The following is a 323,306-nucleotide window of genomic DNA, read 5'->3' as shown; positions in this document are numbered from 1 at the left end:
TGAGAATGCGCTGACCAAGCTCGGTCAGGGCCGCGAGGGTATTCTGGGACGTGGTGGACTTGCCGATGCCACCCTTGCCGTAAAACGCGATCTGTCGCAGCGAAGACATCTTGCTCTCCTTCGAACCCTGAGCCGAGATTCGATTTAGCTCCGGGATGCGCCTCGAACAGGCGGGCCCGGGACGTTGCACTCCGGCGCGGATGCGGACGGGACCCTTCCGAAGTCCACAAAGCCAGCAGCCTGGCGCCCACAAAGGGATTTGCAACGAGTGTGCCAGTGCGAATGAGAGCGAAAACACGTTGTTTTATAATTACTTATTCCGCGCCCTGTCCCATGTTCAAAACCCGACAATGGGCTTTGGCCGCCGACACCCCCAGTTTAGGGCTGTTTGAAACAGGACACTGCAGGGCGGTCGGGGCGGGCCGGGCGAAATCCGACAATGGTCGGGCCGAGGGGTCTGTCGCTTGGGACACAGCCGCCGCCCGTGAAACGACAAACGGGCCGGCAAAGCCGGCCCGTTCCCACATTCGCGCGCCGTGCTGTGGCTCCGTCCGATCAGCCGATCAGCTCCTGCGCCTTGCTCAGAGCCGCGACGAAGCGGTCGACTTCGTCGCGGGTGTTGTAGAGGCCGAAGGAGGCGCGGCAGGTGGCGGCAACGCCGAAGCGCTCCAGCAGAGGCATCGCGCAATGGGTGCCGGCGCGCACCGCGATGCCGTCATTGTCGATCAGCGTCGCGAAGTCATGGGCATGGGCGCCCTTGATCTCGAACGAGATGATGGCGCCCTTGTCCTTGGCCGTGCCAATGATGCGCACGGAGTTCAGTTCGCCGAGCCGATCCTGGGCATAGCGGCACAATTCGCTCTCGTGCGCCCGGATACGCGCCTTGCCGATGGAGTCGATATAGTCCAGCGCCGCACCGAGCCCCGCCGCCTGCACGATGGCCGGGGTGCCGGCTTCGAAGCGGTGGGGCGGATCGCCATAGGTCACCGAATCCTGGCGAACCTCGCGGATCATCTCGCCGCCGCCGTTGAAGGGCGGCATGGCTTCCAGATGCTCGTACTTGCCGTAGAGCGCGCCAATGCCCGTGGGGCCGTAGAGTTTGTGGCCGGTGATGATGTAGAAGTCGCAGTCGATGTCCTGAACATCCACGTCCAGATGCACCGCGCCCTGGGACCCGTCCACGAGCACCGGAATCCCCTGGGCGTGGGCGATCTTCACCACCTCCTTCACCGGCACGGTGGTGCCGAGCACGTTGGACATCTGGGTGATGGCCACCATCTTGGTGCGCTCGGTGAGGAGCTTCTCGAATTCGTCGAGGAGAAAATTGCCCTCGTCGTCCACCGGTGCCCACTTGATGACCGCGCCCTGGCTCTCCCGCAGGAAATGCCACGGCACGATGTTGGCGTGATGCTCCATGATGGAGAGGACGATCTCGTCGCCCGCCTTGATGCGGCTCTTGCCGAAAGTGGCGGCGACGAGGTTGATGGCCTCGGTGGCGCTGCGGGTGAAGACGATCTCCTCCGGCCGCGCGGCGTTGAGGAAGCGCTGCACCGCGTGCCGTCCGCCCTCATAGGCCTCGGTCGCGGCATTGGCGAGATAGTGCAGGCCGCGGTGCACGTTGGCATATTCGCAGGTGTAGACCTGCTGGATGCGGTCCAGCACCGCCTTCGGCTTCTGGGCCGACGCGCCGTTGTCGAGATAGACCAGCGGCTTGCCGTTGACCTTCAGGTCAAGGATGGGAAAGTCCTCGCGCACACGCAGGACGTCATAGGAGCCGTTGGAAACCGCAGGGTGCAGGGCGACCATGTCTCACTCCCGGCCCAGCAGCCAGGCGCGCGTCGCCTCGCTCAGGGCAGTGCGCACGCCTTCCGGACCGACCGCGTCGAGGACTTCGCCGACGAACGCCTGGATCAGAAGAGCCTCGGCCTCCTTGGCAGGAATGCCGCGGGCCATGAGGTAGAACTTGATCTGCTGGTCGAGCGTGCCGGTGGTGCAGCCGTGGCCGCACTGCACGTCATCGGCGAAGATCTCCAGCTCGGGCTTGTTGCAGGATTCCGCCGTCTCGCTCAGCAGCAGCGCGCGGCTGAGCATGCGGGCGTCGGTCTTCTGCGCCGCCTGGCGCACCGCAATCTTGCCCTGGAAGATGTCCTGGGCGGTGCCATCGAGCACCGCACGGAAAGATTCCCGGCTCTCGCAGGATGGCGCGGCATGGTCGAGGGACAGCATGGTGTCGGCGTGCTGCTTGCCCGCCAGCAGGCTCACCCCGCCCATGTGGGCGTTGATGCCCTCGCCGGCGAGATGGACGAGGAGCTGGTTGCGCACCACGGAGCCGCCGCTGGTGAAGAAGGTGTTGGCGAAGCGCGCGCCGGTTTCCACCCGCGCCAGCATGGTGGCGAGATGGACCGCTTCCGCGCCTTCGGTGGTGATCTTGATGCGTTCCACCGAGGCGCCGGCGCCGACCACCATCTCGAGTGCGGTATTGACCTGATAGGCGACGCCCGCCGGCCCCTCGTGGGTCTCGAGGAAGGTGGCACTCGCCCCCTCCTCCAGCACGACGAGGGAGCGAGTGAAGGTCGCCACCGCCGTCTCGCCGGTGGTCACAAACACCATCTCGATGGGACGCGCCACCACGGCACCCGCCGCCACGTGCACCACCACGCCATCGCCCATGAGAGCGGTGTTGAGCGCCAGCACGGCATCAGAGGAGGAGACGGTCCGGCCGAGATAGGTGGCGGGCAGGCCCGCCGGCGCGGCGAGCGCGTCGGCCATGGAGCTGATGGAGAGCCCGCTCTCCAGATCAGTGAGGTCGGACAGCTCGGGCACGAAGGTGCCGTTGACCAAGAAAAGGCGCCGGAAGCCGAGACCTCCCAGCAGCGCGCCGGCCGTTGCGGCCTGCGCCTTGGCGTCGGCATCGGGGAGCGGCGCGAGGGGCTTGGCGTCGCGCATCAGCGCGCGCAGGTCCGTATACTTCCACGTCTCCACCCGGCGATGGGGCAGGCCCGCATCGGCGAAGGTATCGAAGGCGGCGGCCCGCTGGGCGGCGATGTCGGGGCCGCCGGGCAGCGCGGGGCGCGCGGCGGAGAAAATCTCAGCGAGGGCGAGCTCGGCCCCGGTCTTCATGGGACGGACGGTGGCAGCCATGGGATCACGCCGCCTCGTTCTGATACTGCGCGTAGCCGGTGGCCTCGAGCTCCAGCGCCAGCTCCTTGCCGCCCGAATGGACGATACGGCCGGCGGAGAAGACGTGCACCACGTCCGGAACGATGTAGTCCAGCAGGCGCTGGTAGTGAGTGATCACCAGCATGGAGCGCTCCGGCGAGCGCAGGGCGTTCACGCCGTTGGACACCACCTTCAGCGCATCGATGTCTAGGCCCGAATCCGCCTCGTCGAGCACGCAGAGATACGGCTCCAGCAGCATCATCTGCAGCGTCTCGTTGCGCTTCTTCTCGCCGCCGGAGAAGCCCACGTTCACCGGGCGCTTCAGCATGTCGGCGTCGATGCCGAGGGTCTTGCCCAGCTCGCGCACCTTGCGCACCAGCTCGGGGGAGGTCAGCTCCACCTCGCCGCGCTTCTTGCGCTGGCTGTTCACCGCGGTGTGCAGGAAGGCCATGTTGGAGACGCCAGGGATTTCGAGCGGATACTGGAAGCACAGGAACATGCCCTGGGCCGCGCGCTCGTCGGGGGACAGCTCCAGGAGGTTCACGCCGCGAAACAGAACCTCGCCGCCGGTGATCTCGTAGCCCGGCTTGCCCGAGAGAACGTAGGACAAGGTGGACTTGCCCGCGCCGTTCGGGCCCATGATCGCGTGGACCTCACCGGGATTGATGGTGAGGTTCATGCCATTGATGATCTTGCGCCCCCCAGCGATCTCGGCATGGAGGTCCTTGATTTCGAGAAGGGGAGCCATGGTGAAGATCCTCTGGTTTTTGTTGCCCGCCGGCGAAAGAAGAAAAGGCAGCGTCAACCGACGCTGCCTTCGAGGCTGATGGAAATGAGCTTCTGGGCTTCCACCGCGAACTCCATGGGGAGCTGCTGGAGCACGTCGCGCACGAAACCGTTGACCACCAGAGCCACCGCGTCCTCCTGGGAGAGGCCGCGCTGCATGCAATAGAACAGCATGTCCTCGGAGATCTTGGAGGTGGTGGCCTCGTGCTCGAACTGAGCGGTGGGGTTCTTCGCCTCGATGTAGGGCACGGTGTGCGCCCCGCAATTGTCGCCGATGAGCAGCGAGTCGCAATTGGTGAAGTTGCGCGCGCCGGCCGCCTTGCGGTGGGCGGAGACGAGGCCGCGATAGGTGTTGTTGGACTTACCGGCCGAGATGCCCTTGGAGATGATCCGGCTCGTGGTGTTCTTGCCGAGGTGGATCATCTTCGTCCCCGAGTCCACCTGCTGGCGGCCATTGGAGATGGCGATGGAGTAGAACTCGCCGGACGAGCCTTCGCCACGCAGGACGCAGCTTGGATACTTCCAGGTGATGGCGGAGCCGGTCTCCACCTGCGTCCACGAGATCTTCGAGTTCTTGCCGCGGCAATCCCCGCGCTTCGTCACGAAATTGTAGATGCCGCCCTTGCCCTCGGCATCGCCGGGGTACCAGTTCTGGACGGTGGAATACTTGATCTCGGCATCGTCGAGGGCCACGAGTTCCACCACCGCGGCGTGCAGCTGGTTCTCGTCCCGCATGGGGGCGGTGCAGCCCTCCAGATAGGAAACGTAGGAGCCCTTGTCGGCGATGATGAGCGTGCGCTCGAACTGGCCGGTGTTCTTCTCGTTGATGCGGAAATAGGTCGACAACTCCATCGGGCAGCGCACGCCCGGCGGGATGTAGACGAACGAGCCGTCCGAGAACACGGCCTGGTTCAGCGTCGCGTAGTAATTGTCCGTCGCCGGCACCACGCTTCCGAGATACTGCTTCACCAGATCGGGGTGCTCGCGCAGGGCCTCGGAGATGGGCATGAAGATCACTCCGGCCGCCTTCAGCTCTTCTTTGAAGGTGGTGGCGACAGAGACGCTGTCGAACACCGCATCCACAGCGATCTTCGGACGCTCGCCCTCGGGGATCTCGACGCCGGCGAGAATTTCCTGCTCGCGCAGCGGAATGCCGAGCTTCTCATAGGTCTTGAGGATCTCTGGATCGACCTCGTCCAGGGACTTCGGCGCCTTGAACTTCTTCGGCTGCGAATAGTAATAGAGATCCTGATAATCGATCGGCGGATAGCTCACGCGCGCCCACTCGGGCTCCTGCATGGTGAGCCAGCGGCTGTAGGCATCAAGCCGCCACTGGAGCATCCACTCCGGCTCGTCCTTCTTGGCGGAGATGTAGCGGATCACCTCCTCGGAAAGGCCCTTCGGCGCCTTCTCGGATTCGATGTTCGTTTCGAACCCGTATTTGTACTGGTCGACGTCGATGGAGCGAACCTGTTCGACTGTATCCTGTACGGCAGCCATATGTCCCTCCGTTCAACTTTCGGCAGCAGCGCCGGGCGCTGCGCCCCGTCCGATCCAGGCCGGAGCCCGGCTGGCCCCCGCCCAATGACTTCCAACCACCTTGCAGGCTGGACAAAGCGCCCGGCGCCAAACCGGAGCGCGCGGGCGCCCGGATGTCGCGCCCGAAATCGGGGGTGGTGCGCCCTTCACCTGCAAGCCGCACGCCGCGAAAGACGGCGGCAGGCGTGGGGGCGCTGTCCCCGCCTCACGCCGGAACGCAGGTGTTTTCCACCGGGCACACGACGGCGCACTGGGGGGTGTCGAAGCTCCCCTCGCACTCGGTGCACTTCTTGGGATTGATGACGTAGGTGTCGTTCTTCAGGCTGATCGCGGCGTTCGGGCACTCGAACTCGCACGCGCCGCAGACGGTGCACTGAGAGGTAATGATCTTGTAGGCCATGGGCTAGCTCCGCACGGTGCAGATTGGCAGGCAAGGTTCTCTTTCAAGCTCCGTGCCACCCACTAACCCATTGAATTAAAATTATTATTTATTGAGCCTGAGGCTAAGCGCGCTGTCGTTCACCCGACATGGTGTCGCAAGTGCGACAGCGCGCGTGTCCGTTCAGAAGCGCTTGATCTCGATGTCGTGCTTCTTAAGGGCATACCCGATCTGGCGGGGGGTGAGGCCGAGCAGGCGCGCGGCCTTGGCCTGGACCCACCCGGCCCGCTCCATGGCGTCCACCAGCCGCTCGCGTTCGGACATCTCCTCGTCCAGTGCGGACGGCCGGACAGGCACCGACGGCGCCGGCACCGCGGGCAGAGGAGCGGCCGGCACCGGCAGGCGGGTCACCGTGTTGGAATTGGCAGGCTCTCCGCCGATGGCGGGAGGCAACGGCATCACCGGAAGGGGGATGTCGATGGGCCTGCGGGTCGCCGGCACCTCGCCGGGGCTGCGCCACAGCAGGGCGGAGAGGCATTCGTTGTGGCGGCAGGCGAAGTCGTCGCCGACGATGGCGCCACCCTGGGCGAGGGTGGCGGTGCGCTGGACGCAATTCTCCAGCTCGCGCACGTTGCCGGGGAAGCCGCAGCCCATCAGCACGTCCATGGCGTCGGAATTGAACGCCAGGTCGCGGCCGTTGTCCCGGTTGAAGCGGTCGAGGAACTCGTTGGCCAGCAGCGGGATGTCGCCCCGCCGGTCGCGCAGCGAGGGCACGATCACCGGGATGACGCTGATGCGATAGTAGAGGTCGGCGCGGAACTCGTTCTTGGCGACCGCCTCTTCCAGATTCTTGTTGGTGGCGGCGACGACGCGCACGTTCACCTTGAGGGTGTGGCTGCCGCCGACCCGCTCGAACTCCTGCTCCTGCAGCACGCGCAGCAGCTTCGCCTGGAAGGCGGGGGAGATCTCGCCGATCTCGTCGAGGAAGAGCGTGCCCTTGTCGGCCAGCTCGAAGCGGCCCTTGCGCGCGCCCACCGCGCCGGTGAAGGCGCCCTTCTCATGGCCGAAAAGCTCGGATTCCAGAACGGATTCCGGCAGGGCGGCGCAATTGAGCTTGATGAACGGCCCCTTGGCCCGCGGCGACAGCTCGTGGATCGCCTTGGCGATCAGCTCCTTGCCGGTGCCGGACTCGCCGCGCAGCAGCACCGGAGAGTGGGACTTGGCGACGATCATGATCTTGTCGAGCAGCGCCCGGATCTCGCGGCTCTCGCCGATAATCCCGTCCACGAAGACGCGCTTGCGCTCGCGCACGGCGGGCTTCAGCTCGGACAATTCCTTCTGCAGGCGGCCGCTCTCGGCCATCAGCCGCTCGCGGTCGCGGGACACGACTCGATGCAGCTGGACGGTCTGGCCGATGAGGTTCGCCACCATGGTCAGGAAGCGGACGTCGGAATCGAGCCGGAAGACGGAGCGCCCGTCCCACACACGGTCGATGGTGAGGGTGCCGATGACGCGCGAGGCGACGCGGATCGGAACGCCGATGAAGGAAACGCGCGTTTCCTCGCTCGCGCCCATGGCCAGCGCATCGGCCTCGCTGAAGGCCGGATGGGAAGCGACGTTCTCGGCGATCAGCGGGACCGCAGTGGCGATCACCTGGCCGATGGCCTTGTCGGGCAGGCGCGCGCGATAGCGCGCATCCGTGCCTTCGTTCCAGCCGGCACCGACGGTGATGTTGGGAATTCCGTCATCCTCAAGCAAAGAAATGACGCCGTGGCGCATCTGCATGAACGAGGACAGAAGATTCACCACGCTCGACAGCGTGGTCTCCAGACGATTCGGCGCGGTGAGGATCTTCGAGATCTCGTAGATCCCGGTCAGCGCGACATCGCTCAGGGAAACGAGGGGGACATGAGATCGAGGCTGATCGCGCTCGATTTGCAACGCTTCGTGCGAAACCATGGTGCTCTCTCCATCACCCGATGGCACTCCCGTCCCTGTCTATTTTTGTCTGATTAGCGACACTTTGATTTAGTTTCATTCTCAAGTCGTGCCTAAGCTGAGTGCAAATATTGGCGTCGGTTTAGGCAGCTGGCGCGAATTTGTTGTCTTTGCTGCGACAACTTGGCCCCTTTGGGGCGCCCTTCCGGCCTTCATTGTCCGAAAACGCACGGAATGGAGCTTGTGCCGGCAAAAAGATTTCGTTGTAGGAAATCTTTCCCTTCGCAAGTGCCGCAACTTTCCGCAGTGCGTGCGGAACAAAAAGCTGGTGCGGACCGTTGACCGGCTCCTGTTCAGCTCCGATCTTGCAAAATACCGCGGTTGTTTGTCGCTCTTCGGATCAGATGATCTGGAAAAGTGCCAGCCGCGCCGCAGCCGTGTCGGCCCGCTCAGCGCGCAGCAGGTCGGTCATGGCCTGGGCCGCCATGGGGCGGAAGAACAGGAAGCCTTGGGCCAACTCGCAGCCGTTCTCACGCAGGAAGCGCGCCTGGCCCGCCGTCTCCAGCCCTTCCGCCACCACGCGCATGCCGAGCTTGCGTCCAAGTTCGATCACCGCGCAGACGATGGCGGTGTCGAAAGCGTCACGTTCGATATCCTTCACGAAGCTCTGGTCGATCTTGATGGTGTCGATGGGCAACTGCTTCAGATGGATGAGACCGGCGTATCCGGTGCCGAAATCGTCGAGGGCGACGCGCACGCCCGCGCGGTGCAGTTCGTCGAGAACCGGCGCCACGTGGTCCGAGCTGCGCCCGAGGAACACGGTCTCGGTGATCTCCACATCGAAATTGGAGGGCTCGACACCGGCGGCGTGGAACTGGCGCAGCAGGGTGGGCGCCAGATCGCGGTGGGTGAACTGGGCGGGGGCCAGGTTGATGGCGACCCGCCCGCAATCGTAGCCGAGCTCGATCCAGCCGCGCACATCGCTCGCAACCCGCCGCACCATGCGCTCGCCGATCAGGACGGCAAGCTCGGGGTCGGTCAGCGCCGCCTCGAAGGCGGACGGCGTGAGGACGCTGTGGGGCGAACGCCGCCAGCGCACCAGCGCTTCCACGCCGGCGAGGCGGCCGGTGATGAGCGACACCTTGGGCTGATAGTAGGGGACGATCTCGTCCTCCACGAGCGCCGTGAACATGGCCCGATTGAGCGCCGCCTTCTCCAGCAGCAGCTGGCGCATGGCGGGGGCGTAGATGGCGGCGCGATTGCGGCCCTGCTGCTTGGCGGCGTGCAGGGCGAGGTCCGCGTCCTTCATCAGCTCGCCATAGCTGCAATCGTGGTCGGGACAGGCAGCGATGCCGACGCTCGCCCGCGTGGCGAAGTGTCGGCCCGCATGCAGGATGGGCCGCCGCAACTCGGTGAGGATCGCCTGGCTGAGGCGCCGGCCGAGGCCGATGGGGTCCGGCCCCTCGATGGCCGCCACGAACTCGTCACCGCCCAGCCGGGCAAGAATGGCGGGATGATCCAACAAAGCATCGAGCCGGTGGGCGGTCTCGACCAGAGCGGCGTCGCCGGCATCGTGACCCAGGGTGTCGTTGACGTCCTTCAGCCCGTCGAGGTCCACAAGCAGGACGCAGATGCCCTGGCCCGGATGGCGCCGCGCCAGGGCGACCTCCAAAGCGTCGTGGAAGGCGGCGCGATTGGGCAGGCCGGTGAGCGCGTCGTGGCTTGCCGCGTAGCGGGCCTGCTGCTCCGCCACCCTTCTGTCGGTGACGTCCACCAGCGCGGCCACGACGTTGGGAGACGCGACCGAAGGCGTAACGGCGGCGGCGAGCACCACCTGCCGCATGTCGCCGTTGGCAACCGTCACGCTGGTCTCGAAGTCGGTGGCCATGCCGTCCCGGCGCAGGCGGGCACGAAGAGCCTCGCTGTCCGCCTCGCCGAGGCAGGTGTCGCACAGGCTCACAGCGGCCGGCAGGCCAAGGGCGCCGCCATAGAAACGACGGGCCGCCTCGTTGGACTTGATGTGATGCCCGTCCTTTAGGCTGGCTACAACCAGAGGTATTGGAACAGCCTGGAAAGTATTCTCCAGGATGTCCTCGCTCGCACGCAGTTTTTCGTTCGCGTCGCGCTCGGCCCGGACCACTGACCAGAACCGCCGCTCCGCACGGTTGGTGCGGGCGGCCACCAGCGCCAGCATGATGTTGAGCATGGCGACCGCGAGGCCGAGCCCGACGGCGAGCTGCCAGCCGCCGGACAAATCCAGGTAGCCATAGAGCAGCAGCGCGCTGCTGCCCACGCCGCCCGCCAGCAGCCAGGCGAAGGGAATGGGGACGGCGAGATAGAAGACGGTCGGCAGCAGCATCACCACGAACAGCGCGAGATCGCTGTGCGAGCTCACGAGCACCGCAATGGCGATGGACACGCCCCAGAGCCAGATGACGTAGACGATGTCCATCCGGATGGGCGTGGTGGCGATCTGGACCGCCACGAGGCAGAAGAGCGACAGCGCCACCACCACGAATCGCGCGCTGACAGCGACGACGAAGTGCGCGGTCCCGGCGAATCGCCAATCGCTCAGCAGAAACAGCGCGTTGAGGATCACCGAGGCGGCGAACAGAAAGCGCGCGTGGCGCCGCGCCTCGTCGAGGCAGGCCACGCGGAATTCGCGCTCCACCACGGGGTCTGAAAATTCCCCGCCCATGGCCGTAAGCGGCTGAACATCAGCCCCCTCAGACCGGCCCGAGCCCCGCACCTGACCAGCAATGCCCCTCATACTTACAATTCTAGTGGCACGCCGCGCACCGCGCCAGCGTCGCGCGGCACAAGATCGTGGATCAACTCCTCAGGTTGCATGCCTTTTACTTGCCCCGGCGACGCGCGGGCGGGCTATATGGCGGCCCGGCGCCTTGGGATGGTGGCGCCAACGGAGCCGCTGATGCTGAACGACAAGCGCATCCTCCTGGTCATCGGCGGGGGTATCGCCGCCTATAAATGCATGGACCTCATCCGACGCCTCAAGGAGCGCGGCGCCGGCGTCCGCGTGGTGATGACGGAAGCCGCCGCGCAATTCGTCACACCCCTTCTGGTAGGGGCCATCAGCGGCGAGCGGGTGTTCACTGATCTGTTCGATCTCACCGCCGAGCATGACATCGGCCATATCCGCCTGTCGCGGGAAGCCGACCTCATCGTGGTCGCCCCGGCGACGGCGGACCTGCTGGCCCGGATGACCCAAGGTCATGCCAATGACCTTGCGACGACCTGCCTTCTGGCGACAGACAAGCCGGTCCTTGTCGCGCCGGCCATGAATCCGCGCATGTGGTCCCATCCCGCCACCCGCCGGAATGTCGCACAACTGAGGGCGGACGGCATCGCCGTCGTGGGTCCCAACGCCGGGGCCATGGCTGAACGGGACGAGTTCGGCGAGGGGCGGATGGCCGAACCCCTGGAAATCCTGGCCGCCATCGAGGCCCATTTCGCCACCGGCGAGGCCGGCCTGCTCAAGGGCCGGCGCATCCTCGTCACCTCCGGCCCCACCCACGAGCCCATTGATCCGGTGCGCTACATCGCCAACCGCTCCTCCGGCAAGCAGGGCCACGCCATCGCCGCCGCAGCCCGGGCGGCGGGCGCCGAGGTGGTGCTGGTGTCCGGCCCGGCCGAAGCTGCCGACCCCAGGGGCGTGCGGGTGATCCATGTGGAGAGCGCGCGCGAGATGATGGCCGCGGTGGAGGAGAACCTTCCGGTGGACGCCGCCGTCTTCGCAGCCGCGGTGGCCGACTGGCGGGTGGCGGGCGCGGCCGAACAGAAGATCAAGAAGGGCGAGGGGGGTACCCCAACCCTTACGCTGGTGGAGAATCCCGACATCCTCGCCGCCGTCGCCCGCCACCACACCCTGCGGCCCCGGCTCGTGGTGGGGTTTGCCGCAGAGACCGAGCAGGTGGTGGCCCACGCGCGCGAGAAGCGGGTGCGCAAGGGGTGCGACTGGATCGTCGCCAACGACGTGTCCCCCGCCACCGGCATCATGGGGGGCGACGCCAATACCGTGCATCTCGTCACAGCCGAAGCGGTGGAGGACTGGCCCTCGGCCTCCAAGGCGGAAGTCGCCCGCCACCTCGTCGCCCGCATCGCCGCCGAACTCTCGGGATCAAAGCCGTGACCCTGCCCCGCGTGAAGATCCAGCGTCTGCCCCATGCGGCTGACGTGCCGCTGCCGGCCTACGCCACCGCCGGCGCGGCCGGAATGGACCTCGCCTGCGCGCTCCCCGCCGACGCGCCGCTGACGCTGGCGCCCGGCGCCCGTGCCGCGATCCCCACCGGCTTCGTCATCGCCTTGCCGGAAGGCTACGAGGGGCAGGTGCGCCCGCGGTCCGGGCTCGCGCGAAACCACGGCGTCACCGTGCTCAATGCACCGGGGACCGTGGATTGCGACTATCGCGGCGAGGTTGCAGTGCTGCTCGTCAACCACGGCGCTGAAAGCGTCACCATCACCCGCGGCATGCGTATCGCACAGCTGGTGGTTGCACCGGTCATCCAAATAATGCTGGAAGAAACCGGAGATATGAGCGAAACTGCACGCGGTTCCGGTGGTTTTGGTTCGACAGGCCTCGGAGCAGCGTTATTAGAGAAATAGCGTTCTGGAATTAGCCGGTCACCGAAATAGTCCCGCCATATGCCGCGCCTGTCCGACAAGAGCCTCCTCGCCATCGCTGCCGTCGTGGACGTCGCCGTCCATGCGCGCGGCACCCCGGTCGCCGCGAAGGCCCTCGCCGCCAGGCACGGACTGCCGCCGCGGCGGCTCGAGCCGGTGCTCCAGGCCCTGGTCCATGCCGGCGTGCTGAAGGGCGTGCGCGGCCCGCGCGGTGGCTACGAACTGGCCCGCGAGCGCCGTCGCGTATCGGTGGCCGAGATCGTGCGCGTTGTGGAAGGCGCGGAGGAGGAGAAGGAGATCATCCTCCCCCCGCTGGTAATCGAGGTGGTCCAGCCTGCCGTGGCGGCGGCCGAGGACACGTTCGATACCGCCCTAGACCGGGTGACCCTGGAAGACCTGTGCCGGACCGCGGACGAGAAGGGCCACGGTTCCGAGCACGAGAGGATTGATTTCACCATCTGAGAATTCGCCATACGGGATCCCTGCGCTCCGGCGCAGGCCGGCGACAAGCAAGAAGGAGATCGCCCATGGCACAGCCCGCAGCCAAGATCGTCCCCGCCGCCGCGACGCGCCCCGGGCGCGGACGGGTCTATGATTCCATCACCGAGACCATCGGCAGCACGCCGCTCGTGCGCCTGAAACGCCTTGCCGAGCTGCGCGGCGCCAAGGCCGAGATCCTCGCCAAGCTCGAGTTCTTCAATCCCATCTCCAGCGTCAAGGACCGCATCGGCGTCGCCATGATCGACGCCATGGAGGCGGCGGGCGCCATCGACGCCGACACGGTTCTGGTGGAGCCGACCTCGGGCAACACCGGCATCGCCCTCGCCTTTGTCGCGGCCGCCCGGGGCTATCGCCTCATTCTCGTCATGCCCGAGAGCATGTCGGTGGAACGCCGCAAGATGCTCACCCTGCTGGGCGCCGAGCTGGTGCTGACCCCGGCCAACCTCGGCATGAAGGGCGCGGTGTCGCGCGCCGAGCAGCTCATCGCCGAGCTTCCCAAGGCGGCCATGCCGCAGCAGTTCAAGAACAAGGCGAACCCGGACGTCCACCGCCGCACCACGGCGGAAGAGATCTGGAACGACACCGACGGCAAGGTGGACGCGGTGGTGGCCGGCGTCGGCACCGGCGGCACCATCACCGGAATCGGGCAGGTGCTGAAGCCGCGCAAGCCATCGCTGAAGATGATCGCGGTGGAGCCGGAGGATTCCCCGGTGCTGTCCGGCGGCCCTCCCGGCCCGCACAAGATCCAGGGCATCGGCGCCGGCTTCGTGCCGGAGGTGCTCGACCGTTCGATCATCGACGAGGTGGTGACGGTGGGCAACCAGACCGCCTTCGACACCGCCCGCGCCCTCGCCCGCTACGAGGGCATTCCCGGCGGCATCTCCTCCGGCGCTGCCGTGGCCGCGGCGCTCGAGATCGCGGTGCGTGACGACATGGCCGGCAAGAGCATCGTCGTCATCATCCCCTCCTTCGCCGAGCGCTATCTCTCCACCGCACTGTTCGAAGGGCTCTGACCTTTCGCCCGCGTCCCGGTTTCGACCGCGGCGCGGGCCTTCCGTTCCACCCCCACCTGCGGCCGCTCCTGCGATGTCGCGCCTTTATGCGCGCCGTATCGCTTGAGCCGCAGCAGGGCCGCGTGGCGGGCCGGATCGTAGCCGGCCGCGCCCACCCGGGCCGCCTTGCGCGCCTGCCGCAGGGCCCGGGCCAGGCCGTGAGCCTCCGCGCAGAAAACCGCCAGCCCCGGCATCAGCCGCGCCATCTGTGTCTCGGCATCCTCTGCCGGAAAGGCGTGGCACGCCCGTTTCTCCATCCGTGATCGCTTCATTCCCGGCCTTCCCATGAGTGGCCGCGAATGGTTGCTTGCGCGCTCGGTGAGGAGGATAAATTCCTAGCCTCGACTCGCGCCCGAGCGCCGCATTCCCTCGCTCAAGCTATTGTGGAATTGGCGGTATTCAGGTCGTGACTACACACATAAGTTGCAAGAGCTATCCTCCCGTAGCTTGCAAAGGAAGAAGATCGCTGTAGGAATTTTTTCCCTACAACGAGTGAGTGTGATGCCTTTCAGCCCGCCACCCTCTTCTTTTGCCCTTCCACAGCGCCCGCATCCGGCCGGCGGCAGGGCGACCGCGAGACCTCGTGCGGAACGGCAATGCCGGCTTGCCATGGCCATTGCCGCCGCGGATTGCCGGGCGAGCGTGGATGCCCTGCTGAGCCGCAACCGCTGCACCGCGCCCGTGGCCCACGCGCGCCAGCTCGCCATGTATCTCGCCCATGTGGGGCTCGGCCTTTCCCAATCGGAGGTGGCGCAGGCCTTCGGGCGCGACCGGTCCACCGTCGCCTACGCCTGCCGGCGCATCGAGGACCTGCGGGACGATGCGGAATTCGATTGCGAAGTCAGCCGGATGGAGGCCTGGCTGCGCTGGGCGGCGGCAGCATGAGCATCGAAAGCCGCGGCTCGCGGCCGACCCAAGCTCCTACCCCCGCGCGCGCCCGCGTCGCCCCGCGCAAGCGGGCCGCCCACGCCTCCGGGGATGGCCTCCACCCCGCCACCCGCCTGCGGTCGGAGCCGCGGGGCGACGGCGCGCCGGGCTTTAACCCGGCGGAAAGCCCGCTCGCCTGGCTCGCCCGCCGCGTCGGCAAGGACGGACGCGCTCTGGTGGATGCGGCACAGCTGGCGGCGGGAGAGCGGCTGCGCGCCGACTTCACCCGCGCCAGCCTCACCCCCCGTGTCACCGCCCGCTGGGAGGCGGCGGCCGGCAGCGGGTCGCCGGACGCCTTCTCCGACATGGTGCTGGCGGCCAAGCTGCGGGTCGCCCGGGCCCTTGCCGCAGTGGGACCGGAACTGTCCGGGGTGCTGCTGGATGTGTGCTGCTTTCTCAAGGGGTTGGAAGTCGTGGAGCGGGAACGCGGCTGGCCGGCGCGCACCGCCAAGGTGGTGCTTGGCCTCGCCCTCGACCGCCTCGCCGCCCACTACGGCTTGTCCGCAGTCGCGACCGGCCGCAAGCGGGCGCCGCTGCGGTCCTGGCAGGCCCCATCCGCTCCGCACGAGGAGACGGAAACCGTTGCCGAATAAGGGTCAGGACAGGGCGCGGGCGGTGTCGCGGATGATCTGGAAGGCGGCGTTCACGTCGTCTTCCGTCGTCTCCATCGCCCCCGCCTGGAAGCGGATGGCCAGGTTGCCGTCGATGCGGGTGGGGGTGAGGTAGAGGGCGCCGCCGTCATTGATGGCGGTGAGCATCGCCAGCATGTGGGCATCCAGATCACGCCCGTCGCCGGGATCGTGACGGAAGGAGAAGAGAGAGAGAACGGGCGTGCTGGCGAGCGAGAAGCCCTCTTCCGCCGCGAGCCGCGCCGCCAGCGCCTGGGACCAGCGCACGTGGTTGCGGATCATCTCCCTGAGCCCGTTAAGTCCATGAGCACGCAGCACAAACCACAGCTTCAGCGCGCGGAAGCGGCGGCCGAGCTGGATGGTCCATTCGCTGTAATTGACGATGTCGTCATGGCCGTGGGTCTTCAGATATTCCGGCTGAATGGACAAAGTCCGCAGGTGATCGTCCACGCTCCTGAGATAATGGGCGGAGCAGTCGAACTGCACCCCCAGCCATTTGTGCGGATTGAGCACGATGCTGTCCGCCGCCTCCACGCCCGACCACAGGGAGCGGAACTCGGGACAGATCATGGCCGTCCCCGCCCAGGCGGCATCCACATGCACGAACAGGCCGTGCCGGTGCGCGATTTCGATGAGTTCAGGTGCCGTATCGATGGCGCCGGTGCCGGTTCCACCCAGGCAGACGACGAGGCCCGCCGGCCGGTGCCCGGCGGTGCTGTCCGACCGGATCGCCGCTTCGAGGGCCGCCGGGTCCATGCCGCGCAGGGGACCCTTCGTCGGTATCCGGATGAGGTTGTCCTGGCCGATGCCGGAGACCCACGCCGCCCGGTCGATGGAGGTATGCACTTCCGCCGAAGCATAGACCCGCAGCCGCTCCCGCCCCGACAGGCCGGTGACATTGCCGGTGAAGCCCAGCGCCCGTTCCCGCATGGTGAGGAAGGCGCACAAGGTGGCGGAGGAGGCGGAATCCTGGATCACCCCCGTGAAATGGTCCGGCAGGCCTACCGCCTGGCGCAGCCAGTCGAGCGCCACCCCTTCCAGCTCGGTGGCGGCCGGCGACGTCTGCCACAACAGGCATTGGGCGCCCATGGCGGAGGAGAGCATCTCCGCGATCACGCTGGCGGGGCTGGCGTTGGCGGGAAAGTAGGCGAAGAAGCGCGGGTGCTGCCAATGGGTCATGCCCGGCACGATGATGCGGCGGAAATCCTCGAACAGCGCCGCCATGGGCTCCGCTTCTTCCGGCGGCGACGGCGGCAGCTGGGCGGCGATCTCGCCGGGCTTGGTCCGGGCGCGCACCGGCTGGTCCCGGAGCGTTTCGCGATAGTCCGCAGCGAAGGTCGCCGCCTCCTGCGCCCAGTGGCGGAACGTGTCCCCGTCCATTCCCGATCCTCATGACCCAAGCCGAGGGCCGGACATAGCCGACTTCGCCGGCCCGGCAAACGCGGGGGGCGGCCGCATGGAGCGGCGCGCGGTCCCGTCCGAGACCTCGCGCCGGCCACCCGCGCCGGCTTGAGCGGAGCAATCCCCTCCCGCCTTCGTGTCCGCGCCGGCCTCTGCCGCATGCTAGGGTCTTCGGGGAAAGGGCTTTCCCCGGAGGCTCCGCCGCACTAAGACGGCGCGAAAGCTCCGCACGCCGGGCGGCCCCGCGCCCGCCGCAGACGAGCCAACAGACGCAAGAACGAGGCAAGCGAGGACATGCCCCAGTATCGCTCCCGCACGTCCACCCACGGCCGCAACATGGCCGGCGCCCGCGGCCTGTGGCGCGCCACCGGCATGAAGGACGGCGATTTCGGCAAGCCGATCATCGCGGTGGTGAACTCCTTCACCCAGTTCGTGCCCGGCCATGTCCACCTGAAGGACCTCGGCCAGCTGGTGGCCCGCGAGATCGAGAAGGCCGGCGGCGTCGCCAAGGAATTCAACACCATCGCGGTGGATGACGGCATCGCCATGGGCCACGACGGCATGCTCTATTCGCTGCCCTCGCGCGAGATCATCGCCGACAGCGTGGAATACATGGTCAACGCGCACTGCGCCGACGCCATGGTGTGCATTTCCAATTGCGACAAGATCACCCCCGGCATGCTGATGGCCGCCATGCGGCTGAACATCCCGGCGGTCTTCGTCTCGGGCGGCCCCATGGAGGCCGGCAAGGTGCTGCTCTCCACCGGCGAGAAGAAGGTGGACCTCATCGACGCCATGATCGCGGCGGCGGACGACAAGGTGTCGGACGCCGACGTGCAGGTGATGGAGCGCTCCGCCTGCCCCACCTGCGGCTCGTGCTCCGGCATGTTCACGGCCAATTCCATGAACTGCCTGACCGAGGCGCTCGGCCTCGCCCTGCCCGGCAATGGCTCGGTGCTCGCCACCCATGCGGACCGCGAGCGCCTGTTCGTGGAGGCCGGCCACCTCATCGTGGACCTCGCGCGCCGCTATTACGAGCAGGACGACGCCAGCGTGCTGCCGCGCGCCATCGCCACGTTCGAGGCGTTCGAGAACGCCATGACGCTGGACATCTCCATGGGCGGCTCCACCAACACGGTGCTGCACCTGCTCGCCGCCGCCAACGAGGGCGAGGTGCCCTTCACCATGGCCGACATCGACCGCCTGTCGCGCCGGGTGCCGGTCCTGTGCAAGGTGGCGCCGGCGGTGGCCAACATCCACATGGAGGACGTGCACCGCGCCGGCGGCATCATGGCCATCCTGGGCGAGCTCGACCGGGGCGGCCTGATCCATACCAATTTGCCGACCGTTCATTCCGCCACCATGGCCGACGCCCTGGACCGCTGGGACGTGATCCGCACCAAGAGCGAGAGCGTCGCCACCTTCTTCCGCGCCGCCCCCGGCGGGGTGCCGACCCAGGTGGCGTTCAGCCAGTCCCGCCGCTGGGACGACCTCGACCTCGACCGCGAGGCCGGCGTCATCCGCAACGTCGCGCACGCCTATTCCAAGGACGGCGGCCTTGCCGTGCTCTACGGCAACATCGCGCAAGACGGCTGCATCGTGAAGACGGCGGGCGTGGACGAGAGCATCCTCGTCTTCAAGGGCCCGGCCCGCATCTTCGAGAGCCAGGACGCGGCGGTGGAGGCCATCCTCTCCACCCAGCGCATCCTCGCCGGCGACATCGTGCTGATCCGCTACGAGGGTCCGCGCGGCGGCCCCGGCATGCAGGAGATGCTCTATCCGACGTCCTATCTGAAGTCGAAGGGCCTCGGGAAGCTCTGCGCCCTGGTCACCGACGGGCGCTTCTCCGGCGGCTCCTCGGGCCTGTCCATCGGCCATTGCTCGCCGGAAGCCGCGGAGGGCGGGAACATCGGCCTGGTGGAAGAGGGCGACACCATCGAGATCGACATCCCCAACCGGGTGATCCGGGTGGCGCTGTCCGACGAGGTGCTGGCCGAGCGCCGCGCCGCCATGGAGGCCAAGGGCGATGCCGCCTGGAAGCCCGAGAGCCGCAAGCGCATCGTCTCACAGGCGCTGCAGGCCTATGCGGCCCTCACCACCTCCGCCTCGCGCGGCGCCGTGCGCGACGTGAGCCGCCTCCGGCGCTGATCGCGCGCGGCTCCGACGCCGCGCGGGCGGGTCTGCTGTCGCCGGTCAGCCCCCGTTTTCGTCCCACCGTCGCCCGGTCGGCCCCTTTCCCTCCCGCCGTCGCCCGGTCGGCCCTCCCTCCGTCGCCCTCCGGCTTGACCGGAGGGCCCATCGCCCGCCGGGGCCGGCTCTCGGTGGCGGCATGGATGCTCCGGTCGAGCCGGAGCATGACGGCTTTGGGGAAGCGGGGCTTCACTCCCAGCAGCGATTCCGTTCTGCCGCCTTCGTCGGCCCCCTCCCGCCGTCGCCCTCCGGCTCGACCGGAGGGCCCATCGCCCCGCCGGGCGCCGGCTCTCGGCGGCGACATGGATGCTCCGGTCAAGCCGGAGCATGACGGTTGTGGGGGACGCGCGGGGCTTCACTCCCCAGCAGCGCTTCCCGGTCTGCCGTCTTCGTCGGCCCCTCCTCTCCCCCGTCGCCCTCCGGCTTGACCGGAGGGCCCATCGCCCCGCCGGGCGCCGGCACTCGGTGGCGGCATGGATGCTCCGGTCAAGCCGGACCATGACGGGTCCGGGGGAAGCGCGGGGCTTCACTCCCCTGCAGCCCTCCCCGTTTTGCCGTCTTCGTCGGCCCCCTCTCCCGCCGTCGCCCTCCGGCTTGACCGGAGGGCCCATCGCCCCGCCGGGCGCCGGCTCTTGGTGGCGGCATGGATGCTCCGGTCAAGCCGGAGCATGACGGCTCTGGGGGGAAGCGCGCGTCTTTGCTTCACCGGAGCGGCCTCTGCACCCGTCCCCGGTCAGCCCCCTCTCCCGCCGTCGCCCTCCGGCTTGACCGGAGGGCCCATCGCCCCGCCGGGCGCCGGCTCTTGGTGGCGGCATGGATGCTCCGGTCAAGCCGGAGCATGACGGCTCTGGGGGGAAGCGCGGGGCTTCACTCCCCAGCAGCGCTTCCTGGTCTGCCGTCTTCGTCGGCCCCTCCTCTCCCCCGTCGCCCTCCGGCTTGACCGGAGGGCCCATCGCCCCGCCGGGCGCCGGCACTCGGTGGCGGCATGGATGCTCCGGTCAAGCCGGAGCATGACGGTTGTGGGGGACGCGCGGGGCTTCACTCCCCCAGCAGTGCTTCCCGATATGCCGTCCCGGTCGGCCCCCTCTCCCGCCGTCGCCCTCCGGCTTGACCGGAGAGCCCATCGCCTCGCCGGGCGCCGGCTCTTGGTGACGGCATGGATGCTCCGGTCAAGCCGGAGCATGACGGTGTTGGGGGACGCGCGGGGATTCACTCCCCAGCAGTGCTTCCCGATATGCCGTCCCGGTCGGCCCCCTCTCCCGCCGTCGCCCTCCGGCTTGACCGGAGGGCCAATCGCCCCGCCGGGCGCCGGCTCTCGGTGGCGTCATGGATGCTCGGGTCACGCCGGAGCATGACGGCTTTGGGCGATGCGCGGGGCTTTACTCCCCAGCAGTGCTTCCCGTTATGCCGTCCCGGTCGGCCCCCTCTCCCGCCGTCGCCCTCCGGCTCGACCGGAGGGCCCATCGTCCGGCCGGGCGCCGGCTCTTGGTGGCGGCATGGATGCTCCGGTCAAGCCGGAGCATGACGGGTCGGGCTATGCACCCCTCTCCGCCCGGCGTCGTTCCCTCCACCGGAAGGTCACCTTGCTTGGGGGGCGCCTCACCAGCGCGGGCAGCTGAGGCGGCCGTCGGTGTTCACGATGTCCTTGGCGCCGCCGCAGAAGCTGAGGCCCATGGTGGTGCGCTCATATCTTCCGCTGCGGTTCTGGCACTCCGCATTGAGGAAGCCGGCGCCGACGTTCACGTTGCGGCAGGTGGCAAGATAGGAGCCGGGCGGGATCGTATTCGAGCTCCAGCTGGGCGAGGTGGAGCCGAGGGAGCAGCGCAGGCGGCCGTCATCGTTGGAGATGTCCTGGCCCGAGCCGCACCCGGACAGCAGCAGCGAGGCGGAGTTCCAGCGGCCCCAGCGGTCCTTGCAGCTGGCGGTCAGGGTGTTGCCGGAGCGCGTCGCGTCGCGGCAGCTGGCAAGGTAGGAGCCGTGCGGCAACGCCCCGCCGCCCCAGTTGCTCCCGGAACCACCGCCCCAGCTGCCGCTGTCGAAGCCGCTCTTGCAGACCAGTTCGCCATATTGGTTGGCGATGTCGAAGCTCTTCGGGCAGCCGGCGATGGCCAGCACCGTGTGCTTCACCGAGCCCATGCGGTCGTCGCAATCGGCCACGAGCAGGCCGTTCTTGAGGCTGACGTTGCGGCAACTGTTGAGATAGGAGCCCACGGGCGGCTGGGGCGGCGGCGGCGGGGCGGGGCGGGCCACGGGCGGATCGTAGGCGGCCGAACCATAGCCCGGCGCGCCGCCATAGACCGGCGAGCGACCGCACCTGAGCTGGCCGTCCACATTGGCGATGTCGTAGCCGTCGGACGGACAGGTGGAGAGGGTGAGGCTGGTGGGCTCCAGGTCGCCGTCCCGCGCCCGGCACATGGCACTGAGCACGCCGTTGCGATAGGTGATGCGCTGGCAGGTCTTGCGGTAGGAGCCGGCGGGCTCCACCTCGGCGCGGGCCGGCTGAGGCGCCTGGTGCGGGGCGCACACCAGCTCGCCGTCGCGGTTGGCGATGTCGTCGGGGCAGCCGGCGAAATTGTTGAGGCGGGTCACAGCCCACTCGCCGCTGCGGTTCTGGCAGAAGGCGGCGAGATCGCGCCCCCAGCGCACCTGCACCTGGCGGCAGCTGTTGAGATAGCTGCCGTCCGGCACGTCCGTCTCCGCCCTGGCCGCCGAAGACCCCAGCGCGGCGAGCATCACCAACAGCCACAGCCGGCTTCGAAACCCATACCCCATGATGCGCCCCCAGATTGGCACCTTGCTACCGCCCACTTTAGCGGCAAGTCGCTCGGCCGCCACCGGTGCGGTGCAAAAATCTGAGCGCGCCGGACGCCTTCGCGCCCGGCGCGCTCTGTAACTTCCCCAGGTCAGAAGCAGACCAGATTGCCGTTCTGGTTGGAGATGTCCCGGGCGTTGCGGCACAGGTTGAGATTGATCGCGGCGGCATTCCAGGAGCCGTTCACCCGCTGGCACTGGGCCCGCAGCATGCCGGCGCCCCCCACCGTCGGGTTCTGGCAGGTCCGCAGATAGGAGCCGGGCGGCGGCTGGAGCGCCTGGCGGCGCGGGCAGAACAGCGTGCCGTCCTGGTTGGAGATGTCGGTCCCCGGCTGGCAGTTCAGCGTGTTGAGCATGGCGGGCTGCCAGTTGCCGGCGCGCGTGCGGCAGAAGGCGGTGAGCGCGCCGTTGCGGAACTCGATGCGGTTGCAGGTCTGGCGATACGACCCGGGCGGGCCGAAGCCGCCGGGCTGCGGCACGGGCGGGGGCGGCGGCGCCGGCATGCGCTCGCACCACAGCTGGCCGTCCTGGTTGGAGATGTCGCCCCGGCAGGTGCGGAAGGCGTTGAGGCGCGCGGCCACCCACTGGCCGTTGCGGGTGGCGCAGAAGGCGGTGAGGTCGCCGCCGCCGCGCACCTGGGCGTCGCGGCAGCTGCGCAGGTAGCTGCCCGGCGGCAGCGACTGCGCCCGCGCCTCGCCCATTGCGGCGAACAGGCCGAGCGCCAGCAGCAGGCCGGCGAGGCCCGCGACGAAGACAGTGCGATTCATGGATCCCCCCAAAGCGAAACGCCGGGCTTCTAGCACGCGGGCAGCACCCGCGCACCGTCCGCGTGGCGCGCCCGGGCGCGCCCATCGACAGCCCCCGCCCGCTTCGCTACAAGCCGGCATCAGCCAAAGCATGAAGACACAGCCATGACGATCCGCCTTTACCGCGGCGACCTGCCCGCCGACTTCGTGGCCGCGCCGGTGGTGGCCATCGACACGGAAACCATGGGCCTCGACCCGTTCCGCGACCGTTTGTGCCTCGTGCAGCTCTCCAACGGCGACGGCAGCGCCGACCTCGTGCAGATCCCGCAGGGCGCCGGGGCGGCGAGCGCGCCCAACCTCGTGCGCATGCTGACCGATCCCAGCGTGACCAAGCTGTTCCATTTCGGACGCTTCGACATCGCCATGCTCCAGCACACCTTCAAGGTGATGCCGCAGCCGGTGTGGTGCACCAAGATCGCCTCGCGCCTGGTGCGCACCTACACCGACCGGCACGGGCTGAAGGACCTGCTGCGCGAACTCATCAACGTGGACATCTCAAAGCAGCAGCAGAGCTCGGACTGGGGCGCCGCCGACCTCTCCGACGCCCAGCTGTCCTATGCCGCCTCCGACGTGCTGCACCTGCACGCGGTGAAGGCGAAGCTGGAGGAGATGCTGGCGCGCGAGGGCCGCACCGGCCTTGCCGCGGCGTGCTTCGCCTTCCTGCCGGCGCGGGCGGCCCTGGACCTCTCCGGCTGGGCGGACGAGGACATCTTCGCCCACTCCTGACGCTGCGTCGGCCGCGCAAATCCAGCAACCGCGCCGCTTCCGGCGCGGCTCTTGCACCGCGGCGTCATTTCGGACACCTTTGCCCGGCGCGTGGGGCGACGCGCCGGGCGGCCTGGTCTCAAGGCGCAGCCGACGACAGGCGCAAGCGGGGCAGGCCCGCCGCCGGAACAGGGCCATGAACCGACACGTGCCGCCACACGATTTCGACACCCGCGCGGAGGCCGCCGGCCCGCTGGAGGCGGAGGCGATCGCCCCTGCGCGCCCGGCGCCCGACTTCACCAGCGCCCGCCGGCACAGCGCGCGGGTGCGCTGGATCAAGCGCCTCGTGCCGCTCTCCATCGTGCTGGCGGTGGTGATCATCGGCGGCGCCTCGCTCCTGTCGCGCCTCAAGCTCACCATCGAGCTGCCGTTCGACATCGGCCACCTCACCCTGTCGGGCTCGCGCCTGACCATGGAGCTGCCCAAGCTCTCCGGCTTCACCGACGACAACCGCGGCTATCGGGTGACCGCCAAGACCGCCACCCAGGACCTGACCCGCCCCGACGTGATCGACCTGACCGACATCGAGGCGCGCCTGGAGATGGCGGACAAGGGCTGGGCCAGCGTGCTGGCCAAGACCGGCAGCTTCGACACCAAGAAGCAGTTCATCACCCTCGGCGACGGGGTGGACCTCGCCATGAACGGCGGCTACGGCGGCAAGCTCCAGGATGCGCAGGTGGACGTGAAGGCCGGCACCATCGTCACGCCCCATGCGGTGCTCTTCACCTATCTCGACGGCAAGCTGGTCGCCGACCGGCTCGACGTGACCGAGCGCGGCACCCGCGCCCTGTTCCAGGGCAATGTTCAGCTGGACTTCCGCCTCAACAGCCTGCCCGGCCAGAAGGCCGATACGCCCCCCACCGGCTCGACGACGCCGCGGGTGCAGGAGGCGGCGGTGCCCCACCAGCAAGATCCCGCCCCCGCCGCCGCGGCTCACCCGGCGCCGCAGCCCGCGCCCGCCCCAGCGCCCCTGCCCGCCTCCGCTCCCCTTCCTCCGCGACGCCCGGTGCCTGCGCCATGATCCGCGTTCCGACGACAGCTCCCGGCTGCGCCCTTTCCGCCCGGCTGCTGATGGTGGCGGCGCTCGGCCTCGCCGTCCTCGCCGGGCCGGCGGCGGCGCAGACCTCCAACGTTCCCAACGCCCTCCAGGGCTTTGCCCGCAACCGCGACCAGCCCGTGCGGATCAATGCGGATTCCCTCGAGGTGCGCGACAAGGACAAGGTCGCGGTGTTCTCCGGCAACGTGCTGGTGACCCAGGGCGACACCACGCTGCGCTCCAAGGACCTGCTGGTCTATTACGAAGGCTCGGTGGGCGGCCAGGCCGCCGCCGGCCCGCAGTCCGGCACCGACCCGGCCCAGAAGGGGCAGATCCGCAAGCTCGACGCCACCGGCGGCGTGGTGGTGAAGACCAAGGAACAGACCGCCACCGGCGACAGCGGCAGCTTCGACATGAAGACCAACACGGTCACCATGGTCGGCAAGCCGGTGGTGCTCACCCAGGGGCCCAACGTCATCCGCGGCCAGAAGCTGGTGGTGGACCTCGTGACCGGCGTGTCGAAGTTCGAGGGCGGCCGGGTGGAAAGCCTCATCGTACCGGGCAGCCTGAAGGACCAGGCGCCGCCGAAGCCCGACCAGGGCGGACAGCCCGCCCCCCGGCGCTGACGGATCCGGCCCGTCGGAGAGGGGCCGCGCGGGGGCTCCGGCAGCTTTCGCGCGCCTGTCAAGCATAATTATTGAATCTTCTTCTCAACAGGTTACGGGTCTTTGTCCGACTTGGGAGCAAATCCGCCTTAAGTCGCGGCCCGTATTTTGCATGGACGGATTGCATCCCCGGCGCGGACGTTCTAAACCTTCCATTCTGGGGGCCGGAGTTTCCGGAGGTCGCGTTGAACGTCCTGTCCATGTTCGGCAAGTCGAAGTCCGGGTCCGGCGGCGCCAAGGGCGCGCGCGGTGCCGGTCCGGCTGCACCGCGCGACGATCAGACCCCGCCCGATTGGGATGCCGCCGGCTGGGAGGACGACCCGCAGGGCGAGCACGACCGTTACGCCCCCCATGATCCTCGCCAGAGTGGGCAGGGCGACGATCCGAGCCTCTATGCGGAGGACCGCGGCGCCTATGCTCGCTGGGACGCTGAGGCGGGCTACGGCGCGGACGGCTACCGCGCCGATGCCTATGCCGGCGATGCTTATGCCGGCGATGACGTGGCGCCCTTCGATTCCACCAGCGCGCTCGCCGCATTCGGCCTTGCCAAGAGCTACGGCGGCCGCCAGGTGGTGCGCGACGTGAGCCTGAACGTCCGCCGCGGCGAGGCGGTGGGCCTGCTCGGTCCCAACGGCGCGGGCAAGACCACCTGCTTCTACATGGTGACCGGCCTCGTGAAGGCCGACGCCGGCCGCATCGAGCTCGACGGCCACGACATCACCCCCATGCCCATGTATCGCCGCGCCCGCCTCGGCATCGGCTACCTGCCGCAGGAGGCCTCCATTTTCCGGGGCCTCTCGGTGGAGGACAACATCATGGGCGTGCTGGAGGTGACGGAGCGCAACCGCGCCCGCCGCCGCGAGGAGACCGAGGCGCTCCTCGAAGAGTTCAAGATCACCCACGTGCGCAAGTCCGCCGCCATTGCCCTGTCGGGCGGCGAGCGGCGGCGGCTGGAGATCGCCCGCGCGCTGGCCAGCCGGCCCTCCTTCATGCTGCTGGACGAGCCCTTCGCCGGCATCGACCCCATTGCGGTGGGCGACATCCAGGCGCTGGTGCGCCACCTCACCTCGCGCGGCATCGGCGTGCTCATCACCGACCACAACGTGCGCGAGACGCTCGGCCTCATCGACCGCGCCTACATCATCCATTCCGGCTCGGTGCTGATGGAGGGTGATCCCGAAGCCATCGTTTCCAGCCCCGACGTGCGTCGGCTCTACCTGGGCGAGGAGTTCCGCCTATGAGGGCTGCCGCGGCCTTCCCTTCCCTCCGGTTCGGGAGCGCACCATGGCGCTGAGCCCGAAGATGGAGTTCCGCCAGAGCCAGTCGCTGGTGATGACGCCGCAGCTGATGCAGGCCATCAAGCTGCTGCAGCTCTCCAACATGGAACTGGTGGCCTATGTGGAGGCCGAGCTCGAGCGCAATCCGCTGCTCGAGCGCATCGCCGAGAATGATTCTGGCCCCGAGGCCCAGCCGGACGGCGGCGAGCCGCGCGGCGACGAGATGCCCCCCGAGCGCGAGGCTCCCGCCGCCAGCGACTGGATGGAGCGGGACATGGAGCCCAGCCGGGCGGCCATGGAAACCCGCCTCGACACCGATCTCGGCAACGTCTTCCCCGACGACGTGCCGGCCGAGCGGGGCTCCCCCGGCGGCGGCTCCACGGGCTCCAGCCCCTCCACCGGCGAATGGGGCGGCGGCGAGCGGGGCGAGGACTACAATCCCGAGGCCTTTCTTACCGCCGAGGCGACCCTCGCCGACCATCTGGAGGCGCAACTCTCGGTGGCGGTGAGCGATCCTGCCCGCCGGCTCATCGGCGTCAACATCATCGGCCTCATCGACGAGACCGGCTATTTCACCGGGGACCTCGACCAGCTGGCCGAGCAGATGGGCGTTGCGCGCACCGAGGTCGAGGCGGTGCTGAAGCTGATCCAGACCTTCGAGCCCAGCGGCGTGGGCGCCCGCAACCTCGCCGAATGCCTCGCCATCCAGCTGCGCGAACGCGACCGCTTCGATCCCGCCATGCAGGCGCTGGTGGCCAATCTGGAGCTGCTCGCCCGCCACGACCGCAATGCGCTGAAGCGCATCTGCGGTGTGGACGGCGAGGATCTCGCCGACATGATCGGCGAGATCCGCCGGCTCGATCCCAAGCCGGGCCTGGCCTTCGGCTCCGGCGTCGTGCATCCGCTGGTGCCGGACGTCTATGTGCGCCCCGGCGCCGACGGCACCTGGATCGTCGAATTGAATTCCGAGACCCTGCCGCGGGTTCTGGTGAACCAGAGCTACCACGCGACGGTGGTGAAACACGCCCGCTCGCAGGAGGAGAAGAGCTTCCTCGCCGACTGCCTGCAGAGCGCCAGCTGGCTCACCCGCTCCCTCGACCAGCGGGCGCGCACCATCCTGAAGGTGGCGAGCGAGATCGTGCGCCAGCAGGACGCCTTCCTGCTGCATGGCGTGCGCTACCTGCGGCCGCTGAACCTGCGCACCGTGGCGGACGCCATCGGCATGCACGAATCTACCGTCTCGCGGGTCACCTCCAACAAATACATCTCCACGCCGCGCGGCGTGGTGGAGATGAAGTTCTTCTTCTCCTCCGCCATCTCCGCCTCGGGCGGCGGCGAGGCCCATTCGGCGGAGGCGGTGCGCCACCGCATCAAGACGCTGATCGAGGCCGAGAGCCCCGAGGACGTGCTCTCCGACGACACCCTGGTGCAGAAGCTGAAGGAAGTGGGCATCGACATCGCCCGCCGCACCGTCGCCAAGTACCGCGAGGGCATGAACATCCCCTCCTCCGTCCAGCGCCGCCGCGAGAAGATGGCCCTGCGCAGCGAGGCCAGCTGAGGGAAAAGGGCGCCCTCGGGCGCGCCTTGGGGACCGCTGGTCCCCATCAACGCGTGGTCGATTTCGGAACCTGCGCCCACCGGCCACGCTTGGTGTCCCATGAAGCGCTCCCGCCCGCCGCGGCTCACCCGCGTTCCCGGCCGCACTCCCTTGCCTGACAGGGGGCGATGACGGCATGGGCCTTCTCACCGATCGCCTGCGCTTTCGCCTGCGGCGCTGGATCACACGGCTCTGGTTCTGGCCCACGGCCTACAGCCTCGCCGCGGTGGCTGTGCTGGGCGTCGCGGCGGCGCTGCCGGACGACGTCAAGCTGCCGGACTATCTGACCTTCGCCGCCGACAGCATGGCGCCGGTGCTCACGGTTCTGGCCTCCAGTATGCTGGCGGTGGTCACCTTCAGCCTGTCCGCCATCGTGTCGGCCCTCGCCGCTGCCGCCCAGTCGGCGACGCCGCGCGCAAGCACGCTGCTGATGGAGGACTCGGCGGTCCAGCGGCCGCTCAGTGTGTTCGTCGGCGCCTTCCTGTTCGCCATCGTCGCCATCGTGGGCGGGGTGGGGAACGTCTATTCCGATGCCGGCCGTCTGCTGCTGTTCGCGGCGACGGTGGGGCTCATCGCCATCGTCGTCACCACGCTGCTGCGCTGGATCGACCGGATCACCCGGCTCGGGCGGGTGAGCGAGGTGGTGGACCGGGCGGAAGCGGCCACCGAGAAGGCGCTACGCCGCCGCCCCGGGCTTCGGCGCCCGGGTGCGCGAGGCGGAGCCACCGCCCGGCTATCCGGTGCACGCGCCGCAGATCGGCTATGTGCAGCACGTGGACGTGCCGTATCTCGCCAAGGAGCTGCCGGACGGCGCCACCGTGCATCTGGTGGTGCGCCCCGGCGCGTTCGTGGATCCGGCGCGGCCGGTGGCGGTGCTCGACACGCCCCCCACCGACGATCTGGTGGAGACGATCTGCGCCGCCATCACCATCGGCGATGGCCGCAGCTTCGAGCAGGACCCGCGCTTCGGACTGGTGGTGCTGGCGGAGATCGCCTCCAAGGCGCTGTCGCCGGCGGTCAACGACATGGGCACCGCCATCGACGTGATCGGCACCATCACGCGGCTGGTGTGGACATGGCGCGCCGCCGTGCGGGAGGCGGCGCCGGAGACTGCGTTCAACGTCACCATCGCGGCCATCGCCGCCGACGACATGATGGAGGACGCCTTCCGTCCCATCGCGCGGGACGGGGCGGGGCAGATCGAGGTGGGACTGCGCCTCGTGGCGGCGCTGCGCTCCATCGCCGCCATCGACGACCCGGAGTTGGAGGCGGCGGCGCGGCGCCGCCTCGACGACGTGCTGCTGCGGGCCGGGGCGGCGCTGGCGCCGCAGGATCTGGCAGTGCTGGAGGCGGCCGCCTCCGGCACGCGCTGACCCGTTCCCGGCCGCGGCGCACCTCAGACCAGGCTGAGCTTCACGTCGATGTTGCCGCGGGTGGCGTTGGAATAGGGGCACACCTCGTGGGCCTTGGCGATCAGCGCCTCGCCCGCCGCGCGGTCCACACCCGGCAGGGACACCGCCAGAGCAATCTCCAGGCCGAAGCCGCCTTCCGAGCGCGGGCCGATGCCCACGGTGGAGGTGACGGACGCGTCCGCCGGCACCTTCACGCTGCCGCCCTGGGAGGCCACGAACTTCATGGCGCCGATGAAGCAGGCGGCATAGCCGGTGGCGAACAGCTGCTCGGGATTGACCCCGTTTCCGCCGGCGCCGCCGAGCTCCTTCGGCGTCACCAGGTTCACGTCCAACGCACCGTCGAGGGTGGCGGAACGACCGTCGCGGCCACCGGTGGCGCGGGCGGAGGTGCTGTAGAGGACATTCACGGACATGGTCGGCTCCTGTGCTTGCGTCATTTATTTATGACACGATTAAATCGAACACGATCTTTATTAACGGACCGATGCGAAGGCGTCAAGCGCTTGCGATTAGATCGTGCGCAAATTATCTTGGGCGCATGACCAGAGGCCTCGCCATGTCCGACTCCGCCCCATCCGAAACGCCCGATTTCGTCCCCATCGACGACAAGCTGTGCTTCGCCCTCTATGCCGCAAGCCACGCCTTCACGCGGGTCTACAAGCCGCTGCTGGACGCGGTCGGCCTCACCTATCCGCAATATCTGGTCATGGTGACCCTGTGGGAGGAGGACGATCGCACCGTGGGCAACATCGGCGACAAGCTCGGGCTGGAATCGAGCACCCTCACGCCGCTGCTGAAGCGGCTGGAGGCCATGGGGCACGTCTCCCGCAGCCGGGATCCGGACGACGAGCGCGTGGTTCGCATCCGCCTTACCGACAAGGGCCGCGCCCTGCGGCGGGAGACCCGCACCATCCCGGGCTGCATCCTCGCCGCCACCGGGCTCGACATTGCCGGCGTGGTCCGCCTCCAGCGCGAGATCACCGCCCTGAGGAAGGCGCTGGAGCAGGCGGCCGCCTGAGGCCTTCTGCCCGACCCGGGTATATTGTAGACCCGATGCGCTCGCGCTTACCGGAGGCAGGCATGCTCGACCCCCATCTCGCCGGACACATCGCCTTCGCTCCGGCCCCGCCCGACCGCGCGCCGCTGCCGGCCGGCCGGCACGAACTCGGCCTCGCCGCCGAGCGGGACGCGCTGCTGGTGGTGCCGGAGGGGATCGACTCCAGCGCACCCGTGCCGCTGATGGTGCTGTTCCATGGCGGGGGCGGCAGCGCACAGAAGATCCTGCCGATGATGGAGACCCACGCCGCACGCCTGGGCTTCCTCCTGCTGGTGCCGCAGTCCGTCTTCCCAACCTGGGACATCGTCATCGCCGGCAATGGCCCCGACCGCGAGCGGCTGGAGCAGGCGCTCGCCGCCCTCGCCCGGCATTTCGCCATCGACCCGCGGCGCATCTGCTTCGCCGGCCATTCCGACGGCGGCAGCTATGCCCTTTCCCTCGGGCTCACCAACGGCCACTTCGTCACCCACGTCATCGTCTCGTCCGCCGGCTTCATGTCGGTGCACCGCCAGCAGGGGGCGCCGCGCGTCTTCATCTCCCATGGGGTGAACGACGAGCAGATCCCCATCCAGCGCAGCGGGCGGGCGCATTCCGCCCTGCTGAAGGAGGCGGGCTACGACGTCACCTACATGGAATACAACGGCCCCCACGCCTGGCAGCCGCCGGTGGTGGCGCTGGCGGCCGACTTCTTCATGGCGCCGCTGCCCGCGCCGGTCGCCCTCGCGCAGGGCCAGGAAGCCGGCTGAAGGATATTGCGCCGGCTTTGATCCGGTCGCTGGACAAGCCCCCGACGAAGTGATGAGGTCCGTCCAAACACAAGAAAAAATGGCGGCCGAGCCCACCCGCGCCGCCGGACGGGAGACATGCTTCAGGCCTCGGTCGTCATCTTCGCGGCGCTCGCCTATATCGGCTTCCTGTTCGCCATCGCGAGCTATGGCGACCGGCTGAGGCCCGGTGCTGCGCGCCGTGGGCCGCGGCCGATGATCTATTCCCTGTCGCTGGCGGTGTACTGCACCTCGTGGACCTTCTTCGGCTCGGTGGGCCTTGCCACCACGCAGGGCTTCGACTTCCTCACCATCTACCTCGGCCCCATCATCCTCATGACGGTGGGCGCCCCGCTGTTCATGCGGGTGGTGCGGCTCGCCAAGGCCAACAACATCACCTCCATCGCCGACTTCATCGCGGCGCGCTACGGCAAGAACCAGGGCATCGCCGCCCTCGTCACCATCGTCGCCATCGTCGGTGCCATTCCCTACATCTCCCTGCAGCTGAAGGCCGTGTCCGCCTCGCTGGTGGCTTTGCTGGGGCACTTCGCCGGCGACCACGGGCGCGGCACGGTGGTGGGCGATCTGGCGCTGTTCGTCGCCTGCGCCATGGCGGCCTTCGCCATCCTGTTCGGCACGCGCCACACCGACGCCACCGAGCACCAGGACGGCCTGATGCTCGCCATCGCCACCGAATCCCTGGTGAAGCTCGCCGCCTTCCTGGCGGTGGGCCTGCTCGTCACCTTCTTCATCTTCGACGGCCCCTCGACCCTGTGGTACGCCGCCAGCGAGGCCGGGGTGACGGCGCCCTTCGAGCGCGGGCTCTCGCTGGAGAGCTGGCTGACCATGACGGTGCTGTCCGGCGGCGCCTTCATGCTGCTGCCGCGCCAGTTCCATGTGGCGGTGGTGGAGAACAAGGGCGACGCCGAGATCCGCCGGGCGCGCTGGCTGTTCCCGCTCTATCTCGTGCTCATCAACCTGTTCGTGGTGCCGCTGGCGCTCGCCGGCATGACGCTGTTCCCCCTCAACATGGTGGACAGCGACGTCTACGTGTTGGCCGTTCCCCTCGCCGCCGGCTTCGAGAGCCTGGCGCTGCTCGCCTTCGTCGGCGGCCTCTCCGCCGCCACCGCCATGGTGATCGTCGAGTGCGTCGCCATCGCCATCATGGTGTCCAACGACCTGGTGATGCCGCTGCTGCTGCGCCACAAGGCCGAGGCGGGAGAGGACGGTCCGCGCGCCGACATGACCGGCCTTCTGCTGATGGTGCGGCGGGTGGCCATCTTCGCCATCGTGCTGCTGGCGTATCTCTATTACCGCACCACCGGCGACGTGCAGCTGGCGCAGATCGGCCTGCTCTCCTTCGCCGCCATCGCCCAGGTGGGCCCCGCCTTCGCCGCCGGCCTCCTGTGGCAGAGGGCGACGGCGAAGGGCGCCATCGCCGGCATCGTCGCGGGCGGCGCGGTCTGGGCCTACACGCTGCTGATGCCGAGCCTCGCCGAGGCCGGGCTGGTGTCCGCCTCGGTCATCGAGCACGGCCCCTTCGGCTTCGCCCTGCTGCGCCCCACCGCCCTGCTCGGCCTCACGGCCGGCCCGCTCGCCCACGGCGTCGCCTGGAGCCTCGGGCTCAACACCCTGGCGCTGGTCATCGTCTCCTTCCTCACCAAGCCGTCGCAGATCGAGCGCACCCAGGCGCGGCTGTTCGCCGAGGTGCCGGACCGGCCGCCGGCGCGGCCGGCCTTCCTGCGCTGGCGCTCGTCGGTCACGCTCGGCGAGCTCATGGGCACGGTGGAGCGCTATCTCGGCGCCGAGCGCGCCCGCGGCGCCTTCGAGACCTACGCCCGCCAGCACGGGTTCAAGCTCGACGTCCACCGCGAGGCCGACGCGGGCATGGTGCGCTATGCCGAGCATCTCCTCGCCTCGGCGGTGGGCGCGGCCTCCTCCCGCCTCGTGCTGTCGCTGCTGCTGCGCAAGCGCGCCGTGTCCATCAAGGCTGCCCTGAAGCTGCTGGACGACGCCTCGGCCGCCATCCAGTACAATCGCGAGCTGCTGCAGAGCGCCATCGACCACGTGCGGCAGGGCATCGCCGTGTTCGACCGCGACCTGCGGCTCGTGTGCTGGAACCGCCAGTTCGGCCAGATGCTGGACCTGCCGGCCGGCTGCTACGCGGTGGGCGTGCCTCTCACCGACATCCTCGGCGCCGCGCCGGCCGACGAGGACGACGGCAGCATCGGCGCCCGCGTCGCCCGCTACGTGAGCCCCGCGCCGGATTTCTCGGAGCGCCTGCACCAGCGCGGCGCGGTGATCGAGGCGCGGTCCGATCCCATGCCGGACGGCGGCATCGCCGTGACCTTCACCGACATCACCGCCAGCGTCGAGGCCGCCCTCGCCCTGGAGCGGGCCAACGAGACGCTGGAGAAGCGGGTGCGCGAGCGCACCGAGGAGCTGGAGCGCCTCAACGGCGCGCTGGAGCGCGCCAAGGCGGAGGCCGACGAGGCCAATCTTTCCAAGACGCGCTTCCTCGCCGCCGCGAGCCATGACATCCTCCAGCCGCTCAACGCGGCCCGGCTCTACGCCACCTCCATGGTGGAGCGCGCCAAGGGGCCGGAGGAGGTGCGCCTCGCCGGCAACGTGGATGCCTCGCTCGAATCGGTGGAGGAGATCCTCGGCGCGCTGCTGGACATCTCCCGCCTCGACAGCGGCGTCATGCGGCCGGAATTCTCGGCCTTCCGCATCGCCGAGGTGCTGAAGCCGCTGGAGATGGAATTCGCCCCGCTGGCGCGCGAGAAGGATTTGAAACTCACCTTCGTGCCCTGCTCGCTGGCGGTGCGCTCCGACCGGCGCCTGCTGCGGCGCCTGCTGCAGAACCTCGTCTCCAACGCGGTCAAATACACCCCCCGCGGCCGCATCCTGGTGGGCTGCCGGCGCGCCGGCGGCAAGGTGCGGGTGGAGGTCTACGACACCGGGGTTGGCATCCCGCGTTCCAAGCAGAAGCTGGTGTTTCAGGAGTTCCAGCGGCTCGACCAGGGCGCCAAGGTGGCGCGGGGGCTCGGGCTCGGCCTCTCCATCGTGGAGCGCATCGCGCGGGTGCTGGAGCACCCGGTGGTGGTGCGCTCGGCGGTGGGGAAGGGATCGGCCTTCACCGTGGAGCTGCCGGTCGCCGTCTCCATGCCCGAGGAGCCGCAGGTGGCGCCGAGCCCCGCCCGCCGCGGGGCGCCGCTGGACGGCCTCACCATCCTCGCCATCGACAACGAGCCCGCCATCCTCGAAGGCATGGAGCTGCTGCTCACCGGCTGGGGCTGCGATGTCATCACCGCCGCCAGCGCCCAGGGCGCCATCGAGGCCGTGCGGGTGCGCCGCAAGAAGCCGGACGTGGCGCTGGTGGACTACCACCTCGACGGCGGCCACGGCATCGATGCGATCATGTCGCTGCGGTGGAAACTGGGGATGCTGCCCGCCGTCCTCATCACCGCCGACCGCTCCAAGAAGGTGCGCGACGCCGCCCGCGCGGCGGACATGGAAATCCTCAACAAGCCGTTGAAGCCGGCCGCGCTGAGGGCGATCCTCGCCCACTGGCGGCTCGCCCGCTCGGCCGCCGAATAGGCCGGGATGGCCCGCACAGCGCCCGCCCTGCTGCCGATTTGCCACAGGGTCCGGACGTCCCGGTTAAACCCCCGTTCATCCGCATGAACGCCCCATAAACGCCGCCTTCAGCCAGCGTTATGAGGACGTGCCATAGAAGCACGCCCTCGCGGCATGGAATTGTTACTCATAGGTTAATATTTGTAACTCTTCCATGCTCACTTCGACGCGCGAATACTTTTGGAGCGTGGCTATGACGATCACGATCAACGTTCCCGTCTTCCCGCTGCGGAAAGAGATCGCCGCCCGCAAGCGGCGCCGCGGTTTTCCCATGTCCTTCTCGCTGCGCGGCTGCGCCAGCGCGGCGCGGGAGGAAAACCTCGATCCGCGCTACACCGAGGACGGGCTGGAGTTCGACGTGACCGGCATCGCCCGTCCCCCGCGCGGCTCCCGCGGCGGCTGATTCGCGCCCTCCCGCCGGGCGTCGCGGCCTGCGACGCCGGCTTTATGGCGCCCGCCGGGATCATCCGATAAGGTCGCGACCGAAACGCAACAGCGCGCGGCCGAGATCAAGATGACGGACTTCAATTCCGCCCCCCCGGCGAGCGACGCCGCCGGCACCGAGGCTGCCGGCGCCCCCAGCGGCGACACCCATTTCGGCTATCGCACCGTGCCGTTGGCCGAGAAGCAGGGGCTGGTGGACGACGTGTTCCACAAGGTGGCGCGGCGCTACGACATCATGAACGACCTGATGTCCGGCGGCCTCCACCGCGCCTGGAAGGATGCGCTGGTCTCCAAGGTGCGCCCGCCGCAGGGCGGGAGGGCGTTCCACCTGCTCGACCTCGCCGGCGGCACCGGAGACGTCGCCTTCCGCGTGGTGAAGGCGGGCGGGCCGGCGACCGACGCCATCGTCGCCGACATCAATACCGACATGCTGGCCGTGGGCCGCACGCGCGCCGAGAAGCGCGGCCTCTCGGAGAAGGTCGCTTTCCAGGAGGCGAACGCCGAGGCCCTGCCCTTCGCCGACATGAGCTTCGATGCCGTCACCATCGCCTTCGGCATCCGCAACGTGCCGCGCATCGATCTCGCCCTGAAGGAGATGCGCCGCGTGCTGAAGCCCGGCGGGCGCGCCTTCGTGCTGGAATTCTCCAAGGTGGACGTGCCGCTGCTGGACAAGCTCTACGACACCTTCTCCTTCCGCGTGATCCCCGAGATCGGCAAGCGCGTGGCGGGGGATGCCGAGCCCTACCAGTATCTGGTGGAATCCATCCGCCGCTTCCCGCCGGCGGAGGCCTTCGCGCAGATGATGCGCGAGGCGGGGTTCGCCCGCGTCGACTTCACCCGCATGACCGGCGGCGTGGTGGCGCTGCATTCGGGCTTCCGCATCTGATGGCGGCCATCCTGCGCGCCGGGCGCCGGCCATGATCTTCCTGCTCGTCGCCGACGCGGCGCGCCTCGCCCGCGGGGGCTATGTGCTCGCGCGCGAAGGGGTGCTCTCGCTGGTGTCGCCGGCCGCCGCGCCGCCGCTGGCGCGGCCCATGCTGCGCATCGCCCGCCTCATCGCCCGCAAGGATGCCGGCGACCGGCGCGCCCGCTTCTCCGCGGCCCTGTCGCGGCTCGGGCCGTCCTATGTGAAGCTCGGCCAGTTCCTCGCCACCCGCCCGGACGTGGTGGGCGCCTCGGTGGCGCGCGACCTCGAGGTGCTGCAGGATCGCATGCCGCCCTTCGGCCAGGAGGTGGCCGAGGCAACCGTCGCCGACACCTTCGAGCGGCCGCTGGGCGAGGTGTTCGCCGCCTTCGGACCGGCGGTGGCAGCCGCCTCCATCGCCGAGGTGCACAAGGGCGAGGTGGTGGAAAAGGACGGCCAGCGCCGCACCGTGGCGGTGAAGATCCTGCGGCCCGGCGTCAACCGGCGGTTCGCCTCCGACATGGGCACGTTCCGCCGCATCGCCGCCTTCGCCGAGCAGAATTTCGCCGAGGCACGCAGGCTCCGGATGGAGCAGGTGGTCGATACCCTCGCCCGCTCCGTCGCCATGGAGATGGACCTGCGGCTGGAAGCCGCCGCCTATGCCGAGCTGGCCGAGAACACGCAGGACGATCCCGAGGTGCATGTCCCGCGGGTGGACTGGGACCGCTCCGGCCGCGAGGTTTTGACCACCGAGTGGATCGACGGCATCAAGCTCTCCGACAAGGCTGCCATCATCGCCGCCGGGCACGATCCCAAGGAGATCGCCCGCATCGTCATGCAGACCTTCCTCAGGCAGGCCATGCGCGACGGCTTCTTCCATGCCGACATGCACCCCGGCAATCTGTTCGTGGATGCGCAGGGCCGCCTCGTGGTGGTGGATTGCGGCATCATGGGCCGGCTCGGCGTGAAGGAGCGGCGCTTCCTCGCGGAGATCCTCTACGGCTTCATCACCCGCAACTGGCGGCGCACGGCGGAAGTGCATTTCGAGGCGGGCTATGTGCCGTTCCACCATTCGGTGGACGACTTCGCCCTCGCTATCCGCGCCATCGGCGAGCCGATCCACTCGCGCACCGCCGACCAGATCTCCATGGCGCGCCTCCTCGCGCTGCTGCTGGAGGTGACGGCCCTGTTCGACATGCAGACCCGGCCCGAGCTTCTCCTCCTGCAGAAGACCATGGTGGTGGTGGAGGGCGTCGCCCGCTCGCTCGACCCGCAGCTCGACATGTGGCGCACCGCCGCCCCGGTGGTGGAGGACTGGATCGCCGGCAATCTCGGGCCGGTAGGCCAGTTGAAGCGCGCCGGCGCCGGGCTGGGCGAGATCGGCCATTTCGGTGCCACCCTGCCGGGCCTCCTCACCCGCACCGCCCGCGTGGTGGAGCAATTGGACGAGGCCACCCGCGACGGCATCCGCCTCTCGCCCGGCTCGCTGGAGGGCATCGGCAAGGCCGAGGCGCGGCGCGCCTTCTGGGGCAATCTCGCCCTGTGGGTGATCGCGGCGGCGCTGGTCGGCATCTGGCTGGGATGAGGCGCGCCCGTTCCCCGGCCGACTGAAGCCTGAGCGGGAGGAAAGCCGGGGTCCAGCGCACACGTCCGCCGCAGGCGCTTCCTGACCCCGCCGTCCTGACCCCGCCGTTCCGGCGTCGGCTCGCCGTCCACTTCGCGGGCGCTGCGAGGCATAGGGCTTGGGGGAGGGCATGACCCCTCCCCCTGGCCCTCTCCCCGAGGGGAGAGGGTGGGGGTGAGGGGCAGCGCCGGGCGGACCCCGCCCGAGTCCCTACAATTGCCGGGTGAGGTTGGCTGCGAAGGAGAGGATGTGCGCGCGCGTCGCCTGCTCGGCAGCGTCGGCGTCGCGGGCGGCGAGGGCGTCGACGATGGCGGCGTGCTCGTCCATCACCCGGCGGTGGTGGGACGCATCGCGCAGGGAGACGAACCACACCCGTTGCGCCCGCTCGTGCAAATTCTTCAGGATCTCCCCCAGCACCGGGTTGCGCGCGCCGCCGGAGACGGTGGCGTGAAACTCCCGGTCGAGGGCCATGAGGGCCTTGATGTCGCGATCCGTCGCCGCCTGCGCGCCGCGCCGGACGTTCTCCTTCAGGGCGGACAGCGCCGCGCCGTCGGCCCGCTCGGCGGCGAGGCGGGCGCAGAAGCATTCGTTGAGCAGGCGCACGTCCACCATGTCGCGCACCTCGTCCTCGCTGATGGGGCGCACGATGATGCCCTTGCGCGGGAGCACCTCCACCAGCCCGTCACGCATGAGGCGGTCGAAGGCCTGGCGCACCGGCGTGCGGCCGAGGGCGAGCGTGGCCGCCACCTGGGCCTCGCTCAGCGCCTCGCCCGGCCGGAAGGCGCACATGATGATGCGCTCCTTGATGAGCTCGTAGGCCTCCTCCCGGAGCGAGCGCGCCGGGGCCGGGCCGTCCACCGGCACCGCCTCGCCCGTCTCGTGGGCATCGAGCTGCATCGCCGCCTCCCTGTGGCGCCGTGCCCGCCGCTCAGCCGGCGACGGGCAGCACCTTGACGTCATAGCCGTGGCGGATGGTCCGCCCCAGCACCTTGTCCTCGATCTCGAACTCGAACCGCTCCGCCGGGCGGATGCCGCCGATGGCCGCGAGCGTGCCGCAGAACATGGCGGTGCCGTCGGAAAAGCCGCCGGGGCAGCCGGCCACGATCTCCGCCGGCGGCAGCATGGCGGCGACCGAGCCCTCCTGATACAGGACCCGCGACCCGCCGATGACGGCGAAGGCACGCAGGATCAGGCTGTCCCAGTGGGGCAGCACCTCGTCGAGCGCCCACAGGACCGGCGCCACCGGCTTGTCGCACATCTGCTTCGACACGGTGATGCCGTAGGTCTCCACCTTGCGGTCGGTATGGTCGGAGCCGATCCCCAGCCAGCGCCGGCCGCCGGCCTCGACCACCACGAACTCCACCTCGCCGGAGGAGTCCGGGCCGGTGCATTCGATCTCGTCCGCCGTGGTCAGGCGGGCGGCGGCCACGCGGTAGTAGATGGGCGTGGAGGCGGGGCGCGCCACGCCCAGTTCCTCAAGCTCCACGATGTGCTTCTCCAGCGCGACCTTGTCGCGGCCGGTCCAGCCGGCGATCACGGCGCGCTGGAGGGTCAGCGTCTCCGTGCGGGAGGCGCCGTCGGAATGAAGGGTGAAGGTAAGCGCGGTGCCCGGCATCTTGGTCTCTCGTTCAGTCGGTGGACAATGACCGGCGCCTCCGCAGGGGGGAGGACAGGAGGCGCCGGCCGCACGCGAGCGCCGAACTCAGTTCGGCGTCCGGGTGTCGAGAAGGGTCCACTTGCCGCCCTTCACCTCAAGAACATAGACGGGCTTCACCGCGTCGCCGTCGGTGAAGGAGATGGAGCCCTCGAGGGCGTGATAGTCCTTCAGCTTGGCGAGCTGGTCGCGGATGGCGGTGCGCTCCTCGGCGAGCTTCGCCTTGTCGCCGGTGACGCCCGCCCGCTTCATCGCCTCCGAATAGAGGTAGACGATGTCGTACACCGAGGCATCCATCTGGTTCGGGTCGGTCCGGGTCAGGCCGGCGGCCTTGGTGCGCTTGCCGAACTCGCTGGTGAAGGCCTTCGTCTTGTCGTTCACCTCGGGGAAGAAGGTGGTGCCGATGGTCAGCGTCTCGCCGGCGCCGTCCATGCGCTTGGGCAGCTCGGGATCGGCAATGGTGGTGCCGCCGACGATGCGGGTGGCGACGCCCTGGCGCTTCAGCTCCTTGGCGAGGTTCACCGCGCCCTCGGGCGGCGAGCCGAGGCCGACGATGTCCGGGGCCATCTGCTTCAGCTGCGCCACCTGGGGCGACAGGTCGAAGGCGGCGAGCTGGAAGTCCACCGATCCCTTGGAGGGGATGGAATACTTCTCGAACATCTTGGGCACCACGGCGGTGCCGATGGACTTGGAGACCACGTCGTCGGTGGCGTAGGCGGCGGCGCCCGAGGCCATGGGCAGCTTCTTGTCCTTCACCGCGGCGAGCACCTGGTCGATGACCTTGCCCTCGTCGGTGGTGTTGCGGAAGCCGTAGGTGAAGCCCTTGGTGAGGCCGGGGGCCGAGGAGGCCATGGACATCTGTGCGAGGCCCTCGCGCTCGCCCACCGGGAAGGTGGTGCGCACTTCCGAGGACGAGAACGGGCCGATGACGGCCAGCGCACCGGCATCCTGCGCGAAGGAGCGCAGCGCCGTCGTCGCCTGCTTGGGATCGCCGGCGGTGTCGAACTTAACGACCTTGATCTTCTTGCCGTTGATACCGCCCTTGGCGTTGATCTCCTCCACCGCCATGTCGACGGCCACCTCATTGGTGTTGGCGAGGCTCACATAGGGGCCGCTCTTGGCCATCATGTAGCCGAGGACCAGTTCGCCCTCGGCCCGCGCCGCGCCGGAAGCAACCAGCGCCGCCAGCAGGCCGGCGCCGAACAGAACGCTCTTCTTCATGTCCCGATCTCCTCTCTGGTTTTCCTTGGATCAGTGCGCGGCCGCTCCGCCGCCGAGATAGGCATCCTGAAGGCGCGGATCGGCCGCGAGCACCGCGGGCGATCCGGCAAGCGTCACCCGTCCCAGCTCCAGCACGGTGGCGGCGTGGGCCACCTTCAGCGCCTTGCCGGTGTTCTGCTCCACCAGCAGCACCGACAGGCCGTCGCCGTTGAGCTCGCGGATGAGGTCGAACAGCTTGGAGACGAACAAGGGCGAAAGGCCGAGCGAGGGCTCGTCCAGCATCATCAGGCGGGGCTTGGCCATCATGGCGCGGCCGATGGCCAGCATCTGCTGCTCGCCGCCCGAAAGGCAGGAGGCGGCCATGTGGCGGCGCTCTGCGAGGTTGGGGAAGCGGTCGTAGATGGCCGCCATCTCCCGCTCCACCGCCGCCGTGTCGCGGCGCATGTGGGCGCCGAGCCTGAGGTTCTCTTCGACGGTGAGGGTGATGAGGATGCGCCGGCCTTCCGGCACCAGCACCAGCCCCGCGCCCATGCGCCGGTGCGGCGGCAGGCGGGTGACGTCGGCGTTCGCAAATGTGATGCCGCCCGCCTTCGCCGGCACCGCGCCGAGGATGGCCTTGAGCAAGGTAGACTTGCCCGCGCCGTTGGCGCCGAGCACGGTGACCACCTCGCCCTCCCGGACGGTGAGCGACACGTCCGTGAGCGCCGCGACGCGGCCGTAGGCGACGGAAAGGCCGGAGACTTCGAGCAGCGCCATTCTTCAGGCCTCCTCGTCCGTGCCGATATAGGCCTCGCGCACCAACTTCTCCTGCCGCACGCGGGAGAGCGGGCCCTCGGCGATCTTCTCGCCGAAGTTCAGCACCACCACGTTCTCGCAGATGGACTCCACGAAGTGCATGTCGTGCTCCACCACGAGGAGGGTGACGCCCTTGGCCATCAGCGCCTTGAGATGATCGCGCAGCGCGTTGGTCTCGCTGGGATTGAGGCCGGCGGCGGGCTCGTCGAGCATGAGCAGGCTGGCGCCGGCGAGCGTGGCGCGCACGAGGTCGATGCGCTTGCGCACCCCGTAGGGCAGCGCGGAGACGGTCTCGTCCGCCCAGCGGCCGAGGCCGCTCTCCTCCAGCGCCGCGCGCGCCTCGCGCTTCCAGCGGTGGTTGGGGAACAGGCGGTAGGGCGTGACGAGATCGGCGAGGGAGGAGGCCCGCACGTGCTGGCCCACCAGCAGATTCTCCAGCACCGACAGGTGCGGCATGAGGCGGATGTTCTGGAACGAGCGGGCGACGCCGGTGGAGATGCGCTTGCGCGAGGGCATGCGCGTCACGTCCGCGCCATGGACCTCGATGCGCCCCGCATCGACGCCATAGACGCCGCTGACCAGGTTGAACACCGTGGTCTTGCCCGCGCCGTTCGGCCCTATGAGGGCGGTGGTGACGCCCCTCGGCACGGTGAAGGAGAGGTCGCGGATGGCCTTGACGCCGGCGAACGACTTGGAGAGGCCGGAGATGGCGAGGGCGGGCGCGGAGGCAGCGGTCATCATGCGGCCTCCGCCTTGCGCCGGAAGAGGCGGAAGAGCGAGGCCGTCACCAGCCCCTGCGGGCGCACCGCCATGAAGACGATGATGAAGACCGCGAACAACGCATAACGCCACTGGTCGGAGGCGCGCAGCAGCTCCGGCACCAGCGTAAAGAAGGCGGCGCCCACCAGCGGCCCCCACACCGTCTGCGTGCCGCCGAACAGCACGTAGAGCACGGTGAAGACCGACAGCAGCACGTTGAAGTGCTGCGCTTCGACGAAGCTGTAATGGTGCGCATAAAGCGCTCCGCCGAAGCCGGCCACCGCCGCCCCCAGCGCGAAGGCCGCGACCTTGACCCCGCGCACGGAGACGCCGAGCAGGTCCGCCACCGTCGCGTCGCTCTTCACCGCCGTGAGGCAGAGGGCGAAGCGGGTGCGCGAGATGAGGAGCATCAGCACCACCACGCCCGCCGCCGCCGCATAGACCACATAGGGGCCGGCATAATCGGTGACGGGATAGCCGGCGGCGCCGCCCACCACCTCCAGATTGAGGAAGACGGCGGCGATCACCTGACCGAGGGCGAAGGTGGCCATGGCGAGATAGATGCCGTGGGTGCGCAGCACCGGAATGCCGATAAGGATGCCCACCAGCCCGGCGAGCGCCGCGCCGACGGGGATGGCCGCCCACATGGGCCACATATATTCGTTGGTGAGGAACGCCGCGGCATAGGCGCCGATGGCCATGAAGCCGGCGATGCCGAGGTTCAATTGCCCCGCCGCCAGCGGCAGGTACACCGCATAAGCGGCGATGACGTTGAAGGCGAGGACGACGAGGACGCCGGTGAGATAGCCGCTCATCACAGCTTCTCCCGGCTGGGGGCGCGGCCGACGAGGCCCTGCGGCCGCACGATGAGGATGAGGAGCAGAAGACCGTAGACGGAGATGTTCACCACGTCCGCGCCGATGAAGGAGATGGAGAGCACCTCGGCGAGGCCGATGAGCAGTCCGCCCAGCACCGCGCCCCAGATGGAGCCCATGCCGCCGACGATCATGGCGGCGACGCCCTTGAAGCCGACGCCCTCGCCCATGAAGGGCGAGACCTGCTGGTAGTTCACCGCGAACAGGATGCCGGCCAGCGCCGCCAGCAGCGCCGAGGCGACGAAGAGCTGCGGCACGAGGCGGGCGATATCGATGCCCATGAGCCGCGCCGTCTCGGGATTTTCCGCCACGGTGCGGATGCGCCGCCCCGCCGCCGTGGCGCCGAGATACCAGGAGAGGAAAGCGACGAGGCCGAGGGAGAGCGCCAGCGAGATGAGCTGCGCGATGCCGATGACGAGGCCGCCGAGGCGGATGTTGAGGTCCGGCAGGAGGGCCGGGAAGGCCTGCTGGTCCGAGCCGAACTGGATCAGCATCAGGTTTTCGAGCAGCACCAGAAAGCCGAGGGAGGACACGAGCGGCACCTCGGGGTCGCCGCCCTGCATGGGCCGGTAGGCGAAGCGCTCCACCAGGAGCGACACGAAGGCCGCCGCCGCCAGCGCGCCGGCCGCGGCGAGGAGGAAAGGCCAGCCCGCCTTCATCAGCCCGAAGGCCAGCATGCCACCCACCATGAACAGGCCGGGGAGCGAGAAATTGAGGAAGTTCAGCACGCCGATGGCGAGGGTGAAGGCCACCGCCACAAGCATGTAGATGGCCCCGAGCATGAGGCCGTTGACGATCTGCTGCGCGAGCATGAGCGGCGAGCCAACCTTCAGGGTAACGCGTGGCACGAGGTCCGCCCCGCCGGATGACGCCGGGCCCCTCAAGGGAAGTCCCCGGCACGCCCTCGGCGGCGGAATTAGGTTTGATACAAAGCTATTTTGCTTGGAGCTTCAAGCTGAAATTTCAGGCGGATTTCACAAACCCTCCCACCCCGGCGTGCCGGGACGGATGCCTTGCACGACAGGGCTTTGCGCCCACTCGCCACCCCCTTCTCTGCTCCATTCTGGCGCCCGCGACGGCGCCGGATTGCCCAGCGCGGCGGCAGCGGCACGGGGCGCGGACCCCCTCGCGGGGGCTGCGGCCCCGATCTTGCTCCGGCCCTTGGCGATCCATTTTCCGATGCGCGGGCGCGTCACAGGTCGGCCAATTTTGTCGAAGCCCCGACATCGTTCGAGACATGAGGCTGCCCCATGAAACTCATCGTCGAACGCCTGGTGGTCGAATCCCTGGTGGAGGCCTTTCCCGATCAGGCGCACCTGCTCGCCCAGCCGCGCCTTTCAAGCCGCATGGAGCTGGGGCTCGACGCCCTGAAGCCGGACGAGCTCGCCCACCTGCATGATCTCGTCATCAAGACCGGCGGCACCGCCATCCGCGGGCAGGAGGAGCAGCTCGCCAATCTCGTCGGGGTCTTCCGCGACGAGGGCCGCCGCTTCGGACCCGACGAGCTGGAAGACCTCGCCGGCGCCCTCGCGCTCTATTTCGTCAAGAGCTGCATCCGCGGCTGGCTGTTCCGCATGAACCCCTCGGGCAAGCCCGAGCCCTATCTCATCACCCGCCTCGACTACACGCCCCCCGGCGAGGAGGAGGCCGGGCGGCTGATCGTGGAGCTCAAGGCCAACAACCGCGGCAAGACCCACGTCGAGAATTTGCTCATCCGCTCCAAGGACCTGCGCGGCCTCACCATCCCCGGCACGCTCGCCGCCAAGGGCTGGCTGATGGAGGATCCGGGCCTGCTGCAGTCGTTCGACGACCAGATGGTGCGCTACTTCGAATGGCGCGCCCTCTACGGCCACCAGTTCTCCGGCCGCGGCACCGGCCTGTTCGCCGAGGACCCCACCGCCAACCGCCGCGACACCGACTGGGCGCGCAAGTCAGTGGTGGTGCTCTCCTCCTCGGGCAGCGACACCCGACTGGTGAACGACGAGGAACTGCTGGGCGAGCGCACTTTGGGCAACGAGACCTCCGGCTTCTTCCTCGACAAGATCGTGAAGAAGGCGGACAAGCAGAACCTCTTCCATATGGCGGTGGACGAGGCGCTGCGGGAGGCGAAGGACAATATCCCCAAGGGTGCCTTCACCGACATGCCCATCCACCCGCTGATCCTGATGTTTCATCTGGAGCTGCACCACCATGTGTGGGTGCATGTGGACGACATCCGGCCTTATGAATACCACCCCGAGCTGAAGCAGAAGCTGGTCCTGCCCCCGGAGCAGACCGACCTCATCGACATCCTCACCGCCGAGATGAACACGCTGATGGACGACGTGGTGGCCGGCAAGTCCGGCGGCACCACCGTGCTCTGCGCCGGCCCGCCCGGCGTCGGCAAGACGCTCACCGCCGAGGTCTATTCCGAGATCATCCAGCGCCCGCTCTACCGGGTGCATTCGGGCCAGCTGGGCCTCGACGTGGCCCACATGGAGCAGGCGCTGAAGGATGCCCTCACCCGCGCCCAGCGCTGGGGCGCGGTGATGCTGATCGACGAGGCCGACGTCTACATCAAGCGCCGGCAGGACAACCTCACCATGAACGCGGTGGTGGGCGTGTTCCTGCGCGTGCTCGAATATTTCAACGGCCTGCTCTTCCTCACCACCAACCGGGTGGACGACATCGACGAGGCCATCGTCTCGCGCTGCATCGCCCTCATCAAGTATCACTCCCCCGGCCCGGACGACCGGCGGAAGATCTGGCGCGTCATGGCCGACCAGTTCGGCCTGCCGCTCTCGGACGAGCTCATCGGCACACTCGTCCTCATGTTCCCGGAAACCTCGGGCCGCGACATCAAGGGCCTTGCCAAGCTGGTGGCGAAATATTGCTCGCAGAAGAACGAGCCGGCCAACATCGACGCCTTCCGCCGCTGCGCCATCTTCCGGGCGCTGGACGTGCCGCCGCTGGCCTGAGCCCGAACGGCCAGAGCCCGCGCCCGCCCTGCCCCGGCCCGTGTCCTGACCCGCCCGGTCCCTCGGGCGGGTCCTTTTTCGTTCGCGCAACGGATGCCGGTCTCAGCGGCCGTTGAAGCGCACCGTGCCGCAGCCGGAGACGTCGTAGCCGCCGAGCTCGGCCGCCCGGGCCTCGAAGGCGGGTCCGCGGCAGAAGCTCACCAGCTTCTGGAACGGCAGGTCGAAATAGGCCCGGCGCCAGACCATGAGGTCGAAGCGCTCCTCCAGCAGCGGCACGAAGTCGAGATTGTAGAGCTGGGCTGCCGCGGCGATGCCGAGCCCCACGTCGGCCCGGCCGGCGGCGATGGCGCGGGCGAGATCCGTCTCCGAGCGCTCCACCGTCGCCACCGGCGCGAGGTCCGCCCGGCTCATCTGCTCGGCCGCCAGAAGGCGATCCAGCACCAGCCCGCTCGCCGCCTCGGCCTGACGCATCTGGAATCTGAGGCCGCGCACGTCGCGCAGGCGGCGGGGCGGGCGGGCAAGGCCGGGACGGCAGACGAGGCCGCGCACCCGGCGCGCCCACTCCAGAAGCACCCAGGGCTCGCGCCCGAACCGCGCCTCCACCACGCTGGTGTTCCAGCCGTCGCCATCCGGCACGTGCAGGCCCACGGCCACGCATTCTCCCCGCTCCGCCCGGTCGAGACCGTCGAGGGCGCCGTCGAGGAAGCAGGCGATGCCGGAACGGGATTCGCGCAGCGCCCATTCCAGCAGCGGATCGTGCCCACCCGCCACCACCAGCGGCGGGGCAAGCTCCGCGGCGCCGATCATGTCGGCGGCGCGGGCCCTGGCCGATCCGCCGATCCAGCGTTCGATCTCGCTGCGGGGGAAGAGGAGCTTGCCGGTCACGCGGCGCACCGGAAGGCTGCCCGAGGCCACCAGATCATAGACCTTGCGCTCGCGCACCCTCAGCAGAGCCGCCAGCTCGCGGGTGGTGAGATATTCCGACATGCCAGCCCGATCGCCAGATCCCGATCCCCACATGCCGCCGCTCTCCTATATCCAAATGAATACGGTTTAGCGGCCGCGCTGCAACCGGTTTCTGGCGCCTGCGACATGAGGGACGCGCGGCAAGGCGCTTGCTTTCGGTGGCCGAAGGCGCCAGCACAGGCTGGCGTTTCTCTTGTTCCGGACCCACGGCATGACACCCGCCCGCATCGGCATCGTCACCATTTCGGACCGCGCCAGCTCGGGCGCCTACGAGGATCTGAGCGGCCCGGCCATCGAGGCCTGGCTGCGGCGCGCCATCACCAGCCCCTGGACCGCCGACTACCGGATCATCCCCGACGGGTTCGAGAGCGTGCGCGACACGCTCGTCGCGCTCTGCGACAGCGAGGGCCTGGACCTCGTCTGCACCACCGGCGGCACCGGCCCGGCCCCGCGCGACCTCACCCCCGAGGCCATGGCGGCGGTGATCGAGAAGCCGCTCCCCGGCTTCGGCGAGCAGATGCGGCGCATCAGCCTCAACGAGGTGCCCACCGCCATCCTCTCGCGGCAGGAGGCCGGAGTGCGCGGCCGCACGCTGATCGTGAACCTGCCGGGCAAGCCGGCCTCCATCGCGGTCTGCCTCGCCGCGGTGTTCCCGGCCATTCCCTATTGCCTCGACCTCATCGGGGCGGGTCGCATCGAGACCGATCCGGCGGTGTGCGCCGCCTTCCGCCCCAAAGGGGCGTAGGCCCGCCGCCGCAACCGGACGCGCTGGCGGGTCAGATCACCACGACGCCGCGGTGCTTGGCCTCGCCCTCGGGCTCCACATGGATGGTGATGACCGCATCGTCCATGTCGCGCTCGAAGGCGTTTTCGATGCGGTCGCAGATGTCGTGGGCGGCGGCCACCGTCATGCTGCCCGGCACCACGAGGTGGAATTCCACGAAGGTGATGCGCCCGGCGTGGCGGGTGCGCAGATCGTGCGCCTCAATGGCGCCGGCGGCGTGGATGGAGACCAGCTCGCGGATGCGCGCCACCACCTCGGGCGGCGGCGCCGCGTCCATCAGGCCGCCGACGGATTCCTTCATCAGCACCCAGCCGGTCCACAGCACGTTGAGCGCCACGAGCCCTGCGATCAACGGATCAAGCACCGGCCAGCCGGTGACCGGCACCAGCACGAAGCCGATCAGCACGCCGGCCGAGGTGACCACGTCGGTCAGCACGTGCTTGCCGTCAGCCACCAAAGCGGGCGAGCGCATGGCCCGCCCCACGCGCAGCAGCACCACGCACCAGACCACGTTGATGAGCGTGGCGGCGCCGTTGATCATCATGCCGGTGAACGGCTGGTCCGGCAGGCGCGGATCGAGGAAGCCCTGGTAGGCCTCGCGCATGATGGTGATGGCTGCCACCACCACCAGCACGCCTTCCAGCACCGCGGAGAGGTATTCCGCCTTGTGGTGGCCGAACTGGTGATTGTCGTCGGCGGGGCGGGCGGAAACGGTGATGGCAACCAGCGCCGCCGCCGAGGCCGCGACGTTGATGATGCTCTCCAGCGCATCGGACAAGAGCGCCACCGAGCCGGTGACCCACCACGCCAATGTCTTGAGACCGAGGACGACGGCGCCGACCAGCACGCTCGCCGCCGCCACCCAGAGCGCCTTGCGGCTCATGTCCGCCCTCCCAGATCGCCTCGCGCAGCGGCCGTGATGCGACCGCGCCGGCAGGCATCGCGCGGCGCAGGGCGACGCCCACGCCGGCGCCGCCTCGCTTGGTTGGAGGCTCTACAAAGTCCTCACCCGTGGCGCAACCGCGCCTCTGTCGCAGCCGGCCTCAGGGCGCCTGCATATGGCTCAGGGACTGCTGCAAAGCGTTCGGCCCGACCATGATGATACCGTCGAAGGGCGAACTCATCTCCAGGATGAGGAAGATCGCCCCCGCCAGCGACAGGGCGCACAGGGGAAAGGCGGTGAGCGCCACCGCATTCACCGGCGAAAACAGGCCGAAGCTGATGAAGATCAGCGTCAGCCAGATGATCAGCACCAGCACAAAAATGGGCGGCACTTCGGTGACGCTCTCGGCGATCAGGGTCCAGCGCAAGGCGGCGAGGGACTTGAAGCGGTCGAGGGCCTCGGCCCGCAGGTCCGTCTGCTCGGGATCGAGGGGGGAGAGGATGCGGATCTCGTGGCCCACCTGCTGGAGCAGTTGCTCCGAGCCGCGGCTGCTCACCACCTTCGGCGCCCCGGGCGTTTCCGGCCAGGTCTCGTTGATGGCGTGGACCGTATAGGCGAGCAGAGCGCTTCGGGCGGGCTCCGCGCCCGGGCCAAAGTGGCGCAGCGAGGCGTCGAGGGTCGTCAGATAGGTGGCGTACTGCTGGATGTCCTTGCCGGTGGTGTCGAAATTTCCCTTCACCGAGGCCGTCATCAGGCCGAGGATGAGCGAGGCCATGGCCGCCACCATGCCGACGCCGAGCTTCACCGCCTCCTGCGTCTCCTTGGAGAGGTGATGCGCCTTCAGCCAGCGCGCCGACCACATGCCCCACAGAGCCCCGCCCTGCAAGGCCATGAACACCAGGACGGCCACCAGCCACGCCTGCATGCGATATCCCCCAAACCGCCACCCTGCCGGATACGACGGCCGCCGGGTAGCGTAAAGGGCGAAAACACGCGACCCGCCGCCGGTCCGCGCCGGCTGCGGGGGCGCCTCAGCAGGTGGTGCAGGCGGCGATCAGGGCGCGCTTGCGGGCGAGATCGGCATAGCCGGTGACGAGGCCGTTGCCGATCACATAGGCCGGGGGATCGAGCACCCTGAGGGCGCCGGACAGCTCCACGCCACGGTTGAGCGCGTCGGTGACGTCCGGCTGGTTGGCGGCGCGGAACACCTTGTAATGGTCGAGGCCCTGCGCCCGCACCACGTTGATCGCCTTCAGCCCGTCGATCGGCCCGGTGGTGGCGGCGAGGGCGAGATAGAAGTCCTGGAACTGACCGGCATGCAGCGCCAGCACGGCGAGGGCGATGCGCGCCGCCTCCACCGAGCCCACGTCGAGCCGCGGCGTCTGCACGACGGCATAGGCGAGGCGCGGCGCGCCGGCGAGAAGATCGCGCATGTCGGAGGCCGAGCGGCGCCAGTCCGGGGCGTTGAAATCCACCAGCTCGGTGACGGCGCGCACAGCGTTGGGCGCCCCGAGCACGGCCTTGCCCGGCATGGCATCCAGCAGCTTGCGGGCCTCGGCCGAGATCGGAACGGGGCTTTCGGCCGCGCGGGCCGGGAAGGAGCCGGCGGAGACGGATGCGGCGGCGGCAAGGCCCGCGCCAGTTTGAAGCAGCGCGCGGCGGGTGAGCGCCTCGGCGCCGCGCCGGCGCACTATTCGGCGGCCTCGACGGGCGCCTCGGCGGCGATCTTCGCCTCGGCGTCTTCCTGGGCCTTGAGGACATCAGGGTGGGGCATGGAAATGATGTTGTAGCCGGAGTCCACGAAATGGACCTCGCCCGTCACCCCGGCCGACAGATCGGACAGCAGATAGAGGGCGGAGCCGCCCACTTCCTCGATGGTGACGGTGCGGCGCAGGGGGGCGTGGCGCTTCTGGTAGTTGAACATCACCCGCGCGTCGGCGATGCCCGCGCCGGCGAGGGTGCGCACCGGTCCGGCCGAGATGGCGTTCACCCGGATGCCCGCCGGGCCGTAATCGGCCGCGAGATAGCGCACCGACGCCTCCAGCGCCGCCTTGGCGACGCCCATGACGTTGTAATTGGGCATGACGCGGGTGGAACCGCCGTAGGTCAGCGTGATGAGCGAGCCGCCGTTGGGCATCAGCGCCGCGGCGCGGCGGGCGACCTCGGTGAAGGAGAAGCAGGAGATGACCATGGTGCGGGAGAAATTCTCCCGGCTGGTGTCGGCATAGCGGCCCTTCAGCTCCGACTTGTCGGAGAAGGCCACCGCGTGCACGAGGAAGTCGATGCTGCCCCAGGTCTCCTTCAGCGCGGCGAAAACCGCGTCAACGCTGGCGAGGTCCTCCACGTCGCATGGCAGCAGGATGGAGGAGCCGAGGCTCTGGGCCAGCGGCTTGACGCGCTTGGCCACCTGCTCGCCCTGGTAGGTGAAGGCGAGCTCGGCGCCCTGCGCCGCGAGGCCCTTGGCGATGCCCCAGGCGATGGAATGGTCGTTGGCGACGCCCATCACCAGGCCGCGCTTGCCTTTCATCAGGTCCTGCATCACCCACCCTCTCGCGCCTGAAACGCCGATAGCAGACCGCGCCGGGAGGCGCCACGAAGGCGCGCCGCGGCGCCTTCACCATTGATGACCAATCCTGAACGCCGCCTTGCTCAGCCGTCGCCGCGCTCAGGCGTCCACATGCTTGATGACGAGGCTGGCGTTGGTGCCGCCGAAGCCGAAGCCGTTGGACAGCACATGGCCGAGGGTCACGTTGTCCACCCGCTGGCGCACGATGGGCATGTCGGCGAAGGCGGGGTCCAGTTCCTCGATGTTGGCGCTCTCGCAGATGAAGCCGTTCTGCATCATCAGGATGGAATAGATCGCCTCGTGCACGCCGGTGGCGCCCTGGGAATGGCCGGTCAGCGACTTGGTGGCCGAGATGGGCGGGCACGTGTCGCCGAACACCGCGCGGATGGCCTCGATCTCCTTCAGGTCGCCGATGGGGGTCGAGGTGGCGTGCGGGTTGATGTAGTCGATCGGCGCCTTGATGCCCGAGAGGGCGAGCTTCATCGCCCGCTCCGCGCCCTCGCCCGAGGGGGCGACCATGTCGACGCCGTCGGAGGTCGCGCCATAGCCGGCGATCTCGGCATAGATGCGGGCGCCGCGCGCCTTGGCGTGCTCCAGCTCCTCCAGCACGAGGACGCCGGCGCCGCCGGCGATGACGAAGCCGTCCCGGTTCTTGTCATAGGCGCGGGAGGCCACCGCCGGGCGGTCGTTGTAGGTGGAGGACATGGCGCCCATGCCGTCGAACAGCACGGACAGGGTCCAGTGCAGGTCCTCGCAGCCGCCGGCGAAGATGATGTCCTGCTTGCCGTACTGGATCAGCTCGTAGGCGTTGCCGATGCAGATGTTGGTGGTGGCGCAGGCGGCCGAGATGGAATAGCTCAGCCCCTTGATCTTGAACCAGGTGGAGAGCGTCGCCGAGGCGGTGGAGCCCATGGCCTTTGGCACCGCGAACGGGCCGACGCGCTTCGGCCCCTTCTCGCGGGTGATGTCGGCCGAATCCACGATGGTCTTGGTGGAGGAGCCGCCGGAGCCCATCACCAGGCCGGTGCGGATGTTGGACACCTCGTTCGGCTCAAGGCCCGAATCGCGGATGGCCTGCTCCATGGCCACGTGGTTCCACGCGGTGCCACCGCCGTGGAAGCGCATGGCGCGGCGGTCGACGACCTCTTCCGCATTCAGGGTCGGCGCACCGTGCACCTGGGAACGGAATCCGAGCTTGGCATAGTCCTCGGCGAAGGAGATGCCGCTCTTGGCCTCGCGCAGGCTGGCGAGCACCTCCTGCGTGGTGTTGCCGATGGACGAGACGATGCCCATCCCGGTGACGACGACGCGACGCATGTCAAATCCCCATTGGAAAGCACCAGTGTCGCCGCGGAACGTGGCGAGGCGTTGTCAGGCGCTCGCGGCGCTCGCGGGCTGAGGTGCCGCCTCGGCCTGGAACAGGCCCACCTTCAGATCCTTGGCCCGGTAGATCACCGCGCCGTCGGCGGCCAGCCAGCCGTCGGCGATGCCGAGCACCAGCTTGGAGCGCATGACGCGCTTGAACTCGATGCCGTAGACCACCTTCTTCACGTCGGGCAGCACCTGGCCGGAGAATTTGAGCTCGCCGAGGCCGAGCGCACGGCCGCGGCCCGAGGAGCCGAGCCAGCCGAGATGGAAGCCCACGAGCTGCCACAGGGCGTCAAGGCCGAGGCAGCCGGGCATCACCGGGTCGCCCTTGAAGTGGCAGGCGAAGAACCAGAGATCCGGGTTCACGTCGAGCTCGGCGCGCACCATGCCCTTGCCGAACTCGCCGCCCGTCTCCGAGATCTCGGTGATCCGGTCGAACATCAGCATGGGCGGCAGCGGCAATTGCGCGTTTCCGGCCCCGAACAGCTCGCCACGTCCGCACGCGAGGAGATCCTCATACCCGAAGCTGGTCTGCCGGTCCGCCATTCTCGCTTGTGTCGCCATTCTGCCCGGCCGCGCGCCCCTTACGAAGAAGGCCCGCCGCGGGTCGATTTCGAAGAGCCCGAAGGCCCGCCCCCGTCATCGGCGGCGGCACTCCCTAACATAGGGACGGGCGCGCTCAAAGTCATGAAAGCGTCACGGCGTGCCGATCCGCGCCTACGATCCCGGGCGCCGGTGGCGAACCACGCCGCCCTCGCGCGCGTTGCCCCGGCGGTGGCTTTGCCGGCGCTGGCCGGTGCACACTCACCCCCTTGGCCGGGACACGCGCCGGCACGACCGCATCAGGGCCGGGTCGTTGGCGTGCCCCTTTCGTGGCGGCCGGAGCGGCGCACCCTTGCAGGAACGGGGTATGGCGCGTCCGGCAGACGGCGGAGACAAGCATGGCGATCTTGAAGGAGTTCAGGGAGTTCGCGGTTCGCGGCAATGTGGTGGACCTCGCCGTCGGCGTCATCATCGGCGCGGCTTTCGGCAACATCGTCAGCTCGCTGGTGGGCGACGTGTTCATGCCGGTGATCGGCGCCGTCACCGGAGGCCTCGACTTCTCCAACTATTTCATTCCGCTGTCCAAGTCGGTCACGGCCGAAAATCTCGCCGACGCCAAGAAACAGGGCGCGGTATTGGCGTATGGGTCGTTCATCACCATCGCCATCAATTTCATCATCGTGGCGGCCGTGCTCTTCCTGGTGGTGCGCACGCTGAACGCCATGCGCCGGGCCGAGTCGGGCAAGCCCCCGGCGGCGCCGAACCGCAGCGAGGTGCTGCTCACCGAGATCCGCGACATCCTCGCGGCCGGCGCGCCCGTGGCCGCCAAGCCGGCGACGCCGCCGGCCGCCCCGCCCACGCCGCCGGCGTGAGGGGCGTCAGCGCTGCGCCTTGGCTGCGCCGGCGTCCTGCCGGCGCAGGAAGCCGCGCAGCACGGCGTTGGTCTCGTCGGGCCGGTCGTTGAAGATGCCATGGGCAGCACCGGGGATCACCGCAAGCTCGGCCCCGCCCGCCCGCCGGGCGAAGGCCGCCACGGTCTCCATGCGCGTCTCGTCATGCTGGCCGATCACGAACAGGGTGCGCGCGCCGTCGAGGCGCGCCAGCAGCGGCTCGCCGTCATAGTCCGCTAGGGTCCCGGTGGTGGAGAACTCGCTCGAGCCATTCATGGTGGTATAGAGCTTCTCGTTCAGCTTCAGGCCGTGGGCCGCCTCGTAGGTGCGCCGCGCCTGGGGAATCGGATCGCGGTGGTTAAAGGCGGCGTAGAACACCTCCGAGGCGGCATCGCACACCGCCTCGGGCGGCGGCGTGGCGCCGGCGCAGCGGCGGATGTCGTCCTGTGCCGCCGCGGGCAGCTCGCCCAGCCGCGCCGCCACGTCGGCGCGCCAGCTGCGGCCGGAGATGAAGGGGCTGGCGAGGATGAGCCCGGCAAGGGCCGATGGCTGGCGCGCCGCATAGTCGAGGGCGACGGTCGCCCCCCAGCTGTGGCCGAGCACATGCCAGCGCGCAATGCCGAGGGCGGTCCGGATGGCGTCGATCTCCCGCGCGAAGCGCTCCACCGTCCAGTTGGCCGGGTCGCCCGGGCGGTCGGAGCGGCCGCTGTCCAGCTGGTCGTAGAGCACCACCATGCGCTCGTCGGAGAGCTCGAGCGCGTCGAGGAAGGTGGAATGCATCCCGCCCGGCCCGCCGTGGATCAGCAGCAGCGGCAGGGCCTCGCCCTTGGCGGCGCCGTTGGTGCGAACGTAGAGGCGCCCGCCCTCGGCGGGCACCATCAATTCGCGCTCGGCCTCGGGATACACGGCCGGCCGCGCCAGCGCCGCCGGTGCGAGCATCATGCCGCCCAGCATGGACAGGACCGTCCGCCGTGGAAAATCTGACGCCATATCCGCCTCCGCTCGCGCTCAAGGTAGAATAGTAGCACGCAGCGTCAAGCGGGCCGGCGCGGTCCTGCCCCGGAAAATCCGAAGGTGGGTCAGCGCAGGTCGGCGCCCACCGCATCGGCGATGGAGGTGAAGCCGTCGGCCTTCAGGCGGGCGGCAAGGTCGCTCTTGATCCGGCTGACCAGGCCCGGGCCGTGGAAGACCAAAGCGGAATAGAGCTGCACCAGGCTCGCCCCGGCCCTGACCTTGGCATAAGCGTCGGCGCCCGAGGCGATGCCGCCCGCTCCCACCAGCGGCAGGCGTCCGCCCACGAGCCGGTAGAGCGCGGCGAGGCGCTCGGTGGACAGGGTCATCAGCGGCCTGCCGGACAGGCCGCCGGCCTCGGCCTTGTGCGCGCTCTTCAGGCTGGCCGGCCGCGACAGGGTGGTGTTGCCCATGATGATGCCGTCGACGCGGGTCTCCAGCGCCACCTGGGCGACATCGGCGAGGCCCGCCTCGTCGAGGTCCGGCGCCACCTTCACCAGCAGCGGCGGGCGGGCGGCGGGATCGGGGATGGAGGCGTCGCGCACCGCGACGAGATGGGCGAGCAGAGTCTCCATCTCCACCCTGGCCTGCAGGGCGCGCAGGCCCGGCGTATTGGGCGAGGAGATGTTGCAGACGATGTAGTCGGCGAGGCGGCAGGTGGCGGAGACGCCGGCGGCGTAATCCTCCAGCGTGTCCTCGCTCTCCTTGTTCTTCCCCACGTTGGCGCCGACGATGCCGCGCGCCCCGGCCGCCCGGCGCTTGCCGAGGCGGTAGACGAAGGGGGCGAGCCCCTCGCTGTTGAAGCCGAAGCGGTTGATCACCGCCTCATCCTCCTCCAGCCGGAACAGCCGCGGCAGGGGATTGCCCGGCTGCGGGCGGGGCGTCACCGTGCCGGCCTCGACGAAGCCAAAGCCGAGGCGGAACAGCGGGGCGGCCACCTCGCAATGCTTGTCGAAGCCCGCCGCGAGCCCCACCGGATTGGGGAAGTCGATGCCCCACACCCGAGTCGCGAGCACCGGGTCGTCGTGGCCGGACAGGTCCGGCATCAGGCCCCGTGCGAGGGCGCGGACGGCGAGGCCGTGGGCCCGCTCCGGGCTCACCAGCCCGAGGAAGGGGCGCACCAGGGCGTAGAGTTCCATCCGCGCGTCACTCGCCGGTGGTGGCGGTGCCGCCGTGGGCCTTGGACCAGCCGTGGGGATCGTGGAGGAAGGATTCGATCTCGGCGATCTGCGCGCTCTCGAAGCGGTTCATCTTCTTCACCTGCGCCAGCACGTCCCACCAGGTGGCGAGGCGATGCAGGCTGAGGCCGGCGCCCTCCAGGATGGCGGCCGATTCGGAGAAGATGTCGTAATAGAAGAACACGAAGCAGTGGGAGCACTCCGCCCCGGCGTCGCGCAAGGCATTGACGAAATTGACCTTGCTCTTGCCGTCGGTGGTCAGGTCCTCCACCAGCAGCACCCGCTCGCCGGGCGCGAGGTGACCCTCGATCTGGGCGTTGCGGCCGAAGCCCTTGGGCTTCTTGCGCACGTACTGCATGGGCAGCATCATCCGGTCGGCCACCCAGGCGGCGAACGGAATGCCCGCGGTCTCGCCGCCGGCGACGGTATCGAACTGCTCGTAGCCGATCTCGCGGTAGATGGTGGAGATGCCGAAATCCACCAGCGTCTGGCGCACCCGCGGGAAGGAGATCAGCCGCCGGCAGTCGATATAGACCGGGCTCGCCCAGCCCGACGTGAAGATGAACGGCTCGCCGGAGGAAAAGCGCACCGCCTCGACCTCGAGCAGCATCCGCGCGGTCTGCTCAGCGATGGTGGCCTTGTCCGGAAAAGCAGTGACATTCGCCATGGAGGGGGCCTTCGTCGCAGGAATCGTTGCGTGTGTGTGAGGCGCATATATCAGAGCGGCACCGGAATGCGACAGCCCCGGCGGCCGTGCCGGCGGCGCAAGCTCCCGCTTTCAGGCGGCCTTGGCGAGGCCGCGGGCGTGGTCCAGGGCCATTTCCAGCCGGTCGTTACCCCAGAACAGCTCACCGTCGGCGGTGACGAAGCTCGGCGCGCCGAACACCCCGCGGGCCGCCGCCTCGGACGTCAGGACGCGCAGGCGCTCCTTGTTCTGCGGCGTTTCCGCCTCGGCCACCACGTCGTCGTAGAAATGGCCGAGCCCCGCCAGCACCTGGCGGATGACCTCCCGGTCGGAAATGTCGCGCCCCTGGGCGAACTCGGCGGAGAACACCGCGCGGGTGAAGGACGGCCGGCAGGCATCGTTGAGATGCACGGCCACGCGGGCGGCGAGCAGCCCGTTGGCGGGGAAGGGCTCGGGCCGCGTCACCGGCGGGAGGCGCATGGCGGCGGCCATCCGGGCAAGGTCGCGCCACATGTGCGCCCCCTTGAGCGGATAGGTGTTGAACGGCGAGGTGGTATAGCCCTGCGCCGCGAAGATGGGGCCGAGGAGGAAGGGCTTCCACGCCACCTGGACGCCCGCCAGCTCCGCCAGAGCGGTGATGCGGACGGCCGAGAGATAGGAATAGGGCGAGGCGAACTCGAAATAGAAATCGAGGGTGCCGCTGGCCATGGGCGCCTCCTGCCTGTACATCGCGGCGTCACTCTGCGGCGGGGCGGCCCCGCTGTGCAAGGTGATGGATCAATCCGGGAGCCGTTCGGGTGAAAAGGTGAAGTGGGTCCTGTTCTTCGCGCTGGTGACCGGCGCCGCGGTGGCGATCCTGTTCACGGTCTTCCCGCAATGGGACCTGGCCATCTCCGGCCTGTTCTGGAATGCCAGCCGGCGCAACTTCGGCGTCGCCGGCATGTCCTGGGCCGGCACCATCCGCACTTTGGCCAACTGGATTCCCTGGCTGTTCGCCGGCCCGGCCTTTGCCGCCATCGTGCTGAAGCTGATCTTTCCCACGGGACAGATGTTCATGCCGGCGCGGGCGGCGGTGCTGCTCGCCTTCACCATGGCGATGGGTCCCGGCCTCATGGTCAACGGCCTGCTCAAGGAGCATTGGGGCCGCCCGCGCCCGGTGCACGTGGACAGCTTCGGCGGCAAGGACACCTTCCGCCCCTGGTTCTCACCCGACGGCACCTGCCCCACCAACTGCTCCTTCGTCTCGGGCGAAGGCGCCCTCGGCTTCTGGCTCACCGCGCCGGCGAGCCTCGTTCCCGGCGCGGCCGGCGTGGTGGCCATGGGCGCGGCGGTGGGCTTTGCCGCCCTTGCGGGCGGGCTGCGCATCGCCTTCGGCGGGCACTTCTTCACCGACGTGGTGTTTTCCGGCGTGCTGGTGATCCTGCTCATCGTGGCGACGCGGCTGTGGCTCTACGACCGCGCCCGTGCCCCCACCGACGCGGCGGTGGAGAATGCCATCGGCCGCGCCGGCACGGCGCTTCACGCCCTCGTCCGCCGGGCCTGGGCGGGCCTGCGGGGCCTTGCCGGGCGGCGCGGCGGCGCCTGACGGTGATGGGCGCGGCGGGGCGGCGGGCCCGCTTCCCCTTGCCAGCGCCCGGCGCGCGCCTATAGTCCGCGCCAAATTTCTCCCAACTGCCGAGAGATGTTATGGCGCGTGACGTGAAGAAGGTGGTGCTGGCCTATTCCGGCGGGCTCGACACCTCGGTCATCCTGAAGTGGCTCCAGACGACCTACAATTGCGAGGTCATCACCTTCACCGCGGACCTCGGCCAGGGCGAGGAGCTGGAGCCCGCGCGCAAGAAGGCGGAACTGCTCGGCATCAAGAGCGAGAACATCTTCATCGAGGACGTGCGCGAGGAATTCGTCGCCGACTACGTCTTCCCCATGTTCCGCGCCAATGCCCTCTATGAGGGGCTGTATCTGCTCGGCACCTCCATCGCCCGGCCGCTGATCGCCAAGAAGCAGATCGAGATCGCCCGGAAGATGGGCGCCGACGCCGTCGCCCACGGCGCCACCGGCAAGGGCAACGACCAGGTGCGCTTCGAGCTCGCCTATTACGCGCTGGAGCCGGACATCACCGTCATCGCCCCCTGGCGCGAGTGGGACCTCACCTCCCGCACCCGCCTGCTGGAGTTCGCCGAGGCGCACCAGATCCCCATCGCCAAGGACAAGCGCGGCGAGGCGCCCTTCTCGGTGGACGCGAACCTGCTTCACTCCTCCTCCGAGGGCAAGGTGCTGGAGGACCCGGCCGAGGACGCGCCCGACTATGTCTACCAGCGCACCATCTCGCCCGAGGAGGCCCCCGACGAGGCGACGATCATCACCATCGCCTTCGACAAGGGCGACGCGGTGGCCATCAACGGCGAGGCCCTCTCCCCGGCCAGCCTCCTCACCAGGCTCAACGAACTGGGCAAGGCCAACGGCATCGGCCGCCTGGACCTCGTGGAAAACCGCTTCGTCGGCATGAAGAGCCGCGGCATCTACGAGACCCCCGGCGGCACCATCCTGATCGCGGCCCACCGCGGCATCGAGAGCATCACGCTGGACCGCGGCGCGGCGCACCTGAAGGACGAGCTGATGCCGCGCTATGCGGAGCTCATCTACAACGGCTTCTGGTTCTCCCCCGAGCGCGAGATGCTGCAGGCCGCCATCGACCACTCGCAGGCCTATGTGACCGGCGAGGTGACGGTGAAGCTCTACAAGGGCAACGCTACCGTCATCGGCCGAAAGAGCCCCTATTCGCTCTACAATCAGGAGCTGGTGACCTTCGAGGAAGGCGCCGTCGCCTACGACCACCGCGACGCGGCGGGCTTCATCAAGCTCAACGCCTTGCGCCTGCGGACCCTCGGCAGCCGCGCCCGCAAGATCTCCGACTAGGCGCCCCCCGCCCCCTCCCCTGAAGATAATTCCCGGCCGCCCCCACGGGCGGCCGCTTCGTGTTCGGGGATCAGCGCTCACCGGGGCCGGGCATCAGCACGCGCAAGGCGTTGAGGATCACCACCACGTCGATGGCCTCCTGCAGCAGGGCGCCCTCCACCGGCTCCAGCAGGCCGAAGGCGGCGGCCAGCATGCCGGCCATGGACAGGCCGATGCCCCAACCCACGCTCTGGCGGGCGATGGCCAGGGCGCGGCGCGCGATGGCCATGGCCTCGGCAAGCCGATCGAGCCGGTCCACCAGCAGCACCACGTCGGCCACCTCCGCCGAGGCCGCCGCGCCCCGCGCTCCCAGCGCCACGCCCACGTCCGCCGCGGCGAGGGCCGGGGCATCGTTCACCCCATCCCCCACCATCATGACGCCGCCCGGCGCTCCGGCGCGGGCGCGCAGGATCCGCTCCACCTTGCCCTGGGGCGACAGCTCGCCCGCCCAGTCGTCGAGCGCGAGCTGCCGCCCGACCGCGTCCACAGCCTCGGCCCGGTCGCCGGAGGCGAGGGCGATGTGGGTGACGCCGCCCCGGCGCAGGGCGCCGAGCATGTCGGCGGCGTCGTCGCGCAGCCGGTCGGTGAACACCAGCAGGCCGGCGGGCCGGCCGTCCACCGCCACCGCGACCACCGCGCTCGCCGGCGGCAAGGCGGTGCGCAGTTCGGCGAAGTCCCCGCCCGCCAGGGCCGAGACATAGCGCGCGCCGCCGATGGCCACCGCGCGCCCATCCACGGTTCCGCGCAGGCCGACGCCACCCTCCTCCACCACATCGCGCGGCGGCGACAGGACGAGCCCCCGTCGCCCGGCGGCCTGGACCAGCGCCTGCGCGATGACGTGGCTCGACGCCTGGTCGAGGGAGGCCGCGAGGCGCAGCACCTCGTCCGAATCCATGCCCGGGGCGGCCCGCACCTCCTCGAGCCCGGCCCGGCCATGGGTGAGGGTGCCGGTCTTGTCGATGACCAGGGCGCTGACCGAGGCGAGCTTTTCCAGCGCGCCGCCGTTCTTCACCAGAACGCCGCGTCGGGCCGCGCGCGACAGCCCCGACATGAGAGCCACCGGGACGGCGAGGATGAGGGGGCACGGCGTCGCCACCACCAGGACCGCGAGCGCCCGGCGCGGATCGCCGCTCACCAGCGCCGCCCCGACCGCAAGTCCCACGGCGGCCACGAGGAAGCCGAGCGCGTAGCGGTCGGCCAGGCGCACCATGGGCGCGCGGCTCGCCGCGGCCGCCTCCACCATCCGCACGATGCCGGCATAGGTGCTCTCGGCCGCGCTGCGCAGGACGACGAGGTCGAAGGCCTCGCCCACATTGACCGCGCCGGAGGCCGCCTCCGCGCCGATCTCGACCCGCGCCGGGCGCGCCTCCCCGGTGAGGGACGACACGTCGAGCACGGCGGCGCGGTCCGCGATACGGCCGTCGGCAGGGACGGTGTCCCCCTGCCGCACCAGAACGCGGTCGCCCGGCATCAGGCAGTCCACCGGAACGATCCGCAGCGCGCCGTCCTCGTGGCGCACCGCATCCCGCGGGGCGCGGGCCACGAGGGCCGACATCTCGCGCCGCGCCCGCCCGGCGGCGAACCGCTCCAGCTGCTGGCCGCCCGCATACATCAGCGCCACCACGTTGCCGGCGAGGGGCTCGCCGAAGCCGAGGGCCGTCGCCATGGACAGGAGCGCCAGCACATCGAGGCCGATCCGCCCGTCGCGCAGCGCGCGGGCGATGTCGAACACCAGCACCGCCAGCACCGGCACGGTCCCGGCCGCAAACGCGATGGCCGCGGCAGCCGGCCGGCCGAGCCCCAGAAGGGCGAGCCCGACCGCGAGCGGCAGCACGGCGGCGAGAAGCAGCAGATAACGGTTGCGCGCGCTGCCGCCGGTGGCTTCCATGCGCCCCTCGACCGCCTCCGGCATTTTTCCCCCGTCTGCGGCCATCGCGTCACATTGCTGAAGCCGCCCGCGCGCTTCATATCATATTAGAATTTCTCTAAATGGAGTTTTCCGGGATGAAGTCGTTTTTCCCCGGCCGCCGCCGCTTCGCCGACCTTTCGGAGAGCGAAGTGCTGGCCCTCGCCATCTCATCGGAGGAGGACGACGCCCGCGTCTATGCCGATTATGCCGAGGCGCTGCGCAACGATTTTCCCGATACGGCGAAGGTGTTCGAATCCATGGCCGGCCAGGAGCGCGGCCACAACGCCAACCTGACCCGCGAGTACGAGCGCCGCTTCGGCCCGCACGTGCCCCTCATCCGGCGCGAGAGCATCGCCGGCTACTACCATCGCCGGCCGGTCTGGTACGTGGTCAATCTCGGCATCGACCGCATCCGCGCCGAGGTCGGGCGGATGGAGGACGAATCGGCCAATTTCTATCTGCAGGCCCAGAAGAAGGCGACCGATCCCGGCACCCGCAAGCTCCTGGAGAGCCTCTACCGCACCGAGCTCCAGCACGAGGAGATCGCCGGTAACCTCGCCGAGCGCTACCTGCCGGTGGACAAGAAGGGGGAGGAGGACGAGAAGGCCCGTCGCCAGTTCGTGCTCACCTGGGTCCAGCCGGGCCTTGCGGGCCTGATGGATGGCTCGGTCTCCACCCTCGCCCCCATCTTCGCCACCGCCTTCGCCACGCAGAATTCCCACACCACCCTGCTCGTCGGCCTCGCCGCGGCGGTGGGCGCCGGCATCTCCATGGGCTTCACCGAGGCGGTGCACGACGACGGCGTCATCTCCGGCCGCGGCTCGCCGATCAAGCGCGGCATCGCCTCAGGCGTGATGACGGCGGTGGGCGGCCTCGGCCACGCCCTGCCCTATCTCATCCCGCAGTTCTGGACCGCCACCGCCATCGCCATCGTCGTGGTCTTCGTGGAATTGTGGGCCATCGCCTTCATCCAGAACCGGTACATGGAAACCCCCTTCTGGCGTTCGGTGATGCAGGTGGTTCTCGGCGGCGCGCTGGTGCTGGCGGCAGGCATCTTCATCGGCGGCAGCTGACGCCGGCCGGCCTTGCGGCACGTCATGGCCGCCGGGCCGAAGGCCCTGCACCCTGGCCGGGTGGAAAAGGGAGGCGGCGGATGCACGCCATGGTCCTGAGGCGCGCGGGCGATCCGCTCGTGCCCGAAACCCGGCCCGATCCCGAGCCGGGGCCGGGCGAGGTGGTGATCGCGGTCACCGCCTGCGGTGTCTGCCGCACCGATCTTCACCTGGTTGACGGGGAACTGCCCCAGGCGGTGCGGCCCGTGGTGCCGGGCCACGAGATCGTCGGGCGGGTGGCGAAGCTCGGCGCGGGGGTGGCTCACCTGAAGGTGGGCGAGCGGGTGGGGGTGGGCTGGCTCGGCCACGCCTGCGGCACCTGCCCCTATTGCGCGGGCGGGGAGGAAAACCTCTGCGACGCCCCCGCCTTCACCGGCTGCACCCGCGACGGCGGCTTCGCCAGCCACGCGGTGGCCGACGCGGCCTTCGTCTATCCCTTGGGAGAAGCGGGGGATGACGTCGCCCTCGCGCCCCTGCTCTGCGCCGGCCTCATCGGCTGGCGGACGCTGAAGATGGCGGGGGACGGCCGCCGCATCGGCCTCTACGGCTTCGGCGCGGCGGCGCACATCATCGCCCAGGTGGCGCGCCACCAGGGCCGCGAGGTGTTCGCCTTCACCCGCCCGGGGGACGCGAAGGCGCAGGCCTTCGCCCGGAGCCTCGGCGCCGTCTATGCCGGCCCTTCGGACGCTCCCGCGCCGGAGCCGCTGGACGCCGCCCTCATCTTCGCCCCGACCGGCGCACTGGTGCCGCAGGCGCTGCGCGCCGTGCGCAAGGGCGGCCGCGTGGTGTGCGGCGGCATCCATATGAGCGACATCCCGTCCTTTCCCTATCGCTGGCTGTGGGAGGAACGGAAGATCCTGTCGGTGGCCAACCTGACCCGCGCCGACGCCCGCGAATTCCTCGCGCTGGCACCGAAGGCCGGCGTCACCACCCACGTCACCCCCTACCCCCTGGCTGAGGCCAACACCGCCCTCGACGATCTGCGCGCCGGCCGCCTGGACGGCGCCGCGGTGCTTGTGCCGTAGGGGCCTTTTCCATCCCGTCGCCCTTACCCCTCACCCTCGTCGCCCTCCGGCTTGACCGGAGACGGCGCTGCGGGTGACGAGATGGGCGCTCCGACCGGGGACCGCGCTATGGCGGCGAGATGGGTGCTCCGACCGGGGGCGGGCTGCAGCGGGAAGATGGGTGCTCCGGTCAAGCCGGAGCACGACGGCGGGACGGGTTTCGCCCGTGTGCTCCGGCCGCGACGGGCCTGCCCCGTCATCAGCCCCTGAGACGGCGCCGGGCCCCCTCACCCCCGGCGCCCTCCGGCTTGACCGGAGGGCCCATGCTCCGACCGGGGAAAGCGCCGCGGCGGCGAGATGGGTGCTCCGATCAAGCCGGAGCACGACGGCGGCGCACCCTCTCAGCGCTGCTTCACATATGTCCCCGGCGCCGGACCGAGCACCGGATAGCCGACCGCACCGATGCGCGGGAGGGGACCGGGAGGGCCGGAGCGGGCGGCGAGCCAGCTCTCCCAGGCCGGCCACCACGAGCCGTCTTCCGGCGGCGTCGCTTCCATCCACTGGTCGGGGCCGAGGTGCAGGTCGCCGAGCTTCGCCTCGCGGATGCGATAGTGGCGGTGCTTGTGGCCGGGCTCGCTGACGATGCCCGCATTGTGCCCGCCCGAGGCGAGGACGAAGGTGACGTCGGTGTCGGTGAGCTGGTGGATCTTGTAGACCGAGCGCCACGGCGCCACGTGGTCGCGCTCGGTCCCCACGACGAACAGCGGCACGCGGATGTCGAGCAGCGACACCGGCCGCCCGTCCACCCGGTAGCGGCCGGCGGCGAGGTCGTTGTCGAGGAAGAGCTGCCGCAGATATTGCGAATGCATGCGGTAGGGCATGCGCGTCGCGTCGGCGTTCCAGGCCATCAGGTCGTTCATGGGCGCGCGCTCGCCCATGAGGTATTCGTGCACGAGGCGCGACCACACGAGGTCATTGGAGCGCAGCATCTCGAACGCCCCGGCCATCTGCCCGGCGGAGAGATAGCCCTGGTCCCACATCATGCTTTCCAGCGTGTAGAGCTCGCCGGGGTCGACGAAGAGCTGCAGTTCGCCGGGCTCGGAGAAGTCGGTCTGGGCCGCGAACAAGGTGACGGAGGCGAGCCGCGCATCCCCCGCCCGCGCCATGGCGGCCGCGGCGATGGCGAGCAGCGTGCCGCCGAGGCAATAGCCCGCCGCATGCACCTTGGCGCCCGGCACCACCGCGTTGACGGCGTCGAGGGCGGCCATGACGCCCTGGGTGCGGTAGTCCTCGAAGCCGAGGTCGCGGTCCTCCGCCACCACGTTGCGCCAGGAGATGCAGAACACCGTGTGCCCCTTGGACACCAGATAGCGCACCAGCGAGTTCTGCGGCGACAGGTCGAGGATGTAGTATTTCATGATCCAGGCCGGCACGATCAGGATCGGCTCGGCGGCCACGGCATCGGTGGCGGCGCGATACTGGATCAGTTCGATGAGGTGGTTGCGGAAGATCACCTCGCCGTCCGTCACCGCCACGTTGCGGCCGGGCTCGAACGCCTCCGCCCCCGCCGGGGGCCGGCCCGTGGCCTTGCGCGCCATGTCTTCCAGCGCATTGCGGGCGCCGGCGACGAAATTCATGCCGAGAGTCTCCCGCGCCCGCCGGATCACCTCCGGGTTGGTCAGCGGAAAGTTCGAGGGCGAGGCCATGTCGAGCAATTGCCGCGCGGCGAAGGCCACCACCGCCTCGTTGTGGGGCGCCGTGCCGGGCACGCCGTGGGTGGCGTTGTGCCACCATTGCTGGTTCAGCAGGAAGGCCTGGTACCAGAAGCGATAGGGCCAGTCCTGCCACACCGGCGCGCTGAAGCGCTCGTCGCCGGGCAAAGGCTCGATGCAATTGGGGAAGCTGCGGTCGAAGCTGGAGGCCACCGCATAGGCGCCGAGCCGGGCGGCCTTGCGCCATGCCTTCAGCGCCAGCTCCGCCTGCTTGCCGGGGGCGGCGGCGAGATGCATCCACCAGTCGAGGCAGGCAAGGGTGAGCGCCGCAGGCGACAGGCCCGAGGTGGTGCGGGCGGCGAGCGCCGCCGCCGCGCGGTCCACCGCGCGCAGCGCCTCCGGGCCGGACCCGCGCTCGAAATCCTCCTCGTCGTGAAACGCCATGCGTGCCCACGCCTGCGCCATCAGCCGGCCGGCTTCCGGCAGGGTCGAGAAATCCATGCCGAGGCGCGCCGGCTGGCCCGCCCCGTCGATCGTGGGGGTCGTCGCGCCCGAGGACTGCGCGGCGGGGGACGTCGCGGCCGCGGTGTCGGCGGCGGGCTGGGACAGGAGGCGGGGGCTGGTCGTCACCATCGGACGCTCTCTTCGGGCAGGGCGCGCTTGCGGGGCAGCGGAATTGCGGGACGCAGCGGGGAGCGCGCGGCGTCGGGGGCCCGCCCGTCCTCGCCGCTTCTCGGGGCGCTTTGATGGCAAACAAGGTGCCCCTGACCGACAACGCGACAATGACGCGCATCAATTCGCGCCGCGCCCGCGACGGCGCGCGACGTCAGAGGATGTCGCCATAGCGGGCGATGAACGCCCGCGTGCCGCGCCGGAACAGGGCAGCGTGCTGCTTCATGGCCTGCTTGCGCAGGCGCTTCTGCGCCCGGGCGAGGGCGAAGCCCAGCCGCTCGCGTGTGCCTTCGGCCAGCGCGTCGCCGGCCGCGGCCAGCATGGGGCGCAGGGTCTCGATGTCCTGATAGGCGCCGAACAGGTCGCGCAGCTTCTGGGTCCGCCGCGCCCGCTTGCCGCCGCGCCCGCCGAATGCCTCGGCGATGAAGCTCATCTGGTAGCGATGGGTCACCACCCTCTTGCGTGCCTCGTGCATGGCCTCGGGCGTGTCGAAATGCGCGCGCCGGGCCTGCCGGTAGCCCTTGGCGAGGGCGGCGCCCACGTCGGCGGCGCGCGCGGCCTCGCCCAGGGCGCCGTCCAGCTCCGCCCGGGCCTCGGCGAGAAAATGCGCCAGCGCCGCGCGATGCGGCTCCGCCGCGCCGCCGTCGTCCGCCGGGCCGCCCAGCGCCGCACGCGCCTCTTCATGATCGCCGGCGAGGATGAGGCCTTCCGCGTCGAGCAGGCCCAGCGCCTCCAGCGCGGCGGCCTGGTCGCGCGCGCTCGACATCTCCCGCGCGACAGCGGCGGTGCGGTGGCGGGTGACGGTGGCGAGCTCGTCCGGAATGAGCCGCAGCAGGGCGCGATACTGCTTCATGGCCTTGCGGGCGTCGTGCACCATCTCCACCGGGTCGGGATCGGTGGCGGCGGCCTCCACCCGGTCCAGCGTCGCGGAGAGAGCCTGCGCCAAGGCGGCGCCGGCGGCAGGCGGCGGGGGCACGGAACGGGCGGGGTCTTCGATCGCGGCATCCATCAACGGCTTCGTCCGGCTGGAGGATCGACGGCTCAAGTCTGCCACGGAACCGCGGGTTCCGCCTGCCGTCAGTAGCATGGCGGAGGCGATGCCGCCCGCACCGGCGATGGCGACCAGCGCCCGGCCCTCCCCCGCAAGGAGCCGGTGGAAGGCGCGCACCGCCAGCACCGCCCCCGATGCGCCGATGGGATGGCCCCGCGCCAGCGCCCCGCCCCCGGCATTGACCCGCGCCGCATCGAGACCGAGCCGCCGGAGGGTGGCGAGGGCCTGCACCGCATAGGCCTCCATCAGCTCCACATGCTCGATCTCGTCCGGCACGACGGCACACCGCGCGCACAGCACCGCCACCGCCGCCACGGGGGCGAGCGCCGGGACCAGCGGATCGCCGCCCCGGGCGAGAGCCGCCGTGATGCCGACGGGTCCCTCCCCCGCGGGTCCAAGAAGGACGAGGGCGGCGGCGTCCGCCTCCACCGCCGTGGTGGCCGCGGTGACGCCGTGGACGGCAGCGCCGGCGAGCACCGGCAGGCGGGCGAGCAGCGCCGGCGACAGCTGGCGAGCGAAGGGGTCGGCGCCGAGGCCGGCGACCGGCACCAGTTCCGCGGCGCTCGGAGGAGCCGCCAGGGCGCGGCGGTGGCTCTCCATCGCGAAGGCCTCCTGCGCAGCGCGGGTGATGCCTTCGTCCTGCGCGATCGCGGCGGCCGAGGCGGCGAGCGCGATCTCCCGCTCGGGCCAGGGGGTGAAGGCCGGCTGGCGATAGAAGCGCAGCGCCCCTTCGCGTGTTGCGGGGCGGTGGGCGCGCAGCGGAGCGCGGCTGAAGCTCTCCGCCCCGCCGGCGATCACATAGCGCGCCTCCCCGGCCGCGATGCGCGCGGCGCCGATGCGGATGGCGTCGAGGCCGGAGCAGCACTGGGTGTCGAGGGTGAGGGCGGGAACCGCTTCGGGAAGGCCGGCGGCCAGCGCCGCCACCCGCGCCACATTGCCCCCACCCGACAAGGCATTGCCGAGAATGACCTCGTCCACGGCGTCCGGGGCAAGGCCGGCATCGGCCAGAAGCGGACCCACAAGGGCGGCGGCGAGGTCGTGCACCGCAATGTCGCGGAAGGCGCCGCCGCGCGGCACCACCGCCGTGCGGCGGGCGGCGAGGATGGCGACAGGGCTCACGCCAGCACCTCGCACCGGAGCGGCCAGCGCCGGGCGACGGCGGCGAAATCCGTCTTGCCCGAGCCCGTCAGCGGCCAGTCGGCGAGCCGCGCATAGATGCGCGGCACCTTGAACAGGGAGAGGCGCCCGCGCAGGAAAGAAGTCAGCTCGGCGCGGGCCGGCACCTTTTCCCCGGCGAGGGCGAGGAAGGCCACCAGCCGCTCCCCGCGCTTGCCGTCCGGCACCCCGAGCACCGCCGCCGCGGCAACGGCGGGGTGGGTCTCCAGCACGCGCTCCACCTCCTCGGGATAGAGATTCTTGCCCGACGTCACGATCATCCGCCGGGCGCGGCCGGCGAGAAAGAGGAAGCCGTCCCGATCGAGCCGCCCCATGTCGCCGACGCTCAGCGCACCGTCGTGGGCGAGGAGATCGGGGCTGTCGCCGGTGGCGTAGCCGGAAAACAGGAACGGGCTCTCCACGAACACGAGGCCGGTGCGCCCGGCCGGCAGGCGCCGCCCCGCGCGGTCGCGGATGGTGATGCGCACGCCGGCGAAGGCGCGCCCCACCGATCCCTCCGGCACCTTCTCGGCATCCTTCGCCACGGTGACGAAGGAGAGCTCCGAGGCGCCGTAGAATTCCGCGAAGGCCGCCCCCGGCAGATGCAGGTCGAGGAGCGCCCGGCGCCCCGGCGGCCATTTGGCGCCCGAGCACAGCACGAGACGGATGCCGCCGAGGCGCTCCCCCTCCGCCGCCAGGTGGTCGAAGAGGAGGCCGAGCTGGGTCGGCACGCCATACAGCACGCTCGCCGTGTGGCGGCGGGCGAGCTCCGCCACGGCGCGGGGGCGGAAGCTGGGGCTGAGCACCACATGCGCGCCGGCATCGAGGCCGCGCGCCAGCGCGTAGAGGAACAGGGAATGGGTGAGGGCCCCGGGGGCGAGGATCACGTCGCCGGCGCCGATGCCGAATTCCTGCGTGTCCGCGTCGAAGCTCGCGGTCCAGGAGCGGTGGCTGCGGCGATAGCCCTTGGGCAGGCCGGTGGAGCCCGAGGTGAAGCCCACATAGAAGGGGGCCTCGCCGTCGGGCTGCGGCGGCACCGGACCCGCCAGGCCGAGGGCGGCGGGAAGTTCGCCGAGGTCGCCGGCCGGCAGATGAAAGTCGCTCCCGGCGTCTGCGGACAGCAGGCGGGCCGGGCGGATGCGGGCGAGCACCTGCTCGCGCTGGGCCGGCGGCCAGCCGGGATCGAGCACCTGCCCCTCCCGCCCGGCGCGGGCGGCGGCGAGAAACAGCACCGCCAGCGCCGCGCCGTTGGGCAGGTTCAGGGCGATGCCGCCCGGCGGCGCCGCCGCGAGCCGCGCGGCGCAATCCTCCACCAGGGCGTAAAGGCGTGCGTAGTCGAAATGGTCGCTGCCGCAGGTCAGGGCCGGCGCCCCGGGGCGTTCCGCGGCGTGGCGGGCGAGGTGCCGCGTGATGCTCACGGGCGGGGCTGGACCGCCACCGACCAGCTGCGCAGGACCGTGGTGGCGAGGAGCGCCGCCCCCACCGCCTTGATGACGTCGCCGGGCAGGAAGACCGCCGAGCCCAGCAGCGCCTTGGGCAGGCCGATGCCCGCCGCCAGCGCCAGCACCGGGACGCCGAACAGATAGACCACGCCGATCCCGCCGACCACCGCCGCCACCACCGCCGTCAGGAAGGCCGGCAGGCTGCCGCGCGCGCCGAGGCGCTCGGCGATGAGACCGGTGACATAGGCGCCGGCGATGAAGCCGAGGAAGAAGCCGGCGGTGGGGGTGCCCAGGATTCCCAGGCCGCCGCGCCCGCCGGAGAGCAAGGGCGCGCCCAGCAGCACCACGAAGCAGAACAGCGCCGTCGCCGCCGCGCCGCCGCGCGCGCCGAGCAGCAGGCCGGCGAGCATGACGCCGAGGCTCTGGGCGGTGATCGGCACACCGGCGGCGATGGGCAGATAGAGCGGCGGCACGAAGCCCAGCGCGCCGATCAGGGCGGCGACGAGGGCGATGCGCACGAGGGTCCGGGTATCCATGCTCACTCCTGGGATCGGGACGGCGGCGGGCGGCGGGGCGCGCCGAAGCCGCGGGCGTCGAGGGCCTCCGCCACCTGATCGGCGGTGGCGAGGGCGCCGGAAAAGAAGGTGCCGACGAGCACGAGGCCCGGGCGGTGCGGACTGCGCGCGCGCCACGCCTCCTCGCGGGCGCGCCAGGTGTCGAGCAGCACGGGCACGAAGCGCAGCACCAGCGCCACCGCGAGGGAAAGCTTCTCGGGGTCCACGCCGAAGCGCGCCAGAGGGCGCATCGGCACGGCGAGGGCGTCCATCATGTCCTGGAGGCGGGTGGAGAGGGTGACGAGATCGGCCAGCAGCACCATGACCGCGATGCGCAGCACGCTCGCCGCCGCGACGTCCAGCGCGGCGGCCCACAGCTGGAGCAGGAAGATGATGGCGAGCAGCGGCAGCAGGCTGCGCCACTGCAGGATGCGCGCCAGCCCCGGCCGGCCGAACGCCGTATAGACCAGCAGGACGGCCGCCAGCACCATGGCGAGCAGCACGGGATCGGTGATGGGCACGATCACCACCGAGAGCACCGCGAGGCCGGCGAGCTTCACCCCCGCCGGCAGACGGTGCAGCAGGCTGCGCCCCGAGAGATAGCCGGCGATCATGGCGTCCCCTCCGCCCCCGCCCGCGCCACGGCGAGGCCGGCGCGCGCCAGCGCGTCCTCGCGATAGAGCGGGATGACGGCGCCCGGCGGGCCATCCGCCACCACCAGGCCGCCCTTCAGCCAGAGGACCCGGTCGAAGCCGGCCAGAAGGTCGAGGTCGTGGCTTGCCATCACCACCTGCACGTCCAGCGCCGCGAGCCGCGCGCCAAAGGCGATGCGGGTGGTGAGGTCGAGGCTGGAGAATGGCTCGTCGAGGAGCAGGAGCTGCGGACCGCCGGCGAGCGCCGCAAGGATGCACACCAGCTGCTTCTGCCCTTCTGACAGGTCGGACACCGCCCGGTCGCCCCAGCCGGCGCAGCCGTGGGCGGCAAGCAGGCGCTCCGCGGCCGCGTTGGCCTCGGCCTTGGGCAGGCCCTGCTGGATCGGGCCGAAGGCGATCTCCTCGCGCACCGAGGGGAAGATGATCTGGTGATCGACGTTCTGGAACACGAAACCCACCAGCGCCGGCAGGCGCCGCCGCTCGCGCCGGGTGTCGAGGCCGCCCACCGAGACCGTGCCCGCATCGGGCAGGATCAGGCCATTGAGGAGGCGCAGCAGGGTGGACTTGCCCGAGCCGTTGTCGCCCACGAGGCCGATGCGCCGCTCCCCCAGCGTCAGCGACAGGCCCGAGAACACGGTGCGGGCGCCGCGCGTCACCTCCACCCCGGACAGCCGCACCGGGTCCGCCTGCCGGACGGGCTGCTGCGGGGCGGGGCGGAAGAGCGTCATGATCGGTGCAACGGCCTGGCAGCGGAATGCGGACGACCCTTGCCGCGCCGCGCGGGCCCGGCGGCGCACGCTCCGCCGCTGGGGCCGGAACGGGCCGGGCCGCACCGTCTCGATTAGCCGGTTTTGCGCCGGCCGCAAACCCTCGCGGCGACCCGGGCGGCTTGCCTGTGCGGCACCTGGCGACGCATTGTCGCCCGGCGGGGGGCATGGGCGTCCCGAAAGACGAGGCTCGAAGGCCCGATGCTCCGTGGTGCACGACAATACCTGCTGCGCCAGCCGTCGGAGGACGGCCAGCATCCGGTGACCTTCGTCGAGCTGTTCTTCGACCTGGTCTTCGTCTTCGCCATCACCCAGCTCTCCCGCCACCTTCTGCACGACCTGTCGGTGGTGGGGCTGGTGCAGACGCTGATTCTCTTCGTCGCCCTGTGGTGGGCGTGGATCGACACCGCCTGGGTCACCAACTGGCTCGACCCCGAGCGCAAGCCGGTGCGGCTGATGCTGCTGGCGCTGATGCTCATCGGGCTGATCCTTTCCGCCAGCCTGACCAAGGCTTTCCACGAGGGCGCGATGACCTTCGCCCTCGCCTACGGCGCGTTCCAGACGGGGCGGTCGGCCTTCACCATCTGGGCGGTGGCGCGCCACGATCCGCCGCAGGCGATGAACTTCGTGCGCATCCTGAGCTGGCAGGGGGTGGCGTTCGCCCTGTGGATCGCCGGCGCTCTCGGCCACGACGGGCTGCGGCTCGGCCTCTGGGCGGCGGCCGTCACGGTGGAGAGCATCGGCCCCACCCTCGGCTTCCCCGTCCCCGGCCTCGGCCGGTCCAAGGCCACCGACTGGAAGCTGGAGTCGGGGCATCTGGCGGAGCGCTGCGGCCTGTTCATCATCATCGCGCTGGGCGAATCCATCCTGGTGACGGGGGCGACCTTCTCCGGCCTCGCGTGGCGCGGGCAGAGCTGGACCGCGACTGGCTGGGCGTCCTTCCTGGTCGCGTTCACCAGCTCGCTCGCCATGTGGTGGATCTATTTCGATACCGGATCGGACCGCGCCGCGGCGCGGTTCGCGCAGACCAGCCGTACCGGCGCCATGGCCCGCCTCGGCTATACCTACGTCCATCAGGTGATCGTCATCGGCATCATCGGCTACGCGGTGTCCGACGAACTGGTCCTCGCCCACCCCGGCGGCGACGTCTCCGCCGCCGCCGCGGCCGTCATCATCGGCGGGCCGGCGTTCTACGTGCTCGGCTGCGGCCTGTTCAAATATCCCGTTCTGAGCCGCTTTCCCCTCTCCCACATGGCGGGGCTGGCGCTGCTCCTGCTGCTGGTTCCCTTCACCTCCTTCTTCAACCCGATCGGCCTCGCCGCGGCCGCCACCCTCGTGCTTCTGGTGGTGGCCGCGTGGGAGACCGTGGCGCTGCGCCTGCTGGAGAAGCCGGCCGAGTGAGCCGGGGGCGGGCGGCGAACCCCTTCGATCCCGGATTGATTTCCGCCGCGGCCGGGCGCATAAATCCCGCCGATCAAATCGATTAAAATCCGGCGCGCTCGAACGCCGGAGTACGGAGATGCCCATGACCGGAAACGGAGACCAGTCCGAACGCAAAGGCGATCAGCCCGAGAAGCACGGCCTGAAGCTCAGGTCCCAGCTCTGGTTCGACAATCCCGACAATCCCGGCATGACCGCGCTCTATCTGGAGCGCTACCTCAACTTCGGCCTCACCCGCGAGGAATTGCAGTCCGGCAAGCCCATCATCGGCATCGCCCAGACCGGCTCGGACCTCTCCCCCTGCAATCGCCACCATCTGGACCTCGCCCACCGGGTGCGCGCCGGCATCGAGGCCATGGGCGGCGTGCCGTTCGAATTTCCAGTGCATCCCATCCAGGAGACCGGCAAGCGCCCCACGGCCGCGCTCGACCGCAACCTTGCCTATCTCGGCCTCGTGGAGATCCTCTACGGCTACCCGCTGGACGGCGTGGTGCTGACCACCGGCTGCGACAAGACCACCCCGGCCTGCATCATGGCCGCCGCCACCGTGAACATCCCGGCCATCGTCCTGTCCGGCGGGCCCATGCTCAACGGCTGGTGGAAGGGCGAGCGCACCGGCTCCGGCACCGTGGTGTGGAAGAACCGCGAGCGCTTCGCCGCCGGCGAGATCGACTATGACGAGTTCATGGACGTGGTCGCCTCCTCCGCTCCGTCGGTCGGCCACTGCAACACCATGGGCACCGCCTCCACCATGAATGCGCTGGCGGAAGCGCTCGGCATGTCCCTGCCCGGCTGCGCCGCCATCCCGGCGCCCTATCGCGAGCGCGGGCAGATCGCCTACGACACCGGCAAGCGCATCGTGGACATGGTGTGGGAGGACCTGAAACCCTCCGACATCCTCACCCGCGAGGCGTTCGAGAACGCCATCCGCGTCAACAGCGCCATCGGCGGCTCCACCAACGCCCCCATCCACCTCAACGCCATCGCCCGCCACGTGGGCGTGCCCCTCACCGTCGAGGACTGGCAGAGCGTCGGCCACAAGATCCCGCTGCTGGTGAACCTCCAGCCGGCCGGCGAATATCTCGGCGAGGAATTCCACCGCGCCGGCGGCGTTCCGGCGGTGGTGGCGGAGCTGATCGAGCAGGGCAAGATCCACGAGGGCGCGCTCACCGTGAACGGGCGCACCATGGGCGAGAACTGCAAGGGCAAGCTCTCCTGGGACCGCGAGGTCATCAAGGCCTATGACGCGCCCATGAAAGAGGATGCCGGCTTCATCGTGCTGCGCGGCAACCTGTTCGACAATGCGGTGATGAAGACCTCGGTGATCTCGCCGGAGTTCCGCGCGCGCTTCCTCTCCAACCCCAATGACCCGGAGGCCTTCGAGGGCCGTGCCGTGGTGTTCGACGGGCCGGAGGACTACCACCACCGCATCGACGATCCCTCGCTCGGCATCGACGAGCACACGCTGCTCTTCATCCGCGGCACCGGTCCCCTGGGCTATCCCGGCGGCGCCGAGGTGGTGAACATGCAGCCGCCGGCGGCGCTGCTGAAGAAGGGCGTCCATGCCCTGCCGTGCATCGGCGACGGCCGCCAGTCCGGCACCTCGGGCTCGCCCTCCATCCTCAACGCCTCGCCGGAAGCTGCGGCGGGCGGCGGGCTCGCTCTGCTGAAGACCGGCGACCGGGTGCGCATCGACCTCAACAAATGCACCGCCGACATCCTGATCTCGCCGGAGGAGCTCAACCAGCGCCGGGCGGACCTTCAGGGCCACGGCGGCTACCACGCGCCGGCGAGCCAGACCCCCTGGCAGGAGATCCAGCGCTCCATGGTGGCGCAGTTCGACGAGGGCATGGTGCTGAAGCCCGCGGTGAAGTACCAGCGCGTGGCCCAGTCCATGGGCGTTCCCCGCGACAACCACTGATCGCGATGCGGACGGGTGGACGGAGCATTCCCGTCCGCCCGCCGCGGTCCTAATCTCCCACCCCGCCGCCACGCCCCGGCGGCGCACGGGACCCAATCATGACATCGCCCGCCGAAAAGCGCCGTGCCTTCCGCACGCTCCACGAGAGCGGCTGCTTCGTGCTGCCGAACCCCTGGGACGTGGGCACGACGCGCTATCTGGAGGCCGCCGGCTTCAAGGCGCTGGCCACCACCAGCGCGGGCTATGCCTTCTCCACCGGCCGCCCGGACGGCGCGATCGACCGCGACGAAATGCTGGCCCACATCGCCGACCTCGTCGCGGCCACCGCCCTGCCCATGAATGCGGACTTCGAGGCGGGCTATGCGCCCGATCCCGCCGGTGTCGCGCAGAGCGTCACCTTGTGTGTCGGGACCGGCGTCGCCGGCCTCTCCATCGAGGATGCCACGGGGGATGCGGCGCACCCGCTCTATGATCTCGACGACGCGGCGGCGCGGGTGCGCGCGGCGCGCACGGCCATCGATGCCACCGGCGCCGACGTGATCCTCACCGCCCGCGCCGAATGCTTCCTGGTGGGACGGCCGGACGTTGCCGAGGTCATCACCCGCCTGAAGGCCTATGCGGCGGCGGGGGCGGACTGCCTCTATGCGCCCGGCATCCGGACGCGGGAGGACATCGCCGCCGTGGTCGAGGCGGTAGCACCGCGCCCCGTGAATGTTCTCATGCCCGCATCGACCGGGCTTTCCGTCGCCGACCTCGCCGGGCTCGGCGTGCGCCGCATCAGCGTCGGCAGCACCTTGAGCCGCGTCGCCTGGGGCGCCTTCACCGCCTCGGTGGAGGAGATCCGCGACGCCGGCACCTTCCATAGGTTCGCGGACGCGGTGCCCTTCGCCGAGATCAACGGCTTCTTCCGCGCCGGGGGCGACAAGTGATGGCCAGCGATCCGTCCATCCCCCTCGGCGCACCCGTCGATACCGCCCCCGCCCGCCGCCCCGAGCCGACGACGCTGGAAGGGCTGCACGTGCGGCTCGTGCCGTTCGAGGCGGAGCGGCATGCCGCCTCCCTCTTCATGCTCTCCCACGGGCCGGAGAAGGACGCGCTGTGGGCCTATCTCTCGCCCGCGCCCTTCCCCAACGAAGCCGCCTTCGCCGCCTTCTACGGCGCCGCCGCCCAGAAAGCGGACCCGCTGCTCTTCGCCATCGAGGAGACGGCCACCGGTCGCGCGGTGGGCCATGCCACCTACATGCGCATCGAGCCGGCGCAGCGGGTGATCGAGGTGGGCAACATCCTCTACACCCCGGCGCTCCAGCGCACGCGCGGTGCGACGGAGGCCATGTACCTGATGGCCCGCCACGCCTTCGAGGATCTCGGCTATCGCCGCTATGAGTGGAAATGCAACGCACTCAACGCCCCGTCCCGGCAGGCAGCGGCGCGGCTGGGCTTCACCTATGAGGGGCTTTTCCGCCAGCACATGATCGTCAAGGGGCTGAACCGGGACACCGCCTGGTTCTCTCTGCTCGACCATGAATGGCCGCGCGCCAGGGCGGCCTTCGAGGCGTGGCTCGCTCCGGAGAATTTCGATGCACAGGGCCGCCAGATCCGGCGGCTCGAGGATATCCGCGCCGCGCTGTGAGCGCGGGACCACCATTCGGGAAGCAAGAGGAAACGCCAATGGGTGGACGACTTCAGGGCAAGGCCGCGCTGGTGACAGCGGCCGGACAGGGCATCGGCCGGGCCATCGCCGAGGCCTTCGTTCGCGAGGGGGCGAAGGTCATCGCCACCGATCTGGACGCCGGCAAGCTCCAGGGGCTCGAGGGCGCCGAGACGCGCGCGCTCGACGTGCTCTCCACCGAGGCCGTGACCGCGCTGGCGAAGGACGTGGGCCCGGTGGACGTGCTGGTGAACGCCGCCGGCTACGTGCACCAGGGCACCATCTTCGACACTTCGGAGAAGGACTGGGATTTCTCCTTCGACCTCAACGTGAAGTCCATGCACCGCACCATCTCGGCCTTCCTGCCGGGCATGCTGGAGAAGGGCAAGGGCTCCATCGTCAACATCGCCTCGGCGGCGTCCTCCATCCGCGGCGTGCCCAACCGCTACGCCTACGGCACCACCAAGGCGGCGGTGATCGGCCTCACCAAGGCGGTGGCGGCGGACTTCATCCTGAAGGGCGTGCGCGCCAACGCCATCTGCCCCGGCACCATCCAGTCGCCCTCGCTGGACGAGCGCATCGCCGCCGTCTCGGCCCAGACCGGGCGCTCCCTCGATGCCGTGCGGGCGGATTTCGTCGGCCGCCAGCCCATGGGCCGGCTCGGCACGCCGGAAGAGATCGCGGCGCTGGCGCTCTATCTCGCCTGCGACGAGAGCGCCTTCACCACGGGGCAGATCCACATCATCGACGGCGGCTGGGCGCTCTGACTCCAAATTAGAGAACGCGTTATCCGATCTGATTGCGATGCAGTCAGATCGGCGCGTGCTCTAGCGCGAAGGGACATTTCAAGATGAACATCCTCGTCATCGGCGGCGCCGGCATGGTCGGCCGCAAGCTCATCGAGCGCCTCGCCCGCGACGGCCGCCTCGGCGACAAGCCCATCACCCGCATCACAGCGCATGACGTGGTGACGCCCAAGGCGCCGCAGGCGCCCTTTCCCATCGACACCCGGGTCTCCGACCTCTCGGTGCCCGGCGAGGCGGCGGCGCTGGTGGCGGACCGGCCGGACGTGATCTTCCACCTCGCCGCCATCGTTTCCGGCGAGGCCGAGGCGGATTTCGACAAGGGCTACCGCATCAATCTCGACGGCACCCGCCACCTGTTCGATGCGGTGCGGGTGATCGAGGGCTATGCGCCGCGCCTCGTGTTCACCTCGTCCATCGCGGTGTTCGGCGCGCCCTTCCCGGAGGCGATCCCGGACGAGTATTTCCACACGCCCCTCACCTCCTACGGCACGCAGAAGGCCATCGGCGAGCTGCTGCTGGCGGACTACACGCGGCGCGGGCTGTTCGACGGCATCGGCATCCGCCTGCCCACCATCTGCGTGCGGCCGGGCGCGCCCAACAAGGCGGCCTCCGGCTTCTTCTCCGGCATCATCCGCGAGCCCCTCGCCGGGCAGGAAGCGATCCTGCCGGTGTCGGAAGAAGTGATGCACTGGCACGCCTCGCCGCGGGCGGCGGTGGGCTTCCTCCTCCACGCCGCCACCATTGACGGGGAGAAGGTGGGCACCCGCCGCAACCTCACCATGCCCGGCCTTGCGGTGACGGTGGGCGAGCAGATCGAGGCGCTGCGCAAAGTGGCCGGCGACAAGGCGGTGGCGCGCATCAGGAAGGCCCCTGACCCGGTGATCGAGAAGATCGTCTCCGGCTGGCCGCGCAAGTTCGATCCCGCCCGGGCGACCGAGCTGGGCTTCAAGGCGGAGAGCTCCTTCGAGGAGATCATCCGCATCCATATCGAGGATGAGCTGGGCGGGAAGATCGCCGACTGAGGCTGTAACGGCGCCGCCGGGCCATCCGGCGGCGCGGAGCCCAAGCTCGCGCCACTGCGCGGCTGCCTATTTCGTCACGCCGCTGCGCGGCTGCTTACTGCGTCACGCCGCTGCGCGGCTGCTTACTGCGTCATGCCGCTGCGCGGCTGCTTACTGCGTCACGCCGCTGCGCGGCGCATGGCAATGCGGTCCTCGAGACGCCGGATGGCCGCCCCGATCTCCGGCAGAAGGCGGGCATAGACGGACCGGCGCGCCGGCGCCGGCAGGCTGCGCACCACTTCGGCGAGGCGCCAGGTCTCGAACCGCAGCAGGCCGAGGAACGGCTGGTGGCGGAGCGCCTTGCGCGTCGCCTCGCCGAGCGCCACCACCACGTCGAGCCGCGGCGCGCCGGACAGCACGAAGACACCCGCGGGCTTGGCGGAGAGCCCGTCAGCGGGAATGCCCGCCTCTCCGAGGCTCTCGATCAGCGCCGGATCCACCGCACCCGGCGCCGAGGCGGCGGCGCTGAACGGGCGGAGACCGGGATGCCGGTGCAGCGCGACGGCCTCGGCGAGAAGGCTGAGTGCGCCGTTGTCAGGGCACAGGAACAGCACGGTCGGACGGCCGGGCATCGTGAACCCCCGTAGAGACGATTGAAGCGGAATGGACCGCGGCGGAGCCGCCGCCGGACGGTCTGGCGCTTCCGTTGATTCGGCACCTTAGGTGCAAGGTTGGACGCAGGTGTGACAGACAGCGACGTGTTCCGCCTTCCGCAGGGACGCCGGTAGAATCGTCATGCCATTGATACTGCGACAAAAATTTGCCGTTAACCAATCCGCAAATTTTCCGGGTGATGCATCACATGCTGGCGAATGTCGTGATTCGACAATGAATTCGGCGCCGGCGCGTAGAATTCGGAGAAGAGTCATGGCCAAGAAGCCGGAAGTGACGAGTGACGAGGTGAGCAGCATTGCCGCGAAGGCCCTGCGGGACCCCGGTAGCCTCACCCACGCCGAGATCAAGTCACTGGCCGCCTCGGCCCTGACGCAGTCTGCCGACAAGCCCAAGGCCGCACCCGCCAAGCCCGCCCCGGCCAAGCCCGCCCCGGCCAAGACCGCGCCGAAGGCAGCTGCGAAGCCCGCCAAGCCGGCGGCCAAGGCCCCCGTCGCCAAGGCGCCGAAGGCGACCGCAGCCAAGGGCCCGGCGCCCAAGGCGGCGGCTCCCGCCAAGGCCGCCAAGAGCGCCGCGCCGAAGGCCGAGCCCGCAAAGCCGGCCGCCAAGGCCCCGAAGGCCGCGGCCAAGGCGCCCGCCAAGACCGCCGCTGCGAAGCCTGCTGCCGCGAAGCCCGCCGTCGCCAAGACGGCCGCTCCGAAGATGGCCGCCCCGAAGACCGCGCCTGCAAAGCCGGCCGCCAAGGCCAGCCCGAAGGCCAAGAGCATGGCGCCCAAGGCGGCCGTGGCGAAGGTCTCCGCCGTGAAGACGGCGCCGGCGCCCGCCAAGATGCCGGCCAAGTCCGCCGCGAAGTCGTCCCCGAAGGCCGCCACCAAGCCGGCGCGGACCAAGAAGACCTCCTGATCGGGTCCTCCAAGGCCGCAGCCGGGCTCCCCCCGCCCGGCTGCGGCGATGGCCCATGTCGGCTCAGGGCGCCAGTACGCCGGTGCTGCCGATGTTGAAGATCTGGACGCGGCGATTGATGGCCGCGTCCGGGTTGCGGGTGTCCTGGAGGGCCTCCTGGCCGAGGCCGACGGATTCCAGCCGCCGGGGATCGACCCGGAAGGTGGTGGCCAGGGCCTGGACCACCGCGTCCGAGCGCTCCTGGCTGAGCTTCATATTGTACTCGCGGGTGCCGGTGGCGTCGGTGTTGCCCACCACGAGGAACTTGTAGCCGAGCAGAACCGGATTGTGCATGGCGTCCGCGATGGCACCGAGGGTGCGGTAGGACGCCGGCTTCACCATCGCGGAATTGAGGTCGAACTCGATCTCCACGTTGATCTGAGCCAGCTGGTCCAGCTGGATGGCGAGCGGCGGCCGGCTCTGCGGCGGGCCGGAATACTGCATGTGCGCCAGCGCCAGGCCCTTGAGGGCTTCGGCCGACACCGTCGGCACGTTGCTCACGGACGCCTGCAGGCCCTGGACGATGGCGCTGTCGGGCGTGAACGCCTGTGCCGCCGCGGGGCTGGTTCCAAACAGGACGGGCGCGGCCGCAATGCCGGCGACGAGAGCCGCGCGCAAGGCGACGGTCGAGAGATGAAGGCTCATGATCGCGTCCCCCTTCACTGCTGGGTGTAGCCGGCGTTGACGAGCGAGGCCGTGCAGGCGCCGCTCACCACCTTGGAAGCCTCCAGCAGGCAGGAGACGATGTTGCCGTCGCCGGGAACGAGCCCGGGGCAGTATTGCGCCCGGTCGCGGTCGCAGACCTTGTAGACTTCCTTCTGCGCGGCGGCGCGCGCCTCGGTCATCTGGCGGATGCCCTCGTGGTTGGCGGCGCAGGCCGGCGAGAGATGGCCGGCATTCTGGGCGAGGCAGGCGTGGATGGCGCCGTTGCCGAGGTTGAGCCCGCGGCAGAGCTTCATGATGTCATCGCCGCAATGCTGCGCCAGGAGGCCGGCGGCCTGAGCGTAGCTCACCGTCTGGGCCTCAGCCTGTCCACCGGCGAGCGCGAGCAGCGCCGCCAGGACGAATCCGACACGTTTCATGTTGTCCCCCATTGCCCGAAGGGTCGGGCGGGGGAATTGACCATCGCCGCTGCCGTCGGGTCAACCGGCACGGCGGAGGGCGCGCCACGGCCGCGCCTCAGGAGGCCCGGCGATAGGTCCCGGCCTCGATCTCGTCGCCGGACGCGCCGACCACGCCGAGCGGGTCCGCCGCCAGTTCCAGATCGGCCGCATCGAGCGCGTCGGTCTGCCGGGCGTCGGTTTCCGGCACCGCCCCGCCGCGGGGGGCGAGCAGGAGATGGGCCGAGAGCGACAGCAGCGCCATGCAGGGCACCAGCATCATCATCGCCATGAGCGGCGAGGGGAACAGGACCGACAGGGAGGTGCCGATGAAGCCGCTGCCGATCTGGAAGAAGCCGGTGAGGGCGGAGGCCGCCCCCGCGATGGGGCCGAAGCCGGCCAGTGCCGCTGTCGTGCAGCCGGGCAGCAGCAAGGCGATGCCGCAGGCCCAGAAGGAGATGGGCACCATCACGCTCGCCGTGGACAGTGGCAGCACCAGCGGCCCGAAGGCGAGGCCGGCCGCCCCGGTCAGCACGAGGCAGAGGCCCGGCAAGATGAGGCTGTGCGCGCTGTAGCGGTTGAGCAGCGGGCGGGCGATGATGGTGCCGGTCATGAAGGCGCCGGTCTGCATCACCATGGCGAGGCCGAAGCCGGTGGGCGACAGCCCCACCCTCTCGATGAGGATGAAGGGCAGGAGCGCCGCCAGCGTGTAGATGCCGCCGAGGCCGAGGCCGGCGGTGAGGGCGGCCCGCATGAAGCCGCGGTCGCGCAGCAGACGGAGGTAGCTCGTGGCGACGCCCTTGGGCGAGGCGAGGCTGCGGTCCGGATTGCGGTTGGTCTCGGGCACCCGCAGCGCCAGCAGCGCGACGAGGACGAGGCCGTAGACGGTCATGGCGATGAAGATGGCGTGCCAGCCCACCGCGCCCAGCAGCAGGCCGCCGAGGGTGGGCGAGATGGCGGGACCGATGGCCAGCATGGTGCCGATGAGGTTCATCACCCGCGCCGAGGCCTGCCCCGTATACTGGTCGCGCACCAGCGCGCGCGACAGCGCGATGCCCGCGGCACAGCCGATTCCCTGCAGGATGCGCCCGGCCACCAGCCACGTGATGGTCGGCGCGAACATGGCGACGAGGCTGCCGCAGAGATAGATGCCGAAGAATCCAAGCGCCACGGGCCGGCGGCCATAGGCATCCGACAGCGGCCCGCAGATCAGCTGCGACAGGGCGAAGCCCAGGAAGAAGACGGTCAGCGTCAGCTTCACGGTGGCGATGCTGGTGCCGAACGCCTCCACCAGCGTCGGCAGGGCCGGCGTGTAGAGCGAGAGGCTGATGGGCCCGAGCATCACCATCATGCCGCCCAGCACCGAAACTTCCCGCTCCGTCATGAGCGGGGTCGGCACCGCGGCGGCGGGCGTGGACGGGGACGCCGCGGCACGGGAAGACGCAGACGCAGCCGGCGGCGCCTCGTGGTCCGGGATCTTCACGCGTTCGCCTCCTGAAGCGCCCCGTCGCGGCTCGCGGGCTCCTTGGGTCCGCAGTCGCGGGCGAGATTGGCGCGCATCCGCTCCAGCAGGTCGCGCAGCAGCCGGCGCTCGTCCTCCGAGAAGCCGGAGGTGGCCTCTTCGCGCGCCCGGCCGGCGGCGATCTCAATGCCGTCGAGATAGGGGCTGGCGGCGGGCGTCAGCACCACGATCTTGGCGCGGCGGTCGCTCGGGTCGGTCTCGCGGGTGACGAGGCCCAGCGCCTCCAGCCGATCGAGGAAGCCGACGAGGGTCATGGGCTCGACGCTCATCTTCTCGGCCAGCGCCGACTGGCGCAGCCCGCGATGCAGATTGATGTGCGCCAGCGCCCGCGCCTCGCCGGAGGTGAGGCCGAGGCCGGCGTGCTCGAACGCCCGGTCGATGCGGGTGCGGTAGAGCCGGGCGGTGTCCACCAGGATGAAGCCGAGCTGCGGCAGGGGCGGGGCTTGGGGGGATATCATAAGGCGACAATATAATAAGCCTACCTTACTATCAAGCCGTCATTGCACCGGCGCCGCGACGGGCTATGACTGGCCGGGCATTCTCGGGAGATCATTGATGCCCTGGTCCGTCACCATCGGCCGGCTCGGCGAAACGGCGATCCGCATCCACGTCACCTTCCTGCTGTTCCTGGTGTGGATCTGGGCGGCCTATTACCGCTCCGGCGGCGCCCAGGCGGCGTGGGAAGGCGTGCTGTTCGTGGCGCTGCTGTTCGCCTGCGTTCTGCTGCACGAGCTCGGCCACGTCTTCGCGGCGCGGCACTACGGCGTGAAGACCCCGGACATCACCCTGTGGCCGTTCGGCGGCATCGCCAATCTGGAGCGCATTCCCGAAAAGCCATCGGAGGAGCTGGTGGTGGCGGTGGCGGGGCCGGCGGTGAACGTGGTGATCGCCCTCATCCTGCTGGTGGTCCTGAGTTTCACCCTCGGCGCCTCGGGCATCAACACCGAGGACCTCGCCAAGATCGAGGACCCCGGCAAGTCGCTGCTGGTGAAGCTCGCCGGCGCCAACATCTTCCTGGTGCTGTTCAACCTCATCCCGGCCTTTCCCATGGACGGCGGACGCGTCCTGCGGGCGCTGCTTGCCATGAACATGGGCTTTGCCCGCGCCACCGCCGTCGCCGCCTCCATCGGCCAGGGCATCGCCATCGGCCTCGGGCTGCTCGGCATCTTCACCAACCCCATGCTGATGATCATAGGCGTCTTCGTGTTCCTCGCCGCCTCGGGCGAGGCCGGCCAGGTGCAGCTGAAGGAGGCCTCGCGCGGGCACATCGTGGCCGACGCCATGATCACCCATTTCGAGACCCTGGGGCCGCAGGCCACCGTGGACGACGCCGCCGACGCCCTGATCCGCTCCACCCAGAAGGAATTCCCCGTGGTCGACGGCGCCGGCCGCCTGCGCGGGGTGCTGACCCGCGACGCCATGATCCGCGCGCTGAAGGACCAGGGACCGCAGACGCCGGTGATCGAGGCCATGCAGGCCGACATCCCCACCGTCGAGGCGCGTTCCAAGCTCGATGCGGCGCTGAAGCTCATCACCAGTGCCGGCGCCCCCGCCGTCGGCGTCACCGATGGCACAGGGCGCCTCGTGGGCCTGCTGACGCCGGAAAATGTGGGCGAGCTGATGATGGTCCACGTGGCGCGCGGCGCCCGCGAGAAGCCCAAGACCGGCCTCGCCGGCTGAGCCGCGCGCACCGCCCCCTCGCGCCGCCTCAGGCGGCGGGGGCGGCCCGCTGCGCATCGGGCAGAAGGGCGAGGAGGGCGGCGACGTCCACGTCGTCGCGCTGCTCGTCCTTCAGGAAGCCCTCGGCATAGGTGTCCCACAGCCCGCTGGTGAGGAAATAGCGGAACACCTCCGGGTCGAGATGCCCCTCGCGGCACATGAAGGCCATGATCTTCAGCGACTGCGACAGGGTCTTGGCCGGCTTGTAGGGCCTGTCCGCCGCGGTCAGCGCCTCGAACACGTCGGCCAGCGCCATCACCCGCTCCTCGATGCTGAGGCTCGCCCCCGGCAGGCGGCGTGGATAGCCCGCCCCGTCCATCCGCTCGTGATGGGTCGCCGCGATCTCCGGCACCCGTGCCAGATGCGCCGGCCACGGCAGGCTCTTGAGCATCACGTAGGTCTCCACCACGTGCTCGTTGATCTTGAAGCGCTCCTCGTCGCTCAGCGTGCCGCGGCGGATGGAGAGGTTGTAGATCTCGCCCAGATTCGCCTGATGCGCCGGCAGCTTCATGTCGAAGCCGAAGACGTTGTCCGGGTCGCCGGGCTCCACCGGCGGGCGGCGGCCGAACCACGGCGCCACATGCTCGGGCCGGTCGGCCAGAAGCTTCTCCTCCACCGGCAGCGGATCGCGGGGCAGGCCGGCGAGGCGGCGCTCCTCGTCCAGCGAGAGGCCGATCCGGTCGTCGAAATGGCGCTGCCACGTGCGCCCGGCCACGGCCTTCAGGCGGGCGATGGCCTCGTCCGTCATGAACTCGCCGCCGATGTTGCAGGCGGCGACGAAGGCGAAGTCGTCGAAGAGCTCGGCCCGCTCGGCCGCCATGCGGGCCTGCGAGGCCTCCAGCTCCGCGCCGTCGGCGACGCGCTTGAGATGGGCGATCTCGGCGTCGCGCCACAGGACCTCGAAGCGCGTGCGCACCTCGTGGATGCGATTGTGGATGGCCTCGAGCTTCGTCGCCTTGTCGATGACGTGCTCCGGGCTCGTGACCTTGCCGCAATCGTGCAGCCAGGCGCCGAGGTGGAAGGCGTAGCGCTCCTCCTCGCGCAGGCGGAAGTCGCGGTAGGGCCCGTCGGTCTCCTGCGCCATGCGGTCGACGATCATCGTGGCGAGCTGGGGCACGCGCCGGCAGTGGCCGCCGGTGTAGGGGCTCTTGGCGTCGATGGCATCGGCGAGCAGCAGGATGAAGCTGTCGAGCAGCTTCTTCTGTCCCTCGATCAGGGTCCGCGTCTCGATGGAGGAGGACAGCGCGCCCGACAGCTTCTCGGCAAAGGCGCGGAATTCGTCGCCGCGATGGGAATCGTCCTGCGGATGTTCGAGGATCAGAAGGCCGATGGGCATCTGCTGGCGGCTGGTGAGCGCCAGCACCAGCTGGCCTGTCCCCTCGGCCGGGCCATGGATGCCGGCATGACCGGGGCCGAAGGCAGCGGGCGTCAGCGTCTCGGGGAAGCCTCCTGCCGCCTCCACCGCGCCTGCGCGCCCGCCGGTCGCCACGGCGGCGCGGTGGAGCGCCCCGCCGCCGGCCTCCATCAGATAGACCGCGCCGCGGCTGCAGCCGGTGGCCGCCACGGTCTGCTGGAGCACCTTCTCCAGCATGCGGTCGAGGCCCGGTTCGCTGCCGATGGTCTGGGCCGTGGTGAGGAAATTCTCGATGGTCACGCAGACTTCGCCGAGCACCTCCTCCAGCCGGCGAATCTCGCGGATGGGCGAGCGGCCCTGGGTGGGCAGGCCGAAATCGAACCGTGTCAGCCGCTCCGCCTGCGCGGTCAGCTTGGCGAGGCTGAGCCCGAGGCGATGGCCGCCGAACCAGCCGGCGAACAGCAGCAGCGCCACCAGGCCCAGCGTCCACCACACCTGTCGGGCGATGCCGGAGCGGATGGCGGCGAGCAGGTCGCTGTCCGGCGCCGCCATGAGCAGCCGCAGGTCCCGGCCGGGAAACGACTTGAGGGGAATGGCGACCCCGAACCAGGTCTGGCCGTTCACGTCGAGACCGGTGGCGTCGCCCAATGGGGCCCCGCTGCGCTCCAGCGCCGTGAGCGCGGGCACGCCCAGATCGGCGAGCTTGGTCAAGGCGATCTCGTTGCCGATGCGCCGGTAGGTGCGCGCCAGATCGGTATAGGCATAAGCGTAGCCGTCGGCACCGACGATGGCGAGTTCCGAGCCGGGCGTGAGCTTCAGACCGTCGAGCTGGCCGCCGAGATCGGAGAGATCCACGTCGAGGCCGATGACCGCGTCGTTCTCCACCGCCCGCGCGCTCAGCGTCACGCCGGTCTGGCGGGTGGTGTAGAAGACGTAGGGGGCGGTGAGCTGCACGCCGGAGTTCGCCAGCGCGTCGCGATACCAGGACCGGCTCCGTGCATCGAAGTCGTAGCCCGGCAGCGCGCGCTCGCCGAGGAGCTTGAGGTCGCCATCGTAGAAGCGCCACGCCGCGCCGCGGTCGGCGCCGGCCCCCGCCCGGTCGATGCTCTGCACCAGAAAGGCCGAGCCATCGGGGGCATCCAGGGTGCTGCGCGCCGCCGGTGTCCGCAGCGCGCGCATGAGCAGGAAGTCGCCGTTGGGATAGCCCACGTAGACGGCGGACAGCACGGGAATGGCCGAGAGCACGTCCGCCATCACCGGAAGGCGCTGGCTGGGGTCCACGAGGTCGGGCTGGCTCACCAGCGGGTCGCGGGCGAGATAGCGCAGCGTCACGGTGGCCGGGGCGAGGAGGCGCTGGACCTTCTCGTCGATCAGCCGCCCCATGGCCAAGGTGGTCTCGCGGGCGGAATGCAGCAGGGCGGTGCGCGCCGCCTGCCAGCCTTGCCACATGAGCACGGCCGCCAGCAGGGCCATGGAGGCGACCACCGTCGCGGCGGTCAAAAGCGAAAGCGACACCACCGGCGCGCGCACGGAGACGGGGCGTTGCTGCGACTCGACCGTCATACGCCGAACCCCCACCGCACGACCCGCCGGCGGACAGCCGGCGCCCGCAACCCGCCGGCTCGGCGGATGCGGGATCTTCAGCAGCGGAGAGGTCCACGCGGGGAGGAATCACCGTGCCGGCCGCGTCGACTCGACGCAGGCGAGGGGCATGCTACAGCCGGAACGACGGCTTTTGGAAGCCGGCCAACACCCTGTCCGGCGGGGCTTTTCGCGCGGTCTTGACGGCGGCGGAACCGTCGCCGACCGGGCTACCTCAGGCGGACACCGCCTCGGGCTTCGGCGCCTCGATCTGGCGCACCTTGTCCATCACCGCCTTCTGCACCTTCTCGAAGGCGCGCACCTCGATCTGGCGCACGCGCTCGCGGGAGACGCCGAATTCGGCGGCGAGGTCCTCCAGAGTCATGGGGTCGTCGGACAGACGGCGCGCCTCGAAGATGCGGCGCTCGCGGTCGTTCAGCACAGAGAGGGCTCCGGACAGGGCCGAGCGGCGGTTGTCCAGCTCCTCGCTCTCGGCGAGCTGCTCCTCCTGGTCGAGGCGCTCGTCCACCAGCCAGTCCTGCCACTCGCCGCCCTCCGACTCCTCGCGGATCGGGGCGTTGAGGGAGGCGTCGCCCGACAGGCGGCGGTTCATGTCCACCACGTCCTGCTCGGTGACGCCGAGCTTGGTGGCGATCTGCTGCACCTGGTCGGGGCGCAGGTCGCCGTCCTCCAGCGCGGAGATCTGGCTCTTGGCCTTGCGCAGGTTGAAGAACAGCTTCTTCTGCGCCGCCGTGGTGCCCATCTTCACGAGGCTCCACGAGCGCAGGATGTATTCCTGGATGGAGGCGCGGATCCACCACATGGCATAGGTGGCGAGGCGGAAGCCCTTCTCGGGCTCGAACCGCTTCACCGCCTGCATGAGGCCCACGTTGCCTTCGGAGATCACCTCGGAAATCGGCAGGCCATAACCGCGGTATCCCATGGCGATCTTCGCCACGAGACGCAGATGGCTCGTCACCAGCTTGTGAGCGGCATCGCGGTCGCCGTGCTCGCGCCAGCTCTTGGCGAGCATATATTCCTCTTGCGGCTCCAGCATGGGAAACCGCCGGATCTCTTCCAGATACCGCGACAGCCCGCCCTCGGCGGAGGGAATGGGCATGGACTTATGCTGGGCCATGACGAGGCCTCCTTCTCCCGCGGCCCCCATCCGGGCAGCCGCCTCGCGGCCGCATGACGCCGACCGCGACGCATGATGATATAGATACGAACGGAACGCGGATAGGTTTCATCCTCTCACGTCGACGCGAGAGGCGTTTGCATCTATGCACGCCCGCCGAGCGCCGCCGCGAGGGTCGCAAGGTCTTGCGGCAGCTCGCTTTCAAACGAAAGCGTATCCCCCGTCACCGGATGGGCGAAGCCAAGGCGCGCGGCGTGCAGCGCCTGCCGGCCGAGCTTGGCCAGCCGCACCCGGGCGGCTTCCGGCAGCAGCGAGACCTTGGTCCGGAACCCCTGGCCATAGACCTCGTCGCCCAGCAGCGGATGGCCCGCATGGGCCATGTGGACGCGGATCTGGTGGGTCCGCCCGGTCTCCAGGCGACACTCCACGAGGCTCGCCACCTCGCTCCCGGTGTGGCCGGTGAAGGTCTCCTGCACCTCCCAATGGGTCACGGCGGCGCGGCCCGAGGCGCGCACCGCCATCTTCTGGCGGTGGGTGGCGTGGCGGTCGATGGGCGCATCCACCTTGCCCCGCACCTCCGGCACGCCCCAGACGAAGGCCAGATAGGCGCGCTCCAGCGGGCCGGTGCGGCCGTGGTCGGCGAACTGGGCGGCGAGGCCCTTGTGGGCGGCGTCGGACTTGGCCACCACCAGCAGGCCCGACGTGTCCTTGTCGAGGCGATGGACGATGCCCGGCCGGCGCACCCCGCCGATGCCCGAGAGGGTGTCGCCGCAATGGTGCAGCAGCGCATTCACCAGCGTCCCCGAGGCGTGCCCGGGCGCCGGGTGCACCACCAGCCCGGCCGGCTTGTCGATGACGATGAGGTGGGCGTCCTCGAAGACCACGTGGAGCGGCAGGTCCTGCGGCACCGGCGCGGCGGGCTCCGGCGCCGGCAGCACCAAAGTGTAGACGTCTCCGGCATTGACCCGGCTGGCCGCGTCCCCTACCACACCGGCGCTGCCGGACACCCGGCCTTCCGCAACGAGACGCTGGATGCGGGTGCGGCTCAGGTCCGGGGCGAGGCGGGCGAGCACGCGGTCAAGCCGCGCGCCGGCGTCCTCCGGCGCGACGGCAAGGGTGAGGACCGCGCCCGAGGCGTCGTCCTCGATGTCGTCGAGGCCGGCAGGGTCGATATCGGAAACGTCTTGTCCGGTCCCGTCGGCAGCAGCGGTCGTCGTTGCGTTCATACCCGTCCTGTCAGGAGCTAAAGGCCCCGATGTTCCTTCGCCCGCCCCCCACCGATGCCCCGGACGAGGCGCTGACGCCGGAGCAGGAACGCATCATCCGCAAGTTCCGCCAGTTCTCCAGCGTTTCCATCCTGGTGATGGTGCTGGGCATGGCCGCCGTGTTCGGCGTCATCGGCTACCGCATGCTGCGGGCGAAGCCGCTGGCCACCGGCGAGATGACCGCCCTTCTGCCCAAGGGCGCCCGCATTCTCTCGACGGCGGTCTCCGGAGAGGTGGTGGTGGTCACGCTGGAGGTCAATGGCGCCACGGAGCTGCGCACCTTCGACGCCCGCACGCTCGCGCCGGCGGGCCGCCTGCGCTTCGCCATCGAGCCCTGAACCGCGGCGATCCTACTGCAGCGAGCCCTCGCCGTCTCCCGGCATGCGGGCCAGCATCATCTGGGTGATGGCCACCAGCATGTCGGCGCGGGCCTTGAGATTCTCCGCCTCCAGCAGCGCCTGCTTCTCCAGCGCGCCATAAGGCGACATCACCGAGAGGGCATTCACCAGCGTCTCGGTGCCGGCCTGGCGAATTCCGTCCCAGTCCGCCTCCAGCTTGTTGGCGTCGAGGAAGGCGGCGAGCGCCGAGAGCACCGCCTCGCGGTCCACCTCGCCCTCCCCGGCCGCCGCCTCGAAATCCTCGGTGAATTCCGACACGTCGATGCGGAACTGGCGGTACGGCGTGGTGACCGACATCTCCTCGATGATGCGGAAGCGGCAGATGCCGCTGAGGGTGATGAGATAGCGGCCGTCCCCGGTCTCGCCGAACTGGGTGAGGCGGCCGAGGCAGCCCACCTGATAGACCGCCGGCCCGCGGGAGGAGTCGCCCGCGGCCTCGTCGGGCTGGACCATGCCGATCAGCCGCGCGCCGCCGATGGCGTCGTCCACCATGGCGAGGTAGCGCGGCTCGAAGATGTTCAGCGGCAGCTCGGCGCGGGGCAGCAGGAGCGCGCCCGCCAGCGGGAACACGGGGACCACCGGCGGAACTTCCGTCGGCGACAAATAGGTGCGGTTGGCGGCCACGGGTCAATCCTCTTCGCGCGTCCCGGCGAAGGAAGCCTTCGCGAGCGGGACGCATAACGTCCTGAAACCTTCGGGTCGCAGCTCCGCGGCGGAGGCGGGATGCGCCCCTCAGGCGAACATGATTGCGGACAATTTCTTACGGCCTGAAATGGTGAGCGGATCGGTGGGACCCCACGCCTCGAACAATTGCACGAGCTGCTTGCGCGCCGCGTCCTCGTTCCAGGCGCGGTCGCGCTTGACGATGTCGAGCAGGTGGATGAGCGCGTCCTCGCGCTTGCCGCGCGCATTCAGCCCGAGGGCGAAATCGAAGCGGGCCTGATGATCCGCGGGGTCGAGGTCGAGCCGCGCCTGCAGCGTCGCGAGGTCGCCCAGCGCCGCCGCCTGCTCCGCTACGTCCAGCGCCGCACGCGCGGCCGCCACCGCCGGGTCGTTGGCCTTGTCGGCCGGGGCGAGGGCGAGGGTCGCCTTCGCCTGCTCCAGCGCGCCGGCCGCGACCTGGGTGCGCACGAGGCCGGAGAGGGCCTTGAGATTGTCCTGCTCCTCGCCGAGCACGCCGGCGAAGATCTCCCCCGCGGTCACGAGGTCGCCCTGCGCCAGCGCGCCCTCGGCGGCCGCCAGGGCTTCTTCCAGCCCATCGCCGCCGGGTCCCACCAGACGGTCGATGAAGGCCTTCACCTGGCCTTCCGGCAGCGCGCCCATGAAGCCGTCCACCGGCTGGCCGTTGACGAAGGCGTAGACGGTGGGCACCGACTGGATGCCGAGCTTGCCGGGGATGACCGGGTGGTCGTCGATGTTCAGCTTGGCGAGGCGCACCTTGCCCTTGGCCGCCTTCACCGCCTTCTCGATCACCGGCGTGAGGGTCTTGCAGGGGCCGCACCAGGGCGCCCAGAAGTCCACGAGCACCGGCCGGCGCTTCGATTCCTCCATCACGTCGGCCATGAAGGTCTGGGTGGTGGTCTCGATGATGTCGCCGCCGGGCGCGCCGGTGCCGGCATTCGCCCCCGCGCCGTTGGCCCCCGCAGTTTTGGCCCCGCCCTGATTCAGCAGCATCTGTCGCAATCCCCGAAAATTCCGCCCCGGCCCCGCCGCGTGTCGCGCCGTGCGGGCGCCCCTCCCGGGCCGGGCAGCCTCTAAGATGGGTCGTCGCCGCGCGCATGCAATCGGTATCGCCCGCCTTCTACTCCTTTCGCGCCGCGAAGGTAAGGCAGGGCGGGGGCCCGAAGCCCCCGCCGACCCTGCATCTCCGGCGCCAGCCAGTCCCTCTGCAACCTGAGGGCGCAGACGAATCGCCGCTCCCGCCCGCGCCGGTCGGAACCCCCTGTGGATCGTTGCGCGGGAATGGCTTGCGCCGGGGCGCACGGGCATGCACGCTCATGTGATGACGCGTTCCACCGCACCGACCGCAACGATCGCACCACCGGCATGAAGTTCGACCGCCTGCGGCTCGTGGGCTTCAAGACCTTCGTCGAGCCGACCGATCTTCTGATCGAGCCGGGGCTAACCGGCGTCGTCGGGCCGAACGGGTGCGGCAAGTCCAACCTCGTCGAGGCGCTGCGCTGGGTGATGGGCGAAAGCTCGTACAAGGCCATGCGCGCCAACGACATGGAGGACGTGATCTTCTCCGGCACCACCGGCCGGCCGGCGCGCAACTCCGCCGAGGTGGTGCTGCATCTCGACAATTCCGACCGCACCGCCCCTGCCGCCTTCAACGAGTGGGACCAGCTGGAGATCGTCCGCCGCATCGAGCGCGGCTCGGGATCGAGCTACCGCATCAACGGCAAGGACGTGCGCGCCCGCGACGTGCAGCTCATCTTCGCCGACGCCTCCACCGGCGCCCGCTCCCCTGCTCTGGTGCGGCAGGGGCAGATCGGCGAGATCGTCGGCGCCAAGCCCAACGCCCGCCGCCGCATCCTTGAGGAAGCCGCCGGCGTCGCCGGCCTGCACGCCCGCCGGCACGAGGCGGAGACGCGGCTGAAGGCGGCCGAGCAGAACCTGTTGCGGCTGGAAGACGTCATCACCCAGCTGGGCACCCAGGTGGACGGGCTGCGCCGCCAGTCGCGCCAGACCGTGCGCTACAAGTCGCTGGCCGCCGAGATCCGCCAGTGCGAGGCCACCCTGCTGTGGCTGCGCTGGGAAGAGGTGGTGCGGGCACTGGCGGAAGCCGAGCAGGCGGTGGAGGCCTCCAAGCGCGAGGGCGCCGAGCACACCCGCCTCCAGGCCGAGGCCGCCCGCCTCCAGGCGCTCGCCGCCCACGCGCTGCCGCCGCTGCGGCAGGGCGAGGCGGAGGCCGCCGCCGCCCTCCAGCGCCTCGCCCACGCCCGCACCGAGCTCGACGCCGAAGAAGCGCGCCTTGCCGCCCGCAAGGAGGAGCTGGAGCGCCGCCTCGCCCAGCTGGCGCAGGACACCGAGCGCGAGCAGGCGCTCTCCGCCGATGCCGAGGGGGTGCTGGAGCGCCTCGCGGGCGAGGCGGAAAACCTGCGCTTCGAGCAGGAGGAGGCGGCCGAACGCGAGGCCATGGCCGCCGACCGGCTGGAGGAGGCCGCGGCCCATCTGGAGGAGGCCGAACGGGCACTGGAAGAGAAGACCGCGCAATTTGCCGATCTCGGCGCCCGGCGCGCCTCGCTGGAGCAGCTTCTGCGCGAAACCCGCGACCGGCTGGTGCGCAACGCGGCCGAGCGGGCCTCGGTGGAGGCGGAGGAGCATCGCCTGAAGCAGCAGGCCGGCACCGACGCGCTGGAAAGCCTGCGACTGGAGGCGGAGGCCGCCCGCGAGGCGCTCGCCGAGGCCGAGGAGGCGAGCATCGACGCCGAGGTCGCCCACACCCTCGCTCGCCGCGCCATCGAGGAGTTGCGCCCCGCCCTCGCCGAGGCTCAGGGCCGCTTCGGCCGGCTCGACACCGAGGCGCGCACCCTCGCCAAGGTGCTGCAATCCAGCGACACGCGCTTTCCCCCGGTGGCGGACCTCGTCACCGTCGCCAAGGGCTACGAGACGGCGCTGGGCGCCGCCCTGGGGGACGATCTCGACCTTCCGGTGGATGGCGCCGCCCCCGCCCGCTGGGCGGGCGCTGCCCCCGACCCCTCCGATCCAGCCCTGCCCGAGGGCGCCGAGCCCCTGTCGCGCTTTGTCTCCGGCGCGCCGGCCCTGGCGCGCCGCCTCGCCCAGGTGGGCATCGTGGCACGGGAGGCGGGACAGCGCCTCGCGACGCGGCTGAAGGCGGGGCAGCGGCTGGTGTCCGCCGAGGGCGACCTGTGGCGCTGGGACGGCGTCGTCGCCGCCGCCGACGCGCCCACCGCCGCCGCCCGCCGCCTCGCCGAGCGCAACCGCCTCGCCGACATCGAGGCCGAGGCCGCGCTGGCGGAAGCCCATCTCGACGAGGTGCGCGCCAGTCTCGCCGAGCGCGAAAGCGCGCTGCGCCAGGCGGGCGAGGCGGAGAACGCCGCCCGCGAGGCCCGCCGCACCGCCCAGCGCACCGCCGAGGCGAGCCGTGCCACCCTGGAAGCCGCCGAGCGCCGCGCCGCCCAGCATCTCGCCCGCCTCTCGGCCCTGGCGGAGGCGCGCGCGCGCCTCGCCGCCGTGCGCGAGGAGACCGAGGCCGCCCAGGCCGAGGCCCAGCGCCAGCTCGCCGCCCTCGACACGCCGCAGGTGCTGGAAGCCGACCTCGCCCGCGCCCGCGCCGAAACTGCGGAACGCCGCGCCGCGTCCGCCGAGGCCCGCGCCCGCCTCGATGCCCTGCGCCGCGACGCCGGCCAGCGCCTGCGCCGGCTGGAGGCCATCGCCGCCGAGGAGCGCTCGTGGCGGCTGCGCGCCGGCGGTGCCGGAGACCGGCTCGCCGCCATCGCCGCCCGCGCCGGGGAGGCCCGCACCGAGCTCGCCGACATCGAGGACGCGCCCTCCGAATTCATCCGCCGCCGCCGCGCGCTGATGAATGCGCTGGAGGAGGCGGAGGCCGCCCGCCGTGCCGCCGCCGATCGCCTCGCGGAGGGGGAGGAGGCCCTCGCCAGCGCCGACCGGGCCGCCCGCGACGCGCTGGAAGCCATGTCCGGCGCCCGCGCCGAGGCCGCCCGCGCCGAGGCCCGGCTGGACGCCGCCCGCCAGCGCCGCGACGACCTCCAGCGCGAGATCGCCGACAGTCTCGACGGCCCGCCCGACCTCGCCCGCGAGCAGGCGGGCCTCGTGGCGGGCGCGCCGCCGCCCGACGTCGCCGCCATCGAGGCGACGCTGGAGCGGGCGAAGCGCGACCGCGAGCGACTTGGCGCGGTGAACCTGCGCGCCGACGTGGAGCTGGAGGAGGCGGAAGCCCAGCACACCCGCCTGACCACCGAGCGCGACGACCTCAACGAGGCGATCCGGCGCCTGCGCGCCGCCATCCAGAGCCTCAACCGCGAGGCGCGCGAGCGCCTCCAGGCGTCCTTCGTCGTGGTGGACGGGCATTTCCGCAAGCTGTTCGACACGCTATTCGGCGGCGGCGAGGCGCAACTGGTGCTGACCGATGCGGACGACCCGCTGGAGGCCGGCCTCGACATCATCGCCAAGCCGCCGGGCAAGAAGCCGCAGACCCTCTCCCTGCTCTCCGGCGGCGAGCAGGCGCTGACCGCCATGGCGCTGATCTTCGCCGTCTTCCTCACCAACCCCGCGCCCATCTGCGTGCTGGACGAGGTGGACGCGCCCCTCGACGACGCCAATGTGGAGCGCTTCTGCACCCTGCTCGAGGAAATGACGCGCCTCACCGACACGCGCTTCCTCACCATCACCCACAATCCCATCACCATGGCGCACCAGGACCGCCTGTTCGGTGTGACCATGGCGGAGCGTGGCATCTCCCGCCTCGTCTCGGTGGATCTGCAGAGCGCCGAGCGGCTGCGCGAAGCGGTCTAGAGGCGGCGCGCGACCCCATCCGGGCACCGGCGAACAGGGCGGGTGCGAGGGGTGGGGGGCGTCGTTCGGGAAGGCGGCGTGCAAAGACGGCGAAGCACGATGTCGCAGCCTTATTTTTCCGCTTTATTTTCAATTATTTACTATGCACTCGCCCTGCCTTGACACCCAATTTTGACGCAACTATGGTGCGCCGCGGTTCGAGGGGGAGGACTGCCGTCCTTCACCAGAGCCAGGAACTTGCGCCATGCCCGGACCTGAAGATACCTCCACGGGGGGCTCGCACGGACCGGGCGGGGCGGAAGGCGCCAGGCCCAGCGATACCGAGCTCTCCGCAAGGCTTGAGCGGCTCGACTCCTCGTTGGGCCAGGTGCGCGCGAAGGCCGAGGTGGCGGCCCCGAAGGGACCGGACACCTCGTCGAAGTCGGGCGTCGCGCTTGCCTTCCGGCTGGGTGCAGAATTCGTGTCGGGCGTTCTGGTGGGCTCCCTCATCGGCTACGGCGTCGACTATCTCTTCTCGATCACGCCTTTCGGGCTGATCGTCTTCACGCTGCTCGGCTTCGCCGCAGGCGTGCTGAACATGCTGCGGGCCTCCGGCGAAGGCCGGAAGAAAACCCCGCACGGCTCCTGACGGGCGCTGCGGCCGGCCAAGGCCGGCGGCGCGGCGGGAGCGCAAGGTTTTCCGGCAGCCCTTCCCGGCTGCCGCCGATTTGCGGGCGGGCCGTCTGGTTCGCCGGTTGAGACATTTGGCGGCTTCGGCCGTGTTCTGGGGTTCAGCGGCCGAGGCCGCGATGGCAGGGGGCGTGTTCGGATGACCGTCGATCCGATCCACCAGTTCGAGATCAAGCGCTACGTGGATCTGCTGAACTTCAGCAGCGTCCAGTTCTCGTTCACGAATGCCGCCATGTTCATGTTCGGCATCGTGGCGATCATCTTCTTCTTCCTCACCTATGCCACCCGCGGCCGCACCCTGGTGCCGGGCCGGGCGCAGTCGGCGGCGGAGATGAGCTACGAGTTCATCGCCAAGATGGTGCGCGACAGCGCCGGCAACCAGGGCATGGTGTTCTTCCCCCTGGTGTTCTCGCTGTTCATGTTCGTGCTCGTGGCCAACGTGGTCGGCCTCATCCCCTACACCTTCACGGTGACCGCCCACCTCGTCGTCACCGCGGCGCTGGCGCTGCTGGTGATCGGCACGGTCATCGTCTACGGCTTCGTCAAGCACGGCACCCACTTCCTGCACCTGTTCGTGCCGTCGGGCGTGCCGGGCTTCCTCCTGCCCTTCCTGGTGGTGATCGAGGTGGTGTCCTTCCTCTCCCGCCCCATCAGCCTGTCGCTGCGTCTGTTCGCCAACATGCTGGCCGGCCATATCGCGCTGAAGGTGTTCGCCTTCTTCGTGGTGGGCCTGGCCTCGGCCGGCGTGGTGGGCTGGTTCGGCGCGACCCTGCCCTTCGCCATGATCGTGGCGCTCACCGCGCTGGAGCTTCTGGTGGCGGTGCTGCAGGCCTACGTCTTCGCGGTTCTCACCTCGATCTACCTCAACGACGCGATCCACCCGGGTCACTGACACCGGTCTCACCCGGGATCGCATCCAAGGTCCCACCAACACAACGCGTTCTCAAGGAGCAGTCCTATGGATCCCGCAGCTGGTAAGTTCATCGGTGCCGGTCTCGCCTCGCTCGGCATGGGCCTCGCCGCCATCGGCGTCGGCAACATCTTCGGCAACTTCCTGGCGGGCGCCCTGCGCAATCCGTCGGCGGCCGATGGCCAGTTCGCCCGCGCGTTCATCGGCGCGGCGCTCGCGGAAGGTCTCGGCATCTTCGCGCTCGTCGTCGCGCTCGTGCTCCTGTTCGTGGCCTGATCGGCCTTAACGGACAAGGTTCCCCGGGCGCGCGGCGCCCGGGTGCGGAAATGACAGGTGCGAAGGCGGGCAAGCCATGATGAAGTCGTGGAAAATGACTGTCGCGCTGGCGTTCGCGGGTGCCGTCCTGATGGGCGCTCCCGTGTCGGCAGCGAGCGATCCCGCCGCGCAGGCGGTGGTGGTCGCGCAGGCCGCTCCGCCCACCGGCACCGCCGGCCAGGGCACCCACGAGGCTGCCCACCCCACGCCGGCCACCGGGGCTGCTCATGCCGCCGCCGAGGCCGGTCATGGCGAGAAGGCCCACTTCCCGCCCTTCGACGCCACCACCTTCGCCTCCCAGCTGCTGTGGCTCGCCCTCAGCTTCGGCCTCCTCTACATGCTGATGAGCCGCATCGCGCTGCCGCGCATCGGCCGCATCCTGGAAGAGCGCCACGACCGCATCGCCGACGACCTCGAGGAAGCGGCCAAGCACAAGGCCGAGAGCGAGGCCGCCCAGGTCGCCTATGAGAAGGCCCTGAACGAGGCCCGCGCCAAGGCGAATTCTATCGCCGGCGAGACCCGCAACCGCCTCGCCGCCGATTCGGACGCCAACCGCAAGGCCCTCGAGGCCCAGCTGTCGGCCAAGCTCGCCGACGCCGAAGGCCGCATCGCCTCCACCAAGTCCGAGGCGCTGACCCATGTGCGCGGCATCGCCGTGGACGCCACTGGTACCATCGTCTCCACCCTGATCGGCACCGCGCCGGCCCAGGGCGAGCTGGAGCAGGCGGTCGACACCGCCCTGACCCGCAAGGACGCGGCCTGAGCACCCCGGCTGTCCCTTCGGGCGGCCGCGCAAGATTGGTCCCGGCGACCCCGGGACCCGCACTGACGAACGACGGCGCGGCCGGGCCGCTGCCCGAGACACCAACAGGACGGGCGCATTCGCGCCATCCCCGGCCCCGCGGCCGCCGACGGATCTGAGGACCCTGCGATGAACGAGATGTCACTGGCCGAGATTTGGGTCGCCGTCGCCTTCCTGGTCTTCGTCGGCATCCTGCTCTATGCCGGCGTCCACCGGGCGCTCGCCGCCGCCCTCGACAGCCGCGGCCAGCGCATCGCCGCCGAGCTGGAGGAGGCCCGCCGGCTGAAGGAAGAGGCCCAGAAGCTGGTGGCCGAGTTCAAGCGCAAGCAGCGCGAGGCCGAGGCCGAGGCCGAATCCATCGTCACCGCCGCCAAGGCGGAGGCCGAGCGCCTCGCCGCCGAGGCGAAGGCGAAGCTGGAGGATTTCGTCACCCGCCGCACCAAGATGGCGGAAGACAAGATCACCCAGGCCGAGCACCAGGCCATCGCCGACGTGAAGGCCATCGCCGCCGATGTCGCCGCCAAGGCCGCGGAGACCCTCCTCGGCCACGCCGCCCATGGTGCCGTCGCCGACCGCCTCATCTCCGGCGCGATCGGCGACGTGAAGAGCAAGCTGAACTGAGGCCCTCGCGCCGTCTCTCCGGCGCCGTCTCCTGCAGCGTTTTAGAGCCGCCCTCCGGGGCGGCTTTTTCGTTGGGGAGGCCCTCTTCGCGTGCGCGCACGCGGCGGGTCCGGACGGGCACGCACCGGCAGAATCGCCGGCCACATCGCGGGAGCAACCGCCTGGCGGCGCGTGCCCTTGGCGCTTGCGGCGCCGCGCGGGGCACCGGCGCCATCCGGCCTGGATGCCTTGAATCGGCCGCCGCGCTGGTCCATTGCTAGGGACATGTGGCGCGCCGCACCCCTCCCTTCCTCCCGCTCCCCGGTGGGCGCCCGCCCGCCGCGCCGACGACGTGCGGCCTCGGGCGGTGCCGGTGACGGCCTGCGCTGCGCGCTCCTCGCGATGCTGGCGCTCCTCACCGGCCTCGCCGCTTTGGCGGGCGATGCATCCCGGCCGGCCTTCGCCCAGAACGATTTCTTCTTCTTCCTGCGTCCGCCGGCCGACGTGCCGCGCGCCCAGCCGCGGCCGCAGCAGCGGCCGGGGCAGAATTCCGGCTGGTGGCCGTTCCAGCCCCAACCGGAAGTTCTTGCGCCGCCGGCCCAGCAGCAGAAGCGTCAGGCCCCCGCCGAGCCGGAAGGCGTGGTCTACGGCTCGGCCGATGCGGCCACCCAGGGCAAGCGCGCCGCGCCGAACCAGTTCGTGCTGGTGATGGGTGACCGCCTCGCCGCCCAGCTCGCCCAGGGCCTCGCCGACACCTATGCGCCGGAGCGCCAGCGCATCGCCATCATCGAGAACACCGTGGACGAGAGCGGCTTCCTGCCGGCCCCGGTGGACTGGATCACCCGCGTGCCCGACGCGGTCGCCGCGGCGCGGCCGGCGGTCACCGTCGTCGCCCTCGGCTCCGACGACCTTCAGCCCATCAAGGACGGCGAGACCTTCGCCCAGCCCCTGACCGAGCGCTGGAACGAGCTCTACGGCAAGCGGGTGGACGAGGTGCTGGCGGCGGTGCGCGAGAAGGCCGGGCGGGTCATCGTGGTGGGGCTGGCGCCGGTGGCGAGCGGCTCCCTCTCCGACGACTACACCAAGCTCAACGAGCTGCTGCGTGCCCGCGTCGCCCGCGCCGGGCTCACCTTCGCCAATGTCTGGGACGGCTTCGTCGACGAGGACGGCAAGTACATGGCCAACGGCCCCGCCGTGGACGGCCAGCGCCGGCGCCTCAGGTTCAACGACGGCGTGCGCTTCACCCGCGCCGGCGGGCGCAAGCTCGCCTTCTTCGTCCAGAAGGACATCAACCGCATGCTGGACGAGACCCCGCGCGGCCAGCCGGCGCCCGAGGCGACGCCCGGCGCCGACCGCCCCGCGGCCCTCGCAGGCGCCCCCGCCGCGGCGCAGGCGCGCGAGGCACAGCGGGCCGATCCGGTGGCAGTCTCGGCCAGCGCCAAGGCGGCCTCCAAGGTGCTGAAGGACGGCGTCGCCCCCGCCCCCGTGCGCGGCCGCGCCGACGATTTCACCTGGCCCCCGCCCGGCGCCGAGGCCTCGGCCGCACCGCCGGCGCGCTGACGCCAGCCCCCTCTCCCCTTCTCCTCAGGCCACCGCAGCGCGGCACGGCGGTTGCGCCGCGATGCAGCACCCCCTTTTCAAAGCCGGAGCGGCGCTTTACCGATTTGGGTGATGCCCCGCAGGCGCGCGCCTGCTCAAAATTCCCCAAGGAGCCCCCATGGCCGATGCGAGCCCGGACGCCGCCACCCTCCGCCCCCGCCGCAGCGTCCTCTACATGCCCGGCTCCAATGCCCGCGCCCTGGAAAAGGCCCGCACCCTCCCCGCCGACGGCGTCATCCTCGACCTCGAGGACGCGGTCGCCCCGGACGCCAAGGCCGAGGCCCGCGGGCGCATCGTGGAGACGGTGAAGGCCGGCGGCTTCGGCCCGCGCGAAGTGGTCATCCGCATCAACGGCCTCGACACGCCCTGGGGCTCGGACGATCTGGAGGCTGCGGCCGGCGCCGGCCCGGACGCCATCCTGGTGCCCAAGGTGCAGTCGGTGGAGCAGCTCGTCACCGTCGGCCGCCGGCTGGAGGCGCTGGGCGTTCCGGCCACGACGCGGGTCTGGGCGATGATCGAGACGCCCCTCGCCATCCTTGACATCAAGGCCATCGCCGGCGCCGCCCGCGATCCACTGACGCGCCTGTCGGTGTTCGTGCTCGGCACCAACGACATCGCCAAGGAGACCCGCGCCGCCCTGGTGCCCGGCCGGGCCCCCATGGTGGGCTGGCTGGCTCTGGTGGTGGCCGCCGCGCGGGTCTACGGCGTCGACGTGCTCGACGGCGTGTGGAACCAGTTCCAGGACCTCGACGGCTTCAAGGCCGAATGCACCCAGGGGGTGGAGATGGGCATGGACGGCAAGACGCTGATCCATCCGAGCCAGATCGAGCCCTGCAACACCGCCTTCTCGCCGCCCGAGGCGGAGGTCGCGCGCGCCCGCGCCATCATCGCCGCCTTCGCGCTGCCGGAGAACGCCGGCAAGGGCGTCATCACCCTCGACGGCCGGATGGTGGAGCTGCTCCATGCCGAGATGGCGAAGCGCACGGTGGCCCTCGCCGACGCCATCGCCGCGCGCGCCTGAGGAGACCCACCGGTGGCCGGTCCCTTGCGCATCGTCATGCTCGCCTATCCCGACATGACGCAGCTCGACCTGACCGGGCCGTTCGAGGTGCTCGCCCGCCTGCCGGGCGCCAAGATCGACATCGCGTGGAAGAAGGCGGGCAAGCCGGTGGTGGATGCCTCCGGCCTCGCGCTCATGCCCACCGCCGCGTTCCGCGAGCTCGACGGATGCGAGGTGCTGTTCGTGCCCGGCGGGCCGGGCCAGCTCGCGCTGATGGAGGACAAGGCGACCCTCGGCTTCCTGCAGGAGATGGCGGCAGGCGCCCGTTATGTCACCTCGGTCTGCACCGGCTCGCTGATCCTCGGCGCGGCGGGGCTGCTGAAGGGCTACCGCGCCACCTGCCACTGGCTATCGCTGCCCCAGCTCGCCCACCTCGGGGCGATCCCGGTGGCCGAGCGGGTGGTGGTGGACCGCAACCGCTTCACCGGAGCCGGCGTATCCTCGGGCATCGATCTCGCGCTGACGCTCGCGGCCGAGATCGCGGGGGCGGATGAGGCGCGCCGCATCGCCCTCGCCATCGAGTACCAGCCCGAGGCGCCGTTCCCGCCGCGCGACAAGGAAGACCCCCATCTGGTGGCCGAGGTGGAGGCGCGCACCCGCCCCTTCCAGGACAAGCGCGACGCCGCCGCCCGCCGGGTCGGCGCCAAGCTCTGAGCCGCCGGCCTTGCCGGCCTTTTGCAGGATCTCGCCTTATGAAGCTCTACCGCTATCTTACCGGACCGGACGACGCCGCCTTCTGCAAGCGCGTGTCGGCGGCGCTGAATCGCGGCTGGCAATTGCACGGCGCGCCCACCCTCACCTTCGATGCCGTGCAGGGCCGCGTGATCTGCGGGCAGGCCATCGTGAAGGAGGTGGAGGGCGAGTGGTCCGACGACGTGGTGCTGTCCGAGCACTGAGCACCGGGCGCCCGCGGCTCTCCCCTCGCGCGCCCCTGGCGCTGTCCTCGTGTCAGGCCGGGGTAGCGGTGGCGGGATGGTGGCCCGGCATCAGCACGATGGCGACATCCACGTCGTCGCCGGCGGCGCGGAACTCGGCCTTCACCGCCTCGGTGAGCTTGGCCACCACGGCGCGCGCCCGCGCCACGCTCCAGTCGCTCTCGAAGCCGAGGTGCAGCTCCACGAACATCTTGCCACCGAGCTGGCGGGTGCGGATGTCGCCCAGTTCGTCGAAATCGTCGAAATGGGTGGTGAGCACCTTGAGGATGCGCAGCTGCCCCGCCTCGCCGATGGCCTGGTCGAGCAGCGAGCCCACCGAGTTCGAGAGCATGGCGAAGATGTTGTAGATCATGAAGCCGATGACGACGAACGAGCCCAGCGGGTCGAGATAGTACAGCACCGGGATGTCGTTGAAGATCGACAGGATCACCGTAACGGTGAACACCGAGCCCGAGGCGATGGCGGAGACGAGATGCACCCGCGCCTGCGCCGCCAGCACCGGCGAGCGGGTCTCGTGGGCGAGGCGCTTGGCCTTGCGGTTGAGCACCACGTTGCCGATCACCGCCATGGCCGCCACAAACAGGCCCAGCTCCGCGCCGTCCACGCCTTCCGGGTGCAGCACGCGCATCACCGCGCGGGTGCCGGCGATCACCACCAGGATGGTCTGCAGCAGCGCGATCATCAACTCGGCAAGATTCTCCAGCTTGCCGAGGCCGTAGGCGTATTTGCCGGCATGCGCCTTGTGGGCGAGCTTCAGCACCAGCCAGCAGGCGGTGAGCGCCGTGAGGTCGAACGAGGTGGCGAGGAGGTCGGTGAGGATCGCCGCCGAATTGGTGAGCGTCGCGGCGAGGATGTAGAACGGAAAGAGGCAGGCCGTGAAGACCATGGCCTGAAACGACAAATTCTGGCTCGCCGAACCCGACACCTGAAGCCCCCCTCACACGGAGCCGGCGCGTCGCGCCCCGTCGCCCCACCCCCGTCGCCCCCATGAGGACCATGGAGGGGGGATGCGTCAAGCCATTGGTGGCGCCGATCGCCGCGCGATCCGACGCCCGCGCGGGCGAAGCGCGTGCCGGCGCTGCCTGTTGCGTCGCACGCGGACGCTCTGCAACATGCGCCGCAGAACTGGGGGACCATGATGAGCAAGACCAACCGGGGCAACTTCTTCGAGGATTTCAGCGTCGGCCAGGTCATCCGGCACGCGACGCCCCGCACCATCACGGACGGCGACGTCAGCCTCTATAGCGCGCTCTACGGCACGCGCTTCGCCGTGCAGTCGGCCGACACCTTCGCCCAGGACATCGGCTACCCCGCCGCCCCGGTGGACGACCTGCTGGTGTTCCACGTGGTGTTCGGCAAGACCGTGCCCGACATCTCCCTCAACGCGGTGGCGAATCTCGGCTATGCCGGCGGCCGCTTCCTCGCCCCGGTCTATCCCGGCGACACGCTCACCGCCGTCTCCGAGGTCATCGGCCTCAGGGAAAATTCCAACGGCCAGAGCGGCGTGGTCTACGTGCGCTCGGTGGGCTTCAACCAGGACGGCACCGAGGTGCTGGACTATGTGCGCTGGGTGATGGTGCGCAAGGCAGACCCCTCCCTGCCCGCGCCGGAGCCGGTGGTGCCCACCCTGCCCGCAGCCCTCGCCGCCGATGCCCTGGGCAGCGCCGTGCCCGTTCTCGACATCGAGGGCTGGCGCGACGACCTCTCCGGCTCCACCGCCCGCTTCGCCGACTATGCGGTGGGCGAGCGCATCGACCATGTGGACGGCATGACGGTGGAGGAGGCGGAGCACATGATCGCCACCCGCCTCTACCAGAACACGGCCAAGGTGCATTTCAACCAGTTCACCGAAGGCCAGGGCCGGTTCGGCCGCCGGCTGATCTATGGCGGCCACGTCATTTCCCTGGCCCGCGCCCTGTCGTTCAATGGCCTCGCCAACGCCTTCCACATCGCCGCCATCAATGGCGGCCGCCATGTGGCGCCGCTGTTCGCGGGCCTCACCGTCCATGCGTGGAGCGAGGTGCTGGACGCGCAGGAGCTACCCGGCCGGGACGACGTGGCCGCCCTGCGCCTGCGCACGGTGGCGACCAAGGACCGGCTGACGGCCGACTTCCCCTACAAGACCGGCGACGACTACGACCCGAGCGTCATCCTCGATCTCGACTACTGGGCGCTGATCCCGCGCTGATCGGCGGGCGCGGGACCGGCCGCGTTGGCGCCCGCGGCGGCACCCGCGGCGGCACCCGCGGGCTTGGGCGCAGGGTTCGGCACAGGACCGGCCGCGGCGGCGGGGCGGGCGGCAGCGGGGGCGGGGGCGGCGCTGCCCTTGGCCGGATCGGCGCGCCCCGCGGCGGGATCGCTTCTGCGAGGCGCGGCGGGCTTCGCCGGGCGCGCGGGCGTCGCGGGCGGCAGGGGCATGACGGTCGGCGGGAGCGGCGCCCCATAGGCCGACATGAAGCGCCAGATCTCCTCGCCCGAATCGATGTCCTGGCTGCGCAGGCCGAGAAAGGGCGTCGCGAGATCCGGCTTCGTCTCCACCATGGCGGGCGACTGGTGGCCGCCGCGCTCGATGGTGATGAGCTCCACCGCCGCCCCGTCGCGGCAGCCGTCCCACCGGCGCAGCACCGCCCGCGTGCCGTCGCCGGGGGCGAGGTCCGGCAGGTCGCGGGCGTTGGCGGCCTCGCAGCCGTCGATCCCGGCGAACAGGCGGGCGCTGTCCGGCGCCGACAGGGTCGCCCCCACCGGCGTCCAGAAACCGCCGTAGCCGATCACCGAATCCGCCGTGCCGTGGATGAACAGGATCGGCACCGCCCGCGCCGGCTGGCATTCCTCGCGATAATTGGCGGGCGCCGTCGACATGATGGCGGAATAGGCGGCGAACAGGTCGGCATGCTCGCAAGCCATGCGCTGCACCATGAATCCGCCGTTGGAGATACCGGTGAGATAGATCCGCGCCGGATCGGCGATTCCGTCCGCCACGAGGCGCCGGGCGAGGGCGACGAGGAAGGCCACGTCGTCGCCGGGGCGAAGCACCAGCTTCAGCCGCATGGCGGCGGGGCGGCCGTCGTTCCACACCCGTCCTTCGCCCTGCGGGTACACCGCGACGAAGCCGTGCTTGGCGGCCGCGGCGTCGAGGCCGAAATAGGCGCGGAAGCTCTCCGGCGACTGGGCCGCGCCGTGCAGCGCGATCACCACCGGGGCAGGTCCGCTGACCCCATCGGGCGTCACCACGAGATAGCGGCGGGTTTCACCATTGGCGTTGAGCCGAAGGTCGCGCACCGTCTCGGCGTAAGCCGCTCCGCCGCCGGTCCAAATCACGAACAGAACGAGAATAGCCTTTGCAACCCCGAGCGCCGACGGCATCCAGGGGTGGCAAGATTGCCGCAGGCCCAAAGTATCCCATGCCGCCCCCAGCCGCACGCCCAGAGCCGCGCCCAAACCACCCATGATTGAACTACGCCTTTGAAACTATGAATTATTCCAATCAGCCGCGCCCGCTGAGACGGTATAAAGGCATGCCCAACGAATGCGGCGCCGGCGCGGCGGAGCTGTGTCGTGGCTGCCACACTCGTGGCGCTCGCGATTTGGATTTGATGCAGATCAAATTCCAGCAGGCCGGTCGGCGCGACACCTAACATCACGGTTTTGTCAGGTATCGGGAGCGGGGCATGCGTCAGTTCGGTCTGGGTCTAATTCTTGCGGCGGGCCTCAGCGCCCTTACGGCCGGCGTCGCCACCGCCGCCGACCTTTCCACCCCCGTCTACAAGGCGGCGCCGGTGGAAGAGCCCCTCAGCCCCTGGCAGATCCGCGTGCGCGCTCTGTACGTGATGCCGGAGAACGGCGGCTCGGTGACGGGCGTCCCCTTCTCCGACCTCACCTATTCCGACGCGGTGGTGCCCGAGCTCGACATCACCTACTACTTCACCAAGAACATCGCGGCCGAGCTCATTCTCGGCGTGACGCCCCACGACATCAACGGCGCGGGCTCCATCGCCGGCCTCGGCCAGGTGGGCAAGGTGTGGCTGCTGCCCCCGACCCTCACCCTGCAGTACCACTTCACCGACTTCGGGCCGTTCAAGCCCTATATCGGCGCCGGCGTGAACTACACCGTCTTCTTCAGCCAGGAAGCGTCGAACCCGCTGTTCTCCTCCGTCGACGTGCACGATTCCTGGGGCCTCGCCCTCCAGGCCGGCTTCGACTGGATGATCGACCGCCACTGGGGCTTCAACGTCGACGTGAAGAAGATCTTCCTCGAGCCGAGCTTCACCCTCCAGACGGTGGGCGGCACCTACCTCCAGGGCGGCGCCGACCTGAACCCCTGGATCTTCGGCACGGGCGTCACCTACCGCTTCTGATCCGAACGCTTCGACCCTGACGCGACTGCCCCCGCAGGTCACGAACTGAGCAACGGCGCCAGTCCTCCGGCGCCGTTTGTTTTTTGGCGGCGCCAAGCCGGGGCGCCCCTTGCGCGTTGGCATTGCAGCATCCGCGTAAGGGGCGCAATGAACATGCAACGTTCATCCAATTGCGGGCGACGCCATATCGGGATTTAAAGCCGCCAAGGTGCTTTGGAATCGTTGCGAAGAGACGACGATTGAGATACCTGATCGGTCGATTTTTTGGAGGAGGCCCCATGGCCGACAGCCCTCAGCGCATTGATCGCCCCCTTTCGCCCCACCTACAGATCTACCGTCCGCTGTTCACGATGATGATGTCCATTGTGCATCGCATCACCGGCGTGGGCCTGTATTTCGGAACCGCGATCCTGGTCTGGTGGCTGCTCGCCGCCGCGTCCTCGCCCTCGGCCTACGCCACCTTCCAGTCGGTGGCGGGCTCGCCCCTCGGGCTCCTCGTCCTGTTCGGCTACACCTGGGCGCTCCTCCACCATGCGCTGGGTGGTGTGCGTCATTTCATCTGGGACTTCATCCACGGCTTCGGCCCGCAGGAGCGCGTGCTCCTTGCCAAGGCCACCCTTGTGGGATCGGTGGCGCTCACGGTGATCCTGTGGATTGTCGGCCTGGCGATGAAGGGCTGAGGAGAGCGACATGAGCAGCACCCCCTCCCACGGGCACTCGCCCATGCGCACGCCCCTCGGCAAGGTGCGCGGGCTCGGCGCCGCCAAGTCCGGCACCACCGACTTCTTCAAGCAGCGGGTGACCGGCCTCGCCAACCTGATCCTGATGGTGTTCTTCATCGGCATCGTCATCTCGCTCGCCGGCGCCGACTACGCCCGGGCCCATGCGACGCTCGGCCATCCCTTCGTGGCGGTCGTCATCCTTCTGACGCTGCTGTCCGTAACCACCCACATGCGCATCGGCATGCAGGTGGTGATCGAGGACTACGTGCACACGGAAGGCCTGAAGGTGCTGCTCATCGTGGCCAACACCTTCTTCTCCATCGCCGTTGCCCTCGCCGGCGCCTTCGCCGTGCTCAAGATCAGCCTGGGAGGCTGAGATGGCCGATACCGCAACCAACGGGGCCGCCGCGCCCGGCATCAACGGCGCCGCCTATCCCATCGAGGACCACACCTACGACGTGCTGGTGGTCGGCGCCGGTGGCGCGGGCCTGCGCGCGGTGGTGGGCTGCTCGGAGGCGGGCCTGCGCACCGCCTGCATCACTAAGGTGTTCCCCACCCGCTCCCACACGGTGGCCGCCCAGGGCGGCGTCGCCGCCTCGCTCGGCAACATGGGCGAGGACAGGTGGGAATGGCACATGTACGACACCGTGAAGGGGTCGGACTGGCTGGGCGACCAGGACGCCATCGAATATCTGGTGCGCAACGCGCCGGCCGCCGTCTACGAGCTGGAGCATTGGGGCGTGCCCTTCTCCCGCACCGAGGGCGGCAAGATCTACCAGCGCCCGTTCGGCGGCATGACCACGCATTTCGGCAAGGGCACCGCCCAGCGCACCTGCGCCGCCGCCGACCGCACCGGCCACGCCATGCTGCACACGCTCTACGGCGCGGCGCTGAAGCACCAGGCCGAGTTCTTCATCGAGTATTTCGCCATCGACCTCATCATGGATGAGGAAGGCCGCTGCCGCGGCGTGGTGGCCATCAAGCTCGACGACGGCACGCTCCACCGCTTCCGCGCCCACCTCACCGTGCTCGCCACCGGCGGCTACGGCCGCGCCTATTTCTCCGCCACCTCGGCCCATACCTGCACCGGCGACGGCGGCGGCATGGTGCTGCGCGCCGGCCTGCCGCTGCAGGACATGGAGTTCGTGCAGTTCCACCCCACCGGCATCTACGGCTCGGGCTGCCTCATCACCGAGGGATCGCGCGGCGAGGGCGGCTACCTCACCAATTCCGAGGGCGAGCGCTTCATGGAGCGCTACGCCCCCTCGGCCAAGGACCTCGCTTCCCGCGACGTGGTCTCGCGCTCCATGACCATGGAGATCCGCGAGGGCCGTGGTGTCGGCAAGGCGAAGGACCACATCTTCCTCCACCTCGACCATCTCGATCCGGCGATCCTGCACGAGCGCCTGCCCGGCATTTCGGAGAGCGCCAAGATCTTCGCCGGCGTGGACGTGACGCGCGAGCCGATCCCGGTGATCCCGACCGTGCATTACAACATGGGCGGCATCCCCACGAACTATTACGGCGAGGTGCTGGACAAGCGCAAAGGCGACCCGGACACCGTGGTCCCCGGCCTGATGGCCATCGGCGAGGCCGCCTGCGTCTCGGTGCACGGCGCCAACCGCCTCGGCTCCAACTCGCTCATCGACCTCGTGGTGTTCGGCCGTGCCGCCGGCCTGCGCGCGGCCGAGCTGGTGAAGCCCGGCGAAAAGCACCGCCCGCTGCCCGAGAACAGCGCCGAGCTGGCGCTTTCGCGCCTCGACCACTTCCGCAACGCCGCCGGCTCGACCCCCACCGCCGAGCTGCGCCTCGACATGCAGAAGGTGATGCAGAACAACTGCGCCGTCTTCCGCACCGGCGAGGTGCTGGAGGAGGGGCGCAAGCTCATCCACGACGTGTTCAAGGGCACCAGCGACATCGGCGTCACCGACCGCTCGCTGGTGTGGAACTCCGATCTCATCGAGACGCTGGAGTTCGACAACCTCATCTCCCAGGCCATCGTGACCATGGAGAGCGCGGCCAACCGGCAGGAGAGCCGCGGCGCCCACGCCCGCGAGGACTTCCCGGACCGCGACGACGTGAACTGGATGAAGCACACGCTGGCCTATTTCGACACCACGGCCGGCACCGTTCGCCTCGACGACCGTCCGGTGCACACCTACACGCTGTCCAACGACATCCAGTACATCGAGCCGAAGAAGCGCGTGTACTGATCCCTATCGACCGCGCGCGTCTCTGGCGTGCGCGGCCCTGGCCAGACTTCCTGCGGGCGGCGACCGCTCCAGCGTTCCAGGATACCCCATGGTTGAGCTCACGCTTCCGAAGAACTCGCAGATCTCCCCCGGCAAGGTGTGGCCGAAGCCGGCGAGCGCCAAGAAGCTCACCGAGTTCCGCATCTATCGCTGGAACCCGGACGACGGGAAGACGCCGCGCATCGACACCTATTATGTCGACCGCGAGGATTGCGGCCCGATGGTGCTGGACGGCCTCATCTGGATCAAGAACAGGGTCGACCCGACGCTGACCTTCCGCCGCTCCTGCCGCGAGGGCGTGTGCGGCTCCTGCGCCATGAACATCGGCGGCACCAACACGCTGGCCTGCACCAAGGGCATGGACGAGGTGCTGGTGAAGGGCGTGGTCAACGTCTACCCGCTGCCGCACATGCCGGTGGTGAAGGACCTCGTGCCCGACCTCACCAATTTCTATGCCCAGCACGCCTCCATCGAGCCGTGGCTGCAGACCGACACCGCTGCCCCCGAGAAGGAATGGCGCCAGTCGAAGGACGACCGCGAGAAGCTGGACGGCCTCTACGAGTGCATCCTGTGCGCCTGCTGCTCCACCTCCTGCCCGAGCTACTGGTGGAACGGCGACCGCTATCTTGGCCCCGCCGCGCTGCTGCAGGCCACCCGCTGGCTGAAGGACAGCCGCGACGAGCGCACCGGCTCGCGGCTCGACTATCTGGAGGATCCCTTCCGCCTCTACCGCTGCCACACCATCATGAACTGCGCCCAGGCGTGCCCCAAGAGCCTCAACCCGGCCAAGGCCATCGCCGAGATCAAGAAGATGATGGTGGAGCGCCAGATCTGACGCGTCGCGTCCGGGCGCGCCTGCTTTCGGGCGCCCCGATCTGGCGGGGAGCGGACGCCGGTGCCGGTGCTGGGATGTGTCCCGCCCAGCCTGCAACTTTCCAAGCCTGTTGCATTCTGCTAAAATAGAGCATGAATTCGGTTGCTCTGCCGCGCTCGGCAGGACGCCCGCCCGGAGTTTCGGGGGAGGAACCATGCCTATCGTTCGCGCTGTGCTTCCGGCCCTGCTTGCCTTCGCTCTGCTGTTTTCCGTGGTGACCCAGCCGGCGGAGACCTTCGTGTTCCTCGGCGGCCTGATCCTGACGTTGACCACCGCCAGCAGCATCATCTTCTTCGCCTTCGTGCTGCTCTCCCTGGCGTTCGGCCTTGAAAGCACCTCGGCCCGCCACCTGGCTCCGGCGGCCCCGGTCCACGTCCATCGGCAGGCGCGGGACCAGCGCGGCGCCTGAGGGCGCCTGCGCTTCGGCACGACATTCCCAGAACTGAGCCAGCTTCATCCGCGGCGTTCAGCGCCGGCACATCATCGCCCCGACGTCATCGCCAAGACGTCATAGCCCTCACGTCACCGCCTGCACGTCACCGCCTGCACGTCACCGAGGGCCAGGGCGTCTTGTGATACATCGGCTTCAGTTCGATGATCTGGATGCGGTCCCACAGGGTGCTGGACGGCTGCGGGCACAATTGCAGCATGGCCGACGTGGGGTTGCCCTTCCACGATTCCGCGATGTTCACCACCACCGAGAAGGCCCCCGCGTCATAGGCGGGGTCGCGTGCCCACCAGCCGGCCGGCAGGCGCTGGCTGAGATAGGTGCGCAGCGCCAGGAACGGGTCGAAGGGGTAGGGATCCACGTCGGGATTGATGTAGGGCCGCGCCGGCAGGTCGCCGAGGCTCTGCATGGGCGCCTGCGCCAGGGCCGATCCGGCCGGCCCGAGCAGAAGGAGAGCCAGCGCACATCCCCGCATCCCGGCAAGCCGGGCGTTCCGCCGCCGTGGCCCGCCGGGACCTGGCGGTATCTCCGCCCCGACCGCTCCGCTCACGCCCGCCACCTGCCGCCCTCCCCCTGTCCCACTGCGCACGAAACTGAGCTGAAGCCGTGCCTGCGCAAAATGCGGCGTGCCGCGCCCTGCCGCTTCCCTCGGCGCCGCGCCCGCACTAATGCTCCCTCATAGAGCCCGTCGGCGCCGGGGGGAATCACCCTGCGACCGCCGCGCGGCCAGCACAAGGATGCGGCGCGGCCGCCAATGGAGATCACAGGCATGGGGCGGCGGCACGGGCGCGGGGACAGGAAGCGGCCCGCCGGAGCATGCCGTCCGAGCCACCTGCGGGACACGGTCCGCCCGTGAGCGCCGCCCTGCCCCGCTCCCTCCCCGGCCTCGTCGCCACCTATGGCGTCTATCTCGCCGCCATGATGGCGCGCGGCCTCGAGCTCGTGGGCAAGCTCGGCCTCTACATGGTGGGCGCCCGCATCCTCGGGGTGCACGATTCCGGCTATTTCTTCCTCTGCCTCACCTGGGTGGGGGTCTTCGCCACGGTCTCGCGCGGCGGCTTCGAGCGCGCCGTGGTGCGCCACGTGGCCGCCGAGCTCGCCGTGGGCAAGGGCCGCGCGGCGCGCCACGCCTTCCTCACCGGCACCATGGCGGTGCTGGCCTTCGGGCTCACCGTCTCCCTCGCCACCGGCGCCCTCTCCGGCCCCATCGCAACCTATCTGTTCCGCGATCCGGAGGCCGCCCGCCCGCTGTTCCTCGCGGCCTTCGTCATCCTGCCCCAGGCCATGTGCTATTTCGTCGGCAACGCGCTCATGGGTCTGCACAAGGGCGCGTGGGGGCAATTGGTGCAGAACGGCCTTTGGCCCTGCTTCACCCTCGCCGCGCTGCTCGCCGGCGTGCACTCCCTCAATGGCATCCTCATCGCCCTCGCCGCCGCCAATGCGGCGGCCACCCTCGTCGGGCTGGTGCTGGTGTGGCGCGAACGGCACCGCTTCGTCGATACGCCGTCCGACATGGCGGAGGCGGAGCACCTGCCGCCCTTGTGGCGCACCGCCATGCCGCTGGCGGTGGTGGAGACGGTACAGATCCTCCTGCCGTCGCTGCCGGTGCTGCTGCTCGCCACCTTTGGCCTGCCGGCGCAGGTGGGCGCCTTCAGCGTCGCCTGCCGCATCTCCATGCTCACGTGGGTGGTCAGCGCCTCCATCGGCAGCGTCGCCGCACCCTCCTTCGCCGCCCGCCACCGGCAGGGACAGTGGGACGCGCTGCGCCAGCTGAACCGCAAGGTGCGGCTGGCGGTCGGCCTGTTCAGCGCGCCGCTGCTCCTCGCCATGTTCTTCTTTCCGGCCACCATCCTGCACCTGGTGGGGCCGGGGTTCGAGATCGCGGCCACCGCCCTGATCGTCCTGGCGGTGGGCCAATTGGTCTATGCGCTCCTGCCCTGCCAGGAGATCGTCCTCGCCATGGCCGGCCACGGCGGCATCCTGCGCTGGCTCACGGTGGCGCAGACGGCGGTCTGCCTCCTCCTGTGCGTGCTGCTCATCCCGCCGTTCGGCATGATCGGTGCGGCCATCGCCACCGCCGTCTTCGCCTCGCAGCTCGCCATCGGCTCCGCCCTCGCCGTGGTGCGCATCATGCCCCGTGCCTTCTAGGAGCCATGCGGATGGGGGCAGCGGAAACCCATGGTTAACGTTAAAGTAATGGCGCTGCTGCAGTCTCGTTGCGACATCGACCATCCCGGCCGCAGCGCCGCAGGGGCGAGACCGCACACGCCGCAGGTCCCGCGCCGCGCCGAAGCAGGAATGGCCGACCGATGACGACACCGCAGACCCGCGGCGCGGACGAGTCAGGGGGGAGCATGTTGATGCCGCACGCGGCGCAGCCCGGCGCCACGGAAACGGCTCGGGTCACCGGGTCCGGGCCACTTGGGTTCACCCTCCGCGATTTCCTGATCGCCACCTTCTACCACATCCGGATCGTGCTTCTGGCGGCGCTGCTGCCGTTCGCCATCGCCGTCGGCGCGGCGGTGACGAGCCGCACCGAATACACCGCATCGAGCCTGCTCATGGTGATCGTGAGCCGCGAGGTCTCCAACTCCCAGAACGTCACCGACACCGGCCCCTCCGTGCTGAGCATCGAGGGCCTGAAGCAGGTGGAATCCGAAGTCCAGATCATCGAGAGCGCCGACGTCGCCCGCGCCACCGTGGAGCAGGTGGGCGTGGACCGCATGTTCCCGCCGGGCCGCTTCTCCGCCATCACCCGCCTGTTCAGCTCCGACACCGACGTGATGGACAAGGCGGTGGAGCGCTTCCACGCCAGCCTTCGGGCCTCGGTGCAGTCGGATTCCAACGTCATCCGCGTCAGCTTCACCAATCCCGACCGCGACGTGGCGGTGGAGGCGGCCGATGCGCTGGTGAAAAACTACCTCGCCGTGCGCCGGCGCCTGCTGGAAAATCCCACCGCCAAGATCCTGAAGCTGGAGGTGCAGCGCTTCAGCCAGGACCTCACCGCCGTAGACGCCGAGATCGAGAAGCTGAAGGCCAAGGCCGGCATCATCGAGTTCAGCCAGGACGCCATCCTCGCCTCCAACCAGGTGGACGGCATCCTCCAGCGCCGCCGTCAGGTGGCCGAGCGCGAGGTCGCGGTCACCGCCCAGCTCACCGAGGCCGAGCGCCAGCTCGCCGCTCTGCCCGATTCGGTGTTCGACTTCTCCGAGAAGACCGACGCCTTGCCCGGCGACGAGGACAACAACACGCTGACCAAGCTGCTGCTGGAGCGCGACCGCGTCGCCTCGCAATATGCCCCCGGCAGCCAGCTGCTGCGCGACCTCGACCGGCAGATCGCCACCATCCGCGCGCGCATCAAGAGCCGCGCCGACCGGCGCTACAATACGGACCGCGCGGTGCGGAACCCGCAGGTCAACTACATCCAGAACATGATCCTGAGCCTGCGGGTGGAGCAGGATTCCCTCGGCCGCCAGCGCGACGAGCTGGTGGCGCAGCAGCGGGTGGCGGAGGAGCGCCTCGCCGCCTTGCGCGCCGCCGAGACGCCACTGATCGAGCTCAACCGCCGGCGCGATTCGCTGAGCGAGGGCTTCCGCGAATACCAGCGCCGGGCCGTCGCCGCCTCCATCGAGGAGGCCGCCGCCCAGTCGCGCCAGTCCTCGGTGCGGGTCGTGCAGGATGCGGGATCCGACGTCACCAAGCGCTCGCTGGCGCTGCCGCTCCTGGCGGCAGGCGTCTTCGCCGGCCTGCTGTTCGGTGGCGCTGCGGGGGCCATCGCCTCCACGCTGCGCACCTCATTCATCATGCCGGGCGAGGCGGAGCGCGTGCTCGGCATGCCGGCCATCGCCGTGCTGGACGAGAATGCCGAGCAGCCCGGCAGCCTTGCCACCGAGCGGGCCATCAGCAGCTGCGCCACCATGCTGCTCGACACCCGCATCGACGACGAGCTGCTGCGCGCCATGCATTTCCTCTCGCCCGAGGACGACGACACCCTGCCCTGGTTCGCCCGCCGCCTCGCGGAGGAATTCGCCGGACAGAGGCAGAAGCGCACGCTGCTGGTGGATCTGTGCTCGGCGACGCCCTATCCGCTCGATGCCGGCGGCGGCACGGAGCAGGGCGGCATCTTCATGACCGGCACGCCGGTGCCGCTGCTGTGGGCCGCCTCGGCGGTCGAGCGCTCGCCGCTCCTCGACATCCGCCTGCCCATCGCCGAGGCCGAGATGATGATGGCGGAGCTGAAGCAGACCTTCGACTGCATCGTCGTGTGCTCCAATCTGCCGCGTGCCTCGCTGGTCACCCAGCGCTTCTGCCAGATGGTGGACGGCAACGTGATGGCGATCCAGGCCGAGCGCACCCGCAAGCCGGCAGCGCTCCACCTGCGCGATTCGGTGGTGGAGAGCGGGGGCCTCCTGTTCGGCTTCATCTTCCTCGGCAGGCGCTATTACCTGCCCCAGTGGCTTTATCGCCGCGCGTAGAGCACGGCCCGCGCGAAGCCGAGCGGGCGGAAGGGGCGCGAGAGCGCCCCTCTTTCGTCCAAGATCCCCATAGATCCGCGCCGACTCCCGTGCGTGGATACCGCCATAATCCTTCGTTAACCATAGGCCTTTAGGGTCGCTTTACCATGTTCGCCGGTTCTCGCGGCCCGCTTCGTCTGTTGATGCGCCTCACTTGGCGCTGAGACAACGCGGCCGGTGCGTTTACCATTTGCTTGTGATTCGGTGCGGGGGTTCATCGATGGGGTTGCCAGAGTGCGATGTGGTGGACACCCCGCGCGGCCCGGCATCGGCCTCGCAGGGTGCTGCCCGCCGCCGGCGCCGCCGGGCGGGGCTCATGGCCGTGACGCTGGCGGGGCTCGTCATCGCCCTCAACGGCTGCGCCGCCATCGCCACCTCGCAGAGCACGGGCACCGAGCCCTTCACCACCGGCCACGAACTGCGCTTCACCGAGGTGAACACCGACCGCTTCAAGCCGTGGACCGATCAGGTGCCGAGCTATCGCCTCGGCCCAGGCGACAAGATCAAGGTCAAGTATTTCATTACCCGCGACATGGACGAGGACCTCACCGTGAGCCCCGACGGCTCGGTGGCGCCGCGCGCCATCGGCCAGATCCGGGTGGAGGGCACCACGCTCTCGAGCCTGCAGGAATACATCCGCCGCGAATCCCGCAAGGAACTCGCCGACCAGAAGGTGGTGATCTCCCTGGAGGAGGCGGTATCCGCCCGCGTCTACATCGGCGGCATGGTGGCCCATCCCGGCGCCTTCAAGCTGACGGACATGGGTACCAGCGTTCTGCAGGGCATCCTGCTCGCCGGCGGCTTCACCGAGGAATCGCGCACCGGCCAGGTGGCGCTCATCCGCCGCGGGCCCAACAACGAGCCCATGCTGCGCCTCGTCAACGTGCGCGACGTGATCCAGACCGGCTTCGATGCGGGCGACGTGCCGCTGGTGAGCGGCGACATCATCTATGTGCCGCGCTCGTCTATCGCCGAGGTCAACCTGTGGATCGACCAGTTCATCACCAAGGTGGTGCCGTTCCAGCGGCAGTTCAGCTATACGATCGGATCCTACACGCAGACCGGCGGCAGCAGCTCGTTCCTGCAATAGCCGAGCGGCGCCCGCTCCGGCCTTGCGCCGCGCGCGGCCGCCGCAGCCGAAAAGGTTCGCACGACCGATGAATGCGCAGCCCGAGCTGGCTCCCACCGCCCGGACACAGACCTTCCTGAAGGTGCCCTTCGCGTGCCTCGACGTGGCCGGCACCGCGGCGGCCATCGCGGCCCGCCCGCCCGGTGCCCCCTTCGGCTACGTGGTCACCTCCAACGCCTCCCATCTGGTGCGGCTCAACGAGCGTGGCGACCCGCGCTTCGCCGCGGCGCTTGAGGCGGCCGGTCTCCACACGCTCGACGGCTCGGCGCCCCACTGGCTGTCGCGCAACCTGTTCGGCCTCGACATCCCCCTGTGCCCCGGCAGCGACCTGACCACCCATCTGTTCGAGCACGAGATCGCGCCGGACGATGCGGTGACCATCATCGGCGGCAGCGAGGAAATGAAGCGCCGCCTGGTGGAGCGCTTCGGCCTCAAGACCCTCCATCTGCACATACCGCCCATGGGCTTCATCGACGATCCGGCGGCCGTGGAGGCTGCCATCCGCTTCGTGGAGGAGCATCCGGCGCGCTACATCTTCCTGGTGGCCGGGGCGCCGCGCTCGGAATATCTCGCCCACATGATCAAGCAACGCGGAAAGGCGGTGGGCACCGGCCTGTGCGTCGGCAGCGCGCTCAATTTCCTCACTGGCCTCGTGCAGCGGGCAAGCCCCGCCTTCCGGCGGCTCGGGCTCGAATGGCTGTACCGGCTCATGCAGAGTCCCAGCACGCACATCGAGCGCGTGTTCGTGGATTCGCTGCCCATCTTCCGCGTCGCCGCCAGAGCGAAGCGCGATCCCGCGGCCTACGGCATGGCGCCCCCCGCAGCGGACCGCCACCCATGAGCGGCGCGCCACAAGCAGCGAAGCTGAGCGCCGAGCCATGAGTGCCGAGCCATGAGCCGGGAGGGCGCGCCTGCGGTCGAGGGCATGGGTGCGCGGCCACGCGTGGTCATGCCCCTGCGGCGCGGCGTCTCCGCCTTCTCGCCGGAGGACGCGAGCCTCGATCAGGGTGCGGCCCTGTTCGCCAAGCTGGTGTTCGCCGCCACCCTGCCGCTGTTCGCGCAGGTCTTCTATTATCTGAACGAGTATCCCCCGCCCTATCTCCTGTCCAAGGCCTGGCCGTTCCTCACCCTGCCCATGGCCTTCTACGCCATGGCGCGACTGAAGCTGCCGGTCAGCGGCATGTTCCTGACCGTGCTCGCCTACGCCCTCGGCTTCACGCCGCTGGTGTCCATGATCCAGCTGGGCAACGGCTTTCTCGACGCGCTCACCACCACCATCAAGGCCTGGCCCTTCACCTATTACTTCAGCCTCTCGGCGCTCCTCGCCCTGCTGGCCGTGCCGGCCCGGAGCATCCGCAAGATCGTGCTGGCGCTCGGCCTTGCCACCTTCATCCTGATGGTGCTGATCTATCTTGCGGCACCCACCTCCTGGTATTCGGACAATCCGGCCGACGGCAAGCTGCTGCTCTACGACCTCGAGCGCAGCTACCGGGTCTACATGCCCATGTTCTTCGGCATGATCCTGGTGTTCTTCCTGGCGCGCTCGTTCATCCTCCAGCGCAACATCCTGTTCGCCCTCGTCGTGGTGCTGGCCTTCGTGCCCATGCTGCTCATCTTCAAGCAGCGGACCGCCATCGCCGCCGCGGCGGTGGTGGTGGTGTTCGGCATGACCATGTCGCTGCCGCCGGCGCTGCGCCGGCTGGTGATCGGCGGGGCGCTGCTGGGCGGGGCAGCGGGCGTCGCCCTCCTCGCATACAAGCTCGGCTTGTTCTCCAGCGGATCGCTGGAGGGCGCCAAGGACGCCCTCGGCGCCTCGCTCTCGGTGCGGCAGAATTCCTCGTCCCTCGCCTTCGCCTTCCTCGGCGACGATCCCATGCGCTGGACTTTCGGCGTAGGCGCCACCACCCGCTTCAGCACCACCACGCTCAACGACATCTTCGGCAACGAGCAGTTCTTCATCGCCGACCTCGGCTGGATCGGCGTGATCTTCGAATACGGGGTGATCGGCGCGGCACTGCTCGCGGTGCTCTACGCCTGGTGCTTCGTCTACGTCTTCCGCCTGACCCGCGACCTCACCGACGCCTTCACCCTCGCCCTCGCCGACTACGTGCTCTTCCTGATCGTCAGCTCGGCGGTCTATTCGGTGGTGTTCACGCCCGGAGAGCTCGGCGTCGTCATGGCCCTCATCGTCCATCTCGACCGGCAGCGGCGCGTCGAGCCCCCGCCGCTGCCGCAGGACGCGCCGCCGACCCACCGCATCAGCCGACCCCTGGGACCGCGCCATGCCAACCGCCAAGTCGCCCTCGGACAAGCCGCGCCTGGCGGCATCGCTTTGGGACGCGTCACGTTGGCACGCGCCAGCGCGCCGAAGCGCCCGGACTAGGTCCGGGCTCCTCCGCGCCGGAGACCGCCATGCTTTAGTCCGTTCAGATCCTGCGCGCCGTCGCGGCCTTGATGGTGGTGGTGGTGTTCCATCTCGGCGCGCCGCTCCAGCGGCTTGGGCTGGAGGCGCCGTGGCCGCAGTCCGGCGCGGCAGGCGTCGACATCTTCTTCGTGCTGTCGGGCTTCCTCATGCTGGTCACCACCTACGGGCGGACCGGCTACACCGCGAGCTTCTATCACAAGCGCCTGGTGCGCATCGCGCCGCTCTACTGGATCGTCACCACGGCCAGCCTCGCCTTGCTGCTGCTGGCGCCGCAGGTGGTGAAGAGCGGCAAGGCCGACACCTGGCACATCATCGCCTCCTACCTCTTCCTGCCGGCCCGCCATCCCGTGCTCGGCACGCTGGAGCCGCTGGTGGTGCCGGGCTGGACGCTGAACTACGAGATGTTCTTCTACCTGCTGTGGGGCATCGCCCTGCTGCTGCCCCAGGAGCGGCGCCTGCCGGCCGCGGGCCTCGCCATCGCCGGCCTGTCGGTGCTCGGCTTCGCGGCGCCGAGCGACAACGCCTTCTTCGCCTTCTACACCTCCTCCATCATGCTGGAGTTCGTCTTCGGCCTCGCCCTCGGGCTCTGGTATCTGAAGGGGCCAGCCATCGGCCGCGGCTGGGGCTTGGTGCTGATGGCCCTCGGCTTCGTCTCTCTCCTGTCGCAGGGCGAGATGCCCCAGGAGGTGCGCTTCCTGCGCTGGGGCGTGCCGGCGGCCATGGTGGTGGCCGGTGCCCTGGTGCTGGAGCGCGCCCGGCCGGTGCCCAGGGTCGGCATCCTCGCCCTTCTGGGGGATGCGTCCTACGCGCTCTACCTCGTCCACGGCATGGTGCTCTCGGCCATGGGGCAGGTCTTCGTCCGCCTCGCCCCCGCCCTCCCCCTGAGCGGGACGGCGCTGTACCTCGTCTGCGGCGTCGCGGCGGTGGGGGCGGCTCTCGTGGTCTCCATCATCGTCCACCTCACGGTGGAGCGGCCGCTGCTGCGACTGATGAGCTCAAAGCGTGCGGCACGCGACCCGGCAACGGCCGGAAACCAGGGGTGAAGCGCATGAAACACACGCCTTTTTCAGGCGAAGTGACCTTTCGCGCCTTGCCGAACTCCGGCAGTGTCTGTCTATTCCCGCATCCGGACCCGGATGCGCGCGGTGACCGGGCAAGGCGTCCATCGTTCAGGCTGGTCGAGGGAGTTGCGAGATGTTGAGACGGGTGAAGAAGCTCGTGAACGAGCCGGCATTTCGCGAGGCGCCGCTTACGGTTACGGGCCGCGCCATCTCGCTGGCCCTGCACGTCGCCCTCGGCCGCAGCCCCATCGCGCAGATCACCCCGGGCGCCCGGCTGAAGCTGCCGTCGGACCTGCGCTTCACCACCACCTCGGTCTATCTCCTGCGCGACAGCGTCGAGCCGGAGGTGCGCTACCTCGACAAATTCCTCCGCCCCGGCGACACCTTCGTCGACATCGGCGCCAACATCGGCCTCTTCACCCTCAAGGCCGCGACCATCGCGAGTCGCGTGGTGGCGGCGGAGCCGGGGGCGGATGCGGGCCTGCAATTGCAGCAGAATCTCGCCCTCAACGGCTTCAAGAACGTCACCATCGTGCCCAAGGCCATCTCGGATTCGGTGGGCAAGGCGGTGCTCTTCCACAATCCCCTGGGCGACGACCCGCAGGCCTTCTCGCTCATCAACGACGGCACAAGCACCGACAGCGAGGAAGTGGAGATCACCACCCTCGACACGCTGCTGGCGGACCTCGGCATCACCCGCGTCGACTGCATCAAGATCGACGTGGAAGGGGCGGAGGACCGCGTCATCGGCGGCGCGGCCCGCACGCTGGAGGCCCACCGGCCGAGCGTCATCTTCGAGATGAACTGCCCGACCCTCGTGGCGGACGGCGGCGACACCACCGCCGCCTGGAACGCGCTGGCGGCCCATGGCTACCAGTTCTTCCACCTGCAGGACGACGGATCGCTGAAGCCGCTGACCGAATGCCCGACCGCCTTCGGCAATTACGTGGCGCTGCATCCCCTCGGCCGCGTGCTGGGCGGCAAGGCGGCGTAAAGCGGCGAAGGCCGCTCGCGACCTGGGGCGATGGCGCCTCAGGCCGTCCAGCGCTTCAGCCGGGCGATGATCTCCGGGCGGTTGGCAAAATAGAAATTGTTGACATAGAGCGCCCCACGCCTCGGCCTCGACCCGTCCGGCACCAGCGCCTCGACCGCCTGATGGGCGGCGGGATCAAACGCGGACATGGGCGCCATGACCCCGTCGAGGCGAAAGAAGCCCTCGTAGCCCAGCGGCTCGAGCCTGCGCACGAGAGCGGCCACGGCGCCCGGCCGATGGCGCTCCTCGGCCTCCACCAGCAGGGTCGGACGGCTGGTGCGCAGGATGCTTGCGGCGCCGTCCAGCACCTCGGTCTCGTAGCCCTCCACGTCGAGCTTGATGAAGCTCACCGCGCTGTCGACGGCGGCGTCGAGCCGCGTGAGCGCCACCCGCACGCGCTCCACCGGGCCGCCCATGTCGTGGGCGAGGTTTCCGTCGATGGTGGCGAGGGGCGACATGTCGTGTGGAATGTGCAGAAGGGCCTCTCCGCTGCCGCTGCCGAGGGCCGTCTCGAACAGGCGCAGCCGGCCGGCGGCGATCTCGGCGGGAAAGCGCAGGCGCAGGACGCGGGCGAGGCGCGGGTTGGGCTCGAAGGCGAGCACCTGCGCGCCCGCCTTCAGCAGCCAGTAGGTGAAGAGCCCGCGATTGGCGCCGATGTCGCAGACCGTGTCGCCGGGTTGCACCAGGAGGGAGAGGAGCCGGACCTCGCTGGCGGGATCACGCGCCACGCGCTCGTCGATCCAGGGACAAACGAAGGCGAAGAGGCGCGGCATCCGGCTTTCGAGGATGGCCTTGAACGTCGTCAGAACGCGCTCCCCTTCCGCAGGGCCGCCCCGCGCTGCAATGGCTGGAACGCCGATTTATATGTGCTCATATCAGAGGCCGTTCGAAAGACAAGGACAGTGTAGAGACGGGGCTTTAACTTGGCCCAACCCGCCGCGCTCCAGCATAGGTGCAGGTGGCGGCAGGTCGCACGGCCGCGTTTACCGATGGTATCGAAGCGCCACTTCCGAGGGGATGGAATGACTGGAGATAGGACTTGAGCGCGCGGCCTTCCGCCCGGCCGGCGGTTTTCTTCGATCGTGATGGCGTGCTCAACCTGGACACCGGCTATCCCCACCGGCCCGAAGACCTGCGCTGGACCCCCGGCGCACGGGCCGCGGTGCGCCGCTTCAACGACCTTGGCTATCTCGTCTTCGTCGTCACCAACCAGTCGGGTGTCGCGCGCGGCTTCTATGGCGAGGCGGATGTGGAGATTCTCCACCGCTTCATGGCGCAGGAGCTGGCACAGAACGGCGCGCGGGTGGACGACTGGCGCTATTGCCCGTTCCACCCCGAGGCCACCGTCGCGGCCTACCGGGCGGCCCATCCCTGGCGCAAGCCGGCGCCGGGCATGATCCTCGATCTGCTGGCCCACTGGCCGGTGGATTCACGCCGCAGCCTGCTCATCGGCGACCAGCCCTCGGACATGGCCGCCGCGGCCGCCGCGGGCATCGCCGGGCACCTGTTTGAAGGCGGCGACCTGCTTGCCTTCGTCGAGGCGCTCGACCCGCCACCCGCCGCCGGGCTCACGGCATAGAGGCATCGCACCCCGCAAGCCCGAGTGTGACGCAGATGGCGAGCGAGAGGCCGCGGTAATCGGGATTCTGCGGCCCCGTCGGTCCCGGCGGTACGAGGCCGATGCCGTAGAGCATCGCCCCGCCCTTGGGGTCCGAGAGGACGGGGGTCAGCACCTTCACCGTGCGCTCCACGCTGTAGCGCGCATCGCCCGCGGTGGAGGGCATGACGGCGATGCCCAGCGCCAGCGGGCCACGCCACAGGCTGCGATAAGCGCGGAACGCCTCCTCCGGCTTGAAGGCGGGACCGGCGTCGTAGGACATGATCGAGACGAGGTCGATGCCCTCGGCGGCCGGCGCGCGCAGCATGGCCCGCGTCATCCCCACGAACGGGCCGTAGCGCGGCTCGGCATTGGCGAAGCTGCCTTCGCCATAGGCGCCGACGCTCCAGCCGGCAATGCTCACCACGAACGGCCGGGGCAGCGCCGCCCGCAGATCGGCAAGCACCGCAATGGAACGCGCATCGTCGGCGCAGGCGATGCGCCCACCGTTCCGCACGCAGCCGGCATCGGGCGTCTCGTAGTCGAGATCGACACCGTCGGCCCCAAGATCGCGCACGAGCTGCGCCAGCGCCTTGAAGTCACGGTCGTTCCAGCCGAAATAGCCCCATCCACCCACCGCCAGCAGCACCTTGATCCGGGGCTGGCGGCGCTTCAGCTCGGCGACGGCGCCCTTCAGCACGCTGCCCGGATAGGGAAAGGCGAGGCCGGTGCCGGAGAGGTCGAGATTGCCGGTGTAGGCAAGGTCCGGCTTCACGAAGCCGAGGGCCACATGGGTGATGTAGCCGGGCAGGCGCGCCAGCATGGTGCGTGCGGGATCGTCGGTCTGCACCTCTGCCCAGGAGGCGAGATAGGCAAGGAACGGGCGGCCGCCGTCGTCCGCCGCGGCCGGCCGCGCCGCCATCCCGGCGATGAGCACGAGAACGGCGATCAGAAGACCGACGGCCCGGCCATGCCCTTGGTGATGGTCAGCAGCATGATTCTGATGTCGAACCATATGGACCAGTGCTCGATATAGAAGAGGTCGAGCTCGACGCCGCGCTCGGCCTTCTCCAGGGTGTTGATGCCGCCCCGCATCCCGTTGATCTGCGCCCAGCCGGTGATGCCCGGCTTCATCCGGTAGCGCGCCACATATTGGCGGATGGCCTCGTAGCGCACGTTGGTGGCGACCTTCATATTGGGCACGTGCGGCCTTGGTCCCACCACGCTCATCTCGCCCCGCAGCACGTTGAAGAGCTGCGGCAGCTCGTCGATGGAGGAGCGGCGCAGGAAGGCGCCCACCTTGGTGATGCGCGGATCGTTCTTGGTGGTCCCAGCCGAGCCGTCGTCGGCAGGGTCCACCTTCATGGTGCGCAGCTTGTAGCACTGGAATACGCGGTTGTTCAGGCCCACGCGCGGCTGGCGGAAGAGGATCGGCCCCGGCGAGTCCAGCTTGATGGCGATGGCCGCCGCGATGAGCACGGGCGCGGTGAGGAGCAGGCCGACGGCGGCCACCACATAATCCTCCACACCCTTCAGCAGGCCGAGCGAACCCTTGAGCGGCTGCTGCTGCACCTGGAGCGCCGGCTCGTCGGCGATGCGGGTCAGGCTGGCGTAATTGAGGGTGAAACGGTCGGGGTCCAGTTCCACCAGCACGTCGGCCGCGATCTGGAACATCTGGTTGGCTATGGCGCTGATGGCGCTGGGGTCACTCCAGCTCTTGGAGACCACCACGATGTCCACCGGATTGTGCTTCACGAATTCCAGCAGGTCGCGCATGCCGCCCAGCACCGGCAGGCCGTCCGGTCCCATGGGAGGCAGGGGCGCGCCGTCCACGTGGGTGTCGTCGAACAGGGCGATGAAGGTGAGGAGCCCGTCCTCGCCCTCCTCCTCACGATAGCGCCGCACGAGGTCACGCGCCCGGCCGAGATCGCCGATGAGCACCACGTTGCGGTGCAGGACCTCGTGGGTCTGCACCAGCGACATGCCAAGGCGCACCAGCACGAGGCGACCGAAGATCAGCGCCACAGCGGTGACGCAGCCCCAGCCGAGGAGCGCCCACAGGTTGGTCTGGCCGATGGGGATCAAAGCGTAATAGCAGATGGCGACGAGCGCGCCCGCCGGGACCACGGCGACGCCGATGTGGCCGATCTGGCGCACCGGCCGCACATAATGCTCGACGCGGTAGCCGCGGCCGATCTGCAGGATCTGCACGAAGGCGAAGATGCCGATCACCCAAAGGATGGCGATCTGGCTCCAGGAGAGGAAATCCCAGCGCAAATGGGCGAAAATGGCCGCCAGCGCCGCCATCACTACATCGCACGCCAGGACGAGACGGTTGACGAGTCCGTGGGTCCAACGTGTCATCGCGCCCCAATCCCAATACGCGCGCTCGAATCCCGAGCGTCAACGTACCTGCCTTCTGATTAAGAAGAGGTTGGCAGTCAAGCGATTGGCGATACGGCGGGTCCTGCGGGGCGCACCCTGCCCGTCCTGCGTAACGCCAAAAACGACATGAGCCGCGGACCCGAAGGTACGCGGCTCATGTGAACTCGAGGTCAACCGCTGGGTGAGGCGGTGGTGAGGCTCAGTGGCCGAGCGCCTTGACCACCTCTTCGGTGACCTTCTTGGCGTCGCCGAAGAGCATCATGGTGTTGTCCTTGAAGAACAGCTCGTTCTCCACGCCAGCGTAGCCCGCCGCCATGCCGCGCTTGATGAAGAGCACGGTCTTGGCCTTCTCCACGTCGAGGATCGGCATGCCGAAGATCGGCGACTGCGGATCGGTCTTGGCGGCCGGGTTGGTCACGTCGTTGGCGCCGATGACGAAGGCCACGTCCGCCTGAGCGAACTCCGAGTTGATGTCCTCAAGCTCGAACACCTCGTCGTAGGGCACCTGGGCTTCCGCCAGCAGCACGTTCATGTGACCCGGCATGCGGCCCGCCACCGGGTGGATGGCGTACTTCACCTCGACGCCTTCCTCCTTCAGCATGTCCGCCATCTCGCGCAGGGCATGCTGCGCCTGGGCCACCGCCATGCCGTACCCCGGCACGATGATGACCTTCTCAGCGTTCTTCATGATGTAGGCCGCGTCGTCCGCCGAGCCCTGCTTCACCGGGCGGGCTTCCGCCTGACCGCCGCCGCCGGACGCCGCGGCGTCGCCGCCGAAGCCGCCGAGGATGACGGAGATGAAGGAGCGGTTCATGCCCTTGCACATGATGTAGGACAGGATGGCGCCCGAGGAGCCCACCAGCGCGCCGGTGATGATGAGCGCGGTATTCCCCAGGGTGAAGCCGATGCCGGCCGCCGCCCAGCCCGAGTAGGAGTTCAGCATCGACACCACGACGGGCATGTCCGCGCCGCCGATGGGGATGATGAGCAGGCCACCCAGCACCAGCGACAGCACCGTGATGATCCAGAACAGCGGGATCGAGCCGGTGACGACGAAGGCAATGATGAGCACCAGCAGCAGGATGGCCAGACCGGCATTGATGAGGTGCCGGGCCGGCAGCATGATCGGCTTGCCGCTCATGTTTCCGTTGAGCTTGGCGAAGGCGATGATCGAGCCGGTGAAGGTGATGGCGCCGATCGCCACGCCCAGCGACATCTCGATGAGGCTGGACACGTGCAGGTGCCCCGGATCGCCGATGCCGAAGGCGCGCGGCGCGTAGAGGGCGGCGGCCGCCACCAGCACGGCGGCGAGGCCGACGAGCGAGTGGAAGGCGGCGACCAGCTGCGGCATCGCCGTCATGGCGATCCGCTTCGCCACCACGGCACCGATGCCGCCTCCGATGGCGATGCCGGCCACAACCAGCACCCAGCCGAAGATATCCGCGGGCGGCGAAAGCGCCAGCGTGGTGAGGACGGCGATGCCCATGCCGACCATGCCGAACAGGTTGCCCTGCCGCGACGTGGTGGGATGGCTGAGGCCGCGCAGGGCGAGGATGAAGAGGATGCCCGCGACGAGGTAGAGAAGGGCGGCGAGGTTCGCGTTCATGTGCCCCGCCTCACTTCTTCTTGGAATACATGGCGAGCATCCGGCTGGTCACGAGGAACCCGCCGAAGATGTTCACCGAGGCGAAGACGAGGGCGATGAACCCGAAGATCCGCGCCCACCAGGCATGTCCGGGATCGCCCACCGTGGTGACGCCCACAGCGAGGAGCGCGCCCACCACGATCACCGAGGAGATGGCGTTGGTGACGCTCATGAGCGGGGTGTGCAGCGCCGGGGTCACCGACCACACCACGTAATAGCCGACGAAGACCGCCAGCACGAAGATGGACAGGCGGAACACGAAGGGGTCGATGGCCCCGCCGGTGGCCGCGTGGGCGACCCCGCCGAGGGCGGCGGCGGCCTGGTCGGCATAGGCCTGCGCGGCCATGGCCGCGTCCCTGGCGACCTCGGCAGCGGCGCGGGCTTGCATCGCGGCATCCGCCGCGGACTGTGCTGTGGCGGGATTCATCAGGCCGCTCCCTCGCTGGTCGCTGCGAGATTCTTGGGTGCGAAGTTCGGATGCACGACGGCGCCGTCGCGGGTCAGCAGGGTGGCCTTGACGAGTTCGTCGTCCCACTTCACGGCGAGCGACTTCGACGCCTTGTCCACCATCGTCTCGAAGAAGTTGAACAGGTTCTTGGCGTAGAGCGGCGAGGACGAGGCGGCGATGCGGCCGGGCACGTTGAGATGGCCGACGATCTTCACCCCGTTGACCTCGACCACCTCGCCCGCCACCGCGCCCGCGACGTTGCCGCCGCGCTCGACCGCGAGGTCGACCAGCACGGAGCCGGGCTTCATGGAGGCCACCATCTCCGCCGAGATCAGGCGCGGCGCGGGCCGCCCCGGGATAAGGGCGGTGGTGATGACGATGTCCTGCTTCTTCACATGCTCGGCGACGAGCGCGGCCTGCTTGGCCTGATACTCCGCCGACATGGGCTTGGCGTAGCCGGCTGCGGTCTCGGCCTGCTTGAATTCCTCGTCCTCGACCGCGACGAACTTGGCGCCGAGCGAGGCGACCTGCTCCTTGGCGGCGGGACGCACGTCGGTGGCGGTCACGATGGCGCCGAGGCGGCGGGCGGTGGCGATGGCCTGGAGGCCGGCGACGCCCGCTCCCATGACGAAGACACGCGCGGCGGGCACGGTGCCGGCGGCGGTCATCATCTGCGGCAGCGCGCGGTTGAACTCGGCCGCGGCGTCGATCACTGCGCGGTAGCCGGCGAGGTTCGCCTGGGAGGACAGCACGTCCATCACCTGCGCGCGGGTGATGCGGGGCATCAGCTCCATGGCGAAGGCGGACACCCCGAAGCGGGCGAGATCGGCGAGCGCCTGATCGTTGCCGTAGGGGTCCATGATGGCGAGCACGAGAGCGCCGGGCTTGTACAACGAAAGTTCAGCTTCCGTCGGCCGGCGCACCTTGAATACCACTTCCGCGCCATAGAGCGCGTCGGACGCCGAGGGGGCGATGGACGCGCCGGCGGCGACGAAGTCGGCATCGAGGATGCCGGACTTGAGGCCCGCGCCGGTCTCGACCGCGACCTCAGCCCCCAACCCGACGAGACGCTTCACCGTGTCCGGGGTCGCAGCAACCCGCGGCTCGCCGAGATCGGTCTCGGCGGGAACAGCGATTTTCATCTGAAATGTCTCCGGTACTCCGACCCGTCAGGGCTCAGAGGAGGAAGATCCACATGAGGACGAGGACCACAGCCGCGCTGATCGTGCCCCATTTGGTAAGGGCCGTGAAGGCAGCGTAGGTGCGCTCGTGCTCGGGATAATCATTCCCGTCGGCGGTGGCGTATTCGATCGTGGCGTGTCCAGCCATCTTATCCCCCTGCTCACGTCTCTCATCGCCTTTACCGGAGATGCGAAAGTCTGGCAACTGCCTTGTGGTGTACAATATGCCAGTACCGCGGATGGCCATTCTCGGCTTGCCTCGATAGCCGAAGTTCTTGTTTTGTTCTGTCTCGCATGCTAGCTCTTTCATCATGAGCCCCGCACCCGATTCCGCACCTCTTCGCAAGGATGCCGCCGAGGCAGCTCCCGACGGCGCGCGCCGGGCCATCCAGAAGGCTGTGGCGAAGTCGGCCGGGACGGGTGGACGCACGCGATCCGAGCGCATTCTCGGTCGTCTCGCGCAGGAGAAAGCGGCTCCGGTGCCGGTCGTGCCGGCGGAGCTGCACGGCGAGAGCGGTAGCGCCGTGGAAACCGAGCGCCGACGCGGCCGGGGGGCGGTGTCCAACGCCGCGGGACGCTACGAGCCCGCCGCCCGCATCCTGTTCGACGACGGCTGGCAGAGCCTTGACGATTTGCCGCCCTTCCGCACCGAGGTGACGGAGGAGCGGGCCCGAACCGTCATCACCCGCAACCAGTCCCCCGACATCGCCTTCGATCGGTCCATCAACGCCTATCGGGGCTGCGAGCACGGCTGCATTTATTGCTTTGCCCGGCCCACCCATGCCTACCACGGCCTGTCCGCCGGGCTGGACTTCGAGACCAAGCTTTTCGTGAAGCCGGATGCGCCGGAGCTTCTGGCGCGGGAGCTGGCGCACCCCTCCTATCAGCCCCGCGTCATCGCCATGGGCACCAATACCGATCCCTACCAGCCCATCGAGCGGCGCTATCAGGTGACGCGGCGCATACTCGAGGTGCTGGCCGACTTCGGCCATCCGGTGGGCATCGTCACCAAGTCGGCGCTGGTGGCGCGCGACATCGACATCCTCGGCCCCATGGCGAAGCGCGGACTCGCGAAGGTGGCCATTTCCATCACCACCCTCGATCCGCATCTCGCCCGCACCATGGAGCCGCGGGCGGCGAGCCCGCACCGGCGGCTCGCCACCATCCGCAGCCTCGCCGACGCCGGCATCCCCACGGCGGTGCTCACCGCGCCGCTCATTCCCGCGCTCAACGACATGGAGATCGAGCGCATACTCGACGCCGCCAAGGCGGCAGGCGCGAGCGAGGCCGGCTATGTGATGCTGCGCCTGCCGCTGGAGATCGCCGACCTGTTTCAGGAATGGCTGGTGACCAATTTCCCGGACAAGGCGCGGCACGTGCAGAGCCTGGTCCGCCAGATGCACGGCGGGAAGGATTATGATTCCACCTTCGGCAAGCGCCAGCGCGGGGAAGGGCCCTATGCCTGGACGGTGGGGCGACGCTTCGAGATCGCCGCGCGCCGGCTGGGCCTCGCTGGCCGCGGGCTGAAGCTCACCACCGCCCATTTCCGCCGGCCGAAGCCGGCGGGTGAGCAGCTCAATTTGTTCGATTGAACACCATCAGGGACCGAGCCCGTGCAGGACCTCAGCACACCCGACGCCGTGCATCCGATCGGGGCGCCTGATCTGCGGCTCCATCTCGTCACGCTCGGCGTCGCCGATCTCGCCCGCGCGTCGGCCTTCTACGAAGCGATGGGGCTCCAGCGGCGCGCGGTGAGCTCGGAGACCGTCGCCTTCTTCCAGTGCGGGCACGTGCTGCTGAGCCTCTATCCGCGCCATCTGCTCGCGGAGGACGCGACGCTTCCCGACGACGCCCGCCAGACCTTTTCCGGCCTCGCGCTGGCCTGCAACGTTGCGGCCGAAGGGGAAGTGGCGGCTTTGATCGCCCGCGCCGTCGACGCCGGAGGGCAGGAGGTGAAGCCCGCGCAGAAGGTGTTCTGGGGTGGCACCAGCGGCTATTTCGCCGACCCCGATGGGCACATGTGGGAGGTCGCCCACAACCCCTTCTTCCCGTTCGATGCCGAGGGACGGCTCACTGTGCCGGTGCCCGGCGCCGCCTAGCCTGCCGACGGGCAGCGGGCCTTTCCATAGGCGCGCAGGAAGACGTGGACTGCGCCGCGCACGGACTTTTCCACCGTCGCCGGGTCGAGTTCCTCGCCGACGAGAACCGGGATGGTGACGCCGTCCTTGCACAGGGTCAGGAACTGGCTCGCCGCCTGCTCCACGTCCTCGATCTCCAGGAGCCCCTGGTCCACCTTGGCCCGCAGGAAAACCGAAAGCCGGCTGATGCCCTCGCACGGCCCCGCCTCGAAAAAGCGGCGGCCGATTTCGGGGAATTTGCCCGAGATGGCGATGACCGTGCGCAGCAAGGCGATGCTGCTGGGCCGCAGGACCGCGCCGATGAAAGAATGGCCGAGCTTGGTGAGGGCGGTCGCCACGTCCTCCTCCTCGGCGTCGAGCACGAAGATGCGCTCTGCGGTCTCGTTGCACTCGCTGGACAGCAGCTCGGCGAAGAGATCTTCCTTGTTCTCGAAATAAACGTAGAGCGTGCCCTTGGAGACGCCCGCGGAACGGGCGATGTCACCCATGCTGGCCGCGTCGAAGCCGCGCTCGAAGAACACCTGCCGCGCCCCTGCGAGGATCTGGTTGCGCTTGTCGGGGTCCTGGCCGGCGCCGTGGCCGGTCTCGCGCAGTTCGGCGGGGGCGACCTTCAGGTCGGTTTCTTCTTCCACGTCCGTCATCCTGCGGCTCTCTCCTTGTCCGGCCTCTGGAAAACGCGGGCGGCGGCGCCATTCCTCCAACGTCCGAAGAACCCTTTCCGCGCTGCACACCACCACAACGCCACGTGGCGCGCCAAGCGTCCCGGATAAGATCTGACCGAACCGTTCAGTTCGCCCTTGCAATGACCGGGGCTGTGGGCTATGTCAATGATCACCGAACCAAACCGTTCGGTCAACGAACAGAGCCGCAACCTGAACGTTGACCGGGCCGAGGGAGGAGAGCAACGCCCCCGCTCTCCTCCCTTCCTTCGGTTCCAACGCCCAGGGGCCATTTTCCTCCTCTCCGCTGAACAAGACGATGGCCCTCACGGCGTCGCGCCGGTTGCGGCCATGGCCCCACTGCGACATTCCGCCACGGTCGCCTTGGCAGGGCGAAGCGGTTCCCTACCTTAGCGTCATCGGTCCGGGCCCCTCTGGCGCAGCAATGCGTGATGTCGGATCAAGCGTGATCTGAGCACGCGTTCCACAGGCCCCATGGTTCAACATTGCCATTGACGACCGATCCCCCCATGCCCCCTTCCCGCCCCCCGCACCGGCGGCGCGCGCTGCTGATGGTCAATCCGCGCGCCCGCCAGGGCACGGCTTCGCTCGACGTCGTCCGCGACCTGCTGGCCACCGGGCTCGACCTCATCGAACGCCCGCTGCCGCCCTCCGGCGAGCTGTCTCAGTTGCTCCGCGACGAGGCCCACACGGTGGACCTCGCCATCATCGGCGGCGGCGACGGCACGCTGAATGCCGCGGCCTCCGGCCTGTTCGATACCCAGCTGCCCCTCGGCGTGCTGCCGCTGGGCACGGCGAACGATTTCGCCCGCACCCTTTCCATTCCGACCGATCTCTCGGCTGCCGCGCGGCTGATCCTCGACGGGTCGCCGAGGCCCATCGACCTCGGCGACGTCAACGGGCATCCGTTCCTCAACGTGTCCAGCGTGGGCTTTTCCGCCGATCTCGCCCGCGAGTTGACGCAGGACGCCAAGCGCCGGTTTGGCGTCCTTGGCTACGGCATCGTCGCCGCGCGCCTCCTCATGCAGTCCCGCCTGTTCACCGCCTTCATCGAGCATGACGGGACGGTGGAGAAGGTGAAGACCCTGCAGGTGTCGGTGGGCAACGGCCGTCACTACGGCGGCGGCATGACGGTGGAGGCAAGCGCCACTGCCGAGGATGGGCGGCTCGATTTCTACAGCCTGGAAGTGGATCACTGGTGGCGGCTGCTGGCGCTCCTGCCCTCGCTGCGGGCCGGCACCCAGGGCCAGTGGGACGACGTGCGCGCGTTCCGCACCACCGAGGTCCATGTCCGAACCACCCGCCCCCGTCCGGTCAACACCGACGGCGAGCTCGTCACCTATACGCCGGCGGTGTTCCGCGTCCGCCCCGGCGCGATCCGCGTGATCGCGCCGCCAGCCGGCGGCCCGGCCGCCAAAGCCGGAAATTCCTCACCCAAATCCGAACCCCTAACCTCTTCCTGAAGGCGCCCGATCAATGGACTACCTCCTGCAACTCGCTGCCGACCCCGCCGCCTGGGTGGCCCTGGTGACGCTGGTGGCCATGGAAGTCGTTCTCGGCATCGACAACCTGATCTTCATCTCCATCCTGACCAACAAGCTGCCCGAGCAGTTCCGCTCGCGCGCCCGGCGCATCGGCATCGGCCTCGCGCTCATCATGCGCCTCGCCCTGCTCGGCACCATCGCGATCATCGTCAAGCTGACCACGCCCATCTTCGAGGTCCTCGGCCAGCCCTTCTCGTGGCGCGACCTCATCCTCATCGCGGGCGGCCTGTTCCTGGTGTGGAAGGCGACGACCGAGATCCACCACAACGTGGATCCACGCACCCACGCCGAAGACATGAAGGAGAGCCGCGTCACCATCGGCTTCACCGCGGCCATCGTGCAGATCCTGATACTGGACCTGGTCTTCTCCATCGACAGCATCATCACCGCCGTGGGCATGACCGATCACATCCCGATCATGATCATCGCCGTCATCGCCGCGGTCACCTGCATGCTGCTGGCCGCCGATCCCCTGGCGAAGTTCATCGAGGCGAACCCGACCGTGGTGATGCTGGCGCTGGGCTTCCTCATCATGATCGGCATGACGCTCATCGCCGAAGGCTTCGGCGCGCACGTGCCCAAGGGCTATGTCTACGCCGCCATGGGCTTCTCCACCGCCATCGAGGCGCTCAACATGTTCGCCCGCCGCCGGCGGGCGGCCGGTGGCAGCCATTGATGCGGGACGCGGCCGGCGGAGTGCGCCGGCCGCGCTTCGGGACGGGGGCCGTTTCGGCTTGCCGCACCATTCCACCGACGGCGCGGCATCGGTATGATCGGCCCGTTCCAGCCCTGCCGCGGCGGCGGAAGGGCGGCGGAACGCCGATTGCCATCGAGGTCGAGAATGGCTGACGTCCCTGCTTTCCGTTCTTCCGGTGCGCGTTCTTCCGGTGCGCGTTTTGCCGGCGCGCTTGTCCCGGCGCTGGCCCTTCTGGCGCTCGCCTCGCCCGCGAGCGCCCAGAGCTGCCTGGAGCAGATCGTGCCGGTGCAGACCGCCCTCAAGGAACGCCTGCCGCACCCCAAGAAGCCGCCGGAGCAGGAGCAGTCCGTCGCGGCGCAGACCGACCGCCAGCCCACCCCGGGCTCGCTCGCCGCCGCCGGCCTCACGCCCACTGACGACGGAGCATGGGGGGCGCTCAACCAGGCCATCAATCTGCAGGCCGCCGGCGATGAGGCGGGCTGCCTCAAGGCCCTCGCGGAGGCCCGCCGGCTCGGCGGGCTGAAGTAAAGGGGAGCGCGCCCCGCCCTCAGAGCCGGTCGCGCAAGGCGTAATAGCTGAGCCCGGCCACCAGCAGCGGGTAGCGCATGAGCGGGCCGCCGGGGAACGGCGGCACCGGCAGCCGCGACAGCACGTTGAGGCGGGAAAGCTGGCCCTGGACCGCCTCGGCGAGGATCTTGCCGAACAGCGGCGCAAGGGCCACCCCCTGCCCGCTGTAGCCGGCGGAGACCAGCACCCGGTCCGAGAGACGCCGCACGAAGGGCAGCCGCGTCATGGTGATGGCGAGCACCCCGCCCCAGGCGTAGTCGATGCGCACGTCCCCCAGCTGGGGAAAGATCCGCAGCATGAAAGGCCGCACGAAGTCGGCCACGTCGGGCCTGAGCCCGCGCCGATAGCTCTCCCCGCCGCCGAACAGCAGGCGCCCGTCGGCGCTGAGACGGAAATAATTGATGACGAAGCGGCTATCCGCCACCGCCGCGTCATTGGCGATGATCTCGCGCGCCCGCTCGCCCAGAGGCTCGGTGGCGGCGATATAGTTGCAGATGGGCATGACATGGGCGTCCACCCGCCGGTCGAGCCCATCCATCAGGCCGTTGCCGCACTCAAGCAGGAAATCGGCGATCACGGTGCCGCCGCCGTCCGTGGTCACCGTCACGCCGCCCTCTTCCGTCACCCGAACCGCGCGGGTGCCCTCGTGGATCTCCGCTCCGGCGGCGATCGCCGCTGCGCCGAGACCGAGGGCGAAGTTGAGCGGATGGAGGTGGCCGGCGCCGCGATCCAGCAGGCCGCCGTAATAAGCGGACGAGCCGACGAGAGCGCGGATCTCGTCGCGCGACAGGGGGGTCAGCGCGTCATAGCCGTAGTCCTGCGCGAGGCTGCGGGCATAGTCGTGGCTGTCCTTGACATACCGCGCCTTGTGGTCGGCGAGGATGAGGCCCTCGCGCAGGTCGCAGGCGATGCCATGGCGGGCGATGAGGTCCCGCACCAGCGCCTTGCCCTCCTCGGCCAGATCCCAGAGCTTGCGGGCATCCTCGCGCCCCACCGCCTTTTCCAGGAAGTCCTGGCCCCGCCTCTGCCCGGTGTGGAGCTGTCCGCCGTTGCGGCCCGAGGCGCCAGACCCCACCCGCGCGGCTTCCAGCACCACCACCTTCAGCCCCGCCTCGGCAAGGTGAAGGGCGGCGGAGAGGCCGGTGTAGCCGGCGCCGATGATGCACACGTCGGCGCGCAACTCGCCCTTCAGGGGCGGGAAGGCGGGAAAGGGCACTGCGGTCGCTGCGTACCACGATCTGGCGTGCCCGGCGGGACTGAGCGGCGCGGTGACCCGGTGCATGGCGCTTCCCTCTTGTTGTTCTTGGCCGGCCGGGCTTGGCGCCCGTCCGCGGAGAAGCTTCAGACGTTCAGCAGAAGATATTCGCGCTCCCACGGGGAGATGACGCGCATGAAGGTCTCGAATTCCGCCTGCTTCACCGCCGCGTAGGCGGCCACGAAGCGCTGACCCAGCACTTCCGCCAGTGCCTCGTTGTCCTGGAAGGCGGCCACCGCCTCGAGAAGGCCGCGGGGCAGATCGAAGTCGAGGTCCTTGGCGTCGCCTTCCAGAGGATCGGTCGCCCGCAGGTTCTCGGTGAGGCCGAGATAGCCGCACGCCAGCGAGGCGGCGATGACGAGATAGGGGTTGGCGTCGGAGGACGGCACCCGGTTTTCCAGCCGCCGCGCCTCGGGCGTGGAGGGCGGCACGCGCAGGCCGGCCGTCCGGTTGTCGTAGCCCCATTGCAGATTGATGGGCGCCATGGAATCGCGGGTGAGGCGCCGGTACGAATTCACGTAGGGCGCCATGATGCACATGACCGACGGCAGGTATTTCTGGTGGCCGGCGATGAAGGAGAAGAATTCAGGCGTCGGATCGCCGTCCTCGTCGGAGAACAGGTTGCGCCCGGTCTTGGTGGAAATCACCGACTGGTGGATGTGCATGGCGCTGCCCGGCTCGTTGGCGATGGGCTTGGCCATGAAGGTGGCGTAGATCTTGTGCGCAAGCGCCGCCTCGCGGATGGTGCGCTTGAACAGAAAGACCTGGTCCGCCAGCACCAGCGGATCGCCGTGGCGCAGGTTGATCTCCATCTGCGCCGCGCCGTCCTCGTGGATCAGCGTGTCGATCTCCAGGCCCTGTGCCTCGGAATAATCGTAGATGTCCTCGAACAGGGCATCGAACTCGTTCACCGCCTGAATGGAATAGGACTGGCGGCCGATCTCCGGCCGGCCGGAGCGGCCCACCGGCGGCTTCAGGGGGTAGTCGGGATCGGTGTTGGGCTCGACGAGATAGAATTCGATCTCCGGCGCCACCACCGGCTTCCAGCCCTTCTTCTCATAGAGCGAGAGGATGTGGCGCAGCACCTGACGCGGCGCCAGCTCCACCGGCCGGCCGTCGCGGTGGAAGGCATCGTGGATGACCTGGGCGGTGGGATCCTGCGCCCACGGCACAGAGCACAGGGTGGCAAGGTCCGGCTCCAGCACCAGATCGCTGTCGGCGACCACCGAATCCACCAGCCCCTCATAGTCGGGGTATTCGCCGGAGATGGTCTGGAAGAACACCGAAAGCGGCAAGTTCATCACCGGGGAGGAGAAGAATTTCGACGCCGGCATGATCTTGCCGCGGGCGACGCCGGCGAGGTCCGGCACGGTGCACTCGATCTCGGTGATGCCGCGGCTGGCCATCCAGGCCTTGGCTTCGATCAGCGATGTCACACCCCGCGGGGCCGTCGTCGGAACCTTCTGCGCACCCTTGCCGTGTTTCGCCATGATGTCCTCGGGCGTGAACCGCTCACGCCCCCTCAGGGAACACCTGCCCGATGGGGAGTGTCAACGCGCGGCGGCATGGCAAGGCTCACGTCGCAGGCATCATCCCGGCGGGCCGGCGTCCCCCTGCGGACACGCTTATGGCGCGTGCGGAACAGGGCTCGAACGAATCACGACCGAATCGCATCGACGGCTGCGTTCGCGCTTCTCCCCCTACGAGATATGGGGCCGGCGGCCTGCGGAGAGCGGATTCGCGATGCCGCGCCCGTGGCTCAAGGACGCGGCGCGCTCACCGGGACGGTGCCGGCCTTCGCCTCTGTCTCGAAGGCGGAAGCCTCCAGGATGGCAGTGCCGATCATGGTGGCCACGGAGACGCGGAACGGCGCCATCAGGCGGGTTCCGGCGATGGGCACAAGCCACACGTAGATGTCCTTGTTTTCCATCATATATTTGACGGTGTAGCGGCTAGGCCGGTGGCCCGCCACCGGGGCATAGCGTACGCCGCACACCACCGCCGGGCCGGCGTAGCCCTCTGCCTTCACCTTCTCGGTGCGCAGATAGGAGAGCGAAAGGTCGTAGCGCTGGCGGCCGTCGAACACGGGAATGGGTCGGCTGCACGCCGCGGCGGAGAGCAGATCGGCGGTGCCCGGGACATAGACGAAGGCGCCGCTCATGGGGTCCATGATGTTCTGCAGGACGGAGGCCTCGATGGGCACCCGGTCGGGGGCCGGCTTGAGCGGCGGCTCCACGTTCATTTCCTTGAGCGCGCCGCCGGTCATTGCGAGGCGTGCGGTCTCCGCCTTTCCGTCGGCTTCGGCGTTCATGGCGTAGATGCGCGGCACCATGCGCCCGTTGGCGAGCGCCCCGCGCGCGGCGGCAACGCCCTTGCCGGACGACACCGCCCGGAGCACGCCGGTGACGCGGGCGGACCCCGAGATCTCATAGGCCTGATCGCCCGCCTCTACCGTGATGGAGCCGCGGCCGAGCTCCACCCCGCCCACGGTCAGGGTATAGCGGGCGTTGAGCTTTCCGTCGGCGCGCGCGGCGCCCCCGAGGGCGGGCAACGCGAGGGCCGCGAGCGCGGCGGAGATGCAGAAGAAAGTGGAGCGGGCGGTCGTCGAGGAAGGCGCCATAGATGGGACTGTCCCGTGCCGGCGGATCAGGTTGTGTTCAGGCATGCGCAAGGAAGGCGGCTGAACTGTGGCCCGCCGCCAAGCCTTCCGTCAGTCGGGCGCCAGGCACGCCGCAACGTCGGAGACCGGTCACGCTCCCTGCGCCCCGACCTCTCCCGTGGCCTGGGCGAGACCACGGAAAGCCGCATGGGTCATTGACTTTGCGGCCGTTTATCACGATCTTTCCAGCCTACCCTGAGAGGCGGGTTCGCGATGACGACGGCGAGGACCGGCGCCGCGGCCCGTTCGCCCTGTCGGGGCATGTGTTAATTGCCAAGGAGCTGAAGCCATTCGCCGCCCCATGAGACCCGTCGCGCCGGAGAAGGATGGACCGCGCGTCAATGAGGAAATCCGCATCCGCGAAGTCCAGCTGATCGACCAGGATGGCCAGAACCGCGGCGTGGTGGCCATTCGCGACGCTCTCGCCCTCGCGCAGGAGGCCGGCCTCGATCTCGTGGAGATCGCGCCCAATTCCGCGCCCCCGGTCTGCAAGATCCTCGATTACGGCCGCTTCAAATACCAGAACCAGAAGAAGGCGAGCGAGGCCCGCAAGAAGCAGAAGGTGGTGGAGGTCAAGGAGATCAAGCTCCGGCCCGGCATCGACATCCACGATTACGAAGTGAAGATGCGCGCCATGCAGCGCTTCTTCGAGGAAGGCGACAAGGTGAAGGTCACCCTGCGCTTCCGCGGCCGCGAGATGGCGCACCAGGACATCGGCTTCAAACTGCTCCAGAAGCTCAAGGAAGACGTCGCGACCATCGCCAAGGTCGAGGCCGAGCCCATGCTCGAGGGCCGCCAGATGATCATGATCCTCGCCCCGCGCTGAGCCCGCTTCGTTTCGCCTGCCAAATGAAAAAGCCCGGCGCATGCGCCGGGCTTTTCTCTTTCAGACCGCTTCCCGAGGTGCAGGGCCGGTGGAACCGACCCCGCCCCGCGCTGCCAGGTCACGGGCAGGCGTGCTGCAGCCCGTCATAGCCGGTGTAGGTGCCCGTATTGATGTTGTACGAGCGGAAACGCTGTATGCAGTACGCAACCGCATCGTCATAGACCGGGGCCGCGTTGGCCGCGGCGACTGCGCCCACCGCCACCGCGCTGGCGACGCCCAGGGCGACCCAAGCACCGGTGTTATTGTAATAGCCCCAGCCCCAGCCGGGACGATACCAACCCCAACCCGGACGCCACGGGCCCGGACCCCACGCACCCGGCGGCGGACGCCAGCCGGGACGTCCCCAGCCGGGACCACCGGGCCCCCAGCCGGGACGACCCGGGCCCCAACCGGGACGGCCCGGACCCCAACCCGGACGCCCGGGTCCCGGACGGAAGCCGGCTGCCGCATAGCGCGGACCCACCGCGCGGGGACCGATTGCGCGGGGACCAATCGCGCGGGGACCCACATAGCGCGGTCCCATCGCACGAGCGCCGACGAAACGCGCGCCGCCGACCCGCGGACCCATCATGCGCGGTCCGCCCATACGGGCGCCGCCCATGCGCACGCCGCCGCCACGAAAGCCGCCGCGATAGGCCACGGTATCGACCGCCGCCGCCTTGGCGAGGCCGGGGTTGGAGAGGCCGAGACGCAGAGCCTGGGCGTTGGCGGCCGGGGTTCCAAGCGTAAGCAGGCCGCCCGCCACGGCCGCCGCCGCAAACAGTGCCACCCTTCTTGTGCCGAACATGATGTCTACTCCCTCAAGGCCTTCTATCGTCTAGGACATTTGTGTCGAATCTTTCACGGACCCAGCGTCACTTGCGGCCACAAAGCGGCGATCTGGCAGCGGCGAGCGGGCGCCGGCGCAGCGGAGGTCACGGCTGCGTGAGAGCCTGTGACCCCTATCCCCGCCACGGCGTTGTCGTAACGTAAAAAGGAGTACGGCATGCCGAATACCAACGGAACGATCTTCAAGCGCACCACCATCGCAGCTACCACCGCGGCCCTGATCGCCACGAGCTTCACCTTCGCGCCCGCAGCCTCCGCCCAGGGACTGCGAGCCGGTGTCGCGCCCATGGCATCCGCGGCGCAGGGCGCCGACGAGGTGCAGTACCGCCATGGTCCGCGACGCGGGCCGGGCTGGGGCCGTCCGGGGGTCCGTCCTGGCGCGCCGCGCTATCATGCGCGCTGGGGCCGTCCCTATTGGCGCAACGGCGGCTGGTACTACCGTAACAACAACAATGGCGCCTGGATCGCGGCCGGCATCGCGGGTCTCGCCCTTGGCGCGGCCGCCGGTGCAGCCGCCGCAAATTCGGGGGGCAACGACGCCGTTTCGTACTGCATGCAGCGCTTTCAGTCCTATGACCCGCGCTCGGGCACATACCTTGGCTACGACGGGCTGAGGCATCCCTGCCCCTGAGGCACCAGGGTCATCTTTGACCGGCCAAAGGCCGCCGCTTCCCGCGGCGGCCTTTTTCATGTCTGATCGCGACCCGAGCGCGCTGGCTTTCGCGCCGCCTCTTGCCATTCCCGCCCCGCTCCTGTAACGACTGCCGCCTTCGAGCCGGCCGGCGAAAAAGGGCTGCCGCGCCTGCTCTATCGCTCAACAGCAACAAGAGGCTGAGCGTCCACCGCCCCCCAAGGGCGCCGCGGACCCATGCCACGGAGAGCCAAAATGCCCAAGATGAAGACCAAGTCGGGAGCGAAAAAGCGCTTCCGCCTGACGGGTACTGGAAAAGTCATCGCCGCCCAGGCGGGCAAGCGCCACGGCATGATCAAGCGCACCAACAACCAGATCCGCAACCAGCGCGGCACCACCATCCTCTGCGAGAGCGATGGGCGGGTCATCCGCAAGTCGTTCCTGCCGAACGGCTGACGCCGGTTTCACCCGAGACCGCACAGGATCTGAAGGAGCTTTTCCATGGCCCGCGTGAAACGTGGCGTTACCTCACACGCCAAGCACAAGAAGGTCTTCAAAGCCGCCAAGGGCTTTTACGGCCGTCGCAAGAACACCATCCGCGCTGCGAAGTCGGCCGTCGAACGGTCGATGCAGTATGCCTACCGTGATCGCAAGGTTAAGAAGCGCAATTTCCGCGCGCTCTGGATCCAGCGCATCAATGCCGGCGTGCGCGCGCTCGATCTCGATCTGACCTATTCGCGATTTATCGACGGTCTCGGCAAGGCCGGGATCGAGGTCGACCGGAAGGTGCTCTCGGATATCGCCATCCACGAGCCCGACGCGTTCAAGGCCCTGGTGGAGAAGGCCAAGGCCGCGCTCGCCTGAGCGCCGCCCAGGTCGACAGGCGCTCGTCCGAGCGCCCCCTTTCTCCCCCCGTCTTTCCGAGACCTTCAAGAGCCCCGTGCGGATCGTCCGTCCGGGGCTTTTGCCATTGGGCGCGCCCCGTTTATAAGCGGCGCGACCGTTCGCAGACCTCGCGCGTGACGCCATGCGGCGCGATCGGGAAATTCAGGGACGTCCCATGTCCGACACTGCCGTGACCGACCAGAGCACCCTCTCGGCCCTGGAAGAGGACATCGAGAGCGCCATCCTCCACACCGGCGACGAAGCCGCCCTGGAGGAGGTTCGCATCTCCGCCCTCGGCAAGAAGGGCTCGGTCTCCGAGCTGCTGAAGTCGCTGGGCGGCATGAGCCCGGACGAGCGCAAGGTGATGGGCCCCGCCATCAACGGCCTGCGCGACCGGGTGCAGGGCCTGCTCTCCCATCGCCGCGCCGCGCTGAAATCCGCCGCCTTGGAGGCGCGCCTCGCCACCGAGCGCGTGGACATGACGCTCCCGGTGCGCGAAGCCGCTGCCGAGCTCGGGCGGGTGCATCCCATCGCCCAGGTGACGGAAGAGCTCACCGCCATCTTCGCCGACATGGGCTTCTCGGTGGCGGAGGGGCCCGACATCGAGGACGACTTCCACAATTTCACCGCGCTCAACTTCCCCGCCGGGCATCCGGCGCGGGAGATGCACGACACCTTCTTCCTGCCCCCCGGCCCCGACGGCGAGCGCAAGGTGCTGCGCACCCACACCTCGCCGGTGCAGGTGCGCACCATGCAGACGAAGACGCCGCCCATCCGCGTCATCTGCCCCGGCCGGACCTATCGCTGCGATTCGGACCAGACCCACACCCCCATGTTCCATCAGGTGGAAGGGCTGGTGATCGACAAGGGCGCGCACCTTGGGCACCTGAAGTGGGTGCTGGAGGAGTTCTGCAAGTCCTTCTTCGAGGTGGAGGGCGTGAAGATGCGCTTCCGCCCCTCCTTTTTCCCCTTCACCGAGCCGTCCATGGAAGTCGACATCCAGTGCGACCGCTCCCGTCCCGGCGAGATCCGGTTCGGCGAGGGCAATGACTGGCTGGAGATCCTCGGCTGCGGGATGGTGCATCCCAACGTGCTCAGGAACTGCGGGATCGACCCGGACGAATACCAGGGCTTTGCCTGGGGCATGGGCATCGATCGGATCGCCATGCTCAAATACGGCATGAGCGACCTTCGGGCCTTCTTCGAGGCCGACGTACGCTGGCTCTCCCACTACGGCTTCCGCCCGCTGGACTTCCCGACGCTGGCCGGCGGCTTGAGCGCGTAAGGAGCAGGACCGATGAAATTCACCTACTCCTGGCTCAAGGACCACCTCGAGCCCACCGCCTCGTTCGACGAGATCGTCGAACGCCTTTCCCTCATCGGCCTGGAGGTCGAGGGCGTGGAGGACAAGGCGAAGCAGCTCGCCCCCTTCGTGGTGGGCGAAGTGCTGACCGCCGAGAAGCATCCGAACGCGGACAAGCTGCGCGTCTGCACCGTCTCCATCGGCAAGGGCGAGCCCATCCAGGTGGTGTGCGGCGCGCCCAATGCGCGGGCGGGCCTGAAGACCGTCTTCGCGGCGCCCGGCACGGTGATCCCCGCCACCGGCACCGAACTGAAGATCGGCAAGATCCGCGACGTGGAAAGCCGCGGCATGCTCTGCTCGGCCCGCGAGATGGGCCTGTCGGAAGAGCATGAGGGCATCATAGAGCTGCCGGCCGACGCCCCCGTGGGCGCACCGTTCGCCGAAGTGCTGGGGCTGAACGACCCGGTGATCGAAATCGCGGTGACGCCCAACCGCGCTGATTGCCTCGGCGTCTCCGGCGTCGCCCGTGACCTGGCCGCGGCCGGGCTCGGCGAATTAATGGCGCCGCGGGTCAAGCCGATCGAGGGCGCCTTCCCCTCCCCGGTCGGCGTGACGCTGGAGTTCGGCGCCACTTCCCCCTTGTGCCCTGCCTTTGCCTTGCGGGTGGTGAAGGGCGTGACGAACGGCCCCTCGCCCCAGTGGCTGCAGGACCGCCTGCGCGCGATTGGCTTGCGGCCGATCAACGCTCTGGTGGACATCACCAATTTCTTGACCTTCGACCGCAACCGGCCGCTTCACGTCTTCGATCTGAAGAAGGTGAAGGGCAACCTCGTGGTGCGGCGGGCGAAGGGTGGAGAGACGCTGCTGGCCCTCGACGGCAAGACCTACACGCTCGACGAGAGCATGTGCGTCATCGCCGACGACAAGGGCGTCGAAAGCCTCGCCGGCATCATGGGCGGCGAGGCCTCAGGCTGCGACGAGACCACCACCGACGTGGTGATCGAATCCGCTTTGTGGGACGCCATCAACATCGCCCACACCGGGCGCAAGCTCTCCATCAATTCCGACGCACGCTTCCGCTTCGAGCGCGGCGTGGATCCGGCCTTCACCCTGCCGGGGCTGGACCTTGCCACCCATCTCGTCACCGAGCTGTGCGGCGGCAGCCCGTCCGATCTCGTGCTGGCCGGCGCAATTCCCGACACCACCCGCACCATTGCCTTCCCGCTCTCCGAGGTGAAGCGCCTGTCCGGGCTCGACGCCTCCGAGACCGAGGTCCGCGCGGTGCTGGAAAATCTCGGCTTTGCGCTTTCGGGCGAAGCGCCAGTGCTGGAGGTGGTGCCGCCGTCCTGGCGCGGCGACATCGAGGGCAAGGCCGACCTCGTGGAAGAGGTGGTGCGCATCCTCGGCCTCGAGCGGGTGCCCTCCACCGAGCTGCCCCGCGGCGCCGATGCGCGCAAGGCCGTGCTGACTCCGCTCCAGATGAGGAGCCGCAAGGCCCGCCGCGCACTCGCCGCCCGCGGCATGGTGGAGGCCGTCACCTGGTCCTTCGTCTCCCACGAGGCGGCGGTGCTGTTCGGCGGCGGCGCGCCCCAGGTGGCCCTGTCCAATCCCATCGCGGCGGACCTCTCCGACATGCGGCCGAGCCTCCTGCCCGGCCTCATCAAGGCATCGGGCGCCAATGCGGCACGTGGCTTTGCGGACGTGGCCCTGTTCGAGGTGGGCCAGACCTTCGCCGGCGACAGGCCGAGCGACCAGCGTCAGGTCGCCGCCGGGATCCGCCGCGGTACCGCCCGGCCCGCCGGCGCCGGCCGCCACTGGGCCGGCAATGCGGCAGCGGTGGACGCCTTCGACGCCAAGGCCGACGCCTATGCGGCCCTTGCCGCCTGCGGCGCTCCGGTGGCCAACCTCCAGGTCACCACCGATGCGCCCGGCTGGTATCACCCCGGCCGGTCCGGCACGCTGCGGCTCGGCTCCAACGCCATGGCCCATTTCGGCGAGATCCATCCCGCCGTACTGGAGGCGCTGGACGTGTCCGGCCCGCTGGTGGGGTTCGAGATCGTGCTCGACCGCATCCCCGAGCCCAAGGCGAAGGCGACGCGGGTGAAGCCCGCCCTCGACCTCTCCCCCTTCCAGCCGGTGAAGCGCGACTTCGCCTTCCTGGTGGGCCGGGAGGTCGCCGCAGCCGACATCCTTCGGGCGGCGCAGGGAGCGGACAAGAAGCTCGTCTCCGGCGTCGGCGTGTTCGACCTCTACGAGGGCAAGGGCATCGACCCCGACAAGAAGTCGGTGGCGCTGGAGGTGACCCTCCAGCCGCGCGAGCGCACCCTCACCGACAAGGAGATCGAGGACGTTGCCGGCCGCATCGTCGCCGAGGTGGCGAAGAAGACCGGCGCCACCCTGCGCGCCTGAGCCGTGGCACTCGACTCGGGGCTGGGGCGCGACGCCTCATCCCGAGTTGCGCAGGCCCGCCGAGATGCCGTTGATGGACAGCTGGATGCCATGCAGCACCCGGTCGTCGCCGGGGCTCGCGCGGTGCTGGCGTAGCAGCTCCACCTGCAAATGGTTGAGCGGATCGAGATAGGGGAAGCGGTTGCGGATGGAGCGATCCAGCAGCGGGTTGCCCTCCAGCAGCTTCTGCTGGTCCATGATGGCGTTGAGGTGCTTGAGCGTCAGCTCATATTCGGCGCGGATACGGCCGAAGATGGCGGCGCGCAGCTCTTCGTCCGGAACGAGCTCCGCATAGCGTGAGGCGATGGCGATGGAGCTCTTCGCCAGCACCATGTCCATGTTGGACAAAAGTGTGCGGAAGAACGGCCATTCGCGGTGCATCGCCTTCAGGAAGGAGAGGCCGTAGTCCGGCCGGCGCTCCACGAAGGCCTCCACCGCCGTGCCGAAGCCGTACCACGCCGGCAGCATCAGCCGGCATTGGGCCCAGGAGAACACCCAGGGAATGGCGCGCAGCTTCTCGATGGACCGCGTCTTGGCGCGGGAGGCCGGACGCGAGCCGATGTTCAGCGTCGCGATCTCGTTGATGACGGTGGACGACCAGAAATAATCCTCGAAGCCCTCGGTCTCGTACACGAGGTTGCGGTAGGCGGCGAAGGCGGTGTCCGAGATGTCCTCCATGGCGGTGAGGAACTCGGTGCGTGGCGCATTGTATTGGGGCTGGAGGAGAGACGCCTCCAGCGTCGCGGAGACGAGGATCTCCAGGTTGCGTCGGCCGACGTCCGGGTTGGAATATTTGGAGGCGATGATCTCGCCCTGCTCGGTGATGCGGATCTGGCCGTTCACCGCGCCGCCCGGCTGGGCAAGGATGGCGTCGTAGCTCGGCCCGCCGCCGCGGCCCACGGAGCCGCCGCGGCCGTGGAACAGGCGCAGGCGCACGCCGTGGGCGCGGAACACCTCGATGAGGCCGATCTCCGCCTTGTACAATTCCCAGCCGGAGGTGACGAAGCCGCCGTCCTTGTTGGAGTCCGAGTAGCCGAGCATCACCTCCTGCTCGCCGCCACGGCTCGCCACCAGCTGGCGATAGGCGGGAATGGAGAAGGCCCGGTCCATCACCTTGGCGCAGGCCTTGAGATCCGAGATGGTCTCGAACAGGGGAATGACGTTGACCGCGCCGGTGAGCCCGCCCGCGCCGTCGCAGGTGACGAGGCCCACCTCCTTGAGCAGCAGAGCGACCTCCAGCAGGTCGGAGACGCCCTCGGCCTTCGAGATGATGCAGTTGGGGATCACCACCGGCCCGAGCGCGCGATGTGCCGCCGCTGCCTCGCGCAGGATGGCGAATTCCGACTGCGTCTCCTCGGAATAGGCGATGAAGGACGAGGCCAGCGGCCGGGCGGTGGCGAGCTCCCTGAGCAGCAGGGCGATGCGGGCCTCTTCGTCGAGGCCGGCATAGTTCGTTCCGGGGCTCACCTTCTCGAACAGCTCGCCCACCACGCGCTCGTGCACGTCCGAATTCTGCCTCAGGTCGAGACAGGCGAGGTGGAAGCCGAAGCAGTCGGCGGCCCGCCGCAGCCGCCGCAGCCGGCCGCGCGCCAACACCTTCGAGCCGTTGACGCTGAGCGAGTCGTGGATGATGTCGAGATCGGCGCGGAAATCCCGCGCCGTGGGATAGGGCTCAAGGCCATCGGCCTCCAGCTGCTTGCCCCGCAGCCGGCGGGAGGTGGCCCGGAGCCGGCCGCGCACATAGGCAAGGGCGAGGCGATAGGGCTCCTCGCGATGCTCCTGCGAGCGATCGGGCGAGCGCGACGCGAGGTCGGTGAGTGCGTTGGAGACGTCCACAAGCCGTTGCGCCAGCGACAGCTCGGCGCCGAGTTCCACCAGCTCTTGCTCGTAATGGTTGAGGATGCGGTCGCGGTGGAGGCGCACCGTCTCCTTCAGCACGTCCGCGGTGACGAAGGGGTTGCCGTCGCGGTCGCCGCCGATCCAGCTGCCGATGCGCAGGAAGGAGGGCAGCTCCACCTCGGTGCCGTCCGCCGCAAGGCGATCCTCAATGGCGCAATAGAGCCGGGGCAGCTCGGTGAGGAAGGTGTAGTCGTAATAAGAGAGGCCGTTGGCCACCTCGTCCAGCACGGTGAGCTTGATGCGGCGGAGCAGCGCCGTCTGCCACAGCGTCAGCACCGCGCGGCGCAGCGTGTCTTCGCCCTCCTCCAGCTCCGTGGGCGTCGGCACCACCCGCTCGCGTCGGTCGAGCTCGCCGGCGATCTCCATCTCGCGGTTCAGCGTGCTCTTGCGCCGGACCTCGGTGGGATGGGCGGTGAGCACGGGGCTGATGCGGGCACCGGCGAAAAAGTCCACCAGCGCATCCCGCCCGATGCCCAGCGCCTCCGCCCGCGAAAAGGCATAGGCGAGGCTGCCTGCCCGCGGTGCCGAGCCAGCGATGGCGTGGGCCCGGTTGCGGCGGATGTGGTGCTGGTCCTCGGCAATGTTGGCGAGGTGGGAGAAATAGCTGAAGGCGCGGATGATATCGAGCGCGCGCTCCGCCGGAAGGTCGCCCAGCACCGCGCCCAGCTCGGCCCGCGCGGCCTGATCGTCGTCGCGGTGAAAGCGGATGGACAGCTGGCGGATGCGCTCCACCAGGTCGAACACCTCCTCGCCCTCCTGCTCGCGCACCGTATCGCCGAGGATCCGGCCGAGCAGGCGGATGTCGTCGCGCAAGGGCTGGTCTTTCACGTCCTCGTCGCGCACCGCCGTTTCCCCGGCGCCGTCCAGCCCTGCCGCGCCCATCCCGCTCATCCCCGCCCCCTGCCGCGTTGCACCACGCTTCGACGTTAGTCTTAAGGAAATTGTGCAGGAGCGAAAGGGCGCGGGGGGCGAAGGTGAATTCACGCGGCGAGAAGGCGCGCCTCCGCCGCGCGGGCGGCCCCCGCCATCAGGGCGAAGATGCCGGCGAAGAACTGCGCCAGCGCGTCGCGTCCCGCCGGCGACAGCCGGCCCGCGCCGCGAGCGCCGCGCTCCACCAGGCCCCGCTCCTCGCACAGGCGCAGGAGATGCAGCACATGGGCGCGCGAGACGTGGAAGCGGCGGGCGAGATCGGCGATGGCCGGGGGCGCGGTGCCGTTCCCCTCGCTGGCGAGCAGCATCAGCAGCACCATGAGGGCGCTGTCGTGGTCCACCAGATCGTCGAGCACGGGGGCAGCGGAGATGACGCGGTAGCCGGCGCAATAGCTCTGCGCCAGAACGATCACCAGCGCCCGCACGAAGGCGTCGTCATCGAGCCGCGCGGGAACCCGCGCCATGTCAGGGTCGATGAGGCCGATGGCGCCAAACAGCACGGTCCATCGGCTCTTCTGCAGGGCGTAGAGCCGCGGCTGGGGGACGAGAGGCTTGATCCGCCGGTCGTCGCCCGGTGCCGCGGGCGCCACGTAGCCGCCCCAGCGCATCAGCGCCAGGATGGCCTTGGCGCGACCCCGGCTGCACAGGCCCGTCATGGTGCACAGGCCGGCGAGGCGCGCGGCGGTGAGGCCGCCGCCCTCCGCCGGCGGCAACGCGTCGAGATAGAGCAGCAGGAGGCCAAAGACGTTGCGGCCCCGGTCGCTGAGCAGGCGGTTGAGCAGGCGGTTGCCGCTGTAGAGCCCGGTCATGCCGGCGGCGAGGCGGGCGAGGGCGCGGGGAAAGTCGGGATGGGCGAGCAGGACCTCCCGCGTGCGCGGGTCGCGCGCCGTATCAAGCCACGAATGTTCCGCTTCGGGCCGTGCTACCGCCGCTTCCGCCAAAGGTCCCTCCCAAATCGTCCGCCCCGGCAACAACTGCCGCGATCGGGTCAAGATTCGCCATTGTGGGTGGCCAGCATGGCCTCTAGCTAACCCACAGTCACCGAAACAAAACCGAGGCTCGCCATGCGACTGCGCTCCCTGATCCTGTCGGCCCTGCTGCCGGCGGCCACGCTCACGCTGGCACTCCCCACCACCGCCGAGGCGGTGGTCTATTGCCGCGCCGTCGGCATTCCGAAGGGCTGCGTCGCCCGGCCGGCGCCGGCCGCCCGCGCCGCGGTCTATTGCACGCGCCCCGGCTATCCCGCAGGTTGCGTAGCCGGCGCAGGCGCGCCCGGCGTGGGTGTCACCCCGGGTGTCGGGGTAGGCGCCCCCGGCGTGGGCGTCGCTCCGGGCGTCGGCGTGAACGCCGGCGGCCCGGTGAACCGCGTGGGCGTGCGCTGAGCTTACCTGCAGAAAGAGGCCTGATCCATGAAGTCCTTCCTCGCCGCCGTCGCCCTCACTGCCGCCTTCGCCGCGCCGGCTCTCGCCGATAAGGCCGCCGCCGACAAGTGCGCCGCCTCGCTCGGCGCCGACGCCAAGGCCATCTACGCGGCCGCTGCGCCCGGCTTCGCTGGCGCCACCGACCCGCGCGGCCTCGTGGCCGACAAGACCAAGGCACTCGTCCAGGCGGGAACCGTCCCCATGGCCAACGCCCGTAGCGCCGCCGAATCGGCCGGCAGCTGCCTCACCCAGCTGCGCTGATCCGCACGGGGGGGCGTGTTCGGGACAGCACAGCACGGGGGCGTGGCGACACGCCCCCGTCGTTGTCTCTGAACGCCCGCGTCGGTCGTTCTGGCGGCCATCGGCGCGACGGTCTTCCACCCAGCCGAAATCGCGTTAAGGGTGTTACCGCGCCTCTCGTGCGCCCTTCCGCAGCCCGCCCGCCCAGAGCCGCCATGACCTTCACCCCGGACACGATCCTCGCCTACCTCTCCCACAACGGCATCGCCGCCACCACCCATGAGCACCCGGCGGTGCACACCGTGGCCGAATCTCAGGCGCTGCGAGGGGATATTCCCGGCGCCCACACCAAGAACCTGTTCCTGCGCGATTCCAAGAAGAGCTATTTCCTCGTCGTGCTCGCCGAGGACCGGCCGGTCAACCTGAAGGCCCTGCGCGAGCCCCTGGGCGCCCGCGGCTCCCTCTCCTTCGCCTCGCCCGAGGCGCTGTACGAGTATCTCGGGGTGCTGCCCGGTTCGGTGAGCCTTCTCGCCGCCGCCAACGATACCGGCGGCGCGGTGAAGGTCGCCCTCGACGCCGACCTGATGCGCGCCGTGGCGGTGGGCTGTCACCCGCTCACCAACACGCGCACCACCGTGCTTACGCCCGAGGGTCTGGAGGCGTTCCTGGCCCTCACCGGGCACGCGCCGCTGCTGCTCGATCTTCCCCCCGGCGAGGCCTGAGCGCCGCTGCGGACCAAAAGCGGCGGGCTGGGCTCAGTTGCCGCCGTCGAGCAGGCGGCGGGCGATGACCTGGGCCTGGATCTCCGCGGCGCCCTCGAAGATGTTGAGGATGCGCGCGTCGCACAGGATGCGCGACACCGGATATTCCAGGGCGAAGCCGTTGCCGCCGTGGATCTGGAGGGCGTTGTCGGCCGCCGCCCAGGCGACGCGGGCTCCGAGCAGCTTGGCCATGCCGGCCTCGAGGTCGGTGCGGCGCCCCTCGTCCTTGGCGCGGGCGGCGAAATAAGTGATCTGGCGGGCGATCATGGTCTCCACCGCCATCATCACGATCTTGTCGGCGACGCGGGGGAAGTTGATGAGCGCCTTGCCGAACTGGATGCGCTCCTCGGCATATTTCAGGCCCACCTCCATGGCTGCCTGGGCCACGCCCACGGCGCGGGCGGCGGTCTGGATGCGGGCGCTCTCAAAGGTGGTCATGAGCTGCTTGAAGCCCTGCCCCTCCTCGCCGCCGAGCAGGTTCTTCGCCGGCACGGTGAAGCCGTCGAAGCCGATCTCGTATTCCTTCATGCCGCGATAGCCGAGCACCTCGATCTCACCGCCGGTCATGCCTTCGGCAGGGAACGGGTTCTCGTCGGAGCCGCGCGGCTTCTCGGCGAGCAGGATCGAAAGGCCCTTGTAGCCGGGCTCGGCCGGATTGGTGCGCACCAGCAGGGTCATCACGTCGGCGCGCACCGGATGGGTGATCCAGGTCTTGTTGCCGTTGACCTTGTAGACGTCGCCCTCCTTCACCGCGCGGGTGCGCAGCGACGCAAGGTCGGAGCCGGTGTTGGGCTCGGTGAACACCGCAGTTGGCAGGATCTCGCCGGAGGCGAGCTTGGGCAGGTAATGGGCCTTCTGGTCATCGGTGCCGCCGGCGAGGATCAGCTCCGCGGCGATCTCCGAGCGGGTGCCCAGCGAGCCGACGCCGATATAGCCGCGGGACAATTCCTCGGTAACGACGCACATGGCCTCCTTCGGCAGGCCGAGGCCGCCGAACTCCTCCGGAATCGTCAGGCCGAAAACGCCCATCTCCGAGAGTTGGGCGATGATCTCCAGCGGGATGTATTCGTTCTTCAGGTGCCATTCGTGGGCGTGGGGGGCGACCTCGGCTTCAACGAAGCGGTGCATCTCCGTGCGCATGGCCTCCATGGTCTCGTCGAGGCCGGCCTCGCCGATGGTGCCTGCGAGGTGGGCGTCGCGGACGATGTCGGCGAGCGCGGCCCGGCTCGCGGCGGTGTTGCCCTTCTCCGCCAGCGCTGCGATGGCCGGCTCGCCGGCCAGGTCGGCGACCGTGCCGGCGGGCACGTAGAGGTCGGCGAGCCGCACGATCTCGCCCTGGCTCATGGGGATGCCGCCGAGGATCTGGGCGATAAATTCGCCCAGGCCGATCTGGACGATCAGCTTCTCGGTCTCGCCGAACTTGCCCATCTCGGTCAGGCGGTCGGCGTAATGCACCAGCTCGCGGATGGAAAAGACGTAGGTGGCGAACCACGCGAGGCCGTGGGTCGCGCGCTGCTCCTTCTCCAGCAGCACGGAGGAGATGCGGCCGCCCTCGGTGACCTTGGCGCGCACCAGGGAGGTGGCCTCCGCCAGCAGCTGCTCCAGGCTCGCCGCCGCGGTGCGGCCGAGACCGACGGCGTCGAAATCCTCGGTCGCGGCGGACTGAAGGGCTGCGCTGGCGGACATAAATTCTCCCCCTGAATTGTGCGATGCGGAATTGGCCTATCCTTGCCTCGGAACCGGTCCAAGGCAACGCCTGATTCCGGAGGTGCCCGTGTGATACGGCGGGCCCGGCCGCCGCTCCAGCTCACGCCTGCCGTGCCGCCTCGACCTCGGCGAGGCGGGCGGCAAGGTCGTCCAGATTTTCCCGCACGTGCTGACAGGCAGACACCGCCGAGAACAGCGCCGTGAGCGTCTCCGGGCTCATGGCGCCGAACGCGCCCTCGGTGTTCAGCTGGGCGGCCCGCGCCTCAAGCGCCGCCACAGCCGCCCGCGCCATTTCCTCCGTGGTGTCCTGGTCGGGTGCGGGGAGCGCGTCGAGCCGGTCGGCGAGGATGCGCATGCGCGCCCCGAGCGCGGCGACCGCCGCCTCCAGCGCGGGCGCGACCTGCGCTGCCACCGCAGCGTCGAGCGGACGGTCGGCGAGCCGCAGCAGGATGATGACCGAATGCCACAGCCGCCGGCTGCTGCGCACCACGGGCGCCGGATCCGCCTGTCCGCTGAGCCGCCCTGCCTGCTCGGTGCGCACCTCGGCGATGCGGGCGTCCGCCTGGCGCAGGAGGAGCCTCACCCCGCCGTTCAGCCGGTCGAGCGCCGACGGGTCGAGGCCCCGGCCCAGCACCCCGTCGCGGCCCAGTTCCAGCAACCGCGCCGACAGGCGCATCGCCTTGGCGCAATAGGGAAAGAGCCGGGACAGCGCCCGCTCGGGCAGGATCAATATGGCGCACGCCATGCCCACCACGCCACCGAGGGCGATCTCGAACACGCGGTGCAGGCCGGCGACCCAGGGCTCCGCGTGGCCGGGCGCCGCCAGCATCACGATGACGACCGTCACGGGCGCAAGCTTGAAACTGGCGGAGCGGGACGCCAGGGCGGCGGTGAGGAACAGCGCAACCGCCAGAGCGAGGACGGTCAGCATCTGCGAGGACCCGGCGAACATCGCCCCCGCGACGCCCACGATGCCGCCTGCCACGGTTCCGAGGGCGCGGTCGATGGCCATGGCGAGACTGGCACCAAGGGTCGCCTGCACCACCACCACCGCGGTCAGCACCGACCAATATCCGTTCGGCAGGTTCAGCCCGTAGGCGAGACCATAGGCCGCGAGGCCGGCGATCGTGGCACGCAGGGCAAGCTTCAGGTGGGTGGGCCCGATCAGTTCGCCGAGCCGTGCCCGCGCGGCAGCGAGTCGGGAACCGGATTGCGGCTCCCCTGCAGGCGGCGCCTCGACAGGCGGCAACTGCGATTGAGACGCCCCGGACGCAAGCGGCGGAACGGGTGGAGGCGACTCGGGCTGTGACAGCATGAGCGACTCTTCGGCAGGGCGGTTCAAGAGGAGCCGTGCAGGGGCACGGCGTCAACCGTCCTGCGCGCCGGCTGTAGCGCAAGGGGCGCGGTGCCGCCAGCCGGCCGTGCGCCGCGCCGGTGCGCGCTTGCCATTCGCGACGGAAAGCCCGATGTCACGGGGGAACGGAGCCCTCATGCTGCGCCGCATCTACCATATCGCGCTCGACGCGTTCTGGACCTTCTCGGCCGACGACGGCTGGGCGATCGCGAGCCATATCGCCCTCTCCGCGCTCATGTCCCTGTTCCCGTTCCTGATCTTCGTCACAGCCCTGGCCGGCTTCCTCGACCTTCGGCCGCTGGCGCAAGAGACCATCCAGCTCATCCTGGAAACATGGCCGGAGCAGGTGGCCGGGCCGATCTCCCGCGAGATCTACAATGTGGTCAATCAGGTGCGGACCGACGTGCTCACCTACGGCGTGGTGCTGGCCCTGTACTTCTCCTCCAACGGTGTGGAGAGCCTCAGGATCGGCCTCAACCGCGCCTATGGCATGAAGGAAATGCGCTCCTGGTACTGGCTGAGGCTGGAATCCATTGGCTACGTGCTGGTCGCGGCCGTCTCCATGCTGTCGCTGTCCTTCCTCGTCGTGCTCGGCCCGCTTCTGTGGCAGACCGCGGTGGCGCAGGTTCCGGCGCTGAAGCCGCTTTCCGGCACCATCACGGCGGCGCGTTTCGGCGTGACGGCGGCGCTGTTGGTGGTGGCGCTGGTGGTCGCTCATCTCTGGCTGCCGGCGGGGCGGCGCACCCTGTCGGAGGTGGCGCCCGGCATCCTGGTCACCCTCGTCCTGTGGCTGGTGGCGGCTAGCGCCTTCGGCTTCTATCTCGCCGAATTCCCGGCCAATTACGTCAGCACCTATGCGGGGCTCGCCTCGGTCATGATCGCGCTGGTGTTCCTCTACCTGACCGCATCCATCTTCGTCTTCGGCGGCGAATTGAATGCCGCCATCAAGCGGACCTACGCCCCCACCGAGACGGTGGGGACACAGGAGGTTGCGGAGGCGAACACGTGAGGAGGCGCACGTGAGAACGCTCCTGCCCGAGCCCCGTCCGGACGGCCGCCAGTCGGAAACCGCGCGGGCGGTCCAGCGCGGCGTGTTGCGCCACCTGGCGCTCGCCGGCATGGCGGGCCTGCCCGAATTCTCGCTCGTCACCGGCCGGCGGGCGGACATTCTCGCCGTGGGCGCCAAGGGCGAGATCACCATCATCGAGATCAAGTCGTCGGTGGCGGATTTTCGCGCCGACTTCAAATGGCCGGAGTACCGCGCCTTCTGCGACCGGCTGATGTTCGCCGTGCCGCTCGACTTTCCGCTCGAGATCCTGCCCGACGACACCGGCCTTCTGGTGGCCGACGCCTTCGGCGCAGAGTGCCTGAGGCCAGCGCCGCTGCATGCATTGCCGGCGGCCACCCGCAGGACGCTGACCCTGCGCTTCGCCCGCGCCGCGGCAACCCGCCTCGCCGTCCTCTACGACCCCGACCTGCTGCGCGCGGAGCTCTGAGGAGCGCGGAAGGACGCGAGGCCTCCAAAAAGCGAACCGCTACCGCGGGGCGCGTTTGGCCAGGATGCGCTGGAGCGTGCGGCGGTGCATGGAGAGGCGGCGGGCCGTCTCGGAGACGTTGCGGCCGCACAATTCATAGACCCGCTGGATATGCTCCCACCGGACCCGGTCCGCCGACATGGGGTTCTCCGGCGGGGTGGGCTTGTGATCGGCAGTGGCGAGCAAAGCGGCGACCACGTCGTCGGCGTCGGCGGGCTTCGCGAGATAATCCACCGCGCCGAGCTTTACCGCCGTGACGGCGGTGGCGATGTTGCCGTAGCCCGTGAGCACGATGGCGCGCGCGCCGGGGCGGTGGCGCTTCAGCGCGGATATCACGTCGAGGCCGGTGCCGTCGCCGAGGCGCATGTCCACCACCGCGAATGCGGGCGCCGAGGTTTCCACCCGGGCGAGGCCGTCGGCCACCGTCTCGGCCGTGGCCACCTCGAAGCCCCGGGCCTCCATCGCCCGCGCGAGGCGCTGAAGGAAGGACCGGTCGTCGTCCACGATCAGAACCGACCGTTCTTCCCCTACCTCTGGCATCTCGTTCATCGCGTTTACCTCAAATCCCTGATCCGGCAATGCCGGCAAACAAGCACGAGTCGGGCCGCTCTTTACGCCTGTCCGCCCGTAGATTAATCCAAACCGCGTCCCTTTGTCGCGTGTTCGTCCGCTTCGATGGCGAGAGCCTTGCGCGGCCAGTGAATGCCGATCACGGCTCCGGTAGCCGGCGGGGCGCGGTTTTCGAACGTCAGATTGGCGCCCGTGCGCTCCAACAGAGTCTTGGCGATGAAAAAGCCGAGACCGAGGCCGCTTTCCCCGTCGAGCTCGTCCTGCTCCTGCCGGTCCCGGGCGCGGGACGTAACATAGGGCTGGCCGATGCGGGCGGAGACCTCCGGCGCGAAGCCAGGGCCGTCGTCGGAGACGACGATCTCAAGGCCGGACGGCGTCCACTGGGCGCTGATGTCGACCCGGGAGGCGGCGAAATCGACCGCATTCTCCACGAGGTTGCCGAGCCCGTAGAGCAGGCCCGGATTGCGCGCGATGACCGGGGCCTGCGGATCATCCTTCACCGAAACGGCGATTGTGATGCCGAAATTGCGGTGCGGCTCGACCACTTCCTCAAGCAGCAAGGCCAGCGGCATGCGATCGAACGGCGCGTCGCCGGCGCGCAGCGATGTGAGAGTCTGGAGGATATCGCGGCAGCGGTTCACCTGGTCGCGCAGGAGCGCCACGTCCTCGCTGTGCGGGCTCGCATCGCCCATGGAGCGCTGCATCTCCTTAACCACCAGGGCGATGGTGGAGAGGGGCGTCCCCAGTTCGTGGGCGGCGGCGGCAGCGAGGCCGTCGATGGCGGTGAGGTGCTGCTCGCGGGCCAGCACCAGCTCCGTCGCAGCCAGGGCGTCGGCCAGTTCCCGCGCCTCCTCCGCCACGCGCCAGGCGTGGAGGCCGATGAACCCCACCGCGACCGAGAGCGAGACCCAGATGCCCGCGAGATAGAGGTCGGGCAACACCGGCAGGTCCGTGCCGACCCAGGGCAGGGGCCGCGCCCACAGCCCCACCGCGCCGGCGCAGGCCACCGCGAGGATGCCGAGCAGCACGGTGGTGCTCCAGGCCAGCGCGGTCGCCGAGATCATCACCGGGGCCAGATAGAGCAGCACGAAGGGATTCTTCAGCCCGCCCGTGAGATAGAGCAGCGCGGTGAGCTGGAGCACGTCGTAGGCGAGCAGCGGCCCGGCCGCCGCGTCGCCGAGCCGGCGCGCCACCGGATATTTGATGCGCAGCAGCACGTTCACCACCGCCGACAGGCCGACGACGGCGAGACAGGTGGTGAGCGGCAGCGGAAAGCCGAGCCCCAGGTTGACCACAACCAGCGCTGCGATCTGACCCGACACCGCGAGCCAGCGCAGGCGGATCAGGGTGTCGAGGCGCAGACCGAACGATCTGCCGGTGGGCGGCGTTACAAAGGCAGTGATCATCGCATCACGCCCCGGACGACGGTTCGGGGGCGCGTGACCTGACGCAGGGGAATAGTGGCGCTACTGCCATAGCACCGGCACAACAGCCGCCTATGTCTTTTGTCGGCATTGACCAAACCTGCGAGTGGGCTCACGCTTTCTCGATTGCGCCAGCCTTCAGTGAGCGCAGTAATGGTGAGGAGCGCAGATGGCAATCGGTGAGTTCGCTAGCGCCACCCGGCTGCCGCGCCAGGGCGACGTGGGTATGTCGACCCCGCTCTACTGGATGTACGAGATGGGATATGCGGCGCTCAACCCGTCGCGGGCGATGGCTGACGCCAGCCGCCTGTTCCTCAAGAACCCCATCAATCCGGTCTCCCATACCACCATCGGCAAGTCCATGGCGGCGGCGTGCGAGCTGTTCGAGCGCACCACGCGCCGCTACGGCAAGCCGGACTGGGGGATCACCCACACGGTAGCCGGCGGCCAGACCGTTCCGGTGCATGTGAATACCGTCTGGCGGCGTCCGTTCTGCAACCTGCTGCACTTCGAGCGTGCATTCGAATATCCGCCGCGCCGGCCGCAGCCCCGTCTGCTCATCGTCGCGCCGGTGTCCGGTCACCATGCGACCCTGCTGCGCGGCACGGTTGAAGCCATGCTGCCCACCCACGACGTCTATGTCACCGACTGGCTGGACGCCAAGCTCATCCCCCTCGCCGAGGGGCGCTTCAGCCTGTCCGACTATGTGGACTATTTGATCTCCATCTTTCACCGCCTGGGCGGCGATTGCCATGTCATGGCCGTGTGCCAACCCGCAGTGCCGGTGATGATGGCCGTCGCCCGCATGGAGGCGGAGGACGATCCGTTCGTTCCCAAGTCGATGGTGCTCATGGGCGGACCGATCGACACCCGCGAGGCGCCGACCGCCGTGAACGCCCTCGCCCAGGATCGCGGCATCGAGTGGTTCCGCCGCAACGTCATCACGACCGTGCCGTGGCCGCACCCCGGCGCTCTGCGCGAGGTCTATCCAGGCTTCCTGCAGCTGAACGGCTTCATGTCGATGAATCTCGACCGCCACCTGCAGGCCCATTGGGACCTGTTCCGCCACCTGGTGGAGGGTGACGGCGATTCGGCCGAGAAGCACCGCGATTTCTACGACGAATATCTCGCCGTCATGGACCTCACCGCCGAGTTCTACCTCGAGACGGTGGAAAACGTCTTCATCACCCATGCCTTGCCCAAGGGCGAGATCATGCACCATTCGCAACCGGTGAAGCCCGACGCCATACACCGCGTGGCGCTGATGACCGTGGAAGGCGAGAAGGACGATATCTCGGGCATTGGGCAGACCAAGGCCGCGCACAAGCTGTGCCCCAAGATTCCCGAGGACATGCGCGCCCATTGGGAGCAGCCCGGTGTCGGCCATTATGGCGTGTTCAACGGCTCGCGCTTCCGCTCGGAGATCGCGCCCCGCATCTCCGACTTCATCCTGACGCAGGAGCTGCCCCGGGACGGTCGCCGCCGCCCGGTGATCGAGCGGCCGGCTCCCGCAGCGGGAGGTGCCGAAGAACCGGACGTGTTCAGCATGAACAAGAACGTCACGGCGTTTTATCCCCGGCTTGCTCCGACTTAGCACTGGCGGGCGGGTTCGTTTCCGGCGAAGATAACCGGAGGTAGTTTTCGTCGACCCGGTCGCCTCATGCTGTTTCGCCGTCAGGACCGCACTGCGCCCGTCCCGAGAAGCGCGGAATCCATCGAGCTGATGCTCGACGACGAACTGTTGCGTGTCGCGGTACGCCGCCACCCTCAAGCCCGGCGGCTGACCTTGCGCGTGCGCGCCACTTCCCGCGATGTCACGCTGACGGCACCGCCCCACGTCCCGCTGTCCTTCGCCCACGCGTTCGTGGAGCGCCATCGCGAGTGGGTTCGTGTACGCCTCGTGCGGCTGCCGGAGGCTGTGCCGTTCGAGGACGGCGCAGTCATTCCCGTGCGCGGCGATCCCCATCGCATCGTCCATTGCCCCGACGCCCGCGGCACGGTTTGGTTCGGCCCGGTGGTGCGCGGAATGCCGACCCTGTGCGTTGCCGGAGATGCGCCCCATGTGGCGCGGCGGGTGCTCGACTTCCTGAAGCGGGAGGCGCGGCGTGACCTCGGCGCGGCGGTGAAGCACTATACCGCAGCGCTCAAGGTTGAGGTCGGTCGCCTCACTCTGCGCGATACCGCCAGTCGCTGGGGCTCCTGCTCGGCCCGGGGCGACCTCTCCTTCTCCTGGCGGCTCATCCTGGCGCCGCGGGTGGTGCTGGATTATCTCGCCGCCCACGAGGTGGCCCACCGTCTGGAGATGAACCACGGTCCGCGCTTCTGGCGGCTGGTGGAGCAGGTCTGCCCAGCCCGGCGGGAAGCGGAGGCGTGGCTCAGACGCCACGGCTCCGAACTCCACCGCTACGGCGGCCAGTGAGCCGGCCTCGGGCGATCCGAAGCTCGGACCGCCTTCGGCGCGGCAGCGCGCGCAAGAATTAGACGCGCTCTTTCTTCCCCAATGCGAAGGGGCCGGGGCCGGCGGCGAAATAGAGCATCAGGCCGCCGACGATGGCGACGTTCTTCAGGAACTGGATCTGCTGGGCCGACTGGGCGGCGGCGTCCGGCATGGCCCAGAACTGGTGGGACACCAGCGTCGCCACAACGGTGAAGCCCGCCAGCACGACAGCGGTGATGCGCGGAAACAGGCCGAGGATCAGCATCAGCGGTCCGATGATCTCCACCGCCGCGGAGAGGCCGGCCAGCACCTGAGGCGCGGGAAGACCCTTGCTGCCGAGGAATCCGGCAAAGCCGGCAAGATTGCCGAGCTTGCCGATGCCCGAGGGCAGGAACAGGGCCGCGAAGCACAGCCGGCCCACCAGAAGGGCCACATCGTCCAAAGTACGCACGTTCAACCTCCGCACAGCGCTTTCGGCTCTTGAAAATCGCCGCAGAGTGTCCGGTGGTCCGGCACGGCTCAAGGCATTCCGTAGCGGTTTCAGGACACTATCGCGTGTTGTCGGCGTCCTTTTCCCGTGCGGCCGCGAACAGGAGGCGCGCTGCCACCGGCAGGGCCACTGAAAGACCCGCGAAACGGAACAGATGGTGGGCACTCATGAAGGCCGGATCGTAGCCCAAAGCGAATCCGAGGGCCGTCATCGCCTCCAGCGCCCCCGGAGCGAAGGCGGTGATGAGCTTGCCCATGTCCTCGCCCGTGAGATAGGCCGCGAGGACGGCGAAGCCCGTGGATATGACCACAGCCACCACGAACGCGCCGAGGGCAGCGAAGAAGAAGGCGCGGATCGTCACAACCGACGTGCCGATGAAGCGCACCCCCACGCTCGCCCCCAGCACGACGAAGGCCGGAATCAGGAGGCCCTGCGGCAGCACCGCATTGGAGACGCCGGAGGCATGAAGGGCGGCGCTGCCGGCCAGCGCGCCGATGATGAGCCCGCCCGGCACCCGCACCCAGGTCGCCAGCAGGCCGGTGGCGGCGCAGACCGCGAGGAGCAGGAGGACATCGATCGCGGACGAGACGTGGGGCGGCTCGGGTACGCCGCCGCCGGCGAGGCCGAGGCCGCCGAGCACGTTGGGCAGGGCCACCACCAGCAGGAACAGGCGCAGCGCCTGGGCGAAGGCCACCTGCCTCAGATCGGCCCGGGTGTCCGCCGCCATGGCGATCACGGTGGCGAAAGCGCCCGGCGCGGACGACCAGAACGCCGTCTCGCGGCTCCAGCCGCATACGAGATGGAGAAACAGGGTGGCGCCGGCCATGGTGCCGAGCACGCTCAGGCCGAGGCACGCCATGCTGATGGGCCAGGTGCCGGCGCTGGCGAAGGTTTCCGGGGTCAGCACCGTGCCCATGGAGGCGCCGAGCACGATGAAGGCGAGGAAGCGCACCCATTCCGGCACTTCGACGCGCACGCCGGCCACGGCGAGCACGATCGCCACCACCAGCGCACCGGAAATCCAGGCCGCGGGCAACCCCATGGCCGCGAAGGCGAGGCCGCCGAGCCCGGAGGCCGCGAGGGTCCCTGCCGCGGCCGCGGCATGCGTCAGGCGGTAGACAAGGCGGCTCACGCGGTGGGCGCCCCCGCGGTGCCGTCGCGCTCCAGCCAGGAGACCAGACGCCGGCTCACCTCCGCCAATTGGGCGTCGCCCCGGGCGAAGCACAGACGCATGAAGCCCTCGCCGCCGGGGCCGAAGGCGGTGCCGGGGGCAAGCCCCACATTGGCCTCGTCCACCAGAGTGAAGCCGAGGCTACGCACGTCCTCCCGGCCGGCGATGCCGAAGAACAGATAGAAGGCGCCGGGCGGCTTCACGAGGTCCACTTTGCCGGTGCCGATCAGCGCGTCCGCCACGATGTCCCGGCCGCGGCGGGCACGGGCGATCTGCTCGGCGACGAACGCCTCGCCCTCGTCCAGCGCCGCCACGGCGCCCCGCTGCATGAAGGCGGCGACACCCGAAGTGGAATACTGGATGAGGTTCTCGATGATCTGCCCGAGGCGCGGATGCGCCTCCAGCCAGCCGATGCGCCAGCCGGTCATGGCCCAGTTCTTGGAGAAGGTCTGCACGAAGAGGATGTGGTCGTCCGCCTCCATGACGTCGTGGAAGGAGGGAGCGCGATCGGCGTGCCCGTAATAGAAGCGGCCATAGATCTCGTCGGCGATGATCCACAGTCCATGGCGGCGGGCGAGGGCGAGGACGGCTTTGAGATCATCCAGCGTCGCCACGAAGCCCGTCGGATTGGCGGGGGTGTTGAGGAAGATGGCGCGGGTGGCCGGCGTCACCGCGGCGGCGAGGCGCTCGTGGTCCAGCGCGAAGCCCTGAGGCCCATAGGCGAACGGCACATAGACCGGCCGCGCCCCGGTCTTCTGAGCGGCGGCCGCCGCATTGGGCCAGGCCGGCGAGGGGATGATGACCTCGTCGCCCGCCCCGGCCACCATGGCAAGGGCGACGTGGATGGCCTGCATGCCAGAGCCGGTCACGAAATAGCGCTCGGGATCCGGCGCGACGCCATAATGTCGTGCCATGTAGCGGGCGATGGCGGCGCGCAGCTCGGGCAGGCCGCGCTGCCACGTGTAGAAGGTCTCGCCCGCGTGGAGCGTCGCGGCGGCGGCCTCGCAGATGAAGGCGGGCGTCGGGATGTCGCCCTCGCCGGCCCATAGCGGAATCATGCCCGGCCGCGACCGCCCGTAATTCATCACCTCGACGATGCCGCTCTCCGGCAGCGTCCGCACATGGTCGCGCACCCGCTCGACATAGGGATCCTCCGCCGCGGGCGGGACGAGGGGCAGGGCGGAGACTGTCATGGCGGACCCACGGATGGACACTGCGCCCGACCGCAGCCGGGCCCGTGGCGCCGACTTATAGAGGCTCGGCCGCGCGGAGGGGACATCAAATGCGGTGGCGGCGCGATCACGCTTGCTGATGAGTCCGACATCTTCCCGAGGGTCATTGCAGCAGTGCAAGCGAAGCTTGCGAAGCCGGAGCGTTGCCGCCCCTGCCAAGGAGGCCCACCTCCCAGCTATTCAGGTCCTCATCGCACGCCCGTGCCCCTTTTCCCAACAGGAAGCCCCGAATGTCCCACCTTCCCGTCATCGACCAGGCCGCTGTCGATCGCCTCTTTCTCGCCGCGCGCACGCAGAACGGCTGGACCGACGCGCCGGTGAGCGAGGCCGAGATCCACGCGCTCTACGACCTGGTGAAATACGGTCCGACTTCGGCCAACACGCAGCCGGCGCGGTACGTCTTCCTGACCACGCCCGAGGCCAAGGAACGCCTGCGTCCGGCCCTCCCCGAGAGCAACCACAAGATCCTGGCCGCCCCGGTGGTCGCCATCATCGGATACGCCCTGGACTTCTACGACAAGATCCCCGAGCTCTTCCCGCACTACCCGCAGTTCCGCGATCTGTTCGTGAACAACCCGGGCATGGTCGAGCCTCACGCCTTCCGCAATTCTTCCCTCCAGGGCGCCTATCTCATCCTCGCTGCCCGCGCTTTGGGCCTCGACGTTGGCCCCATCTCCGGCTTCGACGCGGCGAAGGTGGATGCCGAATTCTTCCCCGGCGGAACCACCAAGACCAATTTCATCGCCGCCATCGGCCATGGCGACGCCGCCAAGGTGATGCCCCGCCTGCCTCGTCTCGCCTTCGAGGACGCCGCCCAGATCATCTGAGACCTCGACCAAAAAGCAGAAGGGGCGCCCCCCGGGGCGCCCCTTCGCACGTCGGCAGCGTCGGCTCAGTTGGGGCCGATGGTGGTCAGGTCCTGGAACCAGTGCTGGGCCTGCACGAAGCTCTTCACCTTCGGGGAAAGCGCGTGCGGGTTCACGTCGTGCACCACCCACACCAGCACGGCGTCGTCGACCACCTGCTGGTGCACCTGGGCGAGAAGCGCGTCCTGCTTGGCGGTATCGAAGGTGCGCTTCGCCTCGTCGATCAGGGCGTCGACCTTGGGGTTGGAATAGAAGCCCCAGTTCACGCCCACCGGCGCCACCTGCCGCGAATCGAAGAAGCGGATGAGGGCGTAGAGGGGGTCGGACGTGACATAGGCGATGTTGTTCGAGGTGATGCCCTCGTTCATCGGGTCCTTCGCACCCTTGCGCCAGGCGGTGTAGAGCGCCTCGAGCTCCACCACCTTGAACTCCACGTCGATGCCGATCTCCTTGAAGCTCGCCTGCAGGAACTCGTTCATGGGCAGGGAGAGCATCTGGCCGGTGCCGCCGGCGGCGATGATGAAGGTGGTCTTGAGCGGCTTCTCCTTGGAATAGCCCGCCTCCTGCACCAGCTTCTTCGCGGCCTCCGGGTCATACTTCAGGTCGAAGGTGGGCTTGCCGAACCACGGGCTGGTCTTGTCGACCTGGCCCTTGGCGGGCTGGGCGAGGCCGTTCATCAGCTCCACCACGCCGTCGCGATCCACCGCGAGGTTCAGCGCCTTGCGCAGGCGCACGTCGGTCCAGGGCGAGCCGGGCAGCACCGAGAGGTGGTAGTTCCAGACGTGGGGGGTGATGTTGGTGACGAGCTTCATACCGGCCGACTTCAGCTGCGGCACGGCGTCGGGCGCTGGGGTCTCGATCAGGTCCACCTGCCCGGCGAGCAGCGCGTTGGTGCGTGTCAGCGCTTCCGGCATGGGGATGAGGATCATCCGGTCGGTCTTGGGCAGGCGCGACTTGTCCCAGTAGTCGGAGTTCTTCACCAGCTCCAGCCGCTCGCGCGGCACCAGCTTCTCCTGCTTGAAGGGACCAGTGCCTGACGGGCTCTGGGCGAACTTGTCCCAGTCCTTGCCAAGCTTCTCGTACTGTGCCGGGCTCGACACCAGGAACCACAGCATCTGGTAAGGGAAGAAGGAGTCCACGTCCTTGGTGGTGATCTCCACCGTCATGTCGTCCACCTTGCGCCAGGAGGCGACGGACGGCAGGCGGGTCTTCACCTGGGCGGACTGGCGCTTGTCGAAGTGCGGGGCCTTCTCGTCGAGCACCTTGTCGAGGTTCCACACCACTGCATCGGCATTGAAGTCGGAACCGTCGTGGAATTTGACGCCCTTGCGCAGGGTGAACAGCCACTTCTTCGGATCAGCGGGATCCACCTTCCACTCGGTGGCGAGGCCGGGCACCAGCTTGCCGGGCCGGTCGGCCACGTTCATCTCCCAGGCGACCAGCGGGTCATACAGGGTGTAGCCGGTGAATTGATAGGCACCTGCTCCCCGATCGGGCTGTCCCGTGGTCTGGGGAATATCGGCCATGGAGATGCCGTAGCGGATCACGCTTTCGGCGCTGGCCGGCGCGGTGGCAGCGATGGCACCGAGAACAGCGGCGGCAAGCGTGGTTCGTAGCGCCGGGAAACGCAGCATGAATGGTCCTTCCGTGAAAGCCCCCACGGACGGAACGCAAGAGATATGCCGTATACTTCGCTTTGCGGGAAAGCTGTCGCCGCCGTTTGAGGCGGCGTGTGCCGGAGACCCGCCGCCGCGGCGCGGCGAGCTCCCTGTTTACCGGCCGCCGCGGCGCGGCGAGCTCCCTGTTTACCGGCCGCCGCGGCGCGGCGGCTTGGTAGCCGGCTTGCCCCAATTGAAGACGCGGTGCGGGAACACCTCGCCGCCCTCGCCGTCGCCGATGGCGATGAGCGCGCCCTGGCAGAAGACCGCGGCATGGCCCTCCACAATGGGCGCGTCGCGGCCGCGCAGGATGATGCTCTGGCCGCAGCGCAGGCGGTGGGCATCCTGGGGCGTGACGGTGATCTGCGGGATTTCCTCGAGCGCCAGCGCCACCGGATCGAGGGCGTCCATGAGCGCCTCCTCGCCGGCATCGGCGCGCTCGCGCAGTTCGTCGAGCGGCACCAGATCCTCTTCCGGGAAGGGACCGACGCAGGCGCGGCGCAGGGTGGAGACGTGCCCGCGCGCGCCCAACATGCGGCCGAGGTCGCGCGCGATGGCGCGCACATAGGTGCCCTTGCCGCACTCGGCCTCCAGCACCGCATGGTCGGCGTCCGGCCGCTCGACCAGGTCGATGCGGAAGATGGTGACCGGACGGGCCTCCAGCACCACCTCCTCGCCGTCGCGGGCGAGGTCGTAGGCGCGCTCGCCGCCGATCTTCAGCGCCGAATAGGCCGGCGGAACCTGCATGATCTCGCCGCGGAAGGCATCTAGCGCCACCACGATCTCCGCATCGGATGGGCGCTCGTCGGAGGTCGCCACCGGCTTGCCCTCGGCGTCGTCGGTGTCGGTCTCGATACCGAAGCGCACGGTGAAGCGATAGGTCTTGCGGCCGTCCATGACGTAAGGAACGGTCTTCGTCGCCTCGCCGAAGGCGATGGGCAGGCAGCCGGATGCCAGCGGATCGAGGGTGCCGGCGTGGCCGGCCTTCTTCGCCCCGAAAATGCGCTTCACCACCGCCACGGCCTGCGTGGAGGTCATGCCGGTGGGCTTGTCCAGCAGCACCCAGCCGTCGAGGTCGCGCTTCGGCAGGCGCGGGCGGTTGTCCTGCTCGCGGGTGACGCGGGGCGTGCGGCCGTTCGCCGGGGCGGCGCCGTCCTTCACGTCGGCGGCCGGTGGGTCGAGCGGAGCGGCGGAAGCGGCTGGGACGGTCATTCGGGGTCGTTCTCTTCTGCAATGTCGTCGGAAGGCGGCGCGTCGAGGTCGCGCGCGACGATGGGAGAGCGCAGCAGCGCATCCATGCGGGCCCCCTCGTCGAACGAGGTGTCTTCGCGGAAGCGCAGCTCGGGCACGCTCTTCAGCTCCACCCGGCGGGCCACCTCGGTCCGCAGGGCGCGGCGGTTGGCATCCAGCGCCTTGAGCACGGGTGCGAGATCCTTGCCGCCGAGGGGCATAACGTAGCAGGTGGCGATCTTCAGATCGGGCGACATGCGCACCTCGGGCACGGTGATGATGTGCGCCGAGAGCACCGGATCGTTGACGTCGCCGCGCTGGAGAACATCGGCAACGGCATGGCGGACGAGTTCGCCCACGCGCAGCATGCGCTGGGAGGGGCCGCCCCCCGTGCGGGTATCAGGTCTCATGGTCTTTTGGGCCTTGCTCGGCGTCGCCGCGGTGCCGCGGACGCCTTCTCCTCGATTTGGAGCGGACGGGCTTGGACCGTGCCGCTCCGGTGGGACGGGTCGCGGGCCCCGTGCCACCGGAGCTTCCGACATGGGCGGAAGCGCACGGGGCGGGGCCGGATGGGGACGCGGGGCCGTTTTGCGACGGCCCCCGGCATCCGCCCGGAACGCTCTCCCAGCCACAAGCCTTTTTAAAAGGCGGAGTGAGACAGGCGTCCCGGCTCAGGTCACAGCGAGCGCTGGATCACCTCGACGCGGTAGCACTCGATCACGTCACCGGCGCGCATGTCCTGGTAGTTCTCGAAGGACATGCCGCAATCCTGGCCGGCGTGGACGGTGTTCACCGCATCCTTGAAGCGGTTCAGCGTCGCGAGCTTGCCTTCGTGGATCACCACGTTGTCGCGGATGAGGCGGACGTGCTGGCCGCGTTCCACGATGCCGTCGGTGACCTGGCAGCCGGCCACCTTGCCCACCTTGGAGACCAGGAAGATCTCCTTGATGAGGGCATTGCCCAGCATGGTCTCGCGGTTGATGGGGGCGAGCAGGCCGCTCATCGCCTTCTTCACGTCATCCACGAGGTCGTAGATGATGTTGTAGTAGCGGATCTCGATGCCCTGCCGCTCGGCCGCGTCGCGCGCTTCCTTGTTGGCGCGCACGTTGAAGGCGATGATCGCGGCGCCGGAGGTTTCCGCCAGCGTCACGTCGCTCTCGTTGATGCCGCCCGCGCCGGAATGGATGATGCGAGCCTGGACCTCGTCGTTGCCGACCTTTTCCAGAGCGCCGATGATCGCTTCCACCGAGCCCGACACGTCGCCCTTGATGATGAGGGGGAATTCCTTCCGCCCCGAAGCCTTCACCTGGCTCATCATCTGCTCCAGAGAGCCGCGGATGGTGGCGGAACGGGCCGCTGCCTTCTCGCGCTTCTGGCGCTGGCGATAGTCGGTGATCTCGCGGGCGCGGGCCTCGTTTTCCACCACGGCGAGGCGGTCGCCCGCCTCCGGAGTGCCGTTGAAGCCCAGCACCTCCACCGGGAAGGACGGGCCGGCCGCGTCCACATTGGCGCCGGTATCGGAGATGAGGGCGCGCACGCGGCCCCATTCGGCACCAGCCACAACGATGTCACCCACGTGCATGGTGCCGCGCTGGACGAGGACGGTGGCTACGGGGCCACGGCCGCGATCGAGCTTGGCTTCCACCACGGTGCCTTCCGCGGCACGGTCGGGATTGGCGCGCAGGTCGAGCAGTTCCGACTGGAGCGCAATGGCTTCGAGCAGCCTGTCGAGGTTGAGGTGCTCCTTGGCGGAGACCTCCACCTCAAGCGTCTCGCCGCCCATGCTTTCCACCTGCACTTCGTGCTGGAGCAGCTCGGAGCGCACGCGCTCCGGCTTAGCGCCGGGCTTGTCGATCTTGTTGATCGCCACGATCAGCGGCACCTTGGCGGCGCGCGCGTGGTTGATGGCCTCCACCGTCTGCGGCATCACGCCGTCGTCCGCCGCCACCACCAGCACCACGATGTCCGTCACCTTGGCGCCGCGGGCGCGCATGGCGGTGAAGGCGGCGTGACCGGGAGTGTCGATGAAGGTGATCTTCGAGCCCGAGGGCGCGGTCACCTGATAGGCGCCGATGTGCTGGGTGATGCCGCCAGCCTCGCCGGACACCACGTTGGCCTTGCGGATGGCGTCCAGCAGCGAGGTCTTGCCGTGGTCGACGTGGCCCATGATGGTCACGACGGCGGGACGCGGCAGCAGGGTCTCGGGGGCGTCGGGCGTGTCGAACAGGCCCTCTTCCACGTCCGATTCCGAGACACGGCGCACGGTGTGGCCCAATTCCTCAGCGATCAGCTCGGCCGTGTCGGCGTCGATCACGTCGGTGATCTTCACCATCTGGCCCTGCTTCATCAGCATGCGGATCACGTCCACGGCCCGCTCCGACATGCGGTTGGCGAGTTCCTGGATGGTGATGGTCTCGGGCAGGATCACCTCGCGGGCGATCTTTTCCTTGCTCTCCTGCTGCCGGTGGCCGGTCATGCGCTGGGTACGGCGGCGGAACGAGGCCACCGAGCGCTGCCGTTCCTCCTCGCCCGACAAAGCGGTGACGAGGGTGAGACGGCCGCGCTGCTTTTCCTGGCCGGCGGGCGCGCGGGGCACCTTGACCGGGGCGACGGGACGCGCGCCCGGCGTGCGGCGCACGGCACCGCCACGGCGCTCCTCCTCCTCGGCCTCGGCGCCGGCGGCGGTGCCGGCGGGTCGGGGCGTCAGGGGGCGCGCGGTGGTGGCGCCCGCAGGGGTGCCAGCGGGACGCGAGCCCTGCTCCTCGCCGCCGAAGCGCTTGCGCGCCTCCTGCTCGGCGCGGCGCTTGCTCTCGTCCTCCTGGGCGCGGCGGGTCTCCTCTTCACGCTTGCGCGCTTCGGCGGCCTCTCGCTCGGCGCGCTCCACCCGGTCACGCTCGGCGCGGCGGCGGGCTTCCTCCTCCGCGGCGCGGCGCTCGTCGGCCATGCGCCGCTCTTCCACTTCGCGGACGCGGGCATCGGCCAGAGCGCTGGCGCGGGCGTTGCGCTCTTCCTCGGTGAGGGTGCGCAGGACCACGCCGGAGCCGCCGGGACGCTGCTGGTTGCCGGGACGGGACGGACCGCCCGAACCGGGACGGCGATCGCGCTCGGCGCCGGGCCCGCCGCTGCGCGGCGGCTGGCCGGGACGGGCGGGGGCGCCGGGACGCGACGAGGCCTGACCGGCGGAGCCGGGGCGCGAGGCGGCGGACGCGCCGGGGCGCGGACCATCGGCGGGGCGCGGGCCGGCTGCTGCGGGGCGGGAGGATGCCGCAGGCGCGGCGGGCGCCGCCGGAGCCTTGGGCGCTGCCGGGGCCGCAGCGGCGGCCGGGGCCGGCGTGGCGGGAGCGGGGCTCGCAGGGGCTGGCGCCGGCTCAACCGGAGCCTTCGCCTCGACGGGCGCTGGCTCGGGAGCCTTGACGGGAGCCGGAGCCTTGACCTCGGCCGGCGCGGCAGCCGGCGGAGCTGCGGGAGCGGAAGGAGCGGATGGCGCAGGCGCGGCGGGGGCGGGCGCGGCGGGAGCCGCAGCCGGGGCCGCCGGGGCCCTGGCCTGCACCGGCGCGGCCGCCGGAGCGGGCGCAGCCGGGCGCGGCGCGGCAGGCGCAGCCGGGGCTGCAGCCGGCGCCGCAGCGGCGTGGCCTGCTTCACCTGGGGCGATGACGCGGCGCTTCACCTTCTCCACCACCACCGCCTTGGAGCGGCCGTGGCTGAAGCTCTGGCGCACCGTCCCCTGCTCCACCGGGCGCTTCAGCGTGAGCGTCTTGCCGGGGGCGGGATGCAGCGTCTTGTCGCCTGGGGTCTTCGTATCGTTCATTCCGTATCCGTTCCTTGCATCCGGCCGGGGACATGCGGGAGGTCCTTGCCCTGCCCAAGATCTTCGGCCTGCCCGGGTCCCTCACCTTCGGACACACCTGTCCGCCAGCGGGAGAGCCTATGGCAGCGTCCGAGAAATCCTTGGGCCGTCGGATGCGCGAGCAGCGCCGCATGTACCACATTTGACCGCCCCAACGCCAAGTCCAATTCGATGCCTGGAAAGCAATCGACCACGGCCGCGGCTCGGATACCGGCGGCCTCCACCTGACGTGCGAGGGCATTCAGCTTGCGCACCCCGTCCGGGCGCGCGTCTTGGGCGTGCAGGAGCACCTGCACGTCTCCGGCGGCAAGTGCCGCCTCGACCTTGGTATGGCCCGTCACCACCTTGCCCGCCTTGTTGGCGAGGGAGAGGGCGGCGAGGGTGTCCTTGTAGATGAGCGTGTCGATGAGATCGGCAAGGCCAGGCGCGGTCGCGCCCTTGCCCTTGAAGGCGCGGCCGAAGGCCTTCTTCTTCAGCGCCGTCTCGAAATCGGCCCGTGTGGCGCTGACCCAGGCGCCGCGGCCGGGCAGCCTACGAGCGAGGTCCGGGACGATCTGGCCGTCCGGCCCCACCACGAAGCGCAGCATCTGCGAGACCGGAGTGACCCGCCGCGTGGCGAGGCAAAGGCGTGACAGGGGCGCCCGCGCCGAGCCAAGGCTCCGCGGTCCCCCATCCGTCTCGTCCTCGTCCATGGTTGCGAGCACCCCGGGTCATCTCCTTGTCTCAGGCTTCGTCGGCGGGGGCGTCTTCGGCCTCCACCTCGGGCGCATCGGCCTCGATCCAGCCAGCGGCGACGCGCGCCTGCATGATGAGCGCCTCGGCGTCCTCGCGGGAGAACTCGAAGCCGTCCAGCGCGCCGGCATGGCGAATGGTCTCGCCGTCCTTGCGCTCGGTCCAGCCGGTGAGGTCGTCCGTGGCGCAGCCGGCGAGGTCCTCCACGTTCTTGATGTCGTTTTCGCCGAAGGCCACCAGCATCTTGGAGGTGACGCCCGGCACGTCCTTCAGATCGTCCTCGACACCCAGTTCCGTGCGGCGGGCGTCCAGCGCCTCCTCCACCTCGGCGAGGTGCTTGAGCGCGCGGGCCTGGAGCTCGGTGGCGGTGTCCTCGTCGAACCCTTCGATGGAGGCGAGCTCGGAGATGGGCACGTAGGCGATCTCCTCCACCGAGGTGAAGCCCTCGGAGGTGAGCAGCTGGCCCATCATCTCGTCGAGATCGAGGGCTTCGGCGAACATCTTGGTGCGCTCGGCGAATTCCTTCTGGCGCCGCTCGCTTTCCTCCTGCTCGGTCATGATGTCGATGTCCCAGCCGGTGAGCTGGGTGGCGAGGCGCACGTTCTGGCCGCGGCGGCCGATGGCCAGCGACAGCTGGGCGTCGGGAACAACCACCTCGATGCGCTCGCGTTCCTCGTCGAGCACCACCTTCACCACCTCGGCGGGGGCCAGGGCATTGACGATGAAGGTCGCGATGTCCGGGTTCCAGGGGATGATGTCGATCTTCTCGCCCTGGAGCTCGTTCACCACCGCCTGGACGCGCGAGCCGCGCATGCCGACGCAGGCGCCGACCGGATCCACCGACGAGTCGCGGGAGATGACCGCGATCTTCGCGCGCGAGCCGGGATCGCGGGCCACCGCCTTGATCTCGACGATGCCGTCGTAGATCTCCGGCACTTCCTGGGCGAACAGCTTCGCCATGAACTGCGGATGGGTGCGCGAGAGGAAGATCTGCGGGCCGCGGGGCTCGCGGCGCACGTCGTAGATATAGGCGCGGATGCGGTCGCCGGTCTTCACCGTCTCGCGCGGCAGGAGTTCGTCGCGACGCAGGATGCCCTCGCCGCGGCCGAGGTCCACCACCACGTTGCCGTACTCGACACGCTTGACGAGGCCGTTCACCACATCGCCGATGCGGTCCTTGTATTCGTCATACTGCCGGTCGCGCTCGGCCTCGCGCACCTTCTGCACGATGACCTGCTTGGCCGACTGCGCGGCAATGCGGCCGAAGTCGAAGGGGGGCAGGGTGTCGGCGATGGTGTCGCCCACCTGCGCCGCAGGATTGTGGCGGCGGGCGCCGTCCAGCGTGATCTCGGTGGCGGTGTTTTCCACCTCGTCCACCACCAGCAGGTGGCGGGCGAGCCGGAGCTCGCCGGTGCGCGGGTTGATGTCCGCGTGGATGTCCGTCTCCTGGCCGTAGCGCGAGCGCGCGGCCTTGGCGATGGCGTCTTCCATGGCGGCGATGACAATGCCGCGATCAATGGACTTTTCCCGCGCGACCGCGTCGGCGATCTGCAGGAGTTCCAGCCGGTTTGCGCTGACGGCAACCATCAGTGCTTCTCCTTCACGCTGCTGGCGTTGGCCGAGAAGCCGGCTGTTTCCAGGCCGGCCTTCTTCTTGGCGTTGGATTTCTTGGCATCGGGCTTCTTGCCCGCAACCTTGCTTTTCTTGGCCTTCTTGCCGGCGACCTTGCCGGTCGCGGCCTTGTTGGCCACGCCCCGGTACTTGGTCGCTGCGGGCGCCTCGGCCAGATCGCCCGGCTCGAACGTATCGTCCGCCTCCAGCGGATCGACATCCGGATCGATGACGCCGTCGGCGTCCGCGCCGAACGCCTCGTCGATCTCGTCGTCAACGTCTTGGCCCGCAGCCTTGGCGGCGCGCAGGGCTTCGCGGATCAAGGCATCGGTCAGGACGAGGCGGGCATCGTGGATGTCGGAGAGCGGCAGGCGGACGGTGGGCTCCTCGTCGGCGCGGGCATCGAGGCGGCGCACCACCGCTTCATCGCCTTCGGCGCCCACGAGCAGGCCGCGGAAGCGCTTGCGCCCGTCCACGGGCACGGCCATCTCGACCTTCACCTCATGCCCGGCCCAGCGCACGAAATCGGACAGCCGCACCAGCGGCCGGTCGATACCGGGCGAGGACATTTCGAGGCGATAGGCGCTGGAAATGGGATCTTCCACGTCGAGCACCGGCGAGAGGGCGCGGGACGCAGCCTCGCAATCGTCGATGCTCATGGTGCCGTCGGGACGCTCGGCCATGATCTGCACCGTACCGCCATCGCGGTTCGTCACCTTCACCCGCACCAGGCGATAACCCAGGCCCGCGAGCACGCCGGAAGCGATGGCGGCCACGCGGGCGGCCACCCCGGTCTCGGTGATGAGGCGCGGCTCGTTCGGATCGTCGAGCACGGCTTTGGTCTCGGTCATGTCCCTCCGGGGACGGTTCGTCCGCAAAATTCGTCTGTCCGGCCGGGCGCGGCGGTTCGGCACCGGCGCCCGGATGTTCGTCTGGCCTCGCATCGGCGGCGCAGCCCCCGGAAGGTCGAGGCGAACCCCGGTCAGCAGAACCCGGGTAAGCAGAAAAGGAGCGGGTCCCGGCTGGGGCCCACTCTCATCACCTTCGACTGCGATGGCGCTGAGGCATCCCCATGGGGGACGGCGCTAATATAGACGGAAATGCCAGCCGCGCAAGCACCGGCTCGCGCGCGGGATCGCGCTGGATGTGGACGGCAAGGATCCGCGCCCTGCCCCGCGCGCGCCGACGTGCCGCAATTGCGCCGCACGGGCGGTGTTCAAGGCCGCCCCCCCGCGGCGGCCGGGCCTGCGCGGCGCACCGGCATCCTCGTAGGCCCTGCCGCGCCGGTGGCGACAGCTGGACAGCCGGCCGGGCCCAGTGCCTCGCGCCGGGCTAAGGGTGGCCTTCGCATTTCGAACCGCCGCCCCGGATGAGGATCATGTCCTCGCGTTCATCGTCCGGGCCGCGCGACCGCCGGGACGGACCAGCTCCGTCCCGGCGGTGAACCGCGGATCACGCCATGGCGTCGAGATCAGCGTCGGTGAGCGCCCCGGGCACGATGGTGACGGGAATGGGAAAGCGCGCGGCGTGGGCCCCGGCGAGGGACGTGACGAGCGGCCCCGGGCCTTCTTTTCCCGTGCCGGCCGCGAGCACCAGGATGGCGATGTCCCGGTCCTCATGGATCAAAGCGGCGATGGCCTCGGCCTTGGTCCCCTCGCGGATGACGCACTCCGGGGTCACACCCGCCACCTGCCGGGCGCGGGCGGTATATTTGGCGAGCCGCGCCTCCATCTCCTCATGGGCCTCGGCGCGCATCAGGTCGGCGACGCCGAGCCATTGCTGGTTCACGCCCTCCAGCTCCAGCACGCCGAGCATGACCACGCCGCCTTCGGTGCCGGCGGCCCGGCGGGCGGCATAATAGACCGCACGGTCGCATTCGGGCGTGTCGTCCACCACCACCAGGAACTTGCGGCGATGGCCGGGCTCGCGGCTCTGTCGCGTGGGAATCATGCGGCCTGCACTCCAGGTCGGGGCGGGCCATGGTGGCACGGGGAGCACCGGCGGCGGGAGGGGGAATTTCGGGCTCGGGCGTGGCCGCGCGCGGCAGGTGGGCGGGTGTTGGGCGGACGGTGGTTCGCAATCCCGCGCGCTTGAGCTAAGGGAGGACGCAGGGATGCGGCGCCCGTGCGCCGCCGGGCAGACCCAGGGGAGAACAGGCGTGTCCGAACTCAAGCTCGACCAGGCTCAGACCATCGTCGCGGCCGCGCTCGGCCATGCGCACGCCGCCGGCATGAATCCGCTTGCGGTGTGCGTGCTCGACTCGCGCGGCGCCCCCAAGGCCCTCGCGGCGGAGGACGGCAGCAGCCTCAATCGCACCGATATCGCGATGGGCAAGGCCAAGGGCGCGCTTGCGCTGGGCATGGGCTCGCGCTCCTTGTTCAAGCGGGCGAAGGACCAGCCTTTCTTCATTGCCGCGGTCACATCCACCGTCGGCGGCGCGCTCATCCCGGTGCCGGGGGGCGTCCTCATCCGTACCGGCGACGGCCAGGTGATCGGCGCCGTCGGCGTCTCCGGCGACACCTCGGACAATGATGAAGCGTGCGCCGTCGCCGGCATCACCGCCGCGGGCTACGTTCCGGACCCGGGCTCGGACTGAACCTCGCCCCCGGAGGCGGCGAAACATTCCGCTGGTTCCACGCAGAAAAATGTCTATAGTCCGCGCCGCGGACGGTGCCTTGCGGCGCCGCGTTCGCTGCTGGAGACGGCAGAAAACGGCATGGCGGCCCCGGGCCGCGCCGCGCAAGACCTCGACCGTGCTGGACGACATCCCGGCCCGGCCGAGGGGAGACCCAACGTCCTGTGCCGTCATCGGCACGCGGGCAACGGGCTCCACCCACTCTCGTTGAAAGGATGGACCGATGTCGATCACTGCGGAGCGCAAGCAGGCGCTCATCAAGGACTATGGTGCCAAGGACGGCGACACGGGCTCGCCCGAGGTGCAGGTGGCGATCCTCACCGAGCGGATCGTGAACCTCACCGAGCACTTCAAGTCCCACAACAAGGACAACCACTCGCGCCGCGGGCTGCTCAAGCTCGTCTCGCAGCGCCGCAGCCTCCTCGACTATCTGAAGAAGAAGGACGAGGGCCGCTACAAGTCCCTCATCGAGCGTCTCGGCATCCGCCGGTGACGTTCCCTCCGGCGCCGGCTCGGGAACAGCCGGCGCCGCGCGCTTGTGCTTAAGGCAAGCGCAGTGCGCAGCGGGCATGGGGCCTGCTGCGGGTCGGCGAATGGAAAAGAGCCATGGCAGGATCGCCGGACGCTACCGTCGGAGCCCCCGTATGAGGGATCGGCTCCGTGCGGCGCGTCCGGCCGTCTTGCTCATGGCTCGTTTCGTTCGCGCCTGAACTGAAAGAGCAAGACATGTTCGACATCCACCGCGAAGAGCTGGACTGGGGCGGAACCACCCTCACTCTGGAAACGGGCAAGATGGCCCGCCAGGCCGACGGCTCCGTGCTCGCCACCTACGGCGACACCAAGGTGCTGGCCACCGTCGTCTCCGCCCGCGAGGCGAAGCCCGGCCAGGACTTCTTCCCCCTGACCGTGAACTACCAGGAAAAGACCTACGCAGCCGGCCGCATCCCCGGCGGCTACTTCAAGCGCGAAGGCCGTCCGAGCGAGAAGGAGACGCTGGTCTCCCGCCTCATCGACCGCCCCATCCGCCCGCTCTTCCCCGACGGCTACAAGTGCGAGACCCAGGTCGTCGTCACCGTCCTGGCGCATGATCTCGAGAACGATCCCGACGTCGTCGCCATGGTCGCCGCCTCGGCCGCTTTGACCCTCTCCGGCGTGCCCTTCATGGGCCCGGTGGGCGCCGCCCGCGTCGGCTTCATCGACAATGAATATGTGCTCAACCCCACCGTCGACGAGGTGAAGGAGAGCGCGCTCGACCTCGTGGTCGCCGGCACGGGCGACGCGGTGCTCATGGTGGAATCGGAAGCCAAGGAGCTGCCCGAGGAGATCATGCTCGGCGCGGTGATGTTCGGCCACCGCCACTTCCAGCCGGTGATCGAGGCCATCATCAAGCTGGCCGAGAAGGCCGCCAAGGAGCCGCGCAACTTCCAGCCGGCCGACGTCTCCGAGATCGAATCCAAAGTCCGCGAGATCGCCGAGCACGATCTGCGCGAGGCCTACAAGATCAAGCAGAAGCAGGACCGCTACGCCGCCGTCGGCGCTGCCAAGGCCAAGGTGAAGAAGTATTACGAGGAGCTCGCCATCGGCGGCACCTCCGTGCCGAACCCGCAGGTGGTCTCCGAGGTGTTCAAGGCGCTCGAAGCCAAGATCGTGCGCTGGAACATCCTCGACGACGGCATCCGCATCGACGGCCGCGACGTGCGCACCGTGCGCCCCATCGTGTCCGAGGTCGGCATCCTGCCGCGCGCCCACGGCTCGGCCCTGTTCACCCGCGGCGAGACGCAGGCCCTGGTGGTTGCCACCCTCGGCACCGGCGAGGACGAGCAGTTCATCGACAGCCTGGAGGGCACCTACAAGGAGCACTTCCTGCTGCACTACAACTTCCCGCCCTTCTCCGTGGGCGAGACCGGCCGGATGGGCTCCCCCGGCCGCCGCGAGATCGGCCACGGCAAGCTCGCCTGGCGCGCCATCCACCCCATGCTGCCGGCCAAGCACGAGTTCCCCTACACCCTGCGCGTGGTGTCGGAGATCCTCGAGTCCAACGGCTCGTCCTCCATGGCCACCGTCTGCGGCTCCTCGCTGGCGCTGATGGATGCGGGCGTGCCGCTGCGCCGCCCGGTGGCGGGCATCGCCATGGGCCTCATCCTGGAGGGTGAGAAGTTCGCCGTGCTCTCCGACATCCTCGGCGACGAGGACCATCTCGGCGACATGGACTTCAAGGTGGCCGGCACGGAGCAGGGCGTGACCTCGCTCCAGATGGACATCAAGATCGCCGGCATCACCGAGGAGATCATGAAGGTCGCCCTCACCCAGGCGAAGGACGGCCGCGTCCACATCCTTGGCGAGATGGCGAAGGCCATCACCACCGCCCGCGCCGAGCTGGGCGAGCATGCTCCGCGCATCGAGGTGATGAAGATCGCCGTGGACAAGATCCGCGAAGTGATCGGCTCCGGCGGCAAGGTGATCCGCGAGATCGTCGAGAAGACCGGCGCCAAGATCAACATCGAGGACGACGGCACCATCAAGATCGCCTCCGCCTCGGGCGACGCCATCAAGGCCGCCATCAACTGGATCAAGTCCATCGCTTCCGAGCCGGAAGTGGGCCAGATCTATGAGGGCACGGTGGTGAAGGTGGTGGACTTCGGCGCCTTCGTGAACTTCTTCGGGTCCAAGGACGGCCTCGTCCACGTCTCGCAGATGGCCAACGAGCGCGTCGCCCGTCCCTCCGATGTGGTCAAGGAAGGCGACAAGGTCAAGGTCAAGCTCATGGGCTTCGACGAGCGCGGCAAGACCCGCCTCTCCATGAAGGTGGTGGACCAGACCACCGGCGAGGACCTGGAAGCGAAGGCCAAGGCCGAGCGCGAGGCTCTGCGCACCGGCGGCTCCGAAGGCGAGGCCGGTGCGGCGGAGTGATCGCTCCCACCCCGGCTAGAGTTGAAAGGGCGGCCTCGCGGCCGCCCTTTTTATTTCTGCCAAGAGGATTTCCATCGTAATTTTTTCGTGCAATTATTTCTCATGGAACGATCGGAGACCAGAATGCGCATGGCCGAGCCTCTCGCATCGGCCGCCAGCCAAGGCGCCGTCGTCACAAAGGCGGTTCTTCGGGCTGCCGAGCGGCTCGCCGTCAGCGCCGCGACGCTCGCCGCCATCATCGGCCTCAGCCCCGCCTCGCTCACACGCATGAAGAAAGGCGAGTTTACGCTGGAGGCCGGCACCAAGCCGTTCGAGCTCGCCATCCTGTTCGTGCGCCTGTTCCGTTCGCTTGATGCCATCGCCGGCGGCGACGAGCGCATCGCCCGCGCCTGGCTCACCAATCCCAACACGGCGCTCGACGCGACGCCCCTCGACAAGATCCGCACCATTCCGGGACTGATGGATGTCATCGCCTACCTGGACGCCCGACGCGCTCTCCTGTGAGGCGCGCCCCTACGCCGGGCGCTGCTGGCGGCTGGTGGAGGCGCAGCACCTGACCTCGACCTTCAAGCTCGTGGACAGCGTGGGTGAGCAGGCGCTGCTGGAAGACCTCATCGAGGCCACCAAGCCACCCTTGCCCGCGGAGTGCCGGCACCTCGACTATCTGCTCTTCACCCCGTTCCGCTACGAGCCGCCCTATCCCCACGGCTCCCGCTTCCGTCGCGCCGGCCGCACGGCCGGGGTCTATTACGCCTCCGAGCAACCCGAGACGGCGCTGGCCGAGCTTGCCTTCTACCGGCTGCTGTTCTTCGCCGAATCCCCTGCCACCCCCTGGCCGCGCGGCGCCGGGCAATACACCGCCTTCGCCGCAGACGTGGCAAGCGAGCGCCTTCTCGATCTCACCGCGGCGCCCCTGTCGCGCGACGCCGCCCTTTGGACGGACCTTGTGAACTATGCGCCCTGCCAGCAGCTCGCCGACGTGGCGCGGGCGGCGGCGCTGGAGATCATCCGTTATCGCTCCGTGCGCGACGTCTCGGGCGGGGCGAACCTCGCGGTTCTGACCTGCACCGCCTTCACCGCGCCCGCACCGGTGGAGCGGCGCACCTTCCACCTCCTGATCGGTGAAACCGGCGTCACCGCAGTGTGCGAGGCGCCGCGCCTGACCCTCACCTTCGGCCAGGACGCCTTCGCGGCCGACCCTCGCCTCACCGGCATGCGCTGGCAGCGCTGATCCCGGCCGCGCGTGGATCGCCTCACGCCCAGGCGATCGGCACAGTCACGCCAGAGCTCAGGAATGATTCTAATTAAAATGACCTGCATCAAGGCAGGCCAGCGCCAAGCATTTTAGCAAGTGCCGCGCGTCATCCCAGCGATGCGCCGAATTTGACGCGACCTATTCTTGCAGCCCACCGTCAAGTCATCCTGGTACCGTATTTTCTTGGCGACGATTGAACCTCCGGCGATTGGACACATCCATGCCCATCATTACTTTCCGGTCGACGACGACCAGGGACAAGCGCGCCTACGCAACCTCCGGCGACACCTCGACCATTCTGACGGTCGCCCAGGCAGCGGGCGTGAAGATCCCGTTCGAATGCCAGGAAGGCGAATGCGGCTCCTGCCTGATCCGGGTTGAGTATGTGGACGGCAAGCCGCGCATGGCCATTTCGCTCACCGAGCGGGAAAAGATGAAGCTCAAGGAACTCGGAAAGATCACCGAGGAGCAGATCAAGGACGCGGAAGTCAACGACATCGCCCCGCCCTATCGCCTTGCCTGCCAGTTCATCGCCCGCGAGGAAGAAGTCATCATCCATTACGAGCACTGCCCCGCCGAAGCCTGACGCGGATCGCCAGATCCATTCGGCCGGCGCGGAACAGTCGCGCCGGCGTTTCCGCAGCCGGAGGGCATGACCGTGAAGACCGTCGAAGAGTTCCTCGCCTACGCCGTCAAGCTCGAGGAAGAGGCCGCCCTGCGCTTCGGTGAATTGGCCGACGTCATGCAGACCTGCGGCAATGGCGATGTCGCCAGACTTTTCCGCCGCCTGTCGGACTATTCCCGCCTCCACCTCGCCGATGCGCGCGCCCGCGCGAGCTTTCGCGACATGCCGCAGATGTCGGCGAGGGAATATGTCTGGCCCGACCTCGAAAGCCCGGAAACCGCGGGCATCTGGGCCGCCGATCCGATGATCGGTCGCGGCCAGGCGCTGGAAATCGCCCGCGATGCGGAGGAGGCCAGCCTCAATTACTATCGCGGCGTGTTCGAGAGCACCCAGGACCCTGAGATCCGGGTGCTGGCGAAGGAGTTCCTCGAGGAGGAATCCGAGCACGTCCGCGAAATCAACAAATGGATCGCCGCCCACACGGAAGGTCGCCGCCTCCCCGTCGATTGATGCGGGCGGGCGCCACGCGGCCCCCTCAGAAGAGGTTCAGCCCCGGCGGCAGGGCCAGCCCGCCGGTGAGCGACTTCATCTTGTCTTGCATCACCCGCTCGGCCTTGGACCGCGCATCTGCGAGGGCGGCGACGATGAGATCTTCGACGATCTCGGCCTCCTCCGGTTTCATCAGCGAAGGGTCGATGCGCACGGCCTTGCACTCGCCTTTGGCGGTGACGCGCACGCTGACAAGACCGCCGCCGGCGGCGCCGTCGACCTCGATGGTCTCCAGCTCCGCCTGCATCTGCTGCATGCGCTCCTGAAGTTCCTTGGCCTGCTTCATCATCCCCATCAGGTCGCGCATCGCGCAGCTCCTTTGACCTAGTACTCGATCTCGTCGTCACGACCCGGGCCGGCCATCAGGTCCTCCTCGGAGGGGGCGAGGCCCTCGTCGGCGGGGGCTTCGGCGCGGGTACGCACGTCCACCACCTCGGCGCCGGGAAAGCGGGCCAGGACGGCGGCCACCAACGGGTGGGCCTTGATGCCCTCCTCCCGTTCGGCCTTCACCGCGGCGTTCTCCTCCGCCAGCGTGGGTCCGCCGGACTGGGAAGAAACCGAGACCAGCCAACGCTTTCCGGTCCAGTCGGACAGCTTGCGCGAGAGGTCCTGGATGAGGCTGCCGGGGGCGCCGGGCACCAGCGCCACCTCGATCCGCCCCTCCTCCACATGAACGGGACGGAGCTGGGTCTCGATGCCGTGCTTCAGAGCGAGGTCGCGGCGGGTGGCGGCGAGGGCGGCGACGTCGCCGAGGGTCGCGAGGCGCGGCCCATCCACCGCAGCCAACGCCTTGGGTTCGCTCACCATTTCCGGCCGCGGCGCGGACGGGCGGGGGGCGAGGGAGAGGCGGGGGCCGCCGCCGGAGGGAGGTGGGGCCGCAGGCGGGGGCGACGGAGCGGAGGGGGCGGCGGGCGGCTGGTCCTTCAGGCGCCGCAGGGCCTCGTCGGGGGTGGGCAGATCCGCGGCATAAGCGAGGCGCACCAGCACCATCTCGGCCGCCTGGGCGGGCTTAGGGGCTTGCTGGACCTCGGTAATTCCCTTCACCAGCATCTGCCACGCCCGCGCCAGGACGCGCATGGACAGGCCCTGCGCAAACTCCAGTCCGCGCACCCGCTCGGCCTCCACCAGGGAGGCGTCCTCGGCCGCGTCGGGGACGATCTTCAATCGGGTGACAAGGTGGGTGAAATCGGCCATGTCGGTGAGAATCACCCCCGGTTCGGCACCGGAATCGTACTGATCGCGGAATTCGGTCAGGGCGCGGGCGATCTCGCCCTTCATGACCGCCTCGAACAGGTCGATGACGCGCCCCTTGTCGGCGAGGCCGAGGAGGCGGCGGACCTCCTCCGCGGTCACCGCGCCGCCGCCGTGGGCGATGGCCTGGTCGAGGAGGGAGAGGCTGTCGCGCACCGAGCCCTCGGCGGCACGGGCGACGATGGAGAGGGCCTCGCCCTCGATGGTCACCCCCTCGCGCGCGCAGATGCCGGAGAGGTGGGCGGCCAGCGTGCCCGCCTCCACGCGGCGCAGGTCGAAGCGCTGGCAGCGGGACAGCACGGTGACGGGCACCTTGCGGATCTCGGTGGTGGCGAAGATGAACTTCACATGCTCCGGCGGCTCTTCCAGCGTCTTCAGGAGGCCGTTGAAGGCCGCCGTGGAGAGCATGTGCACTTCGTCGATGATGTAGACCTTGTAGCGCGCCATCACCGGGCGATAGCGGGCGCTCTCGATGATCTCGCGGATGTCGTTGATGGAGGTGTTGGACGCCGCGTCCATCTCCATCACGTCCACATGGCGGGATTCGATGATGTCGCGGCAGTGCCTGCCCATCGCCGACAGGTCGAGGCTGGGGCCCCCGGGGGCGCCGTCGGCGGGTTCGTAGTTGAGCGCGCGGGCGAGGATGCGGGCGGTGGTGGTCTTGCCCACCCCGCGCACGCCGGTGAGGATATAGGCCTGCGCGATGCGCCCGGAGGCGAAGGCGTTCCTCAGGGTGCGGACCATGGCCTCCTGGCCGATGAGGTCCGCGAAATTCTGCGGCCGGTATTTGCGCGCCAGCACGCGATAGGCGGCGGCGGGCTCTGCCGCGGGCTCGGGCGGAGGGGGCGACGCTGCGGGCGGCAGGCCGAGGTCGAGGCCCGGACCTTCGTCCGCCGCCTTGTCCTCCTCGGTGCGCTGGTCCTCGCTCATCGTGCCGCCTTCGGGACTGCTGCGGCCCCACCCCTGCGGGACCTCACCCATACATAGCATCGCCCGCGGCAAGGTCGATGGGCGCGCCGGGAAATCCCCCGGCGCCGGCGCAGGCGTGCCCGCTCACGGGCGCGGTCGGGTGTGCGCGCCGAGCGCGGATCAGGTCTTGGGCTTGGCCGCGTCGGCCGGCACGCGGATGCAGACGTAGCGGCGATAGCCCTGCTCCACTGCCTCCTTGTGCTTGGCATCGAGCTTGGCCGGCACGTTCTTGGCGATGGCCGCCTTGCAGGCGTCCTCGGTGGGATAGGAGCTGTCGCGGTTCACCACCGCTTCCGGCTTGACGAGGGAGGATAGGACGAGAACGACGACGACCCACATGGTGGCCTCCTTGGATGGGCTCGCTCTCCTATCGCGCGATCCGCACCGGATTGCGACGGGACCGCGGCGCTTTCTGGCGGGGGCGGTTTGGGGGACAGAGGAGGCGGCGGCAGTGCTCGCCCTCTCCACCCCACACGGCCGTCATGCTCCGGCTTGACCGGAGCATCCATGCCTCCGTCGAGGGCAGGCGCCCGTCGGCACCATGGGCCCTCCAGTCAAGCCGGAGGGCGACGGCTGGAGGCAAGGCGACGGGCGGAAGCGATCGCGCGAACAAAAGCGCCCACCCCACCCCAAAACCACCGTCATGCTCCGGCTTGACCGGAGCATCCATGCCTCCACCCGAAGCCGACGCCCGGCGGGACCATGGGCCCTCCGGTCAAGCCGGAGGGCGACGGCGGGAGGCAAGGAGACAGGCGAAAGCGATCGCGCGGACAAAAGCGCCCACCCCATTCCAAAACACCGTCATGCTCCGGCTTGACCGGAGCATCCATGCCTCCACCCGAAGCCGGCGCCCGGCGGGACCATGGGCCCACCGGTCAAGCCGGAGGGCGACGGCGGGAGGCAAGGAGACAGGCGGAAGCGATCGCGCGGACAAAAGCGCCCACCCCACCCCGCCCCGCCTCACACCGCCGTCATGCTCCGGCTTGACCGGAGCATCCATCCCTCCACCTGAAGCTGACGGACGGCGGCACCATGGGCCCTCCGGTCAAGCCGGAGGGCGACGGGCGCGAAGACGGAGACAGTGAAGGCCACACCCGAAGCGCTGGCAACCGGGCACCGTCCTGTGCAATCTACCCGCACCACGGCGGAGCCTGAGCATGGAGCGGCGCTACTTCGTCTATCTCCTCGCCAGCAAGCCGCGCGGAACGCTCTATGTGGGCGTGACGAACCACCTGACGCGCCGGGTGTTCGAGCATCGGCTGGGCGCCGGGGAGGGCTTCACCAGCCGCTACCAGGTGCATCGCCTCGTCTGGTTCGAGATCCACGCGACCGCCATGGCCGCCATCCAGCGCGAGAAGCGCCTGAAGGCGTGGCTGCGGCAGTGGAAGATCGATCTGGTGGAAAAGGACAATCCCGAATGGCGCGATCTCTTCGACGAGATCGCCCTCGGCTGAGGGGCGGCTCTTTCCACCCCACACCACCGTCATGCTCCGGCTCGACCGGAGCATCCATGCCTCCGCCTGAGGCCGGCACCGGGCGGCACCTTGGGCCCTCCGGTCAAGCCGGAGGGCGACGGCGGGAAGTAAGGAGACGGCGGGAGAAGGAATGCCGGCGGCGGGGAGGACGAGACGGGCGCAAGCGAGCGCGCAGTCAAAGGCGCCCGTCCGCATCCCGCCCCACCCCCACACCACCGTCATGCTCCGGCTCGACCGGAGCATCCATGCCTCCGCCTGAAGCCGGCACCGGGCGGCACCATGGGCCCTCCGGTCAAGCCGGAGGGCGACGGTGGGAGGGAAGGAGACGGCGGGAGAAGAGGGCAGGCGGCGGGGAGGACGTGACGGGCGGAAGCGAGCGCGCAGTCAAAGGCGCGCGTCCCCAGCCCGCCCCAACGCACTCCACCCCAATCAGCCGTCATGCTCCGGCTTGACCGGAGCATCCATGCCTCCGCCTGAAGCCGGTGCCGGGCGGCACCATGGGCCCTCCGGTCAAGCCGGAGGGCGACGGCGGGAAGGAAGCAGACGGCGGGAGGGAAGGAGACGGCGGGAAGAAGAGGGCGACGGGCGGAGGAAAGCGGGGCGCAACCCCACACAGCCGTCATTCTCCGGCTTGACCGGATCATCCATCGGGGGCGGCGGTCAGGAGGTGCGTGGGGAAAAGGGGTGGGAGGCTGGACGAAGACCCGAGACCGGGCTCGTTGGGGCTGCTTCCTTCCGGACCTGACCCGGTTGGCGAGTGGCTCGTCCACCGCCAACCTCCCACGCGCTATATGGCAGGGGGAGGGGTGGGATGCAAGGGGGAGGGGGGATGCGTCAGGGCATCAACCGTCAAACGGGTACCCTCACAAGCTATTTAAGGCCGTAGTATCTTAGCGCCACTTCCGTCAAAATCTTGGAGGCAACATCGACCCCGATCTTCCATGTTCCGTCTATTGCTTTCGAGATATTGTCCTTCATCCAACTTTTTGATTTGGGGCCGAAGGGTGCGGCCTTATCCAGTGGCTGACCATCAGCAGCTAGCGCTTGAGCGAACGCAGCCGCATCGCCATGGGGAAGCCCATTTTCAGAAAGCTCGCGAACCACGTCCGACACGCTGCCCGAAGCGACATTGAGATTTATGCTAGCCCCATCGCCACTATTGTTTATCGAAGTATAATTCCCATACACAACTTGGTTTGTTATATTAGACACTTTTTCACCCCCCTTCAGAATATTACTATTTTTTACGCTCTCAACATCAACCTCTACCGAATCAGGAATTTCTTTTTCAATTTTCAAAGTCAGTTCGAGAACGCGACTTCTTACCGCATTCTGAATATCGACCAGCGCGGCAACCGACAGGCGACCCGACACATTATTACATGCATAATCTTCGTAGACTTTACCCTGAAGAAGCAATATCAAATTTGATGAGTTAATGTGTAAATTTTCGCCCTTATTCTTCGCCGAACCAACAAGAGCCTCAATAGAGGATAAACTTTGCCTAATTCTGTAATTTATCCATTGCTCTCCAGCAAATTTAGCTATTAGGTAGCTCGGTATTGGTGCATTCCTAATGCCAGATCCGAATGGTCCGCTAAAATCTCCTACATACTCAACAGAAACCTGTCTGTAAGAAGGAACCTCAACGTTTGACGGGTAGCCCTCCGCTTCGTGCTTAACCCATTCTTCAAGCGCAATACTACCTAATTGGGCGGCCAGAAAGCGCAGCCGAAGAAGGACAGGGCCCAGATCATCGCTGCCGCTCAACAGTGATTTTTGAATGTCACGCAACAAGCTCATGCTAGGTGCTCAAGTGGGTAGGGCAACGCCGTAGACTATGAGGCGATTCGATTTTCGCAGCCACCCAAGAGTTGCACCCAGTCCCCGATAACCCCCTTTCCACCTCCCCCCTCATACCGCTCACCCCCCATCCACCCCACCGGCAGTGCTCTAACCCCCAACCCCCTGAAATCCCTCGCACTCCCCCTCTGGCACACGCCTTGCTGAAATGGTTCCAATCCCCCGGCCTCGACGCCGGCGGGGTGGTCAAGGTCAGCCAAGGGGGGACGCCTTTATGGCCCTCGAGACGTTCTATGAGGTCATGCGGCGGCAGGGCATCACCCGCCGTTCGTTCCTGAAATACTGCTCGCTCACGGCGGCGGCCCTCGGCCTCGGGCCAGAGTTCGCGCCGCAGATCGCGCAGGCCATGGAGACCAAGCCGCGCACCCCGGTGCTGTGGCTGCATGGGCTGGAATGCACCTGCTGCTCGGAGAGCTTCATCCGCTCGGCGCATCCGCTGGTGAAGGATGTGGTGCTGTCGATGATCTCGCTCGACTATGACGACACCCTCATGGCCTCCGCCGGCCATCAGGCGGAAGCGATCCTCGACGAGGTGATGGAGAAGTACAAGGGCAACTACATCCTCGCGGTGGAGGGCAACCCGCCGCTGAACGAGGATGGCATGTATTGCATCATCGGCGGCAAGCCCTTCGTGGACCAGCTGAAGAAGGTGGCGAAGGACGCGAAGGCCATCATCTCCTGGGGCTCCTGCGCCTCCTATGGCTGCGTGCAGGCGGCGCGCCCCAACCCCACCCGCGCCACGCCCGTGCACGAGGTGATCTTCGACAAGCCCATCATCAAGGTGCCGGGCTGCCCGCCCATCGCCGAGGTGATGACCGGCGTCATCACCTACATGCTCACCTTCGACCAGCTCCCGGCGCTGGACCGCCAGGGCCGGCCGCTGATGTTCTATTCCCAGCGCATCCACGACAAATGCTATCGCCGGCCGCATTTCGACAGCGGGCAGTATGTGGAGAGCTTCGACGACGAGGGCGCGCGCAAGGGCTATTGTCTCTACAAGGTGGGCTGCAAGGGCCCCACCACCTACAACGCCTGCTCCACCGTGCGCTGGAACGATGGCGTCTCCTTCCCCATCCAGGCCGGCCACGGCTGCATCGGCTGCTCGGAAGACGGCTTCTGGGACAAGGGCTCGTGGTACGCGCGCCTCGCCGACCTCAAGGGCTCGGGCTTCGGCGTTGAAGCCAATGCCGACCAGGTGGGCCTCGTTGCCGCCGGCGCCGTGGGCGCGGGTGTCGCGGCCCATGCCGCCATCAGCGCGCTGAAGCGCGCCCAGCACAAGAACACCGACGGTGCCCAGAAGACCGAGGGAGGCGAGAAGTGACCATCCAGACGCCGAACGGCTTTTCCCTCGACACCTCCGGCAAGCGCATCGTCGTCGATCCGGTCACCCGCATCGAAGGCCACATGCGCTGCGAGGTGAATGTGGATGCCAACAACGTCATCCGCAACGCGGTCTCCACCGGCACCATGTGGCGCGGGCTGGAAGTCATCCTCAAGGGCCGCGACCCGCGCGACGCCTGGGCCTTCGTGGAACGCATCTGCGGCGTGTGCACCGGCTGCCACGCGCTCACTTCGGTGCGCGCGGTGGAGGATGCCCTCCAGATCAAGATCCCCAACAACGCCTTCCTGATCCGCGAGATCATGGCCAAGGTGCTGCAGTGGCACGACCACGTGGTCCACTTCTACCATCTGCACGCGCTCGACTGGGTAAACCCGGTGAATGCGCTCAAGGCGGACCCGAAGGCGACTTCGGTGCTGCAGCAGTCCATCTCGTCGCATTCCAAGTCCTCGCCCGGCTATTTCCGCGACGTACAGAACCGGCTGAAGAAGTTCGTGGAGAGTGGACAGCTCGGCATCTTCAAGAACGGCTATTGGGACAACCCGGCCTATCTGCTGCCGCCGGAAGCCGACCTGATGGCGGTGACGCACTATCTGGAAGCGCTCGATTTCCAGCGCGAGATCGTGAAGGTCCACACCATCTTCGGCGGCAAGAACCCGCATCCGAACTATCTGGTGGGCGGCGTGCCGTGCGCCATCAACATGAACGGCGATCTCGCCGCCGGCGCCCCGCTCAACATGGAGCGGCTGAACTTCGTGAAGCTGAAGCTTCAGGAAGCCTTCGAGTTCTCGCAGAACGTCTATGTGCCGGACGTGATCGCCATCGCCTCTTTCTATAAAGGCTGGCTCTATGGCGGCGGCCTCTCCGGCCAGAACGTCATGGACTATGGCGATTATGAAGCCATCCAGGGCCAGAAGAAGACCGACCGCCTGCCCGGCGGCGTCATCCTCAACGGCAATTGGAACGAGGTGCACCCCATCGACCCGCGCGACCCGGCGCAGGTGCAGGAGTTCGTGGCGCACTCCTGGTACACCTACGGCGATGCGGACAAGGACAAGGGCCTGCATCCGTGGGACGGCATCACCGAGCCGCAGTACAAGCTCGGCCCCGACGCCAAGGGCTCGCGCACCAACATCGAGCAGATCGACGAGAACGCCAAGTATTCGTGGATCAAGGCGCCGCGCTGGAAGGGCAATGCGGTGGAGGTGGGCCCCCTCGCCCGCTACATCCTCGCCTATGCCCAGGGCGTCGACTATGTGAAGGGGCAGGTGGACGAGTCGCTTGGCATGTTCAACACTCTGGCCGGCACGCAGCTCACCGCCAAGCAGGCGCTGCCCTCCACCATCGGCCGCACCCTCGCCCGGGCGCTGGAGGCGCACTATTGCGCCAAGATGATGCTGGACGATTTCGACCACCTCATCGCCAACATCAAGGCCGGCGACACCGCCACCGCCAACATGGAGAAGTGGGACCCCGCCACCTGGCCGAAGGAAGCCAAGGGCGTCGGCACCGTGGCGGCGCCGCGCGGCGGCCTTGGCCACTGGATCAAGATCAAGGACGGGCGGATCGAGAACTACCAGTGCGTGGTGCCCACCACCTGGAACGGCGGGCCGCGCGATCCCAAGGGCAACATCGGCGCGTTCGAGGCCTCCCTCATGAACACCCCCATGCAGCGCCCGGAGGAGCCGGTGGAGATCCTGCGCACCCTCCACTCCTTCGACCCGTGCCTCGCCTGCTCCACCCACGTCATGTCCGACGACGGGGCTGAGCTGGCGCGCGTCACCGTGCGCTGAGGGGAGGGCGTGCCATGACGGACACCTCCCTCTCCCCGCCCGCGGGCGCCCGGCCGGCGCCCGCCCCGGTGCCGGTGGCGGCCACCGGAAAGAAGCTGACCACCGTCTATGTCTACGAGGCGCCGGTGCGCCTGTGGCACTGGGTGAACGCGCTTTCCATCCTGGTCCTGTGCGTCACCGGCTATTTCATCGGCTCGCCCTTCCCGACCCTGTCGGGGGAGGCGAGCTCCCACTTCCTGATGGGCACCATCCGCTTCGTGCATTTCGCGGCGGGCTACATCCTCGCCGTGGGGTTCCTGGGGCGGATCATCTGGGCCTTCTTCGGCAACAAGTATTCGCGGGAGCTGTTCACCTTCCCCTTCTGGCGGGCGAGCTTCTGGAAGGGCTTCTTCACCGAGGTGCAGTGGTATGCCTTCCTCAAGCCCCGGCCGCTGAAGTTCGTGGGGCACAATCCGCTGGCGCAGGTGTTCCTGTTCTTCGTGATGGTGCTGGGCCTCGCCTTCATGATCCTCACCGGCTTCGCCCTCTATTCGGAAGGCACGGGGCTCGGCTCGTGGCAGTCGAAGCTGTTCGGCTGGGTCATCCCCCTGCTGGGCGGCTCCATGCAGGTGCATACGCTGCACCACATGGGCATGTGGGTGATCATCCTGTTCATCATCATCCACGTCTATTCGGTGATCCGCGAGGACATCATGTCCCGCCAGTCCATGATCTCCGCCATCACCAACGGCCACCGCACCTTCCGGGACGACGATCCCGAGTGAGCCCGAGGGCAGCACCATGGAACGAAGGGCGTGGCTTCCGGCCGCGCCCTTTTTCTTTGCCGGTATGCCTGGCTGCACCGCACCCACAAACGCGTGCAGCTGCTAACGATCGTCGCAGCCGGGCCCATCGCCGCCGTGTGGAAAAGCCTTCCGACATGCGGAAACTGGATATTTTGATTCCAGTTTCACCATGCTTCGATCATCATCCTTCCAACATCCACATTACCGCCATCTCCGGGGGCGGTACGCGCCATGATCCGACTCAACCCCTTGGCCGGCTTCTGGCCGGCTTGGCACGGTCCTTGATTTAGACGAACTCGAAATCAGGCGGCGGCAGACCGTCGTGGGAGGTCATGGCAGGGAGGAGTGCGTCGCATGGACGGCGAACGGATTTGTGCGCGCATTCTGGTGCTCGGCATCGGCAACATCCTGTGGGCCGACGAGGGCTTCGGCGTGCGGGTGCTGGAAGCCCTGGACCGCGCCTTCGCCTTCCCCGAGCCCGTGACGCTGCTCGACGGCGGCACGCAGGGCCTCTATCTCCTGCCCTACCTTGAAGAAGCCGAAGGCGTCATCATCGTCGACGCGGTGGATTTCGGCTCCGCACCCGGCACCCTCCACATCCGCGCCGATGCCGATGTCCCCGCGGTGCTCGCCGCCCGCAAGGTGAGCCTGCACCAGACCGGCTTCCAGGAAATCCTCGGCCTGCTCGCCCTGCGCGGCCACACCCCCGGCCGCATCGTGCTGGTGGGCGTGCAGCCGGAGGTGCTGGACGATTACGGCGGCGGCCTCACCGAGACAGTCGCGGCGCAGATCGAGCCCGCCGCGCGCAAGGTGCTGGCCATCCTCAAGGACGAGTTCGGCATTGAGCCCACGCCCCGCGCGGGCGACGGCTCCCTCGTCACCGCGGCGGTCGCCCGCGACGCCTATGAGACCGAACGACCGAGCGCGGAGGACGCCTGCCGCGTGGGCGACGCCCGCGTCCTCGTCCGGGCCGGAGGCTGATCCCATGTGCCTCGGCCTTCCCATGCGCATCGAGAGCCGCAGCGACACCCATGCCTTGTGCTCCGCCGAGGGACGCGTGGAACAGGTCGATCTTTCCCTCGTGCCCGAGGCGCAGGCCGGGGAGCACGTGCTGGTGTTCCAGGGCGCCGCCCGCCGCCGCCTCGATGCGGAGGAGGCGCGCCTCATCGCGGAAGCCCTCGCCGGCGTCGCCGCCATCATGGCGGGGGAGGCCGACGCCGGCCTCATCGACCGCGCCTTCGCCGATCTCGTGGACCGCGAGCCGGTCCTGCCGCCCCATCTCGCCGCGGCCTATGCCGCCGGCCGAAAGGAAGCCTGATGCCCCCGGTCGCCGCTCCCGATCTCCATCCCCTCGTGCGCCGCCTCAGCGAGGCCGGCGCCTGGCCCTCCGTCGAGACGCTGGAGGATGCCGCCTCCCTCGATGCGCGCGACCATTTCCTGTTCCTGCCGTCCCACGGCAAGGCGCATCTGGAGAGCCCGGACATCGCCGTGGTGCTGCCCGAGCTGGTGAAGGCACTGGGCGGCTCCGAAGCCATCGGCATCGCCATCGCCGGCCCCAAGGCGGAGGCGGCCCTGCGCGACACCATGAGCCTCGCGCTCCCCGCCATCGTGGTGCTGCGCGCCGGCCAGCCGGTGGGCGCCATCGCCCGCATGCGGGACTGGGACGAATATCTCGACAAGCTCCGCGCCTTGCTCGCCGCCCCCTCCGCTGCCACCCACTGAAGGCTGCCCCAAATGTCTTCGTCCCCCTTCGCCACACAGCCCCCCATCGGCTTCGGCCCCGGCAGCCAGTCCACCGCCGAGGATGAGGGCCTCGCCTATCTCCAGATGCCCTCGGGCATGCGCACCTTCGAGGCCCCCTTCATCGAGGTGGAGGACAAGGACCGCTACGCCCCCGCCTTCGCCGTTCTGGCAGAGGTGATCGCCGCGCTGGAAAGCTGGCAGCCGGGCGAGAGCCGCATCATCGACCTCGCCCATCTCGACGCCGCCAATGTCGCCTTGGTGGACGAGGCCATGGGCGAGGGTGAGGTGGCGGTGAAGGTGGAAGGCCGCGGCGATGCCCGCGCCATGGAGATCCAGGAAGCCACCTTCGCCGGCGTCTGGCGCCTGCGCGGCGCGACCGGCACCGACCGGATCGAGGTGGGCGCCTTCCCCCGCGGCGCGCTGGTGAGGGCCTTCGGCGCGGGTGCGGGCATCGACCTCACGGGCCTCGATGCGCCGGCGCCGGGCATCTTCAATGCGCCGGCCCTGCTGGTGGAGATCGACGACCGCTCCCGCAACCGCCAGCCGGGAGACCCGGCGCACGTCATCAACCTCTCCCTCCTGCCGCACACGCCGGAAGACCTCGCCATGCTGGACGCGCGGCTCGGCCCCGGCGCGACCACCGTGCTCTCGCGCGGCTACGGCAATTGCCGCATCGACGCCACGGGCACGCGGCACGTCTGGCGGGTGCGCTTCTACAATTCGCAGGACATGCTCATCCTCGACACCATCGAGGTGAGCGAGGTGCCGGAAGTCGCCTGCGCCGCCCGCGAGGACATCGCCGATTCCGCCGAGCGCCTCACCGAGGTGCTGGCGGCCATGCGGTGAGGCGCGACATGTCCAAGCCCCTCTCCCAGCACAGCTTCTTCGACGGCTCCTATCTCGGCGACCGGGCGCGCCTTGCCCCCACGGCGCGCCTTGAGTGCAAGGTGTGCTGGCACGTCTACGATCCCGCCGAGGGGTGCGAGGCGTGGCAGATCCCGCCCGGCACGCCGTTCAATGCCCTGCCCGACCACTGGCGCTGCCCGGTGTGCGACGGCGCCCGCGACGCCTTCATGGTGCTCGACGGCGGCACGCCCGATCTGCCCGCCGTGATGCGGCCCGCCCCGGTCGATCCCGCGCTGGAGCGTCAGCTGGCCGAGGCGCCGGGCACGTTCGAGGCGGTGTTCCGCGAGATCCACGCCGCGAAGATGAAGGGCGTGCCCTTCGTCAACGGCACCCTCGGCGTCAAGGCGGTGGGCTTCCGCATCCATGACGGGCGGGTGATGGGCGTGCTGGTGACGCCCTGGTTCATGAACATCGTGCTCCTGCCCAACGCCGCCGACGACTGGTCGACGCTGAAAACGGGCGACCGCGAACTCATCGACTTCCCCTCGGGGGCATACGAGTTCCTCGCCGCCAACCGGCCCGAAACCGGCCCCTACAAGGCCTGCTCCCTGTTTTCCCCCATGTTCGATTTCTCCTCCATGCTGCAGGCGGTGGAGACGGCCGAGGCGGTGATCCCCGGCCTGCTCGATCCTGCCAACCGGGAGGACGGCACCCGTTCCGGCGAGATCCGCCGCCGGGCGGAGGCGGAGGACGCCGCCCGCGCCGCCGCGGAGGCAGCAGCCGACGAGGCGGCCGGAAACGCCCCCCGCCCGCGCGCGACAGCGCCCGCCGAAATGTCCCGCCGCGCGCTGATCCTCGGCCCGTCCGCCGCCGACCAACTTCGGGACGGCGCGGCATGATGCGCCCCGCGACCATGCTCCGCCGCCTCACCCTCGCGCCCGATGCGCGGGCGGGCGGCTGGCGCGTGGCGCGGGAGGAGGGGCCCGACCCGGCCGCGGCCCTCATCGGCCTCACGCCCGAGGCGGCGGCGCGCCTCGCGCCCCTCGTGTTCAACCTGTGCGGTGCTGCGCACGCCTTCGCCGCCCGTTCGGCCCTCGGCCTGCCCGCTGCCGCCGATGCCGAGGCCAAGGGGCGGGAGATGGCGCGGGAAACCGTGCGCGACCATGCCCTGGCCCTGCTGCACACCCTGCCCGTCGCGCTGGGCATGGCCCCGGACCGCGCCGCCCTCGGCCTCCTCGCGCAAGCGGACACCGGTGCCTTCCATGCCGCCCTCGTGGGCGACGGCAGCGACCTTGCCGCTTTCACCCCTGCCGAGCTGGACGCGTGGCTCGCCGAGGCGCCCACCGCCACCGCTTGCGTCCTCGCCCTCATCCGCCGCGACGCCGACCCAGCGGAGGGCCGCGCCGATCTGCCGGAACTGAGCGCGGAAACGCTCGCCGCCACGCTGGCCCGCCCCGCCGCCGCCATCGGCTCCCACCGCGAGACGGGGGCGCTCGGCCGCGTCGCCGCAACCCCACTCCTCTCCGCGCTGCTCGCGTCCGAAGGGCCCAGCCTGTTCGTGCGGCTCCTCGCGCGGCTGGCGGACTGCCTCGCCCATCTCACCCCCCGCCCGGCCCCGGCCCTGCCCGCCGGCATCGCCCCTGCGGCACGCGGGCTGCTTGGGCATCGGGCGGATGTGGTCGAGGGACGTGTCGCCGCCTATCGCATCCTATCGCCCAGCGCCTGGAACCTTGCCCCCGGCGGCCTCCTGGAGCGGGGGTTCGCCGCCCTCTCGCCGGGGGCGCGGACGCGCTGGCTTGCGCCGCTCCTCGTTTGCGCCATCAATCCCTGCGTGCCCGTCACCCTCTCCTTCGCCACGGAGCCCGCTTATGCATGAGATGGCCGTGTGCGAGAGCCTGCTCTCGGCAATGGAAGAGGCGGCGAAGGCCCAGAATTTCTCGCGCGTCACCCGCGTGCGCCTCGCCATCGGCCGCTTCGCCGGCATCGAGGTGGAGGCGCTGCGCTTCGGCTTCGACGTGGTGACGCGGGGCTCGCTGGCGGACGGCGCCGAGCTGGTGGTTCTGGAGGAGGAGGGCACCGCCTGGTGCTTCGACTGCTCCGACACGGTGCCGCTCAATCACCGCCTCGCCCCCTGCCCGAAATGCGGCGGGGAACGGCTGGTGCCCAATGGCGGCACCGAGATGAAGATCAAAGACCTGGAGGTGATGTGATGTGCACGGTCTGCGGCTGCAGCGGCGACGGCGCCACCATTTCCGAGGCGCACGGCCATTCCCATTCCCATTCCCACGACAACGCCCATGGTCACGACCATCCGCACACCCACACCCATGCGGACGGCACCACCCACAGCCATGCGCACGATCACGCCCACGGGCATGACCACGACCACCATCACCACGACGATCACCATCCCCCCGCGCCCGACGCCGGCACGCTGGACTACGGCACCGGCCCCGCCCGCGCCCATGCGCCGGGGCTGACGCAGGCGCGCATGGTGGAGATCGAAACCTCCATCCTCGCCAAGAACGATGATTACGCCGGCCGCAACCGCAACCGCCTCGATGGCGCGGGCGTGCTGGCGCTGAACCTCCTCTCCGGTCCCGGCGCCGGCAAGACGACGCTTCTCGTGGAGACGCTGAAGGCGCTCGCCGCCCGCATCCCCTGCGCCGTCATCGAGGGCGACCAGCAGACCGACAACGACGCCGCCCGCATCCGCGCCGTGGGCACGCCGGCGGTGCAGATCAACACCGGCAAGGGCTGCCACCTCGACGCCCACATGGTCGGCCACGCGCTGGAAAAGCTGCCCTTGCCGCCCGGCGGCGTGCTGTTCATCGAGAATGTGGGCAACCTCGTCTGCCCCGCCGCCTTCGACCTTGGCGAGACGAAGCGCGTCACGCTGATCTCGGTGGCGGAGGGCGAGGACAAGCCGCTCAAATATCCCGACATCTTCGAGGGCGCCGACCTCGTGCTCATCACCAAGGCGGACCTTGCGCCTTATGTGGATGCGGACATGGCGACGCTGGAGGCCAACATCCGCCGCATCAACCCGACGGCGGACATCCTCACCACCTCCTCGCGCGGCGAGATCGGCCTTGCCCGCTGGCTCAACTGGCTGGAAGCCGCCCGCGCCGCCCGCCTCAATGACCTGGCGAGCGCCCGCGAGGCCGAGGCCTCGGCCCTGCGCGCCGCAGTCTTTCCCACAGCAGTGGGAGGCGCGCGATGAACCGCCGCCCCGCCATCCTCGTGGTGGATGACGAGCCGCGCTCGGTGGAGGTCATCGCCCGCGTGCTCGACGAGGAGTTCGACGTCTTCACCGCCCTCAATGCGGAGGAGGCACGGCGCATTCTTGAGAACGAGTGGATCCAGGCGGTCTTCTGCGACCAGCGGATGCCGCAGACCTCCGGAGTCGCGCTGCTCACCGAGGTGCGCGAGCGCTGGCCGGACATATTGCGCATCATCGTCACCGGCTACACCGAGCCGGAGGACATGATCGGCGCCATCAACGACGCCGGCATCTACCAGTTCATCGCCAAGCCCTGGCACCCCGACCAATTGCTCCTCGCCGCCCGCAACGCCGCCCACCTCTTCCAGCTCCAGCGCGACCATGAGCGGCTGAACCTGGAAATGAAGCTCACCACCTCCAATGCCGAGGCACGCCTCGGCGCGCTGGAAGCGCGGGTGAAGCAGAATTTCCACTTCGACACGCTGGTGCGCGCCCCCGGCAGCCCGCTGAGCGCCCTGTGCACCCGCGCCGCGCAGGTGGCGACCTTCGACGTGCCCGTGCTGATCCACGGCGAGACCGGCACCGGCAAGGAGCTCATCGCCCGCGCCATCCATTATTCCAGCCTGCGCTCGGACCGCCCCTTCTTCGCGGTGAATTGCGGCGCGATCCCCGACGAGCTCCTGGAATCCGAACTCTTCGGCCACAAGAAGGGCTCGTTCACCGGCGCCCACGTGACCCGCATCGGCCTGCTTGACCAGGCGGACGGCGGCACCATCTTCCTCGACGAGATCGGCGACGTGTCGCCCGCCTTCCAGGTGAAGCTCCTGCGCTTCCTGCAGGAGGGCGAGATCCGCCCGGTGGGCTCCAACGAATCCAAGCGCGTCAACGTGCGCGTGCTCGCCGCGACCCATCGCGACCTGAAGGGCGAGGTCGGCCGCGGCGGGTTCCGCGAAGACCTCTATTACCGGCTCAGCGCCATGGTGCTCACCCTGCCGGCGCTGCGCGAGCGGCGAGCGGACATTCCCGTTCTGGCCCAGAGCATCCTCGACAGCCTGAGCGCCCAGCACGGCAAGCGCGCCAAGGGCTTCACCGAGGAAGCGCTCGGCTGCATGCGGGCCTACGACTGGCCGGGCAACGTGCGCGAACTGCAGAACGAGGTGACGCGCATGCTGGTTTTGGCCGAGCGCGACATGCTCAGCGCCGACCTGCTCTCGCCCCATGTGGTGCGGGCCGCGGCGGCGGAGACGCGGGCGCCGGAGACGCTGGCGGCCTCGTCCATCGCCCTGCCCGACAACGGCCCGCTGAAGGACCGCATCGAGCGCATGGAGGCGACCATCCTCACCGAGACGCTGGTGCGCTGCCGCTGGAACAAGAGCCGCGCCGCCGAGGAGCTGGGCCTCTCCCGCGTCGGGCTGCGCGCCAAGCTCGACCGCTACGGAATCTCCCGTGGCGGCGCCTTCGGCCAATCCCATTGAGCACGGTGCACTGAGAAGGAAAACGCCATGTGCCTCGGCATTCCCGGACAGATCGTCGCCGTCGCGGACGCGGAGGCCATGCTGTGCGTGGTGGACGTCTCGGGCGTGCGCCGCACGGTGGACGTGGTGTGCGTCACCGAGCCCGGCGCGCCGCTGGAGGATCTGGTGGGCGCCTGGGTGCTGGTGCACGTGGGCTTCGCCATGAGCCGCATCGACGAGGAGGAGGCCTCCGCGACGCTGAAGGTGCTCGCGGAGATCGGCGAGGCGGCGGCCGAGATGGAAGCGCTCACCCAAGGCAGCGTCGAGCTGCTTTCCACCCCGCGCTGAGGAGGACGGACATGCGCTTCGTCGACGAGTTCCGCGACCCCGCCCTCGCCTCGGCCCTGGTGAAGGAGATCGGCGCCATCGCCGCCCGCCTCGAGCGCGGACGCGACAAGCCCTTTGCCATCATGGAGGTGTGCGGCGGGCATACCCACGCCATCTTCCGCTACGGGCTCGAAGGCCTGCTGCCGGACCTCGTGGAGTTCGTGCACGGGCCGGGCTGCCCGGTCTGCGTCCTGCCCATGGGGCGGGTGGACGATTGCGTCGCCATCGCCGAACGCCCCGAGGTGATCTTCACCACCTTCGGCGACGCCATGCGCGTGCCCGGCTCGAAGAAGAGCCTGCTCCAGGCCAAGGCCGACGGCGCCGACGTGCGCATGGTCTATTCGCCTCTTGATGCGCTCGCTCTCGCGCGGCGCAATCCCGAACGACAGGTGGTGTTCTTCGGCCTCGGCTTCGAGACCACCATGCCCTCCACGGCGCTGACCGTGCAGCGCGCCCTGCGCGAGGGCATGACGAACTTCTCCCTGTTCTGCAACCACATCACCATCATCCCGACGCTGCGCGCCTTGCTGGAGCAGGAGGATTTCGGCATCGACGGCTTCATCGGGCCGGGCCACGTCTCCATGGTCATCGGCACGGCGCCCTACCGCTTCATCGCCGAGGAATTCCACCGGCCGCTGGTGGTTGCCGGTTTCGAGCCCATCGACCTTCTGCAATCCCTTCTCATGGTCCTGCGCCAGATCGAGGTGGGAGACGCCCGCATCGAGAACCAATATGCCCGCGTCGTGCCGGAGCACGGCAATCCGGCGGCGCTGAAGGCCGTCTGCGAAGTGTACGAGCCGCGCGAGACCTTCGAGTGGCGCGGCCTCGGCTCCATCGCCGGGTCGGGCGTGCGGCTGACGGCGCCCTATGCGGCGTTCGATGCGGAGAAGAAATTCGCCGTGCCCGACGTGAAGGTGGCCGATCCCTCCTCCTGCCGCTGCGGCGAGGTGCTCACCGGCGCGGTGAAGCCCTGGGCATGCCCGGAGTTCGGCACCAGCTGCACGCCCGAGACGCCGCTCGGCGCGCTGATGGTTTCCTCCGAAGGTTCTTGCGCGGCTTACTATCAATATGGCGGTATGAGGGGAGAGGCCGCATGACCCTGCCATTCACCACTCCTGCCGCAGCAGCACCCTCCCGCCGCCGGCCCATGACGCAGAAGACCGTGACGCTCGCCCACGGCGGCGGCGGCAGCGCCATGCGCGACCTCATCGATGATGTCTTCCTCTCCGCCTTCTCCGGCGAAGGCCGTGCCGCACCGGAGGATCAGGCCCGCTTCGATCTTGCCGCGCTCATGGCCCACGGCGACCGCCTCGCCTTCACCACCGACGGCTTCGTGGTGGACCCCTTGTTCTTCCCCGGCGGCGACATCGGCAAGCTCGCCGTCTGCGGCACGGTGAACGACCTCGCGGTGGGCGGGGCGAAGCCGGTGGCGCTGTCCTGCGCCCTCATCATCGAGGAGGGGTTGGAGGTGGAGACCCTGCGCCGGGTCGCCGCCTCCATGGCCGCGACCGCGCAGGCGGCCGGCGTCGCCATCGTCACGGGCGACACCAAGGTGGTGGCGCGCGGCGCCTGCGACAAGCTCTTCATCACCACCACCGGCATCGGCGTGGTGCGCGCCGGGCTTGAGGTGGGCATCACCCGCGCGCGGCCGGGCGACAAGGTGATCGTCAACGGCCTGCTCGGCGACCATGGCGCCGCAATCCTCAACGCCCGCGGCGACCTCGCCCTCGAAACCACCATCGAGAGCGACTGCGCGCCCCTCAACGGCCTGATCGACGCCCTCATCGCCGCCGCCCCCGGCATCCGCATGATGCGCGACGCGACGCGCGGCGGCATCGCGGCGGTGGTGAACGAGCTGGCCGAGGCCAGCGCCGTGGGCGTGCGGCTCGACGAGCTGAGCCTTCCCATGCGGCCGGAGGTGATGGGCTTCTGCGAGATCCTTGGCCTCGACCCGCTCTATCTCGCCAACGAGGGCAAGATCCTCGCCGTGGTCCCGGCGGAGGAGGCGGATGCCGCCATCGCGGCCCTTGCCGCCCATCCCTTCGGGCGCGGCGCCGCCGTCATCGGCGAGGTGACATCGGCACGGCCCGGACGGGTCGTCATGCGAACGCGCTTCGGGGGTGAGCGCATCGTCGACATGCTGGTCGGCGATCAACTGCCCCGCATCTGTTGAACCCTTCACGCACTTCATTGGGGAGAAAGAACATGAACCGCACAGCCCGCACGGCCGGCCTCGGGGCCGTCGCCGCCGCCCTCACCCTGCTGCCGCAGGTGGCCTTCGCCCACACCGGCGTCGGCGATGCCCACGGCTTCAGCCACGGCTTCGCCCACCCCCTCGGCGGCCTCGACCACCTGCTGGCCATGGTCACCGTCGGCGTGTTCGCCGGCCAGCTCGGCGGCCGCGCCACCTGGGCCGTGCCGGTAACCTTCGTCGCCTTGATGGCCGCGGGCGGTGCCCTCGGCGTCGCCGGCGTGGCGCTGCCCTTCGTCGAGCTGGGCATCGCCCTGTCGGTGGTGGTGCTGGGCCTTTGCGTCGCCTCGGGCGTGAAGGCGCCGCTGGCGGCGGCCATGGCGGTGGTCGGCTTCTTCGCGGTGTTCCACGGCCACGCCCACGGCACCGAGATGCCGGCGGATGCCTCTGGTCTTGCCTATGGCCTCGGCTTCGTGAGCGCCACGACGCTCCTGCACCTCGCCGGCATCGGCCTCGGCCTTGCCATCGCCCGCATGGGCGCGGCGCGCGGCGAGCGCTTCGTGCGCGGCGCGGGCGCGGCGGTGGCGGTGGCCGGCGCCGGCCTCCTCGCCGGCCTCGTCTGATGGCGTCGGCGGCCGGGCGCCCTCGGCGTCCGGCCGTGCTATAGGCACCGGCCCAACCTCAGCGGGGCGTGATGCGGTGCTGTACGACGCCGAGTATCTGACGCGGATCGAGGCCCTGGTCCGCGCCCATCTTGCCGAGTGGGAGCTGCCGCCGGACGCGGCGCTCTCGCTGCTCTCCGTTTCCGAGAACGCCACCTTCCGCATCACCGGCGGCGGCCGCGACATGGCGCTGCGGGTCTACAGGCCGGGCTATCACGACGCCGCCGAGATCCGCTCGGAGCTCGCCTGGATCACCGCCCTGCGGGACGAGGAGATGGTGGCGACACCGGCCCCGCTCGCCACGCGCGACGGCCGCCTGCTGCTGGAGGTGCGCGACACCGACGCCTCCGGCACGCCGCGGCGCATGGCCGCCTTCGCCTTCGTGCCCGGCGCGGAGCCGCAGGAAGGCGCCGATTTGCCCTTCTGGTTCCGCCGCCTCGGCGCGCTGCATGCCCGCCTCCACGCCCATGCCCGGCGCTGGACGCCACCCGAGGGCTTCTCCCGCAAGGTGTGGGATTTCGACGCCATGCTGGGTGCGCGGCCCCTGTGGGGCGACTTCCGCGCCGCTCTGGGCCTCGGTGCCGCCGGCCGCAGCCTGCTGGAGCGCACCGCCCTCGCCCTGAAAGAGCGCCTCGCGCCGCTGAGCCGTCCGGAGAGCTTCGGCCTGATCCATGCCGACCTGCGCCTCGCCAACCTGCTGGCGGACGGCGACAGCCTCACCCTCATCGATTTCGACGATTGCGGCTTCTCCTGGTTTCTCTACGACTTCGCCGCCGCCGTCTCCTTCATGGAGCATTCGCCGCGGGTGCCAGAGCTCAAGGACGCATGGATGGACGGCTACCGCAGCCTTGCCCCCCTGCCGGCGGACGCGGAGGTGGCCCTCGACGTCTTCGTCATGCTCCGCCGCATGCTCCTCACCGCCTGGGTCGCCTCCCATGCGGAGACGCCCACCGCCCAGGCCATGGGCGTGCCCTATACGCAGGGCACGCTGGCGCTGGCGGACGCGTTCCTGAGCCGGGGATGACGTCGTCCTCCGGCTTTTGACCGGAGGACCCATGGCGCCGCCTGTGCCGCCAGTCGGGCGCCGGAGCGAGGGGATGGATGGCCCTCCGGTCAAGCCGGAGGGCGACGGCGGGAGGGATGGATGGGCGCTCAGGACCGACGGGTAACGCCGTCTTGCCCGCTGCTGGGGGATGCGGCGGCGCCCACCGCCCAGGCTATGGGCGTGCCCCTACCGAGGGCACGCTGGCGCTGGCGGACGCCTTTCTGAGTCTGCGGACCTCGAACCGCCGTCGTCCTCCGGCTTGACCGGAGGACCCATGGCGCCGCCTGTGCCGGCGGTCGGGCGCCGGAGCGAGGGGATGGATGGGCCCTCCGGTCAAGCCGGAGGGCGACGGCGGGAGGGATGGTGGCAGGCAGGACCCGTCGCTCGCCGCGCCTTGGTCTACGCAGGCGCAACGTGACAGCGCCCCAATGCTCGGCTATGGGCGTGCCCCCGTCACCGAGGAGAAACGAGGAGACCCCATGGCCGCCGCACCGCAGGGACATGCCGACGCCATCGCCCGCCTCATCGCCGCCGAGATCAATGCGCGTCCGGCGCAGGTCACGGCCGCGGTCTCCCTGATCGACGAGGGCGCCACCGTTCCCTTCATCGCCCGCTACCGCAAGGAGGTGACGGGCGGTCTCGACGACACCCAACTGCGCACGCTGGAAGAGCGCCTGTCCTACCTGCGCGAGCTGGAGAGTCGCCGCGCCGCCGTGCTCTCCTCCATCGACGGGCAGGGCAAGCTCTCCGACGAGCTGCGCGGCAAGATCGAGGCGGCCACCACCAAGGCGGAGCTGGAGGACCTCTACCTCCCCTACAAGCCCAAGCGCCGCACCAAGGCGGAGATCGCCCGCGAGAAGGGCCTCGGGCCGCTGGCGGAGGCGATCCTGGCGGATCGCTCGATCGCCCCGGCGGAGCGCGCGGCCGCCTTCCTCTCCGATCAGGTGGCGGACATCAAGGCGGCGCTGGACGGCGCCCGCGACATCCTCGTCGAAACCTTCGCCGAGAATGCCGAGCTGGTGGGCCGCCTGCGCGGGCACCTCAAGGCCCATGCCGTGCTCAAGGCCAAGGTGGCCGAGGGCAAGGAGGAGGCGGGCGCCAAGTTCCGCGACTATTTCGACCATTCGGAGAAATGGGCCACCGCCCCCAGCCACCGCGTGCTCGCCATGCTGCGCGGGCGCAACGAGGAGATGCTGACCCTCGACCTGGTGGTGGACGAGGACGCCACCACCCCGGTGAAGCCCGCCGAGCGCATCGTCGCCGAAGCCTACGACATCCCCCTCGCCAACGGCGCGCCGGCCGACGGTTTCCTGCTGGAGGTGGCGCGCTGGGCATGGCGGGTGAAGCTCTCGCTCCACCTCACCGTGGAGCTGATGGGCGAGATGCGCGAGCGGGCGGAGGAGGAGGCCATCCGCGTCTTCGCCCGCAACCTCAAGGACCTGCTGCTGGCCGCCCCGGCCGGCTCGCGCGCCACCATGGGGCTCGACCCCGGCATCCGCACCGGCGTGAAGGTGGCGGTGGTGGACGGCACCGGCAAGCTGATCGCCACCTCCACCGTCTATCCCTTCCAGCCGCGCAACGACGTGCAGGGCGCCATGGCGGAGCTGGCGCACCTCATCCGCCGCCACAATGTGGAGCTGATCGCCATCGGCAACGGCACCGCCAGCCGCGAGACCGACAAGCTCGCCGCCGACCTCCTCGCCGCGCTGCCGCCGGACGCCTCCGGCAGGAAGCCCATCAAGGTGGTGGTGAGCGAGGCCGGCGCCTCGGTCTATTCCGCCTCGGCCACCGCCGCCGCCGAGATGCCCGACATCGACGTGTCGCTGCGCGGCGCCGTCTCCATCGCCCGCCGCCTGCAGGACCCGCTGGCGGAACTGGTGAAGATCGAGCCCAAGGCCATCGGCGTCGGCCAGTACCAGCACGACGTGGACCAGGCGCGCCTTGCGAAAGCCCTGGACGCCGTGGTGGAGGACGCGGTGAACGCCGTGGGCGTCGACCTCAACATGGCCTCCGCGTCCCTGCTGGCGCGCGTGTCGGGCCTCGGCGCCTCGCTGGCGGAGGCCATCGTGGCGCATCGGAATTCCGTCGGCGCGTTCAAGACCCGCAAGGAACTGCTCAAGGTCGCCCGCCTCGGCCCGCGCACCTTCGAGCTCGCCGCCGGCTTCCTGCGCATCCCGGACGGCGCCGAGCCGCTGGATGCGTCCGCCGTGCATCCGGAGGCCTATGAGGTCGCCAAGAAGATCGTCGCCGCCTGCGGGCGCGACGTGCGCCAGATCATGGGCGACACGGCGGCGCTCAAGGCGCTGGACCCGCGCGCCTTCGTGGACGAGCGCTTCGGCCTGCCCACGGTGCGCGACATTCTCACCGAGCTGGAGAAGCCCGGCCGCGACCCCCGCCCGGCCTTCAAGACCGCCACCTTCGCCGAGGGCGTTCACGAGATGAGCGACCTCAAGCCGGGCATGGTGCTGGAAGGCACGGTGACAAACGTCGCCGCCTTCGGCGCCTTCGTGGACATCGGCGTCCACCAGGACGGGCTGGTCCACGTCTCGGCGCTGGCCGACCGCTTCGTGAAGGACCCGCACGAGGTGGTGAAGGCCGGCGACGTGGTGAAGGTGCGCGTGGTGGAGGTGGACGTGAAGCGCAAGCGCATCGCCCTCTCCATGCGCAAGGACGATGCCGGCGGACGGCCCTCAAGCGGACGGCCGGAGCAGCCGCGCGGCAATGATGTCCGCGGCACCGACGCGCGGCGCGGTCCTCCCCCGGCCGGCAAAGGCGGCGGCAAACCGGCGGATGGGGGCGGTCAGGGGGCGTTTGGCGCGGCTCTGGCGGAGGCCATGCGGCGCAAGGGGCAGTAGCGCGAGACGGGGCGCTCCGACCCTCCCGGCGCCCGGGCCTTCAGCGGCGGGCGCCGATCCGCACCGGGCTCGGCACGAGGCGGCGCAGCCGTGCCCGGCGGCCGGACGGCGGCTCGGCGCGGTCGCTCATGAGCATGACGGCAAAGCCCATCTGCACGCTGCCGAAGGTGACGCCCAGCGCGAGGGTGAGGACCGCAAGGGCCAGATAGCCGTCCGGCGAGCCGGCGAAGAGCGTGCCGAGCCGCGCCACGTCGAAGGCCACCATCAGGGCCACGAACAGGCCCGCGAGGCCGACGCCGATCACAGCATGGCGGAGGAGGAAGCGCACGAGAAACGGCATGGCGAGGTCTCCCCGCAGGGCGATCGCTGCGCGGGCGCCGGCGGCGCGGGGCGCAGGTACAACCCAGAAAGCGTCTCACGCCCGTCCGGCAGGGGCAAGCGTGGCCCTTTCGCCATTTGGTCGCAAGCGCCTCGCCGCGGTCCGCTTTCCCTTGCGGCTGGACAATGCGGCCGGCGGCCCCATCTGACAGAAGGAGACCGAAAAATGGTCCGTGCGGCGCGCATCCGCCGCCTCAGGGAGGGGAGATATGACCCAGCTTGAAAAGGCCAACCGGCTGGTGGTGGTCTGTGACGGTGCCAAGGCGCTGTTTCTTGCCGATGGCGGCATCGCCCCCGCGCCCCGCCTGAGCGTGGTCGAGAGCTTCAGCGAACCTCACCCGGGCACCGCGGCGCTGGGCACCGACCGGCCCGGCCGCGTCCATGAATCCGCCTCTACCGCGCGCAGCGCCATGGAGGAGACCGACCTGCACGCCGAGGCGGAAGCCGCCTTCATCGGCCGCGTCGCCCAGCGCATCGAGGCGCTGGTGGCGGGCGGGGCGCCGCGCCGCATCCTCCTCGTGGCGCCGCCCAAGGCCCTCGGCACCCTGCGGGAGGCGCTGAGCGCGAAGGTGAAGGCACTGGTGGACGGCGAGCTCGCCAAAGATCTCGTCAAGCTGCCCCTGGAAGAGATCGGCCGGCACATCGCCAGCTGAGGCGAAACTCCATGCTCTGGAACCCGCACCGGGGGGCGCCGCGTTGCGCCGGCGTCACCCCCTCGGCGGAGGGATCGTCGATACGCCCGCAAGAAGGCCTGAACCCATGTCCTCGACCACGACCCGCGCCCTTTCCCCCTGCGCCGTCTCGCGCCTGCGGCTTCTCGCCTGCCTCGCGCTGGTGGCGGTGGTGGGCGGCATCGGCGGGGCGGTGACCGCGCCAGCCATCCCGACCTGGTACGAGGGCCTCGCCAAGCCCGCCTGGACGCCGCCCAACATGGCCTTCCCCATCGCCTGGACGCTGCTCTACATCCTGATGGCGGTCGCCCTCTGGCGGCTGTGGGACAAGGTGCCGCCCTCCGCCGGCCGCACCCTCGCCATCAGCCTCTTCCTCGGCCAGCTGGCGCTCAACGCCGTGTGGTCGCCGGTCTTCTTCGGACTCCACGCCATGGATGCGGCGCTGTTCATCATCGTGGCGCTGGTGGTGGCCCTGGCCTTTACCGTGCGGGCCGCCTTCCGCGTGGATACCGCCGCGGGCTGGCTCCTGGTGCCCTACCTCGCCTGGGTGTGCTTCGCCACCACGCTGAATGCGGGCATCGCGGCGCTGAACTGAGCCGGCGATTTTCCCGCTTCGTCCGGCGGCGAAAAGGCTCTACCTCTAGGCCCATGCCGTCCCGCCCCGCGTGCGCCCTCGTGTGCGCGCGGACGCCCGCCATACCGAGGTGCCGAAATGGTTCATTGGTCCGTCTATCTGTTCATCCCGCTGGCGCTCGCCGTGGTGGCCGGGGTGCTGTTCCTCGGCCTGTTCAACTTCGCGGCGGGCGGCTCGCCGCAGCGCTCGCAGAAGCTGATGCAGATGCGGGTGCTGTTCCAGTTCCTCGCCATCATCCTGGTGATGATCACCATCTTCGCCATGGGGCGGTAGGTTCGGGCCATGGTGAAGCTGAACAAGATCTATACCCGGACCGGCGACGACGGCACCACGGGGCTCGGCACCGGCCGGCGGGTGCCCAAGTACGATTTGCGCGTGGAGGCCTACGGCGCGGTGGACGAGACCAACGCCGCCATCGGCGTCGCCCGGCTGCACCTCTCCGGCGAGGCGGCGCTCGATACCATCCTCACCCGGGTGCAGAACGACCTCTTCGACCTCGGCGCCGATCTGTGCGTGCCGCCCGCCGCCAACGAGGAGGGCGCGAGCCTGCGCATCGTGCCGGCGCAGGTCACCCGGCTGGAAGAGGACATCGACCGCCTCAACGCCGAGCTCGGCCCCCTCACCTCCTTCGTGCTGCCGGCCGGTACGGCCGCCTCGGCCCACCTCCATCTCGCCCGCACCATCTGCCGCCGGGCCGAGCGCGTCATGGTCGCATTGTCGCACCAGTCGGAAGCCGCCCTCGGCGCGCCGGCGCTGCATTACGTGAACCGCCTGTCGGACCTGCTCTTCGTCGCCGGCCGCTACGCCAACGCCCGCGGCGCGGCGGACGTCTTGTGGGTGCCGGGCGCCAGCCGCGTCTGACGCGCTCGCCCGGCGGGCGGGCTGCGCCGTAAACGCGCATTTCCCGCGCGAAGCGGTATCCATGCCGCACGAAAACGCACTAAGCTTTCCATACGGGACCCGAGGACGGAGAGCGCCGCTTCCGGGCGGGACCCGCGGATCGCCCGATGTTCGTCCCCCTCGCCGACAGCAATCCCCTTGAGCATGTGGAGCGCCCCTACGTCACCTGGGGGCTCCTTCTCCTCAACCTGTTCGTCTTCGTGGCGCTCCAGCATGGCGCCTTCGGCGAGGTCAGCGAGGCCGGGGTGCTCGCCTACGGCACCATTCCGGCGGTGGTGACGGGGGAGGCCGTGCTGCCCGAGGGCTACGAGCGGCTGCCGGCGGCACTCAGCCTCGTCACCTACATGTTCCTGCACGGCGGCTGGCTGCACCTCCTCGGCAACATGGCCTTCCTGTGGGTGTTCGCCGACAATGTGGAGGACGCCATGGGCCACTGGCGCTTCCTCGCCTTCTATCTCCTGTGCGGCATCGCCGCCGGCCTTGCCCATGTGGCGGCCGACCCCGGCTCGGAGGTGCCGCTGGTGGGCGCCTCGGGAGCGGTGGCGGGGGTGATCTCGGCTTATCTGGTGCTGCATCCCAACATCCGGCTCTGGGCGCTGGTGCTGATGAAGATTCCCCTGAGGGTCCCGGCCGCCTGGGTGATCGGCGCATGGTTCGCGCTGCAGATCTGGCAGATCGCCACCAGCGCCGATCAGGAGACCGCGTGGTGGGCCCATGTGGGCGGCTTTCTCGCCGGAGCCGTGCTGGTGGTGGTCATGCGCCGGCCCGGCGTCGCGCTGTTCGATCGCGATCCCTCCGGCGTCCCGAGCGTTTCGGCACAGCGCAGAACCGAGCGTTGACACGCTTTCGGCCCCCTCCTACGTTGCCGGCCCGCAAGAAATGCTGCATCGCAGGGAACAAGCGGAAGTCATGACGGCGGGTAGGATTTTTCGACTGCCGGTCGTTATTTCGGGAACGGGGAGCACGCCTCTATGAAGATCCTGGTGCCCGTTAAGCGGGTGGTGGATTACAACGTTAAGGTCCGGGTGAAGTCGGACGGCTCGGGTGTCGAGCTTGCGAACGTGAAGATGTCGATGAACCCGTTCGACGAGATCGCCGTCGAGGAGGCCCTGCGGCTGAAGGAAGCGGGCAAGGCCACCGAGGTGATCGCGGTGTCCATCGGCCCGGCCCAGGCGTCCGAGACCATCCGCACCGCGCTGGCCATGGGCGCCGACCGCGGCATCCTGGTGAAGGTGGACGGCGTGGTGGAGCCCCTCGCGGTGGCCAAGATCCTCAAGGGCGTGGTGGGCGAGGAAGCCCCCGGCCTCGTCATCCTCGGCAAGCAGGCCATCGACGACGACTGCAACCAGACCGGCCAGATGCTCGCCGCGCTGCTCAACTGGCCGCAGGGCACCTTCGCCTCCAAGGTCGCCCTCGAGGAGGGCGGCGTCGCCGTCACCCGCGAGATCGACGGCGGCCTGCAGACCGTGAAGCTCTCCGGCCCGGCCGTCGTCACGACGGACCTGCGCCTCAACGAGCCGCGCTACGCCTCGCTGCCCAACATCATGAAGGCCAAGAAGAAGCCCATCGCCGAGAAGACCGCGGCGGACTACGGGGTCGACGTGGCGCCGCGCCTCACGGTGCTGTCGACGGCCGAGCCCGCCGGCCGCAAGGCGGGCGTGAAGGTGGGCTCGGTGGCCGAGCTGGTGGCGAAGCTCAAGGACGAGGCGGGGGTGATCTGATGGCCGTTCTGCTCATTGCCGAACACGACGATTCGGCCCTCAACGGCGTCACCGCCAAGGCGCTGACCGCCGCCGCCGCCATCGGCGGGCCGGTGCACGTGCTGGTGGCTGGCAAGGATGCCAGGGCCGTCGCCGATGCCGCGGCGAAGCTCTCCGGCGTCGAGAAGGTGCTGCTCGCCGACGACGCGCTCTATGCCCACCGGCTCGCCGAGCCGCTGGCGGCGCTGATCGTGTCGCTGGCGCCGGCCTACGACGCCATCGTCGGCCCCTCCACCGCCATGGTGAAGAACGTGCTGCCGCGCGTCGCCGCTCTGCTGGACGTGATGCAGGTGTCCGACATCACCAAGGTGGTGGCGCCGGACACGTTCGAGCGGCCCATCTATGCCGGCAACGCGCTGCAGACGGTGAAGTCCGGCGACGCGAAGAAGGTGGTCACGGTGCGCACCGCGTCCTTCGCGGCGACGCCCGAGGGCGGCTCCGCCGCGGTGGAGAGCGTGGGTGCGGCGGCCGATCCGGCGCTCTCGGCTTTCCTGGAGGAGAGCATCGCCGCCTCGGACCGTCCCGAGCTGACCGGGGCGAAGATCATCGTCTCCGGCGGCCGCGCGGTGGGCTCGCGGGAGAAGTTCGCGGAACTGATCGAGCCGCTCGCCGACGTGCTCGGCGCGGCGGTGGGCGCCTCGCGCGCCGCGGTGGATGCAGGCTACGCGCCGAACGACTGGCAGGTGGGCCAGACCGGCAAGGTGGTGGCCCCGGAGCTCTACATCGCGCTGGGCATCTCCGGCGCCATCCAGCATCTCGCCGGCATGAAGGACTCCAAGGTCATCGTCGCCGTCAACAAGGACGAGGAGGCCCCCATCTTCCAGGTGGCCGACTACGGCCTCGTCGGAGACATCAATACCGTCATCCCGGAATTGAAGGCGGAACTCGCCAAGGCCAAAGGATAGGCTAAAAGGAAGGCGGCCGGGTCCGGCCCGGCCGCCGCCACAGGGGCGCCGGCCCCTCTCCTCCCGGCAGCAAGGCGAAACGAGAGAAACATGCCGCTCGAGATCAAGAAGGTCGGGGTCATCGGCGCTGGCCAGATGGGCAACGGCATCGCGCACGTCTGCGCCCTCGCCGGCTATGACGTGGTGCTCAACGACGCGGACCCCGACCGCATCCGCTCCGGCCTCGCCACGATCAACGGCAACATGGCCAAGCAGGTGTCCAAAGGCACCGTCTCCGAGGCCGACCGCCAGGCGGCGCTCTCGCGCATCATCGCGGCCGAGGCGGTGGACGACCTCGCCGACTGCGACCTCGTAATCGAATCCGCCACCGAGCGGGAAGAGGTGAAGCGCAAGATCTTCTCCGGCCTGTGCGCCGTGGTGAAGCCGGAGGCCATGCTGGCCTCCAACACCTCGTCCATCTCCATCACCCGCCTCGCCGCCTCCACCGACCGGCCGGAGCGCTTCATCGGCATTCATTTCATGAATCCGGTGCCGCTGATGGAGCTGGTGGAGCTGGTGCGCGGCATCGCCACCGACGACGACACCTTCGAGAGCTCCAAGCAGTTCGTCACCCGGCTCAACAAGACCTATGCGGTGGCGGAGGATTTCCCGGCCTTTATCGTCAACCGCATCCTGCTGCCGATGATCAACGAGGCCATCTACACCCTCTATGAGGGCGTCGGCAGCGTCGATTCCATCGACCGTGCCATGAAGCTCGGCGCCAACCACCCCATGGGGCCGCTGCAGCTCGCCGACTTCATCGGCCTCGACACCTGCCTCGCGGTGATGCAGGTGCTGCACGAGGGGCTCGCCGATTCCAAGTACCGCCCCTGCCCGCTGCTGGTGAAGTACGTCGAGGCCGGCTGGCTCGGCCGCAAGACGCAGCGCGGCTTCTACGACTATCGCGGCGAGAAGCCCGTCCCCACGCGCTGATCCCGCGGGCAGGAGACCTCCCCGGCCGTCTTTCGCACGGCCGGATCCGGTTTCAGGCCTCGATCGGTGCAGCCGGCAGTTCCACCCGCTGGAGCAGGCCGCCGCCCGGCCGGTTGACGAGGGTGAGCCGGCCGCCATGGCGGCCGACGATCTCGTTGGCGATGGCGAGGCCGAGGCCAGCCCCGGGAATCTTCACCTGCCGTGCCGGATCGACCCGGAAGAACGGCTCGAACACCTGCCCCATGAGCGCCTCGGGAATGCCGGGGCCGTCATCCTCGATCAGCAGCACCCCCGCCTCGCCCTCGGTCCCGACGCTCACCCGCGCGCCGCCGCCGTGGGTGGCGGCGTTGACCACCAGATTGCGCAGCGCCCGCTTGAGCGACAGCGGCCGGCCCCGCACGCCGACGGGCATGCTGGAGACCAGCCGCGCCGCATGCCCGATGCCGGCCACTTCCTCCACCACTTCCGCCGCCAGCAGATCCATCCGCACCGCCTCCTCGGGGCCGCCCTCCACCTCCTCGCGCACCAGGCGGATGGCGCTGTCGGCGATGCGGTCGAGCTCGGCGAGGTCGCGCAGCCATTCGGTCCGCTCCTCGTCGTCGGGGATGAATTCGGCCCGCAGCCGCATGCGGGTGAGAGGGGTGCGGAAATCGTGCGCCGCACCGGCGACGATGCGCATGCGGCTGTCCATGGCCGCCTTCAGCCGCGCCGACAGGCGGTTGATGGCGGCGGCCGCCGCGCGCACCTCTGCCGGGCCGCGTTCCGGCAGAACCGGCGGCTCGCCGTCCGGCCCGATGCGGCGCGCCGCCTCCTCCACCAGTGCCAGCGGCCGGGTGAGGCGCCGCACGGCGAGGAACACCACGCCGGTCACGCCGAGCACCATGAAGGCGAGCCACACGGCGAAGCCGAACGGGCCGCCCGGCGGCCCCGGAGGCGGTGGCGGGCGCGTGGCGCCGTTCAGTGTGAGCCAGCGGCCGTTGGCGAGGTGGACAGCGGTCAGGGGCGGCCCGCCGCCGGTCGGCCTCAGCACCACCGCGCGCAGCGGGCGCCCGAACCGCTCGAGGGATTCAGCCAGCAGGCGCGTCGCCATCTCGTCGATCTCGCCCGCCGGCCGCTCGGCCGAGAGCCCCGGCGCGGGGATACCGACGGGCACGGCAGCGGCGAGGTCCGCCGCCTCGACGACGACCGGCGCCGGCCCGGCGGTGATCGAGTGCCAGTCGGGATTCGAGAGGAAGAAGGATGCGCCGTTGGCCAGGGTGATCACCACCAGCACCGCCACCACCAGGATGGCGGTGACCTGGGCGCGCAGCGTGGTCACGACACCTCCTCGGTATCGACGCGCACGGCGAGCTGATAGCCGCCGTTGCGCAGCGTCTTCAGAAGCTGGAACGAGCCCTGGTCGCCGAGCTTGCGGCGCAGCCGGCTGACCAGCACGTCCACCGAGCGGTCGAACGGCCCGGCCTCCCGGCCGCGGGTGATGTCCAGCAGCTGGTCGCGGGAAAGGATGCGCCCCGGCCGCTCGATGAACGCCATGAGCAGGTCGAACTCGGCGCCCGTGAGCATCACCTCGTTACCGTCGTCGTCGGTGACGCGGCGCAGCTCCGGCTCGGCGCGGAAGCGGCCGAAGCGGAAGGCGCGGGCGGACGCGGCGGGGGGCTCAGGCGCCCCGATCCGCCGCAGCACGGCGCGGATCCGCGCCACCAGCTCGCGCGGGTTGAACGGCTTGCCGAGATAGTCGTCGGCGCCGATCTCCAGCCCGATGATGCGGTCCACATCCTCTTTCAGCGCGGTCAGCAGGATCACCGGCACGCGCGAGCGTGTCCGCAGGGCGCGGCACAGATCGAGGCCCGAGGCGTCGGGCAGCATCAGGTCGAGCACGACGAAGTCGATGCGCTGGGTGGCGAGCTTCTCCTCCATTTCGCGCCCGTCTGCCGCCGTGGTCACGCGGAAGCCCTGCCCCGCCAGATAGCGGCCGAGAAGCTTGCGGATCTCGTGATCGTCGTCGACGACGAGGATATGCGGGCCGTCCTGCTGCACCGGTTGCTCCTTTTCCAGGCGATGCTAGCGGGCCGGCGCCTCGCCCGCACGGCCGCCTGCTTCCAAGCGTTGCCCACGGCCATCGAGCAACATTGCGACACAAAATTGTCCGGACGGGACTTGTTCGGACATGCAGCGACCGCGGCGAGCAAAGGTGCCGGACCATGGTGAGCGCATGGGACGGCTGACGCTCGCCCCGGCCCAGCGGGACACCGCAGACGCCGCGGCCGCAGCCTGCGCATCGCCTCCGCCGCATGACAGCGCGGAAGGCTCATGGAAGGAAGGGATCTCGCCGCCCTTGATCATCCCTTCCCCGCAGCGGGCGTGCCTCGGCACGCCCGCTGTCCCGTTTCGCGACCTTCCATCAGCAGCCATTGACGCGCGCCGGGTCCCCTCCCCGGCGCGCGCTACCGTTCTGCGTCACACGCCTGTCGCGCGCCGTGCCTAAAGATCTGAAAACGGTTACACCCCTTTGGCGGGGACCGGCCGGGATCCGATCATGGCGCGCATCGTCACCATCAGGACCGTCGCGGAACGCGCCGGCTGCTCCATCGCTACGGTGAGCCGGGTCATCAACCGCTCGGCACCCACCAGCGCGGATGTGGAAGCCCGCGTAAACGCCGCCATCGCCGAGCTGGGCTTTCGCCCGAGCGAGATCGGCCGCGCGCTGAAGACCCTGCGCACCCGCACCCTCGGCGTGCTCATCCCGAGCCTCACCAATCCGGTCTTCGCCGCCTCGGTGGCCGGCATGCAGGCGGCGGCGCGGGCCCGCCGGCACACCCTTCTGCTCACCGCCACCGATTACGATCCGGGGGCCGAGGCGGAACTGGTGGAAACGCTGGTGGCGCAGAACGTGGCGGGCCTCGTGCTCACCGTGGCCGATGCGGATCGCAACGGCACCCTCGACCTTCTCGATGCCGAGAACATTCCCTACGTGCTCGTCCATAACGAGCCGCAGGGCGAAGGCCGGGCGGCCGTCTGCGTGGACAATGCGGCCGCGACCTTCGCCCTCACCGAAGCGATGATCGCGGCGGGCCACCGGCGCATCGCCTATCTCGCGGGGCGCTTCGCCACCTCCGACCGCTCCCGCCGGCGCTATGAGGGCCACTGCGCCGCCATGGCCGCCGCCGGGCTCGCGGCCTCCGCCCCGCTGGAGCTCGACTATCTCGGCGAGGCTCCCGGGCACGCCGAGGCCCTCGCCGGCCTGTTCGCCTCCAGCGCGCCGCCCACCGCGGCGCTCTGCTCCAACGATCTGCTCGCCCTCTCGGTGATCGGCGCCCTGCGCGACCTCGGCCTGAAGGTGCCGCGGGACGTGTCGGTCGCCGGCTTCGACGGCATCGCGCTGGGCCGGGCCATGAGCCCCACCCTCGCCACCGTGGACACCCCCACCCGCCCCATGGGGGAGCGGGCGGTGGACATGCTGTTCGAGATGATCGAGGGCGGCGCCGCCCCGCGGGTCGAGCGCCTGCCTTTCGCCATCCGGCCCGGCGGCACCCTTGCCGCCGCGCCCGCCGATCGCCGGCCACGGGCCGACGGCGCCCCTTCCCCCTCTTCCGCTCCAACCCCGTGAGGCACGCCATGCTCACCCTTCAGACCCGACCCGGCACGACGCGTCCCGCCCTCCCGCGCTTCGCCGCGCGCCTCCTCGCCGCCGGCGCCCTCGCCGCGCTCGCTTTCGCCGGCCAGCCGGCCCGGGCGGCCGACGCCATCTGCTACAATTGCCCGCCCGAATGGGCCGACTGGGGTGCCATGCTGAAGGCCATCAAGGCCGACCTCGGCATCGACGTTCCGCAGGACAACAAGAATTCCGGCCAGTCCCTCAGCCAGATCATCGCCGAGAAGGCGAGCCCGGTGGCCGACGTCGCCTATCTCGGCGTCACCTTCGGCATCAAGGCGAAGGACGCCGGCGTCACCCAGCCCTACGAGCCGAAGGGCTTTGCCGACATCCCGGACGGGCTGAAGGACAAGGACGGCAACTGGTTCACCATCCATTCCGGAACCCTCGGCCTGTTCGTGAACAAGGAGGCGCTGGGCGGCGCGCCGGTGCCGGCCTGCTGGGCCGACCTGCTGAAGCCGCAATACAAGGGCCTCGTCGGCTATCTCGATCCCACCTCCGCCTTCGTCGGCTACGTGGGCGCAGTGGCGGTGAACGGCGCCATGGGCGGCTCGCTGGACGACTTCAAGCCGGCCGTCGACTATTTCAAGAAGCTTCAGGCCAACCAGCCCATCGTGCCGAAGCAGACCTCCTACGCCCGCGTGGTCTCGGGCGAGATCCCGATCCTGTTCGACTACGACTTCAACGCCTATCGCGCCAAATATTCGGAGAAGGGCGATTTCGCCTTCGTCATCCCCTGCGAGGGCACGGTGGTGGTGCCTTACGTGATGACCATGGTGAAGGGCGCACCCCACCCCGAGGCGGCGAAGAAGATGCTGGACTACGTCCTCTCCGACAAGGGCCAAGCCATGTGGGCCAAGGCCTACCTGCGCCCGGCGCGGGCCATCGAGCTGCCCAAGGAGGTGGCGAGCCGCTTCCTGCCCGCCGCCGACTATGCCCGCGCCAAGCCGGTGGACTACGCCAAGATGGAAGCCGCCCAGAAGGGCTTCTCCGAGGCCTATCTCGCCACGGTGAAGTGACCGGCCGCCGTCGCCCTCCGGCTCGACCGGAGGGCCCATCGCTCCGCCCGGCGCTGGCTCCCGGCGGCGGCAAGGATGCTCCGGTCACGCCGGAGCATGACGGTTGTTTCGGATGCGCGGGGCTTTGGCCGACGCATGACGGTGGCTTCCGATGGGCAGGGCCCTTCCCCGCCGTCGCCCTCCGGCTTGACCGGAGGGCCCATCGCTCCGCCCGGCGCCGGCTCCCGGTGGCGGGATGGATGCTCCGGTCAAGCCGGAGCATGACGGTGGTTTCGGATGCGCGGGGGCTTGCCCCGACGCATGACGGTGGCTTCCGATGGGCAGGGCCCTTCCCCGCCGTCGCCCTCCGGCTTGACCGGAGGGCCCATCGCTCCGCCCGTCGCCGGCCCCGGTGGCGGCATGGATGCTCCGGTCAAGCCGGAGCATGACGGTTGTTTCGGATGCGCGGGGGCTTGCCCCGACGCATCACGGGGGCTTCTGATTGCGGGGCCCTTCCCCGCCGTCGCCCTCCGGCTCGACCGGAGGGCCCATCGCTCCGCCCGTCGCCGGTCTCTGGCGGCGGCATGGATGCTCCGGTCACGCCGGAGCATGACGGGGAGTGGGGAGCGAAGGGCAGTTCCCAACGTTGCGCTCTGGTCAAGCCGGAGGGTGGCGGCGAAAAAGAGTATGTCTGAAGGGGAAGGCCCTTCAGTCCAGCATGAGTCGATCCCCCGGGCCCCTCGCCGGGCCTTTCCAACCCCGTTGCGGACCCCGATGACCAGCGCCGATCGCCTCGCCCGCCTCTTCCTACTGCCGCTCCTCGTGTTCGTGGCGGCCTTCTTCGCTCTGCCCATGGTGCGGCTCGTGGGCGTCGCCGGCTCGGGGCCGAACGGCATGGCGGAATATCTCGCCATCCTCACCAATCCCCGCCACCTCGCCACCTTGCTCGCGACGCTGGGCCTCTCGGCGGCGGTGACGGCGGCGACCCTCGCCATCGGCACGGTGGTGGCCCTCTTCCTCGCGCGCAACCGCTTCCCCGGGCGGGCGCTGCTGGTCTCCCTGCTCACCCTGCCGCTGGCCTTTCCCGGCGTGGTGGTGGGCTTCATGATCATCCTGCTGGCCGGTCGGCAGGGGCTCATCGCCAGCCTCTCCATGGGGCTCGGCATGGGCCGCTGGGTGTTCGCCTATTCCATGGCCGGCCTGTTCGCGGGCTACGTCTATTTCTCCCTGCCGCGGGTGCTGGTCACCCTCATGGCGGCGGTGGAGAAGCTCGATCCGGCGCTGGAAGAGGCCGCCCGCTCCCTTGGCGCCGGACGGATCGCGGTGCTGCGCGACGTGACCCTGCCGGGCATCGGCCCGGCGCTCATGGCCTCCGGAGCCATCGCCTTCGCCACCGCCATGGGGGCGTTCGGAACCGCCTTCACTCTGGCGACGCGCATCGACGTTCTGGCCATGACCATCTACACCGAGTTCACCCTCGCCGCGAACTTCCCAACCGCCGCCGCGCTCTCCCTCGCCCTCGGCCTCATCACCTGGGCGGTTCTGGCGCTGGCGCGCAATCTTGCCGGCTCCGGCGTCGCAGCAGCGGGGTGACGCCATGACACCCGCGCTGCGCCCCCACCGCCTCACCTTCGCCTTCCAGCTCTTCGTGACGCTGCTGGCCTGCGCCTTCCTCATGGTGCCGGCCGGCGCTTCCATTTTGGCCGGCTTCACCGTCAATTACTTCCGCGGTGTCTCCTCCGGCCTGACGCTGGACTGGGTGGCGCAGGTGCTGGCGCTCTATGCCGACACCATCCTTCTCTCCATCGCCATCGCCCTCGGCACGCTCTGCGCCACGCTGGTGATCGGCGTGCCCGCCGCCTGGGCGCTGGCGCGCCGGCCCTCGCGCCTGTCGCGGCTGCTGGAAGAGGTGGTGACGCTGCCGGTGGCCATCCCCGGCCTCGCGCTGGCGCTGGCCCTGATCCTCGCCTATGGCGCGGTGCGCGAATTCCGCATGAGCCCGCTCTTCATCCTCACCGGCCACGTGCTCTACACCCTGCCCTTCATGCTGCGCTCGGTGATGGCGGTTCTGGCGGCGGTGGACGTGCGCACGCTGGAGGAAGGCGCCGCCTCCCTCGGCGCCTCGCCGCTCCAGCGCTTCTTCCATGTGGTGGTGCCCAATGCGCGCGGAGGCATCCTCGCCGGGGCGCTCATGGTGGTGACGCTGTCCATCGGCGAGTTCAACCTCACCTGGATGCTGCACACGCCCCTGACCAAGACGCTGCCGGTGGGCCTCGCCGACAGCTATGCCTCCATGCGCCTCGAGATCGCGAGCGCCTACACGCTGGTCTTCTTCGTCATGATCGTTCCCCTCCTCGTCGCCCTCCAGCTGTTCGGCCGCCCGGCCACCGGTGCCCGATGACCGATCCGCAGATGAAGGGTGCCGCCGTCACCGTCGCCGGCTGCGGCAAGACCTATCCGGACGGCACCCGGGCCCTGTCGCCGGTGGACCTCACCGTCGCCGCGGGGGAGACGCTGGTGCTGCTCGGCCCTTCGGGCTGCGGCAAGACCACGCTGTTGCGGCTCATCGCCGGGCTGGAGGCGCCGGACGCCGGCGGCCGCATCCTGTTCGACGGCGCCGACGTGACCCATTTGCCCATCGAGAAGCGCAACGTGGGCATGGTGTTCCAGTCCTACGCTTTGTTCCCCAACATGAGCGTCATCGACAACGTGGCCTACGGCCTGCGCGTGCGCGGCATCGCCCGGGAGGCGCGGCGGGCGCAGGCCGGCGCGGTGCTGGAGATGATGCGCATCGACGCCCTCGCCGCGCGGCGCATCGACCAATTGTCCGGCGGGCAGCGCCAGCGCGTGGCCCTCGCCCGGGCGCTGGCGGTGCGCCCGCGCGTGCTGCTCCTTGACGAGCCGCTCACCGCCCTCGACGCCGCCCTGCGCGAGCATCTGCGCAGCGAGATCGACGCGCTGCTGCGCCGCCTCTCCATCACCGCGGTCTACGTCACCCACGACCAGGCGGAGGCGCTGGCACTGGGCGACCGCATCGTGGTGATGCGGAACGGGGCCATCGCCCAGGTGGGCACGCCGCGCGACGTCTATTTCCGCCCGGCGGACGATTTCGTGGCCGATTTCGTCGGCATCACCAACCGCCTCACCGGCCGCGTGCGCAACGCCCGCTTCGAGACCGCCGCGGGCGTGGTGCCGGTGGCGGCTTCCGACCGCCCCGACGCCCGCCTTCTGTTCCGCCCCGAGGCGGTGCGGCTGGTGAGCCCGGTCGACGCGGGGCTGGTGGCGCGGGTGGCACAGGTGGAATTCCAGGGGCCGCGCCAGCGCGTGGTGCTGGAAGCCGGCGACGGCGTCCGCCTCATCGCCGAAGCCCCCGCCGACCTCGCCCTCACGCCCGGCGAGGCCATGGGCCTCGTCATCGATCCCGCGCGCTGCACCCTGGTCTGATCCCCATGCTCATCGCCCAACTGACCGACACGCACATCCGCCGCCCCGGCGACCTCGCCTATGGGGTGGTGGACACGGCGGCCTATCTGGAGGCGGCGGTCGCCCACATCCTCGCCCTCGACCCCGCGCCTGACGCGGTGATCGTCACCGGCGACCTGACCGACTTCGACGACCCGCGCGAATACGATCGCTTCCACGCCATCACCGCGCCGCTCGGGGCGGCGCTCTTCCCCATTCCCGGCAACCACGACAGCTCCGCCGGGTTGCTCGCGGCCTTCCCGCAGATCGCGGCGCGCTGCGCCGGGGCGCGTGTGAACTATGTGGTGGAGGATTTTCCGCTCCGCCTGGTGATGCTGGATTCCACCGTCCTCGGCCGGCCCCATGGCCAGCTGGGTGAGGACGGCCTCGCCTTCCTCGATGCCGCGCTTGCCGCGGCGCCGGACCGGCCGGCGCTGGTCGCCGCGCACCACCCGCCGTTCCTCACCGGCATCCGCCACATGGACGTGCAGAACCTGTTCGATGCCGCGGCGCTGGAGGCGGTGCTGCGCCGCCATCCCCAGGTCGTCGCCTTCACCTGCGGCCACGTGCATCGGGCGGTGACCACCAGCTTTGCCGGCATCGCCGCCACCATCGGCCCGGCGCCGGCCCATTCGGTGAGCCTGGCGCTCGATCCCGCCGCGCCGCCCACCTTCCACATGGAGCCGCCGAGCCTGTCGCTGCACCGCTTCGCCGAGGGCCGGCTCGTGACCCACCGCAGCTTCATCGGCAGCTTTTCCGGCCCGCACCCCTTCTTCGGGCCCGACGGCAAGGCCATCGGCACGCCGGCTCGGACGGCCTGAAGCCAGACCGCTTGAAGCAACACCGCCTGAAACGAAAAAACCCCGGACCAGCCGGGGCTTTTCAGTTTTGGAGGGGGTGCGGCTCAGCCGCCGGCCACCGGCAGCGGGATCGGCGCCGGGCCGAGCGCATTGCTGCGCGAGGCGGTCCGCTCGGCCACCCGGTCGGCGTAGGGCAGCTCCAGCCGCTCCCACACGTCCGACAGCGCCCGGGCGAGATGGGCGATCAGCGCATCGTCGTGGAAGGGCGTGGGGGTGATGCGCAGGCGCTCGGTGCCGCGCGGCACGGTGGGGTAGTTGATGGGCTGGATGTAGATGCCGTACTCGGCGAGCAGCAGATCGCTCGCCATCTTGCAGGCCTTGGCGTCGCCCACCATCACCGGGACGATGTGGGTGGGCGTCTCCATCTGCGGCAGGCCGGCGGCGGCGAGCGCCGCCTTCACCTTGGCCACCTGGGTGCGCTGGCCGATGCGCTCGGCCTGCGAGGTCTTCAGATGCTTGACCGAGGCGGTGGCCGCCGCGGCGATGGCCGGCGGCAGAGCGGTGGTGAAGATGAAGCCCGGCGCGTAGGAGCGCACCGCGTCGATGATGAGGCGCTTGCCGGTGATGTAGCCGCCGACCACGCCGAAGGCCTTGCCCAGCGTGCCCTCGATCACGTCCACCCGATGCATGACGCCGTCGCGCTCGGCGACGCCGCCGCCACGCTCGCCATACATGCCCACCGCATGGACTTCGTCCAGATAGGTCATCGCGCCGTAGCGCTCGGCGAGGTCGCAGATGCCGGCGATGGGGGCGATGTCGCCGTCCATGGAATAGACGCTCTCGAACGCCACCAGCTTCGGCCGGTCGCCAGCGGCCTTCAGCAGCTCTTCCAGATGGCCGAGGTCGTTGTGGCGGAAGATGGCCTTCTGCCGGCCGCCGTGGCGCACGCCCTCGATCATGGAATTGTGGTTCAGCTCGTCGGAGAGCACCACGCAGTCCGGGATCAGCTTGACGATGGTTGAGATGCCGGTGGCGTTGGAAATGTAGCCCGAGGTGAAGACGAGGCCCGATTCCTTGCCGTGCAGGTCGGCAAGCTCACGCTCCAGCATCACGATCTCGTGGCTGTTGCCCGAGATGTTGCGGGTGCCGCCGGCGCCGGCGCCGCGGGCCTTGGCCGCGTTGCACATGGCATCGACCACGTCGGGGTGGGCGCCCATGCCGAGATAGTCGTTGGAGCACCACACCACGATGTCGCGCGGGCCGCCCGGCGAGTGCCATACCGCGCGCGGGAAGTGCGCGGCGTCGCGCTCGATCTCGGCGAAGGTACGATAGCGGCGCTCTTTGCGCAGGGCGTCGATGGCGTCGGCGAAAAAGGAGTCGTAGGTCATTCCGAACCCTGCGGCGGCAGACGGGATCGCGACGGGGGCAGATCCTCATTGTTATAAGGATATGCCGGCACCTTGCTCCTTGTATTGATGCCAATCAAGTACCACGCATGACGCGCGGCGATCCGGCGCGGGGGCGGAAAATACCGTGCACCGCAGCACGAGCAGGGCCTTTTGGGGGGCGCTGCGCTATCCGCGGGTCGAGAGCCGCAGGGCGATGACGGCGCGGGTTGCAGGCCCCGCGATCCCGTCGACCTTCAGCTTCTGGCTGCGCTGGAACACCCTCACCGCCGCCTCCGTGGCCGGACCGTAGAGGCCGTCCACATGGAGCACAGGGTCCGCGCCGAGCTGGTTGAGGGCCTCCTGCAGCTCGCGCACGTCGCCCATGGGGCGGGCATCCTTCCAGGCCTCGGCGCCGTCGTCCCCGGTGAGGAGAGGATAGATCTTCGCCAGCCACGCCTTGCGCGACTCAAGGCCGATGAAGCCGCCGTTGATGCGCCGGGTGATCCGCCCGATGTCGCCGTCGTCCGCCGCATCATTGAGCTGGCCCTCGGCCCACTCGCCGAGCGCCGGCAGGAGCGCCACGTCGGCATCGAGGACGCGCTCGGGCTTATTCTCCAGATCGACGCCGATCTCCTGACCCCGCTTGCGGTAGGCGGCGCGGCCGGTGGTCTGGAGCAGCCCGCCGCCGCGATAGCGATAACCGTCGCCGGGCTTCGTATTGCCCAGCTCTCGCGCCTTGCGCGGATTGCCGAGGCCGTAGACCCGCTCGGCGAGGGCCTCCGGATGCCCCGCCAGCATCTCCGCCTCGGCCGGGCGAACGGCAGCCGAGTGGTGACCCACGCCGAAGATCGTCAGGATCCGCGGGGCCCGATAATTCATGTTCTCGAACGTGACGGTGAGCCCGTCCGTCTCGTGAAACACCTGCGCCAGAAAGTGGGCCAGCCGCAGCGGCGTCATCAGGTCGTGCTGCTTGAGCAGGGCGGCGCCCTGGTCGAAGGCATCGAGATAGGCCGGCTTGGCTCCCCTAGAGAGCTTGAGCAGGAGCGCGCGCGTGAGCATGCAAGGACCCCCATTTCCGCGCCGAGGCGCGGGGGTGAATTGCAGAACTCCATAATACAACTTTTGCGATTAGTCATGCCAAAACACGACCTGCGCGGGCCCCCTGCGCAGGGGCGGAGCAGGGCTCAGCGCGTGACCAGGACGAGGTCGATCAGCCGGGGCAGGAAATGGGCGAAGACGGCGGCGGCGGTCTTCGGGTCGGCGGCATCGCTCACCACGCTGAAGGACGCCGTGGGGCCGATCAGCAAGGCATCCACCGCGGCGGTGGCGCCGCCGCTGGTCCAAGCCACCTCCCGGTTCCCGGAGAGGACGCGCACGCCCTCCACGGTCCGCTCGGAGAATCCGGTGATGCGCGCGGCGGTGATGTGCCCGGAGGAATTGGCGGGCGCTTCCCGGGACAGGCGGGAATGATGGGCCTCGAACTGGGCGAGGCTCACCGTGGGGCGATGCGGCTGGCGCTTGTAGCTCACCTTGGAGCGGGGCGGGCAGCGCGGGTCATTGCAGCGGAAGGTGACGACCCCGTCGGCGCTTTCGCTCCGGTCCCACCCTTCGAAGGCCAGCGCCACCGCCTCCTGGGCACGGGCCGGGGCGCCCGGCAACAGCGCTGCAATGGCGGCAAACAACACCGCCGGGGCCAGGAACAAAAATCGCCATCCGGTCATGACGCCGCCCTTCGAAAGGCCCGGCCGGACGCGCGGCGGGGCGAGGGGCCTAAAGCATAGCCGCCTTTGAGACTTTCGCCTCCTCCTGCGTCACCCGCACAGGCGAAAAATCATCAAATCATCCCTTGCAACCCAGGCCCGAATCCCTTACATCCGCGTTGCCCAAATTCGCACGTGCCTGTGGTCGCGTGTCGGTCGGTAGGATCTCCGGACAAGAGGCCGGAAAGCTGCCAGGACGACCGATAGCCGGAGGGAACCGGCCCACCCCGCTCCTCATGCGGGGGACGTGACTTGAAGCAACGACGTAAGGGCTTTTTTGGTCTCGGTCGGCCCTCCAAAGGTCGGCGGCACTGAAGAGGCACTACATCTTGCCGGCCGTGCGGAGCGGGATATCCCCTCCAATCGTGCGCAGTTGTCCCATCCTCGCGCGGCGCGTGCCGCGCCGAGAGGTTCGGCTGCCGTTCGGTCCGATGATGCGGCCGGGTTAGATGCCCGGCGAAGCGGGTACGGCCCGCAGACGGTCGGCGTGTCCACATCGCCGGGCGAATGCGAGCGCGTGCCCCGGGCTCTCCCGAGAAGGAGCGTCCGTCCTGTCGTCGCGCAGATTCCTGCGCTTCACTGGCTTCAGGTCACGGGGAGGTATCCATGACCGATCGCATCCGCGAATTCCTGCGTACCCGGCGAGAGGATGGCCCCTGCGTGGTGGTGGACCTCGACGTGGTCCGCACCAACTATCAGGCGTTTGCCCGCGCGCTGCCCGACACCCGCGTGTTCTATGCCGTCAAGGCCAATCCCGATGCCGCCATCCTGAAGGCGCTGGAGGAGATGGGCTCCTCGTTCGATTGCGCCTCCACCGGCGAGATCGACATGGTGCTCGCCACCGGCGCGGGTGCGGACCGCATCTCCTTCGGCAACACCATCAAGAAGGAGCGCGACATCGAGCGCGCCTTCAAGCTGGGCGTGCGCCTGTTCGCCGTCGATTCCTACGAGGAAGTCGAGAAGATCGCCCGCGTCGCCCCGCGCGCCAAGGTGTTCTGCCGCATCCTGTGCGACGGCGCCGGCGCCGAATGGCCGCTGTCGCGCAAGTTCGGCTGCGAGCCGGACATGGCGGTGGACGTGCTGGAGCATGCGCATCGCCTCGGCCTCGCCGCCTATGGCGTGTCCTTCCACGTGGGCTCGCAGCAGAAGAACGTGAATGCCTGGGACGGCGCGCTCGCGTCCGCCGCCGGCATCTTCCGGGCCTGCGCCGAGCGGGGCATCTCGCTGTCCATGGTGAACCTGGGCGGCGGCTTCCCCACCCGGTATCTCCAGGACGTGCCGGCCGCCATCTCCTATGGCGAGGCCATCTTCTCCGCGCTGCGCCGGCACTTCGGCAACGCGATCCCGGAGACGATCATGGAGCCGGGCCGCGGCATGGTGGGCAACGCCGGCCTCATCGAGGCCGAGGTGGTGCTGATCTCGAAGAAGTCCGAGCAGGACACCATGCGCTGGGTCTATCTCGACATCGGCAAGTTCGGCGGCCTCGCCGAGACCATGGACGAGGCGATCCGCTATCCGTTCCGCACCCCGCGGGATGGGGACGACACCGCCCCGTGCGTGCTCGCCGGCCCGACCTGCGATTCGGCCGACGTGCTGTATGAGAAGACCCCGGTCGAGCTGCCCCTGTCGCTCTCCATCGGCGACAAGGTCATCATCGAGGCCTGCGGCGCCTACACCACCACCTATTCGGCGGTGGCGTTCAACGGTTTCCCGCCGCTGAAGTCATACGTGATCTGAAGGCGGCGCCCGCCGCAGAAGATCCAAACTCCCGTGGCACCCGAGCGGAGCCGCGTGGAGATCCGCCCGCGCGGCGCCCGAGCGTAATCCGCGACCCGGCCGCAGAAGGTCCCCCGGCATCGGCTGCCCGCCGTCCGGGGCATGAGGAGGGGATGTGTCCCCTCGTCTTCCGCACCCGTCCTGACAAGGCATCAGCCTGGCTGTGATGCAGCCGGGGCGGGCTTCTTCACCTCTCACGTTGGCGCAGGAGCTGCCGATGACCGAGATCGTGCTTGAATCCGTGGAAGATGTGGCCCCCCGCGAGGCCCTTCTGGACCTGTGCCTCGGCGAGGGGCGCACGGCCAAGTCCTCCGAGCGCCTGCGCGAGGGCCGCCTGCCGGCCGACGGCCTCGCCTTCGCCGCCCACGGCCCGGACGGGCGCCTCGCCGCCACCGTCCGCCTGTGGAACGTGACGGCCGGCCCCGGCAAGCCGGCGCTGCTGCTCGGCCCGCTGGCGGTGCACCCCTGGTTCCGCGCCCATGGGCTTGGCGGCGCGATGATGCGCGCGTCCATCGCCACGGCGCAGGCCCAGGGCCACGGAGCCATCCTGCTGGTGGGCGATGCGCCCTATTACGAGCGCTTCGGCTTCTCCGCGGAGAAGACCGGGGAGCTGTGGATGCCCGGCGCCTACGACCGAAACCGGCTGCTGGCACTGGAGCTGAAGGCGGGCGCGCTCGACGGCGCCCGCGGCCTCATCAGCCCCACCGGCACCCGCATTGCCGTGCCCTCGCTCGCCGAGCTTGTGGCCGGCGAGCTGCGCCGCTCGGCCTGAGCGCTGTCCCGTCCGGGACGGCCGCCCGCGTCGCGGCGGCGTGCGCCCCCCTCTCCACCCGCGCACCGCGCCGCTGCGGCTGCGGGCGGGGGAGAGGGGGCGGCATCCCAAATGAAAACGGCCGGGCATCCTCTGCCCGGCCGTTTCTGTTTCAAGGGTGGGATGGCGCGGTCAGCGCACGATGATGTTCTTGAACTGCCAGGGATCTTCCAGGTCGAGATCCTCGGGGAACAGCTTCTGGCGGCCGGTCAGGGGCGTCCAGTCGGTGTAGGTGCCGATCACCGGGCCGAGATAGGGCATCTGCACTTCGAGGCAGCGGCGGAAGTCCATCTCGTCGGCCTCGACGATGCCGGCCTCCGGATTCTCCAGCGCCCAGACCATGCCGGCGAGCACGGCGGAGGTCACCTGCAGGCCGGTGGCGTTCTGGTAGGGGGCGAGCTCGCGCGTCTCCTCGATGGAGAGCTGGGAGCCGAACCAGTAGGCATTCTTCGCGTGGCCGTAGAGGAGCACGCCCAGCTCGTCGATGCCGTCGACGATCTCGTGCTCGTCCAGGATCTTCCACGTTTCCTGGAAATGCCCGCCGTTGCCGAACATCTCGTGCAGCGACAGCACCGCGTCGTTGCAGGGGTGATAGGCATAGTGGCAGGTGGGCCGGTAGAGCACCTTCGTGCCATCGCGGACGGTCAGATAGTCGGCGATGGAGATCGACTCATTGTGGGTGACGAGGAAGCCGTACTGGGCCTTCGGCGTCGGCGTCCAGGAGCGCACCCGGGTGGCGGCGCCCGGCGACAGCAGATAGATGGCGGCGCCGCAGCCGGCCTCGTGGGTGCGCCCGTCCGGCGGCAGGCTCTTTTCGTGGGTGCCCCAGCCCAGCTCCGCCGGCTGGAGGCCCTCGGAGACGAAGCCCTCGACCGACCAGGTGTTCCAGAACTGGCCCATCACCTTCGGCTCGCGGGCGCGCTGGGTGTCGCGCTCGGCGATGTGGATGCCCTTGACGCCGAGGGCACGGGCGAGCTGCGCCCATTCCTCGCGGCTCTCCGGCTCGGGGCGGTCGAGGCCGGTGTCGGCGGCGATGTTGAGCAGCGCCTGCTTCACGAACCACGACACCATGCCGGGATTGGCGCCGCAGGTGGAGACCGCCGTGGGACCGCCGGGCTTGCGGCGGCGGGCGGCGAGCAGGCTCTCGCGCAGCGCATAATTGGTACGGGCGGCGGTGGGCATGGCCTCGTCGAAATAGAAGCCCTTCCAGGGCTCCACCACCGTGTCGATGTAGAGCGACCCAAGCTCCCGGCACAGCTCCATCACCGCCACCGAAGACACGTCCACCGACAGGTTCACGCAGAAGCCCTGGCCGGCGCCGTTGGTGAGGAGGGGGGTGAGCAGCTCGCGGTAGTTCTCGGCCGTCACCTCCGACTGGATGAAGCGGATGCCGCGGGCGTCGAGCAGTTTCTTGTGCTCATCGACCGGGTCGATCACCACCATGCGCGCGAGGTCGAAGTCGAAATGGCGCTCGATGAGCGGCAGCGTGCCCCGGCCGATGGAGCCGAAACCGATCATCACGATGGGTCCGTCGATCTTCGCGTGGACCGGCCAGTCGCTCATGGCGCAACACTCCTCGTCGGGCACCGGCGCCGAACGCATGGCGCCGCGGGTTCACATGGCGCATGGCGGTGGGCGCGGCAGAACCGCGGCATCGGCCGGGCGCGGGGGGCAAGCGCCCGCGGCCGAAGCGCAGGCGGCGGCACCATGGGTAAAGCGCGCCCGCGCGTCAACCGAAGAGGCGCCGCGAAGCCGGCAAACCAAGCACCGGCGCCGGATCGCGCGCGGCCTCAGGCCTTGCGCGTCACCTTCACCGGCATGGCGTCCACCCGCACCAAGGCGGGGAACAGGCGGGTCCAGGCGATGGCCACGATCAGCGTCCCTATGCCGCCGATGACACCGGCCCCCACCGCGCCGAAAAGGGCCGCGGCCATGCCGGATTCAAATTCCCCAAGCTGATTGGAGGTGCCGACGAACAGCGAGTTCACCGCGCTGACGCGCCCGCGCATCTCGTCCGGGGTGGAGAGCTGCACCAGCGAGGAGCGGATGACGACGCTCACATTGTCCGCCGCCCCCAGCACGAAGAGGGCGCCGAGGGACAGGAGGAAGCTGCTCGACAACGAGAACACGATGGTGGCGAGGCCGAACACCGCCACCGCCACGAACATCATGGAGCCGACCCGGCGGCTCGGCGGGGCGCGGGCGAGCAGCAGGGACATGAGCACGGCGCCGGCGGCGGGCGCCGCGCGCAGCGCGCCGAGGCCTTCCGCGCCCACATGCAGGATGTCGCTGGCGAAGATCGGCAGCAGCGCCGTGACGCCGCCGAGCAGCACGGCGAAGAGATCGAGGGAGATGGAGCCGAGCACCACCGGACTGCGGCGGATGAAGGCGAGGCCGGAGAGCAGGGTCTCCAGGCTGAGGGCGTTGCGCGGTCCCGGCACGTGGGCGTCGCGGACCAGCGCCATGGCGCCCGCGGCGATGCCGTAGCAGGCGGCGGCCCCGGCGATGGGCACCACAGGGCCGAGCGCATAGGCAAATCCGCCCACCGCCGGGCCCGCGATGGTGGCCATCTGCATGGCCGACGTGGACATGGCGAGCGCCCGCGGCAACACCTCTCCCGGCACGAGGCGCGGCAGCAGGGCGGACATGGTGGGATGCTCGAACGCGCGGCAGGCGCCGATCATCATCACCGCGGCATAGATGGCCGCGAGCCCGGTGTGGCCGGCCACGATGCCGAGGGCGAGCATCGCCAGCGTCGCGGCCGACAACGCCTGGCAGCCCACCACGATGCGCCGCCGGTCGAAGGTGTCGGCGGCGTGGCCCACCAGCAGGGTGAGGCACAGGATGGGCAGGAATTGCGCGAGCCCCACGAGGCCGAGCGCCACGGCACTGCCGGTGAGCGCATAGACCAGCCAGCCCACCGCGACGCCGAGCATCTGGAAGCCCAGCGCGGAGGCCACGCGGCTGACCCAGAACAGTGCGAAGGCGGGATGGTCGCGAAGTCTTGGGGCGGACGGAAGGGAAGAGGTCACGGGCAGGACCGCGCAGGGGGCGATGGTCCGCTCCTACGCCCCCGCAGCGCCGCGGGCAAGCGCGGCCGGAGCGCGCCCGCGCGAAGCCTCCCGCCGTCCGCGCCCGACGCCTCAGTCGCTGGCGAGGATGTGATTGCGCACGATGGGGTAGACTTGGCCCGCCCATTTGCGGCCCGAGAACACGCCGTAATGGCCGACACCCGCCTGCATGTGGTGGCGCTTCTTGTGCGGCCTCAGCCCCGAGCAGATGTCCTGCGCCGCCATGGTCTGGCCGATGGAGCAGATGTCGTCGCGCTCGCCTTCCACCGTGAGCAAGGCGGTCTTGCGGATCGCACGGAAGTCGATGGGCTTTCCGCGATAGGTCAGCTCGCCCTTGGGCAGCCGGTATTCCTGGAACACGTAGCGCACCGTCTCCAGATAGAATTCGGCGGCGAGGTCCAGCACGGCGAAGTATTCGTCGTAGAAGGCCTTCGTGGTCTCGGCCTTCTCCTCGTCGCCCTCGGCCAGCGCATTGAAGAGGTCGAGGTGCGCGCGGATGTGGCGCGAGAGGTTCATGTTCACGAAGGCGGTGAGCTGCAGGAAGCCGGGATAGACCCGCCGCCCCGAGCCGGCGAAGCCCTTGGGCACCGTGGCGATGAGATTCTTCTCGAACCAGGAGATGGGCTTGGAGGTGGCGAGCTCGTTCACCTTCGTCGGGTTGATGCGGCAATCGATGGGGCCGGCCATGAGGGTCATGGAGGCCGGCGCCGCGGGGTTCTTGTCCTGCGCCATCACCGCCGCCGCCACCAGCGACTGGACGCACGGCTGACACACCGCCACCAGATGGGACCCCGGCCCCATGACCTCCAGGAACCTGACGACGTGTTCCACATAGTCGTCGAAGCCGAAGGGCCCGGCCGAAAGCGGCACCTCGCGGGCGTTGTGCCAATCCGTGATGTAGACGTCATGGTCCGGCAGCATCGTCTTCACGGTGTTGACGAGCAGCGTCGCGAAATGGCCGGAGAGCGGCGCCACCACGAGGACGCGGGGCTGGGCCACGTCCACGTCCTTCTTGAAGCGCAGCAGCGTGCCGAAGGGCAGCACGGCGGTGTGCTCCTCGGTTACCTGAACCTCGCGATTGCCCACCTCAACCGTTTTGATCCCGAACTCGGGGCGACCATGGCTGAGGGCGGCACGCTCCACCATCTCGTAGGCGGCGGCGAGGTGCCTGAGCCCCGCGTGGCCGTAGCCGTTGATTAGGGGGCCGGTCAGCGTCTGGCGCGCGAGGCTCGCGAAGAACCTCATGGGGCTCATGAGGTCGGCCTGGGCCTGGTAGGCGAAATACATCATGGCTGCGCGCGCCGAAGCGTCCGGCGTCCCCGTGCCGGAGAAAAGAAGCAGGAAGAAGTCTGCAGCATGATGCCGAACGGTCCTTCTGTTCCGCGGCCCCCGCGCCCGACGTCCCACGGACGGCAGAACCATTAAGTTATTGTCGCAGGCCCAGCTTTCCGCTTTGCAGCGCGCCTGATCGGTTGTACCAGTTAAGCTGATATTGGAGCGGCGCGTGGTGCAATGCAACACGCATCCTTCGCCTTCGGGTCGCCTGGCTCCGCCGCTTGCCAGCGCCCGCAACAGGCGGTCGACCGCCGGCACGAAGCCCGAGGGAACACGGTCAGGAACGGCATCGCAAACCGAGGCGCGGGACAGGCATGGCGACACTCACCATCTCCAGCAAGAACTACTCCTCCTGGTCCATGCGCGGCTGGCTGCTGTGCAAGATGGCGGGCCTCTCCTTCGAGGAGGAGCGGGTGCCGATGGACGATCCGGACATCAAGGCCGAGCTGCTGCTGCTCTCGCCCTCCTTCCTGGTGCCCCGCCTGGTGCACGAGGACGTCACCGTATGGGACACCCTCGCCATCGCCTGCTTCCTGCACGAGGTGTTTCCGGAGGCCGGGCTCCTGCCCGCCGACCGCGCGGTGCGCGCGCACTGCCTCTCCATCTCGGGCGAGATGCATTCGGGCTTCTCCAACATGCGCTCGGCGCTGCCCATGAACATCAAGGCCCACTATCCGGGCTTCAAGGTGTGGGCCGGCGCGCAGGCGGACATCGAGCGCATCGTCGCCATCTGGCGCGGCTGCCTCACCGCCCATGGCGGCCCCTTCCTCATGGGCGCCGCGCCGACGCTGGCGGACGCCATGTACGCGCCGGTCTGCTCGCGCTTCACCACCTATGACGTGAAGCTCGACGCCGAATGCGAGGCCTACCGCGCCCGCATCATGGCGCTGCCCCTGGTGCAGGAGTGGATCGCCGGCGCCATGAACGAGCCCGAGGAGCTGGAAGAGCTGGACGCCGAATTCTGAGTCCCGCCGTGACGTCCTCCATCGCCGCGGTCGAGCCGGGGCTGCTCCTCGCCGGTTTCGCCATCTTGATGCTGGCGGGGGTGGTCAAGGGCCTCATCGGCATGGGGCTGCCCACCGTGGGCGTCGGCCTCCTCAGCCTCGCCACCTCGCCCGCCGAGGCGGCGGCGGTGCTCATCCTGCCTGCCGCCCTCACCAATCTCTGGCAGTATTTCACCGGTCCGCGGGTCGTGGCCACCGCCCGCCGGTTTTCCTGGATGATGGCGGCCGTGGTGGCCGGCACCCTCCTTGGGGGCCTGGCGCTGGGCGGGCTCACCTCCCCCGCCGCCCAGCCGATGCTGGGCGCGACGCTGCTGCTCTACGGCGGCCTCGGCCTCTCCGCCGTGCCGCTGCAACTGCCGGCGCGGACGGAGCCGTGGCTGTCGCCGGTGATGGGGCTTCTGACCGGGCTGGTCACCGGAACGACGGGCGTCTCGGCCATGCCCTCGGCGCCCTACCTGCAGGCTATCGGACTCAATCGGGACGATCTGGTGCAGGCGCTGGGCCTGACCTTCACCGTCGCCACCTTCGCCCTCGCCGTGGTGCTGGCGAAGCCCGGCGACACCGGCGCGGTGCTGGCCAACCCCGCCCTCCTGATCGCGTCGGTAGCGGCGCTGCTGCCGGCCTTCCTCGGCATGCAGATCGGCCAATGGGTGCGCCGGGCGGTGTCGCCGACGGTGTTCCGGCGCATCTTCTTCGCCGGCCTCGCGGTGCTGGGCGCTTACATGCTGGCCCGCGGCCTCATCTGAGGCGTCGCGGGCCGCACAGCGGGCGGGCGCTCAGTCGGCGAGGCGGTGGATGTCGTGGACCACGATGCCGATGCTGTCGTCCGGCTTCTTCAGCCATTCGCCGCGGCGCAGGGTCTTCACCGTGTCCTCGTAGCCGGTCTGCCAGTGCTCCCGCATGGAGGTGGCGGAGAACTCATAATCCTTGAATTCCCGCTCATAGGCCTTCTCCTGATAGATCAGGTGGCAGATGTTGACCGGCCCGGAGCTGCTGTAGTCCTCGATGAGGGCGATATCCTCCGCGGTGCGCAGCTGCTCGGGGATGCGCTGAAGCGCGTCATAGAGCTTGGAGCGCAGATCCTGCACCCGGCGGAACACGTCGGTGGTGTAGCGGGTGCGGCTGGAATAGCCGATGTCCTTCTGCCGCTCCGACACGTCGAACATGTCCCGCGGCAGCGGCCCGCGGGCGCTGAACAGGTCCACCTGGAACACCAGCGCGCTCGGGTGGTCCGGCTGGTCCAGCAGGAACTGGAGCGGGGTGTTGGAGACGACGCCGCCGTCCCAGTAGAACTCGCCGTCGATCTTCACCGCCGGAAAGCCCGGCGGCAGGGCGCCGGACGCCATCACGTGCTCGGGCCCGATGGTGTGCTCTTGGTTGTCGAAATAGATGAAGTTGCCGGTGCGCACGTTCACCGCCCCCACCGAGAAGCGCTTCTCGCCGGAGTTGATGCGGTCGAAGTCCACGAGGCGCAGCAGCGTCTCGCGCAGCGGCGAGGTGTCATAGAAGGAGGTGGCGCCCGTGGCGCCCGACGGCAGCAGCCACGGATTGGGGAAGCGCGGCGTGAAGAAGCCGGGCTGTCCCTGCAGGATGGTGCGGGCAGCGCTCAGCTGGTTGCGCCACTGGCGGAAGATGTCGCCTTCCATGGTGACGGGCATGATGCGGCGGGAGGTGATGGTCTCCCAGAACTCGCGCAGCTTCGCCACCCGGTCCTGGGGCGCATTGCCGGCGATGATGGCGGAGTTGATGGCGCCGATGGAGACGCCCGAGATCCAGTTGGGATCGCAGCCCACCTCGTGCAGCGCCTCGTAGACCCCGGCCTGGTAGGCGCCCAGCGCGCCGCCGCCCTGGAACACCAGCGCCACGCGCTTGTAGGCGTTGATGATGTCGCACAGATCGTCGGGAAGGTGGTTCGCACGCCCGGTCATCGGCTCAGCCTCTCGCATGTCGTCACGATCGTCGCGCGCCGCGGCGCGGTCCCGCGCATGATGGGGACGGAGCGGCGCAGCCGCCGCCCGTCCCGCCGTCCGCCGATGCGGTCAGGCCGGGTCGGAGGCCATATAGTCGTACACCACCTCGCCCATGCCGAGGGTGAGGTCGCCCTTGATGTGGACGGCGGACAGCACCTCCAGCACCGGCAGCGCCGCGACGTTGCAGAGCGCGTGGGGAAACAGGCCGAGCGCGCCGGGGCCGACCCAGCATTCCTTGAGGGTCACGTCCTCCAGATAGTAGCGCACCAGCTCGCAGATGCGCGGCTTGGCGTCCACGTCGGGGATGATCTTCAGGAGGAAGCTCGGGGTGAGGAGGGAGGCGAGCACCTTCTCCTTGTCGCCGGCCACCCATTTGTAGCCCATGGTGGCGCTGGCGCAGAGCACGCTGCCGTAATGCAGCGTTCCCACCAGCGTATCCTTCTCCACCGTCAGCTTGGGCGTGGCGAACTTCTTCGGGAAGCCCCACAATTCACGCCCGCCGGCGATGGGGGATTCGTCATCGAGATACATGGAGTGGACGTAGCCGCCCTCCTGCCCGTTGAAGCGGACGGGAATGACCTGTCCGGTCTCCGTATAGTCGCCGAAGGCGGTGGAGTCGGGCATGCGGATGAATTCGTATTTCACCACCGGCTCGATGATCTCGAGCGGCTCCGGCACCACCTTCTCCAGCGCCGCCATGTCGGTGCGGTAGGTGACGATCATGTATTCGCGGTCGACGAAACGATAGGGCCCCGGCGGGAACGACGGGTTGGTGAGCGGCATCGAGTAGGCAGTGCGGCGAACGTCGGCGATCTTCATCGGCGGGTCTCTCGTGCTGCATGGGCCCGTTTCGCACCTGCGAAGGGTCGGCGCAACGTTAGTTCGGCCACGCTTGCGAGGGAAGCCCGCACCGCCGCGCCGGAGCGCGCGACACCGGTCTTGCGCCGCTAGAAAAGCAGCAGCCCGCCGCTGCCCTTCGCGGTGGCAAAGCCCACCGCCCCGCCCGTGGGATGCCAGGCGATGGCGGTGACGGCATCGGCGTCGGGGGCGCGCAGCAGGATCTCCGCGCCATCGGAGATGCGCACCATCATCACCATGCCGTCCTCCCAGCCGACGGCGAGCACCGGATCCTTGGGATGGGGCGCGACCATCGTCACCCGCGAGGTGGGCGAGGGCGCCAGCATGGAAGGCTCCTTGCCCATGGGGCCGTCCTTGGCCTGGAACGGCCACAGGATCGCCTCGCCCGAGCCCGAGGTGGCGAGCCACTTGCCGTCGGCGGTGAAGGCGAAGGACTTCACCCGCGAGGGGTAGCCCGACATGCGCATGTGCGATCCGTCCACCACCCGCCAGCCGTGCAGCGCCGGCTCCTGCATGGTGGAGACGAGGAAGCGCCCGTCCGGCGAGAAGGCGACGCCGAGGTGCGAGCCCTTCCAGCCATAGGCCTCGGGCTTGGCGCCGGGCGCGTTGGGAAACCACAGCGTGACGCCGCCGTAATGCGCCACCGCGAGGCGCAGCCCCTTGGGGGCGAAGGCAAGCCCCCCGACCGTGGACGGCGCATCGAGGCTCTTGGCCTCGCCCTTGGGCGGCAGCACATAGGCCGTCTTGCCAGCGGAATAGGCGACGACACCGTCCGGCCCCAACGCCACCCGGTCGATCCAGCGGCCCTTGTGCGCGGCGAGGGCGCGGGTTGAACCGTCCGCCAGCGTCTCCATCACCTGACCATCGTCGCCGCCGGTGACGAGGCGGCGGCCGTCGGCGGCGGCATGGAGCACGGCGCCGTCATGGACGCGCGCCGCCACGGGCACCGCATCCGCTTCCAGGCCCACGAGATGGACCACGCCCTCGGCGCCGACGAAGGCCGCCTTCCCGTCGAGAAAGGCGAGATGGACGATGCCGGTATCGAAGACGAGCGGCCGCACCTTGGCGGTGAGGCTGGAGGGGGCGGAGGACATGGGGCGCTTTGATCCCGGTTGAGGACGGGGCGTTCCTTAAGGCACCGATGGACCGCGCTGGCAAGGTGGGCGGGCACCGCGTCGCGGGCCTATGGGAAAATCCGCCTTTCAACCGGGGGCCGCGATGGAGAGCGGCAGCCGCCGCACGCCCGCCCTTTGCCGCGCGCCGCGCATGGCATTAAGAGCGGCCCGGACATGTTCGACACGCCCCTGCCCATCGACGCCGTGCTCGGCGACATCCGCGCGACCCTCGCGGCGAGCCCCTGCGCCGTGCTGGTGGCGCCGCCCGGAGCGGGCAAGACCACGCGGGTGCCCCTCGCCCTGCTCGACGCGCCGTGGGTGGGTGCGGGCAAGATCCTGGTGCTGGAGCCGCGCCGCCTCGCCGCCCGCGCCGCCGCCCGCCGCATGGCGCAGACCCTCGGCGAGGCGGTGGGCGGCACGGTGGGCTTCCGCACCCGCCTCGCCTCGGAGGTGTCCCGGCGCACCCGCATCGAGGTGGTCACGGAGGGCATCTTCACCCGCATGGTGCTGGACGACCCCGAGCTCTCAGGCGTCGCCGCCGTGCTGTTCGACGAGTTCCACGAGCGCAGCCTCGATGCCGACCTCGGCCTTGCCCTCGCCCTCGATGCCCAGCGCGGCCTGCGCGAGGATCTGCGGCTCCTCGCCATGTCGGCGACCCTCGACGGCGCCCGCGTCGCCGGCCTCATGGGAACGCAGGACCCGGCGCCGGTCATCGAGAGCGAGGGCCGCGCCTTTCCGGTTCAGACCCACTATCTCGGGCGCGATCCGCGCGCCCCGCTGGAGCGGCAGATGGCGGCGGCCATCGCCCGGGCACTGCGGCAGGAGGATGGCTCCGTCCTCGCCTTCCTGCCCGGCGCGGCCGAGATCCGTCGCACCGAAGGTCTGCTACTGGAGGAGATCCGCGACCCTGCAGTCGACGTGGTGGCGCTCTACGGCGCGCTCGATGCCGCTGAGCAGGACCGCGCCGTGCTGCCGGCGCCTGCCGGCCGGCGCAAGGTGGTGCTGGCCACCTCCATCGCCGAGACCTCGCTCACCATCGAGGGCGTGCGGGTGGTGGTGGACAGCGGACTCGCCCGGGTGCCGCGCTTCGAACCGGACGTGGGACTGACGCGGCTCGAGACCGTCCGCGTCTCGCGCGCCGCCGCCGACCAGCGGCGGGGCCGCGCCGGCCGCACCGGGCCGGGGGTGTGCTACCGCCTGTGGAGCGAAGGCGAGACCTTGAGCCTGCCGGCCTTCGCCACGCCCGAGATCCTCGCCGCCGACCTCACCGGCCTCGTCCTCGACCTTGCCCGCGTGGGCGTGCGTGATCCGGCGGCCCTGCCCTTCCTCGATCCCCCGCCCGCGCCGGCGGTGACGGAGGCCAAGGCGCTCCTGCGTCTCCTCGGCGCCCTCGATGGCTCGGAGGCGGTCACCGCCCTCGGCAGGCGCATGGCGCGGTTGCCACTGCCACCGCGCCTCGCCCACATGGTGGCCATGGGGGCCGACCGGGGTGCCGGCCGCCTCGCGGCCGAGATCGCGGCACTGCTCGGGGAGCGCGGCCTCGGCGGCGACGGCGTCGACCTTCTGGCCCGCCTCGACGGCTTCCGCCGCGACCGCGCGCGGCGCGCCGACGATGCCCGCGCCCTCGCGGCGCGCTGGGCGCAGATGGCGCAGGCCGGCGCCGAACCCTCGGCCGGGACGCCCCCCTCCCCCGCCGTGCTGCTGGCCATGGCCTATCCCGACCGGGTGGCCAAGGCCCGCGAGGAGAAGACACGCGACGCCCCGGGCGCGGGCAACGGCGCGCGCTTCCTCATGGCCAACGGGCGTGGCGCGGTGCTGGACGGCACGCTTGCCCTCGCCAAGGCTCCCTTTCTCGCCATCGCGGAGGCCACCGGCCGGGCCGAGGCGGCGCGCATCACCCTTGCCGCGGCCCTGGCGCCGGAAGAGGTGGAGGCGCTGTTCGCCGACGACATCACATCCGCCACCGAGATCGCCTTCGACTCGGAGGCCGCCGCCGTGCGTGCCCGCGCGGTGCGGCGCCTGAAGGCGCTGGTGCTCTCCGCCCAGCCCCGCCCGGTGCCGGCCGACGCGGCGACGGCCCGGGTGCTCGCCCGCGGCATCGCTGATCTGGGCATCGACCGCCTGCCGTTTTCCCCGGGCACCCGGCAATGGCGCGAGCGGGTGATGTTCGTGCGTGCCGCCGAGGGCGCCGGAGTGGACGGAGAATGGCCGGACCTCACCGACGCGGCGCTCGCCGCCACGGCGGAATCGTGGCTGGCGCCCTTCCTTGTCGGCTATAGCGCGCTCGGGGACATTCCGGCGGGCGCGCTGGCGGACGCGCTCCATGCGCTGGTGCCCTACGCCCTGTCGTCGCGGCTGGAGACGGAGGCACCGACCCATTTCACCGCGCCCACCGGCTCGCGCCTTGCCATCGACTACGGGGCCGAGGGCGGGCCGACGGTCAGCGTGCGCGTCCAGGAGCTGTTCGGCCTCACCCGCCATCCCGCCATCGCCGGCGGGCGGGTGCCGCTCACCCTCGCCCTGCTGTCGCCGGCCCACCGGCCGATCCAGGTGACGAAGGACCTGCCGCAGTTCTGGCGCGGCTCGTGGCGCGACGTGCGGGCCGAAATGCGCGGGCGCTATCCGCGCCATCCCTGGCCGGAAGACCCCGCGGAGGCGCCCCCCACCACGCGCGCCAAGCCGCGCGGCACCTGAGGCCTCAGCCTTCCTCGGCGGGGATCGGGCGGGGCCGGCCGTTTTCGTCGATGGCGACGAAGGTGAACACCGCCTCGGTGACCTTGGTGGACTGCTCGCTCTCGCGCGCCCGGCGCCAGGCCTCCACCTCGATGCGCATGGACGTGCGGCCGACCTTGACGATGGTGCCGAACAGGCTGACCTCGTCGCCCACCGCCACCGGCGACAGGAAGCTCATGGCCTCCACCGCCACCGTCGCGGCGCGGCCGCGCGAGCGGCGGGCGGCCACGTTGCCGGCGGCAAGGTCCATCTGGGACATGAGCCAGCCGCCGAAGATGTCGCCGTTGGGATTGGTGTCCGCCGGCATGGCGATGGTCCGGATCACCGGATGCCCGTCTGGCAGTTCGGACTCCTTGTCGTGCATCATCCCGTTCCCGCCTGAGGCGCTGTTGCCGCGAAGCTATGCCGACGCTGATAGCAAAATTTCGCGGCCGCGCCGGAAAATTTGATCCATCTCAGAGAATGGGGTCGGGGGGTGTGTTTTCTTCCACTTGTCCATGTCTTTTCGGGGCAGACAGGGCATGGATGACCGGCTCCGCCTTGCTGTGTGGGCGGAGCCGGTATCTCTCTTCCGGTGTCGAGCCGGGGGCTGTCGGTGCGGGCTCTCCCGCCGGCAGCCCGAAGAGAGGCCGGGCGGCGGACAGCGCTCCAGCCACACCTTCCCGAACTTTTCCCAGATTTTCGCTTCCTCTGGCGCCTCGACCGCGCACCGGCCTGCGCGGCCGCCGGACGCTGCAGACAGGCGCGTCCAGCCGGCGGCAGGGGGGAGCGCGGCGGGCAGGGTGAGCGCCGCGGGCCATCGCCCGCAGCGGCAGTCCTAGCGCGGCGGGGGCGAGAAGGTGCTGGTGGACGGCGGGGGATCGAAGCCGCCGCTCGACGGGGGCGGTGCGAAGCCGCCGCCGGAGGATCCGCCGCTGGAAGGCGGCGGGCCGAACACGTCGCTCTTCGGCGCGCTGGAGGCGGCGGGGGCGGACGAGGAGGTCGCCGCGGCCGGCGCAGCAGCCGGCGCGGCCGCAGGTGCCGATGCCGCCGGAGCCTCGGCAGCGGGTGCGGGCCGCGGCCGGGGGCGCGAGGCCGACGGCGCGGGCTTCGGCCGCTCGCGGGTCTCGGTGCCCTGCGGATCGAAGCCCACATAGATCACGTAGCGGTCCATCTCCACCGGCTTCAGCAGCGGAAAGGAAATCTGGTCTTCCACCACGGTGAAGGCGGTGTGGCCTGGGTCGGCCGGCACATCCACGGCGACGGCGAAGAATTTGGTGGTGATGGTCTTGGGATTCGGCCCCTCGTTCACCACGGCGATGCGAATGGGCACCTTCACCTGCCCCGGCGTGCCCTTGTCGCCCAGAAGCACGCGGCCCTCGATGCCCACCTTCACCAGCATCATCCCGCCGGCGATGCTGCATTCGCGGGCGAGGCGGCCGATCGTGCCCTGGTAGCGCAGGCCGCCGTTGGCGGTCTGCTGCCAGGCCGCGGCGCCGGTGCGCACGGTGAGGACCGGGCAGTCGTAGGTCAAGGCATCCCCGCCCGCGCCCACCACCAGCGCGCCGGTGGTGGCGCTGTTGACGATGCCGGCGGAGGTGCCGCTCGTGGTCGGCGCGGCGACGCCCACGTCCTGCGCGCCGAAGGCGCCGTCGAGCCCCTCCCCCGCGGCGCAGCCGGCGAGCGCGGCGGCCATCAGCCCCGGAAGCAGGAGTCTTCCGAGCCGGGTTCCGCCGCCGAGCGGCACGCCAGCCCCCGGGCCCGCCGGGCCGGTCTTGGGGTTTCGCGCTGCCGTCCTTAGTGCACCCGCCATGTCGTCAACTCCGTGGGCGCCCCTGTTCGGGGCGCTTTATAGCAAAGCCCGGCGCGCGTGAGGACCCTCCGGCGGCCGTTACGGGCTACCGAAGGGTCATTGGACGAAAGTAAGGTTACCGCCCGGCCGGCCCGGACCGGCTCAGCCGCCCAGCCCCGCCGGCTTGCCCACCACCACGGTGAGCGCATCCCGCGCCGTGGCGAGGCGCGCGGCCACGCGCTTCAGATCGTCCAGGGAGACCGCGGAGATCAGCGCGTTGCGCCGGTCCACATAGTCGATGCCCAGATCATCGAGCTGGATCTGCAGCAGTTGTCCCGCCACCTTCGAGGAGGTGTCGAAGCGCAGCGCGTAGCTGCCCATCAGGAAGCTCTTGGCCTCCTCCAGCTCGGTGGCGCTCGGCCCCTCCTTGAGGATGCGGCGGAACTCGTCGGTGATGATGCCGATGGATTCCCCCGCCCGCTCGTTCTTGGTGGCGGTGCCGGCGAACCAGAGCCCCACGTGCGACAGGGCCACCTGGTAGGAATAGACCGAATAGGCGAGCCCCCGCGCCTCGCGCACTTCCTTGAACAGGCGCGAGGAAAAGGCGCTGCCGCCGAGGATGTGATTGAGCACATAGGCCGGGATGAAGTCGGCATCGCGCCGCTCGAGGCCAGCGGTGCCCATCACCACCACCGACTGGGGCACGTCGAGGGCGATGACGTCCACGGTGCCGACCTTCTGCGGGGCGACGTCGGCCACGGGGGTGAGCGTCGCCTTCTCCGGCAGGGCGCCGAAGACGGCGTCGAGCCGCTTGCCCAGCTCCTCGGCGCTGATGTCGCCCACCACGGCGACGCGCAGGTTGGAGCGGGCGAAATTGCGCGCGATGAAGCCGGCGATGTCCTCGCGGGTGATGCGGCCGACGCTGTCCAGCGTGCCGTCCACCGGCCGGCCATAGGGATGGTCGGGGAAGGCGAGAGTGAACCAGCGGTCGTTGGCGAGGGCGTTGGGCTCGGTGGAGCGTCGGCGCAGCATGGCCATCTGCGAGGCACGGATGCGCTCCACCGCCTCGGTATCGAAGCGCGGCGCCGTCACCGACAGGCGCAGCAGGTCGAAGGCCTTGTCGCGGTTTTCCGACAGCGTGCGAAGCGAGCCGCGCAGCTCATCGCGCCCGGCGTCGAAATGCAGCTCCACGGCGTGGTCGGCCAAAGCATGCTGGAATGCCTCGGCGTCCAGCGGGCCGGCGCCCTCGTCGAGCAGGGAGGAGGCGAGATTGGCGAGGCCCGGCAGTTCCTTGCCATCCTGGGAGGCACCGCCGAGGAAGGCGAACTCCATGGCGATGAGCGGGAGGGTGGTGTCATGCACCAGCCACGCCTTGATGCCGCCGGGGCTCGTCACCTCGGTGATGCGGCTGGACTGGGACTGCGCCGCGTCGGCGGACAGGAGGGAAAGAGCCATCGTAACCATCGCAAGCAAGAGCTGGGCGGCGCGGCCGATGCGGCCTGCGCCCCCGGAAAGGATGCGGCCGGAGCCGCCGGACCCCGAGATGACGGCGGCCGCCCTCACGAGCGACTGTCCTTCTTGGGCTCGACCTTCCCCGGCTCCGATTGCTTCAGATAGCCCGTCACGGCGCGGTCCGTCACCAGATACCGGCGCGCGGCATCGCGCACCTGCTCGGCGGTCACCGCCTTGATGCGCTCCGGCCAGTCGCGCACGTCCTCGACGGAAAGCCCCGTGGCCCACGACGCGCCGTAGATGCGGGCAAGCGTCGCCTGGTTGTCCTGGGCATAGATGGTGTCGGCGGTGAGCCGGGTCTTGGCACGCGCCAGCTCAAGCTCGTCCACGCCCTTGGCCTGGAGGTCGGCGATGACCTGATCCACCTCCGCCTCCAGCGCCTCCAGGGTGACGCCCGGACGCGGCGAGGCATAGGCGACGAAGCGGGTCGCGTCCCAGGCCGTGCCCTGGTACCAAGCACCGGCGCCGGCAGCGAGGCCCTTCTCGGCCACGAGGGTGCGGTACATGCGGCTGGTCTGCCCGCCGCCGAGGATGTGGGAAAGCACTTCAAGCGCTTCCGACTCTCCCGGCTGGGCGGTGCGGCCCGACGGCACCAGATAGGCCCGCTGGAGGCTCGGCTGGGCGACGCGCGGATCGGCGAGGGACACCCGGCGATGGGCGCGCGGCTCCGGCTCCTGCGGCCGCTCGCGCGGCGGGGTGTCGGCGCGGGCCACCTTGCCGTAGGTCTTCTCGGCCAGTTCCTTCACCGTCGCCGGGTCCACGTCGCCCGCCACCACGAGCAGAGCGTTGTTGGGGGCGTAATAGCGCCGGTAGAAGGCCAGGGCGTCCTCGCGGTTGAGGCCCTTGATCTCATGTTCCCAGCCGATGATGGGATGCTGGTAGGGATGGTTGACGTAGGTGGTGGCCTGCAGCACCTCGGAGAGACGGGCACCGGGATCGTTGTCGGTGCGCATGCGGCGCTCTTCCAGCACCACGTCCCGCTCGGGGAGGACCACCTCATCGGAGAGCTTCAGGCCGGTCATGCGGTCGGCCTCGAAGCCCATCACCTTTTCCAGGTGCTCCTTGGCCACGCGCTGGAAATAGGCGGTGTAGTCCTGCGAGGTAAAGGCGTTCTCCTGGCCGCCGAGGCGCGCCACTTCGGCCGAGAACTGGCCCTGCGGGTGCGCTTCCGTGCCCTTGAACATCAGATGCTCGAGGAAATGGGCGATGCCGGACTTGCCCGCCTGCTCATCGGCCGAGCCCACCTTGTACCAGACCATGTGGGTGACGACCGGCGTCCGGTGATCGGGGATGACCATGACCTGAAGGCCGTTGGCGAGCTTGAACTCGGTGACCTGCGGCCCGGCGGCGTCGGCAAGACGGGGGGAAAAGGCGGCCGCACCAGCGGCAAGAATGGCAACCATGGCGAAACGGCTCATCTGCACGAGAAAATCTTCCGGTATTCGACGCGCCTACCGGCACGTCCGTCAAGGAAAGATAGGGTGCGCGCGGCCGCGTCAAAGGGCCGGACGCCGCGAGCGTGCCGCCCGACCGTCCAGGATCGCCCGGGGCTCGCCGTCACTGGCGGTCGAACAGGGTCGGCAGCTTGAAGGGTTCCTTCTTCTCCTCCACCACCCCGTAAGGCGCGTTGGGGGCGGGAGTCTGATAGCCGGCGGGCGGCTGGATCAGGTTGTCGCGCTCGGGCTCGCCGTTGAAGGTCATCTTGTCGCTGCCGCTGTTGCCACCGCCGAACCACTTGGTGAAGCCGAGCTGGTCGGGCATCAGCACGTCGCGCTGCGAGCCGGCGCCCACCGGCTCGGTTGGGGCAGCGGAGGCGGTGCCGAGAGTCTTGCGCCGGCCCTTGTTGAGCTCGGAGGGCAACAGCGGCTTGCCGGGATCGTCGCGCACGATGGGCGTCTTGGAGGTCTCGGCCTCGCGCTTGCGGCGGGCGATGTCCGGGTCCTTCGGCCAGTTGGGATTGGCCTCGGCGGCACTGCTCTGCGGCGGCGGCAGCGCATCCGGCACGCGGGGCGGCACCACGAGGGGGGCGCGCTCGCGATAGTCGATCTCGGGTTTGGCCTGCTCTTCCTTGAGGCCGAACAGCTCCATGGCGCTGTCGAGTAGGTTGTTGCTGCCGTCGAGGCCCTGGGCCGCCGCCGGCGTGGCGAGGGCGACGCAGCCGGCGCCGAGAAGGCCCAAGCCGGCCGAGCGCAGCGCGGACAGAAGGGGGTTGCGGGGCGAGACAGGCTCCGCCACGGGCCCGCCGTTTGCGGCGCCATGGGGAATTTTCGGGCTCACGCGCATCGTTTCTCGTCCTGGGGCACTGGTCCTGGGGTACTTTGGGCAGAGCGCGGGGGCCGATGTGGCCTCAAAGCTCGCGCTCGGCTTCAGATTTCGCCGCCATTGGCGCGGCGGAGGGCGGCGATTTTGAGGCGCCGCCCAAAAACGCATCGTAGAGAAGCAGCATCACGCCCACAACAACCGCCACGTCGGCCACGTTGAACACGTACCAGCGGTAGCCGGAGGCGTGCAGCGAGATGAAGTCGAACACCGCGCCATAGACCACCCGGTCCACCGCATTGCCGATGGCGCCGCCGATGAGGAGGCCGAGGGCGAAGGCCTCGAACCGGTTGCGCGCCCGGGTCAGCCATATGGTGAACAGGATGGCGGCGGCCACCTTGATGGCCACCAGCACCCAGCGCCCGGTCTCCCCTTGGGGAAACAGGCCGTAGCTGATGCCGTAATTCCACAGGGCGGTGAAATCGAGGAACGGCGTGATCGCCTGCAGCGGCTGCTGCCAGCTGGCCGACCAGGCGAAGACGAGGCCCTTCGACGCCTGGTCCGCCACCAGGGTCACGAGCGCGATCAGGAGGCCGAAGACGATGGGGCGTCGCTGCAAGGGACCTCTCAGGTCTAAGCACACGGGGGTGCGGCGTTCATAGAGGAGCCCGGCGCGCCGGGCAACGCGGCGGCCGGCGCCCCGCCGCGCCGGCCACCGGGCCGGGGACCCTAAGGCTCAGTGCTCACTGGGCGGCGGCGCGGGCGGCGTAGAATTCCCGCAGCGCTGCCGCGTCGCGCGGCGTCACGTCGGGATAGTCGCCATCGCTGCCCACTTCGGGCGAAACCTTCCAAGAGCGGGCGCACTTGGTGCCCTGCGCCCGTGCCGGTACCACCGCGACGCCGGGCACGTCGGGCAGACGGAAGGCGTCGGCCGGTCCGTCGCCGCGGATCAGGCGCGCATCGGAGGTGATGCAGATCTCTGCGAGGTCCAACCCCTCCAGAGCGTCGGCCAGGGCCGCGTCGCTTACATACACCTCGGGCGCGGCTTCGAGCGAGGAGCCCATGCGCTTGGCGGCGCGCTCCACCTCCAGCGCGCCGAGCACCACGCGGCGGATGAGGCGCACCTTGCGCCACTGTTCCGCCAGGGCCTCGTCGCGCCACGCCTGCGGCGTGTCCGGGAAGGTGAGGAGATGCACCGATCCTTCCTCATCCCCCGTGCGGGCGATGTAGGCCTCCTCGCAGGTGAAGGCGAGGATGGGGGCAAGCCAGGTGACGAGCCGGTTGAACACCTCGTCCAGCACGGTGAGGCAGGCCCGCCGCGTCACCGAGGAGATGGGATCGCAATAAAGCGCATCCTTGCGGATGTCGAAATAGAAGGCGGAGAGCTCGATGTTCATGAAGGCGGTAAGCGCCGCATGCACCTTCTTGTAGTCGAAGGCGCGGTAGGCGGCGCGGATCTCGCCGTCCAGCTCGGCCAACCGATGCAGGATGAAGCGCTCCAGCGGCGGCATCTCGTCGAAGCCGACCTTCTCCTCCGGCCGGTAGTGGTGCAGCGAGCCGAGCAGCCAGCGGATGGTGTTGCGCAGCTTGCGATAGGTGTCGGCCGTGGTCTTGAGGATTTCCGGGCCGATGCGCAGGTCGTCCGCATAGTCGGAGGCGCACACCCACAGGCGCAGGATATCGGCGCCGGACTGCTTGATGACGTCCTGCGGCGAGGTGACGTTGCCCAGGGACTTGGACATCTTGCGCCCGTCCTCGTCGAGGACGAAGCCGTGGGTCAGGACCACGTCGTAGGGCGGGCGGCCGCGGGTGCCGCAGCTCTCCAGCAGGGAGGAATGGAACCAGCCGCGGTGCTGGTCCGAGCCCTCCAGATACATCACCTTGTCGTTGCCCTGCGGCGGACGCTCCGCCTTGAGGTCGGGGCGCACCTCCAGGGTGAAGGTATGGGTGGAGCCGGAGTCGAACCACACGTCGAGGACGTCGTCCACCTTCTGCCAGCCCTCGCCGGCGCGCTCGCCCAGGAAGCGAACGCTGGCGCCCTCCTTGAACCAGGCGTCGGCGCCCTCGGCGGCGAAGGCCTCGGCGATGCGGGCATTGACCGCGGCATCCTTCAGGATCTCGACGGTGCCGTCGCCCTTGTCCTTCACGAACACGGCGATGGGCACGCCCCAGGCGCGCTGGCGCGAGACCACCCAGTCGGGCCGGTTCTCGATCATGCCGGTGATGCGGTTCTCGCCCGCCGCCGGCACCCATTCCACCGTCTTGATGCCGGCGAGGGCGCGGGCGCGCAGGGTGTCGGGATCGTTTCCGGCCAGCGTCGACGGACGCGGCGCCGCGGTGCCGTCCGCGGCGCGGATGTCCTGGTCCATGGCGATGAACCATTGCGGCGTGTTGCGGAAGATCACCGGCTTCTTGGAGCGCCAGGAGTGGGGATATTGGTGCTTGAGGCGGCCGCGGGCGAGCAGGTTGCCCTGGGCGATCAGCGCCTCGATGACCGCCTTGTTGGCGTCGCCCGTCTCGCCCTTCTCGGTGATGACGCGCCGGCCGGCGAAGCCGGGAGCCTGCGCGGTATAGAGCGAATCCTCGTCCACCGTGTAGGGGATCGCGGGGCTGATGCCGCGCTCCTCCAGCCAGCGGCGGTGCTGGGTCCAGATCTCGAAGTCTTCCCGGCCGTGGCCGGGGGCGGTGTGGACGAAGCCCGTTCCGGCATCGTCGGTCACATGGTCGCCGTCGAGCAGCGGGACCTTGAAGTCGTAGCCGAGGGCGGCGAGGGGATGGGCGGTGATGAGGGCGCCCAGCACATCCGCCGGAACGTCGGCGACGCGCGAGAAGGCGCCCACCCGCGCCTGCTTGAAGACGTCGTCCGCCAGCTTGTCGGCGAGGATGAGCCTGTCGCCGGTCTTTGCCCAATTGTCGGCGGGGGCTTCCGTGACCTCGTAGAGGCCGTAGGAGATCTTGGATGAATAGGAGATGGCGCGGTTGCCGGGCAGCGTCCAGGGCGTGGTAGTCCAGATGACCACCGAAGCGCCCCGCAACGTCTTAAAGTGGAAGGCCTTGATCTGCGCTACTGGACCTCTTTTGCCTTCACCGTTGGCAAGAAGCAATCCATCCAAAGGTTCACTCTCGTCGTCCGACGATCCGACTACCGGAAACTTCACCCACACCGTGTCCGAGGTGTGGTCCTGATACTCCACCTCCGCCTCGGCGAGCGCGGTCTTCTCCACCACCGACCACATCACCGGCTTCGAGCCGCGATACAAAAGCCCGTTCTCGGCGAACTTCATGATCTCGCGGGCGATCTGCGCCTCGGCCATGAACGCCATGGTGGTGTAGGGGTGGTCCCAGTCGCCCTCGACGCCGAGGCGCTTGAACTCCTTGCGCTGCTCGTTCAGCCAATGCTCGGCATAGGCGCGGCATTCCTGGCGGAAGGCGACCATGGCGGCCGCGTCGGAGAAGTCGGGCTTCTGCTTGCCCTTCTTGCGGTAGTTCTCCTCCTCGATCTTCCACTCGATGGGAAGGCCGTGGCAATCCCAGCCGGGCACGTAGTTCGAGTCATAGCCCAGCATCTGCTGGGAGCGCGTCACCACGTCCTTCAGGATCTTGTTCAGCGCGTGGCCGATGTGGATGTTGCCGTTGGCATAGGGCGGGCCGTCGTGCAGCACGAAGCGGTCGCGACCGCGCCCGGCCTCGCGCAGGCGGCCATAGAGGTCGATGCGCGCCCAGCGCTCCAGCAGCTCCGGCTCCTTCTGCGGCAGGCCGCCCCGCATAGGAAAGGCGGTCTCGGGCAGGAACAGGGTCTTGGAATAATCGGGGGCAGACGCCTTGGCGTCGGACGTCTTGGTCTCGGACGTCTTGGTCTCGGTCATGGGGCGGCTCGGGGGAGGAGTGTCGGAAAAGGCGTGCCGGAGAAGGCGAAAAACCCGGCGTCCCCCGCGCGCTCAGGCGCGCCGGCGGGGGGCCGGGCCGATAATTCGCGCACGGGACGCGGCGCGGCGGGGCAATGTCCCGCCCAGGGGCAGAAATGGGCTCATGCTGCGGCTTATAGCCTTCGCCCGCAGCGGCGAAAAGCCCGCAGATGGGCGCACGCCCTGACCCCGCCAAACAAAAAGGCCCCGGCGCCGAGGCACCGGGGCTCTTCTTGGTTCCCCTCTTTGAAAGAACCCCGGGGCGGCGGCAAGGCCGCCCCGGCCGATGATCACGAGTGGTAGGCGCGCTCGCCGTGCTCGTTGATGTCGAGACCCTCGCGCTCCACGTCGGTCGTGGGACGCAGGCCCACCACCACCGAGATCACGAACAGGATCACCGCGGTGCCGACGCCGGACCACACGACGGTGATGGCCACGGCCTTCAGCTGCGCCATGACCTGGGTGGCCATGTCGTAGGCGCCGACCGCGCCGGCGGTGTAGTCGTACACGCCGGTGCCGCCCAGCGCCGGGCTGACCAGGATGCCGGTGGCGATGGCGCCGACGATGCCGCCGATGCCATGCACGCCGAACACGTCGAGCGCGTCGTCATAGCCGAGCGCGTTCTTGATGGCGGTGCAGAAGATGAAGCAGATCGGCGATACGATCAGGCCCAGCACCAGCGAGCCCATGATGGAGGAGAAGCCCGAGGGCGGCGTCACGGCGACGAGGCCGGCGACGATGCCCGAGGCGAGACCCAGCATGGAGGGCTTACCCTTCACCAGCCATTCCACGAACATCCAGGAGACGCCCGCCGCGCAGGTGGCGATGAAGGTGTTCATCATGGCGAGGGCGGTGAGGCCGTTGGCCTCCAGGTTGGAGCCGGCGTTGAAGCCGAACCAGCCGACCCACAGCAGGGAGGCGCCGACCATGGTGAGCGTCAGCGAGTGGGGCGAGAGCGCCTCCTTGCCGTAGCCCAGCCGCTTGCCGACCATGATGCAGGCCACGAGGCCCGCGATGCCGGCATTGATGTGCACCACGGTGCCGCCCGCAAAGTCGATGGCGCCGAGGGAGAAGATGTAGCCGGCATCGGCCAGCACGGCGTCCAGGGCTTCCTGGGCGGCGGTCTTGGCGGTGCCGTCGGCGGCAGCGGCCACGGCCTTGGCAGCGGCGTCGATCGCATCCGGGCCGGCCCAGTACCACACCATGTGCGCCACGGGGAAGTACACGAAGGTGACCCACAGCGGCACGAACAGCACCACGGCCGAGAACTTCGTGCGCTCAGCGAAGGCGCCGAAAATCAGGGCGGGGGTGATCATCGCGAAGGTCATCTGGAACGCGATGTAGACGTATTCCGGAATGGCCACGCCCACCGAGAAGGTGGCGGCAAGGCTCTCCAGCGTCACGCCGTTGAGGAATGCCTTGCCGAAGCCGCCGATGAAGGGCGACCCGCCGGTGAAGGCGAGGGAGTAGCCGTACAGCACCCAGATGAGGCCGACGATGCAGACGCAATAGGCGACCTGCATCAGCACGGAGAGCATGTTCTTGGCGCGCACCAGGCCGCCGTAGAACAGGAACAGGCCAGGCACCGACATCATCAGCACCAGCAGGGATGCGGTGAGCATCCATGCCACGTCGCCCTTGTTCACGCTTGGCGCGGCGGCCGCGACTGCCTCGGGCGCCGGGGTGGCCGTCTGGGCCAGCGCCGGCACGGCGAAGGCCGCCGCCAGGAGGAGCGCGGGAATCCCCGCGCGGGACCACGTCTTGAACGTCATGGAATATGGCTCCGTCGAATGAGGAAGGCTCAAAGCGCGTCGGCGTCGGTCTCGCCGGTGCGGATGCGCACGGCGTGCTCGATCGGGAGGACGAAGATCTTGCCGTCACCGATCTGACCGGTCTTGGCGGACGCGGTGATCGCCTCCACCACCTTGGAGACCTGGTCGGCGGAAACCGCGACCTCGATCTTCAGCTTCGGCAGGAAGCTCACGGCATATTCGGCGCCGCGGTAGATCTCGGTGTGTCCCTTCTGACGCCCGTAACCCTTCACTTCGGTCACGGTGAGGCCGTGCACACCGATACCGGTGAGGGCGTCGCGCACCTCCTCCAGCTTGAATGGCTTGATGATGGCCATGACGATCTTCATGGATCGGTCCCTGTCCCCTGATGCCGCTGCGCCGCCCGATCGGCTGCACATGCGGTGTTTTCTCGCGGCGGCTTCGCCGAGCGGGTCGGGGAGATCCGCGCCGCGGCTGGCAAGCCTCCGACTGCGGAATCAATTACCGTGCCAAGAATGACGAGAGGCGAAGTCGCGTGCTTATTTTTGCACCACGCCGCGTGTGGCCCGGGCTTTGCCGCCGGGTTGCCGCTTTTGTTGTCTAATTATTAGGCGTCCTGCCCGAATCTACAGCAAGCAACGGTCGCAACCGCGTGAGGATGCTGCCCCGTCGCGCCGCACCATCTGCCTAGCTTCGGGGCTCCACCACGCGCACCAGGCCCTCCTGAGCGGCCGAGGCCACGAGCGTCCCGTCACGGGTGAACAGCGCGCCCCGGCAGAAGCCGCGGGCGCCGAACGCCGCCGGACTTTCCTGCGCATAGAGCAGCCATTCGTCGGCGCGGAACGGGCGATGGAACCACAGGGCATGGTCGAGGCTCGCCACCTGCATGTCGGCGTCGAACACCGAGCGGCCGTGGGGCAGAAGCGAGGCCTGCAGCAGCGACAGGTCCGAAGCATAGGCAAGAACCGCCTGATGCGTGGGCAAGTCGTCGGGCAGCGGACCGCGGGTGCGCACCCACATGCTCGGCGGGGTGCCGGCCGCGCCGAGATAGGCGGGATCAAGGCTCGTGGGCTTCACCTCCAGCGGGCGCAGCGCCATCCAGTCGCGGGCAGAGGCGCTGGGGAAGCGCGACAGGAGCTTGTCGCGCCATACGCTGTCGTCCGGCAGGTCCTCGGGCGCGGGAACCTGGGGCATCGTGCTCTGGTGGAAAATGCCCTCCTCCACCTTCTGGAACGACACCGCCATGCTGAAGATGGCCTCGCCGTGCTGGATGGCGACCACCCGCCGGGTGGTGAAGGACCGCCCGTCGCGGATGCGGTCCACGTCATAGATGATGGGCACGGTGGGATCGCCGCCGAGCAGGAAATAGCCGTGCAGCGAATGGGTGACGCGCGCCTCTTCCACCGTGCGGCGCGCCGCCACCAGCGCCTGGGCGATCACCTGCCCGCCGAACACCCGCCCGCCGCCCGGCGTGCCGCTGCGACCCCGGAACAGGTTGATCTCCAGGGGCTCGAGGTCGAGGATGTCCAGGAGCTTGGCGACATCAGGCGAGGATGCGGTCATGCGGCAGGGCTCGCAGGCGCCGTCGCGCGAAGCGCCACGGTCAGGAAGGAAGGCAGGAAGACGCCATGGGCGCCCGCGTGCCGTCAAGCCCTAAACGTCATCGCGCTTCCCCATAGGATGGGCTGCGCCGCCCCGGCCCGCCCTGTACAAGGGCGTTCGATTCAACGCCCCCGATTTCGCCCGCACGCGATCCCGAATGCAAGACAGATGAGGAGTGAGGCCATGGGCTCCCTGAACGCGCCGCAGCCGGAAGCCGGGGCCGGATCCTCCACCGGAACGACGGCCCACACAGCCGCGCGCGCCGACGTCGCCATTGTCGGCGGCGGCCTTGCCGGCCTCAGCCTCGCCCTGGCCCTGCGCCAGGGCCTCGGCGCCAACGCCGACATCGTGCTCTACGACCCCACCATCGCCCGCGCAGGGCTCAACGACGGGCGCTGCTCGGCCATCGCCGCCGGAGCGCGGCGCATGCTCACCACCCTCGGCGTCTGGGGCGAGGTGGCGGCCGGCGCCGAAGCCATGCGCACCATGGTGGTCACCGACAGCCGCACCAAGGACGTGGCGCGCCCCACCTTTCTCACCTTCGACGGCGCCCTGCAGGACGGCGCGCTGGAGCCGGGCGAGGCCTTCGCCCACATGGTGCCCAACGCGGATCTCCAGCAGGCGCTGGTGGGCGCCGCCCGTGCCGCCGGCATCGACCTGCGGGCCGAGGCGGTGAGCGGCTTTCGCAGCGAGCCCACCGGGATCGCCCTTGCGGCGGACGGCGCGCCGCTGCGCGCGCAGCTTCTGGTGGCCTGCGACGGGGCGCGATCGCGCATCCGCGAGATGGCCGGCATCTCCACCGTGTCGTGGGGCTACGGCCAGAGCGGCATCAGCTTCATCGTGGAGCACGAGCGGGAGCACGAGGGCCGCGCCGAGGAGCATTTCCTGCCCGCCGGCCCCTTCGCGGTGCTGCCGCTGCCCGGCAACCGCAGCTCCATCGTCTGGACCGAGCGCACGGCCGACGCCGAGCGCCTGCTTGCGCTGCCCAAGGTCATCTTCCAGGAGGAGCTGGAGCAGCGCTTCGGCCATCGCCTCGGCTGGGTCAAGGTGGTGAGCGAGCCGCGCGCCTATCCTTTGGGCTTCGCCATGGCGCGCAGCTTCGTCGGCGATCGCCTCGCTTTGGTGGGCGATGCCGCCCACGTCATCCACCCCATCGCCGGGCAGGGCCTCAACATGGGCCTGCGTGACGTGGCGGCGCTGGCCGAGGTGGTGAGCGACGCCGCCCGCATCGGCCTCGATTTCGCCGCCCCGGCCGTGCTGGAGCGCTACCAGCGCTGGCGGCGGTTCGACACGCTGGCCATGGGGGTGGCCACGGACGGGCTGAACCGCTTGTTCTCCAACCATTCCGACGCCCTCAGGGCGCTGCGCGACGTGGGCCTCGGCATGGTGGAGCGGCTGCCCCGCCTGAAGGGCCTGTTCATCCGCGACGCCGCCGGGCTCACCGGGCAGGTGCCGAAGCTGCTGCGCGGCGAGGCGCTCTGACCCCCTTGCCGCGACGGACGCAGCGTCGCCCCGGCATCTTGCCCTGCCGGGGCGCGCCTGCGAAAAGCCCGGGATGATCGTTCTCGACGACATTTCCCTGCGCCTCGCCGGGCGCCTGCTGATCGACCATGCCTCCGTCGCCTTGCCGGAGAATGCGCGCGTCGGCGTGGTGGGGCGCAACGGCTCGGGCAAGACCACCCTGTTCAAGGCGCTGGTGGGCGAGCTGGAGCTCGAATCCGGCGCCATCCGCATGCCCAACCGGACCCGCATCGGCCGCGTGGCGCAGGAAGCGCCGGCCGGTCCCGACAGCCTCATCGACCGCGTGCTGGCCGCCGACACCGAGCGCGCCGCGCTGCTGCATGAGCGGGAGACCACGCAGGATCCCATGCGCATGGGCGAGATCGAGATGCGCCTCCTCGACATCGGCGCCCACGCGGCGCCGGCCCGGGCGGCCACCATCCTCGCCGGCCTCGGCTTCGACGAGAGCGCGCAGAAGCGGCCCTGCTCGGAATTCTCCGGCGGCTGGCGCATGCGCGTCGCCCTCGCCGCGCTGCTCTTCACCGAGCCGGACCTGCTGCTGCTGGACGAGCCCACCAACTATCTCGACCTCGAAGGCACCCTGTGGCTGCAGGACTACCTGGCGCATTATCCGCGCACGGTGATCCTGATCTCCCACGACCGCGACCTGCTGGACGAGAGCGTCGACCACATCCTGCACCTCACCGGCCAGAAGCTGACCCTCTACAAGGGCGGCTTTTCCTCCTTCGACCGCCAGCGCCGCGAGCGGCTGCTGCTGGACCAGAAGGCGCGCAAGAAGCAGGAGATGCAGCGCGCCCACATGGAATCCTTCGTCGCCCGCTTCCGCGCCAAGGCCACCAAGGCGAAGCAGGCCCAGTCCCGCCTCAAGGCCCTTGCCCGCATGGAGCCGCTGGCCGCGCAGGTGAGCGAGGAGGCGGCCGCCATCTCCATCCGCCACCCGGAGAAGCTGCTCTCCCCGCCCATTGTGGTGATGGAGAAGGTGGCGGTGGGCTATGTGCCGGGCCAGCCGATCCTGAAGAATCTCGACCTGAGGATCGACGAGGACGACCGCATCGCCCTGCTCGGCCCCAACGGCAACGGCAAGTCCACCTTCGCCAAGCTGCTGGCCGACCGGCTGAAGGCCGATTCCGGTCGGGTGGTGCGGGCCGACAAGCTGGAGGTGGCCTACCTCGCCCAGCACCAGATCGACGAGCTGATCCCCGCCGACAGCCCCGCCCAGCATGTGCGCCGCCTGATGCCCGATGCGCCGGAGGCGCGGGTGCGCGCGCGGGCGGCGGAGATGGGCTTTTCCGGCGGCGCCGCCGACACCAAGGTCTCCTCCCTCTCCGGCGGCGAGAAGGCGCGGCTGCTGCTGGGGCTCGCCACCTTCAACGGGCCGCACCTGCTCATCCTCGACGAGCCCACCAACCATCTCGACATCGAGGCCCGCGCCGCGCTGATCGAGGCCCTCAACGACTTTCCCGGCGCCGTCATTCTCGTCTCGCACGACCGCCACCTGCTGGAGGCCTGCGCCGAGCGGCTCTGGCGCGTCTCGGGCGGCACGGTGAAGGCCTATGAGGGCGACCTCGACCAGTACAAGGCCGAGGTGCTGTCCCGCGCGGACGGCGACCGGATGACCGACCAGGGCCGCAAGGACCGCGCCGAGACCAAGGCGTCCGGCGGCGAGGCCGCCCCCCGCCGCATCGCCACCGGCCCTCTAAAGAAGCGCATCCGCGAGCTGGAAAGCGCGGTGGAGCGGCTCACCCGGGAAATCGAGGGGCTGGACGCAAAGCTCGCCGATCCCTCCCTGCACGCGCGCAAGCCGCTGGACGCCGCCCGCTTTGCCAAAACGCGCATGGAGAACGCCGAGAAGCTCGCCGCCGCGGAGGAGGAATGGCTGTCGGTCAGCGCCGAGCTCGAGGCCGCGGGCGGCTGACGGCCGGGGCCGCGCCCGGATGTTCCGGCGGCGCGTCGGGCGCCGTGATCAGCGCCATCAGGGCCTGCGCGGCGCGGGAATGATAGCGGTCGGCATGGCGCAGCACCTGGAAGCGCCGCACCGGAAAGGTCACGGGAAGCTGTGCGAGGGCACCGGTGGCAAGACCCGCGGCGGCCACGAGGTCGGAGATCACCGTGGCCCCCGCGCCCGCGGCCACGGTGCTGATGACCGCCTCGTTGGACGGCAGCTCTAGCACCACGTTGAGCCCACCCGGATCCAGACCCGAGGCGGCCAGCGCATCCTCGAACACCTGCCGCGTGCCTGAGCCCTGCTCCCGCAGGACGAACGGCAGCGTCATGAGGTCCGCCGGCGTGATGGACGCCGTCCCCGCGATGGGATGGTCCGCCGCCGCAACCAGGACGAGTCGGTCGCCGGGCACGGCGGTGCGCACCAGCAGCGGCTCCTCCACCGTGCCTTCGACGAAGCCGAGATCGGCGACGCCGTCCAGCACGGCGGCGGCGACCTGGGCGGTGTTCCCAATGACCACCGACAGAGCGATGTCCGGATAGAGCCGGTGGAAGCGGTGGAGCCGCGGCCCCAGCCAATAGCTGGCGATGGTCTGGCTGGCGTGCAGCGCAAGGCGCCCGCGCCTCAGGCCCGAGAGGTCGGCCAGCACGGTCTCGGCGGCCGCCGCGCGGGCGAGCACGGCGTCGGCCTCCGGCACGAAGGCCGTGCCCGCCTCGGTCAGCTCGATGCGCCGGCCCACCCGATGGAACAGGGCGACCCCGCATGATGCCTCTAGAGCCGCCACCGATGCGCTCACGGCCGACTGGGTCATGTGGAGCGCGCCGGCCGCCCGCGTCATGTGCAGCGCCCGGGCAACGGCGACAAACACCTTCAACTGCTCCAGCGTCATCGCCCGCCTCGTCCCGGGTGCCGGCGTCAGCCGCGCCCGTCAAGCCTCCCGCGCGGCCATAGCTATCACATCAGCACCTTGATGAGGCCGAAGCTCAAGGCCGAGACGAAGAGCCAGGCGGCGGCGCCGAGCAGCAGCGGCTTCAGCCCCTTGAGGCGCAGCTTGCGCAGGTCGGTCTCAAGGCCCATGGCGCCGAGCGCCACGGCGAGGAGGAAGGTGGTGAGGGTGGCGACCGGCGCTTTCACCTCCGCCGGCACCCAGCCGGTCGAGGCCAGCATCACCATGGCGATGAACCCGAAGACGAACCACGGCATGGGCGGGCTCGCATGGCCGGCCGAGGCGTCGCCCCGGGCGCGCAGGATGGCGGCGGCGCCGAGGCCGATCACCAGGGGCGCCAGCAGCATCACCCGCGACAGCTTCGCCACCGTGCCGAACTCGCCCGCCTGCTGGCCGCCCTGGAAGGCCGCCGCCACCACCTGCGCCACCTCATGGATCGAGGCGCCGGTCCACAGGCCGTAGGCATGGGCGTCGAGACCGGTGAACGGGAGGAGGGCCGGCATCAGCAGCATGGACAGGGTGCCGAAGATGGTGACGCAGGCCACCCCATAGGCCACGTCCTCGTCCGAGCCGCGGGTGACCGTGTTGGTGGCGATCACCGCCGAGGCGCCGCAGATGGCGGTGCCGGCCGCGATCAGCTCGGACAGTTGCCGGTCGACGCCGATCAGGCGGCCGAGCCAGCGCGTGACGAAGAAGGTGGCGAAGAGCGTCACGGCGACGATGGTGAAGCCGGTGAGCCCCACCGAGCGCACCTGGGCGAAGGTCAATTGCAGGCCGAGCAGAACGATGGCGAAGCGCAACACCCGCCGCAGCGCGAACTTCACCCCCGGCCTGACCACCGCGGGCGTGCCGACGAGGTTGTGTGCGGCCATGCCGATGACGATGGCGAGGATGAGGGGGCTGGCAAGGCTCAGGCCCGGGAGCTGGCGCAGGCCATAGGCCGCGGCCGCGATGATGACGGTGTAGGCGAGCCCCGGCAGGTTGCCGCCCCACATGGTCGCCAGGACGTGGTTCGTGCGGTCGCTGGAAGATGGGGGATGCGGGCTCAGGCTGGACCGGCCGCTTCCCTCCGTCCCGGCCGTGGCGCGCGCGGGCACGCTGTCGGTAGAAAGGCCCAGGTGAGGCTGGATCGGGGGCGGCGCGGTCATCTCGGTCTCCTGTCGAACGACAGGATGGTCCCGCACAAGCGATCAATCTAACGGATAATATTTCTACATTTAATCGAAAATATTTGTTAGTTGCCCGACTTGATGGCGGGGGCGCGCTCTACCAGTCATTGGCCGCCAGCGCGCCGAGAGCGGGCACCGGTCGCGACGCGCCGCCTGCAAAGAAAACGGCGGCCGTAGCCGCCGTTCCAAAACTCTACAGGACTGACGCAGAAACGACCTCAGTGGGTCGTCGCGGCGGTGCCGCCCTTCTCCAGGGCGTCGAGCACCTGTTCGAGGTCGGCGAGGTTGCGCGCGGCGCGCTGCTTGGCGTCGTCGCTGGTGGCGTCAGCCACATCCTCGCGGGCATCCTGGATCTGCTGGCGCAGGGCGCCGAGGTCCAGCTCCTCGAGGGGCTTGGCTTCCTCGGCGAGGATGGTCAGGCCGGCGGGATTGACCTCGGCGAAGCCGCCGCGGACGAAATAGCGCCGGGCGCCGCCGTCGGCCTTGATGGTGAGGATGCCGGGCTTGAGCATGCTGATGAAGGGCGCATGGCCCGCCAGCACGCCGAACTCGCCTTCCGCGCCGGGCACGATCACCTCGGTCACGGCGCCGGAAAACACCAGCCGCTCGGGGGAGACCAGCTCAAAGGGTAGGGTCGCCATCTCTTCGTTCTCCGGGTCGTCCCCAAGGGGCCCCGCTGGAAACCTTCGCCGCCCGCCGCGATGCGGGGGCCGCAAGGGCTCCGCCATGGGTCGGAGCCGGACCGGCTCCGTCAATTCCTTCGGCCGGTCAGCGGCGGCGATCGGCGACGAAGCCGATGCCCAGTCCGATGATCGCGCCCACCACGGCGGCAAGGCCGATGTGGCGGCCCTGCTCGGAGGTGAGGCCGCCGCGCGGCCCCTCCCCCTGCACCTTGATGTCGATGCCCGGCAGGCGGATCTCCGCCACCTGCGGGCGGGTGAGCCAGCCGACGGCCGCACCGGCCACGAGGCCCAGGACGAGACAGAGGATCTTCACGTTCATCGCGTCACCCCGGTCCCATCACGGTTGCTGAAGGGCTCAAGCCGCCTCGGCGGCGAGCTTCTTGCCCTTCTCGATGGCCTCTTCCATGGAACCCACCATGTAGAAGGCCTGTTCCGGCAGATAGTCGTACTTGCCTTCCACCAGGCCCTTGAAGCCGGCGATGGTGTCCTTCAGGTCCACGAGCTTGCCCGGGGAGCCGGTGAACACTTCCGCGACGTGGAAGGGCTGGGACAGGAAGCGCTCGATCTTGCGGGCGCGGGCGACGGTGAGCTTGTCCTCTTCGGAGAGCTCGTCCATGCCCAGGATGGCGATGATGTCCTGGAGCGCCTTGTAGCGCTGCAGGGTCTGCTGCACCTGCCGCGCCACGTTGTAGTGCTCCTCGCCAAGGATGGCGGGGGAGAGCATGCGCGAGGTTGAGTCCAGCGGGTCCACCGCCGGATAGATGCCCTTCTCGGCGATGGAGCGCGAGAGCACGGTGGTCGCGTCGAGATGGGCGAAGGAGGCGGCAGGCGCCGGGTCGGTCAGGTCGTCGGCCGGCACGTAGATGGCCTGCACCGAGGTGATCGAGCCCTTGGTGGTGGTGGTGATGCGTTCCTGCAGGGCGCCCATGTCGGTGGCGAGCGTCGGCTGATAGCCCACCGCCGAGGGAATGCGGCCGAGCAGCGCCGACACTTCCGAGCCGGCCTGGGTGAAGCGGAAGATGTTGTCCACGAAGAAGAGCACGTCCTGGCCCTGGTCGCGGAAGTGCTCGGCGACGGTGAGGCCGGTGAGCGCGACGCGGGCGCGGGCGCCCGGGGGCTCGTTCATCTGGCCGTACACCAGGGCGCACTTGGAACCGGCGGCAGAGCCGTTGTTCTCGTGGGGGTTCTTGTTGACGTTGGACTCGATCATCTCGTGGTAGAGGTCGTTGCCCTCGCGGGTACGCTCGCCCACGCCGGCGAACACGGAATAGCCGCCGTGCGCCTTCGCCACGTTGTTGATGAGCTCCATGATGAGCACGGTCTTGCCCACGCCGGCGCCGCCGAACAGGCCGACCTTGCCGCCCTTGGCGTAGGGCGCGAGGAGGTCCACCACCTTGATGCCGGTGACGAGGATCTCGGCCTCGGTGGCCTGCTCCGCGTAGGAGGGAGCCGGCTGGTGGATGGCGCGGGAGCCTTCGGACTCGATCGGGCCCGCCTCGTCCACCGGCTCGCCGATGACGTTCATGATGCGGCCGAGGGTGCCGGCGCCCACCGGCACCTGGATCGGCGCGCCGGTGTCCGACACCTCCTGGCCGCGCACGAGACCCTCGGTGGCGTCCATGGCGATGGCGCGCACGGTGTTCTCGCCGAGATGCTGGGCCACCTCGAGCACCAGGCGGTTGCCCTGGTTGGTGGTCTCCATCGCGTTGAGGATTTCCGGCAGATGGCCGTCGAACTGCACGTCCACGACGGCGCCGATGACCTGGGTGATGCGTCCGACCTTGTTCGCCATATTCGTCGTCCTCGTGTTCTCGCCCGGGCCCTCAGAGGGCCTCGGCGCCGGAGATGATCTCGATGAGTTCCTTCGTGATCATGGCCTGGCGGGTGCGGTTGTAGGTGAGCGTCTGCTTCTTGATCATGTCGCCCGCGTTGCGGGTGGCGTTGTCCATGGCGCTCATCTGCGCGCCGTAGAAGGACGCCTGATTCTCCAGCAGGGCGCGGAAGATCTGGACCGCGATGTTGCGCGGCAGAAGGTCGGCGAGGATGTCCTCCTCGGCCGGCTCGTATTCATAGACCGGGCCGCCGGCGTCCACATCGCGCGCCTCGAAGACGGCGGGGATGATCTGCTGCGCGGTCGGGACCTGGGAGATGACGCTCTTGAAGTGCGCGTAGAACAGCGTGCACACGTCGAACGCGCCCTTGTCCAGCAGCGCCAGGATCTTGTCGGCGATGGCCGCGGCATCCTTGAAGCTCAGGGTGCGCACGGCGCGCAGGTCCACGAGCTCGATGATGCGGTCCGGGTAGATCCGGCGGAGCTGATCGTAGCCCTTGCGGCCGATGCAGAAGAACTTGACGTCCTTCCCTTCGCCGATGAGCTGCTGCGCCCGCTCGCGGGCGAGGCGGACGATGGAGGTGTTGAAGGCGCCGCACAGGCCGCGCTCGCCGGTGGCCACCAGAAGCAAGTGCTTCTGGCTCGCGCCGGTGCCGGCGATGAGGACCGGCGCCTGGCCGCCGCCAACGATGCCGGCCGCCAGATTGCCCAGCACCGTCTCCATGCGCTCGGCATAGGGACGGGCCGCTTCCGCCGCCATCTGGGCGCGACGCAGCTTCGCCGCGGCGACCATCTGCATCGCCTTGGTGATCTTCTGCGTCGCCTTCACCGAGGCGATGCGGTTTCTCAGGTCTTTCAGGCTCGCCATCGCGCCCGTCCGTCAGGTTCGAGGAACAGGGGCGCCGCTCAGGCGAAGCTCTTGGAGAAGGCGTCGATGGCCTTCGTCAGCTTCTCGGCGGTGTCCTTCGACAGTTCCTTGGAGGTGCGGATGGCGTCCAGGATCTCCGGATGCTGCGAGCGCAGCGCCAGGAGGAGGCCCTGCTCGAACTCGCGCACCTTGCCCACCGGCAGCGGGTCGAGATAGCCGTTGGTGCCGGCGTAGATCACCGCCACCTGCTCCTCAACCTTCAGCGGGGCGAACTGGCTCTGCTTGAGCAGCTCGGTCAGGCGGGCGCCGCGGTTCAGCAGCTTCTGGGTCGCGGCGTCGAGGTCCGAGCCGAACTGGGCGAAGGCCGCCAGCTCGCGATACTGGGCGAGCTCGCCCTTGATCTTGCCGGCCACCTGCTTCATCGCCTTGATCTGGGCCGAGGAGCCCACGCGCGACACCGAGAGGCCGACGTTCACCGCCGGGCGGATGCCCTGGTAGAACAGGTCGGACTCAAGGAAGATCTGGCCGTCGGTGATGGAGATGACGTTGGTCGGGATGTAGGCCGACACGTCGTTCGCCTGGGTCTCGATGACCGGGAGGGCGGTGAGCGAGCCGGCGCCGTGGGCGTCGTTCAGCTTGGCCGCGCGCTCCAGCAGGCGGGAGTGCAGGTAGAACACGTCGCCGGGATACGCCTCGCGGCCCGGCGGGCGGCGCAGCAGCAGCGACATCTGGCGGTAGGCCACGGCCTGCTTGGACAGATCGTCGTGGATGATGAGCGCGTGCATGCCGTTGTCACGGAAATACTCGCCCATGGCGGTGCCGGTGAACGGCGCCAGGAACTGCATCGGCGCGGCGTCCGAGGCGGTGGCGGCGACGACGATGGAATATTCCAGCGCGCCCTGCTCCTCGAGCACCTTCACGAACTGCGCGACAGTGGAGCGCTTCTGGCCCACCGCGACGTAGACGCAGTAGAGCTTGGCCTTCTCGTCGTCGCCCATGTTGATGGGTTTCTGGTTCAGGATGGCGTCGAGCGCCACGGCGGTCTTGCCGGTCTGGCGGTCGCCGATGATGAGCTCGCGCTGGCCGCGGCCGATGGGGATCAGCGCGTCGATGGCCTTGAGGCCGGTCTGCATGGGCTCATGCACGGACTTGCGCGGGATGATGCCCGGGGCCTTCACGTCGACGCGGCGGCGCTCGGTGTACTCGATCGGGCCCTTGCCGTCGATCGGGTTGCCGAGGGCGTCGACGACGCGGCCGAGCAGGCCCTTGCCGACGGGCGCGTCCACGATGGCGCGGGTGCGCTTGACGGTCTGGCCTTCCTTGATCTCGCGGTCGGAGCCGAAGATCACGATACCGACGTTGTCGATTTCGAGGTTCAGCGCCATGCCGCGCGTGCCGTTCTCGAACTCGACCATCTCGCCGGCCTGGACGTTGTCGAGGCCGTAGACGCGGGCGATGCCGTCACCGACGGAGAGAACCTGGCCGACCTCGGAGACCTCGGCCTCCTGGCCAAAGTTCTGGATCTGCTCCTTGAGGATGGCGGAGATTTCAGCGGCTCGAATGTCCATCAGCGGACCTCTTTCATCGCATGCCGGATAGAATTGAGTTTGGTCTTGAGCGAGGCGTCGACCATGCGGGAGCCGAGCTTCACGATGAGACCACCGAGGATGGACGGATCGACGGTGACGTCGAGATTCACGTCCTTGCCGGTCTTTTCGGCCAGCGCTTCCTTGAGCGCGGCATAGTGGGCGTCGCTCAAGGGCGCAGCCACCGTCACTTCAGCCGACGTCTCGCCGCGCTGGTGGGCGACGAGGGCGGCATAGTCCGAAATCATCCCGGGCAGCGCGAAGAGGCGGCGGTTCTGCGCCACCAGCTTCACGAAATTCCCGGCGAGACCTGAAATGCCCATCTGCTCAAGAACGGCGGAGATGGCCTTCAGCTGCTCCTCGGCCGAAAAGACCGGGCTCTTCACCAGCCGCGCCAGATCCGCGCTTTCCGCAATGAGGGCCGACAGCCGGTCGAGCTCCGCCTTCACGGAATCGACGGCGTTGGCCTCGTTCGCCAGTTCGAACAGCGCGGTCGCATAGCGCCCCGCCATGCCTGACACGATCGTATCCGCCACCCCGCACCTCTCTCGGACTTCCAGGGGAAGCGCGCTCCTTGCGTCACCTCGCCCCAAGCCCTTGATCTGTTGGGAATATTATTGTGCGACTTCGCGAGGGGGCTTAACCCGTCCGTTGAAATCCCGGAGTGCCTAACACAGGGAGATCAAGGCGGCAACATGACCGCAGCATGGCGCCTAGGCCGCATTGCCGCACCGCCCACATCTAATACCGCCGCGGCGCAGCGCGAAAGTTCAGCCCTGGCCGAGAAACTGCTTCAGCTCGGGCGTGCGGGGATTGGCGAAAACTTCTTCCGGCGGGCCGATCTCGTGCACCCGGCCGAGGTGCATGAACACCACACGGTCGGAGACCTCGCGGGCGAAGCGCATCTCATGGGTCACCATGAGCAGCGTCATGCCCTGCTCCGCCAGGGACTTCACCACGGCGAGCACCTCGTTCACCAGCTCGGGGTCGAGGGCGGAGGTGATCTCGTCGCAGAGCAGCGCCAGCGGCTTCATGGCGAGCGCACGGGCGATGGCGACGCGCTGCTGCTGGCCGCCGGAGAGTTGGTCGGGATAGGCGTCGAACTTGTGGGCGAGGCCCACCTGCTCGAGCCGGGCGCGGGCCTCCGCCTCCGCCTCCTTCTGCGACACCTTCTTCACCACCATGGGCGAGAGCATCACGTTGCGCCCGGCGGTGAGGTGGGGGAACAGGTTGAAGCCCTGGAAGATCATGCCGACCTTCAGCCGCAGCGCGCGCAGATGGATCTCGTCCGGCAGCAGCTGGGCACCGGCGACAGTGATGGAGCCGTCGTTGATGGTCTCCAGCCCGTTGATGCAGCGCAGCAGGGTGGATTTGCCCGACCCCGACTTGCCGATGATGGCGATGACCTCGCCTTGGGCGACGTCGAGGTTGATTCCCTTCAGCACCTCGTTGGTGCCGAAGCTCTTCCTGACCTCAGTGATGGTGATGAGCGACATTCAGCTTCCTTTCGAGAAGCTGGCTGCTCTTCGACAGAGGCCAGCACAGCGCGAAATAGATGAGGGCGGCGAAGCCGTAGACGGTGAACGGCTCGAACGTCGCGTTGGTGATGATGGTGGAGGCCTTGGAGAGCTCCACGAAGCCGATGATGGAGGTGAGTGCCGTGCCCTTCACCACCTGCACCGAGAAGCCCACCGTCGGTGGAACGGCGATGCGCATGGCCTGGGGCAGGATGACGTACCGCAACTGCTCCACGAAGGTCATGGCGAGGGAGGTGGAAGCCTCCCACTGGCCCTTGGGGATCGACTCCACGCAGCCGCGCCAGATCTCCGCCAGGAAGGCCGAGGACCACAGGGTGAGGGAGACGAAGGCCGCCGCCCAGGGCGACACGTCGATGCCGAGCAGCGGCAGGCCGAAGAAGATCAGGAACAGCTGCATCAGCAGCGGCGTGCCCTGGAACAGCTCGATATAGAGCGCCGCCGCGCGCTGGAGCCAGGGCTTGCGGGCGATCCGGCAGTAGAGCACCAGCAGCCCGACGATGCCACCGCCGACGAAGGCGACGATGGAGAGCAGCACCGTCCAGCGGGCCGCCAGCAGCAGGTTGGAGACGATGTCCCAGGTGGAAAATTGCGTCATGCCGCCGACCTCCGCCGGGGAAACAGGATCATCCCGAGGCCGCGCATGAGCTGGCGCAGCAGCACCGCGAGCACCAGGTAGAGCACGGTCGCGACGATATAGGCCTCGAAGGCGCGGAAGGTGCGCGACTGGATGTAGTTGGCGGCGAAGGTAAGCTCCTCCACCGAGATCTGCGAGCACACCGCCGAGCCGAACATGACGATGACCATCTGCGAGGTCAGCGCCGGCCAGATCTTCTGCAGCGCCGGCACCAGCACCACGTGGCGGAAGGTCTGGATGGGGCTCATGGCGAGGCTCGCCCCGGCCTCGAACTGGCCGCGCGGCGTCGCCTCGATGCCGGCGCGGATGATCTCGCAGGCGTAGGCGCCGAGATTGATCACCATGGCGAGGATCGCCGCCTGCGTCTCGGTGAGCCCCACGCCGATCGCCGGCAGGCCGAAGAAGATGAAGAACAGCTGGATCAGGAACGGCGTGTTGCGGATGAGCTCCACATAGGCCGACACGATCGGCTTGAGCCAGCGCGGCCCCAGCGCCTTGGCCCAGGCGCAGGCGATGCCGACACCGGTGCCGATCGCCCCGCCGACGACGATCAGCTCAACCGTGATGGCGACGCCTTTCACGATCACCGGACCGTAGTCGGCGAGGGACGAGAAGTCGAAGCTGTAGGCCATGTGCCGCTGGTCCCCCCAAGGCTCGCGCCTTCTTCACCGGCGCCCCTCTCCTGCGGGGGAGAGGGAAACGCGACCCTCCGGCCCTCAGAGGTCCTTCGGCAGCGGCGCGCCGAGCCACTTCTCGGAGATCTTCTCCAGCGATCCGTCGGCCTTCGCCGCGGCGATGATGGCGTTGACCTTCTGCAGAAGCTTCGGTTCGTCCTTGTTGAGGCCGACGAAGCAGGGCGAGTTCTTGATGAGCACCTTCACCATCGGCTTCTTCGGCGGGTTGCGCGCAAGGATGGCGGCAGCCACCACGTTCCCGGTCGCCACCACCTTCACCTGGCCTGAGAGGAAGGCCGCGATGGTGGAATTGTTGTCCTCGTAGCGCTTGATCTCGGCGCTGGGCGGGGCGACCTTGGTGAGCTCCAGATCCTCCACGGAGCCGCGGGTGACACCCACCGTCATGCCGGCGATGTCCTCCACCTTCTCCACCTTCACGTCGGCCGGGCCGAAGATGCCGTTGAAGAAGGGCGCATAGGCCACCGAGAAGTCGATGACCTTCTCGCGGTCCGGGTTCTTGCCCAGGCTGGAGATGACGAGGTCGACCTTCTTGGTCTGCAGGTAGGGGATGCGGTTGGCGCTGGTTACGGGCACCAGCTCGGCCTTCACGCCGAGGCCCTTGGCGATGAGGTTCGCCATGTCGATGTCATAGCCCACCGGCGTGAGATCGGTGCCGACGGAGCCGAAGGGCGGAAAGTCCTGCGGCACGGCGATCTTGATGACGCCGGCCTTCATGATGTCGTCGAGCGCTTCCGCAGCGGCCGGGGCCGCCGACAGGGTCAGGGCCAGGGAGCCGGCGAAAAGAGCGCCGGCGATGAAAGATCTGCGGTTGGCCTGCATGGCGGGCGGATGCTCCTGAAAAGACGCGCGATGCGCGGCTGGGACGGAGCAAGGCGTATGCCACCTGAGGCGCAACCGGGCCGGGCGCCACAGCCAAGGCGGGAGCGCAAAAACAAAAGCCCCGCCCGGGCATCCGGACGGGGCTTTTTGCCTAAATCGTGGGCAGGAGCGCGGCGATCAGGCGGCGCCCTGTGCCCGTCAGTTGGCCTGGGAGGCCTTGTTCGGCGTCGCCGGGAAGGCGGCGTTCTTCACGGTGCCCTTCATCAGCTCGACCGCGAGCTTCAGCTGGGTGTCGTCCTTCGGATCCGGCGGGACGTAGGACGGCGAGCCGGTGGCCTCGTCCTCGCCGTTCTTCAGGTGGCCCTTCAGCGAGGCTTCGCCGCGGGTGGTGTCAGCGTTGGCGCCGAGCTTCTGCTTCATCTCGTCCGGCAGGTCCTGCACCAGGACGATGTCGGGCTCGATGCCCTTGGCCTGGATGGAGCGGCCCGACGGGGTGTAGTAGCGCGCGGTGGTGAGCCGCAGGGCGCCCTGCTGGCCGAGCGGGATGATGGTCTGCACCGAGGCCTTGCCGAAGGTGCGCGAGCCGAGCACGGTCGCGCGCTTGTGGTCCTGCAGCGCGCCGGCGACGATCTCCGAAGCGGAGGCGGAGCCGCCGTTGACCATCACGATCACCGGGCGGCCCTTGGTGAGGTCGCCGCCGCGGGCGTTGAAGCGCTGGGTTTCCTCGGCGTTCCGGCCGCGGGTGGAAACGATCTCGCCGCGGTCGAGGAAGGCGTCGGACACCGCCACCGCTTGGTCGAGCAGGCCGCCGGGGTTGTTCCGCAGGTCGAGAATGTAGCCCTTGATCTTGTCCGGCCCGATCTTCGCGGTCAGATCGTCGATGGCCTTCTTCAAGCCCTCGTAGGTCTGCTCGTTGGTGAAGGAGTTCAGGCGGATATAGGCGATGTCGTCGGCCTCGATGCGCGAGCGCACCGTCTGGATCTTGATGGTGTCGCGCACCAGCTTGATCTCAATGGGCTTCTCGACGCCCTTGCGCAGGATGGTCAGGGTGATCGGGGTGTTCACCGCCCCGCGCATCTTGTCCACCGCCTCGTTCAGGGTGAGGCCCTGGACCTGGTCGTTGTCGAGCTTGGTGATGAGGTCGCCCGAGAGCACGCCGGCGCGGCTCGCCGGGGTGTCCTCCATGGGGGTCACCACCTTGACGAGGCCATCCTCCATGATGACCTCGATGCCGAGGCCGCCGAACTCGCCGCGGGTCTGCACCTGCATGTCGCGGTGGTTCTTCGCGTCCATGTAGGAGGAATGCGGGTCGAGCGACTGGAGCATGCCGTTGATGGCCGACTCGATCAGCTTGGCGTCGTCCGGCTTCTCCACATAGTCCGAGCGCACGCGCTCGAAGATGTCGCCGAACAGGTTGAGCTGACGATAGGTATCCGACGACGCGGCTTCAGCCGCGGTGCCGAGGAACGCGCGGGGCTGCACTGCTGCAACAGCCACAAGGGCGCCAGCCGCTACGCCGAAAAGAAAGAGAGACGTCCGACGCATTATCCACGTACCTTCTGACTGTCCGTTGCCGCCCACCATGGCGTGGGGTCGATGGAGATCCCGTCTTTGCGGAACTCGACATACAATTGGGGCTGTCCCGTGGCCGAAACCGATACGGGGACTGCGGCCGGGCCACGTGCGGGGGCCTGAGCCCCATTCGTCGCCGCGGTGCGGGACAGGCCGCCCATCACCCCCACCGGCTCGCCCGCCAGGACGAACTGGCCGAGGTCGACGGTGATCCGTTCCATGCCTGCCATCAGGATATGGTATCCGCCGCCCGCGTTGATGATCAAGAGTTGTCCGTAGCTGCGAAACGGCCCGGCATAGACCACCCAGCCGTCGGCTGGGGCGCTGACCGGGGCGCCGGAGCGGGTGGCGATGGTCAATCCCTTCTCCGCGCCGCCGACGCTGTCTGACGCACCGAAATTCCGCAACGTCACGCCGGCGACAGGCAATGGCAGCAAGCCCTTAGCCTGGGCGAAGGCGATGGCCGGGGTCAGCCGGGCGGGGTCCTTGAGGGCGGTGAGGTCGGGCCGCCCCGGCTCGGCGGGCCGGGTTACCGCCTGCGCGGCGTCGGCGGCGCGGGCAGCGGGACCCACCTCCTGCTCCAGCCTCGTCACGAGATCGTGCACGTCCGAGGTGGAGCGGGCGACGCTGTCGGCCTGCGCCTTCTCCCCGGCCGCCACCGGATGCTCCTCGGCCTGCCGGCGCTGGCGCTCGCCCACCAGAGCCGCAAGCCGGCGGCTGTCCTCATCCAGTGCGGTACGCAGGCCGGTGAGGCTGTCGCGCGCGGAACCGAGCTCGGCCCGCACCCGCGACTGTTCGGCGAGATCGGCGGCCAGCGTCTCCGCTTCCACCCTCAGCTCGGGCAGGAGCGCGCCGAGCAGGATGGCCGAGCGGACGGCGTCGAGGGCATCGTCGGGACGCATGACGATGGCCGGCGGCGGCTCGCGGCCCATGCGCATCAGCGCGGCCAGAACCTGGGCGAGAACCCCGCGGCGCTTGGCGAGCGAGGCGGACAGGTCGGCGGCGGAGCGGTCGAGCACGGCGATACGGCCCTCCACGTCGATCAGCTGCTGCTCCACGGCGCGGGTGCGGGCGGCGCTCTCCAGCAGCAGCTGGTTGAGCCGGGCGCGGTCGCCCTTCGCCGCCTCCAGATCGGCGCGCAGGCGGCGCTGGGCCTCCTCGGTGCCCTTCACGTCGGACTTCAGGGCGTCGGTGTCTATGCCGCTGCGGTTGGGCGCCGGCGGCGGCAAAGGCGCGGACGGCGCGGGCTGCGCCGCGACGCGCCCCATGGGCACCGCCCCGCCAAAGGCGAGGGCGGCGGCGAGGGAGGCGAGGATCAGTGCGGCCCGTGGGGACATGAACCGATCCTCAAGGAACAGGGTTGAGGAGTGGTAAAGCCGCGCTTGGCGCCGCTCAGCCTTCCATGCCCTCCAGCTCGGTGATCATGCCATCGATGAGCGAGAGGCCGGTCTGCCAGAAGGCCGGATCCCGCGCGTCGAGGCCGAACGGGGCGAGCAGTTCCGAATGGTGCTTGGTGCCGCCCGCCGCCAGCATGTCGAGATAACGCTCGGCGAAGCCGTCGGCCGCGTGCTCATACACCGCGTAGAGCGAGTTCACGAGGCAATCGCCGAAGGCATAAGCGTAGACGTAGAAGGGCGAGTGGATGAAGTGCGGGATGTAGGTCCAGAAGGTCTCGTAGCCCGCGCCCAGGTGGATGGCCGGACCGAGGCTTTCGCTCTGCACGTTCATCCAGATGTCGCCGATCTTGTCGGCGGTCAGTTCGCCCTGCCGGCGCTCGGTGTGGACGTGGCGCTCGAAAGTGTAGAAGGCGGTCTGGCGGACCACCGTGTTGATCATGTCCTCCACCTTCTGGGCGAGCATGATCCGGCGGGCGCGCGGACTCTCCGCCGCGTTGAGGAGGCGGCGGAAGGTCAGCATCTCGCCGAACACCGATGCGGTCTCGGCCAGCGTCAGCGGGGTCGGCGCCATGAGCGCGCCCTGACGGGCGGCGAGCACCTGGTGGACGCCATGCCCGAGCTCGTGGGCGAGGGTCATCACGTCACGCGGCTTGCCCTGGTAGTTGAGCAGCACGTACGGATGGGCCGAGGGCACGGTGGGATGGGCGAAGGCCCCCGGCGACTTGCCCGGGCGCACCGGCGCGTCGATCCACGACTTGTCGAAGAAGGTCCGGGCGATGTCCGCCATGCGCGGCGAGAAGGCGCCGTAGGCGGAGAGCACGGTCTCGCGCGCCTCGCCCCAGCCGATGTCGCGGCTCTCCACCTTGGGCAGCGGGGCGTTGCGGTCCCAGAACTCCAGCCGCTCCTTGCCGAACCAGCGGGCCTTGAGCGCGTAATAGCGATGGGAGAGGCGGGGGTAGGCCTCGCGGATCGCCTGCACCATGGCGTCCACCACCTCCTGCTCCACCCGGTTTGACAGGTGGCGGGCGGAGGCGACGTCCGGGAAGCCGCGCCAGCGGTCGGAAATCTCCTTGTCCTTCGCCAGCGTGTTGGTGATGAGCGTGAACAGCCGCAGGTTCTTGCCGAAGGTGTCGGCAAGGGCGAGGCCGGCGGTGCGGCGCACCTCCTCCTTCGGGTCCTGCATGAGGTTCAGCGTTGGCTCGATGGCCAGCTCCTGCCCGTCCACGGTGAAGCGCAGGGAGGAGATGGTCTCGTCGAACAGCCGGCTCCAGGCGCTGCGCGAGGGGCTCGACTTCTCGTGGAACAGCTGCTCGATCTTGTCGTCGAGCTGGTAGGGCTTGTCCTTCCTCAGATCCTCGATCCACGGGCGGTAATAGCCGAGCGCCGGGTCGGCCATGGCGGACTCCAGCGCCCGGTCCTCCAGCCGGTTCAGCTCCAGCGTGAAGAACAGGAGATGGGTGGAGGCGTCGGTGAGGCGCTCCTGGATGTCGCCGTAGAACTTGGCGCGGGCGGGATCGGAGGTGTCGCCGGCATAGATCAGGCTGCCGTAGGAGGCGATGCGGCCGATGAGGTCGTCCAGCGCCTCGTAGCGCTGCACGGCGGCCGCCAGCGCGGCGCCGGCCCCGGACGCGGCCACCATGTCTGCGAGCTTGCCCTTGTAGGTCTCCTCGAACGCCTTGCACTCGGCGTCGGTGCGTTCCAGGTCGGCGGCGAGCGCGGGCGAATCCATTCCGGAATAGAGGTCGGCCAGATTCCATTCGGGCAGGCGCTCGGGCGTGGCGGTGGCCTCCGCGACGGCGGTCTGGGCAGCATGACGGGCGGCGGCGAAGGCGCTTTCGAAATCGTGCGAACGGACGGCCGGGACGTGACCGGTGGAGCCGGTGAAAGGATGAAACATGAAACCTCCGCAAACGGGGCGGCGCCGGGCTTTGGCCTTCCGCGCCGATGTCGACGGACAAAATCACCCCAATGGCCGCGCGCCGCAAGCCGGCCGGGATATCGCGCCGTCCAGACCCGGACGGAAGGCGCCTTCCACCTGACCCGAAACGGGACGGCCATCAGGTCTTCTTAACCATCACCGGCGAAGCTCGCGGCGAATCTCCTGCCGCACCGAGTCGCCATCCCCTCATGATTCACTCCCTGCTGCTCGTCGAGGACGACCCGGACGAGGCACGCCGCCTCGATGCCGCCCTTACCCGCCTCGGCTACCATTGCGTCTGCGCGCCCAACGGCGACGCTGCCCTCGCTCTTATGGTGCAGACCCGTTTCGACGTGGTGCTTTTGGATCTTGTCCTGCCCGAGCTGGACGGCATGGGCGTGCTCGCGGCCATGGCGGCGCGGGGCATTGCGACGCCGGTGGTGGTGCAGGTCACGGCCGCGGGCCTCGATGGCGCCGCCGGCGCGCTCGGTGCCGGGGCGCGGGATTTCGTGGTGAAGCCCGCCGGGGCGCTGCGCCTCCAGGTGGCTCTCGCCAATGCGATCGCGCTCGGCCGCATACGGCCGGCCCTCGCGCCGTCGTCCGGCGGTGGAAATGTGGTCGCCTTTCCCGCAGCTCCCGCGCAGCGCGAGGTGCAGGCGGAGGCGGAGGCAAGCGATGCCGCAACCGTGATGCGGCTCGACGCCGGCGGCCACAGCCGGCGGCTCGACCAGATCGAGGCCGAAGCCATCCGCTTCGCCTGCCACCTCTACGGCGGCCGCATGGCCGAGGTGGCGCGCCGTCTGGGCATCGGCCGTTCGACCCTTTACCGAAAATTGGCCGAGATGGAATCGGCTGCGGTAGAGGGGAACCATCCGTTGGAACCGTCAGCGGCACAATTTGTTGCTGCCGAGTAACTCGGGTTCAAAAAGCCTGATTCCGCTCAAGCTTGTGAGTTGATCCGCCGGCCGCGGCACGGCACGACAGGCGGGTTGAGGTGAGGAGAGGACCATGCGGTTGGCGCGTCGAGACGATACGGTTGCCGGCACGCTGTGCCGGTTGATGGGCGCCGGACTTCTGGGCTTCTCCCTGGCCGCCGCGCCAGCCCTCGCCGCCGGCCAGGCCGACGCGCCCGTCACCAGCAATGCGGGCATGGGCACAGGCGATACCGGCTCAACCTCTGTTCCCCTCACCACCCCCCTGCCGCCCGTCGCGCCGCGCGCCCCGGCCGCGGCGCCCGCACCAATTCGTGGTGGCGTGGACGCGGCGGGCGATGGTCCCGGCGCGCCTGCCCATGCCGAGACGCCGGCCCCATCCGCTCCCCCGTCCCAGGCCGGCGCCCCTGCGGCCCCCGCCTCCAGCCCAGCCCCGGCTCAGGCCTCGACGCCGCCCACCTCCGCTCCGGCGGCGGTTGCCGCCGATCCGCTGGCGCCCGTGGGCGACGCCATCGCCACCCTCCTGACGACACCGGAAACGCTGACCAATTCCAAGAAGGAGCAGGAGGCGCTGGTCGCCTTCTACGGCGCACGTCAGAACCTGCCCGTCTTCGTCTCTGCCACCGGCCTTGACGCCCGCGGCAAGGCGGTGATCGCCCGTCTCGGCGCAGCCGGCGAGGACGGCCTGGACCCGACCGACTATGCGGTGCCCGCGCTGAAGGCCGGCGCCGGCCCTGCCGACCTCGCCCGCACCGAAATGCGCATCGCGCTCGCGGCCATGACCTATGCGCGCCACGCCCAGTCCGGCCGTTTCGATCCCGGCCGCATCTCAGCGCTGGTGACCCCGGTGCGCGAGATTCCCGATCCGGCCGCCATCCTCGCCAAGGTGGGCTATGCGGCGGACGCCAACGCGGCGCTCGCCGGCTTTAACCCGCCCCACGCCGGCTACAAGGCCCTGAAAGCGCAGCTCGCCCGCGCCAACGGCCAGGCGCCTGCCGTCGCCGCCATTCCGGCCGGTCCCCAGATCAAGCCCGGCGCCAGCGATCCGCGCATCCCCGCCCTGCGTGCCCGCCTCGGCATCACCGGCGCCTCGGACAGCGACCTCGTCTATGACCCGCGGCTGGTCGAGGCGGTGAAGGCCTTCCAGGACTCTTCCAAGGTGAAGGCCACGGGGATCATCGGGCCCTCCACCCTCGCCGCCCTGAACGCCGGCGCCACGCCGGGCGGCGGCAACCTGAAGAACGACGTGATCGCCAATATGGAGCGCTGGCGCTGGCTGCCGCGCGACCTCGGCGAGAAGCATGTCTTCGTGAACATTCCCGAGTACATGGTGCGGATCTATCAGGACGACCGGCAGATCCACGAGACCCGCGTGGTCGTGGGCAAGCCGGACACCCCGACCCCGCTGCTGACCCGCGACATGGTCTACATCGTGGTGAACCCGGCCTGGAACATCCCGCCCAGCATCGCCCGCAACGAGATGATGCCCCTGTTGCGCAGCGATCCGGGCGCGCTGGCGCGGCGCGGCATCCGCGTCGTGTCCAATGGCTCGGGCGGATATTCCTTCCGCCAGGACCCGGGCGAGCGCAACGCGCTCGGGCGCATCAAGTTCATGTTCCCCAACGACCACTCGGTCTATCTGCATGACACGCCGTCCAAGGCGCTGTTCCAGAACGACCGGCGCGCCTACAGCCACGGCTGCGTGCGAGTCTATGAGCCGCTGAAGTTCGGCGAGGTGATCTTCAACATGGGCCTGCCGGGCGACAACTGGACCGAGCAGCGCATCTCCAAGCTGTTCGGCGGCTCGGAGCGCTATGTGAACCTGAAGCAGCGCTTCCCCGTGCACATCGTGTATTTCAACGCCGTGGTGGACCCCACGGGCCGCCTGGTGATGCGCGAGGACATCTACGGCATCAATGCCGAGACCAAGGCGCAGCTGGGGCTCGACGGCAAGCAGCGAATCGCCGACGGCTCCCCCAAGAGCGCACCTCGCGCCCGCTGAGGCAACACGGCAGCGCCCCAGCAGGGCGCTGCCGTAATTTCAATGACTTAGAATCCGCGCCGCGCGTCATCTGCGGCGTCACGCCGCGATCCATGCGCACTTTCCACAGCCGGCAGCGCCTTGCCTGATGCACCTTGGCCACAGGCACGAGCAAGCTCCGGCACGTTTTTGCCACACTCCCCGGCTAATCACGGGACCGTGACCTGAAAGCGGGAACAAACCCCGCCCAAGGGATCAGGGGGAGCTGGGTGTCAACGCACCCTTAACCGAACCCGACAAGACTCCGTCTCCATCGCTTCGCGGCAACACCGTCGCGAGGTCCTTGAAATCTGAGCCTCGGGTTCGCGACATTGCCCATCCGCACCGCGCTTCAAACCGTCCGATCCCTGCGCCGCTTCTGCCGGCGCGGCGCGGAACTGCCGGCACTGCGGGCCGTCGCCATCGGTACCACCCTGGTCCTAGCCGGCACCACTTCGCTGCAGAATGCGGTCGCCAACGGCGACACCCGCACCATCACCCTGCACCACACCCATTCCGGCGAGAGCGGCAGCTTCACCTTCAAGAAGAACGGCCGCTACGATCCTCAGGGCCTCGCCGAGCTGAACCATTTCCTGCGCGACTGGCGCAACCAGAAGTCCACCGAGATGGACCCCCAGCTGTTCGACATCGTCTGGGAGGTGTATCGCGAGGTCGACGCCACCGCGCCGATCCAGATCGTCTCGTCCTATCGTTCGCCCGAGACCAATTCCATGCTGCGCGCCCGCTCCAGCGGCGTCGCGAAGTTTTCCCAGCACATGCTGGGCAAGGCCATGGATTTCTACATTCCCGGGGTAAACTTGGCCGACCTGCGCGCCGCCGGCCTGCGGCTCCAGCGCGGCGGCGTCGGCTTCTATCCGACCTCCGGCTCGCCCTTCGTCCACATGGACACGGGCAGCATCCGCCACTGGCCGCGCATGAGCCACGACCAGCTGGCCCGCGTCTTCCCCGACGGCAAGACCGTCCACGTGCCCTCCGACGGGCGCCCCCTCTCCAACTACAACGCCGCGCTCGCCGAGGTTCAGGCCCGCGGCTCCAAGCCCGGCGTCGCCGTGGCCGACGGCGGCAAGGGCGTGAAGACCTTCTTCGCCGGCCTCTTCGGAAAGAAGGACGCGGACGACGACGAGGGCAGCGAGAGCCCCGCTACCGCGGCCTCAACTCCCGCCGCGCCTGCCTCCGGCGATGCCGCCCGCGCGGTGCGCACCGCGTCGGCGGCGGCCATGCCCATCCCGCCCGCGCGGCCGGCCGAGCTGATGGCCGGCGCGATGGTCACCGCCCAGGCCACGCGCGGCGGCCTTGTGCCGCCGCTCGGCGCGCCCCTGCCGCTGCCCCGCCCGGCCGACGTCGGCACCCGCGTTGCCAGCCTCGCGCCCCAGGCGCCCGCCGCGCCGCTGCCGTCCCTCATCACCACCGGCACCGAGACGGGCATCGCCGCGCCGAGCCTCTCCTATGCGTCGGAAGGCCCCCTCGCCCAGCAGCGCAGCACGCTCACCGGCGGGCTGATGGGTCAGGGCGCGGCCCCGGCTCCGGTGCAGACGCACATGGCGGCAGCCACCACACCCAACGCCGGCGCGCGCCAGCGCAAGCTGTCCGAAATCGCGTTCGGCCGGCTGTTCCTGTCGCCCAGCCTGTCCCACGAGCTTTATCTGCGGGTGCCGGAGATGCGCCAGCTGGCGGTATTCATGGCCCCGCCGCGCGAGGTGGTCGCCGCCGCCTTCTCGCGGGACGGCTCCTTCGGCCTGAAGTCGCGGTTCGGCGGCACCGCCGTCGCCGACCTGCCGACCTACGTCTTCCGCGCTCCGCCGGTGGCCTACACCCAGCGCATGTGAGCCCCGCCACCGGGGCCGGCGGGCGATCGCCCGCCACGCTCAGACGTGGATGCCCAAAGCCTGCATATAGAGATCGACGATGGCCTCGTGCTCCTTGCGCTCGTCGGCATCCTCCTTGCGGATCTTCAGGATGGTGCGCAGCGCCTTCACGTCGAACCCGTTGGCCTTGGCCTCCGCGAACACGTCCTTGATATCGTCGGCGATGGCCTTCTTCTCTTCCTCGAGCCGCTCGATGCGCTCAATGAAGGACTTCAGCTGTTCCTTGGCAAAGCCCGCGGGGGCATCCGACACGTCCTCAGCCACCTGGCCGGTCTCCTTGAATTCTGGCGCGCCCCGGACGGAGCCGGGCCGCCCCGGTCATGCGCCTGCTTCGGCGCGGTGCGACGGGTGGGGCCTCCACGGCCCCGGAGCGAACGCTGATAGAGGCGGCCCGGGCGCCCCGCGTCAAGGATGCGTCCCCGCTTTCCACCCCTGCCGCGAGGCTGCGGGGCTCCGGGCGGGCTCGCTTTGAGCCGCACCCCCTCCGCGCAGCTCGCCGCCGGTACCCTGACCCTCGCCCTTGGGGCGCTCGCCATGGGCGCCAGCGTCCTGTTCGTCCGGCAGGCGGACGTGGGACCCTTCGCCAGCGCCTTCTGGCGCGCCGCCCTCGCCTTACCGGTGCTGGCCATATGGGCGGGCTTCGCCGAGGGATCCGGCGCCTTTCGGCCGGACCGCCGTTCGCTCCTCGCCGGCGGCTTCTTCGCCGGCGATCTCGTGTTCTGGCATCTCGCCATCCTTGGCACCAGCGTCGCCAACGCCACCGTGTTCGCCACCACATCGCCCGTCTGGATCACCGCCTTCGCGGTGCTGGTCCTGCGCCAGAAAGTGTCCCCGGCCGGCCTCGCCGGGCTCGGCCTGTGCGTCGCCGGGGCGGTGCTGCTGGTGGGCCGCTCCTGGCAGTTCGAGCCGGCGCAGTTGGCCGGCGATGCGGCAGGGCTCGTCACCGCCCTGTTCTTCGCCGGCTATTTCCTCGCCGTCAGCCGGGCGCGGGTGAGCCGCGGGGCGGCGGCCGTCACCTTCGTGTCCACGGCCGCGACTGCAGCGATCCTTCTGGTGATCGCGCTTTTCACCGAGCCGACCTTGTGGCCGGCCAGCCCGCAGGGGGTGATGGCGCTGGTGGCGCTGGCCCTGGTATCCCAGGTGGGCGGGCAGGGGCTGATGGCGGTGGGAATGGCCGCCGTTCCGCCGGCCTTCGGCGCACTGGTCTTCTTCCTGGAGGTGGTTTCGGCCGCCGCCCTTGGCGCGCTGCTGCTGGGGGAGCCGGTCAGCCTGCTTCAGGCGGCGGGCGGCGCGCTGATCCTCGCCGGCCTCGCCGTTGCCCGGCCGCGCTCCCGCCCCGATCGGGGGCGACAAGGGCGCCCGGCATCCGCCGCCCCGGGGGGCGGGCATTGACGGACCTGCGCCGGGGAGGCACACAGCTTTTCGACATGCCCTTCGCCGCCACGCTCGACGGAATCGACGGCAGACCCCGCGCCCTTTCTGGCGAACGGCCGCCCACGCCCATGCGACGGGCCGTGTCCGGCGCGCTGCTGTTCGCCTCGGTCCTCACTCTCGCGTTTGCAGCCTTCCCGGATATCGCGGCGGCCGAGTTCCGCCTGTGCAACCGCACCCAGAGCCGCATCGGCGTCGCGCTCGGCTACAAGGACGGCGAGAGCTGGTCCACGGAAGGCTGGTGGAACGTCGCTGCCAACAGCTGCGAGACGCTGATGCGCGGCGAGCTCATGTCCCGCTTTTATTACCTCTACGCGGTGGATTACGACCAGGGTGGGGAGTGGGCGGGCAAGGCCTACATGTGCACGCGGGAAAAGGAATTCACCATCAAGGGCGCGGAGGACTGCCTGGCCCGCGGCTTCGACCGCACCGGCTTCTTCGAGGTGGACACGCGCGAGCAGAAGGCGTGGACGGTGCAGCTCACCGAATCGAGCCAGAGCAAGCCTTCGCAGGCCAACGCGCCCCTGCCGCCTGCGGCGCCGAAGCGGCCCTGACGCCACGCGTCAGATCCCGCGTCCCTCCACCTTGATGGCCAGCTGACGCTCCATCTCCTCGGCTCCATCAAGGCGCGGATTGACCGCCAGCGCCTGGCGCACCGCCACCAGCGCGCGCTTGTCGTCGCCGATCTCGCGAAAGATCAGGGCGAGGCCATAGAGCATGGCGTAATGCCGCGGCTCGCGGGCCAGCACCTCGCGGATATCGGCAAGGGCGGCGCCGTAATCGTCGCGCATATAGAAGATGGTGGCCCGCTTGCTCAGCGCCCCGAGATAGTCGGGCTCGATTTCCACCACCTGGTCGAGGAGCCGGAGCGCGAGGTCGTATTCCTTCGCCTCCGCCGCCGCATTGGCGCGGGCCATGAGCACATCGGCGCTCGGGCTGCCGGATTCGGAGAAGATCTGGTCGAGCCGGTCGGCGATCATCTTGGCGCTGCGCTCGTCGGGCGCCACCTTCAGCGCGGCGAACAGCCCCTCAAGCTGGGTGCGCTTGTCCCGCGGCAGGCGCGGGCGGGCGGGTGTCGCCTCCGCCGGGGCCGACGGCTGGGGGCCGGCCTGCGGGGTCGTTCCCCTGTCGCCGCGTGCCGTCTGGGCCAGCGCACCGGCCGGGAGCGCGGCCAGCGACAACGCGGAAACAAGGAGCGCCACACCCAGGTGCCCACGGCCGGACAAGGCCGAAGCCTTGGCCCGGCGGGGGCGCGGTGCGGTGACGGGGTTCTGAATGGGGGGCGTGTCCTCGGCGATCATCGGGCAAGTGTCCGCCCGCACGCCCACGCCGTCAACACATGCGCCGGCCGCGGACGTGGTCCGGGCCGGCGCAATCGATCACGATCGAGAAAAAGACGGCCGGGCCCGCCGTTCGACGCCGCCCGCGCAGCGCTCAGCCCTGGCGGGCCTTATAGCGCTTCTGCGTCTTGTTGATGATGTAGACGCGGCCCTTGCGGCGCACGAGACGGTTGTCGCGGTGGCGCCCGAGCAGCGACTTCAGGGAATTGCGGATCTTCATGACAAACTCGCTAGGTGCCAAATCTCGGGGCCGACCGCGGCGCGCAGGACGCGCGGCCCATCGACACCCGTCTGAATGGATCGAGCCGGGGTGATAAGGGGCCGCGGCCCCGATGTCAATGCGAGCGGCGCCGAAGCCCCGCGCACGCTCACGCCCGGTGGTAGGGGTGGCCCGCCAGTATGGTGACGGCGCGGTAGATCTGCTCGGCCAGCATCACCCGCACCAGCTGGTGGGGAAAGGTGGCGCTGCCATAGGCGATGAGGTCCGATGCCCGGGCTCGCACCGCCTCCGCCAACCCGTCGGCGCCGCCGATGACGAAGGCCAGCGCCGCCAGTCCGCCGTCCCGCTCCACTGCGATGCGGCGGGCGAAATCCGGGCTCGACAGGGACTTGCCGCGCGGATCGAGCACCATCAGGCCAGCCCCGGACGGCAACGCCGCAAGCAAGGCGGCGCCCTCCTCCGCCATGCGGTCGTCGGCACGGCGGGCGGCGGATTCCGGGATTTCGATCATGTCGCAGGCGTTGAGCCCGAGGGGCCGGCCGGCAGGGCGGATGCGATCGAGATAGCGCGTGACGAGGTCGCGCTCGGCTCCGGCTTTCAGCCGGCCGACACAGGCGAGGACGAGGCGCACGTCGTCTACCGGCCCGTCTTTCGGGAACGCCTCAGGAGCGGGGCGTCCCGGACCACATCTTCTCGATATTGTAGAAGTTGCGGACCTCGGGCTGGAAGACGTGGACGATCACGTCGTTCGCGTCGATGAGCACCCAGTCGCAGGCCGGCTGGCCCTCGACGCGCACCTGCTTGATCCCGGCCGCCTTCAGCGCCTCGATGAGGTGCTCGGCAATGGCGCCCACGTGCCGCTGCGAGCGGCCGGAGGCGATCACCATGAAGTCGGCGATGGAGGTCTTGCCGCGCAGGTCGATGGAGACGATGTCCTCGGACTTGTCGTCTTCCAGCCGGGCTTGGACGAGGGCGAGAATCTCCGCCGCGTCAGGGAGCGCCTCGGAGACCGTGGCGGGCGCCGTCATCTCAGCGGCCGCCATAAGTGCCGTCGTGGACAGGGGTCCAAATCCTCTCGCTTCAGGCAACGGTCCAAACCGTCGCACCCCAATAGAATGCAGGTAAATCAACGAATTTTCAAGGAGTGTGACGGCCGGAGGGCGCCGAGGCACCCCCCGAGGGGCCTCGCTGGGCGCGGATTCCCGTTGAAGACAATGGGGATTTCAGCCCGTGAAGAAATACCCAGGCGGGCGGCGGAAGGTCCGCGAGGACGGCCGCGTCGCTCTCGTCGATGCGGTAGCGCGCCAGCGCCTGGGCCGCCCGCGAGGACGTGGCGGCGAGGCTGTCGCCCATCCGGTCCACCACGGCGATGGGCACCAGGCGGGCGATGTCGCGCCAATGCTGCCACCGGTCGAAGCGGGTCAGATTGTCCGCTCCCATGATCCAGACGAAACGCACGCTGGGCATGCGCCGCACCAGGAAGGCCAGCGTCTCGTAGCTGTAGCGCACGCCGAGCGCCGCCTCGAAGCCGGTCACGTCGATCCGGGGATGGCGCGCCACCGCGCGGGCGAAGCCCACGCGTTCCTCGAGCGGCGGGAGGGCGCGGTTGTCCTTCAGCGGATTGCCGGGGGTCACGAGCCACCACACCCGGTCGAGCTGCAGCCGCCGCAGCGCCAGCAGGCTCGCCGCGCGGTGCGCGCCGTGGGCCGGATTGAAGCTGCCGCCGAACAGGCCGACGCGCAGCCCGTCGGTGACAAAGGGAAGGCGCCGGGCTGCACGGGCCGTTACCGTCCCGCAGGACGCACCTGCGCCACCGTCGGGCCCGTTCACGGACGGGTCTGCCCCGATCCGTGGATGCGGTACTTGAAGGAAGTGAGCTGCTCGGCACCCACGGGGCCGCGGGCGTGCATCCGCCCGGTGGCGATGCCGATCTCCGCGCCGAAGCCGAACTCCCCGCCATCGGCGAACTGGGTGGAGGCATTGTGCAGCACGATGGCGCTGTCCACCTCGGCGAGGAACCGCTCCGCCGCCGCCGCATCGTCGGTGACGATGCAGTCGGTGTGGTGGGAGCCGTGGGCCTCGATATGGGCGATGGCCGCATCGAGGCCGTCCACCAGCTTCACGGCGATGATGGCGTCGAGATATTCGGTGTCCCAGTCCTCGGGCGATGCGGGCGTCACCCGTCCGTCGACAGCCTGGACGGCCGCGTCGCCGCGCACCGCGCATCCGGCGTCGATGAGCATCTCCACCAGCGGCCCGAGATGGCTCTGCGCCACCGCGCGATCCACCAGCAGGGTCTCGGCCGCGCCGCAGACGCCCGTGCGGCGCATCTTGGCGTTCAGCACCACGGTCTTGGCCATGTCGAGGTCGGCGGCCTTGTCCACATAGACGTGGTTGATGCCGTCGAGATGGGCGAAGACCGGCACCCGTGCATCGCTCTGCACCCGCGCCACGAGGCTCTTGCCGCCGCGGGGCACGATCACGTCCACGGTGTTGCCGAGCCCGGCCAGCATGTGGCCCACCGCGGCGCGGTCGGCCATCGCGACGAACTGCACGGCATCCTCGGGCAGGCCCGCGGCCTTGAGGCCGGCGACGAAGGCCCGGTGGATGGCGCCCGACGAGGCGAGGCTGTCCGACCCGCCGCGCAGGATCACGGCATTGCCGGCGCGCAGGCAGAGAGCGGCGGCGTCCGCCGTCACGTTCGGGCGGCTCTCGTAGATCACGCCGACGACGCCGAGGGGCGTGCGCACGCGCTCGATGATCATGCCGTTGGGGCGGGTCCAGCGCTCAGTCACCTTGCCCACGGGATCGGGCAAGGCGGCGACCTGCTCCACGCCCTCGGCCATGGATTCGATGCGGGCGGGGGTGAGCGTCAGACGGTCGAGGAAGGAGCCGGTCATGCCCTCCGACTTGGCCTTCGCCACGTCGGCGTCATTGGCGGCAAGGATGTCGCCCGCCGCGGCGCGGATGGCGGCGGCGGCGGCCTGGAGCGCCTGCGTCTTCGCCTCGGGCAAGGCGAGCGCGAGGCTGCGGGAGGCCGCCCGGGCGCGCTTGCCCATCTCCAGCATCACGCCCTCCAGCTCCGCCGGCGGCACAGGCCGGCCCGCAGTGGCGGCGGCATCGGTGCGAAAGGCGGAGGCGGTGGACATAGGATAGCTCTCGAAAGCGCGACAGGGACTTGCCCTCATATGGGGGCTCGGTTCCTCCCTAGCACATCGCCCGGCGGGTGCGACAGGTGCGCACGGGGGGTCAGAAGTCTTCGGGTGGCTCGTTTGGGTCAAAATAGAAGCGCGAACCGACCGTCTGTGGCGTGCGCGCATCCTGTATCCGCTCCAGCTCCGCATAGACCAAGGACCACAAGGCGAAGAAAAAGACCAACTCGGCCAGAATCAGGACATTTCCAAGCAACGCAAACACAGCGGTCCAGACGGAGAATATGGATCCACCGGCCAAGCTCACGGTCGCGTTCGCGATAAAGCTCCACTGCCCTTGAATGGGCACCCGCGACTGAACCGTTAGGGTCTCCCCGTCCAGGTCCGCAAACCCCAGCATCGACGCCAGATACTGAATCGCCATCACGACCACCGCCGTGGCAACCATCGCGAAAAACAAAATTGCGTGGATGCCGAGAAGGCGTACCGAATTGCCTCGCCCAAGGCGCCAAGCCTCGCGCCACTTTATGGGCTGCCCCAGCGCGCGGGAGGGCAGGCGAAGCATGAGGCGAAGGCTAACGAAGACGGCGGCCAGCCACGCCCCAAGAATCAGCAGGATGATCAGCGCGTCCGGCGCGAGCGGGGGGGCAAATTGCCGGAGCAGACTGGTCACCCCCATGACAGCGAAGATCAGGGGAAAAATCACCAGCGCGCCAAAAAGCATAAGCACCAGGGAGTCGACGGCATACCCGACAACGCGCCCCGCCCCCCACCCCAGCGTCTGCACATTCAGGCCGGCCGGCCCGCGCAGGACCTCGTTGTGCGTCACCAGCGCAAGCACGATGGAGAGCAGGCTCAGCAGGACCCACTGGGCTAGCGACAGCAAGCCAAAGTGCCAGCTCGCCACCTGCTCTTGCTCCACCACCACCCTCTCGGCGAAGGATATGGCCACAAGAGGCAAGGCGAAGATCAGGATGATCAGCCAGTGCCGCCTCACGACGAAGACGCCCCAGAGCAGCGCGAGCTTCACCGTCCCGAAAACCGGAAGCTTTTCATCGTGCATGGCCGCTCTCGACGCAGAGGCGGCTGATCAAGGCATGCGACAGCCGGCCCCCTCAACCGTCGCGGGCACAACCGGTATTGGAGGAGGCGCAACCTGTCGAGCGCAGGGGCGTGCGGCAACTTGCCGATCACGTAACGGCATCCGGGGCGACCGAGGCGCCGGACAGTCCCTCACTCCACTCCCAGCACCAGATCGTCCCGGTGCACCATCTCGGAGCGACCCTTCACGCCGAGCAGCGCCTCGATCTCCGAGGTGGGGCGGCCCATGATGCGGCTGGCGTGGGTGGAATCGTAGGCCACCAGCCCGCGCCCCACCTCCGCCCCGTCCGGACCACGCAGCACCACCGCATCGCCGCGGTCGAACAGGCCCTCGATGCGCTTCACGCCCGCCGGCAGAAGGCTCGCCCCGCGCCGCAGCGCCGCCACCGCCCCGTCGTCCAGATGCAGCGTGCCGCGCGGCTCCAGCGCCCCGGCGATCCAGCTCTTGCGGGCGCGCACGGGATTGGCCGCCGTGAGGAACCAGGTGCAGCGGCCGCCCTCCATGATGCGCTTGAGGGGGTTCTTCACGTGTCCGGAGGCGATGACCATGTGGGTGCCGGCGGAGGTGGCGATCTTGCCCGCCTCGATCTTGGTGCGCATGCCGCCGCGCGAGAGTTCCGAGCCGGCATCGCCGGCGATGGCCTCGATCTCCGCCCCGATGCGCGCCACCACGGGGATGAGGGTGGCGTTGGGGTCCTGCGCCGGCGGGGCGGTGTAGAGACCGTCGATGTCGGAGAGCAGCACCAGCAAATCGGCGCTCGCCATGGTGGCGACGCGGGCGGCCAGGCGGTCGTTGTCGCCGTAGCGGATCTCGGTGGTGGCCACCGTGTCGTTCTCGTTGATGATGGGCACCGCGCGCAATTCCATCAGCCGGCCCAGGGTGGAGCGGGCGTTGAGATAGCGGCGGCGCTCCTCGGTGTCGCCGAGCGTCAGCAGCACCTGTCCGGCGGTGATGCCGTAATGGCCGAGGATCTCGGCCCAGGTGCGCGACAGGGCGATCTGGCCCACGGCGGCGGCGGCCTGGCTGTCCTCCAGCTTGAGCGCACCCGCCGGCAGGCCGAGCACCGTGCGCCCCAGCGCGATGGCGCCGGAGGAGACCACCAGCACCTCGCAGCCGCGCGCATGCAGAGCGGCGATGTCCTCCACCAGCGAGGTGAGCCAGGCCAGACGCACCCGCCCCTCCGCGCGATCCACCAGCAAGGCGGAGCCCACCTTGATGACGATGCGACGGAAATCGGCGAAGGCCGGCGTCTTCAGCGCCGGCGCGTCGGACGAGGCTTGGAAGGAAGCGCTCTCGGAGGAAGCCATGGACCTGTGAACCGGCAGGGCACCTCAGACGGGCGGGCGGCGCACGTCGGTGCGGGAGAAGTCATCCCCCTTGAAGAGGAGGGGCACGTCATGCGCCTTGGCCACGGCATAGGCCATGCAGTCGCCGAAGTTCAAGCCCGCCGGGTGGCGGCCCCTGCCGAAGCGGTCGAAGGCGGTGCGTGTGAGCGCCATATGCCGCCTGTCGAAGGGAATGACCGTCACATCGCCTTCCGCCAGCCAAAGGTCCACCGCTTCCAGAGTATAGGGATAGTTCTTTCCCCGGAGCACGAGATGGGTTTCGAACAAGGTGGGGGCTCCGATGATGCAGCGCGATCCGACGAGCAGGGCGCGGTAGCGATCCGCGTCCGGCTCGTTGATAAAGGTCGCGATCAGAACCGAGGTATCGACGGCGATCATCTTGGCGCGCCATCGTCTCCATAGAAATCGCCATGGTCCGATGTGGCGTCCGGAGACGCCTCCCGCGCCTTGCGGCCGAACTCGGCGAGACGCTCGTACAGGTCTTTCTGGCGCGGCGAGAGATCGGCAGGACGCACCGCCTCGTCGCTGGCTGCTTCCATGCGGCGCAGCGCACGAACCACCACCTCGGTGGTGGTCAGACCATGGCGCTCCGCAATGCGCTTGGCCGTCTCGACAGCCTCGTCGCTGCGGATGTTGAGTTGTCTCGGCATCGCGCTAGCTCCATCAGAGACAATGCTAGCACATTGTCTCCAACCTGTCTTCGAGCGCGCCGACGAGACTGGACGGGCCCGCCCCACCCCGTCCGCCGACGCCCCTCAGGGCCGCCACGCTTCCCTGGGCTCTTCCGCCTTCTCCTCGACCCGCGTCTCCTCGACGATCGAGAGCAGGGCCCGCAGCGCCTCGGGCACGCCCTGGCCGGACTGGGCCGAGAGCAGCAGCGGCTTCTTCTTCGCCGCCCGCTGGAGACGCTCCTTCTGCTGCTTCAGCAGCTCGGGAGACAGGGCGTCCACCTTGGAAAGGGCGACGATCTCCGGCTTTTCGTCGAGGCCGTGGCCATAGGCGGCAAGCTCCGCGCGCACGGTCTTGTAGGCCTTGCCGGCATGCTCGCTGGTGCCGTCCACCAGATGCAGCAGGGCGCGGCAGCGCTCCACATGGCCGAGGAAGCGGTCGCCGATGCCCACCCCCTCGTGGGCCCCCTCGATGAGGCCGGGGATGTCGGCGAGCACGAACTCACGCCCGTCCACCCGCACCACGCCGAGGCCGGGGTGGAGCGTGGTGAAAGGATAATCGGCGATCTTGGGCTTCGCCGCCGTGGTGGCGGCCAGGAAGGTGGACTTGCCGGCATTGGGCAGGCCCACCAGGCCGGCGTCGGCGATCAGCTTCAGCCGCAGCCAGATCCAGCGCTCCTGGCCTTCGAGGCCGGGATTGGCGCGGCGCGGCGCCTGGTTGGTGGAGGTCTTGAACTGGGCGTTGCCGAAGCCGCCGTTGCCGCCCTCCAGCAGCTTGATGCGCTGGCCCACCTCGGTGAGGTCGGCGAGGATGGTCTCCTCCTCCTCGTCGAGGATCTGGGTGCCGGCCGGCACCTTCAGCACCACATCGGCGCCGCGGGCGCCGGTGCGGTTGGCGCCCTTACCGTGGTCGCCCTTCTTGGCCTTGAAGTGCTGCTGGTAGCGATAGTCGATCAGCGTGTTGAGGCCGTCCACGCACTCGATCCACACGTCGCCGCCCCGCCCGCCGTCGCCGCCGTCGGGACCGCCGAACTCGATGAACTTCTCGCGCCGGAACGAGACGCACCCCGCGCCGCCGTCACCGGAGCGCACATAGACCTTGGCCTGATCGAGGAATTTCATGGGTTGGAGGTAGACGGGCGGCAGCTGGAACGCAAGGGCAGCAGCCTCACAGCTTCAGGATGCGCTCGGCATTGCCGTAACAGACCTTGGCCCGCACCGCGCTCGAGAGCGGCGCGGCCTCGATGAAGGCTGCGGCTATGGCGGTGTCCTCGTAAGGATAATCCACCGAAAACATCACGTTGTCCTCGCCCATGGCGCCGAGGGCGGCGGCAAGGGCGTGCGGGTCGCAGACGCCCGAGGTGGTGACGGCGAAGTGACGTTTGATTATGGTCGAGGGCAGCTGATCCTGCGGCAGGGGACCGCCCTCCCACCATTGCCAGCGGCTGTCGAAGCGCCACAGCAGATAGGGCAGCGTCTCGCCCATGTGGCCAAGGATCACCCGCACATTGGGAAAACGCTTGAAGGTGCCGGCGAACACCAGCCGCAATGCGTGGCTGGCGGTATCGGCCGTCCAGGCCCAGACCGCGCCGTTCAGCTCGGGCCGGCCGGCGAACATGGCGGGCGTGTCGGCCATCTCGCCCGGATGCAGATAGATCGGGACGTCGAGGGCGGACACGCGCTCCCAGAACGGCAGGAACTTGTCGTCGTCGAGATAGTGCCCGCCGGTCTGCCCATTGATGAGCGCGCCCTTGAAGCCGAGCTGCCGCACGCAGCGCTCCAGCTCGTTCGCGGCCGTGGCCGGGTCCTGCAGGGGCAGATGGGCGAAGCCGGCATAACGCTTCGGCTGGCGCGCGACTTCTTCCGCCAGCATGTCGTTGGCCTGACGGGCGAGGCGGATGGCGGCGGCGGTGTCGGCCTCCGCCTGGACACCCGGGGTGGTGACGGAGAGGACGCACAGGTCGATGCCCGCCTTGTCCATGGTCTCCAGCCGGAGGCTGCCGAAATCGGCCAGCCGCCGCTCGATGTCGGCGAACAGGCTGTCGCTGCGGGTGGGCCGCGCCACGAGCGTCTTGGCCAGCGCCGGCGTTGTGAAATGTTCCTCAAGCGCGATCTTGCGGACGGGACCGGCGGCCTGCGCCACGTTGCCGAGAGCAGGCGAGACCGCGGCCATGAGAGCTCCCGTCTTGAGCAGGGCGCGGCGCCCGAGCCCGCCGCTTCCGGGGTCCGCAGGGGATGAAACCATGGGGGGCCTCCGGCGGTTACGGCGAAGGCCAAGGCTATCAGCGGCCCGCGGCCGCGCAAGGGGCCCGGACAGATGCGGCAGGTCGGAAGGTCCTTGCCCTCTGCCACCCTGCAAGAGAAGCGGGCTTCCAACAGCGTCGAAGCCCGCTGCCGTTCCGCGCGGAAGTCCCCGAGGGCCACAGGTCAGGGCATCGCGCGGCCGAAGCCGAGCAAATTGTCGATCCGTCCGAGGACGTAATAGAAGGCCGAGACCTTGGAGGGATAGGGGCCCCTATTGCCCTCGATCGTATGCACGAGGCCGTTCTCGTAGGCCGAGACGATCCCGATATGCCCCATCCAGCCCTCCCGTGCGCCGCGCCACCAGACGACGATATCGCCGGGCGCAGGCGGGGTGTTCACGTCGGCCTTGAAATCCCATCCCTTCTGCTTGAAGCGCTTCAGCACCTCACGCGCGCTGGCTGAGGGCTGGAACGGCATGGCGCCCGGATTTCCCTCATCGAAGCAATAGCTGACGAAGGAGGCGCACCAGCTGTCGCCCGAGGAAGCCCCGGTGACAGCATGGTATTTCATGACGTCCGTTCCCCTGTTGTCGCCGCCCTTTTCCCCGGCTCCGGCTGCGAGTTCGCGCTGCGCGATCTTCAGGGCGTTCCACCCGGTGCTTGAGCTGCCGGCGGGCTTGGCGCTCGGCGGCTTGCCCGGCGCGCCGGACGACTTCGCCACGCGACCGGCGGCAAGGTCGATAGCCCAGCGCGTCAGGGGCCCGACCTGACCGTCCACCACCAGCGGAAGCTGGTCGGGACCGAGGTTCTCCGACTGGAACGCCTTCACGGCAGCCTCGATCTCGGCGTTGTAATTGGTTCCGGCCGCACCGGCGTAGAAGCCCAGCTTCGACAGGTCCTGTGCGAGCTTGGCGACCTCCTTGTCGATCATGCCCCTCTTCAAGAGCATCGCGTCCTCCCCTTCGATGCGCCTGAGCTTGGCGCGTTGGCACGCCGACGCCGGGCACCCGGCGCCGGAGGCCATGGGGGTGTTGGCGACGCATATGGTTGTATCGCGATATAGTTCTTTCTTAAGTTGTATTACAGCTCAAGCTAAATCTCTGGTTCTGGACGTTGCGCGTGCGAACGCACGTGCGGAAAGGCAATCTGCCCCTCCCGCCGGTTCATGGGGCGCGAGGTTCACACCGCGCCTTTGACCTTTCTTCGCGGCCGGACCAAAAGAGGAACATGAGTCCCCGCACCGTCGATATTCTCCTCCCTCTGGGCCTCGACACCCCCTATTCCTATCTTCAGCCGGAGGGCATGAGCCTTGCTCCCGGCGACCTCGTGCACGTGCCCCTCGGCACGAAAAGCATCGTGGGCGTGGTCTGGCCGAAAGCGCAGGGCGCATCCGCGAAGGCGGTGGACGCCGGCAAGCTCAAGGCGGTGAAGGCGAAGCTCGACTACGTGCCGCTGCCGCCGGACCTCGTGAAGCTCATCGACTGGATGGCCGACTACACGCTGGCGCCGCGCGGCATGGTGCTGCGCATGGCCCTGCGCCACGGCGAAAGCCCCGGCGCTGCGCGCGAGCGCGTCGGTGTGCGCCTTACCGGAGAACAGCCGGCGCGCGTGACCGCCGCCCGCGCCCGCCTGCTGGACGTGCTGGCCGACGGCTTCGTGCGCGGCAAGACCGAGGCGGCGCGGGAGGCGGGCGTCTCGCCCTCGGTGGTGGACGGCCTCGTGGACGACGGCACACTGGAGACGGTCGTGCTGCCGCCCGAGCCGGCCGCCTATCCGCCCGATCCGGACCACGCCGCCCCCGCCTTGTCGGAGCCGCAGGCGGAGGCCGCCGCGGTGCTCACCGCTGCGGTGAAGGCCAAGGCCTTCGCCGTGCATCTCCTCGACGGCGTGACCGGCTCGGGCAAGACCGAGGCTTATTTCGAGGCGGTGGCCGAGGCCATCCGGTCCGGGCGGCAGGCGCTGATCCTGCTGCCCGAGATCGCCCTCACCCAGGCCTTCCTCGACCGCTTCACCGGGCGCTTCGGGGTGAAGCCGGCCGAATGGCATTCCGGCGTTTCCACCCGGCGCCGGGCGAAGGTGCTGAACGAGGTGGCGTCGGGCGCGGTGAAGGTGGTGGCGGGCGCCCGCTCGGCCCTGTTCCTGCCGTTCCGCGACCTCGGGCTCATCATCGTCGATGAGGAGCACGACCCCGCCTACAAACAGGACGACGGCGTCACCTATCACGCCCGCGACATGGCTGTGGTGCGCGCGCGGCTCGCCTCCGCCCCCATCGTGCTGGCCTCCGCAACGCCGTCCATCGAGACCGAGGTGAATGCCCGGCGCGGCCGCTACCTGCGCCTTGCCCTTCCGGTGCGCTTCGGCGGCGCCAAGGTGCCCGGCCTCGCCCCCATCGACCTGCGCCGCGACGGCCCGCCCAAGGGCCGCTGGATCGCACCGCGGCTGGAGGCCGAGATCAACGACACGCTGGAGGTCGGCGGGCAGGCGCTGCTCTTCCTCAACCGCCGGGGCTATGCGCCCCTCACCCTGTGCCGGGCCTGCGGCCATCGCATGCGCTGCCCCTCCTGCACCGCATGGCTGGTGGAGCACCGCTTCCGCCGCCGGCTGACCTGCCACCATTGCGGCTACCAGGCCCCGGTGCCGGAGAAATGCCCCGCCTGCGACGCGCCGGACAGCCTCGTGCCGGTGGGGCCGGGCGTGGAGCGGCTGCAGGAGGAGGTGCAGGCGCTGTTTCCGGCCGCCCGCTCCCTCGTGCTCTCCTCGGACCTCCTCGGCGGGGTGGAGCGCATGCGGGCGGAGCTCGATGCGGTGGCCAAGGGGGATGTGGACGTGGTGGTGGGCACCCAGCTCGTCGCCAAGGGCCACAATTTCCCCGGCCTCGCGCTGGTGGGCGTGGTGGATGCGGATGTGGGCCTCGGCCATGGCGATCCGCGCGCCGCCGAGCGCACCTTCCAGCTGGTGCACCAGGTGGCCGGGCGCGCAGGGCGCGGCAAGGCCGAGGGGCGCGGCTTCATCCAGACCCACATGCCCGAGCATCCGGTGATGCGCGCCCTCGTCACCGGCGATCGCGACGCCTTCTACGACGTGGAGATCGCCGCCCGCGAGGAGGCGCAGCTTCCGCCCTTCGGTCGCATGGCGGCGCTCATCATCTCGGCCAGCGAGGGGCATGTGGCGGAAGGCCATGCCCGGCGCCTTGCCACCTCCGCCCCAGTCGTCGCGGAAGTACGCATCCTCGGTCCGGCGGAGGCTCCGCTGGCCGTGCTGCGCGGCCGCCACCGCTGGCGCCTTCTGGTGCGCTCGCCGCGCAATTTCGACCTCTCGGCCTATCTGCGCGCCTGGCGCGAGGTGGCGCCCAAGCCCACCGGCAACATCCGCGTCGCCATCGACGTGGACCCGCAGAGCTTCCTGTGAGCGCCGCCGCCGAGCCCGATCCCATCGCGCGCCCCGCCGCCCGCCTGCTGGTGCTCGACGCCGAGGACCGGCTGCTGCTGTTCCGCTTCGTCTATGAGTCAGGGCCGCTGGCCGGGAGCATCTATTGGGCGCCGCCGGGCGGCGGGCTGGAGCCGGGCGAGACCTTCGAGGATGCCGCCTGCCGGGAGCTGGAAGAGGAGACGGGGCTGCGCCTCGCCCATCCCGGCCCGGTGATCGCCGAGCGCCGCGTCACCTTCATGATGCCGGACGGGTGCATGGTCTCCTCCGACGAGCGGTATTTTCTGGTTCGGGCGCCGGGCCTCGTCGTGTCGGATGCCGGTTGGTCGGCCGCCGAGCGCGCGGCGCTGGTCGGGCATCGATGGTGGAGCAGGACCGCACTGGCCGTGGCCACCGAGCAGGTGTGGCCCCAGGACGTCGCCGTCATGCTCGTGGAGGCCGGTATCTGGTGAGCGCCGTCCCACCGCTACGCTTGCTCCCGAACCGCCTTTCGGCAAGATCTGCCGCCATGCTCGCCCGCGCCGAATCACCCGCTGTGCCCCTCGCCGCCGTCGCCATCGCGGGGGCCGAGCTGCTGCTCGATCCGTCGGGCGCGGTGCTGTGGCCGGACGAGGGGCTGATGCTGGTGGCGGACCTTCATCTGGAGAAGGGCTCCGCTTTCGCCCGGCGCGGCCAGATGCTGCCGCCCTATGACACCCTCGACACCCTGAGGCGCCTCGCCGCCGTGGTGGACCTGCACCGGCCACGCATGGTCATCGCTCTGGGCGACAGCCTGCACGACCGGTGGGCCGGCGAGCGCATGGCCAGTCCCCTGCGCGACGAGGTCCGCGCCATCCAGTCCGGCCGCACCTTCATCTGGATCGCCGGAAACCACGATCCCCTGCCCAACGACCTCGGCGGCGAGGCCGCAGCCGAGGTCGCCATCGGCCCGCTGGTGCTGCGCCACGCGCCGGTCGAGGGACCGGCGCCGGGCGAGATCTGCGGCCATCTGCATCCGGCCGCCCGCGTGGCGCTGCGCGGGCGCGGGGTGCGAAGGCGCTGCTTCGTCACCGACGGGCGCCGCATGGTGCTGCCGGCCTTCGGCGCCTACGCCGGCGGCCTGAGCGTCCGCCACCCGGCGGTCGCTCGCCTGTTCGCGCCGCACGGTTTCACCGCGCACCTGCTCGGGGCCGGCCGCACCTATGAGATGCCCGCGCACGCCTGCCTTGGCGACTGAACGGCCTTAGCGTCGCCGCCGGATGCGGACATAGAGCGCGCCTTCGCCGCCGTGGCGGCGCCCGGCGGATTCAAAGCCCACCACCAAGGCCCTGAGATCGGGCTCGGCGAGCCACAGGGGCACCGCGCGCTTCAGCACGCCCCGGCCCTCGCCGAAGGCGGGGCCATGGCTCACGAGACGCTCGGGATCGCCCTTGCCGGTGATGACCAGCACCAGGGAATGTCCGCTCGCCTGCGCCTCCGCGAGGAAGCGCCGCAGCCGCTGGTGCGCTGCCGCCTGGGTGAGGCCGTGCAGGTCGAGCCGCGCATCCACCTCCGCGCCGCGGGTCAGCCGGCGGCGCGTCTTCGGCTCCAGCGTCGCCAGAGGCGGGGGTGGCGGCGGACCGGGGGGTGGCGGGGCCGGCCGCACCGCGGTGCGGCGTTTCGGGGCAGCAACGGGTGGTTCGGCGGGAAGCGGATCGGGCGCCGGTGGCACGGCCTCGGCCTTCGCCGGGGCAATCGGGGGCTCTGTCACTGGCGGCGCGGACCTCAGCCGCTTGACCGAGCGGACCACGTGGTCCCACAGGGCGCGCTCCTCCGCATCGAGCACCCGGCGCCGGCCGCGACGGCTCATGGCGCGCCTCCCGGTGCGGGCGCGAGACGAGGCACCAGGAGGGTGAACCGGCCCTGATGGCGGATGCGCCCCGCCACCGCGCCGGCCGCGGCGCCGGTGCCGAAATAGAGATCCGCCCGCGCCGGCCCCACGATGGCGGATCCCGTATCCTGCGCCACCATCAGCCGGCGGAACGGATCGGCGGTTGCGGGGCCGGCCAAGGGCAGGTCGGCTTCGACGAAGATGGGCGCGCCGTAGGTGTGGAGCTTGCGGTCCACCGCCAGCGACCGGCCGGCGGTGAGGGGTACGCCCTGCGCGCCCATGGCGCCCGCCTCGGCGCCCAGCTCCAGCGCCTTGAAGAAGACGTAGGAGGGGTTCTCCCGCCGGAGCAGGCGGGCGGCTTCGGGATCGGCGGTCATGAAGGCGCGGATGCGGTCCATGGACATCTCCTCCCGCGGCACCTGCCCGCGCGCGATGAGGAGCCGGCCCACGGGCACATAGGGCTGGCCGTTGTAGCCGTCGTAGTTCAGCCGCAGGACCCGCCCGTCGAGAAGGCGAACGCGCGCGGACCCCTGGATCTGCATGAAGAAGAGGTCGATGGGATCCTTCAGCCACGCAATCTCCAGCCCTCGGCCGGCGAGGGCCCCGTCCTCGATGGCGGCGCGGTCGAAATAGGGCACGAGGGCGTCGCCCACCCGTCGCATCGCCCCGCCGGAATTGGGGGTGGGTCCCGACCCGGACATGACGAGATCGGCCGGCCGGCCATAGACAGGGACATCGAAGCCGTTGCCGGGGGCGAGCGCGCCCTCCACCTCGGGCTCGTAATAGCCCGTGAAATAAGCCGTGCCGCTCTCCGGAATGACGCGCCAGGGGCGGAAATTGGCCTCGAAGAACAGCCGGGCCACCAGCTTCGAGGGCGCCGACGTGCCGAGCCGGGCCGCCGCGGCGCAGGCAAGGGCGAGGCCGCCCCTCAGCGTCGCGACGGACGAAGGCCCCACCTCGGCGGGAGGCGTGCGCAAGGCGGCACAACTGGCGCGGAAGGTGGCAAAGGCGGCGGCATGGTCGTCCGCCGCCCAGCCGTCGAGATCGGCGAAGGCGGCCGGCGCAAGCCGGGCACCGGCGATGACGGGTGGAGGGAGCTGGATGGCCATGGACGATGCCGGCGCCGAGCCGGCGGCAGCAAGGAGCGTCAGCGCCGACAGGACAAGCATCGCTGCGGCGCGCCGCCCGCCGGCCGGAACGCCGCGCCGAAGTCCCATGGCCGCCTCCCCGCTATTGGGCGGCTTCGGTCGCGACCAGCTTCCAGTTGGGATCGCGCGTGCCGAGCTCGCGGGCGAAAGTCCAGACGTCGGTCACGTCGGCCACCGTGTCGGGGCTGCCGTCCACCACCGTGCCGTCGGGGCCGCGGGTGACGGAGATGAGCTTGGACACGAAGCGCACGGTGAGCTGGGCGGTGCGCCCGCGCACGGTCACATCCTGGAGATCGGCCGCCTCGATGGAGACGAAGCGCGATTCCATCGTCTCCTTGCGGCTCTCTCGGTCGGCGATGGCGGCGACGAAGCCATCATAGACGTCCTTCGCCAGCAGGTCCTTCAGCTGGCGCCGGTCGCCGGCGGCAAACGCCGTCACGATCATCTCGTAGGCGGCCCGGGCGCCGGTAAGGAAGTGCTTCGCGTCGAAGTCCGGCTCGACGCGGGCGATCTCGTCCAGTGCGGAGGCGGTGGCGGAGCCCTCCTCGGCCACGCCCTCCCAGCGGAAGGCCGGCGGCTCGGCCTCGTCGGCCGGCACGGGGGCGCCCGGCAGGTTGCCGCTGCGCTCCGGCAGGCTCACCACCTTGCCTTCGGGCGCCGGCTGGGGCGGGCGGGCCGTGTCGCGGGAGTAGGGATCATAAGGCGGCCGCTCGCGTCCCGTCCGCTGCCCGAGGACGCTGCGCAGCCGCACGAAGATGAAGACCGCGAGGGCCAGGAAGATGATCGTGTAGATGTCGAGCACTGCGCTTCGCCATGCCTTTCGGGCGTTCCGGGTCGCCGGGTCGCCGTGTTGCCTCGATCGGTGCCCGCCTCAGGCAATGCCCGCGCGCCGCGCCCGACCCCACCCGTCTATGTACGTCGAAGCTGCGGTCCCGCCAGCCCCCGCGTGGGCGGAACGCACATTTTCAGCTGCGAGCTTACGGCACGCGAGCCCCCCGCGCCACCACCACCCGCCGGCAAGCGCCGCACCGCACATTCATTGACCGGGCGGCAGGCGTCCCCTAGTGTGGATCGAAACGATTAGATTTCGGCCACAGAAGCCGAACATTGGGAGAGAGACACCATGCGCCGGCTCTTGCTTGCGGGGCTTGCCCTCGCCGCGTCGACCTTTGCTGCTTCCGTTCTCACCGCCTTCACCGCACTTCCCGCCCGCGCGGCCTATCCGGACCGCCCGATCACACTGATCGTGCCGTGGGGCGCCGGAGGCGGCACCGACGCGGTGGCGCGCATCGTCGCGGCGCTGCTGGAGAAGGACCTCGGCCAGCCCGTGGCGGTGGTCAATCGGACGGGCGGACAGGGCGTGGTGGGCCACCAGGCCATCGCCGACGCCACTCCGGACGGCTACACCATCGGCATCATCACGGTGGAAATCGCCATGATGCACTGGCAGGGCCTCACCCAGCTGTCGGGCGCGTCCTACGTGCCGCTGGCACTCATGAACGAGGATCCGGCCGGCGTGCAGGTGCGCGCCGACGCGCCCTACAAGACGGTGGACGACCTCCTCGCCGACATCAAGGCCAACCCCGGCAAGTTCAAGGCTTCCGGCACCGGGCAGGGCGGCATCTGGCACCTCGCGCTCGCCGGCATGCTCTCCTCGCTGAAGATGGATCCCAAGAGCGTTCCGTGGGTACCCTCCAACGGTGCCGCCCCCGGCCTCCAGGATCTGGTGGCGGGCGGCGTGCAGCTCGTCACCTGCTCCCTGCCCGAGGCCCGCTCCCTCATCGACGCTGGCCGGGTGAAGAGCCTTGCCATCATGGCCACCGACCGCTCGAAGCTGATGCCCAACATCCCGACGCTGAAGGAAGCCACCGGCAGCGGCTGGACCATCGGCGCCTGGCGTGGCTTCGCTGCCCCGAAGGGCATCGACAAGGCGGTGTCGGACAAGCTCCAGGCGGCCCTGAAGAAGGTCTACGACAGCAAGGAATACCAGGAATTCCTTTCCGGCCGCGGCTTCGGCGGGCGCTATGCCGACGGCCCCGGCTTCGCCGCCTTCATGGCCGAGGCGGACGCCTCGCTGGGTGCCGTCATGAAGGAGGTCGGGCTCGCCAAATAGTCCCGGCTGACCCGACCCGAGCGGCGGCCGCCCGGTGACGGGCGGCCCCTGCCCCCGCCTCCTTCGCGCCAGCCGGAACCGCATCATGCGCTTCAGCGACCTCGTCCTCGGCCTCTTGCTCATTGCCGGAGCCGCCCTGCTGTTCGCCGCCGCCGCCCACTTGCCCCCGGTGCCGGGGCAGGACTACGGCGCGGCGGTGTTTCCGGTGCTGACCGCGGCGGGCATCGCCGGCTGCGGCTTCATCCTCGCCGTGGGATCGGTGCGGGCCGGCCCGTTTCCCCTGGCGCAGGCCACGTGGATCCGCGAGCCCGGCGCAGGCCTGCGGGCGGCGGCCACCATCGGCCTCGTCGTCGCCGACATCGTGCTCGCGCCGCTGATCGGCTTCGTCCTCGCCGCGACGCTGGTGCTCACCGGGCTGTTCCTTCTCGTGCGGGTCTCGCCGGTGAAGGCGCTGGCCATCGCCTTCGGGGCGTCGGTCGCCACCTACCTCGCCTTCAACCTGCTCCTGCGGGTGCCCCTGCCGCGCGGCCTCGTGGAAGGACTTCTGCTATGACCGCCGTGCTCGCCGGCATCGATCTCGTCCTGCGCTGGGACGTGCTGCTCACCATCCTCGTGGCCTCCGCCTTCGGGCTGGTGGTGGGCGCCATCCCCGGCCTGACGGCAACCATGGCGATCGCGCTGCTCGTGCCCATCACCTTCTTCATGGACCCCATTCCCGCGGTGGGCGCCATGATCTCGTGCTCCGCCATGGCGATCTTCGCCGGCGACATCCCCGCCACGCTCATGCGCATGCCCGGCACGCCCGCCTCCGCCGCCTATTCGGAGGAATGCTACGCCATGACCCGCAAGGGACAGGCGGAAGTGGCGCTGGGCGCCAACGTGCTGTTCTCGGCCCTCGGCGGCCTGTTCGGCACGCTGATCCTCATCCTTTCCGCGCCCCTGCTCGCGGAGGTGGCGCTGGGCTTCTCCTCGTTCGAATATTTCTGGCTGGCCCTGCTCGGGCTCGCCTGCGCCATCTTCATCGGCTCGGGCTCGCCGGTGAAGGGCCTCGTCTCCCTCTTCCTCGGCCTGTTCGTGGCGCAGATCGGCATCGACAACCCGGCCGGCGTGCCGCGCTTCACCTTCGGCAATTCCAATCTGCTGGGCGGTGTGGACTTCATACCCGCCATGATCGGCCTGTTCGCCATGTCGGAGGTGATCCGCACCATGGCCGCCGGCGCGCCGGACTGGAACATCAAGCAGACGTCCCTCGGCAATCCGCTGAAGGGCTGGGGGCAGATGTTCGTGAAATACTGGCCGCAGCAGATCCGCGGCAACATCACCGGCACCGCCATCGGCATCCTGCCCGGGGCGGGCGCCGACATCGCGGCCTGGGTGTCCTACGCCATGAGCCGGAAGTTCTCGAAGAACCGCGAGAAGTTCGGGACGGGCCATGTGGAGGGCATCATCGAGAGCACGTCATCCAACAACGCCGCGCTGGCCGGCGCCTGGGTGCCGGCGCTGGTGTTCGGCATCCCCGGTGACAGCATCACCGCCATCGTCATCGGCGTGCTCTATCTGAAGGGGCTCAACCCGGGGCCGACGCTGTTCCTCAACAATCCCGAATCCATCTATGCGGTCTTCACCATCTTCATCCTTGCCAACATCGCCATGATCCCGCTCGGGCTGCTGGCCCTGAAGGCCGGCACGGCGCTCCTGCGCTTCCCGCGGCGCATCCTGATCCCGCTGATCCTTCTGTTCTGCATCGTCGGCGCCTATGCGGTGAACAATTCGGCTTATGGCGTGGTGCTGATGCTGGTGTTCGGCGTGCTCGGCTTCCTCATGGAGGAGCACGACATCCCCATCGCGCCCTGCGTGCTCGGCATCGTGCTCGGCAAGATGCTGGAGGACAATTTCGTGACCTCCATGATCAAGGCCGACGGCAACCTCCTCGCCTTCTTCGAGCGGCCGGTCGCCGCGGGCCTCGGCATCCTCACTTTGCTCATCTTCAGCCTGCCCCTGTGGACGGCGCTGAAGGCCCGCCGCTCGCTGGCGGCCTGAGCCGCGTGCGCCGGCGCCGCACCCTGCGCAGGGAACCCGCGCCGACCTCCCGGGCTTGAGCCGGAGCGCCCGGCAAGGGGCGACCGCGAGGGACACCCACCAGGGAGGCCCCGCAAGGAAACTGGGCCGGGGGATCGGAAGGGGGAGGCCGGCGGGCGCTTGCGTCCGTCGCCGGCATGGCGCAGTAGGAAATTCCGACCCATCGGATCAGGCAATGACTTCCACCGTATTGCTCGCGGACATCGGCGGCACCACCACGCGCATCGCCCGGGCGGGCGCCGACGGCGTGCCGTTCGACATCCGTCTCGAAGCCAACGATTCCTACGGCTCCCTCGAGGAATTGCTGCACGCCTATCTCGCCTCTCTGAGCGGGGAGCCGCCGCGCTGCGCGGCGCTCGCCATCGCCGGCCCCATCGACGGCGACGACGTGCGCCTGACCAACCGCGACTGGCGCTTCTCCACCCGCAAGCTGGCAGAGGACCTTTCGTTCGCCCGCCTTTCGGTGCTGAACGATTTCGAGGCCTTCGCCCATGGCCTGCCGCTGCTGACCCGCGAGGACTTGCTGGAGGTGGGCACCGGCCGGGCGGTGCCCGGCGCGCCCATGCTGCTGTGTGGGCCTGGCACCGGGCTCGGCACCGCCCTCATCATCCCGCGGGAGGATGGCCACGAGGTTCTGCCCAGCGAGGCGGGACACATGCGGCTCGGCGCGGTGACCACGGACGAGGCCCGCATCGTCGCCCATCTGGTGCGCGATCTCGGGCCGGTCTCGGTGGAGCACGTGCTGTCCGGGCCGGGGCTGGTGCGGCTCCACCGCATCCTCTCCGGCGAGAGCCTGTCGTCCCACGCCATCATCAAGGCGGCGCTGGACGGGCAGCGGCAGGAAAAGGAAAGCTGCCACGTCTTCCTGCGCCTGCTCGGCCGGGTGCTGGGCGATCTCGCCCTGGCGTTCGACGCCAAGGGCGGCGTGTTCGTGGGCGGCGGCGTCGGCCGCGCCATGGCGCACCTTTTCGCCGAAAGCCCCCTGCGCGACGCCTTCGAGGAGCATCCGCCCTACCGCGACCGCCTCGCCCTCGTGCCCATCCACGTAGTGATGCACGCGACGCCCGGTCTCGTCGGCATCGGCGAGATCGGTCGCCGGCTGCTGGTGGACGCCTGACCGCAGGGTCCGCCACTCAGGCGGCGGCCCGCTCCGCGTGCCCGCAGAAGCCCATGATGAGGTCCGCAAGGTCCCGCCCCGCGGCGCAGGCGTCCGCCGCCAGTTGCAGGGCGAGCTCGGTGGGGGGCACCGCCGGCCAAAGCTGGGAGGCGGGCAGCACGGACAGTCGCGGGCTGATCGCCCGCTCGTTGAGCACCGCCACGCCGAGGCCGCCGGCGAGCGCCGCCTCGATGCCGATGAGGCTCGGGCATTCGTAGGCGATGCGCCACGGCCGGCCGGCCTTCTCAAGCGCATGGACCGCCCGGTTGCGATAGAGGCAGCCCTGCCGGAAGGCGACGAGCCCGACGCTCTCCCCATGGGGATCGAATCCCGGCCCGCAGACCCACGACAGCCGCTCCGGCCAGGCCGCCAGCGCCGGCCCGGTTCCCGGCTCGCGCTTGAGCAGGACGAGGTCGAGGTCGCCGCGGGCGAAGTTGGCCGAGAGATCGCAGCTCAGGCCGCATTCCACCGCGAGCCGCACGTCCGGCCGGGCCCGCGCGAACGCCGCCACCACGGCGGTGAGTTCGGCGAGGGCAAAGTCGTCGGGGATGCCGAGGCGCACCACTCGGGCCGCCGCCTGACCCGATAGCGCCGCCTGCGCCTCCGCCCCAAGGGCGAGGATGCGCCGCGCATAGCCGAGCAGCCGCTCACCCTCCGCCGTTGGGGTGACGCCCCGGGCATCGCGAACCAGCAGCTGGTGGCCGACCTGATCCTCCAGCCGCCGCACCTGCTGGCTGACCGTGGACTGGGTGCGGTGGACGCGCTCGCCGGCGCGCGTGAAGCCGCCCGCATCGACCACGCTCACGAACGCCTTGAGAAGATCCATGTCGAGCATGACGACGCTCGCATCATTTGAGTTTCCACTAGCAGACATCCAATCATTCAATTTTGCAATGTCCCGCGTGTGTGGTTCCTTGGGCGCAGGAGGACCTGATGACCGCCCCGCCCCTTGCCATCGCCGCGCCGCGCCGGCCCGACGCGCTGCCTTTCCTGATCGCGCTTTTCTGCCTGATCTGGAGCTCGGCCTTTGCGGTGGCCAAGATCGCACTGGTGGACTGCCCGCCCTTGCTGCTGCTGTCGGGGCGCTTCCTCCTCGCGGGGGTTTTGATTCTCGGCGCCTGCGCGATCCTGCTGCCGGCGTCTCATTTCGGCCGCCTGAGGCCGCGGGACGTGGCGGCGCTGGCAGGCATCGGCATCCTCAACAATGCGGGCTATCTCGGCCTCAGCTACATCGGGATGACGCAGGTCTCCTCCGGCTTCACCGCCGTGCTCGTCTCGGCCAATCCCCTGCTGACGGCGCTGGGCGCAGCGGTGCTGCTCAGCGAGCGGCTGTCGGGGCGCAAGCTGATCGGGCTCGTGCTCGGCATGGCAGGGGTCGCCTTCGTGGTGCGCTCGCGCATCGTCAGCGGCCATGAGGATCCAGTGGGTGTCGCCTATGTCACCGCGGCGTTGCTGGCCCTTACCGCGGCGACGCTGATGTTCAAGAAGGTGCGGACCCCCGCCTCCCTGTTCGTGGGCAGCGGCATCCAGTGCCTGTCCGGGGGCCTCGCCCTCCTCCCGGTCGCGCTGGCGCGGGAGGACATCGGCGCGGTGCATCCCACCTTGTCCCTCGCCGTCGCCTTCGCCTGGCTGACGCTGGCCGCCTCGGTGGGGGGCTTCAGCCTGTGGTTCTTCATCCTGGGGCGCACCACCGCCACCCGGGCGAGCGCGCTCCACTTCCTCATGCCTCCCCTGGGCCTGCTGTTCGGATGGCTGATCCTGGGCGAGCCGGTGCCGCCCATGGATCTCCTCGGCATCGTGCCCATCGCCCTCGGCATCCGCCTCGTCACCACCGCGCCGGAGAAGGCAAGGCGATGAGGCGTCAGAAGCGATAATAGGCGGCGAGCACGACGCCGTTCTCCTGCGGGGCGTTGCGGGCGAAAACCGTTCCCACGAGGGAAAGCTGGACGGTCATCGCCGCCGAGAGATCGTAGGCCGCCCCCATCTGGACCTTGTAATATTCATACGAGTCGCCGAAGTAGGGTCCCTCACCCGCCCCTTCCGAAACCACGTTGAACGACTGCGCCAGCAGCTGCCAGCGCTCGGCGACCCGCAGGCCGAGGGTCAGGTCGACGCGGAACTCGTCCGGCGGGGCGCCGAAGCGCAGGCGCTGCGCCGCCTCCACATCGAGGAAGGCGGCCTTGCCGAACAGGGTGAAGGACAGGCCGTAAAGCAGGCGCAGGTCGAGCTCGGGATCCTCATAGCCCACCGCCGCCGCGCTCGGCGAATTTCCGGTGCCGGAAAAGCGGCCGACCACCTGGGCCGAGACCACGCTCGCCGTGCCTCCCCCCGTGCCTTGCCACAGCCGCACCCGGGCGCCCGCATCCTGATAGCCCGGCCCGGCGTAGGAGTCGGCCGAAGGCGCGCCGAGCCCCACATAAAGGAACTGGGGCGCGGCGATGAGGGTGAGCCAGTCGGTGGCGCCATATTCGAAGACGAGGGTCACCTCGACCTTGTCATACGGCCGGCTCGCATAGAGGTCGTACGAGGGGCCGAATTCGGAGGCGGAGTGGGCGGCGGTGGTCTGCAGGATCACCTGTCCGTGGCCCTCTTCCTGCGTCCACGCGCCGGCCGCCGCCGGGTCGGCCTGCAGCGCCGCGAGCGCCCCGCTCAAACAGGCGACAAGGCTCGCCGCGGCAAAGTTCTGCCACGCGCGCGCACGCTGCCGCCCGAGCTTTCGCCCCGCTCCCATGCCGACATCCCCGACCGGTTGCAACTATATCGCAACGCAGCCTTGAGGGCACGCCTGACGTAAAGTGACCTTGCGTAAATTTCATCCTGGATCGTCTTGCCGCCCCTCGGCGAACCCACCATATTGACGGCGGATGCGCTGCTACGACTCCGGTCCGACGGCGCGTTACGAATTCTCAAAGGGGAACGACGATGTCCGATTATGATCGCAACGTCGCCGGGCGTTTCAACCCGTCGGTGACACGCTCGCAGGCCGCGATCGACCAGGGGCTGCGGGCGTACATGCTCAGCGTGTACAACTACATGGCGCTCGGCCTCGCCATCACCGGCGCTGCCGCGCTCGGCGTGTACCTGCTCTCCGTGACCACCGACCCGTCCCAGGCGGCCGGCCAGGTGCGCGGCGGCATCATGCTGACGCAGTTCGGCTACGCGCTGTTCGTGAGCCCGCTCAAGTGGGTGGTGATGCTGGCGCCGCTCGCGGCCGTATTCTTCCTCAGCTTCCGCATCGAGCGCATGAGCGTATCGGCGGCGCAGATCACATTCTGGGTCTATGCGGCGCTGGTCGGCATCTCGCTGTCCACGATCTTCCTCGTGTACACCCACGAGAGCATCGTGCGGGTGTTCTTCATCACCGCCGCGTCGTTCGGCGCGCTGAGCCTTTACGGCTACACCACGCAGCGTGACCTCTCCGGCATGGGCTCCTTCCTGATGATGGGCCTGTTCGGCATCATCATCGCCTCGCTGGTCAACATCTTCCTCGGCTCCACGATGCTGCAGTTCATCGTGTCGGTCGTGGGCGTGCTGGTGTTCGCGGGCCTCACCGCCTACGACACCCAGCGCATCAAGGAGATGTATTTCGCTGGTGACGACGTGGCCGTGGCGGGCAAGAAGGCCATCATGGGCGCCCTGGCGCTCTACCTGGACTTCATCAACCTGTTCATGATGCTGCTCCAGCTCTTCGGCAACCGCAGCAGCGACTGAGGCAGCCCCGACTGAGGCAGCACTGCCTGAATGCGAAAGGCCCCGGCACCGCCGGGGCCTTTTTTGTATGCCGTACCCGCGCAGGGCTCACCCGCCGAACGCAAGGACCGGGATGTCCGGCCGCGCCACCATCAGCCAGATGATGGCCAGCACCGCGGCGAACGCGGGAAAGCCGAAGGCGAACCAGATCCGGAACAGGCGGTGATACGCCGCGGGCAAGGGCCCGCCGGTGCGCGCCGCGGCGACGGCGAGGTCGCGCATGCGCATCTGCATCCAAACCACCGGCAGCCAAAAGAGGCCGGCGACGAGGTACAGCCCGATGGACAGCACGATCCACCCCTCTCCCAGGGGATAGCCGACGTCCAGGGCCAGCAGCACGCCGGTGACCGGCTGCGCCACCACCGCCGTGGCGGTGAAGAGAAAATCCGCCAGCACCACGATCCGCGCCACTGCGGCGATGGTCGCGGCCTCGCCGGTGCGGTGGGCGGCGACCATGAAGAAGGCGATGCCGGCCCCGGTGCCCAGCAGGACCGTGGCGCCGATGACGTGGAGATATTTCAGCACGAAGTAGGCCATCACCTGTCCCGCAGCGTCGCCAGCGCGACGGCATGAAGCGCCAGAATGGGCAGGATCTTCACCAGCGGTCCGAGCGGCTCCAGCCAGAGACGCGGTAGCAGCACGCTCGCCGCAAGCGTGTAGAACGCGGCAAGCCCCACACCCGCCCACAGGGCGGAGCGAGACGTGCGGCGCCAGGCGATGCCGATGCCGATGGCGAGGTCGGCGAGGGCACCGGCGACGGCCAGCGGTATGGCCATCGTGCTGGCGCCGGCCTCCCGCACAAGATCCGCGCCCCCGGCCAGGGCCGGCCCGAGCGAGATGAGGCCGGTCAGGACCCACAGCAGCGCCAGCACGCCGAGAGCCACCGGCTTCAGCAGATATAGGGCGGCGAACCATGTCTCCTGGACGCCCGCCGGCTCGGCCGAGAGGGCGCCGGCCAGGGATTGCGGGGCGATGCCGGTCACCGCCCCCCAGCGAGCCGGATCCCCTTGAGCCCCGCGGCGGATCTCCCGTAGGGCCGTGGTGCGCACGGGCGGGCGCCAGCCGAACAGCGCCGCCGCATCGCCCAGGCGGAACGCCAGCGCGGCCAGCAGCGGCGGAACCGTCACGGTCCGCGCCTCCGGCAGGCCGAGCCAGCCGCGATAGAGGCGGATCACATCGGCAAAGGAGAGGTGCTGCGGGCCGGCTAGATCAAGCACGAGGCGGGCCGGAGCGCCGGGGCGGAGAAAGAAGGCGACGGTCGCGGCGACATCGTCGAGCTGGACCACGTCGAGCGGCCCAGTCCCGGACACCACCGGCAGCACGGGCAGCGCAGCGAGGCCGCGGAACAGCGCGCTGCCGCCATAGGCCTGCCGGCCCACGACCACGGATGGCCGCAGCACCACCCAATCGAGATCGCGCGCCATCAGCGCCGCGTCGCCCGCCTGCTTGGTGCGGGTGAAGGCGGTGGCGGCCGCGCCGTCGAGCCCGATGGCCGAGATTTGCACGACGCGCCGGACGCCTGCCCCCTCGCACGCCGCCGCAAGGGCGGCGAGGGCATCCGCATGCACCGCCCGGACGCTCTCGCCGGGCGAGTCCTGCAGGATGCCGGCGCAGTTCACGACGGCGTCGAGATCGCGAAGATGGGGCGTCCAGTCCTGCGGCCGCGTCAGCCGGCCCATGTCGAGGGAGGCCCATGCGGCCGACGGCTGGCTCCGGGCGGCCGCGTCGACGCGGCGCGCGAAGCCGGTCACCCGGTGGCCATCCGCCAGCAGGCGGGCGACCACCGCCGCGCCGATGAGCCCCGTCGCGCCCAGCACCGCCACCCGCATGCCTGCCTCCCCGGCCGCCGGCCCGGATGCGCCGGCAGCCGACGGCATAGCGCGGCACACCCCGTGACGACCACGGGGTGCAGCCTTCAGCCGCGGCCGATGAAGGGCATCTTGGTGGCCATGATGGTCATGAACTGCACGTTGGCGTCGAGCGGCAGGCTCGCCATGTAGACTACCGCGCTCGCCACATGGGCGACGTCCATCACCGGCTCCACCTTGATGGAGAGGTCCGCCTGGGGCACGCCGGCCTTCATCTTCTGCGCCATGGGCGTGTCGGCATTGCCGATGTCGATCTGGCCGCAGGCGATGTCATAGGCGCGCCCGTCCAGCGAGGTGGACTTGGTGAGGCCCGTCATGGCGTGCTTGGTGGCAGTGTAGGGCGCCGAGAAGGGGCGCGGCGCCGAGGCGGAGATGGATCCGTTGTTGATGATGCGCCCGCCGCGCGGCTCCTGCGCCTTCATCACCCGGAAGGCCTCCTGGGTACACAGGAAGGGACCGGTGAGGTTGGTGTCCACCACCTGCTGCCACTGGGCGAAGGTGAGGTCCTCCAGCGGGATGGCAGGCGCCCCGGTGCCCGCATTGTTGAACAGCAGGTCGAGCCGGCCGAACTTCTCCACGGTGGCCGCGAACAGGGCGCGGACGGAGTCGGGATCGGTCACGTCGGTGGGCACGCAGAGGGTGGCGGCGCCCGGCATGGCGGCAGCGGTTTCCTCGAGCGCCTCGAGCCGGCGGCCGGCCAGCGTCACCGCATAGTCCGCCGCCGCCAGCGCCACCGCCACTGCGCGCCCCACGCCCGACCCCGCACCGGTAACGATGGCGACGTTCCGTCCTGCCTTGCCCATGCCCTTTATCCTCCCGGTTCATTTGGTCGGGCGGTATTAAATCGTTTTGAAGCAAGGAGACAACCCGGCGCAGCGCGAAGCGCCGCGATCAGTCGGGCGCGCGGGCGGCGAGGGCGTCGAAGTCGATGTAATGACCGGCGCGGTCGCGCTTGGAGGCGAGATACCGCACGTTCTCCGCCGTCGGCCGCCCATGCACCCGCTGATCGGCGACAACGGCGAGGCCGGCCACCTTCAGCGCCGCGATCTTCTGCGGATTGTTGGTGAAGATGCGGACCGCACTGACGCCCAGCTGGCGGAGCATGGCGGCGGCGAAGTCGAACCGGCGCTGATCCAACTCGAAGCCGAGCGCCGCGTCGGCGTCGTAGGTGTCGTAGCCTTGGGCCTGCAGCGCATAGGCGCGCATCTTGTTGGAGATGCCCGTGCCCCGGCCCTCCTGATCGAGATACAGCAGGATGCCGCCTTCGCCCTCGGCCATGCGGCGCACCGTGTCGCGCAATTGATCGCCGCAGTCGCACTTGAGCGAGCCGAAGAGGTCACCGGTGAGGCAGGCCGAATGCAGCCGCACCGCCACCGGCCTCGACAGGTCGGGCCGACCGACGATGATGGCCACCTGGTCGCGCAGCCCCTCGCCCCCGCGGAACACCACGAACTCGCTATCCGGCGCGCCCTCCAGCGGGACGGGCGCCCGCGCCACGATGGCGAGACGGGCGGCCTGCGCCGCGCGATAGGCGCGCACGTCGGATGCGGCCACGTGGAGCAGATCGGCGACCGCAGCCTCCGGCAGCACGCACACCACCGCCGCCGGCAGGAGCAGGGCCAGGGCCAGCAGTTCGAGCGCCGTGGCCTCCAGGGGATCGGCGGGTGTCACGGGGCCGTCCACGCTGGCATCGGCGCGCAGAGCGAGGCGGGCCACCCGCGCGGGATCCAAAGGCTGGAGCGCGATGGCGCCCGCCTGAGCCCGGGGGGCACCCATCTTCAGGAGCCGGGGCGCCGGCAGCACGAGTCGCGTCTCGGCGGCGCCGGCCGCCTCCAATCCCTCTGCGGTACGGTCTCCGAAGGCCTCTGCGGGAAATGCCACGATCGCGGCGCTGTCGGCCTCGATCACCACGCCGCGGCCGGCGCGGACCTCGCCGAGCGCCCGCTCGACTGCGAGCTCGCCCGAACTGCGACCGGCGCCGAGACCATCAATCACAGGTGACATAAGGGGACCTTTCGGCGTGGAACGGGGCGCGGCACGGCAAAAAATCGATCTGCGGCAGCGTCACACCCGTAACACCCTTCACAATCGAGCGTTCCTGATGATGCTGCCCCCATTCTCTACGCCAAGCGAGAAACGATGGATGACAGGACCACGCGGCCCAGGCCGCACGAGGACGCTTCCGCCCGCTCGCACATGGCGATCGCCGGCCGCCAGAACAAGGGTGCGCCGCCGGTGGTGATCGCCCAGCTCGGCCAGTCGCTGGACGGGCGGATCGCCACCCCTTCGGGCGAATCGAAATACATCAACGGTCCCCACGCCCTCGATCATCTGCACGCGCTGCGCGCCTCGGTGGACGCGGTGGTGGTGGGCGTCGGCACCATCTGCGCCGACGATCCGCTCCTGACGGTGCGGCGCGTCGCGGGCCGCCATCCCGCCCGCGTGGTGATCGACCCTACGGGGCGCGCGGATCCGGCCGCGCGCTGCTTCCGCAATGACGGCACCCGCCGCATCGTCCTGCGCCGGACTGGCGTGGATGCGCCTGTCGCGGATGGTGTGGAGGTGGCGGCGCTGGACGGCGACGGCCCCTTTGCTCCGGCGGCGGTGGTGGCGGCGCTCGCCGCGCGGGGGCTGGCCCGCATTCTGGTGGAAGGCGGCCCGTCGACGCTTTCGGCCTTCATGGAGGCGGACCTCGTCGATACGCTTCACGTCTTCGTGTCCCCGGTCATCCTTGGTGCCGGGCGCATCGGATTGAGCCGAAAGGCATGCGACACTTTGGCTCAGGCGCTTCGCCCGACCGCGCATGTTCAGCTGTTCGCCGACGGTGATGTGCTGTTCCAGTGCGACCTGAGACGCGCCGCCCCTGCGGCCTCGGGCGCGCCGGACGAAAGGGAGGCGCAGCTCAGCGATGAACACCCCGGCCAATCTTCATCCCTACGCGTCGCCGGCTAGGTGGATCCACTGGATCATGGCGATCCTGGTGATTCTGGTCATCCCGGCTGGCTTCACCATGATGAACATCGACTCAGGCCCGACCCAGGACCGGCTATTCGATCTCCACCGCTCCATCGGCTTCACCATCCTGTGCCTCGCGGTGGTGCGCGTGGTGGTGCGCATCCTGAACCCGCCGCCGCCCCCGCCCGAGGGGATGCCGAAGCTCATGTGGACCGTGGCGCAGATCGTCCACTACGCGCTCTATGTCCTCATCTTCGTCATGCCCGTGCTGGGCTGGCTCGCCTCCAATGCCTTCGGTTCCGCGGTGAGCGTTTTCGGCCTGTTCACCCTGCCCACCATCGTCGGCAAGGACGACGCCCTCGCTGACCTCTTCGGCGAGTGGCACGCCCGCCTCGGCTTCGTGATGACCGCCCTCGTCCTCATGCACATTGGCGCCGGCCTGTTTCATGGCGTGCTGCGACGGGACGGCGTGCTGTCGCGCATGTGGCCCGGGCTGTCCCGCTGAGGCGGCGGCGCCTTCAGCCCCCGGCGGATGGGAGCTCGCCCGGCACGTGGTCCGGGACGGCGCTCCCGGATTTCTGAACCCCGCACGCGGGGCGCCTCCGCGCCTTAAGTCCTCCCCCTGTGGGTCTGCCGATTCCCGGGTCTTGCGGGGCACGGGGACCACTGGCCGCGGTCCGGCAGAGAACGGCGGGGCCGGCCCTGAGTTGGCTCGATTCCGGCGCCCTGTTTCCGTTGACATGCCGGCGAAGCACTCCTACCACTTATCAGGCCGGCCGGTTTGCAATGCAGGATGGTCTCTTCGGAGACCGTTCAGAGGGGATCAAATCGCATGGCCCTACGCGTGTCCGGAAAGAATATCGACGTGGGCGAAGCCCTTCGTCAGCGTCTCACCGAGCGGGTCTCGGACGTCCTCGCCAAATATTTCGACGGCGGATGGTCGGGACACGTGACCGTCACGAGAGACGGGTCCGGCTACCGCTCAGAATGCATGCTCCACCTTGATTCGGGCGTGAACCTCCAGGCGCATGGCAATGCGCAGGATGCGAACTCGTGCGCCGACGTGGCGGTGGAGAAGATCGAGAAGCGGCTGCGGCGCTACAAGCAGCGCCTCAAGGACCGCCACGGCCACGGCAATGGCAATGGCGCGGACTACGCCGCCCAGAGCTACGTGCTCAGCCCGGCCCCCGAGGCGGAGACGGAGGAGGAGCTCGCCGGTTGGAGCCCCACCGTCGTCGCCGAGCAGGTCACGCGCCTTCGGACCCTTTCGGTGGCCGACGCCGTTGTGGAGCTGGACATCACCGGCGCGCCGGTGGTCGTCTTCCGCCATGCCGGCCACGGACGGGTCAGCGTCGTCTACCGGCGTCCCGACGGTCATGTGGGCTGGATCGACCCGGCGGCGGAAGAACTGCACTGAGGCCACGGCCTTCCCGCGGCGGTTCGGGCCGATCCGGCGGAATGTAATTCCTCTGGATAGACCCGCCGCCGCGCCATAACGGACAGCTCCGGCTTGAGCCGGGAGCACGATCCCATTAGATGGGGCCTTGAATTGGGGAGGCCGCGCTCACGGCCTCCCGGGAAGGGCGACCTTCCAGCGTTGAACCAGGGACGAGCGGACGACAGGAGGCGCGGGTCGCCTCCTCCTTCACGTTTCGGCCAGTTTGATCTGCCGCTTAATACGAGCCTCGGCCGCTCGCCGCAGGGATCCGATCAATGCCGCTCGCCGACCTTCTTCCCGCCGAAGCAGTGTTTCCAATGCTGCGGGCGAGCAGCAAGAAACAGGCTCTCCAGGAATTGTCGCACAACGCCGGCCTGCTCATGGGCCGCGACCAGCGGGAGATTTTCGAGACGCTGCTTCAACGCGAGCGGCTCGGCTCCACCGGCGTCGGCAACGGCATCGCCATCCCCCACGGCAAGCTCTCCGGCCTCACGCGCCTGTTCGGCCTGTTCGCGCGGCTGGAAAAGCCCATTGACTTCGAATCGCTGGACGGGGCGCCGGTGGATCTCGTGTTCCTGCTGCTCGCGCCCGAAGCCGCCGGCGCCGACCACCTCAAGGCCCTGGCGCGGGTTGCCCGCATGCTGCGCGATCCCGAGGTGGTGGAGAAGCTGCGCGCCACGCGCGATGCATCCGCCATGCACGCGCTTCTCACCGCCTCCTCGGCCTCCAACGCCGCTTGAGCTGACTCACGCCGAGGCCGGCCTGAAGCGGCTCACGCCGCAAGCGCCGCGCCTGGCGAGGCGCGCAAGATGACCCCCGCCGCGCGGGCGAGGGGCCAAGGCATCAGTGGACGCTGACGGTCACCAGTTCGTGCTGCATGGCATTGGCCAGCGCAGCCTCACGGCTGTCCGTGAGCAGGATGGGCGTGCCGTCGGCCGCATGGAGCGTGAACAGCGTCATGCCGGGCGCCAGCTGGGGCGCCTGCGGGAAGAGCGAGGCCACGTCTTCCGAGCGGATCGAACGCACATAGGCGATCTCGCCGCCGCCGAGCCCAGCGAGGGCCTCGGGGGTGATGTCTCCGGGGGTGGTGACCTGATGTTCGGTGTCGTGTGTCATGTCGTTACTCCTCACTCGTGGCAACGCCGGCAGGCCTCCGCTCACGCGCGGGAGACGATGTCGATACGCTTGGCGTGGCGCGCAGGTTCCGGTCTCACCAGATCCACCGAAAGCAGACCGTTGGTCAGTTCGGCTCCCAGCACGTTCATGCCCTCCGCCAAAACGAAGGTGCGTTGGAACTGCCGGGCGGCGATGCCCCTGTGAAGGAAGGTCCGTCCCTGCCCATCGTCGACCTGACGGCCCCGGATGGTCAGCTCCTTTTCTTCCAGCACGACCTCGAGCTGCTCCGCCGTGAAGCCCGCCACCGCCAGGGTGATCCTGAGGCGCAGCGGCTCTCCGGCGGCTTCGATCCTCTCCACATTGTAGGGAGGATACCCGTCCGCGCTCCTGGCCACCCGGTCGAGCGCACGCTCGACCTCGTCGAACCCCAGGAGGAAGGGGGACGACAGGGAAGACATCCGCGACATCGGTCAAAGCCCTCGTCAAGCGACTTTGCATTGCCGGGCACGCACCTATCCGGCCGTGCCCGCCGGGACCCTTGCGGCATCCCGACGAGGCTCATATGGGAATCGCCTTCGCGCCCCGCAAGGCGCGGGCGTCACGCGGCGCGGCGGGGTCCGACGACCGCCCGCGGGGCGAAGCTGTCGGCATCCGCCGCCGCCCATTCCGGGGCATAGGGCGTCTCGTCCGGCGCATCGAGCAGGGCGCCAGAGGCGAGGAAGGGATAGATGCGGTCGAGGGGTTTCACCTCGATGGGGCTCACCCGGTGCCAAACATGATGCGGCAGCAGCTCGCGCGGATGCTCCAGTCCCGCCGCCGCCACCAGCTCGGCGAGGGCGTGCAGGGTGTGGTGATGGTAGCTCGCCACCCGCTCCGCCTTCTCCGGCACCACGAGGCCCCGCTGGAGGTGCGGGTCGTTGGTGGTGACGCCGGTGGGGCACGCCCCGGTGTGGCAGCGCATGGACATCACGCAGCCCAGCGAGAACATGAAGGCCCGGGCCGCGTTGCACCAATCGGCGCCGATGGCCATGTTTGCCGCCATGGAGAAGCCGGAGGTGACCTTGCCCGACGCGGCAAGCCGCACCTCCTGCCTCAGGCCGGTGCCCACGAGGGCATTGCGCATCAGGATGAGCCCCTCGCGCAGCGGCATGCCCAGATGATCGGCGAGTTCGTGCGGCGCCGCGCCGGTGCCGCCCTCCGAACCGTCCACCACCACGAAGTCCGGGCGAATGCCGGTCTTCACCATGGCCTTCGCCAAGGCGAAGACCTCGCTCGGGTGGCCGACGCACAATTTGATGCCCACCGGCTTGCCGCCGGACAGCTCGCGCAGCAGCGCCACGAACTCCATCATCTGCGCCGGGGTGGAAAAGGCCGAATGGCGCGACGGCGAGATGCAGTCCTCGCCCATGGGGATGCCGCGCGTCTCGGCGATCTCCGGGGTCACCTTGGCCGCCGGCAGCACGCCCCCGTGGCCGGGCTTGGCGCCCTGGGAGAGCTTGATCTCCACCATCTTCACCTGATCGTCGGCGGCGCGCTCGGCGAAGCGCTCGGGCGAGAAGGTGCCGTCGCGGTTGCGGGCGCCGAAATAGCCGGAACCCAGCTCCCAGACGATGTCGCCGCCATGGATGGCGTGGTAGCGCGAGAAACCGCCTTCCCCGGTGTCATGGTAGAATCCGCCGGTGCGCGCACCGAGGTTCAGCGCCTCGATCGCATTGCGGCCGAGCGAGCCGAAGCTCATGGCCGAGATATTCAGCACCGAGGCGGAATAGGGCTTGGTACAGGACGGCCCGCCGACGGCGACCCGGAACGGCTCGCGCGCCACGGGCGCGGGGGCGAGCGAATGGGTCATCCACTCGTATTCCGCGGCATAGGTGTCGAGCTCGGTGCCGAAGGGCTGGCGGTCCTCCTCGTTCTTGGCCCGCGCGTACACGATGGAGCGATCCTCGCGATTGTAGGGTCGCTCGGAGAGGTCGTCCTCCATCAGATACTGGCGCAGGTAGGGCCGCAGGGCCTCGAAGATCCAGCGCACCGAGCCGATCACCGGATAATTGCGCAGCAAGGAATGCTCGGACTGGGTGACGTCGAACACGCCCACCAGCACCAGCGGGAACAGGATGCAGAAGGCGATGAGCCAGTCCTGGTGCACCACGAAGGACAGGACGAGGGTGAGGAGCGCACCGGCGATGAGCGCCAGGAACACGCTCCAGCGCTTCAGCAGCATGCTGCTGCTGGGAGAAAGTAAAGCATGCTCGGCGCTGCCGGGCGGCGGGCTGTGGGCGGCGTGGGGATCTGTGGCGACGGGCATGGTGGGGCTCCTCCGGCGCCAAGCTAGATCATCTGGCGTGCGAGCGAAGCCTCCGGCGCGAAAAAGTCCGGGAATACAAAGATCTGAATTTCGCGCTGCACAGTGGGAGGCAGAGCCGCCCGCCGCAGCGCAAACCGAGTCAGGTCGCGGCCGGCGTGTGGAAGGCGAACTTGTCTGCCAGCGCCCGCAGTAGCGGGATCTGGGCCGGCAGCTCGGACCAGTAGCGCCGATGAAGCTCAAGATTGACCACCGTCCCGGCGGCGAGGCGGCAGCGGCGGGCCACGTCGTCCCAGTCGATTCCGCCCCAGCCGAGCGGGAGGTGCAGGTCGCCCTCGCCGAGGGCCAGCCGCTCGCTCTCGTCCATGATCCAGCTCTCGGCCGGCCGGCCGAAGCTGTCATGAACGTGCACATGCCGGGCGTAGGGCGCGAGGGCAGCGATCTCGGCGGCGAAATCCGCCCGCGCATCGCTGGCCCTCAGCCAGGCGTGGCTGACGTCGAGGGTGGCGCGCACGAAGGGATGGTCGATGGCGTCGATCTCGCCGGCGAGGCGCGAGGGCAGCGCCGTCTCGCGCATGGGCTCGAAGCGGAAGATGTTCTCCACGCAGAGGGTAACGCCCTGCGCCGCCGCACGGTCCCCGGCGCGGGTCAGCGCCTCGCGCTGGCGCGAGTAGGCCACCGCCACGTCGTCGTCGCCTCGGATGCAGCCGGAATGAAGAACCAGCGTGGGCGCGCCGAGGGCGCCGGCCACGTCGATCATGGCATCGAGCAGCGCCGCGTGGCGGGGCAGGTGCGCCTTGGGCGCCATCAGGTTGATGGCGAGCGGGCCATGCACCGTATAGCCGAACGGCCGTTCCCGGGTCATTCGCACCAACCGCTCCAGGCGATCGGGACGAACCTCCCCGTTCACCACAAGCGTCCAGGCGAAGGCGGGCAGCTCGACGAAATCGACGCCCAGCGCCTCCGCCTCGTCGAGCTTGGCGACGAGGTCCTCGAACTCCGGCGACCCGGAACGGATGGAGTATCCGACGCCGCGGATCGGCGGCAATGGCGAGCGGGCATCCATGGCGACATCTCCTCGGCGGTTTTCCGGCGAGGGTACAGCTCATCCATGACAGCCTTACGCAGCCCCGCTTGGGGGGCGGGACGTGTCAGCGCCGATCCGCCCCACCGGTGGGCGCGGCTGGCGCATCGGGAGAGAAGACCGTGTCCAGGAAGGCATCGAGCCAGCGGCACACCGCCGTATCGTAGCGCCCCCAGCCTTCCAGGTGCGCAAGGCCGGGCTGGGCGCCGGGCCGGCCGAAATGATGGGCACCGATCTCGGTCCACTGGCACATCATCTCGCGCGTGACCTCGGGGTGGAACTGCACCCCGAAAGCGCGGCCATGGCGAAACGCTTGGTTGGGAAACGCCTCGCCGGTGGCGAGCAGCTCGGCACCCGTGGGCAGATCAAAGCCTTCCGAATGCCAGTGGTAGACGTGGCTCGGCCACGGCATGAGGGCGGCGCCCACCTCGGTGGGCGCAAGAGGGTAATAGCCGATCTCGCACGTCCCCTCAGCGTGGGGCGCGACGCGGGCACCGAGGGCGCGGGCCAGCAGCTGGGCGCCGAGGCAGATGCCGAGGCTCGGCACGCCGGCCGCGAGCGCCAGCTCCATCAGGCGGATCTCGTCCGCAATGAAGGGGGCCTCGTCATTGGCACTCATCGGCCCGCCGAACACCACGACGCCCGCGTGGTCACGGAAGCTGTCGGGGAGCGGGTCGCCGAGCGCGGCGCGGCGAATGTCGAGCTGATAGCCGCGGGCGATCAGGCGCTCGCCGATGCGGCCGGGGGTCGAGCGCTTCTGGTGGAGCACCACAAGGAGGGTGTCGCCGGCGCCGGCCGGCGCGTCACTGGTCGCCCTGCTCACTGCCCGTTTCCGTCTCCTCGCGCACCTCGCGCCGGATGCGGATGCGGTCCCGCGAGCCAACGTTCAGCAGCTCGGCCGCGCGCCACACCAGATTGTCCTCGAACTCGGTGAGCCCGCCGTCGGAATAGGCCACCTCGAACATCATCTCCACGATACGCCGGCGGCCCTCGTCGTCCAGCGCGCGGTTGAGCACGCTGGTGAAGGCATAGAGGTCCACCGCCTCGGCATCCTTGGCGATGGCGAGCTCCACCAGCGCCTCCGTCGCCGCCGCATCGAGCGCGAAACGGCTGGCGAGGATCTGCTTGAGCACGGCGTGCTCGTCGGCCGTCACCGACCCGTCGATGGACATCACGTGCACCAGCAGCGCGGCGGCGGCTAGCCGGTAGTCGCCCTCGTCGAAGGCCGACGCCTCGCGGTGGCCGCCGGTGATGTCGGTGATGAAGTCGGACAGGGTACGGAACATCGCCTCAGATCCTGGCTCGGGGCTCGTTCGCCTGTGCCATGCAAGCTCAAACCGCGCAAGGGCTGCGGGCACTTGCCAAAGCTGATGCGCTGCAGCGCCGGAGCAGCGCGAACTTGATGGGAACCGAGCGTAGGGGAGCGAGTTTACTCCACAGCGGAGACAAGAGAAACCTTGTCACTGCTCGCTCAACAAGACTGTGCGAGCGTTCAGTTTCTCACAGAAGAGGCAGTTGCGATCTCGGCGACACCGCTGGATTGCCGGTGTTTCTTCAGGCTTGAACAGAGCCATTCGCCCCGAACACGTTTCCATCAGGAGGAAGTTATGAAGAAGATGTCGATCTACGCTGCCGCCGCTGCGGCTCTTCTTTCCACCACCGCGATGGCTCAGCAGGCCACCACGCCTGCCACCCCCGCCACCCCGGCCCCGACCGCCCAGATGGCGCCTTCCAGCACCACCAATGCCGCGTTCGTGAGCACCCAGGCTGCGAACCAGTTCATGGCGTCCGACCTCATCGGCATGACCGTGTACGGCAGCGCCGACGAGAACCTCGGCGAGATCAACGACCTGCTGGTCGATCCGTCGGGCAATGTGGTCGCGGCCGTGATCGGCGTCGGCGGCTTCCTCGGCATCGGCGAGAAGGACGTGGCCGTCCCGTTCCAGGCGGTCGAGGTGAGCCGCAACTCCGACGGCAAGCAGAAGATGGTGCTGCGCAAGTCCAAGGACGAGCTGAAGGCGGCCCCCACCTTCGCCGAGTATGAGAGCGCCCCGGCCACCACCGGCAGCGTGAACCGTCCGGTCGGCACCCCGGCCACCACCACCCCGCCTGCCACCAACCGCTGATCCGCGGTCGGCCCAGACAATCGTTACGCACGGGTGCGGGGGCCTTTAGGGTCCCCGCACTCCGCGCGTGTCGGGTCCGGGCGTAAGGGACGGCATAAATCATTGCACGCGCCCGACGGTTGAACCCTGCGGATCATCGGGGGCATGGTGGCGGCCCGATCGCCGCAGGAGCTTCGATGGACCTGCCCACCCGTGGCCCGGCCGGCCTCTTCTTCCGCATTATTGCTGAACCGCGCCCATTGTGGTGGCGGCTTGCCTTCGCGGCGGGAGTGCTGGCGGCCGCCTATCTGCTGCGCTATGCGCTGAGCCTCTGGTTTCCCCACTTCCCCCCATTCCTGTTCCAGCTTCCGGCCGTGATCGTGGTCGGCCTGGTCTGCGGTGCCGAGGTGGGGCTCGCGGCCATCGCCGTTCTTCTCGTTGGCAACGGCGCATTTCTGCCGGACGGAGACGGGGCCGCGCGCGTCACTGCCATGGTGACGCTGTTTTCCTTCGCTTTGAACGCGGTTGCGGTCTGGATCATCGCTACGCTCATGCGCCAGACGGTGCGGCGGCTTGATCGCGCCCACGCGGCGCTCCTCGCCGCCGTGTCCGAGCAAACCACCGTATTGGCGACGCTCGAAGCGCTGCTTCAGCATGCGCCGGTGGGATTCGCCTTCTTCGACTCTGATCTGCGCTTCATCCGCGTCAACGAGATGCTCGCCCGGATGGTCGGCATCCCGGCCGCGGAGCATGTGGGCCGGTCCCTGCCCGACATGCTGCCGCAGCTCGCGGATGCGGTGACGCCGGCGCTGGAGAAGGTGCTCGCGACCGGCGCGGTCGTCGCCGACGTCGAACTGGAAAGTGCCACCTCCGCCGCGCCCGGGGTGTGGCGGCATTTTCTCGTGAGCTATTTCCCCGTGCGGACGGTCGGCCAGTCCATCAGTCTCGTCGGCATGATCGTGGTGGAGATCACCGAGCGCAAGAAAGCCGAGCGCGCCATTTCCGAGAGCGAGCAGCGCTATCGCCTCCTCGCGGAGGCCCTGCCGAAGATGGTGTGGACCTCCAAGCCCGACGGCGCGGGCGACTATTACAACCACCGCTGGTCCGAATATACCGGCGTCGAGCCGCCCCCCGGCGAGGTCCGGGAGTGGCACGATTTCCTGCATCCCGAAGAGCGCGAATGCGCGCTTACCGCCTGGAAAGAGTCCCTCGCAAAGGGCAGCCCCTTCTCGCGCGAATGTCGCTTCCGGGCCCAAGACGGCACCTATCGTTGGTTCCTGTGCCGCGCCGTTCCGGTGCGCGACGACGATGGACAGGTCGACCGCTGGTACGGCAGCTGCACCGACATTTCCGAGATCGTGTCGGCGCGCGAGGCGTTGGCGCGCAGCAATGAGGATCTCGAACGCCTCGCTGCCGAGCGCACCGCCGAACTCGCCGAAGCCAACACCCGCCTCAAGCAGGAGATGGATGAGCGGCTGCGGGCGGAATCCCAGCTGCGCCAGGCGCAGAAGATGGAGGCCGTGGGCCAGCTCACCGGTGGCATCGCCCACGATTTCAATAATCTTCTGACCGTCATCATCGGCAATCTCGAAGCCGCCGAGCGCCGCGTCCCCCCGGAGGCGCAGGACATCCGCCGCTTCCTGGATTACGGTCGGCAGGGCGCGCTGAGGGCCGCCATCCTCACCCAGCGCCTGCTCGCCTTCTCCCGCCGCCAGCCCCTCGACCCAAGGCCCACCGACGTCAACCGGCTCGTCACCGGCATGTCCCACATGCTGCGCAGCGTACTCGGCGAACGGCTGATGGTGGAGACCGTGCTGGCGGGCGGTCTGTGGCGGACCGAGATCGACCACAACCAGCTGGAGAACGCCATTCTCAACCTCGCGGTGAACGCCCGCGATGCCATGAGCGACGGCGGCAAGCTCACCATCGAGACCGCCAACGCCTATCTGGATGACGCCTATTGCGCGGCGCACGAAGACCTGTCGCCCGGCCGCTACGTGGCGATCTTCGTCAGCGATACCGGTCTCGGCATGTCCGAGGATGTGCGTGCCCGGGCGTTCGAGCCCTTCTTCACCACCAAGGGACCGAAAGACGGCACCGGCCTCGGCCTCAGCCAGGTGTATGGCTTCGTCAAGCAGTCCGGCGGCCACGTCATGATCTATTCCAAGCGCGGCGAGGGCACCACGGTGAAGCTCTATCTGCCGCGCCTGGAAGAGAGCCCGACTGCCGACCCGCCGGCCGACGCCGCCGAGAGCGCCGATCCCACGGGCGTCGAGACGGTGCTGGTGGTGGAGGACGACGACGAGATCCGGGCCATGACCTCGGCCAACCTGCAGGAGGCCGGGTACAAGGTCATTGAGGCTCGCGATGCCGCGACCGCGCTCCAACGGATCGACGAGGGCCTTCACCCCGACCTGCTGTTCACCGACGTGCGCCTCGGCGACGGACTGGACGGGCGGGCCCTCGCCGACGAGATGAAGCGCCGCCTGAGTCGGCTGCGGGTTCTGTTCACCACCGCCTTCGCGCCGAACTCGGTCATTCATCAGGGCCGGCTGGAGCCCGGCGTGCGGCTCCTCACCAAGCCGTTCACCCAGGCCGAGCTGGTGGCCAAGGTGAAAGGCATGCTGGAGGAGCCGCCCCTGCGCGGCGACGTGTTGCTGGTGGAGGACGAGCCCTTCGTGGCGCTGGTGGCGAGCCAGATCCTGGAAGACAACGGCTTCAAGGTCACGGTGGCGTCGCACGGCGAGGCGGCGCTGGCTCACGCACGCACCGCGCGGGCCGATATCGGCCGCGATACGCTGGTCCTCGCGATTGTGGATATCGGCCTGCCGGACATGCGGGGAGAGGAAGTGGTGCGGCGCCTCGGGGAGATCGCCCCCGACCTGCCGGTCATCATCGCCACCGGCTACGCGACGGCGGAATTGCAGGTGGAGCTCGACAAGCGGCCGAACATCTGCGTCGTCGCCAAGCCCTACGATGGCGCCGCACTGCGCGGTGCGCTGGAGCGCCTGGGCTTCCGCATGCTGCCCGACGCATAAGGCCGTCTGCCGTTCTGGCGTTCGACGGTAGAAAATAAAAAGCCGCGGCGCATTGCAGCCGCGGCGGGAAAAACGTTTCGGCGGCGGAGGCGGCGGAGAGCCGCCCCCGGCCGGGTTCAGCGGCGCAGCAGGATCTGGCCGAGGATGACGCCGACGCCGGCGGCGATGGCGCAGGCCTTGATGGGCTGCTCACGAATGCTCTCGCGCAGGGTCACGACCTGGCCTTCGGCCCACTCGGTCATATCGCTGGCGGCGCTCTCGGCATCGCCCTTGGCGCCCTTCATCGAATGCTTGGCAGTCTTGCCGAGGCTATCGAGCAGGCGGGCGAAATCGGTCCGGAGCTGATCGACGTCGCTCTTCACGTCCGTCAGGCTGGGCTCGGGGGCCGGGGTGCTCACGATCTGCGGCTTGTCAACCATGGTTATCTCCGCGGGGTGTTGGGTCTGGCGGGCGCGATGCGCCGCTCGGGAGTGTAACGACGGGAGGGGCGATTGCGTGCCGCAGGAAAATCACCGGCTTCGCCTCGCCCCAGGGCGCAGCCAGCCCTCGGCTGGCGACGCCCTGCGCGCCTCACGCGGTGCGGGCGGCGGCGACGCCCTCCGGCAGGGCCTTCGCCTCGTGGAAGAACAGCGCCTGGGCGATGGTCGCCTTGACTGTCTCGGTGAGGAAGGGCTTGGTGATGAGGTAGGTCGGCTCCGGACGCTCGCCGGTGAGCAGGCGGTCCGGGAAGGCGGTGATGAAGATCACCGGCACGTTGAAGCTCTCCAGGATCTCGGTGACCGCCTCGATTCCCGACGAGCCGTCGGCCAGCTGAATGTCGGCCAGCACGAGGCCGAAATTGCCCGCCTTGGCCAATTCCACCGCCTTCGCATGGGTCGGGGCGACGCCGACCACTTCGTGGCCGAGCTCCGCCACCAGCGTCTTCAGATCGAGGGCGATGACCCACTCGTCCTCGATGATGAGAACGCGGGTCGCGATCTGGCGGTCGATCTCCCGCTGCGCCGCGACCACCTGGGCCTCCACGTCAGCGATGCTGCCACCGAGGATGTTGGCCGCCTCCGCGAAGGAGAAGCCCTCCATGGCGGTCAGCAGCAGGGCGACACGGGAGCCGGGGTCCATGGCCTGAAGCCGCGCATCGGCCCGCGACGGCACCGCGCCGCCGGCTGGCTGGTGATTCCAGACCTCGTGGAAGGCCTTATAGAGCGCGACGCGCGGAGACACCGCCGCGTCCACGGTCACCTTGCCGTCGAGGATGGCCTGGAGCGTGTTTTGCACGAGCAGGTCGCCGGCGGACTGCGATCCCACCAGCGCGCGTGTGTAGCGGCGCAGGAAAGGCAGCTGCTTGACGAGCGAGTTGGAAGCCATGCGAAAATCCCTCGAGGCTGAAATGACGGAAGGCCAAGCTCGGTAACGCTTGCGTGCGCAAGAAGTTCCTTACAGAGGGAACTCCGACCCAGACATGTGCATTATACTCGCTGCCCGGGCGCGCTGCAGCGACACGTTTGGGCGAGGTGAGGGTTTTGGGCAAGGGTGGCGCCAATGCGGGCCGCCCCAAGGGCGAACGTACCCGCAAGGCCGCGGCGGAGTGACGATGGATCTTAACAAGGCGCAGGCCGCAAGGGCACGCCACAAGGAGCGCAACGCGATCTTCGCCTCCGCAGCCGGCCAGCCCAGAACACTCTTCGACAGCGTCCGGCGTCGCCTGATCCTGGTCGTCATGATCGCGCTCGCGCCCATCGCGGCCCTCAACATCATCCAGGGCGTGATCCAGCTGCATAATGCTCAGGAAGACGCGCGCCAGCGCTTGTTGCAGCGTGCGCTTGCCGCCGCGGCGTCCCAGCAGAACATCATCGCCTCCACCGAGAACGTGCTCTACGCCCTCAAGAACGTGGACGAGGTGCGCAGCTCCGGGCCGACCTGCATGGCGACATTGCGCGGCGCAACGGTCAGCCTGCCATTCGTTGCGAACATCGGCGTGATCAACGCCGCCGGAGAGGTCACATGCGCGGCGCTGCCCCTGTCCGAGCGCCGGGTCGGCAATGACGCGTGGTGGCAGGCCGCCCTGCGCCAGCCCGGCTTCAGCCTGACCGGCCGCGTGCATAGCCCGGCCGCGAACAAGGACGTGCTGGTGGGCGTGCTGCCCCTGCGCGACGCCGCCGGCCATCTGGAAGGCGCCCTGGTCCTCGGCATCGAGATCAACTGGCTCGACAATCTGATGAAGCAGCAGGTGCAGCCGTCCGACGGCATCGTCGCGGTGTTCTCGCCGCGCGGCGAGGAGCTGGTATCGAACGCGCGTGCCATGAGCTCGGCGCTGTTCGAGCCGACCCAGTTCGGGCCGGGCGGCATCGGCGCCAAGGGCGCAGGGCTTTACGAGGGCATCGACCCGTCCGGGCGGAGCTGGACGTTCGCCACCGCTCCCCTTGGCCGGGACGGGCTGGTGGTCGCTTTCGCCTTGCCCTCCGACCAGTTGTTTGGATGGACGCTGGTGACGGTGGCGGCGAGCTTCGCGCTGCCGGCGCTCATCATCATCGCCTCGCTGATCGCGCTGTGGGTCGCCGTGGACCGCATCATACTGCGCTGGCTGCTGTATCTGCGCCGGGTCACGGCGGTTTATGCGCAGGGCCATTACGGCTTCCGCCCGACGCGGCTCGACGCAGCGCCCAGCGAATTCCGCGTGCTCGGCCATTCGGTGGAGAACATGGCCTTCGCCGTGCGCCAGCGCGACGCGCGGCTGCGCGAGAATCTCGCCGAAAAGACCGCGCTGGTGCGCGAAATCCATCACCGCATCAAGAACAGCCTCCAGGTGGTGGTCAGCCTTCTCAGCCTCTACGGCACCGGCATGGGCAAGGGCGAGGATCGCCGGCGGTTCGACCAGCTGCGCACCCGCGTCAACACCCTCGCCCTGGTGCACCGCATCCTTTACGAGGCGAGCGATGGCTCCCAGGTGCGTCTGCGCGAGCTGCTGCGCGAGCTTGCCTCCCTCATCGAGGGCAGCACCGACCAGAACCTGCGCATCTCGGTGGAAGCCCAGGAGGTGCGTCTGCCCACGGACATGGCGGTGCCCCTGGCCCTCATGGTGGTGGAGCTGGTGCTCAACCTCACCGTTCCCGATCGTGCCACCTCCACCGTCGTGCTGCTGCGCGGCAGCCTTGCGGATGGGCGCCTGAGCCTCGTTCTGTCCGGCGCGGCCGTGGCGCGGGAGGAGCAGCCCGGTGCGGTCAGCCTTGCATCGGGTTTCGCGTCCCAATTGGGGGGAACGTTGACCCGGGGGCGCGACGAAAGCGGCGAGAACCTGCTGATTTCGGGCGATTTCCCTTGTCCGGCAGCCACTTCCCCCGATACCGCCGGCCACGCTGCCGGCCACGCCTAGGCGACCTCCGGTAAACCTGCGCCGTGATCGGAACCGGAGCGCGTTTGCCTTCGTTTCTCAGACAGGTCGATCCGAGCAGCTTGCGCCGCAGGCCGGACGTCCACTGGTTTCGCTCCCTGATACCGGGCGCGGATTCACATCACGCCGATCCGACCCGATCGGATCCGGCTCTGGGAGCCGCTCGACGGCACCGATCCAATTTGGAGGAACAGAGCAGATGGACAAGGCTCGATCCAAGGGCACGTCCCAGCGCGGGTTTGCGGCAATGGATGCCGAGAAGCAGCGCGCCATAGCGCGCAAGGGCGGCGAAAGCGTCCCCGCCGAAAAGCGGAGCTTCTTTCAGAACCGCACGCTTGCCGCCGAGGCCGGCCGCAAGGGTGGACAGAGCGTCGCCGACGAGCATCGCAGCTTCTCTCGCGATCGCACCCTCGCTTCGCAAGCCGGCCAGAAGGGCGGGCAGAAGAGCGGCCAGTCGACCGGGACCCCCGAATAACCTACATCAGGTTATGGGATCTTCCCCCGATGGAACCCGGGCATCGCCCCCGACGTTGATCTCATGGTCGCGCTCAAGCGGCGAGGCCGCTGCCCTGGAGGGCGCCGAAGCTTGGAAGCCCTGCTTCGACGCTTCTGCCTCTTCCAAGGCGGGCTGCCACAAAATGCTCACCGATTGCCGGAAAGAATAGGGTACCGATGGATCTGCCCGCGGAAAGCGAAAGGGAACGTCGCGAGATGGACGCTGCCGCCCTGCGCACGCAGGTGCTGGAATTCCTCCCTGCCCTGCGCGCCTTCGCGCGGTCGCTGACGCGGAACCGCACGGAAGCCGACGATCTGGTGCAGGAGACGCTCCTCAAGGCGCTGTCGAACATCGACAAGTTCGATCCCGGCACGAATTTGCGGGCTTGGCTCTTCACCATCCTGCGCAACACCTATTACACCGAAATCCGCAAACGCCGGCGCGAGAACGACGGAATGTCTGCGCTGGCGCAGCAGGACACCAACATCGGTCCCAGCCAGGAATGGTCGGCGACCCTGACCTCGCTCAAGGATGCGCTCGCCCAACTGCCGGACGACCAGCGCGAGGCGCTGGTGCTCGTCGGCGCGGCGGGCCTCTCCTACGAGGAGGCGGCCGACGTCTGCGGCTGCGCTCTAGGTACCATCAAGAGCCGCGTCAACCGCGCCCGGGCCAAGTTGCTGGTGCTCATGGGCGCTGATGCCACGGCCGACGTGGTCGAAGGCGACGCCATCGCCATGTCCGCGGCCCGCAGCTAAACCTCAGCCTTCCCATAAGGTCCTCAGCCCGGCTCGAAACCCGGCTGAGCAAGTTCGAAGCCGGCAAAGTCGAAAGCTGGTGCCACCGTGCACCCCACCAAAGTCCACGCCCCCCGGCTTTCAGCCGCTTGCCAGGCATGAGGCGGAACAACGCCCTGCGGGCGTTCGCCCGCGGCGAGGTTTGATCCGAGGATCAGATCGCGCTTGCCGGACGAGTCGGCGATGCGAAGCGTCAGCGGCGCGCCGGCGTGCCAATGCCACACCTCGCTCGCATCGACGCGATGCCAATGCGAGCGCTCCCCCGCCTTCAGCAGGAAATAGATTGCGGTCGACGCGCCGCGCCCGCCGCCGGGCGCCGTGTCGCGGAAGGTCTCACGGAAATGCCCGCCCTCGGGATGGGGCGAGAGCTCGAGAAGGGCGATCACCGCATCGGCCGAAAGGCCTTCGATCTCGGCCATACTCTTAGCCCCTGAAATTGTTCTTGCGCAGCCTGAGCTCGGTGAAGACCTCGGCCGGGTCCGCGCCCGCCATCCCGAGGCGCTCCGCCATGCCCACATCGTCAGCGCGCAGGAAGGGGTTGGCGAGGAGCTCGTCGACAAGCGATGAGGGAATCGTGGGCTCGCCTTTCGCCCGCCGGGCCTGCGCTTCGGCGAAGAGTTCGGCCAGCCGCGCGTTGTCGGGATCGACCGAGAGGGCGAAACGCGCGTTGGCGAGGGTATATTCATGCCCCGAGAAGAGGGTCAGGTCCTCGGGCAACGCCCGCAGGCGCTGGAGCGAGGCCCACAGCACCGGCGGATCGCACTCCAGCGGGCGGCCGCAGCCGAGCGTGAAGAGCGTGTCGCCGGCGAAGAGGAGCTTTTCGCCGTCGAACAGGTAGGAGGCGGGACCCGCCGTATGTCCCGGCGTCTCCAGCACCCGCCCAACGAGCGACCCCACCGCAACGGGATCGCCGTCCACCACGGCCACGTCGAGGCCGGGGATGTTCGCGGCCTCCGCCTTCGGCCCCACCACCGTGGCGCCGTAGCGCGCCTTCACCGCCGGCACGCCCTGGGTATGGTCGGCGTGGTGATGGGTGACCAGGATGTGGGTGAGGTTCCAGCCCTCCTTGTCGAGAGCGTCCATGACCGGTCCGGGCTCCGGCACGTCTACAACGGCCGTCGCCTCCGTCACGGGATCATGGAGGAGCACGGCGTAATTGTCTTCGAGGCAGGGGACGATGCGGATATCGGCCGGCACAGTGTCAGTCTCCGAACGGAGGAATGCCAAGGAACGCGCAGCCTGAGGCCGGGTCGGCGCGGGCCGCAGGCGGAACGGACGGCGGCGGGCGGGTTGCGGACCCGCGGCGCATGATCCTCTATTAGGCTCAATTAGCATTAGCTATGCACGCAGGTCTAACACTCAGCATTCCCCCGGCTGCGGCGAGGACCGCGCGGGGTGAAGGAGCGCGCGGGAGGACGGCGAGGTGATACCACCGCAGGTAGCTGTCG

Annotated in this window: 302 protein-coding genes, 1 other RNA gene and 2 pseudogenes; 150 read left to right on the top strand and 155 right to left on the bottom strand. The window is 69.4% G+C overall.

Annotated elements, in window-relative coordinates; translation table 11 throughout:
• The 8 genes and pseudogenes from nifH to ABLE93_RS12280 all read right to left on the bottom strand — a co-directional run.
• Nucleotides 1-109 (bottom strand): annotated as a pseudogene (gene nifH, locus ABLE93_RS12315) (nitrogenase reductase); the annotation flags it as partial.
• A 446-nt stretch (nt 110-555) separates the two neighbouring features.
• A complete protein-coding gene (locus ABLE93_RS12310; RefSeq protein ID WP_348840093.1) occupies nt 556-1,806 on the bottom strand; it encodes a cysteine desulfurase in 1,251 nt (416 codons plus the stop codon).
• A 3-nt stretch (nt 1,807-1,809) separates the two neighbouring features.
• The gene (gene sufD, locus ABLE93_RS12305; RefSeq protein WP_348840092.1) at nt 1,810-3,141 is read right to left on the bottom strand and encodes a Fe-S cluster assembly protein SufD; all 1,332 of its coding nucleotides are present in this window, start codon (nt 3,139-3,141) and stop codon (nt 1,810-1,812) included.
• A gap of 4 nt (nt 3,142-3,145) precedes the next feature.
• Nucleotides 3,146-3,907, bottom strand: coding sequence for a Fe-S cluster assembly ATPase SufC (gene sufC, locus ABLE93_RS12300; RefSeq protein ID WP_348840091.1), 762 nt, complete (start codon nt 3,905-3,907; stop codon nt 3,146-3,148).
• Between the two features lie 53 nt (nt 3,908-3,960).
• On the bottom strand, nt 3,961-5,445 hold the full coding sequence (gene sufB, locus ABLE93_RS12295) for a Fe-S cluster assembly protein SufB (protein ID WP_348840090.1): 1,485 nt from the start codon (nt 5,443-5,445) through the stop codon (nt 3,961-3,963).
• 244 nt (nt 5,446-5,689) lie between these two features.
• A complete protein-coding gene (locus tag ABLE93_RS12290; protein ID WP_282891080.1) occupies nt 5,690-5,884 on the bottom strand; it encodes a 4Fe-4S binding protein in 195 nt (64 codons plus the stop codon).
• 162 nt (nt 5,885-6,046) lie between these two features.
• Nucleotides 6,047-7,822, bottom strand: coding sequence for a nif-specific transcriptional activator NifA (gene nifA, locus ABLE93_RS12285; protein WP_348840089.1), 1,776 nt, complete (start codon nt 7,820-7,822; stop codon nt 6,047-6,049).
• A gap of 379 nt (nt 7,823-8,201) precedes the next feature.
• A complete protein-coding gene (locus ABLE93_RS12280; RefSeq protein WP_348840088.1) occupies nt 8,202-10,475 on the bottom strand; it encodes a putative bifunctional diguanylate cyclase/phosphodiesterase in 2,274 nt (757 codons plus the stop codon).
• Nucleotides 10,476-10,733: 258 nt separating this feature from the next.
• Between ABLE93_RS12280 and coaBC the strand changes: the two genes are divergently transcribed.
• From coaBC to cysK, 4 genes are all read left to right on the top strand, one after another.
• Complete coding sequence (coaBC, locus tag ABLE93_RS12275) at nt 10,734-11,951, top strand: bifunctional phosphopantothenoylcysteine decarboxylase/phosphopantothenate--cysteine ligase CoaBC (protein ID WP_348840087.1); 1,218 nt, start codon at nt 10,734-10,736, stop codon at nt 11,949-11,951.
• Nucleotides 11,948-12,424, top strand: coding sequence for a dUTP diphosphatase (gene dut, locus ABLE93_RS12270; RefSeq protein WP_348840086.1), 477 nt, complete (start codon nt 11,948-11,950; stop codon nt 12,422-12,424). Before coaBC ends, dut begins: the two co-directional genes overlap by 4 nt.
• Before the next feature lie 39 nt (nt 12,425-12,463).
• Complete coding sequence (locus ABLE93_RS12265) at nt 12,464-12,904, top strand: RrF2 family transcriptional regulator (RefSeq protein ID WP_348840085.1); 441 nt, start codon at nt 12,464-12,466, stop codon at nt 12,902-12,904.
• A gap of 65 nt (nt 12,905-12,969) precedes the next feature.
• Nucleotides 12,970-13,956 (top strand): cysteine synthase A, encoded by a 987-nt coding sequence (gene cysK / locus ABLE93_RS12260; RefSeq protein WP_348840084.1) that lies wholly within the window; start codon nt 12,970-12,972, stop codon nt 13,954-13,956.
• On the opposite strand, the gene ABLE93_RS12255 is transcribed toward cysK, so the two are convergent.
• Nucleotides 13,923-14,267 carry a hypothetical protein gene (locus tag ABLE93_RS12255; protein WP_348840083.1) on the bottom strand — a complete coding sequence of 115 codons (345 nt, stop codon included), beginning with the start codon at nt 14,265-14,267 and terminating at the stop codon, nt 13,923-13,925. The genes cysK and ABLE93_RS12255 overlap by 34 nt on opposite strands.
• 337 nt (nt 14,268-14,604) lie before the next feature.
• On the opposite strand from ABLE93_RS12255, the gene ABLE93_RS12250 reads away from it, so the two are divergent.
• Both ABLE93_RS12250 and ABLE93_RS12245 read left to right on the top strand, forming a co-directional pair.
• On the top strand, nt 14,605-14,880 hold the full coding sequence (locus ABLE93_RS12250) for a helix-turn-helix domain-containing protein (protein ID WP_348840082.1): 276 nt from the start codon (nt 14,605-14,607) through the stop codon (nt 14,878-14,880).
• Nucleotides 14,877-15,515 carry a DUF6456 domain-containing protein gene (locus tag ABLE93_RS12245; protein ID WP_348840081.1) on the top strand — a complete coding sequence of 213 codons (639 nt, stop codon included), beginning with the start codon at nt 14,877-14,879 and terminating at the stop codon, nt 15,513-15,515. The genes ABLE93_RS12250 and ABLE93_RS12245 overlap by 4 nt, the downstream gene beginning before the upstream one ends.
• A 3-nt stretch (nt 15,516-15,518) precedes the next feature.
• Here ABLE93_RS12245 and ABLE93_RS12240 read toward each other — a convergent pair whose 3' ends face one another.
• Nucleotides 15,519-16,931, bottom strand: a complete 1,413-nt coding sequence (locus tag ABLE93_RS12240; RefSeq protein WP_348840080.1) for a pyridoxal phosphate-dependent decarboxylase family protein — start codon at nt 16,929-16,931, stop codon at nt 15,519-15,521.
• A 315-nt stretch (nt 16,932-17,246) separates the two neighbouring features.
• On the opposite strand from ABLE93_RS12240, the gene ilvD reads away from it, so the two are divergent.
• Complete coding sequence (gene ilvD / locus ABLE93_RS12235) at nt 17,247-19,100, top strand: dihydroxy-acid dehydratase (RefSeq protein ID WP_348840079.1); 1,854 nt, start codon at nt 17,247-17,249, stop codon at nt 19,098-19,100.
• Nucleotides 19,101-20,741: 1,641 nt separating this feature from the next.
• Here ilvD and ABLE93_RS12230 read toward each other — a convergent pair.
• Both ABLE93_RS12230 and ABLE93_RS12225 read right to left on the bottom strand, forming a co-directional pair.
• Nucleotides 20,742-21,914 (bottom strand): CVNH domain-containing protein, encoded by a 1,173-nt coding sequence (locus ABLE93_RS12230; RefSeq protein ID WP_348840078.1) that lies wholly within the window; start codon nt 21,912-21,914, stop codon nt 20,742-20,744.
• Between the two features lie 131 nt (nt 21,915-22,045).
• Complete coding sequence (locus tag ABLE93_RS12225) at nt 22,046-22,720, bottom strand: CVNH domain-containing protein (protein WP_348840077.1); 675 nt, start codon at nt 22,718-22,720, stop codon at nt 22,046-22,048.
• A gap of 144 nt (nt 22,721-22,864) precedes the next feature.
• Between ABLE93_RS12225 and ABLE93_RS12220 the strand changes: the two genes are divergently transcribed.
• The 7 genes and pseudogenes from ABLE93_RS12220 to ABLE93_RS12190 all read left to right on the top strand — a co-directional run bounded on the left by ABLE93_RS12220 (nt 22,865) and on the right by ABLE93_RS12190 (nt 29,472).
• Nucleotides 22,865-23,485, top strand: coding sequence for a ribonuclease D (locus ABLE93_RS12220; RefSeq protein WP_348840076.1), 621 nt, complete (start codon nt 22,865-22,867; stop codon nt 23,483-23,485).
• 175 nt (nt 23,486-23,660) lie between these two features.
• Nucleotides 23,661-24,545, top strand: a complete 885-nt coding sequence (locus tag ABLE93_RS12215; protein WP_348840075.1) for a hypothetical protein — start codon at nt 23,661-23,663, stop codon at nt 24,543-24,545.
• Nucleotides 24,542-25,186 (top strand): LptA/OstA family protein, encoded by a 645-nt coding sequence (locus ABLE93_RS12210; protein WP_348840074.1) that lies wholly within the window; start codon nt 24,542-24,544, stop codon nt 25,184-25,186. The genes ABLE93_RS12215 and ABLE93_RS12210 overlap by 4 nt, the downstream gene beginning before the upstream one ends.
• A gap of 539 nt (nt 25,187-25,725) precedes the next feature.
• Entirely contained in the window at nt 25,726-26,466 is a 741-nt protein-coding gene (lptB, locus tag ABLE93_RS12205; RefSeq protein ID WP_348840104.1) for an LPS export ABC transporter ATP-binding protein, read from the top strand.
• A gap of 43 nt (nt 26,467-26,509) precedes the next feature.
• Nucleotides 26,510-28,060: an RNA polymerase factor sigma-54 gene (rpoN, locus tag ABLE93_RS12200; protein ID WP_348840073.1), complete on the top strand. Its 1,551-nt coding sequence runs from the start codon at nt 26,510-26,512 to the stop codon at nt 28,058-28,060.
• A gap of 175 nt (nt 28,061-28,235) precedes the next feature.
• Nucleotides 28,236-28,739, top strand: a pseudogene (locus ABLE93_RS26980) (DUF2254 family protein); the annotation flags it as partial.
• A 67-nt stretch (nt 28,740-28,806) separates the two neighbouring features.
• On the top strand, nt 28,807-29,472 hold the full coding sequence (locus tag ABLE93_RS12190; RefSeq protein ID WP_348840071.1) for a DUF2254 family protein: 666 nt from the start codon (nt 28,807-28,809) through the stop codon (nt 29,470-29,472).
• A gap of 23 nt (nt 29,473-29,495) precedes the next feature.
• On the opposite strand, the gene ABLE93_RS12185 is transcribed toward ABLE93_RS12190, so the two are convergent.
• Entirely contained in the window at nt 29,496-29,924 is a 429-nt protein-coding gene (locus ABLE93_RS12185) for an organic hydroperoxide resistance protein (RefSeq protein ID WP_348840070.1), read from the bottom strand.
• A 143-nt stretch (nt 29,925-30,067) separates the two neighbouring features.
• On the opposite strand from ABLE93_RS12185, the gene ABLE93_RS12180 reads away from it, so the two are divergent.
• The 6 genes from ABLE93_RS12180 to ubiB all read left to right on the top strand — a co-directional run bounded on the left by ABLE93_RS12180 (nt 30,068) and on the right by ubiB (nt 37,904).
• Complete coding sequence (locus tag ABLE93_RS12180; RefSeq protein ID WP_348840069.1) at nt 30,068-30,529, top strand: MarR family winged helix-turn-helix transcriptional regulator; 462 nt, start codon at nt 30,068-30,070, stop codon at nt 30,527-30,529.
• A 62-nt stretch (nt 30,530-30,591) separates the two neighbouring features.
• Entirely contained in the window at nt 30,592-31,314 is a 723-nt protein-coding gene (locus ABLE93_RS12175; protein ID WP_348840068.1) for an alpha/beta hydrolase, read from the top strand.
• A 117-nt stretch (nt 31,315-31,431) separates the two neighbouring features.
• Nucleotides 31,432-34,932, top strand: a complete 3,501-nt coding sequence (locus ABLE93_RS12170) for a hybrid sensor histidine kinase/response regulator (RefSeq protein WP_348840067.1) — start codon at nt 31,432-31,434, stop codon at nt 34,930-34,932.
• A 232-nt stretch (nt 34,933-35,164) separates the two neighbouring features.
• The gene (locus tag ABLE93_RS12165) at nt 35,165-35,374 is read left to right on the top strand and encodes a hypothetical protein (RefSeq protein ID WP_348840066.1); all 210 of its coding nucleotides are present in this window, start codon (nt 35,165-35,167) and stop codon (nt 35,372-35,374) included.
• A gap of 111 nt (nt 35,375-35,485) precedes the next feature.
• Nucleotides 35,486-36,301, top strand: a complete 816-nt coding sequence (gene ubiE, locus ABLE93_RS12160) for a bifunctional demethylmenaquinone methyltransferase/2-methoxy-6-polyprenyl-1,4-benzoquinol methylase UbiE (RefSeq protein ID WP_348840065.1) — start codon at nt 35,486-35,488, stop codon at nt 36,299-36,301.
• A 31-nt stretch (nt 36,302-36,332) separates the two neighbouring features.
• Nucleotides 36,333-37,904 carry a 2-polyprenylphenol 6-hydroxylase gene (gene ubiB, locus ABLE93_RS12155; RefSeq protein WP_348840064.1) on the top strand — a complete coding sequence of 524 codons (1,572 nt, stop codon included), beginning with the start codon at nt 36,333-36,335 and terminating at the stop codon, nt 37,902-37,904.
• Nucleotides 37,905-38,153: 249 nt separating this feature from the next.
• Here ubiB and ABLE93_RS12150 read toward each other — a convergent pair whose 3' ends face one another.
• From ABLE93_RS12150 to ABLE93_RS12120, 7 genes are all read right to left on the bottom strand, one after another.
• Nucleotides 38,154-38,840 (bottom strand): GntR family transcriptional regulator, encoded by a 687-nt coding sequence (locus ABLE93_RS12150; protein WP_348840063.1) that lies wholly within the window; start codon nt 38,838-38,840, stop codon nt 38,154-38,156.
• A gap of 31 nt (nt 38,841-38,871) precedes the next feature.
• Nucleotides 38,872-39,558, bottom strand: a complete 687-nt coding sequence (locus ABLE93_RS12145) for a DUF2848 domain-containing protein (protein WP_348840062.1) — start codon at nt 39,556-39,558, stop codon at nt 38,872-38,874.
• An 87-nt stretch (nt 39,559-39,645) separates the two neighbouring features.
• Nucleotides 39,646-40,818: an ABC transporter substrate-binding protein gene (locus ABLE93_RS12140; protein WP_348840061.1), complete on the bottom strand. Its 1,173-nt coding sequence runs from the start codon at nt 40,816-40,818 to the stop codon at nt 39,646-39,648.
• Between the two features lie 30 nt (nt 40,819-40,848).
• On the bottom strand, nt 40,849-41,574 hold the full coding sequence (locus ABLE93_RS12135) for an ABC transporter ATP-binding protein (protein WP_348840060.1): 726 nt from the start codon (nt 41,572-41,574) through the stop codon (nt 40,849-40,851).
• A 3-nt stretch (nt 41,575-41,577) separates the two neighbouring features.
• Nucleotides 41,578-42,351: an ABC transporter ATP-binding protein gene (locus tag ABLE93_RS12130; protein WP_348840059.1), complete on the bottom strand. Its 774-nt coding sequence runs from the start codon at nt 42,349-42,351 to the stop codon at nt 41,578-41,580.
• The gene (locus ABLE93_RS12125) at nt 42,351-43,187 is read right to left on the bottom strand and encodes a branched-chain amino acid ABC transporter permease (RefSeq protein WP_348840058.1); all 837 of its coding nucleotides are present in this window, start codon (nt 43,185-43,187) and stop codon (nt 42,351-42,353) included. The genes ABLE93_RS12130 and ABLE93_RS12125 overlap by 1 nt, the downstream gene beginning before the upstream one ends.
• Nucleotides 43,187-44,095 (bottom strand): branched-chain amino acid ABC transporter permease, encoded by a 909-nt coding sequence (locus ABLE93_RS12120; protein WP_348840057.1) that lies wholly within the window; start codon nt 44,093-44,095, stop codon nt 43,187-43,189. Before ABLE93_RS12120 ends, ABLE93_RS12125 begins: the two co-directional genes overlap by 1 nt.
• 402 nt (nt 44,096-44,497) lie before the next feature.
• Between ABLE93_RS12120 and ABLE93_RS12115 the strand changes: the two genes are divergently transcribed.
• On the top strand, nt 44,498-46,204 hold the full coding sequence (locus tag ABLE93_RS12115; RefSeq protein WP_348840056.1) for an AAA family ATPase: 1,707 nt from the start codon (nt 44,498-44,500) through the stop codon (nt 46,202-46,204).
• A 102-nt stretch (nt 46,205-46,306) separates the two neighbouring features.
• Here ABLE93_RS12115 and ABLE93_RS12110 read toward each other — a convergent pair whose 3' ends face one another.
• A complete protein-coding gene (locus tag ABLE93_RS12110) occupies nt 46,307-47,224 on the bottom strand; it encodes a substrate-binding domain-containing protein (protein ID WP_348840055.1) in 918 nt (305 codons plus the stop codon).
• A gap of 157 nt (nt 47,225-47,381) precedes the next feature.
• On the opposite strand from ABLE93_RS12110, the gene mog reads away from it, so the two are divergent.
• Nucleotides 47,382-47,915, top strand: coding sequence for a molybdopterin adenylyltransferase (mog, locus tag ABLE93_RS12105; RefSeq protein ID WP_348840054.1), 534 nt, complete (start codon nt 47,382-47,384; stop codon nt 47,913-47,915).
• Between the two features lie 31 nt (nt 47,916-47,946).
• On the opposite strand, the gene ABLE93_RS12100 is transcribed toward mog, so the two are convergent.
• The 6 genes from ABLE93_RS12100 to fabA all read right to left on the bottom strand — a co-directional run bounded on the left by ABLE93_RS12100 (nt 47,947) and on the right by fabA (nt 53,317).
• Nucleotides 47,947-48,837, bottom strand: a complete 891-nt coding sequence (locus ABLE93_RS12100; RefSeq protein WP_348840053.1) for a cation diffusion facilitator family transporter — start codon at nt 48,835-48,837, stop codon at nt 47,947-47,949.
• Between the two features lie 160 nt (nt 48,838-48,997).
• Complete coding sequence (locus tag ABLE93_RS12095; protein WP_348840052.1) at nt 48,998-49,762, bottom strand: bestrophin-like domain; 765 nt, start codon at nt 49,760-49,762, stop codon at nt 48,998-49,000.
• A 106-nt stretch (nt 49,763-49,868) separates the two neighbouring features.
• Entirely contained in the window at nt 49,869-50,528 is a 660-nt protein-coding gene (locus tag ABLE93_RS12090; protein WP_348840051.1) for a thioredoxin domain-containing protein, read from the bottom strand.
• On the bottom strand, nt 50,528-51,376 hold the full coding sequence (gene fabI, locus ABLE93_RS12085) for an enoyl-ACP reductase FabI (protein ID WP_348840050.1): 849 nt from the start codon (nt 51,374-51,376) through the stop codon (nt 50,528-50,530). The genes ABLE93_RS12090 and fabI overlap by 1 nt, the downstream gene beginning before the upstream one ends.
• Before the next feature lie 126 nt (nt 51,377-51,502).
• Nucleotides 51,503-52,720 carry a beta-ketoacyl-ACP synthase I gene (gene fabB, locus ABLE93_RS12080; protein ID WP_348840049.1) on the bottom strand — a complete coding sequence of 406 codons (1,218 nt, stop codon included), beginning with the start codon at nt 52,718-52,720 and terminating at the stop codon, nt 51,503-51,505.
• Nucleotides 52,721-52,774: 54 nt separating this feature from the next.
• Nucleotides 52,775-53,317 carry a 3-hydroxyacyl-[acyl-carrier-protein] dehydratase FabA gene (gene fabA / locus ABLE93_RS12075; RefSeq protein ID WP_348840048.1) on the bottom strand — a complete coding sequence of 181 codons (543 nt, stop codon included), beginning with the start codon at nt 53,315-53,317 and terminating at the stop codon, nt 52,775-52,777.
• Nucleotides 53,318-53,718: 401 nt separating this feature from the next.
• Between fabA and mscL the strand changes: the two genes are divergently transcribed.
• Complete coding sequence (gene mscL, locus ABLE93_RS12070; RefSeq protein ID WP_348840103.1) at nt 53,719-54,186, top strand: large conductance mechanosensitive channel protein MscL; 468 nt, start codon at nt 53,719-53,721, stop codon at nt 54,184-54,186.
• A gap of 6 nt (nt 54,187-54,192) precedes the next feature.
• Here mscL and ABLE93_RS12065 read toward each other — a convergent pair whose 3' ends face one another.
• From ABLE93_RS12065 to ABLE93_RS12050, 4 genes are all read right to left on the bottom strand, one after another.
• On the bottom strand, nt 54,193-55,194 hold the full coding sequence (locus tag ABLE93_RS12065) for a proline iminopeptidase-family hydrolase (RefSeq protein WP_348840047.1): 1,002 nt from the start codon (nt 55,192-55,194) through the stop codon (nt 54,193-54,195).
• 89 nt (nt 55,195-55,283) lie between these two features.
• The gene (locus ABLE93_RS12060; protein WP_348840046.1) at nt 55,284-56,354 is read right to left on the bottom strand and encodes a quinone-dependent dihydroorotate dehydrogenase; all 1,071 of its coding nucleotides are present in this window, start codon (nt 56,352-56,354) and stop codon (nt 55,284-55,286) included.
• Between the two features lie 7 nt (nt 56,355-56,361).
• Nucleotides 56,362-57,060 (bottom strand): orotate phosphoribosyltransferase, encoded by a 699-nt coding sequence (locus ABLE93_RS12055; protein ID WP_348840045.1) that lies wholly within the window; start codon nt 57,058-57,060, stop codon nt 56,362-56,364.
• Between the two features lie 111 nt (nt 57,061-57,171).
• Nucleotides 57,172-57,786 carry a 2-hydroxychromene-2-carboxylate isomerase gene (locus ABLE93_RS12050; RefSeq protein ID WP_348840044.1) on the bottom strand — a complete coding sequence of 205 codons (615 nt, stop codon included), beginning with the start codon at nt 57,784-57,786 and terminating at the stop codon, nt 57,172-57,174.
• A 97-nt stretch (nt 57,787-57,883) separates the two neighbouring features.
• Between ABLE93_RS12050 and ABLE93_RS12045 the strand changes: the two genes are divergently transcribed.
• Together ABLE93_RS12045 and ABLE93_RS12040 are read left to right on the top strand one after the other, a co-directional pair.
• Complete coding sequence (locus tag ABLE93_RS12045) at nt 57,884-58,663, top strand: phosphatase PAP2 family protein (protein ID WP_348840043.1); 780 nt, start codon at nt 57,884-57,886, stop codon at nt 58,661-58,663.
• Nucleotides 58,664-58,764: 101 nt separating this feature from the next.
• Nucleotides 58,765-59,994 carry an argininosuccinate synthase gene (locus ABLE93_RS12040; RefSeq protein ID WP_348840042.1) on the top strand — a complete coding sequence of 410 codons (1,230 nt, stop codon included), beginning with the start codon at nt 58,765-58,767 and terminating at the stop codon, nt 59,992-59,994.
• 70 nt (nt 59,995-60,064) lie between these two features.
• Here ABLE93_RS12040 and ABLE93_RS12035 read toward each other — a convergent pair whose 3' ends face one another.
• Nucleotides 60,065-61,945, bottom strand: coding sequence for a heavy metal translocating P-type ATPase (locus tag ABLE93_RS12035; RefSeq protein WP_348840041.1), 1,881 nt, complete (start codon nt 61,943-61,945; stop codon nt 60,065-60,067).
• A 92-nt stretch (nt 61,946-62,037) separates the two neighbouring features.
• Between ABLE93_RS12035 and mbfA the strand changes: the two genes are divergently transcribed.
• Both mbfA and ABLE93_RS12025 read left to right on the top strand, forming a co-directional pair.
• The gene (gene mbfA, locus ABLE93_RS12030; protein ID WP_348840040.1) at nt 62,038-63,015 is read left to right on the top strand and encodes an iron exporter MbfA; all 978 of its coding nucleotides are present in this window, start codon (nt 62,038-62,040) and stop codon (nt 63,013-63,015) included.
• Between the two features lie 80 nt (nt 63,016-63,095).
• A complete protein-coding gene (locus tag ABLE93_RS12025) occupies nt 63,096-64,079 on the top strand; it encodes a zinc-dependent alcohol dehydrogenase family protein (RefSeq protein ID WP_348840039.1) in 984 nt (327 codons plus the stop codon).
• Nucleotides 64,080-64,459: 380 nt separating this feature from the next.
• On the opposite strand, the gene ABLE93_RS12020 is transcribed toward ABLE93_RS12025, so the two are convergent.
• The 6 genes from ABLE93_RS12020 to ABLE93_RS11995 form a co-directional block, all read right to left on the bottom strand.
• Nucleotides 64,460-66,214 carry a PHA/PHB synthase family protein gene (locus tag ABLE93_RS12020; RefSeq protein ID WP_348840102.1) on the bottom strand — a complete coding sequence of 585 codons (1,755 nt, stop codon included), beginning with the start codon at nt 66,212-66,214 and terminating at the stop codon, nt 64,460-64,462.
• Nucleotides 66,215-66,596: 382 nt separating this feature from the next.
• Nucleotides 66,597-68,612 carry a thiolase family protein gene (locus tag ABLE93_RS12015; protein ID WP_348840038.1) on the bottom strand — a complete coding sequence of 672 codons (2,016 nt, stop codon included), beginning with the start codon at nt 68,610-68,612 and terminating at the stop codon, nt 66,597-66,599.
• Nucleotides 68,609-70,066: an AMP-binding protein gene (locus ABLE93_RS12010; RefSeq protein WP_348840037.1), complete on the bottom strand. Its 1,458-nt coding sequence runs from the start codon at nt 70,064-70,066 to the stop codon at nt 68,609-68,611. The genes ABLE93_RS12015 and ABLE93_RS12010 overlap by 4 nt, the downstream gene beginning before the upstream one ends.
• A complete protein-coding gene (locus ABLE93_RS12005) occupies nt 70,063-70,626 on the bottom strand; it encodes a biotin transporter BioY (RefSeq protein ID WP_348840036.1) in 564 nt (187 codons plus the stop codon). Before ABLE93_RS12005 ends, ABLE93_RS12010 begins: the two co-directional genes overlap by 4 nt.
• A gap of 2 nt (nt 70,627-70,628) precedes the next feature.
• Nucleotides 70,629-71,258, bottom strand: a complete 630-nt coding sequence (locus ABLE93_RS12000; RefSeq protein ID WP_348840035.1) for an energy-coupling factor transporter transmembrane component T family protein — start codon at nt 71,256-71,258, stop codon at nt 70,629-70,631.
• Nucleotides 71,255-72,025: an energy-coupling factor ABC transporter ATP-binding protein gene (locus ABLE93_RS11995; protein ID WP_348840034.1), complete on the bottom strand. Its 771-nt coding sequence runs from the start codon at nt 72,023-72,025 to the stop codon at nt 71,255-71,257. Before ABLE93_RS11995 ends, ABLE93_RS12000 begins: the two co-directional genes overlap by 4 nt.
• Before the next feature lie 240 nt (nt 72,026-72,265).
• Between ABLE93_RS11995 and ABLE93_RS11990 the strand changes: the two genes are divergently transcribed.
• The 6 genes from ABLE93_RS11990 (at nt 72,266) to denD (ending at nt 78,901) form a co-directional block, all read left to right on the top strand.
• Nucleotides 72,266-73,465, top strand: coding sequence for a low temperature requirement protein A (locus ABLE93_RS11990; protein WP_348840033.1), 1,200 nt, complete (start codon nt 72,266-72,268; stop codon nt 73,463-73,465).
• A gap of 124 nt (nt 73,466-73,589) precedes the next feature.
• Nucleotides 73,590-75,425 (top strand): IlvD/Edd family dehydratase, encoded by a 1,836-nt coding sequence (locus ABLE93_RS11985; RefSeq protein ID WP_348840032.1) that lies wholly within the window; start codon nt 73,590-73,592, stop codon nt 75,423-75,425.
• A 98-nt stretch (nt 75,426-75,523) separates the two neighbouring features.
• Nucleotides 75,524-76,354: an isocitrate lyase/PEP mutase family protein gene (locus ABLE93_RS11980; protein ID WP_348840031.1), complete on the top strand. Its 831-nt coding sequence runs from the start codon at nt 75,524-75,526 to the stop codon at nt 76,352-76,354.
• Entirely contained in the window at nt 76,354-77,055 is a 702-nt protein-coding gene (locus ABLE93_RS11975) for a GNAT family N-acetyltransferase (protein WP_348840030.1), read from the top strand. The genes ABLE93_RS11980 and ABLE93_RS11975 overlap by 1 nt, the downstream gene beginning before the upstream one ends.
• Nucleotides 77,056-77,093: 38 nt before the next feature.
• The gene (locus ABLE93_RS11970; protein WP_348840029.1) at nt 77,094-77,840 is read left to right on the top strand and encodes an SDR family oxidoreductase; all 747 of its coding nucleotides are present in this window, start codon (nt 77,094-77,096) and stop codon (nt 77,838-77,840) included.
• 83 nt (nt 77,841-77,923) lie between these two features.
• The gene (gene denD / locus ABLE93_RS11965; RefSeq protein WP_348840028.1) at nt 77,924-78,901 is read left to right on the top strand and encodes a D-erythronate dehydrogenase; all 978 of its coding nucleotides are present in this window, start codon (nt 77,924-77,926) and stop codon (nt 78,899-78,901) included.
• Nucleotides 78,902-79,059: 158 nt separating this feature from the next.
• On the opposite strand, the gene ABLE93_RS11960 is transcribed toward denD, so the two are convergent.
• A complete protein-coding gene (locus tag ABLE93_RS11960; RefSeq protein ID WP_348840027.1) occupies nt 79,060-79,512 on the bottom strand; it encodes an arsenate reductase/protein-tyrosine-phosphatase family protein in 453 nt (150 codons plus the stop codon).
• Nucleotides 79,513-79,807: 295 nt separating this feature from the next.
• On the opposite strand from ABLE93_RS11960, the gene ABLE93_RS11955 reads away from it, so the two are divergent.
• Nucleotides 79,808-80,455 (top strand): hypothetical protein, encoded by a 648-nt coding sequence (locus tag ABLE93_RS11955; RefSeq protein ID WP_348840026.1) that lies wholly within the window; start codon nt 79,808-79,810, stop codon nt 80,453-80,455.
• Nucleotides 80,456-80,518: 63 nt separating this feature from the next.
• Here the strand turns inward: ABLE93_RS11955 and ABLE93_RS11950 are convergent, their stop codons facing one another.
• The 4 genes from ABLE93_RS11950 to ABLE93_RS11935 all read right to left on the bottom strand — a co-directional run bounded on the left by ABLE93_RS11950 (nt 80,519) and on the right by ABLE93_RS11935 (nt 83,574).
• Nucleotides 80,519-81,139: an OmpA family protein gene (locus tag ABLE93_RS11950; RefSeq protein ID WP_348840025.1), complete on the bottom strand. Its 621-nt coding sequence runs from the start codon at nt 81,137-81,139 to the stop codon at nt 80,519-80,521.
• Between the two features lie 14 nt (nt 81,140-81,153).
• Nucleotides 81,154-81,576 (bottom strand): cysteine rich repeat-containing protein, encoded by a 423-nt coding sequence (locus tag ABLE93_RS11945; protein ID WP_348840024.1) that lies wholly within the window; start codon nt 81,574-81,576, stop codon nt 81,154-81,156.
• Between the two features lie 97 nt (nt 81,577-81,673).
• Entirely contained in the window at nt 81,674-83,077 is a 1,404-nt protein-coding gene (locus tag ABLE93_RS11940; protein WP_348840023.1) for a multidrug effflux MFS transporter, read from the bottom strand.
• Complete coding sequence (locus tag ABLE93_RS11935) at nt 83,074-83,574, bottom strand: MarR family winged helix-turn-helix transcriptional regulator (RefSeq protein ID WP_348840022.1); 501 nt, start codon at nt 83,572-83,574, stop codon at nt 83,074-83,076. Before ABLE93_RS11935 ends, ABLE93_RS11940 begins: the two co-directional genes overlap by 4 nt.
• Nucleotides 83,575-83,671: 97 nt before the next feature.
• Between ABLE93_RS11935 and ABLE93_RS11930 the strand changes: the two genes are divergently transcribed.
• Nucleotides 83,672-84,796, top strand: coding sequence for a site-2 protease family protein (locus tag ABLE93_RS11930; RefSeq protein WP_348840021.1), 1,125 nt, complete (start codon nt 83,672-83,674; stop codon nt 84,794-84,796).
• 28 nt (nt 84,797-84,824) lie between these two features.
• Here ABLE93_RS11930 and ABLE93_RS11925 read toward each other — a convergent pair whose 3' ends face one another.
• The 3 genes from ABLE93_RS11925 to ABLE93_RS11915 all read right to left on the bottom strand — a co-directional run bounded on the left by ABLE93_RS11925 (nt 84,825) and on the right by ABLE93_RS11915 (nt 90,134).
• Nucleotides 84,825-87,752, bottom strand: a complete 2,928-nt coding sequence (locus ABLE93_RS11925) for an HD domain-containing phosphohydrolase (RefSeq protein ID WP_348840020.1) — start codon at nt 87,750-87,752, stop codon at nt 84,825-84,827.
• 253 nt (nt 87,753-88,005) lie between these two features.
• A complete protein-coding gene (gene rpoH, locus ABLE93_RS11920; protein ID WP_348840019.1) occupies nt 88,006-88,908 on the bottom strand; it encodes an RNA polymerase sigma factor RpoH in 903 nt (300 codons plus the stop codon).
• Between the two features lie 143 nt (nt 88,909-89,051).
• Nucleotides 89,052-90,134, bottom strand: coding sequence for an RluA family pseudouridine synthase (locus ABLE93_RS11915; protein WP_348840017.1), 1,083 nt, complete (start codon nt 90,132-90,134; stop codon nt 89,052-89,054).
• A 29-nt stretch (nt 90,135-90,163) separates the two neighbouring features.
• On the opposite strand from ABLE93_RS11915, the gene ABLE93_RS11910 reads away from it, so the two are divergent.
• On the top strand, nt 90,164-90,511 hold the full coding sequence (locus ABLE93_RS11910) for a hypothetical protein (RefSeq protein ID WP_348840016.1): 348 nt from the start codon (nt 90,164-90,166) through the stop codon (nt 90,509-90,511).
• Nucleotides 90,512-90,523: 12 nt separating this feature from the next.
• On the opposite strand, the gene ABLE93_RS11905 is transcribed toward ABLE93_RS11910, so the two are convergent.
• Nucleotides 90,524-91,195, bottom strand: coding sequence for an LON peptidase substrate-binding domain-containing protein (locus ABLE93_RS11905; protein ID WP_348840015.1), 672 nt, complete (start codon nt 91,193-91,195; stop codon nt 90,524-90,526).
• 108 nt (nt 91,196-91,303) lie between these two features.
• Entirely contained in the window at nt 91,304-92,245 is a 942-nt protein-coding gene (gene trxA / locus ABLE93_RS11900; RefSeq protein ID WP_348840014.1) for a thioredoxin, read from the bottom strand.
• Between the two features lie 372 nt (nt 92,246-92,617).
• On the opposite strand from trxA, the gene smc reads away from it, so the two are divergent.
• The 10 genes from smc to ABLE93_RS11850 all read left to right on the top strand — a co-directional run bounded on the left by smc (nt 92,618) and on the right by ABLE93_RS11850 (nt 102,921).
• Nucleotides 92,618-96,070: a chromosome segregation protein SMC gene (gene smc / locus ABLE93_RS11895; RefSeq protein WP_348840013.1), complete on the top strand. Its 3,453-nt coding sequence runs from the start codon at nt 92,618-92,620 to the stop codon at nt 96,068-96,070.
• A 244-nt stretch (nt 96,071-96,314) separates the two neighbouring features.
• A complete protein-coding gene (locus tag ABLE93_RS11890; RefSeq protein ID WP_348840012.1) occupies nt 96,315-96,698 on the top strand; it encodes an AtpZ/AtpI family protein in 384 nt (127 codons plus the stop codon).
• A 180-nt stretch (nt 96,699-96,878) separates the two neighbouring features.
• Nucleotides 96,879-97,631: a F0F1 ATP synthase subunit A gene (locus ABLE93_RS11885; RefSeq protein ID WP_348840011.1), complete on the top strand. Its 753-nt coding sequence runs from the start codon at nt 96,879-96,881 to the stop codon at nt 97,629-97,631.
• A gap of 66 nt (nt 97,632-97,697) precedes the next feature.
• The gene (locus tag ABLE93_RS11880; RefSeq protein ID WP_348840010.1) at nt 97,698-97,925 is read left to right on the top strand and encodes a F0F1 ATP synthase subunit C; all 228 of its coding nucleotides are present in this window, start codon (nt 97,698-97,700) and stop codon (nt 97,923-97,925) included.
• A gap of 76 nt (nt 97,926-98,001) precedes the next feature.
• Nucleotides 98,002-98,727 carry a F0F1 ATP synthase subunit B gene (locus ABLE93_RS11875; protein WP_348840009.1) on the top strand — a complete coding sequence of 242 codons (726 nt, stop codon included), beginning with the start codon at nt 98,002-98,004 and terminating at the stop codon, nt 98,725-98,727.
• 168 nt (nt 98,728-98,895) lie between these two features.
• Nucleotides 98,896-99,387, top strand: coding sequence for a F0F1 ATP synthase subunit B family protein (locus tag ABLE93_RS11870; RefSeq protein ID WP_348840008.1), 492 nt, complete (start codon nt 98,896-98,898; stop codon nt 99,385-99,387).
• 264 nt (nt 99,388-99,651) lie between these two features.
• A complete protein-coding gene (locus tag ABLE93_RS11865) occupies nt 99,652-100,926 on the top strand; it encodes an SGNH/GDSL hydrolase family protein (RefSeq protein WP_348840007.1) in 1,275 nt (424 codons plus the stop codon).
• Nucleotides 100,927-101,083: 157 nt separating this feature from the next.
• Nucleotides 101,084-101,986 carry an HpcH/HpaI aldolase/citrate lyase family protein gene (locus ABLE93_RS11860; RefSeq protein ID WP_348840006.1) on the top strand — a complete coding sequence of 301 codons (903 nt, stop codon included), beginning with the start codon at nt 101,084-101,086 and terminating at the stop codon, nt 101,984-101,986.
• A gap of 12 nt (nt 101,987-101,998) precedes the next feature.
• Complete coding sequence (locus ABLE93_RS11855) at nt 101,999-102,679, top strand: DJ-1/PfpI family protein (protein ID WP_348840005.1); 681 nt, start codon at nt 101,999-102,001, stop codon at nt 102,677-102,679.
• 38 nt (nt 102,680-102,717) lie between these two features.
• Nucleotides 102,718-102,921: a DUF1737 domain-containing protein gene (locus ABLE93_RS11850; protein WP_348840004.1), complete on the top strand. Its 204-nt coding sequence runs from the start codon at nt 102,718-102,720 to the stop codon at nt 102,919-102,921.
• A gap of 52 nt (nt 102,922-102,973) precedes the next feature.
• Here ABLE93_RS11850 and ABLE93_RS11845 read toward each other — a convergent pair whose 3' ends face one another.
• Complete coding sequence (locus ABLE93_RS11845; protein WP_348840003.1) at nt 102,974-103,885, bottom strand: cation diffusion facilitator family transporter; 912 nt, start codon at nt 103,883-103,885, stop codon at nt 102,974-102,976.
• A gap of 213 nt (nt 103,886-104,098) precedes the next feature.
• Here ABLE93_RS11845 and ABLE93_RS11840 point away from each other — a divergent pair, with 213 nt between their 5' ends.
• On the top strand, nt 104,099-105,148 hold the full coding sequence (locus ABLE93_RS11840) for a MaoC family dehydratase (protein WP_348840002.1): 1,050 nt from the start codon (nt 104,099-104,101) through the stop codon (nt 105,146-105,148).
• Here ABLE93_RS11840 and ABLE93_RS11835 read toward each other — a convergent pair.
• Nucleotides 105,124-106,407 carry a CE1 family esterase gene (locus tag ABLE93_RS11835; RefSeq protein WP_348840001.1) on the bottom strand — a complete coding sequence of 428 codons (1,284 nt, stop codon included), beginning with the start codon at nt 106,405-106,407 and terminating at the stop codon, nt 105,124-105,126. The two genes, ABLE93_RS11840 and ABLE93_RS11835, sit on opposite strands and share 25 nt — an antisense overlap.
• A 221-nt stretch (nt 106,408-106,628) precedes the next feature.
• Here ABLE93_RS11835 and ABLE93_RS11830 point away from each other — a divergent pair, with 221 nt between their 5' ends.
• From ABLE93_RS11830 to ABLE93_RS11805, 6 genes are all read left to right on the top strand, one after another.
• On the top strand, nt 106,629-107,315 hold the full coding sequence (locus ABLE93_RS11830) for an OmpW/AlkL family protein (protein WP_348840000.1): 687 nt from the start codon (nt 106,629-106,631) through the stop codon (nt 107,313-107,315).
• A 278-nt stretch (nt 107,316-107,593) separates the two neighbouring features.
• Nucleotides 107,594-107,995 carry a succinate dehydrogenase, cytochrome b556 subunit gene (gene sdhC, locus ABLE93_RS11825; RefSeq protein ID WP_348839999.1) on the top strand — a complete coding sequence of 134 codons (402 nt, stop codon included), beginning with the start codon at nt 107,594-107,596 and terminating at the stop codon, nt 107,993-107,995.
• A gap of 10 nt (nt 107,996-108,005) precedes the next feature.
• A complete protein-coding gene (gene sdhD / locus ABLE93_RS11820) occupies nt 108,006-108,413 on the top strand; it encodes a succinate dehydrogenase, hydrophobic membrane anchor protein (protein WP_348839998.1) in 408 nt (135 codons plus the stop codon).
• A gap of 1 nt (nt 108,414) precedes the next feature.
• The gene (sdhA, locus tag ABLE93_RS11815; protein ID WP_348839997.1) at nt 108,415-110,250 is read left to right on the top strand and encodes a succinate dehydrogenase flavoprotein subunit; all 1,836 of its coding nucleotides are present in this window, start codon (nt 108,415-108,417) and stop codon (nt 110,248-110,250) included.
• A gap of 88 nt (nt 110,251-110,338) precedes the next feature.
• Nucleotides 110,339-111,124: a succinate dehydrogenase iron-sulfur subunit gene (locus tag ABLE93_RS11810; protein ID WP_348839996.1), complete on the top strand. Its 786-nt coding sequence runs from the start codon at nt 110,339-110,341 to the stop codon at nt 111,122-111,124.
• Between the two features lie 193 nt (nt 111,125-111,317).
• The gene (locus tag ABLE93_RS11805) at nt 111,318-111,572 is read left to right on the top strand and encodes a hypothetical protein (protein WP_348839995.1); all 255 of its coding nucleotides are present in this window, start codon (nt 111,318-111,320) and stop codon (nt 111,570-111,572) included.
• A 127-nt stretch (nt 111,573-111,699) separates the two neighbouring features.
• Here the strand turns inward: ABLE93_RS11805 and ABLE93_RS11800 are convergent, their stop codons facing one another.
• Nucleotides 111,700-112,086: a hypothetical protein gene (locus ABLE93_RS11800; protein WP_348839994.1), complete on the bottom strand. Its 387-nt coding sequence runs from the start codon at nt 112,084-112,086 to the stop codon at nt 111,700-111,702.
• A gap of 377 nt (nt 112,087-112,463) precedes the next feature.
• On the opposite strand from ABLE93_RS11800, the gene ABLE93_RS11795 reads away from it, so the two are divergent.
• The 7 genes from ABLE93_RS11795 (at nt 112,464) to ABLE93_RS11765 (ending at nt 121,734) form a co-directional block, all read left to right on the top strand.
• Entirely contained in the window at nt 112,464-113,759 is a 1,296-nt protein-coding gene (locus ABLE93_RS11795; RefSeq protein WP_348839993.1) for a lipopolysaccharide biosynthesis protein, read from the top strand.
• A 212-nt stretch (nt 113,760-113,971) separates the two neighbouring features.
• Nucleotides 113,972-116,086, top strand: coding sequence for a GumC family protein (locus ABLE93_RS11790; RefSeq protein WP_348839992.1), 2,115 nt, complete (start codon nt 113,972-113,974; stop codon nt 116,084-116,086).
• 259 nt (nt 116,087-116,345) lie between these two features.
• A complete protein-coding gene (locus ABLE93_RS11785) occupies nt 116,346-117,215 on the top strand; it encodes a polysaccharide biosynthesis/export family protein (protein ID WP_348839991.1) in 870 nt (289 codons plus the stop codon).
• Nucleotides 117,216-117,282: 67 nt separating this feature from the next.
• Nucleotides 117,283-118,095, top strand: a complete 813-nt coding sequence (locus tag ABLE93_RS11780) for a WecB/TagA/CpsF family glycosyltransferase (protein WP_348839990.1) — start codon at nt 117,283-117,285, stop codon at nt 118,093-118,095.
• Between the two features lie 51 nt (nt 118,096-118,146).
• A complete protein-coding gene (locus ABLE93_RS11775) occupies nt 118,147-119,637 on the top strand; it encodes a hypothetical protein (RefSeq protein WP_348839989.1) in 1,491 nt (496 codons plus the stop codon).
• A 47-nt stretch (nt 119,638-119,684) separates the two neighbouring features.
• Nucleotides 119,685-120,722: an acyltransferase family protein gene (locus ABLE93_RS11770; RefSeq protein ID WP_348840101.1), complete on the top strand. Its 1,038-nt coding sequence runs from the start codon at nt 119,685-119,687 to the stop codon at nt 120,720-120,722.
• Between the two features lie 151 nt (nt 120,723-120,873).
• Nucleotides 120,874-121,734: an FkbM family methyltransferase gene (locus ABLE93_RS11765; protein WP_348839988.1), complete on the top strand. Its 861-nt coding sequence runs from the start codon at nt 120,874-120,876 to the stop codon at nt 121,732-121,734.
• Between the two features lie 38 nt (nt 121,735-121,772).
• On the opposite strand, the gene ABLE93_RS11760 is transcribed toward ABLE93_RS11765, so the two are convergent.
• Nucleotides 121,773-122,546, bottom strand: coding sequence for an FkbM family methyltransferase (locus ABLE93_RS11760; RefSeq protein WP_348839987.1), 774 nt, complete (start codon nt 122,544-122,546; stop codon nt 121,773-121,775).
• A gap of 266 nt (nt 122,547-122,812) precedes the next feature.
• Here ABLE93_RS11760 and ABLE93_RS11755 point away from each other — a divergent pair, with 266 nt between their 5' ends.
• Nucleotides 122,813-123,352 carry an HAD family hydrolase gene (locus ABLE93_RS11755; protein WP_348839986.1) on the top strand — a complete coding sequence of 180 codons (540 nt, stop codon included), beginning with the start codon at nt 122,813-122,815 and terminating at the stop codon, nt 123,350-123,352.
• Here the strand turns inward: ABLE93_RS11755 and ABLE93_RS11750 are convergent.
• The 6 genes from ABLE93_RS11750 to ABLE93_RS11725 form a co-directional block, all read right to left on the bottom strand.
• Complete coding sequence (locus tag ABLE93_RS11750; protein ID WP_348839985.1) at nt 123,342-124,307, bottom strand: glycoside hydrolase family 18 protein; 966 nt, start codon at nt 124,305-124,307, stop codon at nt 123,342-123,344. The genes ABLE93_RS11755 and ABLE93_RS11750 overlap by 11 nt on opposite strands.
• A gap of 11 nt (nt 124,308-124,318) precedes the next feature.
• A complete protein-coding gene (locus ABLE93_RS11745; RefSeq protein ID WP_348839984.1) occupies nt 124,319-125,734 on the bottom strand; it encodes an exopolysaccharide biosynthesis polyprenyl glycosylphosphotransferase in 1,416 nt (471 codons plus the stop codon).
• A gap of 220 nt (nt 125,735-125,954) precedes the next feature.
• The gene (locus tag ABLE93_RS11740) at nt 125,955-127,361 is read right to left on the bottom strand and encodes an NAD(P)(+) transhydrogenase (Re/Si-specific) subunit beta (RefSeq protein ID WP_348839983.1); all 1,407 of its coding nucleotides are present in this window, start codon (nt 127,359-127,361) and stop codon (nt 125,955-125,957) included.
• A 10-nt stretch (nt 127,362-127,371) separates the two neighbouring features.
• A complete protein-coding gene (locus ABLE93_RS11735; RefSeq protein ID WP_348839982.1) occupies nt 127,372-127,827 on the bottom strand; it encodes a proton-translocating transhydrogenase family protein in 456 nt (151 codons plus the stop codon).
• On the bottom strand, nt 127,827-128,990 hold the full coding sequence (locus ABLE93_RS11730; protein ID WP_348839981.1) for a Re/Si-specific NAD(P)(+) transhydrogenase subunit alpha: 1,164 nt from the start codon (nt 128,988-128,990) through the stop codon (nt 127,827-127,829). The genes ABLE93_RS11735 and ABLE93_RS11730 overlap by 1 nt, the downstream gene beginning before the upstream one ends.
• 34 nt (nt 128,991-129,024) lie before the next feature.
• Entirely contained in the window at nt 129,025-129,177 is a 153-nt protein-coding gene (locus tag ABLE93_RS11725; RefSeq protein ID WP_348839980.1) for an aa3-type cytochrome c oxidase subunit IV, read from the bottom strand.
• 163 nt (nt 129,178-129,340) lie between these two features.
• Between ABLE93_RS11725 and ABLE93_RS11720 the strand changes: the two genes are divergently transcribed.
• Together ABLE93_RS11720 and ABLE93_RS11715 are read left to right on the top strand one after the other, a co-directional pair.
• On the top strand, nt 129,341-130,621 hold the full coding sequence (locus tag ABLE93_RS11720) for a PA0069 family radical SAM protein (RefSeq protein WP_348839979.1): 1,281 nt from the start codon (nt 129,341-129,343) through the stop codon (nt 130,619-130,621).
• 21 nt (nt 130,622-130,642) lie between these two features.
• Nucleotides 130,643-131,128: a VOC family protein gene (locus ABLE93_RS11715; RefSeq protein WP_348839978.1), complete on the top strand. Its 486-nt coding sequence runs from the start codon at nt 130,643-130,645 to the stop codon at nt 131,126-131,128.
• On the opposite strand, the gene ABLE93_RS11710 is transcribed toward ABLE93_RS11715, so the two are convergent.
• Entirely contained in the window at nt 131,125-131,808 is a 684-nt protein-coding gene (locus ABLE93_RS11710; protein ID WP_348839977.1) for a TetR/AcrR family transcriptional regulator, read from the bottom strand. The genes ABLE93_RS11715 and ABLE93_RS11710 overlap by 4 nt on opposite strands.
• A 548-nt stretch (nt 131,809-132,356) precedes the next feature.
• Between ABLE93_RS11710 and ABLE93_RS11705 the strand changes: the two genes are divergently transcribed.
• From ABLE93_RS11705 to ABLE93_RS11695, 3 genes are all read left to right on the top strand, one after another.
• The gene (locus ABLE93_RS11705) at nt 132,357-133,310 is read left to right on the top strand and encodes a lipid kinase (protein WP_348839976.1); all 954 of its coding nucleotides are present in this window, start codon (nt 132,357-132,359) and stop codon (nt 133,308-133,310) included.
• Nucleotides 133,311-133,323: 13 nt separating this feature from the next.
• Nucleotides 133,324-134,067, top strand: a complete 744-nt coding sequence (locus ABLE93_RS11700) for a TerC family protein (protein WP_348839975.1) — start codon at nt 133,324-133,326, stop codon at nt 134,065-134,067.
• A 165-nt stretch (nt 134,068-134,232) separates the two neighbouring features.
• A complete protein-coding gene (locus ABLE93_RS11695; protein WP_348839974.1) occupies nt 134,233-134,616 on the top strand; it encodes a hypothetical protein in 384 nt (127 codons plus the stop codon).
• Nucleotides 134,617-134,635: 19 nt separating this feature from the next.
• Here the strand turns inward: ABLE93_RS11695 and ABLE93_RS11690 are convergent, their stop codons facing one another.
• The 3 genes from ABLE93_RS11690 to ABLE93_RS11680 form a co-directional block, all read right to left on the bottom strand.
• Complete coding sequence (locus tag ABLE93_RS11690) at nt 134,636-135,937, bottom strand: NAD(P)/FAD-dependent oxidoreductase (RefSeq protein WP_348839973.1); 1,302 nt, start codon at nt 135,935-135,937, stop codon at nt 134,636-134,638.
• Nucleotides 135,938-135,996: 59 nt separating this feature from the next.
• Nucleotides 135,997-137,400 carry a glutamine synthetase family protein gene (locus ABLE93_RS11685; RefSeq protein WP_348839972.1) on the bottom strand — a complete coding sequence of 468 codons (1,404 nt, stop codon included), beginning with the start codon at nt 137,398-137,400 and terminating at the stop codon, nt 135,997-135,999.
• Nucleotides 137,401-137,669: 269 nt separating this feature from the next.
• The gene (locus tag ABLE93_RS11680) at nt 137,670-138,530 is read right to left on the bottom strand and encodes a DUF3108 domain-containing protein (protein ID WP_348839971.1); all 861 of its coding nucleotides are present in this window, start codon (nt 138,528-138,530) and stop codon (nt 137,670-137,672) included.
• A 340-nt stretch (nt 138,531-138,870) separates the two neighbouring features.
• Here ABLE93_RS11680 and infC point away from each other — a divergent pair, with 340 nt between their 5' ends.
• Complete coding sequence (infC, locus tag ABLE93_RS11675) at nt 138,871-139,395, top strand: translation initiation factor IF-3 (RefSeq protein ID WP_348839970.1); 525 nt, start codon at nt 138,871-138,873, stop codon at nt 139,393-139,395.
• 118 nt (nt 139,396-139,513) lie between these two features.
• Here the strand turns inward: infC and ABLE93_RS11670 are convergent, their stop codons facing one another.
• Complete coding sequence (locus ABLE93_RS11670; RefSeq protein WP_348839969.1) at nt 139,514-140,242, bottom strand: BA14K family protein; 729 nt, start codon at nt 140,240-140,242, stop codon at nt 139,514-139,516.
• A gap of 198 nt (nt 140,243-140,440) precedes the next feature.
• Here ABLE93_RS11670 and ABLE93_RS11665 point away from each other — a divergent pair, with 198 nt between their 5' ends.
• The 5 genes from ABLE93_RS11665 to pheT all read left to right on the top strand — a co-directional run bounded on the left by ABLE93_RS11665 (nt 140,441) and on the right by pheT (nt 145,511).
• The gene (locus ABLE93_RS11665; RefSeq protein WP_348839968.1) at nt 140,441-140,914 is read left to right on the top strand and encodes a BA14K family protein; all 474 of its coding nucleotides are present in this window, start codon (nt 140,441-140,443) and stop codon (nt 140,912-140,914) included.
• Nucleotides 140,915-141,169: 255 nt separating this feature from the next.
• Entirely contained in the window at nt 141,170-141,370 is a 201-nt protein-coding gene (gene rpmI, locus ABLE93_RS11660; protein WP_348839967.1) for a 50S ribosomal protein L35, read from the top strand.
• A gap of 45 nt (nt 141,371-141,415) precedes the next feature.
• Complete coding sequence (rplT, locus tag ABLE93_RS11655) at nt 141,416-141,778, top strand: 50S ribosomal protein L20 (protein WP_121622522.1); 363 nt, start codon at nt 141,416-141,418, stop codon at nt 141,776-141,778.
• A 196-nt stretch (nt 141,779-141,974) separates the two neighbouring features.
• Nucleotides 141,975-143,084, top strand: coding sequence for a phenylalanine--tRNA ligase subunit alpha (gene pheS, locus ABLE93_RS11650; protein WP_348839966.1), 1,110 nt, complete (start codon nt 141,975-141,977; stop codon nt 143,082-143,084).
• Nucleotides 143,085-143,096: 12 nt separating this feature from the next.
• Nucleotides 143,097-145,511, top strand: a complete 2,415-nt coding sequence (gene pheT / locus ABLE93_RS11645; protein ID WP_348839965.1) for a phenylalanine--tRNA ligase subunit beta — start codon at nt 143,097-143,099, stop codon at nt 145,509-145,511.
• A 36-nt stretch (nt 145,512-145,547) separates the two neighbouring features.
• Here the strand turns inward: pheT and ppc are convergent, their stop codons facing one another.
• Both ppc and ABLE93_RS11635 read right to left on the bottom strand, forming a co-directional pair.
• A complete protein-coding gene (ppc, locus tag ABLE93_RS11640; RefSeq protein WP_510183012.1) occupies nt 145,548-148,340 on the bottom strand; it encodes a phosphoenolpyruvate carboxylase in 2,793 nt (930 codons plus the stop codon).
• An 89-nt stretch (nt 148,341-148,429) separates the two neighbouring features.
• Nucleotides 148,430-149,320, bottom strand: a complete 891-nt coding sequence (locus tag ABLE93_RS11635) for a helix-turn-helix domain-containing protein (protein ID WP_348839964.1) — start codon at nt 149,318-149,320, stop codon at nt 148,430-148,432.
• Nucleotides 149,321-149,443: 123 nt separating this feature from the next.
• Between ABLE93_RS11635 and ABLE93_RS11630 the strand changes: the two genes are divergently transcribed.
• The 3 genes from ABLE93_RS11630 to ABLE93_RS11620 all read left to right on the top strand — a co-directional run bounded on the left by ABLE93_RS11630 (nt 149,444) and on the right by ABLE93_RS11620 (nt 150,762).
• Nucleotides 149,444-149,761: a hypothetical protein gene (locus ABLE93_RS11630; RefSeq protein WP_348839963.1), complete on the top strand. Its 318-nt coding sequence runs from the start codon at nt 149,444-149,446 to the stop codon at nt 149,759-149,761.
• A gap of 27 nt (nt 149,762-149,788) precedes the next feature.
• Entirely contained in the window at nt 149,789-150,061 is a 273-nt protein-coding gene (locus tag ABLE93_RS11625; RefSeq protein ID WP_348839962.1) for a hypothetical protein, read from the top strand.
• Nucleotides 150,062-150,255: 194 nt separating this feature from the next.
• Nucleotides 150,256-150,762: a prolyl-tRNA synthetase associated domain-containing protein gene (locus ABLE93_RS11620; protein ID WP_348839961.1), complete on the top strand. Its 507-nt coding sequence runs from the start codon at nt 150,256-150,258 to the stop codon at nt 150,760-150,762.
• Between the two features lie 33 nt (nt 150,763-150,795).
• Here the strand turns inward: ABLE93_RS11620 and ABLE93_RS11615 are convergent, their stop codons facing one another.
• Both ABLE93_RS11615 and ABLE93_RS11610 read right to left on the bottom strand, forming a co-directional pair.
• A complete protein-coding gene (locus ABLE93_RS11615) occupies nt 150,796-152,487 on the bottom strand; it encodes an acyl-CoA dehydrogenase family protein (protein WP_348839960.1) in 1,692 nt (563 codons plus the stop codon).
• Between the two features lie 121 nt (nt 152,488-152,608).
• Nucleotides 152,609-153,757: an FUSC family protein gene (locus ABLE93_RS11610; RefSeq protein ID WP_348839959.1), complete on the bottom strand. Its 1,149-nt coding sequence runs from the start codon at nt 153,755-153,757 to the stop codon at nt 152,609-152,611.
• Between the two features lie 241 nt (nt 153,758-153,998).
• Between ABLE93_RS11610 and ABLE93_RS11605 the strand changes: the two genes are divergently transcribed.
• Together ABLE93_RS11605 and ABLE93_RS11600 are read left to right on the top strand one after the other, a co-directional pair.
• The gene (locus tag ABLE93_RS11605) at nt 153,999-154,871 is read left to right on the top strand and encodes a YihY/virulence factor BrkB family protein (protein ID WP_348839958.1); all 873 of its coding nucleotides are present in this window, start codon (nt 153,999-154,001) and stop codon (nt 154,869-154,871) included.
• Nucleotides 154,872-154,881: 10 nt separating this feature from the next.
• Nucleotides 154,882-155,358: an MmcB family DNA repair protein gene (locus ABLE93_RS11600; protein WP_348839957.1), complete on the top strand. Its 477-nt coding sequence runs from the start codon at nt 154,882-154,884 to the stop codon at nt 155,356-155,358.
• Between the two features lie 39 nt (nt 155,359-155,397).
• Here the strand turns inward: ABLE93_RS11600 and ABLE93_RS11595 are convergent, their stop codons facing one another.
• Both ABLE93_RS11595 and ABLE93_RS11590 read right to left on the bottom strand, forming a co-directional pair.
• Nucleotides 155,398-155,946, bottom strand: coding sequence for an ActR/PrrA/RegA family redox response regulator transcription factor (locus ABLE93_RS11595; RefSeq protein ID WP_348839956.1), 549 nt, complete (start codon nt 155,944-155,946; stop codon nt 155,398-155,400).
• A gap of 83 nt (nt 155,947-156,029) precedes the next feature.
• Nucleotides 156,030-157,373 carry an ActS/PrrB/RegB family redox-sensitive histidine kinase gene (locus tag ABLE93_RS11590; protein ID WP_348839955.1) on the bottom strand — a complete coding sequence of 448 codons (1,344 nt, stop codon included), beginning with the start codon at nt 157,371-157,373 and terminating at the stop codon, nt 156,030-156,032.
• Between the two features lie 187 nt (nt 157,374-157,560).
• Here ABLE93_RS11590 and ABLE93_RS11585 point away from each other — a divergent pair, with 187 nt between their 5' ends.
• Nucleotides 157,561-158,985, top strand: a complete 1,425-nt coding sequence (locus ABLE93_RS11585) for a polyhydroxyalkanoate depolymerase (RefSeq protein ID WP_348839954.1) — start codon at nt 157,561-157,563, stop codon at nt 158,983-158,985.
• A 129-nt stretch (nt 158,986-159,114) separates the two neighbouring features.
• Entirely contained in the window at nt 159,115-159,810 is a 696-nt protein-coding gene (locus ABLE93_RS11580) for a M48 family metallopeptidase (protein WP_348839953.1), read from the top strand.
• A 58-nt stretch (nt 159,811-159,868) separates the two neighbouring features.
• Here the strand turns inward: ABLE93_RS11580 and ABLE93_RS11575 are convergent, their stop codons facing one another.
• From ABLE93_RS11575 to ABLE93_RS11565, 3 genes are all read right to left on the bottom strand, one after another.
• Complete coding sequence (locus ABLE93_RS11575; protein WP_348839952.1) at nt 159,869-160,279, bottom strand: DoxX family protein; 411 nt, start codon at nt 160,277-160,279, stop codon at nt 159,869-159,871.
• Between the two features lie 97 nt (nt 160,280-160,376).
• The gene (locus ABLE93_RS11570) at nt 160,377-161,450 is read right to left on the bottom strand and encodes an AbrB family protein (RefSeq protein ID WP_348839951.1); all 1,074 of its coding nucleotides are present in this window, start codon (nt 161,448-161,450) and stop codon (nt 160,377-160,379) included.
• The gene (locus ABLE93_RS11565) at nt 161,447-162,682 is read right to left on the bottom strand and encodes a pyridoxal phosphate-dependent aminotransferase (RefSeq protein WP_348839950.1); all 1,236 of its coding nucleotides are present in this window, start codon (nt 162,680-162,682) and stop codon (nt 161,447-161,449) included. Before ABLE93_RS11565 ends, ABLE93_RS11570 begins: the two co-directional genes overlap by 4 nt.
• A 269-nt stretch (nt 162,683-162,951) precedes the next feature.
• On the opposite strand from ABLE93_RS11565, the gene ABLE93_RS11560 reads away from it, so the two are divergent.
• Nucleotides 162,952-163,548, top strand: a complete 597-nt coding sequence (locus tag ABLE93_RS11560) for a malonic semialdehyde reductase (RefSeq protein WP_348839949.1) — start codon at nt 162,952-162,954, stop codon at nt 163,546-163,548.
• Nucleotides 163,549-163,613: 65 nt separating this feature from the next.
• Here the strand turns inward: ABLE93_RS11560 and ABLE93_RS11555 are convergent, their stop codons facing one another.
• From ABLE93_RS11555 to ABLE93_RS11520, 8 genes are all read right to left on the bottom strand, one after another.
• Nucleotides 163,614-165,221 carry an ABC transporter substrate-binding protein gene (locus ABLE93_RS11555; protein WP_348839948.1) on the bottom strand — a complete coding sequence of 536 codons (1,608 nt, stop codon included), beginning with the start codon at nt 165,219-165,221 and terminating at the stop codon, nt 163,614-163,616.
• Between the two features lie 171 nt (nt 165,222-165,392).
• The gene (truB, locus tag ABLE93_RS11550; RefSeq protein ID WP_348839947.1) at nt 165,393-166,457 is read right to left on the bottom strand and encodes a tRNA pseudouridine(55) synthase TruB; all 1,065 of its coding nucleotides are present in this window, start codon (nt 166,455-166,457) and stop codon (nt 165,393-165,395) included.
• A complete protein-coding gene (rbfA, locus tag ABLE93_RS11545) occupies nt 166,454-166,885 on the bottom strand; it encodes a 30S ribosome-binding factor RbfA (RefSeq protein WP_348839946.1) in 432 nt (143 codons plus the stop codon). The genes truB and rbfA overlap by 4 nt, the downstream gene beginning before the upstream one ends.
• A gap of 266 nt (nt 166,886-167,151) precedes the next feature.
• On the bottom strand, nt 167,152-170,283 hold the full coding sequence (gene infB, locus ABLE93_RS11540) for a translation initiation factor IF-2 (RefSeq protein ID WP_348839945.1): 3,132 nt from the start codon (nt 170,281-170,283) through the stop codon (nt 167,152-167,154).
• Nucleotides 170,280-171,026, bottom strand: coding sequence for an RNA-binding protein (locus ABLE93_RS11535; protein WP_348839944.1), 747 nt, complete (start codon nt 171,024-171,026; stop codon nt 170,280-170,282). The genes infB and ABLE93_RS11535 overlap by 4 nt, the downstream gene beginning before the upstream one ends.
• A 19-nt stretch (nt 171,027-171,045) precedes the next feature.
• Nucleotides 171,046-172,641: a transcription termination factor NusA gene (nusA, locus tag ABLE93_RS11530; protein WP_348839943.1), complete on the bottom strand. Its 1,596-nt coding sequence runs from the start codon at nt 172,639-172,641 to the stop codon at nt 171,046-171,048.
• A complete protein-coding gene (gene rimP, locus ABLE93_RS11525) occupies nt 172,641-173,516 on the bottom strand; it encodes a ribosome maturation factor RimP (RefSeq protein WP_348839942.1) in 876 nt (291 codons plus the stop codon). Before rimP ends, nusA begins: the two co-directional genes overlap by 1 nt.
• A 601-nt stretch (nt 173,517-174,117) precedes the next feature.
• Nucleotides 174,118-174,615: a universal stress protein gene (locus ABLE93_RS11520; RefSeq protein WP_348839941.1), complete on the bottom strand. Its 498-nt coding sequence runs from the start codon at nt 174,613-174,615 to the stop codon at nt 174,118-174,120.
• Between the two features lie 208 nt (nt 174,616-174,823).
• Here ABLE93_RS11520 and ABLE93_RS11515 point away from each other — a divergent pair, with 208 nt between their 5' ends.
• The 7 genes from ABLE93_RS11515 to ABLE93_RS11485 all read left to right on the top strand — a co-directional run bounded on the left by ABLE93_RS11515 (nt 174,824) and on the right by ABLE93_RS11485 (nt 180,600).
• Nucleotides 174,824-175,261, top strand: coding sequence for a GlcG/HbpS family heme-binding protein (locus ABLE93_RS11515; protein ID WP_348839940.1), 438 nt, complete (start codon nt 174,824-174,826; stop codon nt 175,259-175,261).
• A gap of 262 nt (nt 175,262-175,523) precedes the next feature.
• Nucleotides 175,524-175,793: a 30S ribosomal protein S15 gene (rpsO, locus tag ABLE93_RS11510; protein ID WP_348839939.1), complete on the top strand. Its 270-nt coding sequence runs from the start codon at nt 175,524-175,526 to the stop codon at nt 175,791-175,793.
• A 233-nt stretch (nt 175,794-176,026) separates the two neighbouring features.
• On the top strand, nt 176,027-178,210 hold the full coding sequence (gene pnp, locus ABLE93_RS11505) for a polyribonucleotide nucleotidyltransferase (RefSeq protein ID WP_348839938.1): 2,184 nt from the start codon (nt 176,027-176,029) through the stop codon (nt 178,208-178,210).
• Between the two features lie 123 nt (nt 178,211-178,333).
• On the top strand, nt 178,334-178,714 hold the full coding sequence (locus ABLE93_RS11500) for an antitoxin Xre/MbcA/ParS toxin-binding domain-containing protein (RefSeq protein WP_348839937.1): 381 nt from the start codon (nt 178,334-178,336) through the stop codon (nt 178,712-178,714).
• Complete coding sequence (locus ABLE93_RS11495; RefSeq protein WP_348839936.1) at nt 178,674-179,441, top strand: RES family NAD+ phosphorylase; 768 nt, start codon at nt 178,674-178,676, stop codon at nt 179,439-179,441. Before ABLE93_RS11500 ends, ABLE93_RS11495 begins: the two co-directional genes overlap by 41 nt.
• A 244-nt stretch (nt 179,442-179,685) precedes the next feature.
• Nucleotides 179,686-180,051 carry a 2Fe-2S iron-sulfur cluster-binding protein gene (locus ABLE93_RS11490; RefSeq protein ID WP_348839935.1) on the top strand — a complete coding sequence of 122 codons (366 nt, stop codon included), beginning with the start codon at nt 179,686-179,688 and terminating at the stop codon, nt 180,049-180,051.
• 72 nt (nt 180,052-180,123) lie between these two features.
• Nucleotides 180,124-180,600 carry a ferritin-like domain-containing protein gene (locus tag ABLE93_RS11485; RefSeq protein WP_348840099.1) on the top strand — a complete coding sequence of 159 codons (477 nt, stop codon included), beginning with the start codon at nt 180,124-180,126 and terminating at the stop codon, nt 180,598-180,600.
• A gap of 25 nt (nt 180,601-180,625) precedes the next feature.
• Here ABLE93_RS11485 and ABLE93_RS11480 read toward each other — a convergent pair whose 3' ends face one another.
• The 3 genes from ABLE93_RS11480 to ABLE93_RS11470 form a co-directional block, all read right to left on the bottom strand.
• A complete protein-coding gene (locus ABLE93_RS11480; RefSeq protein ID WP_348839934.1) occupies nt 180,626-180,946 on the bottom strand; it encodes a YbaB/EbfC family nucleoid-associated protein in 321 nt (106 codons plus the stop codon).
• 17 nt (nt 180,947-180,963) lie between these two features.
• Complete coding sequence (locus ABLE93_RS11475) at nt 180,964-182,820, bottom strand: DNA polymerase III subunit gamma/tau (protein WP_348839933.1); 1,857 nt, start codon at nt 182,818-182,820, stop codon at nt 180,964-180,966.
• A 159-nt stretch (nt 182,821-182,979) separates the two neighbouring features.
• A complete protein-coding gene (locus tag ABLE93_RS11470) occupies nt 182,980-183,198 on the bottom strand; it encodes a hypothetical protein (protein ID WP_348839932.1) in 219 nt (72 codons plus the stop codon).
• An 818-nt stretch (nt 183,199-184,016) separates the two neighbouring features.
• Here ABLE93_RS11470 and ABLE93_RS11465 point away from each other — a divergent pair.
• Complete coding sequence (locus ABLE93_RS11465; RefSeq protein ID WP_348839931.1) at nt 184,017-184,313, top strand: GIY-YIG nuclease family protein; 297 nt, start codon at nt 184,017-184,019, stop codon at nt 184,311-184,313.
• 704 nt (nt 184,314-185,017) lie between these two features.
• Here ABLE93_RS11465 and ffs read toward each other — a convergent pair.
• Both ffs and ABLE93_RS11455 read right to left on the bottom strand, forming a co-directional pair.
• An RNA gene (ffs, locus tag ABLE93_RS11460) (signal recognition particle sRNA small type) lies at nt 185,018-185,116 on the bottom strand.
• A gap of 88 nt (nt 185,117-185,204) precedes the next feature.
• Nucleotides 185,205-186,137, bottom strand: a complete 933-nt coding sequence (locus ABLE93_RS11455) for an AbiTii domain-containing protein (RefSeq protein ID WP_348839930.1) — start codon at nt 186,135-186,137, stop codon at nt 185,205-185,207.
• Between the two features lie 274 nt (nt 186,138-186,411).
• Here ABLE93_RS11455 and ABLE93_RS11450 point away from each other — a divergent pair, with 274 nt between their 5' ends.
• The 18 genes from ABLE93_RS11450 to ABLE93_RS11365 all read left to right on the top strand — a co-directional run bounded on the left by ABLE93_RS11450 (nt 186,412) and on the right by ABLE93_RS11365 (nt 204,520).
• The gene (locus ABLE93_RS11450) at nt 186,412-187,518 is read left to right on the top strand and encodes a hydrogenase small subunit (protein WP_348839929.1); all 1,107 of its coding nucleotides are present in this window, start codon (nt 186,412-186,414) and stop codon (nt 187,516-187,518) included.
• Complete coding sequence (locus ABLE93_RS11445; protein WP_348839928.1) at nt 187,515-189,329, top strand: nickel-dependent hydrogenase large subunit; 1,815 nt, start codon at nt 187,515-187,517, stop codon at nt 189,327-189,329. The genes ABLE93_RS11450 and ABLE93_RS11445 overlap by 4 nt, the downstream gene beginning before the upstream one ends.
• Before the next feature lie 14 nt (nt 189,330-189,343).
• Nucleotides 189,344-190,093: a Ni/Fe-hydrogenase, b-type cytochrome subunit gene (cybH, locus tag ABLE93_RS11440; protein WP_348839927.1), complete on the top strand. Its 750-nt coding sequence runs from the start codon at nt 189,344-189,346 to the stop codon at nt 190,091-190,093.
• 375 nt (nt 190,094-190,468) lie between these two features.
• Nucleotides 190,469-191,095 (top strand): HyaD/HybD family hydrogenase maturation endopeptidase, encoded by a 627-nt coding sequence (locus ABLE93_RS11435; RefSeq protein WP_348839926.1) that lies wholly within the window; start codon nt 190,469-190,471, stop codon nt 191,093-191,095.
• Between the two features lie 4 nt (nt 191,096-191,099).
• Nucleotides 191,100-191,432 (top strand): HypC/HybG/HupF family hydrogenase formation chaperone, encoded by a 333-nt coding sequence (locus tag ABLE93_RS11430; protein ID WP_348839925.1) that lies wholly within the window; start codon nt 191,100-191,102, stop codon nt 191,430-191,432.
• A complete protein-coding gene (locus ABLE93_RS11425) occupies nt 191,432-191,836 on the top strand; it encodes a thioredoxin domain-containing protein (RefSeq protein WP_348839924.1) in 405 nt (134 codons plus the stop codon). Before ABLE93_RS11430 ends, ABLE93_RS11425 begins: the two co-directional genes overlap by 1 nt.
• A 12-nt stretch (nt 191,837-191,848) precedes the next feature.
• On the top strand, nt 191,849-192,703 hold the full coding sequence (locus tag ABLE93_RS11420; protein WP_348839923.1) for a hydrogenase expression/formation protein: 855 nt from the start codon (nt 191,849-191,851) through the stop codon (nt 192,701-192,703).
• A gap of 8 nt (nt 192,704-192,711) precedes the next feature.
• Complete coding sequence (locus tag ABLE93_RS11415) at nt 192,712-193,602, top strand: [NiFe]-hydrogenase assembly chaperone HybE (protein WP_348839922.1); 891 nt, start codon at nt 192,712-192,714, stop codon at nt 193,600-193,602.
• The gene (locus ABLE93_RS11410) at nt 193,599-194,579 is read left to right on the top strand and encodes a hypothetical protein (RefSeq protein ID WP_348839921.1); all 981 of its coding nucleotides are present in this window, start codon (nt 193,599-193,601) and stop codon (nt 194,577-194,579) included. The genes ABLE93_RS11415 and ABLE93_RS11410 overlap by 4 nt, the downstream gene beginning before the upstream one ends.
• A complete protein-coding gene (gene hypA / locus ABLE93_RS11405) occupies nt 194,572-194,913 on the top strand; it encodes a hydrogenase maturation nickel metallochaperone HypA (RefSeq protein WP_348839920.1) in 342 nt (113 codons plus the stop codon). Before ABLE93_RS11410 ends, hypA begins: the two co-directional genes overlap by 8 nt.
• Entirely contained in the window at nt 194,913-195,926 is a 1,014-nt protein-coding gene (hypB, locus tag ABLE93_RS11400) for a hydrogenase nickel incorporation protein HypB (RefSeq protein WP_348839919.1), read from the top strand. Before hypA ends, hypB begins: the two co-directional genes overlap by 1 nt.
• Nucleotides 195,923-197,401 (top strand): sigma-54-dependent transcriptional regulator, encoded by a 1,479-nt coding sequence (locus tag ABLE93_RS11395; RefSeq protein ID WP_348839918.1) that lies wholly within the window; start codon nt 195,923-195,925, stop codon nt 197,399-197,401. The genes hypB and ABLE93_RS11395 overlap by 4 nt, the downstream gene beginning before the upstream one ends.
• A 27-nt stretch (nt 197,402-197,428) precedes the next feature.
• Nucleotides 197,429-197,728 (top strand): HypC/HybG/HupF family hydrogenase formation chaperone, encoded by a 300-nt coding sequence (locus tag ABLE93_RS11390; RefSeq protein WP_348839917.1) that lies wholly within the window; start codon nt 197,429-197,431, stop codon nt 197,726-197,728.
• Between the two features lie 11 nt (nt 197,729-197,739).
• Nucleotides 197,740-198,864, top strand: coding sequence for a hydrogenase formation protein HypD (hypD, locus tag ABLE93_RS11385; protein ID WP_348839916.1), 1,125 nt, complete (start codon nt 197,740-197,742; stop codon nt 198,862-198,864).
• Nucleotides 198,865-198,914: 50 nt separating this feature from the next.
• A complete protein-coding gene (gene hypE / locus ABLE93_RS11380; protein ID WP_348840098.1) occupies nt 198,915-199,940 on the top strand; it encodes a hydrogenase expression/formation protein HypE in 1,026 nt (341 codons plus the stop codon).
• A gap of 32 nt (nt 199,941-199,972) precedes the next feature.
• On the top strand, nt 199,973-200,581 hold the full coding sequence (locus ABLE93_RS11375) for a HupE/UreJ family protein (protein WP_348839915.1): 609 nt from the start codon (nt 199,973-199,975) through the stop codon (nt 200,579-200,581).
• Nucleotides 200,582-200,657: 76 nt separating this feature from the next.
• Nucleotides 200,658-201,644, top strand: coding sequence for a phosphotransferase enzyme family protein (locus ABLE93_RS11370; protein ID WP_348839914.1), 987 nt, complete (start codon nt 200,658-200,660; stop codon nt 201,642-201,644).
• 500 nt (nt 201,645-202,144) lie between these two features.
• Nucleotides 202,145-204,520 (top strand): Tex family protein, encoded by a 2,376-nt coding sequence (locus ABLE93_RS11365; protein ID WP_348839913.1) that lies wholly within the window; start codon nt 202,145-202,147, stop codon nt 204,518-204,520.
• A gap of 40 nt (nt 204,521-204,560) precedes the next feature.
• On the opposite strand, the gene ABLE93_RS11360 is transcribed toward ABLE93_RS11365, so the two are convergent.
• Entirely contained in the window at nt 204,561-204,860 is a 300-nt protein-coding gene (locus ABLE93_RS11360) for a hypothetical protein (RefSeq protein ID WP_348839912.1), read from the bottom strand.
• A gap of 247 nt (nt 204,861-205,107) precedes the next feature.
• Between ABLE93_RS11360 and ABLE93_RS11355 the strand changes: the two genes are divergently transcribed.
• The 8 genes from ABLE93_RS11355 (at nt 205,108) to ABLE93_RS11320 (ending at nt 210,740) form a co-directional block, all read left to right on the top strand.
• A complete protein-coding gene (locus ABLE93_RS11355; RefSeq protein ID WP_348839911.1) occupies nt 205,108-205,551 on the top strand; it encodes a host attachment protein in 444 nt (147 codons plus the stop codon).
• A 106-nt stretch (nt 205,552-205,657) separates the two neighbouring features.
• Nucleotides 205,658-206,164 (top strand): TspO/MBR family protein, encoded by a 507-nt coding sequence (locus tag ABLE93_RS11350; protein ID WP_348839910.1) that lies wholly within the window; start codon nt 205,658-205,660, stop codon nt 206,162-206,164.
• Nucleotides 206,165-206,281: 117 nt separating this feature from the next.
• Nucleotides 206,282-206,476 carry a twin transmembrane helix small protein gene (locus ABLE93_RS11345; RefSeq protein ID WP_348839909.1) on the top strand — a complete coding sequence of 65 codons (195 nt, stop codon included), beginning with the start codon at nt 206,282-206,284 and terminating at the stop codon, nt 206,474-206,476.
• A gap of 9 nt (nt 206,477-206,485) precedes the next feature.
• The gene (locus ABLE93_RS11340) at nt 206,486-207,064 is read left to right on the top strand and encodes a cob(I)yrinic acid a,c-diamide adenosyltransferase (RefSeq protein WP_348839908.1); all 579 of its coding nucleotides are present in this window, start codon (nt 206,486-206,488) and stop codon (nt 207,062-207,064) included.
• A gap of 146 nt (nt 207,065-207,210) precedes the next feature.
• On the top strand, nt 207,211-207,942 hold the full coding sequence (locus tag ABLE93_RS11335; RefSeq protein WP_348839907.1) for a rhomboid family intramembrane serine protease: 732 nt from the start codon (nt 207,211-207,213) through the stop codon (nt 207,940-207,942).
• 132 nt (nt 207,943-208,074) lie between these two features.
• Nucleotides 208,075-208,824 carry an electron transfer flavoprotein subunit beta/FixA family protein gene (locus ABLE93_RS11330; protein WP_348839906.1) on the top strand — a complete coding sequence of 250 codons (750 nt, stop codon included), beginning with the start codon at nt 208,075-208,077 and terminating at the stop codon, nt 208,822-208,824.
• Complete coding sequence (locus ABLE93_RS11325; RefSeq protein WP_348839905.1) at nt 208,824-209,768, top strand: electron transfer flavoprotein subunit alpha/FixB family protein; 945 nt, start codon at nt 208,824-208,826, stop codon at nt 209,766-209,768. The genes ABLE93_RS11330 and ABLE93_RS11325 overlap by 1 nt, the downstream gene beginning before the upstream one ends.
• A gap of 90 nt (nt 209,769-209,858) precedes the next feature.
• Complete coding sequence (locus ABLE93_RS11320; protein WP_348839904.1) at nt 209,859-210,740, top strand: 3-hydroxybutyryl-CoA dehydrogenase; 882 nt, start codon at nt 209,859-209,861, stop codon at nt 210,738-210,740.
• A 52-nt stretch (nt 210,741-210,792) separates the two neighbouring features.
• Here ABLE93_RS11320 and ABLE93_RS11315 read toward each other — a convergent pair whose 3' ends face one another.
• Entirely contained in the window at nt 210,793-212,058 is a 1,266-nt protein-coding gene (locus ABLE93_RS11315; RefSeq protein ID WP_348839903.1) for an ATP-binding protein, read from the bottom strand.
• Nucleotides 212,055-212,777 carry a response regulator gene (locus ABLE93_RS11310; RefSeq protein ID WP_348839902.1) on the bottom strand — a complete coding sequence of 241 codons (723 nt, stop codon included), beginning with the start codon at nt 212,775-212,777 and terminating at the stop codon, nt 212,055-212,057. The genes ABLE93_RS11315 and ABLE93_RS11310 overlap by 4 nt, the downstream gene beginning before the upstream one ends.
• A gap of 499 nt (nt 212,778-213,276) precedes the next feature.
• Between ABLE93_RS11310 and ABLE93_RS11305 the strand changes: the two genes are divergently transcribed.
• From ABLE93_RS11305 to ABLE93_RS11280, 6 genes are all read left to right on the top strand, one after another.
• Nucleotides 213,277-214,347 carry a substrate-binding domain-containing protein gene (locus ABLE93_RS11305; protein ID WP_348839901.1) on the top strand — a complete coding sequence of 357 codons (1,071 nt, stop codon included), beginning with the start codon at nt 213,277-213,279 and terminating at the stop codon, nt 214,345-214,347.
• An 8-nt stretch (nt 214,348-214,355) separates the two neighbouring features.
• Complete coding sequence (locus tag ABLE93_RS11300; protein WP_348839900.1) at nt 214,356-215,411, top strand: ABC transporter substrate-binding protein; 1,056 nt, start codon at nt 214,356-214,358, stop codon at nt 215,409-215,411.
• Between the two features lie 753 nt (nt 215,412-216,164).
• Nucleotides 216,165-216,983 (top strand): ABC transporter permease, encoded by an 819-nt coding sequence (locus ABLE93_RS11295; protein ID WP_348839899.1) that lies wholly within the window; start codon nt 216,165-216,167, stop codon nt 216,981-216,983.
• 4 nt (nt 216,984-216,987) lie between these two features.
• Nucleotides 216,988-217,791 carry an ABC transporter permease gene (locus tag ABLE93_RS11290; RefSeq protein WP_348839898.1) on the top strand — a complete coding sequence of 268 codons (804 nt, stop codon included), beginning with the start codon at nt 216,988-216,990 and terminating at the stop codon, nt 217,789-217,791.
• Nucleotides 217,788-218,834, top strand: coding sequence for an ABC transporter ATP-binding protein (locus ABLE93_RS11285; protein ID WP_510183011.1), 1,047 nt, complete (start codon nt 217,788-217,790; stop codon nt 218,832-218,834). Before ABLE93_RS11290 ends, ABLE93_RS11285 begins: the two co-directional genes overlap by 4 nt.
• A gap of 5 nt (nt 218,835-218,839) precedes the next feature.
• Nucleotides 218,840-219,673 carry a phosphodiesterase gene (locus ABLE93_RS11280; RefSeq protein ID WP_348839896.1) on the top strand — a complete coding sequence of 278 codons (834 nt, stop codon included), beginning with the start codon at nt 218,840-218,842 and terminating at the stop codon, nt 219,671-219,673.
• Nucleotides 219,674-219,756: 83 nt separating this feature from the next.
• Here ABLE93_RS11280 and hemA read toward each other — a convergent pair whose 3' ends face one another.
• The 3 genes from hemA to ABLE93_RS11265 all read right to left on the bottom strand — a co-directional run bounded on the left by hemA (nt 219,757) and on the right by ABLE93_RS11265 (nt 222,761).
• The gene (hemA, locus tag ABLE93_RS11275; RefSeq protein ID WP_348839895.1) at nt 219,757-221,040 is read right to left on the bottom strand and encodes a 5-aminolevulinate synthase; all 1,284 of its coding nucleotides are present in this window, start codon (nt 221,038-221,040) and stop codon (nt 219,757-219,759) included.
• 186 nt (nt 221,041-221,226) lie between these two features.
• Nucleotides 221,227-222,099 carry a peptidoglycan-binding protein gene (locus tag ABLE93_RS11270; RefSeq protein ID WP_348839894.1) on the bottom strand — a complete coding sequence of 291 codons (873 nt, stop codon included), beginning with the start codon at nt 222,097-222,099 and terminating at the stop codon, nt 221,227-221,229.
• 125 nt (nt 222,100-222,224) lie between these two features.
• On the bottom strand, nt 222,225-222,761 hold the full coding sequence (locus ABLE93_RS11265) for a hypothetical protein (protein WP_348839893.1): 537 nt from the start codon (nt 222,759-222,761) through the stop codon (nt 222,225-222,227).
• Nucleotides 222,762-223,406: 645 nt separating this feature from the next.
• Here ABLE93_RS11265 and ABLE93_RS11260 point away from each other — a divergent pair.
• On the top strand, nt 223,407-224,537 hold the full coding sequence (locus tag ABLE93_RS11260) for a type III PLP-dependent enzyme (protein WP_348839892.1): 1,131 nt from the start codon (nt 223,407-223,409) through the stop codon (nt 224,535-224,537).
• Between the two features lie 256 nt (nt 224,538-224,793).
• Nucleotides 224,794-225,348 carry a GNAT family N-acetyltransferase gene (locus ABLE93_RS11255; protein ID WP_348839891.1) on the top strand — a complete coding sequence of 185 codons (555 nt, stop codon included), beginning with the start codon at nt 224,794-224,796 and terminating at the stop codon, nt 225,346-225,348.
• 171 nt (nt 225,349-225,519) lie between these two features.
• Here ABLE93_RS11255 and ABLE93_RS11250 read toward each other — a convergent pair whose 3' ends face one another.
• The 3 genes from ABLE93_RS11250 to ABLE93_RS11240 all read right to left on the bottom strand — a co-directional run bounded on the left by ABLE93_RS11250 (nt 225,520) and on the right by ABLE93_RS11240 (nt 229,748).
• Nucleotides 225,520-226,950: a homospermidine synthase gene (locus ABLE93_RS11250; protein WP_348839890.1), complete on the bottom strand. Its 1,431-nt coding sequence runs from the start codon at nt 226,948-226,950 to the stop codon at nt 225,520-225,522.
• Between the two features lie 227 nt (nt 226,951-227,177).
• A complete protein-coding gene (locus tag ABLE93_RS11245) occupies nt 227,178-228,419 on the bottom strand; it encodes an MFS transporter (protein WP_348839889.1) in 1,242 nt (413 codons plus the stop codon).
• A 111-nt stretch (nt 228,420-228,530) separates the two neighbouring features.
• Nucleotides 228,531-229,748 (bottom strand): polyhydroxyalkanoate depolymerase, encoded by a 1,218-nt coding sequence (locus tag ABLE93_RS11240; RefSeq protein ID WP_348839888.1) that lies wholly within the window; start codon nt 229,746-229,748, stop codon nt 228,531-228,533.
• 359 nt (nt 229,749-230,107) lie between these two features.
• On the opposite strand from ABLE93_RS11240, the gene ABLE93_RS11235 reads away from it, so the two are divergent.
• Both ABLE93_RS11235 and ABLE93_RS11230 read left to right on the top strand, forming a co-directional pair.
• Nucleotides 230,108-230,758 carry a glutathione S-transferase family protein gene (locus ABLE93_RS11235; protein WP_348839887.1) on the top strand — a complete coding sequence of 217 codons (651 nt, stop codon included), beginning with the start codon at nt 230,108-230,110 and terminating at the stop codon, nt 230,756-230,758.
• A gap of 8 nt (nt 230,759-230,766) precedes the next feature.
• Nucleotides 230,767-231,543, top strand: a complete 777-nt coding sequence (locus ABLE93_RS11230; RefSeq protein WP_348839886.1) for a sulfite exporter TauE/SafE family protein — start codon at nt 230,767-230,769, stop codon at nt 231,541-231,543.
• 30 nt (nt 231,544-231,573) lie between these two features.
• Here the strand turns inward: ABLE93_RS11230 and ABLE93_RS11225 are convergent, their stop codons facing one another.
• The 3 genes from ABLE93_RS11225 to ABLE93_RS11215 all read right to left on the bottom strand — a co-directional run bounded on the left by ABLE93_RS11225 (nt 231,574) and on the right by ABLE93_RS11215 (nt 234,719).
• Nucleotides 231,574-232,725: a patatin-like phospholipase family protein gene (locus ABLE93_RS11225; RefSeq protein WP_348839885.1), complete on the bottom strand. Its 1,152-nt coding sequence runs from the start codon at nt 232,723-232,725 to the stop codon at nt 231,574-231,576.
• 111 nt (nt 232,726-232,836) lie between these two features.
• Nucleotides 232,837-233,586, bottom strand: a complete 750-nt coding sequence (locus ABLE93_RS11220) for an acetoacetate decarboxylase (RefSeq protein ID WP_348839884.1) — start codon at nt 233,584-233,586, stop codon at nt 232,837-232,839.
• Between the two features lie 128 nt (nt 233,587-233,714).
• Nucleotides 233,715-234,719: a WD40 repeat domain-containing protein gene (locus ABLE93_RS11215; RefSeq protein ID WP_348839883.1), complete on the bottom strand. Its 1,005-nt coding sequence runs from the start codon at nt 234,717-234,719 to the stop codon at nt 233,715-233,717.
• 195 nt (nt 234,720-234,914) lie between these two features.
• On the opposite strand from ABLE93_RS11215, the gene hrpB reads away from it, so the two are divergent.
• Nucleotides 234,915-237,434: an ATP-dependent helicase HrpB gene (gene hrpB, locus ABLE93_RS11210; RefSeq protein WP_348839882.1), complete on the top strand. Its 2,520-nt coding sequence runs from the start codon at nt 234,915-234,917 to the stop codon at nt 237,432-237,434.
• A gap of 4 nt (nt 237,435-237,438) precedes the next feature.
• Here hrpB and ABLE93_RS11205 read toward each other — a convergent pair whose 3' ends face one another.
• From ABLE93_RS11205 to tesB, 10 genes are all read right to left on the bottom strand, one after another.
• On the bottom strand, nt 237,439-237,837 hold the full coding sequence (locus ABLE93_RS11205) for an acyl-CoA thioesterase (RefSeq protein ID WP_348839881.1): 399 nt from the start codon (nt 237,835-237,837) through the stop codon (nt 237,439-237,441).
• A 453-nt stretch (nt 237,838-238,290) separates the two neighbouring features.
• On the bottom strand, nt 238,291-239,265 hold the full coding sequence (locus tag ABLE93_RS11200) for a hypothetical protein (RefSeq protein WP_348839880.1): 975 nt from the start codon (nt 239,263-239,265) through the stop codon (nt 238,291-238,293).
• 141 nt (nt 239,266-239,406) lie between these two features.
• Nucleotides 239,407-240,807 carry a M16 family metallopeptidase gene (locus ABLE93_RS11195; protein WP_348839879.1) on the bottom strand — a complete coding sequence of 467 codons (1,401 nt, stop codon included), beginning with the start codon at nt 240,805-240,807 and terminating at the stop codon, nt 239,407-239,409.
• The gene (locus ABLE93_RS11190; protein WP_348839878.1) at nt 240,804-242,174 is read right to left on the bottom strand and encodes a M16 family metallopeptidase; all 1,371 of its coding nucleotides are present in this window, start codon (nt 242,172-242,174) and stop codon (nt 240,804-240,806) included. Before ABLE93_RS11190 ends, ABLE93_RS11195 begins: the two co-directional genes overlap by 4 nt.
• A gap of 139 nt (nt 242,175-242,313) precedes the next feature.
• Nucleotides 242,314-242,991, bottom strand: coding sequence for a hypothetical protein (locus tag ABLE93_RS11185; protein WP_348839877.1), 678 nt, complete (start codon nt 242,989-242,991; stop codon nt 242,314-242,316).
• A 112-nt stretch (nt 242,992-243,103) separates the two neighbouring features.
• Nucleotides 243,104-243,634, bottom strand: a complete 531-nt coding sequence (lspA, locus tag ABLE93_RS11180) for a signal peptidase II (protein WP_348839876.1) — start codon at nt 243,632-243,634, stop codon at nt 243,104-243,106.
• A 124-nt stretch (nt 243,635-243,758) separates the two neighbouring features.
• Complete coding sequence (gene ileS / locus ABLE93_RS11175) at nt 243,759-246,881, bottom strand: isoleucine--tRNA ligase (RefSeq protein WP_348839875.1); 3,123 nt, start codon at nt 246,879-246,881, stop codon at nt 243,759-243,761.
• A gap of 329 nt (nt 246,882-247,210) precedes the next feature.
• Nucleotides 247,211-248,692, bottom strand: a complete 1,482-nt coding sequence (locus ABLE93_RS11170; protein ID WP_348839874.1) for an ammonium transporter — start codon at nt 248,690-248,692, stop codon at nt 247,211-247,213.
• Nucleotides 248,693-248,721: 29 nt separating this feature from the next.
• Nucleotides 248,722-249,060 (bottom strand): P-II family nitrogen regulator, encoded by a 339-nt coding sequence (locus ABLE93_RS11165; protein ID WP_012114237.1) that lies wholly within the window; start codon nt 249,058-249,060, stop codon nt 248,722-248,724.
• 319 nt (nt 249,061-249,379) lie between these two features.
• Nucleotides 249,380-250,255, bottom strand: a complete 876-nt coding sequence (gene tesB, locus ABLE93_RS11160; protein WP_348839873.1) for an acyl-CoA thioesterase II — start codon at nt 250,253-250,255, stop codon at nt 249,380-249,382.
• Between the two features lie 222 nt (nt 250,256-250,477).
• Between tesB and ABLE93_RS11155 the strand changes: the two genes are divergently transcribed.
• Nucleotides 250,478-251,776 carry a ubiquinone biosynthesis hydroxylase gene (locus ABLE93_RS11155; RefSeq protein ID WP_348839872.1) on the top strand — a complete coding sequence of 433 codons (1,299 nt, stop codon included), beginning with the start codon at nt 250,478-250,480 and terminating at the stop codon, nt 251,774-251,776.
• A gap of 73 nt (nt 251,777-251,849) precedes the next feature.
• The gene (locus tag ABLE93_RS11150) at nt 251,850-253,730 is read left to right on the top strand and encodes an ABC-F family ATP-binding cassette domain-containing protein (RefSeq protein ID WP_348839871.1); all 1,881 of its coding nucleotides are present in this window, start codon (nt 251,850-251,852) and stop codon (nt 253,728-253,730) included.
• On the opposite strand, the gene ABLE93_RS11145 is transcribed toward ABLE93_RS11150, so the two are convergent.
• The 15 genes from ABLE93_RS11145 to ABLE93_RS11075 form a co-directional block, all read right to left on the bottom strand.
• Complete coding sequence (locus tag ABLE93_RS11145) at nt 253,699-254,646, bottom strand: LysR family transcriptional regulator (protein WP_348839870.1); 948 nt, start codon at nt 254,644-254,646, stop codon at nt 253,699-253,701. The two genes, ABLE93_RS11150 and ABLE93_RS11145, sit on opposite strands and share 32 nt — an antisense overlap.
• 65 nt (nt 254,647-254,711) lie before the next feature.
• The gene (locus ABLE93_RS11140; protein WP_348840097.1) at nt 254,712-255,698 is read right to left on the bottom strand and encodes a YeiH family protein; all 987 of its coding nucleotides are present in this window, start codon (nt 255,696-255,698) and stop codon (nt 254,712-254,714) included.
• Nucleotides 255,699-256,090: 392 nt separating this feature from the next.
• Entirely contained in the window at nt 256,091-256,513 is a 423-nt protein-coding gene (locus ABLE93_RS11135) for a F0F1 ATP synthase subunit epsilon (protein ID WP_348839869.1), read from the bottom strand.
• A 127-nt stretch (nt 256,514-256,640) separates the two neighbouring features.
• Nucleotides 256,641-256,874, bottom strand: a complete 234-nt coding sequence (locus ABLE93_RS11130) for a hypothetical protein (RefSeq protein WP_348839868.1) — start codon at nt 256,872-256,874, stop codon at nt 256,641-256,643.
• Nucleotides 256,875-256,910: 36 nt separating this feature from the next.
• Entirely contained in the window at nt 256,911-258,347 is a 1,437-nt protein-coding gene (atpD, locus tag ABLE93_RS11125; protein ID WP_348839867.1) for a F0F1 ATP synthase subunit beta, read from the bottom strand.
• A gap of 31 nt (nt 258,348-258,378) precedes the next feature.
• On the bottom strand, nt 258,379-259,254 hold the full coding sequence (locus tag ABLE93_RS11120; RefSeq protein ID WP_348839866.1) for a F0F1 ATP synthase subunit gamma: 876 nt from the start codon (nt 259,252-259,254) through the stop codon (nt 258,379-258,381).
• Nucleotides 259,255-259,292: 38 nt separating this feature from the next.
• Nucleotides 259,293-260,822 carry a F0F1 ATP synthase subunit alpha gene (atpA, locus tag ABLE93_RS11115; protein ID WP_348839865.1) on the bottom strand — a complete coding sequence of 510 codons (1,530 nt, stop codon included), beginning with the start codon at nt 260,820-260,822 and terminating at the stop codon, nt 259,293-259,295.
• Nucleotides 260,822-261,376: a F0F1 ATP synthase subunit delta gene (locus tag ABLE93_RS11110; protein WP_348839864.1), complete on the bottom strand. Its 555-nt coding sequence runs from the start codon at nt 261,374-261,376 to the stop codon at nt 260,822-260,824. Before ABLE93_RS11110 ends, atpA begins: the two co-directional genes overlap by 1 nt.
• Nucleotides 261,377-261,610: 234 nt before the next feature.
• Nucleotides 261,611-262,336: an amino acid ABC transporter ATP-binding protein gene (locus ABLE93_RS11105; RefSeq protein WP_348839863.1), complete on the bottom strand. Its 726-nt coding sequence runs from the start codon at nt 262,334-262,336 to the stop codon at nt 261,611-261,613.
• The gene (locus ABLE93_RS11100; protein ID WP_348839862.1) at nt 262,314-262,973 is read right to left on the bottom strand and encodes an amino acid ABC transporter permease; all 660 of its coding nucleotides are present in this window, start codon (nt 262,971-262,973) and stop codon (nt 262,314-262,316) included. The genes ABLE93_RS11105 and ABLE93_RS11100 overlap by 23 nt, the downstream gene beginning before the upstream one ends.
• Nucleotides 262,970-263,644 carry an amino acid ABC transporter permease gene (locus ABLE93_RS11095; protein ID WP_348839861.1) on the bottom strand — a complete coding sequence of 225 codons (675 nt, stop codon included), beginning with the start codon at nt 263,642-263,644 and terminating at the stop codon, nt 262,970-262,972. Before ABLE93_RS11095 ends, ABLE93_RS11100 begins: the two co-directional genes overlap by 4 nt.
• Before the next feature lie 84 nt (nt 263,645-263,728).
• Nucleotides 263,729-264,526, bottom strand: a complete 798-nt coding sequence (locus tag ABLE93_RS11090; RefSeq protein WP_348839860.1) for a transporter substrate-binding domain-containing protein — start codon at nt 264,524-264,526, stop codon at nt 263,729-263,731.
• Nucleotides 264,527-264,724: 198 nt separating this feature from the next.
• Nucleotides 264,725-266,074 carry a S41 family peptidase gene (locus tag ABLE93_RS11085; protein WP_348840096.1) on the bottom strand — a complete coding sequence of 450 codons (1,350 nt, stop codon included), beginning with the start codon at nt 266,072-266,074 and terminating at the stop codon, nt 264,725-264,727.
• The gene (locus ABLE93_RS11080; protein WP_348839859.1) at nt 266,071-267,435 is read right to left on the bottom strand and encodes a murein hydrolase activator EnvC family protein; all 1,365 of its coding nucleotides are present in this window, start codon (nt 267,433-267,435) and stop codon (nt 266,071-266,073) included. Before ABLE93_RS11080 ends, ABLE93_RS11085 begins: the two co-directional genes overlap by 4 nt.
• 55 nt (nt 267,436-267,490) lie before the next feature.
• The gene (locus ABLE93_RS11075) at nt 267,491-269,392 is read right to left on the bottom strand and encodes a M3 family oligoendopeptidase (RefSeq protein ID WP_348839858.1); all 1,902 of its coding nucleotides are present in this window, start codon (nt 269,390-269,392) and stop codon (nt 267,491-267,493) included.
• 230 nt (nt 269,393-269,622) lie between these two features.
• Between ABLE93_RS11075 and ABLE93_RS11070 the strand changes: the two genes are divergently transcribed.
• The 3 genes from ABLE93_RS11070 (at nt 269,623) to mepK (ending at nt 274,212) form a co-directional block, all read left to right on the top strand.
• Nucleotides 269,623-270,327, top strand: a complete 705-nt coding sequence (locus ABLE93_RS11070; RefSeq protein ID WP_348839857.1) for a response regulator — start codon at nt 269,623-269,625, stop codon at nt 270,325-270,327.
• Nucleotides 270,328-270,421: 94 nt separating this feature from the next.
• Nucleotides 270,422-272,347 carry a L,D-transpeptidase family protein gene (locus ABLE93_RS11065; RefSeq protein WP_348839856.1) on the top strand — a complete coding sequence of 642 codons (1,926 nt, stop codon included), beginning with the start codon at nt 270,422-270,424 and terminating at the stop codon, nt 272,345-272,347.
• Between the two features lie 350 nt (nt 272,348-272,697).
• Nucleotides 272,698-274,212, top strand: coding sequence for a peptidoglycan L,D-endopeptidase MepK (gene mepK / locus ABLE93_RS11060; RefSeq protein ID WP_348839855.1), 1,515 nt, complete (start codon nt 272,698-272,700; stop codon nt 274,210-274,212).
• Between the two features lie 39 nt (nt 274,213-274,251).
• Here the strand turns inward: mepK and ABLE93_RS11055 are convergent, their stop codons facing one another.
• The gene (locus ABLE93_RS11055) at nt 274,252-274,515 is read right to left on the bottom strand and encodes a DUF2312 domain-containing protein (protein ID WP_348839854.1); all 264 of its coding nucleotides are present in this window, start codon (nt 274,513-274,515) and stop codon (nt 274,252-274,254) included.
• Nucleotides 274,516-274,719: 204 nt separating this feature from the next.
• On the opposite strand from ABLE93_RS11055, the gene ABLE93_RS11050 reads away from it, so the two are divergent.
• On the top strand, nt 274,720-275,643 hold the full coding sequence (locus ABLE93_RS11050; RefSeq protein ID WP_348839853.1) for a DMT family transporter: 924 nt from the start codon (nt 274,720-274,722) through the stop codon (nt 275,641-275,643).
• Nucleotides 275,644-275,678: 35 nt separating this feature from the next.
• A complete protein-coding gene (locus ABLE93_RS11045; RefSeq protein WP_510183010.1) occupies nt 275,679-276,236 on the top strand; it encodes a DUF1036 domain-containing protein in 558 nt (185 codons plus the stop codon).
• A 9-nt stretch (nt 276,237-276,245) separates the two neighbouring features.
• On the opposite strand, the gene ABLE93_RS11040 is transcribed toward ABLE93_RS11045, so the two are convergent.
• The 13 genes from ABLE93_RS11040 to ABLE93_RS10980 all read right to left on the bottom strand — a co-directional run bounded on the left by ABLE93_RS11040 (nt 276,246) and on the right by ABLE93_RS10980 (nt 286,702).
• Nucleotides 276,246-276,983 carry a tetratricopeptide repeat protein gene (locus ABLE93_RS11040; protein WP_348839852.1) on the bottom strand — a complete coding sequence of 246 codons (738 nt, stop codon included), beginning with the start codon at nt 276,981-276,983 and terminating at the stop codon, nt 276,246-276,248.
• Nucleotides 276,984-277,116: 133 nt separating this feature from the next.
• Complete coding sequence (ykgO, locus tag ABLE93_RS11035) at nt 277,117-277,242, bottom strand: type B 50S ribosomal protein L36 (protein WP_012114086.1); 126 nt, start codon at nt 277,240-277,242, stop codon at nt 277,117-277,119.
• Nucleotides 277,243-277,390: 148 nt separating this feature from the next.
• On the bottom strand, nt 277,391-277,873 hold the full coding sequence (rlmH, locus tag ABLE93_RS11030) for a 23S rRNA (pseudouridine(1915)-N(3))-methyltransferase RlmH (protein ID WP_348839851.1): 483 nt from the start codon (nt 277,871-277,873) through the stop codon (nt 277,391-277,393).
• A 31-nt stretch (nt 277,874-277,904) separates the two neighbouring features.
• Nucleotides 277,905-278,270, bottom strand: a complete 366-nt coding sequence (gene rsfS / locus ABLE93_RS11025; RefSeq protein ID WP_348839850.1) for a ribosome silencing factor — start codon at nt 278,268-278,270, stop codon at nt 277,905-277,907.
• A gap of 109 nt (nt 278,271-278,379) precedes the next feature.
• Entirely contained in the window at nt 278,380-279,072 is a 693-nt protein-coding gene (locus ABLE93_RS11020) for a nicotinate-nucleotide adenylyltransferase (RefSeq protein ID WP_348839849.1), read from the bottom strand.
• Nucleotides 279,069-280,310 (bottom strand): glutamate-5-semialdehyde dehydrogenase, encoded by a 1,242-nt coding sequence (locus ABLE93_RS11015; RefSeq protein WP_348840094.1) that lies wholly within the window; start codon nt 280,308-280,310, stop codon nt 279,069-279,071. Before ABLE93_RS11015 ends, ABLE93_RS11020 begins: the two co-directional genes overlap by 4 nt.
• A 181-nt stretch (nt 280,311-280,491) precedes the next feature.
• On the bottom strand, nt 280,492-281,457 hold the full coding sequence (locus ABLE93_RS11010; RefSeq protein WP_348839848.1) for a hypothetical protein: 966 nt from the start codon (nt 281,455-281,457) through the stop codon (nt 280,492-280,494).
• A gap of 170 nt (nt 281,458-281,627) precedes the next feature.
• On the bottom strand, nt 281,628-282,803 hold the full coding sequence (gene proB, locus ABLE93_RS11005) for a glutamate 5-kinase (RefSeq protein WP_348839847.1): 1,176 nt from the start codon (nt 282,801-282,803) through the stop codon (nt 281,628-281,630).
• Nucleotides 282,804-282,827: 24 nt separating this feature from the next.
• The gene (locus tag ABLE93_RS11000) at nt 282,828-283,220 is read right to left on the bottom strand and encodes a type II toxin-antitoxin system VapC family toxin (protein ID WP_348839846.1); all 393 of its coding nucleotides are present in this window, start codon (nt 283,218-283,220) and stop codon (nt 282,828-282,830) included.
• Nucleotides 283,217-283,492, bottom strand: a complete 276-nt coding sequence (locus ABLE93_RS10995) for a type II toxin-antitoxin system VapB family antitoxin (protein ID WP_348839845.1) — start codon at nt 283,490-283,492, stop codon at nt 283,217-283,219. Before ABLE93_RS10995 ends, ABLE93_RS11000 begins: the two co-directional genes overlap by 4 nt.
• A gap of 105 nt (nt 283,493-283,597) precedes the next feature.
• Nucleotides 283,598-284,632 (bottom strand): GTPase ObgE, encoded by a 1,035-nt coding sequence (obgE, locus tag ABLE93_RS10990; RefSeq protein ID WP_348839844.1) that lies wholly within the window; start codon nt 284,630-284,632, stop codon nt 283,598-283,600.
• Nucleotides 284,633-284,678: 46 nt separating this feature from the next.
• The gene (locus ABLE93_RS10985; protein ID WP_348839843.1) at nt 284,679-285,755 is read right to left on the bottom strand and encodes an amidohydrolase family protein; all 1,077 of its coding nucleotides are present in this window, start codon (nt 285,753-285,755) and stop codon (nt 284,679-284,681) included.
• A gap of 182 nt (nt 285,756-285,937) precedes the next feature.
• Nucleotides 285,938-286,702, bottom strand: a complete 765-nt coding sequence (locus ABLE93_RS10980; protein ID WP_348839842.1) for a CHAP domain-containing protein — start codon at nt 286,700-286,702, stop codon at nt 285,938-285,940.
• Nucleotides 286,703-286,980: 278 nt separating this feature from the next.
• On the opposite strand from ABLE93_RS10980, the gene ABLE93_RS10975 reads away from it, so the two are divergent.
• Genes ABLE93_RS10975 through pdeM form a run of 3 tightly spaced genes read left to right on the top strand, consistent with a single transcriptional unit; the run spans nt 286,981 to nt 290,395 of the window.
• Nucleotides 286,981-289,161, top strand: a complete 2,181-nt coding sequence (locus tag ABLE93_RS10975; RefSeq protein WP_348839841.1) for a primosomal protein N' — start codon at nt 286,981-286,983, stop codon at nt 289,159-289,161.
• On the top strand, nt 289,158-289,631 hold the full coding sequence (locus tag ABLE93_RS10970; RefSeq protein WP_348839840.1) for an NUDIX hydrolase: 474 nt from the start codon (nt 289,158-289,160) through the stop codon (nt 289,629-289,631). Before ABLE93_RS10975 ends, ABLE93_RS10970 begins: the two co-directional genes overlap by 4 nt.
• A gap of 56 nt (nt 289,632-289,687) precedes the next feature.
• Nucleotides 289,688-290,395, top strand: coding sequence for a ligase-associated DNA damage response endonuclease PdeM (gene pdeM, locus ABLE93_RS10965; protein WP_348839839.1), 708 nt, complete (start codon nt 289,688-289,690; stop codon nt 290,393-290,395).
• A gap of 6 nt (nt 290,396-290,401) precedes the next feature.
• On the opposite strand, the gene ABLE93_RS10960 is transcribed toward pdeM, so the two are convergent.
• Genes ABLE93_RS10960 through ABLE93_RS10950 form a run of 3 tightly spaced genes read right to left on the bottom strand, consistent with a single transcriptional unit; the run spans nt 290,402 to nt 292,978 of the window.
• Nucleotides 290,402-291,007, bottom strand: a complete 606-nt coding sequence (locus tag ABLE93_RS10960) for a Smr/MutS family protein (protein ID WP_348839838.1) — start codon at nt 291,005-291,007, stop codon at nt 290,402-290,404.
• Nucleotides 291,004-292,245 carry a murein transglycosylase A gene (mltA, locus tag ABLE93_RS10955; RefSeq protein WP_348839837.1) on the bottom strand — a complete coding sequence of 414 codons (1,242 nt, stop codon included), beginning with the start codon at nt 292,243-292,245 and terminating at the stop codon, nt 291,004-291,006. The genes ABLE93_RS10960 and mltA overlap by 4 nt, the downstream gene beginning before the upstream one ends.
• Nucleotides 292,246-292,258: 13 nt before the next feature.
• Nucleotides 292,259-292,978 carry a Tim44/TimA family putative adaptor protein gene (locus ABLE93_RS10950; protein WP_348839836.1) on the bottom strand — a complete coding sequence of 240 codons (720 nt, stop codon included), beginning with the start codon at nt 292,976-292,978 and terminating at the stop codon, nt 292,259-292,261.
• Nucleotides 292,979-293,299: 321 nt separating this feature from the next.
• Between ABLE93_RS10950 and ABLE93_RS10945 the strand changes: the two genes are divergently transcribed.
• From ABLE93_RS10945 to ABLE93_RS10930, 4 genes are all read left to right on the top strand, one after another.
• Nucleotides 293,300-294,289, top strand: coding sequence for a tripartite tricarboxylate transporter substrate binding protein (locus ABLE93_RS10945; protein ID WP_348839835.1), 990 nt, complete (start codon nt 293,300-293,302; stop codon nt 294,287-294,289).
• Between the two features lie 85 nt (nt 294,290-294,374).
• Complete coding sequence (locus ABLE93_RS10940) at nt 294,375-294,842, top strand: tripartite tricarboxylate transporter TctB family protein (protein ID WP_348839834.1); 468 nt, start codon at nt 294,375-294,377, stop codon at nt 294,840-294,842.
• A complete protein-coding gene (locus ABLE93_RS10935) occupies nt 294,839-296,329 on the top strand; it encodes a tripartite tricarboxylate transporter permease (RefSeq protein ID WP_348839833.1) in 1,491 nt (496 codons plus the stop codon). The genes ABLE93_RS10940 and ABLE93_RS10935 overlap by 4 nt, the downstream gene beginning before the upstream one ends.
• Nucleotides 296,330-296,543: 214 nt before the next feature.
• Nucleotides 296,544-297,485, top strand: a complete 942-nt coding sequence (locus tag ABLE93_RS10930; RefSeq protein ID WP_348839832.1) for a glucokinase — start codon at nt 296,544-296,546, stop codon at nt 297,483-297,485.
• Between the two features lie 16 nt (nt 297,486-297,501).
• On the opposite strand, the gene ABLE93_RS10925 is transcribed toward ABLE93_RS10930, so the two are convergent.
• A complete protein-coding gene (locus ABLE93_RS10925) occupies nt 297,502-298,359 on the bottom strand; it encodes a LysR family transcriptional regulator (protein ID WP_348839831.1) in 858 nt (285 codons plus the stop codon).
• Nucleotides 298,360-298,457: 98 nt separating this feature from the next.
• Here ABLE93_RS10925 and ABLE93_RS10920 point away from each other — a divergent pair, with 98 nt between their 5' ends.
• Nucleotides 298,458-299,381: a DMT family transporter gene (locus ABLE93_RS10920; RefSeq protein WP_348839830.1), complete on the top strand. Its 924-nt coding sequence runs from the start codon at nt 298,458-298,460 to the stop codon at nt 299,379-299,381.
• 4 nt (nt 299,382-299,385) lie between these two features.
• Here ABLE93_RS10920 and ABLE93_RS10915 read toward each other — a convergent pair whose 3' ends face one another.
• Entirely contained in the window at nt 299,386-300,255 is an 870-nt protein-coding gene (locus ABLE93_RS10915; RefSeq protein ID WP_348839829.1) for a hypothetical protein, read from the bottom strand.
• A 191-nt stretch (nt 300,256-300,446) separates the two neighbouring features.
• On the opposite strand from ABLE93_RS10915, the gene ABLE93_RS10910 reads away from it, so the two are divergent.
• A complete protein-coding gene (locus tag ABLE93_RS10910; protein WP_348839828.1) occupies nt 300,447-301,235 on the top strand; it encodes a Bax inhibitor-1/YccA family protein in 789 nt (262 codons plus the stop codon).
• Between the two features lie 87 nt (nt 301,236-301,322).
• On the opposite strand, the gene ABLE93_RS10905 is transcribed toward ABLE93_RS10910, so the two are convergent.
• The 4 genes from ABLE93_RS10905 to ribA all read right to left on the bottom strand — a co-directional run bounded on the left by ABLE93_RS10905 (nt 301,323) and on the right by ribA (nt 305,146).
• Nucleotides 301,323-301,811 carry a DUF2269 family protein gene (locus ABLE93_RS10905; RefSeq protein ID WP_348839827.1) on the bottom strand — a complete coding sequence of 163 codons (489 nt, stop codon included), beginning with the start codon at nt 301,809-301,811 and terminating at the stop codon, nt 301,323-301,325.
• Entirely contained in the window at nt 301,811-303,103 is a 1,293-nt protein-coding gene (locus ABLE93_RS10900; protein WP_348839826.1) for an SDR family oxidoreductase, read from the bottom strand. The genes ABLE93_RS10905 and ABLE93_RS10900 overlap by 1 nt, the downstream gene beginning before the upstream one ends.
• Before the next feature lie 86 nt (nt 303,104-303,189).
• On the bottom strand, nt 303,190-303,945 hold the full coding sequence (locus ABLE93_RS10895) for an SDR family oxidoreductase (RefSeq protein ID WP_348839825.1): 756 nt from the start codon (nt 303,943-303,945) through the stop codon (nt 303,190-303,192).
• A gap of 88 nt (nt 303,946-304,033) precedes the next feature.
• Complete coding sequence (ribA, locus tag ABLE93_RS10890; protein WP_348839824.1) at nt 304,034-305,146, bottom strand: GTP cyclohydrolase II RibA; 1,113 nt, start codon at nt 305,144-305,146, stop codon at nt 304,034-304,036.
• Nucleotides 305,147-305,281: 135 nt separating this feature from the next.
• On the opposite strand from ribA, the gene ABLE93_RS10885 reads away from it, so the two are divergent.
• From ABLE93_RS10885 to ptsN, 4 genes are all read left to right on the top strand, one after another.
• Entirely contained in the window at nt 305,282-306,094 is an 813-nt protein-coding gene (locus tag ABLE93_RS10885) for a RibD family protein (protein WP_348839823.1), read from the top strand.
• Nucleotides 306,095-306,110: 16 nt separating this feature from the next.
• Complete coding sequence (locus tag ABLE93_RS10880) at nt 306,111-306,602, top strand: cytochrome b (protein ID WP_348839822.1); 492 nt, start codon at nt 306,111-306,113, stop codon at nt 306,600-306,602.
• Between the two features lie 327 nt (nt 306,603-306,929).
• Complete coding sequence (hpf, locus tag ABLE93_RS10875; RefSeq protein ID WP_348839821.1) at nt 306,930-307,514, top strand: ribosome hibernation-promoting factor, HPF/YfiA family; 585 nt, start codon at nt 306,930-306,932, stop codon at nt 307,512-307,514.
• Nucleotides 307,515-307,810: 296 nt separating this feature from the next.
• A complete protein-coding gene (gene ptsN, locus ABLE93_RS10870; protein WP_348839820.1) occupies nt 307,811-308,275 on the top strand; it encodes a PTS IIA-like nitrogen regulatory protein PtsN in 465 nt (154 codons plus the stop codon).
• A 103-nt stretch (nt 308,276-308,378) separates the two neighbouring features.
• Here ptsN and ABLE93_RS10865 read toward each other — a convergent pair whose 3' ends face one another.
• The 6 genes from ABLE93_RS10865 to ABLE93_RS10840 form a co-directional block, all read right to left on the bottom strand.
• On the bottom strand, nt 308,379-308,651 hold the full coding sequence (locus ABLE93_RS10865) for a BQ00720 family protein (protein ID WP_348839819.1): 273 nt from the start codon (nt 308,649-308,651) through the stop codon (nt 308,379-308,381).
• A 41-nt stretch (nt 308,652-308,692) separates the two neighbouring features.
• Nucleotides 308,693-309,118: an Hsp20 family protein gene (locus tag ABLE93_RS10860; RefSeq protein WP_348839818.1), complete on the bottom strand. Its 426-nt coding sequence runs from the start codon at nt 309,116-309,118 to the stop codon at nt 308,693-308,695.
• Between the two features lie 131 nt (nt 309,119-309,249).
• Nucleotides 309,250-310,872 carry an FMN-binding glutamate synthase family protein gene (locus ABLE93_RS10855; protein ID WP_510183013.1) on the bottom strand — a complete coding sequence of 541 codons (1,623 nt, stop codon included), beginning with the start codon at nt 310,870-310,872 and terminating at the stop codon, nt 309,250-309,252.
• Nucleotides 310,873-311,095: 223 nt separating this feature from the next.
• A complete protein-coding gene (locus ABLE93_RS10850; RefSeq protein WP_348839816.1) occupies nt 311,096-312,019 on the bottom strand; it encodes a sugar phosphate isomerase/epimerase family protein in 924 nt (307 codons plus the stop codon).
• A gap of 85 nt (nt 312,020-312,104) precedes the next feature.
• Nucleotides 312,105-312,860: a glutamine amidotransferase gene (locus ABLE93_RS10845; protein WP_348839815.1), complete on the bottom strand. Its 756-nt coding sequence runs from the start codon at nt 312,858-312,860 to the stop codon at nt 312,105-312,107.
• A complete protein-coding gene (locus ABLE93_RS10840) occupies nt 312,841-313,323 on the bottom strand; it encodes a tellurite resistance TerB family protein (RefSeq protein ID WP_348839814.1) in 483 nt (160 codons plus the stop codon). The genes ABLE93_RS10845 and ABLE93_RS10840 overlap by 20 nt, the downstream gene beginning before the upstream one ends.
• Nucleotides 313,324-313,644: 321 nt before the next feature.
• On the opposite strand from ABLE93_RS10840, the gene ABLE93_RS10835 reads away from it, so the two are divergent.
• Nucleotides 313,645-314,163: a PRC-barrel domain-containing protein gene (locus ABLE93_RS10835; protein WP_348839813.1), complete on the top strand. Its 519-nt coding sequence runs from the start codon at nt 313,645-313,647 to the stop codon at nt 314,161-314,163.
• Between the two features lie 176 nt (nt 314,164-314,339).
• The gene (locus ABLE93_RS10830; protein ID WP_348839812.1) at nt 314,340-317,180 is read left to right on the top strand and encodes a response regulator; all 2,841 of its coding nucleotides are present in this window, start codon (nt 314,340-314,342) and stop codon (nt 317,178-317,180) included.
• 116 nt (nt 317,181-317,296) lie between these two features.
• On the opposite strand, the gene ABLE93_RS10825 is transcribed toward ABLE93_RS10830, so the two are convergent.
• Both ABLE93_RS10825 and ABLE93_RS10820 read right to left on the bottom strand, forming a co-directional pair.
• Nucleotides 317,297-317,599 carry an ElaB/YgaM/YqjD family protein gene (locus ABLE93_RS10825; protein ID WP_348839811.1) on the bottom strand — a complete coding sequence of 101 codons (303 nt, stop codon included), beginning with the start codon at nt 317,597-317,599 and terminating at the stop codon, nt 317,297-317,299.
• Between the two features lie 151 nt (nt 317,600-317,750).
• The gene (locus tag ABLE93_RS10820) at nt 317,751-318,545 is read right to left on the bottom strand and encodes a response regulator (protein WP_348839810.1); all 795 of its coding nucleotides are present in this window, start codon (nt 318,543-318,545) and stop codon (nt 317,751-317,753) included.
• A 226-nt stretch (nt 318,546-318,771) separates the two neighbouring features.
• Here ABLE93_RS10820 and ABLE93_RS10815 point away from each other — a divergent pair, with 226 nt between their 5' ends.
• The 3 genes from ABLE93_RS10815 (at nt 318,772) to ABLE93_RS10805 (ending at nt 321,819) form a co-directional block, all read left to right on the top strand.
• Nucleotides 318,772-320,550 (top strand): sensor histidine kinase, encoded by a 1,779-nt coding sequence (locus ABLE93_RS10815; protein WP_348839809.1) that lies wholly within the window; start codon nt 318,772-318,774, stop codon nt 320,548-320,550.
• Between the two features lie 217 nt (nt 320,551-320,767).
• Nucleotides 320,768-321,043, top strand: coding sequence for a con-10 family general stress protein (locus tag ABLE93_RS10810; protein ID WP_348839808.1), 276 nt, complete (start codon nt 320,768-320,770; stop codon nt 321,041-321,043).
• 236 nt (nt 321,044-321,279) lie between these two features.
• Entirely contained in the window at nt 321,280-321,819 is a 540-nt protein-coding gene (locus ABLE93_RS10805) for a sigma-70 family RNA polymerase sigma factor (RefSeq protein WP_348839807.1), read from the top strand.
• A gap of 23 nt (nt 321,820-321,842) precedes the next feature.
• Here ABLE93_RS10805 and ABLE93_RS10800 read toward each other — a convergent pair whose 3' ends face one another.
• Both ABLE93_RS10800 and gloB read right to left on the bottom strand, forming a co-directional pair.
• Nucleotides 321,843-322,277 (bottom strand): cupin domain-containing protein, encoded by a 435-nt coding sequence (locus tag ABLE93_RS10800; protein ID WP_348839806.1) that lies wholly within the window; start codon nt 322,275-322,277, stop codon nt 321,843-321,845.
• Nucleotides 322,278-322,281: 4 nt separating this feature from the next.
• Nucleotides 322,282-323,055, bottom strand: a complete 774-nt coding sequence (gene gloB / locus ABLE93_RS10795) for a hydroxyacylglutathione hydrolase (RefSeq protein WP_348839805.1) — start codon at nt 323,053-323,055, stop codon at nt 322,282-322,284.
• Between the last annotated feature and the right edge of the window lie 251 nt (nt 323,056-323,306).

Source organism: Xanthobacter pollutisoli (assembly GCF_040044995.1).
Taxonomy (GTDB): domain Bacteria; phylum Pseudomonadota; class Alphaproteobacteria; order Rhizobiales; family Xanthobacteraceae; genus Xanthobacter.
Note: the sequence above shows the minus strand (reverse complement) of the source record. Positions and strands in the feature narration are given on the sequence as shown.

What these genes read in the sequence shown, in the direction of transcription:
- rimP (WP_348839942.1), bottom strand. Translation starts at nt 173,516, where the DNA reads ATGACCGAGACCAAAGCCGTGCTCGACGATCCGAACGAGCCGCGCCTC.
- nusA (WP_348839943.1), bottom strand. Translation starts at nt 172,641, where the DNA reads ATGGTTGCCGTCAGCGCAAACCGGCTGGAACTCCTGCAGATCGCCGAC.
- ABLE93_RS11120 (WP_348839866.1), bottom strand. Translation starts at nt 259,254, where the DNA reads ATGGCGAGCCTGAAAGACCTGAGAAACCGCATCGCCTCGGTGAAGGCG.
- ABLE93_RS10815 (WP_348839809.1), top strand. Translation starts at nt 318,772, where the DNA reads ATGGATCTTAACAAGGCGCAGGCCGCAAGGGCACGCCACAAGGAGCGC.
- ABLE93_RS11625 (WP_348839962.1), top strand. Translation starts at nt 149,789, where the DNA reads ATGAAGTCCTTCCTCGCCGCCGTCGCCCTCACTGCCGCCTTCGCCGCG.
- ABLE93_RS11220 (WP_348839884.1), bottom strand. Translation starts at nt 233,586, where the DNA reads ATGAAGATCGCCGACGTTCGCCGCACTGCCTACTCGATGCCGCTCACC.
- ABLE93_RS11490 (WP_348839935.1), top strand. Translation starts at nt 179,686, where the DNA reads ATGCCCATCATTACTTTCCGGTCGACGACGACCAGGGACAAGCGCGCC.
- ABLE93_RS11260 (WP_348839892.1), top strand. Translation starts at nt 223,407, where the DNA reads ATGACCGATCGCATCCGCGAATTCCTGCGTACCCGGCGAGAGGATGGC.
- ABLE93_RS11455 (WP_348839930.1), bottom strand. Translation starts at nt 186,137, where the DNA reads ATGAGCTTGTTGCGTGACATTCAAAAATCACTGTTGAGCGGCAGCGAT.
- ABLE93_RS12310 (WP_348840093.1), bottom strand. Translation starts at nt 1,806, where the DNA reads ATGGTCGCCCTGCACCCTGCGGTTTCCAACGGCTCCTATGACGTCCTG.
- ABLE93_RS10805 (WP_348839807.1), top strand. Translation starts at nt 321,280, where the DNA reads ATGGACGCTGCCGCCCTGCGCACGCAGGTGCTGGAATTCCTCCCTGCC.
- ABLE93_RS11270 (WP_348839894.1), bottom strand. Translation starts at nt 222,099, where the DNA reads ATGCTCACGCGCGCGCTCCTGCTCAAGCTCTCTAGGGGAGCCAAGCCG.
- ABLE93_RS11695 (WP_348839974.1), top strand. Translation starts at nt 134,233, where the DNA reads ATGGCTGACGTCCCTGCTTTCCGTTCTTCCGGTGCGCGTTCTTCCGGT.
- ABLE93_RS11810 (WP_348839996.1), top strand. Translation starts at nt 110,339, where the DNA reads ATGGTTGAGCTCACGCTTCCGAAGAACTCGCAGATCTCCCCCGGCAAG.
- ABLE93_RS11585 (WP_348839954.1), top strand. Translation starts at nt 157,561, where the DNA reads ATGGCAATCGGTGAGTTCGCTAGCGCCACCCGGCTGCCGCGCCAGGGC.
- ABLE93_RS11970 (WP_348840029.1), top strand. Translation starts at nt 77,094, where the DNA reads ATGGGTGGACGACTTCAGGGCAAGGCCGCGCTGGTGACAGCGGCCGGA.
- ABLE93_RS11100 (WP_348839862.1), bottom strand. Translation starts at nt 262,973, where the DNA reads ATGACGCAATTTTCCACCTGGGACATCGTCTCCAACCTGCTGCTGGCG.
- ABLE93_RS11830 (WP_348840000.1), top strand. Translation starts at nt 106,629, where the DNA reads ATGCGTCAGTTCGGTCTGGGTCTAATTCTTGCGGCGGGCCTCAGCGCC.
- ABLE93_RS11420 (WP_348839923.1), top strand. Translation starts at nt 191,849, where the DNA reads ATGTCTTCGTCCCCCTTCGCCACACAGCCCCCCATCGGCTTCGGCCCC.
- ABLE93_RS11320 (WP_348839904.1), top strand. Translation starts at nt 209,859, where the DNA reads ATGCCGCTCGAGATCAAGAAGGTCGGGGTCATCGGCGCTGGCCAGATG.
- ABLE93_RS11155 (WP_348839872.1), top strand. Translation starts at nt 250,478, where the DNA reads ATGGGCTCCCTGAACGCGCCGCAGCCGGAAGCCGGGGCCGGATCCTCC.
- ABLE93_RS11170 (WP_348839874.1), bottom strand. Translation starts at nt 248,692, where the DNA reads ATGACGTTCAAGACGTGGTCCCGCGCGGGGATTCCCGCGCTCCTCCTG.
- ABLE93_RS11265 (WP_348839893.1), bottom strand. Translation starts at nt 222,761, where the DNA reads ATGACCGGATGGCGATTTTTGTTCCTGGCCCCGGCGGTGTTGTTTGCC.
- obgE (WP_348839844.1), bottom strand. Translation starts at nt 284,632, where the DNA reads ATGAAATTCCTCGATCAGGCCAAGGTCTATGTGCGCTCCGGTGACGGC.
- ABLE93_RS12265 (WP_348840085.1), top strand. Translation starts at nt 12,464, where the DNA reads ATGCCGCGCCTGTCCGACAAGAGCCTCCTCGCCATCGCTGCCGTCGTG.
- ABLE93_RS11520 (WP_348839941.1), bottom strand. Translation starts at nt 174,615, where the DNA reads ATGATTCCCACGCGACAGAGCCGCGAGCCCGGCCATCGCCGCAAGTTC.
- ubiE (WP_348840065.1), top strand. Translation starts at nt 35,486, where the DNA reads ATGACGGACTTCAATTCCGCCCCCCCGGCGAGCGACGCCGCCGGCACC.
- ABLE93_RS12025 (WP_348840039.1), top strand. Translation starts at nt 63,096, where the DNA reads ATGCACGCCATGGTCCTGAGGCGCGCGGGCGATCCGCTCGTGCCCGAA.
- sdhC (WP_348839999.1), top strand. Translation starts at nt 107,594, where the DNA reads ATGGCCGACAGCCCTCAGCGCATTGATCGCCCCCTTTCGCCCCACCTA.
- ABLE93_RS11870 (WP_348840008.1), top strand. Translation starts at nt 98,896, where the DNA reads ATGAACGAGATGTCACTGGCCGAGATTTGGGTCGCCGTCGCCTTCCTG.
- ABLE93_RS11010 (WP_348839848.1), bottom strand. Translation starts at nt 281,457, where the DNA reads ATGCACGATGAAAAGCTTCCGGTTTTCGGGACGGTGAAGCTCGCGCTG.
- ABLE93_RS12215 (WP_348840075.1), top strand. Translation starts at nt 23,661, where the DNA reads ATGAACCGACACGTGCCGCCACACGATTTCGACACCCGCGCGGAGGCC.
- sufD (WP_348840092.1), bottom strand. Translation starts at nt 3,141, where the DNA reads ATGGCTGCCACCGTCCGTCCCATGAAGACCGGGGCCGAGCTCGCCCTC.
- sufB (WP_348840090.1), bottom strand. Translation starts at nt 5,445, where the DNA reads ATGGCTGCCGTACAGGATACAGTCGAACAGGTTCGCTCCATCGACGTC.
- ABLE93_RS11360 (WP_348839912.1), bottom strand. Translation starts at nt 204,860, where the DNA reads ATGCCGTTTCTCGTGCGCTTCCTCCTCCGCCATGCTGTGATCGGCGTC.
- ABLE93_RS11850 (WP_348840004.1), top strand. Translation starts at nt 102,718, where the DNA reads ATGAAGCTCTACCGCTATCTTACCGGACCGGACGACGCCGCCTTCTGC.
- ABLE93_RS11000 (WP_348839846.1), bottom strand. Translation starts at nt 283,220, where the DNA reads ATGATCGCCGTCGATACCTCGGTTCTGATCGCGACCTTTATCAACGAG.
- ppc (WP_510183012.1), bottom strand. Translation starts at nt 148,340, where the DNA reads ATGAGCGGGATGGGCGCGGCAGGGCTGGACGGCGCCGGGGAAACGGCG.
- ABLE93_RS11935 (WP_348840022.1), bottom strand. Translation starts at nt 83,574, where the DNA reads ATGATATCCCCCCAAGCCCCGCCCCTGCCGCAGCTCGGCTTCATCCTG.
- ribA (WP_348839824.1), bottom strand. Translation starts at nt 305,146, where the DNA reads ATGTCACCTGTGATTGATGGTCTCGGCGCCGGTCGCAGTTCGGGCGAG.
- ABLE93_RS11680 (WP_348839971.1), bottom strand. Translation starts at nt 138,530, where the DNA reads ATGGCGCCTTCCTCGACGACCGCCCGCTCCACTTTCTTCTGCATCTCC.
- ABLE93_RS11800 (WP_348839994.1), bottom strand. Translation starts at nt 112,086, where the DNA reads ATGCGGGGATGTGCGCTGGCTCTCCTTCTGCTCGGGCCGGCCGGATCG.
- ABLE93_RS11975 (WP_348840030.1), top strand. Translation starts at nt 76,354, where the DNA reads ATGGCCAGCGATCCGTCCATCCCCCTCGGCGCACCCGTCGATACCGCC.
- ABLE93_RS12130 (WP_348840059.1), bottom strand. Translation starts at nt 42,351, where the DNA reads ATGACCGCTGCCTCCGCGCCCGCCCTCGCCATCTCCGGCCTCTCCAAG.
- ABLE93_RS10995 (WP_348839845.1), bottom strand. Translation starts at nt 283,492, where the DNA reads ATGCCGAGACAACTCAACATCCGCAGCGACGAGGCTGTCGAGACGGCC.
- ABLE93_RS11325 (WP_348839905.1), top strand. Translation starts at nt 208,824, where the DNA reads ATGGCCGTTCTGCTCATTGCCGAACACGACGATTCGGCCCTCAACGGC.
- ABLE93_RS11130 (WP_348839868.1), bottom strand. Translation starts at nt 256,874, where the DNA reads ATGAACGTGAAGATCCTCTGTCTCGTCCTGGGCCTCGTGGCCGGTGCG.
- coaBC (WP_348840087.1), top strand. Translation starts at nt 10,734, where the DNA reads ATGCTGAACGACAAGCGCATCCTCCTGGTCATCGGCGGGGGTATCGCC.
- ABLE93_RS11945 (WP_348840024.1), bottom strand. Translation starts at nt 81,576, where the DNA reads ATGAAACGTGTCGGATTCGTCCTGGCGGCGCTGCTCGCGCTCGCCGGT.
- ABLE93_RS12245 (WP_348840081.1), top strand. Translation starts at nt 14,877, where the DNA reads ATGAGCATCGAAAGCCGCGGCTCGCGGCCGACCCAAGCTCCTACCCCC.
- proB (WP_348839847.1), bottom strand. Translation starts at nt 282,803, where the DNA reads ATGGCTTCCTCCGAGAGCGCTTCCTTCCAAGCCTCGTCCGACGCGCCG.
- ABLE93_RS10945 (WP_348839835.1), top strand. Translation starts at nt 293,300, where the DNA reads ATGCGCCGGCTCTTGCTTGCGGGGCTTGCCCTCGCCGCGTCGACCTTT.
- ABLE93_RS12125 (WP_348840058.1), bottom strand. Translation starts at nt 43,187, where the DNA reads ATGAGCGGCTATCTCACCGGCGTCCTCGTCGTCCTCGCCTTCAACGTC.
- rpsO (WP_348839939.1), top strand. Translation starts at nt 175,524, where the DNA reads ATGTCGATCACTGCGGAGCGCAAGCAGGCGCTCATCAAGGACTATGGT.
- ABLE93_RS11415 (WP_348839922.1), top strand. Translation starts at nt 192,712, where the DNA reads ATGTCCAAGCCCCTCTCCCAGCACAGCTTCTTCGACGGCTCCTATCTC.
- hrpB (WP_348839882.1), top strand. Translation starts at nt 234,915, where the DNA reads ATGTTCGACACGCCCCTGCCCATCGACGCCGTGCTCGGCGACATCCGC.
- denD (WP_348840028.1), top strand. Translation starts at nt 77,924, where the DNA reads ATGAACATCCTCGTCATCGGCGGCGCCGGCATGGTCGGCCGCAAGCTC.
- ABLE93_RS11710 (WP_348839977.1), bottom strand. Translation starts at nt 131,808, where the DNA reads ATGACGGACGTGGAAGAAGAAACCGACCTGAAGGTCGCCCCCGCCGAA.
- ABLE93_RS12050 (WP_348840044.1), bottom strand. Translation starts at nt 57,786, where the DNA reads ATGGCCAGCGGCACCCTCGATTTCTATTTCGAGTTCGCCTCGCCCTAT.
- ABLE93_RS10960 (WP_348839838.1), bottom strand. Translation starts at nt 291,007, where the DNA reads ATGAGCCGTCGCGGCCGGCGCCGGGTGCTCGATGCGGAGGAGCGCGCC.
- ABLE93_RS11225 (WP_348839885.1), bottom strand. Translation starts at nt 232,725, where the DNA reads ATGACCGGGCGTGCGAACCACCTTCCCGACGATCTGTGCGACATCATC.
- ABLE93_RS12255 (WP_348840083.1), bottom strand. Translation starts at nt 14,267, where the DNA reads ATGAAGCGATCACGGATGGAGAAACGGGCGTGCCACGCCTTTCCGGCA.
- sufC (WP_348840091.1), bottom strand. Translation starts at nt 3,907, where the DNA reads ATGGCTCCCCTTCTCGAAATCAAGGACCTCCATGCCGAGATCGCTGGG.
- ABLE93_RS11780 (WP_348839990.1), top strand. Translation starts at nt 117,283, where the DNA reads ATGAATGCGCAGCCCGAGCTGGCTCCCACCGCCCGGACACAGACCTTC.
- ABLE93_RS11190 (WP_348839878.1), bottom strand. Translation starts at nt 242,174, where the DNA reads ATGAGCCGTTTCGCCATGGTTGCCATTCTTGCCGCTGGTGCGGCCGCC.
- ABLE93_RS12115 (WP_348840056.1), top strand. Translation starts at nt 44,498, where the DNA reads ATGAAACTCATCGTCGAACGCCTGGTGGTCGAATCCCTGGTGGAGGCC.
- ABLE93_RS11880 (WP_348840010.1), top strand. Translation starts at nt 97,698, where the DNA reads ATGGATCCCGCAGCTGGTAAGTTCATCGGTGCCGGTCTCGCCTCGCTC.
- mog (WP_348840054.1), top strand. Translation starts at nt 47,382, where the DNA reads ATGACACCCGCCCGCATCGGCATCGTCACCATTTCGGACCGCGCCAGC.
- pheT (WP_348839965.1), top strand. Translation starts at nt 143,097, where the DNA reads ATGAAATTCACCTACTCCTGGCTCAAGGACCACCTCGAGCCCACCGCC.
- ileS (WP_348839875.1), bottom strand. Translation starts at nt 246,881, where the DNA reads ATGACCGAGACCAAGACGTCCGAGACCAAGACGTCCGACGCCAAGGCG.
- ABLE93_RS11735 (WP_348839982.1), bottom strand. Translation starts at nt 127,827, where the DNA reads ATGAATCCCGCCACAGCACAGTCCGCGGCGGATGCCGCGATGCAAGCC.
- ABLE93_RS11960 (WP_348840027.1), bottom strand. Translation starts at nt 79,512, where the DNA reads ATGCCCGGCCGTCCGACCGTGCTGTTCCTGTGCCCTGACAACGGCGCA.
- ABLE93_RS12110 (WP_348840055.1), bottom strand. Translation starts at nt 47,224, where the DNA reads ATGTGGGGATCGGGATCTGGCGATCGGGCTGGCATGTCGGAATATCTC.
- ABLE93_RS12035 (WP_348840041.1), bottom strand. Translation starts at nt 61,945, where the DNA reads ATGCCGGAGGCGGTCGAGGGGCGCATGGAAGCCACCGGCGGCAGCGCG.
- ABLE93_RS10975 (WP_348839841.1), top strand. Translation starts at nt 286,981, where the DNA reads ATGAGTCCCCGCACCGTCGATATTCTCCTCCCTCTGGGCCTCGACACC.
- ABLE93_RS12185 (WP_348840070.1), bottom strand. Translation starts at nt 29,924, where the DNA reads ATGTCCGTGAATGTCCTCTACAGCACCTCCGCCCGCGCCACCGGTGGC.
- ABLE93_RS12250 (WP_348840082.1), top strand. Translation starts at nt 14,605, where the DNA reads ATGGCCATTGCCGCCGCGGATTGCCGGGCGAGCGTGGATGCCCTGCTG.
- ABLE93_RS11250 (WP_348839890.1), bottom strand. Translation starts at nt 226,950, where the DNA reads ATGAGCGACTGGCCGGTCCACGCGAAGATCGACGGACCCATCGTGATG.
- infC (WP_348839970.1), top strand. Translation starts at nt 138,871, where the DNA reads ATGAGACCCGTCGCGCCGGAGAAGGATGGACCGCGCGTCAATGAGGAA.
- ABLE93_RS11305 (WP_348839901.1), top strand. Translation starts at nt 213,277, where the DNA reads ATGGCGCGCATCGTCACCATCAGGACCGTCGCGGAACGCGCCGGCTGC.
- ABLE93_RS11045 (WP_510183010.1), top strand. Translation starts at nt 275,679, where the DNA reads ATGCCCTTCGCCGCCACGCTCGACGGAATCGACGGCAGACCCCGCGCC.
- ABLE93_RS10865 (WP_348839819.1), bottom strand. Translation starts at nt 308,651, where the DNA reads ATGACACACGACACCGAACATCAGGTCACCACCCCCGGAGACATCACC.
- hypA (WP_348839920.1), top strand. Translation starts at nt 194,572, where the DNA reads ATGCATGAGATGGCCGTGTGCGAGAGCCTGCTCTCGGCAATGGAAGAG.
- ABLE93_RS11470 (WP_348839932.1), bottom strand. Translation starts at nt 183,198, where the DNA reads ATGTGGGTCGTCGTCGTTCTCGTCCTATCCTCCCTCGTCAAGCCGGAA.
- ABLE93_RS11840 (WP_348840002.1), top strand. Translation starts at nt 104,099, where the DNA reads ATGAGCAAGACCAACCGGGGCAACTTCTTCGAGGATTTCAGCGTCGGC.
- rpoH (WP_348840019.1), bottom strand. Translation starts at nt 88,908, where the DNA reads ATGGCCCAGCATAAGTCCATGCCCATTCCCTCCGCCGAGGGCGGGCTG.
- ABLE93_RS11090 (WP_348839860.1), bottom strand. Translation starts at nt 264,526, where the DNA reads ATGCAGGCCAACCGCAGATCTTTCATCGCCGGCGCTCTTTTCGCCGGC.
- ABLE93_RS10840 (WP_348839814.1), bottom strand. Translation starts at nt 313,323, where the DNA reads ATGTTCCGTACCCTGTCCGACTTCATCACCGACATCACCGGCGGCCAC.
- ABLE93_RS11095 (WP_348839861.1), bottom strand. Translation starts at nt 263,644, where the DNA reads ATGGCCTACAGCTTCGACTTCTCGTCCCTCGCCGACTACGGTCCGGTG.
- ABLE93_RS12020 (WP_348840102.1), bottom strand. Translation starts at nt 66,214, where the DNA reads ATGGCGTTTCACGACGAGGAGGATTTCGAGCGCGGGTCCGGCCCGGAG.
- ABLE93_RS12065 (WP_348840047.1), bottom strand. Translation starts at nt 55,194, where the DNA reads ATGGCGTCAGATTTTCCACGGCGGACGGTCCTGTCCATGCTGGGCGGC.
- ABLE93_RS12055 (WP_348840045.1), bottom strand. Translation starts at nt 57,060, where the DNA reads ATGGCGAATGTCACTGCTTTTCCGGACAAGGCCACCATCGCTGAGCAG.
- ABLE93_RS11075 (WP_348839858.1), bottom strand. Translation starts at nt 269,392, where the DNA reads ATGTTTCATCCTTTCACCGGCTCCACCGGTCACGTCCCGGCCGTCCGT.
- ABLE93_RS11565 (WP_348839950.1), bottom strand. Translation starts at nt 162,682, where the DNA reads ATGACAGTCTCCGCCCTGCCCCTCGTCCCGCCCGCGGCGGAGGATCCC.
- ABLE93_RS12210 (WP_348840074.1), top strand. Translation starts at nt 24,542, where the DNA reads ATGATCCGCGTTCCGACGACAGCTCCCGGCTGCGCCCTTTCCGCCCGG.
- ABLE93_RS11885 (WP_348840011.1), top strand. Translation starts at nt 96,879, where the DNA reads ATGACCGTCGATCCGATCCACCAGTTCGAGATCAAGCGCTACGTGGAT.
- ABLE93_RS11285 (WP_510183011.1), top strand. Translation starts at nt 217,788, where the DNA reads ATGACCGATCCGCAGATGAAGGGTGCCGCCGTCACCGTCGCCGGCTGC.
- ABLE93_RS11915 (WP_348840017.1), bottom strand. Translation starts at nt 90,134, where the DNA reads ATGAACGCAACGACGACCGCTGCTGCCGACGGGACCGGACAAGACGTT.
- ABLE93_RS11080 (WP_348839859.1), bottom strand. Translation starts at nt 267,435, where the DNA reads ATGTCCCCACGGGCCGCACTGATCCTCGCCTCCCTCGCCGCCGCCCTC.
- cybH (WP_348839927.1), top strand. Translation starts at nt 189,344, where the DNA reads ATGACGGACACCTCCCTCTCCCCGCCCGCGGGCGCCCGGCCGGCGCCC.
- ilvD (WP_348840079.1), top strand. Translation starts at nt 17,247, where the DNA reads ATGCCCCAGTATCGCTCCCGCACGTCCACCCACGGCCGCAACATGGCC.
- ABLE93_RS11070 (WP_348839857.1), top strand. Translation starts at nt 269,623, where the DNA reads ATGATTCACTCCCTGCTGCTCGTCGAGGACGACCCGGACGAGGCACGC.
- ABLE93_RS10880 (WP_348839822.1), top strand. Translation starts at nt 306,111, where the DNA reads ATGGCGATCCTGGTGATTCTGGTCATCCCGGCTGGCTTCACCATGATG.
- sdhD (WP_348839998.1), top strand. Translation starts at nt 108,006, where the DNA reads ATGAGCAGCACCCCCTCCCACGGGCACTCGCCCATGCGCACGCCCCTC.
- ABLE93_RS12005 (WP_348840036.1), bottom strand. Translation starts at nt 70,626, where the DNA reads ATGGATACCCGGACCCTCGTGCGCATCGCCCTCGTCGCCGCCCTGATC.
- ABLE93_RS11720 (WP_348839979.1), top strand. Translation starts at nt 129,341, where the DNA reads ATGAGCCCCGCACCCGATTCCGCACCTCTTCGCAAGGATGCCGCCGAG.
- fabI (WP_348840050.1), bottom strand. Translation starts at nt 51,376, where the DNA reads ATGCAGGACCTGATGAAAGGCAAGCGCGGCCTGGTGATGGGCGTCGCC.
- ABLE93_RS11930 (WP_348840021.1), top strand. Translation starts at nt 83,672, where the DNA reads ATGCCCTGGTCCGTCACCATCGGCCGGCTCGGCGAAACGGCGATCCGC.
- ABLE93_RS10885 (WP_348839823.1), top strand. Translation starts at nt 305,282, where the DNA reads ATGGATGACAGGACCACGCGGCCCAGGCCGCACGAGGACGCTTCCGCC.
- ABLE93_RS12225 (WP_348840077.1), bottom strand. Translation starts at nt 22,720, where the DNA reads ATGAATCGCACTGTCTTCGTCGCGGGCCTCGCCGGCCTGCTGCTGGCG.
- pnp (WP_348839938.1), top strand. Translation starts at nt 176,027, where the DNA reads ATGTTCGACATCCACCGCGAAGAGCTGGACTGGGGCGGAACCACCCTC.
- ABLE93_RS12040 (WP_348840042.1), top strand. Translation starts at nt 58,765, where the DNA reads ATGGCGCGTGACGTGAAGAAGGTGGTGCTGGCCTATTCCGGCGGGCTC.
- ABLE93_RS11430 (WP_348839925.1), top strand. Translation starts at nt 191,100, where the DNA reads ATGTGCCTCGGCCTTCCCATGCGCATCGAGAGCCGCAGCGACACCCAT.
- ABLE93_RS10915 (WP_348839829.1), bottom strand. Translation starts at nt 300,255, where the DNA reads ATGGGAGCGGGGCGAAAGCTCGGGCGGCAGCGTGCGCGCGCGTGGCAG.
- ABLE93_RS12170 (WP_348840067.1), top strand. Translation starts at nt 31,432, where the DNA reads ATGCTTCAGGCCTCGGTCGTCATCTTCGCGGCGCTCGCCTATATCGGC.
- ABLE93_RS11805 (WP_348839995.1), top strand. Translation starts at nt 111,318, where the DNA reads ATGCCTATCGTTCGCGCTGTGCTTCCGGCCCTGCTTGCCTTCGCTCTG.
- rbfA (WP_348839946.1), bottom strand. Translation starts at nt 166,885, where the DNA reads ATGAGACCTGATACCCGCACGGGGGGCGGCCCCTCCCAGCGCATGCTG.
- ABLE93_RS11300 (WP_348839900.1), top strand. Translation starts at nt 214,356, where the DNA reads ATGCTCACCCTTCAGACCCGACCCGGCACGACGCGTCCCGCCCTCCCG.
- ABLE93_RS11355 (WP_348839911.1), top strand. Translation starts at nt 205,108, where the DNA reads ATGACCCAGCTTGAAAAGGCCAACCGGCTGGTGGTGGTCTGTGACGGT.
- ABLE93_RS11765 (WP_348839988.1), top strand. Translation starts at nt 120,874, where the DNA reads ATGTTGAGACGGGTGAAGAAGCTCGTGAACGAGCCGGCATTTCGCGAG.
- infB (WP_348839945.1), bottom strand. Translation starts at nt 170,283, where the DNA reads ATGAACGATACGAAGACCCCAGGCGACAAGACGCTGCATCCCGCCCCC.
- ABLE93_RS11670 (WP_348839969.1), bottom strand. Translation starts at nt 140,242, where the DNA reads ATGTTCGGCACAAGAAGGGTGGCACTGTTTGCGGCGGCGGCCGTGGCG.
- hypE (WP_348840098.1), top strand. Translation starts at nt 198,915, where the DNA reads ATGACGCAGAAGACCGTGACGCTCGCCCACGGCGGCGGCGGCAGCGCC.
- ABLE93_RS11990 (WP_348840033.1), top strand. Translation starts at nt 72,266, where the DNA reads ATGCTCCGTGGTGCACGACAATACCTGCTGCGCCAGCCGTCGGAGGAC.
- ABLE93_RS10900 (WP_348839826.1), bottom strand. Translation starts at nt 303,103, where the DNA reads ATGCGGGTGGCGGTGCTGGGCGCGACGGGGCTCATCGGCGCGGCGGTG.
- ABLE93_RS11775 (WP_348839989.1), top strand. Translation starts at nt 118,147, where the DNA reads ATGAGCCGGGAGGGCGCGCCTGCGGTCGAGGGCATGGGTGCGCGGCCA.
- ABLE93_RS11435 (WP_348839926.1), top strand. Translation starts at nt 190,469, where the DNA reads ATGGACGGCGAACGGATTTGTGCGCGCATTCTGGTGCTCGGCATCGGC.
- ABLE93_RS11390 (WP_348839917.1), top strand. Translation starts at nt 197,429, where the DNA reads ATGTGCCTCGGCATTCCCGGACAGATCGTCGCCGTCGCGGACGCGGAG.
- ABLE93_RS11745 (WP_348839984.1), bottom strand. Translation starts at nt 125,734, where the DNA reads ATGACACGTTGGACCCACGGACTCGTCAACCGTCTCGTCCTGGCGTGC.
- ABLE93_RS11450 (WP_348839929.1), top strand. Translation starts at nt 186,412, where the DNA reads ATGGCCCTCGAGACGTTCTATGAGGTCATGCGGCGGCAGGGCATCACC.
- ABLE93_RS11705 (WP_348839976.1), top strand. Translation starts at nt 132,357, where the DNA reads ATGCCCCCTTCCCGCCCCCCGCACCGGCGGCGCGCGCTGCTGATGGTC.
- ABLE93_RS10810 (WP_348839808.1), top strand. Translation starts at nt 320,768, where the DNA reads ATGGACAAGGCTCGATCCAAGGGCACGTCCCAGCGCGGGTTTGCGGCA.
- ABLE93_RS10820 (WP_348839810.1), bottom strand. Translation starts at nt 318,545, where the DNA reads ATGGCTTCCAACTCGCTCGTCAAGCAGCTGCCTTTCCTGCGCCGCTAC.
- hpf (WP_348839821.1), top strand. Translation starts at nt 306,930, where the DNA reads ATGGCCCTACGCGTGTCCGGAAAGAATATCGACGTGGGCGAAGCCCTT.
- ABLE93_RS11950 (WP_348840025.1), bottom strand. Translation starts at nt 81,139, where the DNA reads ATGAGCCTTCATCTCTCGACCGTCGCCTTGCGCGCGGCTCTCGTCGCC.
- ABLE93_RS10925 (WP_348839831.1), bottom strand. Translation starts at nt 298,359, where the DNA reads ATGCTCGACATGGATCTTCTCAAGGCGTTCGTGAGCGTGGTCGATGCG.
- ABLE93_RS11365 (WP_348839913.1), top strand. Translation starts at nt 202,145, where the DNA reads ATGGCCGCCGCACCGCAGGGACATGCCGACGCCATCGCCCGCCTCATC.
- ABLE93_RS11685 (WP_348839972.1), bottom strand. Translation starts at nt 137,400, where the DNA reads ATGGCGAAACACGGCAAGGGTGCGCAGAAGGTTCCGACGACGGCCCCG.
- ABLE93_RS12060 (WP_348840046.1), bottom strand. Translation starts at nt 56,354, where the DNA reads ATGGAACTCTACGCCCTGGTGCGCCCCTTCCTCGGGCTGGTGAGCCCG.
- ABLE93_RS12240 (WP_348840080.1), bottom strand. Translation starts at nt 16,931, where the DNA reads ATGGACGGGGACACGTTCCGCCACTGGGCGCAGGAGGCGGCGACCTTC.
- truB (WP_348839947.1), bottom strand. Translation starts at nt 166,457, where the DNA reads ATGACCGTCCCAGCCGCTTCCGCCGCTCCGCTCGACCCACCGGCCGCC.
- ABLE93_RS11145 (WP_348839870.1), bottom strand. Translation starts at nt 254,646, where the DNA reads ATGACGCTGGAGCAGTTGAAGGTGTTTGTCGCCGTTGCCCGGGCGCTG.
- ABLE93_RS12175 (WP_348840068.1), top strand. Translation starts at nt 30,592, where the DNA reads ATGCTCGACCCCCATCTCGCCGGACACATCGCCTTCGCTCCGGCCCCG.
- ABLE93_RS11345 (WP_348839909.1), top strand. Translation starts at nt 206,282, where the DNA reads ATGGTTCATTGGTCCGTCTATCTGTTCATCCCGCTGGCGCTCGCCGTG.
- ABLE93_RS10905 (WP_348839827.1), bottom strand. Translation starts at nt 301,811, where the DNA reads ATGGCCTACTTCGTGCTGAAATATCTCCACGTCATCGGCGCCACGGTC.
- ABLE93_RS11205 (WP_348839881.1), bottom strand. Translation starts at nt 237,837, where the DNA reads ATGCACGACAAGGAGTCCGAACTGCCAGACGGGCATCCGGTGATCCGG.
- ABLE93_RS12095 (WP_348840052.1), bottom strand. Translation starts at nt 49,762, where the DNA reads ATGCAGGCGTGGCTGGTGGCCGTCCTGGTGTTCATGGCCTTGCAGGGC.
- ABLE93_RS12165 (WP_348840066.1), top strand. Translation starts at nt 35,165, where the DNA reads ATGACGATCACGATCAACGTTCCCGTCTTCCCGCTGCGGAAAGAGATC.
- ABLE93_RS11995 (WP_348840034.1), bottom strand. Translation starts at nt 72,025, where the DNA reads ATGACGCTCTTCCGCCCCGCCCCGCAGCAGCCCGTCCGGCAGGCGGAC.
- ABLE93_RS11350 (WP_348839910.1), top strand. Translation starts at nt 205,658, where the DNA reads ATGTCCTCGACCACGACCCGCGCCCTTTCCCCCTGCGCCGTCTCGCGC.
- ABLE93_RS10835 (WP_348839813.1), top strand. Translation starts at nt 313,645, where the DNA reads ATGAAGAAGATGTCGATCTACGCTGCCGCCGCTGCGGCTCTTCTTTCC.
- atpA (WP_348839865.1), bottom strand. Translation starts at nt 260,822, where the DNA reads ATGGACATTCGAGCCGCTGAAATCTCCGCCATCCTCAAGGAGCAGATC.
- ABLE93_RS11595 (WP_348839956.1), bottom strand. Translation starts at nt 155,946, where the DNA reads ATGAACGAGATGCCAGAGGTAGGGGAAGAACGGTCGGTTCTGATCGTG.
- ABLE93_RS11910 (WP_348840016.1), top strand. Translation starts at nt 90,164, where the DNA reads ATGTTCCTTCGCCCGCCCCCCACCGATGCCCCGGACGAGGCGCTGACG.
- mbfA (WP_348840040.1), top strand. Translation starts at nt 62,038, where the DNA reads ATGAAGTCGTTTTTCCCCGGCCGCCGCCGCTTCGCCGACCTTTCGGAG.
- ABLE93_RS11985 (WP_348840032.1), top strand. Translation starts at nt 73,590, where the DNA reads ATGACCGGAAACGGAGACCAGTCCGAACGCAAAGGCGATCAGCCCGAG.
- ABLE93_RS11630 (WP_348839963.1), top strand. Translation starts at nt 149,444, where the DNA reads ATGCGACTGCGCTCCCTGATCCTGTCGGCCCTGCTGCCGGCGGCCACG.
- ABLE93_RS11475 (WP_348839933.1), bottom strand. Translation starts at nt 182,820, where the DNA reads ATGAGCGAGGACCAGCGCACCGAGGAGGACAAGGCGGCGGACGAAGGT.
- ABLE93_RS12145 (WP_348840062.1), bottom strand. Translation starts at nt 39,558, where the DNA reads ATGCCGGGCACCGCGCTTACCTTCACCCTTCATTCCGACGGCGCCTCC.
- pheS (WP_348839966.1), top strand. Translation starts at nt 141,975, where the DNA reads ATGTCCGACACTGCCGTGACCGACCAGAGCACCCTCTCGGCCCTGGAA.
- ABLE93_RS11875 (WP_348840009.1), top strand. Translation starts at nt 98,002, where the DNA reads ATGATGAAGTCGTGGAAAATGACTGTCGCGCTGGCGTTCGCGGGTGCC.
- ubiB (WP_348840064.1), top strand. Translation starts at nt 36,333, where the DNA reads ATGATCTTCCTGCTCGTCGCCGACGCGGCGCGCCTCGCCCGCGGGGGC.
- ABLE93_RS11330 (WP_348839906.1), top strand. Translation starts at nt 208,075, where the DNA reads ATGAAGATCCTGGTGCCCGTTAAGCGGGTGGTGGATTACAACGTTAAG.
- ABLE93_RS11740 (WP_348839983.1), bottom strand. Translation starts at nt 127,361, where the DNA reads ATGAACGCGAACCTCGCCGCCCTTCTCTACCTCGTCGCGGGCATCCTC.
- ABLE93_RS11560 (WP_348839949.1), top strand. Translation starts at nt 162,952, where the DNA reads ATGTCCCACCTTCCCGTCATCGACCAGGCCGCTGTCGATCGCCTCTTT.
- ABLE93_RS11955 (WP_348840026.1), top strand. Translation starts at nt 79,808, where the DNA reads ATGGCCAAGAAGCCGGAAGTGACGAGTGACGAGGTGAGCAGCATTGCC.
- ABLE93_RS11425 (WP_348839924.1), top strand. Translation starts at nt 191,432, where the DNA reads ATGCCCCCGGTCGCCGCTCCCGATCTCCATCCCCTCGTGCGCCGCCTC.
- ABLE93_RS11235 (WP_348839887.1), top strand. Translation starts at nt 230,108, where the DNA reads ATGGCGACACTCACCATCTCCAGCAAGAACTACTCCTCCTGGTCCATG.
- ABLE93_RS11615 (WP_348839960.1), bottom strand. Translation starts at nt 152,487, where the DNA reads ATGTCCGCCAGCGCAGCCCTTCAGTCCGCCGCGACCGAGGATTTCGAC.
- ABLE93_RS11890 (WP_348840012.1), top strand. Translation starts at nt 96,315, where the DNA reads ATGCCCGGACCTGAAGATACCTCCACGGGGGGCTCGCACGGACCGGGC.
- nifA (WP_348840089.1), bottom strand. Translation starts at nt 7,822, where the DNA reads ATGGTTTCGCACGAAGCGTTGCAAATCGAGCGCGATCAGCCTCGATCT.
- ABLE93_RS12230 (WP_348840078.1), bottom strand. Translation starts at nt 21,914, where the DNA reads ATGGGGTATGGGTTTCGAAGCCGGCTGTGGCTGTTGGTGATGCTCGCC.
- atpD (WP_348839867.1), bottom strand. Translation starts at nt 258,347, where the DNA reads ATGGCGAACAAGGTCGGACGCATCACCCAGGTCATCGGCGCCGTCGTG.
- mltA (WP_348839837.1), bottom strand. Translation starts at nt 292,245, where the DNA reads ATGGGACTTCGGCGCGGCGTTCCGGCCGGCGGGCGGCGCGCCGCAGCG.
- rsfS (WP_348839850.1), bottom strand. Translation starts at nt 278,270, where the DNA reads ATGACGGCGCCCGCCACGGTCTCCGAGGCGCTCCCTGACGCGGCGGAG.
- ABLE93_RS11465 (WP_348839931.1), top strand. Translation starts at nt 184,017, where the DNA reads ATGGAGCGGCGCTACTTCGTCTATCTCCTCGCCAGCAAGCCGCGCGGA.
- ABLE93_RS11015 (WP_348840094.1), bottom strand. Translation starts at nt 280,310, where the DNA reads ATGCTGGAGATGGGCAAGCGCGCCCGGGCGGCCTCCCGCAGCCTCGCG.
- ABLE93_RS11580 (WP_348839953.1), top strand. Translation starts at nt 159,115, where the DNA reads ATGCTCGACGACGAACTGTTGCGTGTCGCGGTACGCCGCCACCCTCAA.
- trxA (WP_348840014.1), bottom strand. Translation starts at nt 92,245, where the DNA reads ATGCTGCTGAATCAGGGCGGGGCCAAAACTGCGGGGGCCAACGGCGCG.
- ABLE93_RS12135 (WP_348840060.1), bottom strand. Translation starts at nt 41,574, where the DNA reads ATGGCGCTGCTCGAAGTCTCCGGCCTTTCCGTCGCCTACGGCCGCGTC.
- ABLE93_RS11215 (WP_348839883.1), bottom strand. Translation starts at nt 234,719, where the DNA reads ATGTCCTCCGCCCCCTCCAGCCTCACCGCCAAGGTGCGGCCGCTCGTC.
- ABLE93_RS11340 (WP_348839908.1), top strand. Translation starts at nt 206,486, where the DNA reads ATGGTGAAGCTGAACAAGATCTATACCCGGACCGGCGACGACGGCACC.
- ABLE93_RS10800 (WP_348839806.1), bottom strand. Translation starts at nt 322,277, where the DNA reads ATGGCCGAGATCGAAGGCCTTTCGGCCGATGCGGTGATCGCCCTTCTC.
- rpmI (WP_348839967.1), top strand. Translation starts at nt 141,170, where the DNA reads ATGCCCAAGATGAAGACCAAGTCGGGAGCGAAAAAGCGCTTCCGCCTG.
- ABLE93_RS12100 (WP_348840053.1), bottom strand. Translation starts at nt 48,837, where the DNA reads ATGAGCCGCAAGGCGCTCTGGGTGGCGGCGGCGAGCGTGCTGGTCGGC.
- ABLE93_RS10910 (WP_348839828.1), top strand. Translation starts at nt 300,447, where the DNA reads ATGTCCGATTATGATCGCAACGTCGCCGGGCGTTTCAACCCGTCGGTG.
- ABLE93_RS11295 (WP_348839899.1), top strand. Translation starts at nt 216,165, where the DNA reads ATGACCAGCGCCGATCGCCTCGCCCGCCTCTTCCTACTGCCGCTCCTC.
- ABLE93_RS11240 (WP_348839888.1), bottom strand. Translation starts at nt 229,748, where the DNA reads ATGATGTATTTCGCCTACCAGGCCCAGGCCGACCTCATGAGCCCCATG.
- ptsN (WP_348839820.1), top strand. Translation starts at nt 307,811, where the DNA reads ATGCCGCTCGCCGACCTTCTTCCCGCCGAAGCAGTGTTTCCAATGCTG.
- ABLE93_RS11700 (WP_348839975.1), top strand. Translation starts at nt 133,324, where the DNA reads ATGGACTACCTCCTGCAACTCGCTGCCGACCCCGCCGCCTGGGTGGCC.
- ABLE93_RS11980 (WP_348840031.1), top strand. Translation starts at nt 75,524, where the DNA reads ATGACATCGCCCGCCGAAAAGCGCCGTGCCTTCCGCACGCTCCACGAG.
- ABLE93_RS11925 (WP_348840020.1), bottom strand. Translation starts at nt 87,752, where the DNA reads ATGACGGTCGAGTCGCAGCAACGCCCCGTCTCCGTGCGCGCGCCGGTG.
- ABLE93_RS10930 (WP_348839832.1), top strand. Translation starts at nt 296,544, where the DNA reads ATGACTTCCACCGTATTGCTCGCGGACATCGGCGGCACCACCACGCGC.
- ABLE93_RS10855 (WP_510183013.1), bottom strand. Translation starts at nt 310,872, where the DNA reads ATGCTGCTGAAGCGCTGGAGCGTGTTCCTGGCGCTCATCGCCGGTGCG.
- ABLE93_RS11150 (WP_348839871.1), top strand. Translation starts at nt 251,850, where the DNA reads ATGATCGTTCTCGACGACATTTCCCTGCGCCTCGCCGGGCGCCTGCTG.
- pdeM (WP_348839839.1), top strand. Translation starts at nt 289,688, where the DNA reads ATGCTCGCCCGCGCCGAATCACCCGCTGTGCCCCTCGCCGCCGTCGCC.
- ABLE93_RS12180 (WP_348840069.1), top strand. Translation starts at nt 30,068, where the DNA reads ATGTCCGACTCCGCCCCATCCGAAACGCCCGATTTCGTCCCCATCGAC.
- ABLE93_RS11165 (WP_012114237.1), bottom strand. Translation starts at nt 249,060, where the DNA reads ATGAAGATCGTCATGGCCATCATCAAGCCATTCAAGCTGGAGGAGGTG.
- hypD (WP_348839916.1), top strand. Translation starts at nt 197,740, where the DNA reads ATGCGCTTCGTCGACGAGTTCCGCGACCCCGCCCTCGCCTCGGCCCTG.
- ABLE93_RS10980 (WP_348839842.1), bottom strand. Translation starts at nt 286,702, where the DNA reads ATGCTCTTGAAGAGGGGCATGATCGACAAGGAGGTCGCCAAGCTCGCA.
- ABLE93_RS11065 (WP_348839856.1), top strand. Translation starts at nt 270,422, where the DNA reads ATGCGGTTGGCGCGTCGAGACGATACGGTTGCCGGCACGCTGTGCCGG.
- rplT (WP_121622522.1), top strand. Translation starts at nt 141,416, where the DNA reads ATGGCCCGCGTGAAACGTGGCGTTACCTCACACGCCAAGCACAAGAAG.
- ABLE93_RS11555 (WP_348839948.1), bottom strand. Translation starts at nt 165,221, where the DNA reads ATGCTGCGTTTCCCGGCGCTACGAACCACGCTTGCCGCCGCTGTTCTC.
- ABLE93_RS11790 (WP_348839992.1), top strand. Translation starts at nt 113,972, where the DNA reads ATGCCGCACGCGGCGCAGCCCGGCGCCACGGAAACGGCTCGGGTCACC.
- ABLE93_RS11605 (WP_348839958.1), top strand. Translation starts at nt 153,999, where the DNA reads ATGCTGCGCCGCATCTACCATATCGCGCTCGACGCGTTCTGGACCTTC.
- ABLE93_RS11480 (WP_348839934.1), bottom strand. Translation starts at nt 180,946, where the DNA reads ATGCGCGACCTGATGGGGATGATGAAGCAGGCCAAGGAACTTCAGGAG.
- ABLE93_RS10895 (WP_348839825.1), bottom strand. Translation starts at nt 303,945, where the DNA reads ATGGGCAAGGCAGGACGGAACGTCGCCATCGTTACCGGTGCGGGGTCG.
- ABLE93_RS10825 (WP_348839811.1), bottom strand. Translation starts at nt 317,599, where the DNA reads ATGGTTGACAAGCCGCAGATCGTGAGCACCCCGGCCCCCGAGCCCAGC.
- ABLE93_RS10935 (WP_348839833.1), top strand. Translation starts at nt 294,839, where the DNA reads ATGACCGCCGTGCTCGCCGGCATCGATCTCGTCCTGCGCTGGGACGTG.
- ABLE93_RS11255 (WP_348839891.1), top strand. Translation starts at nt 224,794, where the DNA reads ATGACCGAGATCGTGCTTGAATCCGTGGAAGATGTGGCCCCCCGCGAG.
- ABLE93_RS11730 (WP_348839981.1), bottom strand. Translation starts at nt 128,990, where the DNA reads ATGAAAATCGCTGTTCCCGCCGAGACCGATCTCGGCGAGCCGCGGGTT.
- ABLE93_RS11040 (WP_348839852.1), bottom strand. Translation starts at nt 276,983, where the DNA reads ATGATCGCCGAGGACACGCCCCCCATTCAGAACCCCGTCACCGCACCG.
- ABLE93_RS11590 (WP_348839955.1), bottom strand. Translation starts at nt 157,373, where the DNA reads ATGATCACTGCCTTTGTAACGCCGCCCACCGGCAGATCGTTCGGTCTG.
- ABLE93_RS11135 (WP_348839869.1), bottom strand. Translation starts at nt 256,513, where the DNA reads ATGGCGACCCTACCCTTTGAGCTGGTCTCCCCCGAGCGGCTGGTGTTT.
- ABLE93_RS11860 (WP_348840006.1), top strand. Translation starts at nt 101,084, where the DNA reads ATGGCCGATGCGAGCCCGGACGCCGCCACCCTCCGCCCCCGCCGCAGC.
- cysK (WP_348840084.1), top strand. Translation starts at nt 12,970, where the DNA reads ATGGCACAGCCCGCAGCCAAGATCGTCCCCGCCGCCGCGACGCGCCCC.
- fabA (WP_348840048.1), bottom strand. Translation starts at nt 53,317, where the DNA reads ATGGCGGACCGGCAGACCAGCTTCGGGTATGAGGATCTCCTCGCGTGC.
- ABLE93_RS11620 (WP_348839961.1), top strand. Translation starts at nt 150,256, where the DNA reads ATGACCTTCACCCCGGACACGATCCTCGCCTACCTCTCCCACAACGGC.
- ABLE93_RS11105 (WP_348839863.1), bottom strand. Translation starts at nt 262,336, where the DNA reads ATGTCGCTCATCACCATCACTGAGGTCAGGAAGAGCTTCGGCACCAAC.
- ABLE93_RS11500 (WP_348839937.1), top strand. Translation starts at nt 178,334, where the DNA reads ATGCGCATGGCCGAGCCTCTCGCATCGGCCGCCAGCCAAGGCGCCGTC.
- ABLE93_RS10850 (WP_348839816.1), bottom strand. Translation starts at nt 312,019, where the DNA reads ATGGATGCCCGCTCGCCATTGCCGCCGATCCGCGGCGTCGGATACTCC.
- ABLE93_RS10830 (WP_348839812.1), top strand. Translation starts at nt 314,340, where the DNA reads ATGGACCTGCCCACCCGTGGCCCGGCCGGCCTCTTCTTCCGCATTATT.
- ABLE93_RS11495 (WP_348839936.1), top strand. Translation starts at nt 178,674, where the DNA reads ATGTCATCGCCTACCTGGACGCCCGACGCGCTCTCCTGTGAGGCGCGC.
- ABLE93_RS11760 (WP_348839987.1), bottom strand. Translation starts at nt 122,546, where the DNA reads ATGCCGCGCCTCTTCGCCTTCGTTTGTCCCTGGATCGACGAGCGCGTG.
- ABLE93_RS11395 (WP_348839918.1), top strand. Translation starts at nt 195,923, where the DNA reads ATGAACCGCCGCCCCGCCATCCTCGTGGTGGATGACGAGCCGCGCTCG.
- ABLE93_RS11725 (WP_348839980.1), bottom strand. Translation starts at nt 129,177, where the DNA reads ATGGCTGGACACGCCACGATCGAATACGCCACCGCCGACGGGAATGAT.
- fabB (WP_348840049.1), bottom strand. Translation starts at nt 52,720, where the DNA reads ATGCGTCGCGTCGTCGTCACCGGGATGGGCATCGTCTCGTCCATCGGC.
- sdhA (WP_348839997.1), top strand. Translation starts at nt 108,415, where the DNA reads ATGGCCGATACCGCAACCAACGGGGCCGCCGCGCCCGGCATCAACGGC.
- ABLE93_RS11335 (WP_348839907.1), top strand. Translation starts at nt 207,211, where the DNA reads ATGTTCGTCCCCCTCGCCGACAGCAATCCCCTTGAGCATGTGGAGCGC.
- tesB (WP_348839873.1), bottom strand. Translation starts at nt 250,255, where the DNA reads ATGACCGCATCCTCGCCTGATGTCGCCAAGCTCCTGGACATCCTCGAC.
- ABLE93_RS10860 (WP_348839818.1), bottom strand. Translation starts at nt 309,118, where the DNA reads ATGTCGCGGATGTCTTCCCTGTCGTCCCCCTTCCTCCTGGGGTTCGAC.
- ABLE93_RS12220 (WP_348840076.1), top strand. Translation starts at nt 22,865, where the DNA reads ATGACGATCCGCCTTTACCGCGGCGACCTGCCCGCCGACTTCGTGGCC.
- ABLE93_RS11200 (WP_348839880.1), bottom strand. Translation starts at nt 239,265, where the DNA reads ATGGCGGGTGCACTAAGGACGGCAGCGCGAAACCCCAAGACCGGCCCG.
- ABLE93_RS11290 (WP_348839898.1), top strand. Translation starts at nt 216,988, where the DNA reads ATGACACCCGCGCTGCGCCCCCACCGCCTCACCTTCGCCTTCCAGCTC.
- ABLE93_RS10985 (WP_348839843.1), bottom strand. Translation starts at nt 285,755, where the DNA reads ATGGTTTCATCCCCTGCGGACCCCGGAAGCGGCGGGCTCGGGCGCCGC.
- ABLE93_RS11140 (WP_348840097.1), bottom strand. Translation starts at nt 255,698, where the DNA reads ATGTGGGGCGGCAACCTGCCGGGGCTCGCCTACACCGTCATCATCGCG.
- ABLE93_RS12140 (WP_348840061.1), bottom strand. Translation starts at nt 40,818, where the DNA reads ATGAAGAAGAGCGTTCTGTTCGGCGCCGGCCTGCTGGCGGCGCTGGTT.
- ABLE93_RS11280 (WP_348839896.1), top strand. Translation starts at nt 218,840, where the DNA reads ATGCTCATCGCCCAACTGACCGACACGCACATCCGCCGCCCCGGCGAC.
- ABLE93_RS11865 (WP_348840007.1), top strand. Translation starts at nt 99,652, where the DNA reads ATGTGGCGCGCCGCACCCCTCCCTTCCTCCCGCTCCCCGGTGGGCGCC.
- ABLE93_RS10940 (WP_348839834.1), top strand. Translation starts at nt 294,375, where the DNA reads ATGCGCTTCAGCGACCTCGTCCTCGGCCTCTTGCTCATTGCCGGAGCC.
- ABLE93_RS12000 (WP_348840035.1), bottom strand. Translation starts at nt 71,258, where the DNA reads ATGATCGCCGGCTATCTCTCGGGGCGCAGCCTGCTGCACCGTCTGCCG.
- ABLE93_RS12150 (WP_348840063.1), bottom strand. Translation starts at nt 38,840, where the DNA reads ATGCAGCTCGATGCCCACGAGACGGGCGAGGCGGTGCCGGTGGACGGC.
- ABLE93_RS12290 (WP_282891080.1), bottom strand. Translation starts at nt 5,884, where the DNA reads ATGGCCTACAAGATCATTACCTCTCAGTGCACCGTCTGCGGCGCGTGC.
- ABLE93_RS11665 (WP_348839968.1), top strand. Translation starts at nt 140,441, where the DNA reads ATGCCGAATACCAACGGAACGATCTTCAAGCGCACCACCATCGCAGCT.
- ABLE93_RS11835 (WP_348840001.1), bottom strand. Translation starts at nt 106,407, where the DNA reads ATGGGTGGTTTGGGCGCGGCTCTGGGCGTGCGGCTGGGGGCGGCATGG.
- smc (WP_348840013.1), top strand. Translation starts at nt 92,618, where the DNA reads ATGAAGTTCGACCGCCTGCGGCTCGTGGGCTTCAAGACCTTCGTCGAG.
- ABLE93_RS11785 (WP_348839991.1), top strand. Translation starts at nt 116,346, where the DNA reads ATGGGGTTGCCAGAGTGCGATGTGGTGGACACCCCGCGCGGCCCGGCA.
- rpoN (WP_348840073.1), top strand. Translation starts at nt 26,510, where the DNA reads ATGGCGCTGAGCCCGAAGATGGAGTTCCGCCAGAGCCAGTCGCTGGTG.
- ABLE93_RS11690 (WP_348839973.1), bottom strand. Translation starts at nt 135,937, where the DNA reads ATGCACCGGGTCACCGCGCCGCTCAGTCCCGCCGGGCACGCCAGATCG.
- hypB (WP_348839919.1), top strand. Translation starts at nt 194,913, where the DNA reads ATGTGCACGGTCTGCGGCTGCAGCGGCGACGGCGCCACCATTTCCGAG.
- ABLE93_RS11375 (WP_348839915.1), top strand. Translation starts at nt 199,973, where the DNA reads ATGAACCGCACAGCCCGCACGGCCGGCCTCGGGGCCGTCGCCGCCGCC.
- ABLE93_RS10920 (WP_348839830.1), top strand. Translation starts at nt 298,458, where the DNA reads ATGACCGCCCCGCCCCTTGCCATCGCCGCGCCGCGCCGGCCCGACGCG.
- ykgO (WP_012114086.1), bottom strand. Translation starts at nt 277,242, where the DNA reads ATGAAGATCCGCAATTCCCTGAAGTCGCTGCTCGGGCGCCACCGCGAC.
- ABLE93_RS11410 (WP_348839921.1), top strand. Translation starts at nt 193,599, where the DNA reads ATGATGCGCCCCGCGACCATGCTCCGCCGCCTCACCCTCGCGCCCGAT.
- hemA (WP_348839895.1), bottom strand. Translation starts at nt 221,040, where the DNA reads ATGACCTACGACTCCTTTTTCGCCGACGCCATCGACGCCCTGCGCAAA.